The 461,373-nt window shown below is 51.4% G+C and carries 441 protein-coding genes, 1 tRNA gene, 8 pseudogenes, 4 riboswitches and 4 other annotated features (1 of these 458 cut by a window edge); of the genes and pseudogenes, 136 read left to right on the top strand and 314 right to left on the bottom strand.

The annotated features are described in order from the left end of the window. The 3 genes from spoIIIAB to KI215_RS06630 form a co-directional block, all read right to left on the bottom strand. A protein-coding gene (spoIIIAB, locus tag KI215_RS06640; protein WP_212774756.1) for a stage III sporulation protein SpoIIIAB crosses the window boundary here: on the bottom strand, nucleotides 1–139 show its 5' portion. Its footprint begins 380 nt before the window's first position; 139 of the gene's 519 nt are visible here — the first part of the coding sequence; it begins with the start codon at nucleotides 137–139; its stop codon lies off the left edge, out of view. Further along, nucleotides 133–1,098, bottom strand: a complete 966-nt coding sequence (gene spoIIIAA, locus KI215_RS06635; RefSeq protein WP_212775099.1) for a stage III sporulation protein AA — start codon at nucleotides 1,096–1,098, stop codon at nucleotides 133–135. The genes spoIIIAB and spoIIIAA overlap by 7 nt, the downstream gene beginning before the upstream one ends. Nucleotides 1,099–1,232: 134 nt before the next feature. Next, nucleotides 1,233–1,676 (bottom strand): CD1247 N-terminal domain-containing protein, encoded by a 444-nt coding sequence (locus KI215_RS06630; RefSeq protein ID WP_212774755.1) that lies wholly within the window; start codon nucleotides 1,674–1,676, stop codon nucleotides 1,233–1,235. Between the two features lie 144 nt (nucleotides 1,677–1,820). Between KI215_RS06630 and KI215_RS06625 the strand changes: the two genes are divergently transcribed. From KI215_RS06625 to KI215_RS06605, 5 genes are all read left to right on the top strand, one after another. Beyond that, nucleotides 1,821–3,095, top strand: a complete 1,275-nt coding sequence (locus KI215_RS06625; protein ID WP_246512281.1) for an MFS transporter — start codon at nucleotides 1,821–1,823, stop codon at nucleotides 3,093–3,095. 234 nt (nucleotides 3,096–3,329) lie between these two features. Continuing rightward, a complete protein-coding gene (comA, locus tag KI215_RS06620; RefSeq protein ID WP_212774753.1) occupies nucleotides 3,330–4,142 on the top strand; it encodes a phosphosulfolactate synthase in 813 nt (270 codons plus the stop codon). After that, entirely contained in the window at nucleotides 4,139–4,852 is a 714-nt protein-coding gene (locus tag KI215_RS06615) for a 2-phosphosulfolactate phosphatase (protein ID WP_212774752.1), read from the top strand. Before comA ends, KI215_RS06615 begins: the two co-directional genes overlap by 4 nt. Before the next feature lie 56 nt (nucleotides 4,853–4,908). After that, on the top strand, nucleotides 4,909–5,367 hold the full coding sequence (locus tag KI215_RS06610) for a DUF441 domain-containing protein (RefSeq protein WP_212774751.1): 459 nt from the start codon (nucleotides 4,909–4,911) through the stop codon (nucleotides 5,365–5,367). Between the two features lie 572 nt (nucleotides 5,368–5,939). Then, nucleotides 5,940–7,586: a lactate permease LctP family transporter gene (locus tag KI215_RS06605; protein ID WP_212774750.1), complete on the top strand. Its 1,647-nt coding sequence runs from the start codon at nucleotides 5,940–5,942 to the stop codon at nucleotides 7,584–7,586. Between the two features lie 226 nt (nucleotides 7,587–7,812). On the opposite strand, the gene aceB is transcribed toward KI215_RS06605, so the two are convergent. The 5 genes and pseudogenes from aceB to KI215_RS06585 all read right to left on the bottom strand — a co-directional run bounded on the left by aceB (nucleotide 7,813) and on the right by KI215_RS06585 (nucleotide 14,304). After that, nucleotides 7,813–9,414 carry a malate synthase A gene (aceB, locus tag KI215_RS06600; RefSeq protein ID WP_212774749.1) on the bottom strand — a complete coding sequence of 534 codons (1,602 nt, stop codon included), beginning with the start codon at nucleotides 9,412–9,414 and terminating at the stop codon, nucleotides 7,813–7,815. Between the two features lie 29 nt (nucleotides 9,415–9,443). After that, nucleotides 9,444–10,880: an FAD-linked oxidase C-terminal domain-containing protein gene (locus tag KI215_RS06595; protein WP_420830183.1), complete on the bottom strand. Its 1,437-nt coding sequence runs from the start codon at nucleotides 10,878–10,880 to the stop codon at nucleotides 9,444–9,446. Between the two features lie 36 nt (nucleotides 10,881–10,916). Next, nucleotides 10,917–12,248, bottom strand: a pseudogene (locus tag KI215_RS15905) ((Fe-S)-binding protein); the annotation flags it as partial. 3 nt (nucleotides 12,249–12,251) lie between these two features. Next, entirely contained in the window at nucleotides 12,252–13,601 is a 1,350-nt protein-coding gene (locus tag KI215_RS06590; RefSeq protein ID WP_212774748.1) for an FAD-binding oxidoreductase, read from the bottom strand. 49 nt (nucleotides 13,602–13,650) lie between these two features. Continuing rightward, nucleotides 13,651–14,304 carry a GntR family transcriptional regulator gene (locus tag KI215_RS06585; RefSeq protein ID WP_212774747.1) on the bottom strand — a complete coding sequence of 218 codons (654 nt, stop codon included), beginning with the start codon at nucleotides 14,302–14,304 and terminating at the stop codon, nucleotides 13,651–13,653. 197 nt (nucleotides 14,305–14,501) lie between these two features. Between KI215_RS06585 and KI215_RS06580 the strand changes: the two genes are divergently transcribed. Next, nucleotides 14,502–14,783 carry a hypothetical protein gene (locus tag KI215_RS06580; protein WP_212774746.1) on the top strand — a complete coding sequence of 94 codons (282 nt, stop codon included), beginning with the start codon at nucleotides 14,502–14,504 and terminating at the stop codon, nucleotides 14,781–14,783. Between the two features lie 141 nt (nucleotides 14,784–14,924). On the opposite strand, the gene argH is transcribed toward KI215_RS06580, so the two are convergent. The 4 genes from argH to KI215_RS06560 are packed head-to-tail and all read right to left on the bottom strand — an operon-like array spanning nucleotide 14,925 to nucleotide 20,401. Beyond that, nucleotides 14,925–16,445 (bottom strand): argininosuccinate lyase, encoded by a 1,521-nt coding sequence (argH, locus tag KI215_RS06575; RefSeq protein ID WP_212774745.1) that lies wholly within the window; start codon nucleotides 16,443–16,445, stop codon nucleotides 14,925–14,927. A 42-nt stretch (nucleotides 16,446–16,487) separates the two neighbouring features. Further along, complete coding sequence (locus tag KI215_RS06570; protein ID WP_212774744.1) at nucleotides 16,488–18,221, bottom strand: ABC transporter permease; 1,734 nt, start codon at nucleotides 18,219–18,221, stop codon at nucleotides 16,488–16,490. Then, a complete protein-coding gene (locus KI215_RS06565) occupies nucleotides 18,214–19,317 on the bottom strand; it encodes an ABC transporter ATP-binding protein (RefSeq protein WP_212774743.1) in 1,104 nt (367 codons plus the stop codon). The genes KI215_RS06570 and KI215_RS06565 overlap by 8 nt, the downstream gene beginning before the upstream one ends. A 25-nt stretch (nucleotides 19,318–19,342) precedes the next feature. Further along, nucleotides 19,343–20,401 carry an extracellular solute-binding protein gene (locus KI215_RS06560; protein WP_212774742.1) on the bottom strand — a complete coding sequence of 353 codons (1,059 nt, stop codon included), beginning with the start codon at nucleotides 20,399–20,401 and terminating at the stop codon, nucleotides 19,343–19,345. Nucleotides 20,402–20,989: 588 nt separating this feature from the next. On the opposite strand from KI215_RS06560, the gene KI215_RS06555 reads away from it, so the two are divergent. From KI215_RS06555 to KI215_RS06545, 3 genes are all read left to right on the top strand, one after another. Next, nucleotides 20,990–23,527 carry a PIG-L family deacetylase gene (locus KI215_RS06555; RefSeq protein ID WP_212774741.1) on the top strand — a complete coding sequence of 846 codons (2,538 nt, stop codon included), beginning with the start codon at nucleotides 20,990–20,992 and terminating at the stop codon, nucleotides 23,525–23,527. 118 nt (nucleotides 23,528–23,645) lie between these two features. Continuing rightward, the gene (locus tag KI215_RS06550; protein ID WP_212774740.1) at nucleotides 23,646–24,086 is read left to right on the top strand and encodes a MaoC/PaaZ C-terminal domain-containing protein; all 441 of its coding nucleotides are present in this window, start codon (nucleotides 23,646–23,648) and stop codon (nucleotides 24,084–24,086) included. A 41-nt stretch (nucleotides 24,087–24,127) separates the two neighbouring features. Continuing rightward, the gene (locus KI215_RS06545; RefSeq protein WP_212774739.1) at nucleotides 24,128–25,690 is read left to right on the top strand and encodes a class I adenylate-forming enzyme family protein; all 1,563 of its coding nucleotides are present in this window, start codon (nucleotides 24,128–24,130) and stop codon (nucleotides 25,688–25,690) included. A gap of 222 nt (nucleotides 25,691–25,912) precedes the next feature. Here the strand turns inward: KI215_RS06545 and efp are convergent, their stop codons facing one another. From efp to aroQ, 3 genes are read right to left on the bottom strand one after another with little or no spacing between them, the layout of a single operon-like run. Next, nucleotides 25,913–26,470: an elongation factor P gene (gene efp / locus KI215_RS06540; RefSeq protein WP_212774738.1), complete on the bottom strand. Its 558-nt coding sequence runs from the start codon at nucleotides 26,468–26,470 to the stop codon at nucleotides 25,913–25,915. 40 nt (nucleotides 26,471–26,510) lie between these two features. Continuing rightward, on the bottom strand, nucleotides 26,511–27,584 hold the full coding sequence (locus KI215_RS06535) for a M24 family metallopeptidase (protein ID WP_212775097.1): 1,074 nt from the start codon (nucleotides 27,582–27,584) through the stop codon (nucleotides 26,511–26,513). A gap of 11 nt (nucleotides 27,585–27,595) precedes the next feature. After that, a complete protein-coding gene (gene aroQ, locus KI215_RS06530; protein WP_212774737.1) occupies nucleotides 27,596–28,039 on the bottom strand; it encodes a type II 3-dehydroquinate dehydratase in 444 nt (147 codons plus the stop codon). A 230-nt stretch (nucleotides 28,040–28,269) separates the two neighbouring features. Between aroQ and KI215_RS06525 the strand changes: the two genes are divergently transcribed. Together KI215_RS06525 and KI215_RS06520 are read left to right on the top strand one after the other, a co-directional pair. After that, entirely contained in the window at nucleotides 28,270–29,181 is a 912-nt protein-coding gene (locus KI215_RS06525) for a DUF1385 domain-containing protein (protein ID WP_212775096.1), read from the top strand. Nucleotides 29,182–29,222: 41 nt separating this feature from the next. After that, nucleotides 29,223–29,528, top strand: a complete 306-nt coding sequence (locus KI215_RS06520) for a hypothetical protein (RefSeq protein ID WP_212774736.1) — start codon at nucleotides 29,223–29,225, stop codon at nucleotides 29,526–29,528. Between the two features lie 180 nt (nucleotides 29,529–29,708). Here KI215_RS06520 and KI215_RS06515 read toward each other — a convergent pair whose 3' ends face one another. The 6 genes from KI215_RS06515 to KI215_RS06490 all read right to left on the bottom strand — a co-directional run bounded on the left by KI215_RS06515 (nucleotide 29,709) and on the right by KI215_RS06490 (nucleotide 33,752). Then, the gene (locus tag KI215_RS06515) at nucleotides 29,709–30,065 is read right to left on the bottom strand and encodes a protease complex subunit PrcB family protein (protein WP_212774735.1); all 357 of its coding nucleotides are present in this window, start codon (nucleotides 30,063–30,065) and stop codon (nucleotides 29,709–29,711) included. A gap of 15 nt (nucleotides 30,066–30,080) precedes the next feature. Beyond that, nucleotides 30,081–31,037 carry a patatin-like phospholipase family protein gene (locus KI215_RS06510; protein WP_212774734.1) on the bottom strand — a complete coding sequence of 319 codons (957 nt, stop codon included), beginning with the start codon at nucleotides 31,035–31,037 and terminating at the stop codon, nucleotides 30,081–30,083. A gap of 175 nt (nucleotides 31,038–31,212) precedes the next feature. Further along, the gene (mntR, locus tag KI215_RS06505; protein ID WP_212774733.1) at nucleotides 31,213–31,674 is read right to left on the bottom strand and encodes a transcriptional regulator MntR; all 462 of its coding nucleotides are present in this window, start codon (nucleotides 31,672–31,674) and stop codon (nucleotides 31,213–31,215) included. Nucleotides 31,675–32,018: 344 nt separating this feature from the next. Then, a complete protein-coding gene (locus KI215_RS06500) occupies nucleotides 32,019–32,570 on the bottom strand; it encodes an NADPH-dependent FMN reductase (RefSeq protein WP_212774732.1) in 552 nt (183 codons plus the stop codon). Between the two features lie 103 nt (nucleotides 32,571–32,673). Continuing rightward, nucleotides 32,674–33,138 carry a PCYCGC motif-containing (lipo)protein gene (locus KI215_RS06495; protein ID WP_212774731.1) on the bottom strand — a complete coding sequence of 155 codons (465 nt, stop codon included), beginning with the start codon at nucleotides 33,136–33,138 and terminating at the stop codon, nucleotides 32,674–32,676. A 98-nt stretch (nucleotides 33,139–33,236) separates the two neighbouring features. Further along, nucleotides 33,237–33,752, bottom strand: coding sequence for a hypothetical protein (locus tag KI215_RS06490; protein ID WP_212774730.1), 516 nt, complete (start codon nucleotides 33,750–33,752; stop codon nucleotides 33,237–33,239). Between the two features lie 204 nt (nucleotides 33,753–33,956). Here KI215_RS06490 and hutH point away from each other — a divergent pair, with 204 nt between their 5' ends. Then, the gene (gene hutH, locus KI215_RS06485) at nucleotides 33,957–35,474 is read left to right on the top strand and encodes a histidine ammonia-lyase (RefSeq protein ID WP_420830182.1); all 1,518 of its coding nucleotides are present in this window, start codon (nucleotides 33,957–33,959) and stop codon (nucleotides 35,472–35,474) included. 309 nt (nucleotides 35,475–35,783) lie between these two features. Next, nucleotides 35,784–37,121, top strand: coding sequence for an MFS transporter (locus KI215_RS06480; RefSeq protein WP_212774728.1), 1,338 nt, complete (start codon nucleotides 35,784–35,786; stop codon nucleotides 37,119–37,121). Here KI215_RS06480 and KI215_RS06475 read toward each other — a convergent pair. The 3 genes from KI215_RS06475 to KI215_RS06465 form a co-directional block, all read right to left on the bottom strand. After that, nucleotides 37,092–37,325 carry a hypothetical protein gene (locus KI215_RS06475; protein ID WP_212774727.1) on the bottom strand — a complete coding sequence of 78 codons (234 nt, stop codon included), beginning with the start codon at nucleotides 37,323–37,325 and terminating at the stop codon, nucleotides 37,092–37,094. The genes KI215_RS06480 and KI215_RS06475 overlap by 30 nt on opposite strands. 106 nt (nucleotides 37,326–37,431) lie before the next feature. Continuing rightward, entirely contained in the window at nucleotides 37,432–38,958 is a 1,527-nt protein-coding gene (locus KI215_RS06470) for a long-chain-fatty-acid--CoA ligase (protein WP_246512226.1), read from the bottom strand. 491 nt (nucleotides 38,959–39,449) lie between these two features. Further along, the gene (locus tag KI215_RS06465; protein WP_212775094.1) at nucleotides 39,450–39,671 is read right to left on the bottom strand and encodes a spore coat protein; all 222 of its coding nucleotides are present in this window, start codon (nucleotides 39,669–39,671) and stop codon (nucleotides 39,450–39,452) included. A gap of 290 nt (nucleotides 39,672–39,961) precedes the next feature. On the opposite strand from KI215_RS06465, the gene KI215_RS06460 reads away from it, so the two are divergent. The 3 genes from KI215_RS06460 to KI215_RS06450 all read left to right on the top strand — a co-directional run bounded on the left by KI215_RS06460 (nucleotide 39,962) and on the right by KI215_RS06450 (nucleotide 41,446). Beyond that, a complete protein-coding gene (locus KI215_RS06460; protein ID WP_246512225.1) occupies nucleotides 39,962–40,273 on the top strand; it encodes a WGxxGxxG family protein in 312 nt (103 codons plus the stop codon). Between the two features lie 54 nt (nucleotides 40,274–40,327). Next, complete coding sequence (locus KI215_RS15900; protein ID WP_246512224.1) at nucleotides 40,328–40,681, top strand: gamma-type small acid-soluble spore protein; 354 nt, start codon at nucleotides 40,328–40,330, stop codon at nucleotides 40,679–40,681. Between the two features lie 435 nt (nucleotides 40,682–41,116). Further along, complete coding sequence (locus KI215_RS06450) at nucleotides 41,117–41,446, top strand: hypothetical protein (protein ID WP_212774726.1); 330 nt, start codon at nucleotides 41,117–41,119, stop codon at nucleotides 41,444–41,446. A gap of 464 nt (nucleotides 41,447–41,910) precedes the next feature. Here the strand turns inward: KI215_RS06450 and rraA are convergent, their stop codons facing one another. From rraA to KI215_RS06425, 5 genes are all read right to left on the bottom strand, one after another. Beyond that, nucleotides 41,911–42,393 (bottom strand): ribonuclease E activity regulator RraA, encoded by a 483-nt coding sequence (gene rraA, locus KI215_RS06445; RefSeq protein WP_212774725.1) that lies wholly within the window; start codon nucleotides 42,391–42,393, stop codon nucleotides 41,911–41,913. Between the two features lie 396 nt (nucleotides 42,394–42,789). Beyond that, entirely contained in the window at nucleotides 42,790–43,368 is a 579-nt protein-coding gene (locus tag KI215_RS06440; protein ID WP_246512223.1) for a DoxX family membrane protein, read from the bottom strand. Between the two features lie 236 nt (nucleotides 43,369–43,604). After that, entirely contained in the window at nucleotides 43,605–43,781 is a 177-nt protein-coding gene (locus tag KI215_RS06435; RefSeq protein ID WP_212774724.1) for a hypothetical protein, read from the bottom strand. Between the two features lie 151 nt (nucleotides 43,782–43,932). Beyond that, complete coding sequence (locus tag KI215_RS06430; protein ID WP_212774723.1) at nucleotides 43,933–45,339, bottom strand: O-antigen ligase family protein; 1,407 nt, start codon at nucleotides 45,337–45,339, stop codon at nucleotides 43,933–43,935. A 338-nt stretch (nucleotides 45,340–45,677) separates the two neighbouring features. Then, nucleotides 45,678–46,436: a metallophosphoesterase gene (locus tag KI215_RS06425; protein WP_212774722.1), complete on the bottom strand. Its 759-nt coding sequence runs from the start codon at nucleotides 46,434–46,436 to the stop codon at nucleotides 45,678–45,680. A 134-nt stretch (nucleotides 46,437–46,570) separates the two neighbouring features. On the opposite strand from KI215_RS06425, the gene KI215_RS06420 reads away from it, so the two are divergent. Further along, entirely contained in the window at nucleotides 46,571–47,230 is a 660-nt protein-coding gene (locus KI215_RS06420) for a GDSL-type esterase/lipase family protein (RefSeq protein ID WP_212774721.1), read from the top strand. A 40-nt stretch (nucleotides 47,231–47,270) separates the two neighbouring features. Here KI215_RS06420 and KI215_RS06415 read toward each other — a convergent pair whose 3' ends face one another. Beyond that, nucleotides 47,271–50,636 carry a vitamin B12-dependent ribonucleotide reductase gene (locus KI215_RS06415; RefSeq protein ID WP_212774720.1) on the bottom strand — a complete coding sequence of 1,122 codons (3,366 nt, stop codon included), beginning with the start codon at nucleotides 50,634–50,636 and terminating at the stop codon, nucleotides 47,271–47,273. Between the two features lie 313 nt (nucleotides 50,637–50,949). On the opposite strand from KI215_RS06415, the gene dat reads away from it, so the two are divergent. Both dat and KI215_RS06405 read left to right on the top strand, forming a co-directional pair. Further along, the gene (gene dat / locus KI215_RS06410; protein WP_212774719.1) at nucleotides 50,950–51,789 is read left to right on the top strand and encodes a D-amino-acid transaminase; all 840 of its coding nucleotides are present in this window, start codon (nucleotides 50,950–50,952) and stop codon (nucleotides 51,787–51,789) included. A 310-nt stretch (nucleotides 51,790–52,099) separates the two neighbouring features. Further along, nucleotides 52,100–52,375 carry a hypothetical protein gene (locus KI215_RS06405; RefSeq protein WP_212774718.1) on the top strand — a complete coding sequence of 92 codons (276 nt, stop codon included), beginning with the start codon at nucleotides 52,100–52,102 and terminating at the stop codon, nucleotides 52,373–52,375. Nucleotides 52,376–52,443: 68 nt separating this feature from the next. Here the strand turns inward: KI215_RS06405 and KI215_RS15895 are convergent, their stop codons facing one another. The 12 genes from KI215_RS15895 to KI215_RS06360 form a co-directional block, all read right to left on the bottom strand. Further along, nucleotides 52,444–53,238: a cytosine permease gene (locus tag KI215_RS15895; protein WP_246512221.1), complete on the bottom strand. Its 795-nt coding sequence runs from the start codon at nucleotides 53,236–53,238 to the stop codon at nucleotides 52,444–52,446. Beyond that, entirely contained in the window at nucleotides 53,175–53,447 is a 273-nt protein-coding gene (locus KI215_RS15890) for a hypothetical protein (protein ID WP_246512319.1), read from the bottom strand. The genes KI215_RS15895 and KI215_RS15890 overlap by 64 nt, the downstream gene beginning before the upstream one ends. Further along, nucleotides 53,333–53,680, bottom strand: a complete 348-nt coding sequence (locus KI215_RS15885; RefSeq protein WP_246512220.1) for a cytosine permease — start codon at nucleotides 53,678–53,680, stop codon at nucleotides 53,333–53,335. The genes KI215_RS15890 and KI215_RS15885 overlap by 115 nt, the downstream gene beginning before the upstream one ends. Then, entirely contained in the window at nucleotides 53,608–53,769 is a 162-nt protein-coding gene (locus KI215_RS15880; RefSeq protein WP_246512219.1) for a hypothetical protein, read from the bottom strand. Before KI215_RS15880 ends, KI215_RS15885 begins: the two co-directional genes overlap by 73 nt. 6 nt (nucleotides 53,770–53,775) lie before the next feature. Then, a complete protein-coding gene (locus KI215_RS06395) occupies nucleotides 53,776–55,515 on the bottom strand; it encodes a serine/threonine-protein kinase (RefSeq protein WP_212774717.1) in 1,740 nt (579 codons plus the stop codon). 123 nt (nucleotides 55,516–55,638) lie between these two features. Continuing rightward, the gene (locus tag KI215_RS06390; RefSeq protein WP_212774716.1) at nucleotides 55,639–56,910 is read right to left on the bottom strand and encodes a ribonuclease H-like domain-containing protein; all 1,272 of its coding nucleotides are present in this window, start codon (nucleotides 56,908–56,910) and stop codon (nucleotides 55,639–55,641) included. A 170-nt stretch (nucleotides 56,911–57,080) separates the two neighbouring features. Beyond that, on the bottom strand, nucleotides 57,081–58,907 hold the full coding sequence (locus KI215_RS06385; protein ID WP_212774715.1) for a serine/threonine-protein kinase: 1,827 nt from the start codon (nucleotides 58,905–58,907) through the stop codon (nucleotides 57,081–57,083). Between the two features lie 499 nt (nucleotides 58,908–59,406). Further along, nucleotides 59,407–60,153, bottom strand: a complete 747-nt coding sequence (locus KI215_RS06380) for an SDR family oxidoreductase (protein WP_212774714.1) — start codon at nucleotides 60,151–60,153, stop codon at nucleotides 59,407–59,409. 158 nt (nucleotides 60,154–60,311) lie between these two features. Beyond that, a complete protein-coding gene (locus KI215_RS06375; RefSeq protein ID WP_212774713.1) occupies nucleotides 60,312–61,235 on the bottom strand; it encodes a GNAT family N-acetyltransferase in 924 nt (307 codons plus the stop codon). 487 nt (nucleotides 61,236–61,722) lie between these two features. Further along, nucleotides 61,723–63,990 (bottom strand): DEAD/DEAH box helicase, encoded by a 2,268-nt coding sequence (locus KI215_RS06370; RefSeq protein WP_212775090.1) that lies wholly within the window; start codon nucleotides 63,988–63,990, stop codon nucleotides 61,723–61,725. A gap of 151 nt (nucleotides 63,991–64,141) precedes the next feature. Continuing rightward, complete coding sequence (locus KI215_RS06365; RefSeq protein WP_212774712.1) at nucleotides 64,142–65,008, bottom strand: cation diffusion facilitator family transporter; 867 nt, start codon at nucleotides 65,006–65,008, stop codon at nucleotides 64,142–64,144. Nucleotides 65,009–65,520: 512 nt separating this feature from the next. Continuing rightward, nucleotides 65,521–65,703: a hypothetical protein gene (locus KI215_RS06360; protein ID WP_212774711.1), complete on the bottom strand. Its 183-nt coding sequence runs from the start codon at nucleotides 65,701–65,703 to the stop codon at nucleotides 65,521–65,523. Between the two features lie 483 nt (nucleotides 65,704–66,186). Here KI215_RS06360 and KI215_RS06355 point away from each other — a divergent pair, with 483 nt between their 5' ends. Beyond that, nucleotides 66,187–67,491, top strand: a complete 1,305-nt coding sequence (locus KI215_RS06355; RefSeq protein WP_212774710.1) for an SLC13 family permease — start codon at nucleotides 66,187–66,189, stop codon at nucleotides 67,489–67,491. A 144-nt stretch (nucleotides 67,492–67,635) separates the two neighbouring features. Here the strand turns inward: KI215_RS06355 and mdcH are convergent, their stop codons facing one another. From mdcH to speB (KI215_RS06305), 10 genes are all read right to left on the bottom strand, one after another. After that, nucleotides 67,636–68,562 (bottom strand): malonate decarboxylase subunit epsilon, encoded by a 927-nt coding sequence (gene mdcH, locus KI215_RS06350; RefSeq protein WP_212774709.1) that lies wholly within the window; start codon nucleotides 68,560–68,562, stop codon nucleotides 67,636–67,638. Beyond that, a complete protein-coding gene (locus KI215_RS06345) occupies nucleotides 68,562–69,197 on the bottom strand; it encodes a malonate decarboxylase holo-ACP synthase (RefSeq protein ID WP_212774708.1) in 636 nt (211 codons plus the stop codon). The genes mdcH and KI215_RS06345 overlap by 1 nt, the downstream gene beginning before the upstream one ends. Beyond that, nucleotides 69,188–70,888, bottom strand: coding sequence for a biotin-independent malonate decarboxylase subunit beta (locus tag KI215_RS06340; RefSeq protein WP_212775089.1), 1,701 nt, complete (start codon nucleotides 70,886–70,888; stop codon nucleotides 69,188–69,190). Before KI215_RS06340 ends, KI215_RS06345 begins: the two co-directional genes overlap by 10 nt. An 8-nt stretch (nucleotides 70,889–70,896) precedes the next feature. After that, nucleotides 70,897–71,190, bottom strand: a complete 294-nt coding sequence (locus KI215_RS06335; protein ID WP_212774707.1) for a malonate decarboxylase subunit delta — start codon at nucleotides 71,188–71,190, stop codon at nucleotides 70,897–70,899. A 21-nt stretch (nucleotides 71,191–71,211) separates the two neighbouring features. Next, entirely contained in the window at nucleotides 71,212–72,102 is an 891-nt protein-coding gene (locus tag KI215_RS06330; RefSeq protein WP_212774706.1) for a triphosphoribosyl-dephospho-CoA synthase, read from the bottom strand. A 5-nt stretch (nucleotides 72,103–72,107) separates the two neighbouring features. Beyond that, the gene (mdcA, locus tag KI215_RS06325; RefSeq protein WP_212774705.1) at nucleotides 72,108–73,763 is read right to left on the bottom strand and encodes a malonate decarboxylase subunit alpha; all 1,656 of its coding nucleotides are present in this window, start codon (nucleotides 73,761–73,763) and stop codon (nucleotides 72,108–72,110) included. A gap of 83 nt (nucleotides 73,764–73,846) precedes the next feature. Beyond that, complete coding sequence (locus tag KI215_RS06320; protein WP_212774704.1) at nucleotides 73,847–74,503, bottom strand: GntR family transcriptional regulator; 657 nt, start codon at nucleotides 74,501–74,503, stop codon at nucleotides 73,847–73,849. Nucleotides 74,504–74,880: 377 nt separating this feature from the next. After that, on the bottom strand, nucleotides 74,881–75,651 hold the full coding sequence (locus tag KI215_RS06315; RefSeq protein ID WP_212774703.1) for an AMP-binding protein: 771 nt from the start codon (nucleotides 75,649–75,651) through the stop codon (nucleotides 74,881–74,883). After that, the gene (locus KI215_RS06310) at nucleotides 75,630–76,076 is read right to left on the bottom strand and encodes an AMP-binding protein (protein WP_212774702.1); all 447 of its coding nucleotides are present in this window, start codon (nucleotides 76,074–76,076) and stop codon (nucleotides 75,630–75,632) included. The genes KI215_RS06315 and KI215_RS06310 overlap by 22 nt, the downstream gene beginning before the upstream one ends. Before the next feature lie 360 nt (nucleotides 76,077–76,436). After that, on the bottom strand, nucleotides 76,437–77,414 hold the full coding sequence (gene speB, locus KI215_RS06305) for an agmatinase (protein ID WP_212774701.1): 978 nt from the start codon (nucleotides 77,412–77,414) through the stop codon (nucleotides 76,437–76,439). Between the two features lie 400 nt (nucleotides 77,415–77,814). On the opposite strand from speB (KI215_RS06305), the gene KI215_RS06300 reads away from it, so the two are divergent. Beyond that, on the top strand, nucleotides 77,815–78,561 hold the full coding sequence (locus KI215_RS06300) for a CAP domain-containing protein (RefSeq protein ID WP_246512218.1): 747 nt from the start codon (nucleotides 77,815–77,817) through the stop codon (nucleotides 78,559–78,561). An 86-nt stretch (nucleotides 78,562–78,647) separates the two neighbouring features. Here the strand turns inward: KI215_RS06300 and KI215_RS06295 are convergent, their stop codons facing one another. The 4 genes from KI215_RS06295 to KI215_RS06280 form a co-directional block, all read right to left on the bottom strand. Next, the gene (locus KI215_RS06295) at nucleotides 78,648–80,228 is read right to left on the bottom strand and encodes a SagB family peptide dehydrogenase (protein WP_212774700.1); all 1,581 of its coding nucleotides are present in this window, start codon (nucleotides 80,226–80,228) and stop codon (nucleotides 78,648–78,650) included. A 22-nt stretch (nucleotides 80,229–80,250) separates the two neighbouring features. Next, the gene (locus KI215_RS06290; protein ID WP_212774699.1) at nucleotides 80,251–82,194 is read right to left on the bottom strand and encodes a TOMM precursor leader peptide-binding protein; all 1,944 of its coding nucleotides are present in this window, start codon (nucleotides 82,192–82,194) and stop codon (nucleotides 80,251–80,253) included. After that, on the bottom strand, nucleotides 82,191–84,140 hold the full coding sequence (locus KI215_RS06285; protein ID WP_212774698.1) for a putative thiazole-containing bacteriocin maturation protein: 1,950 nt from the start codon (nucleotides 84,138–84,140) through the stop codon (nucleotides 82,191–82,193). Before KI215_RS06285 ends, KI215_RS06290 begins: the two co-directional genes overlap by 4 nt. Nucleotides 84,141–84,314: 174 nt before the next feature. Continuing rightward, complete coding sequence (locus tag KI215_RS06280) at nucleotides 84,315–84,659, bottom strand: heterocycloanthracin/sonorensin family bacteriocin (RefSeq protein WP_212774697.1); 345 nt, start codon at nucleotides 84,657–84,659, stop codon at nucleotides 84,315–84,317. A gap of 235 nt (nucleotides 84,660–84,894) precedes the next feature. On the opposite strand from KI215_RS06280, the gene KI215_RS06275 reads away from it, so the two are divergent. Next, nucleotides 84,895–85,101, top strand: coding sequence for a hypothetical protein (locus tag KI215_RS06275; RefSeq protein ID WP_212774696.1), 207 nt, complete (start codon nucleotides 84,895–84,897; stop codon nucleotides 85,099–85,101). Nucleotides 85,102–85,550: 449 nt separating this feature from the next. On the opposite strand, the gene KI215_RS06270 is transcribed toward KI215_RS06275, so the two are convergent. From KI215_RS06270 to KI215_RS06260, 3 genes are all read right to left on the bottom strand, one after another. Next, entirely contained in the window at nucleotides 85,551–86,714 is a 1,164-nt protein-coding gene (locus KI215_RS06270) for an iron-containing alcohol dehydrogenase (protein WP_212774695.1), read from the bottom strand. A gap of 177 nt (nucleotides 86,715–86,891) precedes the next feature. Further along, a complete protein-coding gene (locus KI215_RS06265) occupies nucleotides 86,892–87,314 on the bottom strand; it encodes a hypothetical protein (RefSeq protein WP_212774694.1) in 423 nt (140 codons plus the stop codon). A 144-nt stretch (nucleotides 87,315–87,458) separates the two neighbouring features. After that, nucleotides 87,459–88,727 carry an APC family permease gene (locus tag KI215_RS06260; protein WP_212774693.1) on the bottom strand — a complete coding sequence of 423 codons (1,269 nt, stop codon included), beginning with the start codon at nucleotides 88,725–88,727 and terminating at the stop codon, nucleotides 87,459–87,461. Nucleotides 88,728–88,863: 136 nt separating this feature from the next. On the opposite strand from KI215_RS06260, the gene KI215_RS06255 reads away from it, so the two are divergent. Next, a complete protein-coding gene (locus KI215_RS06255; RefSeq protein WP_212774692.1) occupies nucleotides 88,864–89,778 on the top strand; it encodes a LysR family transcriptional regulator in 915 nt (304 codons plus the stop codon). Between the two features lie 74 nt (nucleotides 89,779–89,852). Here the strand turns inward: KI215_RS06255 and KI215_RS06250 are convergent, their stop codons facing one another. From KI215_RS06250 to KI215_RS06235, 4 genes are all read right to left on the bottom strand, one after another. Next, nucleotides 89,853–90,635, bottom strand: coding sequence for a DeoR/GlpR family DNA-binding transcription regulator (locus KI215_RS06250; RefSeq protein WP_212774691.1), 783 nt, complete (start codon nucleotides 90,633–90,635; stop codon nucleotides 89,853–89,855). A 217-nt stretch (nucleotides 90,636–90,852) separates the two neighbouring features. Next, nucleotides 90,853–91,317 carry a GNAT family N-acetyltransferase gene (locus KI215_RS06245; RefSeq protein WP_212774690.1) on the bottom strand — a complete coding sequence of 155 codons (465 nt, stop codon included), beginning with the start codon at nucleotides 91,315–91,317 and terminating at the stop codon, nucleotides 90,853–90,855. A 158-nt stretch (nucleotides 91,318–91,475) separates the two neighbouring features. Beyond that, nucleotides 91,476–92,309, bottom strand: a complete 834-nt coding sequence (locus KI215_RS06240) for a lipoate--protein ligase family protein (protein WP_212774689.1) — start codon at nucleotides 92,307–92,309, stop codon at nucleotides 91,476–91,478. A 353-nt stretch (nucleotides 92,310–92,662) separates the two neighbouring features. Continuing rightward, entirely contained in the window at nucleotides 92,663–93,634 is a 972-nt protein-coding gene (locus tag KI215_RS06235) for an NAD-dependent epimerase/dehydratase family protein (protein WP_212774688.1), read from the bottom strand. A gap of 315 nt (nucleotides 93,635–93,949) precedes the next feature. Here KI215_RS06235 and KI215_RS06230 point away from each other — a divergent pair, with 315 nt between their 5' ends. Then, nucleotides 93,950–95,311 (top strand): APC family permease, encoded by a 1,362-nt coding sequence (locus tag KI215_RS06230; protein ID WP_212774687.1) that lies wholly within the window; start codon nucleotides 93,950–93,952, stop codon nucleotides 95,309–95,311. A 57-nt stretch (nucleotides 95,312–95,368) separates the two neighbouring features. Here the strand turns inward: KI215_RS06230 and KI215_RS06225 are convergent, their stop codons facing one another. The 8 genes from KI215_RS06225 to speB (KI215_RS06190) all read right to left on the bottom strand — a co-directional run bounded on the left by KI215_RS06225 (nucleotide 95,369) and on the right by speB (KI215_RS06190) (nucleotide 104,224). Further along, a complete protein-coding gene (locus tag KI215_RS06225; protein WP_212774686.1) occupies nucleotides 95,369–97,477 on the bottom strand; it encodes a sigma 54-interacting transcriptional regulator in 2,109 nt (702 codons plus the stop codon). 301 nt (nucleotides 97,478–97,778) lie between these two features. After that, the gene (locus tag KI215_RS06220; RefSeq protein ID WP_212774685.1) at nucleotides 97,779–98,057 is read right to left on the bottom strand and encodes a biotin/lipoyl attachment domain-containing protein; all 279 of its coding nucleotides are present in this window, start codon (nucleotides 98,055–98,057) and stop codon (nucleotides 97,779–97,781) included. Between the two features lie 33 nt (nucleotides 98,058–98,090). Next, a complete protein-coding gene (locus KI215_RS06215; RefSeq protein WP_212774684.1) occupies nucleotides 98,091–99,464 on the bottom strand; it encodes a putrescine aminotransferase in 1,374 nt (457 codons plus the stop codon). 153 nt (nucleotides 99,465–99,617) lie between these two features. Next, complete coding sequence (locus KI215_RS06210; protein WP_212774683.1) at nucleotides 99,618–101,093, bottom strand: aldehyde dehydrogenase family protein; 1,476 nt, start codon at nucleotides 101,091–101,093, stop codon at nucleotides 99,618–99,620. Between the two features lie 171 nt (nucleotides 101,094–101,264). After that, complete coding sequence (locus KI215_RS16265) at nucleotides 101,265–101,579, bottom strand: SAV0927 family protein (protein WP_420830172.1); 315 nt, start codon at nucleotides 101,577–101,579, stop codon at nucleotides 101,265–101,267. A gap of 94 nt (nucleotides 101,580–101,673) precedes the next feature. Continuing rightward, complete coding sequence (locus KI215_RS06200) at nucleotides 101,674–102,948, bottom strand: Glu/Leu/Phe/Val family dehydrogenase (protein ID WP_212774681.1); 1,275 nt, start codon at nucleotides 102,946–102,948, stop codon at nucleotides 101,674–101,676. Nucleotides 102,949–102,990: 42 nt separating this feature from the next. After that, complete coding sequence (locus KI215_RS06195; RefSeq protein ID WP_212774680.1) at nucleotides 102,991–103,245, bottom strand: biotin/lipoyl-containing protein; 255 nt, start codon at nucleotides 103,243–103,245, stop codon at nucleotides 102,991–102,993. After that, nucleotides 103,229–104,224 (bottom strand): agmatinase, encoded by a 996-nt coding sequence (gene speB, locus KI215_RS06190; protein WP_212774679.1) that lies wholly within the window; start codon nucleotides 104,222–104,224, stop codon nucleotides 103,229–103,231. The genes KI215_RS06195 and speB (KI215_RS06190) overlap by 17 nt, the downstream gene beginning before the upstream one ends. Nucleotides 104,225–104,786: 562 nt before the next feature. Here speB (KI215_RS06190) and KI215_RS06185 point away from each other — a divergent pair. The 11 genes from KI215_RS06185 to gabT all read left to right on the top strand — a co-directional run bounded on the left by KI215_RS06185 (nucleotide 104,787) and on the right by gabT (nucleotide 116,800). Further along, nucleotides 104,787–106,547 (top strand): sigma-54 interaction domain-containing protein, encoded by a 1,761-nt coding sequence (locus KI215_RS06185; protein WP_212774678.1) that lies wholly within the window; start codon nucleotides 104,787–104,789, stop codon nucleotides 106,545–106,547. A 237-nt stretch (nucleotides 106,548–106,784) separates the two neighbouring features. Continuing rightward, on the top strand, nucleotides 106,785–107,879 hold the full coding sequence (locus tag KI215_RS06180; protein ID WP_212774677.1) for an ABC transporter substrate-binding protein: 1,095 nt from the start codon (nucleotides 106,785–106,787) through the stop codon (nucleotides 107,877–107,879). A 57-nt stretch (nucleotides 107,880–107,936) separates the two neighbouring features. Continuing rightward, nucleotides 107,937–108,863 carry an ABC transporter permease gene (locus KI215_RS06175; RefSeq protein WP_212774676.1) on the top strand — a complete coding sequence of 309 codons (927 nt, stop codon included), beginning with the start codon at nucleotides 107,937–107,939 and terminating at the stop codon, nucleotides 108,861–108,863. An 11-nt stretch (nucleotides 108,864–108,874) separates the two neighbouring features. After that, nucleotides 108,875–109,672, top strand: coding sequence for an ABC transporter permease (locus KI215_RS06170; protein ID WP_212774675.1), 798 nt, complete (start codon nucleotides 108,875–108,877; stop codon nucleotides 109,670–109,672). Nucleotides 109,673–109,699: 27 nt separating this feature from the next. Next, nucleotides 109,700–110,770, top strand: a complete 1,071-nt coding sequence (locus tag KI215_RS06165) for an ABC transporter ATP-binding protein (RefSeq protein WP_212774674.1) — start codon at nucleotides 109,700–109,702, stop codon at nucleotides 110,768–110,770. Nucleotides 110,771–111,063: 293 nt separating this feature from the next. Then, on the top strand, nucleotides 111,064–111,948 hold the full coding sequence (locus tag KI215_RS06160; protein WP_212774673.1) for a 5-oxoprolinase subunit B family protein: 885 nt from the start codon (nucleotides 111,064–111,066) through the stop codon (nucleotides 111,946–111,948). Then, nucleotides 111,945–112,922, top strand: a complete 978-nt coding sequence (locus tag KI215_RS06155; protein WP_212774672.1) for a 5-oxoprolinase subunit C family protein — start codon at nucleotides 111,945–111,947, stop codon at nucleotides 112,920–112,922. Before KI215_RS06160 ends, KI215_RS06155 begins: the two co-directional genes overlap by 4 nt. Before the next feature lie 5 nt (nucleotides 112,923–112,927). After that, nucleotides 112,928–113,689: a LamB/YcsF family protein gene (locus KI215_RS06150; protein ID WP_212774671.1), complete on the top strand. Its 762-nt coding sequence runs from the start codon at nucleotides 112,928–112,930 to the stop codon at nucleotides 113,687–113,689. Between the two features lie 29 nt (nucleotides 113,690–113,718). Further along, nucleotides 113,719–113,973, top strand: a complete 255-nt coding sequence (locus KI215_RS06145; protein ID WP_212774670.1) for an acetyl-CoA carboxylase — start codon at nucleotides 113,719–113,721, stop codon at nucleotides 113,971–113,973. A gap of 4 nt (nucleotides 113,974–113,977) precedes the next feature. Further along, complete coding sequence (locus tag KI215_RS06140) at nucleotides 113,978–115,423, top strand: NAD-dependent succinate-semialdehyde dehydrogenase (RefSeq protein WP_212774669.1); 1,446 nt, start codon at nucleotides 113,978–113,980, stop codon at nucleotides 115,421–115,423. A gap of 27 nt (nucleotides 115,424–115,450) precedes the next feature. After that, a complete protein-coding gene (gene gabT, locus KI215_RS06135) occupies nucleotides 115,451–116,800 on the top strand; it encodes a 4-aminobutyrate--2-oxoglutarate transaminase (RefSeq protein ID WP_212774668.1) in 1,350 nt (449 codons plus the stop codon). Between the two features lie 211 nt (nucleotides 116,801–117,011). On the opposite strand, the gene KI215_RS06130 is transcribed toward gabT, so the two are convergent. The 6 genes from KI215_RS06130 to KI215_RS06105 all read right to left on the bottom strand — a co-directional run bounded on the left by KI215_RS06130 (nucleotide 117,012) and on the right by KI215_RS06105 (nucleotide 124,383). Continuing rightward, entirely contained in the window at nucleotides 117,012–117,671 is a 660-nt protein-coding gene (locus KI215_RS06130; RefSeq protein WP_212774667.1) for a cyclase family protein, read from the bottom strand. Next, the gene (locus tag KI215_RS06125; RefSeq protein ID WP_212774666.1) at nucleotides 117,646–118,494 is read right to left on the bottom strand and encodes a carbon-nitrogen hydrolase family protein; all 849 of its coding nucleotides are present in this window, start codon (nucleotides 118,492–118,494) and stop codon (nucleotides 117,646–117,648) included. The genes KI215_RS06130 and KI215_RS06125 overlap by 26 nt, the downstream gene beginning before the upstream one ends. Before the next feature lies 1 nt (nucleotide 118,495). Beyond that, on the bottom strand, nucleotides 118,496–119,860 hold the full coding sequence (locus KI215_RS06120; RefSeq protein WP_212774665.1) for a purine-cytosine permease family protein: 1,365 nt from the start codon (nucleotides 119,858–119,860) through the stop codon (nucleotides 118,496–118,498). Between the two features lie 190 nt (nucleotides 119,861–120,050). After that, on the bottom strand, nucleotides 120,051–121,442 hold the full coding sequence (locus KI215_RS06115; RefSeq protein ID WP_212775087.1) for an amino acid permease: 1,392 nt from the start codon (nucleotides 121,440–121,442) through the stop codon (nucleotides 120,051–120,053). 20 nt (nucleotides 121,443–121,462) lie between these two features. Continuing rightward, on the bottom strand, nucleotides 121,463–122,833 hold the full coding sequence (locus KI215_RS06110; protein ID WP_275956745.1) for an aspartate aminotransferase family protein: 1,371 nt from the start codon (nucleotides 122,831–122,833) through the stop codon (nucleotides 121,463–121,465). 149 nt (nucleotides 122,834–122,982) lie between these two features. Further along, nucleotides 122,983–124,383 (bottom strand): sigma-54 interaction domain-containing protein, encoded by a 1,401-nt coding sequence (locus tag KI215_RS06105; RefSeq protein ID WP_246512216.1) that lies wholly within the window; start codon nucleotides 124,381–124,383, stop codon nucleotides 122,983–122,985. 413 nt (nucleotides 124,384–124,796) lie between these two features. Here KI215_RS06105 and KI215_RS06100 point away from each other — a divergent pair, with 413 nt between their 5' ends. Beyond that, complete coding sequence (locus KI215_RS06100) at nucleotides 124,797–125,987, top strand: SDR family oxidoreductase (RefSeq protein ID WP_212774664.1); 1,191 nt, start codon at nucleotides 124,797–124,799, stop codon at nucleotides 125,985–125,987. Between the two features lie 138 nt (nucleotides 125,988–126,125). Here KI215_RS06100 and KI215_RS06095 read toward each other — a convergent pair whose 3' ends face one another. Genes KI215_RS06095 through KI215_RS06080 form a run of 4 tightly spaced genes read right to left on the bottom strand, consistent with a single transcriptional unit; the run spans nucleotide 126,126 to nucleotide 129,670 of the window. Continuing rightward, on the bottom strand, nucleotides 126,126–126,404 hold the full coding sequence (locus KI215_RS06095; protein ID WP_212774663.1) for a ferredoxin family protein: 279 nt from the start codon (nucleotides 126,402–126,404) through the stop codon (nucleotides 126,126–126,128). Then, complete coding sequence (locus KI215_RS06090) at nucleotides 126,401–127,708, bottom strand: FAD-dependent oxidoreductase (protein WP_212774662.1); 1,308 nt, start codon at nucleotides 127,706–127,708, stop codon at nucleotides 126,401–126,403. Before KI215_RS06090 ends, KI215_RS06095 begins: the two co-directional genes overlap by 4 nt. 19 nt (nucleotides 127,709–127,727) lie before the next feature. After that, complete coding sequence (locus KI215_RS06085; RefSeq protein ID WP_212774661.1) at nucleotides 127,728–128,816, bottom strand: electron transfer flavoprotein subunit alpha/FixB family protein; 1,089 nt, start codon at nucleotides 128,814–128,816, stop codon at nucleotides 127,728–127,730. After that, on the bottom strand, nucleotides 128,813–129,670 hold the full coding sequence (locus tag KI215_RS06080) for an electron transfer flavoprotein subunit beta/FixA family protein (RefSeq protein WP_212774660.1): 858 nt from the start codon (nucleotides 129,668–129,670) through the stop codon (nucleotides 128,813–128,815). Before KI215_RS06080 ends, KI215_RS06085 begins: the two co-directional genes overlap by 4 nt. Before the next feature lie 283 nt (nucleotides 129,671–129,953). On the opposite strand from KI215_RS06080, the gene KI215_RS06075 reads away from it, so the two are divergent. The 3 genes from KI215_RS06075 (at nucleotide 129,954) to KI215_RS06065 (ending at nucleotide 132,780) form a co-directional block, all read left to right on the top strand. Then, nucleotides 129,954–130,592, top strand: coding sequence for a LysE family translocator (locus tag KI215_RS06075; RefSeq protein ID WP_212774659.1), 639 nt, complete (start codon nucleotides 129,954–129,956; stop codon nucleotides 130,590–130,592). A gap of 365 nt (nucleotides 130,593–130,957) precedes the next feature. Then, the gene (locus tag KI215_RS06070) at nucleotides 130,958–131,278 is read left to right on the top strand and encodes a DUF485 domain-containing protein (protein WP_212774658.1); all 321 of its coding nucleotides are present in this window, start codon (nucleotides 130,958–130,960) and stop codon (nucleotides 131,276–131,278) included. Next, nucleotides 131,275–132,780, top strand: coding sequence for a solute symporter family protein (locus KI215_RS06065; RefSeq protein WP_212774657.1), 1,506 nt, complete (start codon nucleotides 131,275–131,277; stop codon nucleotides 132,778–132,780). The genes KI215_RS06070 and KI215_RS06065 overlap by 4 nt, the downstream gene beginning before the upstream one ends. Before the next feature lie 119 nt (nucleotides 132,781–132,899). Here KI215_RS06065 and KI215_RS06060 read toward each other — a convergent pair whose 3' ends face one another. The 6 genes from KI215_RS06060 to KI215_RS06035 all read right to left on the bottom strand — a co-directional run bounded on the left by KI215_RS06060 (nucleotide 132,900) and on the right by KI215_RS06035 (nucleotide 140,357). Continuing rightward, the gene (locus KI215_RS06060) at nucleotides 132,900–134,711 is read right to left on the bottom strand and encodes a glycoside hydrolase family 3 protein (protein WP_212774656.1); all 1,812 of its coding nucleotides are present in this window, start codon (nucleotides 134,709–134,711) and stop codon (nucleotides 132,900–132,902) included. A gap of 16 nt (nucleotides 134,712–134,727) precedes the next feature. Then, complete coding sequence (locus KI215_RS06055; protein ID WP_212774655.1) at nucleotides 134,728–135,522, bottom strand: endonuclease/exonuclease/phosphatase family protein; 795 nt, start codon at nucleotides 135,520–135,522, stop codon at nucleotides 134,728–134,730. Between the two features lie 126 nt (nucleotides 135,523–135,648). Then, nucleotides 135,649–137,049, bottom strand: coding sequence for a PIG-L deacetylase family protein (locus tag KI215_RS06050; protein WP_212774654.1), 1,401 nt, complete (start codon nucleotides 137,047–137,049; stop codon nucleotides 135,649–135,651). A gap of 548 nt (nucleotides 137,050–137,597) precedes the next feature. Continuing rightward, a complete protein-coding gene (gene fadH / locus KI215_RS06045) occupies nucleotides 137,598–138,371 on the bottom strand; it encodes a 2,4-dienoyl-CoA reductase (protein ID WP_212774653.1) in 774 nt (257 codons plus the stop codon). A 332-nt stretch (nucleotides 138,372–138,703) separates the two neighbouring features. Beyond that, a complete protein-coding gene (locus KI215_RS06040) occupies nucleotides 138,704–139,684 on the bottom strand; it encodes an NAD(P)H-dependent flavin oxidoreductase (protein WP_212774652.1) in 981 nt (326 codons plus the stop codon). 217 nt (nucleotides 139,685–139,901) lie between these two features. Further along, complete coding sequence (locus KI215_RS06035; RefSeq protein ID WP_212774651.1) at nucleotides 139,902–140,357, bottom strand: DinB family protein; 456 nt, start codon at nucleotides 140,355–140,357, stop codon at nucleotides 139,902–139,904. Between the two features lie 405 nt (nucleotides 140,358–140,762). Between KI215_RS06035 and fni the strand changes: the two genes are divergently transcribed. After that, nucleotides 140,763–141,809 carry a type 2 isopentenyl-diphosphate Delta-isomerase gene (gene fni, locus KI215_RS06030; RefSeq protein ID WP_212774650.1) on the top strand — a complete coding sequence of 349 codons (1,047 nt, stop codon included), beginning with the start codon at nucleotides 140,763–140,765 and terminating at the stop codon, nucleotides 141,807–141,809. 112 nt (nucleotides 141,810–141,921) lie between these two features. Here fni and KI215_RS06025 read toward each other — a convergent pair whose 3' ends face one another. Both KI215_RS06025 and KI215_RS06020 read right to left on the bottom strand, forming a co-directional pair. After that, on the bottom strand, nucleotides 141,922–143,658 hold the full coding sequence (locus tag KI215_RS06025) for an acyl-CoA dehydrogenase family protein (protein ID WP_212774649.1): 1,737 nt from the start codon (nucleotides 143,656–143,658) through the stop codon (nucleotides 141,922–141,924). Further along, nucleotides 143,655–145,283 carry a long-chain fatty acid--CoA ligase gene (locus tag KI215_RS06020; protein ID WP_338048334.1) on the bottom strand — a complete coding sequence of 543 codons (1,629 nt, stop codon included), beginning with the start codon at nucleotides 145,281–145,283 and terminating at the stop codon, nucleotides 143,655–143,657. Before KI215_RS06020 ends, KI215_RS06025 begins: the two co-directional genes overlap by 4 nt. Before the next feature lie 333 nt (nucleotides 145,284–145,616). On the opposite strand from KI215_RS06020, the gene KI215_RS06015 reads away from it, so the two are divergent. From KI215_RS06015 to KI215_RS06000, 4 genes are all read left to right on the top strand, one after another. After that, nucleotides 145,617–146,060, top strand: coding sequence for an RNA polymerase sigma factor (locus KI215_RS06015; RefSeq protein WP_212774648.1), 444 nt, complete (start codon nucleotides 145,617–145,619; stop codon nucleotides 146,058–146,060). 111 nt (nucleotides 146,061–146,171) lie between these two features. After that, nucleotides 146,172–147,767 carry a DUF4179 domain-containing protein gene (locus tag KI215_RS06010; protein WP_212774647.1) on the top strand — a complete coding sequence of 532 codons (1,596 nt, stop codon included), beginning with the start codon at nucleotides 146,172–146,174 and terminating at the stop codon, nucleotides 147,765–147,767. A gap of 285 nt (nucleotides 147,768–148,052) precedes the next feature. After that, nucleotides 148,053–148,466: a hypothetical protein gene (locus KI215_RS06005; protein ID WP_212774646.1), complete on the top strand. Its 414-nt coding sequence runs from the start codon at nucleotides 148,053–148,055 to the stop codon at nucleotides 148,464–148,466. Between the two features lie 100 nt (nucleotides 148,467–148,566). Further along, on the top strand, nucleotides 148,567–148,941 hold the full coding sequence (locus KI215_RS06000) for a DUF423 domain-containing protein (RefSeq protein ID WP_212774645.1): 375 nt from the start codon (nucleotides 148,567–148,569) through the stop codon (nucleotides 148,939–148,941). Nucleotides 148,942–149,174: 233 nt separating this feature from the next. Here the strand turns inward: KI215_RS06000 and KI215_RS05995 are convergent, their stop codons facing one another. The 4 genes from KI215_RS05995 to gcvT form a co-directional block, all read right to left on the bottom strand. Beyond that, nucleotides 149,175–149,603 carry a helix-turn-helix transcriptional regulator gene (locus KI215_RS05995; RefSeq protein ID WP_212774644.1) on the bottom strand — a complete coding sequence of 143 codons (429 nt, stop codon included), beginning with the start codon at nucleotides 149,601–149,603 and terminating at the stop codon, nucleotides 149,175–149,177. Nucleotides 149,604–149,808: 205 nt separating this feature from the next. After that, on the bottom strand, nucleotides 149,809–151,281 hold the full coding sequence (gcvPB, locus tag KI215_RS05990) for an aminomethyl-transferring glycine dehydrogenase subunit GcvPB (RefSeq protein ID WP_212774643.1): 1,473 nt from the start codon (nucleotides 151,279–151,281) through the stop codon (nucleotides 149,809–149,811). Continuing rightward, nucleotides 151,278–152,627 (bottom strand): aminomethyl-transferring glycine dehydrogenase subunit GcvPA, encoded by a 1,350-nt coding sequence (gene gcvPA, locus KI215_RS05985; protein WP_212774642.1) that lies wholly within the window; start codon nucleotides 152,625–152,627, stop codon nucleotides 151,278–151,280. The genes gcvPB and gcvPA overlap by 4 nt, the downstream gene beginning before the upstream one ends. Nucleotides 152,628–152,654: 27 nt before the next feature. Beyond that, a complete protein-coding gene (gene gcvT, locus KI215_RS05980; RefSeq protein WP_212774641.1) occupies nucleotides 152,655–153,749 on the bottom strand; it encodes a glycine cleavage system aminomethyltransferase GcvT in 1,095 nt (364 codons plus the stop codon). A gap of 184 nt (nucleotides 153,750–153,933) precedes the next feature. Then, nucleotides 153,934–154,031: riboswitch (glycine riboswitch) on the bottom strand. Between the two features lie 341 nt (nucleotides 154,032–154,372). On the opposite strand from gcvT, the gene panD reads away from it, so the two are divergent. The 4 genes from panD to KI215_RS05960 all read left to right on the top strand — a co-directional run bounded on the left by panD (nucleotide 154,373) and on the right by KI215_RS05960 (nucleotide 158,418). After that, nucleotides 154,373–154,777 carry an aspartate 1-decarboxylase gene (gene panD / locus KI215_RS05975; RefSeq protein ID WP_212774640.1) on the top strand — a complete coding sequence of 135 codons (405 nt, stop codon included), beginning with the start codon at nucleotides 154,373–154,375 and terminating at the stop codon, nucleotides 154,775–154,777. Then, a complete protein-coding gene (locus KI215_RS05970; RefSeq protein ID WP_212774639.1) occupies nucleotides 154,774–155,607 on the top strand; it encodes a YheC/YheD family protein in 834 nt (277 codons plus the stop codon). Before panD ends, KI215_RS05970 begins: the two co-directional genes overlap by 4 nt. A gap of 302 nt (nucleotides 155,608–155,909) precedes the next feature. Beyond that, nucleotides 155,910–157,628, top strand: coding sequence for a DEAD/DEAH box helicase (locus KI215_RS05965; protein WP_212775083.1), 1,719 nt, complete (start codon nucleotides 155,910–155,912; stop codon nucleotides 157,626–157,628). Then, nucleotides 157,597–158,418 carry a YqhG family protein gene (locus KI215_RS05960; RefSeq protein ID WP_212774638.1) on the top strand — a complete coding sequence of 274 codons (822 nt, stop codon included), beginning with the start codon at nucleotides 157,597–157,599 and terminating at the stop codon, nucleotides 158,416–158,418. Before KI215_RS05965 ends, KI215_RS05960 begins: the two co-directional genes overlap by 32 nt. 47 nt (nucleotides 158,419–158,465) lie before the next feature. Here KI215_RS05960 and KI215_RS05955 read toward each other — a convergent pair whose 3' ends face one another. The 7 genes from KI215_RS05955 to KI215_RS05925 form a co-directional block, all read right to left on the bottom strand. Further along, nucleotides 158,466–159,218: an amino acid ABC transporter ATP-binding protein gene (locus KI215_RS05955; protein ID WP_212774637.1), complete on the bottom strand. Its 753-nt coding sequence runs from the start codon at nucleotides 159,216–159,218 to the stop codon at nucleotides 158,466–158,468. A 14-nt stretch (nucleotides 159,219–159,232) separates the two neighbouring features. Further along, nucleotides 159,233–159,925 carry an amino acid ABC transporter permease gene (locus tag KI215_RS05950; protein ID WP_212774636.1) on the bottom strand — a complete coding sequence of 231 codons (693 nt, stop codon included), beginning with the start codon at nucleotides 159,923–159,925 and terminating at the stop codon, nucleotides 159,233–159,235. Between the two features lie 238 nt (nucleotides 159,926–160,163). Continuing rightward, nucleotides 160,164–160,964: a transporter substrate-binding domain-containing protein gene (locus KI215_RS05945; protein WP_212774635.1), complete on the bottom strand. Its 801-nt coding sequence runs from the start codon at nucleotides 160,962–160,964 to the stop codon at nucleotides 160,164–160,166. Between the two features lie 306 nt (nucleotides 160,965–161,270). Continuing rightward, the gene (locus tag KI215_RS05940) at nucleotides 161,271–162,083 is read right to left on the bottom strand and encodes a carbon-nitrogen family hydrolase (protein WP_246512215.1); all 813 of its coding nucleotides are present in this window, start codon (nucleotides 162,081–162,083) and stop codon (nucleotides 161,271–161,273) included. A 61-nt stretch (nucleotides 162,084–162,144) separates the two neighbouring features. After that, nucleotides 162,145–162,507 carry a hypothetical protein gene (locus KI215_RS05935; protein ID WP_212774633.1) on the bottom strand — a complete coding sequence of 121 codons (363 nt, stop codon included), beginning with the start codon at nucleotides 162,505–162,507 and terminating at the stop codon, nucleotides 162,145–162,147. A 105-nt stretch (nucleotides 162,508–162,612) separates the two neighbouring features. Continuing rightward, entirely contained in the window at nucleotides 162,613–163,110 is a 498-nt protein-coding gene (locus tag KI215_RS05930) for a hypothetical protein (RefSeq protein WP_212774632.1), read from the bottom strand. A gap of 87 nt (nucleotides 163,111–163,197) precedes the next feature. Continuing rightward, nucleotides 163,198–164,493, bottom strand: coding sequence for an anti-phage deoxyguanosine triphosphatase (locus KI215_RS05925; RefSeq protein ID WP_212774631.1), 1,296 nt, complete (start codon nucleotides 164,491–164,493; stop codon nucleotides 163,198–163,200). 205 nt (nucleotides 164,494–164,698) lie between these two features. On the opposite strand from KI215_RS05925, the gene KI215_RS05920 reads away from it, so the two are divergent. From KI215_RS05920 to KI215_RS05895, 6 genes are all read left to right on the top strand, one after another. Next, entirely contained in the window at nucleotides 164,699–164,992 is a 294-nt protein-coding gene (locus KI215_RS05920; RefSeq protein WP_212774630.1) for a hypothetical protein, read from the top strand. 416 nt (nucleotides 164,993–165,408) lie between these two features. Then, the gene (locus KI215_RS05915) at nucleotides 165,409–165,954 is read left to right on the top strand and encodes a DUF4241 domain-containing protein (protein WP_212774629.1); all 546 of its coding nucleotides are present in this window, start codon (nucleotides 165,409–165,411) and stop codon (nucleotides 165,952–165,954) included. Between the two features lie 190 nt (nucleotides 165,955–166,144). Beyond that, entirely contained in the window at nucleotides 166,145–166,249 is a 105-nt protein-coding gene (locus KI215_RS15875; RefSeq protein WP_246512214.1) for an HNH endonuclease, read from the top strand. 73 nt (nucleotides 166,250–166,322) lie between these two features. Then, nucleotides 166,323–166,778, top strand: coding sequence for an SMI1/KNR4 family protein (locus KI215_RS05905; RefSeq protein WP_212774628.1), 456 nt, complete (start codon nucleotides 166,323–166,325; stop codon nucleotides 166,776–166,778). Between the two features lie 227 nt (nucleotides 166,779–167,005). Next, nucleotides 167,006–167,200, top strand: coding sequence for a hypothetical protein (locus tag KI215_RS05900; protein WP_212774627.1), 195 nt, complete (start codon nucleotides 167,006–167,008; stop codon nucleotides 167,198–167,200). 110 nt (nucleotides 167,201–167,310) lie between these two features. Further along, nucleotides 167,311–167,721: a hypothetical protein gene (locus tag KI215_RS05895; protein WP_212774626.1), complete on the top strand. Its 411-nt coding sequence runs from the start codon at nucleotides 167,311–167,313 to the stop codon at nucleotides 167,719–167,721. 149 nt (nucleotides 167,722–167,870) lie between these two features. Here the strand turns inward: KI215_RS05895 and KI215_RS16260 are convergent, their stop codons facing one another. The 5 genes from KI215_RS16260 to dacB all read right to left on the bottom strand — a co-directional run bounded on the left by KI215_RS16260 (nucleotide 167,871) and on the right by dacB (nucleotide 173,243). Continuing rightward, nucleotides 167,871–168,113: a YetF domain-containing protein gene (locus tag KI215_RS16260; protein WP_212774625.1), complete on the bottom strand. Its 243-nt coding sequence runs from the start codon at nucleotides 168,111–168,113 to the stop codon at nucleotides 167,871–167,873. Further along, nucleotides 168,098–168,337 carry a DUF421 domain-containing protein gene (locus KI215_RS16255; RefSeq protein ID WP_212774624.1) on the bottom strand — a complete coding sequence of 80 codons (240 nt, stop codon included), beginning with the start codon at nucleotides 168,335–168,337 and terminating at the stop codon, nucleotides 168,098–168,100. Before KI215_RS16255 ends, KI215_RS16260 begins: the two co-directional genes overlap by 16 nt. A gap of 16 nt (nucleotides 168,338–168,353) precedes the next feature. Beyond that, nucleotides 168,354–168,779, bottom strand: a complete 426-nt coding sequence (locus KI215_RS05880) for a DUF421 domain-containing protein (RefSeq protein WP_212774623.1) — start codon at nucleotides 168,777–168,779, stop codon at nucleotides 168,354–168,356. Nucleotides 168,780–168,870: 91 nt separating this feature from the next. Further along, entirely contained in the window at nucleotides 168,871–170,364 is a 1,494-nt protein-coding gene (locus KI215_RS05875; protein WP_212774622.1) for a family 10 glycosylhydrolase, read from the bottom strand. A 14-nt stretch (nucleotides 170,365–170,378) separates the two neighbouring features. Beyond that, entirely contained in the window at nucleotides 170,379–173,243 is a 2,865-nt protein-coding gene (gene dacB, locus KI215_RS05870) for a D-alanyl-D-alanine carboxypeptidase/D-alanyl-D-alanine endopeptidase (protein ID WP_212774621.1), read from the bottom strand. Nucleotides 173,244–173,439: 196 nt separating this feature from the next. Here dacB and KI215_RS05865 point away from each other — a divergent pair, with 196 nt between their 5' ends. Continuing rightward, nucleotides 173,440–173,958 carry a VOC family protein gene (locus KI215_RS05865; protein ID WP_212774620.1) on the top strand — a complete coding sequence of 173 codons (519 nt, stop codon included), beginning with the start codon at nucleotides 173,440–173,442 and terminating at the stop codon, nucleotides 173,956–173,958. Between the two features lie 131 nt (nucleotides 173,959–174,089). Here KI215_RS05865 and KI215_RS05860 read toward each other — a convergent pair whose 3' ends face one another. Then, nucleotides 174,090–174,446: a nuclear transport factor 2 family protein gene (locus KI215_RS05860; RefSeq protein WP_212774619.1), complete on the bottom strand. Its 357-nt coding sequence runs from the start codon at nucleotides 174,444–174,446 to the stop codon at nucleotides 174,090–174,092. A gap of 951 nt (nucleotides 174,447–175,397) precedes the next feature. On the opposite strand from KI215_RS05860, the gene KI215_RS05855 reads away from it, so the two are divergent. Next, nucleotides 175,398–175,877, top strand: a complete 480-nt coding sequence (locus KI215_RS05855) for a hypothetical protein (RefSeq protein ID WP_212774618.1) — start codon at nucleotides 175,398–175,400, stop codon at nucleotides 175,875–175,877. A 187-nt stretch (nucleotides 175,878–176,064) separates the two neighbouring features. On the opposite strand, the gene KI215_RS05850 is transcribed toward KI215_RS05855, so the two are convergent. From KI215_RS05850 to KI215_RS05840, 3 genes and pseudogenes are all read right to left on the bottom strand, one after another. Next, nucleotides 176,065–177,801, bottom strand: a complete 1,737-nt coding sequence (locus tag KI215_RS05850) for an ABC transporter ATP-binding protein (protein WP_212774617.1) — start codon at nucleotides 177,799–177,801, stop codon at nucleotides 176,065–176,067. Then, a pseudogene (locus tag KI215_RS05845) lies at nucleotides 177,788–179,553 on the bottom strand (ABC transporter transmembrane domain-containing protein). Before KI215_RS05845 ends, KI215_RS05850 begins: the two are co-directional and overlap by 14 nt. 426 nt (nucleotides 179,554–179,979) lie before the next feature. Then, nucleotides 179,980–180,504, bottom strand: coding sequence for a GNAT family N-acetyltransferase (locus KI215_RS05840; RefSeq protein ID WP_212774616.1), 525 nt, complete (start codon nucleotides 180,502–180,504; stop codon nucleotides 179,980–179,982). A 219-nt stretch (nucleotides 180,505–180,723) separates the two neighbouring features. On the opposite strand from KI215_RS05840, the gene typA reads away from it, so the two are divergent. Continuing rightward, nucleotides 180,724–182,550 (top strand): translational GTPase TypA, encoded by a 1,827-nt coding sequence (typA, locus tag KI215_RS05835; RefSeq protein WP_212775082.1) that lies wholly within the window; start codon nucleotides 180,724–180,726, stop codon nucleotides 182,548–182,550. A 155-nt stretch (nucleotides 182,551–182,705) separates the two neighbouring features. Further along, nucleotides 182,706–184,040 carry a helix-turn-helix domain-containing protein gene (locus tag KI215_RS05830; protein ID WP_212774615.1) on the top strand — a complete coding sequence of 445 codons (1,335 nt, stop codon included), beginning with the start codon at nucleotides 182,706–182,708 and terminating at the stop codon, nucleotides 184,038–184,040. Nucleotides 184,041–184,213: 173 nt separating this feature from the next. Here the strand turns inward: KI215_RS05830 and KI215_RS05825 are convergent, their stop codons facing one another. Further along, entirely contained in the window at nucleotides 184,214–186,790 is a 2,577-nt protein-coding gene (locus tag KI215_RS05825) for an enoyl-CoA hydratase-related protein (RefSeq protein ID WP_212774614.1), read from the bottom strand. A 287-nt stretch (nucleotides 186,791–187,077) separates the two neighbouring features. On the opposite strand from KI215_RS05825, the gene KI215_RS05820 reads away from it, so the two are divergent. After that, the gene (locus KI215_RS05820) at nucleotides 187,078–187,245 is read left to right on the top strand and encodes a RuvA C-terminal domain-containing protein (protein ID WP_212774613.1); all 168 of its coding nucleotides are present in this window, start codon (nucleotides 187,078–187,080) and stop codon (nucleotides 187,243–187,245) included. Nucleotides 187,246–188,396: 1,151 nt separating this feature from the next. Here KI215_RS05820 and KI215_RS05815 read toward each other — a convergent pair. The 5 genes and pseudogenes from KI215_RS05815 to KI215_RS05795 form a co-directional block, all read right to left on the bottom strand. Beyond that, nucleotides 188,397–188,726: pseudogene (locus tag KI215_RS05815) on the bottom strand (PEP/pyruvate-binding domain-containing protein); the annotation flags it as partial. A 75-nt stretch (nucleotides 188,727–188,801) separates the two neighbouring features. After that, nucleotides 188,802–189,608 carry an ABC-2 transporter permease gene (locus tag KI215_RS05810; protein ID WP_212774611.1) on the bottom strand — a complete coding sequence of 269 codons (807 nt, stop codon included), beginning with the start codon at nucleotides 189,606–189,608 and terminating at the stop codon, nucleotides 188,802–188,804. Further along, nucleotides 189,605–190,489, bottom strand: a complete 885-nt coding sequence (locus KI215_RS05805; protein ID WP_212774610.1) for an ABC transporter ATP-binding protein — start codon at nucleotides 190,487–190,489, stop codon at nucleotides 189,605–189,607. Before KI215_RS05805 ends, KI215_RS05810 begins: the two co-directional genes overlap by 4 nt. Before the next feature lie 190 nt (nucleotides 190,490–190,679). Then, nucleotides 190,680–190,848, bottom strand: a riboswitch (cyclic di-AMP (ydaO/yuaA leader). Nucleotides 190,849–190,874: 26 nt separating this feature from the next. Then, nucleotides 190,875–191,042, bottom strand: coding sequence for a hypothetical protein (locus KI215_RS05800; protein ID WP_212774609.1), 168 nt, complete (start codon nucleotides 191,040–191,042; stop codon nucleotides 190,875–190,877). Nucleotides 191,043–191,166: 124 nt separating this feature from the next. Further along, entirely contained in the window at nucleotides 191,167–192,405 is a 1,239-nt protein-coding gene (locus KI215_RS05795) for an MFS transporter (RefSeq protein ID WP_246512213.1), read from the bottom strand. 565 nt (nucleotides 192,406–192,970) lie between these two features. Between KI215_RS05795 and KI215_RS05790 the strand changes: the two genes are divergently transcribed. From KI215_RS05790 to KI215_RS16095, 3 genes and pseudogenes are all read left to right on the top strand, one after another. Continuing rightward, the gene (locus tag KI215_RS05790) at nucleotides 192,971–193,141 is read left to right on the top strand and encodes a hypothetical protein (RefSeq protein WP_212774607.1); all 171 of its coding nucleotides are present in this window, start codon (nucleotides 192,971–192,973) and stop codon (nucleotides 193,139–193,141) included. 379 nt (nucleotides 193,142–193,520) lie between these two features. Further along, a pseudogene (locus tag KI215_RS16100) lies at nucleotides 193,521–194,390 on the top strand (sodium:solute symporter family transporter). Then, nucleotides 194,390–194,968: a sodium:solute symporter family transporter gene (locus KI215_RS16095; RefSeq protein WP_275956744.1), complete on the top strand. Its 579-nt coding sequence runs from the start codon at nucleotides 194,390–194,392 to the stop codon at nucleotides 194,966–194,968. The pseudogene KI215_RS16100 and the gene KI215_RS16095 overlap by 1 nt, the downstream one beginning before the upstream one ends. An 87-nt stretch (nucleotides 194,969–195,055) precedes the next feature. On the opposite strand, the gene KI215_RS05780 is transcribed toward KI215_RS16095, so the two are convergent. Both KI215_RS05780 and KI215_RS05775 read right to left on the bottom strand, forming a co-directional pair. Further along, a complete protein-coding gene (locus KI215_RS05780; RefSeq protein WP_212774606.1) occupies nucleotides 195,056–195,703 on the bottom strand; it encodes a flavin reductase family protein in 648 nt (215 codons plus the stop codon). 265 nt (nucleotides 195,704–195,968) lie between these two features. Then, the gene (locus tag KI215_RS05775; RefSeq protein ID WP_212774605.1) at nucleotides 195,969–197,129 is read right to left on the bottom strand and encodes a homogentisate 1,2-dioxygenase; all 1,161 of its coding nucleotides are present in this window, start codon (nucleotides 197,127–197,129) and stop codon (nucleotides 195,969–195,971) included. A gap of 186 nt (nucleotides 197,130–197,315) precedes the next feature. Here KI215_RS05775 and KI215_RS05770 point away from each other — a divergent pair, with 186 nt between their 5' ends. Next, the gene (locus tag KI215_RS05770; protein ID WP_212774604.1) at nucleotides 197,316–198,095 is read left to right on the top strand and encodes an ABC transporter ATP-binding protein; all 780 of its coding nucleotides are present in this window, start codon (nucleotides 197,316–197,318) and stop codon (nucleotides 198,093–198,095) included. 208 nt (nucleotides 198,096–198,303) lie between these two features. On the opposite strand, the gene KI215_RS05765 is transcribed toward KI215_RS05770, so the two are convergent. The 6 genes from KI215_RS05765 to KI215_RS05740 form a co-directional block, all read right to left on the bottom strand. After that, nucleotides 198,304–198,861, bottom strand: coding sequence for a thioredoxin family protein (locus tag KI215_RS05765; protein WP_212774603.1), 558 nt, complete (start codon nucleotides 198,859–198,861; stop codon nucleotides 198,304–198,306). Between the two features lie 104 nt (nucleotides 198,862–198,965). Then, the gene (locus KI215_RS05760) at nucleotides 198,966–199,973 is read right to left on the bottom strand and encodes a YncE family protein (protein ID WP_212774602.1); all 1,008 of its coding nucleotides are present in this window, start codon (nucleotides 199,971–199,973) and stop codon (nucleotides 198,966–198,968) included. 123 nt (nucleotides 199,974–200,096) lie between these two features. Further along, nucleotides 200,097–200,801: a hypothetical protein gene (locus KI215_RS05755; protein WP_212774601.1), complete on the bottom strand. Its 705-nt coding sequence runs from the start codon at nucleotides 200,799–200,801 to the stop codon at nucleotides 200,097–200,099. Between the two features lie 122 nt (nucleotides 200,802–200,923). After that, entirely contained in the window at nucleotides 200,924–201,421 is a 498-nt protein-coding gene (mobB, locus tag KI215_RS05750) for a molybdopterin-guanine dinucleotide biosynthesis protein B (protein ID WP_212774600.1), read from the bottom strand. Between the two features lie 265 nt (nucleotides 201,422–201,686). Then, complete coding sequence (locus KI215_RS05745; RefSeq protein WP_212774599.1) at nucleotides 201,687–203,060, bottom strand: ABC transporter substrate-binding protein; 1,374 nt, start codon at nucleotides 203,058–203,060, stop codon at nucleotides 201,687–201,689. Between the two features lie 12 nt (nucleotides 203,061–203,072). Then, nucleotides 203,073–203,909 carry a carbohydrate ABC transporter permease gene (locus KI215_RS05740; protein WP_212774598.1) on the bottom strand — a complete coding sequence of 279 codons (837 nt, stop codon included), beginning with the start codon at nucleotides 203,907–203,909 and terminating at the stop codon, nucleotides 203,073–203,075. 293 nt (nucleotides 203,910–204,202) lie between these two features. On the opposite strand from KI215_RS05740, the gene KI215_RS05735 reads away from it, so the two are divergent. Continuing rightward, the gene (locus KI215_RS05735; RefSeq protein ID WP_212774597.1) at nucleotides 204,203–205,153 is read left to right on the top strand and encodes a PIG-L family deacetylase; all 951 of its coding nucleotides are present in this window, start codon (nucleotides 204,203–204,205) and stop codon (nucleotides 205,151–205,153) included. Nucleotides 205,154–205,281: 128 nt separating this feature from the next. Here KI215_RS05735 and KI215_RS05730 read toward each other — a convergent pair whose 3' ends face one another. The 8 genes from KI215_RS05730 to KI215_RS05700 form a co-directional block, all read right to left on the bottom strand. Beyond that, on the bottom strand, nucleotides 205,282–205,695 hold the full coding sequence (locus tag KI215_RS05730) for a DoxX family protein (RefSeq protein WP_212774596.1): 414 nt from the start codon (nucleotides 205,693–205,695) through the stop codon (nucleotides 205,282–205,284). Nucleotides 205,696–205,901: 206 nt separating this feature from the next. After that, the gene (locus KI215_RS05725) at nucleotides 205,902–206,789 is read right to left on the bottom strand and encodes a carbohydrate ABC transporter permease (RefSeq protein ID WP_212774595.1); all 888 of its coding nucleotides are present in this window, start codon (nucleotides 206,787–206,789) and stop codon (nucleotides 205,902–205,904) included. A 98-nt stretch (nucleotides 206,790–206,887) separates the two neighbouring features. Beyond that, nucleotides 206,888–207,400, bottom strand: a complete 513-nt coding sequence (locus tag KI215_RS05720) for an adenine phosphoribosyltransferase (RefSeq protein ID WP_212774594.1) — start codon at nucleotides 207,398–207,400, stop codon at nucleotides 206,888–206,890. Continuing rightward, a complete protein-coding gene (recJ, locus tag KI215_RS05715; protein WP_212774593.1) occupies nucleotides 207,339–209,762 on the bottom strand; it encodes a single-stranded-DNA-specific exonuclease RecJ in 2,424 nt (807 codons plus the stop codon). Before recJ ends, KI215_RS05720 begins: the two co-directional genes overlap by 62 nt. A gap of 53 nt (nucleotides 209,763–209,815) precedes the next feature. Next, the gene (locus KI215_RS05710) at nucleotides 209,816–210,721 is read right to left on the bottom strand and encodes a cation diffusion facilitator family transporter (protein WP_212774592.1); all 906 of its coding nucleotides are present in this window, start codon (nucleotides 210,719–210,721) and stop codon (nucleotides 209,816–209,818) included. A gap of 71 nt (nucleotides 210,722–210,792) precedes the next feature. Further along, complete coding sequence (secF, locus tag KI215_RS15870) at nucleotides 210,793–211,692, bottom strand: protein translocase subunit SecF (protein WP_246512212.1); 900 nt, start codon at nucleotides 211,690–211,692, stop codon at nucleotides 210,793–210,795. After that, a complete protein-coding gene (secD, locus tag KI215_RS15865; protein WP_246512211.1) occupies nucleotides 211,682–212,923 on the bottom strand; it encodes a protein translocase subunit SecD in 1,242 nt (413 codons plus the stop codon). The genes secF and secD overlap by 11 nt, the downstream gene beginning before the upstream one ends. Nucleotides 212,924–213,052: 129 nt before the next feature. After that, the gene (locus tag KI215_RS05700; RefSeq protein ID WP_212774591.1) at nucleotides 213,053–213,364 is read right to left on the bottom strand and encodes a post-transcriptional regulator; all 312 of its coding nucleotides are present in this window, start codon (nucleotides 213,362–213,364) and stop codon (nucleotides 213,053–213,055) included. Nucleotides 213,365–213,565: 201 nt separating this feature from the next. On the opposite strand from KI215_RS05700, the gene spoVB reads away from it, so the two are divergent. Then, a complete protein-coding gene (spoVB, locus tag KI215_RS05695) occupies nucleotides 213,566–215,125 on the top strand; it encodes a stage V sporulation protein B (protein WP_212774590.1) in 1,560 nt (519 codons plus the stop codon). Here spoVB and KI215_RS05690 read toward each other — a convergent pair. Further along, entirely contained in the window at nucleotides 215,122–215,811 is a 690-nt protein-coding gene (locus KI215_RS05690) for a DUF421 domain-containing protein (RefSeq protein WP_212774589.1), read from the bottom strand. The two genes, spoVB and KI215_RS05690, sit on opposite strands and share 4 nt — an antisense overlap. A gap of 208 nt (nucleotides 215,812–216,019) precedes the next feature. On the opposite strand from KI215_RS05690, the gene KI215_RS05685 reads away from it, so the two are divergent. Both KI215_RS05685 and KI215_RS05680 read left to right on the top strand, forming a co-directional pair. Further along, nucleotides 216,020–216,415: a TIGR04086 family membrane protein gene (locus tag KI215_RS05685; protein WP_212774588.1), complete on the top strand. Its 396-nt coding sequence runs from the start codon at nucleotides 216,020–216,022 to the stop codon at nucleotides 216,413–216,415. Nucleotides 216,416–216,531: 116 nt separating this feature from the next. Beyond that, nucleotides 216,532–217,371, top strand: coding sequence for a phosphatase PAP2 family protein (locus tag KI215_RS05680; protein WP_212774587.1), 840 nt, complete (start codon nucleotides 216,532–216,534; stop codon nucleotides 217,369–217,371). Here KI215_RS05680 and KI215_RS05675 read toward each other — a convergent pair. Next, nucleotides 217,365–217,769 (bottom strand): hypothetical protein, encoded by a 405-nt coding sequence (locus KI215_RS05675; RefSeq protein ID WP_246512210.1) that lies wholly within the window; start codon nucleotides 217,767–217,769, stop codon nucleotides 217,365–217,367. The two genes, KI215_RS05680 and KI215_RS05675, sit on opposite strands and share 7 nt — an antisense overlap. 566 nt (nucleotides 217,770–218,335) lie before the next feature. Here KI215_RS05675 and KI215_RS05670 point away from each other — a divergent pair. The 3 genes and pseudogenes from KI215_RS05670 to KI215_RS05660 all read left to right on the top strand — a co-directional run. Continuing rightward, nucleotides 218,336–219,696, top strand: a pseudogene (locus KI215_RS05670) (alpha-amylase family glycosyl hydrolase); the annotation flags it as partial. 309 nt (nucleotides 219,697–220,005) lie between these two features. Beyond that, the gene (locus tag KI215_RS05665; protein ID WP_212774586.1) at nucleotides 220,006–220,155 is read left to right on the top strand and encodes a hypothetical protein; all 150 of its coding nucleotides are present in this window, start codon (nucleotides 220,006–220,008) and stop codon (nucleotides 220,153–220,155) included. A gap of 24 nt (nucleotides 220,156–220,179) precedes the next feature. After that, complete coding sequence (locus tag KI215_RS05660; protein ID WP_212774585.1) at nucleotides 220,180–220,635, top strand: CBO0543 family protein; 456 nt, start codon at nucleotides 220,180–220,182, stop codon at nucleotides 220,633–220,635. Between the two features lie 232 nt (nucleotides 220,636–220,867). Here the strand turns inward: KI215_RS05660 and KI215_RS05655 are convergent, their stop codons facing one another. The 16 genes from KI215_RS05655 to ruvC all read right to left on the bottom strand — a co-directional run bounded on the left by KI215_RS05655 (nucleotide 220,868) and on the right by ruvC (nucleotide 234,539). Continuing rightward, nucleotides 220,868–221,527 (bottom strand): histidine phosphatase family protein, encoded by a 660-nt coding sequence (locus tag KI215_RS05655; protein WP_212774584.1) that lies wholly within the window; start codon nucleotides 221,525–221,527, stop codon nucleotides 220,868–220,870. Continuing rightward, nucleotides 221,520–222,989: an FGGY-family carbohydrate kinase gene (locus KI215_RS05650; RefSeq protein ID WP_212774583.1), complete on the bottom strand. Its 1,470-nt coding sequence runs from the start codon at nucleotides 222,987–222,989 to the stop codon at nucleotides 221,520–221,522. The genes KI215_RS05655 and KI215_RS05650 overlap by 8 nt, the downstream gene beginning before the upstream one ends. 336 nt (nucleotides 222,990–223,325) lie before the next feature. Further along, nucleotides 223,326–223,976 carry a class II aldolase/adducin family protein gene (locus tag KI215_RS05645; protein WP_212774582.1) on the bottom strand — a complete coding sequence of 217 codons (651 nt, stop codon included), beginning with the start codon at nucleotides 223,974–223,976 and terminating at the stop codon, nucleotides 223,326–223,328. Further along, nucleotides 223,928–224,755 carry a 1-phosphofructokinase family hexose kinase gene (locus tag KI215_RS05640; RefSeq protein ID WP_212775081.1) on the bottom strand — a complete coding sequence of 276 codons (828 nt, stop codon included), beginning with the start codon at nucleotides 224,753–224,755 and terminating at the stop codon, nucleotides 223,928–223,930. The genes KI215_RS05645 and KI215_RS05640 overlap by 49 nt, the downstream gene beginning before the upstream one ends. Nucleotides 224,756–224,955: 200 nt before the next feature. Then, complete coding sequence (locus tag KI215_RS05635) at nucleotides 224,956–226,338, bottom strand: PTS galactitol transporter subunit IIC (RefSeq protein ID WP_212774581.1); 1,383 nt, start codon at nucleotides 226,336–226,338, stop codon at nucleotides 224,956–224,958. A 27-nt stretch (nucleotides 226,339–226,365) separates the two neighbouring features. Continuing rightward, nucleotides 226,366–226,641 carry a PTS sugar transporter subunit IIB gene (locus KI215_RS05630; RefSeq protein ID WP_212774580.1) on the bottom strand — a complete coding sequence of 92 codons (276 nt, stop codon included), beginning with the start codon at nucleotides 226,639–226,641 and terminating at the stop codon, nucleotides 226,366–226,368. Then, nucleotides 226,638–227,126, bottom strand: a complete 489-nt coding sequence (locus KI215_RS05625) for a PTS sugar transporter subunit IIA (protein WP_212774579.1) — start codon at nucleotides 227,124–227,126, stop codon at nucleotides 226,638–226,640. The genes KI215_RS05630 and KI215_RS05625 overlap by 4 nt, the downstream gene beginning before the upstream one ends. Nucleotides 227,127–227,174: 48 nt before the next feature. After that, nucleotides 227,175–229,013, bottom strand: coding sequence for a BglG family transcription antiterminator (locus KI215_RS05620; RefSeq protein WP_212774578.1), 1,839 nt, complete (start codon nucleotides 229,011–229,013; stop codon nucleotides 227,175–227,177). Next, nucleotides 228,976–229,242: a hypothetical protein gene (locus tag KI215_RS05615; protein ID WP_212774577.1), complete on the bottom strand. Its 267-nt coding sequence runs from the start codon at nucleotides 229,240–229,242 to the stop codon at nucleotides 228,976–228,978. The genes KI215_RS05620 and KI215_RS05615 overlap by 38 nt, the downstream gene beginning before the upstream one ends. A 176-nt stretch (nucleotides 229,243–229,418) precedes the next feature. Further along, the gene (gene yajC, locus KI215_RS05610; RefSeq protein ID WP_212774576.1) at nucleotides 229,419–229,763 is read right to left on the bottom strand and encodes a preprotein translocase subunit YajC; all 345 of its coding nucleotides are present in this window, start codon (nucleotides 229,761–229,763) and stop codon (nucleotides 229,419–229,421) included. A gap of 62 nt (nucleotides 229,764–229,825) precedes the next feature. Further along, nucleotides 229,826–230,959, bottom strand: a complete 1,134-nt coding sequence (gene tgt, locus KI215_RS05605; protein ID WP_212774575.1) for a tRNA guanosine(34) transglycosylase Tgt — start codon at nucleotides 230,957–230,959, stop codon at nucleotides 229,826–229,828. A gap of 131 nt (nucleotides 230,960–231,090) precedes the next feature. Further along, entirely contained in the window at nucleotides 231,091–232,122 is a 1,032-nt protein-coding gene (gene queA, locus KI215_RS05600; RefSeq protein WP_212774574.1) for a tRNA preQ1(34) S-adenosylmethionine ribosyltransferase-isomerase QueA, read from the bottom strand. A gap of 61 nt (nucleotides 232,123–232,183) precedes the next feature. Continuing rightward, the gene (locus KI215_RS05595) at nucleotides 232,184–232,402 is read right to left on the bottom strand and encodes a DUF2905 domain-containing protein (protein WP_212774573.1); all 219 of its coding nucleotides are present in this window, start codon (nucleotides 232,400–232,402) and stop codon (nucleotides 232,184–232,186) included. After that, entirely contained in the window at nucleotides 232,399–233,397 is a 999-nt protein-coding gene (gene ruvB, locus KI215_RS05590) for a Holliday junction branch migration DNA helicase RuvB (RefSeq protein WP_212774572.1), read from the bottom strand. The genes KI215_RS05595 and ruvB overlap by 4 nt, the downstream gene beginning before the upstream one ends. 12 nt (nucleotides 233,398–233,409) lie before the next feature. Then, nucleotides 233,410–234,036, bottom strand: coding sequence for a Holliday junction branch migration protein RuvA (ruvA, locus tag KI215_RS05585; protein ID WP_212774571.1), 627 nt, complete (start codon nucleotides 234,034–234,036; stop codon nucleotides 233,410–233,412). Beyond that, nucleotides 234,033–234,539 carry a crossover junction endodeoxyribonuclease RuvC gene (ruvC, locus tag KI215_RS05580; protein ID WP_212774570.1) on the bottom strand — a complete coding sequence of 169 codons (507 nt, stop codon included), beginning with the start codon at nucleotides 234,537–234,539 and terminating at the stop codon, nucleotides 234,033–234,035. The genes ruvA and ruvC overlap by 4 nt, the downstream gene beginning before the upstream one ends. A 419-nt stretch (nucleotides 234,540–234,958) precedes the next feature. Here ruvC and KI215_RS05575 point away from each other — a divergent pair, with 419 nt between their 5' ends. After that, nucleotides 234,959–236,332 (top strand): MATE family efflux transporter, encoded by a 1,374-nt coding sequence (locus KI215_RS05575; RefSeq protein ID WP_212775080.1) that lies wholly within the window; start codon nucleotides 234,959–234,961, stop codon nucleotides 236,330–236,332. A gap of 122 nt (nucleotides 236,333–236,454) precedes the next feature. Here the strand turns inward: KI215_RS05575 and KI215_RS05570 are convergent, their stop codons facing one another. From KI215_RS05570 to yhfZ, 9 genes are all read right to left on the bottom strand, one after another. Then, nucleotides 236,455–237,165, bottom strand: a complete 711-nt coding sequence (locus tag KI215_RS05570) for an MBL fold metallo-hydrolase (protein WP_212774569.1) — start codon at nucleotides 237,163–237,165, stop codon at nucleotides 236,455–236,457. Nucleotides 237,166–237,391: 226 nt separating this feature from the next. Further along, nucleotides 237,392–238,600 carry a phosphopentomutase gene (locus tag KI215_RS05565; protein WP_212774568.1) on the bottom strand — a complete coding sequence of 403 codons (1,209 nt, stop codon included), beginning with the start codon at nucleotides 238,598–238,600 and terminating at the stop codon, nucleotides 237,392–237,394. 4 nt (nucleotides 238,601–238,604) lie between these two features. After that, nucleotides 238,605–239,768, bottom strand: coding sequence for a YhfX family PLP-dependent enzyme (locus tag KI215_RS05560; protein WP_212774567.1), 1,164 nt, complete (start codon nucleotides 239,766–239,768; stop codon nucleotides 238,605–238,607). Nucleotides 239,769–239,776: 8 nt separating this feature from the next. Next, the gene (locus KI215_RS05555) at nucleotides 239,777–240,883 is read right to left on the bottom strand and encodes an aminotransferase class V-fold PLP-dependent enzyme (RefSeq protein ID WP_212774566.1); all 1,107 of its coding nucleotides are present in this window, start codon (nucleotides 240,881–240,883) and stop codon (nucleotides 239,777–239,779) included. Continuing rightward, complete coding sequence (locus KI215_RS05550) at nucleotides 240,880–241,746, bottom strand: phosphotriesterase family protein (protein ID WP_246512209.1); 867 nt, start codon at nucleotides 241,744–241,746, stop codon at nucleotides 240,880–240,882. Before KI215_RS05550 ends, KI215_RS05555 begins: the two co-directional genes overlap by 4 nt. A gap of 115 nt (nucleotides 241,747–241,861) precedes the next feature. Continuing rightward, a complete protein-coding gene (locus KI215_RS05545; RefSeq protein WP_246512208.1) occupies nucleotides 241,862–243,178 on the bottom strand; it encodes a YhfT family protein in 1,317 nt (438 codons plus the stop codon). 34 nt (nucleotides 243,179–243,212) lie between these two features. Then, nucleotides 243,213–243,575 (bottom strand): DUF2620 domain-containing protein, encoded by a 363-nt coding sequence (locus KI215_RS05540; protein ID WP_212774564.1) that lies wholly within the window; start codon nucleotides 243,573–243,575, stop codon nucleotides 243,213–243,215. 27 nt (nucleotides 243,576–243,602) lie between these two features. After that, nucleotides 243,603–243,962 (bottom strand): PRD domain-containing protein, encoded by a 360-nt coding sequence (locus tag KI215_RS05535; protein WP_212774563.1) that lies wholly within the window; start codon nucleotides 243,960–243,962, stop codon nucleotides 243,603–243,605. Between the two features lie 14 nt (nucleotides 243,963–243,976). After that, nucleotides 243,977–244,891, bottom strand: a complete 915-nt coding sequence (gene yhfZ / locus KI215_RS05530) for a GntR family transcriptional regulator YhfZ (RefSeq protein WP_212774562.1) — start codon at nucleotides 244,889–244,891, stop codon at nucleotides 243,977–243,979. 439 nt (nucleotides 244,892–245,330) lie between these two features. Here yhfZ and KI215_RS05525 point away from each other — a divergent pair, with 439 nt between their 5' ends. Together KI215_RS05525 and KI215_RS05520 are read left to right on the top strand one after the other, a co-directional pair. Next, nucleotides 245,331–245,585, top strand: a complete 255-nt coding sequence (locus tag KI215_RS05525) for a hypothetical protein (RefSeq protein ID WP_212774561.1) — start codon at nucleotides 245,331–245,333, stop codon at nucleotides 245,583–245,585. Nucleotides 245,586–246,238: 653 nt separating this feature from the next. Beyond that, complete coding sequence (locus KI215_RS05520) at nucleotides 246,239–246,598, top strand: hypothetical protein (protein WP_212774560.1); 360 nt, start codon at nucleotides 246,239–246,241, stop codon at nucleotides 246,596–246,598. Nucleotides 246,599–246,638: 40 nt separating this feature from the next. On the opposite strand, the gene KI215_RS05515 is transcribed toward KI215_RS05520, so the two are convergent. Then, nucleotides 246,639–247,679, bottom strand: coding sequence for a threonine ammonia-lyase (locus KI215_RS05515; protein ID WP_246512207.1), 1,041 nt, complete (start codon nucleotides 247,677–247,679; stop codon nucleotides 246,639–246,641). 163 nt (nucleotides 247,680–247,842) lie between these two features. On the opposite strand from KI215_RS05515, the gene KI215_RS16180 reads away from it, so the two are divergent. From KI215_RS16180 to KI215_RS05500, 4 genes and pseudogenes are all read left to right on the top strand, one after another. Next, the gene (locus KI215_RS16180; protein WP_338048329.1) at nucleotides 247,843–248,187 is read left to right on the top strand and encodes a class I SAM-dependent methyltransferase; all 345 of its coding nucleotides are present in this window, start codon (nucleotides 247,843–247,845) and stop codon (nucleotides 248,185–248,187) included. A 30-nt stretch (nucleotides 248,188–248,217) separates the two neighbouring features. Beyond that, on the top strand, nucleotides 248,218–248,625 hold the full coding sequence (locus tag KI215_RS16175; protein WP_338048328.1) for a hypothetical protein: 408 nt from the start codon (nucleotides 248,218–248,220) through the stop codon (nucleotides 248,623–248,625). Nucleotides 248,626–248,968: 343 nt separating this feature from the next. Then, a pseudogene (locus KI215_RS05505) lies at nucleotides 248,969–249,106 on the top strand (transposase); the annotation flags it as partial. A 73-nt stretch (nucleotides 249,107–249,179) separates the two neighbouring features. After that, nucleotides 249,180–250,235 (top strand): RNA-guided endonuclease InsQ/TnpB family protein, encoded by a 1,056-nt coding sequence (locus KI215_RS05500; RefSeq protein WP_212774559.1) that lies wholly within the window; start codon nucleotides 249,180–249,182, stop codon nucleotides 250,233–250,235. Nucleotides 250,236–250,387: 152 nt separating this feature from the next. Here KI215_RS05500 and qoxD read toward each other — a convergent pair whose 3' ends face one another. The 11 genes from qoxD to KI215_RS05445 form a co-directional block, all read right to left on the bottom strand. Continuing rightward, nucleotides 250,388–250,711 carry a cytochrome aa3 quinol oxidase subunit IV gene (gene qoxD / locus KI215_RS05495; protein ID WP_212774558.1) on the bottom strand — a complete coding sequence of 108 codons (324 nt, stop codon included), beginning with the start codon at nucleotides 250,709–250,711 and terminating at the stop codon, nucleotides 250,388–250,390. Further along, complete coding sequence (gene qoxC / locus KI215_RS05490; protein WP_212774557.1) at nucleotides 250,711–251,343, bottom strand: cytochrome aa3 quinol oxidase subunit III; 633 nt, start codon at nucleotides 251,341–251,343, stop codon at nucleotides 250,711–250,713. The genes qoxD and qoxC overlap by 1 nt, the downstream gene beginning before the upstream one ends. A gap of 2 nt (nucleotides 251,344–251,345) precedes the next feature. Continuing rightward, entirely contained in the window at nucleotides 251,346–253,298 is a 1,953-nt protein-coding gene (qoxB, locus tag KI215_RS05485) for a cytochrome aa3 quinol oxidase subunit I (protein WP_212774556.1), read from the bottom strand. 22 nt (nucleotides 253,299–253,320) lie between these two features. Beyond that, nucleotides 253,321–254,244 (bottom strand): cytochrome aa3 quinol oxidase subunit II, encoded by a 924-nt coding sequence (gene qoxA, locus KI215_RS05480; protein ID WP_212774555.1) that lies wholly within the window; start codon nucleotides 254,242–254,244, stop codon nucleotides 253,321–253,323. A 519-nt stretch (nucleotides 254,245–254,763) separates the two neighbouring features. Further along, nucleotides 254,764–255,366 (bottom strand): nitroreductase family protein, encoded by a 603-nt coding sequence (locus KI215_RS05475; RefSeq protein WP_212774554.1) that lies wholly within the window; start codon nucleotides 255,364–255,366, stop codon nucleotides 254,764–254,766. A 223-nt stretch (nucleotides 255,367–255,589) separates the two neighbouring features. Then, complete coding sequence (locus tag KI215_RS05470) at nucleotides 255,590–256,543, bottom strand: polysaccharide deacetylase family protein (RefSeq protein ID WP_246512206.1); 954 nt, start codon at nucleotides 256,541–256,543, stop codon at nucleotides 255,590–255,592. Between the two features lie 335 nt (nucleotides 256,544–256,878). Beyond that, nucleotides 256,879–257,634: a YebC/PmpR family DNA-binding transcriptional regulator gene (locus tag KI215_RS05465; protein ID WP_212774553.1), complete on the bottom strand. Its 756-nt coding sequence runs from the start codon at nucleotides 257,632–257,634 to the stop codon at nucleotides 256,879–256,881. 35 nt (nucleotides 257,635–257,669) lie between these two features. Then, entirely contained in the window at nucleotides 257,670–258,521 is an 852-nt protein-coding gene (locus KI215_RS05460; RefSeq protein WP_246512205.1) for an NAD+ synthase, read from the bottom strand. Further along, nucleotides 258,518–259,375, bottom strand: coding sequence for a nitrilase-related carbon-nitrogen hydrolase (locus tag KI215_RS05455; protein ID WP_212774552.1), 858 nt, complete (start codon nucleotides 259,373–259,375; stop codon nucleotides 258,518–258,520). Before KI215_RS05455 ends, KI215_RS05460 begins: the two co-directional genes overlap by 4 nt. A 71-nt stretch (nucleotides 259,376–259,446) precedes the next feature. Next, nucleotides 259,447–260,394, bottom strand: a complete 948-nt coding sequence (locus KI215_RS05450) for a protein kinase family protein (protein WP_212774551.1) — start codon at nucleotides 260,392–260,394, stop codon at nucleotides 259,447–259,449. A gap of 13 nt (nucleotides 260,395–260,407) precedes the next feature. Then, nucleotides 260,408–260,974 (bottom strand): LysM peptidoglycan-binding domain-containing protein, encoded by a 567-nt coding sequence (locus KI215_RS05445; RefSeq protein WP_212774550.1) that lies wholly within the window; start codon nucleotides 260,972–260,974, stop codon nucleotides 260,408–260,410. Nucleotides 260,975–261,194: 220 nt separating this feature from the next. On the opposite strand from KI215_RS05445, the gene KI215_RS05440 reads away from it, so the two are divergent. Genes KI215_RS05440 through KI215_RS05430 form a run of 3 tightly spaced genes read left to right on the top strand, consistent with a single transcriptional unit; the run spans nucleotide 261,195 to nucleotide 263,917 of the window. After that, nucleotides 261,195–262,013, top strand: coding sequence for a GDSL-type esterase/lipase family protein (locus tag KI215_RS05440; protein WP_212774549.1), 819 nt, complete (start codon nucleotides 261,195–261,197; stop codon nucleotides 262,011–262,013). Then, complete coding sequence (locus KI215_RS05435; RefSeq protein ID WP_212774548.1) at nucleotides 262,003–262,932, top strand: ABC transporter ATP-binding protein; 930 nt, start codon at nucleotides 262,003–262,005, stop codon at nucleotides 262,930–262,932. The genes KI215_RS05440 and KI215_RS05435 overlap by 11 nt, the downstream gene beginning before the upstream one ends. Then, on the top strand, nucleotides 262,925–263,917 hold the full coding sequence (locus tag KI215_RS05430; protein WP_212774547.1) for an ABC transporter permease: 993 nt from the start codon (nucleotides 262,925–262,927) through the stop codon (nucleotides 263,915–263,917). The genes KI215_RS05435 and KI215_RS05430 overlap by 8 nt, the downstream gene beginning before the upstream one ends. Before the next feature lie 130 nt (nucleotides 263,918–264,047). On the opposite strand, the gene KI215_RS05425 is transcribed toward KI215_RS05430, so the two are convergent. Next, on the bottom strand, nucleotides 264,048–264,914 hold the full coding sequence (locus KI215_RS05425) for a polysaccharide deacetylase family protein (RefSeq protein ID WP_246512204.1): 867 nt from the start codon (nucleotides 264,912–264,914) through the stop codon (nucleotides 264,048–264,050). A gap of 144 nt (nucleotides 264,915–265,058) precedes the next feature. Between KI215_RS05425 and map the strand changes: the two genes are divergently transcribed. Then, nucleotides 265,059–265,805, top strand: a complete 747-nt coding sequence (gene map / locus KI215_RS05420) for a type I methionyl aminopeptidase (protein ID WP_212774546.1) — start codon at nucleotides 265,059–265,061, stop codon at nucleotides 265,803–265,805. A gap of 6 nt (nucleotides 265,806–265,811) precedes the next feature. Here map and KI215_RS05415 read toward each other — a convergent pair whose 3' ends face one another. Beyond that, nucleotides 265,812–266,531 carry a hypothetical protein gene (locus tag KI215_RS05415; protein WP_212774545.1) on the bottom strand — a complete coding sequence of 240 codons (720 nt, stop codon included), beginning with the start codon at nucleotides 266,529–266,531 and terminating at the stop codon, nucleotides 265,812–265,814. Between the two features lie 66 nt (nucleotides 266,532–266,597). Here KI215_RS05415 and KI215_RS05410 point away from each other — a divergent pair, with 66 nt between their 5' ends. Together KI215_RS05410 and KI215_RS16090 are read left to right on the top strand one after the other, a co-directional pair. Beyond that, nucleotides 266,598–266,882 carry a cytochrome C oxidase subunit IV family protein gene (locus KI215_RS05410; protein WP_212774544.1) on the top strand — a complete coding sequence of 95 codons (285 nt, stop codon included), beginning with the start codon at nucleotides 266,598–266,600 and terminating at the stop codon, nucleotides 266,880–266,882. Nucleotides 266,883–266,971: 89 nt separating this feature from the next. After that, nucleotides 266,972–267,103, top strand: a complete 132-nt coding sequence (locus tag KI215_RS16090; protein WP_275956743.1) for a hypothetical protein — start codon at nucleotides 266,972–266,974, stop codon at nucleotides 267,101–267,103. Between the two features lie 75 nt (nucleotides 267,104–267,178). On the opposite strand, the gene KI215_RS05405 is transcribed toward KI215_RS16090, so the two are convergent. From KI215_RS05405 to KI215_RS05380, 6 genes are all read right to left on the bottom strand, one after another. Beyond that, complete coding sequence (locus KI215_RS05405; RefSeq protein ID WP_212774543.1) at nucleotides 267,179–267,478, bottom strand: hypothetical protein; 300 nt, start codon at nucleotides 267,476–267,478, stop codon at nucleotides 267,179–267,181. 297 nt (nucleotides 267,479–267,775) lie between these two features. Next, on the bottom strand, nucleotides 267,776–268,684 hold the full coding sequence (gene ilvE / locus KI215_RS05400; protein WP_212774542.1) for a branched-chain-amino-acid transaminase: 909 nt from the start codon (nucleotides 268,682–268,684) through the stop codon (nucleotides 267,776–267,778). A gap of 235 nt (nucleotides 268,685–268,919) precedes the next feature. Next, the gene (gene pheA, locus KI215_RS05395) at nucleotides 268,920–269,798 is read right to left on the bottom strand and encodes a prephenate dehydratase (RefSeq protein WP_212774541.1); all 879 of its coding nucleotides are present in this window, start codon (nucleotides 269,796–269,798) and stop codon (nucleotides 268,920–268,922) included. Between the two features lie 13 nt (nucleotides 269,799–269,811). Beyond that, on the bottom strand, nucleotides 269,812–270,750 hold the full coding sequence (gene thrB, locus KI215_RS05390; protein ID WP_212774540.1) for a homoserine kinase: 939 nt from the start codon (nucleotides 270,748–270,750) through the stop codon (nucleotides 269,812–269,814). Next, nucleotides 270,743–271,813: a threonine synthase gene (gene thrC / locus KI215_RS05385; protein ID WP_212774539.1), complete on the bottom strand. Its 1,071-nt coding sequence runs from the start codon at nucleotides 271,811–271,813 to the stop codon at nucleotides 270,743–270,745. The genes thrB and thrC overlap by 8 nt, the downstream gene beginning before the upstream one ends. Nucleotides 271,814–271,858: 45 nt before the next feature. Next, nucleotides 271,859–272,308, bottom strand: coding sequence for an ACT domain-containing protein (locus KI215_RS05380; protein WP_212774538.1), 450 nt, complete (start codon nucleotides 272,306–272,308; stop codon nucleotides 271,859–271,861). 162 nt (nucleotides 272,309–272,470) lie between these two features. Here KI215_RS05380 and KI215_RS05375 point away from each other — a divergent pair, with 162 nt between their 5' ends. Together KI215_RS05375 and KI215_RS05370 are read left to right on the top strand one after the other, a co-directional pair. Next, complete coding sequence (locus KI215_RS05375; protein ID WP_212774537.1) at nucleotides 272,471–272,941, top strand: low molecular weight protein-tyrosine-phosphatase; 471 nt, start codon at nucleotides 272,471–272,473, stop codon at nucleotides 272,939–272,941. Continuing rightward, nucleotides 272,932–273,162, top strand: a complete 231-nt coding sequence (locus tag KI215_RS05370) for a hypothetical protein (protein ID WP_212774535.1) — start codon at nucleotides 272,932–272,934, stop codon at nucleotides 273,160–273,162. The genes KI215_RS05375 and KI215_RS05370 overlap by 10 nt, the downstream gene beginning before the upstream one ends. Before the next feature lie 5 nt (nucleotides 273,163–273,167). On the opposite strand, the gene KI215_RS05365 is transcribed toward KI215_RS05370, so the two are convergent. The 19 genes from KI215_RS05365 to pdxR form a co-directional block, all read right to left on the bottom strand. Next, nucleotides 273,168–274,379, bottom strand: coding sequence for a NupC/NupG family nucleoside CNT transporter (locus KI215_RS05365; RefSeq protein WP_212774533.1), 1,212 nt, complete (start codon nucleotides 274,377–274,379; stop codon nucleotides 273,168–273,170). A gap of 23 nt (nucleotides 274,380–274,402) precedes the next feature. Then, the gene (gene obgE, locus KI215_RS05360; RefSeq protein ID WP_212774532.1) at nucleotides 274,403–275,683 is read right to left on the bottom strand and encodes a GTPase ObgE; all 1,281 of its coding nucleotides are present in this window, start codon (nucleotides 275,681–275,683) and stop codon (nucleotides 274,403–274,405) included. A gap of 16 nt (nucleotides 275,684–275,699) precedes the next feature. Next, the gene (locus tag KI215_RS05355) at nucleotides 275,700–276,434 is read right to left on the bottom strand and encodes a Spo0B domain-containing protein (RefSeq protein WP_212774530.1); all 735 of its coding nucleotides are present in this window, start codon (nucleotides 276,432–276,434) and stop codon (nucleotides 275,700–275,702) included. Between the two features lie 111 nt (nucleotides 276,435–276,545). Next, nucleotides 276,546–276,842 (bottom strand): 50S ribosomal protein L27, encoded by a 297-nt coding sequence (gene rpmA / locus KI215_RS05350; protein ID WP_205495827.1) that lies wholly within the window; start codon nucleotides 276,840–276,842, stop codon nucleotides 276,546–276,548. A gap of 17 nt (nucleotides 276,843–276,859) precedes the next feature. Then, nucleotides 276,860–277,198, bottom strand: coding sequence for a ribosomal-processing cysteine protease Prp (locus tag KI215_RS05345; RefSeq protein ID WP_212774529.1), 339 nt, complete (start codon nucleotides 277,196–277,198; stop codon nucleotides 276,860–276,862). Nucleotides 277,199–277,209: 11 nt separating this feature from the next. Further along, entirely contained in the window at nucleotides 277,210–277,521 is a 312-nt protein-coding gene (rplU, locus tag KI215_RS05340; protein ID WP_212774528.1) for a 50S ribosomal protein L21, read from the bottom strand. Nucleotides 277,522–277,530: 9 nt separating this feature from the next. Continuing rightward, nucleotides 277,531–277,603: a sequence feature (ribosomal protein L21 leader region), on the bottom strand. A 66-nt stretch (nucleotides 277,604–277,669) separates the two neighbouring features. Then, nucleotides 277,670–278,515: a M50 family metallopeptidase gene (locus tag KI215_RS05335; RefSeq protein WP_212774527.1), complete on the bottom strand. Its 846-nt coding sequence runs from the start codon at nucleotides 278,513–278,515 to the stop codon at nucleotides 277,670–277,672. Then, entirely contained in the window at nucleotides 278,508–279,284 is a 777-nt protein-coding gene (locus KI215_RS05330) for a M23 family metallopeptidase (protein WP_212774526.1), read from the bottom strand. Before KI215_RS05330 ends, KI215_RS05335 begins: the two co-directional genes overlap by 8 nt. Before the next feature lie 166 nt (nucleotides 279,285–279,450). Beyond that, nucleotides 279,451–280,245 (bottom strand): septum site-determining protein MinD, encoded by a 795-nt coding sequence (gene minD, locus KI215_RS05325; RefSeq protein WP_212774525.1) that lies wholly within the window; start codon nucleotides 280,243–280,245, stop codon nucleotides 279,451–279,453. A 30-nt stretch (nucleotides 280,246–280,275) separates the two neighbouring features. Further along, a complete protein-coding gene (locus tag KI215_RS05320) occupies nucleotides 280,276–280,950 on the bottom strand; it encodes a septum site-determining protein MinC (protein ID WP_212774524.1) in 675 nt (224 codons plus the stop codon). A 102-nt stretch (nucleotides 280,951–281,052) separates the two neighbouring features. Beyond that, entirely contained in the window at nucleotides 281,053–281,574 is a 522-nt protein-coding gene (gene mreD, locus KI215_RS05315; protein WP_212774523.1) for a rod shape-determining protein MreD, read from the bottom strand. Between the two features lie 2 nt (nucleotides 281,575–281,576). After that, the gene (gene mreC, locus KI215_RS05310; RefSeq protein ID WP_212774522.1) at nucleotides 281,577–282,437 is read right to left on the bottom strand and encodes a rod shape-determining protein MreC; all 861 of its coding nucleotides are present in this window, start codon (nucleotides 282,435–282,437) and stop codon (nucleotides 281,577–281,579) included. A gap of 18 nt (nucleotides 282,438–282,455) precedes the next feature. After that, complete coding sequence (locus KI215_RS05305) at nucleotides 282,456–283,499, bottom strand: rod shape-determining protein (protein WP_212775074.1); 1,044 nt, start codon at nucleotides 283,497–283,499, stop codon at nucleotides 282,456–282,458. 78 nt (nucleotides 283,500–283,577) lie between these two features. After that, entirely contained in the window at nucleotides 283,578–284,297 is a 720-nt protein-coding gene (gene radC / locus KI215_RS05300; protein WP_420830170.1) for a RadC family protein, read from the bottom strand. Nucleotides 284,298–284,315: 18 nt separating this feature from the next. After that, on the bottom strand, nucleotides 284,316–284,954 hold the full coding sequence (locus KI215_RS05295) for a Maf family protein (RefSeq protein ID WP_246512203.1): 639 nt from the start codon (nucleotides 284,952–284,954) through the stop codon (nucleotides 284,316–284,318). Between the two features lie 257 nt (nucleotides 284,955–285,211). Further along, a complete protein-coding gene (locus tag KI215_RS05290; protein ID WP_212774520.1) occupies nucleotides 285,212–286,321 on the bottom strand; it encodes an SPOR domain-containing protein in 1,110 nt (369 codons plus the stop codon). A 24-nt stretch (nucleotides 286,322–286,345) separates the two neighbouring features. Continuing rightward, the gene (locus tag KI215_RS05285) at nucleotides 286,346–287,053 is read right to left on the bottom strand and encodes a prepilin peptidase (RefSeq protein WP_212774519.1); all 708 of its coding nucleotides are present in this window, start codon (nucleotides 287,051–287,053) and stop codon (nucleotides 286,346–286,348) included. Continuing rightward, entirely contained in the window at nucleotides 287,044–288,066 is a 1,023-nt protein-coding gene (locus tag KI215_RS05280; protein WP_212774518.1) for a type IV pilus twitching motility protein PilT, read from the bottom strand. The genes KI215_RS05285 and KI215_RS05280 overlap by 10 nt, the downstream gene beginning before the upstream one ends. Nucleotides 288,067–288,246: 180 nt before the next feature. Further along, entirely contained in the window at nucleotides 288,247–289,716 is a 1,470-nt protein-coding gene (gene pdxR, locus KI215_RS05275; RefSeq protein ID WP_212774517.1) for a MocR-like pyridoxine biosynthesis transcription factor PdxR, read from the bottom strand. A gap of 98 nt (nucleotides 289,717–289,814) precedes the next feature. On the opposite strand from pdxR, the gene pdxS reads away from it, so the two are divergent. After that, nucleotides 289,815–290,705 carry a pyridoxal 5'-phosphate synthase lyase subunit PdxS gene (gene pdxS / locus KI215_RS05270; protein ID WP_205495846.1) on the top strand — a complete coding sequence of 297 codons (891 nt, stop codon included), beginning with the start codon at nucleotides 289,815–289,817 and terminating at the stop codon, nucleotides 290,703–290,705. Nucleotides 290,706–290,749: 44 nt separating this feature from the next. Here pdxS and KI215_RS05265 read toward each other — a convergent pair whose 3' ends face one another. The 13 genes from KI215_RS05265 to KI215_RS05205 all read right to left on the bottom strand — a co-directional run bounded on the left by KI215_RS05265 (nucleotide 290,750) and on the right by KI215_RS05205 (nucleotide 305,772). Continuing rightward, entirely contained in the window at nucleotides 290,750–291,397 is a 648-nt protein-coding gene (locus KI215_RS05265) for an SCO family protein (RefSeq protein WP_212774516.1), read from the bottom strand. 26 nt (nucleotides 291,398–291,423) lie between these two features. Further along, a complete protein-coding gene (locus KI215_RS05260; RefSeq protein ID WP_212774515.1) occupies nucleotides 291,424–291,864 on the bottom strand; it encodes a FixH family protein in 441 nt (146 codons plus the stop codon). A gap of 264 nt (nucleotides 291,865–292,128) precedes the next feature. Further along, a complete protein-coding gene (locus KI215_RS05255) occupies nucleotides 292,129–292,758 on the bottom strand; it encodes a HoxN/HupN/NixA family nickel/cobalt transporter (RefSeq protein WP_212774514.1) in 630 nt (209 codons plus the stop codon). Nucleotides 292,759–292,775: 17 nt separating this feature from the next. Next, nucleotides 292,776–293,207, bottom strand: a complete 432-nt coding sequence (locus KI215_RS05250) for an urease accessory protein UreD (RefSeq protein WP_212774513.1) — start codon at nucleotides 293,205–293,207, stop codon at nucleotides 292,776–292,778. A 49-nt stretch (nucleotides 293,208–293,256) separates the two neighbouring features. Beyond that, nucleotides 293,257–294,651, bottom strand: coding sequence for a UDP-N-acetylmuramate--L-alanine ligase (gene murC, locus KI215_RS05245; RefSeq protein ID WP_212774512.1), 1,395 nt, complete (start codon nucleotides 294,649–294,651; stop codon nucleotides 293,257–293,259). 15 nt (nucleotides 294,652–294,666) lie between these two features. Further along, nucleotides 294,667–295,995 carry a bifunctional folylpolyglutamate synthase/dihydrofolate synthase gene (locus KI215_RS05240; RefSeq protein WP_212774511.1) on the bottom strand — a complete coding sequence of 443 codons (1,329 nt, stop codon included), beginning with the start codon at nucleotides 295,993–295,995 and terminating at the stop codon, nucleotides 294,667–294,669. 59 nt (nucleotides 295,996–296,054) lie between these two features. After that, nucleotides 296,055–298,709 (bottom strand): valine--tRNA ligase, encoded by a 2,655-nt coding sequence (locus tag KI215_RS05235; RefSeq protein ID WP_212774510.1) that lies wholly within the window; start codon nucleotides 298,707–298,709, stop codon nucleotides 296,055–296,057. Nucleotides 298,710–298,754: 45 nt separating this feature from the next. Beyond that, nucleotides 298,755–298,987 (bottom strand) — a binding site (T-box leader). Between the two features lie 157 nt (nucleotides 298,988–299,144). Next, nucleotides 299,145–299,306, bottom strand: a complete 162-nt coding sequence (locus KI215_RS05230; RefSeq protein ID WP_212774509.1) for a hypothetical protein — start codon at nucleotides 299,304–299,306, stop codon at nucleotides 299,145–299,147. Nucleotides 299,307–299,718: 412 nt separating this feature from the next. Beyond that, nucleotides 299,719–300,780, bottom strand: coding sequence for a phosphotransferase (locus KI215_RS05225; RefSeq protein WP_212774508.1), 1,062 nt, complete (start codon nucleotides 300,778–300,780; stop codon nucleotides 299,719–299,721). Between the two features lie 79 nt (nucleotides 300,781–300,859). Next, the gene (locus KI215_RS05220; protein WP_212774507.1) at nucleotides 300,860–302,230 is read right to left on the bottom strand and encodes a LysM peptidoglycan-binding domain-containing protein; all 1,371 of its coding nucleotides are present in this window, start codon (nucleotides 302,228–302,230) and stop codon (nucleotides 300,860–300,862) included. 364 nt (nucleotides 302,231–302,594) lie between these two features. Beyond that, the gene (locus KI215_RS05215; RefSeq protein WP_212774506.1) at nucleotides 302,595–303,497 is read right to left on the bottom strand and encodes a patatin-like phospholipase family protein; all 903 of its coding nucleotides are present in this window, start codon (nucleotides 303,495–303,497) and stop codon (nucleotides 302,595–302,597) included. Nucleotides 303,498–303,723: 226 nt separating this feature from the next. Then, entirely contained in the window at nucleotides 303,724–305,013 is a 1,290-nt protein-coding gene (gene hemL / locus KI215_RS05210) for a glutamate-1-semialdehyde 2,1-aminomutase (RefSeq protein WP_212774505.1), read from the bottom strand. Between the two features lie 306 nt (nucleotides 305,014–305,319). Then, nucleotides 305,320–305,772 (bottom strand): M23 family metallopeptidase, encoded by a 453-nt coding sequence (locus KI215_RS05205; protein ID WP_212774504.1) that lies wholly within the window; start codon nucleotides 305,770–305,772, stop codon nucleotides 305,320–305,322. A gap of 309 nt (nucleotides 305,773–306,081) precedes the next feature. Between KI215_RS05205 and KI215_RS05200 the strand changes: the two genes are divergently transcribed. Together KI215_RS05200 and KI215_RS05195 are read left to right on the top strand one after the other, a co-directional pair. Continuing rightward, complete coding sequence (locus tag KI215_RS05200) at nucleotides 306,082–306,438, top strand: ArsR/SmtB family transcription factor (protein ID WP_212774503.1); 357 nt, start codon at nucleotides 306,082–306,084, stop codon at nucleotides 306,436–306,438. Then, nucleotides 306,392–306,889, top strand: coding sequence for an SRPBCC family protein (locus KI215_RS05195; RefSeq protein ID WP_212774502.1), 498 nt, complete (start codon nucleotides 306,392–306,394; stop codon nucleotides 306,887–306,889). The genes KI215_RS05200 and KI215_RS05195 overlap by 47 nt, the downstream gene beginning before the upstream one ends. A gap of 307 nt (nucleotides 306,890–307,196) precedes the next feature. Here KI215_RS05195 and KI215_RS05190 read toward each other — a convergent pair whose 3' ends face one another. The 6 genes and pseudogenes from KI215_RS05190 to KI215_RS16250 form a co-directional block, all read right to left on the bottom strand. Continuing rightward, a complete protein-coding gene (locus KI215_RS05190; RefSeq protein WP_212774501.1) occupies nucleotides 307,197–307,772 on the bottom strand; it encodes a hypothetical protein in 576 nt (191 codons plus the stop codon). A gap of 62 nt (nucleotides 307,773–307,834) precedes the next feature. Beyond that, the gene (locus KI215_RS05185) at nucleotides 307,835–308,302 is read right to left on the bottom strand and encodes a low molecular weight protein-tyrosine-phosphatase (RefSeq protein WP_212774500.1); all 468 of its coding nucleotides are present in this window, start codon (nucleotides 308,300–308,302) and stop codon (nucleotides 307,835–307,837) included. Between the two features lie 320 nt (nucleotides 308,303–308,622). Beyond that, entirely contained in the window at nucleotides 308,623–309,012 is a 390-nt protein-coding gene (locus KI215_RS05180; RefSeq protein WP_212774499.1) for a glycosyltransferase family 2 protein, read from the bottom strand. Then, nucleotides 309,013–309,729 carry a glycosyltransferase family 2 protein gene (locus tag KI215_RS05175; RefSeq protein ID WP_212774498.1) on the bottom strand — a complete coding sequence of 239 codons (717 nt, stop codon included), beginning with the start codon at nucleotides 309,727–309,729 and terminating at the stop codon, nucleotides 309,013–309,015. Between the two features lie 201 nt (nucleotides 309,730–309,930). Further along, the gene (locus KI215_RS05170; protein WP_212774497.1) at nucleotides 309,931–310,704 is read right to left on the bottom strand and encodes an ATP-grasp domain-containing protein; all 774 of its coding nucleotides are present in this window, start codon (nucleotides 310,702–310,704) and stop codon (nucleotides 309,931–309,933) included. 6 nt (nucleotides 310,705–310,710) lie between these two features. Continuing rightward, nucleotides 310,711–311,010: pseudogene (locus KI215_RS16250) on the bottom strand (hypothetical protein); the annotation flags it as partial. A 177-nt stretch (nucleotides 311,011–311,187) separates the two neighbouring features. Between KI215_RS16250 and KI215_RS05165 the strand changes: the two are divergent. Then, a complete protein-coding gene (locus KI215_RS05165; protein WP_212774496.1) occupies nucleotides 311,188–311,886 on the top strand; it encodes a PIG-L deacetylase family protein in 699 nt (232 codons plus the stop codon). 207 nt (nucleotides 311,887–312,093) lie between these two features. On the opposite strand, the gene KI215_RS05160 is transcribed toward KI215_RS05165, so the two are convergent. After that, nucleotides 312,094–313,257, bottom strand: a complete 1,164-nt coding sequence (locus KI215_RS05160) for a glycosyltransferase family 4 protein (RefSeq protein ID WP_212774495.1) — start codon at nucleotides 313,255–313,257, stop codon at nucleotides 312,094–312,096. Nucleotides 313,258–313,436: 179 nt separating this feature from the next. Here KI215_RS05160 and KI215_RS05155 point away from each other — a divergent pair, with 179 nt between their 5' ends. Continuing rightward, nucleotides 313,437–314,504, top strand: a complete 1,068-nt coding sequence (locus tag KI215_RS05155; RefSeq protein WP_212774494.1) for a YheC/YheD family endospore coat-associated protein — start codon at nucleotides 313,437–313,439, stop codon at nucleotides 314,502–314,504. 171 nt (nucleotides 314,505–314,675) lie between these two features. On the opposite strand, the gene KI215_RS16170 is transcribed toward KI215_RS05155, so the two are convergent. The 9 genes from KI215_RS16170 to hemA all read right to left on the bottom strand — a co-directional run bounded on the left by KI215_RS16170 (nucleotide 314,676) and on the right by hemA (nucleotide 323,019). Beyond that, a complete protein-coding gene (locus KI215_RS16170) occupies nucleotides 314,676–315,092 on the bottom strand; it encodes an amino acid permease (RefSeq protein WP_338048327.1) in 417 nt (138 codons plus the stop codon). Continuing rightward, nucleotides 315,068–315,391: an amino acid permease gene (locus KI215_RS16165; protein ID WP_338048326.1), complete on the bottom strand. Its 324-nt coding sequence runs from the start codon at nucleotides 315,389–315,391 to the stop codon at nucleotides 315,068–315,070. The genes KI215_RS16170 and KI215_RS16165 overlap by 25 nt, the downstream gene beginning before the upstream one ends. A 205-nt stretch (nucleotides 315,392–315,596) precedes the next feature. Further along, on the bottom strand, nucleotides 315,597–316,649 hold the full coding sequence (ahbA, locus tag KI215_RS05145; protein ID WP_212774493.1) for a siroheme decarboxylase subunit alpha: 1,053 nt from the start codon (nucleotides 316,647–316,649) through the stop codon (nucleotides 315,597–315,599). Next, nucleotides 316,646–317,629: a porphobilinogen synthase gene (hemB, locus tag KI215_RS05140; RefSeq protein ID WP_212774492.1), complete on the bottom strand. Its 984-nt coding sequence runs from the start codon at nucleotides 317,627–317,629 to the stop codon at nucleotides 316,646–316,648. The genes ahbA and hemB overlap by 4 nt, the downstream gene beginning before the upstream one ends. Beyond that, nucleotides 317,626–319,176 (bottom strand): uroporphyrinogen-III C-methyltransferase, encoded by a 1,551-nt coding sequence (gene cobA / locus KI215_RS05135; RefSeq protein ID WP_212774491.1) that lies wholly within the window; start codon nucleotides 319,174–319,176, stop codon nucleotides 317,626–317,628. Before cobA ends, hemB begins: the two co-directional genes overlap by 4 nt. Beyond that, entirely contained in the window at nucleotides 319,173–320,099 is a 927-nt protein-coding gene (hemC, locus tag KI215_RS05130; protein WP_212774490.1) for a hydroxymethylbilane synthase, read from the bottom strand. The genes cobA and hemC overlap by 4 nt, the downstream gene beginning before the upstream one ends. 38 nt (nucleotides 320,100–320,137) lie before the next feature. Beyond that, entirely contained in the window at nucleotides 320,138–320,791 is a 654-nt protein-coding gene (locus tag KI215_RS05125; RefSeq protein WP_212774489.1) for a precorrin-2 dehydrogenase/sirohydrochlorin ferrochelatase family protein, read from the bottom strand. Nucleotides 320,792–320,805: 14 nt separating this feature from the next. After that, nucleotides 320,806–321,621 carry a cytochrome C assembly family protein gene (locus KI215_RS05120; protein ID WP_212774488.1) on the bottom strand — a complete coding sequence of 272 codons (816 nt, stop codon included), beginning with the start codon at nucleotides 321,619–321,621 and terminating at the stop codon, nucleotides 320,806–320,808. Between the two features lie 18 nt (nucleotides 321,622–321,639). Next, the gene (gene hemA / locus KI215_RS05115) at nucleotides 321,640–323,019 is read right to left on the bottom strand and encodes a glutamyl-tRNA reductase (RefSeq protein WP_212774487.1); all 1,380 of its coding nucleotides are present in this window, start codon (nucleotides 323,017–323,019) and stop codon (nucleotides 321,640–321,642) included. Nucleotides 323,020–323,237: 218 nt separating this feature from the next. Here hemA and KI215_RS05110 point away from each other — a divergent pair, with 218 nt between their 5' ends. Genes KI215_RS05110 through KI215_RS05100 form a run of 3 tightly spaced genes read left to right on the top strand, consistent with a single transcriptional unit; the run spans nucleotide 323,238 to nucleotide 325,900 of the window. After that, entirely contained in the window at nucleotides 323,238–324,236 is a 999-nt protein-coding gene (locus KI215_RS05110) for an ABC transporter substrate-binding protein (RefSeq protein WP_246512202.1), read from the top strand. Nucleotides 324,237–324,296: 60 nt separating this feature from the next. Beyond that, nucleotides 324,297–325,064, top strand: coding sequence for an ABC transporter ATP-binding protein (locus tag KI215_RS05105; RefSeq protein WP_246512201.1), 768 nt, complete (start codon nucleotides 324,297–324,299; stop codon nucleotides 325,062–325,064). Then, on the top strand, nucleotides 325,064–325,900 hold the full coding sequence (locus KI215_RS05100) for an ABC transporter permease (RefSeq protein WP_212774485.1): 837 nt from the start codon (nucleotides 325,064–325,066) through the stop codon (nucleotides 325,898–325,900). The genes KI215_RS05105 and KI215_RS05100 overlap by 1 nt, the downstream gene beginning before the upstream one ends. Before the next feature lie 76 nt (nucleotides 325,901–325,976). Here the strand turns inward: KI215_RS05100 and KI215_RS05095 are convergent, their stop codons facing one another. The 3 genes from KI215_RS05095 to KI215_RS05085 all read right to left on the bottom strand — a co-directional run bounded on the left by KI215_RS05095 (nucleotide 325,977) and on the right by KI215_RS05085 (nucleotide 329,132). Next, nucleotides 325,977–326,348 (bottom strand): hypothetical protein, encoded by a 372-nt coding sequence (locus tag KI215_RS05095; protein WP_212774484.1) that lies wholly within the window; start codon nucleotides 326,346–326,348, stop codon nucleotides 325,977–325,979. Between the two features lie 296 nt (nucleotides 326,349–326,644). Continuing rightward, nucleotides 326,645–327,295 (bottom strand): response regulator, encoded by a 651-nt coding sequence (locus KI215_RS05090; protein WP_212774483.1) that lies wholly within the window; start codon nucleotides 327,293–327,295, stop codon nucleotides 326,645–326,647. Next, on the bottom strand, nucleotides 327,267–329,132 hold the full coding sequence (locus KI215_RS05085; protein WP_212774482.1) for a GAF domain-containing sensor histidine kinase: 1,866 nt from the start codon (nucleotides 329,130–329,132) through the stop codon (nucleotides 327,267–327,269). The genes KI215_RS05090 and KI215_RS05085 overlap by 29 nt, the downstream gene beginning before the upstream one ends. Before the next feature lie 168 nt (nucleotides 329,133–329,300). Here KI215_RS05085 and KI215_RS05080 point away from each other — a divergent pair, with 168 nt between their 5' ends. Next, on the top strand, nucleotides 329,301–330,224 hold the full coding sequence (locus KI215_RS05080) for a DMT family transporter (RefSeq protein WP_212774481.1): 924 nt from the start codon (nucleotides 329,301–329,303) through the stop codon (nucleotides 330,222–330,224). A gap of 109 nt (nucleotides 330,225–330,333) precedes the next feature. Next, nucleotides 330,334–330,807 carry a hypothetical protein gene (locus tag KI215_RS05075; RefSeq protein ID WP_212774480.1) on the top strand — a complete coding sequence of 158 codons (474 nt, stop codon included), beginning with the start codon at nucleotides 330,334–330,336 and terminating at the stop codon, nucleotides 330,805–330,807. Nucleotides 330,808–330,842: 35 nt separating this feature from the next. Here KI215_RS05075 and KI215_RS05070 read toward each other — a convergent pair whose 3' ends face one another. The 15 genes from KI215_RS05070 to KI215_RS05000 all read right to left on the bottom strand — a co-directional run bounded on the left by KI215_RS05070 (nucleotide 330,843) and on the right by KI215_RS05000 (nucleotide 346,928). After that, nucleotides 330,843–331,952 (bottom strand): D-alanine--D-alanine ligase, encoded by a 1,110-nt coding sequence (locus KI215_RS05070; RefSeq protein WP_212774479.1) that lies wholly within the window; start codon nucleotides 331,950–331,952, stop codon nucleotides 330,843–330,845. Nucleotides 331,953–332,065: 113 nt separating this feature from the next. After that, on the bottom strand, nucleotides 332,066–332,656 hold the full coding sequence (gene yihA, locus KI215_RS05065; RefSeq protein WP_212774478.1) for a ribosome biogenesis GTP-binding protein YihA/YsxC: 591 nt from the start codon (nucleotides 332,654–332,656) through the stop codon (nucleotides 332,066–332,068). After that, nucleotides 332,637–334,910, bottom strand: coding sequence for an endopeptidase La (lon, locus tag KI215_RS05060; RefSeq protein WP_246512273.1), 2,274 nt, complete (start codon nucleotides 334,908–334,910; stop codon nucleotides 332,637–332,639). Before lon ends, yihA begins: the two co-directional genes overlap by 20 nt. Nucleotides 334,911–335,155: 245 nt before the next feature. After that, entirely contained in the window at nucleotides 335,156–336,880 is a 1,725-nt protein-coding gene (gene lonB / locus KI215_RS05055) for an ATP-dependent protease LonB (RefSeq protein WP_212774476.1), read from the bottom strand. Nucleotides 336,881–337,169: 289 nt separating this feature from the next. Continuing rightward, a complete protein-coding gene (locus KI215_RS05050; protein ID WP_212774475.1) occupies nucleotides 337,170–338,294 on the bottom strand; it encodes a lipid II:glycine glycyltransferase FemX in 1,125 nt (374 codons plus the stop codon). Between the two features lie 151 nt (nucleotides 338,295–338,445). After that, nucleotides 338,446–339,708 (bottom strand): ATP-dependent protease ATP-binding subunit ClpX, encoded by a 1,263-nt coding sequence (gene clpX, locus KI215_RS05045; protein ID WP_212774474.1) that lies wholly within the window; start codon nucleotides 339,706–339,708, stop codon nucleotides 338,446–338,448. Between the two features lie 7 nt (nucleotides 339,709–339,715). After that, on the bottom strand, nucleotides 339,716–340,312 hold the full coding sequence (gene clpP / locus KI215_RS05040; RefSeq protein ID WP_275956741.1) for an ATP-dependent Clp endopeptidase proteolytic subunit ClpP: 597 nt from the start codon (nucleotides 340,310–340,312) through the stop codon (nucleotides 339,716–339,718). A gap of 87 nt (nucleotides 340,313–340,399) precedes the next feature. After that, the gene (gene tig / locus KI215_RS05035; RefSeq protein ID WP_212774473.1) at nucleotides 340,400–341,692 is read right to left on the bottom strand and encodes a trigger factor; all 1,293 of its coding nucleotides are present in this window, start codon (nucleotides 341,690–341,692) and stop codon (nucleotides 340,400–340,402) included. Between the two features lie 232 nt (nucleotides 341,693–341,924). Further along, nucleotides 341,925–342,001 (bottom strand) — tRNA-Arg (locus KI215_RS05030). Between the two features lie 122 nt (nucleotides 342,002–342,123). Beyond that, the gene (locus KI215_RS05025) at nucleotides 342,124–342,630 is read right to left on the bottom strand and encodes a metallophosphoesterase family protein (RefSeq protein WP_275956752.1); all 507 of its coding nucleotides are present in this window, start codon (nucleotides 342,628–342,630) and stop codon (nucleotides 342,124–342,126) included. 228 nt (nucleotides 342,631–342,858) lie between these two features. Then, the gene (locus KI215_RS05020; protein ID WP_212774471.1) at nucleotides 342,859–343,488 is read right to left on the bottom strand and encodes an XTP/dITP diphosphatase; all 630 of its coding nucleotides are present in this window, start codon (nucleotides 343,486–343,488) and stop codon (nucleotides 342,859–342,861) included. Beyond that, nucleotides 343,469–344,230: a ribonuclease PH gene (gene rph / locus KI215_RS05015; protein ID WP_212775070.1), complete on the bottom strand. Its 762-nt coding sequence runs from the start codon at nucleotides 344,228–344,230 to the stop codon at nucleotides 343,469–343,471. The genes KI215_RS05020 and rph overlap by 20 nt, the downstream gene beginning before the upstream one ends. A gap of 120 nt (nucleotides 344,231–344,350) precedes the next feature. Further along, the gene (locus KI215_RS05010; RefSeq protein ID WP_212774470.1) at nucleotides 344,351–345,394 is read right to left on the bottom strand and encodes a GerMN domain-containing protein; all 1,044 of its coding nucleotides are present in this window, start codon (nucleotides 345,392–345,394) and stop codon (nucleotides 344,351–344,353) included. An 81-nt stretch (nucleotides 345,395–345,475) separates the two neighbouring features. After that, the gene (racE, locus tag KI215_RS05005) at nucleotides 345,476–346,327 is read right to left on the bottom strand and encodes a glutamate racemase (RefSeq protein ID WP_212774469.1); all 852 of its coding nucleotides are present in this window, start codon (nucleotides 346,325–346,327) and stop codon (nucleotides 345,476–345,478) included. A 157-nt stretch (nucleotides 346,328–346,484) separates the two neighbouring features. Beyond that, nucleotides 346,485–346,928: a MarR family winged helix-turn-helix transcriptional regulator gene (locus tag KI215_RS05000; RefSeq protein WP_212774468.1), complete on the bottom strand. Its 444-nt coding sequence runs from the start codon at nucleotides 346,926–346,928 to the stop codon at nucleotides 346,485–346,487. A 282-nt stretch (nucleotides 346,929–347,210) separates the two neighbouring features. Here KI215_RS05000 and KI215_RS04995 point away from each other — a divergent pair, with 282 nt between their 5' ends. Further along, the gene (locus KI215_RS04995; RefSeq protein ID WP_212774467.1) at nucleotides 347,211–347,483 is read left to right on the top strand and encodes a DUF485 domain-containing protein; all 273 of its coding nucleotides are present in this window, start codon (nucleotides 347,211–347,213) and stop codon (nucleotides 347,481–347,483) included. Between the two features lie 327 nt (nucleotides 347,484–347,810). Here KI215_RS04995 and KI215_RS04990 read toward each other — a convergent pair whose 3' ends face one another. The 3 genes from KI215_RS04990 to KI215_RS04980 all read right to left on the bottom strand — a co-directional run bounded on the left by KI215_RS04990 (nucleotide 347,811) and on the right by KI215_RS04980 (nucleotide 350,545). Continuing rightward, nucleotides 347,811–348,860, bottom strand: a complete 1,050-nt coding sequence (locus KI215_RS04990; protein WP_212774466.1) for a bis-aminopropyl spermidine synthase family protein — start codon at nucleotides 348,858–348,860, stop codon at nucleotides 347,811–347,813. A gap of 116 nt (nucleotides 348,861–348,976) precedes the next feature. Beyond that, on the bottom strand, nucleotides 348,977–349,654 hold the full coding sequence (locus tag KI215_RS04985) for a GNAT family N-acetyltransferase (protein ID WP_212774465.1): 678 nt from the start codon (nucleotides 349,652–349,654) through the stop codon (nucleotides 348,977–348,979). 33 nt (nucleotides 349,655–349,687) lie between these two features. Further along, nucleotides 349,688–350,545 carry a carbon-nitrogen hydrolase family protein gene (locus tag KI215_RS04980; protein ID WP_212774464.1) on the bottom strand — a complete coding sequence of 286 codons (858 nt, stop codon included), beginning with the start codon at nucleotides 350,543–350,545 and terminating at the stop codon, nucleotides 349,688–349,690. A gap of 201 nt (nucleotides 350,546–350,746) precedes the next feature. Between KI215_RS04980 and KI215_RS04975 the strand changes: the two genes are divergently transcribed. The 3 genes and pseudogenes from KI215_RS04975 to KI215_RS04970 all read left to right on the top strand — a co-directional run bounded on the left by KI215_RS04975 (nucleotide 350,747) and on the right by KI215_RS04970 (nucleotide 352,223). Continuing rightward, nucleotides 350,747–351,091 (top strand): winged helix-turn-helix transcriptional regulator, encoded by a 345-nt coding sequence (locus KI215_RS04975; protein ID WP_212774463.1) that lies wholly within the window; start codon nucleotides 350,747–350,749, stop codon nucleotides 351,089–351,091. 214 nt (nucleotides 351,092–351,305) lie between these two features. Beyond that, nucleotides 351,306–351,428 (top strand): annotated as a pseudogene (locus KI215_RS15860) (aldo/keto reductase); the annotation flags it as partial. A 168-nt stretch (nucleotides 351,429–351,596) separates the two neighbouring features. Continuing rightward, nucleotides 351,597–352,223: a DsbA family oxidoreductase gene (locus tag KI215_RS04970; protein ID WP_212774462.1), complete on the top strand. Its 627-nt coding sequence runs from the start codon at nucleotides 351,597–351,599 to the stop codon at nucleotides 352,221–352,223. A 381-nt stretch (nucleotides 352,224–352,604) separates the two neighbouring features. Here KI215_RS04970 and trpB read toward each other — a convergent pair whose 3' ends face one another. The 10 genes from trpB to KI215_RS04920 form a co-directional block, all read right to left on the bottom strand. Beyond that, nucleotides 352,605–353,768 carry a tryptophan synthase subunit beta gene (gene trpB, locus KI215_RS04965; protein WP_212774461.1) on the bottom strand — a complete coding sequence of 388 codons (1,164 nt, stop codon included), beginning with the start codon at nucleotides 353,766–353,768 and terminating at the stop codon, nucleotides 352,605–352,607. 337 nt (nucleotides 353,769–354,105) lie between these two features. Then, the gene (locus KI215_RS04960; protein WP_212774460.1) at nucleotides 354,106–355,845 is read right to left on the bottom strand and encodes an aromatic amino acid hydroxylase; all 1,740 of its coding nucleotides are present in this window, start codon (nucleotides 355,843–355,845) and stop codon (nucleotides 354,106–354,108) included. A gap of 685 nt (nucleotides 355,846–356,530) precedes the next feature. Further along, nucleotides 356,531–357,766, bottom strand: coding sequence for a molybdopterin molybdotransferase MoeA (locus KI215_RS04955; protein WP_212774459.1), 1,236 nt, complete (start codon nucleotides 357,764–357,766; stop codon nucleotides 356,531–356,533). Between the two features lie 130 nt (nucleotides 357,767–357,896). Next, entirely contained in the window at nucleotides 357,897–358,697 is an 801-nt protein-coding gene (fdhD, locus tag KI215_RS04950; RefSeq protein WP_212774458.1) for a formate dehydrogenase accessory sulfurtransferase FdhD, read from the bottom strand. A 34-nt stretch (nucleotides 358,698–358,731) separates the two neighbouring features. Continuing rightward, a complete protein-coding gene (locus KI215_RS04945; RefSeq protein ID WP_212774457.1) occupies nucleotides 358,732–359,091 on the bottom strand; it encodes a Na-translocating system protein MpsC family protein in 360 nt (119 codons plus the stop codon). A 132-nt stretch (nucleotides 359,092–359,223) separates the two neighbouring features. Further along, on the bottom strand, nucleotides 359,224–359,703 hold the full coding sequence (locus KI215_RS04940; RefSeq protein WP_212774456.1) for a helical membrane plugin domain-containing protein: 480 nt from the start codon (nucleotides 359,701–359,703) through the stop codon (nucleotides 359,224–359,226). Then, nucleotides 359,703–362,657, bottom strand: coding sequence for a formate dehydrogenase subunit alpha (gene fdhF / locus KI215_RS04935; RefSeq protein ID WP_420830169.1), 2,955 nt, complete (start codon nucleotides 362,655–362,657; stop codon nucleotides 359,703–359,705). The genes KI215_RS04940 and fdhF overlap by 1 nt, the downstream gene beginning before the upstream one ends. A gap of 802 nt (nucleotides 362,658–363,459) precedes the next feature. Then, nucleotides 363,460–363,681 carry a helix-turn-helix domain-containing protein gene (locus KI215_RS04930; RefSeq protein WP_212775069.1) on the bottom strand — a complete coding sequence of 74 codons (222 nt, stop codon included), beginning with the start codon at nucleotides 363,679–363,681 and terminating at the stop codon, nucleotides 363,460–363,462. A gap of 500 nt (nucleotides 363,682–364,181) precedes the next feature. Next, entirely contained in the window at nucleotides 364,182–365,384 is a 1,203-nt protein-coding gene (locus tag KI215_RS04925; RefSeq protein WP_212774454.1) for a M24 family metallopeptidase, read from the bottom strand. A 27-nt stretch (nucleotides 365,385–365,411) separates the two neighbouring features. Next, nucleotides 365,412–365,825, bottom strand: a complete 414-nt coding sequence (locus KI215_RS04920) for a hypothetical protein (protein ID WP_212774453.1) — start codon at nucleotides 365,823–365,825, stop codon at nucleotides 365,412–365,414. A 185-nt stretch (nucleotides 365,826–366,010) separates the two neighbouring features. Here KI215_RS04920 and KI215_RS04915 point away from each other — a divergent pair, with 185 nt between their 5' ends. Both KI215_RS04915 and KI215_RS04910 read left to right on the top strand, forming a co-directional pair. Continuing rightward, nucleotides 366,011–366,220 carry an alpha/beta-type small acid-soluble spore protein gene (locus KI215_RS04915; RefSeq protein WP_205493826.1) on the top strand — a complete coding sequence of 70 codons (210 nt, stop codon included), beginning with the start codon at nucleotides 366,011–366,013 and terminating at the stop codon, nucleotides 366,218–366,220. Nucleotides 366,221–366,344: 124 nt separating this feature from the next. Then, nucleotides 366,345–367,073, top strand: a complete 729-nt coding sequence (locus KI215_RS04910) for a hypothetical protein (protein WP_212774452.1) — start codon at nucleotides 366,345–366,347, stop codon at nucleotides 367,071–367,073. A 44-nt stretch (nucleotides 367,074–367,117) separates the two neighbouring features. Here KI215_RS04910 and KI215_RS04905 read toward each other — a convergent pair whose 3' ends face one another. Continuing rightward, nucleotides 367,118–368,734, bottom strand: coding sequence for a M2 family metallopeptidase (locus KI215_RS04905; protein ID WP_212774451.1), 1,617 nt, complete (start codon nucleotides 368,732–368,734; stop codon nucleotides 367,118–367,120). Nucleotides 368,735–369,028: 294 nt separating this feature from the next. Here KI215_RS04905 and KI215_RS04900 point away from each other — a divergent pair, with 294 nt between their 5' ends. From KI215_RS04900 to KI215_RS04880, 5 genes are all read left to right on the top strand, one after another. Next, a complete protein-coding gene (locus tag KI215_RS04900; RefSeq protein WP_205493823.1) occupies nucleotides 369,029–369,361 on the top strand; it encodes a winged helix-turn-helix transcriptional regulator in 333 nt (110 codons plus the stop codon). A 46-nt stretch (nucleotides 369,362–369,407) separates the two neighbouring features. Further along, the gene (locus tag KI215_RS04895; RefSeq protein ID WP_212774450.1) at nucleotides 369,408–369,653 is read left to right on the top strand and encodes a DNA alkylation repair protein; all 246 of its coding nucleotides are present in this window, start codon (nucleotides 369,408–369,410) and stop codon (nucleotides 369,651–369,653) included. Between the two features lie 434 nt (nucleotides 369,654–370,087). Continuing rightward, entirely contained in the window at nucleotides 370,088–371,629 is a 1,542-nt protein-coding gene (locus tag KI215_RS04890) for a fumarate hydratase (protein ID WP_212774449.1), read from the top strand. Between the two features lie 81 nt (nucleotides 371,630–371,710). Beyond that, nucleotides 371,711–373,720, top strand: coding sequence for a penicillin-binding transpeptidase domain-containing protein (locus KI215_RS04885; protein WP_212774448.1), 2,010 nt, complete (start codon nucleotides 371,711–371,713; stop codon nucleotides 373,718–373,720). A gap of 88 nt (nucleotides 373,721–373,808) precedes the next feature. Then, nucleotides 373,809–374,693 (top strand): DUF1002 domain-containing protein, encoded by an 885-nt coding sequence (locus KI215_RS04880; RefSeq protein WP_212774447.1) that lies wholly within the window; start codon nucleotides 373,809–373,811, stop codon nucleotides 374,691–374,693. A 369-nt stretch (nucleotides 374,694–375,062) separates the two neighbouring features. Here KI215_RS04880 and sdhB read toward each other — a convergent pair whose 3' ends face one another. From sdhB to KI215_RS04830, 10 genes are all read right to left on the bottom strand, one after another. Further along, nucleotides 375,063–375,815 (bottom strand): succinate dehydrogenase iron-sulfur subunit, encoded by a 753-nt coding sequence (sdhB, locus tag KI215_RS04875; RefSeq protein ID WP_212774446.1) that lies wholly within the window; start codon nucleotides 375,813–375,815, stop codon nucleotides 375,063–375,065. Beyond that, nucleotides 375,812–377,572, bottom strand: a complete 1,761-nt coding sequence (gene sdhA, locus KI215_RS04870) for a succinate dehydrogenase flavoprotein subunit (RefSeq protein ID WP_212774445.1) — start codon at nucleotides 377,570–377,572, stop codon at nucleotides 375,812–375,814. The genes sdhB and sdhA overlap by 4 nt, the downstream gene beginning before the upstream one ends. A 16-nt stretch (nucleotides 377,573–377,588) precedes the next feature. Beyond that, a complete protein-coding gene (locus KI215_RS04865; protein WP_212774444.1) occupies nucleotides 377,589–378,239 on the bottom strand; it encodes a succinate dehydrogenase cytochrome b558 subunit in 651 nt (216 codons plus the stop codon). A 220-nt stretch (nucleotides 378,240–378,459) separates the two neighbouring features. After that, nucleotides 378,460–379,551, bottom strand: a complete 1,092-nt coding sequence (gene metX / locus KI215_RS04860; protein WP_246512200.1) for a homoserine O-acetyltransferase MetX — start codon at nucleotides 379,549–379,551, stop codon at nucleotides 378,460–378,462. Between the two features lie 87 nt (nucleotides 379,552–379,638). Continuing rightward, nucleotides 379,639–379,778: riboswitch (SAM riboswitch) on the bottom strand. Between the two features lie 62 nt (nucleotides 379,779–379,840). Then, nucleotides 379,841–380,857 (bottom strand): ABC transporter ATP-binding protein, encoded by a 1,017-nt coding sequence (locus KI215_RS04855; RefSeq protein WP_420830168.1) that lies wholly within the window; start codon nucleotides 380,855–380,857, stop codon nucleotides 379,841–379,843. An 11-nt stretch (nucleotides 380,858–380,868) separates the two neighbouring features. After that, nucleotides 380,869–381,786, bottom strand: a complete 918-nt coding sequence (locus KI215_RS04850) for an ABC transporter permease (RefSeq protein ID WP_212774441.1) — start codon at nucleotides 381,784–381,786, stop codon at nucleotides 380,869–380,871. Between the two features lies 1 nt (nucleotide 381,787). After that, nucleotides 381,788–382,720 carry an ABC transporter permease gene (locus KI215_RS04845; protein WP_212774440.1) on the bottom strand — a complete coding sequence of 311 codons (933 nt, stop codon included), beginning with the start codon at nucleotides 382,718–382,720 and terminating at the stop codon, nucleotides 381,788–381,790. A gap of 87 nt (nucleotides 382,721–382,807) precedes the next feature. Beyond that, on the bottom strand, nucleotides 382,808–384,430 hold the full coding sequence (locus KI215_RS04840) for a peptide ABC transporter substrate-binding protein (protein ID WP_212774439.1): 1,623 nt from the start codon (nucleotides 384,428–384,430) through the stop codon (nucleotides 382,808–382,810). A 590-nt stretch (nucleotides 384,431–385,020) separates the two neighbouring features. After that, nucleotides 385,021–386,271 carry an aspartate kinase gene (locus KI215_RS04835; protein ID WP_212775068.1) on the bottom strand — a complete coding sequence of 417 codons (1,251 nt, stop codon included), beginning with the start codon at nucleotides 386,269–386,271 and terminating at the stop codon, nucleotides 385,021–385,023. A 126-nt stretch (nucleotides 386,272–386,397) separates the two neighbouring features. After that, nucleotides 386,398–386,584: riboswitch (Lysine riboswitch) on the bottom strand. 133 nt (nucleotides 386,585–386,717) lie between these two features. After that, nucleotides 386,718–387,464 carry a pseudouridine synthase gene (locus KI215_RS04830; RefSeq protein WP_212774438.1) on the bottom strand — a complete coding sequence of 249 codons (747 nt, stop codon included), beginning with the start codon at nucleotides 387,462–387,464 and terminating at the stop codon, nucleotides 386,718–386,720. Between the two features lie 125 nt (nucleotides 387,465–387,589). Here KI215_RS04830 and KI215_RS04825 point away from each other — a divergent pair, with 125 nt between their 5' ends. Beyond that, nucleotides 387,590–388,396 (top strand): DUF2935 domain-containing protein, encoded by an 807-nt coding sequence (locus tag KI215_RS04825; protein WP_212774437.1) that lies wholly within the window; start codon nucleotides 387,590–387,592, stop codon nucleotides 388,394–388,396. 83 nt (nucleotides 388,397–388,479) lie between these two features. Here the strand turns inward: KI215_RS04825 and mobA are convergent, their stop codons facing one another. Together mobA and uvrC are read right to left on the bottom strand one after the other, a co-directional pair. Next, nucleotides 388,480–389,130, bottom strand: a complete 651-nt coding sequence (gene mobA, locus KI215_RS04820) for a molybdenum cofactor guanylyltransferase (protein WP_212774436.1) — start codon at nucleotides 389,128–389,130, stop codon at nucleotides 388,480–388,482. Then, nucleotides 389,111–390,916, bottom strand: coding sequence for an excinuclease ABC subunit UvrC (gene uvrC / locus KI215_RS04815; RefSeq protein WP_212774435.1), 1,806 nt, complete (start codon nucleotides 390,914–390,916; stop codon nucleotides 389,111–389,113). The genes mobA and uvrC overlap by 20 nt, the downstream gene beginning before the upstream one ends. Nucleotides 390,917–391,162: 246 nt before the next feature. Here uvrC and KI215_RS04810 point away from each other — a divergent pair, with 246 nt between their 5' ends. Both KI215_RS04810 and KI215_RS04805 read left to right on the top strand, forming a co-directional pair. Continuing rightward, complete coding sequence (locus KI215_RS04810) at nucleotides 391,163–392,473, top strand: hypothetical protein (protein WP_212774434.1); 1,311 nt, start codon at nucleotides 391,163–391,165, stop codon at nucleotides 392,471–392,473. Between the two features lie 86 nt (nucleotides 392,474–392,559). Beyond that, on the top strand, nucleotides 392,560–393,480 hold the full coding sequence (locus tag KI215_RS04805; RefSeq protein ID WP_212774433.1) for a hypothetical protein: 921 nt from the start codon (nucleotides 392,560–392,562) through the stop codon (nucleotides 393,478–393,480). 64 nt (nucleotides 393,481–393,544) lie between these two features. Here the strand turns inward: KI215_RS04805 and trxA are convergent, their stop codons facing one another. The 6 genes from trxA to KI215_RS04775 all read right to left on the bottom strand — a co-directional run bounded on the left by trxA (nucleotide 393,545) and on the right by KI215_RS04775 (nucleotide 399,380). Beyond that, nucleotides 393,545–393,862: a thioredoxin gene (gene trxA, locus KI215_RS04800; RefSeq protein WP_212774432.1), complete on the bottom strand. Its 318-nt coding sequence runs from the start codon at nucleotides 393,860–393,862 to the stop codon at nucleotides 393,545–393,547. A 265-nt stretch (nucleotides 393,863–394,127) separates the two neighbouring features. Next, complete coding sequence (locus KI215_RS04795) at nucleotides 394,128–395,114, bottom strand: electron transfer flavoprotein subunit alpha/FixB family protein (RefSeq protein ID WP_212774431.1); 987 nt, start codon at nucleotides 395,112–395,114, stop codon at nucleotides 394,128–394,130. A 16-nt stretch (nucleotides 395,115–395,130) separates the two neighbouring features. Then, a complete protein-coding gene (locus KI215_RS04790; RefSeq protein ID WP_212774430.1) occupies nucleotides 395,131–395,904 on the bottom strand; it encodes an electron transfer flavoprotein subunit beta/FixA family protein in 774 nt (257 codons plus the stop codon). Nucleotides 395,905–396,018: 114 nt separating this feature from the next. Next, on the bottom strand, nucleotides 396,019–396,606 hold the full coding sequence (locus KI215_RS04785) for a TetR/AcrR family transcriptional regulator (protein WP_212775067.1): 588 nt from the start codon (nucleotides 396,604–396,606) through the stop codon (nucleotides 396,019–396,021). 165 nt (nucleotides 396,607–396,771) lie between these two features. Continuing rightward, nucleotides 396,772–397,452: a cell wall hydrolase gene (locus KI215_RS04780; RefSeq protein WP_212774429.1), complete on the bottom strand. Its 681-nt coding sequence runs from the start codon at nucleotides 397,450–397,452 to the stop codon at nucleotides 396,772–396,774. 212 nt (nucleotides 397,453–397,664) lie between these two features. Continuing rightward, complete coding sequence (locus KI215_RS04775; protein WP_246512199.1) at nucleotides 397,665–399,380, bottom strand: long-chain-fatty-acid--CoA ligase; 1,716 nt, start codon at nucleotides 399,378–399,380, stop codon at nucleotides 397,665–397,667. A gap of 506 nt (nucleotides 399,381–399,886) precedes the next feature. Here KI215_RS04775 and KI215_RS04770 point away from each other — a divergent pair. Continuing rightward, nucleotides 399,887–401,215 carry an NCS2 family permease gene (locus tag KI215_RS04770; protein ID WP_212775066.1) on the top strand — a complete coding sequence of 443 codons (1,329 nt, stop codon included), beginning with the start codon at nucleotides 399,887–399,889 and terminating at the stop codon, nucleotides 401,213–401,215. Between the two features lie 32 nt (nucleotides 401,216–401,247). On the opposite strand, the gene KI215_RS04765 is transcribed toward KI215_RS04770, so the two are convergent. After that, nucleotides 401,248–401,736, bottom strand: a complete 489-nt coding sequence (locus tag KI215_RS04765) for a VOC family protein (protein WP_212774427.1) — start codon at nucleotides 401,734–401,736, stop codon at nucleotides 401,248–401,250. A gap of 179 nt (nucleotides 401,737–401,915) precedes the next feature. Here KI215_RS04765 and KI215_RS04760 point away from each other — a divergent pair, with 179 nt between their 5' ends. The 4 genes from KI215_RS04760 to KI215_RS04745 all read left to right on the top strand — a co-directional run bounded on the left by KI215_RS04760 (nucleotide 401,916) and on the right by KI215_RS04745 (nucleotide 406,724). Continuing rightward, entirely contained in the window at nucleotides 401,916–403,286 is a 1,371-nt protein-coding gene (locus KI215_RS04760) for an RsmF rRNA methyltransferase first C-terminal domain-containing protein (RefSeq protein WP_212774426.1), read from the top strand. Between the two features lie 216 nt (nucleotides 403,287–403,502). Then, on the top strand, nucleotides 403,503–403,661 hold the full coding sequence (locus tag KI215_RS04755) for a hypothetical protein (protein WP_212774425.1): 159 nt from the start codon (nucleotides 403,503–403,505) through the stop codon (nucleotides 403,659–403,661). Nucleotides 403,662–403,917: 256 nt separating this feature from the next. Next, nucleotides 403,918–405,081, top strand: coding sequence for a S8 family peptidase (locus tag KI215_RS04750; protein WP_212774424.1), 1,164 nt, complete (start codon nucleotides 403,918–403,920; stop codon nucleotides 405,079–405,081). A 470-nt stretch (nucleotides 405,082–405,551) separates the two neighbouring features. Next, nucleotides 405,552–406,724 (top strand): S8 family peptidase, encoded by a 1,173-nt coding sequence (locus tag KI215_RS04745; protein ID WP_246512198.1) that lies wholly within the window; start codon nucleotides 405,552–405,554, stop codon nucleotides 406,722–406,724. A 129-nt stretch (nucleotides 406,725–406,853) separates the two neighbouring features. Here KI215_RS04745 and KI215_RS04740 read toward each other — a convergent pair whose 3' ends face one another. Continuing rightward, a complete protein-coding gene (locus KI215_RS04740) occupies nucleotides 406,854–407,504 on the bottom strand; it encodes an NfeD family protein (RefSeq protein ID WP_246512271.1) in 651 nt (216 codons plus the stop codon). A 121-nt stretch (nucleotides 407,505–407,625) separates the two neighbouring features. Then, the gene (locus KI215_RS04735) at nucleotides 407,626–409,983 is read right to left on the bottom strand and encodes an endonuclease MutS2 (RefSeq protein WP_212774422.1); all 2,358 of its coding nucleotides are present in this window, start codon (nucleotides 409,981–409,983) and stop codon (nucleotides 407,626–407,628) included. A 110-nt stretch (nucleotides 409,984–410,093) separates the two neighbouring features. Between KI215_RS04735 and KI215_RS04730 the strand changes: the two genes are divergently transcribed. Together KI215_RS04730 and KI215_RS04725 are read left to right on the top strand one after the other, a co-directional pair. Further along, on the top strand, nucleotides 410,094–410,447 hold the full coding sequence (locus KI215_RS04730) for a phage holin family protein (protein WP_212774421.1): 354 nt from the start codon (nucleotides 410,094–410,096) through the stop codon (nucleotides 410,445–410,447). A gap of 251 nt (nucleotides 410,448–410,698) precedes the next feature. Then, nucleotides 410,699–411,064 (top strand): cupredoxin domain-containing protein, encoded by a 366-nt coding sequence (locus KI215_RS04725; protein ID WP_212774420.1) that lies wholly within the window; start codon nucleotides 410,699–410,701, stop codon nucleotides 411,062–411,064. 36 nt (nucleotides 411,065–411,100) lie between these two features. On the opposite strand, the gene sleB is transcribed toward KI215_RS04725, so the two are convergent. From sleB to KI215_RS04680, 9 genes are all read right to left on the bottom strand, one after another. Beyond that, nucleotides 411,101–411,943, bottom strand: coding sequence for a spore cortex-lytic enzyme (sleB, locus tag KI215_RS04720; RefSeq protein ID WP_246512197.1), 843 nt, complete (start codon nucleotides 411,941–411,943; stop codon nucleotides 411,101–411,103). A gap of 174 nt (nucleotides 411,944–412,117) precedes the next feature. After that, complete coding sequence (locus KI215_RS04715; protein WP_212774419.1) at nucleotides 412,118–413,182, bottom strand: BtaManbiosPhlase; 1,065 nt, start codon at nucleotides 413,180–413,182, stop codon at nucleotides 412,118–412,120. Beyond that, nucleotides 413,183–414,154 carry an MTP-1 family protein gene (locus tag KI215_RS04710; protein WP_212774418.1) on the bottom strand — a complete coding sequence of 324 codons (972 nt, stop codon included), beginning with the start codon at nucleotides 414,152–414,154 and terminating at the stop codon, nucleotides 413,183–413,185. 359 nt (nucleotides 414,155–414,513) lie between these two features. Then, complete coding sequence (locus KI215_RS04705) at nucleotides 414,514–415,059, bottom strand: CvpA family protein (RefSeq protein ID WP_212774417.1); 546 nt, start codon at nucleotides 415,057–415,059, stop codon at nucleotides 414,514–414,516. Nucleotides 415,060–415,072: 13 nt separating this feature from the next. Beyond that, the gene (zapA, locus tag KI215_RS04700) at nucleotides 415,073–415,333 is read right to left on the bottom strand and encodes a cell division protein ZapA (protein ID WP_419179842.1); all 261 of its coding nucleotides are present in this window, start codon (nucleotides 415,331–415,333) and stop codon (nucleotides 415,073–415,075) included. A gap of 113 nt (nucleotides 415,334–415,446) precedes the next feature. Continuing rightward, nucleotides 415,447–417,870: a phenylalanine--tRNA ligase subunit beta gene (gene pheT, locus KI215_RS04695; protein WP_212774416.1), complete on the bottom strand. Its 2,424-nt coding sequence runs from the start codon at nucleotides 417,868–417,870 to the stop codon at nucleotides 415,447–415,449. A gap of 15 nt (nucleotides 417,871–417,885) precedes the next feature. Then, the gene (pheS, locus tag KI215_RS04690; protein WP_212774415.1) at nucleotides 417,886–418,920 is read right to left on the bottom strand and encodes a phenylalanine--tRNA ligase subunit alpha; all 1,035 of its coding nucleotides are present in this window, start codon (nucleotides 418,918–418,920) and stop codon (nucleotides 417,886–417,888) included. A gap of 48 nt (nucleotides 418,921–418,968) precedes the next feature. Next, nucleotides 418,969–419,235, bottom strand: a binding site (T-box leader). Nucleotides 419,236–419,283: 48 nt separating this feature from the next. Then, nucleotides 419,284–420,090, bottom strand: coding sequence for a TrmH family RNA methyltransferase (locus KI215_RS04685; protein WP_212774414.1), 807 nt, complete (start codon nucleotides 420,088–420,090; stop codon nucleotides 419,284–419,286). Nucleotide 420,091: 1 nt separating this feature from the next. Further along, nucleotides 420,092–420,748 (bottom strand): potassium channel family protein, encoded by a 657-nt coding sequence (locus KI215_RS04680; RefSeq protein WP_212774413.1) that lies wholly within the window; start codon nucleotides 420,746–420,748, stop codon nucleotides 420,092–420,094. Nucleotides 420,749–420,841: 93 nt separating this feature from the next. Between KI215_RS04680 and sspI the strand changes: the two genes are divergently transcribed. Then, entirely contained in the window at nucleotides 420,842–421,075 is a 234-nt protein-coding gene (gene sspI, locus KI215_RS04675; protein WP_212774412.1) for a small acid-soluble spore protein SspI, read from the top strand. An 86-nt stretch (nucleotides 421,076–421,161) separates the two neighbouring features. Here the strand turns inward: sspI and KI215_RS04670 are convergent, their stop codons facing one another. From KI215_RS04670 to KI215_RS04655, 4 genes are all read right to left on the bottom strand, one after another. After that, nucleotides 421,162–422,238 (bottom strand): M42 family metallopeptidase, encoded by a 1,077-nt coding sequence (locus KI215_RS04670; protein WP_212775063.1) that lies wholly within the window; start codon nucleotides 422,236–422,238, stop codon nucleotides 421,162–421,164. Between the two features lie 265 nt (nucleotides 422,239–422,503). Further along, nucleotides 422,504–422,707: a CDGSH iron-sulfur domain-containing protein gene (locus tag KI215_RS04665; protein ID WP_212775062.1), complete on the bottom strand. Its 204-nt coding sequence runs from the start codon at nucleotides 422,705–422,707 to the stop codon at nucleotides 422,504–422,506. Nucleotides 422,708–422,794: 87 nt separating this feature from the next. After that, nucleotides 422,795–423,223 carry an Hsp20/alpha crystallin family protein gene (locus tag KI215_RS04660; RefSeq protein ID WP_212774411.1) on the bottom strand — a complete coding sequence of 143 codons (429 nt, stop codon included), beginning with the start codon at nucleotides 423,221–423,223 and terminating at the stop codon, nucleotides 422,795–422,797. Nucleotides 423,224–423,297: 74 nt separating this feature from the next. Next, nucleotides 423,298–423,450, bottom strand: a complete 153-nt coding sequence (locus KI215_RS04655; protein WP_212774410.1) for a hypothetical protein — start codon at nucleotides 423,448–423,450, stop codon at nucleotides 423,298–423,300. A gap of 487 nt (nucleotides 423,451–423,937) precedes the next feature. On the opposite strand from KI215_RS04655, the gene thiD reads away from it, so the two are divergent. From thiD to KI215_RS04640, 3 genes are all read left to right on the top strand, one after another. Beyond that, nucleotides 423,938–424,735, top strand: coding sequence for a bifunctional hydroxymethylpyrimidine kinase/phosphomethylpyrimidine kinase (thiD, locus tag KI215_RS04650; RefSeq protein ID WP_212774409.1), 798 nt, complete (start codon nucleotides 423,938–423,940; stop codon nucleotides 424,733–424,735). Nucleotides 424,736–424,751: 16 nt separating this feature from the next. Continuing rightward, nucleotides 424,752–425,405 (top strand): thiamine phosphate synthase, encoded by a 654-nt coding sequence (gene thiE, locus KI215_RS04645; RefSeq protein ID WP_212774408.1) that lies wholly within the window; start codon nucleotides 424,752–424,754, stop codon nucleotides 425,403–425,405. A 127-nt stretch (nucleotides 425,406–425,532) separates the two neighbouring features. Then, nucleotides 425,533–426,570 carry an aldo/keto reductase gene (locus KI215_RS04640; RefSeq protein WP_212774407.1) on the top strand — a complete coding sequence of 346 codons (1,038 nt, stop codon included), beginning with the start codon at nucleotides 425,533–425,535 and terminating at the stop codon, nucleotides 426,568–426,570. Nucleotides 426,571–426,628: 58 nt separating this feature from the next. On the opposite strand, the gene KI215_RS04635 is transcribed toward KI215_RS04640, so the two are convergent. Beyond that, nucleotides 426,629–426,769, bottom strand: coding sequence for a hypothetical protein (locus KI215_RS04635; RefSeq protein ID WP_212774406.1), 141 nt, complete (start codon nucleotides 426,767–426,769; stop codon nucleotides 426,629–426,631). A gap of 204 nt (nucleotides 426,770–426,973) precedes the next feature. On the opposite strand from KI215_RS04635, the gene KI215_RS04630 reads away from it, so the two are divergent. Continuing rightward, on the top strand, nucleotides 426,974–427,393 hold the full coding sequence (locus KI215_RS04630) for a hypothetical protein (RefSeq protein WP_212774405.1): 420 nt from the start codon (nucleotides 426,974–426,976) through the stop codon (nucleotides 427,391–427,393). Between the two features lie 743 nt (nucleotides 427,394–428,136). On the opposite strand, the gene leuB is transcribed toward KI215_RS04630, so the two are convergent. The 6 genes from leuB to ilvD all read right to left on the bottom strand — a co-directional run bounded on the left by leuB (nucleotide 428,137) and on the right by ilvD (nucleotide 436,552). Continuing rightward, nucleotides 428,137–429,255 carry a 3-isopropylmalate dehydrogenase gene (gene leuB, locus KI215_RS04625; protein WP_212774404.1) on the bottom strand — a complete coding sequence of 373 codons (1,119 nt, stop codon included), beginning with the start codon at nucleotides 429,253–429,255 and terminating at the stop codon, nucleotides 428,137–428,139. 24 nt (nucleotides 429,256–429,279) lie between these two features. Then, entirely contained in the window at nucleotides 429,280–430,833 is a 1,554-nt protein-coding gene (locus KI215_RS04620) for a 2-isopropylmalate synthase (RefSeq protein ID WP_212774403.1), read from the bottom strand. Between the two features lie 17 nt (nucleotides 430,834–430,850). Next, a complete protein-coding gene (gene ilvC / locus KI215_RS04615) occupies nucleotides 430,851–431,864 on the bottom strand; it encodes a ketol-acid reductoisomerase (RefSeq protein WP_212774402.1) in 1,014 nt (337 codons plus the stop codon). A 58-nt stretch (nucleotides 431,865–431,922) separates the two neighbouring features. Next, nucleotides 431,923–432,429: an acetolactate synthase small subunit gene (gene ilvN / locus KI215_RS04610; RefSeq protein ID WP_212774401.1), complete on the bottom strand. Its 507-nt coding sequence runs from the start codon at nucleotides 432,427–432,429 to the stop codon at nucleotides 431,923–431,925. Beyond that, nucleotides 432,426–434,141, bottom strand: coding sequence for a biosynthetic-type acetolactate synthase large subunit (ilvB, locus tag KI215_RS04605; RefSeq protein ID WP_212775061.1), 1,716 nt, complete (start codon nucleotides 434,139–434,141; stop codon nucleotides 432,426–432,428). Before ilvB ends, ilvN begins: the two co-directional genes overlap by 4 nt. A 740-nt stretch (nucleotides 434,142–434,881) precedes the next feature. After that, a complete protein-coding gene (gene ilvD, locus KI215_RS04600) occupies nucleotides 434,882–436,552 on the bottom strand; it encodes a dihydroxy-acid dehydratase (protein ID WP_212774400.1) in 1,671 nt (556 codons plus the stop codon). A 162-nt stretch (nucleotides 436,553–436,714) separates the two neighbouring features. Here ilvD and KI215_RS04595 point away from each other — a divergent pair, with 162 nt between their 5' ends. Further along, entirely contained in the window at nucleotides 436,715–436,987 is a 273-nt protein-coding gene (locus KI215_RS04595; RefSeq protein ID WP_212775060.1) for an autorepressor SdpR family transcription factor, read from the top strand. A 5-nt stretch (nucleotides 436,988–436,992) separates the two neighbouring features. Next, nucleotides 436,993–437,652 carry an SdpI family protein gene (locus KI215_RS04590; protein WP_212774399.1) on the top strand — a complete coding sequence of 220 codons (660 nt, stop codon included), beginning with the start codon at nucleotides 436,993–436,995 and terminating at the stop codon, nucleotides 437,650–437,652. Nucleotides 437,653–437,977: 325 nt separating this feature from the next. On the opposite strand, the gene KI215_RS04585 is transcribed toward KI215_RS04590, so the two are convergent. Continuing rightward, nucleotides 437,978–438,808, bottom strand: a complete 831-nt coding sequence (locus tag KI215_RS04585) for an aldo/keto reductase (protein ID WP_212774398.1) — start codon at nucleotides 438,806–438,808, stop codon at nucleotides 437,978–437,980. 228 nt (nucleotides 438,809–439,036) lie between these two features. Here KI215_RS04585 and KI215_RS04580 point away from each other — a divergent pair, with 228 nt between their 5' ends. The 4 genes from KI215_RS04580 (at nucleotide 439,037) to KI215_RS04565 (ending at nucleotide 443,929) form a co-directional block, all read left to right on the top strand. After that, on the top strand, nucleotides 439,037–439,453 hold the full coding sequence (locus KI215_RS04580; protein ID WP_212774397.1) for a MarR family winged helix-turn-helix transcriptional regulator: 417 nt from the start codon (nucleotides 439,037–439,039) through the stop codon (nucleotides 439,451–439,453). Between the two features lie 73 nt (nucleotides 439,454–439,526). Continuing rightward, complete coding sequence (locus KI215_RS04575; protein WP_212774396.1) at nucleotides 439,527–441,155, top strand: MDR family MFS transporter; 1,629 nt, start codon at nucleotides 439,527–439,529, stop codon at nucleotides 441,153–441,155. A gap of 200 nt (nucleotides 441,156–441,355) precedes the next feature. Next, nucleotides 441,356–442,444 carry a lamin tail domain-containing protein gene (locus KI215_RS04570; protein ID WP_246512196.1) on the top strand — a complete coding sequence of 363 codons (1,089 nt, stop codon included), beginning with the start codon at nucleotides 441,356–441,358 and terminating at the stop codon, nucleotides 442,442–442,444. Nucleotides 442,445–442,624: 180 nt separating this feature from the next. Continuing rightward, complete coding sequence (locus tag KI215_RS04565; protein WP_212774395.1) at nucleotides 442,625–443,929, top strand: ArsB/NhaD family transporter; 1,305 nt, start codon at nucleotides 442,625–442,627, stop codon at nucleotides 443,927–443,929. 102 nt (nucleotides 443,930–444,031) lie between these two features. Here KI215_RS04565 and rplT read toward each other — a convergent pair whose 3' ends face one another. From rplT to ytxC, 5 genes are all read right to left on the bottom strand, one after another. Then, nucleotides 444,032–444,391, bottom strand: coding sequence for a 50S ribosomal protein L20 (gene rplT / locus KI215_RS04560; RefSeq protein ID WP_212774394.1), 360 nt, complete (start codon nucleotides 444,389–444,391; stop codon nucleotides 444,032–444,034). A 41-nt stretch (nucleotides 444,392–444,432) separates the two neighbouring features. Next, nucleotides 444,433–444,630, bottom strand: coding sequence for a 50S ribosomal protein L35 (gene rpmI / locus KI215_RS04555; protein ID WP_212774393.1), 198 nt, complete (start codon nucleotides 444,628–444,630; stop codon nucleotides 444,433–444,435). Nucleotides 444,631–444,642: 12 nt separating this feature from the next. After that, nucleotides 444,643–445,233, bottom strand: coding sequence for a translation initiation factor IF-3 (gene infC, locus KI215_RS04550; RefSeq protein WP_212774392.1), 591 nt, complete (start codon nucleotides 445,231–445,233; stop codon nucleotides 444,643–444,645). After that, nucleotides 445,187–445,303: a sequence feature (ribosomal protein L20 leader region), on the bottom strand. (Overlaps the previous gene by 47 nt.) 55 nt (nucleotides 445,304–445,358) lie before the next feature. After that, nucleotides 445,359–447,287 (bottom strand): threonine--tRNA ligase, encoded by a 1,929-nt coding sequence (gene thrS / locus KI215_RS04545; protein WP_212774391.1) that lies wholly within the window; start codon nucleotides 447,285–447,287, stop codon nucleotides 445,359–445,361. 331 nt (nucleotides 447,288–447,618) lie between these two features. Further along, entirely contained in the window at nucleotides 447,619–448,512 is an 894-nt protein-coding gene (gene ytxC / locus KI215_RS04540; protein ID WP_212774390.1) for a putative sporulation protein YtxC, read from the bottom strand. 179 nt (nucleotides 448,513–448,691) lie between these two features. Here ytxC and KI215_RS04535 point away from each other — a divergent pair, with 179 nt between their 5' ends. Further along, nucleotides 448,692–449,216: a PH domain-containing protein gene (locus tag KI215_RS04535; protein ID WP_212774389.1), complete on the top strand. Its 525-nt coding sequence runs from the start codon at nucleotides 448,692–448,694 to the stop codon at nucleotides 449,214–449,216. A 250-nt stretch (nucleotides 449,217–449,466) separates the two neighbouring features. On the opposite strand, the gene KI215_RS04530 is transcribed toward KI215_RS04535, so the two are convergent. Continuing rightward, a complete protein-coding gene (locus tag KI215_RS04530; RefSeq protein WP_212774388.1) occupies nucleotides 449,467–450,138 on the bottom strand; it encodes a metal-dependent hydrolase in 672 nt (223 codons plus the stop codon). A gap of 114 nt (nucleotides 450,139–450,252) precedes the next feature. Beyond that, nucleotides 450,253–451,362: a cyclic dehypoxanthinyl futalosine synthase gene (gene mqnC, locus KI215_RS04525; RefSeq protein ID WP_212774387.1), complete on the bottom strand. Its 1,110-nt coding sequence runs from the start codon at nucleotides 451,360–451,362 to the stop codon at nucleotides 450,253–450,255. 171 nt (nucleotides 451,363–451,533) lie between these two features. On the opposite strand from mqnC, the gene KI215_RS04520 reads away from it, so the two are divergent. From KI215_RS04520 to KI215_RS04510, 3 genes are all read left to right on the top strand, one after another. Next, nucleotides 451,534–451,770: a MerR family DNA-binding transcriptional regulator gene (locus KI215_RS04520; RefSeq protein ID WP_212774386.1), complete on the top strand. Its 237-nt coding sequence runs from the start codon at nucleotides 451,534–451,536 to the stop codon at nucleotides 451,768–451,770. Further along, the gene (locus tag KI215_RS04515; RefSeq protein ID WP_246512195.1) at nucleotides 451,688–451,876 is read left to right on the top strand and encodes a TipAS antibiotic-recognition domain-containing protein; all 189 of its coding nucleotides are present in this window, start codon (nucleotides 451,688–451,690) and stop codon (nucleotides 451,874–451,876) included. Before KI215_RS04520 ends, KI215_RS04515 begins: the two co-directional genes overlap by 83 nt. Before the next feature lie 198 nt (nucleotides 451,877–452,074). Beyond that, the gene (locus KI215_RS04510) at nucleotides 452,075–452,281 is read left to right on the top strand and encodes a DUF1657 domain-containing protein (protein WP_212774384.1); all 207 of its coding nucleotides are present in this window, start codon (nucleotides 452,075–452,077) and stop codon (nucleotides 452,279–452,281) included. A 66-nt stretch (nucleotides 452,282–452,347) separates the two neighbouring features. On the opposite strand, the gene KI215_RS04505 is transcribed toward KI215_RS04510, so the two are convergent. Genes KI215_RS04505 through KI215_RS04480 form a run of 6 tightly spaced genes read right to left on the bottom strand, consistent with a single transcriptional unit; the run spans nucleotide 452,348 to nucleotide 456,009 of the window. Next, complete coding sequence (locus KI215_RS04505) at nucleotides 452,348–453,061, bottom strand: DUF421 domain-containing protein (protein WP_212774383.1); 714 nt, start codon at nucleotides 453,059–453,061, stop codon at nucleotides 452,348–452,350. Beyond that, nucleotides 453,061–453,411, bottom strand: coding sequence for a stage V sporulation protein AE (gene spoVAE, locus KI215_RS04500; protein WP_212774382.1), 351 nt, complete (start codon nucleotides 453,409–453,411; stop codon nucleotides 453,061–453,063). The genes KI215_RS04505 and spoVAE overlap by 1 nt, the downstream gene beginning before the upstream one ends. Next, the gene (gene spoVAD, locus KI215_RS04495; protein ID WP_212774381.1) at nucleotides 453,408–454,427 is read right to left on the bottom strand and encodes a stage V sporulation protein AD; all 1,020 of its coding nucleotides are present in this window, start codon (nucleotides 454,425–454,427) and stop codon (nucleotides 453,408–453,410) included. Before spoVAD ends, spoVAE begins: the two co-directional genes overlap by 4 nt. Then, nucleotides 454,428–454,910, bottom strand: coding sequence for a stage V sporulation protein AC (gene spoVAC / locus KI215_RS04490; RefSeq protein ID WP_212774380.1), 483 nt, complete (start codon nucleotides 454,908–454,910; stop codon nucleotides 454,428–454,430). It lies immediately after the preceding gene. 18 nt (nucleotides 454,911–454,928) lie between these two features. Continuing rightward, nucleotides 454,929–455,783, bottom strand: a complete 855-nt coding sequence (locus KI215_RS04485) for a DUF421 domain-containing protein (RefSeq protein WP_212774379.1) — start codon at nucleotides 455,781–455,783, stop codon at nucleotides 454,929–454,931. Nucleotides 455,784–455,802: 19 nt separating this feature from the next. Continuing rightward, nucleotides 455,803–456,009 carry a DUF1657 domain-containing protein gene (locus KI215_RS04480; RefSeq protein ID WP_212774378.1) on the bottom strand — a complete coding sequence of 69 codons (207 nt, stop codon included), beginning with the start codon at nucleotides 456,007–456,009 and terminating at the stop codon, nucleotides 455,803–455,805. A 251-nt stretch (nucleotides 456,010–456,260) separates the two neighbouring features. Between KI215_RS04480 and KI215_RS04475 the strand changes: the two genes are divergently transcribed. The 5 genes from KI215_RS04475 (at nucleotide 456,261) to KI215_RS04455 (ending at nucleotide 460,741) form a co-directional block, all read left to right on the top strand. Then, a complete protein-coding gene (locus KI215_RS04475) occupies nucleotides 456,261–456,959 on the top strand; it encodes a DUF421 domain-containing protein (RefSeq protein WP_212774377.1) in 699 nt (232 codons plus the stop codon). A gap of 253 nt (nucleotides 456,960–457,212) precedes the next feature. Beyond that, a complete protein-coding gene (gene queD, locus KI215_RS04470; RefSeq protein ID WP_212774376.1) occupies nucleotides 457,213–457,749 on the top strand; it encodes a 6-carboxytetrahydropterin synthase QueD in 537 nt (178 codons plus the stop codon). After that, nucleotides 457,746–458,462, top strand: coding sequence for a 7-carboxy-7-deazaguanine synthase QueE (locus tag KI215_RS04465; protein WP_212774375.1), 717 nt, complete (start codon nucleotides 457,746–457,748; stop codon nucleotides 458,460–458,462). Before queD ends, KI215_RS04465 begins: the two co-directional genes overlap by 4 nt. A gap of 20 nt (nucleotides 458,463–458,482) precedes the next feature. Continuing rightward, nucleotides 458,483–459,169: a 7-cyano-7-deazaguanine synthase QueC gene (gene queC, locus KI215_RS04460; protein ID WP_212774374.1), complete on the top strand. Its 687-nt coding sequence runs from the start codon at nucleotides 458,483–458,485 to the stop codon at nucleotides 459,167–459,169. Between the two features lie 96 nt (nucleotides 459,170–459,265). Continuing rightward, nucleotides 459,266–460,741, top strand: coding sequence for a thioredoxin-like domain-containing protein (locus tag KI215_RS04455; protein WP_212774373.1), 1,476 nt, complete (start codon nucleotides 459,266–459,268; stop codon nucleotides 460,739–460,741). A 37-nt stretch (nucleotides 460,742–460,778) separates the two neighbouring features. On the opposite strand, the gene KI215_RS04450 is transcribed toward KI215_RS04455, so the two are convergent. Next, complete coding sequence (locus KI215_RS04450) at nucleotides 460,779–461,369, bottom strand: nitroreductase family protein (RefSeq protein WP_212774372.1); 591 nt, start codon at nucleotides 461,367–461,369, stop codon at nucleotides 460,779–460,781. Between the last annotated feature and the right edge of the window lie 4 nt (nucleotides 461,370–461,373).

Raw genomic sequence — 461,373 nt, 5'->3', positions numbered from 1 at the left:
CAATCTCCGTTTCCAAAATGGCCAACGATTGCAGCAAGGAACGAATCTGACGAGGTCGGTCGGCATAACGCTTGGCGACGCGAAAACCTGCAGTCGAGGAAGCGACCAGGATGAAAACGGCACCCAGCAGTTTCAACATCTCGCCCGCACCGACCGCTCCCGATCCACCCTCTTCAGTGAACTGTCATAAATCCCCTCAATGGTGCCGGGACGAAGGCGGCGACTCAACAACACCACACGGGTGAAGACGCCCTCACGGATCAGTCCGGTCAATCCGGGACGACGACAAATCTCATCCAGTGAACGTCCATGCGCCGTGACAAACAGGTTCACACCGGCAAAAACAGCTTCGTAAACCGCATCGCTGTCCTCTTTTCGACCGATTTCATCCACCACCAGAATTTCCGGGGACATCGACCGGATCATCATCATCATGCCCTCAGACTTGGGGCAGGCGTCCAACACATCCGTGCGCGGACCGACATCATGTTGCGGAACTCCCCGTAAACATCCCGCGATTTCCGAACGCTCGTCCACAATACCGACCTTTCTGGGCTTCACGCCCCGTTCCCCCACGCTTGCGATGCGCGCGAGGTCGCGCAACAACGTAGTTTTGCCGCACTGTGGCGGGGAGACGATCAGCACGTTTTCCACGTGATCCGGTCCGAACACATACGGGATCAACGCCTTCCCCGTCCCTTTCACCTGACGGGCCAACCGGATATTGAATCCTGTCACATCGCGCAAATGCTTCACTTTCCCGTTCTCCACCACCACCTTCCCTGCCAAGCCGATCCGGTGTCCGCCGTCCACCGTTACGTATCCGCGCCGTAGCTCTTCCTCCAATGCATAGAGGGAATGTTGGCTGATCAGATTGAGCAGTTTGGTGCAATCCTCTCTGTCGGGTACATACGCTCGCTCTGGACGGGTCCCCCATCTCCCTCCCGTCGCAACAAAACCGGTTCCTTCCGCTGTCACCACCTCCAACGGGCGGTTTTCCCGAATGCGAATCTCCTCCACGCGTTGCCGAACCTCCTCGGGAAGTGCGGCAATTACATCCCGTATGGACGGCGGGAGAACCGGCAGAATGGCATCCAACACGGGGAAAACCTCCTGTTCATGCGGGTTTTACCTAATCTATATGGCAGGCTTGTATCCTTTATGCCCAAGCCCAAAAGAAAAAGCGACCCAAATAGGGTCGCCCTTGCGTGCGAAAGAAAATGGATTTCCCGTCAGGAATGTGTCGTTTGTACCGTTTCCGTTTCCTCCGTGTCTCGATCAGGCTCATCATCATTGACGAGCAATACCGTATGGCATTCGGGACAAAGTACTTCATATGTGTCATCATCGTCGAAAATGTCATCATCGATCAACACTTGCTCCCCGCACTTGGGACACTCCATCTCAAAAAATCCGGCGTTCTCATCTTCATCTTCCTCGTCGTCGTATACCAACAACTCCAATTCGTTCAGGTCTTCATCCACCGCTTCCACGTACTCTTCCAATTCGCTCAACCGCAGATTCGATTGATGCACTTCTTCGATCAAATCATCGACCAACGTTAACAGCCGGGAGAGTACTTTCCCCTCCATGCGCTGATCGATTTGACCCGATCCTTCCATCATGCCTTGAATAAACGCGATATCCTTGCGCAAATCATGATGCATGGTATCCATATTCACGTCTCCTCCTCACGAATCGACCTTCATTCCTATTGTGGTTTTTCTGCGACCGCGAGATTCGTAACAGTAAAAATCCGTCGGTTGGGGAAGTCTATTCGGTGTGTACAGGTGAAAAGGAGGAGACAGAAGTTGCCAAACATGACGGTTTCTTCCCCCAAGCAAAAAGAGGACGCCTCTCGTCACCACTCATGGCGGGACATCGCTGTCTTGAGTTCGGTTCCACTTTTGATGGTATTGGGGAATTCCATGATCATTCCCGCTTTACCGTCGATTCGTGAATCACTGGGGATAACGTCGCTGCAAGTCAGTTTGCTGATCACTTTGTTTTCTGTTCCCGCAGGCATCATCATTCCGTTGGCCGGTATATTGTCCGACCGGTTCGGCCGAAAAAAAATCATCGCCATCAGTTTGCTGCTCTATGGTGCGGGTGGGATAGTAGCCGGGTTGTCTGCATTCGGTTCGTATACCTTGATGTTGATCGGTCGCATCATCCAAGGGATCGGGGCTGCAGGGACCGCACCGATCACCATGGCCTTGGTGAGTGACCTATATAAAGGCAATGAACGCAGTCAGGTCCTCGGGATGATCGAAGCGGCAAACGGTTTGGGCAAAGTGATCAGCCCGATACTCGGATCGTTGATCGCCCTGATTTCGTGGTCGGCCCTTTTCTTCACCTTCCCGGCATTGGTCGTTCCTGCTGTCATCGCATTGTGGTGGATCATTCAGGAGCCTAAGCGTGAAGGAAATGTTCCTCCCTTGTCACAGTACAAAGATCATGTGATCAAAACGTTCCGTCGACAAGGGAAATGGTTGTCGGTTGCTTTTTTGTCCGGCGCCGTCACGCTGTTCATCCTCTTCGGCGTATTGTTCTACCTGTCCGATTTGCTGGAAAAACGATACGGGATCGACGGTGTGATCAAAGGATTGATCCTGGCCATTCCACTTTCGGCCATGAGCATCACCTCCTATTGGTGCGGCAACCATATCGATCAAAACGTCAAACGGATGAAGCATTTCATTATCACCGGCATGTTTACCGTATCAGTTGTCATGGCACTGGTGCCCTTCATCACCAACACATACCTTCTGTTAGGGGTTCTGTTTGTCGGCGGAATCGGTTCAGGATTGGTTCTGCCTTGTTTGAATACGTTGATCACGTCTGCGGTCAATGCAGCGGAACGGGGAATCATCACATCACTGTATAACGGTGTCCGTTTTTTAGGTGTAGCGATGGGCCCACCGATTTTTGGAGCCTTGGCCGACAGCAAATGGTGGTTATTCGGCGGCTCTTCTGCCCTCACCGCCATCACGGGGATCTTAGCTGCCTTCGTGATTCATCGACCAAAACGACTGCGGGGAACGGACGGCCAGTCACGTCTGCTGATACGCAAAAAACGGCTTCAGCAGGTATAAGGAGTGCCAATCGTCATGAGAGAATGCGTCATCCCTTTACGCCAGTAGCTGCTGAGCTGCCAAAAGAGGGGCATGAAGGAAACAATTCCCCGAAATCGCGGGTGGTTTGACCATTTGCTCTGCAGTCTCTTTTCTTTTCTTCCCGTTTACGTTGCCAACATTGGGCACCGGACATGCGCTTCCGCATATCATATCAAGGGTATGATCCTTGAGAAAGGAAGCGAGGCGAAACGGATGAAATCGTTGCCGGCGATGTGTTGGCCTCAGAAAATGATTGATCCGTCCGGCATCCGTCAATCTAAGCCGCGAACGGCCGGATGCACGATGATACTTGACAAAGGTTTGGGATTGTCCGCTTTTCGTGATCTGGTGTCGACAGCTGGTGACTATATCGACTGGATCAAACTGGGTTTCGGCACGCCAGCACTGACCCCTATTCCGATTTTGAGAGAAAAACTGGCCATCGCGCAATCACGAGAGGTGATCTTGTATCCGGGTGGGACGATGTTCGAGGTGGCCCATGCCCAGGATCAGGTGGAACGTTACTTTTCCGCTTTGGTCGAACTGGGGTTCACTTATATGGAAATTTCTGATGGCACCGTGGAGCTATCTCGTAAGAAGCGGGATCATTACATTCGTGCAGCCTTGAGCAACGGATTAAACGTCATCACGGAAATCGGCAAAAAAGCGGACGGTTCGTACACCCCCATCCCACTGCTGACGGAAACTTATCACCGAGATCGTGAGTCGGGAGCCGCCTTCGTCATCGTCGAGGGACGTGAATCGGGGAAAAATGTCGGGATTTATAATGAAAAAGGGGAAGCCGATATGGAATACCTGTTCACCGTTCATGAACAAATCGGCTCTCGCTTTCTGATCTGGGAAGCACCGCAAAAATCCCAGCAGGTACAATTGCTCCAAGCGCTGGGCCCCGACATACACCTGGGCAACGTATCCCCACAGGAATCGCTCGCGGTGGAAGCACTTCGACGCGGCCTTCGCTCGGACACGTTTGCAATCGGATTACGCATGGAGCGGCACGAATGATGCATATCTCCGTTTGTCCCCATGTGGATGAATTGCAAACCGACCGGTTGCAAAATAAAACCGTTATCGTGATCGACGTGTTCCGGGCGATGAGCTGCATTGTTACCGCATTTGCCCACGGTGCCACCCATGTTGTTCCGCATACAACCGTCAATGAAGCCAAGCAATCCGCCAAACGGGACGGTCTGTTGCTGGGCGGTGAACGATACGGCAAACGTTTGGAAGGATCCGATCTGGGCAATTCTCCCCGTAATTACGCGTCTCCCCTCGTAAACCGACGGGGAATCGCGCTCACAACCACCAATGGGACACGGACCTTGATCAAAGCGTCCAAAGGCGCTCACATTTTGGTCGGCTGCTTTCTCAACGCGCTCGCTTGTGTGGAACGGGCCTGTTCTCTTCAGCGAGATCTGGTATTTCTCTGCTCCGGTACACGTGGCACATTTTCCTTGGAAGACGGGACGGCCGCGGGACTCATGATCGACCTCATCATGAAAAAGGTTCCCCATGCTGTCTCTGACGATCTGGGCCAATCCATGCAGGCCTGCTATTGGGGATGCCGCGACCGGTTGGAAGAATTCCTCTCGTTGAGTCAGTCCGGTCAACGATTACTGCGCATGGGTGCTCGGGAAGATTTACGTGCCTGTCTGGAAGTGAACCGCTATTCGATTGTGCCTGTGTGGGAACAAGGTCGGATTATTTCCATTTAATATTTTGTCCCCCTTGTACATACAGTGATGGTAAGACTGTGGGACAGGGGATGGACATGAAACCGGACCTGTTGTTGGTGGCATTGATTCTCATCGGATTGGTAGGCCGATCTTCCATCATTGCAACAGCGGCCAGTCTGTTGCTCATCCTGAAGCTCACGCATCTGGAACGATATTTCGGTGCGGTGGAAAGGCGTGGGATGGAACTGGGTCTGCTGTTTTTAACCATTGCAGTACTGGTCCCTTTTGCCTCCGGCAGGATCAATCTGCGTGAAATCGTTGCGGTTTTTACCACTTGGCCCGGAGTGTTTGCACTCTTGGGAGGTGCGTTGGCCACTTATATGAATGGCAAAGGTCTTGATTTGCTGAAGGTCGACCCCCAACTGATCATTGGATTGGTGATTGGCTCGATCTTCGGCATCCTGTTTTTACGAGGAATTCCCGTTGGCCCGCTGATGGCCGCCGGGATCACGGCCTTTTTGCTCAAGGTGTTTCAATTGTTGGGTAAGGGGTGATAACAATAAAAAAGAGGCATCATGCCCCTGCAGTTTTCTTAGCTTCTTTCTTTTCAGACGGTGCATCCGGTAACGGTTTCGGCTGCGGTTTCGAGGGTTTCGCAGGTGGGATCGGTTTCGGTTCCGGTGGAACCTGTGGGATTTTCCGCGGATTCGGCTGATACCGATACCCATCGGTCACCTCAGACTCCTGTTTCGCTTTTCTGTCAACATCTTCCCAAGCGTACTGCATCCATATGAAAACTCCGATCACAAGAATCAAAATTCCCAACCCAATTCTTTTCATACTTTCACTCCAACTCGGAAAAGGATTCACTCCACGACTTGATTGTAACAAAATTGCGTCTAATTTGCGACCGTGAAGACAATGGCGATCCCTGCATGGATCCTGTTATGCTCTTCAAAATGTTACTTCTCGGCTAGTTGTACAGAAGATCGGGAGGTATTTTTCCGTATATATCGAATTATTTTAATTAATTCTCTATTCATTCACTTCAATACCCAGTCTCTGTAGTCTAATTTATTCTCCACCTCTTTTGTAAGCGCTCACAACAAACAGGGAGGGAAGAAGGATGTGGAATCAAATTTATAACCCGTTGGCCGGAAGTATTTGGCTGTCGACATTAGCAGCAGTTTTACCGATTCTTTACTTTTTTTGGGCGCTCGCATTCCGGCGAACCAAAGGGCACATCGCTGGCCTGATTACCGTTGTCTTGGCTTTTCTCATTTCGGTGTTGGTATACAATATGCCTGTAAAAATGTCGATCCTCTCTTTTGTTTATGGTGGAGCAGTTGGATTATTTCCCATCGGATGGATTATTGTTACCGCAGTTTTTTTATATAAAATAACGGTCAAAACAGGGAAATTTGACATTATTCGCGCATCGGTCACCAACCTGACCGACGACCATCGCCTGCAAGCCCTCTTGATCGCCTTTTGTTTTGGCGCTTTTTTGGAAGGTTGCGCCGGCTTTGGCACTCCTGTTGTGATTACGGCCGCTCTTTTGGCCGGGTTAGGTTTCCGTCCCTTATATGCCGCTGGAATATGCCTCATTGCCAATACAGCTCCTGTCGCTTTCGGAGCCATCGGGATTCCGATCACTGTGGCTGGCACTATCTCCGGTTTAGACCCGTTTAAAATCAGCCAAATGGTTGGGCGTCAATTACCGCTTTTATCGATATTTGTTCCGTTCTGGCTCGTGTTCGTCATGTGCGGGTGGAAAAAGACACGGGAGGTTATGCCGGCCATTTTCGTGACTGGCGGTACATTCGCCATTGTCCAATATCTTTCTTCCAACTTTCTCGGCCCGGAACTGCCGGATATCCTCTCTTCTTTGATCACCCTGCTCATTTTGTCTTTCTTTTTGCGCATATGGAAACCAAAACAAACATTCCGCTTTGATTCCGTAACAAATAAAACAAAAGCCACTGAAACGGAAATAGCGGCTGCAACAGAAGTATATTCAACCGGACAAATTTTACTCGCTTGGTCCCCTTTTCTTTTACTGACCGGCTTGATCGTATTGTGGAGCATTCCCGCGGTGAAGAACTTCCTTAATCAATGGACATACAAATGGAGCGTACCCGTCCTTCATCAAACGGTGCTAAAAATGCCCCCGATCGTAACCAAACCGACCCCGTATGAAGCTGTATTCACCTTTGATTGGTTGGCTGCTGTCGGGACTGCCATCTTAATCGCTTCCTTTTTCAGCATGTTTCTGGTCGGCATGCGGTTTAAGACATGGCTTTATACTTTTGGGGAAACCTTGGTGGAACTGCGTTATCCTCTTCTTACAATTTTCTCTGTGTTGGGATTGGCTTATATCTTTAATTACTCGGGTATGAGCGCTACCCTGGGGCTTGCTCTAGCCAAAACCGGTGTCTTATTTCCCTTTTTCGCACCGGTCCTCGGGTGGCTGGGTGTTTTCCTCAGCGGAAGCGACACCTCATCCAATGCCTTGTTCGGAAATTTGCAAAAGATCACCGCAAATCAGATTGGAATCGATCCGGTACTCACAGTTGCCGCTAACTCCTCCGGCGGTGTAACCGGGAAAATGATCTCTCCCCAGTCAATCGCCGTTGCAACAGCTTCGACCGGATTGGTCGGTAAAGAGAGCGATTTATTCCGGTTTACGATCAAACACAGCCTTTTTCTCGTGTTGATCATCTGTGCGATCACTCTATTACAAGCCTATGTTTTGAAATGGATGATCCCTTAGATAGAAATAAAGACCGATCCTTTTGTGGGCAGGCTGTTGACAAAGAAAGTCAACAGCCTTTTTTTTGAGGAAGATATCTATGTTCAGGACTTTTTCATCCAGAGAATCGCAACCGTATTTCGTTTGATCGTGAGGGAAAGTCGATCGTTATGACCCTTGAAAGGAATTGACCCTATGTGAGTCCATATCACACAGGGCCAAAAACCATGGATCATTTTTAACACTTCTATGCGATGCGATCATATCCCGGCAAGGTAAGAAAATCGATAAAACGGTCGCTTTTGGTTAAGTGAATCAACAGTTCACGCGCTTCAGGATACTTTGAATCAGTAAAGCGACTTTCGCCGAGGCGTTCCTTGATTTTCGCTAGCTCTTCTTCCAAGACTTGTTCAAATAACGAAAAGGTGATCTTACGCCCGTCCTCGAGTATTCCTTTGGGATGACGAATCCATTGCCAAACCTGGGCCCTGGAAATTTCCGCCGTCGCTGCATCCTCCATCAAGTGGTCAATCGCCACTGCTCCGTTTCCACGCAACCACTCTTCAATATACTGCAGTCCAACGCGGATATTTGTTCTCAGACCCGCTTCGGTAATGGTTCCTTCCGGTGCGCGCAATAAATCCTCCGCCGTAACCTCAACATCTTCCCGCAACCGATCCAATTGGTTGGGATTTGGCATCCTTTCGTCAAATACGGCTTTGGCCACCGGGACCAACCCGGGATGCGCAACCCATGTCCCGTCATGTCCGTCCAGCACTTCCCGCTCTTTATCCTCTTTTACCTTTCTCAGGGCTTCTCTGTTTGCCTCCGGATCATTTTTGATCGGAATTTGTGCCGCCATCCCGCCGATGGCATGGGCACCGCGTTTGTGGCAGGTTTTAATCGCTAACAAGGTGTAAGCCCTCATCATCGGCACGGTCATGGTCACCTGTTGCCGGTCTGGGAGGATCACATCAGGTTGATTGCGCAATACTTTCAAATAACTGAAAATATAATCCCAGCGGCCGCAGTTTAAGCCGGCAGAGTGATTCCGGAGTTCATACAGGATTTCTTCCATTTCAAACGCCGCTAGAATCGTTTCGATCAACACTGTCGCTTTGATCGTTCCTTGTGGAATGCCCAAGGCATCCTGCGCATAAACAAATACATCATTCCACAGTCGTGCTTCCAAGTGACTTTCTAATTTCGGAAGGTAAAAATAAGGCCCCGAACCATTCTCCAGTAAGGTACGGGCATTGTGGAAAAAGTACAATCCGAAATCGAACAACCCGGCCGAAACCGGTTTCCCGTCTACCCTGACGTGTTTTTCATCCAAATGCCAACCGCGCGGGCGAACGACAAGGGTGGCGATTTTCTCCTTCAAAGCATACTTTTTCCCTTCCGGGGAAGTAAAATCGATCTCCCGCCTGATCGCTTTTCTTAAGTTTACTTGTCCACCCACCGTATTCTCCCATGTCGGAGAATTTGCATCCTCAAAATCGGCCATAAACACACGTGCTCCCGAGTTAAGAGCATTGATCACCATTTTGCGGTTGCCGGCAGGCCCGGTGATTTCCACCCGCCGATCTTGCAGATCTTCAGGAACGGGAGCGATTTTCCAGTCACCCTGCCGAATGGAAGCCGTTTCGGGCAAGAAATCCGGCAATTTTCCCGAATCGATGGCTTGCTGCCGCTCTACACGCTTTTGCAATAAAGCGTCACGGGTAGCGGAGAATTTACGGGCCAATCCCGCAACAAAATCAAGTGCCTCATTCGTCAAAATCTCTTCAAACTCCGGAAGAATCGGCGCAGTCACTTCGACTCCCTTTAGATTAATTCTCGTATTCATTCCCACTCGATCTCCTCTCCCATTTCTGTTCAATAAAGAACGTCCAAAGCTTCTTCGGTATCGATTCCTTTGGGCCGCTTCTTCATCTCGGCACAACGGGCCGGGGAAGGGAATATTTTGCCTGGATTACATAAATTCCTCGGATTGAATACCTCCCGTATCGCGGTTTGGACGGCAATCTCCTTCTCAGAAAACAAATACCGCATTTCGTCTCTCTTTTCCAAACCAACACCATGTTCTCCGGTGATACTGCCACCAACCTCGACACACACTTGCAATATCTCCGATCCCGCTTGTACGGCCCGCTCTTCTTCACCGGGGATTCGTGCATCAAACATGATCAGGGGATGCAGGTTTCCATCTCCGGCGTGAAACACATTGGCAATGCGTACCCCCTTTTCGTGGCTGATTTTTTCGATCCGGGACAGAACTTCCGGCAAGCGGCTGCGGGGAATCACGCCATCTTGAACAAGATAATCCGGCGAGATTGTTCCGACTGCGCCAAAAGCGGTTTTACGGTTATTCCACCAACTTTTTCTTTCTTCCTCCGAGGAGGCAGGTCGCACTTCCCGCACTCCGTGTTTACGGCACACTTCCACAATGCGTTCAATCTGTTCATCCAATGCCTCGGCAATACCGTCTACTTCAATCAATAAAACAGCGCCAAGATCACGCGGATACCCTACCGGGAATGTTCCTTTTTCCACTGCTTCAATCGCCAGATTGTCCATCATCTCCAAAGCCGCCGGTAATATCCCCGCTGCGATAATGTCGGAAACCGCTTCACTCGCCTCGCTCACTTCATCAAACATCGCGAGAACGGTGCGAACCCCTTCCGGTTTTTTCTCAAGCCGGACCGTGATTTCCGTCACAATGCCCATCGTCCCTTCCGATCCGACCACCAATCCGACCAAATCATAGCCTGGCTCATCCGGAAGTCCGCCGAGTTGAACGATTTGCCCGTCGGGTAAAACCATCGTCAAACCAAGTACATGGTTTGTGGTGACACCATATTTGAGACAATGAGCTCCACCCGCATTTTCACCGACATTTCCTCCGATCGTACATGCCTGCTGACTCGAGGGATCCGGTGCATAATAGTAACCGCGATCGGCGACGGCCTCAGTTAAATGCAGATTGATATATCCCGGTTGCACCACAGCCCGTCTATTCAGAAGGTCGATTTCCAAAAGGCGATTCATCCTCGCCAAACTGATGATTACTTCCCCTCCCGTAGGAGTGGCTCCTCCGCTCAAGCCGGTTCCGGCCCCGCGCGGGATAAAAGGAATTCCCCGTTTCGAGAGCAAGCGAACAACCTCGGCTGTCTCTTCTGTACTACCGGGAAAAACGACCGCACGCGGAACCACCTTTTTCAGGGTATATGCATCACATTCATAGGCCAGTAGATCTTCATGGCGGTAAAGGACCGCGTCGTTCCCGACACAGCGCTTCAGTGCGGCAATCAGTTCTTGATTTTGGTCGTCATCTATTGTGCCATCCGTCTTCAGCTCGCTCTGCTCCCCGCGCCGGTAAGCCTCGTCCAACAATTCAATCGTATGCACGACGCGTTCCCGTCCACCACGCTGATGAACTCCCATCGCGATCTGCAACATGCAACCAGGATTCCCCATCACAATCCTATCCACTTCTTGCGGAACGTCATCCATTTTTCGCTCAAGAAGACGGCCCGCCATATCCGGATAAGTCAGGTTATAAATCCCGGCACTCCCGCAGCAGCGATCCGCGTTGGGCATTTCAACCAAAGTAAGCCCGGGGATTTGTTTAAGCAGTTCACGCGGCTGGTTTCTCACTTTTTGTCCGTGGACCAAATGACACGCTTCGTGATAGGTGACTGTTTCTTGAACCCTTCCCGTTGGCGGTTGAAAGCCGATTTCACATAAGAAAGAGGATACATCTTGAACTTTTTTGACAAATTCCTTTGCCTTATCTTTGTAATCCGGATCGTGCTTAAGAAGTTCATCGTATTCTTTCATCGCTGACCCGCATCCGGCCGCATTCACAATGATTCGATCAACATCTGCTTGCAAAAACGCGTCAATATTTTGTTTGGCTAATTTTTTCGCTGTCTCCCGGTCTCCGGCATGCACTTGCAGGGCACCGCAACAAACCTGCCCCCGCGGCACCACCACCTCAGAGCCGTTACGGCTTAGCACCCGCACCGTTGCCTCATTAATCCCGGCGTATAAAACATCCATCACACACCCTGTTAAAATGGCAACACGATAACGCTTTTCCCCAAGCGCCGGGGTTACTTCAGCCAGAGTCTGCCGGGAAAATTGAGCCGGGATCTGCGGCAGGACGGCCTCCATATCCCGAATGTGCGCAGGGAATAAACGAAGAATCCCTATTTTTCGTGCCAAAGCCTGAAGACCCGATCGTTGGTAAAATCTCAACAATCGGCCCAGCCAATACAGACGTGCGGGATGGGGAAACAAATGCCTTAAAAAGATTCGGTTGATCATCCCCCTAAGTCCTTTGGGAGGCATCACCTGATAAAGTTGGCCGCGCGCTTCTTCAATCAAGGCTCCGACCTCTACTCCTGATGGACAAGCAGTTTCGCACGCACGGCAATCCAAGCACTGAAAAACCGGGTCATATAAACCTTGGTTTAACTTTAGCCGCCCTTCACCTGCCGCTTTAATCAAATGAACGCGGCCACGCGGAGAATGAGCTTCCAATTTCTCTTCCTGATAGGTGGGGCATGCATCCAAACACATTCCGCAATGAATGCATTTCGACCACTTATCCGGGTCTGGCGGATCGGCAAACGGAAATCCCGTTAATGGTTTCGTTTCCTTTATCGGATCGGACATGATTTATATCCCTCCTACCCATCTTCCCGGATTAAATCGCCCTTCCGGATCTAATTGGGCTTTGATCTTCCGCATGAGAAACAGTCCGGCTGGTGTTTTTCCCCAAACGGGAATGAGCTCTTTAAAAAAGGAAGGGGCATGTAGGATGACCACATAACCAAGCTGCTCTTCTATACGTTGCCTGACTTTTTGGATAAGTTCTTTTGCGATTGCCCACTGATCCTGTTTCGGCTGCAACACGGCAAGCGTAATTCCCGTGCCCGTTCCCCCGTGAATCATCGCATCAATCCCCAGCTCTTCCGCCAGATAGTGAATCATTTGAACAGCAGCGGCCGCTTGATCGGGAAGGGTACTTATCTTCACAGCGATTTTCGCAGCCGAACTTTCCGAACCTTTGGCGTGGGGCATAAGCTCACCAAAGAACTGCCATAACGCTGCCGCCCAATCGTTTCGAAGAGTCTCCCGAACCCTTATTCCTTCTTCCTTTGCCCATTTCACAACTTGATCTTGTTCTTTGTCCACAGCTTTGGTTTCGTCTTCAAAGCCGATCATCAATCCGAACGTCGCATGATCACCTGGCAAAAGGGTTGATAACACCGAGGAATTAACAATCTCTATCGCCGACGGTTCCAATGAAGAATCCAATATGCGACGGCTGAGCCGCAACAGGGCGTTCACATCCGAATGTTCCAAAATGATCACCGTTTCCTCAGGAGGAAGGGGGCGCAATTTAAATGTGCACTCCGTAATGACCCCCAAGGTCCCGAACGAACCGACGAACAATTTATTCATATCGTATCCGGCGACGTTTTTGACGACTTTGCCGCCGGTACGAATTACCTGGCCATCGGCCAAAATCACCCTGAGACCGATAACCCAATCGCGCGGAGTTCCGTACTTTAACCGTTTTGGTCCTGTCAGGGCCGCAGCCACGATCCCCCCTGCCGTTCTTATCTCCGGCCAACCCGGATCAAGCGGCAGCATCTGGCCTTTTTCCTTCAATACCGCTTGTAAATGACTGAGTAGCGTGCCCGCTTGCACTGTAACCGTTAAGTCGCCAACCGAATGTTCTGTAACCTGATTTAATTTGGCCAAAGATAAGGTGACTGCCTCTTTACAAACAGGATTACCGTAACCTGCGAGTGCCCCCTGGCCTTCGGGCAAAATTGACACTTGAGATTCGCCGGCCCATCGGATCACTTTGACCGCCTCTTGCTCCGATTCGGCAAACACGACCCAATCACTGGCTGAACCGTATTCAGAACCCTTACCCGGAAAGATTTTCACTTTGTCTGTCCCCAACTGTTCGATCAACCGGCTTATGTCCGTTTTGGTTAAATCGCTTTTACTCACGGTAACAGCCCTCTCTCCCGTAATCAAAGAAGATAATGGCGCGAGTCTGTTATTTTTCACCTTGATACAATTCAATAAAGGATTGTTTCTGTTTATTTAAATGTTGCTCCATTTCTTGCTCTGCCGTTCCGTTTTGGAGTCCTTCTATAATTCTCCGATGTTCACGAACAACTTCTTCGCGCCTTGACTCTCGGTGTAAAACCCGCATGCCAATCCGGCGAATCAGGTCGGACGTTTGTTTAAAGACGGAGATCAACCGTTCGTTATCCGTAAGTTCGAACAACACTTGGTGAAAATCTTTGTCCAATAGCATGAAATCAACATCGCTCATTTGCGACGGATCTGTATTCATCGCTGCCGTGATCGCTTGCAATTGATCCAAGTTTTTCCGGTTGATCGTTTGCTGAATTTTACGGACTACGCCGATTTCCAACATAAAACGCAATTCAAATACATCATGGATATCCTTGATGGTAATCGGAGAGATAAAGGCCCCTTTATAGGGGATGTTATAGACCCATCCTTCTGCTTCAAGCGTTTGAACAGCTTCACGGAAGGGAGTGCGGCTGATGCCGAACCTCTCTAAGGCCACTCGCTCTGTGATCATCTCGTTATCCTTCAATATCCCGCGTATAATCGCTTCTTTTAAAACTGTATACGCTTGTACTTTGAGCGGCTTCGGATTTGATAGAAATAGCTCCACATCGTCCCTCCTTTCCAATCATGCTCATGATCATATATCGTACATCATATATTATACATAATATTATTACTATTTGTACATATGATAGGGAAATAAAAGCAGGACAAAGAATTATAAGAAGAGACTAGTAAGTCACCCACTAAGCGCGACATATAATAGTACCAGTCACTGATCACAAAGATGAGGAGGTTGGATCGATGTGCAACATCACCATGCAAGAACGTCTCTATTTGCGTAAATATATATCCTCACTGCAACGGACGACAATAGGGAAGGAGCAGGGCCTCAACCTTTCCATTCTGAATAAATTGGAGAATCCTCATCTTTCTTTTGACAGAAGAGAATACAATTACTTGATCGAAAAATTATCAGATTACCTTGAAGATGCTTGCAATTGTAGGAATGAATATGAAATTAATTTACTTCAAAGCCTGATCGTGAAATTGGAAAAAAGAGTGAAATCCTCCCATAGTGGATAACATCAGGATCAAGCAGGTTTAATCCCGATAGTTTAACAATTTTTCCGCAATATCTGTTTTCCCATAAGGACATTTCTGACATAAAAAAGACCGCCGACCGCGATACGGTATTGGCAGCCTGGAAATCCTGATAATTGGAATTTATGACGACAGCGTCGCCGTCAATTGCCGGATCCGTTCTTTCATGCTGTCCTGTGCGGATTGGATCCGATTTTTGTATCGTTGTAGCTCAGTCCGATCGTCGAACAGTTTTTCCTTCCGATCCCGCAGCATCCTCGCTGCTTCCCCCGGACTCGGCCCTCCCGGACATTTGCGCACCGCAATGAAATGGACAGGATCGCAAATCTTTTTTAGCTCTTCTTCTGTGAAGGTAATCTCGCTCCCCATCACTTCACGGGAGGCTTCTTTGATCAACTCCGGAGAAACCTCATCCAGTTTCAAATGACGTTGACAGGCTTTTTTCACGACGAGGCCGGCGATCCGGTGGGCAATTCGGAAAGAAACCTTTTTCTCCCGTACCATGGCGTCGGCCAGCTCCGTGATCGTGATGTAACCTTCCCGTGCTCGTTTCATCAAACGCTCACGGTTGACTTCCAGAGTACTCACCACTGCGTTCATCAGTTTCAGTACTCGATGGGCTTTATCGATGGCTCTGTACAGGTGAGGCTGCAGGTCATCCTCGGTGTCCACGATGTCGCCGAACGGCGTGTTGTGCACCATCGTAAAGACCGCCTGTGCGTCGGCAGTGGCACTGCTGGCGATGGAACGGGAATGTTCCACGGAAACCGGATTTCGCTTTTGCGGCATGATGCTGCTGATCTGAACATAGGGGTCGGCCACTTTGACCGCTTCGAACTCCCGGGTACAGAACAACAGCAGATCCTGTATCCAGCGGCCCATGTTCGTCATCAGCATCATGATCGCCACCGCCGCTTCCAACAGATAATCTGCTCCGGCGATGGCGTCGTAGGAGTTTTCCACTATGCCTTCAAACCCCAGGTATTTCCGGACGGAATCCCGACAGATGTCGAAACCGGTCGTCGTGATGGCGGCGGCTCCCATAGGGCTTTGATTCACGGTATGAAAGGCGGCCCAGACCCTCTCAGTATCCCGGGTCAGTACATCTTGGACTGCAAGGAGGTAATGACCGAGAGTGGTGGGCTGAGCCGGCTGGGTGTGGGTGTATGCGGGCATCACTGTCTCCAGATGCTCTCCGGCTACTTCCAACAGAGATTCACGAAGATCCGTCAAAACATCCAGGATTTCCAGCAGTTGATCGCGCAAGGTGAGGCGATACATGGTCACCCCCATGTCGTTCCGGCTGCGGGCGATGTGCATGTTCCCCGCCAGATCCGCTCCCAACTCCTCGGTCAGACGCGCCTCCATCATGAAAAACAGATCCTCAAAGTGAGAATCGTACCGGAGAACAGCAGGATCGCAGACAGCCACCCTTTCAACGGCATCCAGGATCCGAGCGGTCTGCTCCGTCGACAAGATCCCACGATCACAGAGCATCAGCACATGAGCCCGGTGCACCTGGAACATGGCGGAAAACAGGTTATCCCTCTGATAGTTGAAAACCGGTTTCAACAGACACTCCACATAGGTATTTCCCGGAAAAGTCGCACCGTCTTTTTTCAACCACTCCTCCCGTTTGCTCATCCGAACATCCCCCTTGGAAATTGGATTGAGATTTGTCATCCGTCAGAGAGAATTCTCCGCCTTGACTCCGAAGAAACGATTGGAGATCAACAGAACCACCCCGATAAGGATAATCTGGTACATCGCATATGCTGCCGCCTGCCCCAAGTTGAACATGCGCAGCTGGTTCATGATCTCGATGGAGATGGGACGGTTGTCGATGGTGTAAAGCATCACCGAGGAGACGAATTCTCCCACAGCGGTTACAAAGGCGAGCAGAGTGCCAGCCATGATCCCCGGCAGGATGATGGGCAGAATTACTCTTCTAAAGGTGGTGAACCAACGGGCGCCCAAGTTGCGGGCGGCTTCCTCCAGGGAGTCGTCCAGCTGCTCCAGGGCCGCGTTGGTTGAACGAACCACCAGGGGGATGTGGCGGATGAAATAGGCCAAGGGCAAAATCCAGAAGGTCCCCACCAGAACCTTACCGAAGGTGAAGGGGGTGGGCACATTGAATGCCAGGATCATGTTCATCGCCACTACCGTCGCTGGCAGGGACCAGGGGAGCATCACCATCACGTCCAAGACGTTCTTTCCGCGGAATTTCCTCTTCACCAACACATAAGAGGTTAAAATGCCGAAGAGAAAATTTCCCGCCGTCGCCAGCGCCGCCATCCACAGGCTGTTTCGGATCGGCTTCCAAATATGGGGATCCTTCATAAGCAATATGTAGTTTTCCAGGCTAAACCGCGTAGGGTAGGTCTGATAGGTCCAGGATCCTTCAGGGACCAGGGACAAAATCGCCAGCGTGATATGGGGAAGTAGCAGGAACACCACTCCGGTCACCCCGACGATGACCAAGGGCCACTTGACCCAAGGATTACTGACTTCTCGACGGTGGGTGCTAACCCCCTTCTCCGACACCCGGTAATCCCGTCTTCCCTGATACCACCGCATCACCAGTAAAAATGAGATGGAGATGACGGACAGGATGACCGACTGCGTAGCGGCCATGTCCAGATCGCCGTTGATTTTGGAGAAATAAATCTGCAGGCTAAGTACCCTGAACCCTCCGGCCAACAGAAAAGGAGCAGAAAACGAGGCCATCGACGTCATGAACACCAACAGGGACGCTGCCACCAGCGCGGGGGTCAACAGCGGTAGCGTCACTCGACGGAAAACGGTCCACCGGCCCGCACCGAGGTTGGTGGCCGCCTCTTCCAAGGAGGGATTCAAGCCCTTGATGGCCGAGGAGACGGTCATGTAAAAGTAGACGTACATGGTGTAGGCATGGACCAGCAGGATGCCGGCAACCCCGCTCAGCTTGAAGGGCGCTTCGTCCATGTTGAACCAGTCCTGAATCGTTCGTGTTACCAATCCCGACTCCCCGTAGAGGAACATAAAGGACATCACCCCGACCAGAGGGGGCAGCACGATGGGCATGATCGCTGCCGTCGCGAAGAAGCGGCGTCCTGGGAAATCATAGCGGTTGAAGATGAAAGCAAGTGGCACGCCGATCAAGGCACTCAACAGGACACTCAACAGGGAGATGTAGAAACTGTTCCACAGCGCTTCCAGGTTGGAGAGACTCTCCGGGCTGAAGAAGCGCTTATAGTTTTCAAGGGTGAACTCCCCCTTCATCCACACGCTCTCAGCCAAGGTCTTCAGGCTCGGATATAACACATAAGAGACCAACACCAGGATGACCGGAATCAGTAGCAACAGGGTGAATCCCTTGTCCGATATCACGCGCCGGGATGCGATCGGCTCAGTCGGCCCTTTTGTAGCAGGATTAATCATCAACACCACCCCCTGTGTTGGGAATCAGTCGCAACTGTTCCTCCGGCAACTCGAAGAATCGCCTTTCCCCATCACGAAGCCTCCCCCGCATGTCCGGCCGGTTTAAGAACAAAGCCTGTAACACCGTTCCGTCCCCCAACTCCACCTTGCAGTGATAGGAGGTACCCGTAAACTGGATCAGTTTCACCCACCCTTCCACCCTGTTTGATCCGGGCCCGTCGGCTAGGCGGATCGCCTCGGGGCGAATAGAGAGGAACCAGCTCCCTTCTCCCGTCCGCAGGGGAACCGCGTCTGGCTCCCCTTTCTTCACCCGGAATAAGTGGTTCCCGCTTTCCACCGTCACATGATCTGCTCCCGTCTCTTTGACTGTGACCGGAACTAGGTTAGTTTCCCCGACAAAGGAAGCGACGAAGGCGTTTTTTGGGTGGTTGTATATCTCCTCCGGTGTCCCTGTCTGTTGGCACTTACCGCGGCTGAAGACGGCGATCCGGTCGCTCATGGATAAGGCCTCCACCTGATCATGAGTGACGTAGATCGTGGTGATTCCCAGGGAGCGCTGCAGTGACAGGATTTCCGTCCGCATCTCGTCCCTGAGATGAGCGTCCAGGTTACTGAGGGGTTCATCGAGGAGCAGAATACGGGGGCGGATCACCAAAGCACGGGCGAGGGCGACCCGCTGCTGCTGCCCCCCGCTCAGCTGGGAGATCCTCCTCTCCCCGAATCCCCCCAGTCGCACCTGCTCAAGGGCCTGTTCCACTCTTTCAGCGATCTCCTTTTTCGGGAGTTTACGCACCTCCAGCCCAAAGGCCACGTTTTCGGCAACGGTCATGTGTGGAAACAGGGCGTAGTTCTGAAACACCATTCCTGTATCTCGATAATGTGGTGGGACGCGAGTGACGTCCTGGTCGTCAAAGAGGATGCGGCCGGTAGTCGGATAACAAAACCCCGCGATCATTCGCAGCGTTGTCGTCTTCCCGCAACCGCTTGGACCCAACAGGGTGAAGAACTCCCCTTCATTGATGGTCAGATCCAACTGATTGACCGCCGAAACTTCCCCGAATGTTTTGGAAACCTGCGACAGTTTAACTCGGCTCAATCCGATCACCCCAAAGACATTCGTCTTATTCTTCCGCCTGCTTTTTGCTCTTGATATTCTCGTCCCAGTATTCCATCCACTCTTTCTCTTTTTTACGAAGCAGATCCCAATCCAGTTCCATTGGTTTGATCTTCGTTTCCTTAATCCAGGCGGGCAAGTCGTCGATGTCGTTACGGGTAGGGATGCGGTAATACTTTTCGGCGAGGGTTTTGGCCGCTTTCTTGGAGTTGACGAACTCATAAAATTCTTTGGCCGCTTTGGGGTGTTTCCCGCCTTTCACCAGTGCGATCCCATCGGTCAGCACCGGCGTTCCGCTCTCTGGGATGACGTAATCAAATGGGTAGTGCTTCGTCTCCTTCAGCATCACAACGTCCGGCATATCCCACACCGTCAGGCTCCCTTCCCCCCGGGCAATCTTGCTGTACATCATCTCCGGGTTAGCGGCGTATTCTTTGGTGTTGGCATCCAATTTCTTCAACCAATCGTACCCTTCCTTGGGGGTCTTCGACTCCATGTAGGCTCTGTAGATCATAGAGGAGAAAATGGTACGCATCGTCCCCGAAGCCAGTGGGTAGCGGATGATGATCTTGTCTTTCCACTTCTTGTCCAAGAGGTCGTCCCAATCCTTCGGTGCTTCTTTCCTGGAGATCTCTTTAGTGTTATACATGATCACCTGAGGCGTCTTGAAAGTCCCGGTCCAGCTGTAGTCCTTTGCATGAAACTCTTCGTTGAGAGCGTTGGCGTAGCTGGGCTTGTATTTTTCCAGCAACCCCTCCTCCCCAGCCTGTTCAAACATCACCGACGGTCCCCCCCACCACACGTCCGCCTGGGGATTTCCCTTTTCCGACCGGATCCGGTCCAGCACTTCCTGGGAACCCATATCCAGCCACTGCACGTCGGTGTTGGGGTGCTCCTTTTCAAACTGCCTCTCAAAATCCTGCAAGATGTCTTTTCCATGAGGAGAATAGACGACCACCGTCTCCTCCAGCCCGTTCTTGGCGCTTTCCCCTGACGGTGACGAAGCGAGACAGCCTGTGGCCAGCCCCGTTACCAGAATCAAACTGAGAATCACTTTCCAACGCATGGGATCGCCCCTCTCAAAATGATTTTGAAAAACGGAGTCATGCTCCTTCAGCACCAGTGCTCCCCCACTAACCGCCTGATAAATCCCCAAGTCGGCTGAATCAGGAAGAATCCTTCCACATCCTTTTTGATCGAATAGTTTGCAAAATGAGTCGTTTGTTCAGGCGTTTCATCTCATGGGGAGTCTCGCTAACTGTCTGATTTCCCATGAACCTTTACTCTGTTAAACGGCTTGTTGACAACGATACCTGGGAGCAAAGCGAACATAGAGAGACCTGTAGTCGTAAGTATGTACTCTCCGCTCTGTGGGAGGCAGCAGGACTTGATCACCGACATTGTGATCAAGCTCGATTCACTTTCCACGATTCGTTTCAGGATACAAAATTCCTCGTTGGATAAACGTACCCTTTATGCACATTTGTACAGATCTAAGGATGGAATAAATATCCGATTGTCTTTCATTATATCCCAAATCCTTCAGGGCCGAAAATAATGAATTAATATTTTTATTGAAATATTCTATCTACATGATTATCATAATCACCAAAGGATGGAATATACGGAATTCATCTGACAGGAGGATCTAGGAATGCATCAATTCAAGTTCAGAACCTGGTTTGTGTTTGTACTGACTATTGTTCTCTTCGTCAGTCTGCTGACACCTTCTCTGCCCACCCAAGCGCAGCAAGAACCGGACCGGGAACTGTGGAAAGCCCTCCTCCCTCTGGATACCGTGATTAGCTTCATGAACACGGGGGCACATCCTGACGATGAACAAAGTGCATTGCTGGCTTACCTGTCCCTCGGCAAAGGCGTACGCACCATCAGTGTGTTGGCCAATCGGGGCGAAGGGGGGCAAAATCAAATAGGCAAGGAACTCGGTAACGCGCTCGGCATCATTCGAAGCCGTGAACTTCAGGAGGCGGCCAAACTGTTAAATGTCCATCTATTTATGCTCAGCGAAGATTTAAATGACCCCATTTACGATTTCGGCTTCTCAAAATCGCCCGAAGAGACACTGAAAAAATGGGGTGAAACGTTAACCTATGAGCGGCTGATCCGACGGATACGCGAAGAGCGTCCAGACATCGTGATGCCTTCGTTCCGGGATGTCCCGACCGAACACGGACACCATCGCGCCATCTCCGAGCTGACCCTCCGTGCCTTTCGAGATGCTGCTGACCCCAACGTTTTTCCGGAGCAAATCCGGCAAGGCTTAAAACCGTGGCAAATCAAAAAACTTTACCTTCCCGGCACAAACGGCCACGAAACGCTGCGCTTTAATATCGGAGGAAAACCCGACCCGATCTACGGATTGACTTATCCTCAACTGGGCGAAGAATCGCGCAAAATGCACAAAAGCCAGGGAATGGGTCGAGACCTGCCCGTGGACGATTACTTCATTTCACTGGAATTGGTCAATTCTGCCACAGGATCCAAAGGTAAAGAGTCCTCCCTGTTTGACTCACTTCCCTACGATTTTGCGGATTATGCCAAACAAGTGCCCCAACCGGCTATGAAACAAACGCTCATCCTCCTGCAGGACCAATACGATCGTGCCATCCAGGCCTATCCCAATCGGGCCCATGTGACTCAGGAAGTGCAAAAAGCCTTGCAAATGACACGTTTAGCCATTCGCCTCGCCCAAGTACAACTGCTGAACCAAGAGCAAAAAGAGGACCTGCTCTACCGTTTGCAAATCAAAGAACGACAGCTCCAACACGCCAGCGCCGTCGCCTCGAAAATCCAAATTAGCTTGGGCATAGATCGCGAAATCTGGACGCTCGGCTCCACCTCCCATCTCACGTTAACCCTTCGTAACAATAGTGATCAGCCTATTACCGGAATCCGGGCGAAACCCGTTTTGCCGGGGGATCACTGGAAGGCGTCAGTCCAGCCATACATCACTTCCTTGGGACCCAAGCGTCAACAAACGATCCGCTTAGCCATGTCCGCTCCGGTTGACCATGCTTCCTTCTTCCATCCTTACCATCCTTCCATTGTGCAAATCGATGTCTCCTATCGCCTGCAAGGGCAAACGGTCACTCAGCGGATCACACCGGACACGATTAAACAAACTGCCGCTCTCTTGCCGGATTGGGGTTTCCTTCTCTCACCCGAGTCAAGCATGATCAATACCGCGAAAGAACAAGATACCCGAACCATTCACTTGCAAGTGACCAACTATAAAAACGGCCCCAGCCAAGGCACGATTCATGTCAACGTGCCGGAGGGCTGGAAAGCGGAACCGGCTGAATGGGATGTCCATTTTGCCAAGGCGGATGAGCAACAATCTTTCCAGGTGAACATCACCACACCCAAAGGAGTCAAGGAACAAACCTACGACATCACCTTCGAAGCCAATGTTGACGGACATCGTTTCAACTCCCAAGTGCAGCAAATCTTCTATCCACACATTGGGACCAGCTACTACGTACGCGATGCCAAACTCAATCTACATGCGTTTTCGTTGAAATTACCCACTGAGCTAAAAATAGGCTATGTGGAAAGCGGATTTGACGATGTGTCCAATCAGTTGCGGCAGGCGGGACTAAACGTTACTTCGTTAACGGAAGAGGATTTGAAAAACAAGGACTTAAGCCGATACGACACCATCGTCGTCGGTATCCGGGCTTATCTCTCGCGCTCTGATCTTTTGGCTAACAACCAGCGTTTGTTGGATTACGTAAAAAACGGTGGTCATGTTGTCATGCAGTATCACAAACCGGAGGACAACTGGAAGCCGGAACTCGCCCCATACCCGCTCACTCCCGGCGATCCTCCCATCAGTTGGAGGGTCACGGATGAAACTGCCCCCGTCACTTTCTTACATCCGGACCATCCGATTATGCAGTGGCCAAACAAAATCACCTCCGACGACTTTGGCGGATGGGTCCAAGAACGGGGTGTCTATTTCCCCTCCAGTTGGGACAAAGAGCATTATCTCCCGCTTTTGTCGATTTCCGATCCGGGGGAAGAACCTTTCGCCAGCGGATTGTTGGTCGCCGATTACGGCAAAGGCACTTACATCTATACCAGCCTAGTCTGGTACCGTCAGATTCAGGCTCAAGTACCCGGTGGTTACCACATGTTTATCAACCTTGTCAGCTACCCCCACACCCGTTGACCTGAAAAATCACCGTTAGGTGCCAAATCCTTATGTAAGCGGTTTTCGGGATGGTATCAGTGCATCGCTAGAAAATTATAGATAATCACCAGATTGTTACTTCAAGGAGGAAAACACAGTGTTTACAAAATTCCTGGAACAGTACCAAATAGGAGAATCTTGGTTGTCCAAAGGAAGGACGATTACGGAAGCCGATCTCGTGATGTTTTCAGCATTCAGCGGGGACTGGTTTCCCCTTCACACCGACAAGGAGTATGCGTCCAGAACGCTGTTTAAGCAGCGTATCGCTCACGGGATGCTGGTGCTTTCCGCTGCCACGGGTCTTTTTCAATTTGAACCGGGAGTGGTCGTCGCTTTCTATGGAATGGAACATGTACGTTTTACCAATCCGACCTTCATCGGAGACACGATTCATTTGGAAGTGAAGATCATCGATAATCAGGAGAAAGACAACGGGCGGGGTGTTATCACAGCGCTCCAAGAGATTAAAAAACAGACCGGTGAGACAGTGGTGGTTGCCACTATAAAACTGATGGTAAACAAGAGTCCGAATCATTAAAGTTATCATGCGAGAATACACCATGTTTGGGAGGGATCTGCATGGATGTCGGGTATATGACAAGACGAATCATGGGGGATCTCAACACGCTAGAGCCTTCCAAGTGTGCTGTAATGTTGGAAAGTGAGTTATCGTGGACGTATGAGGAGTTGCATCGGGTTTCAAATGCCTACGGAAATGTGCTTCGCGACTTGGGAGTGAAAAAAGGGGATCGAGTCGGAATCCTTCTGTATAACTGTCTAGAGTACTTCGCTCTTTATTTCGCGGCTGCAAAAATCGGGGCCATTGCCGTTCGTCTCAATTTTCGGTTGGCCAGTCAAGAGTTTGAATACGCGTTGAACGATTCAGGCTGTAAAATTCTTTGCTTTCATTCCAGTTTAGCTGATCGGATTGAACCAATACGGAATGCTGTTTCTGTTGAGGAATACATCTGTCTTCCATATCAGGGTGACCCGGTTCCACCTTGGGCCAAACCATGGGACGTATTGACGAACGGAGAAACATCGGAGATCACTAATATAACGCTTGAACCGTCGGATCCGGTGATGTTGATGTATACCTCTGGAACCACGGGACGGCCGAAGGGAGCTTTATGGACACACGCCAATACACTCTGGTTTTCGACCATGCAGGTGATGAAATGGAATTTGCATGCCGATACGGTTTGTATGACGACTGGTCCCCTTTATCATGTGGGAGGAATGGAAGATCTGGCACTGCCGGCGCTCCTGGTTGGAGGAACGGTTGTGATTACAAAAAGCGGGGGCTTCAGCATCGATCGCGTTGTACGAACAATCGAACAAGAAAATGTCACTGATTGTTTTCTATTTCCCTTTATGATTTATGAGATGTTGAACTCTTCCCGATTCGCAGATTTCAAACTTTCAAGATTGAAACGAATCTATTCTGGAGGGGATCCCGTCATGCCATGGGCAATCGAACAATTAAACGAACGTTTTCCCCATGTGGGATTGGTTCAGGTCTATGGTTTGACGGAAGGAACCCCGATTGCCGCTGCCCTTGACCCGTCTGATTCCAGGAAGAAAGGCCACACTGTCGGGAAACCGATGCCGTTAACCGAAATCAAAATCGTCGATGACCGCGGACAATCAGTTCCGATAGGAGAAACAGGCGAAATCTGCATCAAGAGTCCGGCTGTCTCACAGGATTATTGGCAAAAACCTGAGGCAACGGCAACCACTTTCGTTGACGGATGGTGTCATACAGGTGACCTTGGGAAGATCGACAAGGACGGATATCTATCGATTGTCGGCCGCAAAAAGGACATGATCAGAAGCGGTGGAGAGAACATCTATCCAGTTGAAATCGAAGACGTCTTGATTCGCCATCCTGCTGTCAAAGATGTGGCAGTAATCGGAATTCCGGATCCGAAATATATCGAAACCGTATGTGCGGTAATAGTTCTAAAACAGGAAATGAAAGCAACGGAGGATGATATGATCAGGTTTGCCACTCAACACTTGGCCAGTTATAAAAAGCCCCGGAAAGTGGTATTTGTAAAAGAAATTCCGCGGACACCTTCCGGAAAAATTCAAAAATACATTTTGAGGGAGAAATACGGGTCAACGGAAAACGTATGTTAAGGGTGTAAGTCGTTGTAAAAGGAAATAAAAATCAAAATACTACAGTCAATAAGAAAAGCAGCCTCGTCTATCAGGCTGCTTTTCTTATAGCCAGAACGCGTGATCTGCGTTTAGATCAAGTGCCCTTAATCAAGAAGGGGAGCACGTATCCTCGCCAAGCCGCATATAAACAGTGCAAGCGAGGAAACGCGCATCCCCTTCTCTCATGTATATCCGTTTCCATTATGCCCGGGAAACGTACTCGCCGCTCCGGGTGTCGATGATCAGCCGGTCGCCTACGTTGACGAACAGCGGCACTTGTACAACCAAGCCCGTTTCCAGCGTGGCCGATTTACTTCCACCCGTCGCGGTGTCTCCCTTGATGCCCGGTTCGGTATCGACCACTTCCAACTCCACCGTATTGGGCAGTTGCACGCCGATGGTTTCCCCTTGGTAGATCATGATGTTGACATTCATGTTTTCCTTCAGGAATTTGATCTCCCGCTCCAAGCGTTCGGCCGGCAGGCTGATCTGCTCGTAGGTTTCATTGTCCATAAACGTGTACTCACCGCCGCTTTCGTACAGGTATTGCATTTGGCGGGTTTCCACGTGTGCACGCGGCACTTTTTCCCCGGCACGGAATGTCCGCTCCTGAATGTTACCGTTGCGCAGGTTGCGCAGTTTGGAACGGACGAACGCCGCCCCTTTCCCCGGTTTGACGTGTTGAAACTCCAGTACTTGCCACACGTCACCGTCCAGCTCGATTGTCAATCCCGTACGAAAATCGTTCACCGAAATCATCGCATGTCTCCTCCAAATTCAATAAGATGAAGCCGATCGTCTATTCGATCACGATCAGGTCTTTGGGGCTGTGCGTCAGCACTTCTTTGCCCTGCTCGGTCACGACGACGTCGTCCTCAATACGGACGCCGCCAAAACCGGGCAAGTAGATACCCGGTTCAACAGTGACCACCATTCCGGATTGTAACACGGTTTCCCCGTTGACGGAAAGAGTCGGGGCTTCGTGAATTTCCAAGCCGATGCCATGGCCGGTGCTGTGCCCGAACTGCTCGCCGTATCCGCGGTCGGTGATGATATCCCGGGCAACCTTGTCTACATCGCGCCCGGTCACTCCTGGACGAACCGCCTCCAATGCCGCTTGTTGGGCATATAGTACGATATCGTAAATCTCCCGTTGCCGCTCGTTCGGCTTCCCTAATACAATGGTGCGCGTGATGTCCGAACAATATCCCTCATAGAGAGCGCCGAAATCCAGCGTGACAAAATCGCCCTTTTCCAAAACCCGATCCGAAGCCACGCCGTGCGGAAGCGCCGAACGCGGACCAGAGGCGACGATGATGTCAAATGAGGAAGAAGTGGCCCCTTTTTCGCGCATGAGAAACTCCAGGCGAAAAGCGATGTCCCGCTCGCGCAGTCCGGGACGGATCTCCTTGAGGATCTCAGCAAACACCTCGTCTGCGATTCGTGCCGCTTGACGCAATGTCTTCAGCTCATCGGCATCCTTGGTTTCGCGCAGTTTTTCCACCATATTGCTTACAGGGACCACTTCCGCCCCGTCCAGGATGGACTTCAGCTTTTCCACACGGGCATACACGAGATGATCCTGTTCAAACGCCAGCCGGCTGACATTCCATTCACGGCACAATTGGGCAACCGTGCGGAACGGCTCCCCCCCGACACGCACCACATCCATATGAGGGGCTTGTTTTTGGGCTTGCTCCACATACCGGAAATCGACCAGCAGCTTGGCATCCTTGTCCGTCACCAGCACCATGCCCGCCGTTCCTGTGAACCCGGTCAGATATCGTCTGTTCATCGGATGGATGACGAGCAAGGCTTCGAGATCTTGCTCTTTCAACCGTTCACGCAAGCGGTCGATCCTCTTTTCCAACAGACATCCTCCTCTCAATTGATCAGCCCCAACCGAACCGCCACAGCCCGGAGAGCCAGTTCATAGCTTAGGAAGCCAAGACCCACGATTTGACCGACGGTGGCCGGCGCCGTAACAGAATGCGCCCGAAACGCTTCGCGATTATGTATGTTGGACAGATGTACCTCGATCGCAGGTACTTCCACAGAAGCCAGGGCGTCCCGAAGGGCGTAACTGTAGTGTGTCAATGCACCGGGATTGATAATGAGATGGTCGAACGTTCCATCTGCAGCATGAATCCGGTCGATCAATTCTCCTTCGTGATTGGATTGGAACGTTTCTACCTCCAATCCCCATTCACGACCCAATTCTTCCAGACGGTGGTTTAGCTCTGTCAAAGATTTTCGGCCGTATACACCAGGCTCCCTTTTGCCCAGCCGGTTCAAGTTGGGACCGTGGAGCACGAGCACCTTCGGCATCGGCACACCTCCTCTCTACTTCGCCAATTGTACCACAAAATCCCCTGTTCACGTAGAATTTCACCGGATATCTGCGACAGACGTCGTTTCTGTGATACAATGGGAATACATCTCTATACAAGAACGTACTTTCGACCGTTCTCCTATAAAGAAATTACAAAAAAGGCGGTGTAGGTAAGGTGTCGGAAAAACCAGTCGCATACGGCGGGCAGGCCGTCATCGAAGGCGTGATGTTTGGAGGGCGTTACGTTCAAGTGACCGCCATCCGACGCAAAGACGGCTCGATCGAAACATGGGAGTTGGTGCGCAATCCATCACCATTTTTATCTTTCCTAAAAAAAATTCCCCTGATTCGGGGTATCGTGGCATTAATCGAGGCGAGTGTATCGGGTGCAAAACATCTACAATTTGCGACGGAACGGTATGATTTAGATGATTCGGATGAGGAGTCCCAGCAGGAAGATCGACGTTCCCCGTCTAAATTAACCACATATATCGGTGTGGCCGCGGTCGGTGTCCTCTCTTTGGTGATCGGAAAAATCCTTTTTACCGCATTGCCTGCTTTTCTGGCCAGTGTATTGTTTGACCGGTATGTCCACAATCTGATCGCCCAAAATCTGATCGAAGGCGGCATCAAAACCTTGCTTCTCCTTGCGTATCTTATACTGATTTCGCAGACGTCGACGATCAAACGGGTCTTCCAATATCACGGGGCAGAACACAAAGTGATTAACGCCTATGAGGCAGGGGTAGAATTAACAATAAGAAACGTACAACGGCAGTCCACCCTTCATTATCGATGCGGCAGCAGTTTCATCATTCTGACTGTGCTCGTTGGGGTGATTGTCTACTCCTTTATCCCCTACGACAACGTCTGGGATCGTATCGGCATCCGGCTGATGCTTCTGCCCGTGGTGGTCGGACTCTCCTACGAATTGTTGAAATTGACCAACGCTTTGCGGGACGTTCCCGGCCTCTCTTATCTGGGGTATCCCGGATTATGGCTGCAAAAGTTGACCACCCGACAACCGGATGATGATCAAGTGGAAGTGGCCATTGCCGCATTCAATAAAATGAGGGAGCTGGATTTGCAAACTGAAGCAACAATCGCATCCTCCTCTCTGGCACACTCCCGTTCGTGAGTCGGCGTTTCGGATTCTTCATGGAATGAGGGTGAACGGTCATGGTAAGGCAACCAAACAACGGGTGGCGTCTGATCTTGTTCGTCTTGATGGGCATCGGTATCCTTCGCCTGCTCATCGTCAATCCTGTCCAAGTATTAGTTCCCCTGCTCATTGCCGGTGTTGTCTTTTACCTGTACAAGTTTCCCCCGCAATGGTTTCTGCGGTGGAATATCCCCTCTCATTCCCGGTCGATCCGCCCACGTAAAAAAGGGCGGCCGACAGGAAACCGCTTTCGCGGCAGGCGCCCTACTTTCCGTGTGATTGAAGGCAGTAAAAAGCAGGAACAAAAAACCAAAACCCCATGACAAAACACAATCAGTAGCGAAAGCCGTATGCCAACCCGAGCCAAGGTGTTCCGGCAACCGTAGATACCGAGAAACGGGTGGCCTTTTTGGGTGAACGACTTAAACGCATCCGTTTATCAACAAGAAAAAGGCCACCCGTGAGTCGGATTGATCTTACGGGGGACGGCTTGGACGGAGACTTCAAAACAATGCATCGGTGGCCTCATCCACCACTTTGGGTGTACCGGTGACGATCGCCAACAGGTATGGCACGGTCACGATCTGTGGATAGACAAACCCGGGCGCGGGTGACAATACCTTTACCACGATCCGGGTGTCGTTATGTCCTTTTTCCACTTTCACCAATTGAAGCCGATAGCCCGCATTCGGTTTTTCCCCCAGGGTGATCAACAAATAGCGGCGGTTGTCATAATCGTATAAGTGCGCTCCCTTTTTCTTTTTATATTGTGACAACCACCGAAAAACCGAGGGCGGCAAACGTTGCTCCTGTCGGCGGGTGATCAGTTTGAACCCCCTGGATTCTTTTCTCTCTGGCATCCTTTCTCCCCCCTTTCACCCCGACTCCGTCGGACGAATGGTGTAGGATACTCCCCGCTTCGCTTGACGTACTGCTAAATATTCTGCAAATGTCCAATTGCTGAAAAAATCTTCCGCTGCTTTTCTGCCTTCCTCAAACAGCAATTGTCGTTTTTCCTTGGAAATATGGAAGTCAATCATCTTGACGTTCAGCGTTGGAACCAATATCGTCCGAACTTTTTCCTGATCTCGGAGATATCGGTTGTCATGGGCCTCCATCATCGTAAAAAAGATTGCCCGCAATAGGGAAATCGGGCCCGAAACGTGATGTTCCTCTGCGGTTAATTCGGAAACAAGGCGAAAACCGAACGTCGGCCATCGCGGCTTTTCCTGATCGAACAACCAAACCGGGAAATTGCTGAGGATGGCACCATCAACAACATAGCAGATTTTTTTGCATATCTGGTTGACCACTTTCACCGGATCAAAAAAGTACGGGATACTGCAACTCATCCGCACTGCCCGGGCCACGGTCAATTCGCTCGGATCATATCCATAGTCTTTGTAATCATGAGGGAGGACCATCAGTTTTCCTCCACTGATGTCCGATGCAATGATGGACAATTTACACTCTTTCAGGTCTGCAAAGGTATAGACACCCCGACGGGCCAACAGCTCGCCGATCCACTTTTCCAGCGCGTCACCTGGATACAACCCCTTGTGAATCCACAGCCGCAAAGCAGGACCCATATAAGGGATTCGATGGTACCACGTCTTGGGCATAAACTGCAGGAAATCCTGTTCCATCATCAGTGCATGAATGTCACCGGCGCGGTAACCCGCCGCCAACAGTGCTGCGATGATGGATCCAGCAGACGTACCCGCCAATCGCTTCCATCGATACCCTTTTTCCTCCGCCACAGTCAGGGCCCCGACCAAACCGATGGCTTTCACCCCACCGCCCTCAAATACCGCATCGGCCCACACGGTCATCCCTCCCGATTCTCTCCTGGTCTATCTATATGTGTCGCAGAAAAGAAAAAACCTATGGAACCTCATTCCATAGAGTTTGGCAATATGAAACTGGGGAGCCGTAAATCCCGCCTTCTCTCCATAACCTGACGGCAAGAGTCGCTCGGCAGGAAAACGGCTCCCACTTGAAGGAACATTATTCCACCGTTTTTTCACTGTCCCCGTCCGTGTTCGCTTCTGAAACCTCGTCGGCCTCTTTGAGAGCCCGGAGTTCTGCAATCCGTTCCGGATTTCGCTGAAAATATTCCACCAGATACTCGATGCACGTGATGGAATCCCAGCTCAGATGATGTTCGATCCCCTCGACATCCTGGTAAATCTTCTCTTCGCTCACACCGATGATGCGTAGGAAATCCTCCAAAAGATCGTGGCGGTCCACCAACCGTTTGCCGATTTTTTTGCCTTTGGGGGTGAGTACCAAGCCGCGATATTTCTCATATACCAAGTATTTGTCCTTGTCCAGTTTCTGCACCATCTTGGTGACGGACGAGGGGTGCACGTCCAACGCTTCGGCAATGTCGGAAACGCGCGCATAACCCTTCTGATCAATCAATTTATAGATGTTTTCCAAATAATCCTCCATACTGGGTGTCGGCATGCGAATCCTCCCCTGTCCGTCGTGTCCGTTCTTTTTATGAAGCACATTTATTTTACCACAAACTTGGCTATTGTGAAGAAAGTTTCTCATCAATGTCACAGCATGATAGATAGGCGTGATCCTTTTTCGTGGTAAATAGCATGTGCATCGATTCCCTGTCTCGCTCTAAATTCCCTGTAAAGAACGTAACCAAGGCCTCCCCGTATCGGAAGAGCAGAACGTGAGCAAAGTACGCTGTGCCAAAATGAATTTCCCGCCGAATCATTCCTGCGCATTTCCGCACTCCGCTCAGTCAGGCTTCGAATTTCCGCTCGCGGGATAAGAAAGGACCAGATACACCCTGGTCACTCTGATCCTTTGACTGCCATCCTCACGGCTTTCACCAGCTGGCGCCCCAGTTGCTCCAAACGGTGCTGCAATTTTTCATCCTTCAGGGTGCCGTCCGGTCGAAACGCCTGATAAGACTGGGGCACTGACGGCATGGACGGCAACGGCCACGCATGCAGCGTACGGCAAATGATGTTCAGTGTGTTGAGCGTGTTGGTCGCACCCAGCGCACCGCCTGATGTCCCAACCAAGGCGACGAATTTTCCTTCCAATTCCCGCGCCCCGATGAAATCGAGCGCGTTTTTGAGCGCGCCGGACACACTGCCGTGATACTCCGGCGATCCGATAATGAACGCATCGGCTTCCAGCATCCATTGTTTGAACAGGTGAACCGATTCCGGATAAGTGGACTCATCCTCACGGCAATCGTACACCGGCAGATTCAATTCGCGCAGATCAACGCGTCGGACCTCGGCTCCTTCGGCTTCCGCGGCTTTTGCCACGATCTCCACTGCTTTCCTCGTCGTGGATTCCGGATTCATGCTACCGGAAACGGCAACGATGTTCATCAGCTCCACTCCTCGTTTAAAAGCAATTATCATCATTCATAGTTTACAAAAAGCATGAAAGGGAAGCCAGCCATTCCCTTACCAGGCGGCTCACTTCCCTTTCTCACTTTCCCTCAGGCGGTGCGGGAGTATTCGTCGGCGACAATTGTGGTCCGTATTTTTGCTCGATTTGTTGACGCACCTCTTGGAGCGTCTTCCCCGCCTCGATTCCCTTTTTGGCGTCCATCACCACATTGACGCAAATCTCGCACCCGGAGCCGTGCACATTGTACTCCAGTTGACCGTTTGCTTTTTTCCCAGCAATGAAACAGCTTTTCACACTTTCATGCCCCAGTGATCCGCATCCGCAATAGCACGGAATATACTGAAGTTGATCCGCATTGGCTTCTGCAAAGGCGTACGCCTCTCGCACATGCGGTATCGTCGATTGTTCGACAAACGCTGGCATGGCTTGTCCTGACGTGTGCCGATCATGCCTGTTCGTACCACTCTTCGCATCAGTACCACCAGCGCAACCCGCGGCAATAAGCATGAGTGCAGCGGTCGTTCCGATCCACCATCGCTTCACCCGTTCATACGCTCCTCTCCAACCCTGTTATCTCCCATTATATTCATTCAATACGATTGGGAAAAGCCCAGCTTCAGGGCGGAGATGATACGGGGTTTTCACTCAATCTTGTGTGCTACTACTGAGATGTAATCGACCATAACGAAACCGCTTTTGACCGAGATGGCGACCACCATGTTTTTGGTAACAGGCGATGGAGGAGGAACAATGGTGAAAAAGGTAAAAAATCGCCTGGGCTTTCTATTCGGGGGATCTACCGTCAGAGGCGTTTGGCCTAACACCCTCCCATTCTGCCCCATATAGGCAACGTTGGCTACGGCGCGTGCCCCCGCCTGTAGTGAGTGGTTCATGACGCGAAAGCGAAGGTAATACGCGCATAGCCCATTAAAAGGCCCTTTTACCACCTGATAGATCAGTCCACCGGGACCCATGGCGACGGAAGCGTCTCCCTCCGCCATCGGATTGGCCACCAGATGAGCCTTTTTGCCGCGCCAACGGTGGAATCCGGAGGTGAAATTACCATTCGTCAAGATGTTTTGACCGTTGCAAGCCAAGGTGCTTCCCTCTTTTCTCATCACTATTTTACTCATTACAATATATGCGGATTGCCGCACGTTCCCTTGGACTCCTAGTAAAAAAGGCTCGCCTCCGTCAATCGTATCATTCCGTTTTCACAACAAAGATGATACAATACTATCAACAGAATCATGCGAAGATTTCGCCGACCTTGGTTGGAAAGGAGGGATGGTTATGTTCCATCCCCTCTCCTCCGGGTCGGCTTTTCTTTGATAAAGGAGTGACGTGTTAACATGAATCGAATGATCGAACTGGACGGTGAACATTTGACATTGGAAACGTTTGCAAAAATCGTGCTTCACCGTGCACCTGTCACCCTGAGCGATGAAGCGATCCAGTGTATGCGCCTTTCCCGCGAGATGGTGGATCGACTGATCGGGGAAAACCGAACCGTCTACGGTATCACGACAGGATTCGGCAAGTTGTGCGACACGGTGATCGCACCAGAACAATCCGAACTGCTGCAACTCAACCTCATCCGTTCCCATGCGTGCGGCGTCGGTGAACCGCTGTCGGAGGAAGCGGTGCGGGGCATGATGCTCCTTCGGGCCAACGCTCTGGCCAAGGGATACTCCGGAGTCCGTCCCAACGTGGTGAAATGCTTGATCGAGTGGTTAAATCTCGGCCTTCATCCCGTCGTACCCGCACAAGGTTCACTCGGTGCCAGCGGCGACTTGACCCCCCTCGCACATATGATCCTGCCCTTGCTCGGATACGGGGAAGTGTGGGTGAACGGCAAACGAGAACCGGCTGAAGCGGTCTGGCGCACACAGGGACGGTCTCCGCTGCGGTTGGCAGCCAAGGAAGGACTGGCGTTAATCAACGGTACACAGATGATGACGAGCCTGCTCGCCCTCGGACTGTTGCGAGCGAAACAGTTGATCTTGGCCGCCGACATCGTCGGGGCGATGACGGTAGAGGCCCTGCGTGGAATCCCACACGCCTTTCATCCGCTCCTGCACGAAGTACGGGGGCAAATCGGGCAAATCACCACCGCTACCAATCTGCGCGCCCTGTTGACGGACAGCGCCCAAGTAACGCAACCGGACGAAATACGGGTACAGGACGCTTACAGCCTGCGGTGTATGCCGCAAGTCCACGGTGCATCCAAAGACGCCTACCACTATGTGGAAGGCGTGGTATCCCGTGAATTGAACGCTGCAACTGATAACCCCCTCCTCTTTCCGAAAACGGGGGAAGCCGTCTCCGGGGGCAACTTTCACGGTCAACCGCTGGCATTGGCGGCCGATTTTCTCGCCATCGCCATGGCAGAGCTGGCCAATATCTCGGAGCGACGCACCGAACGGATGGTCAACCCGCAACTGTCCGGATTGCCCGCCTTTTTAACCAACCAAAGCGGTCTGCATTCCGGTTACATGATCCTGCAATACGTGGCCGCCTCTCTCGTCTCCGAAAACAAGGGTCTCTGCCATCCGGCATCGGTCGACTCCATCCCCTCCTCGGCCAATCAGGAGGATCACGTCAGTATGGGAGCCACAGCCGCCCGTAAACTACATCAAATCTTGGACAACGTGACCCGTGTGCTGGCCGTCGAGTACGTCTGTGCGGGGCAGGCGCTGGAGTTTGCAAAACATCGTCTGGGGAAAGGAACATGGGCTGCATACCGATTGCTGAGGCAACACATTCCACCGTTGGTGGAAGACCGGGAGGGCCATCGTGACATCGAAACGGCCGCCCGATTGATTCAGGACGGCCGGTTGGCGGAAGAAGTAGGGAAAACGGTGACAATTTTGCTGTAGGTCTGTATTGAAACCCAATGGTGATCGGGTATCTGCCAGTAAAAACAAGACCTTGATGTTCGCCGAGGATTCAGATATCTTTGAAATGTAATGTCTACTAAGGTGAAAGTGATAGGAACGGATCCCTATTTTATTCAACGAATTTTATTTTTATAAAAATTTTTCTAAACATATTCAGCAGAATAATTTAACTATCAATCCTAAACTATTCGTCGTCAATAAGGCTACTGGCAGTTATCAAAGCATCTGAGTTTTGACGAGGGCAATGAAGAAGCGTCGACACTAGTGCGTATAGAGGAGGATTGAACAATGACGCGATCTGATCGTTCAAAGACGCGACGCATCACAGGCAACATCTTCAGAGGTTCGGTTGGAAATCTGATCGAATGGTACGACTGGTACGTCTACACTGCTTTCGCGGTGTATTTCTCAGCCGAGTTCTTCCCCAAGGGTGACCCGACAAGCCAGCTGCTTGACACAGCGGCGATCTTCGCCGTGGGCTTCCTGATGCGCCCGATAGGGAGCCTTTTGCTGGGCCGATACGCCGATCGTCATGGCCGCCGTGCCGCGCTGACGCTTTCCATCTCCGTTATGGCCGGTGGTTCTCTGATTATTGCCTGCACACCTGGTTATGACACCATTGGCGTATTGGCTCCTATTATTCTGGTACTTGCACGACTTCTTCAAGGGTTGTCGCTAGGTGGAGAATATGGAACCTCAGCAACGTACCTGTCCGAGATGGCCAGCAGCGGCCGCCGGGGCTTCTACTCGAGCTTCCAGTACGTCACACTTATTGCCGGACAGCTGGTGGCAATGGGTGTTCAGATCATCCTCCAACAAATACTCAGCGAACCCGATATGAAGTCCTGGGGTTGGCGCATTCCCTTCGTTATCGGAGCAATGGGGGCATTGGCCGTATTGTGGCTGCGCCGAACGATGGACGAATCAGAGCAGTTCTCAAAGATGGGTCCTGAAAGCCGGGCTAGCGCCGGGACGATTCGAGCTCTGATGAAGCACCCCAAGGCGGTACTGACAGTCGTCGGACTTACGCTCGGCGGAACCGTCGCCTTCTATACCTACACAACATACTTACAGAAGTTCATGGTGAATACTGTGGGACTCCCCAAGGAGGTCGTCAGCTGGATCAACTTTTTTGCCCTGCTGGTATTCGCTGTACTTCAACCACTCGCCGGCATGCTGTCCGACCGGATTGGACGGCGCCCGCTATTGATTGGTTTCGGTATTCTTGGAACGTTGCTGACGGTACCACTGTTCCTGATCATGGAACAGACGAAGAACCCGATCGGTGCTTTCTTGCTCATGATGGTGGGTCTCATCATTGTCACAGGTTACACTTCGATTAATGCGATCGTGAAAGCCGAGCTCTTTCCAACAGAAGTTCGTGCCCTTGGCGTCGGCTTCCCTTACGGAGTCACCGTTGCGGTGTTTGGCGGGACGGCGGAGTTTATCGCGTTATGGTGCAAGAGCATTGGCCACGAGTCACTCTTCTACTACTACGTGGCTGCCAGTATTGCTGTGAGCTTCATCGTCTACTGGCGCATGGCTGAGTCTTCTAAGGTCTCCCGCATCGAAACCGAGATCAATAATGAAATGGTTTTAACCCATAGTACAGAAAATAAAGCCTAAATCTCCAAATAAGCCGGTTCCCCCACAGGAACCGGCTTCAGCGTTTGTGATTTGCCCCACGGCTGAAGCACCAAGAGCACGCCGCGGGGCTTTTTGAAATGTTTTCCATTTCAATTGAACAAAAAAAAGCTGTTGACCTACTTTGTCAACAGCCTTACCAACCCTGTGAGTTGGTTTGAATTTACGAATCGGTTTGATTTTCAATAGGAGCCTCAAGATAAGGTATCCGACAGTCGGATTGTTTAATATATCTCGATCATATGTCGTGTCCAGAGCTTGTGACCGCGACGATATGGGATCATACCCTCCGTTACAGGGGCAGTGCCTGCTTTTGTTGATTGGCATGTTCACGAAGCACGTGCTTCATCACTTTGCCCATGCTGTTTTTCGGAAGTTCCTCCACAAAGACAACTTCATGCAGGTTGTGATCGGGCAAATACCGGCGGGCATGGGTGATGATCTCCTCTTCGGTGACCGTTCTTCCTTCTTTCCGAACCACATAAGCCCGGACAAGCTCACCCCACACCGGATGTGCGACACCGACCACAGCGGACTCGGCCACTTCTTCCAACTGATTGATGACCGATTCCACTTGTGCCGGGAACACATTTTCTCCGTTGTAGATGATCATGTCCCGCAGCCGGTCGACCACGTACAATAAACCGGTCTCATCCATCCAGCCCACGTCCCGCGTATGGTACCAACCATTTCGAATCACTTCTTGGGTGGCTTCCTCCATATTCCAATACCCCGCGAACATCAATGGCCCCCGGCAAACCACTTCTCCGATTTCACCCGGAGGCAATGATTCGCCCGTGGTGGGATCGACGATTTTCATCTCCGTCAGATATACAGCTTTTCCCGCCGATTCGCATGTCTCCAGACCATATTCCGGCAGCCAAAAGGTGGCGGCTCCCGCAAACTCCGTCGCACCGTACACCTGTATCACCTGGTACCCGAAGTCGTACATCCCCCGGATCAAATTCGCCGGCACCTTGGAACCGCCGCAGATAATCATGCGAAGAGAAGGCACATCCACATCCTGATGCTTCAATGACTCATACATGTAGTTCAGCATCGACGGTACGGAAAACATGATGTTGATCTTCTCAGTATGAAGGAGATCCCAAATCTTCACGGGATGGAATTGGTCGCTCACGACCAGCGTAAGACCACGAACCAGGGCACAGATGGGAATCACCATGCCACTGATGTGGAATAAGGGGGTGACTACCAAAAACCGATCCCGGTACCGCCAATCCAATGTAGTCGTGTTGGCGATGCTGCCTGCAAACATATTGGTGTGGGTACATACGACCCCTTTGGGGCGACCGGTGGTTCCGGAAGTATAGATAATCAGAGCGGGATCTTCCCCGATCACTTCCACCTGTGGTTCTTCATCGGGGTATTCTCCAACCAACTCCTCCAAGGCGTCTTCTTCCATGTCCAAGCGAATTTCCTGCTGAATGAAAGGGAGCGTGCCCAACAAAGGAGTGACCTCATCAAATTCTCCGTCGTAAAACAGGATTTTGGGAGTACAGTCTTCCAATATGTAACGAATGCCATCCGTTTTGAGCCGCCAGTTGATCGGTACCGTCACGGCACCGATTTTAGCCGCAGCCATATAGATGATCGGAAAATGATGACTGTTTTTGCAAATAAGCGCAATACGATCCCCTTTTTGTACCTGTAACTGCAACATGTAATGAGCCAACTTGTTCACAAGCTCATTATATTCCCGGTACGTTAACCGTTTCGTCGGCGACACCACAGCCTCCACATCCGGAGACAACCGTGCCCGGTAGCGAAGCAGCTCTCCAATGACGCTGATAGACATAGGAACCTCCTTGGTGACTAGAAAATTTAATTGTACTTACATGTTAATATATTAGCACTCGATTGTGAGCTGTTTAACCCATTCTTAAAAATTTTCTTGGCATCAGATCACGATGGACACCCGCTTACCAAACTGAAAGATCAGGAAAGTGCGGAATATGAAGCAGACCCACAGGTAGACACGTAGGTTAACAGAAACGGTGGCGATGAGCTTGGGTTCTTTCTTAAACCGATCAACCCAAACGCGACAAAGACCGGAAAAGTTGTGTTGACGTACCGGAAAAACCAGTGGAATCATTTACGTTTACGGCCAAGGCGGTTTTTCCTCCGGTGAAAAAGCGCAATCGGGGCGAACTCCCCTGCTCCTCTTTCTGTAGTTTGGAAATAAAATGATCCGGCAGGCGACTTGACCGGATCTTTTTATTTCATGTTTTTATCAAGAGAAGATATTCCCATTATCTAAGTGCAAGCGTTACATTTAGATCATGTCCATTAATATTGCATGTCCAGAGCGCGTGTTGCGTTACGAACATCCCCTGCAAGAAGTTGGTTTAAATCATAGGACGGATACAAGCTTCTTTTATACATGTAGTAATAAATCATCCCATGCCATTTAACAGCGGCCATCAATTGTTTGGTCAACACCTGGCGAAGTGCAGGCGTAGCGGTCTCGGTGACAGCAATAGCATAGCTGCGGGCAGCAGTATTGGCAATGAACCCGGGAAGTCATCGCAGCCATTTTTGGTGCTTTTCACATGAAGAAGGCCCAGTATGCTGGCCAACTCTTAAAGATGAACAAAGATAAAGGGTGGCTCGTTTTGCCCCCACTTCAAGTGAAGCAAACAGAACCAGTCTGACAAAAAAAGGCCCGGTAAGCATCTTTACCGGGTCTTTCTTTGACCACTTTAAGGAGGGAATTATATATCACATGCGATTATTATGTCAGATCAAACAAAAAATAAAACCTCAAATCACAATTTAAAACAGCCATAGAAATTTTCTGTATGAAAAACATCAAGGGGGGGGAATCTAAAGACAAACATAACCGAAAGGAAGGTATCACCATGCAAAAGTTCTTTGCTTTGATTGTGACAGCCGTAATGCTGACCGCCTTTGCTTTTCAGGTTCCTCATGTTTCGGCGGAAATGGCTGGTCAAGTTGTTCAAGTAAATGACAACAATAACCGTGGTATGATGAACAACATCCAGCGGACTGCCGCAGGTACGCAAGATAACGATCGTGACTGGGGATGGATTGGTTTGGCCGGTCTGCTTGGACTCTTGGGACTGCGCGGTCGCGATAATCGAGGGCGATAAATACACAAAATTAACGTGGCCAAAAGCTTAAAACAACGTTAGGAGTGAGTAAAAGTGCCATATCGTCGCATTGACATAGCGGCCCAACAGGCACAGCAAGCATTACAACAAATCAGACAAATTGCTCAACAGTTAGAACAAACTGAACTGCAAAATGCTAGTCAGTTTCAACAAGGGAGCACCGTGAACAATTTTGATCAACGTGAGCAAAATGCCGCCCAACAATTGAACCAGATTCAGCAAATTGTTCAACAACTTCAATCTTCTCTCGGTGCTAGCCAAGCCATTCAGGGTTATGGATTGACAGGGAGCGCTCCCCAAAATTTTGGGACTGAATTTGCAAGCGAAACTAACGTTCAAGAAGTTCGTCGTCAAAATCAACAATCCGCTAACAATAAGCAGCAATAACAATCATATGAGCACCTTTTTTCTAAAAGGTGCTCTTTATTTTTTCTATTTGTTTTTGATCAGGAGGTCCGCGAACAATGCGGAGTAGTATGATTAAATACCAATGCGCTAAATGCTCCAGAATCATCGCTGTTCATCCATCTACGGTGTATGTTGCGTGTTGACAGGTTTTACCAATGCCCAATAAAATTATTTGGACCTGCAACATAGATGATCTGTTTCATAAAAATTAAGTCGAGAGTGGGATATTCGATTGACGGATGGTGGATTCACTCGTTGTACAGTTGATGATCTTCGTTATGCTCTTTTGTTAGTCCTGGATACGGCCTGTCAAAACCTACACGGAGGTTGTTACAATGGATGATTTCAAAAAAGAAATCCAAAAGTTGAGTGTTGACGAGTTCAAGCAGGGTGAGGTGACGCCTTGGGAATATCATGGCCAGTACGATGCTACTCTGGCTCAACGATGCGGTGGCTGTTTCCGGTGCGGTGGGTTCCGATGCGGTGGTTGTTTCGGCGGTGGTTGTTTCGGCGGTGGTTGTTTCGGCGGCGGTTGTTTCGGCGGCGGTTGTTTCGGCGGCAGTTGTTTCGGCGGCAGTTGTTTCGGCGGCGGTTGTTTCGGCGGCAGTTGTTTCGGCGGCAGTTGTTTCGGCGGCAGTTGTTTCGGCGGCAGTTGTTTCGGCGGCGGTTTCCAGTGCTTTTCATGCTTCTAATTCTCCGGTAAGGTGGACGTTTCCGTCCATGGTTTCCTGTCGGGAACCGTGAAATGTACACATGGCAATTGAGCGGGAAAAACACTGAAACGAATTTGTCCCCCGCATTCGTACCATGACACGGAGGATATAGAAAAGAAAAATCGCCTTCTCAAGTCGGTTCTTGAGAAAGCGACATATCTACGGAAAAAAGAGTGGAGAAAACAGGGGCAATTTGAGATTAAGCTGTACCCCCGTGTTTAGAAGGGGGTTCTTTTTCTTAAGCGAAAAAGGTATACAGTGCTTGGATCACCTCCGCTTTCTCTCGAATGATATGGTGACGAAATTAGGTTCTTTGACAAGTTGTTTAAATACTTTCATAAGGATTGATCCTCGTGGGTTAGACTCATATACCTGCCCATAGACACGAAGGTGAATGAATCCCTTCCCTTATTGGGGTGTAATCATACCCACAAGATAGTGGAGGTTTTTACGTAGTGAACCATGAAAGGGCTCAAACATCGATCCCCCAAGGCCTCATTCTCCAAGTACCAACTGTTCGCTTGCCACGATGACCCCGTCTTCGTCGACATACACATAATGACCTGGTTCCCAATCGACTCCAGCAAAAGAAACGGGAATGTTCGTTTCTCCCTTTCCCTCTTTGCGGCTTTTTCGCGGATTGGTTCCAAGCGCGAGCACACCAATATCCAATTGCGCGATGTCTGCCGAATCCCGAATACATCCATGGACAATAATTCCGGAAAGTCCCCTGTTCACCGCGATTCCCGCCAACCTGTCCCCCAAGAGTGCACATTTCTTGGAGCCGCCGCCGTCCACAACGAGAACGGAACCCGCTGGAATGGTTTCGAGAGCTTGTTTGACTAGGACATTATCTTCAAAAACCCTCACCGTATAGATTTCCCCGCTGAACATTTTTCTCTTGCCGAAAGATTGAAAAAAAATCTCGCAAACATGGACTCGGTCAGGAAATTGATCACATAAATCAGTCGTTTTCATGTGAAGGTTCACTCCTCTACTTGGTATGGGTTGATTGCCCATGTACGTTCTCTTATTCATGGTACAATAGAGTACTGTAAAAGAAAAAGTCCTTCATGAGTGAAAAACTTCGTCGCAGGACGCTCCTTCTTCCATTCAGACTAATACGGGGGAATTCAGGGATCCTGCACCGGCGCCAGATTTAGTTCAGGAAATTTTCATCAATGTATCGGTCACTGTCAAAAGGCGATCGGATTGATGTGCAAGCATCGGTTGAATAAACACAAAAATCCCCCTACCTATGTACGGGGGATCCTGATTTTATTGTATCATTTCGAGTTTTACTCGAGAAATGGGAAACGTATGAAAAACACATTTTCAGTCTTCTAATCTTCACATCAATATTGATTGGTCAAATCAGCTTCCCTGAACAATCGAGATATTCCCACGCATACTCCGCTTTCTCCGTTTTCTCACCCACAGATTTTCCAATCCGAGATTACGATCCCAGCTCAACACATATACGCGATCCAAACAAAGCAAAATGCCGAATGCGCTGGTGTATAAAATCAGACTGATGAGATTCATGTTCCCGGACAAGATGAAGTTCACGTGCATGAACAGACAAATCAGCACGGAGGGTACAATCAGAAGTCCGAGAATGAGAAACAGCCCTACCACCATTTGCACGACCGGAATCGTATAGTTGAAGAACATGACGTGTTTCAAAGCTACATGCTGGATGAAATATTTATAAAATTCAGGAACGTTTGGTTTCGTCAGAGACTCTGTCAAATACCCTTTCAAAAATACACCTGGTTGGCTGAACCACTTCTTTTCCACAATTTTGGTGACACCTGCAAGAAACCACGCTACACCAAACAAAACGCGCATCAACGTCACCAGACTTTGAAATACCATTTCCCTCACACCGACAAACGGTCTTCCATTACCACCGATTGCATCCTTTTGTGCCGCCATCACCATTGACTTCATCATATTCATCACCTTGTAAATGAGAATAATAATCATTTACAAATGTGATTGTAATAACCTGTCATCCCTACGTCAATATACAAAGAATGCCATAAGACTATTTTCCTTACAGAGACTCCTACAAAGCAATCAAAAAGGAGATTGTACTCTTACAACAACGATGACACAAGAAAAAACCGAGAGACGATTATCCCACGGTTTTCATTCAACTCCTCATCAGTCTGTTAATAGTATTTTCATCCCAATTTCTGCGGGGGGTATCCGTTTTTGCTCGCGGCATGCGCTTTAGCGATTATCTTCAGCAAAACACCAAACCACACCTGGGTTAATATGATCTTTTCCAACCGCTTAGCGAATTTCATCAGCTGTTTCCTGTCTGGTCCCCCTTCCCATGTGTACAGACGGCGGTTCATTGCTTCATCCCCTCCAACATGGGACAGATTTCCTTCTCGGGGGCTGTCACTCCAATGTGACCTGTGTAGTCCTTACACCTCGAGGACCAAATACTTTGGAGAGTGACGAAGGAATTCCGGGTGTTTCGGAGCCAGTCGATCATGACACCATTCATTCACCTGTCGACGGTAGATGCCTTCGGCACCTTTTCTGTCTTTTTCCGTACTGTTCACCAAGCACGACCACAGCCAACGCCACCCCGTAGGAAATCCACATCGGCGTGAAGTGGATGCAGGTACTCGGTGCAACTCCGCCGATCAAGAAGCCGGTCAGAGACAATAAGCTGGACAGTGCCCCCCAGCGGATGAGCGGTGATACGTGGGGAGAACGTTTCATACTGGCCAATCGCCACAACCAATGTAACAGGCCGAAATACAGCGCCATGTACATGACGAAAATCAGCACACCGAAGTTGACAGACACCTCTGCCCACCAGTTATGGATGTTGACTGTATTGATGCCTTTACCCAACTTGGTTTCATTGTGAGCTTCCACATTGCCGGCCCCGACGCCCATATAATTGCTTTCCTGCAGATACTTCAGCCCGTACAACAAGAGGGTTTGACGCACGGTGATACTGGTTCCGCCCGTTCCTTCCCCTTCTGAGACACCTTCCTCATCGGTCGGGACTTTCCAATCCCCTTTCAAGTCAAGGAAGATGCCGAACGTGCTGGCCAATTTGGCCCGCGAGCTGTTCTTTCCACCGGAAAGCAAGCTGACGTTCAACAGCCCGACGATCAGAACGATGGAGAGGAAAACACTCAACCCCCGCAGGAAATTTTTCTTCAGCTTCTCCCGGTCCACTGTGAACGGCAACGAGACAGCCCACACCAACAGGATGAGCGGCAGGGCTAACATCGTGTTGGAGCGTGAACCGGTCGCCAAGAGGCAATACGAGGCGACAATCACGGTGATATACGCCAGTACCTTGGTGCGGCGGTTTGCCTTGAACATGTACAGCGATGTCCCGAGAAACGGCAGGGCCAGCGTAATCGCCGTGGCCAGGTCGTTCTGGTTTCTAAATACGGAGGTGATGTTGGGTGCATCGTCCAACCAATAACGGGAAGACGGCAAATGGAAAAAGGTGATCGATTCAAAAAGACCAAAGGCCACGATGGCGAAAAACACCCAAAACAGCGTGCGCATCGTCTGCCAGAACTGCTTCTCCGTATTGGCGAAGAAAGGAAACGACAAACAGAGAAGCGTCATCATCAACAGGAACGTGAGATACTTGATCCCTCTTCCAAGGTCGATCACCCAAGTGAGGGAAATGGCAGCATAGGCAACCCAAAAGGCGAAAAACGCCCAGTACCATCGAATGCGGTACATATGGGAGGCTTCGATCCTTTTGTCGTTGACCCAGCGCAGGATCAACGCCACCGCCAAGGCAAAGAAAGCGACGCGGAAAAACGTCAACTTAAACCCTGGAATAAGAGGAACTCGCAACGTGGGGCCCAATAAGGCGAACGCGATCATCGCATAAAACAGCTTTTCCAACCACTGTTGTCTCGGTAACATCAGTGAACTCAACATGCTCACCTTTCTGTCTGATTTTGGGTAGTAGGCATGATCCCTCACACCTCATCTTTTGATCAAACCATGGTTGGTAACGTATTCTGGACACTGCCAAATATCCCCTTCCTGTTCTCAGGTATTTGACAATAAAAAACGCCATTTCTTGTGGCGTCAGCGGCGAATCCGGTTTCACGCTTCCATGTCCCCATCAACGGAATGGTAGAGTCTAAACGAATGTTACCTCTCATATGATCAACTGGTCATTCACCAAAAAAAACGGGTGTGCCTTTTTCCATGGGGAGGAAAAAAGCACACCCAATCTATATCGATGGATCAGCGACCTATTCGTTCCTGTGATCCACCCCCGGCACCCTCACCTGTACCGGCCTGAAATCCAGATAATCGCACGCAACCAGTTGCAAGTCAATCCCTTCATATTCTCCCTGTACCGCTTCTTCGGCCGCTTTTCCGTGCAGATGACCGTACACGCAGGTGGAGACGCCAAATTCCTTCATCACATCAAAGAAACCCGAGCTGCGGACATGTTTGGTGACCGGCGGGTAGTGGAGCATCACGATGATCGGCTTGTCAGGCTCCGCTTTTACCGCCGCTTCCAATGCAAGCCGCAGTCGCCCCACCTGCCGTTCATAGATAGAGCGATCCCGCTCTTCATCCCAAAAGCGATGGTCCCCCGGCAAAGTCCAACCACGCGTGCCGGCCACAACACACCCTTCCACCACTGTGTAATCGGCATCGATCCAGTACATTCCCTCCGGCATCGCCTCGCGTACCTTTTTTTTGCTGGAAACGTAGTAGCAGTGGTTGCCGGGAGAGAGAACCTTTTTTCCCGGCAGTTGGGCAATCCAGCCAAAATCGTTTTTCGCCGTTTCGATTTTCATCGCCCAACTGATATCGCCCGGGATCAGTACCGTATCCTCCGGTTTTACCACTTCCAACCACTGATCTCGGATTCGGTCGTAGTGGCGTTCCCAGCCGAACACATCCATCGGCTTGGTCACGTCACGGTCATGGTCGATCCCGTACAACGTCACCGGTTTGTTGAACGATAAATGCAAATCGCTGATGGCATAGATGGTCAATCTGGTACACGCCCTTCTCCTGACTTGAAACTGTTGCCATTATACCACGAAAGCCCTTCCTTTTCTTCCCGTTTCGACATATTCATATAACAGGAAACGACCGACTATCCTTAAGTTTCCGGGGAGGGGAGGCGATGGCACAACATTTTGTTTACACCGCATTGGGCGACTCCATCACTGCCGGGTACAATGCACCCCGCCGAATAGGATACGCACACCGGCTGACCAAACGGTTGAAACACATAGGACTGCCGGCCAAATTATATACCATCAGCAAGAAAGGGTGGACAAGCGGGGACTTGCTCCAGGCATCCACTTGGCTCTCGACCCGTATGGCTATCCAGAATGCCCGACTGATTACGGTGTATATTGGAGGCAATGATCTCATATTGGCTCATGTCAAATATCTGCTGACCCGAAATCCCAATGTGTTCAATCAAGTGATCTCCACCTACGGAAACAACCTGCATCTTCTGTACAAACAAATCCGCAGGCTGTCCCCCGTTTCCGTTTATGCCTTGAACCTCTACAATCCGTTTCCCCATTCAGCATTGCCCAACACTTGGGTGCCCGTACTCAATCAGGTGACTGCCGATGTATCTACACTATGGAACATCACCGTCGTCAATATTTATGACTTATTTCAGGGGATGGAACCCCTGTTCATTGATGGATACCAAACCGGTCGGCTGGAGAACTATGTGCCCCTCATCACCAGAAACCCCGTACACCCCAATGAACGGGGACATGAGCTGATCGCCCAGGAACTGTGGGAGACGATCTCGTTTCTATGAAAACAGCGGCCGCACCCTCACGGGGTACGGCCGCAAACGATCAGGAACAGCCGGTGGTGGCGCCGCAGTCGAGGCAGACATAGCAAGAGCCATTCCGCTTGGTCATGCCTCCGCACTCAATACACAACGGTGCGCCGCTGCTGGCCCGGATCGCTTCGATGTTCTGGTTATTGCCGAGTTCCTGCGTCCCGGTCACTTCGCGATATCCCTGTTCCACTTCGGCCGATGCCCGGGTGGAGCTGGTTTCTTCTTTGGCTTCGGCCTGTTGTTTCCGTTTTTGCTCGTTGACATAACAGCGCAGTTCTTCTTTTTTCGGCGGCACTTGCACGAAATCGGTACGGCCCAAGTATTCCATACCCAACAAGCGGAATACGTAATCGATCACGGATGTAGCCATTTTGATGTTGGGGTGGTCTACCGTACCGGCCGGTTCAAAGCGGGTAAACGTCATGGAGTTGACGTACTTCTCCAACGGGACGCCATGTTGCAGACCGAGCGAGACTGCCACGGCGAAGGCGTCCAACAAGCCGCGCATCGTGCTCCCTGCCTTGTGCATGTCGATAAAAATCTCACCCAGCGAGCCGTCCGGATATTCCCCGGTACGGACAAACACCTTTTGACCCGCAATGCGTGCTTCCTGCGTAAATCCATCCCGTTTGCGCGGGAGGCGGCGCCGCACGCTGGGGACGTGGCCGTCCGCGAACACTTCCCGCAGCTGGGAAGCGGCAGCATAAGCTTCTGCCGTTTCGGGCACTTCCGTCGGCTCTTCTTCTTTTTCCCGATTATCGCCCCGGGCGTTGAGCGGTTGTGAGCTTTTCGAACCGTCACGGTAGAGCGCCACTGCCTTCAGCCCCAATTTCCACCCTTCCAGGTAGGCATGACAGATATCCTCCACTGTGGCCGATTCCGGCATGTTGATCGTTTTGGAAATCGCACCGCTCAGGAACGGCTGGGCGGCCGCCATCATCCGCAAGTGGCCCATATAGTGGATAAACCGCGTACCGTGTTTACCACACTTATTGGCTGTATCAAATACGGGGTAGTGCTCCTCTTTCAGGTGCGGTGCCCCCTCGATCGTCATCATGCCGCAGATGACGTCGTTGGCTTCCTCGATCTGCTCACGGGTGAAGCCGAGTTCCCGCAGGAGATCGAAATCCGGTGCATTGTACTGTTCCGGTTGGAACCCGAGCCGTTGCAGTGTTTCCTCACCCAAAGTCCACACCGTGAACGCATACGGCAATTCAAACACGGTGGGCAGTTTTTCTTCCACCTTCCGCAGATCCTCATCGGTAAACCCTTTTTCTTTCAGCGTTTCGCGGTTGATGTGCGGAGCGCCGTCCAGGGTCAGCGTTCCGATCACGTAGCGCAGGATATCCTCGATTTGTTCCTCGGTGTAGCCCAGGTTTTTCAGCGCCGGACGGATCGATTGGTTGGCGATTTTGAAGTACCCGCCGCCAGCCAGCTTCTTGAATTTCACCAAGGCGAAATCCGGCTCAATTCCCGTCGTGTCGCAATCCATCAACAGACCGATCGTGCCTGTCGGCGCAAGCAGGGTGGTCTGGGCGTTCCGATACCCGTATTGTTCACCCAGCTTCAGCGCCTCGTCCCAACTTTCCCGCGCCGCCTGAAGCAGATCCGGCGGGCATTTGGTCGGATGGATGCCCATCGGTTTGATGGTCAATCCTTCATATTCCTCCGCGGGAGCATTGTACGCCGCACGCCTGTGGTTGCGGATCACGCGCAACATGTGCTCCCGGTTGATCGGAAAAGCTTTGAACGGTCCCAGCTCCTTGGCCATCTCAGCCGAGGTGGCATACGCGGTTCCGGTCATAATTGCCGTGATCGCCCCGGTGATCGCCAATGCCTCTTCGGAGTCATAAGGAATGCCGGAGACCATCAGCAACGTCCCGATGTTGGCATACCCCAGCCCCAGCGTACGGTATTCATAGGAGAGCTTGGCGATTTCCCGGGAGGGATATTGCGCCATCAGTACCGAAATCTCCAGCACGATCGTCCAGAGGCGCACCGCGTGTTTGAATGCCGGGATGTCAAATTTGCGAGTGTCCGCATCGAAAAACTTCATCAGGTTGAGCGACGCCAAGTTACACGCCGTATTGTCGAGGAACATGTACTCCGAGCACGGGTTGGATGCATTGATCCTGTTGTGACGTGCACCCACTTTGCCGTCCATACCGGCCGGACAGGTGTGCCATTCGTTGATCGTACCGTCGTATTGCACACCGGGGTCAGCACATTCCCATGCGGCTTGTCCGATCTGCCGCCACAAATCACGGGCAGAGACGACTTTGGCTGTTTTGCCGTTGGTACGGTATTTGAGCGCCCAGCCGCCGTCTTCCTCCAGCGCTTTGAAAAACTCGTGCGGGACGCGCACCGAGTTGTTGGAGTTTTGACCGGATACCGTCTCATACGCTTCGCCGTTGAAGGAAGGATCGTATCCGGCGGCGATCAACGCACGCACTTTTTTCTCTTCATTGGACTTCCAGTTGATGAACTCCTCCACATCCGGGTGGTCGATGTCCAGACAGACCATTTTGGCCGCCCGACGGGTCGTTCCACCGGACTTGATCGCACCGGCGGCTCGGTCACCGATTTTGAGAAACGACAGCAATCCCGAAGAGGTGCCCCCGCCGGAGAGTGGTTCACCCTTGCCGCGGATGTTGGAAAAGTTGGTGCCCGTTCCGCTTCCGTATTTGAACAGGCGGGCTTCACGCACCCACAGGTCCATGATGCCGCCTTCGTTCACCAGATCGTCCTCGACGGATTGGATAAAACAGGCGTGCGGCTGCGGACGGCTGTAGGCGTCTTCCCCCTGTTTCAGTTCTTCCGTTTCGGGGTCGACATAATAGTGACCCTGTGGTTTCCCCTTAATGCCATAGGCATAGGCCAGCCCCGTGTTAAACCATTGTGGCGAGTTGGGTGCAGCCATCTGATGCAGCATCATGTACACCAATTCATCGTAAAACGCCTGCGCGTCCTCTTCGGTATCGAAATAACCGTAACGCTCTCCCCAGTCCCGCCAGCAACCGGCCAGACGGTGAACTACCTGCTTGACGCTCGTTTCCGGTCCGGTTACCGGATTCCCGTTCTCATCCAAGATCGGATTTCCGTTTTCGTCCTTTTGCGGAACGCCTGCTTTTCGGAAATACTTCGAGATCATGATATCGGCCGCCACCTGCGACCACGCTTTGGGTACTTCCGCCCCTTTCATCTCAAAGACAACCGAACCATCAGGATTGGTGATCCGGCAGTCCCGTTTCACATACTCTACTGAGTTGAAAGGATCTTCTCCCGGACGGGTAAAGTATCGTTTGATTTTCACCCCAAAATCCTCCTCATGACCGCTTTTTTCTTTCGTTCCATCATAGTTGATTGATGCAAGCACCATTCATTCCGCAATATGTAGGTGTAAGCTTATTATACCACTACTACATATTGTGTAAAATTTGCATTTGGCCGATTGTGAGCGAATGATGCGCACCTGTATGTCCTAAGTAGTGCTCACCCGTCATAACCGTGGATTTTCCGGTTTGATTTTCTTCCTATCCTCCCCAGTCAGATCGGAAAACACCGGTGTTTCGATTTTTGAGAAAAGGTTGTCAACTGCCGCAACTTCATGCAAACTAAAACGTATATGGTGGATAAAGAAAAGGGAAATATGATTTCCCCCGACAAATGACTGGGACAAGGAGGCCAAACGCATGACCATTCTGTTCAACGACCAGTTGATCGCGCGCGACGAGGCGCGTGTGGATGTGGAAGACCGCGGATACCAATTCGGCGACGGTGTGTATGAAGTGATCCGTGTTTACGGCGGCCATCCCTTCTGTCTGGGAGAACATCTGGACCGCCTGGAACGAAGCGCACGGGAAATCCGTATGCCGTTGCCGTACTCCCGCGAGAAGACGGAACAATTGTTGCTTCAATTGATCGAAACCAATCAACTCAAAGACGGATACCTCTATGTACAGATCACACGCGGCGCCGCCCCCCGGGATCATGCGTTTCCGTCCAAAAGCGAACCGGTGTTGACGGCTTATGGCGTTGAATCACAACGCCCCACCGATCTGATGAAAAACGGCATCCGCGCGATTACGCAGGAAGACATCCGTTGGTTACGCTGCGACATCAAAAGCCTCAACCTGCTGGGGGCGGTACTGGCCAAACAAGCTGCGGTGGACGCCGGTGCGCAGGAAGCGATTCTGCACCGGAACGGGACGGTAACGGAAGGCAGCGCCACCAATGTGTTCATCGTCAAGGACGGCACCTTGTGGACACATCCCGCCAACCACCTCATTTTACACGGAATCACACGTGCCGTCACCTTGAAATTGGCGGAAAAAGAAGGAATTCCCGTTCGTGAGGAGGCATTTTCTTTGGAAGACCTCCGTTCCGCAGACGAAGTCTTTATCACCAGTACGACCAAAGAAATCGTACCGGTCGTTGAGGTGGACGGAGTCCCTGTCGGTACGGGCCAACCGGGACTGGTGACACGCAAACTGCAACAGGCGTTTGAACAAAGAATCGGCGTCACGGTGTAACCGATTACTTTTACCCAACATGATCCATACCTGCCCGTCACAGGTTTTCCCATCATCTTGCTAAATTGATGACAAAGTCCGCGGGATCCGATTTCCGGCTTCATCTCCACACTTGACGGGAAATTCGGACCCGCCACCCTAACAGAGGGCGGCCGTTTTCCCACGAGCGACCTTTGAGCACAAGTGATCCGGAGAGAGGGTAACACGGCGCACCAGGAATCACGAGTGGTGAAACACTTTGTCAGCAGTCTCAACCATCTTTTCCCGTTATGGTATAATACGTACATGCCTTGACGGGAGGATGCGAGAATTGAAAAGAAGACGGAGGGAGCCGACCGACATGGGCGGTGTCAAGAATATCTTTGAAGTAATCCGGGGCCGTGAAGAAGATATGAAGAAGCAGCTTCAACAAGCCCTGGAGTACATCGTCAAAGAGAGCGAACACTATGAAGGTATGGTTTTGGTGGCCATTGACAAAGACGGCCAACCGATCATCCACACGGTTGGCGTCAATGTGTTTGAGGCGGTCGGCTTGATGGAGCTGGGAAAACAAATCATCTTGTCCGAAGAACCGGACACGCCGTGAAATCATACACAACCCCCTGAATAGCTCAGGGGGTATCATGTTACCGGTAAAGTCCATACATGACGAGATCACTCCCCCGGGGTCACGGTAGAGGAGGCACCGGCGGTCACTTTTTCCCGAATCTTACTCAACACCCATTGCAGTAAAAATCCGGCCAAAAACGAATCCAGCAACGGGATGGTGGTCAGGTTGAACCAGCCCAATCCGTTGGGCGCCGGGGAGGTAGCCAGACCGATGAACGCAGCGATCCCCCACACCAACACCGCATGCCAATAGAAGCCTGGGAGGTGCTCCTCACGAATAAAGACCAATTGGAATCGCGAGCGGTTTAACAGGAAAAATTCAGCCAGATAGATACCGCCGATCGGGGCGATAAACGCCGTCAAATAAATCAGAAACGTAATGAAGTGATTGAAAATGTCCAGATACGCCAACACCGTCCCGATCAAACCAGCGATGATCGTCAGCACATATTTGGGTACACGGCTGAAAATGACGGAGAAACCAAGGGCTGCCGAGTACAGGTTGTTGTGGTTGGTAGTCCATTGCGCCAGGATCAACACGATGATCGCCGAGATCCCGAAACCCATCGAAACGAAAATGTGCAGGATATTCGATGAACTGGTTGCATTGGTTAACAAGATCACGATCAACAGCATCAGACTGGTGCCGAACAAAAAACCGAAGAAAGAAGACAAAACGGCATCACGCGGAGTCTTGGCCCAACGGGCCACATCGGGCGTGATCACAGTACCCACCAGGAACGAACTGGCCACCAGCGATATGGCCAACCCCATTGTCAACACCGTCCCGATCGGCGGGGCGGACAACAAAGCGGAGAGCGTTGACCGGTCGATGCCCACACAACCGCACCGACCAAAATTCCCACCATCAATGGTACCGACCACACGTTCAACCACTCGATGGCACGATATCCGACCATGGCCGTCGATGTCATCAACAATCCTCCCACCATCGCCAATACCGTCGGGGACAGCCCCAGCGCCTCCAACAAGAGCGTGTGGGCAGATGCGCCAAAAAATCCCGCCTGTACCCCAAACCAGCCAAACAACAAGATCCCGATAACGCTGGCGACCAGTTTCCCCCGTGCTCACCGAACACGAAACGGGAGATCATGGCTGTGGAAAGGCCGGAGACCGCCCCGACGTACGCAGTGAACGAACTGAGAACGGCCAGCAACAATGATCCCGCCAACACCGCCAATACAGCATTCACAACGTCATGCCGGCACCCAACTGTGTTCCCAACAATACCGCCGACAAATCGATTCCAATGGCGATCCATACAAAAGCGAGCGTCAACCACCTTTTTCGCTCGGCGATGGGTACCGGCTCCCGCTCATAATCGTGAAAGGAGCGATTCCGTTTTTGCATTGGTTCTCACCTCTGTACTTCTCGGGATGGCGGCTGTGGTGTTTGGGTCAACACCGTTTGTCTCATCGCACTGATTTTCGCAGACGACAGTTGGTCGGCTGGAAGCGGATGAACCAGTGTCGCCGCATTTCTGCCCTGTTGCAAATAAACGATCAGCCCGTGGTCAACGGAGACGGACACAATTGTATTACGACCCGGACGCAACCTTTGTTTGAATGATTGCTTCCGTAACGGTACCGGTTGCCGCCCCATACGAAACAGTGTCATCCCGTCTGACTTCACCAACAAACGCAACGGATCGCCCTGATTTAGCTCCCATTCCATGATCAACTGCGCTTGCCTGTCGGAGCGCGGACGATACGTCAGCGAAATCGGCGCATCCGTCCGAACGGTGGCCACACTGCCGGCCCCCAGTGTCCACTTGCCTTCCTTGATTAGGGCTTCTCCTCGCACCAACGACCAGGGAAGACCTTCGTTCCAGGAAGCAGCTACATCCCCGGATCGTGCCAAGGATCGAACGACACCCTCCGTTATGCTCACCCCATCACCTCCAGACAAATTCACTTCAGTAGGAACCGAATCAATGGACGGGGCGGCTGCCATCCACTTCCATCCCCCTTCCGGGTCGGACAGCACAAACCGAACGGGCTGCCGTGGAAGCAGCAGGATCTCCATCTGTGCTTCATAGGTTCCGGTTTCGCCCGACTCCCACACCTCCCAGATCAACGGCTTCTCCTCTTTTTGAATCGTAATGGTCGGAGCATCCGGAGTGGAGCCCAACCGAACGACCAATGGCCAACCACTTTCCGGGACACTCACGTGAAAACGGATCCATGCACCGTCAGTCGCCTTGAAAGTGACGGGTTGAAACGAGCCGCTCCCGTCAAACCGCATGGCAGAAAAAGGCAAATCCACATTCTGCCCCTGTTGTGCAATGACGGTCTGATCAAACGGTTTCTTCTGCAGAGAAGCTTGCGAGGCGACCTGATACCCCACGATGGCGCCAAAAACCAAAAGAGCGGCCATAGATGTGGAGAAAACCACCCGCTTGGAGATGCGTTTATTCTGCACATGGGCTCTGTTCCACTGAATTTTTGATGCTTTGGATAAAATTTCCGATATCCCTTTATCCATATCAAAACAATCCCTGACCAGGGGTTGCATCTCCGGAGGAATACGATGCTGCACACGTTCCCATTGTTTTTCCAACCTGTTTCGGTCCGGTCTTTCTCCCGTCAGCAGAAAAAACAGTAATTCTCGCCACCGTTCATCTTCTTGGTATCCACTGAAATGCTTGAAATGGATGACCAACAGATAGGGATGATCCCCATCCATGATGATATTGCGGGGATCCAAGGTGGTTCCCAGGGGTAACGGCAACCGGTTGAGATCGAGCAAGGTCCGAAGTAATTTTCTAAATATCTCTAACGATTTCATCGGATGCATCACGTTTTTTTCATTTACAAGCAGGGACAGCGGTTCGCCTGTCAACGGGGGATGGACCAACACCACCGAATCGGCCTCTTCCAAGACATCAACAATCTTTGGCAGATGGGGATGATCCAAGTGACGAAGTACCATTTCAAACCCCGGGGGCAATGCGCGACGTAACTCGATTTCCTGAAGAATATACCTTGAGCCGTCCAATGTTCTGGCCATCAGCAGCTGGCCGGAGAAAAACGTGATCACATCTTCAATGCAAAACTGAGCGAGATAATTTTTTTGTGAAGGATCAGCCGAAAACAACCCATTCCCCCCTAAAATACAATTATTGTAAATGAAATATTTATAATTTATAATCCATACATAATCGTAGAATGCTTGACAATAAAAATCAATAAAAAAACGGGACCCTGGTCCCGTTTCGATTCAGATCCCCAAATCCAATTGACCCACATGATGGTGTCGATTCGTCAATTTCTTTAATAATCTGCGTTCCCGCTTGCGCGCGTCCTCCCATTCATTCCGCCATTCCCGGGAAAACGATCTCCCCATCAGCCTTTTCGCTCCAAGCACTTCCAGCGCCTTCTGTGTCATCTGCAACGCCTGCTCAAAGTCCCGCGCCTGATGTTCGTAGTATTTGGCCAGTTCGATCCAACAAAAGACGGACCAAGGATCGTCCTCCAACCAACGCTTCCAATGTGGTACCACAGTTTCCCACGCATCGGCCCGTTTCCAGAGCACGCTCAACAACCGTCTTGCTTCTCGGCGTAACGAAAGGGGCAATCCGCTTTCCCGGGAAAGCGGGACCAACCATGCTTCCGCTTCAGTGTCTTTTCCTGCATCGATCCACCAACGTCCGATTGCCAGCCGTTCTTCGGGGGATCCCTCCACTTCGCCGTGGACGAGATGACACAGATGAGCCAGCAACCCCACCAGCGTCATCAGATCCTGCTCATTATGACGAAACACACCGTCCAACAGTGTCAAATCATGATGGCGCAAATAATCGAAGTACAGAGCGGGAGCCAGTCGCCCCGGTACATCATCATGACGTTGAATCGCCAAACATTTCTCCTCCACTTCGCTCAAACGACAACCCGGCAGACCATGACGCCATAAGCGACGTGCAGGATATAGCAAATCCCAGTGCCGCCATTCCGGTAAAAAAGAACGGTGGGGCATCCGGTGGAAATCGTACCGCGTCTCCACCAGCCCCCAGTCAAACCCTTTGCCGTTATAGGTGACCAACACGCGAAACGACCGAACCGCCTCGGCGAAATCCAGCAACAGCGCCCTTTCCTGTGAGACATCCGGCAGAAAATAATGCTCCACCACAAACGCGCCGTCCCGATAATACCCCAGCCCGTACAAAAACACGTATGTACCGGCACCCGTCCCCAAACCCGTTGTCTCCGTGTCGAAAAACAGAATTTCCACTGGTTCCACCGGCTGATCCGATCCATCCGTCAAACGGGCGAATTCCGAAAGCATCTCGTCGGACAGCGAGCCCAGCTGATAGGGACCCACCCGTTTTTCCAATGAAAAAACGCGGCGCCGAAACAAATAGCGGCCTTGTTCGTTTTCCCGCCACACAAATCCCAATGGTGCTTTCTCCGGGATGCACGTTCGGTTCGCAGAGGACGATTCTTCTCTTTTGCTGCCGTGATACGTACGCAATCGGTCACGCAGGGTTCGCATGGGGTACCACTCCGTTTGGTTATCCATCTTTGGTATCGGATTCACATTCATTGTAGTGGAAAGGGGCAGGTGTTTCCACAACCACCGAATATGAAATCGGGACCGCTTTCCCGTTCGATCGCCTTCAATGAAAGCGAAACGGGAAAACGGTCCCGATAGTGAAACCATGCTCAAGGCGAGACCAATAAATCGATCGCATCATGATTGATCAAGTCCAACTCTTCCAACGAAATGGGAACTGCGTGCGTGTATACGATTGTTCCTACATGACCGGATTGCTTCACGCGGATGGTTAGCACATTGGAATCCCCTGAAACGGTCACCGACGTTTCCTGATCCGTTTGCCACTTCCATCCCAACGGACTGTCAGCCACCTTCTTGATTTCCTCATCCAGTCGGTACAACACCATCCGATCTGAGCGCGTCAATACAAACCGGAACCGATGACCGTCCGCATTGTCCATCTCCAACTGCAATGGATCGCCGCGAAAACCGGTTGGCCTAAGAAAAGAAAGCGCACCCGCACGTCCCAATTTCACTTGGACGTTCGTGTTCAAATGAAGCCGCTTGGGTTCCACGACACCTTTTCCATATACCAAATCCCACGGTTGACCCTGCATCCACTCACCGGCAGCGGTTCTAGCCGCAGAGCCTGTTGATGTTTCCACGTTGCTCAACTTCGTGGCCTGCCCACCCTGGAATGTCAACACGTAGACCGATTCCGGCGGAACGACTCCGGCCGCCAGCCATTGGGCACTTTTTCCTTTCTCCCCGATCGCAAACCGTAAGGGCTCTTCCGGTATGTAATAAAAATGCCATAAATAAGTCCGATTGGGCAGCACGCGAAATTCCTCATCGGATCGCGAAAGGGTATAGGATTTGCCCGATTTGGCCATCACCAGATTGATCCGGCCTTCACCATCCACCTGTACGCCGAACATTTGACCCTGACCCGCTTGGGCCAGCGTAATGGTAAAGGGCTGGTTCTCCTTTTGTTGCAATTCACCCGTCAGATGTGTCGGGCCCTGTACGGGATGCGGCCACCGATACACTGATTCGCTTTCTCCTGTGAACGGAACCGCAGACACCCGGGTTGCGACATCCGGTTGGCGGAATTGCGTCGCACTGGCTGTTCCCATCTGTGTACCTGTGTGATTAGATGAGACGTCACGGTCGCGTTCACTCCGGTTCATCCACTGTTGGAAAATATGAGTCGGGTTGGTCTTCGAATCAGCCACCTGTATTCCCAGCAGACCCCCCACCGCAATGATCGCCGCCGTCAGCGCCGGGTACCAAAAACGTCGCCGGTAGTGGAACGATTTTTTCATTTTCGCTTGCAGCAGAAATTGTCGCGCACGTTTGATCGCTTCGCTCATCGAGCATGTCCCTTCCAAACAATCCAATGCCAACTGGCGGACTGGCCGGGGCACTTTCCGCAACGCTTCTCTCGTCTCGGCCGCATTCATTTCGGGATGCCATTGATTTCCGGTCAACAAAAAATACAAGAGGGAACGCCACTTCTCGTCTTTTCGTGTTTTCCCGAAGCGTTTGATACCGTAAAACAACAACATCGGTTGTTCTTCCACCATGCACACATTGCGCGGATCCAACGTGGTATCAATGGGAAGGGGCAATCGATTCAAATCCCGCTTCGTCTTGAGCAACCGTTCAAATACGCGCACTGCTTGTATCGGGGACATCGGTTGCTCTTTCGTCACCACCAGTGGAAGGGGATCCCCTACCAACGGCGGATGGACGAGCACCACTCGGCCTTTTTCCTCCATCACGTCCAAGATGGGAGCCAAATGTGGGTGCCGCAATTGGAGCAGCATTTCCTTCGATCCTGGCGGCAAGGGTCTGTCAATGGTGATGTCCTGCAAAAACACTTGTGTTCCTGACCGCGATTTGGCCAGTACCAAGCGACCGGAAAAAAAAGATAAAACGTCTTCTACCTGAAAGCGCTCGTAATACCGAGCGCTATCGCTCATTTTGTCCATGTCGTTCCCTCCTTTTCGCACCATCTCCGCCAAGTAAAAAGAGCCCTCCGAATGAAAAGGACGGCACTCTTATCCTATCTGTCAACTCGGTAAAAATCAACCCAGGACATTCATACTATTTAACTCTAGTACAAAAAAAATAATACTTACCATCCCCTTGAAAACAGGCAAATTGTCTGATAAACCTACTTTCTAAGCAAAAATATGGGAATAACAGGGTTCATTTGGAATCTTAATGTTTCATTGTAAGATTGAAACTTATGGAGGCATTGAGGAGGGCAATTCTAGAGCACAAAGGAATGTTGACTAAATCATGCGAAATCAATCAGCATTAAACCACCTTGCGAAAAATATCACGGGAGCCGCTTCCGCCACTGGTGTAATACATAACGGAAGGAGGCTCCCGTACTAATTTCTCTTATCGGGTAAGCCTTTTCTCTCGCTCCTGTTTCGAAAAGATCATAGGTCGCTTGTGGAAAAGGCCATCTACCTCTTCAATTTATTTTTTTTGCACGGGACGCACGATGACTTCATTCACGTTGACATGCTCCGGCTGAGACACTGCGTAAACGACGGCGGCGGCGATATCCGCGGCATCCAGGAATACCATATCTTTGCTTCCTTTGAGGAACGTATCCCGCACTTCCTGATCGGTGATGTGCTGAGTCAACTCGGTTGCCACCGCACCCGGTGAGATATTGGTCACGCGGATGCCCAACCGGGACAATTCCTTCTCGATCCCTTCAGAAAAAGCACGCACCGCGAATTTGGTCGCACAGTACACGGCTGCGGACGGAAAGATCTCGTGTCCGGCAACCGAGGAAACGTTGACGATATGGCCGCTTCCTTGCTCCAGCATTGTCGGCATGACGGCATGGACACCGAACAGTACCCCTTTGATGTTAACGTCCACCATGCGCTCCCACTCGTCCACATGGTCGTTTTTCAAGTAGGACAACAGCATGACCCCGGCGTTGTTGACCAGAATATCCACCCGACCGAATCGTTCTTTCGTTTTTTCCACCAACTGCTCCACGTCTGACCGTTTCGTCACGTCAGTGGGTACGACCAGAGATTGTGCACCTGTTTCCCGCCCGATCGTGGCAGCCAACTTCTCCAGACGATCGGTCCGGCGGGCAGCCAGTACAACATCGGCCCCCGCACGGGCCAGTTCCAGCGCAGTTGCTTCCCCAATTCCACTGCTGGCTCCGGTCACGATGGCCACTTTCCCTTTTAATTCAGCCATGCTGAATCTCCTTCCCTTTTAGAAGTCACTGACGATTTTATTCTATCGAACTCTGACCGGCTCGTCCAATTATGAAACGATCTCGCTATGGTTAGCATTTTCACGCTGAACCTTAGTGTCAAATTCAATGGAACAGGCTAGAGTTTGAGCATGATATATCAGCCATATGACCGGTCAGAGACGGCGAACAAATGGTTTCGCGGCGGCATCCTGTAGACGCCAGACATCATAACCGGCGCGATTCTGGCCAGTTTGAAGCCGCATCTCATCAAAAATCTGATGAGATCTTGGTGAACAGATGGAATATTAATTTGAATTTTTCCTTGGTACCTACGGGCGATATCATCGATGAGCAGGAATGCCAACCGTGAATCGGGAGCAACGACCGGACCGATGACAAGAAGTTCCGGTGTTGGGACAGCAAGCGCATAACCGGTGCAACGGCCAGCGTGGTTTCGAAGGATGGAAGTGTACTTGGCTTGCCTAAGCCGAAGATTCAGAAACTTAGAACGGTCTGCACCAAATGCTTCTTGATCCAGTTTCAATAATTCGGGCAGATCCTGTTCGTCTATGGAACAAAACTGAGTGTATTGCATTTGCAAATGGGCCGGTCTTTGATACTGATATTCTCCTGCTATCATCCTGTGTAGTGTGTCTACGGTCCGAAAACCCAACTTCTCATACAGCGGTTTCCCCTCATCGGTTGCCACCAGCATGACCGAATATTCCGGAACAATGTCCATACATGTTTGAACCAATCGCGTTGCCAATCCTCTTCTCCGGTAACGGTAATCCACCATAACGACTCCGAGTGAAGCCAAATTCCCCTGATAAGGTAAAATGGCGGCGGTGGATACGATCGTTCCTTCACCGCTCCGGTGCCCTAATAGGTTCCCGGCTTGCAGAATCATCCGGATCTCCGACTCAGCATATCCCCGTTCCAGCAGGTTTGACAAACGGACAACATCGTGAACGTCCGTCTCTGTCAGTGTTTCTATCGTGAGAACCTCGCTTTTGATCGATTTTTCCGTGATCATTTCCGTATTTTTTTCTCCCTTTTCAATATGTCGTGCTCCTTGCAATAAACCATCTCCGGATCTCCATCAACCAGGTTGTCGTTTTGTCCTCTTTCCGAAGGCACGTCAGAAATTCACGCTTCCGGTAGCAGATCACTGATACAACGATCTCGGCCAGTGCCGGAAGATCTGGAGCCCGGATGATCATACCTTTTTTCTCCCTTGCACGGGTATTTTCCCATCATGTTTTTAAAACAGCGTTCAGGCACGGTTAATATTATTTGTTATATCAACGAACCCATGAATCATCCCGTTCATTTGAGCGTCTGAACTTGTCATGTTATGTCCGACAGCGGGCTCTGTTTCATTGTGGGCATTGTCCTGTTCTTATTTTCGGAATTTATGGATAATCAAAGCGGTATGTGGGTATATTCAACCCCCTTGAGCATATTTACGCACCCTTTTTGTGATGCATCTACTCAAGGGGGCACGGATCCACTTGGACGATCCATGATCCTATGGCATAATCCGGGAAAAGGGCGATCCAGCGTTGTCAACGAGAAAAAGGACTCCCCGCAGCCGACGGCTCCAACATCAATTCCAGCAACTCCAGCGTCTTGCGCTTCCCTTGCTCCCCAACTTCTTCCGCAGGACCAACACAGGAGGGACAGCCCGTCTCGCACCCGCAACTGGCCACGTGTTCCCGCGCCAAATGTAACAATGTCTCATGCAGATCGTAGAGCTTGTCACTCAAGCCAACCCCGCCCGGATATTTGTCATACAGAAAAATGGTCGGTTTTTTGGAATGCACTGCTTTTACCTGTGTCACCACACCCAAATCTTTCGGATCACACATCAGATACAACGGTGCCAGATGAGAGAGCACATGGCTCAACCCCACCAACCCCGATTGCAAATCGTCCTGTTTCCATGCTTGCAATGCGGGATGATCCACCGTCAACCAATACGCTGTCGTGTGCATCTCCTCTTCCGGCAGTCGGACCGGTCCCGATCCGATATTCTCGTGAGTCCCCAACTTGATCTTTTTGAAAATAGTGACCAAGGCGTTCACCGTCACCTCGCCTACACTGCGGGTACCACCCGTTACCGGCTCTTCGCGTTCCACCTCCAGAACACGCAACTGAACGGCCAGATTGGCATCGGTGTAGTAATCGACGTTTACTTGCCGGACGTACGCTTTTTTCTCTTCATAGTCCAATTTCTCCACCTGGTACTGTACGCCCTCGTGCAGATAGATCGCTTCTTCGTGCAGCAACATCGGTGCGCTGAATCGATCCACTTCACCGATGACACGGGGTTTGCCCGTCACGGAGATATCGATGATGACGAAATTTTCCTGTGCCGCTGAACGCAGACTGATTTCCGTTGCCGGGAATGATTGGTCCATCCAGTACCAGCGCCCGCCGCTTTCATGCAGGATGCCTTCCTCTGCCAGGAAGTTCAAGATCTCTTCTGTCCCGGCGACACCGAACTGTTCCCCGCGTTCAAACGGCAATTCATACGCGGCGCATTTAATATGGTTGACGAGGATGATCAGGTTGTCCGGGTGAATCAGGGCATGCTCCGGCGTCTGACGTAAAAAATATTCCGGGTGCTGGATAATGTACTGATCCAACGGACTGGATGAGGCGACGAGAAACGTCAACGACTTCCCGTGCCGCCGTCCTGCCCGCCCCGCCTGCTGCCACGTGCTGGCGATCGTCCCCGGATACCCACACATCACACACGCCTCCAACTGGCCGATATCGATCCCCAGCTCCAATGCATTGGTGCTGACCACGCCGCGAATTTCACCTTCCCGCAGCCCCCGCTCGATCTCCCTCCGTTGATTGGGCAGGTAGCCGCCACGGTACCCCCGGATGTTTTTCTTCGGCATCGCCTGTTGCAGATAGGTGAGCAACAATTCCACCCGTACGCGTGAACGGGCGAACACGATGGTCTGGATGTCGTTTTTGATCAAGCGTTCAGCCAGATTACGTGCCTCCAACAGACTGCTTTTACGGATGCCAAGTGATGCATTTACCACCGGGGGGTTGTAAAAGACGAAATGCTTCTCGCCCGACGGTGCTCCGTTATTGTCCACCACGCGCACCGTTGTACCCGTCAGCTTTTCAGCAAACTCCCGCGGGTTGGCGATGGTTGCCGAAGAACAGAGAAACTGCGGATTCGAGCCGTAATGACGGCAAATGCGCCTCAATCGGCGCAACACATTGGCGAAATGGCTGCCGAACACCCCCCGGTACGCGTGTAACTCGTCAATCACGACATACCGCAGGTTTTCAAAGAGCTTCACCCATTTGGTATGGTGCGGCAAAATCGCCTGATGCAACATGTCCGGATTGGTCACCACGATATGCCCCGCCTGGCGGATCGTCTGCCGTGCGGTAGGCGGTGTGTCCCCGTCGTATGTATAGCCCTTGATATCCCGCCCCAACCGCTCGATCCACCGGTTCAACTCCGTCATCTGGTCGTAGGCCAGCGCTTTGGTCGGAAAAATGTACAGCGCCCGCGCGGACGGATCTTCCAAGATCGTGTGCAGTACCGGCAGGTTGTAACACAATGTTTTTCCCGACGCCGTCGGGGTCACAGTTACGATGTGCTCCCCACTGAGTGCCGCCTCCACCGCGGTGGCCTGATGCGTATACAGTTGTGTGATCCCCTGCCCCTGCAACAAGCGAATCAGATCCGGGTGAAGCTTGTCCGGAAACGGTGCGTAATGGGCTTCCCGCGCCGGGATCACCTCCCAATGGGTTACGCAAGATTGCCATTCCTTCTCCCCACGCATGCGGTCGATCAGCATCTCGATGTTCACGCGCTTCGCCTCCTCTCTCCACTAGTGTAGCGGAAAACGGTAGGAAGCGGACCATCCTCCCAATAATTTCATTTCCACTTTCTTATTTGGATAGTAAAAAATTCTTACAAAGCAACCATAGGAATTCCAAACATCTTCTCTAGCGCTGTCTTTCATATTCCGGTTCGATATGAATCAAAACATGCGCTTGGGGAAACGCTTTTCGGATCTCTCCCTCGATTCGGTCACACAGGTCGTGTGCATCCACCACCTGCATCTGAGACGACACAACCAAGTGCAGGTCAATATGTTCTTCCGAACCGGATCTGCGGGTTCGCAGCGCATGATACTCCAGATATTCATCCGCAAAGGATTGCAAAATCTCCCGGATTCGCTCCTCTTCTTCCGGTTCCAACCGGACATCCAACAGGGGCAAAAACGATTCTTTCCCCAGCTGAACAGCTTCCCTCATGATAAACAATGCGATCGCGATCCCGATCAGGGGGTCCAGTATATACATGTCGGTCAGGCTCACCACAAGCAGACTGACAGCGACACCCACGGATGAGTAGACGTCCGTCAGAAGATGCAACGCATTGGACCGCATGGCAACCGATTTGGATTCCTCACCTACCCGTTTGACAATACGGCCCACGATCCAATTGATCAGGGCTCCGATCAGCATCACGACAACCCCGACGATGGGAAGGTTTATCGGTTCAAGTTCCGTCAATTTTTTCCCGGATTCAAAAATGATCCAGATCCCCGCGACTACGATGAGCAGGGTTTCGACGGTTCCGGAGAAATTTTCAAATTTACCGTGCCCGTATGGATGATCCCGATCCGGCGGCTTGTTGGATATACGAACAGAAACATAAGCGATGAGAGAAGCGATGAGATCAAGAGAAGAGTGAATCGCCTCGGATAAAATAGCGACCGATCCGGTAATGATGCCAGTCATGAATTTCAACAAGACGATTACAGTGTTACTGATGATGGATAACCCCGCCACACGATGGAGTTTCATAACTTCCCCCCATTCATGGTTCTTGTGAAAAAATTGGTGCGTATACAGGAAAGTTGCTTGCGGGAAACAAACAAAAAAACCGGTAACGCACTTGGCGTTACCGGTTTTTGGATTTTCGCATCCTATAGCCAAAACTTATCATCATATGAACCTCTTGTGACTTGCTCCACACGGGTGATCGCACCAGAGGCACTCCTTTTGGTCGCCGTGGCCTTCCCGCTCGCTTTATCAACGTGAGATTAGTTTCATTATAAAGTATTGGGGCGAAATGGAACAGATCCTTATTATTCAGGGACTTAAAAAAAGAGGAGGTTCTCCTCCCGGTAGAAGGTTTCTCCTCCCTCTTAATGAATCAACCTTGCCCCGGAATACCATCTAATGGGGCAGCGGAAATCTCATCCACCCAACACAGCTCATCACTTTCTTTCTCCTTACTTTCCTGGACAATGGCAGAAGGTACTTCATACATATCTCCCAGAACAGAAAAGAGCCCCTCTTGGTTGTCGCCTTTTTTAGTTTGGCAAGTCGGAAAAGCGCTTTGTATTCCAGCGTCTATTACGGAATACACGGGATAGTTCTAATGATTGTTTGTAAAAGTCATCTGAATCATTCCATTTTTCTTGTGATTGCTTCAAATCCCCCATCACCAAATGTGCATAAGTAAAGGCAATGGCATTGTTGGCACCTTTACCCAATCAAATCGCCCCATGCTTTTTTTGAAAAGAGGGATCCGGTATTCACGGTAGACGTTATGAGGTGACAACAATATTACAGACGTACAATATTTCCGGGTTTTATTGATTGACGATAAAAGCTAGATATGTTACTTTTTTGAATATAGGCAACTTATCAAAAAAAAGAGAAAATTGAACACCCAGACACCATTTGGGTACATGATAACCAGGTTCCGGTACGTTAAGACGGTTTTGCAGGACAAGACCGAAAAAAGCAGACTTTTTCGCCAATTTCCCCGGCCATAGATGGCGCAGATAATTTCATGTATCGCCCAAAACGCTGTTATTTGTCCATCTTTTCAAAATAGATAATATTTTATATATTTCTTGTCGACAATCGACTAAAAGGAGTTGATCAAAATGGTGGAATGAATGGGTGTTGGAATTAGTTGAGATGGCGTCCCCAGACTTTGAGAACAATTTCAAAGCTTAAAGGAGGATACCATGAGCGTAGAACTGGTTACAATCATCGTACTTCTGATCATGTTCGTCATCGGCTCGGTATTGCCGATCAACCTCGGCGTACTGGGCTTCGTCGCCGCTTTTCTCGTCAGCACCCTCATCAGCGATTTGAGCGTTAAAGACATCTATAGCGCCTTTCCGGCGAATTTATTCGTCACCCTTACTGGAGTCACCTATTTATTCGCCATTGCTCAGAACAACGGAACCATCGACTTGATCACTGGCTGGGGTCTCCGCTTGGTCAGAGGCAATCTCGGCCTCATCCCATGGGTCATGTTCGGTCTGTGCACCCTGCTCACCAGCGTTGGGACGTTAGGACCTGCCGCCGTTGCAATCCTCGCCCCGATCGCATTACGGTTCGCCGCCCGATATCACATCAGTCCTCTCTTGATGGGCATATTGGTCGTTACGGGATCCACTGCGGGCTCCTTCTCGCCGTTAAATCCCTATGGGGTGATCGTCAACGGCGTTATGCAATCGAGAAATTTACCTCATTCACCAGAAATGCTCTTCGTCAACGCCTTTTTCTACAGCATCGTCGTTTCGATAGTCATATTCATCGTTCTCGGCGGGCTTCGTTTGCTAAAAAGGCAAGACACTGCCCAGAGATACGCTGCGGCAACAATGGAGGACGCCTCCGGGGATACGAGGGGCACATCCGGAGACAGCACAGAAAAGCCAGCAGACAGGTTGACCCTGTATAAAGGGATCACCCTTGTGGGTATAGGCCTCCTTGTCGTGCTGGCTCTTGGTTTCGACATAGACATCGGATTTGCGGCGTTTGTAGTAGGCTTGACGCTGGCGCTGATCGCCCCCAGGAAGCAAGCCGGTGTCCTCGGGCGCATGCCGTGGTCGGTAATCCTTCTGATTACGGGAATCGTAACATACGTGGGAGTACTGGAGAAAACCGGGACCATCGACTACGTGACCCAGTTAATCGCCAAAGTGGGTAACCCCGTGATCGCAGCTCTCGCAGCGTCCTACGTGGGAGGGGTTGTCTCGGCCTTTGCCTCGACAACAGGTTTCCTGGCGGCCATCATCCCGCTAGCTGCTCCCATCCTGCAGGACCCGAGCATCTCATCCATCGGCGTAGTCTCAGCGATCGCTATCGCCTCCAGTATCGTTGACATTAGCCCCTTCTCCACAAACGGCGCGTTGTTACTCGCAAACGTGCAAGGGGTGAATGAACGTGTGTTTTTCAAGGAGCTCTTGCTCGTCTCCGCGATCATAGTCGCTCTCGGACCGGGGATCGCTTGGCTCGCATTCGTGTTGATGGGAATTGTGTGAGTTCCGTCCTGGGTCACAAAAAAACGCCTGTCAAGCGCCGGTTTTGATTGGGATCCACTGAAAAATCCCGGACTCCTCCATGTTGAGGAGTTCGGGATTTTTGTGCCCGTTAGGCAGTCGATTGGGTACCGCGTCCGCCGCCGATCACCTTGTTCGCCCCTTCTCCCGTCGGGTAATAATGACCGCTGAGTCTAGGCCGCTCTTCGTGACGGAGATGGAGCGAGCAGCGGGGAATGCGGCCGCGACGAGATCGGTGAGTACATGACCAGGCGGCATCTCCAGGAACAAGCGGGCTCCAAGTTCGAAGAACAATGTTGTGACTTCATGCCAGCGAACCGGGTGAGCGACACTCATCGCCAGATCTTCCCGGATCGCTTCGGGGTCCCGCAATGCGCGCGCCCTGCGGTTGCCGCCATATGGAACGACTGGTTCGCGAAAGTGGACTTCGTCGAGGGCGCGGGCGAGCTGGTAGGATACGTGCTGAAGCAGCGGGCAATGGGATGGAACGCTCACGCGTAGGATCTCCGCCCTGTGAGCTCCCGCGGCGCTTGCCATGGCAAGTGCCGCTTCAATCCCGGGGATGGAGCCGGCGATCGTGATCTGATCCGGCGCGTTCAGGTTCGCGATGAACACCGGCTCACCGACCTGCCCGATGAGCGAGGCCAAACGCCGTTCATCAAGCCCGATGACAGCAGCCATCCCATATCCTTGCGGAAAAGCGTTCTCCATCAGTTCGCCGCGCAGTTTGACCAATGAGAGCGCGTCCCGGAAGTCCAGCGCACCAGCGACGACGGCGGCCGCGAAAGCCCCGACCGAGTGGCCGGCGACCATGTCCGGCATCGCACCTTCGGCCTTCAACGCACGGGCCGTGCTGACTCCCGCAACAAATAATGCGATCTGCACCGCAGTGGTGGATGACAGCGCGGAATCCGTGTCGAAGGTGAAAATGTCCTTATCAAGTATCGTGCTCGCTTCTTCGAGTGTCTGGGTAATCACGGGGTGATCCGGCAGCTCATGGAGCATGTCAGGCTGTTGGGAACCTTGACCGGGAAACAGGAACGCGACGCTCATCAAATCCCTCCCGTTTCAGACCAAGGGTCGACAACCAAGCGTGGACCCTCCCGGGTCCGTAACAGCACCGGAGGTTTTGCACGTGCATATTCGGTCAATAGAACCGCCCCGCCGGGTGTTTCCAGTTGACCATCGACGCGAACGGGCAGCCTGGTGAAAGCTTCGGCAAACTGACGGGCAACCTTGATAGAGAGGCGGTTCGGAACAAGGATCACAAGGTCCAAGTCGCTGGCGGGAGTGGCGGTCGGTACACCGCTAGCGAGCTCAAACCCAACACTGCCTGTAGGGCCCCACCTGAACCCGCGAGTGGTCAAAAGCTCGTCGACCGATTCCAGCACATTCAACGCTCCAATTTGACGGGTTCGCGGACAGGTCCTCCATTTCTTCTCGGCGACCAGTTGCTCGGGGGTGATCCGTTCAACGATATCGTCAACAAGTACATAGGTGGCAAATCGCTGTCCCCGGGTCGGCCCACGAACTCCTACCGGCACCATGTCGTCGACCAACGGAGCACGGCGGACGACAACCAGCGGTGCCTGATCAAGCGCTTCATCAACCCATGAAGGCAGCGGTGAACAGCTGACAAGGCTACTTCGATCTCGGATCCATAACAGGTCGTGTGGAGCTAGTTCCATTGCTCCCTCATCCGCTCCCGTACTTGGATCGAGGCAGATCGACCGGTACGGGCCTCAACAGAGGTGAGTCGGTTGCTCAGGTCCCGTGGACCGGATCGAGCCGCAGCAATCGTGGTGGACAGCGTGTCGAGCACGCGTTGAATCTCTTTAACTCCGGGAGTATCGGCATCGACACCATCGATGAGCTCATCCACCGCTCCCAGGGAAGCAAAGGATCTGATATCGTAGGCGATCCCGGGCACTTTCTTTGCCATTTCCTCGAGCTCGGCGATGCTGCGGCGGGTGACTGTTGCCGCCGACTTCTTTGACATGACCTGCACTTGTACACCCGGATCGTCCAACGCAAGGATCCGATTGGCCTGCAGACCATGGGCCAGGAAGGCTCCCGAAATGGCTTTTCCGACGATGAGCGCGACCACCGGATGTCCGGCGAGTCTCGCTGTCGCGTACGCATCCATAGCCGCGGCACATGCTTGATGAATCCCGAGCAGCTCCTCGCGATATCCGTACGCCTGACTGGGTACGTCAACAATGGCAACGATCGCACGGCGCTTCCCATCCACATCTTCGTCGATCGCATCCCGGACTACCCGTGCAAGCGCCCAGCCTTCGTCCAACCCCACCTCGCCATGGCGGGCACGCGGGAAGCGATTGTCTGGATCCGGCTTGACGGAAATGAAACGTACACGCTCGTCACCCACTGTGGTGTCGGCACACAACACCGATGACAACCCGGTCGTCACCGGTCGTGATCCTCCGCACAGGGCTTCCAACCACACCCTTCCCCTACTCACGGGTCCTTTGTCATTGGTTTGTCCTTCCTGTCCACTCTGGCTTTTGACAGGTTCTTCGAACCCTTCGCCCCTTTCTCTTCCCCACCGCTCGCGCAACATCGACCCGTCGAGGGGTTTGTTGGGGTCGATTCCGGCCAGCCGGGAACGGTAGCGCTCCACCTGCTCGCTGCGGTGTTCGACAGGCACTCCGCGGCGGAAGGCTTCTTGCACCGCCCCGGTGATGGCTGTAACGTCATCCTCGACCAGAACGTCAGCAAAACCAGTTGCATAACGTTGGGCCCCGCCGACCGTGTTCCAGATCAGCTGTCGGTCGCTGGCATCGAATTCCCTGATTCCGGCCTCTTGTTCGATCACTTCGGGACCATTCAACCCAAGCCGGCCTTCCCGGGTCATGATGAGGGTGCTGCAAAGACCTGCAACAATGGACATCCCACCAAAACACCCCACCATACCGGGAATGACGCCAACAACGGGGATATGACGGCGCAAGGCAACAATGGCTGATCCGATTTCGGCAATGGCGAGCAGCCCGTAGTTGGCTTCCTGTAACCGTACTCCGCCGGTGTCGAAGATCAGGACAGGACGGGTGCGCCTCCCGTTCTCATTGTCCCGCAGTGCCAGTTCCAGAGCGCCGGCGATCTTCGCACCGGACACCTCACCGATGCCGCCCCCCTGGAATGCACCTTCTATCACAATGACGACGGCTGATTCACCGGCAATCAGCCCCCGCGCAACCACGACACCGTCATCGCTTTGCGGAACGATATTCTGTAGTGCCAGGTGCGGCGACTCCAAACGATCAAAGGGGCCGAGTATTTCCCGGAAGGTACCCGGATCCAGTATCGCCGCGGCACGGTCCCGCGCACGAAGTTCAACAAAGCTGGTTTTGAGCGGCATTTTGGCCGTCAAGACCGACACACCTCCAATCCCTGCAACAGCCGGAGCCAAACGACACCAGGAGTGGCCCCAAAGTCGTTGATCTCAATTCTAGCAGCCACATCGTGTTGGGCAAAGAACCGATCCACCACCGCCTTCCAAAGATCCCTGTACCCATCGAACCGGGTCCTGACAACGACACGGGCGCGCTGATCAGGCGACGGCTCGAACAGAATCTCCAAATCCCCAGAACCGACCACGCCGACATGCGCACAGCGAGGCAAGGGCGTTGTTGCTCTGTATTCAAAGGTCAATGTTTCCACACCGGTCACCTCCAAAGCATTTCATAGTCGGGTCACGCCGGCTGGTGTACGATCATGTTTGATCTCAAGATCCAAGCTGTCGAGGAACAATGCGGCGGCTAGCAGATCCGCACTGCCGCCGGGTGAGGCGTTCCGAGCTACCAACTCCCTGTCTAACCGATGAAGAGCATCCCAACCGGCCCGAGTGGATGTTCCGCCGGCAGCGATGACGGCCCTTGCCCCGCATTTGGCTGTCATCAATGCTTCAGTACCCCCGCGGTGCAACAAGCAGGTATCATCCAAGTGGGCGATGATGGCCACCAAAGCGTCAAGCCTTGCGAAGGTTTCCGGAATCCCGCGGCTGCGGGCCGCCCACAGCACCGGCAAAGCGATCTCGACCACATGCGGGAAACCCTGCCGGGCCTCGCCGATTGCGCCTGGCACACCGTATCGTTGTCGCACGCGGAAACCCTTGGACGTCCTCTTCGCTGGGGAAAACCGGTCGGGGTAACGAGCGATCTCACCAGCAAGAGCGGCGATCTGTCGCGCGGATGCCCCCGGCCCGCTCATCGCCGCCCCCGCCGTGAGCAGTCCGAGTGCCCAGATCGCTCCCCGGTGGGTATTGATGCCGCCGGTCGCTGTCAGCATCACCTTTTCCCCGTCGCGGCCGATGGCAGCTAGTTGTTCGCGAAGAACTTGACTGGGCTTCTGTCGAAACGCGGTTAGAGCGATCCTGGCAAATGTACCGCGCAGCACCTGTGCGGAGCGGCACATCAGCTCGAAATCCATGTCAGTGTGGGCCCCGGAGCTGTGTTGGTCGACGAGAGCCGGCTTCGGGGTGAGTCTGGCTTCTTCAATGAGGGCCCTCACCGCCAAATCCGCAATCTGCTCGCTGCATTCCGCGGCGTCGTTCCATAAGGGCTGACGTTCCATTCCCATCACCAACTGCGGAGATGCGCTGGTGGTTTGTACAATCCCCCGGACCAGTCCACAAGCTCTTCGATGCTCTTGGCCGCCAGCAGGGAACGCTTCGCATCGGTTCGACGGATACCCAGATCTTCCGGGAAAGCAACCAATCCGTCGCGGCGTAATCGGTCGTTGAGACGAGAATCATGTTGCCGTCCGATCGGCGTGACCCCGGCCACCGCAGCCAGCGCCTGACGGCGCTCTGTTAGGTCGCGTGCCTTGTATAAATACGCAATCCCTTCTTCTGTGACGACGTGTGTGACATCTTCGCCGTAAATCATAATCGGGGTGACAGGAAGTTTCGCGTCCCGACCGACCTGGATCGCTTCCAGAGATTCCACAAATGTCGGGGCATTTCCCCGCTGGAAGGTCTCGACCATTTGTACGACCAGCTTACGTCCGCGAACAGTCGGGCTTTCCGAAGTAATCAAGCTGAGCCATGCAGGAGATGCGTGCCGGCGGCCATGCGGGTCGTGACCCATATTCGGGGCACCGCCGAACCCGGCAAGCCGCCCCAGTGTAACAGTCGAGGAGTTGCCATCGCCATCCATCTGCAAGGTAGAGCCAATGAAGAGATCGACGGCGTATTGACCGGCCACCTGCGACAGCAACCGGTTGGACCGCAAGCTACCGTTGTGTCCGGTGAAGAATACATCCGGACGTGCGGCGATGTAATCCTCCATTCCCACCTCACTCCCGAAGCAGTGGATACTTTCCACCCAGCCGCTTTCGATCGCGGGAATGAGGGTGGGATGCGGGTTGAGAGTCCAGTGCCTGCATATCTTTCCACGCAATCCGAGCGACTCGCCGTACGTGGGAAGCAGCAATTCGATTGCTGCAGTATTAAATCCGATCCCATGGTTGAGAGAAAATACATGGTGACGTTCGTAGATCCCGCGAATGACCATCATCGCCATGAGAATCTGAACCTCGGTGATGTGGCGGGGGTCCCTGGTGAACAGCGGTTCGAGTTGGTACGGTTTGTCCGCGACGACGACAAAGTCGACCCACGAAGCCGGGATATCCACCCGGGGCAACTCATCGACCAATTCATTGACCTGGGCGATGACAATTCCGTTGCGGAATGCTGTCGCCTCCACGATGGTCGGTGTCTCCTCGGTGTTCGGACCGGTATAGAGGTTGCCGGCCGCATCCGCTTTGTCAGCGGCGACGAGTGCCACTGAAGGGGTAAGGTCCACGAACAGTCGTGCGTACAGTTCAAGGTACGTATGGATGGCACCGACCTCGAGCACTCCATCCTCCAGCATCTGTGCGACACGCAAACTTTGGGGCCCGGCATAGGAAAAGTCAATCTTTTTCGCAATTCCCTTTTCGAAAATATCGAGGTGCTCGGGCCTTGAAATACTGGACATGATCATATGGAGATTGTGGACTATGGTCGGGTCAACCTGATTAAGGGCCGCGGACAGAAATGTCGCCTGTTTCTGGTTGTTTCCTTCCAGCGCCACCCGGTCACCGGGTGCGAGAAGGGCCTCAAGGGCTTCGACGATTTTTTCGGTCGGCAAAACCCGCCCCTTCGCCAAGTGTCTGACTTTGGCAAGTCGACGCGCTTTTTCATCCCTTCGTCTCGTCCACGTGCGTTGCAGGTCCTGGGTCAACTCGGACATCCCACGTCATCCCCTTTCCTTTGCAGGGAATTGGGTTCTGGAAACACTAAAAATTCCTCTTAATCTTCTGATTATTCATGGAATCAGGATGATTGGAAGTATTTTTCCAATCGGTGAATAGTCCCACGATTGTGTGTGTCCAAAATTCGCTTTGCTCCCTCGACATCGCCCCGAAGCAAAACGTTGACAATTTGTTGGTGATCTTCAAGCGAGCGATCCAAGGTATTGTTCTCCCAGGAAAGTTTAATCATAACACGGAGCGGTGTAATCAGGCGGTCATAATGGGTTTCAATCAGTTTACTGCCGGCAAAATGGATGATGCATTTATGAAATTGCTGGTTCAAGTGGGAATAAGCTGCCTTATCTCTTTTCGCAACAAGCTCCCGCATCGAAGTAACGATCCTCTCCATTTCGGTCAAGGGAGTTGCCGACCGCCGGAGGTCAAAACGTTCCAAAGCCATCAGTTCCATCAGGTTGCGCAACTCAAGCAGGTCAATCAACTCTTCTCGCGAGTATTCTTTAACAAAAGAACCCCGGCGCGGCTTTCTCTCCACCAGACCGGCCACTTCCAAGATATAAAACGCTTCACGAACCGGAGCACGGCTCGTGCCGAACTGCTCCGCCAATTCACCTTCCCGCAGTTGTTCACCCGGTCCAAACTGGTTGTTTACGATTTGTTCAGTAATAAGGTTAGCGATTTGGTTTGGAAGGGAGCTGTCTATCCGCATCTTCGTGGTCATTTGCCAATCACCCGGACTTTTCCCTTTTTGTTTAGTCGATTGTCGACAGTTTACTGTGACAATAGCTCACTTGCCGAAAATCTAGATGTATCATTCCGGATGAACACCCTTAATTGGGCCCCGCCAGCATTTTAGGGTATCCGCCCCACCTAGGCCATTCCCATTGGCCTTTTCCCACTCTACAATTTCCACGCCAAGGATCTCAAACCCTTTTTGTCTGTGATCCCTTTTTTCCTCGGCTTCCTTGCTGATAGCATCGGTCAATTTGTAAAGACACAATCAAGCTCACTTTCTTGATGACGACCTTTCCATTTTCCTGTACAAACGCCACCCGCCTTCCTTGAGATCCAACAGTTGTCGAATGCGCTTGGGAACGGTTACCTGTCTTTTGGAATGCGGGACACTTCCATGGTGCTCGCTCCTTTACTTCCGCTTACGCCAAGGAAGTGATGTCTCTGAACGCCACGGCGACGGATGCCCAGGAAGGGATGTGCGTTGAGCAGAGCCCGTCTTTTCGCTTCTTCGCCGTTCCACTCCTCCTTCCACTCGCAAACCGTGTGTGGACCGTAGGTTTCTGTAAGACCGTATACATGGATGACCTGAGCCCCCATCTCTTCGACCCGCTCAATCACCGCCGGAGGCGGCGGGGATCCCGCCGTTACGATACGAAGCGGCCTGGGGAAGCGGTAGCCGGAAGGAGCATCAGCCGTCATCTTGATGATCACCGTGGGAGCGGCGCACATATGAGTCACCTTCTCATCCTCGATAAGGCGGAAGATGTCCTCGGACCGCACCTTTGGCAGACAGACGTGAAGTGCCCCCACCCCGGTGACGGCCCAGGGGAAGCACCAGCCGTTGCAGTGATACATTGGCAGGGTGTGCAGGTAGACACTGGAAGCATTTAACCCCGCCTCTACGATCTCTCCCATCGCGTTGAGATAGGCTCCCCGGTGAGTGTACATGACCCCCTTGGGGCGGCCCGTCGTACCGCTGGTGTAGTTGATGCTGATGGTCTGGTCCTCGTCATCCACCATGTAGACGAAAGGATCACCACTTCCCTCCTCCAGGAAGGCTTCATAAGTCCAACCCATCGCTAACGCCCCTTGCTCCCTCTGGCCGGTCCAGATCACCTGTTCCAAGTGTTCCAACTCGTTCCACACCGGTTCCAGTAGGTGACCCAACTCCCCGTGGGGATCAGGGCTTTAGCTTCGGAGTGCTGGAGAATGTACTTCACCTCCTGAGAAGAGAGCAGCCGGTTGATCGGCACCATCACGGCACCGATCTGAGGGACGGCGAAATAGGCCTCCAGAAACTCTACCGTGTTGGGAGATAACACCGCTACCCGGTCTCCCTTTTCAATCCCCGCCTTGTGCAGGGCGCTAGCCAACCGATAGACGCGGGATCCAAACTCCGCGTAGGTGAAACGGCGTTTCCCGTCGACGACAGCCGTTTTTTCCGGAAAAACGTGCAAGGCACGCTCCAAAAACATCATTGGAGTTAAGAGTGAACGATGAACTGGAAGACCGTCCCATTGCGCTTTGGACCACACTTTTTGGAACAACGGTTTCTCCATGACCTCTTCTCCTCCATCCCTTTAAGTCCGATTATAACAAAAGTTCAGTCAAATTCCAGAGTGTACAGCAGGGTGTCGCAAACAGAGGCGCTTAGTACTGTCAAACCGTCATCCTGGATTTAAATTGTACAAATGATCGTCACCCGATCCCGATGATGAATGTGGTGATCCTTGATAACCTGACAAACTGCCAATCGTTCTAATGAGGGTGGAGGAAGCGAGAAGTGTATTCCAGAGTCGCCACATGTAATCCCCCATTGTGTTCGTACTCCTGGAACAAAGCCCCCCACCCATCACAGGACCAAAAGGAAATTGCCATTTTCTATACATCATCTGTAGGCATCCAGATCCCTTATCTTCCTACTCGGCCACTTGCATTTTTGGTTGAATCCGATTCTTTTTCGCTAATGCTATTAACGTAATAAATTCATAGACGATATTGGAAGCAGCGGCGGCCGTAATTTGACCATGATCATAAGCGGGCAGCACTTCAACCAGATCAAATCCGACAAAATCGATTCCGGTTAACCCCCGTACCAATGCCAAAGCATCATCGATGCTCACTCCCGAGACTTCCGGAGTCCCTGTCCCCGGTGCATAAACGGGATCGAGGAAGTCGATGTCGAAGGATAAAAACACGGGGCCACTCCCTACACGCCGATGAATGATGTCGAGCATCTTTTCTACACCAACCCGTTTGAAGTCGTTGGTGGTATAGAGTTCCAATCCCAAATCCCGTGCATCCTGAAGATCCGTCGGACCGTATAGACCACCGCGCATCCCTATTTGAATAGAGCGGGACACATCCAGAAGCCCTTCCTCAATCGCCCGACGAAAAACGGTTCCGTGATTGTATTTTTTCCCAAAGTAGGAATCCCACGTATCGGAATGCGCATCAAACTGAAGCAACGCCACAGGGCCGTACTTTTTGGCAATGGCCCGCAATTCTCCCAATGTAATCGAGTGATCGCCACCCAAAACAATGGGAATAATCCCTTTTTCCACAACCGGAGCCAATCCTTCTTCAATCTTTTCATATGTTTCGGAAATATAACCAGGAACAACCGGAATATCGCCGTAATCCACTCCCGAAACATAATCAAAAATATTGATGTCTTGCTCTGGATTATACGGTCGCAACAGAATGGAAAAATCCCGGATCGCCTCAGGGCCGAATCTCGCCCCCGTCCGAAAAGATTGTCCCGTATCAAACGGAATCCCGGTAATAACAAAGTCCATCTGTTTGTCCAACTGTTCCATATAAGGAAGTCGCATAAACGTCCGAGGTCCACAAAAACGCGGTGACTCAAAAGAATCTTTGGGTTGATACTTTACCATATGAATCCTCCTCTTCAGTTGTTTGATTAAAAAAATATTGCAATTTTCGTGCCAAAACGTTGAGCAAAAAATACCGCATGAGAGCAGTAGTGGTTACGTTCTTCTATTCATCTTTGAATTGACCTGTTTTCATCATTGAATATCTGATTCAACTTGTCCATCCGGTAACACACGTTAAAAAAGGCGCTCCTCAAGCGGATCGCCTATACTTTACCTGTTTCCCTGCAACATCGTCCCAGTTCATGTACTTCATTCCCAAATCTCCCTAACCGCGAAACAAAATTCTCATTTTTCAACCAACTTCCAACCATTTCTACTTTATAGACTATCATCTTATGTTATCCTCTAAGAGAAAAGTTCAACGGAATCGTTGAGCCAACTGCAACAGGAGGGTTATTCTGTGAAGAATTATCGCTTTTTGACTTCATTGGTAATTGCGGGTGCGTTGGCCATTATAAGCCCGCTTACCACGTTTGCTGCAAGTAAGCAAGATCCGGGAACGGCAATTCAGCCAAACTCGTCTTTTTATAGTTACTGTATTCAAGTAGCTCTGAAGGATATCAATCTTGACCAACTCCTGAAGCAATACGGCATCCAAGTAGATATCCATGAGCCAATTCAAATTCAACAATATTCACCACAACAACCGACTCAAGCAATAGAACAACCACAACAAACCCAGCCGAACAAACAACCGGCAACAAATCAAACCGCACAACAAAAATCTTCCCAGTCGGCAGCTTCCGGGCAAAAACAAACCAGCTACACCCTGAGTGAATTTGAAAAACAAGTGGTTGACCTTACCAATAAAGAGCGAGCCAAATACGGACTGCCTGCTCTTAAAGTGGACCCGAAATTGAGTAAAATGGCACGTGACAAAGCAAAGGATATGCACGATAAAAACTATTTCGACCACAACAGTCCTACCTACGGCTCCCCGTTTGATATGATGAATCATTACGGCATTCAGTACAAAGCCGCGGGCGAAAATATTGCAATGGGACAACCCACCCCGCAAGAAGTGGTAAATGACTGGATGAACAGTAAAGGACACCGCGAAAACATCTTGAATAAAAATTACAATTATATTGGTGTAGGTTATGTAAAAGACGGAAACTACTGGGTACAAGAGTTTATAGGGAAGTAAGCCGGTATGAAAAACATGCAGCTCTATAGAGGGCTGCATGTTTTTCGTTAAAACGATGGGATTTTCAGAGGGATGCCTTGCCTCCCCTAACCATGCAAAATTCCCGCCCATCGGGAGCCAAGACGATAGGGACCCATCGGGATTTGGATCAAGCTGGTTCTTTCTTGTGGGGCCATCTTGTAGATCTCATCACACAAGCCCACATCAAATCCGAGGAGCGGGTGCCCTCCCATCCCGATGGCGGAAGCCGCCAGCAGTAAACGCTGCACGAGCATACCCGCTTCCATCTGTTGGATGCGATATCCTCTGTATCCCAGTGACGTTTTGAGATGGTCTCGGTCCCCTGCCACATGTAGGCAGAGCGGTACTTGGAACAGATTGACATTGTGCATAGACATCCCCTGTTGCAGCCAGTACCGATGATCTCCGAGGCGTACCAACTGCAACGCATGAGCAGCACTGTCATAGTGGTAAGCACCATCCGGAATGCCTTCAACACCATACAAACAGCCATACAGTATGACACGCGACTGGGGCTTTTCTTGTGCTCCGTCCAAATCATTTTGATATACAAAGGAAGCCGTCGCCTCTTTGAGCAGCGTGGCCAGTTGCAGTTGGCTAACCTTGCTCCAAACGAAATCCATCCCCGGTGAATACCGCTTCCGGCAGACCGACGCCAGATCATAAGACAACCGGTTTACATGTGGCAGGGCCACCGCCTGACCCTTCCGGTTGACATTCTTCTCCCCTGCGATCTGTCGAAACGATCGTGTTGATTCCAGCATGGATGCTTGGTTCATCTTGATCAGCATCGGATGTTCCTTGACCCTCAGCGACCGAACATAGTGATCATGATGAACCTCTGTCAACTCCCGGCACAACTCGGCGGCAGTAAGATCCCCGTCTCCGTCGTTCCCGTCAGCAAACCAAGTGATCGCAGGCTCTACCGACAGCGGAATCACCGCATATACGCTCTCCTCCTGTTCGGACAGCCCGAGCAGATGGTTAACGGCCCGATCAAGAAACTGAAAGTACACTCCCGATGCGAAGCCAAACCGTTTCGCCACTTCCAGTAACTGCCCGATCAGCACGCCGGCATCCAAACCTTGCAGTCGGTAGGCAAAGTTATTGTATTTAAAGAAATTTTTCCAAAACATGGTCGACACAAATACAGCGCCAAAACAAGCCGACATGTCACAGCGATTGCCAAGAGCCCGGGCCAGATAGGAATCGAAATCGCCTTCGCGCAACAATACCAAGCGGTGATGTGCCACATCATAATGGTACACCCCGACAGGCAAATCCTCCATTTTCAGATACACGTAACATTCGTTTGGATACAACGCCCCACCGGAGGGAACAAATCGCCGGTACAATTGCGTCAGGCCCATCGGTTGTCCCGAGGAATCCAAGGCATCCACTGACGGTGAGAATTGAGTAAGCCCGTATACGTACCAGAGAAAATGACCGATTCCGCGAAGGTCGGGCTTCACATGCGCTTCCCGCCCCTTGAGTGTCAACGGGACTTCCAGAGAAAACGGAACCACGGGCAAGCCTCGATAAAGCTTATACGCAAGCGGTGCGTCTTCCCAATCCACCTCCCAGTCTGGCGGTTGGATCTTGTCGATGTCAAAATGCAGATTGTGTAGAAATGCCTCCAGCCTCATCCTTCTTCCTCCCAGGCATGGATTAAGGAAAGGGATGCGGATGCGGATTGAGCTGTTCAACCGTCAGTGGTTGCTTCGCATACCCGAGTTCCACCGGTACCCGGAGCACCCTCTCCAGCCCGGTCACGCGCGTAAGGTGATGTCCGAACGTCATCGGCAACATCCCCGGAATCAACACTTTCACGCAATGCAGTCCGTTTCGCTTGAGTTCCGGTGTCGTCTGGTCCACCACGATCACGTCCAGGTTCAACCGGCGAAATACCTGGAGAATATCCTTCAGATCGTCGGTCAGGTCCGCATGCCTTTCACTTCGTTCAAATTCCTCGTCAAATGTTCGCAACGGACGATTTTCATCCAGTAAAAATTGCAGTCGTTCCTCCGCTTGCGGCAAACTGTACAGCATGGAATGGTCCTCCATCTGCTGCACCAGGAACGGATCGTGTAACATTTGCTCAGCCTTCTCCCGGTTCGCCTCAAATTTCTCGTCAAGCATCAGCATCATACCGGCCAATTCGTGGATCGCGCTTTTCACCGCCCGTAGTGGATCCAGATGAGTTCCAGCCGCACAGATGAGATTCACTCCATTTTGTTTTCTGTTTTTCGCCAACGCCCAAACGCTTGGAATCCCGTGCTCCATCGTCGAGTTAAACAGATACAGATCATATCCCGCCACCACCTTCAAACGGTCGATCATCAACCGTAATTCTTGGTCGTCAGCAGAACTTGGATCAAGGCGTGGGATCGGCAGTTGCGCATACCAAGTCATCAGGAATGAATCACGTTCCAACACTTCCATGATGCCGTAGAATATAGCCTCCTCCAAGCTTCCGCCTAACGCGCATCCGTTGGAAGTTTCATAGACAAAGCCACCCCCACAGCCCAAGCTGTAATAGGCGAGCAACTGCGGAACCAGAATCGGGCGCTCCTCTAATAACGAATAGCCCCATACCCAATCGATTGGACGGTCAGGATCAAACGGTTGAAATGGAAAACCAGGCCGCTCATACTGTTCCTTCGCGTGCACACCTACCTTGACGGGGTTGAGCGCTTGATCTGCCAGATTTCGGTAACTGTCGTGGATCACTGTCCGTTTGCCGCGGGGTGTCAGGCCGCAATACCGTTCCAATCCCTCCAAAATAGCTGTCAACACGCTTTCTGCATAGGAATGAGTCCGACCTGCTGCTCCCTCATCCTCCGTAAACAACGGCAAATTTACACTCGCATCAGCAAACGGGGACATGAGATCATGCATTTTCCCATTCAAAAGGCCAGTCCGGGAATCCAGATAATCTTGAACCAGAACGTCCTTCAGGTCATCGATTGAACGACAACGGAAACTGTCGGCATTGATCTTGGGACTTGGTTGCAGGGAAATTCGGGCCGCTGTCGGTGAATCGTCTGGCAATCCACCACAAACCGGACACTGCGGATCGGGCAAAAAGAAGTGACGTGAGTTTTTCAGCGTTTTCAGGTTGATCAAAAACAATTGTCCTTCCAAGTGGGCTCGTCTGCCTTGCAACACCCTCTGTGCCTCCGCTGCGATCAGGTGAGCCATCTGCCATAGTCCTGTTCGCGATGCCCACGCGTCACGTGGCATTCCCCCGTTCGCCGTCAGCATCTGTTGCAGCCCCCACATCTCCTTGCGGTCGAATCCCGCCATGAGACGTCGCCAATCCGCACACTGGGAGCACCCCGGCGTACCCGGGCGAACCAGCGGCCCGACCACGCCCTCGCCAAATGAAACAAAGCCGCGCAGCCAAGGGATACCGGTTGGTTGCAGCACCTCTTCCGCCTTGTGATGAACGGAGGGATGCCAGGTATCGTGCAACACCAGAGCCAAATTCGTCGCTTCCGGTACTCCTGCCTTCCAATCGGTTTGACGAACGACCTGGTTTTGGGCGGATAATTCTCCACATACGAAGTCCGCCAACAACCCTTCGCCGACAACCATCACGACAGCACTCACCGGGATTCCTCCTCTCGCAACAACACGCCGAACACCCCTGCCAGTCCCTCTTTCAAAAACGGTTCCAGCGCCAGATCTAAGGACAAGAGCCGCTTACGGTTCCGTTTCAAGACTTGCAAGGCGTATTGCATGGTCTCCGATTGTACCGTCTCTTCACACGCGGGAATCACCAGATTTTGCGGCACCTTTCCTTCAAAAAGTACGGTATATGCCTCCAACGCTTCCGTCGCGTAGCGCGTCACCTGGTTTTGTGACTTCTGCAGCGCCTGTTGCAGTGCCTGTTGCAACGCCTTCCTGAGCGCCATGGTCACATTTAAGCCTACACTGCCATACCAGCATTCGCTCGTACCGACCCACACCACAGGGAATCCAAACACTTCCTCTCCCAAGCCGATCAACGGTGCTCCTTGTATTGTGGTCAATGCCCGCAAATAAATCAGGCAACGCTCATCTTCTACTGCACTCAACTGCACACGAGAGACAGGAGGCTTCTGATCCGCCTGTCGCTTGCTCAGCTCCTCGGCCAGACACTTTTGCAATCCACGACAAATGCCTTCTGCAACCGTTTCTCCCGCTCCGACACCGACAAATTCCTGCGATTCTACCATCCCATCCTCGACGAGCACCCCGACCAAACGCGACACATACGCTTCAATCCCGGCCAGCCCCGCTTCCCGCCGCGCTTCCTCATGTGTCAGACCTGTACAGACAATGTCCGGCAACAGCTTAGCCGGTCCCTCCGACAGCGGATCGGCTGCCTGCACGCGGCACTGAGCCAGCGGAAGTTGCTTCAGGTCCCCTTCCTCCCAAATATGGAATATCCCTGATTCTTCCGATGTCAACAGACTGAAGGTTGGAAGCAATCCATTCGGTTCATTTCTCTTCGCATCCCGTGCGAGCCGCAGATCGAGATCGTGAACCCATTTGGCTGCTGCACGCCCGGTTACCAGCGGATGGGGTATGAACGAATGCCAGTTTCCTTCCAACGTCTCCAGATTCAGCAGGTAGAATGTATTGTTACGTTCCGACTCGCTTATACCCGTAACCGTTTTAAACAACTCAAACGTGATCACATTCGCCAACATCGCTCCCGCTGTGGATGAGAAGGTGTGCAACTGCGGGTCTTTGCGAAGCGCGGTATGGTGTATGCGGCGCCACGCCGATTCCCAACATCCCTCAGAGTCCGGATGCACCAGCGGACCCGCCACACCCACATGCTCTAGACACATGGCGGGAAGGAACAACTTCTTCTCCTCCCTGCAAACCGCATGAAGAACCCGTAGTTCCTCGACATCGCCCTCCTGCGACACATACAAAATCGAATGAAATGGCTGCACAGCCTCCCGCCAGGAACTCACCCCCTCCTTCTGTGGGGTGACCTCCACCAAAGCCACCTCGGGATCCGTTTTACGGGCATGTGCCTCCAGTTCCGCCAACCGCTGCCGGTTGGTCTGTACCGAATCCGTGATCAGCACGTGGAACCGAGGCAATCCGGATTCAAACAAGGCCGCAACCAACGAGACCAAAAACGGTCCTGAGCCGATCGCCAAAACTTTGGCCTGACGATAGCTCTCAAAACGGTACCCGCCCGATCCGCCCAAATGATCCAAGAATTCAATTTGTGATGCATACTTTTTGAGAATTTCATCCGGCAATTGATGCTGACGGTCTTGGCTCACATCCCGGACAAAGCCGTTTTGGTACAACATTTCAGCGATTTCATACACCCGTTCCCGGTATGGGTCCGGCAATCCGTCTGTTATATCTTCCAGCGTGTACTCCCCGTTGAACACCGGTATGAGTTTTTCAATCCACTGATCGATCGTCCTGCCTTCCATACGGAACGAGACAAAATTGTTCCGAAAATAAACACCGCCGTTTGGATCAGGGAGATAAAACGTGTCCGCTTTCACTTTCAGACGCATAGTAGGGTTCAAACTGGTCATGCCGCTCCTCCTTACCGTGAGCTGTTCTCAAATCTGCGCCATCACTCTGGTATTTTATGTACTGCTATTTGTCCCTCATGCCTTGAAAAGCCCCTGCCAGCCCAAAAACTTGTCTGTGCAGGGGCACTCTTCTCCTTAGGCAGCACTATTTCCGTATGCGAAGGATCCGCGGAATCAACCTCGGCAACCACCGCAACGTGCGCAACCACCGCAACGTGCGCAACCACCGCAGCGGAACCCACCGCAGAAACCACCACCGCAGAAACCACCACCGCAGAAACCACCACCGCAGAAACCACCACCGCAGCGGAACCCACCGCAGCCGAAACAACCACCGCATCGGAACCCACCGCAGCCGAAACAACCACCGCATCGGAACCCACCGCAGCCGAAACAACCACCGCATCGTTGAGCCAGAGCAGGATCGTGCTCGCCTTCATTTACCCAAGGCGTCACCTCGCTCTGATCGAACTCGTCGTCAACACTCAAATTTTTAATTTCTTTTTTGAAATCATCCATTTTTACAACCTCCAGTTATAAAAAGAATTGGTTTGGCCAGCTCCGTAAACAGGAACTGGCATGAAGGAACAGGTAGCTATTTGTCCCTTATAGCTGATTTTTTAAGAGAAGAACCCCTGCCCAAAAACTTGTCTGTGCAGGGGCGACTTCTTTCCCCAGGCAGCCACTATCTCCGTATGCGAACGATCCGCGGAATCAACGTCTGCAATTACCGCAACGAGCGCAGCGGGCACAGTTGGCGCAGCGGACACAATTGGCGCAACGAACACAATTGGCGCAGCGGACACAGTTGGCACAACGGACACAGTTGGCGCAGCGGAAGCAATTGGCGCAATTAAAGCCGCAGCGGACACAGTTGGCGCAATTAAAGCCGCAGCGGACACAGTTGGCGCAATTAAAGCCGCAACGGACACAGTTGGCGCAGTTTCGGCCACATCGTTGAGCCAACTCAGGGTCGTACTCGCCTTCATATTCCCAAGGCGTCACCTCGCTCTGCATCAACTCGTCGTCAACGCTCAAATTTTCAATTTCTTTTTTGAATTCATCCATTTCCACAACCTCCAGTTATTTAAAAGGAATTGGTTTGGCTAGCTCCCGTAACCAAGAACTAGCATGAAGGGACAGAACGAAGATCATCAATTGTCCAAAGGATGTATCAGCCAAATATCCCTTCAGCGAATGTCCCCATCGACAAAATATTCTTATGATCAAAGCTCCGCTTTTGTTACGGGTCAAATGCATTTTCTTCATCAAACTAAAGAAAGCTTGCTTCACGGGATGAATGTCCTCGATATGTGCAACCAACTGAAAGCCAAGATCCTTCGCCGCCGACATGGTCTTTTTGCAAACAAAAAAGCGCCCCATAACGGAGCGCTTTTCCTTGCATTCCCATCACAAACTCATTCGCAACACTTCCAACACATCTGCCTTCGTCATCCGCTTGAACCCGCCAAACTCACCTTTGATCATCGCTTTTTCCGCCATCAGCTCCAACTTCGAATCGTCGATCCCGTAGTCAGCGAGGCGGGAAGGTGCGCCGAGCGAATCCCAAAATGCGCGCAGACGCTCGATGCCTTCCAACGCCACGTCTCGGTCAGATTTACCGGCGGGGTCGACATCAAAAACGCGGACGGCCAGCTGTTTGAACCGGGATACGTCTTCATCCAGCACATATTTCATCCAGTTGGGGAACAGGATGGCCAGTCCGCCGCCGTGGGGAATGTCGTACACCGCAGAGACGGCGTGTTCGATCCGGTGAGTACCCCAATCGCCGACCATGCCCATGGCGAGCAACCCGTTTAATGCCAGAGTGCCGCAATACATGATCGTCTCGCGATACTCGTAATTTGTGAGATCTTCCAGCAACTTGGGTGCTGTCTCCACAATCGTGCGAAGGATGGATTCGCAGAACCGCTCCAGCACCGGTGTGTTGGGAGACTTGCTAAAATACTGCTCCAGCACGTGCGACATCATATCGACAATACCGTATACCGTCTGCTCTTTGGGCACCGTAAACGTATGCGTCGGATCGAGGATGGAAAACTTCGGATAAACGTGGGGACTGCTCCAGCCCACTTTATCCTGGGTGTCCCAGTTGGTGATGACCGAGATGTTGTTCATCTCCGATCCGGTCGCAGCATGCGTCAGCACCGTGCCGAGCGGCAAGGCTGATGTCGCCTTCACCCGGCGCATGATGATATCCCACACGTCACCGTCATAGTGAGCGCCGACAGCAATCGCTTTGGTACAGTCAATCACGCTCCCGCCGCCCACGGCCAACAGAAAATCGATGTTTTCCCGTTTGCAGATCTCAATTCCTTTGTTCACCGTGCTCAAACGGGGATTGGGCTCCACACCGGACAGCTCGTACACGTTTTTCCCCATTTCACGCAGGATGGCCGTCACGCGCTCGTAGATGCCATTGCGCTTGATGCTTCCCCCACCGTAGACGAGCAACACATTTTGGCCGTAAGCAGCCAATTCGGTTCGCAGTGCAGACAATTGCCCTTTTCCGAAGATCAGCTTGGTCGGATTGTGAAAAGTGAAATTCTCCATATGCGATCCCCTTCACTCTGGAATTCATTTTGATTTTACAAGTGGAACTGAACGCGAGTCGAACCCCGTTGAGGTGATTTCAATTTCACTTCAGATCTATACTTTAGGGTTTGAGCTGATGTTGCAGATCATCCATATATTGGTTTAAAGACGTCCACTCTCTATCATGCACATTTTTTATTTTATCATTGTCGATGAGAAACTGTCCGGCGGGCCCACCAACCATAGTGAGATATTTTTCCCTTTATATTCAACTTCCTCTAAATACAAAAGATATTTTTGACCCTTTTTTAATAACGGAAAACCACTGAGTTCCACTTTGCTGTTACCGTCTTGTGTAATGGTCAATTCTTTTTGAGCAGATTGATTCTTAGGCGCTTTAATATATTGGATGACATGAAATCGGAAGTCGGAAAAAGGCAAATCGCGATGTTGTGTGTATTCTTTTTCTATGCTCCTTACTTCACCAAGAGCAATGATATCAGAGTCTAAAAGTTGTTTTTCCGTAACATGTGGCCATGTTGCACTTATTTTCATACCAATTTCTGTTTGGTTGGTCTCCCTTGTTTTATTGATGTTATTAAGAGTGATATTTGACATGATGATCCCTGTGGTGATAACAAGTAGAAACGCATAGAAAAGAAACTTTCGTTTCTTCAGATTAATCCCCCTCTTCCATCACCCAATTGACGCCCAACATACGATTCTCTCTTTAGTAATCATCCCATTGGTAGCGGGTTCATGTCATGACCGCTCCATCGTTTGTTGTTTCAACCGCTCCGCACGGGAGCGATACAGTTGATTACCGCCCATCGCGGCAATCATCAGCAACACCCACCACGAGCTGAATGCCAATATGATGACAAACCCCGATCCCAGCAATACAGCAACGGTTTTCATTTGTTTCTGGCGAAAAAGACGAAACGCCGCCACGATCCCGAGCAACGCGTTGCACAGAAAAAATGCGTCGGCAATAGAGACCAACCGCTCCAGATGTAGCCAGCCTAATGCCGTGAATGTCAGCACTGTCAAATGGATGACGGTTAAAAACGTCAGTCCGCCCACCGGCGTGCGATGTCGCGACCGTTTGGACATCCATTGGGGCAATGCCCCTTCATCCGCCAGCGATGCAATCAACCGCGATGCACTGCCCACTGCCAATAGATAGGTGCTGATGCACAGCCCCGTGGTCAGTAAAGTGATCGCCGTCATCGTCGCGCGACCGAAGAGCGGCGTTAATACCAGCGCCAAACGAAGGGAGTGTGTTCCCGCCTCCGGCACGCGGGCAGGATCAATCCACTGTGTCGCCGCCGCCACGGCCAAGCTGACCAGCGTCACCACGACGGCGCTGTAGGCAATCGCCCGGGGGATCGTGCGCCTGAGATCCCTTACCTCCAAGCTGTAGTTGCCGATCATTTCCCAACCGACCAGCGCCCAGAACAACAGGAGCAAACCATATCCGAAGTCGGGAAGGTGAAACGGCGTTTGCCACAACGAACCGCTGCGGAAATAGGGAATCGCAGCCAAACTCCCCACTACCAGCGTACCAGCCGCCAACGAAGATAACAACAGAGAGACGCGGCTCACCCACGCGAGCGGCCACAACAAGATCGTAAAACAGATTCCCAGCAGGAAAAAAGCGATCATCATGCTGTAACCGCGATCTCCCGCCAGCCACACACTGAGATACTCAGCAGCAGTCAGCATCACCGCAACAGGCCCCACCAATACGGCCGCGATCAGGAATTGCGCCGCCAAATGTTTGATTGGCCGGCCGAACGCGTTTTCCACAGCCGTTGCCATACCGGCATCACCGGGATACCGGATGGTCAACTGCCCGAACAAATACGCAAACAAAAAACTCAGGCCCATCGTTACGGTCCATGCGATAATCGCCTGATCGCCCGCAATTCGATACACAAGCGGGGGCAACAGGATGATGCCCGAACCCAACACCGGTCCAATGATCAAGCCGCTGAGCAGTACAGGTCCCAGTTTGCGCTCCGCACCCATGATTGTCCCTTCTTCCTCTCGACAGGAATCGCTGTTTGTCAACTTTGATTATACGCCCGTGTCTGTTATTAATAAAATAGATGGTTTTGATCATATGGATCGGAAAATCCGATAGATTATACCGGAGGGGAGAAACTTGGAACTGCGTCACTTGAAAACGTTCAAGGTCGTTGCCGATATGGGCGGATTCACCCGCGCTGCTGAGGCATTGGGGTACGCGCAATCAACCATCACCTCTCACATTCAGTCGCTGGAACGGGAACTGGGGCGTCCGTTGTTCGACCGATTGGGTAAAACAGTGGTGCTCACCTCCGCCGGTGAACGGCTGTACGAATACGCTTCTCAAATCCTGCGACTCTCCCAAGCGGCCGAATCAGCGGTGACGGATGATTCACAACCCGCGGGCAAATTGACGATCGGTGCTCCGGAATCGTTGACGGTTTATCGTTTACCGGCCATCATGCGTGAATACAAGGAACGGTACCCCGATGTGCAAATCGTGCTGATGCCCAGTCAGTGCTGGGAAATGTCTCCCAAACTGCGTGCTGGTGAGTTGGATGTCGCTTTCCTGCTGGCACCGCCTGCCGAGGAACCGGACCTGCAAGTGGAAACGCTGTTGGCCGAACCGATGGCGTTGATCGCCTCACCCCAACACCCGTTGAAGGATCGCGCATGTGTCCATCCCGAGGACCTGATCCACGAAACCCTGTTGAAAACGGAAAAAGGATGCAGTTACCGCCATTGTTTTGAACATGACATGAAATCCGTATATCCTGCTCATGAGATCGAGTTTTGGAACATCGAAGCGATCAAACAATGTGTCATGGCGGGTCTCGGCATCGCCTACCTGCCCCGGGTCACGGTGGAAACCGAGCTGAAAGAAGGGAAATTGATCGCGCTCCCATGGTACCAGGATCAGCCGGTCGTTCTCACTCAGTTGGCGTATCACAAGAACAAATGGCTGTCCCCCGCTTTGCGTGTGTTTGTCGACATGGTACACCGACATGCGGAGCAGTGGCGGAAAACGGCGTCCACCGTCACAAGTGCATAGTTGAGCCATAACCCGCTCCTCGTCCAACAACAAAGCCGGTTCCCGATCTGAATCAGACCGAGGAACCGGCTTGCTCATCGAATTTCTTCCTCCTCTGCTTTCGCCATGATCACCTTGATTCCCTGATTCGTCAATTTCCGAACAGCATCTTGGTCCGCTTCTTCGTCTGTAATCACCAGATCGATGCGTTGGATCGGAATCATTTTGGCGAAACAATCAATCCCCAGTTTGTCATGTGGAGCTAAACCGATGAGTCTCCGTGACACCTCCGCAACTGCACGACCAAAACCCGCCACTTCAGGAGTAGACGTACTGATCCCTCTTTCGGAAATTCCACCGCCGGTTGCAAAACAAAGATCAATGGTAAATTGGCCTATAAACTCGGTGGCCAATGTATCCGTAATGCTCCCGGATGGTTTTACCCTGCCGCCGATCAGATACGTGTCAATATATTCATTTTCCCTCAAGGCATCGGCTATTTGGATGGAATGCGTCACTACCGTGAAAGTTTTGTTTCTCGGAAGATATTGGGGCATGCTATGATGAATGCCCGCACTGCCAATGAATACAGTATCCCCTTCCTGTATATAAGAGGCGGCCATTTTGGCAATGGCACGGATATGCGGTGATGGTTTCTCATATCGAATGGCAGGTGGCGGTGGCAGAGTCCGCACCTTGGGAATCGGAATAGCACCACCATGGGTTTTTTTGAGCAATCCTTGTTCTTCCATGATCGAAAGATCTCTGCGTATGGAATCCACTGAAACTCCAAACATCTCGGCCAACTCTTTGGCCAACACTCTTTGCTGCTTTTGAAGCAATTCCCATATTTTTTGCCTACGCTCCTCCGCGAACATTACCACCACTCCCTATATTCAGAAATTTCGTTATCTGGATTCCATTTTATTCTGTTTTGTTCATGATTGTCAATGATCAAATTCTTATTTATTCATTTTTATTCCTGTTCGACTAAACAAAAAGGAGCCGCTTTCCCCGCGATGGCAGAAAAAGGGGCTCCATAGAAACGCTGTACGCCTGTTTTGCTTTTCTTTCGATTGAACGATGACGGATGGATCAGAGCTCAATCTCAAACTGAACGGCGTCAAAATTTTGACCCGGCCAGCGAATCGTCCCAATTTCCTTGCAACCCCAACGCCGGTACATATCCGGCAGCCACGGGTGATCCTTTGCCGTATCGAGATACAGTTTCTTTCGTCCCCGTTCTTTGGCCCGTTCCTGTGCAAATTCAAACAGCATTTTGCCCAAGCCTTGTCCTTTCAACTCCGGGGCGATGCTGAACCAACTGAGCGTGTCCCTTGTTTCGTCATTGTCCTGCAGCCGAACTGTTCCCCAAATACGGTCATCCTCGTCTGCGATCACGTAAAACTCATCTTCGCGAATGCTCTCTTCCACACGTTTGACGGAAACATCCACCGCTTCCATGTTGAACCCGTACTTCCTGATCGGTCGATACGCCTTGTGCAGATGTTGCTGGATCTTGCGTGCGTCCTTTACTTGGGCAGGGCGAATCGTCCACATGATTTCTCCTCCTTCAGCTGTTTTCGCGTTGGTTTATTCCCTCCTCACTCAAAATCAAACGTGAAATTGTATTCGAAAAACAGAAATAAATGGTTGTCCCGAAAATGCTCGAAGGGTGGCTCAAAGAGAATGCCACCCTTCAACAAATCCATGATGCTTTAGCGTTTCAAATTCCACTCATCCCGACCGTACCTCGTTTCCACCAGTTGTTGGACGAGCGTCTCTTCATATGCGGACAGTTCACCAGGCGACAGCCGGATTCCCATCCCTTTTTCAAATCCGCGCGTAAATGCTTCCAACGCCTCTTCCATCGTGACGGGGTTTTCCCGCAAATGATTGATGGCCACCGCTTTTTCGAGAAAACCTGCCTTCATCCGCTCCTTCACCCGCTCGGAGGGAAAACGGAGCACATCGAACAGCAAGTCCACATCCAGATCGAGCAGAATGGAACCGTGTTGCAAAATGACACCCCGTTGTCTCGTCTGTGCACTGCCGGCTACCTTACGCCCTTCCACGACCAGTTCGTACCAAGAGGGGGAATCGAAACAAGCCGCCGATCCCATGGAGGCAAAGCGCTCTTTCTCGGATTCGTCCGCCAACGATACCATGTCCGCCTGCAAACCGAGTTGGCGGAAGCCTTCCAACAGTCCGTTGCTGAACACCCGGTACGATTGGGTCACCGAGCGAGGGATACCTGGATATGATTCGGAAACGATTATGCTGTAAGTCAACTCCCGATCATGCAAAACCGCCCGGCCCCCGGTCGGTCGCCGAACAAACCCCAAACCGCGCTCACGCAGTCGATCCAGATCCACCTCTTTTTCCACCCGCTGAAAATAGCCGATGGAGAGCGTCGGGGGGTTCCATCCGTAAAAGCGGATCGTGGGCGGCGCCTTTCCCTCGCTGTGCGCGATCAGAATCGCCTCATCCACCGCCATGTTTTCCGCTGCGTTTTGGTATCCCGTCCACAGCAATCGCCATGTCTTTTCCATCTTCACTGCCCCTTCTAGCTTATGAAAAAGTCTTGCTAAAAACCGTCTCCGATGTTTCGTCTCCTGGATCCGTTTTTTCTCAATTCAAAATTCCCTCGCTTGGAACCGGAATATGCTACCCTTCTTTGGGATTAGAACGTGTCTGTCCAATTGCTTTCCCGACTCGCTCCATCTGCGCCCTCAAGGATGAGGTTATGCCCGCTTCGACCCGGTGCGCAGGACGCGGGCAAAGTACGCTTCGCTTAGAGGAAGTTGCCCGGATTTCATTCCTGCGCTTTCCGGGTCTCCGCTCGTCCGGGCTAAGAAGTCGCTCACCCAGGAAAGCATTTGATCCCTCACGGATTACCTACGCCTTAGTCAACCCTGGTGTTACCCATCAACCAGTCAACTGTTTCCCGCATCGCCTCGTCAAACGGAGTGATCGTGTATCCCAGCTCACGCATCGCCTTTTGTGAAGAATAATAGATGCGACGGCCCGTCAGTTTGGCCAAATCCCATGCCAATGCGGGCTCCCGACCGTTGATCCAGGAAAGGGATTCGGAAACCAGCGCGATCGGGATCGCCGCCGTCCGCTTCAACACACGGATCGGCCTATCCGAGCCACCCAACCGGGCAATGCGGCGAAACGCCTCCACAAAGAGGAGATTGGTTCCGCCCAAGATGTAGCGCTCCCCGATCCGTCCCTTTTCCGCCGCCAAGAGATGTCCGCGGACCACGTCCCGCACGTCACACAGATTGACACCACCGTCAGGCGCAATGGTGAGCCGCCCTTTGGCCACCGCTGCGACAAAATTGGGCGTGTATGTACGGATACCGAAGATCACGGTTGGATTGACCACTACTGCAGGCAATCCGTCATCCACCGCCCGCAGAACGATCTCCTCGGCTTTCCGTTTGGCGATCGCGTACCCCACATCCAATTGTCCGCCGTCAAAAGGATAAGTTTCATCCACCGGCTCCTCGGAGTCCGGCAGGCCTACCGCAGCAGCTGAACTGGTTTGTACAAAACGTCGGACACCGGCCCGTTTCGCCTCATTCACCATGTTTTGCGTCCCTATCACATGGCTATCTGACATGGCCCGACGGACAAAACGGCCCCAACTCACCTCTCCCGCCACATGGAATACCCAGTCGATCCCTTCGCAGACGCCTGCGATGGAATCGGCATCCGTCACGTCTCCCTGCACTTTTCGAATGCCGTCAGGCAGATCGTGCAACCGTGATGTCGGGCGGTGCAACAAGGTTACCTCATGACCCGCATCGTGCAACAGATGAACCAGATTGCGACCGACAAAACCGGTTCCGCCGGTTACCAAGACGCGCATCCTTTTCCCCCTTTTTCACTGCAATCCTACCCCTTCCATCATAGTGCAAACGACGAAACTGAAACAACCGGAGCAACCTCGACACCATCCGCTCTGACGACCCGTCAAGGGGCCTAGTTTTCCAAAAGTGGAGAGTATGTATGGTTGAATAAACTATCCAAAACGGAATAGTATATTTGTTTTAACAGTCCTGATGATCATCAGGATCTTCATTCTGCTTTGAATCCTAATGCTTTTCGATCGGAGAATTGGCATAATATTTGCTGAATAATATTGTCAGAATCTTAACTCTCCTTACATCAGGAGGAATGAAAAATGAATCAATCCGGACAACTGAAACGATCACTCAATTTGTGGCAAATTGTCGTCCTCGGTGTAGGTTATATGACACCCATGGTTGTATTCGACACGTTTGGAATTGTATCTGGAGAATCGGGAGGACTGACACCAACCGCTTATATTGTGGGACTCATCGCCATGTTGTTTACGGCGGCCAGTTATGGACAGATGGTAAAAGCGTTTCCCAATGCAGGTTCTGCCTATACGTACACGCAAAAAACAATCAGCCCGCATCTTGGTTTTCTGGTAGGCTGGTCGGCACTCCTGGACTATATTTTCCTGCCGATGGTAAACGCACTGCTAGCAAAAATTTATTTTAACGCTTTGTTTCCCACAGTTCCTGATTGGATCTGGGTGCTCTTATTTGTGGCCGCAGTAACTGTGCTAAATGTCTTAAATGTCAACTTCCTTGCCAATTTCAACACGTTTTTGGTCTTTTATCAAACACTGGTGGTAGTACTTTACATCGCTCTCGTTATTCAAGATCTTCTGGCGGGAAAAGGCGCAGGCAGTGTTTTCACTTTACAGCCACTGGTGAAGCCTGATCTGGATTTCTCTCACCTGTTAGCAGGTGCATCGATTGTTTGCTTCTCTTACTTGGGGTTTGATGCCGTGACCACTTTGTCTGAGGAGACGCCCGAACCGACCAAGACGATCCCGCGCGGGATTTTCCTGGTGGCTATGGTTGGCGGACTCATATTCATCACCACTTCTTACTTCGCACAAGCCATGTTTCCCGACGTGTCCAAGTTTAATGATCCTGAAGCTCCTTCGCCCGAAATGGCTCTCATTGTAGGAGGGAAGATTTTCCAAATCTTTTTCTTGGCAGGCGCGTTTATGGGCACTCTCGCATCCGGACTCGCTTCCCATGCCAGTGTAACTCGCCTGTTATATGCGATGGGACGGGATCGTGTGTTGCCAAAAAAAGTGTTTGGTTATGTCCATCCCCGCTGGGGAACCCCAGTGTATAACGTGATCATCGTCGGTTTTGTCTGTCTGACCGCCTTGTTCATTGAGCTTGACACTGCTGCATCACTTATCAACTACGGAGCATTAATCGCTTTCACTTTTGTTAATCTGTCCGTAATTGCCCATTATGTGGTGAAAGAGAAGCAACACAGTACGCTAAAAGGTTTCTTCAGTTATCTCATCTCTCCTCTGGCCGGGGCAGCATTCGTCGCTTACTTGTGGTACAGCATTCAAACGAGTGCCTTGGTTATGGGCTTGATTTGGTCTGGAGTTGGTATCACTATTCTCATGTACATTACGAAAATGTTCCGGGTACAACCCCCTCAATATCAAGAGGATAATGCAGACCAAAAAACCATCGCCGGCTAAACAACAGAAGAAAAGGGTCAATGCAAGTCTGCATTGACCCTTCTTGTTCATCGCTATTTATACGATTTTTGATTTCTCCGCTCTCTTTTTCATTATTTTTTGATATTTTCGACTTACTGATGATTGGCTAATGCCCAGCATCTTGGCAGCCATTGTCGTCGTTTTGTATTTTTCCATGGCGAGTAATATGAGCTGCTCTTCCACTTCTTCCAATGCTTCTTGCAGGGGCATGATGTTGGTAATGATTGGTTTGCTTTTCGTATCCAATTTTTTCCACTGCAACAGGCGGGAAATTTGATCAGCGTCAATCATATCGTCATCAATCGTGACAACCGCCCGCTCAATCACATTTTGAAGCTCTCTCACATTCCCGGGCCATGGGTAAACTTCCAACAGATTTAATGCATCCGGAGCCAGTTGAATGTTTGTATTGTAGGTTTCGTTTAATTTTTGCAAAAAGTAATAAGCGAGTGGGGGAATATCTTCCAGCCTTTCTCTAAGCGGCGGGATATGAATCGGAATCACATTTAACCGATAATAGAGATCTTCACGAAAGAGCCCTTTTTCCACAAGCTGTTCCAAGTTTTTATTTGTTGCGGCTACGATTTGTACATCGACCGGAATCGGCTGAACGCCCCCGACGGGAATCACTTCGCGTTCCTGTAAGACCCTGAGCAGTTTTACCTGCAGGGACAGAGGCATCTCCGCAATTTCATCCAAAAAAAGGACTCCTTTGTCGGCTTGTCTGAAATAGCCTATTTTTCCCTTTGGATCCGCACCGGTAAAAGCTCCTTTTTCATAGCCGAAAAGTTCACTCTCTAACAAGTTTTCAGGTATCGCGCCACAGTTGATCTTAAGAAAGGGCTTCCTGGATCTGGGCCCGAGCTGGTGGATCGCTTTGGCAAAGACCTCTTTTCCCACCCCGGATTCTCCTGTCAGCAAAACGGTGGACGAAAATTGCGCCACTTTTTCGATATATTTCATGATACGTTCAATTTTCGGGCTGCAATAGATAATATTGCGATTCAACATTTCTCTTTTCTTCAGATCCACCAGTTCTTTTTTGTACTGTTCGGATAGCCTTCTCACTTGCTTTAATTCGCTTTTCAGTTTCGTTGTCTCCGTAATATCCCGCGATGCGATCACAATTCGGTCCAGGTTTCCTTGCTCATCAAACACCGGAGTTCCAACCGCCAGAACTTTTCTGCCCTGCGCGGTTTCTTGGATTACAGATACCTTCTTCTTGCGCTCTAAAACCAATCGGGTTACCGAAGGCTTAAACAGTCCCTTTTCCTCTAATTCCACCAGGTTTTTGCCGATCAGTTCATTCATATCCCCAGCCCAAAAATCAGACATTTTGTTATCACTAAACCGGAGCAATCGGCCTTCGCTGTCCACAACGAGAATTTCATCATAGACGGTAGAAAGAATGGCATTTAAGTCTTTATTTAAACCTTTGACATAATCCAGTTCCATCGCCAGCTCTTCAAGCATAGGAAGATCCTGGACAATGATAATCATCCCTTTGACTTCATTTTCTTTATTCAAGATGGGGCTGTAATCAGCTAAAATCCCCATCTGCGGTGTAATATGGAGTTGATTAAGAACGGTTTCACCAGTGGATAAAACCCGGTCAATATGCTCAGCCCCGAAAATTTCACTTGCCTTTACATTTTGTATCTGCTCGGCATCCATTTTGATCATCCTGAGTCCTTCAACATTGTAGTTAATCATATAGCCTTTACGGTCAACAACGAAGATTCCCAGAGGGATCGATGACAAAATGGTCCGAAACAAATCAATGGTTTCATCTTGTCTTAATAACTCAATGATAATATCATCTCTTTGCAAGTAACCGCAGAGGACTTGGTTCTCATCTCTTACCAGAATAATATCTTCACCCAATAACTTATAAACATCAGGCACTTGTTGGCCACATGTAATACTATAAACCCGATCAAGCGGAGTCATCTCCTCCAACAAAGAGGAAAAGTCCTCATATCTCTTTATATTTCGCGCCTTTACAAAACCCACGATTTCGTCATCTTCCCGGACAAATAAATACCTGTCTTTGTGCCGTTGTAAATGTTTTTGTACCTCGGAGATCGAAGCACAAATGGATACGGTTTGAATAGGCCGTATATTTTCTGCAGTGAACACCAGCATAAATTCGATCCCCCTCTCTGATGATGGATCATAGAGAAAAAGGTAGGTCACCCTTTACATCTGCAGATAAGAGTTCCCTACCTTTCAGTTTACTCATGATGACTTCCCATAGCCAAAAGCCAGGGGTTTCGAGATATATCCTTTTGACCAGTGACCACTCGTGGAATTGACACATAGTTCGTGCCCGGCGAACCATCCCTCGATCCTGTCCGCATATGCATTCAGGACTACTTTTTGGAAAGTATACAAAAAGTAGTGTCGGACTATCAAGAGGGGTAGCTAAAGCTCTCGATGTATATAATCAACAGGTCTCACTTGCTTTTGAGTCATGGCCGCTCTCATAATCCGAAAGATCTTCTTCCGTATACGCAAGTATCATCCCGGGAACCACTTCATCCCCCACACTCACTTCGAAGGAGTGGATCGTCCCAGGGCTGTCCGCAACCACTTCTTTCAGCAAACCCTCTTTGGTCCTGATCAGAAACAGTGGCTGATCTTTGCGAAACGATAATGAGAAAGGATGAAAGATCTTCACAACGGTGCCATGATACGAACTTACAATAGATGATTGAATTTTCACGTTAACCAGCCGCCTATAACGAGTCTAAAGAGTTTAACCTTTAACCAGTTGTTTGTTAACTTCGTTGAGTACTTTGGCAAATACCTCACATACCCGGTCACATTGAGTTTTCTCAATGGTGAGAGGTGGCTCAACCCGGATCGTTTTGGCATTCACGAGTGTTCCCGCCACAAGCACCCCGTTGTCAAAGAATCCTTTAGACACTTCGTAACCAATTTCATCGCTGACAAACTCGATTCCAATGAGGAGCCCTTTCCCGCGAATTTCCAGAACGATATTTTCATGCCCTTTCATGGCATCTCTTAAACCTCGGATCAAATATTCCCCGATTTCGGCCGCGCGCTCGGGCAATTTCTCTTCGATCAACACATTAATGTTGGCCAGAGCAGCGGCACAAGCGAGCGGATTTCCGCCAAAGGTAGTGGTATGAAGGAACGGATTTTCAAACCAGTGCGAGAATACTTCTTCTGTCGCAACCGTTGCACTAGCCGGCATGATTCCTCCGCCGAACGCTTTGCCTAAACATAAGATATCCGGTACCACATCATAATGCTCACAACAGAACATTTTTCCGGTACGTCCCATTCCAGTCTGAACTTCATCAAAGATTAGCAGGGCACCATACTCATCACACAGTTCACGAAGCTTTGACAGGTAATCATCCGGAGGAACAATGACGCCGCCTTCGCCCTGAATCGGCTCCACAATGACAGCGGCGACTTCTTCCCCGACCATATGGCAGGCGTGCATCGTTTTATACATCATATCGATATCGCCAAATGGTACATGGCGGAAACCGTGAACCAAAGGCAAAAATGGTTTACGGAAAACACCTTTTGCCGTACCTGACAGAGATCCCAAGCTTTTTCCGTGAAACGCACGGGTCGTAGCCAGGAAGGTGTGTCTGTCATTTTTCTTATGATAGATTTTGGCCAACTTGAGCGCTGCTTCGACCGATTCGGTGCCGCTGTTGCCGAAATAAGAGTACTTGAGATCTCCCGGTGTCAAATCGGCCAGCGTTTTGGCCAGCATGGCACGCAATGGATCCAGCAAGTCCTGGCTGTGCAAAGCTTGCCGGTCCATCTGATCCTTCACCGCTTTAACCACTTTCGGGTGGCGATGCCCGACGTTATAGATTCCAAAGCCGCCCAGGCAGTCAATATACTCTTTCCCATTCACGTCTATAAAGCAGTTGGGGCCGGAGTCTTTCCACTCGACTGCTGCAAACTGCATATCTTTTGTTACAGTCTTACGATACTCCAAAAAGCCGGGATTGACATGCTCTTTAAACCCGTTTAACGTTTCATCAGTCACCCATTTAGCATCTTCTTCATTAATTTCCTGCTTTGAAATAAGGTCCAATACTTTTGAAGTATAGCTGTAAATCTCAGAATACTTATTACCCATATAATAATCCTCCCTGCAAACGAACCATTATATTTTCGGGTGAAAATCAAGGGTAAGTAGGGAGTTGGGGACACCGTTGCTCCCCGGTTTCCTTATAGTCGATCAAAGGTTCCCCGCGCCCCTTACGGTTGTGACCTCCCGGTCATAGTGTTTTTAACCCTTGTACCATCCGGTTGGCTCTACTTGCAGATTAGTATTGATCTGTTTCACTTCGGTGTATTCCTCATAACCAAATGTGCCTAATTCTCGACCAATTCCACTCTGCTTATAACCGCCCCAAGGAGCTTCATTGTATGTGGGGTGATAGGTATTGATCCAGGTGATTCCGGCACGCAGCTTCCGTACAACCCGTTGCGCTTTCGCTCCGTCCTGCGTAAATACCGCACCCGCGAGGCCATAAACAGTATCATTCGCCAATCGGATCGCTTCCGCTTCGTCTTTGAATTTTTGCACGACCAAAACGGGACCGAAGATTTCTTCTTGCACAATTCTCATATCCGGCTTCGTGTCGATAAAAATGGTAGGTTCAACAAAGTAGCCTTTTTCCAACCCGTTCTCCGTTATTCTTTTTCCGCCGCAGACAAGCTTGGCCCCTTCTTCTTGGCCAATCTTGATGTAGTTCAGCACTTTGTTCATATGCGCTTCGGAGATGAGCGGCCCCATTTCCGTATCCGGATCATTACCCGGCCCCACTTTGATTTTCTTCGCTCTTTCAACCAATTTTTCTACAAATTCATCATGGATGCTCTCTTCAAGCAAAAGTCTGGAACCTGCGGAACAGACTTGCCCCTGGTTGACAAAAATCGCAAACAGCGCGTAATCAAGAGCTGTCTCAAAATCAGCATCCGCGAAAACAATATTTGGCGATTTTCCGCCCAATTCAAGTGAAATCTTTTTCAAGTTTCCACTTGCGGCTTGCATGATGCTGCGTCCAGTCGCCGTGCCACCGGTGAATGCTACCTTATCAATGTCATGGTTGACGGCGATTTCATGACCTACCGTTTTCCCCTCACCCAGCACAAGGTTAGCAACCCCTGGCGGGAAGCCAACTTCTTCAATGATTTCAAACAGCTTGATCGCAGAAAGAGGAGTGATCTCCGAAGGTTTAAAGACGACCGTATTCCCTGCCGCCAATGCCGGAGCCAGTTTCCAAGCCGCCATCAACAAGGGATAGTTCCATGGGATAATTTGGCCGCAGACGCCAATCGGTTCCCGGACCACGACAGATTGCATGGGGTCCGCCACTTCATAGGTTTGCCCATGCGGCTTCGTAGCAAGTCCCGCATAATACCGGAAGCACGCTACGGCATCCGCAACATCTACAGTCGCTTCGCGGTACGGTTTCCCATTATCTTTCACTTCTAACTCAGCAAATTCTTCTGCTTGCTCTTCCAGTCGGTCTGCCAGTTTGAATAACAGACGCGCCCGTTCAACCGCCGGGGTATCCCACCAGCCGTCTTCATAAAAAGCCCTTTTCGCTGCAGCAACCGCTTTTTTTACATCCTCGGCAGTCCCTTCCGTTACAACTGCAATCACTTCGCCGTTCGCCGGGTTGATGACCTGTCTGAATTCCCCGCTTGAAGAAGCGGTCCATTTCCCGTCAATATACATCTTTAAAATCGACTCCATTCCAACTCCCCCTATTCATTTAATGTGCGTTCGTTATTCACCTATTGCAAATATGATGCCAATTTTAAATAATGGAAAATAGCCGTTCAAAGCTATAAAACTAATTTTCAAAAACTCCCGGAACTATGCAAAAGTGAATAAGTTTATTCTCTCATGCATAAAAATATGAACTTAGTATTGAAGGGAATCAGAATAAAGCGGAGTAAGCGCCGACTTGAAAAACTCCTTAATCAGTTCAAGATCTTCGTTGGGAATCTTGAACTTAGTCACCCAAACATTATCATTGAAAATATCTTCGTAAGACATCAACAACATCGTTCCTGATTGCAAACAAGTGATCATGCTTTTTCCGCAGAAAAATTGGGAGTAATGGACGGAAAAATCGTATCGGTTTGTCTCTGTTACCAAACAAACATGCCTGGCTGTCAGCTGTTCCAACTCATCAAAGAGAATGTCCAATGATCTCAACTCCTTTCTTACCTCCATACGTACCGCCGATCTTCCTTGCTTCGAACATTTGATGTTTTAAAAACGCATTTGGCTCCTTCCATGAGGCAATCTCGCATGTCCCGCAATAAAGTCAAACCCAACCCCGTATCCGGTTGGCTTCGGCCAATTTGCGAATGCCCACCATATAAGCTGCCAAGCGCATATTTACCTTTCTTTGCTGGGACATGTTATAGACGTTTTCAAAAGCACGGACCAGAACATCGCGCAACTTGGATTCGACTTCCTCTTCAGACCAATAATAACCTTGATTGTTTTGCACCCACTCAAAATAGGAAACGGTAACCCCGCCAGCACTTGCAAGTACATCAGGCACCAGCAGAATGCCTCTTTCCGTGAGGATTCTGGTTCCTTCCCATGTGGTCGGTCCGTTGGCAGCTTCTACAACAACCTTTGCGTTGATTCTGTGGGCGTTGGCGGATGTGATCTGATTTCCGATAGCCGCCGGCACAAGAATGTCGCAGGGTAATTCCAACAATTCCCGATTTGTAATCGTATTTTTAAAAAGCTTTGTTACCGTCCCGAAGGAATCCCGGCGATCCAGCAAATAATCTATATCAAGGCCGTCGGGATCATATAAAGCGCCGTAAGCATCAGAAATTCCAATCACTTTGGCGCCCGCATCGTGCATGAATTTAGCCAAATAACTCCCGGCATTCCCAAAACCTTGGATGACGACTTTGGCCCCCTGAATATCAATTCCTTTCCGCTTCGCGGCTTCTTCAATACAAATCGTTACTCCCTTCGCCGTTGCTGTTTCCCGCCCATGCGAACCGCCAAGAACCAAAGGTTTCCCTGTAATAAATCCAGGCGAATCAAATTCACGAATGTGATCGTATTCATCCAGCATCCAGGCCATGATTTGGGGATTTGTAAATACGTCGGGGGCCGGGATATCCTTCGCGGGTCCGACAATCTGACTGATCGCCCTCACGTATCCCCGGCTTAAACGCTCCAATTCACGGAAAGAGAGTTCACGTGGATCGCAGACGATTCCACCTTTCCCGCCGCCATAAGGGATATTTACAATCCCGCATTTTAAGCTCATCCAAATGGACAAAGCTTTAACCTCGTCCTCCGTAACATCCGGGTGGAACCGGACTCCTCCTTTGGTCGGCCCGACGGCATCATTATGTTGGGCACGATAACCGGTGAACACGCGAACCGTGCCATCATCCATGCGGACCGGAATCCGAACGGTTAAGGTTCTCAAAGGCTCTTTGATCAATTCATAAAATTGATGGGGATAGCCCAGATGGCCCAAAGCTTCTTTTATAATGGCCTGAGTCGATTTCAAGAGATTTAATTCCTCATTCTGCTGAGCAGACTTCGATATTGTAACGCTCATATTTTCACCTCGATTTGCTTCGAATTAAAAATCTGCGCTATTTTAATCGCTTCCTGCGTTAACAGACAGAAAATCTTCCTCTATAGTAGCCAGCACCTTCCCTGGGGCGACTACCTCACCTTGTTTCACATAAAGTGACTCAATAGATCCGCTCAGATCCGCCTTGATTTCGACTAGGGCATTCTCCGTTTTTATTAAACAGACACTTTCCCCTTCATAGATATAGGAATATGGACTGCTCAATACACGGGTAATGACCCCATGATAGGGGCTGATAATTTCATAACGTACTTTCATATGTTCTCCCCCTTTTTTGTTCGGTTTTGTTGGGCATTAAATTTATTTTTTGTTTGAGATTTAACGCTGCAAGACTGGCAAAATCATGCACCAGCGTAGCAGCTAAAAGAGAAGTAATTTGTGTCGGATCGTAGGGGGGAAGTACCTCCACCAAGTCAAATCCAATATAGTTGAAGCCAGTAAGAGAACGAACTATTTCAAGTGTTTCCAGGCTGGTAAATCCACCGACTTCCAGCGTACCGGTCCCGGGTGCACAGGAGGGATCAACGAAGTCGATATCAAAGGTTAAGAAACAAGGTGTATCTTCAATGGTCTCTCTTACCTGTCTAACTACATCTTCAAAACCGCGTTTGCGCAATTCCTGAGTAGTGATTACATGATAACCAAGTTCAATACTTGCTCCGATGTCGCCGGGATGATTGAGTGTACCGCGAATACCGATTTGAAATACTTTATCCGGTTGTAAAAGCCCTTCTTCATACGCCCGGATAAACGTAGAACCATGCCAGTATTTTTCATCGTAATACGTATCCCAAGTATCCGTATGAGAGTCGAAATGGATCATAGCAACAGGACCGTATTTTTTGGCTGCTGCACGCAAACTTGCCAATGTTACTGAGTGGTCTCCACCCAATCCAATCGGTATGATTTCTTTTTTCATAAGATCTAAGGTATATTTTTCCATTAGTTCATAGCTGCGGTGGATATTATGCGGAATAACCGGTACGTCACCGATATCTATTGCGTTTGTATCTTCAAAAGGATAAACCTCATGAACCGGATGGTAAGGGAATAGTGTCATAGATGCTTGGCGAATCGCTTGCGGGGCGAATCGCGCTCCTACACGGAAAGAAGCCGCCGTATCAAAAGGCATCCCTAAAATGGCAACCTTAGCATTTTCCCGTGATGAAGGTAAACGCATAAACGATCCGATCGTACAAAATTCTGGTTTTACATCTGGTGAAAGGGGATACTTCATACTCGTATCTTTCCTTTCTTTTTTTTTTAATTTTGATGGTCAGGCAGTTGAGACTTGGTCCATTAATCTAATAAACCAACTCCTTCTCATAGAGGCACCATGCCGGTGATACACTTATCTGTTGAAACAATTAGAGCAAGAATGATGCCAATGGAAAAATGTTTATCAATGCAGAATATAAAGGAAAAATATTATGCAATTATGCATAAGTATATGCGATTAGTAATAGCCGATCCCAAATAGGATGGTTCGTTTAAACGAAAGAACAACAAGAGCCCGACTGCAGAAAGTTAACAGTCAGTAAAAGACCTGTGAAAGATCAGATTTGTCTAATGTTATTTATTTTTAAAATAAAAACTGAAAAGCCGTCCCCTTTGTTTACGGGGTGTTTGAAGTTGGCATGATTTTTGCGGGATTATGTAGGTGATATCGATGAAGATTCAAAATTTATCGGTGGAGGTGGGTAGCCGATCGATAAGCAGGAAGCCGTTACGATTACGGTTCATCTTTGTTGAACTGGACCAAGAAATGAGCTTGGGAAATCACAAAAGGGGGTAGCTAGATGGTTGATAAAACACCGTCCCTGTTAACTTGGAAGTTTATAACGAGAATTTTACAGCATTTCGAAGAAGGTGTGGTGATCCTTGACCCTGAAGGAGAGATTACAGTCATCAACTCGGCAGCTCGCTCCCTATTAAAACTAGAAAAACTAACCTCAATAAAGAACGTTAATGACTTGCCTAAAGAACTTCAAGAAATTTGGGAAAACCGCTATCGACACAACAACACGAAACGCTTTCTTCATAACTTCGATGTTGAAGTAAACATAGTACCCGGATTTGGAGACGGGGTTGCCATGATTATGAAGAAGAGATCCTCAGATCTGCTTCACGGTCAGGAAAAATTGATCAATCGTGAGTTACAAGCAATTCTAGATTCATCTTTTGATGGAATTTTTATAACTGACGGGAAGGGTATTACATTACGAGTAAATGAGAAATGTGAGATTTTCTATGGAATATCACGTGATCAGCTAATTGGTCGTCATGTGAAAGAGTTGGAAAAAGAAGGCGTATTTTCTCCATCAGCAACTGCCATGGCAATTGAAAAACGGAAAAATATTTCAGTAGTGCAGACTACTGCAAATGGACGTAATTTGTTGGTTCAAGCAAATATTATCTGGGATGAAAACGGTGAAATCTACAGAGTAATTTGCTCTTCAAAGGATATTACCGAACTTAGCCATCTCAAAAACAGATTTTCTCAGAATCATCCTTTGATTAATGATTCCCAGTTATCTCTTGATGAAAATGGAAATACAAATGGCTCGTTAGTTGCCAAAAGTCCAGTAATGAAAAAATTATTAAACTTTGCTTCACGGGTTGCACAAACAGAGTCTACGGTGCTGTTATTAGGAGAAACAGGTGTTGGAAAAGGGGAAATTGCCCGTTACATTCATAAAAACAGTCGACGGAGTAATGGACCTTTTTTAATGGTCAATTGTGGAGCAATCCCCGACACATTGATGGAAAGTGAGATCTTTGGTTATGATGGAGGAGCCTTTACGGGGGCAAACAAACAAGGGAAAATTGGTTTTATGGAACTTGCCGATGGAGGGACACTTTTTTTGGATGAGATTGGAGAATTGCCTTTGTCCCTACAGGTCAAATTGCTTCATGTTCTGCAGGATGGAACCTTCACCCGAATTGGAGGGAGGGAATATATACGTACTGATGTAAGAATTATCGCCGCAACCAATCAAAACTTAGAAGAATTAGTTAGAATTGGCAAGTTCAGAAAAGACCTCTACTATCGGCTGAATGTGATTCCTATAACCATTCCACCGTTGCGTGAGAGACCAGAGGACGTTATCCCTTTGTTAATTTCTTACTTAGAGAGAACCATTGAAAAAAATGGACGATCTAAAGAATTTTCTCGGGATGTTCTTTCGCTTCTTTCTAAATATAACTGGCCGGGAAATATAAGGGAATTGCAAAATTTTGTAGAATGGATGTATGTTGCGGCTGAAGATGATGTGATTGACATCAGTTGCTTGCCTCCTGCGATTTATGACCGTTTTCGCTTCAACTCAAATGAAAGTCCTATTGTTATCAATCGGATCATCCCTCTAAAGGAAGCTCTTCAATTTGTAGAACAGGAATTGATAAAAAAGGCTCAAAGTGTCACTACGAGTACCTACCAAATTGCCGAACTCCTGAAAGTAAACCAATCAACTGTCGTACGAAAATTAAACAAAATAAAGAGTCCTGATAAAGAAATCACCTTAAACAGGATATCTAATTTTTCGAACAATGCAAATTGACATTGTTTAATGCTTTTTCTGTTTACTACAGCAGCATCAGTAATTGCTCTGTTTTTCATCATCGTTAGAATCAATATGCATGAAAAACCAATGATACTGTGCATTGGCAAATTTCATACTAGAATCGTTGAGAAAGTTGTCAATCCCATTGATTTGACGGCCTTTTTTTGTGTTCTCGTTAGTTTGGCACACGTTTTGCAGTACGTAAAAGTGTAAGAAACAAGAGGAGGTATAAGAATGAAAAAACGAAAATCTGTCGGTCTTCTAGCTACAATCATACTAGGTTTGTTGATGACGATGACTGCTTGTAGCGGTACAACGGCTGACAAACCAAAATCGGACGGTAAAACCCTTAATCTCCTTACATGGGAAGGATACGCTGACCCTAAATTTGTAAAAGGATTTGAAGAAAAGTATGGAGTCAAGGTAACTGTAACTTATTTTGGATCAAGTGACGAATTAGTTTCAAAATTGAAAGGTGGGGGCGGAAATGTATACGACGTCATTTCTCCCTCTTCCGACGTAGCTGGTTATTTAGTCAGAGAGGGTCTAGTTGCTCCGATTAATCTTAACAATGTACCCAATTATAAAAATTTAGCTGAAAAATTGAAGAATATGAACGATGTCAAAAAGGGCGGTAAAGTATATGGTGTTCCGTTTACTTGGGGACCAGACTCTCTCATATATGATGCAGACGTTATCAAAACGCCTCCGAATAGCTGGAAGATATTCTGGGATCCAAAGTATAAAGGCAAGGTTTCTTTGTGGGATGACATTTCGAATATTTATCTCATTGGACAAATGATGGGACTCGACAAAAACGATCCAAGCGCACTCTACAATATGTCTGATGCACAACTTCAGGAAGCTAAGAAAAAACTGATTGAATTGAAGCCCCAAGTTCGAAAATATTGGGCTACTGCTGGTGAACTTAACGATCTATTCTCAAATAAAGAAGTGGTGTTAGCGGTAGGTTGGCCTCTAACTCCCAAGGCAGTTAATGCATCTGGGCGTAACTTGAAAGAGGTCATTCCGAAAGAAGGAATTACGGGTTGGATTGATCGGTTAATGATCGTTAAATCCTCTCCAAACAAAGAATTGGCTGAAAAATATATCAATTATGTGATTGACGAGAAAGTTCAAAAAATAGTGGCAGATGTTACCGGTTACGGAGTTGCAAACAAGAATGCAGCTAAGTATATGACTCCTGAACAAGCAAAATCGATTCATATTGACGATATGGATAACTACATGAAAAAAATTAACTTCTGGCAGGAAGTTAAAGATCGCGACAAATATAACGAGATTTGGAATGAAGTCAAAGCCCAGTAAGTAGAATATGGCGGCTTCGGCCGCCAGACATTTTCCCAAAAGGAGAGAAGGAACCCTATGCTTAATAACGCAACCGCCGTATCAGTCGATAAATCCAAAGTCAGATCTGTGACCCCAAAGCGTTTTTGGAATCCACGCCTCTTGATCTTATTGATTCCTCCGATCATTTGGCTGTCAGTCTTTTTGTTTGTGCCGTACATTACATTATTTATCAATAGTTTTTGGAAGGTAGACTTTGGGACAATTGTTCATGACTTTTCATTTAGTAACTATACTAAGTTTTTTACGAATGAATTATATTATGGAACACTTATAAAAACTTTGAAAGTCGCGTTTTGGGTAACTTTGTTTAGTGTTCTCCTCGGTTATCCGTTAGCTTACTTCATCAATTACAAAATCAAAAAAAATAAACAACTGATGTACACGTTAGTGATCATCCCGTTATGGGTGAGTTATCTAGTGCGAGCTTATGCTTGGAAAATTGTTTTAGGACAGGATGGTATTTTAAACAGTTTTTTACTTGCGATTGGTGTAATTGACAAACCGTTAGAGATTTTTTTATATAGTCCATATGCGGTTACTCTGGCGTTAACCCATATCTACACTCCGTGGGTTTTAATGTCTATTTATACATCGTTGGAACACATCCCCCAAAATCTTATAGAAGCATCCAAAGATCTTGGTGCTGGTCGTTTTCGCACTTTTTATAAAGTTGTTTTACCGTTAAGTATGCCTGGAGTGATAGCAGGTGCAACATTTGCTTTTGTATTGACGATGGGAGATTTTCTGGCTCCCCAATTGTTGGGGGGAACGAGCAGCATGATGATCTCGAACGTTGTTTATAGTCTGTTTGGTGTAGCCAATAACTGGCCGCTAGGATCTGCCATCGGAATTATTACCTTGATCATTGTAATTGGCATATTGGAGATGGCGCACCGCCTGGAAAAGAAAACGGCGAGTTTTGAGGGCGGTACGAACAAATAGGAGGTATACAAGTGGGAAAACAATTACGAATGGACGGGATTACAGCAAGTCTGTGGATCACAGCAACCCTGATCTTTTTGTTTATTTACCTGCCGATGATTGTGGTGATTGTTTACTCATTTAACGGAAATGCAGTCAATTCGTACCCAATTACAAGCTGGTCAACAAAATGGTACAGAATTTTATTACAAGATGTGCCATTGCTAAATTCTTTATGGAATAGTCTCATTGTTGCTGTTTCTGGAACGTTAATTGGATTGATACTTGGCATTCCCTCCGCATTTGCTGTAGACAGATTTAAGTTTCCGGGAAAGGTCTTATTTGAGAGAATCGTCTTACTCCCGATGATATTGCCGGGCATTATTACCGGTGTTGCAATGATGAGTGTATTCGTCCAGATAAAAATGGAGCTGTCGTTAACCACGATTTTATTAGGACATGGTACATTTCTCATTGCGGTTGTAATGACTCAAGTATACGCAAGGCTAAAAAGACTGGACAGATCGATTGAGGAAGCCTCTATGGATCTTGGAGCCTCAAGACTACAAACGTTTTTTCTCATGACACTTCCGAATATTAAAACATCTGTTATTGGAGCCGCGTTGTTGTCGTTCACGCTTTCACTCGATGAAATTGCAGTCAGTTACTTTCTAACAGGAAGAGAACTAACCTTACCGGTACAGATCTGGGCGATGCTACGACGAGGGATAACACCGGAAGTTAATGCCATATCAACTCTCATCTTTGTTTTTTCCGTCATTATGATTGTCATTGTTACACGATTAAGCGCCGAAAAGACTGAGTTGTAAAAAAGCATAAGGAGGAGGGGGATTGACATGAATACTATCGTTGAACTTCAAAAGGTAGAGAAGGGTTTTGGAAATGACCTAGTTGTTAAGGGGATTGATCTCAATGTAAAAAGGGGAGAATTTCTCACCATACTTGGTCCCAGCGGTTGTGGGAAAACCACGACCCTTCGGATGATTGCGGGATTCGAGGAACCAGACGCGGGACAAATACTCTTGGAAGGACAGAATGTAGTAGGCATCCCCCCATATAAGAGGGATGTTAATACAGTTTTTCAGAGTTATGCGTTGTTTCCCCATATGACTGTAAATGAGAACATTGCCTACGGACTAAAGATGAAAGGTGTATCCAAGTCCGAAATAACCACAAGAGTGAAAGAGGCACTTCGATTAGTGCAATTGGAATCGTTTGGTGATCGTAAACCAAGGCAGTTAAGCGGCGGTCAGCAACAGAGAGTGGCGGTGGCAAGGGCTTTGGTCAATAATCCGAAAGTAATTTTGTTGGATGAACCCCTCGGTGCTTTAGATCTTAAATTACGAAAACAAATGCAGATGGAGCTCAAACATCTTCAACAGAAATTGGAAATAACATTTATTTATGTAACTCACGATCAAGAGGAAGCCCTTACGATTTCAGATCGAATTGCAGTTATGAATGAAGGAACTATCGAACAAATCGCATCCCCGAAAGAAATTTATGAGAGACCTCAAACAAAATTTGTGGCTGACTTTATTGGAGATACAAACTTATTAGAAGTTAAGATAACTGATATGAAGGAAAATAGCCTTGTGTTAGATTTTTATGGATTTAAAGTCGGAGGCAAACTTGGAATTAACCAGAATGTGTCGGACTCGATGTATTTGTCGATAAGACCGGAGCGGGTTCAATTAGTGAAAGAAACACCGGATTTGTCTTATTCATTGCCAGGTGTTGTAGAAGAAACAATCTTTGTTGGATCTTTTATACGAACGATTGTACAGCTGGCAAAAGGAGATCGGATTGTGGTTATGACTCCGAGCCAAGGAAAACAAATCTTTCAATCGGGAGAACGAGTATGGGTTACTTGGAGAGAAGAAGACGGAATCGTAATCGGGGCGTAATGGCTAATAAGACGTTTCATCCTTCAAAACTACTCTCTCGTGAAACGGAAGTCGAGAGGAATTTCACCGAGCTTTACGTACGATCCCAACTGGAATCGGGGGCAGAATAAGACCGCTTTAAATACAGCAGCCGGCCATCCATTAGACTCGATATTATGCATTTTTAAAATAAAAACTGAGAGGCTGTCCCCTCTGTTTACGTGCTGTTTGAGATTGGCATGCTTTTTGTGGGATTTTGTATGTGATATCGTTGGATGATTCAAAATTTATCGGTGGAGGTGGGTGGGTAGCCGATGGATAAGCAGGAAGCCCGTTACGATTACGGGGGAGACGAGTTCATCTTTGTTGAACTGGACCAAGAAATGAGCTTGGAAGTTAACTTCCGGGCGATGGCGATCACGGAAAAATTGCGGGAGAAGAATTGGACGGGGATTTTGGACATCTGCCCCGCCAACGCATCCTACATGATCCGCTTTGATCCGGATATAGTCGATGCCGACGAGATCATCTCGGAACTGAAAAAGATCGATGCATCCGTATCCGATCTCTCCGAGGTGGAGCTGGAGTCCCGGATCGTCGATGTGCCCATCCTGTACGAGGATCCCTGGACCCATGAGGCTTTGATGCGCTTTCGTGACCGCCACCAGGATCCGAACTCCACTGACTTAGAGTATGCGGCGCGAATCAATGGGTTTCAAAGCAAGGAGGATTTTATCCACGCCCAAACACAATCCCCCTTTTGGGTGTCCATGATTGGCTTTGTTCCGGGGTTGCCATGGTGCTTTCAGATGGTTCCCCGGGAGGAGCAGATCGAGGTGCCCAAGTATGTCCGGCCGCGGACCTACACGCCAGAGAGGGCCTTCGGCTGGGGAGGTGCCTTCGCCTGTATCTATCCGGTTCAAGGGGCCGGAGGATATCAGCTCTTCGGTATCGCACCAGCGCCGATTTTTGACAAGGACCAACGGCTCCCGGACTTTAAAGAGTCGATGGTGTTTCCAAGACCCGGCGATATTTTCCGCTTCCGCAGAATCGATATGGATGAATACAACGCAATTCGCCGACAGGTGGAGGAGGGGACCTTCACCTACCACACCAGCCGGATCTCTTTCACTCCCGATGAGGTGATCCACCGCCCCAGGGCGTTTTCGGAAAAAGTGTTGGGGAGGTTGTATCGGTGATCAAAGTACGTAAGCCGGGATTACAGACTACCATACAAGACCGGGGTCGTATCGGTTACTACCATATTGGCTTGCCCCCTTCCGGAGCAATGGACCCCTTTGCCTATACAGTGGGCAACTTATTGGTGGGAAACGATGAGAACGCCGCTTCCCTGGAAATCACCTATATGGGACCGGAGCTGGAGTTTGGTGAGGATACCCTCATCAGCGTCACCGGTGCGGAGATTCCGCCGAAGATCAATGGAGAGCCGATCCCTACGTGGGAGGCGGTTGCGGTGAAGGCAGGGGATGTGTTGTCCTTCGGTATCGTAAAAGGGGGGGCTAGGGCCTACCTTGCTGTGGCCGGTGGGATCGATGTGCCGATGAAGCTGGGCTCCCGCTCCACCTACACCTTATGCGGCATTGGAGGATATGAAGGCCGGCCCCTCAAGGCCGGGGACGTGCTCAAGATCGGTGGCCAGCAAGTACGGCGAGCGGAGCCGGGGATCCGGGTGCCTCAGGAGTACTGGCCCTCCTTTTCCACCTTCTCCGAGATCCGGGTGATGATGGGACTGTGCAGCTACCGCTTGACGGAGGAGAGCAAGCGCACCTTTTTGGAGACGGAATGGACGGTCACCCCCGAGGCCAATCGGGTGGGCTACCGCTTTAAAGGGACACGCCTACACTTTGTCCCCAGGGAACAGCCTTTCGGCGCCGGCAGCAACCCCTCCAATGTGGTGGATTTGGGGTATCCCATTGGCTCCATCCAGGTTCCCGACGGGGTAGAACCTATCGCCCTGTTGAACGATGCAGTGACCGGCGGCGGCTATGCCACCATCGCTACGGTGATCAGCGCCGATTTGGCCAAGGTGGGGCAGATGAAAACTAATGAAAAAGCCCGCTTTGTCCCCGTCACCAGGGAGGAATCCCTCGCCGCGAGACGCGAGGAGCAAAAGAGGATCGCCGAGGTCAAAGAACGGATCATTACGAGGTGAAGCAAATGAAGATCGATCTCAACTGTGACATGGGGGAAAGCTTCGGCTCCTGGAAGATGGGCATGGATGAGGAGATGATTAAAACCATCTCCTCTGCCAACATCGCCGGGGGCTTTCACGCCGGAGATCCCCACGTGATGCGCAGGACGGTGGAGATGGCCACAGCCCACGGGGTGGCTGTGGGTATTCACTGTGGCTTCCCTGATTTAGTAGGTTTCGGCCGGCGCTACATCCACGCATCTCCGAAAGAAATCCAGGACGATCTTATCTACCAACTGGGAGCGTTAAGGGAATTTGCCCGCTTTTACGGGATGGAGGTGCAACACGTCAAACCCCACGGCGCCCTTTACATGATGGCTGCTGAGAGCGAGGAGCTGAGCCGGGCCATCATCGAAGCAATCCAAAAGACGGACCCTGGGCTGATCCTGTACTGCATGGAGGCCTCCGTCACTTACCGTCTGGCCAAGGAGATGGGGCAGCCGGTGGCGGCAGAATTTTATGCCGACCGGGAGTACGCCGCCGATGGGAAGATCGTCTTTACCCGCTCGATGGAGAAGGAGCTTGACCCCGAAGCAGTGGCCCGCCGGGTTTACCGGGCCGTGACTGAGGGAAAAGTGGCGACGTTGGATGGAAAAGACATTCAGGTAGCCGTCGATACCGTTTGCGTACACGGAGACACCCCAGGAGCCGTTCGGCTGGCGGAGACCATCGCAGCGTATTTACGAGAGCACGGGGTTTCCATCGTGTCCTTCCAGGATCGTAGGTAGATGAATCAACCAGATGGGAGGAGAAAAGTATGTCTCAACAAGCCAAAGCGATCACCTCTCCCCTGCCGGGCGTCTTTTACCGCCGTCCGTCCCCTGATGAGCCCCCATTTGTAGAAGAGGGGCAGAGTGTACAAGAAGGCGATGTCATCGGACTGGTGGAAGTGATGAAAAATTTCTATGAGATCACGGCTGAAGAATCTGGGGTGGTGCTCCGCTTTCTGGTGGAAGATGCATCGATCATCGACGCCGGACAAACGGTGGCCGAATTGAAAGGAGAGGAATAACACATTGAAGCAGTATCAGTTGTTTATTGATGGAAAATGGGTGAAGTCGGAAAACAGCGCTTCCTACGAGGTGACCAACCCCGCCACGGGTGAAGTGGTGGGGACAGCAGCGGATGCCACGGCCAACGATGTGAAAAAGGCTATCGACGCTGCCTACCGGGCGTATCCGGGTTGGGCTGCTCTCACCGCCAGGGAGCGGGGGGATATTTTGCACAAGGCGTACCAGCTGATGCGGGAAAACGAGGAGGAACTGGCACGTTGCATGACTATGGAGCAGGGTAAGCCCCTGCCGGAAGCCCTCGGAGAGGTACGGTATGCGGCGGACTTCGTACTGTGGTATGCCGAAGAGGGGAAAAGGATCTACGGTGACACCATTCCCGCCTCTGCCCCCAACAAGCGGATTTGGGTGTTGAAGCAGCCGGTCGGAGTGGTGGCAGCGATCACCCCCTGGAACTTCCCGGCGGCGATGATCACCCGCAAAGTGGCCCCCGCCCTGGCGGCGGGATGTACCGCTGTGGTCAAGCCGGCGGGACAGACGCCGCTGACGGCCTGCAGGCTGGCGGAGATCTTCGCGGAAGCGGGATTACCTGAAGGTGTCTTCAACCTGGTGACGGGAAAGAATCCACGGATGATTGGAGATGTACTGCTAGAGGATACCCGGGTGCGGAAGCTCACCTTCACCGGCTCCACGGAAGTAGGCAAGATCCTGATGAAAAAGGCCTCAGATACGGTGAAAAGGGTTAGCCTGGAGCTGGGCGGCCACGCTCCCTTTATCGTCTTTGACGACGCCGATCTGACGGCGGCGGTCCGGGAAGTAATCGCCAGCAAATTCCGCAATGCCGGGCAAACCTGTGTCTGCACCAACCGGATTTATGTGCACTGGAGCATCCAGGAACAATTTGCCAAGGAGATGGCCCGTCAGGTGCAGCAGCTGAAGGTGGGAAATGGTTTGCAGGAAGGAGTCAACATCGGTCCCCTCATCGATGAGTATGCCTTGAAAAAAGTGGAGCGCCATGTGGAGGATGCCTTGGAGAAGGGAGCACGCCTAATTACCGGCGGGAAGCGTTTCACGGGCCCGGGTGCGGAGGGAGGCCATTTCTACGAGCCGACGGTGCTCTTAGGCACCACCGCCGATATGCTGGTGGAACAGGAGGAAACCTTTGGCCCGGTGGCCCCCATCCAAGCCTTTGAAACGGAAGAGGAGGCGGTGGAAAAGGCTAACGCCACCGAATACGGTTTGGCTGCCTACCTGTACACCAAAGATCTTTCCCGGGCCATCCGGGTATCTGAGAAGCTGGAGTACGGCATCGTCGGGATAAATGACGGTATCCCCTCCACCGCCCAAGCCCCCTTCGGCGGGTTCAAGGAGAGCGGACTGGGCAGGGAAGGTGGCCGTTACGGGATCGAGGAGTTTCTGGAGACCAAATATGTATCAGTGAAACTGGATTGAGGATTTTGTTTAAGAGGGGTGTCGAACTTGGCGAAGACTTCTTACCAATTTATCGATCTCCGCACGGAGATCCCCGGACCGAAGGCAAAAGCCCTGTTGGAGAAAAAGGAGCAAAACGTTCCCCGGGGTCCCTTTAACACCGTACCCACCTTTGCCGCCAAGGGGGAAGGGGCGCTGTTGACCGATGTGGATGGCAATACCTTCATCGATTTCGCCGGAGCTATCGGCAGTCTGAACGCCGGCCACTGTCCGCCCAAGGTGGTAGAGGCGTTGAAGCAGCAGTTGAACCGGTATATCCACCCCTGCTTCCACGTGATGATGTATGAGCCCTATGTGGCCCTTGCGGAGAAGCTGAACCAGATCACCCCCGGGGCCCACGCAAAGAAGACCTTCTTCCTCAACAGCGGCGCCGAGGCGGTGGAAAACGCGGTGAAGATCGCCCGCAAGTACACCGGGCGGCGGGCGATCCTCTCTTTTGAGCGGGGCTTTCACGGACGGACCCTGTTGGCCATGTCCCTGACCAGCAAGGTAAAACCCTATAAATTCGGGTTTGGCCCCTTTGCTCCGGATGTGTATAAGCTACCTTATCCCTACTACTACCGGGCTCCGAGAGGAATGTCCCCGGAGGAGCTGGACAGGGAACTCCTCAATCGGATTAAGAATTTCTTCTTGAGCGAAGTGCCGGCAGAGGATGTGGCTGCTATCATCATGGAGCCGGTGCAGGGGGAAGGCGGGTTTGTTGTCCCCTCCAAAGCCTTTGTCCAAGGCGTTTATGAGATCTGTCAAAAGCACGGGATCCTCTTCATCGCCGACGAAGTGCAGACCGGCTTTGGCCGTACCGGAAAAATGTTCGCCATGGAGCACTTTGACGTTGTTCCAGATTTGATCACCCTGTCCAAGTCCATCGCCGCAGGGCTTCCCATCAGCGCGGTGACGGGGCGGGCGGAGATCATGGATGCCCCGGATGTTGGAGAGATCGGCGGCACCTACGGAGGAAGCCCCTTAGGGTGCATCGCCGCCCTGAAGGTGATCGAGATGATGGAGGAGGAGAAGCTGCCGGAGCGGGCACAGATCATCGGTGAGAAAGTGCTAGCCCGTTTCCACAAGCTACAGGAGAAGCACCCACAGATCGGTGACGTCCGTGGCCTCGGCGCCATGTGCGCCATGGAGCTGGTCAAAGGTCCGGATAAAACTCCCGATAAAGAGCTGGCCGGAAAGATCCTTGCGCAGTGCAATCGGCGGGGCGTCATCCTGATGGGGGCAGGCCTTTACAGCAATGTAATCCGTGTCCTCTCTCCGCTGGTGATCACCGATGAGCAGCTAGAGGAAGGGTTGGACGTGATTGAAGAAGTGGTGGATGAGGTGCTTGGGGAATAAAAGACTGCCGGGATTTGGCCGGCAGTCGAGTCATATACAAACCCAGCGGTTTTTCCGCTGGGTTTGTATATGACTTTTCCATTTTTCCATTTAAAATATGAAACAGGGGAATCTATTCTATCACGGGATTTTTTCATACATGAAAGCGTTTCATATTTATATGATAATAAAACGATAGACGCATACACATCTATCTATAGCAAAAATAAACCTATTCTTTATGAACCTTAATAGCTACGGCTCTGACAGGTGATCCATCTGATCCTGCAATTGGCAAGGGAAAAGCACATACCAGTGGATCCGGAAAATCAATCGCTCCAAAATTGGTTAGATTTTCTCCTATGATTCCATTTACCGCGGCGATCGCATCATGGACCGGGAACGATGTACCCCCGGTCAAATCAATATTTATGGCATCAATAAAAAAAGTACGAATGCCTCTTTTGATCATTTCTTGAATGACATCTACGTGAACATAAGGATGGCGGAAATACTTCTCTTCTCCTGCGTATTGTGACCATCCTGTATAAAATAATACAATTTTACCGGGCGAGAGCTGGTCCAAATAAGCCTCAACATCATCTAGTACAATTGCTTCCTGTTCCCCTTTTCCAAGCACAGGGATCACAACACCTGTTCCAATAAAGAGATGTAAGTCTGATTGATCAATTTTCTTACCATTGGGACAAATATGGTAAGGAGCATCAACATGTGTCCCTGTGTGCGATCCGATATGGACATAGTGAACATTGTATCCTTCGTTTTCAATTGTGGCAGCAACCCTGATGTTCGGTTGAGGATCACCTGGATAAATTGGAGTGTCATTAGTTAGGGGAATTGATAAGTCAACAATCTTTTCCGCTTTGAACATGTGATGATTCCTCCCCTTTCAGTGCATACAAATCTTTGCGTCTTTCCTTTAGCATCGTATAAAAGTTTGACTGCACTTTTTTCCGATACGCTAAATCAACTTCACCTACGATTACTTTCTCATCATCTTCCGCCGCTAAAACAACAGCAGTACCATCCGGACCATATAGACCTGATCTGCCAAAGAATATAAGATCGTTAGACTGACCTACATGATTACAAGCAGCTACATAAACAGTATTGTCAATCGCTCTCGCCATTGCAAAACGCAAAAAAGGGGCATCATACGGCTTTTCCCATGCACTTGGATTTAAAATCAGGTCTGCCCCTCTAACCGCTAACATACGGGCCAATTCCGGGAAAGCAAGGTCCCAACATATCATGAATCCGATATGCCCCAATTCCGTTTTTGTGGATACAATCTCACTTCCAGGGGAGAAGATCCCCCTTTCCAACTCTGTAATATGAATTTTGCGATAGTTAGCAATCCATTTACCATGATTATCAATGAACCTCAGGGAATTAAAAATCTCACCTTTACTGCCTGATTCCACATACCCGTAGGAAATATACATCTTATTTTTTCTTGCTACTTCCGACAGGTACCGGGCAATCCAGCCATTTGGAGTCTCGGCATATTGCCGAATTGCAGATGATAGAAAATATCCTGTTGCTGCTAATTCCGGGAATAGCATCAGTTTAACTTTTGGAGATCTTTCTTTGCATTTTTCAACTATTTCCTTCATCTTTTCTAAGTTTCTCTTTATTTCTCCATTCGCAAACCTTGCTTGAACGATGCCTATTTGATACTTCTTTTCTGTCATTCTAAACTGCCCTGCTTTCATAGTCATAAGATAAAGAAGTGCTTTTACCTAATTTCATTAAAGCCCAGTAAATGAAAGAGGTGAGGAGAAACGTCAGTATGGTAGCACCTGTCGGCAATGTTTGAATATACGAGAAATAGTAAGCAAAGACCGCACCAATCACATATGCCAGATAGGCCCTTAGATTCACACCCTTCCAATACCAGTATGTTTTATTTTGTCCTGTTATAATCTCATTCACATCATAATGTTTGTGTTTTAAAATGTAGTAGTCAACCAAAACAACAGCGATTACAGGAATAAAGAGCGTACCAATCATTAGCAAAAAGCTTTGGAAATGCTCCAATAACCAGTTTTTAAGCAGCGCACCCACGATGCTAATGATCCCCATTACGAGTGTAGGCACCCAGAAACGATGTCTAGAGAAAATAGACAAGTAGGACATGGTTGCACTATAGAGAGCCATTACGTTCGTCGATAATACAGATAAGAATATTACAATGGCCGCGACTAAACCTAAAATCGGATTATTCTGGCCAATCAAATCGACAGGATCATAAGTTTGCTTCATGTTTCCCATGATAGAGAAACCGGACACAGTGGCTCCCAATCCCATGGCAATCAAAGAGGCAAGATTATATCCGAGATAAGTTCCGATCATTCCCGTTTTTTCAGAAATACAATTCCGATTAAAATCACAAACGGTAGGCATCCAGGAAAAAGCTGTGGCAACCACTATATCAAATGCTACCATCACCGTAATGGCTGGATTTTTCTTAGCCTCCATATGAATGAGGTTTCCAATATCATAGGTGACAAACATATAACCGAAGACTATCACTGATAATACGATCATTAAAGTGGCAACAATGTTTTCCGTTGCTTCAATCCCCCGATGACCATAGATCGTAATCGCAACAACAGCCATTTCTGTAAGAATCGTAAAAAGATTAATATTGCTGTATCCTGTTAAATAGGTCACAGCATGATCCAGGCTTAAGCCTGCCATATAGGCCTGAATCCATGTCCATCCGATCAAAATAATTGTATTTACAGCTGACGGTAACACCGCTCCTCTTTCGCCAAAAGCGCCTTTCGTTAAAACCATGGTTGGAAGGCCGGTTCTGGTTCCTATGTTACCCATGAGAATTAATGGAACAGCTCCAACAAGCGAACCAAAAAGGATAACCGCAATAGCTGTTAAATATTTCAGATCAGGCACAAAAAACATGCCTGTGAAAACGGTCGTCACCACTACATTGGCACCGACCCACAAAGAAAACGTAGAGAATAGGCCCATACTTCGCTGGTTCATCGGAACCGGTCGAACACTATCGTGACCAAAGCCTTTTGTAATATCGGACATAGAGCATCCTCCCTTTTGTTGTGGTTTTAATTTACCTTGCGGCTCGGAGAATACCATTCAATTGGTTGAAGCTGCATATTTATATTGGTGTGTTTAGGTTCTGTAAAGAGCTAAACCGTGGGGACCGAGTTCCCGTCCAATTCCACTGTGTTTAAAGGCGACCCATGGGGCCTTGCCCCATGGGTCGCCTTTAAGCCCTTTCCGTTTGCGATGTGTTATCCGATTGACTCACACCCCACCGGTAGCGCAGCGCATAGGCTACCAATACCACCAACCAACTGAGCAGACTGGCCCACAACTGGGACCGCATCGAGGGAATCCACGCCATGGACCCGATCACCGCCAACATACCGGCGATGGTCAGATAGGTTAATACGGGGTAGCCCCACATCCGAACCTGTAACCTCTCCGGCCGTTCCCGCTCCAGCCGGTCGCGCATGCGAAGCTGGGAGACCGCAATCAGCAGGTAGATGAACAATGCAACGACACCTGACGAGTTGACGAGGAACAGGAAAACTTGGTCCGGTGACACATACGACATGACGACGGACAGATAGCCAATCACCGTTCCCAGCAAAATGGCGCGAATGGGAACGCCCCGGCCGTTGAGATGCATGAACCATCGGGGAGCATCCCCCTTTTTCGCTAATGCGTACAACATCCGCGACGAGGTGTACAAACCGGAGTTGAGGCAGGAGAGAACCGCCGTCAACACGATGACGTTCATGATCTGATCAGCGGCAGGGATATCGAGTGCCGTCAACGCGCTGACATAGGGGCTTTTCAGTACGCTGGCGGCATTCCAGGGCAACATCGTGACCACCAACAGGATCGACCCGATGTAGAACACCAGCACGCGCCAGATCACGGAGTTGGTCGCCTTGGCTACTGCCTTTTCAGGTTCGGATGATTCGGCAGCGGCGATGGTGACGATCTCCGATCCGACAAACGAAAAGATGACAATCACGATCCCCTGGAGGATGGAGCTATACCCGTGAGGGGCGAACCCGCCGTGAGCGTAGAGATTGGAGAAATCCATCGACGCACCCGGCCACAATCCCAGGACATACAAACCGCCTAAGATCATAAAGACGACGATGGCACCCACCTTGATCGAGGCAAACCAATATTCAAATTCCCCGTACGAGCGGACGGAAATGACATTGGTCAGTGTCAATAGCACCATCAATCCCAAACTCAACACCCATAACGGCACACCGGGCAGCCAGTATTGCAGGATGCCTGCACCCGCGGTCGCTTCCACCGCCACGACGATGACCCAGAAATACCAATACAGCCATCCGATCGAAAAACCGGCCCAGCCGCCCAACGCCAGCCGTCCATATTCGGCGAACGAGCCGATAGAGGGATGTGCCGCCGCCATCTCACCCAACATGCGCATGATCAGGACGATCAATACACCTGCCAGCAGATACGAGATCACGGCCGCCGGCCCGGTCGCGTGGATAACAGCACCACTGCCGACGAACAACCCGGCACCGATTACGCCCCCGATCGAAATCATGCGCATATGGCGCATTTTCAGGCTTTTCTGCAGTTGTCCTTGTTCCTTCACCGTCATTCCTCCCCTCTGTCGGCTTTTCAACTCGCGTGCTCCCGCAACGCCTGTTTCACCTTTTTGACAAGGAGAGCCGTATCTTCATCCGTCAGGGACAACGGTGGGGAGATGGCAATCACATTGTTGAATCCGGCCACCGTGTCCCCATTCTTGCCGACCAACACGCCCAGTTCCTTACATGTGGCGACCACCGCATTGACCCGATCCGGGTTGGCCGGTTGACGGGTTTCCTTATCCTCCACCAGCTCGATTCCGATCAACAGACCCTTGCCCCGAATCTGACCCACATGCGGCAGATCCTCTACATCGGACAACGATGCCAGGATTTGTTCACCCAATGTTGCAGATCGTTCTACCAACTTTTCCTTTTCAAGAATGTTCAGGTTCTCAACCGCCAATGCACATGCGGCCGGATTACCGCCGAAGGTGTTGACGTGACGGAAATGATCATATTCCTCCGTCCCTTTGAACGCTTCAAACAATTCTCTGCGTACCGCGGTTACGGCCAAGGGGAGATACCCGCTGGTGATCCCTTTGGCCATCGTGACGATGTCCGGTTGGATGCCGTAGTGCATAAATCCAAATGGCTTGCCTGTTCGGCCAAACCCGCAAATCACTTCATCGATGATCAACAACGCACCGTGCCAGTCGCAAATCTCCCTTACCCGTTTCAAATAATCGTCAGGAGGAATGAGGATACCGCCACCCGTGATGATCGGCTCCATAATCACACCGGCCACAGTTCGATCGATTTCCCAATTCATCGTATAGTCAAATATTTCCGCGCACTCCCTGGAGCAGGAATCCGGTGCTTTTCCAAAAGGACAGTGGTAACAGTCCGGAGGCGGAACCTGTAGAAACCCTGGAACCAAGGGTTCATACCGGTATTTGCGCTGGGCTTGTCCCGTCGCCGACATCGCCCCCAGCGTGTTTCCATGATAGGCGCGGTAGCGGGAGAGGAACTTGTAACGGTCGGGCTCGCCATTTTGACGATGGTATTGACGAGCGATTTTGAAAGCAGTCTCGTTAGCTTCCGAACCGCTGTTGGAAAAGAAAAACAAATAATCGTCACCCAACCACTTCCGCAACTTCTCGCCCAACCGGATCGCGGGCAGATGGCTTTGTGTGAGAGGGTAATACGGCATTTCGATTAATTGTTCGTATGCTGCCCGCGCCAGCTCTTGCCTGCCGTATCCGGCATTGACACACCACAATCCCGCCATCCCGTCCAAATACTTTCGCCCTTCCACATCAGTCACCCACGCACCTTCAGCCCGCGTCACCACCAGCGGGTGCGCATCGGGCTGATACCGTGCCATCTGGTGCCAGATCAGTTGTCGATCCTTTTCCCACCACTCTTTTGCCGATGGGGTCGTCATGGTTGATTCGTTCATCTACGGCCGCCTCCTTTTGAATCGCGATTCTTCACTTCCGAATACCAGCAATCTTCGTGCCAATATGAGACGACCGTATATTTTGCTGCTGATCAGTCATTCTGCTCCGGTTGGGTCGATCCGGATTTGAATTACGATGCAAAAATGAATCAGCCATGCAGACGAATGCCGTGTTTTTTCAATTTGCGCACGACAGTCGGTTGACTGACGCCCAGCAATGAAGCGATTTGTGCTGTGGTTCGCCCTTTTTTGGCCACCGACAGTAAGACTTCTCGTTCCACCTCATTCAGGATGACATTCAGCGTTCGCCCTTTTTCCCATCGCAAAGCGGGGAGCGTTCCCGTTTGCCTGTAAGGCTCCGGCATATCATCCATGCGGATCACTGTGGATTCCGTCGTCACCACCAAACGTTCCAACAGGTTTTCCAGTTCCCGAACATTCCCCTTCCACGAAAGTTGTGTCAGCCAATCCACCACTTGCGGGTCCACCGTTTTGTGAACACCGTATTTGCGACAAATCGTCTCCATCAACGAACGGATTAACACGACGATATCTTCTTTGCGCTCCCGAAGCGGCGGAATGACGATCGGAACTACGTTGAGACGATAATACAAATCCTGTCGGAATCTCCCCTCTTTGACGAGTTTTTCCAAATCCTGATTGGTTGCGGCGATCAGACGAAAGTTGGAAGTCCGCGCTTCTGTTCCGCCCACCCGATAAAATCGCTTTTCTTGAATCAGTTTCAACACCTTCACTTGGGAGGCGGGTGACAATTCGGCGATCTCATCGAAAAACAGCGTTCCGCCGTCCGCCAATTCCGCAAATCCCGGCTTTCCTTTCCGTTGTGCGCCAGTAAACGCACCCGCCTCGTATCCGAATAACTCCGATTCTAACAGTGCCTCCGGGATCGCGCCGCAATTCACCTCAATCAACGGACCTTCGGCCCGGGCACTGTGCTGGTGAATCCAACGCGCCAATGCCGTTTTGCCGACACCGGACTCGCCCAATAACAGGACGTTCACATCCACTTTGGCTGCTTTTCTCGCCGTCGCCAGTACCTGTTGCATCGCTTTGCTCGCCGCGACGATTGGTTCATTCGTCATACGGTCGCGCCGCAGAACCTCCAGTTCCGCCTGCAAACGGTCGACCTCTTTTTCCAGGACAGTCAAATATTCACGCAATCGGACCGGCTCGGTGATATCCCGCGACAAACATATCACCCATCGCAACTGCCCGTTATTGTCAAACACCGGTAGGCCCGTGACCAGCATCCGGCGCCCGCTTTTCGTTTGTTGCACAGCAGTCTGTTTTTCTCTCGTTTCCAGTACGCGCAATGTGACGGACGGATAAAACACCCGTTGTTTTTCCAATTCCGCCACCGTTTTTCCAACCAATTGATGGGACGGCTGACCATACATTTTCTCAAAGTCGCCGTTGACCGTGAGAATGCGTCCCCGTTCATCGGTGATGATCAGTTCGTCGAACAGTTTCCCGATCACCGCTTCAAAGTCCCATTCTTTAGTTGTTTGCCTCCGATGAGGATCCATCATCTGTCATCCCTCCGATGAAACAGGTTGACACTTCTCTAATTCTTTCTCTTTTTCCATAAATTGAATGGAATCATAACCGTACTCGCCGGCTCCGCCGTCGGTTGTAGGTGCAACTGATATATTTGAAACACTTGCACCTCTCCAATTTTAGCATACAATACGAATCTTCCGTAAAGCAAAACCATTGTCATTCGTTTGAGACCACAAATAAGCAGGCGCTGACTGAAGCGTTTTCATCTACCCATCCCAACGCGAAGATGAAAACAAGCGTTGGAGGAGAGAGTGGGCCCCCTCTCGCAATTATGACGGAATTTTGTTACAATTGTTTGTAGAGTATGAAAAATGAAAACTCATATTAAATATAAAAATCAAGCACCGTATCCGCTCAAGAAAATCTTTGGGAGGGAAAATTGTTGAATCAAAAAACGTATTTCATCACAGGATTCCCGGGTTTTATCGCAACGAAAATGATCAGGAAATTGCTTTGTCAATACCCAGGTTCCCGATTTGAGTTGTTAGTACATCCCAGTCAATTGAACAAGGCGAAAACAGAAATCCACCTCTTAGAAAACAATTTCGGAGCGGTAGGCAAATTTACTGTCGTCCCTGGTGATATCACATTGAAAAATCTGGGGATGAATGAATCTACGTTGCAGAGACTCCGGGGCAACGTTACTCATGTATTTCACCTCGCCGCGATTTACGACTTGGCTGTTCCAAAAGATGTCGCTTATCAGGTGAATGTCGTTGGAACAGACAATGTGAACCAATGGGTGTTACAATTAGCCAAACTACAGCGATACGTATATTTTAGTACCGCATACGTTTCGGGGACCCGATCCGGAAGAATTTTGGAAACGGAATTGGATTGCGGACAATCCTTCAAAAACTTCTATGAGTCAACGAAATTTGAGGCAGAGGTGCTGGTGCAAAAAATCCGAAATAAAGTTCCTACCACAATCATTCGGCCAGGCATTGTGATGGGGGATTCCAAAACTGGTGAAACCGTCAAATTCGATGGACCCTACTTCATCATGCGGTTTTTGGACAAGTTCGCCAAATGGCCGATCCCTTATATCGGGAAGGGTACAGCTCTGATCAATCTGGTCCCCGTAGATTATGTTGTCGATGCGACTTGTTATTTGGCACATTATCCAAAGGGCGAAGACAAAGTATATCATTTGACCGACCCACGCCCGTACCGCGCGAAGGACGCGTATCGGATGATATGCGAAGTATTGATTGGTAAAAAACCATCATTCACGCTTCCCTTGGCACTTGTGAACGGATTGCTTTCCATACCCGCGTTTCGCAGATGGGTCATGGTGGAAAAAGAGACCATTGATTATCTAAACTTAAAAGCAGAATATGACTGCACACATGCCTTAAATGATCTGGAGGGATCCGGCGTGGTATGTCCGGATTTCTCGGATTACATCAAGGTAGCGGTGGAATTCTACAAACAGCACCGGCATGACCCAGATAAAATGATACTTGTGGATCAGAAAAATAGAATGAACGTAGGTGGCCAACAGCCAGGCTACCAAGGACATCACTGGAACACTGGAAGAGCATCCGCCAAGCAACATGCACGATCTTTATAAAAGCCCGCTCATGCTATTGCTTTGGCATTCCGACCATTTGCTGCAGCGCTTTCATCTCCCTATTTCAATCGGGGATGAAAGCGCTTTATCAATAATAAAACCGGCTTCCTGACGGAAACCGGATCAGCTGATGTGATCTCAACCATATTTGTACGTAATACCGTACCCGCCTTTTGGATACACCCAATGGATATTATAGTAGGGGCACCCGATACGGCACGTGCCGCACTCGATGCAATTCTCAAACGCGACGGTGGTTATCTCTCCCGTCCAGTCATAGACGTCCGCCGGACAAAAATGGGTGCATTCCTTTGTCTCACATGTCAGACAAACCTGCTGATCCTTGATGATCAAATGGGACTGGTCATCCACTTTGTACCGGATGGTAAACAACTTCTCCGCAATGCTGCTGCTCATCCGTTCATCGCCCTCCATCCCTTCATGCCCACTTTGAGCAGATTCCAGGTTCCCCCGGCTGCCTGTTTAAGATATTGTATGGCTTTTTTCTGCTTTTCGCCTTTGGGAACGCCGTCGACGAGAAACATTTCGTACGCCGCCCGGTTCACCGCCTGCGGCAGGCGGGTGAACAACAACTCGGGGTCCTCTTCCTTCAATATCTGATGCATGCCTTTGTATTTGACCAAATCTTTGCGGATAAAAGACTCGGCCACCTTCTGATCGTACAGACGAAGTGTCTCCCGCGAAAAGTCGCCTCTTTTTTTGGCCTCGATCACCGCTTCTCCCGCCATACGGCCAGATGTCATGGCCAAGTTGGACCCTTCCCGATGTACAAAGTTAACGAGCTGGGCAGCATCTCCGGTGATGCACCAACCGTTTCCGCTGAGCGGCGGAACGGAATTCCATCCGCCCTCGGGGATCAGATGTCCCGAATACTCCTTGGTTTCCCCACCTTCGACCAGCCGTCGGATCATGGGATGCTTTTTCACATGGTCCAGCAGTTCGTACGGCTTGATCTTCTTCTTTTTGAGATGGTTCACCATCACACCGATTCCGAGCGACAGCGTATCCTTGTTGGTGTACAGGAAGCCCATCCCGGCCATCCCCAGCGACGTTTCGCCCATGAACTCGATGGTGACGCCTTCATCACCTTCCAAATTAAAGCGATCCTGGATCTTCTCTTTGGGCAAGGCGATGATCTCTTTCACCGCCAATGAGACTTCGTCCGGTTGCCATTCTTTGTGGATGCCCAACTGTTTACCCAGCAGCGAATTGACGCCATCGGCGATCACCACCACGTCCGCGTAGAGATCTCCGTCCTCCCGGTCGGTACGCACCCCGACCACGCGATCTCCCTCGGTGATCAGCTCTGTGGCCACCGTCTCGTAAATGGGCAGGGCCCCTGCCGCTTCCGCCTGAGAGGCGAACCACTGGTCAAACTTCACACGAAGGGCAGTCCAGCAGTTGTAAGGTTCCTTGTAGGCTTCGTTTCGGTGGCTGAACGTAACCGCCGAGTCCTTTCCCATCAGCCAGATCCGCTGTTCGACGATATGACGCTCCACTGGCGCTTTGTGCCACTGATCGGGCAACACGTCCTCCAGTTGTTTGCGGTAAAGCACCCCGCCGAACAAGTTTTTCGCTCCCGGGAATTCCCCCCGTTCAAGCAGAACCACGGATAATCCCGCTTTGGCCATGGTGTAAGCCGCCGCACTTCCCGCCGGACCCGCGCCCACGACGATAGCGTCAAATTTTTCGTTGGCCATTACTCTCTCCCTCCTCATGTTAACGCGCCGCGACCGGGTCATTATTTTCCGTTTTCAAAAAAGGAAGTCCTCTCCGTTTTTTCACTTCCTCTGTCAAAGCGGGGACGATCTGAAACAGATCCCCCACGACCCCGAAGTGGGCTACCTTAAAAATGGGTGCGTCCGGATCCTTGTTGATGGCCACGATCACGTCGGCATTCTGCATTCCCACCAAGTGTTGTACCGCACCAGAAATGCCTACGGCGATGTACAATTTGGGCCGCACCGTGTGTCCGGTCTGACCCACCTGATGCTCATGACCGATCCAGCCGGCATCCACAGCTGCCCTGGATGCACCCACCACGCCGCCCAATGCGTCGGCCAGTTCCTTCAGCAAGCGGAACGGTCCAGGACCGCCCAATCCGCGGCCGCCCGCGACGATCACGTCGGCGTCTTCCAGATTGACCCGCTTTTCATCCTGGATGAAGTCCAGCACCCGTGCCGCGATCTCCTCCTCCTTCATCTCGCAGGTAATCGGAATGATTTCTCCCTTGCGGGACGGATCGCGCGGCAGGGCCTCAAACACGCCCGCCCGTGCAGTCGCCATCTGCGGTCGGTACTGCTTGCACAAAATGGTGGCCACCATCTTCTCCGAGAAAGCGGGGCGGCTGGCCAGCAACAACCGGCTGGGATGGGGTTCCACGTCCAGCTGGGTGGTGTCCGCCGTTAGTCCCGTCGGTAAATGGGTGGCGATCGCTCCGGCCAGGTCGCGGCCGGTGTAGGTGGCACCCATCAGCACAATCTCCGGCTTGATGTCCCGGATCAATTGCAGGCAGACGCGGCTGTAAGGGCGGGTTCGGTAGACGGACAGCACAGGATCGTCACAGATGTAAACCTTGTCGGCTCCCCGTTGGATCGCCTCTTCTGCCAGATGGCCCACCCCGTGGCCCATCACCAGTGCGATGGTTTCCACCTCCAGCTTCTCCGCCAGCTTCCGGCCGATGCCCAACAGTTGCCACGACACGCTTTTGGCTACGCCGTCCCGCTGCTCCACAACCACCAAGACCCCACGGTATTCGGACCAGTCCGGCATGTCGTTCGGTTGCGCCGCTTTTTTCTTTACCGTCATGCCGACACCTCCTCCGACTGCTGGTTCCATCCCAATTTATCGGGCAAATCCGTCGACCACAGCCGATCAGCCAGGAATGCGGCCGCTTCCTGCGGTGATTGATCTTTTACGACTTCCCCGTTGACGGGCTTTTGTTCCGGCACCCATGTCTTGGCAACGATCGTCGGGGAGCCTTTCAACCCGATTTGCTTTTTGTCCATGTCCGGAAAATCATCCACCGTCCAGATCACCGGCTTGAACCGTGCTGCTCTGAGCATACCCGGCATGCTCGCCCTGCGCACCTTGTTCAACTCTTTGAGCGCCGTCAACAGCGCCGGTAAACGGGTTTCCACCACTTCCACACCGTCTTCCAGGTGACGGTGAACCGTGATGGTTCGTTTCTCCAGATCGATGCCCACTACTTTTTCCACGTACGTCAACTGCTCCAAATCGAGACGGCAGGCAATTCCCGGTCCCACTTGCCCGGTGTCGCCATCCAACGTTTGTTTTCCGCAAAACACCAGATCGACGGGACCCCACTCTTCTCCGATCTTTTGAATCGCTTTGGCCAATACGTAGGAGGTGGCCAGCGTATCCGCCCCGGCAAACCGGCGGTCCGTCACCAACACAGCCTCGTCGGCTCCGAGGGAAATGCATTGTTTCAGTGTTTTCTCCGCCGGCGGTGGCCCCATACAGACTACGGTGATGCGGGCTCCATATTGGTCCTTGATTCGCAGTGCCTCTTCCAGCCCGTGCATGTCGTAAAAATTGGCGATAGCCGGAACGCCCTGCCGGATCAGTGTGTTGGTCTTGGGATCGATCCGGATCTCCCTGCTGTCCGGTACTTGCTTCACACAACAGACGATGTGCAGCATGTTTCGCCTCCTCTCCTTTTGTGAAACTTGTAACAAAGCATAAAATAAGTAGCCCTTGGAAGAAACCGCCTTGCTACCAACCTATGTGCGAAACCACGTTTCCATTCGTGACCCCTTTCTCAATTGGGGACACAACGTCACAAAACAACGAATTATGACAATTATTTTACATTAATAATCTTCTGCATAATTATCCGAATTTCCTGCCATGATTCAAAAAAAAGAAAGCCCACTCGCGCTTTATAATATAAATTGACCGCGATAAATGATGGGAGTGTGAGAGATGTTTCTTCAAGTCTTTCTCATCGGTTTGCTGGGCGCAATTTCACCCGGACCGGACTTCGCCGTCGTAACGCGCAACAGTTTGAGCTACGGTACTCGAATCGGGATTGCCACAGCATTCGGCATCGCTGCGGCTCTGACCATACATATCGCTTACACCGTCGGTGGATATGCACTGATCTTGAAGCAATCGCTCGCCGTTTTCACCGTGATTCAATTGGCAGGGGCGATTTACCTGGCATGGTTGGGAACGCAGGCGATCCGTTCCCGCCCCGCCACTGAAACGGAAACGGAAACAGCAAAGGGAAACGGAGAAGATACCGAATCCAAAAGCGGGTGGCAAGGATTTCGGGACGGCTTTTTATGCAATGCACTCAACCCAAAAGCGGCACTCTATTTTTTGGGGATATTCTCTCAGTTTTTACAGCCGGGAGATCCACAATGGTACTACTGGATATACGGATTGGAAAACATTGTAGCGGTAGGCGGATGGTTTATCTTGCTTGCTGTAATTATCTCCTCTCCCCGCTTCCGCAAGGTGTATCATCGGTATCGTCATTGGTCCGATCGGTTGTTGGGAGCCGTCCTCATCTTTTTCTCAGTACGAATCTTGTGGTTGGTTGTCGCACGATGGATGTGACCGTACGAGAACAAGGCACTGATCTGTCACACTTGCAATAACCAAAAAGACAGTTCTTTGTTCAGGGTGTATCTAATCAATATCCAGTGCATCATTGTCCGGATTTGCTCCACCTGCGCCCTCAAAGAAGCAAACCAAGGCCGGTCGGAGGGCGCGGGAAATGGGCAAAGTACACTTCGCTCAAAAGGAAGTTGTATGCAAATGTTTTCTGCTCATTATCTTTGTTCAATTTCTCGCTCGTCAAGAGACGGTTTTCTTCATGTGTTTACGAGTTTTTCTCCTTGATTTATTTCAAGAATATTTGATATATAGTAACTACGCGGAATATTTATGAATAAGAGCTTCTTACTAAAGGAGGGTCCCGTATGAAAACCGGATCACACAACACCGATTGGGAACAAATCGCCCGTTCACCCGAGTTTCGCACGTTGATGAAACGTAAAAGACGCTTTATGATATGGTCCGTCGCATTTTTCTCTCTCTACTATTTCGCCCTTCCCGTACTGACCGGTTATTTCCGCTTTCTCAACACGCCGGTTTTCGGCTCGATGAACGGTGCTTATCTGTTTGCCCTGTCACAGTTTTTCATGGCATGGGTGTTGGCGTTTCTCTATATTCGTCACGCCAACCGCATGGATCGCCTGATCGAGGAAATCATCTGCAAACGGAAGGAGAAAGCCTCATGAATACCGTGGCGTTCACCTTATTCGCCGTGATTGTGCTGTTGACGCTGGGCATCACGTATTGGGCTTCGAAACGAACGCAAACCACCACCGACTTTTACGCGGCCGGCCGCTCCATCTCCGGTTGGCAAAACGGTATCGCGATCTCCGGTGACTATATGAGTGCCGCCTCGTTTTTGGGGATTGCCGGGTTGATCGCTTTGAACGGATTTGATGGATTTCTGTACTCGGTCGGTTGGCTCGTGGCTTATCTCGTCGTGCTGATCGTCGTGGCCGAACCGTTGCGTAACACCGGGCGCTACACCTTGGCGGACATGCTGGCGTACCGGTTGAAAGCAAAACCGGTTCGATCCGCAGCGGCACTTTCAACAATCTCCATTTCCACCTTTTATATGATCGCCCAATTGGTCGGTGCGGGTGGGATTATCAAACTGTTGCTGGGGCTGCAATACGAGGTCGCCATCATCCTCATCGGCGTGTTGATGATCCTGTACGTCGCATTCGGCGGGATGCTGGCCACGACCTGGGTGCAGATCGTCAAAGCTGTGCTCCTCATGACCGGAACCATTTTGCTCAGCCTGCTGGTGCTCAGCCATTTCGGCTTCAGCATCGTGGAGATGTTCAATCAAGTATCGGCCCAATACGGGCAATCGTTTTTGGAGCCAGGCAAACTGTACAAAAACCCGCTGGATAACATTTCGCTCGGATTGGCCCTGCTCGCCGGAACAGCGGGACTGCCCCACATTCTGATCCGCTTCTATACTGTTCCCAACGCCAAAGAAGCCCGTACTTCCGTCGCATGGGCGATGGTCATCATTGGTTCTTTCTATATCATGACAACCTTCCTCGGATTCGGTGCGGCACTGCTGGTCGGCCAGGAAAAGATCAAGGCCGCAGACAAGGCCGGAAACATGGCTGCTCCTCTGCTGGCGGATGCGCTCGGCGGTAACTTCTTCCTCGCGTTCATCTCCGCCGTGGCTTTTGCTACCATTCTGGCTGTCGTAGCCGGGTTGGTGATCTCGGCCGCCGGAGCGTTTGCCCACGATTTCTACTCCAATGTGTTGCGCGGTGGGCAAGTGACGGAACGGGAGCAAATACGCGTCGCGAAATGGGCTTCCATCATCGTGGGGGTGGTATCGATCATCTTGGCACTGCTCGCCAAAGAACAAAACGTCGCCTTTTTAGTGGCGTTGGCATTTGCCGTGGCCGCCAGTGCCAACCTGCCCGTCATCGTGTTCAGCCTTTTTTGGAAACGTTTCAATACTGCGGGAGCCGTCTCCGGGATCCTCACCGGGTTGATCAGTTCCATCCTGCTCGTATTGGTCAGTCCCAACCTGATGGAACCCGATCAAGCCTTGTTCCCGCTGAAAAATCCGGCGATCCTCTCCGTTCCGCTAGGCATGCTTGGCGCTATATTGGGCACACTCTTATCCCGCGAACCGGAAGCGGAGCGGAAGTTTACCGAACTGTATGTGCGATCCCAGACGGGGATCGGTGCAGAATAGGGGGCGTCTACACACTTTCACTGCAAAAAGCGTGTCTTACCTCTCGCCTACGCTTCATATCCTTCGAGAGCCGAGTGCGCAAACAAAGGCCGACCACTAGCATGGTCGGCCTGTTCCATTTATTTTGAGCTGTCCAGCTCTTGCAGTCGGTCTTCCTTCGATCCGTTGGCATCCATCTGGCTTGTAGAGAGTTGGTCGGATGTCGCATCCGTATCGTTCCAATCGTAACGCAATCCGTGGCCATAGGGGTACAAACCCGGAATGGTGATAGGCAACCGCCCTTTCGGTTGGTTATCCCCGAACACCGTTTCCACCGCCGCCTGGAGCGAAACGGAGCGGAATCCGTATGCGGTGAGATAGGCGGGCACATCCGGGAACGCCTCGATGTCGTACGGATTGCGGAAGGCGATTACGACCATTGGCTTGTGTAATTGCTGGAGCGCTTTCACCAATTTCACCTGTTGCGGGTTCGCAGTCGCATTGTAGGTCCCGACCAGCAGTACATCCTGCGTTTTGGCCATTTCCACCGCTGCCTGGATATCCGCATCGGAAGGATTGACTTGGCTGTGGTAGATTTCCGTCGTCGCAGCGTGATACGAACGAACACGGTCGATCAGGGAAAACTGGCTGATGATCCCCAGTTTCTGATCCGGTTTTAAGTGAAGCGGCAATAGATTGTTTTCGTTTTTGACCAGCGTGATCGAAGACCGGGCAATTTTCATCGAGGTTCGCTGGTGTTGCTCCGTTGCGACATGATCAGGGATATCAGCCGGATCGACGAAACGATGTTCAAACAATCCGTATTTCGCTTTGACCTTCAGGATGCGCAATACCGATTGATCGATTTGCTCTACGGGAATCTCCCCTTTTCTGGCGGCCTCCAGTACCGCTTGGTACACCTCGATCTGCTCGTCCGTCTTCAACGCCGGCGTGAGCAAGATGATGTCCGCTCCGGCCTGTACCGCTTTCACCGCCGCTTTGGGCACCCCGCCGAAATAGTTGGCGACACCCGCCATCGTCATCGAATCGGTGATGATGAGCCCTCGATAGCCCAGCTCCTGTCGCAACAAGCCGGTCAGGATGGGACGGGACAAAGTAGCGGGCAGATCGGGCGTGTTATCCAATGCTGGGACGTGGATGTGCGCCGTCATGATGGCATCGATTCCTTCGGCAATCGCCCGTTTGAACGGTACCAGCTCCACTTTCTCCAATTCTTCCCGGCTCTTGTTGATCACCGGTAATCCCAAATGGGAATCGACATTGGTGTCCCCGTGGCCGGGAAAGTGTTTCCCGGTCGCGATCACGTTCTCCTGATATCCGTGAATCGCCGCCGCACCCATATCGGCCACCAGTTGGGGGTTCTCCCCGTAGGAGCGCACCCCGATGACGGGGTTGGCCGGGTTGACATTGACGTCCAAATCAGGGGCCAGGTTCATGTTGATTCCGACGGCACGCAGTTCTTCTCCGGTCATTTTGGCCGCTTGGTAGGCATAAGCCGCTTTCCGCGTCGCACCCAGTGCCATATTGCCGGCCCATTCAGTGGCGCCGGTCGTCAATCTAGCCACAACGCCGCCCTCCTGGTCGGTGGAGATCAGAAGAGGCACGCCCAGGCGCGTTTCCTGCGCCAACGACTGCAAGCCATTGGTCAAGTGGGCCGTTTGCACTGGGTTAACCACGTTTTGGCTGTAGGCGAACAAAATCACGCCGCCCGCATGGGCTTCCCGAATCAGCCGTGTGATGTCCGCATTGGGCTCACTTCCGTAAAACCCCACCATCATCATCTGGCCCACTTTTTCTTCCAGGCTCATTTGTTTCAACAACGATACGGGGTCCGATGTCCGATCTGATTGTGCCGCAAACACAGGGAACGAAAACAACGACAACACCAAACTCCCGATCATCCACAATGCCACGGAACGCCGAATGCCCACTCCCTTTCCCCCTCGTTCACTTTTTTTCGACGAACAGACGGGCCGACACGGGATAATGATCCGAACCCTCCACCGGCAATACCTCACAGGTTTCCACCCGCACATCAGGCGACACAAACACATCATCAATCCGCTTTACCGGCTCGGGTACGGGATACGTCCAACCATTGCCTTCTCCCCTCACCGAAAAGGCATCCGTCATCTCCCCGCTCAATCGTTTCATCTCCGGGGACCCTGGCTCTGCATTCATATCCCCAGTCAGAATGATGGGACCTTCTCTCCGGTGAATGATCTCCAGCATCTCTTCCGTTTCCAACATGCGTACGTCTGGGTTCAACCAGGACAAATGAGTGGAAAAGACATGCACCTTCACACCGCGGACATTGATGACCGCTTCCGGAAAGCCGGGCAGCTTTTGCACCCCTTTGTCCGGTTCCTGCGAGCTGATGCGGGACAATTCGTGGTTTTCAAAGGAGACGATTGGATAGCGACTCAAAATGGCCAACCCGAACTCTCGCCGCGGTTCCCCTTCGTGAAGAGGATCGAGCGAGTAAATGGGTGCAAACCTCACCTGCATCCCCAGCCGTTCCCCCAGCCAGGCCGCCTCATCCACAAACAGGCTCCGTTCCGACCAGTGCCTGTCCACCTCCTGCAGGGTGATCACGTCCGCCCCGCTGTACTCCAAGTTTTTCGCAATGGTTTCCAAATCCAGCTGTCCGTGGTGATTGGCTCCGTGCTGGATATTGTACGTGACGACATGAAGCGGTCGGGAGGGTTCCGCTTTAGCCCCCGCCGCCGTCGGTGACGCCATGACCATCCCGCCCAGAAACATGATCAACAACCCGATACGTTTCAGTCGCCGCCCCCCTTTCTTCAGTTTCTCTTAAATTGTAAAATAATTCCGAAACGATTGAAAGGGGCGCGGCCAAAAAACTGCTCATCTACCGCGATACCGCGCCATCCTCCAGCCAGTTCGATCGATCTTGCGGCCACCCTCTACACTATCGGCGGAAAGGAAGATTTTATCCACACCACGAAACAGGAACCGGGGTACTCCCACCCACATTTGGTTACCGTGAATCCGCACAAGGGTTCCCTTCGGCAATGACAGGCTGTTGGCTGCCCAACGCTCCGCATGCAAGCGGCCTTCTGAGACGGTCCAATCCAACCGCCTGACACCATTAGCAGCAAACAACCGGGCATGGATCGAATAGCCCATGCGCTGTGAAATGGGACCGGCTGTTTTCAGACCGAACCACAGCTTTCTTGTGTCGTCCACCATGCCGACTTGCTCGATATCCCCGTCCGGATGCAACCAGCGGTGCCACACACCGTTTTCCGGGTCACGAAAAAGCCATTTTCCCCCGCCGATCCCTCCACGGATCATCTGGATGTATGGCTTTGGATATTGTCCGAACACCTCGTTTTTCCTTATAAACGACTCTAAAAACCATCCCAGCACTTTCTCCTGAGAAGCATACTGATGCAGGGCTGCGTTTTTCTGGATCTCCTCCCTTTGGTCGACCTGTTCTTCCACCCATTTCGTCCCTTCATTGTGAAACAGATATGGCGGGTGCAGCTTTAGATAAGGATCGTACAACCATGGTTGCGGATAATCTCCACGATGCACTAGATACGTCCACTCTTTCACCGGCATGCGCAATTGTGCCAAGACATACTGAACAAAGGCACCCGTTCCCCAGTGATCGGGATGGTTATCGTTGGGATCTGGATAAAACACATCCGTAGGATGGTATCGGCGAATCAGTTCCACCCATTCCCGCACGGCCTGTTCGCCACAATAAGGAACACCGGGTGCATATGCAAATGAATACGGCACTTTGGCTGAGCCGTTCAGAGCGTGGTAGGGACGTGTGAAGTCCCAGTGATCGCTCCACAAGGCACGAGTTCCCCCGTCAGGAAACCCCAAAAAAAGCATTTCCCCATTTTTCAACCCCAACCGGTGTCCGGCCCGCAATGTCTCCCGATGTCGAAGCAAGCCCAATTCCCGATAGTTGACCGGCAATGGTCGGAGAATGCCGAAATCCCGTTCTACCGCCAACCGATAGCCGTCACCGGTGGTCATCCACACCACAATGACCCGTTTCCCTTGTCGGAGTGACCGCTGGATCACACCTCCAGTCGCGATCGTTTCGTCGTCGGGATGCGGTGCCGCGATCAAGATCCGATCCCCCAGCTTCAGCGGAGAATAGCGAACCGGTTGAAAAGCCATCCACCAATCCAACAGGACCGGGCGATAGATGATGGCAGAAGCCACTACCACCAAAGCGAGGAGAATTCCGATCAGTTTTCTTTGCCGCCGATGTTTTTTCTTCATTTGATGTCCCTGTTAGAGTTTTGTTTCTGTATAGTTTGGACTAGATCACACCGGCTATCACATCATTTAATATCAAAAGTGAACCGAAAATGTTCATAATATTGTGAACAAAACTTGTGTGAACAGCCGTCTCCCGTTTCCGCTTCAACCTTTACGGCTAGGGGATGGCTGATCACGATTGTCCGCATTGTTTTCCCGACCCGTTCCACCTGTGCCCTGCAAGGAAGCAGATCATGGCCACTCCGAACCGAGAACACAGGACGGAATTACCCACGATTCGATTCTCGCGATCAAGGTTCTTCGCTCGTTCGGGGGTTAGGTCTTGTCGCTCACCTGGAACATTACTCCATCACGGAATTACTAGACACGCCCTTAGCAAATGGCAAAGTTGAGGGAAACTTTTCCCCAGCGAGTAACTTAACCATGTACGAGTCGGGGAAAGGTTTCCCGAGGACAGAGAATCACTCCCTTTTCTTGGTCTCAAACACACCCTGAAATCGCTCTAGGGAAGACGAATTTTGCTCTTATCGTTCCGGACAAAGCTTTCCTCACATCAACCGGGAGCCAGTCATCCACAACCCGGCATCAATCGTCACACAATCACCGTTGATGTATTCCGCTTCGGGCGAAAGCAAAAACGCCACCAGATTCCCCACTTCTTCGGGTCGGCCGAGCCGTTTGGCCGGGATGGTTTGGAGCAAGTGGCGGTAAGCTTGCTCAGAAGCGATCAGCTTCTCCGTTCCGCCTGTGTTTTCAATCGGTCCCGGTGCCACGCAATTAACGCGGATCCCATAACGGCTGCCCCACTCCACCGCGAGCGACCGGCTCATGGCCAATACCCCCGCTTTGGCTGCCGCGGAATGGACCACCCCCGCCGCACCGGTCCACGCATAAGTGGCTACGATATTGACGATGGAGCCGCGGGTACCGTCGGCGATCCACTCTTTGGCCAACGCTTGTGTGCAGTACCACGTCCCGTTCAAGACGATATCGATCACCGCTTTCCAACCGTTCAGCGACAATTCCTCTGCCTTGACCAAAAAGTTGCCTGCCGCGTTGTTGACCAAACTGTCGATTTGGCCGAATGTCTCTTTGGTCCGGCGGATCATCTCCCCCACTTGCTCCACGTTGCGCACATCCATCGGGATCGTCAGCACTTGCCCCTCGCTTTTTTCGATTTCCGACCGGGCGCGCTCCAATTTCTCCGCATCTCGGCCGGTGATTGCCACCCGGTACCCCTTTTCACACAAAACACGAGCAATGCCCTTCCCGATCCCGCTGCTGCCACCCGTGACAATGACCACTCGGTTTTCAACGGTCATGGTTTTCTCTCCTTTCAGCACGGTTGTATGATTTGGTTTTCTCTCTCGATGAAATGGACCACACCATCCCGCAACTCTCTTATCCCTTTGCGCAAACCAATCGGATAAAATATTTCATTTTCGAGCTTTAAAATGGGACCCAACGAATTACACGACCTTTCCAACTATAACATCAATTCGAACGATATGACCACCAGCGTATCGAATTTACGGTTTTTTCCTCGACAGACATTTTGCTTTCAAACGATTTCCCGCCCTCATCATCATTCTGCTGCGAAGAAGAGCAGTTCTTGTCCACCGATCAGTGAATATGCATGATTGAGCGGATAGGATCAGAAAAGCTCAAGAGATGCACGACGGAAATTTCCGAGGGCTTCCTCGTACTCTCGCCGGAGATCTGCCACGATTTCAGCAACGGGTTGTACCCGCTTGATCTGCCCTACACCTTGCCCTGCAGACCAGATATCCCTCCATGCTTTTGCATCGGTCTGATTCAAATCCGAGAAATCGACGGCTTCTTTCTTCTGGAGGCGATCCGGGTCAAGACCGGCTCTTCGAATACTCGGCTTGAGGTAGTTGGCATTCACTCCACTGAAGGCATCCGTATAAATTAAATCGTCGAGCGTTGATTCGATCAGCATCCTTTTGTAGTCTTCACTCGCAAAACTCTCGGAAGCGGGGATAAAACGGGTTCCCAAATAAGCCAAATCCACCCCTAGAGTCTTAGCGGCGAGAATATCCCGCCCACTGGATAAACTTCCGGCCAAGATAGTAATTCCGTCCCAAAATTCCCGAACTTCTCCGACAAAAGCAAAGGGGTTAATCGTTCCAGCATGCCCCCCTGCCCCGGAACAAACAAGAACCAATCCATCGACTCCGGTCCGGGCCGCTTTCTTCGCGTGGTAAAGTGTACTGACATCTGAAAAGACAAGTCCGCCATACTCATGCACGACGTTAACCACAGGTGTGGGGTCTCCAAGCGATGTAATCACAATCGGCGGCTGGTATTTTTTGATAAGATTGAAATCGTCCTCATACCGTTTATTTGTACGGTGTACGATCAAATTCACCGCCCAAGGGGCAACGCGGCGGTTTGGATGTTCCTTCCATATACTCTTCAGTTCTTCGGTAATACGTTTCATCCAGTCATCCAAGATATCGACCGTACGCGCATTCAACAACGGAAAGGAGCCGATAATCCCCGCTTTACAACTTTCGATCACCATATCTGGGCTCGAAACAAGAAACATCGGGGCAGCAATGACAGGTAAAACTAATTGGTCTGCGATGTGTGGAGGCAGTTTGTGATGCATAATTTCATCCTTTCTCTTTTGTTAAATTTCAGTTTTTTGATAGATTGGCTTTTTTTTGTAACTTTCACCGAGACGAAGCTAACGTCGAGAAAGACTCAGGACACATCCGATTTCCTCATTGGGTTTTAGCTGGGTTAGCAATTTCTACCAAATGTGTTCCTATTTAAAAAGGGTCGCCTGTAACAGGCACCCTTTGTATTTATACTATTCTTTATTCTTATTGCCCTTCAATAGCACGCTTTAATGCATTCATATAACCCAGATGTACAGCTTCATGCATATTATTGAAACTAAACACTGAACCGATTGTTTCAATTTGATAACCGTTGAGATGAATCGGTTTCGCCAACTTCTCATTTAACCGTTCGGCAAATGTTTCTTTGATTTGTGATGTTTGTTTCTGCAACTGAGAAGCTAACGTTTCCAATGAGGGGACTTCTCCGGTCCAATCCGCAGGTTTCGTTCCCTTCCAGAATAAATCCTTATAGTCCGCAGGGAGCATTTTCAAACCAAAAAATGCGTCCGCGATCGTCAAGATATGACCTACATTCCAGCGAATCGTATTGTTAAACCCTTTCGGCATTTGATCAGCTATGGCTTTGGAGGTTGAGTTTAAAAACTGTTGCAAACGTCCTCGGGTCATTTCAAATTGCATGACCAAATCATGACTCATTATCATCCCACCTAACAAAGTCGTATTATACATAATTGTACATCAAAATAGACATCATGGGGAGCAGGGTCACGGACAAGATAGTATCGGAACGGGGGACATGAAATTTATTTATATAATCGGAACCATCCCAGGAGAGAGATTGATGTTAAGAAGGAACCTTAAAGTCACCTTTAATATTAGGATCTACCTCGTTTCTCATAGCAAATTAGCAATTCCCCGTCTGGTTCACACTCCATAATTAAACGAAGAAGACAACCGCTTCCGGCTACCATCAATAACGATATAGGTTCCCTTTCAGTATTGGACTACCAGGGTACATAGCCAAACCCTAAGCATTGGAGACGCCCAACCAAAATAGGGTATAATCGATCATAAGTCTGTCATTGTGAAAGGATTCGGCGCATGTCTCAGAACCAAGAACCGACCAAAAAACGAAAAGCGGAACACATCGAGATCGTCCTACATCGAAAGGTAACCGGCCAGGGCATTACCACAGGTCTGGAGCGATATCGTTTCCGCCATGAAGCCTTGCCCGAGATCAACTTTGCGGATATCTCCCTCTCCACCTCTTTTTTGGGCAAACCGATGAAAGCCCCGCTGTTGATCAGCAGCATGACCGGCGGGACGAATGAAGCGTTTCAGATCAACAAAAACCTCGCCCAAGCCGCCGAAGAACACGGTTGGGCGATGGGTCTGGGCTCCGTACGGGCGGCGATCGAACATCCGGAGACGGCCTATACCTTTCGAATCCGAAAATACGCGCCACACATCCCGCTGCTCGCCAATCTGGGTGCGGTTCAGCTCCAATACGGCTATGATGTGGATGATTGCCGCAGCATCATCGAACTGACCGAAGCTGATGCATTGGTTTTACATCTAAACGCCATGCAGGAAGTATTTCAGCCGGAGGGAAACACCCGATTCGCCCACCTTCTGAGCAAAATCGAAAAGCTTTGCCATACGCTGGAAGTGCCGGTCGGTGTCAAGGAAGTGGGGATGGGGATTCACGGCGGTTTGGCCAAACGACTTTTCGATGTGGGGGTTCAATTCGTCGATGTGGCAGGTGCCGGCGGGACTTCGTGGATTTTGGTCGAAAAACACCGGTCCCGCGATCCAATCCTAACAGCCGCTGCGGAAGCATTCGCCGATTGGGGTCTGCCCACCGCCGACTGCATCCGGGAGGCACGGCAACAAGTCCCCGCCGGTTACCTGATCGCCAGCGGCGGATTGTCCAATGGTGTGGAAGTGGCCAAAGCAATCGCATTGGGTGCCGACTTGGCCGGATTCGGACGCTCCCTTTTGCGTGCAGCGACCGAATCTACACCCGAGGCGATCTCCCAACAGTTACAACGGATCGAAACGGAATTGCGCATCGCCATGTTCGGGATCGGTGTCGCCAATATACCGTCATTGAAGGGAACAGACCGGATTTTGCGGGTGGATGATTGATATGGATGAGTCATACACATTGTATCCATCTGATCGGTAATCGAAAATCACAAAACAACCCCAGCGACTTTTCTTGGCCGCCGGGGTTGATCCGCCGTGAGAGGCTAGCAGTTCATCGCTGATCCGCATGGGCCTGCTCCGCATACCGTACCGCGATATCAAACAAGTCAATGCTGGGGATTTCCTGTCCGCGAATATCGTACATGTAAGGGCGGTAGGTCCGATTGATCCAGTAATGGGCGATGTGGACGAGCCGTTCTGACCCGGTTTCCTTCTTGGCGTACTGCGCCTCCTCCAACAGACGGGCCGCACAATACAGATCGGTCAGTTTATCCATGAAACGGCGGGCGTGAGCATTTTGAACCATGGGAGGGGCTTCGAGAAGCACCGCCATATCCGTTTTCACATTGTCCGTCTGCTCCTTCACACAGGCGACGGCTTCGGCCAGTTCCGGCAAAACGACCGTGTCCAATGTTTCCCGAATCTCCCGCAAGATTACGCTCTCACCGGTTCTTTCCCCCGCCTCTTTGCCCAGCGTTTTCAACACTTCCAGGCCCATGATGTTGGACGTCCCTTCCCAAACCGTGTTCACTTGTGCATCCCGCAACAGACGGGGAGTGACATACTCCTCGATATACCCGTTCCCCCCGTGCAACTCCAGTGCTTGTTTGGCATGAAGAACCGCTTGTTCGCTGCAACGGTACTTGCTCATCGACAACAGCAGTCGAAGCAATGTGCGTTTTTCCGCATCTCCTTTCCCGTAGGTGTGGCAGTCGTCGAAAAGTTGTATCATGCGGGCTACCATCGCCCATGCCGCCTCGATGTCCGCGATGATGTTCAGCAAGGTTTCCCGCACCATCGGATAATCGATGATCGTCCGGCCGAATGCTTCTCGTTTGGACGTATATACGGCTGCCTCCAAAAAGGCGCGGCGAGAGATAGCGAGCGCGCCCGTCGCTGTGCACATACGGGAGATGTTCAATGCTTCCGCCATATATTTGAACCCCTGATCCGGCTCACCGATCAGATAGCCGACCGCCCGATCCAAAATCAATTCTCCACTGGCCACTGCCCGTACACCCAGCTTGTCCTTGAGCCGGCGGATGGAGATCCGGTTTTGTTCACCATTTTCCAAGTAACGCGGGAGCAGAAACAGTCCCAAACCCGCGGTGCCCGGCCGGTCGTTCACCCTGGCCAATGTGATAGCTACACCTGCGTCACAGTTGCTGGCAAACCATTTCTCTCCCGTCAACTCATAGTGATCGCCGCAGGCCACCGCGCGGGTTTGCGTCGCGCCCACGTCGGAGCCACCCTGAATTTCCGTCAAAAACGTGGCCCCTTGTTCCAGTGTACGCCGATCCATGCTGGCCAGGCGTGACAGATACCGGCGCTTTTGCTCGTCCGTCCCAAACTTCTCCAATACAAATGCCACCGCCATCGTCAGCGTGACCGGACACGTGAAACCGGTCTCCGCCTCAGACATCAGGATGTGCATCAGCTGGGTGTAGAAAAACGGGACTTTGTGGGGCACGTCGTCTCTGTACCGTAACCCCACCACGCCGAACTCGAAACAGTCACCCACCGTTGCCAGATATCCTTCGTTGTACCACACTTCGTTGATTTCGCGTCCTTGTCGATCATAGCGTATCAGTCGAGGAGCGCCGTCACGATCGGTATGACGGGCGCGCCGTTCCATCGGTCCTGCCGTATACGCACCTAACTCCACCAAGCGCGACTCGCCCCACTCCATCAGATGAGGGAGATACCGGTGTGCATAATACCGCATGGTTGGGTCGCTCTCGTACCAATTGAGTTCAGTCCCGTCTTCGTATCGGCTGTAGTTGATCAAGTGTTTACCCCCTTGGTCATAAAGTGCTCGCGAAATTGTTCACGCAACTGGGATTTGAGGAATTTACCCGCCGACGTACGCGGGATTTCCGCCACGAAAACGACATCGTCCGGTAACCACCATTTGGCGAATTTCGGTGTCAGAAACGCATGCAATTCCTCCAGCGTCAATGTCGCCCCCTCTTTTTTCACCACCACCGCCAGTGGACGTTCCTGCCATTTGGGATGCGCGATTCCGATAACAGCAGCTTCCTCCACGGCGGGATGCGCCATGATCGCGTTTTCCAAATCGACGGAGCTGATCCATTCTCCGCCCGATTTGATGAGGTCCTTGGTTCGGTCGGTGATTTTGACGTACCCTTCTTCATCAATCGTCGCCACGTCGCCGGTTCGGAACCAACCGTCTTCCGTGAACGAATCGCGAATATTTGGCTTATCGTGATACGCCCCAGCAATCCACGGCCCTCTCACTTGCAGCTCACCCATCGTAACACCGTCGGGCGGTACCTCTCCCTGCTCGTTGACCACCCGTACGTCCACAAACGGCACGGGGATGCCCTGTTTGGTACGGTAGGCGTATTGCTCATCTTCCGTCAGGTTGGCCAAGTGCGGCTTCAACACCGACACCGTGCCGAGGGGTGTCGTTTCCGTCATGCCCCACGCATGCACCACCTGGATGCCGTGGCGGTCCATCCCCCGCAACAACGCTTCCGGAGCGGCCGCCCCGCCCACCACCGTCCGCAGTTTGGGGTGAAGACGCCAATGCCCCGGCCGTTTCTCCAATTCCCGGTAAATACCGAACCAGATCGTGGGTACCCCGGCGGAGAACGTCACTTGTTCCTCCTGCATCAGATCGAGCAGACTGACAGGGTCAAGATGCGGTCCAGGGTACACCTGCTTGGCGCCCACCATGGTCATGGTAAACGGCAGGCCCCAGGCGTTGGCGTGAAACATGGGCACCACCGGCAACACTGCATCACGCCCGGAAACCCCCAATGTATCCGCCATCGCCGATGCGAACGAATGCAGCACCACAGCCCGATGTGAATACACCACCCCTTTGGGTCGTCCCGTCGTGCCGGATGTGTAGCACATGCCCAACGCATCGTTCTCATCCAGCTTAGGGTAGGTGAAATCGTCGGCCGGTTCCCGGATGAACTGCTCATAATCCTCATAACCGGACGGCACCGGTTGACCTGTCAGCGGCACGACGATCACGCGCTCCACCCGGATGCGATCAGTCACTTTCTCCAACAACGGGAGCAACACATCGTCCACTATCAGGAAGCGATCCCCGCCGTGGTTGATCACGTAAGCGATTTCATTCGGATGCAAACGAAGATTGACCGTATGCAATACCCCGCCGGAAACGGGAATGCCGAAATACGCCTCCAGATGGGCATAATGGTTCCACATCAACGTGCCTACGCGATCCCCTTTTTTCAACCCCGCCCGCCGGAGCGCCTGTGCCAGCGATCGGGCCCTGCGGGTAAAGTCGGCGTAGGTGTAACGGTGCAAGCTTTTATCCGGCATTCTGGTGACGATCTCAACCGAACCGAAGTAACGTCCGGCCCTTTCCAACAGATGGGGCAACGTCAGGGGATACTGCATCATCGTTCCTTTCACCGATGAACCGCTCCTTTCCCTCCTCGACTAGTTTGAATTTTACGTATTATATATTGGTTTTGTCAATGTCATCTTGTTGGAAACTCGGGCGTGCGACCTTGTTCCATTTTTGTGTGAAAAAATGTCTCCCGTGAAATTTCTGATCCTGTATTCCGTATATAGGAATGAAACCGGATCTGAAGGTGAAGTGTCCATGCTTCTCAAAATGGTTCATCACTAAGAGGAGGACCGGGACCTCGTGCAGGAATGTTTCATCCGGGCATACCGGAGCGAATGAAAATGAAAAAGGCGAAGGTAATATTGGATAGAAACAACAAGAGGGGAGGAACTGAGTTGCGTGATGAATCGCAGTGGGTGCAAGAGGTGCTACAAGGAAACAAAGAAGCTTTTGCCTTCATCATCGACCGATATAAACAGCGCATCTACGCATTCATATATCGCATATGCCGGAATAAGCATGACGCCCAAGACTGGACACAAGAAGTATTTATTCGCGCTTACCGCTATTTACAAAGTTATCGCCAGGATAAGCCCTTTTCCGCATGGATTTATAAAATCGCGGTAAACACATGCAACACGCAACTACAAAAAAAGAAAGCCTACACGAGGGAAACGATTGAAGAAATTCCGGCAACAAATACGACGGACAGTCCCGAAGAGATGGTGGTCAGTCGCGAAAGAAAAAAAGAATTGCAACAAGCTTTAGACCAACTGCCGGAACACTATCGTATGGTGATCATGCTCCGGTATATGGATGAGTTGAGTTATAAGGAATAGGAGAGATTTTGCAGTTACCCATGACCACGGTACAAAACCACTTGCATCGTGCACGAAAACAATTGCAGAAACATCTGGCAGGCCTAGTTCAACAGGAAGGTGGAAAAGTTTATGATTTGTTCAAAACAAAGTCTTCTTGAGCAGTGGTGGGACGGGTCTTTAGAGAAGAAAGAAGTCCCGGATTTGGAACAACACCTTCAGTCCTGTTCGGCATGCCAAACTCATTTAGCTAAGCTAAAAAAAGAAAAACAAGTGGTGGAAGAATGGTTAAGCGAACCCGTGTTGCCCGACTCTTTCACCGAGCAGATCATGGTCCAGATTCGGGAACTGCTACCTGAGCAGGAAAACGAACCGGTCATACCTATAAAGAAAAAAAGGGCTCGGCGCAGAAGAATGGCGCTGGTGATCGGTTCCACCGTAGCGATTTTAGCGATATTCCTTGGGATCTGGACGGCAGTGTCACCTGCGTTTGCAAACTTTGTCAAGAAGAGCATTTTTCTGATCGATCGGTTCGATTCCCATGATGGCGGATTGAAGCTAGCCGCAAAAAACGGGTTTAGTGCCCCTCTTAACAAAAAAATAACCAGTTCGGGGTATACGGTCGAATTGCAAGAAGTGATTGCCGACCCTTCCCGCATTACGGTTGATTTCCAAATCAGAGACGCAAATGGAAAATTGGTTCTCTATGTATTGGACAATGATAACCATTCTCCCATTGCATCTCTGGTGGACGAAAATGGGAAAGTTCTGGCGTATGGCCATGACAATACTGGGAATTCCAACCAACATCGCCTTACCCTTATTCCCACGGAGCCCCTGCCAAACAAAGCAACACTACGGATATCGGCGAATGTATTGCGCCAATTCAATCTGCATCATGAAAAAATAATCAAAGGGAGCTGGAATGTGTCTATACCGCTACAGCTAGACAAAGGTATATCCTCTACCAGAGTCGCTCACATTAATCAAACGCGGACTTTTCATGGTGTAGATGTCCAGTTGGATGACTTTTTATACTCACCAAGCGCGATGTCTATACAATACTCGTTAAAGCAAAATGAACAAGAAAAGAAACAGCTTCAACGAATCGCAAAACAATTCCCACAACGTGATTATTCACCGAAAATGTATTATGAAATTACGGATACTCAAGGAAAAAGCCTTGCTTACCTTACCCATGATGACCTACCCGGCAAGAGAGAGGAAAATCACCTTAACAGTGCCGTACAGAAAATTGGCGTTGGAGAGATTTCCAAGAAGGATCTGTACAATCCTCATCCACTGAAGAAAGGATACCTCTTCCGATTAAAAGGAATTGTGAAAAAAGAAGCTACAGATGCCCACATCACATTTAACCCACAAACTGTCTCGCAACAGCCTGTATCGTTTAACTACAAAGGAAATTTGATCACCATCACTTACGCGGGGCATGAGCCTTCAAAAGGTTCACACAACCACAATCTTGCTGTAAATGTAGAGTTAAAGCCGGTTAACAATTATCTGGGCTCAATGGATTGGCACTTTGTCGACGACAAAGGGAAAGTACACAACTTCTATGGTAGTGCAGAGAATAAAAATGGCGTTTATCATTATACGCTGGTCATTGATGATATTGTAGACGCTCCCAAACAGCTTACCCTTGTTATGGATGCGATCGACCATTATTACCCGGTTGATTGGGAAGTTCCCTTTCATTTTTCGAAATAGGGGTCAGATGCACGCAGACGAGGCGTGGTTCCCACACAGATTAAGTAAAAAGTAACCCGCGTGGTTTGCAGGCCTGGCGGGTTACTTTTTTTGTGACGCGGTGATGTACGTCACGCAAACCGGAAAAGAGTGAGTTCAGCATATCCTGTTCTCGATCGGTAGCTTGAAAATGGCCGTACTTCATAATCAATCATTTCAGCGAATTTTAAAATGACTTCTAGGAGTTTTCTCGCTCGCAACGATATAATAAATGTTGGGACAATCGAAAAGGAAGGATGACAACACGTGGCAACCGTGACTTGGTTTCAGTACGCCTGGGGATTTCTCCCCCAACCAAGTGGGGACATCGCTGTTTGGCAGCCTTTGAATCGACTGTATTGCAAACGTTTCCCCCATTGGCAGACCCTCGCCATCGGGTTTGAATTACAGAACATCGATCTGACACGGGACAATCTGATCGCTGTTCACTTCTATGCACCTCACCTCGTTTCCCCGTTGGCGACTGCAGAAGGACTCACCGAGAAGATACCGGGTGCCAAAAATGGTGTGTTTCAACATCACTTGCGTTTCGAAAACCTGCCGTTGGAGAAGGAAGGCGAATATTACTCCATCTTGTACATAAACGGACGGAAGGCTGGAACTTTTCCGCTGACTGTCACACGAAAACGGTTTATGGAGGAATTACGGGTGGTAACATGAGGGAGGACAACGGTAGACGGATATAAGTCTTCTCTGGTGAGTCCAAGAGGTGACAACGTCGACCAGAAACATCTTAAACAGAAGATAGGAGCGGTCATATATGCGTCTGTTTCTGTTGTTAGGCAGTTTGAACATGTTTTTGAGCATCGCGTTGGGTGCATTCGGCGCACACGGTCTCGAAGGTAAGGTCTCGGAACGGATGATGGAGATTTGGCGAACCGGTGCGCACTATCACATCGTACACGGGTTGGCACTCATCGCCATTGGCTTATTGGCGGATCGCTTCGGCGGCAGCGGACTGATCACCACAGCAGGCTGGCTGATCCTGGTGGGGATTGTGCTCTTTTCCGGCAGTCTTTACGCCATGGTGCTCACCAATGTGACCAAGCTGGGTGCCATCACGCCGATCGGCGGTGTCGCCTTCTTGGCCGGGTGGGTGTGCGTGTTTCTCGCCGCGTGGAAACAGATGGGATGAAGGGTAGATCAGGTTGGCGCTGATTCTTCCGGAAACAGGAGGTCAGCGCCATATTTATCTATGAAAGCTTTACTCGATCGACTCTTGAGACACGGATGCTTGAATCCGATAAATTGGTTAGATGGCAGAGTAACGATTCATTTTCATCCACGATCGAACCTGTGGCCGGGGAAACCCCGGCCGCCAATACTAATCAATGCATCCCACTTTTCGGAAATCTCGTCCGATCGTGTTCACTCTTTCCCCTGCATCTCCGTTCCGATGTTGCTCAATCGGTACGCCATTTTCAACACCTCATGATGATACGGCTCCGGGATCGATGCATCATCCACCATCGTGACCAGTTCCTTGGCCATTCGAATCAGAGAGGAGGCTGTCTCTCGCTTGCTTTTCTTTCTCGTTCGTTTCTTGGGTGTGGTCTGAGCAGAGGATGGTTTCGTTTGTTTTTTCTTAGATGTGGCGGAGTCCGCTTTTTTCCCCGACCGTATCAGCGCCTCGACCGACACGCCCAGATGAGGAGCCAATTGCTCGGCTAATTCCCGGGTCCACTCTTTTTTTCCCTGTTCCAGTGAGCGGATAACATTTACACTGAGTCCCGATTTCTCCGCCAATGCTTTTTGTGTCAATCCTGCTGACGTTCTCGCTTCTTTCAGTTTGCTCATCGCTGAACCCTTTCTCTATTAAAATCTCTCTATCATGATACAAAAAATCCCCCGTGTTGGGGGAATGACCTTCTGCTATAGAGGAAACAACTGATTGCCGTAGGTGGAAACAACATCTCTCTGCCCACGAAACAATGCACGCCCCCTCATGAAGGAGGCGTGCGTTTTCATCCGATCAGGTTTTGTACCCGCTTTTCCCGGTTTTTTATGCTTTCACTTCCTGCGATTTTTGCCAGCGCAGGATCGGTTTGCGCGCCGCGGTCACCTCGTCCAGGCGCTTGACAATCGTGTTGTGCGGCGCTTCCTGCACCACTTCCGGATGGTTTTCTACTTCCTGCGCGATTTGGATCATCGCCTCGATGAAACGGTCCAGCGTTTCCTTGCTTTCCGTTTCCGTCGGCTCGATCATGAGACATTCGTCCACGATGAGCGGGAAGTAGATGGTCGGCGGATGGAAACCGTAGTCCAACAACCGTTTGGCGATATCCAACGTGCGCACACCCAGTTTTTTCTGCCGTTTGCCCGAAAGCACGAACTCGTGCTTGCAGTGTTGCGGATACGGCAGGTCATAGTACGGCTCCAGACGGCGCATCACGTAGTTGGCATTCAGTACTGCGTTTTCGGATACCTGGCGCAATCCGTCCGGCCCCATTGTACGAATGTACGTGTAGGCGCGCACCAGGATGCCGAAGTTGCCGTGGAACCCTTTGACCCGACCGATGGAGTTGGGCAGGTCCTCTTTCAGGTAGTAGCCGTTTTCCCCTTTTTCCACAATCGGTGTCGGCAGAAACGGAATCAGCTCTTTTTTCACGCCGACCGGCCCCGCCCCCGGACCGCCGCCGCCATGCGGGGTGGTGAATGTTTTGTGCAGGTTGAGGTGCACCACGTCAAAGCCCATATCCCCCGGACGTGCGATGCCGAGGATGGCGTTGGCGTTGGCCCCGTCGTAGTAGAGGAGGCCCCCTGCTTCGTGGACGATGTCGGCGATCTCCCGGATCTGCTCCTCAAACAATCCCAGCGTGTTGGGGTTGGTCAGCATCAGTGCTGCTGTGTCTTCCCCCACCACTTGTTTGAGGGCTTCCACGTCTACATGTCCTTTTTCGTTGGATTTCACGGTGATCGTTTCAAATCCGGCAACCGTTGCGCTGGCCGGGTTGGTGCCGTGCGCGGAGTCAGGCACGATCACTTTGTTCCGCTGTGATTCACCGCGGCTTTCATGGTAGGCCCGAATCATCATCAGGCCGGTCCATTCACCTTGGGCTCCTGCCGCGGACTGGAGCGTCACCTGATCCATGCCCGTAATCTCGGCCAGATCCCGTTGCAGTTCATACAGCAACTGCAATGCACCCTGCACCGTCTCCTCCGGCTGGTACGGATGGATCTTGGCAAAACCGGGCAGACGGGCCATATCTTCATTTACTTTGGGGTTGTATTTCATCGTGCAGGAACCGAGCGGATAAAATCCATTGTCCACCCCGTAGTTGCGACGGGACAACTCGGTGTAGTGTCGGATCAAATCCAGCTCGGACACCTCCGGCAATTCGGCCGGAGTTTCACGGAGCATTTCTTCCGGAATCGCCTCTTCCAACGGGATTTCCGGCACATCGGATTCCGGCAGGCTGTACGCCACCCTCCCGGGTTGGCTCATCTCGAAAATCAGCGCCTTTTCCTTGTTCATCGCACGATCCCCTCCATTACCTCGGCCAACCGGTCAATCTCCTCTTTGGTCCGCATTTCTGTCACCGCCAACAGCATCGCACCCGCAAATTCGGCATAATCGCGACCCAAATCGTAACCGCCGATGATGCCTTCCTCCAGAAGCCGCCGGTTCACTTCCCCGACAGGTTCCCGCAATTTCAGTGCAAATTCGTTGAAGAACGGGTGATCGAACAGCGGCTCCACCCCCGGAATCTGAGCGAGACGCTGCCGGGCATAATGCGCTTTTCGTACGTTCAACCGCGCTACTTCCTGGATGCCCTGTTTGCCCATCGCCGACATATAGACGGCGGCGGCCAATGCATTGAGCGCCTGGTTGGAACAAATGTTGGAGGTGGCTTTTTCCCGGCGGATATGCTGTTCCCGCGCCTGCAGGGTGAGCACGAAACCGCGTTTGCCCTCTTCATCCACGGTTTGCCCCACAATCCGGCCCGGGATGCGGCGCATGAGCGCTTTGGTCGTCGCGAAATAACCGCAATGCGGACCGCCAAACTGCACAGCGATCCCCATCGGTTGTGCATCGCCGACGACGATGTCCGCCCCGTATGCCCCCGGTGGTTTCAGCACGCCAAGCGCGATCGGATTGGCGCTGACGACCAGCATGCCTTTGTGCCGGTGGGCAATCGGCTCGATGGCACCCAGATCTTCCAGGTTACCGAAAAAGTTGGGCGTTTGCACAATGACGGCGGCTGTGTCGGCATCCACCAGCTCCTCCAGCCGGGCGGGATCGGTCACGCCGTAGGTGCAGGGGGCTTCCACCACCGTCAGCCCGACTCCTTTGGCGTAGGTGGACAAAATGGCGCGCGCTTCCGGATGGACGGCACGGGAGACCACCACCTTCCGTTTGCGCGTGGTCGCCATCGCCACACCCGCCGCCTCCGCCAATGCAGTCGGTCCGTCATACATCGATGAGTTGGCCACTTCCATCCCGGTCAACTCACAGATCATCGTCTGAAATTCGAAAATGGCCTGAAGTTCCCCCTGGCTGATCTCCGGCTGGTACGGGGTGTACGCGGTGTAAAATTCCGAACGGGAGATCACGTGATTCACCACACTGGGAATGTGATGCTCATACGCTCCCGCCCCCAGGAAGCAAACATACTGGTCAAACGAAGCGTTTTTCCCAGCCAGGCGGTTCATGTGCCGCACCAAATCGGGTTCCGGCATCGCCTCGGGAATGTTGAGCCGCCCACGGAAACGGACGGACTCGGGAATATCCGCGAAAAGCTCCTCCACCGAATCGATGCCGAGTGTCGCCATCATCTCCCGGCGATCTTGTTCGGTCATCGGCAAGTAACGAAACTTCATCCACTCCATCCCCCTGTTGTCATCTGCTTATTTTTTCGGTCGTTTGTAAAAGGGTGTGGGCACGATTTCGGCTTCCACCCGTTTGCCTCGCACATCCACATGCACGCGGTTCCCCGTCTCTGCGTGCTGGGATTTGATCAAAGCGAGCGCCACGTTCTTACCCAACGTGGGAGATTGCGTGCCGGAAGTGACTTCACCCACTTCCTCTTCACCCACATACACCGGATAATGCGCTCGGGCGATTCCCCGTCCGATCATCTCCAGACCGACCAATTTACGAGGTACGCCCTCTTCTTTTTGTTTGAGCAGAGCATCCCGTCCGATGAAATCGCCTTTATCCAGCTTCACGGCGAATCCCAGTCCGGCTTCCAACGGGGAGATGCTGGCAGACAACTCATGTCCGTACAGCGGGAGACGTGCCTCCAGACGCAGCGTGTCACGGGCACCCAATCCGCAAGGTACCACGCCTTCTTCCGCACCCGCTTCCAGGATTTTGTTCCACAGAGTGGGCGCATCGTCCGGACTCACGTAGATTTCGAAACCGTCTTCTCCGGTGTACCCCGAACGGGACACGAGCGCGATCACCCCGTCGAGATCGACATCATGCTTGAAACGGAAAAATCCGATCGAGGAGAGATCGGTTCGGGTCAGCTTTTGCAGGATCTTCTCGGCGAGCGGTCCCTGCAGCGCCAACTGGGCCGTTTCCCGGGAAATGTCCCGCACCGTGACTTCACCTTGGGCGTGCTTCTCAATCCATTCCAGATCCTTTTCGATATTGGCAGCGTTAATGACCAACAGGAATGAGTCTTCTCCCCTGTACACGAGCAGATCATCCACAGTGCCGCCGTCCGGGTAGCACATCAACGAGTATTGCGCCTGTCCCACCTGCAGTTTGGAGGCATCGTTGGTCGTCAGCTTCTGCACCAACGCCAATGCATCCGGACCGCTGATCTCCACTTCCCCCATATGGGATACATCGAACAACCCCGCACGCGTCCGTACTGCTTCATGCTCCGCCTTGATACCCGTAAACTGTACCGGCATCTCCCACCCGGCGAAGGGAACCAGCTTCGCTTCCTCTTTGTACACGTCATATAAAGGGGTACGTTTCAATTCCGACAACCTCTCCACCTCCGCACTTTTCTACCACAGTTTGCCACATATTCCAACTTTCCAAACAAAAAGACAGAGGGATCGCCTGTATCTGTGCGTTCCACTCTGTCCGGAAACCTGAGAGTTCATCCCGCATGGGGAGCGGGACTGCCCCTTGGGTGGCTCACTTGGGAGTGAGCGCTCTCCAGAGTCGCGTCCAGCGGGCCTCCTTTTGCCTGAGAGATTCACCCGGTGTGATGGGTTTGCTCCTTCGGCGCCACGCCTTTACGTGGTCTCTCCTCCCGCCTTCAACCGCTTGGCCATATCCATTTGTCGAACGATGGGGGTGGGAACAGCTTATCTGCTTTCAATCGGGAAAACGTTCCCTTATCAGGGCTGATCTGCCCTGTAAACAGCATTTCTCCTTCTCATTGTGCCATAAATCCCGAACAAAATCGACACTTTTCACAAGAAAATTCGGCTCATAATCGTTTCCATCACGTATCCCATGTTCCATTATACACATTTCTTATCCTAATGGCGAAACGATTTGAAACTGCTGAAAATGCGGAACGGGTTTTCCAGCCTATTTTCTAAACCTTTTCTCTATTTCATCATACATTATCCCATCGACACAAAAGGACGGATGATTTATGCTGCATATGACGTGCAAAGGAAAAATTCACCGAGCAAGGGTGACGGAGGCCAACCTCGACTATGTCGGGAGCATCAGCATTGATGAACAATTGATGGAAGCCGCTTCAATCCGCCCGTTTGAAATGGTGCAGATCAACGGTCTCCGCTCCGCCCAGACGTGGCAGACCTACACCATCCCAGCTCCCTATGGAAGCGGAGAGATCTGCGTCAATGGTCCGCCCGCCCATTTGTTCCGAGTGGGAGACCTCGTCATCATCCTCAGTGTAGGCTTCTTCACCGAATCAGATTTGGAACGGTTTCAACACCGCACAGTTTTGGTGGATGAACAAAACCATCTGGTGGATGTCAAAACCTACACTCGGCAATCCGCCCATCACATCCGTGGGGGAGAAGGGAAATGAAACCGGTAGGATGGGAACCAGAACGTCGTTTTCTCAACAAATGGGGCATGCACCTGTTGCTGTCGGAACAACGGAACGCCCCCTGCCATCTGCCGGAAACTCAATTGCTGGAAGAGACTTCCCTGCGTAGTTTACTCCATCGATACGAGCGGGTCTACATCAAACCCGTCGCCGGCTTCGGCGGCAGTCGGATCAGTCTGCTGGAACAGCTAGCGAACAAGATTCACTGGACCCGACAAGAAACGGGAGAACGGCTCGTGTTCCCCGATTGGCTCCGTTTCTGGCCGATCTTCTCCTCCTCCCACCCGAAATCCGACATCTTTATCGCCCAACAGGCCGCCCCGCTCCGCACCTACCAGAACCGCCCGTTTGACATCCGAGTCCACCTCCAACGCGATACCGACAACCGTTGGGTATACGCCGGCGATTTGGTGCGCGTGGCCGGGAGTGGAGGCATCGTTTCCAATGTGGCGATCTCCGGAGGCGAGGTGATCCCGACGGAACGGGTGTTACAGGCATTGGGAATTGAGGAAGACACCCAACCATCCTGGCGAGAGATCGCCGATTGGGTGTGCCGGTCACTGGATACGGTTGATCAGTTTGAGGAAGTGGGACTGGATCTGGGAGTGGACGTGGACGGGCAATGGTGGCTGTTGGAGGTTAATACCAATGATGCCTGGGGTGGACCCAGCCACGAATTGTTCGCTCAATTGCCCGACACCAAAAAATATGACGAGATTCGCCTCCGCTACGCCCGACGCGTCGGTATTCCGCAATGGTTGCAGGATATCGTGTTCGACTCTTCCGATTCGGGTGACGGAACGCATTGATATGGGAGCGACACAAGGGTGAACCATTTTCCCATCACCGCTCAAAAGCTCGCCGGAAAATGGTCACTCTTATGAGCTGATGACCACTATTCCTCGAATGGCGCCTCCCTCCTCCATTCTAGTATCCCAAGCCATCGTTCGGAAGACATCCCCCGCACTCACTTCTGGATACACACAAACTTCCATCGATGTCATGAAGGGGAACCATTGCTACATACTTTTTTCCTCATACGCTCATACTAAAATCTGGAAAACACTTGGAAGCGGACGAGGAGGATATCGCGGTGTCGTTACCCATTCGCATGGATCGCAAGTGGTTGGTCGAATTGATACAGCATATCGAGAAAGACGCCGATTGGAGCACATGGGACCAGTTCCGGTTGGCTATGGAAGCCACCCAGGCGCAAATCGTTCCTCATTTTGACGCATTGCAATGCCTGCAGCACCTGCACGGGTTTGAACCGCTTCCCCATCAGATTGAAACGGCCCGCCGCGTAATCGGCGAAATGCGGGGACGGGCCATTTTGGCCGACGAAGTCGGCTTGGGGAAAACGATCGAAGCCGGCTTGATCCTCAAAGAGTATCTGTTGCGCGGATTGGTCAAAAAAGTCCTCATCCTGGTACCGTCCTCTCTGGTCCTTCAGTGGACGCGGGAGTTGAACCAGAAATTTCAAATTCCGGCGATGGCGCAAAAGAAAGAGTGGATGTGGGAAAAATACGATATCCTGGTCGCCTCCATCGATACCGCCAAACGCGATCCGCACCGGAGTATCGTAATGTCCCATCGCTACGACATGCTGATCGTCGACGAAGCGCACAAACTGAAAAACCGACGGACGAAAAACTGGCAGTTCATCAACGAGCTGCAAAAGAAATACTGCCTGTTGCTCACGGCCACTCCGGTGCAAAACCAGTTGGATGAGTTGTACAACTTGGTTACGCTGCTCAAACCGGGGCACCTCGGCCGTCAATCCACGTTTCAAACCGAACACATGGCGGGCAAACGCAAAGCGAAAAACCCGGAACAACTACGCGAGGAGATCCATCGTGTGATGATCCGCAACAAACGGAGCGACAGCAATCTGTCTTTCACCCGGCGTCACGTCTACACCGTTCCCATCCGGCTATCACCGGAGGAGCGGGCTTTGTACGAAGGGGTTACCCGTTTTGTACGCGACCGTTACCGGGAAGGCCGCGGAAATATGAAGACCCTGCTCTCCCTGCTCGTGTTGCAGCGGGAAGTGTGCAGCAGTCGGGATGCCGTGTTTCTCACGCTGTTCAAGCTGTTTCAGCAGGGAGAGAAAGGTCGGGAAACCATTTCGCCCGAAGTGCAGCAACTGATCGACCTGCTCCGCACCGTCAAGGAACAATCCAAGGTGAAAAAAGTGGTGGAAATGCTATCGAACAGCGAAGAAAAATGGATCATTTTCACCGAATATCGCGCCACCCAGGAGATGATCATGCGTGCCCTGGCTGAGAAAGGGATTTCCGCCATCCCGTACCGAGGTGGATTTCAGCGCAACAAAAAAGACTGGATGATGGAACTGTTTCAAAAACGTGCTCAGGTGATGGTGGCCACCGAAGCGGGCGGTGAAGGCATCAACCTGCAGTTCTGCCATCACATCATCAACTATGACATGCCGTGGAACCCGATGCGCGTCGAACAACGGATCGGGCGCGTTCACCGGCTGGGGCAAACCCACGATGTGCACATCTACAATTTCGCGACAGAAGATACGATTGAAGAGCATATTATCTGGCTGTTGCATGAGAAAATCGACATGTTCCAGTCGGTGATCGGTGATCTGGAAACGATCCTGGAGCGGTTGGACATAAAGGACTCGATGGAACAAAACCTGATGCAAATCGTGATAGAAGCGAAAGACGACCGAGAAATCCGTGAACGGTTCGGCCAAATCGGGGACAGCATCCATCAAGCCCGCATCCGCTCCGGTGACCGGACACTACGGCAACAGGAGGATTCAGACCATGAATCCACAACAAGTGCGCAACTTCACTGAACGCTACTTTTTGTCCCAAAAATGCAGCATCATCGAAAAAAGTCCGGCTCATCTGCAGGTGCAACTGACGGTAGAGGCGGACAAGGACATCATGAACCGCCCGTTTTACTGGATGTACGTGGAGCGGATGGGCCTACCCGCCAATCCTGCCATCCTCACGCTGATCTTCGACCCGGAAGCGGCTCCGCCAGACTTGAGCGGTGAACTGATGAACTTCGGTTCGCCCCGCTTCGCCCTGCTGTTGGAATCCGCTCAAAAACGGGGGCGTTTCGTTCGGCTGTTCGAATCACCATCCACCACCGCCCCGCATCCGTTGCTCTCCCGGCCGTATGTACCGTGGTTGGGCGTCAACTTTCTCGTTTCCTATGTCTGCGACCGGAAGAAGGACGAGATCGTCGACCTGGGCATCAATCTGCACAGCGGAGAAGTGGTGACCTCATTTTACGATCGTCTCCAACACAAACAATGGTCGTCCAAACTACCCGCCAATCGGCACATCATCCAACCGCAACTAGGTATCGCCGAAGGCGTGGGTGAACTGGAATTCAACCTGCAAAAGCACATCGAAGAACAGGATCGCACCTGGGCCTATGAAGCCTACGAACAACTGGAACAGGAACTGAACCAGCTGGACCTCTACTACCCGGATCATCTGCGCCTCAGTGACGAAACCCGGGCGGAAAAGAAACAACGAATTGGCGAGGCGGTGTGGCAGTACCACCCGCGCGTGGAAGTGTCGGTGGTGAATGCGGGGTTGTTTTATCTGGACGGGGGAACGGGTAATTCATGAAGAAAGCCCTGTCGCGTTGACAGGGCTAAAGCACTGGGCAAACATCATCACGCCGTCGGGTCCGCCAACATTTTGGCCAGAAACTGCCGGGTCCGTTCCTCTTTCGGTTCGGTGAACAGCTCCTGCGGCGTACCTTGCTCCACGATTTGGCCGGCGTCCATGAACAGCACCCGGTCGGCCACGTTCTTGGCGAAATTCATCTCGTGGGTGACGATGACCATCGTCTGATTTTCCTGGGCCAGTTCCTTCATCGTTTTCAGCACTTCGCCCACCAGTTCGGGATCGAGGGCGGAGGTGGGCTCATCGAACAACAGCACTTCCGGTTCCATCGCCAACGCTCTGGCAATCGCCACCCGTTGCTGTTGTCCACCGGAGAGACGCGTCGGGTATTCGTCCCGTTTCTCCAACAACCCCACTTTTTTCAGCAGCTCTTCCGCTTTCTCGGTGGCAGCGCGTTTGTCCGCTTTTTTTACCACAACCGGGCCTTCGATCACATTTTCCAGCACTGTTTTGTGAGGAAACAGGTTGAAGCTTTGAAAAACCATCCCCGTTTTGCTGCGCAGGGTGCGAACATCCTTTTCCTTCACTTTTCCCTGTCCGAACGACAGTTCCGTACCGGCGACTGCGAGCGTTCCGGCGGTGGGTGTTTCCAACAGATTGATGCACCGGAGCAACGTTGATTTTCCCGATCCGCTCGGGCCGATCACGCAGACGACTTCTCCTTCATTCACATCCAGATCGATTCCACGCAGCACTTCTGTTTCTCCGAATCTTTTTCGCAAACCACGAATGCGAATCATGTTCGCCCCTCCTCTCACGCCGCAAAACGGCTGTACCGTTTTTCGAGCCAATCCTGCAACACGTTGAGTACCGTACAAATGATCCAATAAATGATAGCCACCAGAATATAGGCGGTCATGTAATCATAGGTCTGGCCGCCGACGATTTTCGCCTGATACATCATCTCCGGCACGGTGACGACGGATAAAAGCGACGTGTCTTTAACCAAACTGAGAAATGTATTGGCCAGCGACGGCAAGGCTACGCGCGTTGCCTGCGGGATGATGATGCGCCGCATTGTTTGCCAATACGTCATATTGAGCGATTGCGCCGCCTCCCATTGCCCTTTGGGAATCGAGAGAATGGCGCCGCGAATCGTTTCCGCCGAATATCCTCCCACGTTGAGTGATAAGCCAATCACCCCGGCGGCGATCGCAGTGAGGGAAATCCCGATCACCGGCAAACCGACATACAAAATGAGCAGCTGTACCAACAGCGGTGTGCCTCGGATCACCGAGATGTAGGCACGGGCAGGCCATCTGAGCAGAGCATTGTCCGACATGCGGGCCATTGCGGTGATGAGTCCCAAGACCAATCCAATCGCCATGGTGACGAAACTGATCGAAATGGTGTATGTGATCCCTTTCAATACAAACGGTGTCGATTCAATCGCCGATTGGACATCAAAGATGTTTTCCCAGTGGATGTGTTCCCACCATCCGCTCACGGTTGTCCCACCTTTCCGGTTGCTTCATCTGACAATATTAAGGGTGTGTCCTGGTCATTCTGAGCAAAGCGTACTTTCCCCGCGTCCTTTGCTCACCGGGATGAAACGGCCATGATCTGCTTCCTTGGAGGACGCAGATGGAGCGAGCCGGGAAAGCCATGTGGGCAGTATTCACCAGATACCCCATAGGTGTCCGTTCAAAGGAGAAAGCGGCTCCGATCAATGAGCCGCCCCTTCCTCACTTCGTGATGTCCTGACCAAACCATTTCTCCGATATCTTCGCCAACGTTCCGTCCTTACGCATATCGTCCAATGCGCGGTTGATCGCCGCCACCAGGTCTTTATTCCCCTTCGGCACCGGGAAAGCGGAAATCCCTTTCTCAGCCGGGATCGGAATCACTTTGACCGGCAGCTTGACCGTCTTCATCATTTCAGCCACGGCCAGTCGGTCGTTGATGCTCACATCCACCCGCTTGGCGGCCACATCCCGCATCGCGGTCATCATATCTTCATAAGATACGAGATTGGCACCCGCTTTTTGGGCCATCTGTCCGTAGTTGCTGGTCGGAGTTTGACCGGCACGCTTTCCTTTAATATCTGCCAGTCCGTGAATGTCCTTGTTATCCTTGTGCACCACCAACACTGCATAGGACACGGTGTACGGCTTGGAGAAGTCGAATTTTTTCATCCGCTCCGGCTTGACCCCGACCTGGTTGGCCACCGAGTCGAAGCGACCCACACTGAGACTGCTGAGCAACGTGTCCCAGGGACCTTCCACGAACTGTGCCTTTACCCCCAAGCGTTTGGCCACTTCCTTGGCCACGTCGATATCAAAACCGACCAGTTGTTTCGTTTTTTCATCATGATAGCTGAAAGGTTTGTAGGTTCCTTCGGTTCCAAAGCGGATCGTGCCCCGCTTTTTGATTTGATCCAACAGATGATCCGTGCTTGAAGATTGATCGACGATCTTCACTTGGCCGCACGCGGCAAGCAAGATCATCGATAATACCGTGATCAGGATCAAGCTCCAACGTTTCATTTTCCGATCGCTCCCTCAAAACCTAGTTGACAGGTAGGTATTTACGGTTAAGGACACGATCATCATACAGAATGAACCCCGTTCTGTCAATAATAGGATAGCCACGATCCATCTGGTCAAACGCCGAAAGATCCCTCTTCACCGGCCTGAAAGTAGCGTTGTCTGGCGCGATTCCATTCCTGCACTTCCGGGTCTTCTCTCGTCAGGGATTGGTCAGTCGCTCTCCTGAGTAAACATTGTCCCCTTCCGGAATAACCAGACACGCCCTACCCGGATACCCATACCGCTTGTCCCGACATGGGTCGGTCAGGATTCTTTATTACCGTCCCGATCTCTCCCCAAGCTCCGGTACACGTCTGGCATACGATCTTCAAACACCGGAATCTTTCTCCGGATGCGCGCCACTTCAGCGAGATCAATCTCCACCGTCAGCAACTCTTCCTCTTCGCCGCCTTCCACCAGGATTTCTCCCCAGGGATCGACCACCATGGAGTGCCCGCCGAACACATCCCGACCACCGACGCCCACCCGGTTGCACGCTACGAGGTACAACTGGTTCTCCACGGCACGCGCCTGGTTCAACAGCCGCCAATGTGTCAGGCGCGGAAGCGGCCACTCGGCAGGAACGAACAAGATCTCCGCTCCGTCCAACGCCAGGGAGCGTGCCAACTCGGGAAAACGAATGTCATAGCAAATCATCACGCCCGCCCGATGTGATTCAAGGGAGAATGAAACCCGTTGATCCCCCGCATGCAAATATTTTTCCTCATCCATCAACCGGAACAAATGCACTTTGGAATACCGGGCCACTTGTTTGCCATCCCGGTCGAAAATATAAGCGGTGTTCCAAAAATGGTTCGCTTTTTTTTCGGCGATGGATCCTCCCACCAAATGAACGCGGTATCGCGCTGCGGTCGATGCCATCCATTCCACCAGCTCGCCCTGATCAGCACAATCTTCCAAACGGTCCAACGCATAACCCGTGTTCCACATCTCTGGCAGTACGACCACGTCTGCCTGCTCCCGTTCCGCCGCCCGACGAATCCAATCTTCCGCCCGTTGCCGATTTATTTTCGGGTCTCCCCACGCGATATCCATTTGTACCAATGAAATGCGCATCCTTTGTTCCCCCTTTTTCTCCATTCAAACAAAAACCACGGCCATTGACCATGGTGGATGTTCAGTATTGGTTCATACATTTCTTCGTGACGCGCGGGCGACGGAAAAAGTAGAGGCTCCGCAGCAATCCCTTGTAGCGCAATTTCACTTCCTCCCGGTAAGTGTGAAACGACTCACCGCCAAGTTGAACGACGCTGAAGCAACATAAGTAAAGGAAGCAAACCACTTCGTGCAACTGGGGGTAGCGTTTGGTTAAATTCCGTCGGTGCAGGGTTTCCTGCACTTGCTGGACCCTCTCCAGCAACAACCGGATCGGTGCGGGATCCTGTCCTGGCTCAAACCGGCGTAGCTCCCGCACACTTCTGTCGATAAAGGGTAAAATGTCTCTCAATTCCTGCGGCCGGGTCTCCCGCTGGGTATCCATTTTCTCCTCCCCCCCACAATCAAGAATCCGACAAGCTTTGCTGTCATTTTCAGTGATCCAGGGAATTTGTCTGATACCCGAACATTTTTCAGATATTTTTGGATTCTATCTGTTTTTTCTTGCCATCCTCCAGATTCTGTCGATATGGTATTCATGAACGGCTTTTGCCGGATCGAAAAGTGATTTAAGACGATTGTACCACATTCTCCCCACTTCTCCCACGGGTGAAATGAGGGAGATTTCGCCGTCGATTTTTGTCCGTGACAGTTGAGTTTTGGGACGCTGAACCTGAAGCACGCGCAACACACGGACAAATTCCCCTGTCTGACATTTCCCCATCATGCGCTCCGCTTTTTTCACTTCCAGTCGCAAACGAACACCGTTTTGCAACAGCGAAGGGGGCAATCCTACCAGCTGAAATCGTTTCCCTGTGTCATCCTCCAGCACCCAGCAACCGCCTTCCAAGTCCAAGAATCTCAACGTGCCCTGCAAAATCCAGGTATCGCCGTTCACCGTTTTTCCCTGCCACTGTGTCACCGTCCAAACACCAACGGCTGCCGTCAACAGACCAACCGTCAAGATCAATGCAAAACGCTGGTACAATGCATTTCACCTCCGACACTCATGCCATCATTTATATCCTTCCAATCAAACGCGATCCGCAAAACAAAAGCCCCGACGAGGGGCCATTCAGTCAAAAAAGCGCTGACTGATCCCATACAATTTGGCATAGGTCTTCCACGCGTAGGAATCGGTCATACCCGCGATGTGATCACAAACGACGCGTTCCCTATTCCCTTCTTCGGCCAGTTGGCGGTCCTTTTTGGGCAGCAGTTTGGGCTCCTGCAAAAATGCCTCAAACAGTTTACGAACGATGTATTGTCCTTTCCATTCCACCGTCTGCACGGTGTCGGATTCAATCACTTCGTTTTTGACGAGCGTTTTGAGGTCGGCACACAATCTCCGTAATTCGTCGGGCAGATCAGCGGTCCATCGCAAGCGATCGGATGTGACGTCCGGTACCTGCCGCAGTTGGACGTTGCGGACGAACGCATCGATCAAGTAGGCAAACATATGCTTCAACTTCGATTTGAAATCATCTTCTCTGGGACGGAGATCACGCAGAACATCCACCGCTTTTTTCAATCCCGGGTAGACTTCATGCAATTGATCCCGTTCGATCAGTTGGCGGATCGGCTCCACGTCCACCATTCGCAAATTGAGCGCATCCTCCAAATCGTGCGTGGCATAGGCGATGTCATCGGCGATTTCGATGATGGAGCATTCCAGCGTCCGATTGACCGTTCGTACATGGCGATCCTTATCGGAACGCTCCGTTTGCAGGAAGTGAGCGAGATCGTCATCGTTGAACGGACGCAGAACCCACTCGAACGCCTCCCGATCTTCCACAAACAGGCCCGCTTTTGGCGGGAAGGAGGTTGCCTGCGGATTGCAGGCATCATCGTATACAATGGGATATTTCAAAATGGACAACAGCAGCGCCCGGGTCACGTTCAACCCCTCCGGCGGCTTCCCTTCCAGCCGGGTCAGGAGGCGAAATGTATGAGCGTTGCTTTCGAAACCACCGTGTTCCCGCATGCAGGCATCCAACGCACGCTCTCCCTGATGGCCAAACGGGGGATGACCCAAGTCGTGAGCCAGTGCTGCCGCTTCAATCAGCGAGGTGTCAATCTTCCGGTCCGGCTGCAACAAGGGGGAGTGTTGGTTGAGCGCGATGGCGATCCCACGGGCGATCTGCGCCACTTCCATCGAATGCGTCAACCGGGTGCGGGGAAAATCGCTCACCCCGGTCCCGATCACCTGCGTTTTGGATTGCATTCGCCGAAAGGCCGCACTGTGTACGATCCGACCGTAATCCCTTTCAAACTCGTCCCGCGGTTCTCGAGCGGAGCGCTTCGGTTGGGAAAACCTCCGTTCCCAATCCGTTGAACCGTACAAACGATTGGGAGCATCAGACAGCCACATCCCCAATCCCCCTTTGTCCATTTCTATGAGGTTTATGTGCGGGTCATAGGTTCATTCGTTTTTTTGCAAAAAATCCCTTCTATCAATTTGAGGAAATGTAACGTTCATGGCGTGATGAAGCATGTTCAATACCCGAGACCCAAATACGATAATGTATATAATTCATTTACAGGAAATACTTCAAAACCATAAGGGGAAATAGCTAATGTGTTATTTTTTCGCAGACTTAGAGGAGGAAGAATATCCTACTTGGGAAGAGATTAACGATGCAATTGAAAAGTTAGACGGGAGATCATTCAACAATTTTGTATTTGAGATAAATGGCGTAGCAATGATGACGTGTGGAGGAGGAAACCTAATCGAAGCGGAAAGAAGGTATGTGGTCAGTTATGTATCTGCTGACCAAAATTGCAGTCTGATTAATCCTGAAGAGCCAAAAGATAAGGAATACACAATTACAATTCAAACTCCCGATATTCATTGGCTCGTTGGTGTGTGAAGATAGAAGATGTTGTAGCTGCCTTTAAGTACTTTTATGAAAATGAAGGAAACTTGAATCCACATTTACATTGGGACTGTGTTTGAACTTTGATTTAGAGAAATAGAAACTATACTATGATTGTTCATGATAAATAAAGTATGCCCTCAGTTCGGAGGGCTTTTAGGAAGCGGCGAGAATCTCTTAGAGGGGTTCAGAGAATCAAAGGATTTCATATAGATGAGTAGCCAATGGCAATGGTTGAAAAAGGTGGACCAAGCGCCAGTCAAACATAAACCTCCGAGACGGTACCAAATTAGATACAACTACGGATTGGGGATTGTCATGAGGATCAAAATTCCTGATTTTACAACCCTCTTTCAAGATAATGTAAAAATTGATACTTACCTAGGAGAAGGAATGACGAAAAACTCGAAGTGGGCAAAATAAGTCTGTTCTCAGGTCAAATTGTTGCGTGTGATCCTTTCGTTTCGCCAAGCACCGAACCGTTTGTCAACAAAGTTGTTCCAGGTGAATATCCGGTAATCATCAATATTGTCCATTATCTGGATGATGACGACGAACGTATTGGAGCGGCGATGATTAAAATAAAAGAAAGTAAAGTTGTGCGATGGGAAATGGCTTTAAAGAAAGGACAAGATCCGAGTACTTTAGAAGACGATGAAGTTTTTGGTTATACGGTTGACAGCGGTGTAGGATGTTTTATGGACTATGAAACCGCACAAAGATATAAAAAAATATTTCAAGAAAATCCCCATTTTCATGAGTTTATTTTGGAAGAAATGAAAAGAAATTATACTGATACCCGAGATTGGGCGGATATTCAAATAGAACCGTCAGGTAACATGATAACCTTTTCAAGCGGGCTGGGTGACGGATATTATCCATCCTATTGGGGTTATGATGATGAAAATGATATTTGTTGTTTCGTAACGGATTTTGGTTTGTATGAAGAAGATTAAACAAACGTGAACTGTGCGTGGTTCACCAAGAAGATTTTGAGCGTATGATTCTCTGCTAATGACGAATCAGAAAGTCAGGATTTCGAATCTCTCAAGGCAGCAGTAATGAGCCGCGAAGTTTCGCGGCTTTTTCGTTTTACAGTTGCAAATCGAATCAAATTGTAAATAAAGTGCAAACCTTCGTGTCACTATGGAGAAACAGCCAAACAAATTCACATGGCATCATCATCAAGAACCAGGTAAAATGCAGTTAGTTCATGCTGAAATACATAGAGCCACTAACTCATACAGATGAAAAAGATATTTGGGGCGGTGAATGTAAAGCCAGAAAACGAAGTATGAAATTGATTAAAAGTAGGTGATGAAATATGACAAGATGGCGTTATACACATCAACCGGTAGATGTAGAGGTAATAAAAGAAATCGAGCGTCAATTAGGTATCACTTTTCCTGATGATTATATAGAGTTTAGCCGTAATCACCATGGCGGAACAACTGAGGATAATGTAATAAAACTAGACGATGGTGGAGAATTGGTTTTTGGCTGGCTTTTCTGTTTTGATGAAGATAAGTATATTAATATTCTTGAAGTAAACAACGACCTACGGGAAGAACATGGTATCCCAAAAGAAATTATTGCTTTTGCTGATTCTCCATTTGGTGATTACTATTGTTTTGATTATCGTGAGTCAAGAGAAAATCTAAAGATCGTATTTTACGACCACGAATTAGACCCTCAAGAAGAACCTGAAGCCATTGAATATATTTGTGATTCTTTCACCGACTTTCTCTCAAGGTTGAGTCCATATGAAGATGATGAATGAGGTGAATCTTACAATGCCCCTCTCGGGGCCAATTATCCAAACATGGTTGGTAATAGCAAGGTTTATTTCTTCTATGACACGGGTCGGATTCAAGGTGAACCTATTACCTAGATTCGTGCTGAATTACCCCTCGGTCACGATAAAGCTAGATATCACTGGCATCCCATGTCAAGAGAAAGAGTAGATAGATTATTTGAAAAAACCGACAAAATTGAAGAGGTGAAAAAATGAGCTTCTTGAAATATCAGCGGATTCCCTCCAAGCCGTACCCGATCTTTGATCATCAACCTTTAAAAATCCATGCCGGTTGGCGAATTCAGTTTACCTCTCTTTCCAATGATATGGATCCCCAACAAGTTTCTCCTGATGATGAAGACGCATGGCTCGATTTTATGCAGGATCTAATTGTATATCCGTTATGATGATATTGGATCTGGGTTGGTATCCGGAGGGGGATCCGAACGGAGCATTTGAGCTTCAACTGGTTACTCACAAGGACTTCAAAAAGCTCTTTTCCATCGAAACGAGGAGTTTGAACGAAGTACTCGATGGTATCGAAAAGATCACATGGGGTGTCAGCCAAGGGATTCTCCCCACTCGTGATCGTGAGTTTTCGATTGAACTGCTGGTTCCGCCGATTCGGTTGCAGCCGCTCAAAATTTATAGTGGCTGGACGGTTCGACATAACACCTTTACGGAAACTGATCCCCTTGAGCTCCCTCCCGATCGGCCGGAGATGTGGAAGAGCCTGACCGAAGACTTGTTGCGGTTGGAAAATGACGACCATGATGAATTCCGCCTGGGGTGGGAGCCGGCTGGTGATCCCAATGGAGACGGTTCGTCCTACGAGTATTCAAAGACGGTGACAAGGAACATCCAACTCGCACCATCGAAACAAAAAAGAAAGAGGAGATCGTTGACTGGATCGAATGGGCCACCTTAGGCAGGTTGTAGGGAACGTTTTGGGATGAGGAAAACTCCCATCGAGCTCGTGGATCCGATTGAAGATGAAAAGAGTCAGCCCTCCGGTCGGAGGGCTTCAATTATAGTGAAAATCCGACAAGGAGCTTCCAGGCGTTAGCCTGATAGAAGTTATTGATTCAAACGATCTTGATATAAGTCAATATACAGTTGATTATTTGAAACCAATACCATGTAGTTAATATCTTTTGGTGTCAATTTACGCTTATTGAGTTCTGTTTCTAACCACTCCATCGTCAAATTTCTTTGGGTCAAATTTTCGGAAATAATTTCTCCGTCTACGATCAATTCTGCAGGAAATGAACTATTAGATGTTTGAAGCGATAAGTCTTTACGGGTTACTGGAAGATACATTGTTTTTTTAAAACTGATAGTTCCCCGTCCGTTTCCAGTATCGCGCATTCTACTTCATTGATATCAAAGATGTCTTTTCTTCTTAAACTTTGACTTAATACTTCCAAGCTCATATGAATTTTAGCTAGGTTTTTTTCAAGAATTTTCCCTTTATCGATAAGGGTAACCGGTTCTCCTATTACCCACCTTTTTATCGTACGGCTCTTTAAAGCGAGATATAACAACAGAACGGAAAGGACACTAAATAAATACAATAGAAGCTGCTAAAATTAGAGCATTGAGTTTATATTCAAAGGCAAGATTCCCTGCAATCGATCCCAAAGTGATATTCGCGATATAATGTAAGTAAGTTAAACGAGAGATAGCTTGTCTCCCAATAATATGAGTGCTTACGATAAGTAAGAAAACAGAGAATATTGTTCTTAAAATGGTTTCTATAAGGTCAGACATCATTTTCCTCCAATACGTTTTTTCCAAAACGAGGTTAGAATTAAACCGATCCAGTGCAGGTTGATTCAGCAGACCAGTATCCTCCCTCGATCCGTTGAGGGCTGATGAGGCCAAGCCCTGTGTTGCGGGAATTCTATGGACCATCGGCCCAAATACCGTGCCACAAACGGAGGCGGGATCAACATGCTTACCATCAGCATAATAAGATTCATGCACAGGGCGAAAAGCCCTCCGGTTGGAGGGCTAACCTTTGTGTCGTACCCCACAGTAAACTGACAAACGTTTCTACTCGGGCTATTTAGACCTATTACTTTTTCATCTGCAAATCCGTCTCCGCCACCCGTCCAGCTTTCACTTGAACCACTTTGGGCACCGCGCCGTCCACTTTCACCAGATAATAACCGGGAGACAAGTCGGACAAGCCGAAAAATCCACTCCCGTCCGTCTTGCTTTCATACCAATCCCATCCGCTCCCTTTGATCTTAACTGTCTCGCCATCTACCGGTTGTCCCTTGGCATTCGTCACTTTTCCCATCAAATACCCCTTGGTGGGACGGGATTTCCACGGCATGTCCGGAATTTCCGCCCGTTCGGCAAACACCGGTTCTCCGTACGAATTGGGTTGTGACAGCGCCGTGTAGAATGTGTCGTTGGGTATGGTGTCCTTGTTGGTTTCCGCATAGCTGTACAAGCTGACGCCCGCAGCACGATGGCCGTTGGCTGAAGGCATTTGCGCCCGTTTGATCTGCGCCAATGACCCGGATATGGCATTGAGGTACACACCCGGACCGATCACGATCTGCCGACCATACTGGTGATCCTTTTCCCATTCGATCCATTGATCGTACCATAATTTTTGCGATTCTACGTGTTCCCGGTCGTAGTTCATGGGAATGGCCATATCAATAAACCCCTTTTGCAACCAACCGTCCCAATCCTGCATCACCTGCGTGTAAGGGGCGGATTGCCGGTATGCTTCAGGAGTGGAGGGTCCCGCTCCCCAGGCGATCACCGCAGCCGACACTTTGATGTCGGGACGGATGGCGATCGCTTTCAGGTAGACTTTGCGCATCAGAAAGGTGACTTGTTCCCGGCGCCACGCTTTCCACCGTTCGTCCTGCGGGTCGGGCAGGCCGGTGGTTCCCGTCTGTTGTTGGAAGCGCTCCACGCTGACGGGATTGTAACCCCACTCCGGACCCATATATCGCACCAGGTCCAGATGAATGCCGTCCACGTCGTATTGGCGGACGACGTTGAGATATTGTTCCACGGTGTAATCCAACGCGTCCGGATGTCCCGGATCCAGGATGTAGTTGGCACCGTCCCGGTTCACCCCGTCGACCCGGTTCATCAGCCAGTAGTCCCGCCCTTGGGCCGAGGGGCCGTGTGTGTTAAACACATGTTGGGGCGACTTAGGCGGAGTGGCCGAATTCCAGATCGGCAAAGTGGCCAACCAGGCATGTACTTCGATCCGCGGCCGGGCTTGGTGCGCTTTTTCGATCAGGTAGGCCAATGCGTCAAATCCTGGTTGCAACGCAGGATCTTCGGTGCGGGGTTCCAGCGCTTTGTTGAAATACGCATCCCCCCGCCTTCGTACCTGCACGATAACCGCGTTCGCATGCGACTTCTGCACGTCGTCGATCAGCTTGTCCACTTGTGCAGGCGTTTTAAACCCGTCGTGAAATGCGTCCACCCAAAAAGCCCGAAATTCCCTGGGCGGTGCATCCGCCCGAGCCGGTTGCGGAACTAGTGACACCCACAGCCAACCGAACAGGGACAGCCAGACAAACCATTTGCGCATGCGCATCTCCCCCATTACTCCCCTCGTTGGAATTCGGCCAGCATCACGCCGATTCGGTCCTGCAACTGGCGAAGCGAACCGGCGGTGTATCCGTTCATGATCATCGAAAACACCAGCCGTTCTCCATCCTTGGTGTGTACATACCCGGACAAAGCGCTGACGTCGGTCAGCGATCCCGTTTTGGCCCTCAGGTTGTTGGCCGCTGCGGTGTTGCGCATTCTACTCTGCAACGTGCCGTCGACACCGGCTACAGGAAGCGAATCGGTAAACGGAGCCGCGACGGGAGAACGGGAAACGGTTGACAACAGCTGCACCAACTCTTCTGCGGACAATTGGTCCTCCCTGCTCAAGCCGGAGCCGTCAACCAAATCCGCCTGAAAGTTCAGATTCAACTGCCGCAAATAATCATTGACCGCTTCCACGCCAGCCTGTGCTGTGCCCACTCCCTCTTTTTGCAGTCCGAGTACCCGTAGCAACATCTCGGCATAAAAGTTGTCGCTGTTTTTGTTCATATAGCGAACGATCTCAGACATCGGCGGAGACGGGTAATCGCGGATCAGTTCCGCTTCCTGTGGCACCGTTCCAGCCTGTGCTGAACTAGGCTGGTTAAAAGCGACTCCCGCATTTTCCAATTGCTCACGTAACAGTTCACCCGTATACAAATGCGGATTTTCCACGGGAACACGCGTGTAGTCTCCCTGAAAATCCAGGGGCAAACTACCCGATACCCGGATCGTGTTGGTTCCCCGATCACGGGAGATGGAGAGCGTGTTTTCCGATCCGGCGGGACCGGTGACGGCGGTGTTGATCACACGGACATAGCGCGTCTGTGGTGTCAAGCTGAGCCGGATCGGATCACCCACTTGTCCGCCAGGCAAGTAGTCCAGCCGAACCGTTCCCCGGTTGATGGACAAGGCCGTGATCTGCGGCTGGTAGTATTCGTTCTCGTCATCCCAAGACCATCCGCGACCGTAAACATCGTCCGTAAACGCAGTGGTGTCGACAATCACGCTTCCGGTGACCCGCTTGATCCCTGCAGCTTGGATATCGTTCACCATCTGGTGAATCGTGGGCCCTTCCTGCACACGGAGCGCACCTTCCGTGGCCAAGGTGGGGTCGCCTCCCCCTTGCAGGATCAGATCGCCATGAAGCACACCATTTTGAATCGGGCCGGTTCGGAACAGCCGTGTATGCAGACGGTCGTCCGGTCCCAACAACCCCAACGCGGCGGCCGAAGTAAACAATTTGGCATTGGAGGCAGGCGTCAACAGGGCGGGGCCGTTCCGCTCGTACAGCACATCTCCACGATCCAGCGACTCCACCATGACACCGCTGACAACTCCCCGGTAGGGTTCAGCATCCAACAGCGGGTTCAACCGTTCCGTCAACAAATAAGCGTCTTCCGGCGGCAGCTCCCCGGGATCGGGCAAATCCGGATACGTGGTCGCCGCCACCGCGATCCGGTCTTGAAACGCTTTGGACAACGCCTTTTCCTTCGTACCTCTGATCAACACGGCAAAGGCTAATCGTTCCCCGGAACGGGACGTGGTGATGCCAGTCAGACCAAATTCCCCGCCAGTCTTGGCCCGTACGTTCTTTTCCGCAGGGGTTCCCGTCATACGGTCTTTCAGTGTCCCGTCCACACCGGCCACGGGCAAAAATGACCAGAAACGCTCCCGCGCCGGATGCTTGTCCATCGCTGTTAACAACTGGATCAAGTGATGGGGCGCTACCACATCCTGACGGGACAAACCGGACCCGTCCACTTGACGGAAGTCGATGTCCACTCCTACACGTGCGGCGAAAGTTTGAATCGCTTCGATCCCCGCTTCCGCACTGCCGACTCCCTTTTCCGTCGCCCCCAACCGCTTGAGCAACATTTCCGCGTAAAAATTGTCGCCGGTCTTGATCGTCCGCTGTAACAACCGATCCACGGTCGGGGATAGCGTTTGTGATATGCATTTGGCGGAGGAGGGTAACTCCCCGGATACCACCCGGGTGGAGGAAGAGAAGCGAATGCCCACCCGGTTCAGCTGTTCCTTGAATACCCAACCGGTGAACACATCCGGTTCTTCCACCGTTCTTCTTACTGTGACACCGGTATGGTCCTCTCCGATCGTACCGGTGATGACGATCTCATTTTTGGCACGAGTCCGTGTGATGGTCAGTTGCTGTTGGTCTCCCTCCACCGTCTGCGCCCGATTGATCACCTGCACATATTCCGGTGCGGGTGTCACCGTCACACGGGGGGCTTGTCCCGTGTGGCGTCCCGGTGTCACTTGTACGCGCACCGTATTTTGATCCACCGATAACGCCCCGATCTGCGCGCTGATCGGATACGGTTCGTCATCCCACACCCAGCTGGTTCCCAGCCGCACCCGATCAAAATACCGGTCATCGACACCGATATTCCCTTCCACCTTGCGGATGCCCTGGTCTGCGAGCGCTTTCGCCAACTTTCGCAACTGCTTTTCGTCCAATGAAGGGTCGCCATATCCCTTGAGCCATACATTCCCCCGGAAGACCCCACCGGAGCTGAGGGTTCCGTCCAGCCATACCTCCGTAGGGATCTTCGTATCCGCAGACCAACGATCCACTGCCGCCGCGGCCAACAACAGTTTCACCGTTGATCCCGGCACAAACGTGTTGTGCTCCCGCAGTGCCGACAAAGTTCGGCTACGGTCAAGCGATACCACCTCGTAACCCACCAGCATCCCCCTGGTCTCAGGGTTTTCTCGCAGTTCAGCGACGTAGTGTTTGAGCGTCGCATCCAACCGCTGATCCGCCGACGGCGTCTCCGCCCGAGCGGGCAGGCTGATGCCGGAAACAACCAGCAAAACAGCTAACCACACGGCTAGCCATTTGCCCCAACGCTTCATGCGCTCCCCTCCTTTTGACGGCTATCTCCATTCTAACTGAATATTCTCAAAAATTTTATCAAAATTTGTCGTACAGGCCGTAGGAGGGAAGGCAATTTTGATGTGCAATACTTTCGAAATAATGATGTTTATGAATTATGAAAAGTGGGTAATCTTTCATTGCTCATGAAATATCATGGTGTCGGAGGGATCGCCGATGAAACTTCCCGTAAAAGGCGTGTCGGAATTGGTATTGGAAGTGACGGACATGGATCGGGCCGTACACTTCTGGTCGGAAGTGCTCGGATTTCCCGTCGTGGATCAATGGAAGTGGAACCCCGGTACGAGCGGTTTCCTGGCGGAGCAATTCGTGAGTCGCCAACATCCGTATGTCTGGACAACTTGGCTTTATGTCGGGGGAAACACACGGTTGGGGTTGTGGCTTCCCCGGAAATGGACACCAGAGGAACGCCGGATCAAGGAACAACCCGTGACCTCCTGGCCGTCTCCTGAGTTGTATGACGAGGGCGGCAAACATGTGCATTTTGCCCTGTACATTGAGGAAAAAGATTTCGACCGCACCTTTGAACAGTTACAAACGCTCCGTATTCCCGTTACCATCCGGCAATTTGAACCGAAATACCGGGCGCTCTATTTCAAAGATCCGGACGGAAATGTAGTAGAACTGTACACTCGATCCATGGCGCAATCCTATGCTTCTCTGAACCGTGTTTGATTCACTAGGGGTGCTTTTCACCCTGTCCCTGAATTGTTAATCAGGATTTCCAGGCACGTGACCTAAGGGTGTGTCCGGAAAATCTCTCGAAGATTTACGCGACACATCCTAAACTCCCGTATATTTGTCTATCATGATAGATGTACATACCACACCTGTTGAATCAATCTATCTCTCACTTCGTAAATGGCGATTAATTCCAATACCCCTTCGTTTCGTCCGGTGATCCGCTCATGGTCGATCACATAGGGTCCCATGGAAATCCGTTGGATCAACTCGGCATGTATATTGGGATTTTCTTCAAACAGCCTGGTATAATGTTCTCTCATCTCGTCGATACCAAACATGATGGGTTCACAGGGATGGTCGTACACCATAACATATGGGCTGAATACTGATAGAAACAGCTCCAAATCATGGTGGTTGTAGGCTTCCAACTGTATTTGCACCAATTGTTCAGGTGCTTCGGGCTTCGCTGTTTTCATCATGATTGTCTCCTCCCCCACCCCGGTTCCCTTTTTATTCTTTTTTCTCCCCCGCAATTCCTACTGATGAGACGAAACTTTACCAATAATCTAACTGAAAATATATACCATTACGAGCATTTGCTGTATAATCCAGGTGCATCCTAATTGCAGTAACAAGACAGAACTGATACATCTCACTAACACATCCGCCATCATTTTGTGTCCCTTCCCGCGGCTACTTACCATTGCGGCCAGTTACGCAGGAATTCATTGGCGGGCAATTACCTTGATGTATAGCGTGCTTTCGACTCAATACAAAGTTAACCAATTTTGTGTTAAAATCAGGAAGAGTTCAAGGTGATCGAAACCAATGATCAAGGAATTCAAAAAACCGTTCTTTCAGGTTTGTCGCTAAACGGTCCAATTGGGGTGCGACCGCTTCCTCACCTTCTCTAATCACCTTGCCCACCAAAGGGATGTGGCGGCTTGACGCCTATATCCACGATCATTTGCACGGCACCATCTTTGTTGAAGTGAAATAGAGACATAGGTACATAGAGAGGGCAACCGATTCGTCGGTTGCCCTTTTCAAGAATCTGTTGCTACCAGCCAAGGCGGAATGGGGAAATCTGGGTTCGAAAGTTTTTAATGTGCGGCGGTTTGTGGCGAGGAAGGACGGCGATTCCGAGGAGAGGCCCTGGGGGTCGGTAAATTTGGGATTATATCCGTAATTTGACCATAAAACAAGTAGTGATTTCGAATAAACTAAGTGAGCCATTCTAATTTCAATTATGTTTCCTTGCCCCACTATCTCTATTTTGTTGCACTCGTTCTCTTTGCCAAAGGTACGCTACGCCATCCAGACAAATTTTTTCTTCGCCATCTATCTGAGAAAAAAGTCAAATAATCGAATTTACTCCCAGTGTTGTTACCCTTTCAGTTAGATAATTATGTAAGGTGGTTTGATTGAGTATGTGGGTAAAATGGTTAATTACAATAACAACTATTGTCGTAATTATGATCGTGCTATGTTTATATGGATTTAAATTATTTAAAAGTAATGAGTTATTCAATTTTGAAGAGCCTCCTACTCTAAAAGTATCTGTAGGAAACATGGAACTTCCTGTTTTAAAAGGTTCCTATTGTTGGACAGAGAGATCCGGTTTGCTCAAAAAACGGAAATGCCAAAAATACCCTCAATTATTAGAGGATGCGAAAAGTGAACCATATTCAGTTGTCCAGGGAAACCGCCCGCTAGTGATCAAGTTTGATAAGCAGCCGCAGAAAATAGTAGTTTCATTAAATGAGGGGAACAAACAAACGAGTTGGGATATCACCAAAACAGGAATGCTCTCATTACCGCTCTCTCCAAAGAAATATATATATTTGATTAAAGCAGAATGGAAAGAAGGATATGCGGATTATGCAGTTAATATTGAGGTTAAAAAGTAATAAAAAAACAAAGATAAAGCTCAGGAATTATCCTGAGCTACTTGATCAAATGATCCAAAATAGCTGTTCCTTCCCCCTAAGAGGTCATACCTGGGTTTCGAGCGAACTCCTAGGCTTAAGGGCGTTTGAGTCTCTGGTAGAGGGTAACCGTGGCCGAGGTTGCCCTCTTTACTTTTCTCGCTCGCATTTATGATGCGGTGCCGTATGCCTGCAACAGATACATCTTGTGATAGAGTCCCTTATGAGCGATCAGTTCGTCATGAGTGCCCAGTTCCACAATCTCTCCCCGATGCAATACCAGAATCAGATCGGCGTCCTGAATGGTGGACAACCGATGGGCGATGGCGATCGTCGTCCTCCCCTGACGCATGTTTCGTAACGCCTGTTGAATCGCTTCTTCTGTTTCGGTGTCCACATGTGCGGTTGCCTCATCCAACACCAGAATTTTCGGCTCCCGTGCCATGGTCCGCGCAAACGACAACAACTGCCGTTGCCCGCTTGACAGAGAGGCTCCCCGCTCTCCCAGTTCCGTCTCATACCCCCGGGGCAACCGGCGGATGAAAGTATCGGCCTGTACAAACCGTGCCGCCTGTTCTACCCGATCGTCCGTGATATCTGGATCCCCCATCCGAATGTTTTCCCTGACCGTACCGACAAAGAGAAAGGGGTCCTGCAACACCAATCCCATCTGACGCCGCAGTTCCTTGTCGTCATATGCAGTGAGTGGAACCCCGTCGATGAGAATCTCTCCCTGCCGCAACGGGTAGAACCGCATCAGCAGATTGATGATGGAACTCTTACCGCTGCCCGTGTGTCCGACCAGCGCCACGGTTTGTCCTGGTTCCGCTGTGAAAGAGATGTTACGCAAGACTTCGTGTTGTCCGTCGTAGGAAAACGTCACGTTGCGAAACTCGATCCTGCCACGGGTGATGACAGGTGTATCATCCCCGGTTTTCACAGGCGCCAGATTGTTCTCGTCCAGCAGTTGAAATACCCGTTCGGCAGATATGATGGCATTTTGCGCCTGCGACAGTTTCAGCATGATCTGGATGAACGGCTCAAACAATCGCTCCAGCAGGTTCAAAAACGCATACATCGTCCCGATCGACACGAACCCGTTGAATGAACGGATACCGAATAGCGTCAATACCACGATTAAAGCGATGAGGTATATGGCGTCAACAGCGGGACGGAGCAACAACCCGGCCAACTGGATGTTACGCATGTGTGCTCCGTACAGTTCGGTACTGCTTCGCTCAAATTCCCGCCGCATACGTTGTTCCTGACTAAACGCCTGGATAATGGTCATGCCTTGGATCGTTTCATTCAATTTGGTATTGATCTCACTTACCATGTTCCGCACACGTCGGTATACTTGGGTGCTAAAGTGCCGGTACGTCCACATCACACCACCGATGAGCGGCAGAATGATCAGACAGGCGGTAGCCAATTTCACATCCAGCACGAGCAGTGTAACAAAGGCACCGATGATAAACACGATGTTTTGGATAAAAGTAGACAGGACGTTGACAAACAGATCCTTCACCGCTTCCGTGTCGTTGGTGATACGGGAAATGAGCGAACCTCCCGGCGTACGGTCAAAAAAGGACAGGCCCAGACGCTGCACCTTGGCAAAGACGTCAACGCGCAGCTGCCGTACCACCCACTGAGCAATCCGGTGAAATGACAACAGTTGAAAATAGGTTAACACAACCGAAATCACATGCAGGGCGAGATAGCCGGCGGCAACCCCCCACAATACCTCTGCATCCAATTTGCGTGGTGTCAAATAATCGTCGATAAACCATTTGATCCATATGGGCCCGGCCACACTGGCACCGGTCGCCGCCAACAAAGCTACTACCGCCCATCCCAATTCCCTGCGATAAGGTAGAAGATAACGAAACAACCTACGAGAGACCATTCGCCTGTCCCCCCTTCTGCACAAGCGTCTCCATCTGCTGCCGCCGATGCATCATCGCATACCATCCGCTGCGGGCCATCAACTCATCGTGCGTGCCGGACTCCGCGACTTTTCCACCATCCAGGACAAGAATCAGGTCGGCATGTTCAACCGCACTCATCCGATGAGCGGCAATCCATGTAGTCCGATCGGTTCGATGACGGCGAAGCGCGTGCAAAATGTTTTGCTCGGTCTCTGCATCCACCGCAGACAATGCATCATCCAGAATCAAAACGGGCGGATCGAGCAACAGTGCGCGGGCAATGGAAATCCGTTGCTTTTGTCCGCCGGACAAGGTGACGCCGCGCTCGCCTACCATTGTTTCGTAGCCGCGATCAAACCGGAGAATGTCCTCGTGAATGTTGGCCAATCGGGCTGCGGCCTCGATCTCTTCTCGCGTCGCTTCCGGTTTGCCGAAAGCAATATTCTCCGCCACTGTAGTCGAGAAAAGAAAGTGATCTTGCGGCACATAACCAATGGTTCTCCGCAGAGCATCCAAACGGTAGTCAGACAAGGGATGCCCGCCTAATCGGATAACACCGTCCGTCACGTCCCACTCTCTGAGCAACAAACGAAGCAATGTGGATTTCCCGCTGCCCGTCTTGCCCACCACCCCTACTGTCTGGCCGGGCCGAACCTGCAAATGAACCTGTTGCAACGCGGAAGAGGTTTGCCCGGGGTAGGTGAAAGAGTGGATGTGCACCTCCATCTCCGTGGAATGAATCCGGTCCAGTGTCGCCTGCTCGTCGGTGATCTCCGGTTTCACTTCCAAAAGCGAACGAATCCGATCGTACGAAGCGCTTCCCCGCTCCAGAATGTTGATCAGCCATCCGAACGCCAACATCGGCCAAATCAACCGCCCCAGGTAAATGGAAAACTGAGTCAACTCACCAACAGTGATCTCACCCTTCACGACGTAGTAGGCACCGACAGCCACCGTCAGGAAAAATGAAAAACCGACGATTCCCGAGATGGTAGGCTCAAACAAGGCGTCCACCCGGGCTACTGCGATATTTTTCTCCGCCACATCGTGTGTCAGTTTACGAAATGCCTCCGTCTCCGCTTCTTCCAGCCCCATCGCCTTGATTACCCGCACCCCGGAGATGTTTTCCTGCACTTTGTCATTCATCGTGGAAAACGCCTCCTGCGCCCGGTGAAACCGCTCATGCAGCAACCGACCGTAATGGCTGACAGCCCACGCCATCACAGGCAACGGCAACAAGGCGATCACCGTCAGTTTCCAGTGAATCGTGAACGCCATCGTACAAACCACCAGACTGCCCAATGTCAGCGAATCCACCAAGGTCAGCACACCCTCACCCGCCGTTTGCTCCACGGCGCTGACGTCGTTGGTGGCATGCGCCATCAAATCGCCCGTTCGTCTGCGGTGAAAAAAGGAGGGAGGCATACTCGTGAAATGCTGATACAGTCGTTCACGCAACAATTTACCCAGACGCATGGACGCCCCGAACAACATCACCCGCCAGAGGTAACGCAGGAGATAGATCAGCACTCCGGACAACGCAAGCAACATCATCCACATCCCGATCATGCCGGTAGTCGTGTGTCGCTTTCGATGGCATCGACAATCACACCGATCACATAGGGAGGAAACAGTTCCATTAACGCGACCAGAAACAGCGTCAACACACCGATGGCGTAACTCCTTTTTTCCTGACGGAAAAACCAACCAAGTTCCCGGAAAATTCGCAAGATCTCCCCCCCTCTCCACGAATGAAAAGCACAAAAAACCACAGGCACGCTACGCACCTGTGGATGGATCGGCAACCGGCAAAATTGCCGTTTCAGTTTTGAATTCCATCAGGGCGGTATTGTGCCATTCGCTTCCTTTGATTGGTTTTTCCCATCATCCGTAGCATGGCACAACCCTCCCTTCACGAAAGATACAATTGCAATTGTACAAAAAATTTGAATGGTTGTAAAGAGTTGGGTATAGAAAACTTTGATCAACCACTCTGTCAACTATTCCACATCATATATGTATATTAGCTAGAAAGTTCAATACTTCAACGCTTATTTCACAACTAGGAAAGATACCGCTTTCTAAGGATTTGGCCAATCTCAGGAGTTTCTCCTGGGTTCTTTTTTAACATTGAATGATAATGCCCATATCCTCTTTTAGTCAATCAGACGGCCGAGCAACACAAAGTCATAAAACCGCCCATCGATCTGCAGCTCCCTTTTTAACACACCTTCCCCTTGAAACCCCATCTTTTCACACAGACGGATGCCCCGTACGTTATCCAAGCGCGTTCTCCCGTTAATCTTCCGAATCCCCGCCCGAGGACACCAGTCCACTAGTACCTGAATCAATTTCGTACCAATTCCGTATCCCCAATAATCCCGCAAAACGGCAGCCCCCGCCTCTCCCACATGCCTGGTTCGTCGTGTGAAACCTCCGGTAAAGGTCAAGGTGCCCACGATCCCTTCCTGTGCTTCGGCCACCAAAAACAATGCATTGGAACGAGAAGCCATCTCTGCGATGAATCGCTCCTCCTGTTCCACCGTCAAATTCATCTCGTCCGGTTCCGATGTCAAAAAATCCGACTCCATCGCCGCTTGTCGCAGGCAGGAAAGAATGCCTGTGGCATCCTTTCTTTCCGCTTCCCGAATCACGATCCGCTTTTGACGGTTCGGCTCCATATCCCATTCCACCTTTCCCGGATCGATTCATTCAAGGGTACGTCTGATCAATCTCCGGGTATTTTTGATTTGTATACATTTCACAGTCCGTTTATTCCTTTCATCTCCTTTAACCTGATTACCTATGGCGGAGTGTCGTTCTCGTGTGATACCATGTCATTTAGTGAAATCCGCTATTTTGGCAGTGGAGGAGGAACAGGGGACAACCCCTTGACGGACATGAAACAACCGAATCAGATTCGCAATATCGCTATCATCGCACACGTCGACCACGGCAAAACTACATTGGTCGACGCCATGCTGAAACAAAGCCGTATTTTCCGCGAAAATCAACAGGTGGCGGAACGTGTGATGGATTCCAATGCACTGGAACGGGAGCGGGGGATCACCATCCTTTCCAAAAATACCGCCATCGAATACAAAGGGATCAAAATCAACATCGTCGACACGCCGGGGCACGCCGATTTCGGCGGCGAAGTGGAACGTGTCATGAACATGGTGGACGGGGTGCTGCTTTTGGTCGACGCGGTGGAAGGTCCCATGCCGCAGACCCGGTTCGTGTTGCGCAAAGCCCTGGAGCGGGGTCACAAAGCGATCGTCGTCGTCAACAAAATCGACCGACCCAACGCACGGCCGGAAGAAGTGGTCAATGAGACGTTTGATTTGTTCGTCGATCTGGGTGCGACGGATGAACAAGCTGACTTTTCCGTGATCTACACCAGTGCGATCAAGGGATGGGCCGGGACGGAACCGGACCGTTTGGCGGAGACGCTAAAGCCACTGTTTGAACGGATCGTAGCCGATCTTCCCGCACCGGACGTCGACCCGTCAGGTCCGACGCAACTGCAGGCGACATTGATGGGCTACGACGAATACAAAGGGAAAATCGTGATCGGACGATTGAACAGCGGAACCATCCGCCGCAACCAAAATGTCTTGTGGATGCGGGCGGACGGGACTTCCCAACCGCTCAAAGTCGCACAGGTATTTACGCATCGCGGGCTAAACCGGATCGAAGTGGAGGAAGCCACGGCCGGGGATATCATCGCCTTGACGGGATTGGGTGATGTCGGAATCGGGGACACGATCGCCGACCCTGATGATCCGCGACCACTGCCTCCGATCAAAGTGGAAGAACCCACCCTGCGCGTCACGATCGGAGTGAATACCAGCCCGTTCGCCGGACGGGAAGGCAAATACGTCACCTCCCGCAAACTCCGGGAGCGCCTCTATCTGGAGGCGGCCAGGGATGTGGCCCTGCGCGTCTCCGACACGGACTCACCGGACGTCTTTCTCGTGGCCGGTCGGGGCGAGCTTCATCTCGGCATCATGATTGAAAATATGCGCCGGGAGGGTTACGAATTTCAGGTCAGCAAACCGGAAGTCATCATGAAGCGGATTGACGGCCAGTTGTACGAACCCTTTGAGACGGTGGAAATTGAAGTGACCAGTGAGCATCAGGGGGCCGTTGTTGAACTCCTCGGCCAACGAAAGGGACGGATGCAGGATATGCAAATCCGCGAGGACGGAATGGTATTCCTTCAGTATCTCGTTCCTACCCGGGGCTTGATCGGCTTCCGCCAGCAATTCCTCACCGCCACACGCGGCGAAGGGGTGATGAACACCTTGTTCGCTGGTTACGAGCCGTACGTAGGTGAGATTCAGACCCGCAATTTCGGATCGTTGATTGCATGGGAATCGGGTGTGGCCACCACCTACGGGCTTCATGCCGCCCAAGATCGCGGTCAGTTGTTTATCGAACCCAATACCGAAGTGTACGAAGGCATGATTGTCGGCCAGCATATCCGGGAAACGGATCTGGAAGTCAACGTATGCAAGAAAAAGCAACTGACCAACTTCCGGGCCGCCGGATCGGACGACGCCCTTCGTCTGGAACCGCCGCGTAAAATGAGTTTGGATGATGCCATCGAATATTTGGCGGATGATGAATTGTTGGAAGTAACACCTGTCGCTTTCCGTTTACGTAAACGCTACCTGACCAAAAGCGAACGAAAACGCGCACAAGCGGTAAAAAAAGAAGGTTAACAAGTACACACTTTGAAATCCACACGGCTCTGATCCCACCTCCATCACGGCGAGAAGTTCGGAGCCGTGTGCGTTTGAAAATTTATTTCACACTTTTCCGTCAAATGATATGATAGAATTATTAATCAAATCGTTTTTTCTAAGGAGAGAATTTGATGAAAGAAATCGACGTGATCCAAATCGGCGATGTGATTCGGAAGGTACGCAAAAACAAAAACCTGCGTCTTGAGGACCTGGCCGACGAAAACATCTCACCTGCCACAGTGAGCAACATCGAGCGCGGCGTTCCTCATGTCAGTCCCGATAAAATAATGTACCTGCTGGACAAACTGGGACTGACGCTGGAACAGATCCCGCAATTATTGGAAAGTGAAACGCACAGGGACAACAAATTGCTGATCCGGTTGATGGCGATTGAATCCTCCATCGGGTACGGCGACAGCCGCGAACTGTTAACGGAATTGGACGACTTGAATATCGGGGACGATCACAAATTTGCACCCACTGTACACTATTTGAAAGGAAAATGTCATGTCGCCGACGAAAACTGGAAAAAAGCGGAGAAAGCACTGTACAATGCAATCCGACTGGCCAATCAATACAAGACGGAAGAAAAATACAACATCGAAGCCGCAGCATTCTGTGAATTGAGCGTCTGCAGTTACAGACAGAACCATCTCGAGCAAGCCCTTCAATTTGCCGAAAGCGCTCTCAAGACATTTACCGAGGAAGGAGAACGTACACAGATCAAATACATCGCCGCTGCCAACAAAGCTGCTTACCTCGAACGACTTGGCCGGTTGGGGGAAGCGATGAAAGTGATGGAAGATGTATGGAGCCAAATCGAACACATGGACTCTACCGCCGCACTCCGTCTGCGGGAGACCAAGGTCAACATTCTTCGAAAGATCAAAATGTACGACGAAGCGGTCAAAGTGGCATTGGAAGGGATTGAGAAAGCGCAGTTGAACCAGCATATCGACCAGCTCTTCGATTTGTGGTCTAGCCTTGGCAGTGTCTATTCTGCCAAGGGGGATTGGTCCTGTGCCGAGAGCTGTTTCAAAACCGCTCTCAAACTGGGACGATATGTCCGCTCCAAAAACGTACTGGTCACCACCTACACCAAACTGGGCCTCCTGTACATGCATCAGGATTTGCTGGAAAAAGCCCACGATGCCCTCTCCACGGCGATCCGGCTGAGCGACCGGTCCAGCGATGCCATCTCCACCACCGCCGCCTGTTTGGTAATGGGAGATTACCACCTGAAACGGGGCAACACTGAAGAGGCTGCACACTTTTTCAGCCAATCGTTGGACATCTCCCGCAAGTACCAAAACAAGTTCCTTCAACAAAAAGCATTGTTCCGCTTGGCGAAGGTTGCACGAAACAAAAGCCAAGAGGACTTCCTCATTCTGTTGGAAAACATGTATGAGATTACTGCAGATTTGGAAGCGGGCCACAATGAAGAGGATTACGGCGAAATCATGTAACAATACCCGCACCTTTTTGGAGGTAATGGCAGCGAATACGATTTCAGTTCAACATACATAGTAGACCCAGCACCCGTACTGGGATGTCGGGTCTTTTTTGTCCGAATTTTTGAAATGACCGGTGTTCGGGTAGAGATTGTCTCCCGAATTCACCGGCCAATCCTCATGAAGTATCAACACTGCGAACTCCACGCTTCATATAGTTGATCCACCGTGTGGAGATCGGCTAACACGGTTGTGGCCATACCTCTGTGTTCCGTTTCCGCCATTATGAGACGACGCTCTTTCCGGAACACTCCGTTTTCCATCCATTCCAACACACGTTGCACATCTTCGGTATCGGGAAGTCCGCATCCGACGATGGTCGCTGACGGTGTGACGATTCGCCGCTCCGGTTCCATCATGGTGGAAGCGTAAAAACTGTACCGTTTGCCGGCCATATTCTCACCAAAAACGACACGTCCCGACTTCGGCTTGACCAAATACAGGCTGATCCCCAAAGCATCGTGATCCGCCCGGTCCACCACCACGTCCGCATACCCCTCCGGATTTTGCATCGTACGTAAGTGTTCACCGATCACGGCGCGCAAGGGACGAATCGTCCGTCGTTCGAACAGTTGTCGCGTCAACAGCCAATCCTTTTTCCGTTCGGAAGGGTTCGGCAAATAGGGAACAGAAGGGGGCCAATCAAATTCTCCCGGCCAAGAGGCAGCGCACTCCTCGATGCTGATGATTCCCGCCACATGGTCACCGAGTCGACCTTTCAGCCACCGTTTCTGCGCTTCGGATTGGGTGATGATGACCAACCGATCCTGACGCTGCTCGGCAACTTGGATCACCCGCCAACCGAACGGGTCCATCACTTCATCCCGACGCAGACCCATTCCGTAGTACAAGACGACCGACTCACCGGCTCGCTTCAGAAAGGTAGAAGGTGAGCGCTCTCCCCTTTTCCCGATAAACGTCAGCTGTTCCCCTTCACGGGCACCCGCCACCACCAAGAGTCCGCCGTCCTTCAACAGTTGGTAAGCTCTTCCGAATGTGCGTTCTCCATAGAAAGTAGCGGTCCAATCTGCTAGCTCCCCATGATTGCGACACCGAAAATCCTCAATCACCTTTTTCCCCAGCTCCTCCCACCTGCGCCAAGTAGAGGAGTCGGCTGGGATTTTGGTGAAAACACCGCGGTAACGTAAATGACGCAGATCCAATGCCTCGGCATTCCTTTCCTCCGTCATCCGCCTCTCCCGATCCGACGACGTCATCACCGTCACCTTCCCTTCATCATGTTGAACCAAGGTGTAACAAGCCAGCGCCGCACTTTCCTCCAAACCGTCGATCCAGACGCGTCCTCTTTCCCGATGACGAGTAATGCGGTGGGCCATCATCCACGGCAACAAATTGGCTGCCTCCGCAAAAGACAGATTGACCGGTTTGGGAAATACCTGTTCCGCTCCTACCGTTACAAACTGTCCTTCCATTTCTTGTAAACCTCCGGGGATGACGATCACCGCATCTCCTGCATGGATCTCCTTTTCCTCCCTTACTGTTCGCCCTGTCTCCACCACCAAGCCGGAGCAATTGGCCCCACGTGACAATACATACACCAACACTTCTCTCGGACCGGGCCTACGTACGGGGATCACCGTCACCGGATCCGTTGTCCGGTATTGCCAGGACGGAACCGGTGAGATACCCGGGTAAAAAGGGGAATCGGGAGGAAGCAACTGACCTTCGCGAATCCACTGCTCTTCTTCCTCCTGTGTCAATGACCGAACGGTATAGCTCCATTGCGGGGACTGATTGGCTTCCGGCCGTTGGGTTCGTGCAGCCCACCATTTCCGTTCATGAACCAACCCCGTCGAAAATCCTTGTTCATAGCCGGTTTGAATCAAGGACAGGATTTCTTTCAATTGTGTATCCTGATCTCGTATTCCTGCGATGATTCGTTCCCGCTCTTGTCTGCCCAGTATGGTGAACGGCCTTGGGCGCTCCCAATCGTTTCGCCACGCCCTGCGGCGGATAAACGCTTCGGCAAGCGGCCCCTGTCCTGCCGCAGCCGCCGCTTTTGCCCAAGCAACCGCCAACGGCAAGGCTTCTCCTTCACAACATTGGTCTACCCATCCCATTTCCTCCGCTTCCCGCGCCGTTATCGCACGATCGGAGCAAAGCCAGGTGACAGCTCGAACGAGGCCGTCAGCTCCTTTTTGCAAGTGGGCGATTCTTACCAGACGCTGAATGACACCCGTTCCTGCCGGCAGGATAAAACGTGCCGATTCGCTTGCCACGACTGCGTGCGTACATAGGGCAACTGCGCAACCAATCCCAGAGACCGTCCCGTCCACCGCTGCTATCAATGACTTGTTCATCCGTTCCATCAATTCCAATCCCGCCTCGAAGGACTGCCACTTCTCTTGAAGATGGCTGGAGGAAAACAGGAAACGACCGCCATGGCAGGCGAGGATCAATACTTTCAGTTCATCCCGTGCTGCCAGTTGCCTCATCCATCGTACCCATTCCTCGATGGCGGATGAGTCGGACGACCCGGATGTAGGCGACAACACAGCAATCGTACGACCGGGTGAAACTTCCCATTCCATCAGCCGAAAATGGTCAGTAGTATTCACTTGCGGTCGGATTCTGGTTTTGGCGTGGACTGGATTTCCCGAGCGAACGACTTGGAGCGATGCACGCCCATCCGAATCGAAGGCAACAGAGACGGCTTTTCTATGCGTAGAAGTATGAGTGGTCATGGATGATGCCCCTTCCACCGGATTGTTTTATAACAACTCCTGATTATATCTTACTGTTATAATACAAAGCATCATTACACTTTGACAAGGGTTTTGGCGCAATTTTTTAAAAAAAATTACCCCCTTGTATGGGGGCGTTGTTTTTCCAGGTGAGCGACCTTCACGATCCCGGCAAAATGGGCTATGAAGCTGTGCCAATTACACTGAATCGGGGACCTTCACGTATTCGAAAACACGTTTTCTGCTCAAAATAGGACTGATCAACATTGTAAAGGGGATCGGTATCCGTGAACCATAATCACGTAATCGGTTATGCAACATTGGCATTAAAGAACTTAGGGTATTCCAAAGATGAGATTTGGAAAGTGATTCACGAGATGCACCGTCTGTTTGATTTTCAGTCAGAAGAAGAAGCCGCCGAACAAGCCGATTCTTTTCTACGAGAGGACGAATAAAACAAAGATGTACCAGACGGGACCTTCTAAAAAAATGACAAACAAGCTACCGAATGTAGCTTGTTTGTCAGGTAATAAGCCACCAAAAGTAAGTGTGTGCCGTTGATCCACTTACTTTATCTCGTTTTAGTGACTTGCCCCACACGGCTAAAGCCGTAGGCTTCTCGCTTCATCTGGCGTGGCAACCCACATCCATCCACGATGGCTTCGTCCAAGCCTAGTGATTTTAGTTTATCGAGATTTCGCTCGCAAAGTAGTTTTAAGTGTTTTCTCGCTTCTCTATTTATATTTAATTGTACCAAAATTCTGTCGAACTTGCAAGAGAGCTTAAGCCCTCCCTCGTCCGACGCTCGCTTTCCAAACCTGAAGGGCTGGGTTTTCCCGCTCGCTCTTTATAACCAAAACCTATTCCGGCAAATACAAAGATGGTGGCGATAACCAACAGGAAAATCAAGAGTCGACGAAGTCCATTCCAAAGCCATAACCATAACTCCAACTCATCTGATTCCCCCCTTTCCTCTAAATCCGAAATCACCATATTTATTTCCTTTCTTCCTGGTCACCACGAATGCTCAATACGCAAAAATAGTGATTCGCACACAAACTCGAATGAGAAAATAAGCGTCTGACTACTAACATCTGCCCTTTCCACATCACATGAGTCAGAATAACCTATTCCCAGAAAACATTAGGGGGGATTTGTGAAAATGACCGCTTCGCTACCTTCTTTAAAAGGAATGGATATTCGTAGTCTGATGTTAAAAGTATTGAATTTTATTCCTATGCCTAAAGTAATTCAGTCTATCATCAATCTTTGGAGAAGAATTACACCATTATGGATCATTTGCAAAAATCTGCTTGGGTTGAAATAGCAAGTCTTTTATCACACATATTTTGGATTTGGTGGTCATAAACAGGGCTCTGACACCATGAGCTAAGTTATATTAGGTGAAGCAGTTGACAAACCCATGGCAAAACCACTGGGTTTATCAACTGCCTCAGCCACTCTTTATCAGAGTGGCCCCTTACTTCGTTTTTGGTTGCCGCACTGCTATCAGCTTTTCTCATCCAATATCTCCACATAACCTTTTGTGCCATCAACACGGACATATTGGCCATCTTTTAATATTTTGGTTGCATTCTCTACACCTTTGTTTCTGGATAATCTGATGGTCACGCACTTTATACAAATCGGCAGTTACAATGCCGGATACAAGTGCCTCACCCAGCCCAAACCCGACATCGATGGAAACCGTGCGCCGATGTCCTGTGACCGGGTCTGCTTTGAGATTCAGCGAGTCTAACCATTCATCCATCTCATCACTTGCTTCGATGAACTGACGGTAAGCCGATGTCGTGATGCAAAATCCGGGAGGAACAGGAAACCCCGCTTTGCTCATCTCCCCCAGATTGGATCCTTTCCCGCCGACAATAGGCAAGCTGTGGCGATCGATCTCATCGAAATACAGAACATATTTCATGACATTTCACTCCCCTCACAATCAAATAGGGGACTTCGCGCTGTTCATGATGCGGACACATTCCGTGACCCCTCATCACAATGACAAATTGCGCCGTCGGAAAACCATCGCCGCAAGGAGGAACAGCACCATTGCGGTAAAGCCCAAACCTACCGCCGTCCACAAGATATCTTCTTCTCCCCGCGCGAGACGTGCCGGTTCATATAGGCTGAAAAACGTCCAGTTTCGAAGCCAATCCAGTTTTTCTCCCAGCTTGCCCGCAAAGTCCATGGCATAGAACAAAATGGTCACTGTCGCCGACCAGGAGACCGCCTTCTTTTCGTCGTCAAACAAGCACGCAAACAGGAAGCTGTACGCACCGATCACAGAAAAAAACAGGAAACAGACCAGATTCAGTTCCACGTAGTTTGACCGATCCAGGGCAGGTTGATCCAGTATCCAGACATCTCCCGCGATCCCGCCGAGGACGGTGAACAGGTTGATAAGCCCGAGCCCCGTGATGAAAAATGCGACTTGCGTCAGGACGAGCCGTGGCCGGGACAACGGCGTTGACAGCAGAAAAGCCATGGACCCCCGGTCTACATGCCGGGCCACTAGCCGGGTCGGGATCACCACGCTGTACACCATCAGCAGGATCAAATACATGAAGTTGTGGTACTCTACAGCAATAAAATCGTTTAAACGCTGTACCCCGGCCTCAATTCCAAACACTTTCATCATCTCTTCCGGCATTTTCTTCAGCAATTCATTCATGTCTTCTGGAGCCAAGGTGGGATAGATGGTGACAATCATCAGCACATAAAGAAACGACCCGATCGCCATCGCTCCCAACGTCTTGCCATGCAACCGCCACATTGCCCGGTACAGTGCAACGTTCATCATTCTTTCGCCTCCCGTCGTTCATAGTAGTGCATAAAGACTTCTTCGAGATCCATCTCTCTGTGTTCCAGATGGCGGACATCCACATCGCCCAGAGCATGGATCAGGGGATTCAGATCCCCTTGTACCTCGATTTCAACTGTTGTTTCTCCCCGGCGGACTACTCTGAGCCCGGCCTGAATCAATCGGTCGATGTCCGATTTTCTTCCCAAAGTCACAACAAACGCCTTTCGCTGCTCATTGCGCAATTCCTGTACAGATCTCACAGCGATCAGCCGTCCATCCCGAATGATACCGACCCGGTCTGCCGTGCGCTCAATCTCCGGAAACAGATGGGAGGACATAAAAATCGTTTTTCCTCGCTTTTTTTCTTCCAGAATCAATTCCACAAACACCCGTTGCATGAGCGGATCCAAACCGGAAGTGGGTTCATCCAGGATCAGGATCTCCGGATCATGCATGAATGCGGCCACAATAGCCAGTTTTTGTTTCATTCCCTTGGACATTTTTCGGATCGGGACCCGGGGGTCCAACTCCAGTCGCTCCAGCAACTCATCCCTTCTGTCATCCTTCTGTCCACGGAGTCCCGCTATCAAATCCAAGAAACCGGTACCGTCCAGCCCTTCAAACATGGCAATCTCCCCCGGGAGATAGCCGGTGATTTTTTGAATCTTGTCCGATTCACTCCAACAGTCCATGCCGCCGATTTCCGCTTTGCCCTCATCTTGTCTCATGAAACCCATCAAGTGGCGAATCGTGGTGGATTTTCCCGCTCCATTAGGTCCGAGATAACCGAATACTTCTCCCCGATTCACTTCAAGGGTGAGATCAAAAATTCCCTTTCCTCCCGGAAATCGTTTGGTCAACCCATTGATTCGGATCATGATCCAGCCTCCTCTTCGCCTTCTCGGCGATTAATACCATACTCGAGCATCATCCACACATCCATCATATTTTTCGTTATCGTTATGATAACGTTAGGGAATTTCCACAACAGAAAAAGCCACGAGAAGGGTGTCTTCTCGTGGCTTTTTAGGCACAGCAAAAATAGCCGTGCGCCCGCACGATTCTCACTCCCCCTCTCACAACGCTTACGAGGTTAGCTGACGGATTCGGGTGGCTGAGAGTCACCCTACCCAGGCATCAACCCGGGATTCACCCCGTGCAGTCCGTGACGAATTCGTCACAGTCTGCGGTTGGTTCCCCCGCTCCCGCGTATCGCGGGACTCAGCGATTTACGAGGATATATTGAATTTTAAACTGAGCTCATCATACTCCTGTAACAACCTGTTGTAAAGTATCATTTTTCTTCAAAAAGGAACGAAATACCGCCATATCACCCGATCCATGTGCCTGGAGATCCATTTCTCTTTTGTTTAAACCCTGTGACGAATTCAATCGAATCAAACCTTTTGAAACCATGGCCAATGGTTGCAAAAATGCCCTCCACTTACTTCAATCACAACACAGATCAAATCTCCATCACAAGGTGCCGCACAATCGCCGGTTGCAACTATCAACCCAGCTCTTATGTATTGGGTTTCTTGCTTGTTCTCACATATTAAGCTGACTGTTTTGCATCAAGAGTCCATTCCTTCACTTTTTGGTCAGAGGGGAGGAAATAAGTGAGCACACCAAGGAGCGGGAGAAAACCAATCCACTGCATAATATACGAGAGTCCCATGACGTCGATCATTTTACCCAGCCCTACCGAACCGACGGCCCCCATGCCGAAGGCAAATCCTACGGTTAAGCCGGACACGGTTCCTATCTTTCCCGGAAACAACTGCTGTGCATATACCACCGTGACGGAGAAGCTGGATAACAGGATAAAGCCGTTCAATAATAAAATCGTATAAGCCCATGTTGCACTCACATAAGGCAGGAGCAGGGCGAGCGGTGCGGAACCGAGCATGGAAAAATAGATGATCTTTTTCATGCCAAATCGGTCTGCCAGCGGTCCGCCGCAGAAGGTTCCGATTGCCCCGGCCACCAAAAAGAGAAAAATGAAAAGTTGGGATTGTTTTAAAGAGAGCTTGTACTGTTCCATCAGATAAAATTGATAGTAAGTGCTGATTCCGGCAATGTACCATGACCGGACGAAGATGAGAAAGATGAGCAAAACCATGGCCAAAAGAAGCATTTTTTTCATCCCGCTCTGCTGAACCCAAAACGTATTTTCTTTTTTGGCAGGGTGCGGATGGGAAAGAAGGTAACCCTGATACCATCTGGCGATGAACAATTGGATGACGAGGGCGATGCCCGCCACCAGTGTAAACCAGATGGCTCCTTTCTGCCCGAACGGGATAAAAATCAAATAAGTCATCAAGGGAGCAAGAGCCTGTCCCGTGTTTCCCCCAACCTGAAAAATGGATTGGGCCAACCCTCTCCGATTTCCGGCAGCCAGATAGGAAACACGTGAAGACTCGGGATGGAAGACGGCAGATCCGATTCCCACCAGTACAACGGCCAACAGAACATACGAGTAGCTGGGAGCGAAAGCCAGACACAACATCCCCAGGCACGTGGAAGCCATGCCAAGCGGCAACATATAAGGAAACGGTCGTTTGTCCGTATACCATCCAAATACTGGTTGTAAAAGTGAGGCGGTAAAGTTGATCGAAAAACCGATCCAGCCAATCTGCGTATAGGTCAGGTGCATCGAATCTTTCAAGATAGGAAAGATGGCTGGGATGACTGATTGTATGGAGTCATTGAACAAATGGACGAGACCAATCAAAAACAGAATATGATATAAGGTTGGTTTGTTATTTAATCTTTCTGTTGATGAGAGTTGCATACCATAGTTTCTCCTATTCATGAATAGTTAAAAAATTAAGCAGTCACATGGTCGAATTACGAAACTCGGAACACTTAAGGTACAGGGTGCCGGGTTTTGTATTGTAGAAGCGCAGTCTTTCTGCTGTATTCAATGAGGATCCTATAAGGAGGTCAAATGTTATTTCCTGTTTACACCCATAGACCAAATTCGGAGGATTTATATGTGATATATATAGTTATAACATATGACTTCCACCAAAGTTAACATACATTTTGATATATTTGAAACCTTGTCTGTGCATGAAAAGGAAACCCGTAAAACCCTTGAAAATCCTTGAAATTTCTCCTCTGAGATGTTTATTTAGCTCAATCATAACAGACCGTAGCAATAAGTGAGCAGAAAAACCCATCCCTGCTCATTCGTTTTTGCAGCATCCTTTCCCTGGCAATCCCAACCTTATATTTGGCATGATATCACTTCACAAAATGATCAAAAACAAAACAAGGAAAAAGCATTTTCGTGTCGAAAGTGAACAATCAGTTATTCGATTTATATCTTATATCGTAAAGGGGGACACAATACCATGGAAGATCAGCAAATATGTTATTCAAATAACAATGAAGAACGACATAATCATTCAGATAATATTCATTTATATGAAAAATCCCTTGATCAACCAACAAAAAATGGTATCTTCAATTTCATCAAACGGTTATCTTATGCTTCCCCCTCTAAAGAAACAAAGAATGAATAAATAAGGTGGGAAAAGTATTGGAAAAGCACCCCAATGAAATTGTAACCATAGCCTGTCAATGTGGTAATGTATTTCAAGTCGACAAAAACAAGTATCTTCAAAGCTTTCTCCAATGCCCTGCCTGTGAAACAACCATCCATCCCCATGACCATTTTGAGGACAATATAAATGAGTAATTATTTATTGATGAACGAAGGTTTTCACCTTCGTTTTTTTCGTATCCCCTCTTTCCATATCCGCCACTTTGAATGCCCAACCTTTTTGGTATAACTTTTCTGAATTGATAGTATATTAATGGGGCGAGATTTCCGATTCTGAAGAGAGGGGTGAAATTGTGTCTGGATTTGACTGGTTTATACTGATTGCGTATTTCTTCATCATGATTGGTATTGGTGTCTGGTCATACCGGCAGGTCGGAAGTGCAGAGGATTACTTTACAGCCGGTGGAAAAATGCCGTGGTGGCTAGCAGGCATATCACATCACATGTCTGGGTACAGCGCAGCGGTGTTTGTTGCATACGCGGAAGTCGCCTACAACAACGGTTTCACGCTGTATGTGTGGTGGGCGATCCCGGTATCGTTAGGAGTGTTTATCGGGGCCATCTGGATTGCACCGCGGTGGGCGCGATTGCGGGAACACTACAACATCGGTTCACCCATGGAGTATCTTGCCACCCGATATAACGTATCACGCAGCAGCTGATGGCGTGGTGTGGCGTACTGCTCAAGGTGTTCGACGTCGGTGCCAAATGGGCAGCAATTGCCATCATACTTCAGGTGTTCACGGGCTTACCACTGACGGTCGGAATTCTCATATCTGGTGGTGTGTGTTTCCCTCATTTACTCCACCATAGGTGGGCTTTGGGCGGACGCTCTTACTGACTTCGTACAATTTATCATCCAATTTGTTGCCGGAATTGCGATGTTCGTGATCGTATTGGCCAAACTCGGCGGTATTAGTGCAATCATTGGGATTTGGAGCAAATTGCCTCCCAGTCACAGCCACCCATTTGACGGTCCTTACACATTCTGGTTTGCAGTTGCCTACTTGCTCATCAATTTCCTCAGCTACAATGGGGGCACTTGGAACCTTGCTCAGCGATATATGGCATCGCCGAACGGAACGGATGCACGCAAGGCAGCGATCCTGTCCGGCTTTCTATACTTGCTCTGGCCGCTCATCCTGTTCTTTCCCATGTGGGCTGCACCTTCCCCAATCTGGCGGAGCCGTATCAGTCCTACTCTTTAATGGCGCGAACTTTCCTGCCGCCCGGGCTTGTTGGACTTGTTTTGGCTGGGATGTTCAGTCACACCATGGCTATGACCACTTCGGATGCAAACGCGATCTCGTCTGTCTTCACACGCGATATTCTACCAAAACTATCAAAAAAGACTCGTAGTCTCAGCAAACGAGGAGCTCTCATCGCAGCACGCACTACTACTTTGGTGTTTGTGTTGCTCACCATGCTTATCGCCGTAGAACAGAACTCGTTTGGTGGTGTCCTGGGCTTACTTATCTCATGGTTCGGAGCACTGGTCGGCCCGATCTCAATAGCGATGTTGTTCGGTTTATTGCCAGCGTTCCGCTATAGCGGTTCGGCTGCGGCTATCATCTCTCTTGCTGGTGGTGTTGTAGTATTTGCGCTGAATGAGTACGTGTTTCACGTCGGCACTGCAGCGACGGTGGGATTACCGGTAGTTGTGTCTCTCATCCTTTACACTGTCATTGGATGGTTCTCACGCAGACATGGGCTACGACCTGAAGTTGCTAATATGATGGAAACTTTGAGCCAAGACAGACCATCGAAATCCACCTCGTCCCTATAACCAGCCGCTAACTCTAACCATAGAAAAATCATATGTTCACTTTCAGAAAAGCCCTCAAATGAGGGCTTTCACTATTGCCGGGCCGCCTTACTCCTGTTCCCGTTTTCGCTGTTGCCACTCTTCGAATGACAGACGCGGCAGAGAAAAGGTTTGACCGATCGTGCCGTAGGACGTTCCTGCCAACCGTCCGATCGGATCGAGCAGACGGGTGTCGATTCTCCCCTCCGCCAACAGGTCATCGCGCACATGGAACATTACGACCTGGCCGATAATGAGATCGGTATTGGGTGCATCCGGTGTTCCGCCCATCGGCAGAATTCGGTCCAACACACATTCCATCTGCACTTTGGCCTGTGCAATTCGCGGCGTTTGGATCTTGACGCTGGGCACCAGATCAAATCCGACCGCTTCCACCTCACTTACATCCGGAGGGAAGTCGATCGCGGTCTGGTTGACTCGCTCCACATTCTCCCCGTCTACTACGTGCACGACGAATTCCTTCATTTCGGCGATATTACGCGTCGTGTCCTTCTGTACATTCCCCGGTTTGCGTCCAACCGAAATGCTTACCATCGGTGGATTGGTGGAAACTACGGTGAAAAAGCTGAATGGAGCCGCATTGACCACCCCGTTACCATTTCGGGAGGTGACAAACGCGATCGGACGTGGCAATACACTGCCGATCAACAATTTATAGTTTTCTTTTTGCGACTGTTGTTGAGGATCGATTTGCATGAATACCACTCCTTCACTCGGGCGTGTCTGATCCATCCATTTGATCGATCCATATTCTCGTTTTCTCTATCCCGGCTCACTTCACCTGCCCCAAGCCAAAAGCGCAGACACTGGCCAAGCCTGCTTTGCCCAAGGAGGAGGAAATTCCCGCGATGGGGTTCCTATGTTTTCCGGTTTTTTACTCAGACGTGGAAGACTTCGTTCACCTGGGAAAACGTTGTCGCCTGACAGATTGGCCAGACACAACCTGATGACTAAAACATTACTACTGCGCGGGCAACCAGCTCTTCAGATAGTTGGGATCTTCCACCGCCAACGCCGAACGGGCCACATGAAGGGGACGAAACGTATCCACCATCACGGCCAGCTCCTCGGTTCGATCCTTACCCAGGCTGTTCTCAATCGCCCCGGGATGCGGGCCGTGCGGAATACCGCTCGGATGCAACGTGATCGAACCGGACTCGATCCCGCGACGGCTCATGAAATTACCTTCCACATAGTACAGTACCTCATCACTGTGTACATTGCTGTGATAATAAGGTACGGGGATCGCCTCCGGATGGTAGTCGAACAGGCGCGGCACAAACGAACATACCACAAAGTTGGGTCCGGCAAACGTCTGATGCACCGGCGGGGGTTGATGAATGGATCCGGTGATTGGCTCAAAATCGTGAATGCTAAGCACATACGGATACAGATAACCGTCCCACCCCACCACATCAAACGGATGGAAATCATAGCGATAGGCATGGAGTTGGTTTCGTGCCTTGACACGCACCTCGAATTCGCCTACCTCCACATGGGGAATCAGCCGCTCCGGACCACGAATGTCCCGTTCACAAAATGGACTGTGCTCCATCAATTGACCGTATTCATTGCGGTAGCGTTTGGGAATCGTGATTTCACCCGTGGACTCGATCACCAAAAAACGGGTCCGTTCACTGGACGTAACGATGCGGTACGTCGTACCGACCGGGATGACGATGTAGTCACCGGGGCGGTAGGATAGGGTTCCGAACACCGTCTCCACACACCCTTCTCCCTCATGAACGAACAATATTTCATCTCCATCGCCGTTCCGAAAAAAATAATCCATCGGCTCCGTCGGCATACAAATACCGATCGCCACATCCTCATTGACCAGTAAATATTGTCTTCCGTCGATCGGATCGCCTCCGGGCGAAAGCTTTCGCGTGAGAAAATGGCGGTGCCGGTTGGCCCCCGATTCTTCCAACAGCACCGTCCAGTCGCGAAGCAAACGTGCATCGCTGATCTGTGTGGGTGGATGATGATGATACAAGATGGATTGCATCCCCGAAAATCCTTTGGTTCCCATCACTTCTTCGCGGTACAACCCGCCGTCTTCCTTGCGGAACCGCACATGCCGTTTGCACGGAATCTCTCCCATGCGACGGTAAAAAGGCATCCTTCTTCCTCCCATCCCTTAACCGCCTATTATGAAAACGCATTCAATTCCATTGTATCAGAAATAAATGAAAAGATCCCTTCATCGCTTAACAATTACCTAAAGCTGTGGCATGGCATTCCAAGAAGAGAACTTTCATGCTATTCTTCTTATAACAATCTTCGTGATTTGAGGGAGAGAAAAAAATTGACGCCTGTCATTGAAATGACCAATGTTTCTTGGAAGAGAGAAAATCAAACCATCCTTCATCAAATCAATTGGCAGGTCAGCGAGGGAGAACACTGGGCGATATTGGGCCTGAATGGATCCGGAAAAACGACATTGCTCAATATCATTAACGGATACATATGGCCCACAAAAGGGAGTGTTTGTGTGTTGGGTCACAGGTTTGGTGACGTAGATTTAAGAGAACTGCGCAAATCGATTGGGTGGGTCAGTTCTTCTCTGCAAGAACAAATATACGGTAACGTCCGTGCGCAGGACGTGGTGATCAGTGGAAAGTATGCTTCGATTGGTTTGTACGAGAAACCAAGCGATGAAGATTATGATCGAGCCCAACAACTGATGGAACAATTAGGGTGCGATCATTTGATCGATCGTTCATATCAAAGTTGTTCCCAAGGAGAAAAACAAAAACTGCTCATCGCCCGTGCGTTGATGGCTTCCCCAAAACTGCTGATTTTGGACGAGCCCTGCAGCGGACTTGATTTTCTCTCAAGAGAAGCGCTATTGTCCAGTATTAGCCAATTGGCAGCACAACCGGACGCCCCCCATATGCTATTTGTGACCCATCACATTGAAGAGATCGCTCCCATCTTTACCCATACATTATTGCTCCGCCGTGGCCGCGTATTTACTAAAGGAAGGTCAAAAAGTGTTTTAACCGGCCCTACTCTAACGGATTTTTTTGAGATTCCTGTTCAAGTAGATTGGCGAAACGACCGGGCATGGCTTTCAATTCCATAAGTGCTCGCTGTGGTGTCCAGTATTTTTGTCGGGCATAAACTCTTTCGAAGTAGGGAGAAAGGTTGCGAACGTCGATTTTGGTACTCGAAGAACCATGAAAACCATCACCTGACACGCATATTGGAAAATCCGAGGAGTGGGTTCGTCAAAGCCCTGCTTTTCCAATCCATATACAAACCCAGCGGGAAAACCGCTGGGTTTGTGTCCTTTATTCTTTCCATTTGATATTGCAACCGATACTGGGTTTTTGTTTCACTGTGATCGGCTCGTTTCGAAGCAAGCTGTCCAAAGCAGAGCGAATGGATTCGCCGGTGACGGGGATATCGTTGCCGGGACGGGAATCGTCCAACTGACCGCGGTAAACACATTTCAAGTCCTTGTCAAAGATGTAGAAGTCCGGTGTGCAAGCCGCTTGATAAGCTTTGGCGACCTCTTGGGTTTCGTCGAATAGATAAGGAAACGGATATCCCAGTTTTTGGGCGACTTCTTTCATCTTTTCGGGGGAATCTTCCGGGTATTTTTCCACGTCATTGGCGTTAATGGCGATAAAGGAAATACCTTTGGGGATATAATCGTTTGCCAGTTTGACCAGTTGATCTTGCACGTGCTTGACGTAAGGGCAGTGGTTACAGATAAACATGATCACGGTGGCAATTTCCGACTTCAATTCGTCGAGGGAAACGTTTTTGCCGGAAACCACATCGGGCAGGGTGAAAGATGGAGCTTTTGCCCCAAGCGGGAACATGTTGGATTCCGTAAGCGCCATGACTGGTCCTCCTTTTTATCATTTCTTCCACATATCATAGCACAAACTCACTTGGCGATTGAAAACGGATTGAGATGTAGGTTGATTGGCTATCGCCAGAGCGTTCACTCTCGCTCATGCCCCCTCCCCACCACTTCCAAATCCTGCACCAGGGTATCGCGGACCACAGGCAACTCCCACCGCATCTCCCGTTTCCAGTCTTTGATCGAATAAACACCAATCTCCCCGCCTTTTTCACGCGAGTGTAACTGGGTGAGCACATACAGCTTACCGTTCGCCTGACGCACTTTGTAGATGGGCTGGGGAAGCTGCACTGTCCCCCTGACCCGGAGAGTGGCGGCATCCAGAATGCTGATCCGCCCTTCCGCACCCGCATGTGTAACGAGGATTCGGTCTCCGTCCGGCAGCAGGTATTGGGGCTCGGCATAGGGAAGCGTCACGTAACGCACCTGCCAGTTCTTCTTATCCACCACGGCAATCCGCCCGCCTCCGCTCCTCGATGACAGCAGAACCCGGCCGCCAGACAGGAGTATGTCGTCAGCTTCACCCGTTTCCAGCGAGATCTCCCGCTCCACTTTGCCCGTTTTCCGATCCAGCACGTACAAGAGGGACTTTTTGTCTCTCACCACATCGGCGAACACATACACCTTTTGTTCATCCGCATCCAAGACGCGGAGGAAACCGTCCAGCTCCACACGGTAAGTACGTCCCTCTTTCTTCAACTCCATCTCCAGTGTATTGGTATGGAGGCCGCTGTTGTAGGAGGCCAGCAAGATGCCGGGCTTGGACAGGACATCAATCGGAAACTGACGGGGGTTTTCCTTTGTCTCCTTTCCCTCCCTGGTGAGCCGAATCCACCCTTTCCCGAACCGAACGGGCAGGAGCCAGTCTCTTTCATCCGGTACGATCCGGAAGATGCCCATTTCGTTGAAACGACGGCTGCCGATACGCTCTCCGCCTTGGTCAAACAGAACCAGTTCGCTGTCTTTTCGGAGCGCATCGGTATAGATCACACCTACCTCCGCCCGATCAAATCCCAGATCGCTCGCAGCACAGGAGGTTGGCAACAACAACAGGATCATCAGCATGAACCGGGCAAACCAGCTGATCATGCACCTACCTCCTCCAACAAAAATGCGGAGACACGCTCCGCTGAATCTGCAAGGCATTTCTCTCATCTGACTATACCGCGTTGGCCGTGTCGTGTCCGAACCGAAAATGAACCGCTTTCGATCTCATCCCTGGCTGTAAAAGACGATGGTATAAGGGCTTTCGATCAGGTCCACCGGCCAGACCGCACCGCCGTCATTGAGGTCCCATCCCTGGTTGTACCAGGAGCGCCAGACCAGCTGGGAGCAATAGAACGAGCTGGTGGTGGTGATGTTGAAAAAGTTGTAGTTGTACGGAAGACCGATCTGGTTTCTGGAATAGGAGGCAGAATAGGCGTAGTTAGAATCATATGCGCCGGACACCCATAACCCCCGTACATGGTTGTACCGGGTCGCCCAGTCGTTGGGCCAGTGGCGCACGCCGTTCAGGTCACCCTTGTTGCCGAAGCTCTCCACCACATAGCCGGGGACATCCGATACCACGCCTGCGTGCCCACCGGCCCAAGCCGAGGAGCCGGAGCTGGTACCGTCCAGGGTCACCAGGATGTCACCATAGGTTCCCACCGCGCCTGACATCACACCCATCTGCTGACGCTGAAGTACTTTGTTCGAATCCAACCCCCGATTCGGGGCTTCCTCCCGCACTTTTTGGACATCAAACACCTTGGAAGGCTGACTCAACTCTCTCTCCGTCTTTGCTTTGGCCTGTTCCACGTCCTTCCACTGTTCTGCTGACAAGCCGGCCAGACCAGCCGCATCTCCCTGCGGTACCGCTACTACCAGGCCAATGGCCAAAACAACGAGCCCCACCCACCACCGGAAATGCTTCACTACCTAATACCTCCCTGATTCAGTTTTCAGAAATCTATTTTCTGTCTGGTGCGAAAAAACACCTTTTGATTTTTTGTAAAGAGAGAGCAAAAAAATCCCTTCCACAAGGGAGGGATGGTGGATCACTTCTCTTCATTCAACCAACGAACCAAAGCTGCTTCCATTCCGTCCACATCGTCGATGGCATACAGCGGATACGGACAGTCGTCGGTCGGAAACCAACTGACCACCGCCTGGATGTTGTGCAGCTCCCGCAACAGCGGGAGATCTTCCTCCCGGCGAAGGATCACCCATTTGGGCCAACCCGCCCGTTTGAACCCTTCTACCAGCACGAGATCGCACGCAGAGTAAAAGGGCAACAGCTCTTCTACCTCCAATGTCCGCGGGAAACACACCACCGTCTGATTGGACGCGGTGATCGTCACGATGTCCGCGCCAGCCTCTCGATGACGCCATGTGTCCTTTTCTGGCTGGTCCCATTCCATCGTTTTGCCGTGGTGCTTAATCGTCCCCACTTTCCATCCGCGTTGGCACAATCGCTCGATCAGACGGGTGATCAGTGTGGTTTTGCCGGAGTTGGAATATCCCACGATAGAGAGTACGGCAGGTTGTTGTTGCATATGATATCGCCTCTTTTAGTTGATCGTGTTGGTTCCATTGTACGGTATGGGAACGCTATCGTCACTTCCAAAGAGCTGCAGAAAAATACCAAACGGTATCCGTTTGGCCAGGCTGTTGACAAAGTTCACAAGCTCCGTTTTCCTGCGAGCAACCTTTGAGCGTTTTGCGTTGCAGGAGCGAGAAGGAAAACGACTCGCCCAAAGCCACCTTGGTTCAACTACTTTATCATTAGTCTTGCCTTACAGTATTCGTTGCACTGTTCTGTTATCTCCCCTGTTCCTCGGCCCATTGTTCCATTCGCTGTTGAAGTTGATCAATCTCGTTGTTCAGATCTACTCGCTTTCCTTGCTGGACTTGGGACAGCACTTTGCTCACCCAGGGGACCAGGATCGTTTTTTGGTACGGCATATCCATCAACCACGGGGTAGTGGTATTGGTTTTGGCATTTTGAACGTAGACGGGCACATAGGGATCGTCTTTTCTTTGGAAATCGAAGGGCTGAACGCTGGGCGGAACCATTTCGTTTTCGTATTTGAATTGCTGGATTTGGGGGCCTGAGAGGAATTTGGCCACTTCCCACGCCGCCGAGGGATTGCGTGTTTTGGCGGAGATGCACCAAGGTGTCGTGCTGATCGGCGAACCCAAACCGTCCGGCCCCTTGAAGTTGACGCGCAGAGAGAAGCGATGCAACAAACGAGCATCCTTTTTCCCGACATACTGTTTCCACGGTACTTCCATGTTGGGGTTTTCCAGTACGATCGCATGTTGGTTCCGGTCGGTAAACAGGTTTTCCTGCCCCTGGCTCACCAAAAATCCAGGATGGACATAGGGGGTAGCCGCCATCATCCACTGCACGCTTTTCATAAAGGCGGGATGGTGAAAATGGAACTTCAACGTGCGTGGCCGGGCAACATCGCCGGTGACCACCTCATTTCTTCCCCCGTAATAGCTTATGAGGCTTTCCAACAGTGTAGAGGTACGCCAAACGCCGTCCCAGTAGAGGCCGTATGTTTGTTCACCTGTTCGTGGATTTTTCCCCGTCATACGCTTCGCTTTTGCCAATACTTCTTCGGGAGTGGGACGGCTCGACAGCGGTTCGACCCCCCAATCACGGAACAGTTGATTGTCCACCGTGATTAGGCGGGAGAATGCCCCGGACGGCAAGCCCAATGTATGTCGTCCCGTACGGTCTTTGATCAACGGCACAACCGACCGCTGATACCGCGAGGAAAGCTTGAGCCTGGTGTCTTGCCGGAGCAGGTCATCGATCGGGCGAATCAGTCCCTGCTCATAAAAGGCGCGAAACTGCGGGAGGTAGAACACATCCGCTTGTCCGCTCATTAGCATGGTTTGCTGTTTGGTGTTGTAATCCTGCCACGGAATATTGATGAATTCCACCTGCAAGTGCGGGTGTTGCTTCAAAAAGGGTTTCATGGCTGTCTTCAGTCCCGGCATTTTGGCTCCTGTCACCGGATCCGTATAATCGTCGATTTTGAAGTCGATGGTGTTGACCACCACTTTGCCCTCCAATTGGGCTGGATCTCCGCTTACTTTCCAGTCTTGGGAACCTGAGCAAGCCGTCATCACAATTAACAGCACAACAAGCCAACCACCGAGAAACCAACGTCGCCATCTCACCTTGCATCCTCCTCATTGCTTGATCCCGGAATAAGCGATACTTTGCACCACATACCGCTGCAGCAGCAAATACAAGATCAGCACCGGCAACAGACTGAGCACGGCCACCGCCATATGAATGGCGGGTAAAATCCGCTGACCGCTGTCATGTACGAACATCGCCACCCCGATCTGCACGGTGTACCAGTCCGGGTGACTCAGCATCAACAAAGGCCACAACACGTCATTCCACGACCACAAAAACTGCAAGATGACCAGCGTTGCGATCACCGGTCCGGACAGCGGCACATAGATGCGCCAAAAAACGGTCCATTCGGATGCGCCGTCCACCTTGGCCGCATCGCGCAGTTCCGCGGGCAGGGTATCCATGTACTGCTTGACCAAAAACGTGCCGATCACTGCTGCCAATGAGGGGAGAAGAAAAGCCCACAACGAATTGGTCATCCCCCATTCATTCAACAGCAGAAATGACGGAATCATCGCTACTTCCGGCGGTATCATCAACGTCCCCAGAGCGAACAAAAACAACCCTCTCGCTCCGCGGAAACGCAGCAGGGAAAATGCGTAACCTGCCATCAACGCCGACAGGACGGAAACAGACACTTCACACAATGCAATGAGAAAGGAATTGAGAAAATAGCGGGCCAGAGGTACATTGGCAAACGGTATGACATAGCTATTCCAAGTCGGCTCCTCCGGAATCAAACGCGGTGGAAATGGTACCTGCGTCATCGCCTTTCCGTCCAAGCTGGTGGACACCATCCACAGAAACGGAATCAACATGATCACCGCCCCGATCGACAGCAATACCATGATGCACCATTGACCCCAAGTAGCTTGCCGGAACATTGTCCCCCCTCCTTTCCATAAACGTGGTGAGGGCTGTCTGATGAATGCTTTGCTTCACTACAGAGAAAATGGCCCGCGACAGAATCGCGCGTATGGGAAAACGTGCGGCGATGGATTGACCAGAATGCCCTGGTCCATTGTATGGACTTTCCGCCGGGGATATGTGCCTGCCGCATCCCTCAGGGCCCCAACTTTGGCGGTTTGGTGACAATCTTTCATTTCTCACTTCATTTTAAGATTTTCTTTTTATGGTGAATTTGGGAGATGCTCGTTTGTTGGAGAGGGGAAGCGTCATGATCAAAAAAAACGCACACTGGATTTCTGTCATCATCACCCTGGCAACTGTTCTCGCTTTGCTGCTGTCGGGTTGCTCCAATTCCCATGCTGTATTCGGTGCGACCACGCCCCATCCTGTTGTGCTTCACCACATAACCCGGACAATCCGGCCACAATCGTCATCTCCCAAACAGGTCGCAGCCTTTATGTCAAATAACTCCAGTAACACGGTGATTTACTTTGACCCGCATCCTGACGACGAAGTCCTGACCTTCGGGGTTCCCATCAGAAATGATTTGTCAGCAGGCAAACAGGTGTATTTGGTGTTGATGTCGGCGGGAGAACATTCTATTTCCCGGGAAGTGATCAACGGGCGGTATGATCGACAGTCCGTCCGGCCGTCCCAAACGGGTCGACGTGTATGGTGTAAAGTTCACCACCGGTATCACAATCCCGCTGCAGAAGGATATCCGTATATGACGTTGGAAACATTTGGAAAATCACGTATTCAAGAATTTATCCGCGCATCTCTGGCTCTGGGCGTACCGTATTCACATTTGGTCATCTACTATTTACCCAACGATCATTTTACGCACGCGGCGGTGAAACGGATTATGCTCGACTGGATCCATCGATATCCGGGCGCCACACTGAAAACGATGTCCGCTTGGGATGTTCATCGCGACCACGCGATGCTGGGACGGGTACTGGATGAACTGTATGCAGAGGGAAAAGTGTGGAACAAGGTGAATTATGCATCCGTCGCCACCCGGTTGAAATATGATCACAACCATTGGCCGATCATCAGGCTGACCCACCGCCAAGACCGGGAAATCCTGAAACGAGCCCTTGCCGTTTACAAAGCGTGGAATCCCAAACGAGGCGAATTTGCCTTGGGCTATCATTCGGTTCCTGCGCAGTTCGATTTTGTGGAGCGCCACATGACCAGCAAGCGCGTGGCTGGTTAAACGAAAAAACCGGTTCCTTGAGGAACCGGAGACTGATGATGATTTGCACGGGAAGTCGGCTTCCGACTCTGAGCGTCTGTGAGCCGGCTTCCCCTATCTTTATGACAAGATGAGTGCCAGAAACTACCTCAACCCTCAGTCGGGGAATTAGATTTCGTTTGTTTTGACCACAGCCCGGACAATGCCCATTTCCGGCTGCCGCTCAGCATCAGAACCAGACTGAGTCCCAACAACGCCAGATCCAGTTCATATCCACCGAAGAAGCCCGCTTTCCATTTGACTGTAGCAATCGCCCCCACCATCACCAATCCGACTGCCGCGGCTGCGATTTCCACCCACAATCCCAAGATCAACAGCAACCCGGCTACGGACTCCACCACAGCCACGACATATGCCAACGGCCCAGGCAATCCCATTTGACCGGCGAACATCTGCGCCACTTGACCCAGTGCCGTCATTTTTTGCAATCCATGTGCCAACATTACGATCCCCAAAACAAGTCGGCCCAACAACAAACCCCATTCTGTTCTAAATTGTGCCATGATGTATCCTCCTCAGCTTCTTACTATATTCAATCAGCTATTATATTTATAGATACACGAAAAAAGTGTGAATTAGATCACACCGGAGAAAAAACTTTTTGGAAGGCGTTCGCGCAAAGAAGAATCTCATTGATATGCTATCCTCCAGAAAGGGGGCTTTTTCATTATTGTTCACTCATTTATTTCGAACCGGTTGACGACACACTCTACTCTCGCCGTTGAAACCGGATCAGGCGAAAATGGGCCAACGTGAGCAAAAAGACGACGACAAACAGCAAATACGCGGCGGCTGAAGCCTTACCCAGCTCAAAGCTGTGAAAACCGACACGATAGATATACAGCATCAGCGTGGACAAACTCCCTCCGGGATTACCCGCCTCGCCGCCGATCATCCATACATCGTTGAACCGCCTCATGGCGCTGATCATGCCGGTGATCAGCAAAAAAACAAGAATCGGGCGAACTCCAGGCAACGTTACGTGCCACCATCGTCGAAACGGTCCGGCACCATCGATCGCTGCCGCTTCATACAATTCGCCAGGGACCGACTGCAAACCCGCCAACACGATCAAGATGGAATATCCGATCCCATGCCATACGCCCATCAGTGCGACCGCCAGCTTGGATGTATCCGGATCGGCAAACCATCCCTGTGCCGGAAGTCCCCACCCTGTCAGTATATAATTGACCAACCCCTGATCGGTGGGATAGAAGAGAAACTGAAAAACGACCGCCACCGCCACCATCGACGTGATGTTAGGCAGGAAATACACTGCACGGAAAAAGGTGCGCCCCCATCGGGCAGAATGAATCCATGTCGCCAGCACCAATGAACCGGGGATACTGATCGCCATGCCGATTCCGCCCAGAATCAGGGTGTTGCGCAGCGCTTCCCAGAAATCTTCGTCCCGCAGCAGGTAACGGTAATTGTCCCATCCCGCCCAAGTTTCCATCACCCCGTTGGTATGATGAAAACTGAGCCGCAGGGATTCCACCAACGGATACAGCCGAAACAGCAACAATCCCGCCATCAGCGGCAGGATGAATCCCCATCCCGCGAGGTCTTCCGGCCGAATTCGGCGACGTTTGCCCATCACTTTCCGCTCCTTGACCTGTCCTTGTTGTTGTCATGTGTATGGGCCGTTGCATAAAAAAAGCACCGGAAAAATTCCGGTGCCAAACGATTGACAACTCAATACTGAACCAAGGAGAACACATCAATACCCTGCAATTTTTCGCGGCCGTTGAGGTAGGTCAGTTCGATGAAGAAAGCAGCGCCCACCAGTTCGCCCTGCAGTTGTCGAACCAGGTTGATCGTGGCACTGATCGTACCGCCCGTAGCCAAGAGGTCATCCGCAACCAGCACGCGTTGCCCCGGCTGGATCGCGTCTCGGTGGATGGCCAGTTTGTCTTTCCCGTATTCCAGGCTGTACTCAGTCTCGATCGTTTCCCCCGGCAATTTGCCCGCTTTGCGTACGGGAACGAATCCGGCCCCCAACGCGTAGGCCAGCGGCGCGCCGACGACGAATCCCCGTGCTTCCGGTCCGACGATCAAGTCGATTTTCTTGTCTTTCAGACGTTCCACCATGGTGTCGATGGCTGCACGGTAAGCCGGTCCTTCCTTTAACAGCGTGGTGATGTCCTTAAACCGAATACCCGGTTGCGGGAAGTCGGGAATCACGCGAATCTTTTCTTTGAAATCCATTTTCGTCTCCTCCTATTTTCAAGTCCAATCCCAGAAGATCAAACACATAATGGCATAATTCACGGTAGGAAGAATACACGAGTTGGCGCATCACGCGCTCCCTCTCGATCTGCCGCCGATAGGAATCGGAGGTGTGGAGCGGTCGCTTGGCCGGTTTCGGCACGACCCGAAGATAATCCCCGCTGCCATCCACAAATCCCAGTTCCTGAAATACCCGCAACATAAAGGAGATCATCCGTTTAGAAAGCCCGGTCATTTTTTGAAGGCGTTGTAAATCCCGCGGTAAACGTACCGACTGCACGCGCAGCAACCAACCGTACAATTGTTTGAACCCTTCCCTGTCCGGGGTCTTCAACAGTACATCATCCATCTCGGCATCGCCGAACGCGAAATAAAAACGTTCCACATGCAAAAGCGTGAGGACGAGTCGTTCCCACGTCTGCAAGCTGGGAGGGGGTTCCAACAACACCAACCGGCGGAACTCGGACCACCGATCCGGAGCCATCTTCGCTTCCTTCTCCCACTCGTCCCAAGACACCCAAGCTGCCGGCTGATCTCGATCCGGAGCCTTCTCAGGAGTGGAAGTCAGCAATAACGTGTACGGATCCGCAAGCAACCGGTTCAACCGATCCCGTTTGTCTCCGTTTCCCCGCCAATCGAAGATCTGGACGTGTGGAACGTGTACATCACGAATCAACAGTTGGGGGATTCGTTTGTTGTTCCACTCGTTGATCTGCAGCTCTCCCAACACCTCGATCCGGGCGTGCGGGGTAACTTCCTCGGCCAACTCTTTCATACGGAATCCCACCGCATCCAATGTACCGTTTCCGTCCGATAAAATCAATTTCACGTGATTGCGGTCCGCTCCCATAAGTTGGATTTGGGACAAACCCGCTCCCGTGACACGAAACCGCGGGGTGGGATTCCCCACGCCGAACGGTGCGAGATGCTCCAATTGTTCGATCAATTCCACACTTACCTGATCCGGCGTCAGCTCGTATTCCACCCGGGAGATCGGAATGTAATCCTCCTCGGTTAACCATTCGGACGCGAGACGATCCAGACGCCGGTGCAATTCCGGTACGTCCTGGGCCGAAAGCGTCATGCCCGCCGCCATTTTGTGGCCGCCGAAATGAGGCAGCAGATCGACGCACTCTGACAGAGCCCGGTACATATCCAGTCCCTCGATACTGCGTGCCGAACCTTTGGCCATCCCCGTCTCCTCGTCGATACCGAGCACGATGGTGGGCCGGTAGTACCGTTCCACCAATCGAGACGCAACGATGCCGATGACACCGACATTCCAGCCGGGTGAAGCAACCACGATGAAGCGACGGTGTGCATCAGGGTCCGCTTCCACCATCGCCCGCGCTTCCTCGAAGATCTCCTCCACGAGTTGTTGTCGTTCCCGGTTCATCTGATCCAGCTGATTGGCCATCATATAAGCGGTTTCATCGTCTTGCGTCAACAACAGTTCCACCGCATGCACCGCACTGTCCAAACGCCCACTCGCATTGATTCTCGGACCGAGCGAGAATCCGACATGCCCCGATCCCACTTCGCCACGGATCCCGGAGACATCCATCAATGCCCGCAGGCCGACATGTCTCCGCTGGTTCATTCTACGCAAGCCGCCGACGGTGATGATTCGGTTTTCGTCCACCAATGGAACGAGGTCCGCGATCGTGCCCAGTGCCGCCAATTCCCACACTTCTTCCGGCACTTCTCCCAGTAGCGCCTGAACCAGTTTGAACGCCACGCCCACTCCGGCCAACATATCGAACGGATACGGGCAGTTCGGCTTTTTCGGATTGATCACTGCCAATGACTCAGGGATCGCATCCGGAGGCTCGTGATGGTCCGTAATGATGAGATCCAATCCCAACTCCCTGGCATATGCGGCTTCTTCCACCGCACTGATACCAGTATCGACCGTAATGACCAAATCGACCCCATCCGCTTTGGCTTTGGCCAGCGCTTCCTTGTTCAACCCATATCCCTCGCGAAAACGGTTGGGTATGTAATAGTGCGCGTCAGCTCCAAGACGCCGAAATACCGTCATCATCAAAGCCGTACTGGATACACCGTCCGCGTCGTAATCACCGTATACCAAGATTTTCTCATTTCGTTTCAGTGCTGTTCGGACGCGGTCCACCGCTTCTTCCATCCCGTCCATCAGAAAGGGATCATGCAAATCGGAAGCGTCTGCACGTAAAAACCGCCGCGCAGATTCCACCTCGGTCAATCCCCGATTGACCAAGAGACGCGCGACGACCGGATGGACTCCAAGCGAGTCCGCCAAGGTAGAACAGCTGGCCTGATCCGCCTCCACGGTCTGCCAGCGTGTTTTCGGGCGCAGCATGGAATCAGGTTCACCTCGCTTTGCGCTTCCATTATAGCACACCCCTACCGAAGTCATGCCTCCTTTTCTTCTTCCGAATAGGGATTGACATGTACCAGCACGTCGGAAACATAATCAAAACGATCCATCAGCGTGTGTTTTACCCGTTTGCCGATCTGATGCCCCTCTTCCACTGTGATCTGGGGATCTACCGCAATTTTCACGTCCACGATGACGTAGTGCCCGTGCTCTCTGGCACGCAATTCGTCCACCCGTGTCACACCGGGTACGGAAGCGGCCGCCTCCACCAACTCCGCGGCATCCTCTTCGTGCAAAACGTGATCCATCGTGGTGTGAATCGACTCTTTGGCCAATTTGTAAGCCATCAGCAATACCAGAATGGATACGAAGATGCCTGCAACTGCATCCAAATAAACCAATGGGGATACACCCAGGCGAGCACCCAGGATAGCGCCGCCGATTCCGAGCAGGGCGGCAAATGAGGAAAACACGTCAGAACGATGTTCCCACGCGTTGACGATCAAAGCCTGTGAACCGATCCGTTTGCCCAACCGGTACTTGTAGCGAAACATCCATTCTTTGACGACCATGGAAACCACTGCGGCAACAGCAGCCCACCATCCAGGCGCCCGAGCAGGTTCAAACAGCGACGAAAACGAGTCATACACCATCTGAAATCCCACTACGCCCAACAACACCGCCACAATAATCGCAGCGATGGATTCGGCTTTGCCGTGGCCATAAGGGTGATCTTCATCCGGCGGCATCTGCGCGGCCCGCACCCCGATCAACACAGCGAGGGAACCGGCCACGTCGGAGGCTGAATGGACAGCGTCGGCGATCAATGCCTGACTCTGTGCCACCACGCCGATCATACCCTTGAACGCAGCCAACAGCGCGTTGCCGATGATGCCAATCCAAGCACCTTTTTCTGCTTGACGAAATTGATCCGATCTCATGGTGGAAACCTCCGAAAGAGATGGCCGCGGTATACCGCGGCCATTGGAAGTTTATGTGATTCCTTTCATTCTTATTCAGAAGCCGGTTTGGCCCGATTCATCGAGCGCCATTTCCAATCGAGCCAGATTTGGCTGGCGATGAAAATCGACGAATACGCACCGAAAAGCAGTCCCAGCAACAACGCCAGTGAGAAGTAGAAAATACTTTCCCCACCAAACAACAGCAGGGTGGAGGCACCGAACACCACGGTCAACACCGTGTTGATCGAACGAACCAGCGTTTGGTGGATACTCTCGTTCACCACACGGGCCAGTTCTTCAAACTTTTTGGGTCTGTGCAGTTCCACGTTCTCCCGGATCCGGTCGAAAATCACGATCGTGTCGTTGACCGAATACCCGACGATCGTGAGGATGGCGGCCACGAACACCAGATCCACTTCCCACTGAAACAACGAGAATAGCCCGATTACGATCAATACGTCATGCAACAGCGCCACCACGGCGGAGACAGCAAACCGGTACTCAAACCGAATCGTCAGGTACAGGATGATTCCGATCGACGCGACCGCCACCGAGATAATCGCGTTTCGAACCAGTTCCTGCCCGATGATCGGGTCCACCTTTTGCTCTTGAATGTCCACATTTTTGCCGTACTTCTGCTGGAACGCCGTGCGAATCTTCGCCACCTTGTCGGGGGAAAGCACCTCATTGGTGCGAAACACCAGTACCTCTTTGTTGTTACCGGCCGCCCGTACATTGGCGTCCTTGTAACCCAATCCGGTCAACACCTTTTTGGCTTCCGCCAAATCATAGGGATGACCGATGCGAACATCCACCCGGGTCCCGGACTTGAAGTCAATCCCAAGGTTGAGTCCCTGCACCAAGAACGATACCAAGCCCAGCAATAACAGCGCGCCGGAGATGAGATAAAACCATTTGCGACGTCTGACGAAGTCCAGTTTATAGTTCACCGATCTCACTCTCCTTCACACCAAACAACCCCGGGCTTTTCAGTACATTGGCCTTCAACAGCAGGGTCATCAGAATCCGAGCCAACGCCACCGCTGTGAGGAAGCTGACGGCGATGCTGACAATCAGCGAGACGGCAAATCCCTTCACGCCGGCAGTTCCAAAGTAGAACAGCACCGCAGCCGCCAACACGGTTGTGATGTTGGCGTCAAAGATGGTAAGGAACGATCGGCGGGAACCGGAACGCACGGAGGCGGGAATACTTTTTCCCCGACGCATTTCTTCCTTGATCCGCTCATACATGATGATGTTGGCGTCTACCGCCATCCCGATCCCGAGTATGTAAGCGGCAATGCCCGGCAACGTCAACGTGACTTTCAACAGGGAGAAAGTCAACAATACCAGATAGGAATACGCTACCAGCGTCAAAACGGCAATCAATCCCGGCAATCGGTAATAACCGATCACGAAAACAAAAATCATCACCAACGCGATCAAGCCGGCGCGCAGGCTTTTCATCAGCGAATCCTGTCCGAGACTGGCGTCGACGGAGTAGCTTTGCTTTTCTTTCAGGTCGACCGGCAGCGAACCGGCGTTAAGCAGATTGGCCAGTGTTTTGGCCGACTCCGCCGTGAAGTTTCCCGTGATGATCGCTTTGCCGTTGGGAATCGGCTCGTTGATCACCGGTGCATCCAGCTGCTGGTCATCCAAATAGATCGGCATGGGTTGTCCGACATACTTCCGCGTCAAATCATAAAACTTCTCCGGATTCTTCAGTTCCAGCGATACAGCAGGCCGTCCATTCTGGTCATAGTCCTGCGAAGCACCGCCTTCCTTCAGGTCTCCCCCGTCCAAAAGCACCTTTTTTCCGGTAGGATCCCGGAATGTCAGACGGGCCGGTTTACCCAAAATGTCCCGTGCCTTCTCCTTATCCTTCACCCCGGCCAACTGCACGCGAATCCGGTTGTTTCCTTCGATAGTGATGTCAGGCTCGGTCACTCCCAGCACATCGATCCGGTTCCGCAGGGCTTCCGCCGCGCTGGCTAACGTTTGCGGGGTGATCTTCTGTCCCTTTTCATGGGGCTTCGCTTCGTACAAGACTTCGAAACCGCCTCTCAAATCCAGTCCCAATGTGATCCGTTTGACGACGTCTTTCGTGGTCAGTGCCACCGTCGCCAAAACGGCGATCACCAAGAGGGAAAACCAAACAAGTTGACCCCAGCGAACCCTCATACATCCGATCCTCCTTCGTTTGCCCAGACAACTATTCCCATTATCCCAACTGGATCGGGCCATGTCAATTTGGCCGCAGACGACGGGAAAGGCCACCGGTGCGATACCGATGGCCCCGTTCTCCCTCCATCAGCTTTTTTTCTTCAATGGTTCTTCCTCATCGTTTTTGTAGACGCTGATCATCAGCCAGTTCATGAAACGGGTAGCTTTCAGGGACATAATGTCGTTCACCAGGCGATTCAAGCGCGGCCACCCACGCCGATAGTTCTCGGAAACGCAGGCCCACACCTGTTCACCCGTCACATTTTCGTATCCGTACATCCGAAATTCTTCGGCTTTGCTGTTGCACAAATCCTCGATGCACTGCATCAGCTCGGATTCACTCAACAGCTCCACGGAGGACTTGGCTTTCCGGCTCACCGGTTTCAAAGACTGCCGCATATTGACGCAGACCTCCCTTCACAGGTGCAATCGAAGGCCCATCCAACAGGGTGATTCGATCCCGTTTTATCAAAATCCTGCCGGAAAATCAACCGACGATTTTTAGTCATGAACCGTTTGGACAAGGGCATAGGCTTGTATGGAAAAAAGTGTGTCCGGTTTTATCAATCGGACACATCCTAAAGAAAGCGGGGACCACAGGTGACCAAGCAGTCTTTTTTGCACGGCACCCTGATCTTGGTCGGTGCGGGGTTTATCACAAAAATCCTCGGATTTGTCTACCGTATTGCCTTGTCCCGTATTATCGGCGACGAAGGCATGGGTTTGTTTCAGATGGCGTTCCCGATTCTGCTGTTCGTCATCGTCCTCGCAACTGCGGGTTTGCCCGTGGCCATCTCCAAGCTGGTCTCGGAAGCCGAAGCCACCGGCGATGAAGAACGCATCCGCTTCATCCTGAGGGTATCGCTGGGCATTGTCATCGTAACCAGTATGGTGTTGACGGGATTGACGGTTCTGTTTGCGCCGTGGATTGCCTCCCATCTCTTGACGGATGAGAGAGCTGTCTACGCTTTGACCGGTATCGCTCCCGTCATCCCCATCGTGGCGGTTGCCTCCATTTTTCGCGGCTATTTTCAGGGACGTCAACAGATGAATCCGTATGCCGCCGCCCAGATCGTTGAGCAGATCGTTCGGATCACCACGATTCTCCTGTTGGCGCAATATTTGTTGCCCTATGGGGTGGAATACGCATCGGCGGGCGCCATGATTGGCATTGTTGCGGGAGAAGGGGCGGGTTTGTTCGTCTTGTTGCGCGCATTTCGCAATGACCCCCGGAGACCGCCGCTTCGTATGCGGATCGGACGGAATGACCGCGTCGGTACCTTGAGCCGACTGAGTCGGTTGGCCTTACCTGTTACCGCCAGTAGAACATTCGGGTCGCTATCCTATGCGGTGGAACCGATCGTTGTTTCCCAAAGCCTGGCAATCGCCGGCATTGCCACCACAACAGCGACAGCACTGTATGGACAATTGGAGGGAATGGCCATTCCGTTAGTCTATTTTCCAGCGTTCATCACATATGCACTGTCTGTCTCACTCGTCCCCGCCGTTTCCGAAGCAGCGGCACGCGGACAGCGCCGAATGGTCGAACATCGTCTTCGCCAAGCAGTTCGGTTGTCTATGATCGTTGGCGCTCCTTGTGCCGTGTGGATGTTTGTACTGGCCGATCCTTTGACACTGTTGGTTTACCGTAACACGGAGGTAGCCCGTTTGATACAGATACTGGCTCCGTTCGCCGTCTTCTTGTACCTTCAGGGACCGTTGGCAGCTGTTCTGCAAGGGCTGGACCGGGCGAACGATGCCATGCGTAATTCCATATTCGGATCATTGATCAAAACTGGGTTGATCTTTCTGTTCGCCTCTCGTCCGTCCCTCGGGATCGACGGGGTGGCACTGGCTATCAATTGCGGGATCGTCATCGTCACGGTGCTCCATCTGTTTAGCATCATGCGCCATATCCCGTTCACCGTTCATCTGAGGGACTGGATCAAACTCACCGTCTGCATCGGCGGGATGGCAATGACGTCGTTCCTGTGGTTAAACCACAGTACCGGTGCGTTGTGGATGCGGTTGTTGTCCACGTTCGCGGTGAGTGCCGGGGTGTACGGTGCACTGCTGATTCTGTTTTCGCTCATTCGCAGAGAAGATGCCCGACACTTGCCGGTGATCGGCAAATGGATGAACCGACTTCTGCCGCGTTAATCCTGTTTGGCATCAATGTAGAGACGTCCTCGGTGATCGATGCTGGCGAAGAAAACCTCTTTAAAGTCCTTGTATCCGTATTGCTGAATCTGGTTTTTCAGCCAAAAACGGTTTTGTCCGATTTGGTTCAATCCATCTTCCTGTACCTTACCATCGACAATCAATGTCACCGGCAGCATAAATGGACGAAACCCCGATTTTTCATTGGGATCGTGGCTTTCAGCTCTTTTTTCCACCGACGCGCGCGGGATCACGCTCAATTTCCCCGAAGTCTCCAAAATCGCAAATTCCACGTCGGCGATGTTGGGTATGTTCTTCTCCCGCAACTGCGTCATAAGATCGTCCAACGTGTATCGTTGTCTGGCCATTTCCTCCTCCATGATCCTGCCGTTTCTGATGAGGATGGAGGGTTGACCGTCCACCAAGTGACGCAGTCGGGTATTCTTCAATGAGAGATAAGAAAGCGTCAATTGTCCCAGAAACAGGGTCATGATCGGAATGATGCCTTTTACCAACGGCACGTGGGTATCTTCAATGAAGATCACTGCCAAATCGGCAATCATGATGAACACAGCCAAATCGAAAATGGACAGTTTGCCGATTTCCCGCTTACCCATCAACCGCATAATCAACAGCACCAATAAATATGCGAATAAAGAACGAAGAAACAATGACCATAACTCCACAACCGCGCCCCCTTCCTCCCGATTTTCATCCCGACTGAGATTTTGTAACCTATTGGGCATGGGGCCTGATAAGGCCTTCCAGGCCCCGCCGCATCGCTTTCCCCCTGTAGTTTCGTCCAACAGCACGAGATTTATGATGACCACACGATCATAAAACAATGGGAAAGTTCATACCCATGTACAAAATCGGACAATCGGGAGGATGGCCATGAAAACGCCCATGGTGGATCATTCATCCAAATTTCGTCTGCGCTCTCCCCTGTTAGCAGGGTTGCTTCTGATCTGGACCGTGGTGATCGCAGGATCAGTATTGGTCACGTTCTTGTTACGCTGGACTTCTATACAGGAATCTTCCCTGCCGTTCATCACCTACGGCATCAATGGTATCGCACTGCTCGGCGGCGGCTGGCTTGCAGGAAGGAAAAGCAGGGGGAAAGGTTGGTTGTACGGGGGGATGGCCGGTTTGTTATATGCACTTATCGTCTGGATGCTTGCATTTCTCGCTTTTGATACCGCCATGCGTCTTCCACCGCTGTTGTTCTCCGGAGCTGCGTTCGGATTAAGTGCATTGGGTGGTATGGTCGGGGTCAACTCCAGGAGATGACATTATCAGGAATATCAGGTTTCAAGTGCGGTCACGCGGGGAATATATACAGAGGCCCATCGCTTCGGTTTGAACGATGCCGGAGCTTTCCTTTTTTCAACAAAGGAGGGGAATCGGTGTTTCAATCAGTCGAAACCATCATCGTAACCTGGATTGCAACTATCCTTCTCATCATCGGCTGGTGTTTACGTTCCAATCCGTTCTCCGCTCTGCACGGCTTCGTTGTGGATCTCTTCCGACAGAGGCGCCTGTTGGTCTTGTTTGCTGGAGCACTCAGTGTATTGCTACTCAACAAACTGGAGTTGTTGATCGAATCGCATATTCAGCAAAAAATCGATTTTACTCCGTACATTTATGCCTTCGAAGGCCACGTCACGCCCTTGTTTCAACAGACATTGACTTCCCGGCCGCTCACGTACATCACCACCTATTTCTATGTGATTGTATTTGCAGCCATGATGGTCGCTTCACTGGCCATCTACCACAGAGAAAAGGACTTTCGTTCGCTGTATGCGTTTTTGTATGCCATTTCACTCAATTATTTTCTCGCGATTCCGTTTTTCCTGTTCATACCGGTAGAAGAGACATGGCACATGCATCCGGCTGTACGATTTCTGATTCCGGACGTTTATCCGGCCTTTGAGGAACAATACCGTCATTTCTCCGGATTGGACAACTCCTTTCCCAGTCTGCATACGTCCATCTCAGTGATGATGGCCATGATTGCGTATCAGTCCAAAAATCGCCGGTTCGCCCGATTCACGATCGTTTCGGCCGCCGTCATTTTATTTTCCATTTTGTATCTGGGTATCCATTGGATTATGGATTTGCTGGCTGGCGTCATCCTGGGTATCTTCAGCGCATCGCTGGCATTCAGATGGAGCGACTATACACTCACTTATCCGTGGTTTTTCCCGACCCGTAAAAAACCTGCGTCGGAACAGTCCTATCATTGAAGGAAAAAACAACATCTCCTCGATTTCTTCTTGATCGAGGGGATGTTGTTTTTTGATTGAACAGTGATCAATTCCACAGGCCCATGATCATCACAATGATCACCATGAACATGATGAAGCCGCCCATTTACTAGATAATCGATATGATTACCATGTGGAACCATCTCATGACCACAACTTTTATCATGGTCACACCCACAAGTAACAGGACGACAAGTATCTGGGTTTACATCGGATACATCAATTCGGCATTCGTCCCAATGATTCTCATGTTGATGATGAAGATGGCCATCGTGTACATAATCAACATGGCCTTTATGAAGGATTTTGGTATGTCCACAAGATAAGCTGTGAACGTGTCCATGATTTTCATGAACAGTATGCTCGAATTTACTCAAAGAAATTGCCTCCTTTTCTTATTTATCCTTAAGTATCATCTTTCATCATGAAAACATGTGCATCTTACCGTGAAAAATCATGAAAAAAGCTCGTAGCCTGATAAGAAAGGGAATTCCAACTTCTATAGCAGCGTCCTTTACACTGTCAGCTCACTATACACTCGCTTATCCATGATATTTCCTCAAAAAAACTGCTTCGAAACAGTCCTATCATTGGGCCAAACGGTGCCGAACTTATGGCGCCGATTGTTTTTACGTAAGGAAAACGTTTGCGCAAGTAGCATACTATCATTTTCACCAATTGATGAACTTTTTGTAGAAATCAACCGAAAGTGGTACCAAAACGCTTTGGGTCAACCCTTTACTTTCTTTCACGCTTGTTTACACCTTTTGATGAATGTTGAATTATTTTTGTAATATTTGTACGATATTTTGCGAAACCGATTTCACCATCGGCAAGAACCTTCACGGAGGTGGCAAGGTTGAAGAGATGGGTGTTGCGCACGGTCGTCACTGCGATGCTTGCGTGTTTATTATGGATAGGTTCCACCCCTCCCGCCCAGGCATTGACGCCCACAGACTGGCAAAAGAAAAGCATCTACTTCATCATGACGGACCGGTTTTCCGACGGTGATCCCACCAACAACAATTACGGGGGATTCGCCTCGGACAAATCGGACCCGCGCAAATGGCATGGCGGTGACTTCCAAGGGATCATCAATCAATTGAATTACATCAAGGGAATGGGATTCAACGCGATTTGGATTACACCGGTTACCATGCAGAAAAGCGTAAACGCTTACCACGGATATTGGACCTATGACTTTTACAGCGTCGATGGTCATCTGGGATCATTGGCCAAATTGCAAGAGCTGGTGCAGACCGCTCACAGCAAGGGATTTCCGTCATGTTGGACGTGGTGGCCAACCATACGGGCGATTTCCAACCCGGCAGCTATGCCGCTCCGCCGTTTGACAAATATGATTGGTATCACCACAACGGCGATGTGCAAAACTGGAATGATCAGTGGTGGGTGGAAAACGGGGACGTAGCGGGTTTGGACGACCTGAACCAGGAAAATCCTGCCACCTCCACCGAGTTGAAAAACTGGATCAGCTGGTTGGTGCAAACCACCGGCGTGGACGGCTTGCGTGTCGACACGGTGAAACACGTTCCGAAGTGGTTCTGGCGCGATTTTGACACCGCCGCCAACACCTTTACCATTGGTGAGGTGTACAACGGAGATCCCGCTTATGTCGCGGATTACACCAACTATTTGGACGCCGTTCTGGATTTCCCGATGTATTACACGATCAAAAACGTCTTCGGACATGATCAGTCGATGTATCAGATCCGGGACCGCTATGCAGACGATTGGCGTTATCAAAACAAATTCACCAACGGCCTGTTCATCGACAATCACGATGTTCCCCGCTTTTTGTCCGACGCTTCTGGGCGGCCAGGCGCCAGCTGGGACAAGTGGCCACAGTTGAAAGCGGCGCTTGGGTTTATCTTTACTTCCCGCGGCATTCCCATTGTCTATCAGGGGACGGAACAGGGATACAGCGGCGGCAACGATCCCTTCAACCGCGAGGACATGGTGATCAATCCCAACCATGAGCTGTACCAATACATCGCCAAATTGAATAGCATCCGCAACGCCCATCCCGCTCTGCAGGATGGTTGGCAGGAGGAAAAATGGGTGGATGACACCTTCTACGCCTTCCAACGGTCCAAAAACGGCGATGAGGTTGTGGTGATGATCAACAACTCTTGGAACAACCAAACACGCACCATTCCCAATCTCTCCAACCTGCCCAACGGCACCGTGCTGTACAACCGGATGGGAACCGACACGGCCACCGTCAACAACGGCGCCATCACCGCCACCTTGGGACCGAAGGAAGTAAAGATTTTTACGAAGTAAAGATGTACCATCACACGTACAGGCCCGGTATTGCCGGGCCTGACAGGTTATTGACAAAGAAAAATTCGATGCGTCACAGAATACGTCGATGAGAAGCTGATCTTTGATCTTCGAGGAAACCCCGTTCGTCTGTCGTACACGGACATGAACGGCCACAACCATACGGCTGTGCCGATCAACTAAGAGCAAAACTTGTCAAATCTTCGCTGAGTTTTGGATGCTATGAGGGGGATGACCCGCGATTTGAACCAATCTCGCATACATTTGCCACCCAAACCAAATACTAACCAAAACAAGGATGAGTTATCAATGAGTATTCGTACACAATGGTGGTTCAGCTTGGCACTGTTCCTCATCATGTTGCCGCTCGCGTTCCGGTGGATCAGCGGTTGGCAGGTGTCCGTAAAATGGTTGGAGCGGTTGAAGACCAGATGGGGCAAAAGAAAACGGGTGAGATAACTTAATCCCCCGGAGAGATGCGTCATGGTGTTTTTAAAATGGTGGCTGGTATGGTGGGTAATCGGGCTGGTTCTGATTAACTGGTCCCAATGGCAAAAAGGTTACGCTACAGTACTGGCAGGGATAGTCGGGTCGTTTTTTTTGGATATGACGATCGATTACCAAGGCTTTTGGAAATATCACGACCCGATTTTACCCGGAATGTGGCCCAATATCACGTTAAATCTGGGATTATATCCGATCGGCACATGGATTTTTGTGCAAAAGCTTCCCCACCGCTTTTGGCAGCGAGCCGTTTGGGTGGTCCTCGGTGCCTCCATCTTGATCGCGGTGGAATTTCATCTGTTCTCGACAGGACACATTCGATATGATCACGGCTGGAACATCGGGTACTCGTGGGTCGCCAATGTGGTGCTGTTGGTGTTGCTCATGCTTCATTACCGCTGGGTGGAAAAAAGATTGTGTCGGGTAAGAAAATGATCAACCAGCCCCCGAGGCTGATGCCCTAATGGCATCACATTCGGGGTGTACATACCCACTACAAATCTACTGACTTCGGAAATGCCATGGGAGCAGCCAACCCCAAACCCAGTCTGTGGAGCCTCGATTACTGAGGCATCAATCAGTATGCCAGTAGAGAAATCCGCTTTTCTAAGTAACGAGGTTAAAACTCCGACTTTGGATGAAAAACCGCCCATCTCCATCATTTCCTTCAATGTCTTTCAATACAGTTTGTTTTTTCTATCTTCTCATCACCGGATATTTCCAAGTGAGTATTTAGATTGATGTTGAAGAATTTGATGGATTCGCTATCCTTCTCAAACACCGTGATTCCGGTATTATCTTGATGAATGCTCCTGTAATTCCTGAAAGGCATTCCAAGCGATCCAGCAATAAAGATACGGTTAACCGTATTATGTGCGACGACAAGAATTGTTTGCCCCTTATGTTTATCCGCGATTTCGTCAAAGAAAGCTTTCATTCTGTTAAAGATTTGTTCAGCTGTTTCTCCTATCCTCCCTGCCTGAGTAGTTCCCGGATCGTTCAACCATTCCTCCCATACTGCTGGATCTTCCTCAATAAACTGCTTTTTTGCTTTTCCTTCCCATAGGCCGAAATCTGCTTCGATAATCCGCTCATCTTTTTCAACCGACAGCTGGTGCTTCGTTGCAATGATTCTTGCTGTTTCATAGGCTCGAGACAAGGGAGAAGCATACGCAGCAGCAAAGGGCACTTTTTCTAAATACACAGCAGCTAATTCTGCTTGTTTTCTTCCCTTATCTGAAAGTTCAATATCAGTTCGACCACAATATCGGTAGTCTGATGCATTCCATGCAGTTTCGCCATGACGCAATAAATAAATCCTAGCCAACAACATTCCCCTCTTTCGAAATATAGCCTTTGTCTTGAAGTATCTCGATAAAACGATGGTAGTTTTCGTCGTATTGTGAAATGAGCTGTTTCGAAGGTTCCACTTGTTTTTCACAAACTGTTAACGCTTTTCCGGCCTCGCTTATACTTGAAAAGCTCGTTTGCGAAGCTGCGAGAATTGCCGCGCCAACGGCACCCATCGTATGTCTCATTTTATAGATCGGCTTTTGCAATACGCTACTTCGGATAGTTAACCAGACATCACTATTACTAGCACCGCCTGCTGTGAAAACAGCGTTAACCTGTTCACTCGCAAGCGCTTCAATCATTTCATAGGCATAGCGTTCGAGATACGCGACTCCTTCCATCTTAGCGGCAAAAGCCTCTGCTTTTGAAAGCCCTTTCGGTTCAAAACCTCTTGCTTGCGGCGCGATGAAGGGGAAGCGTTCCCCTTCTTGATGCAACGGATAGGCCATAAAAGAAGTTGGAATGATGCCTTCTGCCTGTTTATTTAACGCTTCCAGATCGGCGTTTCCAAATTCCTTAGTGACCCAATCGGCCCCAGCATTACTCGCACCACCTGGCATCCAATATCCTTCCGGATGGCGATGATTATAAATCCGGCCAAGCGGGTCAACAACTTTATTCTTGGTCACGCCTTTTATTACAAGGGTTGTACCGATCGTCGTGTTCCAGTCGCCGAGATGGATCGCTCCTGAAGCGATTTGAGAAGCACATCCGTCTGTCATACCGGCAACGATCATAATCGTTTTTGGCAGGCCTGTTATCTCGGCTACTTCTGGTAAAATTCGACCTATCGGTGTCCCAGAGGGGAGAACGTTGGGAAACCAGTTCTTCGGAAGGGACAGTTTTTGAAACAGATAATCAGGCCAGCACAAGTTGGTAAGATCATAGCCGGTTTTCAGCGCATTGGTATAGTCCGTTACACCCCATACGCCACTTAACTTTCCCAAAATAAAATCGGCGGCATGAGCCCAGACATGGATGTGTTCAGCTTTTTTAGGGTAATGATTGATAAACCATAAAATCTTCGGCAACCCACTCGACGTGTGAAAATCTTTGTAACCTTCCCTGCAGTCGTGGAAAGCCGCCTCTCGGCAAACCTCGGCTTCCGCGCCGGAACGTTTGTCACTGTACATGATGGCATCATGAAGCGGTTGATAATTACAGTCTAAGGGAATCATCGTACCGGACGTTGACGTTACCGACATGGCTTTGATGGCATCAAGTTTCCCGACTGATCGGAGCTGGTGTGCCAGATCTCCCATCACACGCAATAGGACGTCCCACCATTTTTCAGGAGACTGTTCCTGTCTGGCTCGCTCATCCAGTTCGAATGTCTCTTCTCGTGAGCCCACAAGATTTCCGAACTGGTCAATTGCTACGACCCGAATTCCCTGAGTTCCGATATCTACTCCCAAAAAAATAGGCGAGCTGTTCACTGGATCTAACCTCCAATTAGATGAGGTGTATTCAGTCTGGAAGGGATCGAAACAAACTAACCCCTAACGGGCTTTTTACATGCCGCAGAAGCCATAGGCGTTCTGACGTGACAACTGTGTTTGTTCGGCAAAACAAAAAAGAATGGCTAGCCATTCTGGAGCACTCAATTACTTCAAGCTTTATCTACCGGTATTGGTCTGCGAAAGTCGAGTTTTTAAGTACAGCGTGATGATGAGTGACCCAAGACTGATTATTAAATGATCAAAGTACATTCCTAAGATTAATGTCACAAGTGCTGTCATAACCAAAGCAATTTGTAACCGTTTGTCCATGCCTTACTCCTCCGAGTGATAACTGAAAGAGTGAACATGATTGTCCCCTTTGACAGCACCCATCAATTCAAACAACTTTGCTTGAATATTTACGTAGGCGTTGAATTCAATTCTCTCTAACATATCGTAAGCCTTACGAAGAGTCTTATCGATCACAAGAATCCCGTGCTCACGTAATAAGGTGGCTACAGGGATGTCACCTGCTCGACTTCTCAGATAAGCATATACACGGTCCGCCAAATCTTTACTGGTAGCCGGAGCATACTCAAGCGTACGTATCTCTCCAAGCTTCCGTGTAGCTTCACACATATGAGGCATCTCGAGCCCTAAAGAAGCGAACACCATGGATTCCTTCGGATGGGCGTGTATGACTGCACCTGCGTCTGGCATGGCATCATAGGCTGCCATATGCATATTAAATTCACGGGTAAGTTGTCCGTCTCCCTCTAAAATGTTCCCATTCGAGTCTACAACCAGGATTTCTTCCGGTTTCAAACGGCAAAATTTTTGTTGCGACATGAGGGAAGGCGTCATGATAAATCTTGAATCGCTCATCTTTACACTTATGTTGCCCCCGGCCGCATTGGTCAACAATCGATCGAACATCATCCTTGCGACTTCGCACAAGTCTTTTCGCTCTTCAAAGTACAACACACGCTCTCCCTCCTTATAATCCGAACTTGTTTTTCAAGTTGTCTCGTCTGTTCCAACGAAAAAGATGAGCTGGATGTATGAGTGGCTTTAGAGGCACTCAACGCTGTTGCAAAACGAAGGGCTTCTTCGAGGTCTGCTTTCCTGCTCAACATGGCAACGATGCCTCCTACAAAGACATCTCCACAACCAGTATCATTTCGTGCCTCGATGGATGGGGGGAGCACTTGGAAGACTTCCCCGTTGTGACCCACCAGACTGCCTCTATCTCCGAGGGAAACGATGACATACTTGATTCCCTTCGCCATCAATCGTTTTATTTCATTCACGTATTCATCCACTGTGTTCAGTGTCCTGCCTACCAATTCCTGGGATTCGTATTCGTTGGGTTTGATCAGATACGGCCGCAACGGAATGGCTGTTTTCAGATACTGTCCACTTGTATCTACCACCAATCGGCCACCGTTTTCGACCACGCACTTTAGCAATTCACGATAATCATCCGGAGAAAAACCTTCCGGGGGACTTCCAGCAAACACTACCCAGTCCCCCTGCTGAATTTGCTGGTTCAGTTTTTGATGCAGTCGTTGGATCGATTCCACAGTAGGTTGAAACCCCGAATCAGTGATCATCAAACTCCCTTCACCCGTACTGTCCAACAGCACCAAGGTTTCGCGGACGGTTGCGTTTTTCTGAACCACAAAATCGCAATGGACACCTTTTCGTTCGAGCAGTTGAATGAATTGATCTTTCTTGTTTTCCCCTACAAATCCCGTAGCAATTGGGGATCTTCAATGCTGACAAAACCAGGGACACATGGGTCCCCTTGCCGCCAACATCATATTCTACACTACATACTCGATTGTTCTTTTTGCGCTCGATCGTTCCCTTGATGTGAAGGATCCGATCGAGCGCGGTATTCAGCGTCACCGTATAAATCATCTTTCTAACACCTTTCCTGAAGTCGGAAAGAGCCGGAGATTCACAAAGACATGTGATGACTCGTTCCGTCAAGTTCCGTCGAAAGCTGATTCGCACGTTTTTGCATGCCCTTGTAATACCAGTAGAAAAGCCCCAACCATCCAATGGCCAAAACCAGACCCAGGAACTCCCCGTGAACGATGTTGGATGCTTGAGCGAATATATAACGAAAATCGGGTAATTCAATCGAACTCCACGATAAAAACTGGCCATCTTTTATATTGATCACATGGGTGTCCTTCGCCAGGTTGGTGATGGTGGGTGCAAAGTAAGTCGCTACATACAGGAAAACCGGTGTTGTCAGCACGCCGAGCACGATCATACGCAGTAGATTTCCACCTGTTACAATGAGGGCTGGTACAGCCAGCGAGAGATTGATGATCCCTCCGAAGGGTAGAATGTTGTTTCCGGGAAGGATGACTGCCCATAACAAGGTAATGGGAACCCAAATGATCATAGCCACCCATAATTCATTGCAACCTGCCATAAACGGCCAATCCAAGCCGATGTATAGTTGACGATCGGAGTACTTTCGTTTCATATATTCGGAGATGGAATCTGACAGTGGAGCAAGTGCTTCCATGAACAAGCGGGCCACCATGGGAAACAGCGTCAAGGCTGCTGCCCCTTGCACCCCCAGGATGAGAATTTTTTGCGGCGGATACTGGGCAAAAGTTCCGATCAGGACTCCAATGATGAACCCCATCACATGATTTTCTGCGAATATTCCGATCCTTTGTTTCAACCAGTTGGCGTCAATGTGTTTATTTAAGAACGGAATATAATCCAGCAATCGGTTAATGGGATACAAAAATACATTGAAAAGTGTCATCCCATGGGTACAAGTGACGCCAGGGATTTGCGTTAATTTTTGGATTTGTTTTTGGTTGACATCTCCCATTTTCAGTTCAAGCACTACCTGAATGGCTGCGATCAAAAAGGCAAGCGGGATGTTACCGGAAACCCCGATCACGAGAACCGCGGTAAAAATCTTCCCCCACACGTTCCACAAATCCACGTTGAGTGTATTTGTTTGTTTAAACGCCAACATGAGGAGATTGATTATGATCTGAACAGGGAACATCAGGAAAGCCAGCGGCCATGCCCATGCAAGAGTGGACATGGGGGTCCAGCCCCCATCAATAGCATTTAAGTTGATGCCGCTGTTCTTGACAAACGCTTGTGCTGCCGGACTGATGGAATCCATCATGAAACCGACGACCATGTTCATTCCGATGAAAGCCAATCCCAGGGTTAATGCAGATGAAAAAGCATCTCTAAATTTCATGCGGACAATCAAGCCCACGATGATCATAATCAACGGCACGAACACAGGGGCACCAAGGTCCAATACAAAATGAATCGCGTTTTTGAGTACTTCCATATTGGAACCTCCTTTTAATAAGGCCAATTATTTCAATGCCTGGATGATCTTTTCAAGCTCTGCATCCATACCAACACCCGTTAGAAAAGGAATTCCGCTGCAGACGGTAACGGGATAATCCTTGTCTGGCTTCGTAATCGATACATACACGTCACAGTTTTTGATGTGTCGATCCAGGGATTTGATATCTACGGCATCTACCTGCGCCGGTATCCCTCGTTTCTGTAACAGATTTTTGAGTTTGGATGCGACCATTTGACTCGTCGCCACGCCAGAGCCACACGCTACAATCACTCTTTTCATACACTCAACCCCTTTGCAGAGAGATTTTTTTCCAACGAACTCATGATGACCTCGACATCATGTTCCTTTAGTAATTGATCCATCACCTTTTGTTTCATAAACAGTTCAATCAGGCTTTGTAGCAGCTCCACTTGATCTGCAGATTGTTTCAAACCGAGTACAAAGACGAGTCGGGCATCAATCACTTGATCGTGGGTAGCCATTTCTATAAATTCAATCGATTGTTTGGGACGAACCATCGCGATAAAGGGTGTTTTGATGTGTTCCGGATCTATATGCGGAATCGCCACATGGTGTGGAAGGATGCGCAACCCGGTGGGATATTTTCTTTCCCTTTCCAGAATGGCTTCTCGAAAACTCTCTTTGACAAACCCTTTTTCCCACAAATAACGGGAAATCTTCTCCAGCAGATCCTCTCGGTCAGCATAAACCACGTCGGTGAAAATCAATTCTCTATGAAAAAAGTCACTGAAAATCGTACCCACCCTCTTTTTCTCAAAATTGACATCTTCATTCCTCGCGTCATTTATCTATCAGCTGACTTCGCTTAATTTGGAATATTTTTCAACCAAACGAAGGATACTCACTTTATTTCCGGCTTGTATGATTTGAGTCACATTGACTGGATCCGACACGAGTTGATTCAATTGCATGAGCGCTTTGAGATGCTGTTTCCGATCAACGGCTGCAATCACGATCACTACATTTACTGTCAACCCTTTGGCAAATTCCACCCCTTCTTCCATGCACAGCATGCTCATCGTCAATCGGGAAACCCCGTCTTCCGGTCTAGCATGGGGAAGGGCAACCCTGGGCGCAATCACGATATAGGGTTGGGATGGGTCGTACATGCGAATCATGGCGTCAACGTAACCGGGATCAATCGATCCCATGTCGATCAAGGGTGTCGAAGCCAGATGAATGGCATCTTGCCAAGTAGAAACGCCCTTGTTTATCAAAATGGTCTCGCTGGTCAACAGATCGGCCAAATCGGGTTTTTTCCTGTTTCGATCTTCAAGGATATAGGGAGATGATTTTACCTGAAAAAAGCGCTTGAGCGAAGTTTTTAATGTGGTTTTGTTCTCAATCGCGGCATGTTGTTGAATCACCCCGATCAATTGTTCCAGATCGATTTGCATCGGGTTGAATCCCAACAACTCTTGCGAGACACGCATTCTCAAGCGGCGTTTTTCCTCAGCCGAGAGCAGCGGTTTGACAAGAAACCATTTCTTGTCCGTATTTAGAAACACCGTGGAAAATACCAGGTCGTAATGCAGTTGATAGTCGGCAAATTCCCGAACGGAAATGGCATCCAGGAATATAAACTCGGGAAAAAGTTCACGCAACGTTTCCAACAATAGCTTGGAAACAGATATCCCATTCGGACACACCACAATCGCTTTCCATCTTTCCGATAGTGCATCCCCCTGTTTTTGCAACCAACCTCCGATCAGCATGGTGATGTAAGCGCATTCACTTTCTGGTATGTCTTTTTTTAACAACGCCTTGAATGAGTGGATCGATTTCTTGACCAAATGATGTAATTCACCATGTTCTTTTACAACGACATCCAACATCGGATTGTCGAAGGGGAAGCCGTATTTGATGCGATAATAGGCTGGCCGCGAGTGAAATAACAGCCGCTCAATCAGATGTTCCTTTTCGTGAAAGGTAATACAGGCTAATTGCTCAAACGTTTGCAACATCTGATCAATCGCTGCCGTCAATCGAGCCGTTTGCTCATCCTTGGCGGGAGTAGCTGACAGCAGATTGGAAGACAACAGTTGCAACGCGATAAAAAGGAGCTCGGGTTCGCTCCAATCATCCTGACCAAACAGCTCTTTGGCAATCTGATATCCCCGTGTATTCCGAATATCCTGATGATCGAGCTCATGATGTTGAAGAATCTGTCCTCTTTTGATCCTTCTGTTTAGAAGGGAAAAGATATAAGGCAATTCCTCCAGTATTTCATCGGTGAACCGTACTTGCAGACGTTTTTCCGCTTGTTCAATTCTTTTTTGAATGAGCGTTACCTCATCTGATGACAGCTCTGTCACGGATAACAGCCACGATTTCCCATTGGGCATCTGCAAAACTTCCCGTACCAGTTTGATCAGCCATTTTCGTTTCTCCATTTCTTGGCCGTGAAGATCATACCCGCCACGCCGGGTATATGCCAAATGTAGATCTTCACCCTTCAACATTTCCTTGATATTTTTCAGATCCAGCAATACCGTATTGCGACTCACCTTGAGGGCGCTGGATAAGTGGAACAGGGAGATATCATTCTGCCGGCCGAGCAGCATCAACAAGATGAGTTTGCACCGCTCCATTTCAGAGGGAACATAATCGATCATACTTGATGCAGCCATCAGCTCCGGGAAACATCTGGCTGACGATGGGATCGACCATCACCCCCGACTGACCGTTTTTTTGAATCACGGGGAGATGATTTGCCGAGAGCCAATCGTTGATCTTATTGAGACTGTAATACGCCTGTTGCCGAGTCAAAGCGAATTTTCCCTGTAATTCAGAAATTTTGATTCCTGGTGACATCAGGATTTCTTTGAGTAGCTTGATGCTGCGGTCATCAAGTATCATCCCATCCCTCCTTCCTTAACATTATCTTATCGGATGGGCCCGACTTTTTGTATGCGTTTTCATCCCGATTTTTCATCATGTGTATATACATGATTGTGATGAGACCCATCGCAGACATTGAATAGCAAACCGGCCGAGAAGTCGAAACCCCCGGCAATATGCGCCGGGGGTTTTCCTCAATCCTTCTTCTCTTCTTCTTTCTTCTCTTCCTTTTTCTCGTCCTTCGTATCTTCCGTTTTGTTCAAGACCGCGTTGATCGCGGAACGTTCAAACACCAACCGGGTGTTGTCGCTCACTTTCAGCGTGACACGTTCATCGGTCAGATCGGTGATCGTTCCGTGCAATCCGCCGATGGTAACGACCTTGTCACCACGTTTCAACGCCGCCAGCATGGCGTTGCGTTCCCGTTGCCGCTTTTGCTGGGGACGGATCAACAGGAAATAGAAGATGGCAAACATCAGAATCAGCGGTGCGATTTGTACCAAAAAAGCGTTGTTCACTGTTGTTCCTCCTTCATTCATTTTAAAAGCCAGCCGCCAATGTTTGGCATCGGCGGAGAAAACACACCATCAAGCAATCACCGTCAAAAGCCGCGTCCTTGATTGGCACCATAATATTTCTCAAAGAATGCATCGCGGAAATCCAACAACCGATCTTCTGCAATCGCCTGACGCACCTGTTTCATCATGTTAAGCAGGAAATACAGGTTGTGATACGTCGTCAAGCGCAACCCGAAGATTTCATCCGCCTTGATCAAATGACGCAGATACGCCCGTGTGTAGTTGCGACACGTATAGCAATCACATTCGGGATCGAGGGGGGTAAAATCACGGGCATATTTGGCATTGCGTATCACGATCCGCCCTTGGCTCGTCATCGTCGTGCCGTTGCGGGCGATTCTCGTCGGTAAGACACAATCGAACATGTCGATCCCTCGGATGACTCCTTCGATGAGGGCATCAGGTGAACCCACCCCCATCAGATACCGCGGCTTGTCTGCCGGCAGCAGGGGCGTGGTGTACTCCAACACTTCGTACATCAGATCTTTGGGTTCACCAACGCTCAATCCCCCCACTGCATATCCCGGAAAATCGAGAGCCGTCAACTGGCGTGCGCTCTCTTCCCGAAGATCCTGGTACATCCCGCCTTGCACAATGCCGAATAACGCTTGCTCATCCGGTCTTTGATGCGCTTTGAGACACCGTTCAGCCCAACGAGCCGTTCGTTCGGTCGATGCCCGGACATATTCCCGATCAGCCGGATAGGGCGGGCACTCGTCAAACGCCATGATGATGTCCGCACCGAGCGCATTTTGGATCTCGATGGATTTCTCCGGACTGATGAACAATTTTTCCCCGCTCAGGTGTGATCGGAAGGAGACGCCCTCTTCGGTGATTTCCCGGAGATCGCTCAGGCTGAACACCTGAAACCCACCGCTATCGGTGAGGATGGCACGGTCCCAGTTCATAAATCCGTGCAGGCCGCCCGCTTCCCGGACGATGTCATAACCCGGGCGAAGAAAAAGATGGTAGGTGTTGCCGAGAATGATACCGGCGCCCATCTCTTTCAATTCTTCCGGGCTCATCGCCTTGACGGTGGCTTGGGTACCGACAGGCATGAATACAGGTGTATCGATCGTGCCGTGCGGGGTATGTAAACGACCCAATCGGGCTCCCGATTGCTTGCATACTTTGATCAGTTCATATTTGACGGCCAATAGCCCCACCTACTCATTACCATTATACCTTGTTTCAATCACCTTCAACCGATTGAAAGTGAAATTGTTGTTGAATTTCGTTGCCTTTCTCATTATAGATGGCCGGGAAAGGAATCACAAGCCGGAAATGGTCACACGATCAACATCGCATCACCAAAACTGAAAAATCGGTAACGTTCCCGAACTGCCTCACGGTAGGCCGCGAGCACCTGCTCCCGTGACGCAAACGCACTGACCAGCATAATCAGCGTCGATTTTGGAAGATGAAAATTGGTGACCATTGCATCCACTGCGCGAAAACGAAATCCGGGGTAGATAAAGATGTCGGTCCAGCCGCTTGTCGCCCGGATTTCGCCAAACCGGGAAGCAACTGTCTCCAGGGTGCGTACGGTGGTGGTGCCCACGGCAAAAATGCGCCCACCTTCAGCTCTGGCCCGACGGATGATTTCTGCAGTTTCCTCACTCACCTCGTAATATTCGGCATGCATCTGATGGTCTTCCACCTTCTCCGCCGTGACCGGCCGAAACGTGCCCAAACCGACGTGCAGCGTGATATATGCGATATGGACGCCTTTCTCCTCGATACGCTCCAACAACGCGGGCGTGAAGTGCAATCCAGCCGTCGGTGCGGCCGCTGAGCCCACCACCCGCGAAAAGACGGTCTGATACCGCTCCGGATCGTCCAATTGTTCGCGAATGTAGGGCGGTAACGGCATCTGTCCCAGCTCTTCCAACAGCGATTCCACATCATCCGAATCATATTGAAGGCGAAAAAGACGACCGCCGGCCACCTCGGATTCCCCTTCGCAGACTGCGGTCAGGCGACCGTCGCCGAAGGTGATCACGGTTCCCTGCTTTACCCGCTTCGCCGGTTTGACCAGCGCTTCCCAACGGTCATTCCCCAATGGTTTCAGCAACAGCAATTCAATTTTCGCACCCGTTTCTTCCTTGACACCGATCAAACGGGAAGGGCGGACGCGGGTGTCGTTCAACACCAGCACATCACCGGGCTGCAAATAGTCCAACAGATCGGGAAATCGTTTGTGTTCCACCTCCCCCGTATCCCGATGCAACACCATCAGCCGTGACGCGGATCGCTCCGGGTTGGGCTTCTGTGCGATCAGCTCTTCCGGCAAATCAAAATCAAACATCGATACATCCATGTCACCGACGTCCTTTCCATTGATGAAACTGGGTTCGCCTGAAACGAAAACGCCCGCCCCGTCAACGGAACAGGCGCACCAAATAGAGAATCAGGGACAGTAAAATGGAGAGTACGATACTGGAGACGATCGGAAAGTAGAACCGTACATTCTCTTTCTCGACGACGATATCCCCGGGCAGTCGACCGAAGGGGAAAAAACGCCCGCCGAACTGCCACAGAAGGCCAATCACTACCAGTACCATTCCCAAGACGATCAACGTTTTGGCAAACGGATTCATGTCGGCATCTCCAATCCGAAGTGCTCGTAACATTTGGGGGTGACCACACGGCCGCGGGGGGTACGCTGGAGAAAACCGATCTGCATCAGATACGGCTCGTAGACGTCTTCCACCGTGTGCGCCTCCTCACCGATCGTGGCCGCGATCGTCTCCAGACCAACAGGTCCCCCACGGAAATTTTCGATGATAGACAACAACAATTTGTGGTCTATCTGGTCCAATCCCATTTTGTCCACCTGAATCCGGTCCAATGCATCCCGGGCTGCTTCTCCCGTGATCACACCGTCACCCTGCACTTGGACGAAGTCCCGTACCCGTTTCAGCAGGCGGTTGGCCACACGAGGTGTGCCTCTCGCCCGCCGGGCGATTTCCACAGCGCCTTCCTCCCGGATGGCCACCCCGAGCAAATCAGCCGCCCGCTGCACGATCAGAGTGAGTTCGTCCTCTGTATAATACTCCAACCGACTGACCACTCCGAAACGATCCCGCAAAGGGGATGAAAGCGAACCAGCCCGCGTCGTGGCACCCACAAGCGTAAACGGCGGCAAATCAAGCCGGACCGACCGGGCGCTGGGACCTTTTCCGATCACGATATCGAGTGCGAAGTCCTCCATCGCGGGATACAAGACTTCCTCCACGGATCGGTTCAAACGGTGAATCTCATCTATAAACAACAAATCGCCCGGTTGAAGGTTGGTCAAGATGGCCGCCAAGTCCCCGGGCCGCTCGATTGCCGGACCGGACGTGGCCCGGATATGCACCCCCAACTCGTTGGCGATGATGTGAGACAGTGTCGTTTTCCCCAATCCGGGCGGGCCGTACAATAACACGTGATCCAGAGCTTCGCCCCGCATTTTGGCCGCTTCTATGTATACTTTCAAATTTTCCTTCACGCGCGTTTGACCGATATATTCGCTCAGGTAACGGGGGCGCAGGCTGAACTCCACCGTCGCATCCTCTTCCGCCATATGAGCGGAAATGATCCGTTCCTCCACGCTCACATCCCCCTATCGTTTCATCGACAGTTGCAACGCCCGCCGGATCCACTCGTCCAGCTCCGGCTCGTCCTCCCACTGTTTACGCGCTTCTTCGACGGCCCAAGCCGCTTCTTCCTCATTATATCCGAGGGCCATCAGGGCTTCAATCGCCTCACCCACACGCCCTCCGGAGGAAACGGGCGTTTCGACCGGTCCTTCTGCCGAATCGTCTGGCTGTTGCATCAACGCATGGACCCAGCCCGCTTTTTTCAATTTGTCCTTCAGATCCAGTATCAATCGTTGCGCCGTCTTTTTTCCAATCCCCGGCAGTTTGGTCAAAAAAACGACGTTTTCCTGCTGGATCGCCTGCACGACCTGACGCGGCGTTCCTGCAGCCAATATGGAAAGTCCCGCTTTGGGACCGATCCCGGACACATCGAGCAACATTCGAAACAAATCCCGCTCCTCCCGGGTCGGGAACCCGTAGAGAGTAACGGCATCCTCCCGCACCACCTGATGCGTGTAGACCCGTGTCTGCACATTGGGTTCCCAGCGATAGGGATTACCGCAAAACACGCGGTAGCCCACACCCGACACGTTGATGGCGATGTAATCCGCTCCGGCGTAGGCGACGGTTCCTTCCAAAAACTCGATCAACGTTTCCAGCCCCCCTGTTTCAACCGGTTCACCCATGTGGACGAATGTCCCTCACAGATGGCGATGGCCAGCGCATCGGCCACATCATCCGGCTTGGGCGTTTCGGGCAGGGACAATAACATGCGTACCATTTCCTGCACCTGCCGCTTCTCTGCTTGTCCGTAACCCACCACTGCCATTTTTACCTGCAACGGCGTATACTCCGTAATCGGCACCCCTGCCTCTTCTGCGGCCAGCATAATCACGCCGCGTGCTTGACCGACAGTGAAGGCGGTGGTCACGTTGCGATTGAAAAAGAGCTTTTCGATCGCCACCACATCCGGACGATACTTTTGAAACAACTCTCCACATGCGTCGTAAATCTGCTTCAACCGGGTCGCCGTCGCCAGACCCGCCTCTGTCTGGATACTGCCGTATTCGACAGCCCTGAGGCGATTTCCCTGACGGTGCAATACGCCGTAACCGACGATGGCGATGCCCGGGTCGATACCCATGATCTTCACAACGTTCCCCCTCTGTTGCGAACATGTTTTCGTTTGCCGTGTGTCGATTATATCACAACATCCCCCTCCCTATTTCCCCCCAACAAAGTTTATAATGGAGATATTGATTTGTCATATCCTGACAAAGACGAGGAATTTCAGTCCATTAATAAAAGAGGTGTATCCGTTTGAAACCGATCGACGATCAGAACCACACCAACACAGGGGATCAAAAAGAATCCGACAAAGCTGACTCCACAACGGCACGTGATCCGGCATCTTCCGCAACCGATTCAACCTCCGATCTCCGTACTTCCGGTGAAACCGCGGTCTACGCTCCCAACAAACTCCACCCGTCCCCAACTGATGAGGCGACCGGTCAACCAACCGGACCTGCTCAGGGCGTGCCATCAGGCAACCGCGGGTGGGGTCGGGGGGCGATGGACTCAGGCCCGATGTGGCTGTCCCTGCTGTTCTTCCTCATCCCGCTCATGTTGAGCAACATCCTGCAATCCATCGGCGGAACGGTCAGCTCCATCCTGTTGGGACGAGGTCTCGGAGAATATGCACTTGCAGCAGCCAGTGCCGTCTTTCCGGTGACGTTTTTCCTGATCTCGTTTATCATCGGACTGGGAAGCGCCAGTTCTGTTTTGATCGGTCAAGCCTACGGGAGCGGCAATACGGAGCGGATGAAAGCGACAGTCGGGACCTCCTTGACCTTTGCCTTTATCCTGGGACTGTTCACGGCCGTAGTCGGCAACCTGTTCGCCCGCGAATTGCTGGAGCTGATCGGAACACCGGCATCCATCATCCCGTATTCGATCGGCTACGCCCATGTGTTGTTTACGGGACTCCCGTTTTTCTTCCTGTATATCAACTACACCACTTTTTTGCGCGGGACAGGAGACGCCAAAACCCCGTTTTATTTACTGCTTTTCAGCACCATACTGACCGTCGGTTTAACCCCCGTTTTCCTTTTCGGATGGGGTGGCCTGCCCCGGTTGGGTGTGAAAGGTCCCGCACTGGCCATGGTGGTATCATCCATTATTACACTGATCGTCACCATCGCCTATCTGGGATGGAAACGTCACCCGCTGGCGCTGGATCGGGAGACGATTAAAAAACTGCGACTGGATCCGCAAATCGTCAAACTGCTGATCAAAATCGGCTTGCCAACCGGAATCCAGATGATTTTCGTCTCGTTGTCCGAAGTGGCCGTCGTTACATTTGTCAACCGGTTCGGCGCCCATGCCACCGCCGCTTATGGCGCAGTCATCCAAGTGATCAATTACGTGCAAATGCCCGCGCTGAGCTTGGGGATCGCCTCCGGGATCTTCGGCGCACAACTGATCGGTGCTGGAAAACAGGCCCGACTGCGGCTCCTGGTGAAAAGCGCCGTCATGTTGAATTACGTGATTGGCATTCTGCTGACCGGGATCGTCTATATGTTCAGCCGCAGCATTTTGTCCTGGTTTTTGACCGATCCCGCAACGCTGTCGGTCGCGGAAGAACTGCTGTATATCACACTGTGGTCGTTCATGATCTTCGGCAACATGATGATCCTCTCGGGTGTGATGCGCTCGAGCGGCACCGTTTTCTGGCCGACACTGATCGGCATTATCACCATCTGGGGAGTCGAGGTGCCGGTTGCTTTTCTGTTGTCTCACACTATCGGTCTGCGTGGGATCTGGATGGCGTACCCCATTGCGTTCGCGTTTGGATTGGCAGCCCAATATACCTACTACCGCCTGTTCTGGATCAACCGCCAACATCAGCGCTTTTTTGACGGGCCGGAACCGGCGGGGGGAACGTGACAGTGATCCAAACCCATACGTAAGTGAAGGATGAACCGGTCGATCACACACTTCAATAAACAGCGCTGATCTTCCATTTATCATGGCGGAAGATCAGCGCCGGTCCATTTCTCATCGACTTCTTAACGACCGTCGGCCAATTCTGCAATACGGCGATTGACATTCTCCCGATACAGGCCGCCGTGATAGCAGATGACCGCTTCAATATCATATTGCGCCAGTTTTTTTAACGACTGAATGGCGACATCCATATCCAGCGTATATTGCGGTACCGGTCCAACCAACTGACCATCCACGACGGCCAGAGCATCTCCGGCGATCAGGGTCTTGCTTGGTTGATGATACAGACTGATATGTCCAGGGGTATGACCCGGCGTGTGAATAACGGTGATTCCACCGCAAAACGGCAACTCCTCTCCATCTGCCACCGTTTTGTCCACCAAAGCTTTGGGCGGATTTTCAAACACCCGTTTTAATCCTTCACGATGTTCCTGTGGGAAATCATTCAGTCGGGCCATGACCTTCTCGAGTTTGATCAAAGGCTTCTCACCCTGAATATACGGCTTTTCCAGTTCACTCGCCAGTACATCGACCTTTTGAGGAGACGCATTGAGCAGATCGGGCAAACATCCAATATGATCAATATCCTGATGCGTGAGAATCACTTTATGGAGCTTCTCAAAAGGGACACCGGCCGCCTCCATCGCCTCACGAAACAGGGGGAGTTGACCGGGATACCCTGCATCCACCAAGATAACAGTATCCTCTTCCCAGATCAGGGCCGGATGAATCGTCATCTGCTCTCTCATCAGATTCGCCGTAATTCCCAACATTTCCAATCCTTCGGCTATTTGCTTCAGGGTTCCTCCATCCTCATGTTTGGTTTTGTGTAGCTACACTACTATGATACCAAACTGCATAATTAATTTCAAAATAAAATTTTATTTTAACATATTTATATTATTTTGTCAAGTTATTTTTATGTGATCGGCGCGCTCTAGGTATCGATACTTTTGTTAGAAAAAAGGGAGGGACGTTTATAACAGCACTCCCAGCCTATTAACTTCGTAACAAGAATAAGAACGATTCACCGTTCTGTGTTTTTCCTGCACCGAAATATTGAACAGCTGTAGCTCCCACATCGGACATGGTTTTACGATGGCCGATGGTACGTGAAGTCAGGCCTCTTTTGTAGACCAAAATGGGTACTTTTTCCCGTGTATGATTGCTGTGGCCGATGGTCGGATCATTTCCGTGGTCAGCCATCACGATCAGAACATCATCTTCGGTCAATTCTTCCATTAGCTTTCCAAGATAACGATCAGATATTTGCAGGCGGTCGGCATATTGATCCACATCTTCGGCATGACCGGCAAGATCCGTTTCCTGGATATTTAAGCAAACAAAACCGTGGCGCATGTTGCGCACTTGTTCGATGGTCTGTTCAAACAACCAGGCCGAATCCACACCGGGAATGCTTGTGCCATAAGGATTTTCTACGATATCCGCCACTTTGCCCAGCAGAACTACCGGGATGCCTTGTTTGCCGAGGATGGTGGGTACCTGTACCTCGGGATCAACTCCATATCCCAAGTGAATAACCTGATAACCCCTGTTGTATACCCCTGATTGAGGTGTGTCAATCCCTGCATATTTTCCCGCTTTTTCTTTCCGGGCTGCCAGCACGTCCCCGATCGTGACATCTTTGCCGCCGAAGGCAATGACACGGGAGACACTCACCGCACTTCGGACCACTTTACCAATCGTTGCGATGCCTTCAAAATCAATCACATCCAAACATCCCGTGATATTATATACCTGCCCGGGATCCGTCTCCAGGTTGTCGCCAACGGTCACGCAGTTGTTGATCATCAGGATTTTAAGATCATCTCCGACATACTCAACTTCATATCCCTGTTTTTTCAGGGCAGCGTACACTTCATCAATCACTTCGTTAAAAGGCTGAATCAGCGGTTTTTTGGGGAGTGTGCCCATCATTTCCTGATGGCCGTAAAAGGTATCGCCTCCAAAATGCATCAAATCGGAACTGCCGTAAACAGCTCTCTCAGAAAAGCGCATTTTGCCCACTTCTTCCCCGAGCGCGTTCATGATTCCCAATTTCTCTAAATTCGGCAAGTATAAATCAGTCCTGGCTTCGAGAATATGCTTACATGTGTTGGCATCCACATCTTGCGGACGGACTTTGGGAACGTCATCCATATATCCGATTCCAAAACTATCCAATACTACGATGATAAACCTTCCCATGTTCTCACCTGCCAATCTCTTTACCTAAGCTGTCAAAAATTCCGACAAGTTCCGGTTTTCCGCTGGATAAGCCCTTCACCACGGCCACATCGCTGCGAGTGACAAACACTTGCGAACGAAAAGCCATGATCACTGTATCGCCGATGGTTAGAGGTTGATTTAAGCCAATATGGTAGTCAATGCTGTGCGGGTCCGACATCTCTGCTTTAACCCGAACCGCTGATTGCAAGCTCTTTCCGACCAGGGCATTTTCCAGATGAGATCGGCGGTAGTGACCACCACCATAACAGTAGCTTTTCTTACCCAGGTTATGAGACACTTCACTGACATACACCATGGCCGGCCGCTCAATCAGCTCATATTTCGCATGCATAGGGGTCGATCCTAGAAGTCCGTGGCCCGGTTCCCCTTGCGTTCCGCCATTGGCGCGGATTTTGGCGATCGTACTTGTGCAAGTGGCAGATGGAAGGTTCAGATGCGGAATTTCCATACCCAATCGTTCTTCCAGGCACTTTTTTGCTTTTTTCAATGTGGCAACGTTCTTGGTCGGGATGATATCTTTCTCCGTGTCACTGTAGAGAAAGCAAGGAAAAGAGGTCAGGCCGGCAATCTGAATGTGAGATAACTGCCGGATTTGGGGAATCACTTCATTTAGTTCATTCAGGTAAAAACCGCCGTATTGGCCCGGATACAACACATCTTCATCATCGATGATGCGAAGGAAAACATTTTGTTTTCTTCCCCTTTTCCGGCATGCCTCATCGACTTCTCTCGCTTTTTCAACGCTGTACACGGTGATGAAACCCGGATTCATCCCGATCACTTCATCCATATATCCGGAAGGAATTTGCACAAGATGGCCGATGTGCCCGATCGGAATTTGATGTTGATGAAGAACCCTCGCTTCTTTGTAATCGACAACAACAGCACCGTGAAATCCCAATTTCATCAGTTCCTGTGTCACAATCGGGTTGCGGCCATGCTGTTTGGTCATGACGAATAACATGACCTGATGTTTTTGTGCTTCCCGGATCATCTGGCTTCCGTTTTCAACGACGGCATCTAGATCAATCACGTACGTATCGGGGAAAATGGCCCCGGATTGGTGCAATTCGAATGCGTAGTCTACAAGCGCTCTGTTGCGTCGCAAGGTTACATCCAGAAACATATCATCACCTACATACTCTCTACGGCTTTTTCGATAGCAGACTTCAGGATCCGCAAGACCGTCTCCTCACCGCTGCGCATCGGATTAATGCGAATCATCCGCTTCTCCAACGCGGGGACTGCGGCCAAAAACGTTCCGGAAACGCGATAAAACATAGGCACAAATTCATACCGCGATTCAGCTCCAACAGGATACGGAGCCGCACCCAGTTTTTCAGCTTCCTCCAGCACTTTTTCCGCAATTTCCTGTTCAAATTCAACCAGCAATACTTTGGACTGAGCATTGGCCAGAAAAGCTCTTTTCACACCGGCAATCTCCTTGTTATTCAGACGTGTAACCAGACGCTCATTGACTTCCGCTTGAATCGCAAGCATAACGGGTGCATAGATCAAACCTTGCAACGCTTCCAATGCTTCATATCCCTGAACTTGTAAGCCCCCGGAATAATTCTGTCGAACCAGTTTGCGGATATACTCCGCTTTTCCGACGATGCAACCGATCCCTTCCGGACCCAGCAATTTAAACAAAGAAAAACAAGAGAGATCCGCCCCCAGCTCTGCACCGATTCTTTTCACCTTCAGGGCGGCATAATTGTCGTCCGTTACGACGGGCAGATTCGGTCTGTTGGATTTAATCGTTTCAATCACCGCTTTCATATCATAACGGTCATCCATTTTCTGCCTGGTATATTGAATAAGAGCCGCTTTCACATTTGGATTCGATTCCAGGGTTTCTACAATGGATTCCGTCCGGTTGAAATCGGCGCGTACGACCTGTAAATTCAACAGATCGATCGTCGTTTGGGTGGTAGGGTAAATCGGAGCGTCATGAACCAGGATGTGGTCACCGGGATTCACGCAAGAAAACAGCGCCATCCGGATCGCATTGGTTCCTGCACCACGCACCAGCATGCAACTATCGGTGCGGAAAAACCGTGCCAATACTTTCTCCACTTTTTCAGTGATTCTGGGTTTATTTAATCCTTTGACGACGCCAAGATCACCGCGCGTCAAAATTTCACTGCCGCGAAACTCGCGGGTGATTTCATCTACGAGGCGAAATTGCAATTCTTTTGCTTCTTGTAAAGTCAAGCCGGGCAACGGAAAGGTCTTCATGCTGCAATGATTCCTCCTTTCAAAATTCTTTGCGGATTCCATCTAAGCATGTTTTCAATCGCTTGATCCCTGACTCCCCGTTCCTTCAGCATGGGAAGGAAATGGTCGATCAGATAGGTATATCCGATTCCCCCGTGATTGAATAAGTGGGATTTACGCGTAATGTCCAAAGACAGCATCACGCGTTCATCCAGCCCGCGCCCCGCAATTTCAGCCAGGATATCGGCACGGGTTTCATCCGGCAAATAATTGTTTTTACCGATGGTATCGAATTGTACGTAAGCGCCGCTGTCGATGAGACGCAGGATATACTCCAAATCACCGCTTAAATCGACATGACCGATAATGACCCGATTCACGTCTACACCCATCTCTTTCAATAATCGGATCTGCTCCAACCCCATGGTTCCAAAAGTCGTGTGAGTGGTAATCACTTTTCCCGTCTCCAGATGGGCCTTGGCTGCAGCACGAAACACTTTTTCCTCGGTCGGCTTGATCACATTTTTGGAAGAACCGATCTCACCGATGACGCTTGCCTTGATACCTGTCCCATCCATGCCGTTTACGATATCTCCAATCATGATGGCAGCGAGCTCATCCGCTGTTTTTTCTTTTACGTATTCCGGATAAAAAGGCTCTTTGTAAAACCCGGTTGAATATATGAGATTCATTCCCGATTCCCTGGCAACCCGCTCCATATATTCCACATTGCGCCCCATGCCGATGTTGGTAACCTCAACAATATTGCGAACCCCTTGCCGGGCAAGGCGCTTCAATTCCTCCACTGTATCGGCAAAGCAATCCAACCGACAGTCAAGGTTTTCTTTGACTCCGGACAGGTCGACAAAAATATGTTCATGCATAAAGGTATATCCATCGATGTACTCCATCTCTATCACCAAATGATCATTTGCTCAAGTAAAGAGGAAAGAGAGAGGTTGAATCTCTCTCCCTTCGCTGGAATCATATGCAGATGAATCATTTACCCGGGACGTACAGACCGACAACATACAGAATATTGACGATAATACCCAGCAATATGGCGGCAACCGGGCCCACAGCCATGTCATCAACAGGCTTTTTCATATATTTGTTCAAGGTGAAAATCCCTGCCACGAATAGAAAACCTAATCCCGGTGCAATTTTGTCAGCAGCCATCATACCGCCGACAAGCAATGAAATTTCCAACACCTTGTTCATGGCGACGCGAATATGCTCACCGGCTGCTTTCATGCCCGGGTATTTATCAAGCGCTTTTGCAATCAAATCAAGGGTGTAAACTTCGAACATCACAGTAAGCGCACCCGCAATGAAAGCGAGGAGAGGATTGTGCGGGAACAGGAAGCCCACTACAAAAACGAATTTAGTTCCCGCCGGACTGTATACGCCTGTGACGATGGCTGTCGTCGCCACCAGCGGGACAAAGCTGATCGCCCGGGCCAATGAAGTCATGCTGGCCGCCGAGAGGTTCCCTTGTTTTACCAGGTTTAACGAAATGGGGTCACCAGCCATCATCAGCATACTGGCCGCAGCGGCAATCAACCCCCCGCTGACCGCGAGAAACCAGATGTTCTTTTTAATTTGAGCCACCCGGTCGGCAAACAAGCTTAACAATGCAGCATTTGCTCCCGATTCATTCGGATCCGCTTTTTGGCGAATGGCAAAAAAGATCATCATCGACATGCCAACCAGCAATGCCATCCCGTCAGCATTTAATGTAACGGCCGTTGCTCCCATCTTTATGTTTCCGTAATAGGCGAAGAATTGACGTGTTAAAAACGTAAGAATAAAAGTCAGAATTCCTCTCTTAAACCCGTATTGCATGGCAACAACAAGTGCGGGGAATGCGGCAAAAGCCGTAATAACAGGCGCACCAACAGCGTCCATGGCCGGGATGAAGTTGACAGGCAATTTCTTAAAGGTATCAACAATCAGCTCCAGTCCATAAACGAGCCCCATTCCGTAAAGCGCTCCGACAACGCCGGAAAGCACAAAACCTTTTTTGCTTGATGGGAACCAGGTACCGATGATGTCCGTACCAAGAAGGACGCTATGGATCAAAAGAATATTCGTACCGATCGAAAAGGGAATCCCAAAACCGACGACAAGTCCGAAGCTAAGCGCAAAGCTTGTGGCTGCAAGAGCTTTACGATCCATGCGACCTTCGATAAATTCCGGCATGATCGGCCGGAGTCCGTCGTTAAATACGGCAACGTTCCGGTTTACCAGAACAGCTGAGATCGCGCCGATGAGCGCGATGACGAAATACCTCATGAGTTCGGTATTTTCAAACATTTGAATCCCTCCGGTCCCTCACATGATTCAGTGTTCATCCGTTTAAAATTGCATTTAAAATGACAGGAATCACTTGCTCTGCATGTTGCGGCGTAAAGCCGAACGCTTTTTTGCCGTCTTTAACGCTTTGAAGAATCTCTTCGTCGCTGAGCATCTTTCCGGGAGTCGATACGGACACGCATTGATTCATTCCCAGCATGGCAATGGCCATGGCAAGTGCGCCTCCGCCGCCGGTATTGCATGCGCCAAAATAATAATCAGCCTGGTTGTTTTTTACTGCCATCGCCGCCTCGAAGTCAGACTTAATCTCCAAACTCACTTGATCTTTGCCGATTTCCTTGATCATCTCAGCGATCTTTTCCTTTTCCAAATAACCACCTACAACAATCTTTTTCACCTATTTCACTCCTTCACGTTTCCATGATCAGATTTGTTTTAATAAAGCAGCCAGATGAAGTAACATATACTGCTTTTCAGCGGTGGTAAATGGAACAGGGAGCACTTCTTGAACGGCCTTCCATATATGACTCGCTTTTTCAAAATCCCCATCATCTCGCAATTCTGAATACTGACCCTCGTTCATTTCCTTGATGCTCTTTCCTTCCAGCTGACGGGATACCGCCATCGCCAGATGAGTGATCATCATCGAACCGGTTTCTTCGTTCAGATCCATCCCAAATTGCTGGTTCAGCAAGCGCAAGACGTTATGTAAAGATTCTTTGGTCTGAACGTCAATCTGCCCGGATTGATGCAGAAGATCAATTCTTTGCTGCAACAGATCCATGGATATCCTCCATTTTAGTAACTGGGAATCATCTGGTTTCGCACGACCAGTTTTTGAATATTGGTGACGTAAACAGGGTCTAAAATACCTCGTAAAATATTTACAATTCCATTGTTCTCTTTTGAAACAACTAACACCGCATGTGTCGTTTCGCCTGTTAAATCATTGATGGTTCGGTAATGAAGGTCCAACTTTTTCTCTTTCACTTCATCCAGATTCCAGACACCAGCATCGACTCTTTTATCGCTTATTGCACTAACAATTTGGTTATAAGGCATATCGATCAGCTCTATGTCTTTGTCCCTGCAGATCTGTTGGGTAATGAAATATTGATCAAAGGAATTGGAGTCAACGGCAACCTTCATTCCATTTTCAATGCGATTTTTATCGCGTGATGCAAATAAGACGACGTGTTCGGACAAATACGTGTGCGGGCCAAAGTCGATGCAAATATCAACCGCTTCCCCCTTCTCCATCGCTTGCTTCGCGGCGAGTTTGGAGGTGATGACAAAGCTGTAAGCCCCTTTTTTCAACATTCGAATGCGGTACTTCGATCCGCGTACATAGGCCAGGCTGAAATCCAAACCAGCTTTTGTAAACGATTTATATAATCCGGTTGCCAGGCCTTCATATAGTTTGGAGTAAGGAAGCGGCATAGAACCGGTCAAGAGACCAATTCCCGTCAGCTCCCACAGTTTCTTATAATCGATTTCAACTATGAACGTCCCCAGATGTCCTCTGCTTTCCAATATGACCGCTTCTTGCTTTTTTAAATAACTGAAGGCGTTTTGGATGGTTCCTCTTGAGATGTTCAGTTTATCCACATAATCGGAGATGGTTAAGATTTTATCTCCCTTTTTCAAGGGCATCAGTTCCCGTGCCAATTTCATGACGGCAATCGCGCTCTTTTGCAATAAAGCCTCTCTCATCGACCACATCCTTTCTAAATTGGTCATTATACAAAATACAAGATATTGTACATTGTGCATTGTGCAGAATATAAATAATATTTAATCAAATCCTATACTAAAAAATTGGTTTAGTAAACCCTTTCTCAGTGAAGAAATCAAGCCGGTTAAAGGTTTAGATATTATTGATTTGGGGGCAGGTACTGGGAGTTTCACAACCATTTTAGCACCACACGCCAAGTCCAGTAGAGCAAGTCACAAGACGAAAAAAAAGCACCTACCTGTAAGCGACCTTTACCGTAAACTGCAGTAGGGTCAAGCAAAAAGCCATTGAGTCTATGAAGTACTCCTTCGTAGATTTCATTGGCTTTTTTTGTGTCTGTAGCAGGGAAGGACCTCTTTTTCATTCAAGTTTCATCATCTATGATGGTATATATCTATGTTGGTTGGAGGGAATCCTTTGATAGCTAAGTTAAAAAAATCGGTTCCCCTGAGCGATTCTTTCCTTCTTCCCATCGCCTTCGTCATTGGAAAATTCACGGATCACATCGTCCCAGGGCTGTCGTGGTATTTCTCATTGCTGATTGTTGTTTGTGCAGTGCTGTTGATTGACGGACTGTTGCGGCTGGTTCGCCTGGACAGGATCAAGGTCTCTTACTGGGTTTCACTTTGCATCTTGATATTGGGGTGCATTGCGGGGGAATTCATCACATAACGGAAAAAACCTTTAGCTGGTTCTTTAGCGGTTATGTACGTATAAAACGACAGTACGGGATGCTTAATAGAGCATCCCGTTTCTTTCTGATTTACTTGCTGCAAACATCTGGGATATCCACCCGTAAAAGGTCAGTTACAGGTACTGTCAGCGCATGTTTACAAAGTACTACTTCATAGGCATGCTTCTTGTGGTTCTAAGTGTTTGTAACACTTGTTGAACATGCGCTAAAACTCTTTAGGTTTATTTTGTATTCCCATTAAAGTATTTCAGGCAAGCAATGCAGCAGAAATACCAGGACAGTGCCGCTTTTTCATCCTTCCTTTCCCTTGATCTTGTTTTGGAGTGCCAAATGTGGCTGTACATCCCTGACAAAATGGTTCTTTTATCACATCAAGTATCCACGTAAATATGACTGGGTTCATTACGATAGAATTGAGTATATAAACAGAAATAATTACCAGCACCGTCTGGTTAACCAGTTATTAAAAGGAAAAAACAAACTTATAAACTGGTAAGAAACCCCTATATAAGAGCCGTCAGCTCTTTTATTGCTACAGTGGTGCACAAAGAGATGCTTGGAGTTTCGATGCCCGACGAGAAAATAGCATTTAAACCTTATTTGTATTGGGTAAAAAAACAGCTGAAAAGACATGGTGCAATCGACCCACATATTGCTCCGCAAGTATATGGAGGGAGAAGAAACAATTGTTCGTCGTTATCTGTATCTCGAGCGGTTTAAACAAGAAATTGGCAAACTGGAAAAACAACATGGTTTGAGACCATTTCCACTCTCCCTCATTACAAGATCTGCTCATCATCAGTCCAATAAAATGACCATGACGGGAGAATTTGCAGAGGTTCCTTTTTCAAAGACATATGTTGCATTGGGAGGGGAATTACCCACTGTTGACAGTTTTTATGATTCAGAAACAAAACAGTTGCTCAGAGAAATCTATCACAAAGATTTTGTGGTGTATAAATATCCGAAGAGCGGTAGTTTGAGACGCTGAGATACTGTAGTTGATTTCAATCGGATTATATTAGCCCCCCTTAACTGGGGGGCGTTATGGATAAACCACGATCTGCGGTTTTTTCCACTCTTTCTTGAGCCTCCAACAATCCTAACAACCGCTCGTCATCCACGTTGCCCCCGCTGATGAGACAGACCACGTTTTTACCGGCGATATCCGGAATACGCCCGTTACGCAATGCAGCCACTCCGACGGCACCGGAACCCTCCACCCTCTGATGGTGTTGACGAGCCATCCAACACATGGCCTCGGCAATCTCCTCTTCCCCCACCAGTACGAAATCATCGACATAATGCAGAACCAATGGAAAGATCTTTTGACCGATGCCCCCATGCAAACCTTCGGCGAGCGACTCTCGATACGTTACTTCCACCATCCGTCCTGCACGGAACGAATAGTACCACGGCGGGGAGGCATGACTCTGCACACCGATGATCCGAATATCTGGACGAACCGATTTGGCCAAGATCGCGATACCCAGGATCAATCCGCCACCTCCGGCCGGAACTACGATCACATCTGCCTCAGGCCAATCAAGTAAGATTTCCAGTCCGATCGTACCGTGCCCGGCGATGGTATGCTGGTCTTCATAGGCATGAATAAATGACCGGCCATTTTCCGCTGCCAATCGGTACGCATATTCTTCCGCTTCATCATAGTTGGTCCCGTGAAACACCAGTTCCGCTCCTAATCGCTGAATGCCTGCCACCTTGGTCTTGGGTGTTCGTTCGGGTACCACCACCTGTGCCGACGTACCCACCAATCCCGCCGCATACGCTACCGCCAACCCGTGATTCCCGGCGGATGCGGCGATCACACCCCTTTTTCTTTCTTCCTCGGACAACATTCTCATCTTGTTGATCGCCCCTCTGGGCTTGAACGAACCAGTTCGTTGGTAGTTTTCCAACTTGAACCGCACCTGTGCCCCGATCAAATTACTGAGTGGAACCGATGGGGCCAAAGGGGTCCGATCGACGAAATGTTCGATGTGGTGACGCGCCCGGAAGATATCGTGAACGGAGATTTCCACACGCTTCATCCTTTCGTTGTAGGTTGACATCTCATATCTTCCCAACTAGAATGAAAGTTCAAACTACTAAACATCGGAACATCATGGGTGAAGGGATTTGGGGCCACGGTTCCTAACTGTGACATGGGGGTGTCTTATTTTGCTTCCCTAATTAAACGGTGAACGGCAGGGAACGAGTGAGGAGGAGAGTCTCATGCCGATTGACTTTCATTCTAAGGACAACCGTTTCACCTATGCTACACGTCGGGCTGATTCATCTTGGATGTCTGGGATCCAAAAAATCGTTGATGTGAAAGGCAAACACATTTTGGATGTCGGCTGCGGTGGGGGTATTTACTGTAAGGCATTTGCTGAGATGGGTGCAGAACATGTTACCGGAGTCGATTTTTCTAAGGAGATGATCAAAGGCGCTGTAGAAAACTGCAAGGGCTATCCCCAAATCACGTTTGTCGAAGGGGATGCACTTGATACGAACTTACCAAGTTCCCAGTATGATGTGATTCTGGAAAGGGCACTTATTCACCATCTGACGGACTAGGAAGCGTGTTTCCGTGAGGCCTATAGGCTATTGAAACCTAGCGGCATATTGATTGTGCAGAGCCGCACCATTGAGGATGCCTTGCAACCGCCGAATGAGCATCATATTCGAGGGTATTTCTTCGAAGTATACCCAAGACTCATTCAAATAGAAGCCGAACGAAGACACGATGGCAAAACCGTGAAGAAAGCCTTGCTGAAAGCGTGCTTCCGATCCATTGACGAATACAAATTAAGTGAGACAAGAAAAACCTACACCGGTCTTGAGGAGCTCAAGGATGAACTTTTGGCGAGAACAGGTCGGTCCATTTTGCACGAACTATCGGATCTGGAATTGGAATATCTCGTTCAATATATATGCGAACGCTTGCGTAATCGCAGTACGCAAGAAATTGTCGAGCAAGATTATTGGACGATTTGGTTGGCTAAAAAGGAATAGTAGCCCATCAATGGATTCCCGATCGCCCATCCGGCAAATCCGTCAATCGGTCAACACTTCCACCGGCAGTTATCGCATCCCTCTCTCAAACAGTTCCCAACTATAGCATAACGGATTGCGAAGTACCACGAAAAAAGCCGCCCTTTCTCACGAAAGGACGGCCAACTTTTTTACAGAAATAGTCGCCTGAAAGCCCACGGCGCCCATAGGAAGTACCCTTGGGGTATTTCAATCGTGGGATGAAAGGCGGCGTTGCTCGGTGCCCTCTGAAGAGGGCGCTTAGAGCAACATTTTTTGTTTTTAGTTGTTGCAGTATTAATAAAATACTGATACAACTAAAAACATGGGACAACCATACAGAAGGACCAAAAAGACGGTATCTCTGATTAACTACCACTTTGTTTTCTGCCCACGTTATCGCAGAAAAGTGTTGATAAACCAAGTGGAAGAGAGATTCAAACAGTTGGTGAAAAACATTTGTCAGGCTGGAAACGTTTCAAGAGAAACGATCCGGCAATATGTGGAAGAACAAGAGAAGAAAAGGGGGTGAATGGATGCCCACCATCACACTCAAGCTGGAACTGTATAAACCAATCAAATTCAAACAGGCCATGTATGAACGAATGACACAGATCAACACGAAGTTTGCAAACTGGCTCTTGCTTCATCCCGACGTGAACAAGGCGACCAGCAAGATTTTCAAGGAGTTTTCTGACGAGAAGTTCCCGTCTGCGATCATAAACCAAACGATCCGGGATGTGAAATCGCAGAAGAAACACCAACAAGCTCGGGCATTCAGGAAGATGTGGTGTTCGTTCAACAATCAGAACCTGAAAGTCGAGAAAAACGGCGACTTCTACACGGTGTCGTTCCCTATGCTTGAGAAGCGCATCGGTGTGCCGGTTGTGGCTCGGTCATATCAGCAACAATGGCTGGATCGGATCATCGACGGAATGGCCAAACAAGGAACGGCGAAGCTCTACAAGAAGAAGCGCAAATGGTTCATTGCCTTGCCGATCACGTTTGATGTGGAAGCCAGCCAAGGCGAAAAGGTGATGGGCATTGACCTCGGACTCCGCTATTTGGCGGTGGCAAGCATCGGAACCAAATCCCTGTTCTTTAAAGGGAATCAATGCGCATACATACGCAGACGCTACGCCGCCAAACGGCGGAAGCTGGGCAAAGCCAAGAAGCTCGATGCGATCCGCAAGTCCAAGAACAAAGAAGCCCGGTGGATGAAAGATCACAATCACAAGATCAGCCGTCAAATCGTCAACTTTGCGGTATCCAACGGTGTTGGAATCATCCGTATGGAAGACTTGACGGACATCCGAAACCGAGCTAAGTCAAAAAAAGAAGCTGGACGGAACCTGCATTCCTGGTCGTTTTATCAGCTGAAAGAGATGATCCGCTACAAAGCAGAGATGGCGGGTATTCGGGTGGAGATCGTCAATCCCGAATACACCAGCCAAACCTGCAAGTGCGGTTATCGCGAAAAGGCGAACAGAAGCGGTATCCGCTTCAAGTGCAAACAGTGCGGATACACTATCCATGCTGATCTGAATGGGGCGATCAACATCGCCAAAGCCATTTCAGGGTTAGTAGCCTAGCACACTGGTAACAGGTGTGCCGCCCATCCGGGTACGTGCTAACCGGGTGGGATGGGCTGATGACACAGCCCTAGCTTGAGGGTTGCCCGAAACAGAAATGGACTGAGGGCGTTAACCACTCAAGAATCCCACGGCTTTTGCCGTGTGGAGTGTCAAATCCCGTACATGCCGAAAAAGATCCAGACTGAACCAACGACGGTCACCACCGCGACGAAAACACCGTACAAAGTGGTCACCACTTGGTACGTTCCGCTGCCCTCCGTCCAGTGCATGAACATCAACAGTTGGACGAAGAACTGCATCACAGCCAGTACGAGAATGGCAGTCAACATGACCGGCTTGGTCACCGGTGCATACAACGCTACCCACAGCGCCGCGAACGTCAGGACCAAGGAGAGGATGAACCCCAAAATATGCTTGATCGGTGTTTCACGATGACCGTTGCCGGTTTGTGCGTTTCCTTTTTCTTTTGCCATCAGTACGCCACCCCCATCAGGTAGACGAGCGTGAAAATGAAGATCCAGACCACGTCCAGGAAGTGCCAGTACAAGCCGACGATGAACACTCTCCTGGCCGTGGCGGCGGTGACGCCGCGTTGAACCAATTGGATCAAGATCAGTGTCATCCAGAGAATCCCCAGGCTGACGTGCGCACCGTGCGTGCCCACCAACGTGAAGAAGCCGGACAGAAATGCGCTTCGTTGCATGGTCGCGCCTTCACCCACGTAATGGACAAACTCCGTTATTTCCAGTGCGATGAAGGCCAGACCCAAGAGCAAAGTCACAACATACCAGAACAGGATACCTCCCTTGCTCCGGTTGCGCAAGGCCAAGGTGCCGAGACCGCAGGTGAAACTGCTGGTCAACAAGATGATCGTTTCCATCATGAAATCCTTGATCTCAAACAGTTCTTTCGCTGTCGGTCCGCCGGCAGTGCGCCCCGCCAAAACGAGATACGTGGCAAACAAACTGGCGAACAAGACGATTTCCGCACCCAGGAACACCCAGAAACCGAAGATTTTCAGACGACCTTCCTCTGTTGAGTACTCCAAGGGCAAGGCGGACTCTTCCGCGGATTTACCGTGCGTTTGCAATGCGTGTTCTGCCATCGTCACGCCCTCCCTGCCGCAGATTCCGTACGCTCGATCTCATCCACTTGAATGTAGTGGTGATCGTCGTATTCAAACGAACGTTTCAGCATGCAATACAGCACGCCGAGCAATCCGATGATACCCATCCAATACCATTCAAACACCAACCCAAACCCGGCGATGAAGAACCAAATCGACATGATAAACGGCCGGCCAGAGTTGTTGGGCATGTGAATCGGTTTGAGTGGTCGCAGTTCCCAAGGTTGTTTCCGTTTCCGCTTCTTCATGTGCCACCACGCGTCCACGTCATCCACTTCCGGGATGCGGGCGAAGTTGTAGTGCGGTGCCGGCGAGGAGATCGACCACTCCAGCGTCCGCCCGTTCCAGATGTCGCCCGTGACATCGCGTTCGCCGTGACGCACGCTGTACAAGATGTTGTACACCATGATGAGGAACCCGACACCCATCATATAGGCGCCCACCGTAGAGATAAAGTTGTACGGAGTCCAGCCAAGCCCTTCCGGATAGGTGTATATCCGCCGGGTCATCCCCATTAAGCCCACCAAATACTGAGGGAAGAAGCAGACATTAAACCCGATGTTAAACAGCCAAAACGCCCATTTCCCTTGCCGTTCGTCCAGCTTGAAACCGAACATTTTGGGCCACCAATAGTACAGCCCCGCCAAACAACCGAAAACGGTTCCCCCGACCAATACATAGTGGAAGTGGGAGATCAGGAAGTAACTGTTGTGATATTGGTAATCCGCCGGTGCCACAGCGAGCATCACCCCGGTCAGGCCCCCGATCAGGAACGTGGGGATGAAGCCGACCGACCACAGCATCGGCGTCGTAAATTCAATCCGTCCTTTGTACAGCGTAAACAGCCAGTTGAACACCTTCACCCCGGTCGGAATGGCGATGGCCATCGTCGATATCGAGAAGAAGGAGTTAACGGCCGGTCCTGCGCCCATCGTGAAGAAGTGGTGCACCCATGTAAGGAAGCTGAGTGCCGAGATCACGACCATCGAGTACACCATCGCGCCGTATCCGAACAGCCGCTTACGGGCGAACGTGCTGATCACATCGGAGAAAATGCCGAATGCGGGCAAAACCACGATATACACTTCCGGGTGACCCCAGATCCAGAACAGGTTGGCCCACATCATCGGCTCTCCTCCACCGGAGATGGTGAAGAAGTGCGACCCGAACAACCGGTCGATTGTCAACAAGGCCAACGCAACGGTCAGCACCGGGAACGCGAAGATGATGATGATCGACGTGATCAACACGGACCACGTAAACATCGGCATCCGCATCAACGTCATGCCCGGCGCGCGCATTTTCAGGATGGTGACCAGGAAGTTGATCCCGGTCATCAGCGACCCGATTCCGGAAATCTGCAAGCTGATCAGGTAGTAGTTGATACCGGGTCCGGGAGCAAGATCACTGCCGGCCAGCGGTGTGTAGTTGGTCCAACCCGCATCCGGCGCGCCACCGATCATGAACGAGATGTTGAACAGCATGCAACCGACGAAAAACAGCCAGAAGCTGATGGCGTTCAGGTAAGGGAATGCGACGTCACGCGCTCCGATTTGCAGCGGCACGGCCACGTTCATCAATCCGAAGATGAACGGCATGGCCATGAAAAAGATCATGATCGTACCGTGCGCGGTGAAAATCTGGTTATAGTGTTCCGCGTCCAGAATGTGCAGGTTGGGCAAAGCCAACTGCGTCCGCATCAGCAAGGCGTCCACGCCCCCGCGGAACAACATCAACAGGGACGTCATAATGTACATGATCCCGATCTTTTTGTGATCAACGGTCGTCAGCCATTCGTCCCACAGCCATTTCCATTTCTTATAGTAAGTCAAGACGAAAATGATCCCGGCGAGAGTGAGCACGCTCAACACTTCGGCGACAACAATCATCGGTTCGCCGGTCACCAAAAAGTTCTTGGGAAGATGAAATCCCATACTTGCCAATCCTCCTTCTCCCTCAGTGGGCGTGATGGTGATGGTGCATCGTTCCGGTGTCAGGCTCTTTCGGCCCGTTCATCTTATCCCGGATGCCTTTGACTTCCCCAATCAATCCCGCTTGATCGGCAATTTTGGGATAGGAAGAGAAGGTCATTTTCTTCGCCAAACCACGCTCCAACAACTGAAGATACTGCTCTTCCGTTTGTTTCGGCGCGGTTTTCTTCACCTGCTGAACCCATTTGTCATAATCCGCAGGCGATTTGGCGATGACGTCAAAGGTCATGTGGGTGAAATACTTACCGGAGAAGTTGGCACTTCTCCCTTGGTACACACCGGGTTGATCCGCCTGCAACCACAGATGCATCACCATGCCGGGCATGGTATATTCCTGTCCGCCCAGTGAAGGAACCCAAAACGAGTTCATCGGTCCCACCGCGTCCATCTCGAAATTGACCGGTGTATCGGCGGGAATTGTCACGTAGTTGACCGTCTCAATTCCTTCCTTGGGATAGCGGAAAATCCATTTCCAATCCGCCGACGTCACCTTGATGGTGATCGGCGGTTTGTCACTGGAAGGCTGTTTTTCCAAGCCGTATGTCGCCTTCACCGTGGGAACCGCCAATGCGATGACGACTACGATGGGAATCAACGTCCAGACCGTCTCAAGGAGCTTGCTGCCCTCCTGATCCGGCGGTTCGTAGCCTTTGTTTTCCGGTTTGGCCCGGTATTTGATGATCACGTACGCAAAAATCCCAAATACCGCCAAAACGATGATCAACATTAATCCGAACGACCAAACGATGAGATCATATTGTTGTTTCGCGATAGGGCCTTTCGGATCCAGTACCACATATTGTTCACGGCTGCAGCCCGCCAGCAGCAACACCGCCGACAAGCCGATCAGTGTCAGCCATTGACGTAAACGTTTGCGAAATGGCTCCATCGTCGTTATCCCCTTTCCCGCATCAGCGCAAAATTGTTCAACTTTTCACATAAGTCGATCCCAAGGTTTCGCCGATGCTCCTTCACTTTCGGTTGGTTTCCGGTAATAACCGGTAATTTTAGGGTGTTTCAGGATATGTTAGGGCTTTGTAAAGGATTTTGATTCCATCCCATCATATCAAATCCTATCCCTTGCAGTCCCCGGTTTCAGCTCGAATTCAAATGAATTTCAACAAGATGAAACAAATCAGCCACCATTTGTCGATAAAAACGTCACATATATGGGATAAATTACCTAAAATCATACACACCTGGTTCTATCAGGATTGGATACAGCTTCTTTTCTCAACTTTTGGGCAGGATCCAATTCGATAGTGTATACAGTCGACTTGCCTGCCGGAAGTAACGAAAACCGGATTCCCTTAATGGGAACCCGGTTTTTTCATGAAAAAATGGCACATACGAAGAGGGGCGATCCCGTGCAAAGAGGATCGACCTTGGATAATGAGATTGGGGAATATTAACGGTACGTCACAATGCGATCCAGAGAATGGCGGTGATGGGGATAGCCAGGTTCAGCACCTTTGCCGATCGCCACCAAAGCGGGAATTTGCACGTGATCCGCCAGGTTGAGAAGCCGTCGCACCTTGACGGGGTCAAACCCGAGCATGGGGGAGGTGTCGTATCCCATTCCTTTCGCCGCAATGAGCAAGAATCCCAAAAAGATATATGTCTGAGCCGCTCCCCATGCTCCACGTTGTTCTACACTTTGCGATCCGAACGTATCCAAGATGGTTTTCTCCAACCGGTCCACCGCTTCGGGCGGCATGTTGGGGTGTGCAAATTCCCGGGGGTGTTGGAGTACATCCTCCATATCGCTGGTGACCACGATGACGGCGGGAGCCGAGCCAACCTGCTTTTGTCCGTAGGCCGCCTCTTGCAACTGTGATTTCAATTCCGGATCGGTCACGACGATCAAGCGCCACGGTTGTACGTTCCACGCACTGGGAGCCAAATGGGCCAACCACAGGATCTCCTGCAAATCTGCACGCGGAATGGGCTTTTGTTCGTACTCTCGAATACTGCGCCGGCTTTCAATGGCTTCTTTCACGCTGAGGGTCATCCGACGTGTTCCTCCTCATGCATTTTTCTCAATTTTGATACCATTCAATTCGAAATTATTATACCGCACCATACCGAAAACTGCACCGGGCTCAGTCGCGGCTTGTCGATAGAGGAAAAGGAGCAGCTGATCCGACTGCTGAAAAAATGGGGCTGGAAATGCAAAAGCGATTGAAAGAGCAAAAATGTGAACACCCCATGCATGTAGCATGGGGTGTTTATGTTCATCTGATGCCGACATAAGCCGGTTTGGCCAGCAACTCGGGTATCGTCACGATTTCGTAGCCGTGTGATTTGAGGTAGTGAATGATATGCGGCAACGCTTTGATCGTGTTGTCCAGGTGTCCGGGCGCTCCCGCCGAGTGTTGCAGGATGATGCCGCCCGGTCCCGTCTGGTTCTGTACATAGCGCATGATTTTGGCCGTCGGCGTACCCGCCCAGTCGCGGGTATCCACACTCCAGTTGACGATGGTGTATCCCAGCTGATGAAACCGCTGTTCGAGCTGATCATTCAGCTTTCCGTACGGCGGACGAACCAACAGCATACGCATACCCGTCAAATTGAAAATGACGGTATTGGTCCGTTCAATCTGTGCTACCGCCTGACTCGGGGTCAAACGGGTCAAATCGGGATGATTCCAAGAATGGTTGCCCAACACATGTCCTTCCTGGAGAATTCGCCGGATCATCTCCGGATGTGCTTGGGCATTTTTCCCCGTAACAAAAAAGGTGGCGTGGACCCCTTCTTTTTTCAGGATGTCCAACACCCGCTTCGTGTAGTATGTATCCGGTCCGTCATCAAAGGTGAGCGCCACGGCTTTTTTTCCGCCCGATCCCTTGAAAATGATCAATGGCTCGGATTGGGCAGACGGTTTTTGCTCCGACAGTTGGGTGGAGCCTTTCCAGTGATTGTTCCGGGTGTCAGCTTGGGTATGCTTGCTGTCCGGCAACGCCCTTTGCTCCGGCTGTTTGGCAGGCTGTGTGCCTGATGCGGGTGATGCATGTTTGGATTGCGGAATTGCGCCGGATGCGGGCGGTTGATGCTGTGCAGTATGTTGTTGCTGATGGTCCACGTGCGGCTTCGAAGCGGGGGCCGACTTCGCTGTTTCCTGACCCGTACAGCCCGCACCCAACAAGACCATCACCCCCAAAAGTGCGAACCGGCTCCACAGTCGCAAATACGTTCCCTCCCATTTCTCTCAAACTCTCTCTACTCATTTGTTAATGATAGAAAAAAATCAACACAAAAAGAGAAGGTGCAGTTCACGTCACCGCACCCTTCGGGTTATGCCTGCCGTCCAAACCGATCGAGCGAACGGATGATTTCATTGTACCACGATCGTCACGATTCGACATTTTGCAAACAGGCCCGATTTTCTATTGAAAACAGTAGAAAATAACCTTTTTTGTCTTCTTTCCTTTCTCTCCGATCTCTTTTTGTGAAATCTCATGAGGAAATCAGTGGATATTTTTAGAGCGGGCTAACCGAACCCGCTCACCAGCAAACAACGGTTTAACCATTGTATTTCTCCATTTCTTCTTCGCTGATGTCGAAGTTGGCATAGACGTTTTGTACGTCGTCATGGTCTTCCAACGCTTCCATCAAGGCCAGCATTTTGGGAACATCTTCTCCCGACAGCTGGACCGTATTTTGCGGCACCATCGTCACTTCGGCGGTGGTGAAGGACAATCCCTCTGCTTCCAGCGCATTTTTCACTTCCTCGAAGCTTTCCGGATCGGTTGTGATTTCATAGGTTTGGTCCGTCGTTTGGAAATCCTCCGCTCCGGCTTCCAACGCCACAGCCAAAATGTCTTCCTCGTCCTTGTCCGTTTGGCTCCGGTCGATAACCAGCAGCCCTTTGCGGTCGAACATCCAGGCCACACAGCCGGATTCACCCAGGTTGCCGCCTCGTTTGGAAAAAATGTGCCGCATGTCGGCGGCAGTCCGGTTGCGGTTGTCCGACAGTGCCTCCACCATCACCGCAACGCCGCCGGGACCGTACCCTTCGTACACGATATGCTCGTAGTTGTTGCCTCCGCTTTCTCCTGTCGCCTTTTTGATCGCCCGTTCGATGTTGTCGTTGGGCATGTTTTGCGAGCGCGCCTTGGCGATGGCCAAGCGCAACCGCTGGTTGTTATTGGGATCCGGGCCGCCTTCCCGTGCGGCGACGAAGATTTCGCGAGCCAATTTGGCGAACAGTTTGCCCCTCAGTGCGTCTTGCCGTCCTTTACGATGTTGAATGTTTTTCCATTTGGAATGACCAGCCATGTTCCACACCTCTTCCCACAGCGTCATCCGTATTGTTACAAACCCCAATCACGCAGGTAACGGAAGTCGACGCCGATCGTGCGGTCTCCCAGCTTCAGAATCACCGGCAGTCGGCGTTTGTACTGGTTTCGCACGATCCGGCGAGTCACCCTTTCCACAAAATCGGATGGGAACCCCAGCTCCGACAGCTGTTCCCGCGTATAGCGGCAATCGATCAAGTAGTACAGGAGCCGGTCGACGTCGAAGTAACTGAAACCCAATTCTCCTTCGTCGGTTTGATCCTGCCACAGATCAGCGCTCGGCGGTTTGTCGATGATTTGTTGCGGGACGCCCAGATAGGCAGACAGTTGGCGCACCTGTGTTTTGTACAGATCCCCGAGCGGGTTGACCGCCGACGCCATGTCGCCGTATTGGGTCCCGTAACCCAACAACAGTTCCGTCTTGTTGCTGGTACCGATCACCAATGCGTTGTATTGGGCGGACAGGTCGTACAAAATCGTCATCCGTTCGCGTGCCATTTTGTTTCCCCGTCTGAGTGGGGTGGCATCGGGAAACCGCTCAAAATAGGCATCGATCTGCGGAGTGATATCGATGGTGATCGACTCCACACCCGTGTCGTCGATCGCTGCCTGCGCATCGGCCAAACTGGACGGACTGCTCGTTCTGTACGGCATCCGCACAGCCGTCACACGATCCTTGCCGAACGCTTCGACGCACAGATACAACGACAGAGCGGAATCGATGCCGCCGGACAACCCGAGGATGACCCGATCAAACCCAGCTTTTTCCACCTCTTCCCGCAGTGCACGCGTCAAGAGATCGACGGTCAGTTTTTCATCCACCCGTAAATACGGTGCTTGCACAAACATCTCTTCGATCCTGTTCATGACCGGGTCCCCTCCTCCGTCCGCTGAGCAATGATCCGGTTCAGTTCACGCGCCGTCAACTCCACATCCTCGTCGCGCAACATCGGCATTTGGAAACGGGCCCGGCGAATCTGATCCGGCTTCACGTCGACCAGCACCAATTCCGGCTCGAACAAGGCACCTTGCTTGATCAGACGGCCGAACGGATCGTAGGCCATCGATCCGCCGAAAAAGGTGACACCGTCCTCTACACCGACACGGTGGGAGAAAAAGACATAAGACCCATGCAGCATCGCATGAGTGGAAAGCAGACGGTGCCACACCTGCTCAGACCCCAACCCTTCACTTCCCACGCGGCGAGCCGGGGAATTGGACAGAACGATGAGCCATTCCGCCCCATCCTGTGCCAACAGATACGGCACCGAAACATGCCACATGTCCTCGCAAATCAGCATGCCCATCCGGCCGAATCGGGTCTCGAAGCTGCGGATATTTCTCCCACGCCCGAAATACCTGGCTTCGTCAAACATGCCGTACGTGGGCAGATATACTTTGCGATGAACGTGCACGATCCGGCCGCCGCTCGCATAGACACCGGCATTATACAAAATATGATCCGGACTTTCCTCCACCATCCCGAACACGAGATCCATCTCTTCGGACAGCGATACCAGCTCCTGGATCTCGGGATGGTCCATCGTCCGGGCCACTTCATACGTTAAATCTTGCAGTTGATATCCCGTCAAGCTGAGCTCCGGGAAAATGAGGAGATCCACCTGGTTCTCCTTCGCTTGCTGGATCATCTCCCGGTGCAATGCGAGATTACGATCCAACCGTCCCAGTGCGGGACGGATCTGCGCCAACCCTATTCTCATCGATCGGCCTCCTCAAAACAACAAAAAAGGCTTATGAAATCATTCTTCATGATACCATAAGCCTTTCCATGCTACCAAGATCTTATTGTTTCGAGAAATCGCTGCCAATGTTCCCGGTCCCGGATGAGCTGTTTGAGATAGGGCAACGATTTGACAAGTACGTATCCTCTCTTCTCTTGGGCAAGACCGACCGCTTCCCGGAAAACTTCATTGGGAAACGAAAGCAGCACGATGAGTAGTGTCTTTTCCCCGGCGGAAAGAGGACGAATCGATTCGTATTCGGCCAAGAGCATCCGATATATATCCGGTGACCAACGATGTTCAGACAGCGTGCGGGACATCAATTGCCATACATCTCCCAGCTGGCTGTCATAATCGGCTGTCTCAAAATCGATCAGCCACAACTGTCCTTTTGTGTCCGTCACCCAATTGTGACTGGCCAAATCACGGTGTGCCAAACGGTGAAGGCGACGATCCCGTTTCACCCACTTGCGCAACTCCAGCGCGTTCAACCGCGACATCGCCGCCACCCCGGCTTGATAAAAAAACGGACCATATGCCTTTATCAAGGAGGCCAACTCATGATCCGTATCTTCGGATGTCGTTATCGTCCGATAAAACTCGCGCAGCCGGATGCCCAGACGCTCTTCCAGTAAATATTCCCCCTGATGATACGACCGGGTCTGCAAACCGTTTCCCAACCGATGAAACCAGGCCAGTTGACGCACTGCTTTCCGTGCATCCGACAAGTTTTTGTATGAAGCCGGTTGTCCCGGGATAAGTGGTGTCAACACCCATCGCTTCCCGTCCGTCCGGATTTGTGGCATCAGATGAAAGCCGCGCATCCGCATCTCCCGGTCCACCCACAGCCACCAGTGCAAGTGGGTAACGTGCCGAACCGGTTTGGCTACCCAATCTCCTCTGGAAGTACGTACCCGCCATATGCGCCGAAACGGTTCCACTCCCCAGACCGGGGTGCCCAGTACATCGGCCACCCGCAGAAGGTCTTTTTCTTTCATGCTCCCTTCACCGTCAATATTCCGCCGATGAACTTTCCGCCGTCTCCACCGCGCTTTCCCATTCAAAAGCAGGTTGTGTCGGAGATTCCTCTACGGCTTGCGTCCGCGACAGACCAGACGGTTTTCCCGAAGTACGTGGAATCCCCGATGAGGGTGACGGCCACGTATTCCAATAAGGCGAGAACATCGGTGGATAATACGTCTGGTAATCAGGTGTGTTGGGAAACACTGGCGGATAGAACTCATACGGGGGATAGGGTAGGGGCGGTATGCCGGGATGAAAGGGCCTCGGATAACCTGGCGGCTGGATCGGTGTCGGGATGCGCGGGACTATGGGACGACGGGGGCGAGGGGGAGGAGGATCCTGGTAGGAGGAAGACTCCTTCTCGCCTGCCGTCGATTTTGAGAAGGTGGTGTTCACCTTCACCCGACCCGTGGGTATTTTCACTTTGGTTCCCAGTGGCAATCCGTCTCCGTCACTTAATTGCGGGTTGAACTCTTTCAACGTGGCAATGGCAACACCGTAACGCGTCGACAGGTCATTTAGTGTTTCCCCCGATTGCACGATATGAATTTTCATCCGTTCTTCCCTCCCATAAAAACTCCGCTGAAAAAAGGAACACGCTCCGACGATTCGGAAGCGCCCTGTATCACAGTTGAACGTCTACTTACATCATATGCACCCATGGGCGATTTGCTTACTTTAACAAAATGTTGCGATTTCGTCGGACCGGATAGTTGACGAGATCAAGCGCAAATCGATATCGTAGGCTTGGAACCCTTTGACAGGAGCGATCGCGATGAAAATCAAACCGAATCCCGTATGGTTTTTGGTCAGCATGATCTCCTGTGCAGCCTTGCTTCTCTTTGCCGGTGGATTTGTTCTCGGTGTCAAAGAGGTCTTGTCGCCACCGGATGCACCGGCCGTCCCTGCTACCACAAGCAAACAGGAGCCGACGAGGGTTACTGTCGGCAACGGGCTTCTAGTCGGTTTGGGTGATTCACTGACCAGGGGAACGGGGGATCTCTCCGGTAAAGGTTATATCGGTTACGTACGGGATGCCTTGGAAAAGCAAACACGGCATCCCGTTGGTCTGGTCAATCTGGCGGTCAAAGGTCAGACTTCCACCCAATTGGCTCAACAAACCGATGAACCGCGTGTTCGTCAACTGGTACGTTCCGCCAGCTGGATTACCTTCACCATCGGTGGAAACGACTTGTTCAGGGGAAGCGGCGGTCCGGAGCGCATCAACACGGACGCATCGGAACAAGCCCTCCGCCTATATGAGCGAAATCTGCGGCACATTCTGGACAATATTCGCAAACACAATCCGAACGCTCCCGTTTTCGTGTTCGGTTTGTACAACCCGTTTGGAGACTTGGCGGGCAAAGACCAAACTTCCCGTCTCATCTGGGAGTGGAACAATACACTGCAACGCGTGGCCAATCAGTATCCCCGCGTGGTGGTGGTACCCACGTTCGATCTGTTTCAACTGAATCCCGGTCGATATCTGTATACCGACCATTTCCACCCCAACTCAGACGGTTATCGCTTGATGGCCCAACGGCTGATCCAAGTGATGAATCCGTCAAGCGGAGGTGACACCCATGCCCAATGAATCTGCGCCCGTCTTGTCAGTCGAGGGTCTCACCAAAACGATCGGTTCGCGTACCATCGTGGATCACGTCTCCTTTGAAGTGCGCCCAGGTGAAATCTTCGGCTTTCTCGGCCCCAACGGCGCGGGGAAAACGACCACGATCCGTATGCTGGTCGGGTTGATCCGGCCCACTGCAGGATCGATCCGCATCGCCAGTCATGATTTGCAAACCGACTTTTTGCGTGCGATCCGCCATGTGGGTTGCATCGTGGAAAATCCGGAGATGTACCCCTACCTGACCGGAAGAGAAAACCTGGAAATTTTCGCCCGTATGCAGGGAGACGTGAGCGCTGAGCGACTCGAGGAAGTCGTTCGGTTGGTGGAGTTGGACCACCGCATCGACGATCGCGTCAACACCTATTCGCTCGGAATGCGGCAACGTCTCGGCATTGCCCAGGCCTTGCTGGGGCGTCCCTCGTTGCTCATTTTGGATGAACCGACCAACGGGCTGGACCCCGCCGGAATCCGGGAGCTGCGGGCGTTTGTTCGGCAATTGGCCAAAACGGAAGGCATCAGTGTGTTCATCTCCAGTCACATTTTGCACGAGGTGCAATTGATGTGCGACCGGGTTGCCATCATCCACCAAGGCCGCTTGGTTAAAACCGGTACCGTCCAGCAATTGTTGGCGGGGTATCCCCGTGTGGAGTGGAACCTGCGTTCTGTTGCAAAAGGCGAACAGGTATTGCGCTCCCTACCCGATGTAGTGGTCTTGGAGACAACGGAAGACGGCGGCGTGTTGACACAGATGCCGGAAGAGCGAATTTCCCAAGTCAACCGTGCCTTGTTGGAAGCGGGAGTGGACGTGTTCGGCATTCAGCAGAAACGACCCACATTGGAAGACTTATTCCTGGAGACGACGGAGGGGAGCCACATTGCGTAATTTCGCGGGTTTGGTCTACAACGAACTGTTGAAAGTGTTGCGCAAACGGCGAATTCTGGTCGTTCTGCTGATCTTGGCCGTGCTGATTCCGGTTTTTACATACGCCCAGTACCGCACCGTGCAAAATACCGTGAAACAGCTGGGCACCTCCGATTGGCGCGCCGTCGTGCAACAGCAAATCATCGACATGCAAAACCGTCTGTCTTCCAGCCGCCTGCCGGAGGAGTGGAAAAACTGGATTCGCCTCAACATACAACAGCAACAATATTACCTGGATCACAACATCAACCCGACCAGTCCCGGAGCACCTACATTCGTCCGAAAATTTGCGGAAGAATCGTTGTCCCTGTTTCTCCCGTTGCTGGTGGTGGTGATCGCATCGGACATGGTTTCGTCCGAGTACGGGGCTGGTACCATCAAATTGCTCCTCACCCGGCCGGTTCGCCGCAGTCGCGTGTTGTGGAGCAAGTTCGTCGCCCTTCAGTTGGCGGTGGCGCTGATGTTGCTGTTGAGTGCTATTTTGTCTTATGTGATCTCCGGGGTGCTGTTCGGATACTCCGGATGGACAATGCCTGTGCTGACCGGCTTTCAGGAACGCGGTGGAGAGCTGATCACCACTCATGTCCATCTGGTACCGCAATGGCAATACATCCTGATGAGCTACGGACTGGCATGGTTCGCCTGCTCCGCCGTGGCCACAATCTCGCTGATGGTGTCGGTCTTGGTACACAGTACGGCCGCCAGTATGGGTATCATGATGGCCGCCCTGATTTCCGGTACCCTGCTTTCCCAGCTGGCCCCTTCCTGGTCGGCGCTCAAATATCTCGCTTTCACCAATCTTGAGCTGACCAATTTTCTTTCTGGCTCTCCGACAATGGTGGAGGGGTTGACGCTTCCCTTCTCCCTCGTCGTACTGTCCGTCTGGTCGCTGGTCAGTCTCGTTGTCGCATTTGCCGTATTCACCCGGCGCGATGTGTTGGCATAGCGGACGCAGATGAAACGAGCCGGAAAGTGATGCAAGTCGGTATGGATGGACAATCCATAGTCGAAGTAAACGGGAACCGCATCTCTTCCTGCACGATCCGAAGGGACCACGAGCTGCGTGTTCCCGTTTATTATCGATATGCCCGCATATCGAGCAGTTCAGATACCTTGACAAAACGGTATCCCTCGCGGCGCAGACGTCGGATGATGCTGGGCAAGGCCTGTACCGTGTTTTGCAAATTGCCCCCTCTTCCCGTGGCCGAATGCATCAGAATGATCGATCCGGGACGAACCTGCGACAACACATTAGTTGCAAGGGCCGTCCTCGGAATGCCTGACCAGTCGAGACTGTCCACATTCCACAAAATGATTTTGTACCCTTCCGCCACCGCCACCTGGATCACCGTTTCACTCAAAGCGCCGTACGGCGGCCGGAAAAAACGGGGCCGCACGTTACCCACCCGATTCATCTCGTCACTCGCTCTGCGCAGTTCCGTTCGGACTTGTCCCGCCGATAGCCGAGACATCTTGGGATGACTCCATGAGTGATTGCCCACTTCGTGCCCTTCCCGCAACATGCGTTGTAATACGCCTGGATAGCGTCGAACCCGTCTGCCCACGACGAAAAAAGTGCCTTTGCCCCCTGTTCGACGCAAGACATTCAGAATCTGTGGCGTGAATACCGCATCCGGTCCGTCGTCAAACGTCAGGGCCACTTCCCGTCTGTCCATCGGACCGCGCAAAATGATATCCCGGGGATAAAGCGAGGCCCAATCGATCGTCCGCGAATAGGGCGGACGCTGCCCAGGCCGCTCCGGCCCGCCGGTCAGCGGGGGCAACTGACTGATTTCCGCCGGCACGGTAGGAATGGGAAGCTGAGCGGAGAACGGAGTGAGCATATAGGGGAAAGCCGTTTCCTGCGTGGGAGCTGGAGAAACAACAGATGGCCATGCGGACGTCATCCAGGGGAAACAGATTGCCGTAACCGAACATGCCACTCCCTCCCGATGATTTGACACAGTTTATCTTATGGGCGAATACCCGAATCGGTGATCAATCCGCCGGGCAGAGATCCAATTTTTGTAAATCCCCCGATTTGGTTTCATACGCTGTAAAATCACGAATCAAGGACCGGAGGACTTATGATCACGACCAAAACAGCTGAACAATTGGAAAACATGCGAAAAGCGGGACATTTGTTGGCACTGTGTCACAAGCAAATCGCCCGGTGCATCCGGCCGGGCGTTACAACGAGGGAGATTGATTCGTTTGTGGAGCATTTTTTGAAAAAACATGGTGCCAAACCGGAACAAAAGGGGTACATGGGGTATCCGTACGCCACATGCGCATCCGTCAATGATGTGATCTGTCACGGACTTCCCAATGAAGAGCCGCTAAATAACGGCGACATCGTCACCATCGACATGGTGGTCAACTTAAACGGTTGGCTGGCTGATTCCGCCTGGTCCTATCCCGTGGGGATCGTTTCCCCACGCGCACGCAAATTGCTGCAGACAACCCTGTGGGCGCTGGAAGCCGGTATCCGCCAAGCCGTGATTGGAAATCGGATCGGTGACATCGGTCACGCCATCCAATCATTGGCAGAAAAAGAGGGTTTCTCGGTGGTTCGACAATTTGTCGGGCACGGGATCGGGCAACGGATTCATGAAGAACCTGTCGTACCTCACTTCGGGCGCCCCGGAACCGGCCAGCGTTTGGAAGAAGGCATGGTCATCACCATCGAGCCCATGCTCAATATGGGTGATTGGCAAGCCAAAATTGATCCCGATGGCTGGACCGCCCGAACAGTGGATGGAAAATGGTCCGCCCAGTATGAACACACTGTCGCCATCACATCGAACGGACCGCAAATATTGACCAAGTTGTAGGAGCGGTCACCGGTTTTCCACTCGAAGCGGACCAACCCGCATCGGCTGAAAGGACAAAGCCTGATCCGGTTCCCCTTTGGCATCGATCAATTGGTAACGCGGTTGGATCGTTCGTTTTTGCAGATTGATCGGCGCCACGATCAGTGCATCTTTATAAGTATCCACCACAACAACGGGTTGTGGTCTCTTCGCCACCAAATACCACTGTTGATTTTCAGCGACCAATTCCCCGCTGATCCGTGCCGTGATCACCACCAACACGACAAGCACCAGTGCACCCGCCAGTAATCGCCTCCTGTGCAGACACTCGAAAAGCACCCCGATCGCCGCGACGTTGAATAGACAAAGCCCCCACCATTTGTAGGGGTGTTCCCAGTCAAAAAAGAATCCCATCTTCACACTCGTTACAAACCACAACGACAACGGGATCAACAGCGGGAACACAAACCGCCCGTACTGATGAATCCATGGAACTTGCAAGGACAAGATACCCAACAGGCAGATTAACACGATGATACTGACAGATAAGATCAATGTATTGACACTGATGTCCGCATACATGGACGGCAGATGGAAATACGCCTTGTAACCGACCTCCGACAAGTAAGCGGAAAAGTATCCCAACCCGGTAATGACACCCAACAACAGTCCTTCCGGCAGAGAAATCCGCAGTGGACTCACCCGTTCTGTGAACTCATGAAGCCATGTTTCCTTTTTCACTTCCACGTCGGTATCGCACTCCTCCTATTGCGCCATACTGTAAAAAAACGTCTTACACGCAAGGTGAACAAAATGAAAACAACTAACACCAACCACGCCGAAATGCGCATCATGCTGCTGTCCTTTGCAGCCATGATGGTACTGACCGCTATCGCGTTCGCTCTTGTTTGGCTACGGGTTCCGCCCAATGTAGTCATCCCTGTAGTCTTCGTCTTGGCACTTGTCCAAGTGATTTTGCAACTGTATTCCTTCATGCATCTCAAGGAAAAGAAAAACAACGCATTACCCATCCTGTTCATCAGCAGCGGCTTCATTTTGGGTTTGATTTTCGCTTGGTACATGTGGTATACCAAATGATGACAAGACTTCCGGATCGCTCGGGTAAGCCTTTTCCTGCTCTCTGCTGTTTCACTGCAAGCTCAACAGTCTATGCTGGAGACGAACCAGTGATGCCGAGAGTGGCGTTCGGTCTGGTGATGGCTCAATGGCCCTGGGGCCTGCTGACACATATCGTCCGCATCGATTTCCTTGGAACTGAGGGGAGCTGGATGGACAAAGCCGCCAAGTACCAGCACTAGGACGATCCCCTCTCTTGTACTTCCGGGGATGCTCCATCACCTTCATAAGACGTCAGAACAGCAATCGGTCATCTGTCATGCCGGCTGTTGGGGATTGACGGTATGCAATTCGCGCCACTTTTGATCCAACAGCGTTTTCGCTTTCCGGACCGCCCGGCGTTTCCAGTGCTCATGCTTTTTCAATACCCATCCGACAATGGGACGGTCTCCCATCCAAACCCGTTCTTCCATGTAAATCTCCCAATGAAAACAACCGTTTTTTTTCACTTTGGCACGCAACGTGGAACCCGATGAATCCGCCAATTCCAAATAGATCCAGTTTCCCAATGCGCCCCTGATCTCTACGGTGGTTATGCGACAGTCGGTGTTGTGCATGGATGTGTTCTCCCTTCATCAGATCACAGTGCGTTTCTCTTTTTGTTTTAACGTATGACATATTCGTGTGCAACCGGTCTTACCCCGTTCTACCGTTGACCTGATGACGCCACAAAGTGATTGACAAAGATTTTTCCACTACAATTTTTTAGTGCTAAGTTATGATAGTAATGGGATTGGACAACCCACATGGTGGATTTGAAGCCCGGGCCATCTGGACCGGGTGTTTTTTGAGACACAAAAAAAGCAAGGGAACACCGAATCCCTTGCTTTTTTATGTTTTCCTTTAAATTGTCCTCATCCGGCGTGTACACCTACGGCGGATTCGGGGTATACTTGCACGCCATCCACCCGCACCAAGCGGCGGAACTCCGTTAGCAGTTGGCGCGTGATGGGTCCCGGTTTGCCGTCGCCGATCTCCCGACCGTCCACGTTGACGACCGCGATCACTTCGGCGGCGGTTCCCGTCAAAAACACCTCATCCGCCACATAGACATCGTGCCGTGTAAACGGCTCTTCCTTGACCTGGAATTGCAGCTGATGTGCCAGGTCGATGATGGCTTGGCGGGTGATGCCTTCCAGTGCTCCCACATACCCCGGCGGGGTGTACAGCACACCGCGTTTGACGATGAAGATGTTGTCACCTGATCCTTCCGCCACATATCCATCGGAATTCAACATCAGGGCTTCACCCACACCCGCGCGGTTCGCTTCGATTTTCACCAAAATGTTGTTGAGGTAGTTGAGCGATTTGATCTTCGGGTTCAAGGCGTCCGGTACATTCCGACGGGTCGGAACAGTCACAATATGCAGGCCCTTTTCATAGGTTTCCTGCGGGAACAGACGCACCTGATCGGCAATGATGATCACTTCGGGTCGGGCACATTTTTCAGGGTCCAAACACAATTCGCCTACGCCGCGCGAGACGATCAACCGAATGTAGGCATCGCGCAATTGGTTTTTCCGCACCGTTTCAACCACGGCTTGTTCCATTTCTTCCATCGTGTAAGGAATGTGGAGCAGAATGGACTTGGCGGAATCGTACAGCCGCACGAGATGCTCCCTCAGCCGGAACACGTTGCCGTCATATACGCGGATGCCCTCAAACACACCGTCCCCGTATAGAAAACCGTGGTCGAACACGGATACCTTGGCATCTTCTTTTTTAACATACTCTCCACTCATATAAATCCATCGTTCTGTCACCACAAGACACCTCCAAGAAAGGTAAAAATAAAAAAGCCTTTTCTGCACAGGTCAAACGAAACGTCAGAACCTGCCGCACGAGGCTTTTATCCCCACGGTGTACACCGGTTTCCGGTGTTGATACCGCTCGGTCGCAGACCTTCGCCGATTCGGCGAAGCGGAACCCTAGGTATCCTCCTGACTGAACAATGATTTCGAATATTGAGGATAATTATAAACCCCCTCCCGCTTGATGTCAACGGGAGAGTGATTGAACAGATTGTGAACGATAGCAAGGATACGAACCCAATACACGTACTTGGCAACCAAACGCCTCGATTTCGGCGATGGCTCCTTTCAGCAGCACATGCTCCCTTTCCATTTCGGCATCGATAATAAAGTAATAGTTCCCCAGACCCGTTTTGGTCGGACGGGATTCGATTTTCGTCAAGTTGATCTTGCGCCAGGCGAATGTAGCCAGCACTTGATGCAGCGCGCCGGGAAAATCGCTGGCCAGGGTTACGCACAAACTGGTTTTCCATTGACCAGGCGGTATGCGGCGTTCCGGCAAAGGGGCGCCCACCGCAATAAAGCGGGTGTAATTGTTTTGGAAGTCTTGTACATCGGCCGCCAGTATATGCAGGCCGTAGCGCTTTGCGGCTTGCCGCGTGCCGATCGCAATCCATGCCTCGTCCGGATGTCGGCTCACTTTTTCCGCCGCTTCTGCCGTGCTGTTGGCAAATTCCACCTGTGCCTGCGGATAATGATGGCGCAGATGCAACTGACATTGTGCGACCGCCTGCGGATGGGAAATGATCCTGCTCCACGCCTCCTTCGGACCGTCGATTTGCGCGGGATGAACGAGCAGGCACTGGGTGATCGGGTGAACCAATTCACCAACGATGGGGACATCCACTTGGTGAATCAACCAATCCAAGGTCAGGTTGACCGCCCCTTCGATGGCGTTCTCTACCGGGATCACACCGTGCGTGCATTCCCCCCGATCGACAGCCGACAGCACATCCGGGATGGTGGGATACGGCATCATGTGAACGGCCTGATCCGAAAACATCTGGCATGCCGCTTCGTGTGTGAATGTGCCCTCTGGTCCCAAATACCCTACCGTCGGTTTCATCGTTCATCTCCTTTTAGATGTTTCCCATGAATGTACCCCATTTTTCGAATGTTGTCAATTGGACAGTCGCCCCCTCAGGCCAAGGCTTCAACACTTCGATGTGGACGGGGGTACCCGCCTGACCAAACGCCTCCCTCATAAAGGCTACGAGAGGCTTGGTCTCACGTGCGAAAGCGATGACCGTCGGACCGGCTCCACTCAGGGCCGCCCCCCATGCACCGTTTTGCGGTGCCTCACGTAATACCCGTTCCATCCCTGGGATCAACGAAGCGCGATAAGGTTGGTGAAAACGATCCCGCATCGCCGTCTGCAACAGTTCCCATTTGCCGGTGAAAAAGGCGGCCGTCAGCAAGTTGGCCCGACTGCTGGCCAACACTGCTTCATTGTGCGGCAACTGAGACGGGAGCGCCTGCCGTGCCTGGGAAGTCGGCAACGGATACGCGGGGATGGCCGCCACCACGTCCCAATCCGGGCAGGGGGCTTGCACGACATCCACCCGCTCGCCGTCCCATGAACCAATCACCACACCGCCCAGCAGTGATGCACTCACATTGTCCGGATGCCCTTCATACTGGGTTGCCTTGAGCAGGATTTCCTCCCGATCCCACGGTTCACCCAAGAGATGATTGGCCAGCAAAAGGCCAGCGATAATCGCTGATGCACTGCTGCCCAACCCTCTCATCAACGGGATATCGCTCTCCACTTGAATGCGGAGGGGAGGAGCCGTTTGACCGACTGAGCGGCACGCGTCTTCCACCACCTGCAACAGGAAGTTTTGCCCGTCCTGTGGTAATCCTTGAAGATGCGGGCCGATCAGTTCCAGCTCCGTCCGTTCCGCAGGATATGCACGTATGCGGAGGAAGCGGTTCAAGGCCATCCCGATCGAATCAAACCCCGGGCCCAGGTTGGCGGTGCTGGCCGGCACCGCGATTTCAATGCTTTGTTCACACATGGGAAACACCTTTTTCCTTCAGGATTTCTTCCAACACTGCATCCATCGTGCAGGGAATCACACGCGGCTTCACCGCTGCCGCCTCCAATGCCGTGGATGGATCTTTCAACCCATTGCCGGTCAGTACGCACACCACTTTGGAACCGGTACGCAATGCCCCTTGAGCCCGCATTTTCATCACACCGGCTAACGACGCGGCCGAAGCCGGCTCGGCGAAGATACCTTCCGAACGGGCCAAAGTCCGGTATGCGGTCAGGATTTCTTCATCGGAAACACAATCGATCCGTCCCCCGGACTCTTCCGCCGCCTGAACTGCCAAATACCAGCTGGCCGGATTTCCGATGCGGATGGCGGTTGCGATCGTCTCGGGGCGTTCAATCGGTTCACCGCGGACAATCGCCGCCGCCCCTTCGGCTTCGAACCCCCACATGTGCGGCAAACGGTCAATCTTACCGGCTTGTTTGTACTCGACAAATCCCTTCCAGTACGCGGAGATGTTGCCCGCATTGCCGACCGGGATTGCCAAGATGTCGGGCACATCCCCCAACTGGTCGCACACCTCAAATGCCGCCGTTTTCTGTCCTTCCAACCGGTAGGGATTGACCGAGTTGACCAGCGTAATCGGGTGTTGGTCAGCGATTTCGCGCACCAATGTGAGCGCCTGATCGAAGTTGCCTTCCACCGCAAGTACCTCAGCTCCGTAGACCACGGCCTGCGACAATTTCCCCAAGGCGACATGGTTATTGGGCACCAATACGATACAGCGCAATCCGACCCGCGCGGCATACGCAGCGGCAGAGGCAGAGGTGTTGCCCGTCGATGCGCAGATCACCGCCCGGCTGCCCTCTTCCAATGCTTTGGCGATGGCCATCACCATGCCCCGATCCTTAAACGATCCGGTCGGGTTGGCGCCCTCCACTTTGAAATACAGCTCCACTTCCCATTCTTCTGATAACTTTTCCGCTTTGACCAGCGGTGTGTTTCCTTCATGCAAGGTAATCATGGGCGTTTGATCGTTGACCGGCAGATACGATCGATAATGATGCAGCAGTCCTCTCCACATGTTTTCTCTCTCCTTTGTTCCCATCACGTTCCCTGTGCGGGAAGTTTATTCGCCTGAACCCACCAGCATCGCACGGCTGACACCGTCCAATTCCTGCAGCCCGTCGATCAGACGGGTGACATCGGTATTCAGGTAGACGGTATCCACCGACATGGTGACGTTGGCCACACCTTGCAACGGGATCGTCTGATGAATCGTCAATACATTCCCGCCATGATCCGCCAAGTGCCGCAACACTTGGGACAACACACCGGAGCGGTGTTCCAGCGCCAGTGAGATGGTAACGATCTTGGATTTGACCATCGCATTGAACGGGAAGATCCCGTCTTTGTATTTATAGAACGAGCTGCGACTCAGCCCCACCCGTTCCACGGCTTCCTGAACCGTGCGAACCTCTCCCTTTGCCAGCAACTGTTTGGCTTCCACTGTTTTCTGTATCGCTTCCGGTAACAGCTCTCCCTTGACCAAATAATAGGCGTCCGCTTCAAATCCCATGCGACGTCCTCCTGTAATAGACAAATGTTTGTTTACTTTGGACATTATAAGAGTTGGAAGCGCTGTCAGGCAAGTATTTTTTTGAACCGTGCGAAAAAATGCCGAACCAATCGGACTGTGATACCATAGAATTCGTCATCATTTACAAAGGAGGGAGAGAGCGTGGTTTCCGTGTTGTTCGTCTGTTTAGGCAACATTTGCCGCTCACCGATGGCAGAAGCGGTCTTCCGACACATGGTGAAAGAAGAAGGTTTGGAAGATCGAATCCGTGTTGATTCGGCGGGCACAGGCGATTGGCATACGGGCGAGCCCCCTCACCATGGTACACGCCGTATTCTCAAACAATACGGCATCCCCCACGAAGGTATTCGCGCCCGTCAGGTGAAAAAACAGGATTTGGAAGACTTCGACTACATCATCGCCATGGACGACAACAACTTGTCCTACTTGCGCCGCATGGCCGAGCGAAATCACCAACGCCTCTATCGGTTGACCGATTTCATCCCGGACACGACATACAGGGAAGTGCCGGACCCCTACTATACGGGAAACTTTGAAGAGGTTTACGAGTTGGTGTCCGCCGGTTGTCGCGGTCTCTTGGAACGGATCAAAGAGGAACAAGGGTGGAAGTGATCGTTCTTGAAAGCGAAAAAAGGCGCACCCGGACAGAAGGAATCTGCCAGAGGCGCCATCATGACTCAAAAAAGGGCGGTTCCATTCTTGAAATCGACCTCAAACCCCTCCACTACCTTGGAGGGGATTTTTATTTATGGGAGTGGTTGAAAAATAACAGAATCGGAGTAATCGCAAACAAAAAACCGACAATCCCTTCGGATTCCGGTTTTCAACCTTGATACCCTCATACCAACATGCCGGCCATGGCCGCACTCAACAGCGAACCCATCATACCGGCAATCATGGCGCGCAAACCGAAACAGGCCACATCGCTCCGACGGTTGGGAGCGAGTGAACCAATCACCCCGATCTGAATCGCGATCGAGGAAAGGTTGGCAAATCCGCACAAGGCAAATGTGACGATCGCCACTGTTTTTTCAGACAAATGCGGAATTTGCGGACCAAAAGCAGTATAAGATACAAACTCGTTGAGAATCAGCTTTTGCCCGATATAACCGCCGGCCTGAATCGCTTCCGACCATGGCACACCCACCACAAACGCGATGGGGGCGAAGAGATAGCCCAATACTTTTTGCATCGACAATCCGGGTACCCCCACCCAGTTGCCGATTCCACCCAATATTCCATTGATCAATGCGATCAACCCGATAAACGCCAACAACAATGCGCCGACGTTCAGTGCCAGTTTCAATCCGTCAATCGCACCCCGGGCTGCGGCATCGATCACATTGACCGATTCGGTGTCTTTGGCCATGCGTATCTCCTCATCGGCCAGCGGGGTTTCCGTTTCCGGCATCACGATTTTTGCCATCACCAAACCGGCGGGTGCCGCCATGATGCTGGCCGCGAGCAGATAATGGAGCGGCACACCTAACAGGGAATAACCCACCAGAACCGAACCGGCAACCGAAGTAAATCCGCCGGTCATCACCGCAAACAGTTCGGAAGAGGTGAGCCGAGCCAAATATGGGCGGATCAGAATCGGTGACTCCGATTGTCCGAGAAAAACGGTCGCCACCGCGGTCAATGACTCCACCTTGCTGGTGCCCATCAACCAGGAGATGGTTCCGCCCAAGATTTGAATGATCCATTGCATGATGCCGAGATAATACAGCACCCCGATCAGGGAAGCGAAAAATATGATCACCGGAAGTACCTGAAGGGCAAATACCGGTGCCTGATGACCTTCCAACAACGGACCGAACAGAAACCGGATGCCTTGGTCCGCATATCCGATCCCTTTCTCCACCTGTGAACTAAACCACTGCAAGACAGCACGCCCCATCGGCCATTTCAACACGAAAAAGGCAAAAGAAAACTGTATTGCCAAACCGACAAGAACGGGGCGCAGGCGGATCGCTTTCCTGTTGGTGGACATCAGGAAAGCGATCCCCAGCACCACCAGCATGCCGGCGATTCCCCACAAAATATTCACACCAAAACTCCTTCCCACGACTGTCAATCCGTAAATTCGAATTCCATGTCCCCGATCCGGATCGTATCCCCTTCTTTCGCCCCTTTTTCGCGCAGGGCGTCTTCTACGCCCATTTCCTTCATGATGCGCGCAAATCGACGAACGCTGTCATAATACTGGAAATTGGTCCGTCTCAAGAGACGTTCCACCCGTTCGCCCTCCACGACAAACACATCGTTTTCACGGCGAATCGTAAAGGGTTCTTCCGACGGCTTGCTTTTGTACACTTTGTACGTCTCATCTTCTTCCGCCTCGACGGATGGTTGTTTCGGGATCCGATCCAGCAAGTCTGCCACACCGTAAATCAATTCGCGCAAACCTTGACGCGTCGCTGCCGAGATGGGATAAACGGGGATGTCCGGGCCCACCTTTTCACGGAAAGCCTGCAAATTTTCCTCGGCATTCGGTAAATCCATCTTGTTGGCCGCCACCACTTGGGGACGCTCAGCCAACGATTCCCGGTACAGCTTCAGTTCCTGGTTGATCTGCTTCCAGTCTTCCCACGGATCACGCCCCTCGGAACCGGCCATATCGATCACATGGATCAACACCCGGGTACGCTCCACATGGCGCAAGAACTGGTGTCCCAAACCGACACCCTCGTGGGCACCCTCGATCAAGCCGGGCAAATCAGCCAAAACGAAACTGCGCCCGTCACCTACATCCACCACGCCCAGATTGGGGGACAGTGTGGTGAAATGGTAGGCACCGATTTTGGGACGGGCAGCCGACACCGCGGCCAATAACGTCGATTTCCCCACACTGGGATAGCCGACCAAACCGACATCGGCCAGCAGCTTCAACTCCAGTTCCACCCACAGCTCTTCTCCCGGCTCGCCGTTTTCAGCGATTTCCGGAGCGGGGTTGACCGGTGTGGCAAATCGCATGTTGCCCCGTCCTCCCCGCCCGCCGCGGGCAATAACCGCTTCTTGTCCGTGTATGGTCAAATCGGCGATGATTTCACCGGTTTCGGCATTTTTCACCACTGTACCCGGCGGTACACGCACGATCAAAGGTTCCGCATTGGCTCCGTGCTGCCCTTTGGATCGACCATTCTCTCCCCGTTTGGCTTTAAAATGGCGTTGGTAGCGAAAATCCATCAGCGTGCGCAGACCTTCGTCCACGCGGAAGATGACGTCGCCACCCCTGCCGCCGTCACCGCCTGCAGGTCCGCCGTGCGGAACGTACTTTTCTCGCCGAAAAGCCACCATCCCGTTACCGCCGTCGCCGCCCCGGACAAACACCTTGACTTGATCCACAAACATTACTTGCCACCTGCCCTCACATCAGCCATGCCTTCCCTGTTTTCGACCGATTCAAAAACCGAATGATCCATTCGTTTTCCCCGTTGCGCTTCGTCTCCGTACCATCCTGAAGACCGCTTTGCACCCGTGCTTTTTCAACCGCATCCGCCAATGGCAACTGTGATGTCAATGAGATCAACAGGGTGTCCCCGTCCCAATCGAACACCATCCTCACAGACACATCTTCAGGAGCGACTGCCGTCACAGTCGTCAAGCATTTCGCCAGATTCTCCACATATACGGCGGCGTCATACCCCTGTTGGGCAGACAAGTTGGATGTTTCCATGTGGAATTCGATCTGCCAGCGCCAGCCGGGGGCATGATGACGCAACTGAATCAGCGCCACAGCCAAGAGAGGATGGGAAATTTGGGATAGGGTTCGCTCCTGTTCCATTTCCTTTGCAAGACGCAGCAAATGCGGACGAACGCGGTCGGTTTTGTTCATCGAACAATAACCCAGGAGCACTTGAATCTCATTGAGCCAATCATGGCGCAACCGACTCAACCATCGAAGCACGGTTTCCGCTTCACGAACGAGAAGCTTCCGTTCCGCGACGCGTTCGACCCTCTGTTGCGCCCAAACGATGCTGGCCCATGCCACTGCTCCGAGGATCATTCTCCCCCACCAAGGCCAAGGGTAAGCGGTCATGGCCACCAACATGATCCCCGCGGGGATCGTCGGCTTCAGCCATGCCTTCCACTTGTCCGGCACAGGCACCGACTCCCATCTCTTTTTTCAGATATTTTTATAGGCGTTCCTATTGTACTTCAATACGACCCACAAAAAAACCCCGGTAGGAACCGGGGCATATATTCCGTGATCTCAGGCTTGAACAACCGCTTCTTGCGGATAGACGGACACTTTTTTCCGGTCGCGTCCCATCCGTTCAAAACGAACCACACCGTCCACTTTGGCGAACAGGGTGTCGTCTCCACCGATACCTACGCCAAAGCCCGGGTAAATTTTGGTACCGCGTTGGCGCACCAAGATGCTGCCGGCGGTAACGAATTGACCGTCTCCACGTTTCACGCCGAGACGTTTGGCGATGCTGTCCCGACCGTTTTTCGTGGAGCCGACCCCTTTTTTCTGAGCGAAGAATTGCAGATTCATTTTCAGCATGGGTGTCAACCTCCTTTTCAGCCCTGTCGGGCCTCACGATTCTGTATCCGAACATGATCCGGATACGCTTCGGCGATCTCGGCGAGCGAGTGAACCATCGCCTCCATCAGCAACTGCACACGTTCGGCCGTGTTCGGTTCCAGCTCGGGAATGCGACACTCGATCCTGCCTGCGGATTCGTCCGCTTCGTACACGCGGACACCCAACAGTTTTTCCGTCGCATTGACCATGCCGATGGTGATCGACGAAACAGCGGCACAGACGATGTCGCGCCCCGGTTCGTCGAAATAGGCGTGGCCTTCTACGATCACCCGTTCGATTCGCCCGCGCTTCCGGAAAACATCCACCTGAATCATTTTGGCTTCACTTACGCTTCAATCGCTTCGATCACCACTTTGGTGAACGGTTGGCGATGACCTTGTTTCCGTTTATAGTTTTTCTTCGGTTTGTACTTGAATACGGTGATTTTTTTGCCTTTGCCGTGTTGTTCCACTTTGCCTTTCACCACGGCACCTTCCACGACCGGTTTGCCGACGACCGTTCCGTCTTCTTTGGCCACGAGCAGGACTTTGTCAAAGGTGACGGGTTCACCTTCGGCCACCGGCAGTTTTTCCACATAAATGACATCGCCTTGTTTGACGCGGTATTGTTTGCCGCCTGTTTCGATGATTGCAAACATCCCGGTACCTCCTCTACTCAAGACTCGCCGGCCAAGGGTGGAACATCTCTTACAAACCCTTACCGTGCGGTTGTACGCCTTTCCGGGAAAAGGCGTAAGTACACAACGAAGATCTTAGCATAAACGTACGTTCTTGTCAAATCCTGCTTTACAATTCCCCGATGCAGCGGTCGTGTTCGCGATGATCCAATAATCTGGACAGCACCACTTCTTCCGGTATCACGTGTCGGGTACCCCGAACCATGATTACATGGTACGCTTCTTTCCGCCATGTTTTGACTACCGACAACAATGTGGCCCGCGGAGAAACACGCAGGGTAATCAAACGGGATGACGGCGGTGGCGGATGATTTTTTCGACTGACCAAAAAACGCATGAATTGGAATTCGCGTTGCCGCCACGCCTGCCAATTGGCGTGCAATAAAAATGCGGCGATCAGAACGAGATTGACATGAATACCGCCGATCCATCCCCAAACCATCAGCAGTCCGGCCGCGACGGTGCTGATCTTCACCGACCATACCACCGCTTTCCGATACGGTAACACATAACCCAAGAGCGCCTGCATCACCCGACCGCCGTCCAGCGGATAGATCGGCAACAGGTTAAACCCGACCAGCATGGCATTGAGATGGACGAAATAGCGGGTCCACTCCTGATCCCACCAACCGATCCACATAAACAGGGCGCCCGCCAATATCATCATGACATTGTGAAACGGTCCGGACAGCGCGACGATCAGTTCTTCATGAATGGGTACACTTCCCCATTCATCCGTCATGACTACTCCGCCGAACGGTAACAGTTCTAAAGAACGAATCCGCCACCCCAAAGACCATGCCGCGGTGACATGGCCCATCTCGTGGATGATGACCAACACGAACAACGTCACAATTTCCAAAAAGCGTCCCATCACCACCGTCAACAGGATGACGATCCAAAACAGGAAATGAATGCGGACCTTCAATCCCTGCCACGGCAGGCGATTATTCAAACGGTATCACTTCCGTGGGATTGACAAATGTTCCGTTTCGGCGCAAAGCGAAGTACAGCAGGGGACGTCCGCCTGATTGACCGATCTCTCCCAACAATTGTTTCCCGGTCACCCAATCCTTGGGCCGAACCCGAACTGTTTCCAACCAGCCATACCATGTTTCCCTGCCGTCGGTATGACGTATCACCACGGTTTTTCCCAACCCCGGTTTTGACCCGACAAACACAACCCAACCGTCCGATGCCGCCACGACCGGGGCTGAATTCGTACTCCGAATCACCACGCCGCGTCCATCCTTGGCAAAAGGTTGCGCCACTTTCCCTTTAACCGGTGTGTACCAAGACGGTGTCGGTTTGACGCTTTGATTGTCCGTCACCCCGGAAAACGCCGGAAGAAAGTCCTCCGCGTTCCCCGCATATGTGCGATACCACTCAGCCACACCCGCAAAATTGAAGTCCCGATGGAGCGCTTCACTGATCCACTCTTGAGTGCGCCGGCTCATGGTCGAATCGGATTGGAACACCAAATAGGTAAAAGAGAGGAGCAAAAAAGCTGCAAACGTTTGATAGAGTAACCGACCGGTGTTGTTTTTCTTCGGCTCCTCCGCCCACCATCCCGGTCGGTTCCACGGCGCACTCTCTTCCCGCCACCGATCGCGCCGATCCGCCCACGGTCGGGAAGAGCGAAACGGTAAAGGAGGCTGACCCTGTTGAATCGCCCGCACTTGACGTTCCCGACGCTTACGGATTCCCTGGGCCCACTCCCGCATCTTTGACCCCATCCCTTCGTTCGGCATGTCCTTGTATTTGTTACCAAGATATGAGACAAGCGGTTTAGTTATGCTCACATTGCCGATGGGAAAAGGGATTTGCACCTCATCAAAAAACGGGGGAATATTTCCCCCGAAACTGTGCATGATTATGTACATCATCAAGTCAGGCAAATCCCAGCCACCTTTTCAATTTGGACATCACATTCCGCTCTTTGTCCAATACCAAAAGCGGTACCGATTCCCCTTGGATTCGGCGCGCAATGTTGCGATAAGCCTGTGCAGCCAGACAATCGTGATGCAAAACGATCGGTTCCCCTTGATTACCGGCACGGATGATGCGCTCGTCGTCGGGTACGACACCCAGAAGGTCGATGGCCAAAACGGACACCACTTCATCGACGTCCATCATGCCCCCGTCTTTGACCATTTGGGTTTTGAGACGGTTCACCACCAGCTTGGGGGCTTCCACACGTTCCTTCTCCAGCAATCCGATCACCCGGTCGGCATCCCGGACCGAAGCGTTTTCCGGTGTCGTTACGACAATGGCCTGATCGGCACCGGCGACAGCATTTTTAAAACCGGTTTCAATCCCGGCCGGACAATCGATGATCACATAATCGAATTCTTCCTTCAACTCACCGATCAATTTGCGCAACTGATGGGCGGAAACAGCTGACTTGTCCTTGGATTGCGCCGCTGGCAACAGATACAGTTCATCACAACGCTTATCTCGGATCAACGCCTGCTGCAAACGGCAATTTCCTTCGATCACGTCGACGAGGTCGTAGACGATCCGATTTTCCAGTCCCATCAGCACATCCAAATTGCGCAATCCGATATCGGTGTCCACCAAGCACACTTTTTTTCCTGATAAGGCGAGGGCGGTACCGACGTTGGCGGTCGTGGTGGATTTGCCCACACCGCCTTTTCCCGATGTTACAACGATGGACTCCCCCACAACTTCTCCTCCTCTCGGGCTTACCCCCTCTTACCATCGCCGCATTCGGTTTTCTTTCCATTCTTTATCTGGTCGAATGAGGCTGAAATGATGAATCTTGTCCACCGCAATCTGATGATTGACCAAATAGGCGAACTTCATCTCCACATCCGATTCGTCCCACTCGTCGGGCGGACGGGAGATGGTATCCGCGATGCGCAACTGCGTCGGACGAAACTGAGCGGCAGCGATGATCGCTGTCTCGTCGCCTTCACTGCCGGCATGAGCCAGCCCGCGCAAGGCGCCCAAAACATACAAGCTGCCCGTCGTGCGGACGCATCCACCCGGATTGACATCCCCCATCAACAACAAATCGCCCCGATGTTCCAACACTTGCCCCGACCGAACCGTGCCGGTCAACATGCGAATCCCCGTATTCCCGTCTGCTAGATATGGCATGCCGTCCGCCTCGATGGATGTGATGATCAGGTTTTTGCGAAGCGAAAACAGCTTACGCATCTCCGCTTCTTCCTGCTGTGTGATCTGCCTTTGTCCCAGCTTGATCCACACACGGGTATCGGGACCGTCCCATATCGGGCCGCCGCTGTCCAATTTATGCTTCAATTCATTCAGGATGTCGGAAAACGGGCGTGAATCGTCAAATAAAAACAGCAGCCCATCTTTGGTCCCCTTGATGGTTACGCCCGGTTTTAGCACTTTTTTCATGCTCGTGTCACCCCGTCTCAACATATGGATTTCGGCGAATCTCACGCAATTTCCTTCTTCCACCAAGGGGCGGTTCACGGCGGAACGCAAGGCGTAACGGGATCAATCAAATGAAAGGGAACGGGTATCCCATTTCTGGTTCACCCACCGAAACACACGGTCGACAGGGAGGGCGGCTACAACATTGAACACCACGGACGGCGCGACGTGATAAACCAAAGCCTGATTCCAATCCATATCCGTCAATCCAAACAGACGAAACAAACCGTATGTCATGATCAGATGGACCGTGATACTGAGTGACGTGGTCAGTAACGACACGATCGCACCGGGGGCGAATTGACGGGAAATGAGACCGGCGAAATAGCCGACTGCCGCCATTGTAAATGCGTGCATGCCAAGGACCGGACCATACACAACATCATACAACAGACCGAAACCGAAACCGTAAATCAGTCCGGCTCGTTCCCCACGAAACAGTGAGAGAATGACCACACCGGCCACCACCAATTGGGGAACAATCACAATAGTGCTTCCCCAAGCCTGGGGAAGCACCCATTGCAACACCGTTCCTTCCAACACCAATAAAAAGAAAAGGCACCCGACGAAGACTGCGCGATACACCATCATTTCCCCCCATTGCCGGCGGCACCCGTCTGACGTTCAAACTGACGCAGTTGAATCTTCTCCGGGTCGCGCACGACCAGCACATAGCTTAGCTGTTCCAAGGAGGCCGCCGGTTTGACGTACACCGTCTTGTCCACCCCGTACTCACCGGGTGCGACACCGTCCACAGTGCCGATCAGCAAACCGCCGGTATAGATGTCGGATTGGTCGGACGTAACCACAATATCGCCTTTTTTCGGTTTGGCCGTTGCCGGGATATACTTCATGACCAAGCGTTTTCGTCCTTCGTCAAAACCGTCCACAATGCCGAAATAGGTTCCGTGTGTGGTCTGCAAATGCGCCGCGATGCCGGGGCTTTCGTCCGAATCGGTCAGCAACTGGACATCGGCCATGTGCCCGGTAACCGCTGTGACCCGCCCAATCAGCCCTTGGTTGGTAATCACCGGCATATTGAGCAATACCCCGTCTTCCGTACCGCGATCAATCACCACCCGGTTGTTCCACCGATCCGGATTGCGCGCCACCACATGGGCCGCAATATAGGAAACTTCATTTCCTTTCCGGTATCCGATGATCTCTTTTAACTGGCGGTTCTCCTCTTGTAGTTTTGCCAGTTGCGATTTCAACTGCAGTACCTGAGTGGAAGTGGCAGCCTCCGGCGGAGAAGCATGAAACCACCCGACCAAAACGGAAGTGGGTCGATACAACCCACTTCCCACCGTGTCCGTCACGTTTTTGATCCAGCGCTCGGGGAGCGTCAATTCGTTGCGCTCTCCGCGAGTCATTCCCATCATGGACAACAGGGCGATCATCGACAACAACAACACCAACAATCTTCGATTCCCAAACAGTCGCGACAACAACGGCGATCACCCCGGTTACCGACGTCGTCCGAATCGGAAGCCCGTGGACGAACCGGATGTGAACAAATGGATGTTTTCCAACGCCCGACCGGTGCCGATGGCTACACAATCAAGCGGATTGTCCGCCACGACCACCGGCATCTCAGTTTCCAGGCTCATCCGCTTGTCCAAATTGCGTAACAAGGCACCGCCGCCCGTCAGCACAATACCGCGATCCATGATGTCAGCGGCCAATTCGGGCGGGGTTTGCTCCAACGTCTGTTTCACCGCGTCTAAAATTTCATCCACTGTGTCGGACAACGCCTCGGCTATTTCCCGGGAAGTGATATGGATCGTTTTGGGCAACCCTGTGATCAGGTCGCGACCGCGAATATCCATCGCCTTGCCGTCGTCTGTCGGCATAGCGGATCCAATCTCCAACTTCAATGTCTCCGCGGTGCGCTCTCCGATCATCAGGTTATAATTCTTTTTGATGTATTGAATGATGGCTTCATCCATCTCGTCGCCGGCCACACGAAGCGATTTGCTCGTTACGATTCCTCCCAACGAGATGACGGCCACTTCCGTCGTTCCCCCACCGATATCAACCACCATGCTGCCGGTCGGTTCCCATACCGGCAATTCCGCACCGATCGCCGCTGCAAACGGCTCCTCAATCGTGTATGCTTCCTTGGCCCCCGCTTGGCGCGTCGCTTCTTCCACTGCCCGCTTCTCCACGGGTGTGACGCCCGAGGGTACACACACCATCACGTTGGGTTTGCGTGGAATATAGATCCGGTGTTGTTTTTGGGCCTGACGAATGAAGTACTCAATCATGGTCGCCGTCGTATTGTAATCGGCGATCACACCATCCTTCATCGGACGGATCGCCACGATGTTGCCCGGGGTACGTCCGATCATTCGTTTCGCTTCGTTGCCGACCGCCTTGATTTCTTCCGTCCCGGTTTCCATAGCCACGACGGAAGGCTCGCGCACGACGATCCCCTGTCCTTTCACGTATACCAATGTATTCGCAGTGCCCAGATCAATCCCCATATCCCTCGTAAATCCGCCAAACATCGGGAATCTCTCCTTCCGACTGTCCTCTTCATTGCTTCCCAACTCTATCCCTATGCGCATCAGCCGTCCACCCTCCCGTCACTCTCGCGGTTCGCCAGGCAGATACTCGTTTTCGCGCATACTGAAAAACACGCCGTCACCAATGATAATATGATCGATCAATTCAATCCCGACGATCCTTCCTGCCCGAAATAACCGTTCCGTCACCTGAATATCTTCCACACTCGGGCTCGGATCTCCACTGGGATGATTGTGGAAGCAAATGACGCCGGCGGCACTGCGGCGAATCGCTTGACGGAACACTTCCCTCGGGTGAACGACTGAACTGTTCAAAGTCCCGACAAAAATGCGCTCTTTTTCGAGTACATGATTTTTGGTGTTTAAAAAGAGACAAACGAAATGCTCCTGCTTGAGGTGGCGCATCTCCTCCATGACCCAGTCAGCGGCATCTTTCGGCGAACGAACCGCTTTTCGCTCGGGGGGCAGCGTACGGGAGATCCGCCTGCCCAATTCGATCCCCGCAAACAGTTGGACCGCCTTGGCCGGGCCGATCCCGCGAATGTTCATCAGCTCGTTGAGTGTCACATCAGCCAATTCACGCAGTCCGCCCGTTTGCGTGAGCACACGTTCCGCCAGACGGAGAGCCGATTCCGACGATGTGCCCGTCCGTAGCAGAATCGCCACCAGCTCCGCATTGGACAAGCGCTCAGCCCCCTCGCGCATCATCCGCTCACGGGGACGTTCGCTTTCCGGTACATCCCGGATTCTCAAATGTGCGCCCGGGTTCACACGTTGCACCCCCGCATCTCCCGACTTTCATCGCCGGGTTCTCCCGTCCGATGGCCCAAATTTGGTGAAATCGATCAACGAATACCCCATGTCCCGCACCATTTCGTACAGCAAAGGGACCGAAAGGCCCACCACGTTGGTGTAACAACCATCAATCCCCGTGACCCAGAAGGATCCCAGACCCTGAATGCCGTAGGAACCGGCTTTGTCCATCGGTTCATTCGTATAGATGTACCATTCGATCTCGTCGGGGCTCATGGGCCGCATGTGAACCCGGGTAATGCGATGGCGGACACTCCGGCGAGATATCTGCCCATCTCTGTCCGTTTCCACCAGCGCAAGGCCACTGTATACCTGATGGGTTCTGCCTTGCAGCCGCTCCAACATCGCATACGCTTCCCGACGATCCGCCGGTTTGCCCAGGACCTTACCGTCCAGCACGACGACGGTGTCCGCGCCGATGACCAGAGAATACTTGCAGGATCGGGCGACGTCCTCGGCTTTTCGGAGCGCCAGTTGTTCCACCATTTCACCTGGAGGAAGCGGCCGGGATATCTGTTCGTCGATTGTACTGGGTATTACTTCAAATGAAAGACCTAAGCCGCTTAAAACCTCACGGCGGCGAGGGGAAGCGGATGCGAGAACCAGTGCCCGCTTGATCAACACCAACGCCTCCAGTCTTTAAACAGCAAACGTGTTGAATAACCAGACATGTGATAGTCTGCACGAAGGAGTATGGGAACATGTCCCGTTCAGTTATGACGGCATTCGGGAAGACAAGAAGAACCTTCCCCAAGACGGAAGGCAACAAGCAGGACGGAAGGATCTTCAGCGGGTTGAAGGTGAAACCATTCAAAACCTCATAGGACCACTCTCGTTTTTAGTGTAGCAAAATCAAAGGGGGCGAACAAGCAAGATTTCGCTCACTTCCAGGCCGACACGAATTGTTCATAAGCCAGTGCATAGCGAACCAACCCCTCTTGCATCTGCCAAATAAGAGCAGAACTGGGGTTTTTCTGTGCTTCCTCCGCGCCCTGCACTGCAAGATCCAGCGCCTGCATCATGCCCAGAGCTGCCGACTTCGCTTTTTTGGGCAGTTTGGATTCCAATCGGGTACCTTGGATCACATACGCTTGATACTGTTTCTGCAAATCGGTCATCCCCGAAAAAGCCGTCACGGTGTTGTTGCTCTGCAAATGAGACACTGTCTGTTGGCCCAACCGATGAAACAATTCATGCCCTTTTTCCGCAAAAACCGCCATCTCCTTGGACGAACGAGCTTGTTCTTCCGGGATGCGAACCCCATCGCCTCTTACGACCCAGTCCTTCAGATAGACCTGGACATTCTGTTTTTGATAGATGACGGACAGCTTCAGGGCGTCATCCCGATTGATGCCCACCCCCAGATAGATCCGATGCGGTGGATCGGGCGTCATCACCGACGCCCACCCTTCGCTCCGAAGACCTTCCACTGTTTGTTGCGCTCTCTTTTTTTCGGAATAACTTCCTGCCTGCAAGAGGACCGCCTGCAAGGAGGGAAGCGAAACAGCCGCGCCCGGTTTTTGCGAGACTTTTCCATTCTCCAAATCCGACGGGGTGCTCTTCAGATGGGAATCAATCGTGCGGGTGTGCACAGCATCACCCGAAAAAAATGTAGACAACAGCGTCATCCCCATCAATGTGCCCAACACGATCGCACCGATGATGGACAGGATCAACCAACCCGCCGGCCAACCTGAAAACAGCGAAACCCGATTCCGACGAGAATGCAGGGGAGAGGACGGGGAACGCCATCCAATCCCTTCATCCCACTGCTCCTCATACGTTGAAAACACGAGCGGAAACCGGGAACGGATTGATTCCTCCTCCTTGGAACGGACAACCTCTGTTGTCATAGACGTTGGATCTTCCCGGTTTGTTTCAACCTTCGGCGACAGCGGTTTGCCACCTACTTTGATTTGTTTGGGAGCTTCGGCGGGCTCCCCCTTCCCACCGGGGGACTGGGAACGCAGTGTGATCCGGGGTTGGGGCATGGTCATCTCTCCTTATCCAATCTGCTACCACATGTATATGGTTTTGCTAGAGAAGATAGAACCCGCCAGAAGCGAGCCATACCATGCCGCCCATGCCTCTCCCCAGAAATAGGCAGTGACGATCCCTGTCGCCAAAAACGGACCAAAAGGAATCGCCTCTCCCGCACCAACACGACCAGTTGCCCACCACCACAACGCTGTCACGCCACCGACACACACGGAGAGCCACAGTGCAACCCCTACGGCAGGCCATCCCAACACCCAGCCAGCCATTCCCAAGAGTTTGACGTCTCCCCATCCGATCCCCTTGCTGATCCAAGCCAGAATCGCCAACATCAAACCTCCGGTCAAACAACCGGTAAAGTAGGTAGTCCAAGGTTGGGGCCCCACCCACAATCGAAGGATGGCAAACAACCATGTGGCTGGGTAAATGACCATATCCGGTATCCACTGCAGGTGCAAATCGGTAATCGTCACGACCAACAACACGGCAAACAACAACATCGCTACCGCCGACTCAGGTATCCCGGGGCCCAATACAGCGAGAAGCCCGTAAACCCCTCCTAAACACACCGGCATGATCCATTCCATGGCGGGGTGCCACATGGAGATATGATGCCATTTCGATGGGAACCCGCTTCCCCATCGAGTGCAGAGAAACCAACTGAAGCGTACCAGCCAGCCCCCCACCCACCAACCACCAACCGTCGCCCATACCCCGATCACATCCATGATTTCACTGCTCCAGAGTCAATCGCTCCCATTTGCAGCAAGCGATCCATCTCCTGTTCGAACGTTTGCATCCCCCATGCTGTCCCTGCCTGCATGAGTGACGGAAGCTGATGAAGTTGACCTGAGCGGATGAGATTGGCTGCAGCAGGGGTGTTGATCAACACCTCAAATGCAGCCACACGGCCGCCCTCCTCCCTTCGGGGCAACAGCCGTTGCGCGACTACACCGGCCAATTGTTCGGACAACTGCATACGGACATAAGACTGTTGATCGGCAGGGAATGCGTCAATCAACCGGTACACTGCCGAGACCGTGTCCGCGGCATGCATCGTCGCCAATACCAATCTGCCTGTTTCTGCGGCACGAATGGCGGTATGCATCGTTTCCCGGTCACGTAACTCCCCCACAACCAGACAATCTGGATCTTGCCGCAAAGCCGCATACAATCCTCGATCAAACCCCGTGGTATCGCACCCGACTTCCCTCTGCTCGATCATCGATCGCCAAGGAATGTGCCGATACTCGATCGGGTCTTCCAACGTGATGATCCGCAATGCGTAGTGCGTGTTCAAATGGTGTACCAAAGCGGCTACGGTTGTCGTTTTCCCTGCTCCCGTCGGTCCGACGACCACCAACAGACCATGCATCCGCTCAGAAAGTTGCAACACGGATTGCGGAATGCCGATACTTTCGGGTGTGGGAATGCAGGTGGGCAAAATGCGGACGGATATGGCCATCTCCCCCGCCCCTTTGTGAAATGTATGTACACGGATACGCGTCGACCCGTTCCATTCGGACGCCGTGTCAGTTTCATTCCGTTCCCGTGCACATTTCCACCCTCTTTCCCCCAGCAACGCAATCCCCCAAACGTTTACATCATCAACCGTCAAAACCTCATTACTCATGGGACAGATCCTGCCGTCCAGACGCATGTACGGTCGATGAGCCACGGAGAGGTGCAAATCGGATGCACCCAGTCGGATGGCGATGGACAACCAATTCGGTTCCGGCAAACCTACGCCCCCTGTCATAGTAGCTTGTTTTCATTTGGGATAGTCATGTTTTGCCATGTATATATTTTATCATTTTGTATAAGGTTGTCTATTATTATTTTATCTGCTTGTGATACTCTTTTTTGGTTTTTCTAATATAAAATAGAACCATGTCCGTCAAACCCCAAAAACGACTGTGGCTCAAAACAAAGGCGACTTTCCTTTTTTGTTCACGAGCAAAGAGAGATACCGTTCCATCACGTGACAGAGTGTAGTGAGACCTTGCTCCAAATCTGCCTCCGTAGTCGGCGAGAAACTGATACGTAAATGCCGCCACTGAATCTGATTGGGATCACACGCAGACCCCGGCAAAAACCGAATGCCAACTTTTTCTGCCTCCGCCATCAGTTCGTTGGCATTGGCTCCTTCAGGCAATGACACCCATACATTAAAGCCGCCTTTGGGAATCTTCCAAGTCACACCGTCGGGTGCATGCCGTTCCAACACACGAAGCGTCAAATTCCGTCTTTCGCGCAACGTTTCCCGAAGACGGCGCAGGCTTTCCCGGATCGATCCGTTTTCGAACAAGGGAAGGATGACTCTCTGATTCAGCAGGGGGTTTCCCAGGTCGGCATTGGTCTTGGCCGCCACCAATCGTTCCAATACCGGGCCGGTCGCGATCAAAAAACCGATCCGGCAACCTGGGGATAAGATTTTACCCAGTCCTTTGATATAAATGACATTGCCCGTTTCATCCATCGATTTGAGATGCGGCGGGGGCGGTTCATCAAAATGGATTTCGCTCCATGGATCATCCTCCAATACCAGGCAATTGACTTCAGAAGCGATGTCAATCAACTCCCGCCGCCGCTTGACGCTCATCACCGAACCCGTCGGGTTGTGAAAGGAGGGGATCGTGTAGATCAATTTGGGTGTGCATCGATCCAACAGACCGGTCAACTCATCGATCCGCATCCCATGTTCGTCCACCGGTACGGAAAGCACGGTGGCGCCCCGACTGCGAAACGCATCGATGGCCGCCGTGTAAGTGGGCTCTTCGGTGACAACCACGTCCTGCGGGCCCACAAAACTCCGCGCCACCAGATCGATTGCCTGTTGCGAGCCATTGGTCACCAAGATTTCATGAGCGGAAGCGGTAATCCGTTCCCCGCTGATGTACCGCGCCAAAGCTTGACGCAACGCGAGATCTCCCTGAATCTCGCCGTATTGCACCAATACGTCCGGTTCCTCCCGGATCAAGCGTCGAATACTGTCCGCCAACGCCTGCGTGGGCAACAGAGAAGGATGTACGACCGATTGGGCAAAATCGATGGGGACTTCACTCTTCTGATACTGCCAATATTGCGAGCGATATAAATAGTCCACGACAGGAAACGTTTTTTGTCGTTCTGTCGTCTGATCGGTTTTCGCATGTTCTTCATAGACGAACGTTCCTTTGCCATGGACACGGGTGATCAATCCTTCCGCCTCCAACAGATCCAGTGCATGAACCACCGTGACCGGACTTACCTGCAACATCTTGGCCAACTGGCGGACGGAAGGCAACCGGGCACCCCGCTCGAGATGTCCGGACAAAATCCGGTCGGCAATGGCTTGGTGGATCTGCTGGGCGAGCGGCACTTTGGATTGGCGGTTGATGACGAGTTTCATCGCATTCACTCCAACTGTTACAATCTGATATTGACTGTTACATATGATGATACATAAAATTCAGCCGAAAGTGGAGAAAAAAAGGGGGAACCATCATCATGAGCCAACATCAAACCGGTACGGACCGTGTGAAACGCGGCATGGCCGAAATGCAAAAAGGCGGCGTCATCATGGACGTCGTCAACGCCGAACAAGCCAAAATTGCTGAAGCCGCCGGAGCAGTGGCCGTCATGGCGTTGGAGCGCGTCCCGGCCGATATTCGGGCCGCGGGCGGTGTGGCACGGATGGCGGACCCGACCGTCATCGAAGAAGTGATGAACGCGGTAAGCATTCCGGTCATGGCCAAAGCGCGGATCGGACACTTCGTTGAGGCACGTCTGTTGGAAGCATTGGGCGTGGACTACATCGACGAAAGTGAAGTGCTCACGCCGGCCGACGACCGTTTTCACATTGACAAAACGCAATTTACCGTGCCGTTCGTCTGCGGAGCGCGGGATTTGGGTGAAGCGCTGCGCCGGATCGGGGAAGGTGCATCGATGATCCGGACCAAAGGGGAACCCGGTACCGGCAATATCGTCGAGGCCGTCCGCCATATGCGGATGATGCAGAGCCAGATCCGCAAGGTGCAATCGATGTCCCGCGACGAATTGATGGCGGAAGCCAAACAGCTGGGAGCACCGTATGAGCTGTTGCTGCAAGTGCACGAAACCGGCCGCCTGCCGGTCGTCAACTTCGCGGCGGGTGGTGTGGCGACACCGGCGGACGCGGCGTTGATGATGCACCTGGGTGCCGACGGCGTCTTTGTCGGATCGGGGATTTTCAAATCGGAGAATCCTGAAAAATATGCCCGTGCGATCGTGGAAGCGACGACGCACTACGAAGATTTTGAGCTGATCGCCCATCTGTCCAAAGGATTGGGTGGTGCGATGCCGGGCATCGAGATCGACCGTTTGGAACCGGCGGCCCGGATGCAGGATCGGGGATGGTAACACAAAAGCCCGTTTCCTTCGTGGAAACGGGCTTTTGTCATCCGTTATTTCTGAAGTTGCCGAATATCATTGACGATGGCCTTCTCATCCGGGCGCAGGCCGTCGTAGATTTTCATCACCCGGCCGTCGGGACCGATCAGATAGAAACGGGCCGTATGGCTGACCATCACCGTACCGTTCGTTTCAGACCGCATCAGATCTTGTTTAAACGCCGATTGGGCAAATTTGCGAATTTCTTCATCCGAATAACCGGTCAGAAAATGCCAGTTGTCCGTCTTGGCCCCGTGTTCCTCTGCAAATGCACGAAGCTTGTCCGGTTTGTCGTATGACGGATCGACACTGAACGAGACGATATCCGCTTTCAGTCCCGCTTGGTTCAGTGCCTTTTGAACGCGAGCCATGTTGGAAGTCATCGGTGGACAAATATCCGGGCAACGTGTGAAAATCAAGTTGGCCAACCACACTTTTCCCTTCAGCTGCGACAAACCGAAAGCCCGTCCATTCTGGTCCGTGTACCGGAATTCCGGCACCCGCCAGTTCAGGTGGGACACATCATTGGACTGGTTGTTGACATGGGCTCTTGGGGTGGGCGCGGACGACTTGGACGGCGCCGCCTGGCCGCATGCCGTCATCACGAGGCACAGCAGCAAAATGGCAATCCCCAAACACCCTTTTCGTATGCTCACCGACATCAGGTTACACCACCTTTCCTGATCCGTCACTGCCGTACTTCCAACTTTTGTGCATTCATGACGTGGGCCCCGTTGGCTGTCACATGATACATCACCTGATACGCACCCGGTTGATCCAAACGGACAGCGGCCGTATAAATACCGTTTCCGGTCCGTTTGGTCCCGATCATACGGTGATGCTCTCCGGGACGCGCCGGATTCCACACTTCCACCTGCACCCGATCCGCATCATTTACCGGCTGTTTGTCCACTGTCACATGTACGTGAATTTGGATGGACTCACCGATTTTGGGAGTGGCAGGTGTAAATGATAGGGACACTTTCGGCATGGAGAGTGAAACGGATGTCATCTTCTCCGAAGTCGCACCCTTGTGATGCCGATGTTCATCCGCCCCGGTACAACCGCCGAGAAGCACCCACATACTCAACAACAAAACGGTCAACGCGATTCCGCCCATCTTCCTCATACGTTCACGCTCCCAAATCGGGCATACGACAGTATAACCATACCATATTTTCCCCTTTTATCATCCCCTTTTGCAAAAACGCCACACAAATGTTGAGAGTGCGAACGTCATGAAAAAAAGCCCTTCGAAAGGGCACTGTTGACAAGGTCTGCAAGCTCCGATATATTCCGTCTCCGCTCTGCGCTCGACGGGAAATCGGAGTCGCTTATGACAGCATGGAGTGACCGTTTTACCAAGAGCAACCTTCGAGCTTGCCGAACCGCTTCAGATCCACATCCGCCACAATCCTTCCGACACGAACGTACTGTACATGTAATAAAGACCGTAGACGGTACTTAATAACGCCGCCACCCGGGTCAACACATGATGGATCGACTGATTGCGGGACGTCATGACAAAGGGAATACCGATACATGTGGAGAAGGCAAACATCCCTGCCACCGTTCCCATCCCGAAGATCAGAATGTACAATGCTCCTTCCACGACCGTTTGCACGGTGGTCATCGTCAGCAACACCATCGCCGCACTCCCGGAAAGCCCGTGAACAAATCCGACCAACAGCGACTTTTCATAAGATGCCCGTGGGGAATGCATAGGCTGGTACGAACGTATACCGGTCCACCCCAAGTAAACCAGCATGATCCCCACCAAAAACTCTAGCGACAATGCCCATTTTTCGGAAATCTGACCCTTTAACACAATCAAGAGCAGCCCGACTACGAACAAGGTTGCCGTATGCCCAATTCCCCAGAAAATCCCTGCCAGCGAAGAACGGTACCACCTATTGCTCCGACTCGCAATCGTGGTGACCGCCACGACATGATCCGGCTCGAATGCATGCTTGATCCCCATCAAAAACCCCAACAACAAAGTGGACCATAACCCTTGTACCATCATTCACAATCCTTTTTTCAATATTTGCGCAAAAATGCTGTTTTTGTGCCCCACCTGTTCCCCCGCAGGAATGCGCGGCAGAGATCAAAAATCGTTTCCACGTCCTGTGTGCGTTGGGCCAATACACGGAGAGACAACCCCGGTACCATCAGCATGGACAACCCGATTTTCACTCCGGAGAACGGTTCGAGCAATCGGTGAATGCGTTCGACAAACCCGGCATCGATTCCTTCCTGAATGGCAATCAACGAACCCAGGTGCGTAAATCCCTCCATATACCCAAGGCCCAACATATCCCGATCCGGTTCCAATTTCAAATGATCATACAAGACAAGCTGGTCCTCCATGTACACGTCCGTCCGGGATTGTAACAAATCATAGCGAAACCAAGAACCGGCCACGTGAGAAGCACTTCCGCTCCCTCCGGAAAGAGAGTTTCGCCATATCATCAGCAAAAACCCCAGCCATCGCTGGGGTTTTTGCTGTCAATGATTCCCGTCAACCGCAGTCCTTGATGGTCCTTCTCTCCTCCAATGCCGGTACCAGCTCATGTGCCACCCGCCAAATGTCGCCCGCTCCCATCGTCAGCACAACATCGCCGGGACGCGCATGTTCGAGGAGGTATTGTTTCACTTCCTCTTTGGTATCGAAATACCGCACGTTGTGATTGCTGTTTTGCCGGATCAACTCCGCCAACCGCTCCGCAGTGACACCATCGATCGGCTTTTCGCCCGGCGGAGCGTAAATGCGATTGATGATCACTTCGTCTGCTTCGCTGAATGCACGGCTGAACTCGTCCATCAACAGATGTGTGCGGGAATAGCGCTGAGGCTGGAATACCACCACAATCCGCCGATTCAGTGCCCGTGTAGCCTGAATGGTTGCCCGAATTTCAGTCGGATGGTGTGCATAATCATCCACTACCAAAATGTCGTCCACTTCTCCGATCACTTGAAAACGCCGTTTGGCCCCGCTGAATTGCGCAATCGCCCGGGCGGCTTCTTCAAAAGGAACGCCCGCATGCATACATGCGATAATAGCGGCCATCGCGTTGGCCACATTGTGCCGACCGGGAACGTTCAGCTTTACTTCGCCGAGCGGGGTGTCCCCTTTTTTCATCGTAAACGTGATCTGACGCAGATGCTGACGGATCCCTTCCGCCGTATAATCCGCCGGTTGGTCCAATGCATACGTGATCACTCGAACGCCTAAATCCTTCACCATTTCTCGCAGATGCGGATCATCCATGCATAACACGGCCAGTCCGCCCGGCTTCACTTGGCTCAAAAATTGGCGGTACGCCCGTTTCAGATTGTCGAATTGTCCGTCGTAATTTTCCAGATGATCCGGTTCGATGTTGGTAACCACAGCCACTTCCGGGTAATATTCCAGGAATGTACCGTCGCTCTCATCCGCTTCGGCGACGACAAAATCGCTCTTGCCAGCCTTGGCGTTGCTGCCGAGCCCGACCACTTCCCCTCCGATGATGAACGATGGATCGACACCGCAAATCTCCAGCGTTTGCGCGATCATGGACGAAGTGGTCGTTTTCCCGTGTGCGCCTGCCACGGCAATCCCCTTTTTGTCGTTGAGCAGACGAGCCAACATTTGAGAACGGTGCAATACCGGGATACCTTTCTCTTTTGCGGCTAGCAGCTCCACGTTGTCCATCGCGATACTGGAGGAATAGACAACCACGTCCGGTTCCCCGACCTGCGCGGCATCATGACCGATATGGACGACGGCACCCCGTTTGACCAGATTTTCCGCCAATTTGTTCATGGCAACATCCGATCCGGTCACCTTGACCCCCTGATCCAACAACACACGGGCGATCGCGCTCATGCCATATCCGCCGATCCCGATAAAATGGACGTGTTTGGTCTGATTCATCCTGCCCACCAACCTTTATCCTTGATTTTCCCCTGATACCACTTGCTTGCGAATGTCAGACACGAGAAACAGTGATCCCGTCACCAAGATGAGATCATCCGCGGACGCCCGTTGTCGCAGGCGGTTCAGTCCTTCCTCCGGCGTTTCGGCCGTTTCCACCTCCGCGGATGTAAGTGACCGCACCAACCCGGCGAGCCGTTCCGCTTTCATCGCTCGAGGGTGACTCGCCTGTGTGACGACGATTTGTTCAGCCAGCGGCACCAACGGCTGCAACACCCGTTCCACCTCTTTGTCTTCCATCACGGAGAGTAACAAGTGTAATCGCCGATATGTCACTTGCCCGGACAGAAACGCCGCCAACGCTTCTGCGCCTTCCGGATTGTGTGCGCCGTCCAGCCAGATTGGCGGGTCATCCGCCACTTTTTCCAATCGTCCAGGCCATTGCACCTTGGAAAATCCGGCCAACACATCTTCGTCTTCCAATACCGTAGCGTAAAACTGGCGCAACACTTCCAGGGTCATCATCGCCGTGGCTGCATTTTTTGCCTGGTGCTGTCCCACCAGCGGGATGATGATCTCTTCCAATGACCGATACATATTGCGGAATCGAATACGCTGATGTGACGACGTCGATTCGATGGTTTCCGCCTCATAATCCCGGCCGATCAAATACAGGGAGCTTCGACCCGCTTCTGCCTTTTCTGCGATCACCCGCACGGCGGTCTCATCCTCGCAACCGCACACCACGGGTACACCCGGTTTGATGATACCGGCTTTTTCCTCTGCGATTTGAGATAATGAATCCCCTAATAAATGTATGTGATCATGCCCGACATTGGTGATGACCGACACCAACGGATATACCACGTTGGTCGCGTCCCATCTGCCTCCAAGCCCCGTCTCCCAGACGATAAACCAAGGCAGGGCTTCTTTGGCAAAATAACAAATCGCTAGCAACGTCCAAAATTCAAACGGCGAAGGTTGTCCGACGCCGGATCGGATCATTTCCTCGACAACGGGCTTCAGCTCGTTGGCCCAGCGTACGAAGGATTCCTCCGGGATGTTTTCTCCGTCGAAACGAATGCGCTCGCTCCAATGCATCAGATATGGAGACGTAAACATCCCCACCGGATAACCGGCCTGTTCAAGTACCTTGGCGATCATCGCAGCCGTTGAGCCTTTGCCATTGGTCCCGGCGATATGAATCCATTTCATCCGCCGTTCCGGGTGTCCCAACCGGTCCAGCGCCCATTCCATCCGATCCAACCCCGGTTGAATCGCTTGCACGCACGTTTCATCCATCCAACGAAACACGTCTTCAGCGGTGACAAACCGTTGATCCATCCTGACCGTTCCCTTCCGTCGACAACTCTATAGTTGGGAGTGAAAGGGCAGGGGGAGTCCTACCCTTTCAACTCGTTCAACCGTGCCAATACCTTTTCGCGTTTCTCGCGATACTCTTCCCCTTTACGCCGCTCTTCTTCCACGACGTGCTTCGGTGCCTTGGTCACAAATCCCTGATTGGACAATTTTTTCTCCACACGGGCCACTTCGGCATCCAGCTTTTTCAGCTCTGCTTCCAGACGGGCGATCGTTTGGTCGATATCGATCAAGCCCGCCAGCGGCACGAATACTTCCGCACCGGTGACAACCGCGGTCATCGCTTTGTCCGGGCGGGTGACGTCTTCCCCGACCGTGACCTGTTCTGCTCCGCACAGCCGGCGAATGGCCGCTTCGTTTTGCCCGATCGCGGACAATACCTCGGCGTCGGCGCGAATCAGGAGTTCCACTTGCTGTTTGACCGGCACTTCCATCTCCGCCCGGATGTTGCGCACCGAACGGATGATCTCGATCAGCACCTTCATATCCCGCACCGCTTCTGGCGCTTCCCACTCCGCAGACGGTTTCGGCCACTCGGCCACCGTGATACTCCGGCCAGCCGTCGGCAGGTGCTGCCAGATCTCCTCCGTCACAAACGGCATAAACGGATGCAGCAGGCGCAACGATTGATCCAGCACATACGCCAGCACGGAGCGTGTTACCCGTTTGGCTTGTTCGTCTTCTCCGTACAGCGGGAGTTTGGCAAACTCGATATACCAGTCGCACAACTCGTCCCAGATAAAATTGTAAAGGACACGCCCCACTTCGCCAAACTCATAACGTTCCAACAGGCGGGTCGCTTCTTCAATGGTTTCATTCAGCCGGTGCAAAATCCAGCGATCCGCCGTGGAGAACGGGCCGGTCAGCTTCAATTCTTCTGCCGAAACGCCATCCAGATGCATCAGAGCAAACCGGGACGCGTTCCAGATCTTGTTGGCAAAGTTCCGCGCCGATTCCACGCGCTCCCAACGGAAGCGTTGGTCGTTGCCAGGCGTACATCCGGTGGCCAGCATAAACCGCATCGCATCGGCACCATACTTGTCGATCACTTCCATCGGATCGACGCCGTTCCCGAGTGACTTGGACATTTTGCGCCCTTCGGCATCCCGCACCAGACCAGTGATCAACACGTCGCGGAACGGTTTTTGTCCCGTAAATTCCAACGCGGTAAAGATCATGCGGGCCACCCAGAAGTAGATGATGTCATACCCGGTGACCAATACATCCGTCGGGAAATAGCGCTTCAAGTCTTCGGTCTCATCCGGCCACCCCAATGTGGAGAACGGCCACAGCCCTGAACTGAACCAGGTATCCAATACGTCCGGGTCCTGCTCCAGATTCCGGCTGCCGCATTTTGGACAGGTTTCCGGCTCTTCGCGCGCCACGGTCATTTCACCGCAGTCACCGCAATACCAAGCCGGGATGCGGTGACCCCACCACAATTGCCGCGAAATGCACCAGTCGCGCACATTTTCGATCCAGTGTAGATAAATCTTTTCAAACCGCTCCGGCACGAACCGGACCCCTTGACCCGATCGGGTTTGTTCGATGGCCCGTTCGGCGAGCGGTTTCATCCGCACAAACCATTGCGTGGACAGATACGGTTCCACCACCGCGCCGGAACGTTCGCTGTGCCCGACGGAATGCACGTGTTCTTCGATATGAACGAGTACGCCCTGCTCCTGCAAATCCTGAACGATGCGCTTCCGGCACTCGAACCGGTCCAACCCTTGATAGGGTCCCGCGTTTTCGTTCATCTTGCCTGTCTCGTCCATCACCAACACCTGCGGCAGGTTGTGACGCTGCCCGATCTCGAAATCGTTGGGATCGTGTGCCGGTGTGATTTTCACTGCACCGGAGCCGAACGACGGATCCACGTATTCATCGGCGATGATCGGGATTTCCCGGCCAATGATGGGCAGGATCACGGTTTTTCCGATCAGGTGCTGGTAACGTTCATCTTCCGGGTGAACCGCCACGGCCGTATCACCCAGCATCGTCTCCGGACGCGTCGTGGCCACTTGAATATATCCCGTACCGTCTTTGAGCGGGTACCGCATGTGATAAAGCGCACCCTTCACTTCTTTATGGATCACTTCGATATCCGAGAGCGCGGTGCGCGCGACCGGGTCCCAGTTGATGATGTATTTGCCGCGATAGATCAACCCTTTTTCATACAAACGCACAAAAACTTCCCGCACCGCACGGGACAACCCTTCATCCAAGGTGAAACGCTCACGCGAGTAGTCCAGCGACAGCCCCATCTTCCGCCATTGATCGCGGATGATCTGCGCATAATGATGCTTCCATTCCCACACTTTCTCCAGGAATTTCTCCCTGCCCAGATCGTGACGGCTGATGCCTTCTTCCCGGAGCATCGCTTCCACCCTGGCCTGGGTGGCGATCCCCGCGTGGTCCATGCCGGGCAACCACAGTGCGTCATAGCCCTGCATGCGTTTGAAGCGAATCAATACGTCCTGCAGCGTATTGTTGAGCGCGTGCCCGATGTGCAAATTCCCCGTTACGTTGGGCGGGGGAATCACGATGGTAAACGGCTGTTTGTCCGAATCGGCATCCGCGCGGAAAAAGCCGCCCTCCAACCAATAATCGTACCACTTTTCCTCCGCCGCCTTGGGATCATAGGTCGGCGGCAATGATGCTTTTGGTTGATCGGCCATGCTCTAACCCTCCTTACTTTCCAAAACAAAATAACTCCTTCCATCGCAAAGGACGGAAGGAGTTGTTTCCGCGGTACCACCTTTGTTCGCCCGTCTTTGAGAACGGACGCCCTCAGCTCCCGTATCGTGGGAAAACGGTTCGGCTTACTGCCGGTCGGGTTCAGCCGAACAGCTCCAGGGGGACGTTCACCGGCTCCGCCTTGGGAAACCTTCCAGCCTTAGGGTTTCCCTCTCTTGAAGGCGAACAACCGACTACTCTTCCCTGTCATCGCCGCTTGGTATCAGTTGTAAGTCGTCTTCTGCAGTATGACTCTCTCTCGTCATCTTATTCTACAATGCCCGGGACGGACACGTCAAATCCACATAAATCCCCGAACACGTAAGTGTCCGGGGATTTAGAATGAATCAATAAAAAAGACAAGTCCAAAAGCGACATTACCGAACCATGCCAAACGCCCGCTCGACACTTTCCATCATCAGACTAGGATTGGCGAGAAACGCCAACAACAACACCGTACACAACAACATCACACTGAGAAAGAGGATAAACAATACCCCGCGATAGGCACTTTTGACCATCGACTTGACCACACTCAATCCGAAAACCCCCTTTGGTTTCCCTGACGACGAATTTCTCTCTTATATTTTGTTCTTTTCCGCTCGTATTGTCCAGCCATGAATACAAAAACGGGCGAAAAAAGAAATGCCCACACACGGGGACAATTTCTGCATATAATTTGACTGAAGGAAACTTTTTTACCGCAAGGAAAATATATTGATCTATGCCAATATGAAAGCAGGGAACTCCATGTTTCGCGCGAGTCTATGGATACTGGCATTGGCGTTGCCCATCAAAGCATGCGAGATGTGTTTGCAAAAATGGCTGCGACGGAGTCATCGGCGATGAGAGGAAAACAGGAAAACGTACAATCCTGATGATTGTAGTTTGATAAAAAATGAAATACGGGTACGATTGTACCCGTAGAGACTGCTTACTGATCATACTGTATTATCTTTTTTGGGATCGAATGCGGACAGCCTCGGTCTTTCGCGTTTTGCTCCCATTCCCCTTATTACCCAGCCAAAGCGTACGGATCAGCGACTGCAACCATCTGAGATGGCCAATCTCCTCTTCCCAGCGACGAATCGCGATCGTCTCCTCAATCCGATCCGGCATCTCATAATAGCGGGTAAGCAATCGAAGTGGCCGCTCGGGATATGCCAAATAGAGGGCCAGCAGTTTTTTTTCCTTGCCGCTCAGCTTCCATCCCTCTTCATAACGGGCGAGGTAGAATTGCGGCTCTTTCTCGTGATCCAATTGCCGGGAAAACCGACGGAAAAACGCCCCCAGATCGCGAACTGGACTGTCGACTGCCGCATGGTCCCAGTCAATCCACACCCATCCGTCGTCTTTTTTCAACAGGTTGCTGGGATGGATCCGACTGTGACACAAAGTATATCGCGGTGCGATCCCCTTATCCGACTGTATGAATTTTTCCATCCCTTTCACCGCAAAACGAAGCGCCTGTTCCACATATTCCGCATCATTCGCAAAAGCATGATCAAATGGGGAACGAAACGTTCGGCTCTCCAGTACTTCACGGTATTCGGCCAATTTCCCCAACTTGTCCTCCCATACCTGCAAGCGTTCGGCATTGATGCTCTGCTTCCGATCCGATTGTTTCCCAACAACCGGGAACGCCGAGTGGTGAACGTGTGCCAACATGGTCGGCAATTCCTCGATGGGGATCGTTTCCCGCAGGCCAGCGTCACTTTCCACCCACGGAGTGGCGTACCAAACCGCGTCTTCTGACTGGACGAAAGCTTCCCCATCGGATGTCTTCAACCATGGCAGAAATATCTCCTGGCCTTTGGATTGAACAGCCTCCATCACTTTGTGCAACCAAGCAAGCTGTTCAGCAGAACAAGACGATTTTTTTAATGCAAATGTACCATCCGCCGTCTGGATGCGTAACACCCCACTGACGGGGCGCACTTGCAGGGGAATCCATCCGTACCGTTCAAACACTTGTTCCAACACGGCTCGTTCTTCAGGCAATTGAATGGGCACACGCCTCCCCCCCTTTTCCAAATAAAATCAGCCACTGCCGCAAAAGAACGGCAGTAGCTCCATTATCTCTTTTGATCGTTCACGACTCGTTCAAGCGAATTTTTTGCGGAATGTGGATGATTTGACCCTCTTTCAATTCCCCCTCCTCCAATTGATTCAAACGGATCAACTGGCTGGCCAACACATTGTACTTTTCGGCAATGGAGTCGATCGAGTCTTCTTTTTGTGCAATCACCATTTTGATTTTGACAAATTGCTCTTCCTCTTCACCGATCAACCATTTGGCCCATTCCAACTGCGTCGCGGATTTTTCCTGATTTGGTTCCGCCTCTTCGCTTGTTTCCTCTTCATGTGTTTCCAGTTCATCAGCAGATTCCGTTGATTGCTCTTCCTCTTGGTCTTTGAACAACTGGACACTTTTTGGCCATTGCGGTTCTTCCTGATTTGTTTCCCATCCTGTATCGGGAGCAAAATCGGGAGGGGGTTCCGTCGGCCCTGTCGGTGGATGTTCCGGTTTTCCCAACAGGCGATCTTGAAATCGGAAGGATGACGGGTGTTGCTCTTTTTGGCGTAGGAAACCGATTTTCATTTCCCGCTTGTCGACTGCCGGTTCCTCGCCTTCCGATTCATTCTCCTCCTGATTCTCCGCGACATCCTCCGGCTCGTAAGGTTGCAGTTTGGCCGTGGGATCGTCCGCGTCCCATTCCGGTTCTCGTTCTTCCCCGTCAGACGCGTGAGGTGTATCCGTCTCTTCTTCCGATTCACTGATGGATTGAATCGATGCATCTTTCTGTGAACGGGTTCCCCAACCGTATTGGCTGTCCGGATCACGATAAGCCGGTCGTGCATCATGGGGGTGAGCCATATGTTCAAACTGATACGTCGGCGGTTGGGAGGAGTACGTTTCATACGATTCCTCCACCTCCTCCGAAGAAGAAGGGGTATAGCCCGAGAATTCGGGACTGTCTTCAGATGTTTCTTCCTCCGTCTGCTCTTCGTTTGACGGTTCGGGAATAAAGCCGTCAATCGCCAGTACCGCTTCGATTTGCAGTTCAAACGGTGACAACACGTGATAATCGAACGATTCCACCTCGGCGGAGATATGGTCCAGTGCGGCGCGATTGGAAGGTAATGTGATCTCGACAGGGATGACGTACGCCAGTTCCTCCGTCTCCTCCCCCTCTCCCTCCGCTTGTTCCTGTTCAGTTTCCCCGGACAATTCCGTTTGCTCCACCTCTTGTTCCCCTTCAGACACCATCCAGTCGTCTCCCCTGTAACGACCGTTCAAACGGAGATATCCATGGATTTTCAAGTGGGATCCTTGGTTTTCGATCTCCACGTCGGGAATCAAATCTAGTTCCAGCAAATTACCGATCCCAGGTTGTTGAGGATGGAGCCGAACTTTCTCCAAGATGTCAAATCTCAGTTGACTGTATTGACCGTCCGCCATACTCTCCCTCCTTACATAGGCAGATCCTGCCCGAAACCGCCGCGACCAACGGCGCAAGTGATCTTTTCCGGGCGAAACCACAGATTTTCGACGGTACTGTATCTATATGCGACCAGGCAGTGGATATAACCGGGTCGAAGACTGGAGGAACAGCCGGGGTTTTCCTCGTCTATTGAAAACAAAGGCCCATGAACGAAAATGAAGACATCTTGTAAAGAGCGCTGTATGAGCATACGGCAGTGGTTGGAGATCGCGAACGGGGATGATCGGAAAATCATTCGGCACAGGAGGATATGTACTCCATTCGGGACGGAAAAGCACGACTTATGATTGGAAGAGAGTTTGGAAGCCGCTTTTTTATCAGCTATTTTTCAAGGTTATATACGTGCTTGATAGGTGTTCGTGCGGTGGGGTGATTCCCATCTGTCATCGTAAGGGCACCTTTGATTTCTCTCATACGTTTTTGAGTATATTCATAGCCAGCCTCGATACATGTGGTGAGCTTCGAAAAATCTAACAGTCCAACCGAACCAACTTCAGGATGTAAGACGATGTCGGCTTGCCTCGTGGTGTACTTTGCTTGGATCGCCAGATTGATACTGACAACTCTTGACAAGATCGAAAACAAGGAATCGATCGAATCAAGAGGATCAGCAAAAACCAGATCTACAGCAATCACCTTATCCGCACCCAACGCCCGAACTGCAGAGATTGGGCAATTGTCCATAACCCCTCCGTCTACTAATACCCTTCCTTTATGCATGACGGGTTTGAAGAGAACGGGTATCGAGATGCTTGCTTGTACAGCTTTTGCCAGTTGAATATCGGTTATCACATCCAATTCACTGCACGGATTGGCTAACGGCTGTGAGATAAACATGACTTGCCGTGCTTGTTTCAAGTCTGTTGATAACAATGCCAAGGGGAAATTCAGTTCAGCGATATGGGCATATTGGGTCAAATTGGCGATCAGATCGTGAAATCTTTTTCCTTTGATCACCCCCTGTATTTTGAAATTACGCTTAATGAGTTTGGTAAGGAAAGCATGGTAATCGTAATCCAGGTATCGTTTCGTGATGTTGGGTACCATTTCCATCAATTCTTTTGCGGAATACCCGTATGCGTACAAGGCGGCAATGATAGCACCTGCACTGGAGCCCGCAAGACAGTCAATTTGGATTCCCGCTTCTTCCAAAGCACACAAAGCACCAATGTGTGCACAACCAGCCACACCGCCACCACCTAATGCGATTCCAACTTTTGTCATAGCCGCCGTTGCCTTTCTGTTTCAGTTTGCTCTATACATTATTCGCTATCGATAAATCGTTCATTCTTGTTGCCAGCTCTTATTACCAAGTCTCAGTACAAAGGGTTGATCACATAAAAATAAAAAAGCCAAGCGTTTTTGTCACGCTTGGCGAGATTGTTTCCAGATGTCGTGAAGCCCTTTTGATGATTCATCAACGGTAGACGGCTCATGCTCGTTGATGTTATCACAGTTGTTTCAACGCATTCCGGTTGGCTTCGATCGTTCGTTCGATATCTTCGTCACTGTGCGCAGTGGAGACGAACATACCCTCAAACTGCGACGGCGGTAACAGGATGCCCTGTTCCAGCATCAGTCGGAAATATCGGGCAAAGCGCTTGGTGTCGGATTGTTTGGCCTGGGTGTAGCTGACTACTTTTTCTCCCGTGAAGAACAGACAGACCATGGAACCCACCCGGTTAATATGGTAAGGAATACCCGCTTCTTCCGCATTTTGCCGGAATCCTTCCTCCAACCGGGCCGCTTTGGCTTCCAATTGCTCATAAACGCCAGGCTTGCCCAGCTCCTGTAATGTGGCGTAGCCGGCGGCCATGGCTAACGGGTTGCCGGAGAGCGTTCCCGCTTGATACACGGGACCGGTCGGAGCCACCATCTCCATGATTTCACGCCGGCCGCCGTATGCCCCGACGGGCAAACCGCCACCGATCACTTTCCCCAGAGTGGTCAGATCAGGCATCACTCCGTACTTGCCTTGCGCACAGTGATAATCGACCCGGAAGCCTGTCATGACTTCGTCGAAAATCAACAGCGCACCGTAATGCGAGGTCAACCGGCGCAATCCTTCCAAAAAGCCCGGTTCGGGCGGCACGACACCCATGTTCCCCGCCACCGGTTCCACAATCACCGCGGCGATATCGTGGCCGAACTTCTGGAAGGCGACGCGGGCGCTGTCTAAATCGTTGTAAGGGACCGTTAATGTGTGCTGCGCCGTGTTCTCCGGCACACCTGGACTGTCCGGCAACCCCAGCGTCGCCACACCGGAACCCGCTTTAATCAGCAAGCTGTCAGAGTGACCATGATAACTTCCCTCAAATTTCACGATTTTGTTCCTGCGTGTATACGCACGGGCCAACCGCAACGCGCTCATCGTCGCTTCGGTACCGGAGTTAACCATCCTGACCACTTCCACGGACGGTACGATCTCCGCCACCAATTGGGCCATTTTCACCTCTATCTCCGTCAACGCACCGAAGCTTGTCCCTTTTTCCGCAGCGACCTTGACCGCCTCCACCACGGACGGGTGGGAATGACCCAGGATGAGCGGTCCCCACGAACAGATATAATCGATGTATTCGTTCCCGTCCACATCCCATACCCGACTTCCTTCGCCACGCTCCAGCACCACCGGGTTCATCTCCACAGATTTGAACGCGCGAACCGGGCTGTTCACCCCGCCGGGAATCACTTTTACCGCTTGATCATAATAGGCAATCGACCGCTGAAATCCCTTATGCAAGCCACATCACCTCTCACACGGTATTGTACCGCAAATCCCGGCACAACACACGAGGGAAGGAAGGGGGTTTTTGTCTGTTTGGTGGATGATTTTTTGTTCAGCACACCTGAATCTTACGGCTGTGGAAAGTTCACAACTTGATTGAGGAGATCTTACCTTTAAAAAAGAAGGGCTCTGAGTTCCACTCCACTGTTGATGCCGGAGCCGGAGACTCAGAGCCGACAAGATCACAATTCAATTCCCAAGATCTCTCGACAAACCACAGGGGATGCTACCCCCCTCTTGCCACAAGCCCATCGTGCATGGTTACTTCATGACACTCGATGGATTGATCTTTTTCCCGTCTTTGATCACTTCCAAATGAAGAATCGGATATTTTGCGTGCACTCTTCCGGTCTTGCCCATATTGCCGATTTTCTTTCCCTTTTTTACTTTTTGACCCTGTAATACACTGATTCCGCTGAGATGGGAATAAACACTCACGTAACCATCCCCATGATCCACCATCACATGCCATCCGTAGGCGCACTTCGCATCTCTTTTCACTTTGATCACTTTCCCGTCCCCGATGCTGCCAACGAAACCTTTGTCATGCTTGTATCGCTGATAGTCGATCGCCCGGTGCTGTTTCCCATATTTCTGCGTAATATACGAACCGGATACAGGCTGTGAGAAAGATTTCGCTGCCCAGACGTGCGAACCACCCGCACCGACCAACAAAGCCGCGGTCACCATCAGGGATGTGATCCAATGTTTCACAACATCACCTCATACTAAAATTAATTTTCCCACCAAATCCATATAAAGGGATTTGTGGGGGGGAACGTGATGTTTCTACCCGCCCCACACCGTGCTCAAACCCCTTTTTTGGAAATTGATTCTCCTACTCTATGAAAAAGTTTAGCTTCCGATAATGGTATGGTATCGGAAGTTAAATCGGGATAAATTTTAGTCCTGTGCACAACCTTAACGGTAAGGTAAGGGAATGATGGCGACTTCAGTCCAGACTTTCACCTTGCACATATTTATAACTTGACAGTTATATAACTTACCGGTAATATAAAAATCATGAAGAGTTCAATCTTTGAAGTAATGGCCGAACCCAATCGTCGACGAATACTTGATCTTCTAAGAGAACGTGAACGTTCTGTGGGAGAACTTGTCAAAGAGACCCAACTTAGTCAACCTGGAATCTCTAAACATCTTCGGGTCCTTCGCGAAGCCGGTTTGGTTGAGGTTCGCCAAAAAGGACAAAAACGCGTGTACCATTTACGCGCCGAACCACTAGCAGAAATCGATAACTGGCTTGAGCCGTACCGACGATTCTGGTCCGACAATCTGGATGCCCTTGAAAAACATCTAAACAGGGAGGACAAACTTGAAAAACATTCAACAGACGCAGGGCCTCGCGAAAAGAAAGGATGATCCCATGAATTTTGAGTCAAATGCCAAAGTACGTGTCACCCGTCGCTTTAGCGCATCGCCGGAGCAAGTTTTCGATGCTTGGCTGGATCCTGAAATGATCGGCAAATGGATGTTCGGCCATGCTCATCCTGAACGTGAAGAAGAAGTCGTACGAATCTCTCTCGATCCGCGAGCGGGAGGCTCATTCTCTTTCGTTGTGCGCCGACAAGGACAGGAAATTGACCACGTAGGGGAGTATCTTGAAATCGATCGGCCTCGCCGCCTCGTGTTTACCTGGGGGGTGGCTGACGTGGGGGATAACAGCCGAGTAATCATCGACATCATTCCGCTGGAGAAGGGGTGCGAGCTCACCTTGACCCACGAATTGCACCCGAACTGGGCAGACTTCGCAAGCCGCGCCGAAGCCGGCTGGATCAAGATGCTTGACGTTCTTGCTGAGACACTCAGTTAGAAGAAACCAATATACAAAACCCGGAACCCTTAACGACAGGGTACCGGGCTTTTTTTAGCCGTGTGGCTGATGATTCCCCTTTGATAGATTTCATAGAAGAATACTGGTATTATCCGCCAAACGGTCTTTTAAGAAAACCCCAAACGGAGATCAGATCCCCGTTCGAGGGCGTCTTTCATCAAATTTTCTTCCAAAATTATCCTGACAAAATCATCGTTTGGCTGCCATAAACAAAAAGGAGCCACTGAAGGCTCCCGCAGTTTCCTCCACCACGAATCGATGGAGACGGAGTGGTTATTTACAAACGTTATTGCACCTCCGTTCGGGCGATGCGCCGGAGCCGGTATTCCCGGGTCTCGTCGATCACCTCCCGGAGACGAACGGCTGCCTCTTTGATCCCGATCCCCATCTCGTAGGATTCCGCCAGGTTTTTCGCGACGTCTCCCACGATCCGCCGTGCAGTCTCCTGGGAAAACTGATAAAACTTCTCGGCCAGTCTCGCCCGGATCCATGGATCAAAAGTGCTGTAAGAAAAGGTAAACCCAAAAGCGGTCAGCTCCTGGAAGGTCAGCAGCCGACCGGCTTCCGCGTGCTCCAGGGCTGCCCGTGTGACTTCCTCCGGGGGGTCATCGTACAAGTGGCCCAAAAACTCGGGGAGGAACTCCTGCCGGCGATCCGGATCCGCAGGAATATACCCGAGATCGCGAAGTTTGGATATGAGCCGGTTCTGCACCCCCTCAAACAGCCGGTTTAAGCGCTGGGTGAGCCGCTCCTCCGCCTGGGTAAGATAGTCGTCCGCCGCCTTGTAGGCCGGGAGCGCCCCATGTTGGAGGAGGTAGTCAGTGAGGACCCCGCGCCGTGTCCATTTGCGAGCCGCTCCCATCGTCCTGAGGGTACTAAAGGGGGGATTTTTACCAGACACGCCCTAGAGCCCGACCTTCCGCATCAAATCTCTTCCCGTGCCCGGATGGTCCGGATGAGGCCTTCACAGCCGGCCTCTACCAATCGATAGGTTTCTTCGAAGTCGCCGGTAAAGTAGGGGTCCGGCACTTTGGTATAGTTGGGATCGCCGATGAAATCGGTCAGCCGGCAGAACCTATTGTCCGTAGTCCCGACCATCTGCTCGATGAAAGCCAGGTTTCTATCTTCCATCACTACGATGTAGTCGAACCGGGTCAGGTCTTCATTTTTGACCTGCCGGGCCTTGATTCCTTCGTAGGAGATCCCTTGCCGGGCCAGTATGGCGCGTGTCCCGTGATGAGGGGGAGCCCCCACATGCCAATCCCCGGTACCGGCGGAGTCAACGTGAACCTTCTCCTCCAGACCCTGCTGACGGAGCTTGTGGCGTAGGACTGCCTCGGCCATCGGGGAGCGGCAGATGTTACCCAAACATACGAATAAAACCGATACCAATCCTTAACACCTCCTTATGGATTTCCTTGATCTTAAACGTACAATCTGTAATTCTCGCTTCGAGCAATGATTTTGCAATATCTTAGCCCTATTCCATCCTTTTATTTCCAAGTATGTTTCCGTTTGTCTTTTCGCCTGATCGAAACATAGTGATATCGATCCGTTGAATAAATCTTATATCCTTTCCTTAGTAGCCTTTGTTGAAATATGATGTCCTCACCTAGCGTTCGCGCTGGAAACTGTACATGAGGAAACACATTTTTTTAAATACAAACGTACCCCCGCCTACATGATTTGTATACCGGTTTTGATTATGGGGTCTAAATGGCGATCAGCTTTTTTCCTTCAAAATAGGTGGTATGTGCGTCTTTCCCTACCAATGAAGCGCCTGTGGTTTTTAAAGCATGCACCGCCTGAGTTAAATATTTGGGGGCATAGTAATCATCATCATCAAATTTTACGATGAAGGAATACCTGGCTTTTCTGATCCCGAAATTAAGACATACTCCCAGAGGGCCCCCTGGCATTTGATAAACATAAACATTCTTAAATTTTTTCGCCATCTGCAACCATCTACGGAGGTTCATGTTTTTTCGATTTAAGATAATGATCAGCTCTTTTTTCTTGAACATTTGTCTGGCAAAGTTCCCGAAAACATTGTGTATTTGATTGGGTCTTATCGTACAGGTGATCACCGAAACGCCTTCCATCTACATTAACTCCTTTTTTGCGTACGATTTGTAATCCTGAGTGCGTGCAATGATTTTACACTCTCTTAACACTTTCTCATCCGTTCCTTTCCATGTGTGGGTGTGTTTATTTTTTCGCCTGATGGAAACGTAATAATATCTGTCCGTTGAATAGATCTTATATCCTTTCATACGAAGTCTTTGTTGAAATATGATATCCTCACATAGAGTTCGATTTGGAAACTTAACATAAGGATACACATTTTTTTTGAATACCATGGTACCCCCGCCTAAATGAGGTCCGGGCATTTGAATCTCATTCAAAAATTTGCTTTCATGATGGGGTTTTCGGATAGCGAGTGTTTTTATATTTTCGAAATAGGTAACAGTTGCCCCTTTCCCCACCATTGAAGCGTTAGTTGTTTTTAAAGCATGTACTGCTTGAGATAAATATTTGGGGGCATAGTAATCATCATCATCAAATTTCGCGATGAAAGAATACCTTGCTTTTGTGATTCCGAAATTGAGACATGCTCCCAATGTATCCCCAGGAATTTTATAAACACGAACATTCTTAAATTTTTTGGCTACCTGCAGCCATTGGGGAAGGCTCATGTTTTTTCGATTTAAGATAATGATCAGCTCTTTTTTTCTAAACATTTGACTGACGAAGTTCCTGAAAATATTGTGTACTTGATTGGACCTCATCGTACAAGTGATCACCGAAACACCTTCCATTTTATTTAACTCCTTCGTTAGTTAATGGCTTCACGCCCTCAGTATTCCGTTCCTTTTTTATAGAATGGTAGTATATCAGGGTACTATCGGATTGAATCTGTCGGTTCGGATTGCTCGCAGTATGCTGCTGGATAGTTGCCGACAGGGAGCTTGCGTATCGGGAAGGGATGGTGTATGAATTAGATTCCCCGCCCGACAGGTTCAGATTCCCGGTTGGATCGGCAGACCCTCTTCACTCCAAAAGACTTCCTCCCAATACCTTGTCATCCTGGTTCCCCATCGAACAGACAACTCTGAGGAATGAATAGGAATCCCTTTTGCCAACTTTACTGCCAAATAAGGCAAGTTTACGCCGGCCGCTGTGCAATGTACAATGGTTCCTTGTATCCGGGGATTGATTTCGATAATTTTAGGTTGTGCGTCTTTATCCCTACATATTTGTACGCCGATATTCCCGTGCAAACGAAGTTCTCTGACAATGCGCGAAGCATAAGCAATCACATCATCTTCTTTCACGATCGTACTTTTGACGGAAATCCCGTTGACGATGGCTTCCCTCAACCTTGGAATCGCAACGATGACTTCCCCGTCTCTGGCCAATAGATCGATACTGTATTCTTCATGGGGAAGATATTCCATAACAATCGTTTCCGGAATCACCGAGCAATCACTCAAAATACGAAAGAGTTCGTGATCACTGATATACGCGGAATTGGGCTTTTCATTGAAGAGCGGATCCAAACGGTTTTTTTGCGTATCTAGAATGCGAAATCCCCTGCTGCCATCGGAAACCGTTGGTTTAAAGCATACCGGGTGATCGGGGTATCCCAAATCATGCAGTGCTTTGCGTAATCCTTTCACTGTATTGACAATCACAGATCGGGGAGTAGGAATCCCTTTCTTCTTCAGGGTGTGGATTAAGGTTCCTTTATTCATCACTTGCATCAAACGATTGTATTCGGAAACGGAAACCACGGTCCCAATCTTCTTGAAACGGTGGAGACACTTTGCAAATCGGGGTAACTCCTTGGATACCAAAGGGAGAATGACATCCACGTTCTCAGCTGAACATAAACGTATAAGTCTTGGGACAAAGTCTGGTTCCGCGGCCTCGGGACCGATGATAAATTTGTCAACCATGACCTGGCCGGCCGCATGGGGATTCATATCGATCCCGATGATACGAAAATCATATTCCTTGACTGCCCGTAGAGATTTAATCACTCCTGGAGCGCCTGGGGAACCGACTCCCGTCAGGAGGACCGTTATCGGTTTTGGCATTTGCAATCTCCCCCTGGATTTGGCTCATAGTACATAATAGAAAAAATATCCGATTGGTGATTGGACCAAAGTTGACTACAATTAATTTGGTTTATAAAACCAGGGCATTTCTAACACACCATACCCTCGTATTCGCAATAAATTATTGTATTAAAAGAGAAAAGAGAGGGTGAAAAGATGGGGGCAATCCAATACACCAAACAAAGGGTGCTTATTTTAGCCCCTCATGCAGATGATGAAATCATCGGATGTGGGGGGGTGATTCAAAAATATTTAAAGAATAACAGTATCGTCCGGATCGTTATTGCATCGTTCGTTAAAGGAAAAAGCCAAAAATATGATACAGAAACAAATAAATATGTAATTTATAATGGCAATGTCCGTTTAAAAGAATTGAACCAATCACATGCCATATTGGGGATTAAGGATTACTGCTTTTTATATACCGATTATGAAGCAGAACAGTATCACAGTCGGTTGGATGTGATTCCTAGAGTTGAATTGGCATCAAAGATAGAGCAAGAAATCAAATACTTTCATCCCACTGTCATTTATATCCCCAGCAAAACAAAACATCAGGATCATACCGCGCTTCATCAAGCTGCCTTAACGGCAACCCGCCCCTATTATTGGAACGGGTCGGTTATTGTTTATGAAACGGACGGAGAGATTTGTTTCCAACCTCATCTGTACATCCCGATGAGTTCAGTGGAAGCAGAAAAAAAAGCAGACGCATTAAATGTATATAAAACTCAATTGGGAACCAAGCGACATCCCATCAATCCAGAGTCTATACTGACCAAAGCGAAGTTCAGGGGACAGTCGATTTACAGTGATTATGCTGAAGCATTCCAAATTATTAGGCTACATGGATAACCCCAATAAAAAGCACACTTAATAAGGGGTTAGTGAAGTGAGTAGCCCGTGTTCTTCGAAACATATGCTTATGTCCACCTTTATCCAAACGACTGTTCCAGCTCTCTAGCAGAGGATTTGTTGTACCGTTTGGGCACATGTATCGTGGCCGGCCAACTCCTCTACGGTCGCGATGTCCCCCCGATCGGGGACCACAAGGAATCCTTTTTAAGTGCGTCCTTTGTTTGGAGAATGGATTTGGTAATAGATTCTGGCGTACTGACGAGCGGTATGATCCCATGAAAAACAGCGTTCAGCGAAAAGACGACCATTTCTTCCCAGCCGCTCACTCAAAGCTGGGTTCTCCGAAAGATGCAGGATGGCGGCGGTTAACTCCTGTTTCAAACGAGAGGGTTTGATCAGAATGCCGTTCACTCCTGTTTTTACCGTTTCCCGAATGCCGCCGATGGCGGTGGAGATGACGGGCTGGCCCGAAGCCATCGCTTCCAAATTCACCAATCCCAAAGCTTCCGGTCCGATTGAGGGAGTGACCACCAGGTCCGCCAATGCGTAATACTGGGGCATCTTCGTCGGATGGATGGTTCCGGCAAACCGGACATGCGGGTGGATCGACCGCGCCATCTGTTTCAATTTCCTCACATACCGCGTTTCCCTGTTTGAACCATATCGGCTCCCGCCGACCACCATGCAGAGAATCCGCGGATTCTTTTTTACCACTTGGATCATGGATTCTAGCAACAGGTGGACGCCCTTGATCGGAATCAACCGGCCCGCGAACAGAACCACGGTCCGACCCGTTAAACCGAAGCGGGAACGGAGGCGGTAGCGAATGCGTTTTCCCTTCTGGCTCCAACGGGATCTATAATCTCCTGTGTCCACCCCCAGGTGCACAGCGCGGACGGGGGTGGACGTCCTGTAACGGGACAAGAGGAGGGACCGGAGATAATGGCTGTTGGTCAGGATGTGATCGGCGCTATTCAGACAGTCTTGTGGGTTCCGACCTCCCAACGCGAAAGGACGCAAAAACAACAGGGAATGCATACAGAGCAATATGGGGCAAGGCAACCGCTTTTTGAGAAGAGGGACGAACGAAGGCCGGTTCTCCACCTGGACGATATCATGGGGAAACTTTTTCAGATACCGAATGCAGGAATGAAGATAACTTCTTTGCGAGGTGTTTTCCATCCGGATGTACGTGACGCGATTCCTTGTCTCCTTGTCTTTCAACCCGGGAAAACGTTTGCCCAGTACCGTTACGTTCCAGTGTGCAGGCAGTCTGCCAGCAATATTCGTGATCGCCGTTTCCACTGAACCGCCCCCATAATGAACCGGGACGGGGAAACTTCCCGGACTGATGAAAGCGATCCGCATATCGTCGTCTCCTCCCCCTGGGAATTTCCTTTATTCTATGTGGCGACAAATCGGTTGTTCACACCGGCGAATATCCCAATTTAACGGCCATTCTCCTTTTTTGGACGGAAGTCCAGGCATCCTCCCTCCCTGGTAATATAATTGAGTATCAATTGGTTTGATGGAGAGAGGGTACTGGAATGAACTGTTCAAACAACGTGGGAATTTTGTTGTCGTCCCAACTATTACACCGCATTCGCGCCGGTTTTGCCACGCGTGAACAGGCGAAACTCTATTTTCAGTTTGGGAAGCGGCTAGGGTTGCAGCCCGTCCTTTTTGACCTCAGGGGTCTTGACCTGACGAACCGCCGGATCAGAGGGTATGTCTGGCATCCGACTTCCCGGAGTTATATTCCTGTTCACCGTCCCCTTCCCCCTGTCGTGCACAGCCGTGTGCTGGGGTATTCGCCGAAGTTGACCCGTCTGTCGCAGATAATGGGGAAGCGGTTGTTCAACCCACCGATCCGACGCGAAAAAGTGTTCATTCATCGATTGCTGTCTCGAAATCCAACGGTTCGGACCCATCTGCCAGCCATGATCCCGTTGACGGAAACCACGAAAGCGGTCGCGTGGATCGATAAGTACCCGGTGGTTTTTATCAAGCCCGTTATCGGCTCATTGGGTCAGAACATCATCAGGATCGAAAACATGGGGAAAGGATCCTTCCTGGTTCATCCATATATAGGCAAGAGAACCCGGATGTCCACCTCCGGATTGGCCCGATACCTGGGAACCCTCAAACAACGACGCTACTATCTGGTTCAGCAGGGTATTCCGCTGGCCCGTTTCAACGGGGCACCTTTTGATTTTCGGGTTTCTGTGCAGAAAGGGCGCTTCGGAAGATGGGAAATCAGCGGGATTGCGGCCAAAGTGGCTCGGAAACAAAGCCATATGACGAACATAGCCCAAAACGGGAAAGCGATGAGGGCCTGGACCGTGCTCAACCGTTGCTTCCCTAAGCAACGAATCCAAGCTATCCTCCATCGGATTTCCCACCTCTCCATAGCGACCTGTCAAGAGTTGGAGAAAACTTGGCCCGCATTCGCTGATGCCGGGTTAGACGTCGGAGTCGATCAAAAGGGCCGCCCCTGGTTGATTGAAGTGAATTTCCGTGATTTACGCATCATTTTCCCATTAGCCGGTGACAAAAAAATGTTTCAAAGGACCTATCTCAATCCCCTTCTTTATGCCGCCTTCCTCCGCCATTAAGCGGGGGTCAAAATTAGCTCGGAGTCTGTACTGACCAACAGCTCGATTAATACCAAATAGGAAGACCTACTGCCCATTATCGACAGCTAGACTCTTCTGTCGCCAAATCCAATCTGCAGCACTTGCATAGCTTTCGCTGCTTTTCTAGGCACTGTCCGACGTGTCCCCTTTTTATTCCAAGACTTGCATCGCCCCGAATTCCTCGGAGATGGGGCGGATGCGTGCGCTCCCCCGCACCGCATAGTACAAGATACCCAAGCCGAAAACACCGAAGATGACGTAGCTTAAAGGAAGTTGGAAACCGAGGAACGGCAGGGACGTGGTCACGCTGTACTTGATGACGCTGTAGAGAGCGAGCAGACCGAGAATCAGCGCCACTCCCGGCACCCAGGGATAGAAGACCTTGAAAGGCCGTTCCAGATCCGGCTCTTTCCTTCGGAGAATGAACAGCGATACCATGGACAGGCAGTACATGAGAACCGCGCCAAAGACGGACAGAATGATCAGGGCGTTGGCGAAATCCGCCGAGGCGGCGCACGTTACCCCGAGAGATCCCGGGACGATCAGGCCCAGTGGGGAATCTTCCAACGGTTGAGCCGGGAAAGAAACGAAGGGAGATAACCGGCCCGGGACAAGGCAAAGGTTTGGCGGGAGTACCCGATGATAAAGCCGTGAAGACTGGCGATGAGACCCGCCAGACCGATGACCGCCACCAGGGTGGGGAAGAGCGTCCCCTCCCCGTACACCTTGGCCAGAGCCTGGGGAAGCGGATAGTCCGCCGGTTTCCCCTTGCTTCCCCCGAGACCCGCGGTGATGAACAGGGTCCCCACGGTGCAGGCGGCCAACGTGAGAATGCCGGAGATAAATCCTTTCGGAATGAAAAACAAAAAATGTTGCTTTTAAGCGCCCTCTTCAGAAGGCAACGAGTAATCCCACCTTTTCACGATTGAAATACCCCAAGGGTACTTCCTATAGGCGCCGTGGGCTTTTCAGGAGACTTTTTCTGTAAAACAAAACACCCCCACCGATGGAACGGCAGGGGTTATGATCTTCAGAGGCGTGAATGCGGGCAAAGTTCATACACGATCTCACTCACAATCCGAAGCGGCGAATCACTTTTTCCTCCCACTCATCCGCTTCCGGAGTGAAATAGGAAACACGAGTCTTTTTGTATTCTTTGGTGGAGTACAAGACGGCTCGCTCGGTAATCCCCGTTTCATCCTCGATCGCCTGCAGAATCGATTCGCACTCCTCCATCGTCCGGCCGTGTACCATCGTAAAGATGCTGTACGGCCAATCCGGGTACGTCGGACGCAAATAGCAGTGGCTGACCGCCTTGAAGGAAGCCATTTTCGGTCCGACCTCATCCACCCGATCTTCCGGTACGGCCCACACGCCCATCCCGTTGAAACGAAAGCCGGCTTTGCGGTGATGAAGCACGGCTGCAAACCGGCGCATCTGTTTCCGGGCTTGCAGGTCGCGACCGGCCTGAAGGAGTTCCTCCGTGCTGATGCCGATGTTTTGGGCCCAACGGTCAAACGGCCGGGGCTCGATCGGCAAGTCCTTCTGTAGTTCACGAATGACGGCAATGTCGAAGTCGGTGACGGTTTTGGCCGCCTGTTTCCGGTCTTCTTCCCCGTAAGCCGGTTTCGCCTTTGCCTTGGTCTGATCTTCTTTGCCGGTCATGTCCAGTTGAACGCCGATCTTGAACAATCGCAGCGTGGGCATCAACCGGATCACGTCCACTTTGGCCATCTCACCCAAGAGATCCACCGTTTTTTCCAAGCCAAGACGGCTGTTCGGGGGCACGGCGATCGTAAACCACAGGTTGTAATCATGATTACGCTTGTAATTGTGGGAGACGCCGGGGTGATCATTGATGATCTGCGCCGCCTCGTCCAACCGCTCTTCCGGAATTTTGGCCGCCACCAAGCTGGATTGGTATCCGAGTGTGCGCGTATCAAAAATGGCCGAGATCTGCCTCACGATGTCCCCTTTCAACCGGCGCACTCTTTCCATGACATCTTCTTCAGTCGTTCCCACTTTCTCGGCGATCGCCAGGAAGGGGCGTTCCACCAACTCAATGCCTTCCTGCAACAAATTCAGGATTTCCTGATCCAATCGGTCCAACGTTTGCGCGGTCATCCGTTCATCCCTCCTCGCAGCCACCGGGCTACGTCTTTGGCGTGATACGTCAGAATCAGGTCGGCGCCGGCCCGTTTCATCGCGGTCATCAGTTCCATCACGATACGCTGTTCGTCGATCCACCCGTTTTGCGCAGCCGCTTTCACCATCGCATACTCGGCACTGACGTTGTACACCGCCACCGGCAGATCAAACCGCTCTTTCAACCGGTACAGAATGTCCAGATACGCCATGCCCGGTTTCACCATGAGAAGATCGGCTCCCTGTTCCACATCGGAAGCCGCTTCCCGCAGCGCTTCCCGTGCGTTGGCCGGGTCCATCTGGTACGTGCGGCGATCTCCGAACTGGGGTGCTGAGTGAGCTGCATCGCGGAACGGACCGTAGAAGGCGGAGGCATACTTCACCGCATACGACATGATCGGAATGTGGGTGAACCCCGCTTCGTCCAGCCCTTGGCGGATGGCAGCGACAAAACCGTCCATCATGTTGGAAGGCGCGATCATGTCCGCACCCGCACGTGCTTGGGAGACAGCGGTTTTCACCAGCAGCTCCAATGATGCGTCGTTGACGATCTCCCCGTCTTCCACCACGCCGCAGTGGCCGTGGTCGGTGTACTGGCACAAGCATGTGTCCGCGATGACATACAGCCTAGGATGCCGCTCTTTGATCCGACGGATGGCCCGCTGGACGATGCCGTTTTCGTCATAGGCGGAGCTGCCGCAGGCGTCCTTTTCGTCTGGCACGCCGAAGATCAGGACGGACGGGATGCCGAGGTCCACCACTTCTTCAATCTCTTCATCCAGCCGGTCCAGAGAGAAATGATAGACTCCCGGCATGGACGGGATCTCTTCTTTTACACCGTTTCCTTCTACGACGAACAACGGATAGATCAAATCCGTCACCTGCACATGGTGTTCCCGCACCATGCTTCGGATGGCTTCATTCCTTCTCAACCGGCGATGCCGCGCGAACGGTTTCATCGTAACTCCCCCTTCGTCAGCACTTTCGGCGGATGTTGGGCAATGGCCTCAATCAACCCGTCAATGGTAAAGCGCTCCGCCACCACATCCGGTGTCAGTCCGAGTTCTTCCGCTGTTTGGGCAGTGATCGGTCCGATGCACGCGATTTGCGTCCCTTGGATCAGGGACAGCCAGTTTTCCCGCACGGAACGAATGGCGTCAACGAAATTGCGGACCGTGGACGAACTGGTAAACGTGATGACGTGAATGGCGCCGTTTTCCAACATGTTGGCCACTTCTTCCGCATTTTCGTTGCCGACAACCGTGTCGTAAGCGTCTACTTCCTCCACTTGGCACCCCAGTTTCTCCAGCTCGACAGCCAACACTTTGCGGGCGATGTCGGCGCGAGGAAGCAGAATGCGTTCCCCGGCACGAACCAACGGTTTCAAGTGTTCCACCAACGCCTCAGCCTGGAATTTGTCGGGCAGCACCTCAACCCGAAGACCTTTCTCTTCCAGGACTTCTGCTGTTTTCGGACCGATCGCCGCTATCTTGGCCCGGGACATCGATCGGATGTCTAGCTTCAGCTCGCGCAAACGGCGAAAGAAATACTTGACACCGTTGACACTCGTGAATACCACCCAATCATACAACCCAAGCCGGTTCAACGCTTGATCCAGCAAGTCCTGCCTTTTGGGAGGCGTGAGGTGAATCACCGGAAACTCAACCGCTTCTCCGCCCAATGCCTCAATTTTCTCCACCAACGAACTGCTTTGACTGCGGGCCCGTGTCACCAGCACGCGACGGCCGAACAACGGCTTGTTCTCAAACCATTTCAGCTTGTCACGCAACCGGACCACTTCACCCACAATGATAATGGCAGGCGGTCGGAAATTGGCTTCCCGCACCTTTTCCACAATGTCCCCCAACGTCCCCGTCAGCACTTCCTGTTCCACGCGCGTGCCCCAACGGATCAGGGCGACAGGGGTGTTTTCCGAACGGCCGTGCCGGATCAACTGATCTCGGATAAACGGCAAATTACCCACGCCCATCAGGAAAATCAACGTTTCCGAAGCAGTGGCCAATTTGTCCCAACGGATGGTGGATTCCGTTTTTTCCGGCCGTTCATGACCGGTCACGATGGTGAAGGAAGGGTTGATGTCCCTGTGCGTTACCGGAATCCCGGCGTAGGCAGGGACGGCGATGGCCGAAGTGATCCCCGGCACCACCTCAAACGGGATGCCGTGCTCCGCCAACGTCTCCGCCTCTTCGCCGCCCCGACCGAAAACGAACGGATCTCCCCCTTTCAGCCGGGTGACCGTTTTGCCTTCTTTCGCTTTCTCCACCAGCAGTTGGTTGATCTCTTCCTGCGTCAAGGTGTGCCGGTCCGGCATTTTCCCCACGTAAATCCGCTCGGCATCCGGTTTGGCATATTTCAGCAATCGGGGGCTGGCCAACCGGTCATACACGATCACATCGGATTTTTCGATCGCTTCCTTCCCTTTGACCGTGATCAGCCCAGGATCGCCGGGACCTGCTCCCACCAAGTAGACGGTGCCTGCGTTCATCTGCTCATCCCCTCTCGTAAAGCCGACAACAATTCTCCCGCTCCCTTTTCCAGCAACTGCTGTGCCAATGTACGTCCGACTTGCTCCGGTTCCGTGCCTTCTACAGTGCCGCGTAACACCTTCTGGCCGTCCGGATGCGCCACCATGCCGATCAGCCGAATCAATCCGCCCGTTTCCTCGGCGTACGCGCCGACCGGCAGATGACACCCGCCTTCAAACGCATGCAAAAACGCCCGTTCCGCTCGAACGGCCCGTTCGGTCTCTGGATCGTTGATCTTCTTCAATCCTTCCAACACTTCAGTATCATCTGCACGACATTGGATGGCCAATGCCCCTTGCCCCACGGCCGGCACCATGATATCCGTCGAAAGCGCTTGCGTCACACGATCTTGCCAGCCCATCCGGGACAAACCCGCCACCGCCAGAAGAATGCCGTCAAACTGCCCTTCCTGCATTTTGCGCAGGCGGGTGTCCAGATTGCCGCGCACCGGTTCCACCGTAACATCTGGCCGATACGCCAATATTTGCGCTTGCCTGCGCAAACTGCTGGTTCCGATCCGCGCACCGGACGGCAATTCCTCCAATGATTGCCCACTGCGGGTGATCAGACAATCGCGTGGGTCTTCCCGCCGCGTCACAGCGCCGATCACCAAACCGTCCGGTATTTCACCGGGCATATCCTTCATGCTGTGGACGGCGATATCGATCCTTCCGTCCAACAGCGCTTGTTCGATCTCCTTGACGAATAGCCCCTTGCCTCCGATTTTCGACAAGGTGACATCCAAAATGCGATCTCCTTTGGTCACGATTTTTTCCTGACGCAGTTCCCAGCGGGAATTCGCTTCCCGAAGCCGGTCCATCACCCAACCGGTCTGGGTCAGCGCCAAAGCGCTTTTCCTGGTTCCCACCACTACCGTTCGCATGATCGTCTGTGTCCTCCTCACTGCCCGATCCGAGCGGATCACCCGCTGATTTCCGCCGTGGCCGCCTGTTCGACCCAACTCTCCATACGACGTCGCGCCTCCTCGGGATCGGTTTTGCACAGTGCAATCCATTCCTCATCCACGAGGCAGGCCATCAATTGATGACGGACAGCCGCATCGGCGACGGCATCCTGAATCCGTTGACGCATCTCTTTGAGCACATTCAGGTAGACCGCGTATTCGGGTCCGTACGTTTCTTCCAACTCTTGGCGGATTTTTTTTGCCAGCGTAGGGCTGGCCCCTCCCGTGGATACGGCGATTTGCAGATGCCCCCGACGAAGGGTGGAAGGAACGGTAAAGTTGCACAGATCGGGGCGATCCACCACATTGATCCAAGCCCCGCATGCCTGTGCCTCCTCATACACAGCCCGGTTGACCGCCTCCTGATCCGTGGCGGCAATCACCAGGGTACATCCCGCCACATCTCCTTTGCGATAGGGACGGGCGTAGTATGTAATCTCTCCCTGCTCCGCCCACACTTGCAGACCAGGGGTCACATCCGGACTGACCACGATCACGTCGGCGCCCCCTTCCAACAGTGAGGCCGTTTTTCGTTCCGCCACCGATCCACCGCCCACCACGAGGCAACGCCGACCGGTCAAATCCACCATCATCGGATAAAACCGTTTCATTTCATTCGTCTCCCTTACATCCACCGATGGAATGAAAGTCCCGTAACCGATATCCAATAATTGAGCAACATCGCCAAGAACGACACGGCACTCCACCACGCCAGCCGCCGCCCATGCCATCTTTGTTTCGCCTTCTGGTACAACTGTATCGCGTACAACAACAACACGATCAGGGAGCCGATAATTTTAGGATCATACCAAAATCCGCTGATATTCGTCTGATACGCCCAAATCACACCCAAAATAATCGACGAGAGCAATAACGGCATCCCGATCAGGGAAAAACCGTAAGACAGCCGTTGCAAATGTTCCAAACTGGGTAACAAACGCAACAGCCGGTTCCATTTCTTCTGTTTCAGTAAATGATCTCCGATCAGATATAAGACCGCGAATACGGCAGACAAAGAAAAAGCCGCATAGGCCAAAAACGCCATCGTGACATGGACGAACACCAATTCCGACAGAAGCAGTCGGGACAAATGGCGTGACGTGTCACGGGCGACGAAAAAATTGATGGCCAGTACGGCAAACCCCACCAAATTCGCGGAAAACACGACCAAATCCATACGATACAACCAGTTGATCAACATGGTGAGCGCCACAATGGCCCACGAGTAGAAAAACAAAGAATCAAACGGTGTCAACAGCGGAAACAGTTCAAAAAGCCGAAAGGCAATAAACACCGTTTGAATCATCCAGACCGCGATGAACAAGGAAAGGGCCAGCCGATTGGCCCGCCGGTTCTTGTGCAGTAAATCCGCAAAGGCAAAAAGAAGCCCTAATGCATAAAGATAAATAATCAGATCATACACCCAACGCTCAGCGAACACGGCGGCCACCCCTTTCGTTCACGAGCGGAACGTCACTTTGCCGCCGGCTAAAGCCGGATGACGAAGCGGTGCGGCGACGTTTTCCAACGAAGGCGCATGCGCTTGTTTCTGTTCTTCCGCCTGTTTTTTCTTCAGGCTTTCTTCCAGCGCAAAGATGTGGGCAAACATCTCCAACGCCTCATCACGGTCGGGGCTGGCGGCCAATTCTTTGGCGCGCATGATCGGGTCACGCAGCAACTGATTGACAATGCTTTTGGTGTGCTTGCGGATCACACGCAACTCCCGCTCAGTCAGATCCGGCAATTTGCGCTCAATGCTTTTCATCGTTTCTTCCTGTATGGCCAATGCTTTCTCACGCAATGCCGTGATCAGCGGAACAACGCCGAGCGTCTGCACCCAATCCCGGAAAGCGCGCACTTCTTCCTCGATCATGTGGCGCACCTTTTCCGCTTCCTGCTCGCGCAGCTGCAGGTTGGCCGACACGATCTCCTGCAAGTCGTCAATATCGTACAGATACACATTGTCTAATTCATGAACGTTCGGCTCAATATCGCGCGGTACGGCGATATCGATCAGAAACAGCGGCGCACTTCGTTCAGGCAACACCCGCTTGATCATTTCCCGGGTGATGATCGCGCCGGACGCTCCCGTGGAGCTGACAACGATGTCCGCTTCCCGCAAGCTCTGATGCAATTGCGTCAACGGTCGCGCTTCGGCACCGAAGTGTGCTGCGACTTCCCGCGCTTTTTCCCATGTGCGGTTGAGCACGATCATCCGATCTGCTCCGTTGGCTTGGAAGTGTTTGGCTGTCAACTTTCCTGTTTCGCCCGCACCGATCAAGAGTACCGTTTTGCCGGAGAATGTGGGGAACAGCTTTTTCCCCAGCTCCACCGCGGCATAGCTGACGGAAACGGCATTTTGCCCCAGCTCAGTCTCGGCATGCGCCCGTTTGCCGAGCGTAATTGCCTGGCGAAACAGGGTGTTGAACATCGTGCCGGTGGTTTGATGTTCCTGCGCTTTCAAGAATGCATCGCGCACTTGTCCCAGGATTTGCGTCTCCCCGATCACCATCGAATCCAGCCCGCATACCACCGTAAACAGATGACGGACCGCTTCTTCGTTTTGTTTGATATACAGATGATCTATGAACTCCGATTTGGGTACGGAGAACCACTCTTCCAAAAACGTTTTGGCGTAGTATTCACCCGTATGCAGTTGATCGCAAATGACGTAAAGCTCCATCCGGTTACAGGTGCTGATGATAACGCTCTCCAAAACGCTCTTGGTATGGCGCAATGTCGTCACAGCTTTTCCCCATTCGTTTTCGGAGAAAGCCAAACGCTCCCGCAACGATACAGGAGCCGTCTTGTGATTGAATCCGACCACTAAAATGTGCATGGACCCCACCCCGATTCCAGGTCATCCGTTCCCGAGTGCCTGCTCACCGGGTAGATTGCGGAAATCAGTCGCTTCCCTGTTGATGGACACTCTTTTTCTCTTTCAGTCTTTCCTTATTATATCATAGGCTATTCCTGCCGCAGGAAGCCAATGTGAACAGAATTTGAAGCCCAGGCATACGATACATCAGCCCAGAATTTCGAGAAAGGATGACCGACATGCGGACATTTCGGTGGATGATCGGATTCGCCGTCCTCACCTGTTGGCTGATGGTTGTGACTGCCTGTTCTCCATCCTCTTCCCATTCCCGGACCGTTCGATTGGTTGAAGTGACGCACTCCATGTTTTACGCTCCACAGTATGTGGCGATCCGCAAAGGCTTTTTCAAGGAGCAGGGTTTGACGGTAGAGGTGACCAACGGCTTCGGCGGTGACAAAACGATGACCGCCCTCTTGTCGGGTGACGCCGATATTGTGTTGGTCGGAGCGGAAGCCGCCGTCTACGTCACCGCGCGCGGTGCTGCCCGCCCGGTGGTCGGCATCGCCCAGTTGACGCAGACGGACGGCAGTTTTCTCGTTGCCCGCAATCAAACCGGACCGTTTCAATGGAGCGACCTGCGAGGCAAAAAGCTGTTGGGCCAACGCAAAGGTGGCATGCCTGAGATGGTGAGTGAGTACGTGCAACGCCGCCATGGCTTGAAACCCCATGAAGATGTGAAGATCATTCAAAACGTGGACTACAAAAATCTCGGTAACGCCTTTGCTGCCGGGACAGGGGACTACGTCCAGTTGTTTGAGCCCGTCGCCTCCAAACTGGAACAGGAGGGAAAAGGGAAAGTGGTCGCGTCATTCGGGAAAGACAGTGGTCGCCTTCCCTATACCGTCTACATCACCGGTCAATCCAAGCTTGAACAAGATCCCGAGACCTTGCTCCGTTTCATTCGTGCCGTGTATCAAGGCCAACAATGGGTCCAATCGCATTCCGTGCAGGAAATAGCCGATGTGATTGCCCCGGAATTTCCCGACACCAACCGTGCCGTCTTGGAAAAAGTGTTGCAACGATATAAGGAACAACAGTCATGGGCCGCCGACCCGATCATCGACCGACAAGAATACGGTCATATGATCGACATCATGCGTCAATCCGGTGAACTGCCCGGCAATGTTCCCTATGACACCATCGTCAAAATGGAGTTGGCTAAAAAAGCGATGCGGTAAACCGTCCTCCCTTTCCCCGGGGAGATGGTGCGCCGTACCCGTGTTTGGGGGAATGCCGATATGCGATCTTCCCATGCTATCGCGCTGGAACAGGTGGTCAAAACCTATATGACCAAAACAGAAGAGATTCACGCCGTGGGTCCCGTCGATCTGACGGTCAAGCCGGGTGAATTCCTGACGCTGGTCGGACCCAGCGGATGCGGAAAAAGTACGATATTGTCGCTGATGGCGGGGTTGATCCCCGCCACTGCCGGTACGGTGCGAATTTTCGGTGAAGCCCTGCATTCCCCGTCTCCCCGCGTCGGATACATGCTGCAACAAGACTGCCTCCTCGAATGGCGAACGATCAAAGCCAATGTGCTGTTGGGATTGGAATTGCGCGGTCTTCGGTCCGACCGCACGGTTGGTCGGGCGCTTGACCTGCTTCACGAATTGGGGCTGGGGAATGTAATGCATCATTATCCCTCTCAACTTTCCGGCGGCATGCGCCAGCGGGCGGCACTGGTTCGCACACTGGCTGTTGACCCCGATATCCTCTTGTTGGACGAACCGTTCTCCTCTCTGGATTATCAACACAAATTGAACTTGGAGGAACTGATGGTAACCGTATTGCGCGAACAGGAAAAAACTTCTGTGCTTGTCACGCATGACCTGGAGGAAGCCTTGGCCGTTTCCGATCGGGTGTTGGTGATGGGCGGCCGGCCCAGCCAGATCCGCAGAACGCTGACCTTACCCGCGGAAGTGCGGGCAGCCTCACCGCTGGAAGCCCGCAGTCACCCGATGTTCCGCACATTGTTCAACGAACTGTGGAGGGAGATGGAACACTGATGAAATCATGGATACCTGCGCAATCGGATAAGAGAGGACGTTCTCCCGCCCACATGCGCTATCTTCGCCGCCTGCGCCTGCGACAGTGGAGCGTGTGGGGTTGCCGCCTCGCCCTGCTGCTCTTGTTTTTTGGCGGATGGCAGATTAGTGCTGACAGGGGATGGATCGACCCGTTTTTGTTCAGCAGTCCATCCCGCATAGGAGAACAGCTTCTCCAGTTGCTCCGATCCGGTGATTTGATTCATCATGTCGTCACCACTGCAACCGAGACGGTCATTGGCTTCTCGATCGGCACTGTCTCGGGGATCGCACTGGCCACACTGATCTGGTCTTCCCCTTTTCTCTCCCGCGTCTTGGACCCTTATCTCGTTGTGATCAACAGTATGCCCAAAGTGGCGCTCGGCCCGCTCTTTATCGTCTCAATGGGAGCGGGATTCGGTTCGGTTTTGGCGATGGGCGTGGCCATCACGGTGATCATCACCGCGCTCGTCATCCACTCCAGCTTCCAAAACGTCGATCCCGACGCATGCAAACTGGCCCGATCCTTCGGTGCCACCCGGCGCCAATTGTTCGTCAAGATCATTTTCCCGGCCTGCATCCCTGACATGATCGCCGCACTGAAAGTGAATGTCGGACTCGCCTGGGTGGGCGTCATCGTCGGGGAGTTCCTCGTTTCCAAGGCCGGGCTCGGCTATCTGATCATTTACGGATTTCAGGTGTTCAATCTGACACTGGTCATGATGAGCCTGTTGATTGTGGCCGTGTTGGCCACGGTCATGTACCAACTGGTGGCTTGGTTGGAACATCGGCTGCTCCGACACCGCCATCTGACATAGAGGGTCGCAAAAAAAAACACCCTCCCAGGGTGGTCTAGCAATCGCGATTTTTTTACCTCAAATTAAGAAAACACAACTACGCGCCTAAAGGATCAATACCTGCCTTTTCGGCTTCTTTGATCCGGTTAATGAGTTTATCCAATGAAATACCCGCATAATTGGTACTGGTATAGTCCAGCTGATATACAAAACCAGCTGCGGACCTGGACTCAATGAGTGGATGGATCTCCAGTTTCCATCCATTCAAATCATGTTCAAGATGCTCCTTTTGCTCTTCGTTCTCGATTGCAAAAAATGCAACTCCACCGGGACGGTCCACAAAATGATCGTGATATACACAATGCCCCCTTTTTTTGTCTCCGATATATTCATTAAATACAGCATTCGCTTCTCTTAACTTCAAGTGTTCAGGAGCGTTTGCTACTACAAGATAACAACGGGGTTTCATTTTTATTTCCACCTCCTTGTATTGAGAGCTAATCAAGCATTTTCGATTACACAAAGGATAAATCCTTCCTTCATGTTCTCTAAATGGGGGTGTGGAATGGATTCTTTCATGGAAGAACCATGTGAAAACGATTAACCGCCACGTATGGGAATATACCAAGGAGCGGGTTCGTTAAAACCGGTTAAGTGAGCTGGGAAAAGCGCTCTACAAGTGAAGAAAAGAAACAATGGGCCCGTAGGTGGGCCCTTGCTTCGGGATCTCCATCCGTTTTTTCTGTTTTCTAGCAAATCGTTTTTCTATTCCAACACCACCAACTCGTGCTGGATCGCATAAATAATCGCTTGGGAACGGCTTTTGACCCCCAGCTTTTTCAGGATGTTGCTGACATGGATCTTCACCGTTTTGTCACTGATGAACAACTGTTCCGCTATCTCTTTGTTGCTGTGCCCTTTGACCATCAACTGCAGCACGTCCAATTCCCGCGGAGTGAGATTCTCGTCGGAGCTGCCCCGCTCCCCTCTTTTTTCTCCGGTCAAATTGTCCAACAGTTTGCGTGCCATCACCGGGTGGAGTGTCGACTCGCCCCGGGACGCTGAGCGGATCGCCGCGATCACATCCCCCGATGGCGCATCTTTGAGCAGATAGCCCGTGGCACCGGCACGGATCGATTCATAAAGATACTCGTCCCGGTCATACATGGTCAATACAAGGATGGCAATCCCGGGATGCTGGGCATGAATGCGGCGAATCGCTTCCACCCCGTTCATTCCCGGCATATTGATATCCATCAGAATCACGTCCGGGTGAACTTCCTCCACCAACTGCAACGCTTCCATGCCGCTCTTGGCCTCTCCCACCACTTCCATGTCGTCTTCCAGACTGATAATATTGGACAAGCCGTCGCGCAAAACGGCATGATCATCCACCAGTAAAACCCGAATAGACATGAACGGACTCCTCCTCGTTTTTCTCCGTCGGAATCGTTAAAATCACGCGCGTTCCCTTGTTCGGTTTACTCAAAAACTGTAATGCCGCTTCCAGTTTTTGCGCACGCTCGTTCATACCGACAATGCCGTACCGCTTGTGGGCCTCCGCTTTAGATATCGCTTTGCCCAAACTGAACCCAACCCCGTCATCCTGCACGATCAAGCGAACATATTCCGATGAGAACCGCAATTGCACGCGCACCTTGGTGGCTTGTGCATGTTTGGCCACATTGTTAAGGGCCTCATGGCACACCTGATAAATGGTTTCCTCCCACTCCTGCAACAGCGGATACGGTCGTCCTTTGATCTGAAACACTGACCATTGACCCGTCTCGCGTTGATGCGCTTCCACGCGTTGCCGCAACGCAGGCAGCAATCCCAACCGAGCGGCGGGTGACGGCCTGAGCGCCGTGATCGAGTGGCGAACCTCCTTCAATCCTTCCCTCAGCTTCACCTGCGCTTCTTCCAGCCACTGACGCACCCGCTCCGGATGGGTGTCAAACACCCGGGCCGCAGATTCCACTTTCATCAAGACACCGGCAAGTGATTGTCCGATGCCGTCGTGGATTTCGCGTGCCAAACGGTTTCTTTCCTCCGCCACCACGCGGCGTTCCCGCTCTTCCATCAGTTTGGCGGTACGCATCGCCACCACCGCTTGACTGGCCAATACAGTGAGAAAACGCAAATCCATATCGCGAAATCCGTAGGTTTCCGTTTTTCCCAGGGTGATGACGCCCATCACTTCCCCATTGACTTCCAACGGTACCGACAAGAGGGATTTGACCCCTTCCGCGTCCGTCGGCGTTCCCTTGCAACGTGGATCCTTGCGAACATCATGGATACAGGCGGGTTTCGCATGGGAGGCGACCCATCCGCTCAATCCGCGGTTGAGCGGCAATGGCCTGTACCTTACCTTCAATGTTTCATCTCCTGCAAATACTTCCGGGTATAATTGTCCGTCGCGCAACAAGTACACGACACCGTATGTATAATCGATCACTTTGGACAACGGAATCAATGTTTCTTTCATGACTTTGCGCAAGTCGAGTGTTTGATTGATCCGTGTTGCGATGACGAATAGCAGCTCCATCTTTTGCTGTTGCCGTTTGAGGCGGGCAATGATATTCAACAGAACGGCGAAACCGACCAACGGTGCGAAGAAAAAGGCGATTCCCAAGAAACCGTACGGTTGCCGCGGTACTTCAAACACGATGGCCACGGTGCTGTACAGGAAGGAAAGCAACAGCAAACCGGGCTCCAAGGGCCAACTCCCCCACCAGGTTCTGCCGCGGCGGGAGGCGGGTATCAACTGTTCGACGCCGTCTCGAATCCCTTTGCTTACCAACTCATACACCAATAAAAAAGTGATCAGACCGAACATCAACTGGGACAACGGCGCCAAACCGCTTAACCACGGACGAACCGCATGATCCGCTTCACCGGCGGCAAACAGGCCGATCAACGTGTATCCGGTTCGAAAGAGTGATCGGGAAAACGACTGACGCTTCAACCAAGTGACGACCAATACGACATCGACGAAGATCAATCCGGCGATGGGGGGTGAGAACCAGGAGCTCAACGCATATAAAAGCGGAAAATGGAGGGTCACTTTCCCCCCGCCTGCCGGATGGGGATGATACTCCACAACGAACAGGTAAATCCCGAGCAACACAAGCACGGACCAACCTGTCACAAAAGTAACGGGGTGAAACAAATCGTGCATCATCCATCCCCAACCCGTCGTGATGACAGCGGTCATCAATACCCTTTCCCATGCTTTTTTCCAGTTTCTTATCACTTCCCGCCTTTCCCTCCCTTCATGTGAGCTTCGCGGCGTCTGGCGCACCATTTTCCCCTCAACCATTCATCATTATTTTCAACGAAAGCGACTATTTTCGCAAATCTCACCCATTTTCCCGTAAATGTGATAAGATGGGATCAAACTTTGTTCGAAGGAGGGGCGTGGATGTCCAAACACTGGATTGCAGAAGGTACCTTGTTGGGAATCGCGTTTATATGGGGAATCACATTCGTGTTGGTGCAAAACGCCATCGCTTTTTTGCCTCCGTTTTCTTTTTTGGCCGTCCGTTTCGGGTTGGCTTTTTTGCTGTTACTTCCCTTAGCTTTCACGTCCCGCAACCGATCGCAGGAAAGCGCCCTCCGTGCCGGATATCTCGGTTTGCTGCTGGGTGGCTGGCTGTATCTCGGGTTCGCATTGCAAACCTGGAGCCTCCTGTACACCACATCGGGTAAGTCCGGATTCCTGACCGGCTTGTCCGTTACGCTGGTTCCCGTGATGTCCTTTTTCATCTTGCGAATCAAACCCAAACCCACGGCTGTCGCCGGTGTCTTCTGTTCCGTTCTCGGTTTGTACCTGCTCGCTTTTGTGGATTTTTCCGCGATTAACATCGGAGATGTACTCGCTTTTTTGTGCGCGATTGCGTTCGCTCTCCAGATTGTATATACGGGAAAATATGCGCCGGACGGGGATGCTTCCATGATCGTGACGGCACAGATTGGAACAGTGGCGCTCTTTAGCCTGATCTCCTCCGCGATCTGGGAGAATCCCGCCGCGATTTTCCGCGCAGATGTCTATCTGAATCCCGACGTGGCAACCGCTTTGATCGTGACCGCTTTATTCTGCACGGCATTGGCTTTCTGGGCACAAACCCATTTTCAAAAATACACTACGCCCAACCGGGTGGCCCTCATCTTTGCGATGGAACCGGTTTTTGCCGCACTGGGCGACTACTGGTTCAAAGGCGTCACTTTGAACGCCACGGCACAAGCGGGCTGTCTGTTGATCTTCCTGGGTATGATTCTGGCCGAAATCGACGTCGCTTGGTGGAAAAAAATCCGTTGGTCGTCTCAAAAAAGCAAGGTCTCCTGACGGTTCAGCGTCAAGATACCCCTTGCGACATTGTGATTGTTTCACCTTGTTTGGCTGTCCGTAGTTCGATTATACAGGAATTTCATCAGCGAGGTGAGTGTTCCGAGATATGCGGTCCAAATGGACGGGCCTGGGATTGATCATCATCGGCGTTGGGTTGTTGATGGTCAAAACCGACTGGCCATATACCGATCGATTGTGGCACTGGGAGTTCGGACTGTTGGCCGCAGGGCTGATTCTCCTGCTGGCGGCTATCACCCGTCGCAACCGCAGCATGACGTTGTGGGCGGCGATGCTGACCGGTGTGGGACTACAGTTGTGGGCGCCTTTGTACATCCCCGCATGGCCGAAGCATTGGAGCATGATCCTCTGGAACGTCGGCGCAGCCTTTTTGGTTCGGGCATTGGTCTTCAAGGAACGACAAAACGGCATCATCGGCGCGCTTCTGATCGCTGTCGGTTTGTTCGCATGGCCCAAAATCAAAGAAGTGGAAGGGCTAGCAGGCATCTCCGACACCTTGCACACCTATTGGCCGGCTTTGATCGTTTTGCTCGGTTTCGTCCTGATTGTGATGCGAAAATGAAAAAGGCGGTTCGCATGGAACCGCCTTCTGTCGTTTTACTTCGGTTCATCCAATTTCAGTGTGGTGACCGTCCGTTCCTTCTCCCGATGACGTTCCATCGCCAGCTCGATCAGCTTGGTGATCAGGTCTGTATAGGACAAACCGCTGTGTTCCCACAGCTTGGGGTACATACTGTATTGCGTAAACCCGGGCAATGTGTTGATCTCGTTGATCAGTACCTGACCGTTGTCCTTGCGGACAAAAAAGTCAACACGGGCCAAACCGCTGCAATCGATCGCCCGGTAAGCTTTCACAGCCAATCGCCGGATCTCTTCGGCAGTTTCCGCGGGCAATTCAGCCGGAATACGCATCTCCGATTTGCCGTCGATGTATTTGGCGCGGTAATCGTAAAAGTCGTTGGAAGAGACAATTTCCCCCGGCACGGACGCTTGCGGATCGTCATTCCCCAACACCGCCACTTCCACTTCCCGAGCCGGAATAAACTCTTCCACCACGACTTTGCGGTCGTACTGCGCAGCCAAACGCAATCCCTTTATCAGTTCTTCCCGGTTTGTGGCCTTGGAAATGCCCACACTGGAGCCAAGGTTAGCTGGTTTGAGAAAAACGGGATAATCAAAAGCAGCTTCTATTTCCTCGATCACTTGATCCATTTCCCGTTCCAACCGGGAACGGAGAACAAACGAAAACCTTCCCTGCGGCAACCCTTCATGGGCGAAGATTTTTTTCATCATCACCTTGTCCATGCCCACGGCCGAAGCGAGAACACCGGCTCCCACATAAGGAATATTGGCCAATTCAAAAAAGCCCTGAATGGTGCCGTCCTCTCCATACGTGCCATGCAGCACGGGAAACACCACATCCACCGCATCCCAATCCAACGCCGGTACCATTCCCTCTCCCTGGACGGAAACAACTGGCAGACCGGTTTTCAGGCTCTCCAACAATGCCGGTTCCCCTGTTCCCTCCAGGTACGGTAGCGCTTTCTGCCCGATGCGCCATTCCCCTGACTTGTCGATGGCAATCGGGATGACGTCAAAACGATTTCGATCGATCGCTTTCAAAACGGAGGCGGCCGATTGAATCGAGACCTCGTGTTCTCCGGATTTCCCCCCAAACAATACTGCTACGCGAAGTTTCTTACCCAATCCTCTCCCAACCTTTCTCTATGCACGCTTGTCGCATCACACAACAGGTTTCTCGTTTGTAGCCTATTCCATCATAAAATAAATGGTTCACGCGGAAAAGGGGCGGCGCCTGATCAACGTTCCGATACAAGCGCCGCAATCGTGCTCCACAGCTCGTCCTTGCCCTGACCAGTTTCGGCGGAAAACAGGATGAGCGGGTCATCCGCACCGATCTGAAGGCCTTCCCGTACTTGCTTCACATGCTTCGGCCATTTGCCGCGGGGGATCTTATCCGCTTTGGTGGCGACGACAATCACCGGGATGCCGTAATGTTTCAACCAATCATACATCATCCGGTCGTCCCGGGTGGGCGGATGGCGTACATCCACCACTTGAATGACCCCTTTCAGCTCCCGTCGATTCAGCAGATAACCTTCAATCATGCGGGCCCAGGCAGCTTTGGTTTCCTTGGAAACGCGAGCGAAACCGTAACCCGGCATATCGGCAAAATACAGTTGACCATTCACTCTATAGAAGTTGATCGTCTGTGTTTTCCCCGGTTTGGAACTTGTCCGGGCCAGATTTTTGCGATGGACCATTCGGTTGATCAGCGACGACTTCCCCACATTGGAACGCCCGGCCAGAGCAATCTCCGGCAGGGCGTCCTCAGGATATTGCGACGGTTTTAACGCACTGATAACAAATTCAGCTTGTTTTACGTTCACGCGGATCCCTCACCAACGCCCGAGGCAACACTTCATCCATGTGCTCCACCAACGTAAACGTTAAATCACGGCGGACGCTCTCGGGCACATCTTCCAAATCTTTCTCGTTATCTTTGGGTATCAGGACATGCCGAATGCCGGCACGGTGTGCGCTGAGCGCTTTCTCCTTCAGGCCGCCGATCGGCAACACGCGACCGCGCAGCGTAATCTCGCCCGTCATCGCCACGTGACGGGAAATCGGGATACCGGTCAGCGCCGATACAAGTGCTGTGGCCATGGTGATCCCGGCTGATGGTCCGTCCTTGGGGATCGCCCCTTCCGGCACGTGAATGTGAATATCGTTTTTCTCATGAAATTCCGGATCGATGTGGAACTCCTCAGCCCGGGAGCGGATATAGCTGAATGCGGCCTGAGCCGATTCCTTCATCACATCGCCCAATTTGCCGGTCAACGTCAGTTTTCCCTTACCGGGCAGTACCGTCACCTCAATGGTCAACGTGTCGCCGCCCGTTTCGGTCCACGCCAGACCGGTGGCCGCTCCGACTTGATCCGTTTCTTCGGCTCTTCCATACCGAAACTTGACCGGCCCCAAGAACTGCTCCAAGTTTCTCGGGGTGATCACCACTTTTTTCTTCTCACCGGTAACCAGCAGTTTCGCCGCTTTGCGGCACAAGGTGCCGATCGTGCGCTCCAGATTGCGTACACCCGCCTCCCGGGTGTAGTGACGGATCACTTTCAAAATCGCGTCTTTGTGAATTTGCAACTGATCCTTGGCCAAACCGTGCTCTTTCATCTGTTTGGGGATCAGGTATCCTTTGGCGATCTGTTCCTTTTCCAGCTCGGTATAACCGGAAATGTTCAAAACCTCCATCCGGTCCAACAACGGACGCGGAATCCCATACAGATTGTTGGCCGTGGTGATGAACATCACTTTGGACAAATCATAGGGAATTTCGATGTAATGATCGCTGAACGTGGCGTTTTGTTCCGGGTCCAACACTTCCAACAACGCTGCTGCCGGATCACCGCGAAAATCGGCCGACATTTTATCGATCTCATCCAGCAAAAAGACCGGATTGATCGTGCCTGCCGTTTTCATCCCCTGAATGATCCGCCCGGGCAACGCGCCGACATACGTACGCCGGTGACCGCGGATTTCCGCCTCATCCCGTACACCGCCCAAGGAGACTCGTACAAACTTCCGGTTAAGAGCGCGGGCAATGGAACGGGCCAATGAGGTTTTCCCTACCCCTGGCGGGCCCACCAAGCACAGGATGGGACCTTTGAGCTTATTCACCATTTTTTGGACGGCCAGATACTCCAGTACCCGCTCTTTGGCTTTTTCCAAACCATAATGATCCTCATCCAAAATTTTTTCCGCTTTTTTCAGGTCGAGGTCATCCTTTGTTTCCTTACGCCAAGGAAGCTGGAGCAACCATTCCACATACGTACGGATGACGCCCCCTTCCGCTGAGGTGGTCGGGATTTTTTCCAGCCGTTCAATCTCTTTCTCCACTTTTTCCACCACATAATCGGGCGCATCCAGTTTGGACAGTTGTTCCCGCAGCTCCTCCACTTCGCCGACACGGCCTTCTTTTTCTCCCAGCTCCCGTTGGATCGCCTTCATCTGTTCACGCAGGTAATACTCTTTTTGTGTTTTCTCCATCTGCTTCTTGACACGCTGGCTGATCTTTCGCTCCAGCTCCAGCACTTCCCGCTCATCATTGAGCATTTCAAGAAGCGTTTCCAGTCGCTTATGAACGTCAATCGTCTCCAAGATCTTTTGCTTGTCAGCGATCTTCAACGGCAGATGGGACGCGATGATGTCGGCGAGCCGACCGGGATCGTCAATGTCCGCCACCGCCGAATACGTCTCCGGCGAAACCTTTTTGGATAAACGTAAGTATTGCTCAAAATAGTCTAATACGGAGCGCATCAGCGCTTCCAATTGCAGATCGTCTTTCACTTGCGGCGCCAGTTGGGTCACACGAACCCGGTAATATGTTTGTTCATCGAGAAATTCGTCGATGGTCGCCCGATGCAAACCCTCCACCAACACACGAATCGTGCCGTTGGGTAATTTCAGCATCTGACGAACGCGGGCGATCGTCCCCATCCGATAAATGTCGTCCGGGGAAGGTTCCTCTATATGAACTTCACGTTGGGTTGACAACACAATCAGGTTCTCGTCGACCATTGCTTGTTCCAACGCCTTGACTGAGCGTTCCCGGCCAACATCCAAATGAAGCACCATGCTCGGATAGACGATCAATCCGCGCAACGGTAACAACGGCAATATGCGCTGCTCCTCTTTCACGGGCGTTTGAGCACCTCCACTGCTGTGATGACACTTGCAGGAGTAACGGTAGTCGAGCTTTGTTCGATTTTATCTTATTCACCTACTTATGTCCATGACAGGAAAGGGATGAGAAGCGCTTGATGTGAAAAGGGGCGAATTCGTGTGAACCGAATGTTCGCCCCCTCCTTACACGCATCTTATCACACATTCCCCCGACTTTCACCCTCCGGTTTCAACGGGGAGGACATTAGCGGAGCCGGGGATGGGGAAAACAGACGAGTACCTGAAACCGACGGGTCCTCTTTCGGTTCGGACATTTTCAATGCATGGGTCAACACTTCATCAAGGCGCTCCACCGGGATGACTTCGACGCCCTTCATTTCCCGAAACAGGGCCTGCATGTTGTCGGCCGGAATCAACACCCTTGACGCCCCCGCCTGCCTCGCCGCCTCCACCTTGGCCACGACACCGCCGACGGGTTTCACGCGGCCGTGAATGCTGAGTTCACCTGTCATCGCCAGGCGATTGTCGACCGGGATCTTTTTGATCGCCGAATAAATTGCCGTGGCCATCGTAACCCCTGCCGAAGGCCCATCCAGTGGAATCCCACCGGGAAAGTTGATGTGCAGATGATAGTCGTAAGGGTTGACATCTGTCTTGCGCAACACGGTCAACACGTTCTCCACCGAACCGTGCGCCATGCTTTTGCGCCGCAACCGCCTTGCGGTGTTACCCATCTCTTCCTCGTCCACCACGCCGGTGATGCGCAAGGTTCCTTGGCCTTTTTCGTCAGCGGGAATGGCTGTCACTTCGACTTCCAACAACGTACCCATGTTGGGGCCGTACACCGCCAACCCGTTGACCAGTCCAATCTGCGGTGACGGTGGCACTTTCAATTCGGGACGGGGTACGAGCTGACTGTTGTGCGCTACCCATTCCACATCGGAAGTCCATACTTTTGCCCGTTGATCCGTCATCGCCAATCCAACCGCGGTCTGAACCATATTGACCGCTTCCCGGCCATTGGTGGCATATTTTTGGATCACCCGAATCGCTTCCGGTTCATAATCGAATGAAATGCGTTCCAACGCCTGTCTGGCGATGGTTCCCACTTCGCCCGGCAACAGTGGTCGAAAAAAGATTTCCATGCAACGGGAGCGGAGCGCCGGCGGCAATTCTTCCGGCGTTCGCGTGGTAGCCCCGACCAATCGAAAGTCTGCAGGCAACCCGTTTTGGAAAATGTCGTGAATGTAACCGGGCGTTTGAGGATCCTCGGAATTATAATAGGCGCTTTCCAAAAACACCTTGCGGTCTTCTAGCACCTTGAGCAATTTGTTCATCTGTACGGGATGTAATTCCCCAATTTCATCGATAAACAAAATGCCGCCATGTGCCTTGGTTACCGCACCCGGTTTGGGTTGGGGGATGCCCGCCATTCCCATCGGACCCGCACCTTGATAAATGGGATCGTGTACGGAACCGATAATGGGATCGGCAATCCCGCGCTCGTCAAATCGGGCAGTCGTCGCATCCATCTCTACAAATTTGGAATCGGATGTAAACGGGGACAGCGGATTCTGCTTGGCCACCTCCATGACCACGCGCGCGGCTGCGGTCTTCCCTACACCAGGCGGCCCGTAAATGATCACGTGTTGGGGATTGGGACCGCAAAGTGCCGCCTGAAGCGCGCGCAATCCCTCCGATTGCCCCACGATATCCTCAAATCGCGCCGGTCTTGTCTTCTCTGCCAGTGGTTCGGTTAAGGAGACCGTTCGCATCCTGTTCAGCTTTTCCACTTCTTTACGGGATTCGCGATCCACCGCAGACCGACTCGTCTGCTGATTCCGAAGCAGGTTCCAAAAGTAAACCCCAATTACAACCGAAAAAAACACTTGCAAGATCATCAATAAGACAGTCCAGTTCAACCTGATCCCCCCGTTGCAACCTCATCCGTCCAAGGGCGCCTCGCACCCCGTGGGTCGTTCATAGTATGGCCGCAAAACGGTGGGGATAACCATAACCCGAACACCTGCATCGGAGAAAGAGCACCTTCTCTAGCTTCCCTTTCCCGGCTCACTTCACCTTGCGCCTTGCAAGAAATCCATAAAAACCATGATTTTAGGAGCCCTACCCCTGACTTGTTCCCGCGCTTGATGAAGTCACGATCGGGGAAAGGGTTCCTGCCTTTTTCGAATTGATGCTAGATCGGGCATCTCACCGTTTCCTCATGTACATGTCAAACGCCCAATACAGCATCGGTTGCAACGGATAATCCCATTCGCCGATCAGTTGGCAAGCTTCGCCGCGGAACCCCAATTCGAAGTTTAACAATCCAAACAACGGAGATTCGGCATCCAGTGACGGACTGATTCCGCGGAAATCGTACGTGTGTGCCCCCATTCGGTGAGCATCTTGGATCATCCGCCAATGCAGGGCATAGTTGGGCATCTTGTCTCGATTTTCGTGGTGGGAAGCACCGTAGAGTACCCAGACATGACCTGCCGTATGCAGCATCAATGCAGCCGACAACAACCGATCATTCCAAATGGCGAGATACAACCGGATCCGGTCCGCATCATCCTGTTTCAATGCGCGGAACATCTGTTGGAAATAGGCATAATTTCGCACACCGAACTGCTTGCGTTCCGCCGTGGCTTTCAACAGGTCGTAGTAAGCATCCAGATCCTGTTCCTCACCCACCGTGACCACCACTTGTTCCTTTTCGGCTTTGCGGATGTTTTGCCGCCAGGATCGTCGAAACCCTTTCCAAACCTCGTCCAGTGTCCTGTCTTTCAAGTTCAGGCGGTATTCAAACTGAGGTTGCACTGTGGAAAAGCCCTCTTCCGGACTTTTCTTTTTCCAACCCATCTCCGTTAATACCTGCTGCACATAGTCGGCCGCGGGATCTTGCCAATCCGGCCCCAGATCGGTCAGGGTTTTGCCCTTTAGCCCATGAGTGCGAATATCTCGGATGTAGGATTGGATTGTTCGCGCATGCCATTTGGCGCGGACTACCGGTGGATCCATTTTGACGGTGAAGACGTTCCGCACTTTGAGATGATCAAATAACGGAAAAAACCAGTCCTTTATATTTTTCGCATTCCAATCAATCAAGGGACCACGCGGTATGTATGCAAGGAATTTATTAAGTGCCGGCATTTTTCGATACAACACCAACGCGCATCCGACCATTTTCCCGTCCTCTTCAAACCATCCGAGCAAGTCGTGTTGCCAATCCTTCTTCACTTCGGCCCACGAGGGATATTGCATGAAGTTCGCCAAAGGATGATTTTCAATAAAAGACAAATATTCCTCCTTTTGTACTGTCTTTACTTCCATGCGGCATACACTCCACTTCCTGTTGATTTCTGTTAAAAATGTTGATTTCATGCTTGAATCCTCAAGCAAACTCCACCTTATTCTATCATAAATAAAAACACCTGCTGCCGCAGGTGTAACCAAACCGTGAAATATTGTTTTTATTGATACGTCATGCGCTTTCTTCTTTTTTCTCAATCACGCGACCTTCCCGCGTCGTCAACTTCGGTCCCACTTTGTTGAGTACCGTTTCTTTCGTTACGACGCATTTGACCACATCGTCACGGGACGGCAGATCAAACATGACATCGAGCATGATGGACTCGATGATCGCCCTGAGCCCCCGTGCGCCGGTGTTCCGTTTGATCGCTTCTTTGGCGATGGCTCGGAGGGCGTCCGGCTCGAAATGCAATTCCACGTTGTCCATTTCGAGCAATTTTTGGTACTGTTTGACCAGCGCATTTTTCGGCTCGGTCAAAATCCGTACCAACGCCTCCTCATCCAGCGGTTCCAATGTGGTGATCACCGGCAACCGACCCACAAATTCGGGGATTAAGCCGAATTTCAGCAGGTCTTCCGGCAGAACCATTTTGAGGTATTCACCTGGTTTCATATCGACGGAGTGCTTATCGGCACCGAATCCGATCACCTTTTTACCGATCCGGCGTTTGATGATCTGCTCCAGGCCGTCAAAGGCACCGCCGCAGATGAACAAAATGTTGCTGGTATCGATTTGGATGAACTCCTGATGAGGATGCTTCCGGCCGCCTTGCGGTGGAACGCTTGCCACTGTTCCCTCCAGGATTTTGAGCAGGGCCTGCTGCACTCCTTCACCGGAGACATCCCGCGTGATCGACGGGTTTTCCGATTTGCGAGCCACTTTATCGATTTCATCGATATAGATGATGCCTCGCTCGGCTTTCTCTACATCGTAATCCGCCGCCTGGATCAGCTTGAGCAAGATGTTTTCCACGTCTTCCCCGACGTACCCCGCTTCCGTCAGCGAGGTCGCATCAGCGATCGCGAAAGGAACGTTCAGGATTCTTGCCAGTGTTTGCGCTAACAGTGTTTTCCCGCTTCCGGTGGGCCCCAACATGATGATGTTGCTTTTTTGAAGCTCCACATCATCCGATTTGTGGGAGGAATTGATCCGTTTATAGTGATTGTAAACCGCAACGGAAAGCGCCTTTTTGGCATGATCCTGACCGATCACGTACTGGTCGAGGATGGCGCGGATCTCTTGCGGTTTAGGCAGGTTTTTCAGATCGATTTCCTCTTCGCCGCCGAGTTCTTCCTCAACGATTTCATTGCACAGCTCAATGCACTCGTCGCAGATGTACACTCCCGGTCCGGCGACCAGCTTGCGCACCTGATCCTGCGATTTACCGCAGAAGGAGCATTTGAGCTGTCCTTTTTCTTCATTGAATTTGAACATCCCCTGCTCACCCCTTTCGATGGTTGGGCTGGGTGATCACTTTATCGATCAGGCCGTATTCGACCGCTTCTTGAGCACCCATGAAGAAGTCGCGATCCGTGTCGCGCTCGATTTTCTCCAGCGGTTGCCCGGTACGCTCCGCCAAGATCCTGTTTACCTTCTCCCGCGTACGCAAAATCCAATCGGCATGGATTTTGATATCCGTTGCCTGGCCGCGCACGCCGCCGAGCGGTTGGTGGATCATGACCTCGCTGTTGGGCAATGCATACCGCTTTCCTTTGGCTCCGGCCGCTAGCAGGAACGAACCCATACTGGCAGCCAAGCCGATACAGATAGTCGACACATCCGCTTTGATGAACTGCATCGTGTCGTAAATCGCCATCCCTGCGGTGATGGACCCGCCGGGAGAGTTTATGTACAGGTGGATATCCTTCTCAGGATCTTCCGCATCCAAAAACAACAATTGAGAAACCACCAGATTGGCGACATGGTCGTCGATCGGGCTGCCGAGGAATACGATCCGGTCCTTCAACAGGCGGGAATAAATATCATACGCCCGTTCGCCCCGACTGGTTTGCTCGACGACCATTGGGATCAAGGTCACGCAATCCACCCCTTTTTTAAAGCAGTAGCAGTTTTAAAAACAAGGCACGTGTGGGAAACGTGCCTTGTTTTACCTGCTCTATTTTCATTATGCCGCATTTTTGCTGTTGGATACAAGTAGGTCGATTGTTTTTCGAATGACTAATTCTTCCTTGATCTGATCCAATCCTCCTTGTTGTTCAAAGAGGCGTTTGATCTCATCCAATTCACGATTGTATTGTTCTGCCAGCTTTTTCAGTTCTTCCTCTACTTCTTCATCCGTTACCTGCACGTTTTCCGCCTTGGCGATAGCTTCCAACACCAGGTTGGCCCGCACTTTTTTCTCGGCATCTTCCTTGAACTGCTCACGCAACGCGGCATCATCCTGACCGGTGAACTGTTTGTACAGATCCAGGTTCATACCTTGGTAACGCAGTTGTTGATCAAAATGGCGCAACATGTGGTCGATCTCATGTTCGATCATCACCGGAGGTAGGTCGATTTCAGCATTGGCCGCGGCCAGTTCCACCAATTTGTTGCGACGGTAATTTTCTTCGTCATTTTTGGCCTTTTCTTTGAGTTTATTCTCGATGTCCGCTTTCAATTCTTCCAGTGTATCAAATTCGCTCACGTCCTGAGCGAACTCATCATCCAGCTCAGGCAGGCGCAACCGTTTAATTTCATGCAGTTTCACCTTGAAGACGGCTTCTTTACCGGCCAGTTCTTCGGCATGGTAGTCTTCCGGGAAGGTCACGTTGATTTCTTTTTCTTCTCCCGGTTTCAGGCCGATCAGTTGGTCTTCAAAGCCCGGAATGAATTGACCAGAACCCACTTCCAGGTTGTATTGTTCCGCTTTGCCACCTTCAAACGGCTTGCCGTCGATAAACCCTTCGAAATCGATGATGACGCGGTCGCCTTTTTCTACTGCACCATCTTCGACCACTTCCAGCTGGCCTTGCCGTTGTTGCATCTTTTTCAGTTCTTCTTCCACATCTTCCGGCTTAACGGAGAAATCTTTGGCCGGCACTTCCAAACCTTTGTACTCGCCCAGTTTCACTTCGGGCTTCACGGTGACCGTCGCCTTGAAGATCAGTTCCTTGCCTTTTTCCATTTGCTCGATATCGATCTCCGGACGATCCACCGGCTCGATTCCCGTTTCCTTAACGGCCGCTTGATACGCTTCCGGCAGGAGGATATCCAGTGCATCTTGATACAATGCTTCCACACCAAAACGCTTTTCAAAGATCGGGCGCGGCACTTTGCCTTTACGGAACCCGGGCACGGAAACTTTTTTCACGACTTTTTTAAACGCTTGATCCAGTGCTTCGTTTACTTTGTCGGCGTCCACTTCAACGGTGAGCACGCCCTGGTTTTTCTCCGTTTTTTCCCAGCTTGCCTTCATCGGTTCTTCCCTCCTGACGAATCTATTGACACAGATGAGATTCCATCCCACCGAATGACCGTAATTACAACCACTTCATTATAACATATGGACCTTTGTTTGCAACACAGCCGACAAGGCTCGAAAACCCGCACATAACAGAAAAACCCCACTCGGGGTTTGGTATCGTAAAAACGGGATTCGTCGGGAGCCGAGTGGCCGGCTCCTGTTACCCGCTAACCAACAAATTGGATGGCGTCCCAGGAGGGATTCGAACCCCCGACCAGCGGCTTAGAAGGCCGATGCTCTATCCAGCTGAGCTACTGGGACACGGATCATCGGTGAAATGAAAAATCAGCGTAATTATTATACCATGATCCTTTCACTTGTCAAGGTGGGGAGATGATGGGGAACCGATTTCGACTCCCCGTTCTCCCGCGGTTGGCATACATTCAGAACAAGACAAACGATCCGCCCCGCTCCGCGATGACTTTTCCGTCGGGCGTATAATATTTGACATGCACCGTTCCGGTGCTGTCCGTCTGCAGAACGGCATAGGATGGTACGCGAACCCCCCTCGGATAGGCAATACTGCCCGGATTGATGAACAACCGGCCGTTTGCCTGCTCACATACGGGAAAGTGAGAGTGCCCGAAACAGGCGACGTGGGCATCTACTTCCTCCACTCGATAACGAATGGGCAACAGCGATGTTTTTACCTGATACCGGTGGCCGTGGGTCACATAAAAGCGAAGCCTACCAGCTTCCCACACCGATTCCTTGGGGGCATCTTCCCAATCGCAGTTTCCCTGTACCACTGTCATGGACACATCCGGCAACTGATCGATAGAGGTGCAAAAGTCGCCGCAGTGAATCACATGATCCGCCTTCACCTTTTGTACGATCTTTTTCAGCAAATTCGCTTTTCCATGCGAATCGCTCACAATGAGAACACGTATCGCTGACCCCTCCCATTCTGGTGCTCATCAGGATGGAGATGGGGAACATGCAGGCTGAATAGCCTTTCCTGAATAGCGCCTATCGGCTTTTGCTCCGATTTCATTCGCTGATCCAACGCATCGCTTTCCCGACCAAGGCTCGTTCGGGCTTAGGTCTGTTGATCGCCAGGTAAACATTGTCCTCTTAGGGAATCACCAGAAACTCTTGGAAGGCCGACCGCTCCATCTTCACAAAGCGAACTGCGAACGGAACAGCTCCAGTAACTTTTCGATCGCCCGTGCACGGTGACTGATCTCGTTTTTTCGTTCGGGAGGCAGTTCCGCCATTGTTTTCCCTTCTTCCGGTACGAAAAACAGCGGATCATATCCAAATCCGTATGCCCCTCGCGGCTGGTCCACAATGCGACCGTGACATTCTCCGCGAACCACCCGCGTCTCTTCACCCGGCACGGCCAACGCAATCACGCAAACAAACATCGCATCACGGCTTTTATCAGGCTTGCGGCTCAGTTCAGCCAACAGCTTGCGGTTGTTATCCTCGTCGGTTGCATCGGGACCGGCATACCGGGCTGAATAGACACCGGGGGCACCATTCAGCGCTGGTACCACCAATCCGGAATCATCGGCAATCACAGGGCGATTCAATGCGCGCATCGCCGTTTCCGCCTTTTTGATCGCATTGGCCTCAAATGTATCGCCGTCTTCCAGTACGTCGGGAACGCCAGCCACTTGTGTGAGATCCACCACCGGCAGCCCCAGCTCCCGCCGCAACACGGCATCAAATTCTTCCGTTTTGTGTCTGTTGCGGGTGGCCAGCACCACATCTGGCCACCGCCACTCAGTCCGTTGTGTTTTCAACAGCGTTCCCTCCGATCAGCGCAGCCGCTTCTCCCAGCACTTCACGCTGATAGGCAATCAGCTGTTGGGTACCCAGCTTGGCCAAATCCAACAGACTGTGCAATTCTTCCGGGGTGAACGGGGCTTCCTCGCCTGTCCCCTGGACCTCGACATATTTGCCCGAACCGGTCATGACGACATTCATGTCTACATGTGCCGATGAATCCTCTTCGTAACACAAGTCCAAACAGGGTTGGGTACCTACGATCCCCACACTGGTGGCGGCCAGAAAATCCTTCACCGGCAAACGGGGAAGCGTTCCCGCCTTCACCATTTTGTACAAAGCATCCACCATGGCCACAAAGGCACCCGTGATGGAGGCGGTACGGGTTCCTCCGTCCGCCTGGATCACATCGCAGTCCATCCAGAGCGTCCGCTCACCCAATTGTTCCAAATCCACTACTGAGCGAAGCGCGCGACCGATTAAGCGTTGGATTTCCATCGTGCGTCCGCCCACTTTTCCTTTGCTGGATTCACGAATGGTGCGCGTCTGTGTGGCTCTCGGCAACATGGCGTATTCCGCCGTTACCCAACCTTTCCCCGTTCCGCGCATAAAGGGGGGCACCTTATCTTCCACCGTCGCGGTGCAAATGACGCGCGTGTCACCGACACTGATGTAGACGGAGCCCTCGGCCGTTTTTATGTAATCCAGCACCATCTCCACTTTTCGCATCTCATTAAACGCTCGTCCGTCTACTCGCAATCGCTTCCCCTCCATCTTCAAATCCTCATCCATTATAGCATAACCGATTGGTTCCACCAGAAGTCCAAATTGAAATCGCAAAAGAAAAAGAGGCAGTCTTCCACCTCTTGTTCAGAAGGATCAGAATTTGCCAGGGTTGACGACTTCGGGACGCATCACCGGTTTCTCCAAGGATTGACCGGTTTCGATCGTGCCGCTCGCCTTCCCGTCGACGGTGATTTTCACCTTTTTTGCGCCGGTGTTTTCCGTCAAAGAGAGGACGATGGTCTGAATGGCGTCTTTGGAAGCGGATTTTTGGTCACTGTACTGCAACAATTCCTTACCAAAATCGGCCATCACCGTATCCCCTTTTACGGTTGCGGCGTGGACTTGCGTCGTTTCTGTCAGTGCACTGCTCAGACGGGAACCGTTTTGTGGTCCTTTCACCAATTCCGCCAATGTTGCTTGGGCGACATTGTCCGCCCTGTTAATCATGCGTGTCACCGGCACATAATACACCATGTTATCCGGCGTCTGTCCCAGGAAGTATAGTGTAACCGGCATGCTTTGGCTGACATCGACACCTTCGGCCATTTCCACATTGATCCCTTGTGCCCGTGTCAGTCCCTGTGCCGGGGTTTTGCCTTTGGGCATCGTTTCCAGCGGGTGTCCGTTCACCCAGATGTTCACCTGTTTGACGGAATCAAACCCCGTTAAGGTCCAGGTCACCGCACTCAGAATCTGATTTTCCATCTTGGGATCATACGACAAGAACTCCTTGGAAAAGTCGACCGTGGCTGTCCCATCCTGGATATTGACACCCTTCACTTGGGTTCCCTTCGGCAGGATGCCGCTGAACCCTTTGGGCAATATCCCTTTCCCCGCCCCGTCCTTCACCAGGTAGCTGAGCGCCTCCTTGGCAATGCCTTTTTCCTTCGGAATGGACAATGTGTAGGGAACCACATACCCCAAATCCGTCAAAAGATACAACTCCACCCCGCCCTGCTTTTTGGCCGAAACCGCTTTGGCCGTGCCCTCCGCCATTCCTTGATCCTTCGGTTGCAGATCTGCCGGCGGCGGATCAATGACACGTGAGGTTTTCTCATTTGGACCGTACAAGCAACCGGACAGCAATAACGAGATGAGGAGCAACACCATACCGACATACACGGTACTTCTTCGCATCTCATTCCCTCCTCGGACAAAGTTCCATTACATGTATACGAGCCCTGGAGGGAACTTATCACCGCGAATGTCAAAACTGCATCAAACCCCGGGCACACCAGTAGTGACAACCGGCTCCAGCTCGGCTTGTTCTACTTTGATGGGCATACCCAACCAGCGTTCGGCAATCCGGCGGAACCCTTCCGGCTCCCCGCTGGTGAAAAACTGATGTGTGAACTGGCCGGCTGGCTGTTTACTTTCCGCCAGCAGTCGTTTGTGATTGAGGACCACACTCAGCTCTCGGGCGGTCTCTTCCGCGGAACTGATCAGGGTCACCTGTTCGCCCATCACTTTCCCGATCAAATCAGCAATCAATGGATAATGCGTACAACCCAGTATCAATGAGTCCACATCCTGCCCTTTCATGGGCGCCAGCGACGTTTCCACAATCCGATACGCCTGCTCTGTCGGACCCACACCGCTTTCCACCAGCGGCACCAAGGCAGGGCAAGCATGGCTGACGACATACAAATCGGGATGAATCCGCTTGAGCGTTTTCTCATATGCGGCACTTTGAATCGTTCCCTGTGTGCCGATCACGCCGATCCGTCCGTTTTTCGAGGCCTTGATGGCCGCACGTGCCCCAGGTTCGATGACACCGAGCACGGGAATATCCACTTGCTCACGGATCAACTCCAACGCGGCTGCCGTCGCCGTATTGCAGGCAATGACCAAGGCTTTCAACGGGAAGCGCATCAAAAAGTGGACGATCTCCAACGTAAATTGCCGCACTTCTTCCGTTGAGCGCGGTCCATACGGACACCGGCGCGTGTCCCCAAAATATACGACCGTTTCCTGTGGCAATTGGCGAAAGACTTCCTTGACCACAGTCAATCCGCCAACACCGGAATCCAAAATGCCGATAGCGTGATTGCTGGATGTCAATTGGTCCATGGTTGTCAGCTCATTCCTCCACTTTTCTCTTAGCTAGACATTTTTTGTCGTGGTTACAGCTCTCTTTGCTTGACCGATCGATATATCTTATGTCGGTCAATCCTTCGATGCTTATGCTAGAGTGTGGTTGATCCATCCTTTATTGATTCGGATGCACCTAATCTTTCATCCGCTCGTACAACAACTCCAGATGCTGACCGATGGCTTTGACCTCCTCAGGGGAAAAGTGCCCCAATATATCGGCCAAATACTCCTGACGAGCTTGCATCACGTCGCGGATGATGGTTTCTCCCCGTTCCGTCATGTGAATACGGACGACCCGCCGGTCCCTGTCGTCTCTGACACGGGAGACGTATCCGCTCTTCTCCATTCGGTCAATCAGATCCGTCATAGTACTGCAAGCCAAGCACATTTTCTGGCTCAGCTCACCGATCGTCAAATCCCCTTCCTCCATCAAATAAATCAATGCGGTGAATTGCGGAGGGGTGATGGGAAAACGCGTCAATATTTCGCGTCCCTTTTGTTTGACGATGGTACTGATCTCCCGTAACAAACGCTCGATCTTCTTGACCGACTCCGGTGAATGTGAGTGAGTCCGCATGCTTCTTCTCCTTCAATCATTCTCAATCCATCGTCTTTATTGTAACCGGAAACTTCGCACGTTCATCCTCTCTATGAAAAACAGGTTATGAAAAGTATACAAAAAAACCCGACCGAGTGACAAACAGAAAACCAAATCAATCAGCTGTTATGTATCAGAGAGGATTAAATTAAGAACGATAATTTTTTATTTAATATTTACAATTATTTATTTTTCTAATAATATTGATTTTAAATGGAAAAGATATGAGCATTTGGAATGGAGGAGGCCTTGTTGTATGATATGAAACATCTCACACGAAAAAGTGCGGGAATCATCGTCGTTTTGATCGCTTTCGGTCTCCTGCAGACACCATCCGCTTGGGCCTTTACCCCCTGGTATGTCAGAGCCGTGGTGAAAAAACCGAACAGCCAACCGATGATCGAGAAGAAACAGTTCGGATCTTCCCAAGTGGTGATCACTCACGAGACGGATTTTAAAATGAATGACACCATTACCGGAAGGAATTTCAAAGAGATCAAGGCGGAGATTGTGCGTGCAACAAAAACGGAATAAGAAAAGCCGGGAGATTGAGACTTCCGGCTTCAGTTTGGATGACAAAGTCTTCGCGGCCCCGTTTTCCCGTCTCTGTATGGCTCACGTCGAAAGGTATGACTGGAATAGGATCGCATGGTACGATGGGATCAACAACGATGATCCCCCCAAATTACGATAGTGGCCCACCAATCAGCAGCATCCAACAAATCTCCCAGGAATTGCTTCATAGCTTCAGCTGCTCATTATTTGAGGACTTTTTTCCAGACAGAAATATCAATTGAGCAGCCACCTATTGGTGCCTGCTCTACTTTATATCAATTGGGAACTCACAACAGCCTTTAAGGGCTATTCTTGCAGAGTGCCGCAGAACTCTTCGTCGTAGTAGAGCTCCTGCCCAAGCTCCTCCCGATCGAAGAAGAGGGGTCGAGGCTCCTCAACCAGCTCCAGGCGGTAGACAGTGCTGACGTAGAAGGGGATATCGGGCTCCTTGACCGGCACCGGTGCCACCCGTGCCCAGTCCAAGGCCACAACGTCCTCCAACAGGTAGTCGTTGAAGGCGCCCAGCATGTCAGTGATGGCAAAGCCCATGTCGAGAATGCCCCGCTGGATCTGCCGCCATTTCCGCCAAGAGGCCTCCAGGTATGAGAGGCCAAAGTAGCCCGCGGCACCGGACCCACGCAGCCCCTCTGTGCAGCGGCTCAGGAATAGCAGGAGGCCCTTGACGGTATCGACGGGGTCCGTGAAGAACACATCAAACTGTCCACGGAGGTGGGACGGCAGCCTATCCCGCGCGTCGTAGACTTCGGCGTGGACGTGATCCCATCCACGATCCTGCGCCACGTCGCGGATAAAACCGACGATGCGCTCATCCACATCCAAGACACAGATGCGTCGCGGCAGCCCCGAGAGCGCGGCCGCAATGCCCATGAGGTCGTCGTCGCCCAGCAGCAGAATTTCACGACCCGCCAGATCGCCCTGCTGGGCCATCAGGGCCAGCCGTCTCACGGTGGTCTCGGGCGTCACGTACCCCTGGTCAAATTCGGGCGTCGCCTTGGGCCGAATGGCCACGATATCCTGGAAATCCGCAAGGACACGGTCGAAAGGCGGCCGCAAAACGATGCCGCGTCCCGAGCAGGTTTCACAACGTTGTTCGGCAACCCGTTCCAGTCTCAGATCCTCCACCTGCCGACGCCCCGCCTCGGTGATCACGAAGCGGTCACCGTCGTAAGCCACCAGATCGCTCTCCAGGAGCGATTGCAGGGCCTTCAGCACCTGGTGGGTCTGGGCTTTGCCTGCCCGCATCAGCTCCCAGTAGGATTTGGGACCGAGGTAGAGTGCACGGAGCAGAAACGCGTCAATCCGACTGGTTTCCGCAGCAGTACCGATTACCGACATAGGTACCACCCCTTTCGCTCTGAGAAAGTAGAAACGCATTTCACCCCGGCTTCCTTCGTTTTTGCGCCCGCGCTAGTCTCGTTAGCGTACTTCAAAAATCCAGTGATAAAACGATCTTATGTAGATTTTGATGCATAGAAAGGATTTTTCCATTCCATCAGTGTTGCATAATTACACGATTCTTCATCCTCTAAATAGTTCGCCACCACTTTCACAGGGGTACGGCCACAGCGAAGCAGGAAAGTTATAACAGGGTCCTTCAATTCCCCTTTTACTACTGCCTCGAGGTATTGTTCCGCCGTCATCTCATCCGCTTTTTTATGATAGCCAGGCATTCTCCCTCCGCCTAACAACCGTTCCAACCCCTTGTGAACCACGACGTCATACATAGAGAACATCAGCCATTTTCCCAACCCTAATTGGCGATAGGAAGGGCGCACGCAAATATCAACGACATAGAGCGTATTCCCGTTTGGATTATGGTTACGAATATACCCATTATCGGTGATCTCTTCCCATGTATGGTCCGGATGGTTGGGGTCAAAGTCCACAATCACCCCCGTCATCGATCCCGCGATTTCACCATTCACCTCTATACATAGGGCTCCCTCCGGAAATAGCGTAACATGGTTTTTCAGCTGATCTGTGTTCCACCATAACTCAGACGGGAATGGGGGGGGAAAACTTTCTTGTTGAATTTGAATCAAACCAGGAAAGTCCTTTTCTTCATAGTTTCGGATGACCGCCGGGACAGGACGATCCTGGTCAAATACGTAAAACTCTTTTCGATACATCCTTCTCCCTCCTTGTAGAAGCGAAGTCCCTCCTTATTTCCAATCCGGATAGAGATCCGTACGCCGATCACGCCACGTGGTGACCGAACCACTTTCACGAACCTGATATAACAATTCCAAATCGAGATCAGCGGTCACAATCATATCATCATTGATTTCCCCTTCTGCCAAGATGCCCCGGGGAGGGAACGGAATATCGTTTGGTGTAATGACCGCCGCTTGTCCAAAATTCGCCCGCATAAAGTCAACCGTGGGAAGAGAACCTACTGTACCCGTGGTTACGACATAGACTTGGTTTTCTACCGCTCTCGCATGACAGGAATAACGGACACGATGGAATCCATGACGATCATCGGTACAAGAAGGGCAGAAAATCACATCGGCTCCCCTGGCTTTGGCCATTCGAACGATTTCTGGAAATTCGATGTCATAGCAGGTTAATATGGCGATTGTTCCCTTCTCGGTCTCGAACACCTGGAGGTTTTCTCCAGGAGTCATTTTCCATTCCTTTACTTCCGTTGGCGTGATATGAAGCTTTGGTTGTTCCGCGATCCTCCCATCCGGATAGAACAAATGAGCGACGTTATATAACCCGTCTCCTTTGCGGATAACATGGGTTCCTCCGATAATGTGCATATTCGTTTGCTTCGCCAAGGATGAAAACAAATCCCGATACTGCTCTGTAAAATCGGGTAAATGATTGATGGTTAAGGCATTTCCTTGTTTGTCACCTATCGACATCAATTGAGTCGTAAAAAACTCAGGAAATAATATAAACTCGGCGCCAAATTCCTCAGCTGTTTTAATATAATGCTCCGATTGCTTGGCGAAATCTTCAAATGATCGGATCGTATGAAGATGATATTGGACAGCTGACACTCTCAGTTTCATATGGCTCCTCCTTTTGTTGGATGCCTAATTCCCATCTTTTATGGATGGCCAAAAACGTTGAATGATATGCTTTTCTTCTGTTAAAGTAACAAGTTATAATGGATGATACAGTAATTATTAGGTATATAGTGTTTATTAACAAGTACGTACTTTTTTGTAACTAAGTATCCTCAAATATACGATGGAGGAGTTAATGATACCATGGGAGATCTGGAATTCAAAAGTGCGGTGGAAACAACACTCAAGGTGATTGGAGGAAAATGGAAACCCTTGATCCTCTGTCATCTGACAGAAGGGGTTAAGCGATTTGGAGAATTGAAACGTGAGATGCCCGAGATTACACAAAAAATGTTGACACAGCAATTGCGGGAGTTAGAAAAAGACGGCATCATTCATCGTAAAGTTTATACCCAAGTCCCTCCCAAAGTAGAATACTCTTTAACTGAGTATGGTCAAAGTATAAGGGAGGTTCTAGATGTAATGTCCCAGTGGGGACGACGGCATCAAAAGAGAATGAGAGAGATGGATAGCTCCATAACAAAATAAACAACTTGACGAAGACTTTGTATTCTCCTGCCAAATCCTGGTCCGTAATCTGTACCATCTGCTTAATAAGGAATGAAAATGGTACTTGAGAGATACGGAAAGTTGTCGGACTTGCGAGAGGGCTGAAGCCCTCCCACGTCCGAGCTCGCTTTCCACCCCAACCATACTGGCACGAAGCTAAAAATGCATAAAAAAATCGGGCTTAGAATTGACCCAGCATCCGGCGGTAACCTGCGTGATTCCGGGGTGTAAAAATGTGGAGCAGGTCATCTCCAATGCCCAAGCCGCGGATCTCGATATGGTCAGTGAAGATCATCCGCAGTCTTGGAGAGAATAAGACCAAAAATGAAACCGGTTCTTCGGAACCGGTGAGACTGTAGGCTTATGCCTTACCTTAAATTATGATGTCCGCTTATGGCATTTAGCGAACATCTTATTGTGCTAGGCGTGGAATGTGCCGTCACAACAGTACGGATCAATGAATAGTGTAGGGGAGGAATGCAGCATGACGCTAAAAATCCGAGTATATTCTGATTATGTATGTCCGTTTTGTTTTTTAGCGGAAGGTCCATTAGAAGCAGCTGCAAAAGAAAAAGACGTTGAAATCGAATGGATGCCGTTTGAGCTTCGCCCTTATCCGACTCCAACATTGAAACCGGAAGGGGAATATTTACAAACGGTATGGGCTCGTTCCGTTTATCCAATAGCGGAACGTATGGGAGTCAAAATCACTTTACCGAAAGTTTCCCCACAACCGTATACACACTTAGCATTTGAGGGATACCAATATGCCAAAGAACACAAAAAGGCAAATGAATACAATCATCGGATCTTCACGGCATTCTTTCAAGAAGAGCAAGACATTGGAGACATTGATGTTTTAACGAAACTTGCGGGTGAAATTGGTCTTAATAAAGAGGAATTTAAGAAGGCACTTGAGACGAGAAAATATAAGGAAGCCCATCAGAAAGCACTGGAACATGCCTACCATGAAGCACATATTACAGCTGTTCCTACCTTTATCATTGGTGAACGAGTTTTGCAGGGATTGTACAGCCAAGAAACCTTAGAAAAAGTAATCAACGAGGAACTGCAAAAACAACAAACTCAAGTTTCGGATGAGAAATTGTAGTCGAGAACCTTTCCAAACGAGTAAAATTAAGATCAAAGGAAGACTTTAATTAGGATTCCTTGCGAATGCCTTTGTTTACTTTAGGAATCCAACTTAATGCTGTTTGCTCACATTTCGTTTTGTAAACTACATAGGTTTACATTTGTACTTACAGAAATAGCCGCCAATCCTCCCACCATTAAAACTGTGGGAGGATTGGCGGCATTGCTTGGTACCACATTCACATATCCCAAAGCTATATCTAAAACTTGCCGTAATTCCAATAAAGATGCCCGACTATGGGAATCTGAGATCCGTTATATATCTGTCTATGTCCCCCCGAAATGTATGCATTTAAGTGACCTGTTCCATATCCTTGGTTTAAGTTCCTCCCAACGAGCCTTATTTTTTCAACATGTGAAACACTTGTTCCACGTCCTTGTCCCCTCTTCCGGAGAGGTTCACGATGATGATCTGGTCCTTCTTCATCGTGGGTGCCAGTTTTATCGCGTAGGCAATAGCGTGAGCGCTCTCCAGGGCCGGCAAAATGCCTTCCGTTTTGGCCAACAGCTGGAACGCCTCCAGCACTTCTTCGTTGGTCACGGTAAAATATTCAGCGCGTCCTGTCTCCTTCAGGTAGCTGTGCTCCGGGCCGATGCCGGGATAATCCAATCCCGCGGCGATGGAGTACGTTGGACGAGGTTTTCCCTGTTCGTCCAACAGCACGAGACTTTTGAATCCGTGGATAACGGCGGGCACGCCCTCTGTCAGAGTGGCCGCCTGATCCGGCTCGACACCGATCAGCCGTACTTCTTCGTCCTCCAAATAGTGCGTAAACGCTCCGATGGCGTTGCTTCCGCCGCCGACGCAGGCGATCACGGCGTCGGGCAGCCTACCCTCCTTCTCCAGAATCTGGCGCTTCGATTCCTCACTGATGACGGCCTGGAAGTGTTTTACCATGGACGGGAAAGGGTGCGGTCCTACGGCGGACCCTAGCAAGTAGAAGGTGTTCTTGTAGTTGGAGACCAAATCGGCGAGTGCTTCATCCACCGCATCCTTCAGTCTTCCCTGCCCTTTTGATACAGGTACGACCTTGGCGCCCAAGAGTTCCATACGAAACACGTTCAACGCCTGTCTCCTCGTGTCTTCCGCGCCCATGTAGATCGTGCAGTCCATATTGAACATGGCACAGGCGGTTGCAGTAGCCACCCCGTGTTGGCCGGCGCCAGTCTCGGCGATAACCCGCTTGGCCCCCATCCGCTTAGCAAGCAGGATTTGCCCGATGACGTTGTTGATTTTATGCGCTCCTGTGTGATTCAGATCTTCGCGTTTCAGATAGATTTTGGCTCCGTTTAAATACTCCGTCAGGTTTCGCGCGTACGTGAGGGGGTTTTCCCGGCCAACGTACTCCCGTAAATAGTAGAGGTATTCCTGTTTGAACTCGGGATCGTCTTTGTACCTTTCAAACTGCTCCGCTAAGTAGTCAAGTACTTCTTGCAGCTCCGGAAAGACAAAACTTCCCCCAAACTGGCCAAAATACCCTTTTTCAATCTCGACTCCGCTCATCTCGATTCCTCCTCATCCTTCGTGGAAAAACAGGTAATTATGCCCCGCAGTATACCGCTTGTTTAATAGGATTGTCAACCAATTTGCACGATTCGGAATGGCCCTTTTGATGTTCGGATAGGACCGTCTCATGTGCATTGCCTATCCTTGGCTGATGACCGATTAGCTAGGCGAGGGTTGGAACATTGATACCAGAATCAGTATAGCCGCCATCCACATGTGTGAAAGAAGGTCTGCTTCTGATGCAGGAGCAGGTATTGAGGTGTTTTTGGATGTCCCGCCCTGTTCAATTTCCTTGTTTGCCGTGAAAATACAGCAAATCCTCAAGTATAACCGTTCAATCCAATTCCAGCAGCCGGAGTCCGTTTCGGATCAGGCTTTGGAGTTGCGGCTTGCTTTGTTCTAGCTCCTTTAATTCCGCTTCCAGCCGCGGACGTAGACGGATCAGCTCCGGAGCAGGGTGGGCCGCCGCCAGTTCCAGAAGTTCCAAGCGTAATAGCCAGTCATCTGGCGCGATTCTGTTCAGTTCCTCCAGAATTTGCGGTGCAGATGTGAACGGTTTTCTATGTTCCCTCATGTCCCGCACCCATTGATAGAGTCGGTCCAGCTCCGTCCAACCAGGGGCGGAAACCAGTTTATCTTCAAAGAAGGGAGCAGCATCGGCAAAAAAGCGCTCCGGGTCGGCCGCACCGGCAAAAACGGACACTACTCGTTCACCCACCGCCATGTCGTAAATGCCCTGTTCAGGCAGGAAAAGCGGCTCGTTTTGAAACAAAACCGTACAACCGACGAAGCGGAGAAGAAGCGGACGAGCATTCTTGAATGTCACGTTTTTGAGAATGCCGCGCACGGTCACGCCGCTTTCAAATTCCAGGTGAACCTCGTGCTCCGGCACAATGCCGTGTTTGTTAAAGTCTTCTGGTGTCCAGTCTTCAAGCGGTTTGAAGTGGTGTTTCAACTTGCCGATCGGCGAGCCGAATCCGTCACGGTGTACATCCTTTCCGTGTCCGGGCAATTCCTCACCAGCAAAGGCCAGTGCTGTGGGACCGGCAGCGTGCAGATAAATGGCTTTACCTTGTTCATCCGAAAGCAGGCGATCGAACACGCCGCTCACCTGTAGGCCGGAGCTGTACACCGCCGTGGCTGTTTGCCCGGAGCGGACGGCTTTCCTGAGCCCATCTGTTCCGCCGGTCCGAAACGCCATCCGGTCGGCATATCGTTCCACCGCTTCGATCAATTGGTCAAAATCGCGGCAGACGAACAGTTGGGGCTGGGGCCGGGTCACGTCGTAATCGGCGCGGATCACAGTGTCAAGGTCGAACGGAATCTTTTTGACAGAGGGATCTAGGCATTCCTGACCTTCCTTGATGGACGAGAGCAAACCGGCACCGTAAATGCGGGGCTGCTCCAAATCACCGATCAGGCCGTACTCCACCGTCCACCAATAGAGCCGTGAAATCTCGGTGGCTTCAGACACCTCGGTTGCCAACGACATTTTTTCTTCCAGCTCCCGTTCGGCTACCCGGATTTTCTCCGGTGTGGAAGCGGGATCTTCCATCAGCTGGGAGAGCCGTCTCGTCGCCAGGAACACCTCGTGTTCTTCACGGGTTGACAGGGCTTTTGCCCCGATTCGGCCGAACGTCTTGACATATTCGGCATATTTCTCATCGCAAAGGATGGGGGCGTGTCCACCCGCTTCGTGAATGATGTCCGGTGCCGGCGTGTATGCGATATGTTCCAACGTGCGGATGTCCGTGGCGATGGGAAGAAGACCATGGGCCTGAAAATCAAAGAAGACGACTCCGGGAATCAACCCGTCGATGGGAACGGCTCCCCAGCCAAACGGTTTGAGGCATTCATCCATTTCTTCGATACGCGGAATCCGGTCGATCACAATCCCTGATTTCCGCAGCCCCTCTTTGTAGGCTTCGTGTGCGTGGTCTTCGAAAAAATGCCAGTTTTGCCTCATTACGTAACGCCAGACCGCATATTGCACCGGTGTGTAATTTTCATACCGTTGACGGGACAGGAAGGGTTTCAGATGGTTGGGAACGCGGGATGCAATCTTTGGATTCATGGCCTTCATTCTCCTTGGCCGTTTATGTTGATTTTTTCGGTTTGTCTAATCGGATCGGGAAGGAGATCACTATCACTGTTTACCGAAAGGTTGTTTTTTCGCCTTCGTTTCGTGGCTTCCCACCGAAGTTGCTTGCCGGTGAAACCCGGGGAATAACTAAACCACGAAAGAACAGTCACTTTAATGCTTGTATGCTTTTAAGTGATAAAGTAATTGTAGGCAGGACGAATGAAAATTGTCAAATCAGAAATATTTTTCTGACTCTTTACCTACTAGCGAATTTGTAGCCTGAAGATGTGTTGCGAGACGTCACACATAGAAAACCCGCTCAGGTTTCCCTGGATTGGTTTCTTTTCATCTCTTATATTCAGCTTTTTGGGCGTTCTTCACGTACTCTTTGGCTTCATAGTTACCAGCGTACTTATCGGGTTACCGATGACCAACACATAGCCGAAATTCATAAGGCAATTCATCAAGTGGTTCATTGAGGTTCCAGATGCCTAGTTCATCTCTCTTCGCGGTGTTACTCGTTCACCGACAAGAACACCTGAAATTAACTGGATGCAGTAAAAAAGAGCCAGCTTGCCAATACTGGTCGGGATTGATGACAAACTTCCAGCCCCTTTTTTAGAAAAGCTAGAGGTTTGTCATCAATCTCACTTGGCTCATGGCCCTATCATTCGGCTCATTGAATCGAGATAACTTCTACACGTTCACCTGCTCGTTTCCCTCTTCCTCCAGGAGGAATAATGATCAGACAATCCGTGTCCTTGATAGTCAGAGTAATGCTTGATTTTTCTACACCTGCTGGCTTTACAAACACCTGTCCGTCTTTAATCGAACGTACTCCTCGTACAAAACGCTCAAACGGAGATGGTTTGTTAAAGTCTTCGGTCAAGGTAGCTGTAAAAGTAGGAAGCGCTCCTGATTTCCCTTGCATCCCCTGTATAACAGGGCGGACAAACAGTTCGAACCCGACAAAACATGCCCCTGGATTTCCTGAAAGAGCAAACAAAAATTTACCTTTCCGCACACCGACTGTGGTTGGACTTCCTGGGCGCATCGCCACTTTATTAAACAACATCTCTCCATCCCACGCGGCGAAAAGATCGACTAAAATGTCGTAATCGCCTACAGAAACACCACCCGTTGTTATTACTAGGTCATACTCATCCATAGCGGATAAAATCTCCGTTTGCACCCGCTCCACATCGTCAGGTATGTTGCTCAGGATGAAGGGTATTCCACCCGCCTGAGTAACCAGACCAGCGAGCATATAACTGTTGCTATTGCGAATCTTTCCCAGAACAGGTGGGGAGTCAATTGGCAATAGCTCAGAACCCGTTGCAAAAATGGCGACATGTGGTTGTCGGTATACCTTTACGCTTGCATGACCAAAAGTAGCTAAAATCGCCATTTCACCAGCCCCGATTCGCCGCCCCTTTGTCAGAAGAAGATCACCTACAGCCGCTTCTTCTCCAATTGGAGTGATGTTGGTTCCCTGTTTAATCTCACGCGGCACTGTGATCCAATTTTTTCCCTCGGCTTCAAACGATGTGGTCATTTCAATCATCACCACAGCATCGGCTCCATCTGGGACTACTGCACCTGTCATGATTTTAGACGCTTGCCCTAACTGAATCGTCTGTCTGGGCACACTTCCACAGGGGATGGTTTCAATCACTTCGAAGCAAACCGGACTCTCTCTGGTAGCCCCCGTTGTATCAATAGAGCGAATCGCATACCCATCCATACCCGACCGTCGAAAATGGGGAAGCGGCTGATTCGAATAAATATCTTCCGCCAAATAGCGCCCCATACTTTGTTCAAGGGAGATCCTTTCAGTCTTTCCGATTTGGATATGTTGCTGGATCCGTTTCCTTGCTTCTTCAACTTTGATGACTTCACGATGAAAACGCATCGACGAACCTCCGTCATTAACGTATTGTTAGAAAAAGGCATCAGAGCCCTATTTTGCAGTTCTGGGTTCTGCTGCCTTATTCATGATCTACAAGCCTGCTGACAGACAGGAGTCAATGTAATTATCTATGTTAAATTACATTATCTATTCGCTCCGGCTTGGTATATACATTTAAAGATTGATTGCGAATAAATCCAACTGTGGTGATACCAAGTTCTTCCGCTAGTTGCAATGCCAACTCGGTAGGTGCTGATTTTGATAAAACAATTCCACAGCCAATCTTGGCCACTTTCAGCAATACTTCTGAAGAAATACGACCACTAAAGACCATAATTTTGTCATCCAGCGTAATCGAGTGTTTCAAACAATAGCCGTATATTTTGTCAAGGGCATTGTGTCGTCCAATATCCATTCTTGAGACCACAATCCCGTTTTTATCACAAAGCGCAGCATTATGAACTCCACCGGTATTTTGAAAAATCTTTGAAGACTGCTGCAACAATTGCATCAATCGAAAACAATCCTCAATCGAAATTTTAAATTCGGTTGAATCGATTTTTTTCGCTGTTTGGGCATCACTGTAAAAATAAAAACTTTGACGGCTTTTTCCGCAACAAGAGGTCACATATCTCTTAGAGTGAAACATTTGGTTAAATTTATTTACATTATGGGTATCTACATAAGCACGCCCGGTTGTATCCACGATTAAGATGTCTTTAATATCCTTGTAACTATTGATCACACCTTCTGATGCCAAAAATCCGATTACTAAATCTTCCAGATATTCCGGAGTGCAAACCAATGTCGCGAACTCTTGTTGGTCTAACATGATAGTAATGGGATACTCCGTAACAATCCAATCATCTACCTCACTTATGCGATTATTTTCATAATGTAATACTTGGCGTGAAATATATACTGGTCGGTTCACGAATCTCTCTACCTTCCCTGGTAATGTTCGTTAGTTATGTCGTTTTAGAATCAAGGGGCTTATCAAAAACAAATATCGTCATCGCGATATCTTCTTCGATACTGATATCTGAAAAGATCCTCAAAATTTTTGCTCCTACAAGTTCCTCAAATTTCGCTAAGATCTCGGGATTTTTATAGATCTTCTTCACTAATTCAGTTCGCGCTTTATGCACCATTCTCTTGCCTTCTCGCGAACTGATCATAAATTTTTCTACATTCGTCAGATTCCCTTTCATTTCACTAATGGCCCATGATCCTACAAAACGGGTGGTAATCTCTCTCGGACCGTTACCGACGTATTCTTTACGTATTTCGCGTACCAACATGCTAAATTGATGTTCGATTTTTTTCATACCATTTCATCCCTCTCGTCTCTCAGCATGATCTAGCTGATCATCCGTACGAGAATCACGACAGACAACCACAATAGGTATCGACTTTACAAAGAGATGACCATATCCACCGTTATGGCGAACTTGATTTACTTACTCCTTCAAGCCTTCTCCGATTCCTTTCAAAAAGTTAAGACCAAAGCCTATTGCACGGTTTATGTCAGGATCCCGTAATGCTTTCATCAATTCGAAAAGCCCAACCTTTTCATTTGAACGAAGTCCCTCCTCTGCTTTTTGAAGACCTTTCGTTACACTTCCCATCAGCTTTTTTGTCATATCCGGATCAATCTCTGTCAACGCTCCGGCTACCGCCATTGCATTGTTAATCATATTTGTAACAGGAGGACGCACCATCTGTCCCATCAGGATTTTGGCCACCTCCTCTCTCGCTTCGATAATAGCGTTAAGGGCTCCAAGAATTCCACTATCGTGGAGTTCTTGGAGCAGTTTAATTGTTTGCCGGATGCTATCCGCATTTTGCGCTATATCTTCAATGACAGTTTCGAGCGTTTTCTCTCTTTTTTCTTCTTCGGTTGGAGCAGATTTGGCAATATTGGTTATTGGTTTTGCCATTATTCTTTTCCCCCTGCCACATTAATGTCTGCAATCGGCTCATAATCTTTTCGGGCCCATTTCCGCTCTACTTGTACACCCAGTTGCGGGTTACGTTTTGCGTAGCGGGGATTGTGCATCGGAAGCGGGACAACCCCTTCAACTTCCAGGACTTCCATACGCACCTTAATTTGCTTATACGCAGGTGTTTGCGTTCGAACATCGACAGCATTTCCCGTTAAGACGTTGATCGCATTTTCATGGCTTACCGAGTGCATTGGAACATACAGTTCCTTCCCTTTTACTCGATCGGTCACCACCGCACGAAGCTTAATCGCACCATAAGGCGAAACCAAACGCACTAATGAGCCGTCTTTTACACCGCGTTCCCGTGCAAGCTCAGGTGAAACTTCCACAAACACATCGGGTAATTTGTATTGAATTCCCTTAGACTTGTTGGTCATATTTCCTTCATGGAAATGTTCCAAGAGTCGGCCGTTGTTCACTGTTAAATCAAATTCCCGCGGAAATTCGACTGGGGGAACGTATTCTGCGAGAGAAAGTCGCGCTTTACCGTCTGGGAAGTTAAAGCGCTCCGTGTAAAGAAGCGGTTCATCCGTACCGTCTTTTTGCACAGGCCATATTAAACTGTTCCAACCCTCAAGACGTTCATACGATACCCCCTCATAAATAGGACAAAGACTTGCAATTTCATCCATAATTTCACTTGGATGCTGGTAATTCCAGTCCGCTCCCATATGATTTGCAACTTGCTGGATGATCCACCAGTCAGGTTTTGATTCTCCCAAGGGTTCAAGTGCCTGATACAAACGCTGAATGCGTCGCTCTGTGTTTGTAAAGGTTCCATCTTTCTCAAGTGACGGAGCGGCAGGCAGGACAACATCCGCAAATTGTGCAGTTTTTGTAAAGAAGACATCCTGTACGACAAAGAAGTCAAGTTTGCTGAGCGTGTCATGCACATGATGCGCGTTTGAATCCACCCAGGCCATGTCTTCTCCGATCAGATACATCGCTTTGAGCTCGCCTTTCTCCACCGCTTCCAGCATTTCAATGTTCGTTAGTCCCGGTTTATTAGAGATCTTCACTCCATACGCCTTTTCAAATTTAGCTCGAGCCATATCATCCGAAATATGCTGATAGCCCGGGAGCCACTCAGGAAGCGTACCCATGTCACAAGCGCCTTGTACGTTGTTATGTCCCCGGAGAGGGAATGCACCGGCTCCATGACGTCCGTAGTTTCCCGTAACCAGCAAGAGATTGGAAATCGCTGCCGATGTGTGGGAACCCGCAATATTCTGGGTAACACCCATTCCCCACAAGATGCATGTGCCATCGGCTTCGTGAATCATTTTGGCCGTTTGGATTAATTGCTCTTTTGATAGACCAGTGACTTCCTCCGCATATTTAAGTGTGTATTTCTTAAGGAATTTGAGATATTTATCGAAATTGTTCACACGATTTCTGATAAATTCTTCGTCATGCCATCCCTGATCAATCATATACTTGGCAACGGCAGTCAACCAGACGAAGTCAGTTCCTTGTTTTGGACGCAAGAACAGATCAGCCCGATCTGCCATTTCATGTTTTCGAAGATCCGCGACAATTAATTTCTGACCGTTTAGTTTCTTTGCGCGTTTGACTCGGGTTGCCAGAACTGGATGGCCTTCGGTTGGGTTTGCACCGATAATGATGACAAGCCCCGCGCTTGCGATGTCTTTAATCGTACCGGAATCCCCGCCATACCCAACGGTTGCAAGCAGCCCGTCGGTCGCAGGCGATTGACAATAACGCGAACAGTTGTCAATATTGTTCGTTTCAAACACCTGACGTGCCAATTTTTGCATCAGATAAGCTTCTTCGTTCGTTGTTTTAGATGAACTTATGAATCCAAGCGCGTTGCCGCCGTAAGTTTGCTTAATCGCACCCATTTTTTCAGCAATCAATTTAAGTGCTTCATCCCATGTTGCAGAAACAAACTCATCTCCTCTCCTAATCAAAGGCGTGGTAAGGCGATGATCACTGTTGATAAAATCCCATCCAAACTTTCCTTTAACGCAGGTTGAAATACTATTTACAGGCGCTTGTTCTGTGGGTTCAATTTTCAAAATCTTACGTCCTTTGGTCCACACTTCAAACGAGCAACCCACCCCGCAGAAGGTACATACGGTTTTCGTTTTTCTTGTACGAGTGTCCCGCATCGCCGCTTCAATTTCCGAAATTGCAAAAATTCCACTATAGCCGGGTTCTACTTTTTTCACAAAATCAATCATAGGATTAAGCAGATCTTTTTTTATTCCCGTCATAAAACCGGCTTCCCCTAGCATCGATTTTTCCATCAAGGCATTACATGGACAAACCGTCACACATTGTCCACAAGATACACAGGAAGATTCGTTGATGGGTTTGTCGTCATCCCAAATTACTCGTGGAATGTCTCGCTCCCAATCAATTGTCAACGTTTCATTTACTTGCAGATCTTGACATACTTCCACACAACGCCCACAAAGAATACATTGATTAGGATCGTATCGATAAAAAGGATGGGACATATCCACTTCATAACCTTTTTCTCGAAACGGCCGTGTTTGATGCTCGATCTCCAAAAGTTCCGCCGTATTATGAACTCGGCAATTGCCGTTGTTATTGTCGCAAACCGTACAATACAACAAGTGGTTTTCCAAAATACGGTCCATAGCTTCGATCTGTGCGGCTTTTGCCCGTTCTGAGGAAGTTAAGATATTCATCCCTTCTTCCACGTATGTAGAGCATGCCCGCATAATTTTTCCGTCTATCTCACACATGCACGTATCACAGGTTTGAATTGGACCTAATGTAGGCGAATAGCAAATATGTGGATGTTCGATTTTTTGCTGCAAAAGGTAGTCGAGAATTCGAGTACCTTCTTCTATCTCATGTAACACTCCATTAATTCGAACACTCACTTTCTTCTTCACGGTAGATCCTCCTTTAAATATAAAACCCACCATAAAACAACTTGTGTAAACGGACACACAAATTGTTTTATGGTGGGTTAATCACTAGCATTTGGCAATACTAGTTATCCATCCCGACCATATATTGAGAAGTCATGACATTGAGGCAATTTATCATTACCCAATATCGATGAACTCCTCCGTTATTATGATAGAACCTAAACATTAGATTCGATTACTATTTCAAGAATTATCTTTGACAATTTCGTGAAATTTTCTTGAACAATTCTAAAAGGGGTAATGGAAATATCCTTGTATTGATCAGGTTCCACGTACTTACCTGCGTACTTATCGGGTTGCGGTAACCGACACGCAGCCAGAATTCAAAAGGTAATTCAACAAGTGGATCATGGGGGACCAGATGCTGTAGCCGTCTTCCGCTTCAAAACCAACGAAGCGTTAAGAGCTCATAAATCAAATATCCCCGGTCTAAAGCCGGCTGGTCATCGGGATTGGATCGACGGATCCTCGGCAGGTCAAATCCAACCCTAGCCCCGGCGTCAAAACATTAATTTTACTCGGGTACTGTCCGGGTAATCCTCAAGTTGATTGCTTACCCAAGCACCGGCTCCACGGTTCGGACTTATATAACAAACATCTGCGCCGACGCCGCCTTCAAGGCGCATAGCCATGCGGGTAAACCGGTAAGCCTAATGGAGGGCATACTTCATTTATTATGAAAGAATCACAATTGGGAGTTGATATACCCCTTCCACCCTAAACAAAAAACCCTACATTCACGTAGGGTTTCGCGTGGCGAGGGTCAGATTTTCAACTCTCCTAATCGCACAAGTTCAACAACCGCCTGCGACCGTCCTTTTACGTTGAGTTTCTGCATCACGTTCGAAATATGATTGCGGACGGTTTTTTCACTGATAAACAGTTGTTGAGCAATATCCTTGGTGGTCTTGTCTTGGACCAGTAATTCGAACACTTCCCTCTCCCTGTTGGTCAACAGGGGCTTCCCTTTCTGGTTGGTCAAAATATGCCACCCCTCTTTGCTCGAGCTCTTAGAACACGAGGGTCGGGACTCAGTCAGATTATTGTATGAACAGGCTTATTAGCGGGTGATGGGGAGAGGTTAAAATAGGCGATCATCCGATTTTTCAGCCTGAAACCCTCGACACGGTGTTATCGTATTCAGATCGGCCATTTTCTGTGAGTAAGAAACGAACCCGTTGTCAAGTGAGTTTTTAAAGGTGCAAAAAAACCCTCCGCTTGTCCGCGAGGGTTAGGTTTTGACAAAGTCTATGGGTTCTGATTTGTCTAAGCTCACACTCGACGGGGAGATCGGACCCGTTCCCCTAAAGGAGAGTGGCCAATTTCCCAAGAGCGGTTTTTGAGCGTGTGCGAAAAGGGAACAGAATCACTCGGCCAGATGAGATTGAGACTTATTCCATCAACTTGCCCCCTGCCGCAACTTGTGCGTGATTCTAGTGAATCAAACGGCGCCCATGAAAGTGTCCTTCAGGTACTTCATCAGGATTACGCCCGCACCCGGACGATCTCTTCGGAAGCGGTCGTCAACGGCTGCAAACCATCTGCCGTCACGACGTACGTGTTTTCGATACCGATCACACCCCGTCCGGGAAAGGTGAACTTCGGCTCCACCGCGATCACCATGCCTTCTTCCAACGGTTGATCGAATCCTCGTGCCAAAACCGGGAGTTCATCCAGCTCCAATCCGACGCCGTGTCCCAAAAATTTGGCCTGATCTTCGCCATATCCCATAAAATGATCCGCCAAACCGGCTTCTTCCGCCATTTTCAATGCATTCACGTACAATGATTCCCATGATACCCCCGGTTTTCCCTTTTCCTCTGTTGCCTTCAGGATCCGTCGCGTGATCCCGTAGGCATGTTCCAAATCGGTGTCTAGCTCGCCGATCACTGCCAGACGCGTTTGATCGATGATGTATCCTTCAATCACCGCACTGATATCCACCAGAATCGGCTCGCCCACCCGGATTTCTTTCCAACCGGCCCCCTGTGGACTGGCAACTGTCAAGCCCATCCCGCCAGCGGGCCCGTCGAAGTAAGTTGGAGCAGCAGCGGCCGCTCCTGAGGCGACCATGCCCAGTACAAGCTCTTGATTGAAAGCGCGCATTCGGTACAGGTTGATATTCCCCTTCAACCGTAAGCGTCGTTCGATTTCGGCGGCCAGCTCCACTTCCCGCATACCTGGTTTTATCATTTCCGGAAGCGCTTCCACGATCTCCCGTACATAAGCGGCCGCTCGTTTTAATTGATTCAGTTCGTAATCCGATTTGACGGCCCGCTGCAATCGAAGTGGAAACGAAATATCTGTCAATTCGGCTTTCGGGAACAATTTATTGGCGTAAAACGTCGCCTGTGCATACGGCAATACATCCAATTCCATTCCCACACGGCGAATCGAGCCGAAGCGCTCCGCAATCCGTTGCGGCAATTCCCGAATTCGTCCCATCGGTTCCACCGGCACGGAGGATTCACGCTTCGCACGGGCGACACTTTTTTTCACGTAAAGACACGGCTCACCTGTCCGAGGAACGAAAAGCAATCCGTTTTGCATCGTTCCCGTCAGATAGTACAAATCGATATTTTGAGCGATCAGGGCGCCGTCCAGTTCCATCCGATCCAACGTCTGTTGAAACCGTCGGTAACGCCGTTCGATCTCCTCCACTGGTACAAGTGGTAATTGGTTGTCCATTCCTCTCCCTCCCATACTTCCTTATCTTCATCCCCTTTCGCGAAAAAACGGGGGCTTCCCTGCTTGACAAAACAGAACGGGTAAGGAAGGTAAGTACTCTCGAAACCATCTGGTTGCCCGTCGGTCCGTCGTGACAGCCCAATTTGCTGCGTGAAGTGATAAACAACGAACGCCCCATTCATGCAAACTCAACTGCACGCGGGGAAATGGGACGGTGGAAAAAGCAAACACCGTGTCACCGTATTGCAAGCATTCCCCCAAACACCGCCTGATTGAGTATTCCGGCGAAGAACGCAACAGATGAACCGGTTCAAAGCCGATGTGTTCAATCAGACGCCGGGCATCTTGCCGTTTGTCAGGAGACTTGCGTGAACCATTGGTAGCTTGCAATACAGGAAATTGCTTGACCAGATGGACAAAGGGAATTCCGTGGAAAAACATGGGTATCCATCACTCCTCTCGGGTTAGCATACCCGAGAAAGGCTGTCTCACACAGCTTTTTCGACATTGTCACCCGACTCGTCTGATTCGGTGGATTTTTTCGGTTGGATTGGTATAATTCGACCTTTGCATCACAAACTACAGACAGAGCTTGCAAGCTAATCCATAACGAAGAGGTGGAAAGAATGCCACGTAACAACCGCATTTTGGCTCCTGGTGCTCGTCAAGCCCTGGACCAAATGAAAGCCGAAATCGCCCAGGAATTTGGTGTTCAGCTGGGTCCCGACACGACGTCCCGCGCCAACGGTTCTGTCGGAGGGGAAATTACGAAGCGCCTGGTCGCTTTGGCCGAACAACAAATGAGTGGACAAGCAGCTGCGGCGGTTCGTCGATAAACAATTATGGTTCTTTCTTCCCTCAACCCCCTGTAATAGGGGGTTGTTTATTTGTGCGCATGAACCAAGCCGTATTTGACATAACGTTGCAGTAAACGCCAGATCATTTGACGGAGGAATCGCCATGATCCGCCAATCACCCGGCTTGTCGACCACTTCTCTCGCTTCCGTACCCATGGAACAACACTGGCCTGTACTTTCTGCACCCGTTTTGGCCTTTTTGGAGTTGGAACAAGATGTATACTTCCCCCAACTCTCCCCAGCGGACGTACATATGTACATCAGTTCAGCTATGGAATGGGGTGAACAGGCCACCCAAAAACATCACTACGATGGACGACTCATCCATCTGATCAATCGTATGATCGCCAGCGGAATCCGTGTGCGCTTTCTCGACCATGCCTCTCCTCGCATCACAACGCGCGCCCAATATCGGAGCAAACCCCCGACCATCGACATCTACCGTCCTTCCATCCAGCAGTTGGCTCATTTTTTTAAACGCTCCGGATATCGTGTCTCATCAGATGATCTGGTCGCACTGCATCTCACGCACGAATGGTTTCATCATCTGGAGATACACACCATCGGTCGCACGGATCGCATGCTCCCAAAAGTCCCTGTTAAACGTTGGGGGCCATTCACATGGAGAGAATATGTGGGGAAGACCAGGGAAATCGCCGCCCATGCCTTTACACAGCGTTCATTGGGATTATCTTGGTTTCCCACCTTGGTGGACCATCTGCTGTTATATATGGAGAAGGGATGGTCCAAAACGCAAATTCGCGAACACTTCCAACATGTGAAACAACGATATGACAAGTTCATTCAGACCGATAAACGCGATCAAGAATAAGGTGTATTGCTGAGTAAGCACCCTTGAGCCATCCAACAAGCTCTCTATTTCCCCTCAGCCTCATCCGACTCCGCTACGAAAGGCTCCAGGAACCGTTCAACGTTCAACCTTTCACCGGTCGCCTGCTTCAGCAGTTCCTGCCAATGATACCGTGCACCGGGGCGAAAAATACGCTCCCTCAAAAATGAACCCGCATGGGCGTTGTTGACCAACGGATGGGACGCTTCCCCACTCGATTGCAAGGCATGGAAAAATTGTGATGCCATCCACTCTCCCAACAAATAGTTCTGGTAATACACCGGAGAGGTGCCCAGATGAATCTTGGCCGCCCAGTCAGGGGCGCGGCGACCCTCCGGACGGGGGACAAATTGGAAACGCTCCACGTAATCCCACCACAATGTGTCCAAATCCCCCGTCGGATTACGATAGAGATCCCGTTCAAAATGGATCATCACCAGACACCAGCGGATAAACACCAGCATGGCCAATGCGGATTGTTTGCGAAGTGACGCTTCCTTCTCCGCAACCCAGGATTCAGAAATGCCCGCCACTTCAATCAACCACACCGGGTCGTGAATCAGACGCCCCATCAGCATGGCAACCGCCTCTGTCGTCGCGATATGGGCATAACGACGGAGCAGATAGGGCAAATCCCGATCCACGTTGGCATCATAGACGGCATGGCCCAGTTCGTGCAACAGAATTTCCATCCATTTCGCGTTTGGCCGCAAGTTACACAGTACCCGTACATCTCCGCGACGGTCCATATCCAAACAAAACGCATGTTGACTTTTTCCGTCCCGCTCGTACAAATCGCTGCGTCTGAGGATATCCTCCACGTCCAATCCCATCCCGCCAAAGGTTCGAACCGCCAACTCTTCCAGCTTCCGATCCCGGAAATGTGAATCCAAATCCACGTCAAACACCGGCGGCGCCTCCTGAAAAAACGGGTCGGTATAATGCCAGGGACGCAATCCTTCCGGCCGCAAGTTGGGATATTGCTTGGCCAATACAGCGTCCATTTCCTTTTTCAGATCGGCGTACGGACCATCTGTCCGAGAACGAATCGCTTCCAATGCCGTAAACAGTTCCTCTTCCTCAATCTCGTTCAATGTGAGCGACATATGGTAGTAATCACAAAACCCTCTCTCTGCCGCCAGTTCGTTGCGCAGTTCGGCCAACCTGCGGATCGAGTCAGCCACCACCACACCAATCTGCTTACTGGCGCGCCACGCCTTTTTTCGTTTGTACGGATCTTTATCGGTTCGAAGGATTTCCCTGATCTCATTTTCGGTGACCGTTTTTCCCTCCACCTCAGCACGGAACCGGACAAACGCCCCCTCGATTTCCGTTTGGAGACGGGCCATTTCCTCAATTTGCCGGGGATCACTCGGGTTCATGGCCATTTCGTTATATAACAGGGTTAACTGTCGACGAAGCAACGGATCAGCGATTTCCGCTTTCCGCAACGTTGCCAATCGTTCAAACCGCTCAGGATCGGCCATCATCCGCATGCGTTCCCGCAATGCTTCGGCGAGTGCCTCCTCATGCTTTTTTTCACCGGTCGTACTTGCATTCCAATAGGCTTCGTTCAGCCGTCGATCCGCATGCTCCCATTGCGGGACCCATTCCTGCAAAAATGCTTTTGCCTCTTGATCCATCCTCTCGCTCCTCTCACGCGTTGCCCTTTCAGATTTTCACCCCGTGATGTGCATCTTCCAACTTCGCTCCATTTCCTGCGTTTCGTCAGACTGACGAATGATCGGTTACACACAGTAAACTGAGTTCTCGCAAACTCTTGTGTTTCCCTTTTCAACTGGACGTGGATAACTTAGAGGGTTTCTGGCTATACTTATATAAAATATGTTACTTCTTTATATAAACTGAATCAAACCGCGATATAATGACGTTTTCGCTTCTCTCTGTTACAATAATAGAAGTGAGGTGAGCCAACGATGGCAGACCGTTGCATCTGTCCGAAATATGAGGCGGCGATGGAGATCCTGGCCAAAAAATGGACCGGATTGATCATCCGCGTATTGTTGGACGCCCCCCGACGCTTTCGCGACATCCGTGAACAGATTCCGCAAATGAGCGAACGGATGCTGGCTGAACGGTTAAAGGAACTGGAAGCACACGGCATTCTGGAACGCAAAGTGTATCCGGAAACACCTGTCAGGATCGAATACAGTCTGACTCCCAAAGGAGAAGACTTGTCTCCCGTCATCCAGTCCATCGAAAAATGGGCTGATCAATGGGTGGAATTCAAAGAAGCCGAACAGGTATGATCGTCGGCAAAGCGGGCAGCCTACTAGGGGACAGGAGGTGTTGGGGATGGAAACTCCTTACCTTTGTCCCTCGTGTGGCACTAACCGCAGTCGGTTTCACGTGATCGAACAAGTGGTGCAATCGGTGAAAAAGGACCCGAAAACGGGAGAGATCGTGGGTAGTATCAGTCCCGACGATCCGTTGTACATTCCCTATAGTGGTGAAAAAGTCCGCGTACAGTGCGGTGTGTGCGGATTGATCGAATCAGAGCTACGCTTTATCAAAGCCGCTGAACGGAACCGATTGATGTAATCGGTTTACTGCCCGCCATAGCGTTGAGAGGGTGTCCATGTTTCGGGACGCGTCATCTCCCTGTGTCAAAACGGGAAGAAACGCGTCCTCTTTTATTTTTGAAAAGAAAACCCAACTCTATCTGGTTGGAATGATAGAATCATTGGACGAGGAACGGCTTTGGCCCTCTCGCACGTCCGACCGAATTTTGATACAATCAATCTGTGGAGTGCGGAAACACTGAAAACTACGATGCGAGCGAGATCTTGTGAGACAAAACGAAAAATGGCTTGGGCGAAGCCTTCGTGGATGGATGTGAATCTGCCACACCAGATGAAGCGAGAAGCTCACGGCGGCCAAAGGGTTTACCTTTGGTGCTGATTCCGTGCAGATCAAGTAACAAAATATATTTGGATGAAAGGAAGCAGAAATCCAAGGCAAAAGGGGTTTCGAACATGCGCGCATTCAAGGAATCCATGTTAAAACTGATCACGGAAACCTCGACCAATCTGCCCCCGGATGTGCGAGCCGCTATCCAACGTGCCAAAATGCGCGAAAACGCCGGCACACGGGCAGCTTTGGCGCTCTCCACCATCTCGGACAATATTCGGATGGCGGAAGAAAACGTTTCCCCGATTTGTCAGGACACCGGGATGCCAACGTTTGAGATTCGCGTCCCCGTCGGTGTCAACCAAATCCGCATGAAGGAAGCGATCCACGAAGCAATTGCCGAGGCGACACGCTTGGGCAAACTGCGCCCCAACTCCGTGGACTCGCTCACTGGGAAAAACAGCGGAGACAACCTGGGGCCGGGGATTCCGGTGATTCATTTTGAACAGTGGGAAAAAGACGAAATCGAGGTTCGCCTGATCCTGAAAGGCGGCGGTTGTGAAAACAAAAACATTCAATACAGCCTCCCCTGTGAATTGGAAGGATTGGGTCGAGCGGGACGGGATTTGGATGGAATCCGCAAATGCATCCTGCACGCCGTCTACCAAGCGCAAGGCCAAGGTTGCAGTGCCGGTTTTATCGGCGTGGGCATCGGCGGCGACCGGACGACCGGATATCAACTGGCCAAAGAGCAACTGTTCCGCCCGGTACACGACGTCAACCCCAACCCTGAGTTGGCCAAATTGGAGGCGTATATCATGGAAGCGGCCAACCAGCTGGGCATCGGTACGATGGGATTCGGCGGCGCTGTCACGCTGTTGGGTTGCAAGATCGGCGCCATCAACCGGATTCCGGCCAGCTTTTTCGTCTCCGTTGCCTACAATTGTTGGGCGTTTCGTCGGCAAGGCGTCGTACTGGACCCCGATACCGGCGAAATCAAACGGTGGCTGTATACCGACGCTCCGGAAGTGGAGGATACTCCAGCATCCACAACGACCGGATTGGTCGGCGAAAAGAAAGGTAATCGCGAAATCACCCTCACCACGCCGATTACAGAAGAACAGATCCGACAACTGCGTGTAGGCGACATCGTCATCCTCAACGGGTTGATCCATACCGGACGGGACGCCCTGCACAAATACCTGATCGACCACGATTCGCCAGTGGATCTAAACGGCGGCGTGATCTACCATTGCGGCCCGGTGATGCTCAAAGACAAAGACGGCACCTGGGAAGTGAAGGCAGCCGGTCCGACTACGAGCATCCGGGAGGAACCCTATCAAGCGGACATCATCCGCAAATTCGGCATCCGTGCGGTTATCGGAAAAGGTGGTATGGGTGAAAAAACACTGGCTGCACTGAAGGAACACGGGGCGGTCTATCTGAATGCCATTGGCGGCGCCGCCCAATACTATGCGGACTGCATCACAGGGGTTGAAGGTGTCGATTTTCTGGAGTTCGGCATACCGGAAGCCATGTGGCATCTCCGCGTGCAAAACTTTGCCGCCATCGTCACGATGGATGCCCATGGCAACAGCCTGCATAAAGACGTGGAGAAAAGCGCACTGGAGAAACTGGCGCAATTCAAAGACCCCGTATTCGTCTAACCTCGTTATACCAAGGGCGGTTCTATTCGGCCGCCCTTTCTCTTTCCTGATTTTCATCTGTCGGAGGTGAACAGTATACACATGCGTCGCAACATGTTTTCCGCCATCATTATTTGCATCCTTTTGTTCAGTTTCCTGTCCGGTTGCGAAACGGACCCGGGTCCCATGCCTGTGATGAAAAACTATCTATCATTGTGGGAACAAGGACATTATGAAAAAATGTACGACCTGCTGAGTGCCACATCCAAAAAGCGCATCAGCAAACAGGATTTCGTCAAGCAGCATCGTCAAGTAGCTTCCTCCATCGGTCAGACCAAGATTCAACTGAATCCTGCCAAGCCAAAAGGACACGTCATCCCCTTCCGGATGATCCGGTCCACCAAGATGTTCGGTGATCTGACATTTCAATCGGCAGCGCAATGGGTGAAGGAAGAAGAGAACGGATGGCGAATCAAGTGGACACCGTCTCTCCTTCTCCCCGGACTCGGTGAAAACGATCAGATCAAAATCGAGCGCACCAACGAAAATCTGAGAGGAGAGATCCACGACCGCAATGGTGAACCGCTCGCCATCAATCAAGTCAAATACCATGTGACGGTTCTTTCCAAACAAATCACGGACACCAAAACCAGGCAACAGCTGGCCCAACTATTGGGATTGAGCCCTGCCCAGTTGGCCGGGAAACTGAAGTCGAAGCAATCGAATCGAGTGGAAGTGGGCACGTTGGACCTGGAAGACCGCGGGAAAATATCGGCGTTGAAAGCGATCCCCGGTGTGGATATCCGTATGGAGAGTAAGCGTGTCTACCCGCAAAAAGAGGCAGCCGCCCATTTGATCGGTTACATACGCCCCATCTCCGCCGAACAGTTGAAGAAACTCAAAAACCAGGGATATGAGCAAGGCGACTGGATCGGTCTGCGCGGTTTGGAGCAAGTGTTGGAAGAACGTTTGCGTCCCCACCAGGGACATCGTTTGCTGATCGTCGATGCGAACGGGCAAGCGAAAAAAGTGTTGTCACAACGCCCGGGACAAGATGGCAAGAGCTTTCGTCTCACCATCGATGTGAACACACAACGCCAACTGTACAATGGTATACGGAAGGACAAAGGCGCCGCTGTCGCCATCAACCCGAAAACGGGCGAAGTGCTGGCCATGGTGAGCGCACCTTCCTACGATCCCAATATGTTCATCAACGGGTTTCCTGCTTCAGAATGGAAGCGGGTCAACGGCCCGACCATGCCGCTGATGAGCCGGTTCAAATACACCTACACGCCTGGTTCCACGATGAAAGGCATCGTGGCGGCCATCGGGTTGGATACGGGGAGAGTGAAGCCCAACACTACCTTTGATACTTCCGCTGGCAAATGGCAAAAGCCCGGTTGGGGCGATTTTTACATCACGCGGGTTGATAATCCGGGTGGTCCCATCGATCTGCGCAAAGGATTGGCTTGGTCCGACAACATCTATTTCGCGCGGGCAGGCTTGATGATCGGCACGCGCAACATGAACTTGTACTTGAAAAAGTTCGGCTTTGAAAAGGAGATCCCTTTCCCCTACCCGATCGAATCTTCTCAGATCGCCGCCAACGGCAAAATCGACAATGAGGTGCAATTGGCCAACAGTTCCTACGGACAGGCACAAATTGAAGTAAGTCCATTCCATATGGCCATGATGTACACGGCGTTTGCCAACAAAGGGAACATCATGCAACCTGTGTTGATCATGGATGAAAAACAGCCCGTGCAGCCCAAAGTGTGGAAAGCAAATATCATCAAGCCGCGAGTAGCTCAGCAAGTCAGTGATCTTTTGACTTCCGTCGTCAACGATCCCCACGGTACCGGCCACAGTTTGGCCGTTTCGGGGGTTCGCATCGCGGCCAAAACGGGGACGGCCGAATTGAAAAAAAGCAAGGACGACAAAAACGGTACGGAATACGGATGGTTGTGCACCATCACCGGCAAACCCGGAAAACAACCCGATCTTGTCACCACCATGTTTGTGGAGGATGTGAAGGATCGAGGCGGCAGCCATTATCTCCTGCCGATGATGAAAACATTTATCCAAAAACGTTATGCAACCGGAGGTTCTTGATGATTCCTTTCTATGTAAGATCATCCATGAGTGAAACATCTTCAGGGAAAACTACGTCTATATATAACGAGAAGGGGGTTTTTCGCACATGAAGAAAACTTGGCTGAGAAACATCGGCCTCGGCATTTTGAGTGTATTCTTATTCACTTTGTTTCTCCCCTCCGTCGCGTCTGCTGACGCCGTGGTGGGAGAGACAGTCGTCACGTTGGGACAAGACCTCACTCAGCAGGAGCGCCAAGCCATTCTCAATGAAATGAACGTACCCAATGACGTCAAGATCATTGAAGTCACCAATGCGGAAGAGCATCAATACCTCGGAAAATACTTGAGCAAAGCGACCATCGGTTCGCGGGCGCTCTCTTCCGCGAAAATCACGTTGACCGACGCCGGATCCGGTATCAAGGTGCAAACGCACAACATTACCACGATTACCAATGCGATGTACGCGAACGCCTTGATCACCGCAGGCGTCAAAGATGCGGACGTGTATGTCACCGCACCGAAACCGGTGTCGGGAACGGCCGGTCTGACTGGTATCCTCAAGGCGTTTGAAGCGGCCACCGGTACCAAGATCAGCGAAGAGCAAAAACAAGTTGCCAACGAGGAAATCGTGCGCACTGCGGACCTGGCCAAGCAGATCGGCAGTGAAAAAGCGACCCAATTCATGTTGAAATTGAAAGAAGAAGTGGCCAAACAACAACCGCAGACACCGGAGGAATTCCGCGACATCGTCGTCAATGTGGCTGGTGATCTCAACATCAACCTGACCAACCAACAGATCACCCAGCTCACCCAATTCACGCAAAACTTGTCCAATCTGAATATCAACTGGGACAACGTATCCAACCAGCTGAAAAACTTCCAGGATCAATTCCAGCAGGTTCTCAACTCCAAGGAAGCGCAAGGCTTCTTCGCCATGTTGGTTGATTGGTTCTGGAAATTGGTCGAATGGATCCAATCACAGTTCCGGTGAAACAAAACACCCCTTGACCCATACAGTCAAGGGGTGTTTTGCGTATTCCGGAGACTAGGGTGTCTGGACATTCAGTAAGAGAGCAATGTTGTTCCTAGGCGAGCGACCTACCAAGCCCCGGCCGAGCGCAGACCCGGAAAGCGCAGGATTGTAATCGCGGGCAATTTTCTCAAAGCGAAGCGTCATTTGCCCGCGCCCTGCGCTAATCGGGTCGGAGCGGTCACCATCTGCTTCCCTGCAGGGCGCAGGTGGAGCGAGCCGGGAAAGCAATGTGGACATTATTCTCCAGACAACGCCCTCATTGACCAAGAAGTTGAACCACCGCTCACCAAAGAAAACCACGGATCGAAATGATCCGTGGTTTTCTTGTTATACCGACAACCATTTGCGGAACAGCATTTTGGTTCCTTCACGGTTCATTTTTGCGATAGCGGTGGTCAATGGAATGCCTTTGGGGCAGGACTGCACGCAGTTTTGCGAGTTGCCGCATTCCTGCAATCCGCCTTCACCCATCAGCGCTTCCAAACGTTCATCCTTGTTCATCTCACCCGTCGGATGCGAGTTGAACAATGCCACCTGACCAGCCACGAACGGTCCCATAAACTTGGATTTGCTGTTGACGTTGGGGCACGCTTCCAAACAGACCCCACAGGTCATGCACTTGGACAGCTCGTACCGCCATTGGCGTACCGTTTCCGGAATGCGCGGACCCGGCCCCAGGTCGTAAGTACCGTCGATCGGGATCCACGCTTTCACCCGCTTCAATGCGTCAAACATGCGGCTCCGGTCCACGATCAGGTCACGAACGACCGGGAAGGTGCGCATCGGCTCAATCCGGATCGGTTGTTCCAGGTGATCGATCAAAGCGGTGCAGGCTTGTCGGGGACGCCCGTTGATCACCATGGAGCAGGCCCCGCACACTTCTTCCAAACAGTTGGATTCCCACACGACCGGTGTGGTTTCCTTGCCTTCAGCATTGACCGGGTTGCGCTGGATTTCCATCAACGCGGAAATGACGTTCATGTTTTTCCGGTACGGGATACGGAACTCTTCCTTATACGGTTTGGAATCAGGTCCGTCTTGCCGGGTGATGATCAGGTGTACGGTTTGTTGTTCACTCATTTCTTCGCCGCCTCCTCTTTCGCCACGTCATACCGGCGCGGACGCGGTTTGATCAACGAGATGTCAACCGGTTCGTATTCGAACGCCGGTCCGTCCTCGGTGAATTTGGCCTTGGTCGTTTTCAGCCACTCTTCGTCGTTCCGTTCCGGGAACTCGGGTTTGTAGTGAGCACCGCGGCTTTCATTTCGATGGTAAGCTCCCAGCGTAATCACCCGGGCCAATTGCAGCATGTTCCACAACTGGCGGGTAAAGGAGACGGCTTGGTTGCTCCATTTGCTGGTGTCGCTCATATTGATGTTTTGATAGCGTTCCATCAGCTCTTGAATTTTCTCGTCCGTTTTCAACAGGCGGTCATTGTACCGAACGACCGTCACGTTGTCGGTCATCCATTGACCCAGCTCCTGATGCAGTTTGTAGGCGTTTTCGGTGCCATCCATCTTGAGCAGCTGTTCGTATTTGGCTTCCTCGTCTTTGACAATGGATTCATACAGCGTGGACGGCAGGTCTTCCGCCGATTTTTCCAATCCGCGCACATACTCGATCGCTTTGGGTCCGGCCACCATGCCGCCGAAGATGCACGACAGTAGCGAGTTGGCTCCGAGACGGTTGGCGCCGTGGTATTGATATTCGCACTCGCCCGCGGCAAACAGCCCGGGGATGTTGGTCATCTGATTGTAGTCGACCCACAGTCCGCCCATCGAATAGTGCACTGCCGGGAAGATTTTCATCGGTACTTTACGCGGGTCTTCACCCATGAACTTCTCATAAATCTCGATGATACCACCCAATTTGATATCCAGCTCTTTGGGATCTTTGTGGGACAGATCAAGGTAAACCATGTTTTCCCCGTTGATCCCGAGCTTCATGTCCACGCAGACTTTGAAGATGGCTCGCGTGGCAATATCCCGCGGTACCAGGTTACCGTAAGCCGGGTACATTTCCTCAAGGAAGTACCACGGTTTGCCGTCTTTATAGGTCCAGACACGACCACCTTCTCCCCGCGCGGACTCGGACATCAAGCGCAATTTGTCATCGCCAGGGATCGCGGTCGGATGTACTTGGATGAACTCCCCGTTGGCGTAATAGGCACCTTGTTGATACACCGCACTGGCCGCCGAACCGGTGTTGATCATCGAGTTGGTCGATTTGCCGAAGATCATGCCCAAACCGCCCGTCGCCAAGATCACAGCGTCGGCCAGGAAGGCCTTGATCTCGTGACTACGCAGGTTTTGCGCCACAATCCCGCGGCAACGACCTTCATCGTCCAAGATCACCTTCAGAAATTCCCAATGCTCGTACTTGGTGACCCGGCCGGCCACTTCCCAGCGGCGAACTTGCTCGTCCAATGCATAGAGCAATTGTTGCCCCGTAGTCGCCCCGGCATAAGCGGTACGGTGGTGTTTGGTACCCCCGAATCGGCGGAAGTCGATCAATCCTTCCGGCGTTCGGTTGAACGGCACTCCCATACGGTCCATCAGGTAAATGATGCCCGGCGCTGCTTCACACATCGCTTTGACCGGGGGTTGGTTGGCCAAAAAGTCCCCGCCGTAGATCGTGTCGTCAAAGTGTTCCCACGGCGAGTCACCTTCCCCTTTGGTGTTGACCGCACCGTTGATCCCGCCCTGCGCACACACCGAGTGGGAACGTTTCACGGGCACAAGCGAAAACAACTCGACATTGGCACCCGCTTCCGCCGTCTTGATGGCGGCCATCAGACCGGCCAATCCGCCACCCACGATAATGATTTTCTCGTTCATTGAACACTGCCCCCTTTTAACGCTGCGCCAACTGGTTCAAAAACTCCGGATTGTGGAATGCGAACAGGGCACTGATGCCGATGTACGACACAACCACGAAAAGGGCCATGCACACCCAAGTGGATACATACTGTGCACGCGGTCCGACCGTAATGCCCCAGCTGACCAAAAACGACCAGATCCCGTTGCTGAAGTGGAAAACAGCAGCAACGACCCCGATCAAGTACAGTGCAAAATTGACGTCATTGCTGAGAATCTGGTGCATCATCACTGTCAACTCACGCGACGTCAAATCATGCAAGGCTACCTGAACCCTCGTTTCCCATACATGCCATCCCACGAAAATCAGTGTGATGATGCCGGTCACGCGTTGCAACATAAACATGTAGTTACGGAACGTGCCGTGATTCACAACGTTATTTTTCGCCTGGAACGCGATGTGCAGACCATACAGCGCATGGTACAACAAAGGCAGGTAGATGAACACCGTTTCCAGAGCGAGCAGGAACGGCAGATGCCAGATCCACTCCACCTTTTCTTGGAAAACGGCGGGGCCTCTGGTCGCAAAATAGTTCGTCAACAAGTGCTCGACCAAAAAAAAGCCCACCGGAATGACACCCAGCAACGAGTGCAGCCGACGGTTGAAGAAACTACTGTGATTGCTCATCTTGCGCCCTCCAATAACCCCTTGTAAATTGACTTTGATAGTGCGATCAAGCCGTGATGTCAACCCGCTTCCCAAACGTTTCGACAAGTGTGGCGAAATGCCTTGGACTGGATCTAATGCGGTCCAGTGGATAGAAAGGGGTTTCAACTTTGTGAACAACCTTATTGTACTCCCAATTGTTCGACAGCGTCAAGGAAAGGGGTAGCTTCTCCCCGGAATGCTACCCCTCCAAAAATTCCCGGATTACCGGTCCCATCTTTTCGTATTCGATCAAAAATGCATCATGTCCGTACGGGGATCGTAATTCCCACAGCTGTGCATCTTTTCCCTGCTCCCGTAATTCCCGGTACAGTGTTCGTTGCTCCTCAATTTGAAACAACCGATCCTCCTCAATGCCGATGATCAACGCACGGGAGCGAATCTTCGACAGCGCGGCCGCCATTCCGCCGCGCCCCCTGCCCACATCATGCGTGTCCATCGCTTTGAGCAGACACAAATAACTGTTGGCATCAAACCGGTTAACCAGTTTTTCTCCCTGATAACGCAGATAGCTTTCCACCTGAAATGTCGCGTCCCGGGACCATTCCGGTACATTGGTCTGCAGCCGGCGTTGGAACCGCTGATGGAACAACGTGTCCGTTCGGTAGGTAACCATTCCGACCATCCTGGCGATAGCCAAACCTTTTTTCGGCCCCGGTCCCGGGTAGTAATCGCCTCCCTGCCAGTCCGGATCGGACATGATGGCTTGGCGCCCGATATCGTTGTAGGCGATGGCCATGGGGGACAACGCGGCTGTGGTGGCGATGGGGATCAAATTCTCCACCGCTTCAGGGTATAAGATGCCCCATTCCAGTACCTGCATTCCCCCCATGGAACCGCCGACGATGGTATGAACCCGATCGATGCCCATTTTCTGAAGGGTACGATACTGCACGTGGACCATATCCCGAATGGTGACCGGGGGAAAACTCGAACCATAAGGCCGCCCCGTGGCCGGATTGATGGATGACGGACCCGTACTTCCATTACAGCCGCCAAGTACATTGGTGGTGACGACAAAATAGCGGTTGGTATCGATGTAGCGACCGGGCCCGATCAACCCGTCCCACCAGCCGGGGTCCCGTTCATCCCCGACGGCATGCGCATCTCCTGTCAACGCGTGACAAACCAATACCACGTTGTCCCGGTCCACCGACAGTTTTCCCACCGTCTCCACCGCAATGTGCACATCCTGCAGTGTTTCCCCGCATTCCAACGCTACCGGCCCCACGGCCACCGTTTTCTTTGTCACCGTATCGACGCTGGTTACCACGCGTTTTCTCTCCTTTTTTAAAAGGAAACACCCTCTTCGATCAGAAGAGGGTGTCGTCTGCTCCCATGCCATCGCAGTCCGTCCCCCTTCTCATCTCTCAGAACCTGTCGGTTCTGCAGGAATTGGCACCATTCCCCGCCGTTTGATGTGTGTTTTTGGTGCACACAGGTAAACGGGGTGGTTGCCGGGCTTCATCGGGCCAGTCCCTCCGCCGCTCTGGATAAGAAGGTGTTTCCTGATATTCGTATTTGAAGCTTATGATACGATGGATCGAAATTTCTGTCAATGTTTACTTGGACGAAATGCGCACGATCGGTTCATGCGAGACGGACGGTGCTTCTGGGTGTTCCAGCCAGCAACTAACGCGATGCGTCTGGGATACCTCACTCACCTCGGGCATCTCGTCGTTGCAAATATACATCGTGTACGGACAACGATCGGCAAACGGGCAACCTTTGGGCGGATCGAACAGATCCGGCGGGGACCCGGGGATTGGCTTCAACTCCTGCTTCCGATCCAAATCCAGCCGAGGCATAGAAGCCAACAACCCCCAGGTGTATGGATGACGTGGCCTGTAGAAGATCTCTTCCACCGTTCCCGTCTCCACCACCTTGCCTCCGTACATCACCGCCACGCGTTGCGCCATTTCCGCCACCACACCCAAATCGTGGGTGATCAGAATGACAGCGGTGTCCGTTTTCTTTTGCAGTTCCTTCAGCAGTTCGATGATCTGTGCTTGGATGGTCACGTCCAATGCCGTGGTCGGCTCATCTGCGATCAAAATCTTCGGATTGCAGGCCAATGCGATGGCGATCATGGCTCGTTGCCGCATCCCGCCGCTGAATTCGTGAGGATAATTGTTGATCCGTGTCTCGGGGCTGGGAATGCCCACTAAACGCAACATTTCCACTGCGCGTTGGCGCGCTTCGGAAGGGGAAATGCGCTGGTGCCAAATCAGCCCCTCCATGATCTGCTTACCCACTGTCATCGTCGGGTTGAGCGATGTCATCGGGTCCTGAAAGATCATCCCGATCTCGGAGCCGCGTACCTGGAACATCTCTTTTTCCGTCAACTTCAACAGATTTTTCCCGTCAAAAAGAATTTCACCGCTCTTGATTTTGCCGGGCGGAGAAGGAATCAAGCGCATAATCGCCTGTGCAGTGACGCTTTTGCCACTGCCCGACTCCCCGACAATGGCCAATGCTTCTCCCTTTTCCAACGTCAGGTTGACACCCCGGACCGCTTGTACTTCTCCTGCATAGGTGTGAAACGACACATGCAAATCGCGAATCTCCAACAATGCCACGTTGATCCACCTCATTTCCGCATCTTGGGATCGAGCGCGTCACGCAGACCGTCACCGAACACGTTGAAGGCCAACATCGTCAAGCTGAGGAAAAAGGCAGGGAAAAACAGCCGCCACCAATCTTCCGAAAAGATGACGACCAACGAATCGTTGATCATCGTCCCCCAACTGGCTTGCGGGGCCTGCACGCCCAACCCCAGAAAGCTGAGAAAGGCTTCAGCGAAAATGGCATTGGGCACCGTAAACGTCAGCATGACGATGATGGGTCCCATGGCGTTGGGAATCAAATGTTTGAACAGGAGGCGCTTGGTATCGGCTCCCAGGGTACGTGCCGCCAACACGAACTCCTGTTGTTTCAGCTGCAGCACTTGACCCCGTACCAACCGTGCCATATTGAGCCATCCCGTCGCAGTCAGTGCAATGATGATGGTGCCCAAACCCGGCTCCAGCACGACCAATAGCAACACGACGGTGAGCAGATACGGCAATCCCCACAAAATGTCCACGATCCGCATCATCACTTCGTCCACCTTGCCACCGCGATAACCGGCAATGCCACCGTACAGCACGCCAATGCACAAGTCGATCAAGGCTGCGGCCAGTCCGATCTCCAGTGAAATGCGCCCACCGTACCAGGTGCGGACAAAGACATCTCTCCCCAGATCATCGGTACCAAACCAGTGTTCGCCCGAAGGCGCCATGTTTTTTCCGTCCAAATCCTGCTCATAGTACGAATAAGAAGATAAATGCGGACCAATGATCGACATCACCGCAAGCAAAATGATCGTCACCAGTCCGGCTATCGCCAGTTTGTTCTGTTTCAGCCGCCGCCAGACGTCCTGGGTATAGGTGATGCTGGGCCGCTTGATCGTTTCCGCCTCTTGGGACCGTTTGGGAACACGTTCGAATCGTTGTGCCGGAATCGCCATCTCAGTTCGCCTCCTTGTGTCCGACTTTGATCCGCGGATCAATCCAACCGTAAATCAAGTCGACGAGAAAGTTCATTAAGATGAGAAAGGCGGAATAGAAGATCGTGATCCCCATGATCACCGGGTAATCACGGTTGGTCACGCTGTCGACAAAGTATTTCCCGATGCCGGGGATGGAGAAGATCTTCTCGATGACGAAACTGCCGGTCAAAATACCCGCAGTCAGCGGCCCCATGATGGTCACAACCGGCAAGATGGCATTGCGCAAAGTATGGTGGATAATGACACGTCTAGGGGACAATCCTTTGGAGCGGGCTGTTCGGATGTAATCCTGATTCAACACCTCCAGCATGCTGGAACGCATCAGCCGTGTGACCATCGCCAACGGCAGTACGGCCAACGCGATCGTCGGCATGATGCTGTATTCAAACCCCTCCCAGGTTGCGATCGGGAGCAGTTCCCACTCCAGACCCAGATATTTTTGCAAAATTGGTGCCATGACGAAGCTGGGAATCGACACACCCAATACAGCGATCACGGTGGCCGTATAATCCGGGATGCGATTCTGCCGGAGCGCGGCAATCGCCCCCAACGTCAAACCAAGGATCAGCGACAAGATGATCGCTTGCACCCCCAACTGGGCGGATGCGGGAAATCCTTCGCTGATAATTTCGTTGACCGTGCGGGTGGTGTATTTGATCGAGGGACCGAGATCCATCATCACCAGGTTTTTCATATAGTAGAGATACTGCTCCGGGTACGACTTGTCCAAATGATACGCCGCCTTGAGATTTTTCAGGGTTTCCGGTGGCAATTTTTTCTCACCGGTGAACGGATCGCCCGGCACTGCCAGCATCATCATGAATGTCAACGTGGCGATCAACCACAGGGAAATCAACATCATCACAAAGCGTTGTCCCAGATAGCGAAGCATGCGTCCACCACCTCTACCGTTCTAAATGAAAAGAATAGGAAGGCCACCCATTGCAGGTGACCCTCCGGACTGTGGTCCCTATCCGGTTTATTTTTCGGTCAGATAGGTATCCAGGAAATTGAACTGGCCATCCATCTCCTGATAGAAGCCTTTGACGTAATCTTTGATCTGGTAGACTCTCGTGTAGTTGTAAATCGGAGTAACCGGAATATCCCGAGCGAGCATCTCTTCCGCCTTGTGCATCGCTTCCATCCGCACTTTCTGATCGTCCGTCGATTTTGCCTGCTTGATCAACGCATCATATTGCGGGTTGCTGTATTTGGCGTGATTGTTGCCGCCACCGGTCACCCACAGATCGATGAACGTCATCGGGTCGATGTAGTCTGGGTACCAACCGTAACGGGCGACCTGGAAGTTGCCTTGAGTCAGGTTATCCAGGAACACTTTCCACTCCATGTTGGCCAGCTTCACGTTGACACCCAGATTTTGCTTCCACATTTGCTGGACCGCTTCGGCGATCTTTTTGTGCCCATCATTAGTGTTGTACGAGATGGTGATCTCCGGCAGTTTCGAGATGCCCGCTTCCTTCATACCTTCCTGCAGCAGCTTTTTGGCTTCGGCCGGATTGGCTTTGGGTTGGATGTACGGGTCATGGGTTTGGACCCACTCCTTGTTTTGCGCAAAGTCCGGGATGCCCCACGGTACCCAACCGGTGGCCGGCGTTTGTCCCTGACCGAGGACATCCTTCACGATCGCTTCCCGGTCGATGGCCAAAGAGAAGGCTTTGCGGATTTTCACGTTGTCAAACGGTTTTTTCTTGGTGTTGAACACGTAAAAATACATGGATGGATCTTTGTTGACCTTCGCCTTTTTCTCTTTGATCAGTTTCGGTGCCAAATCGTTGGGCACGTTTCGGTTGATGTCCAGGGATCCGGAGACATACATCTGGTACTCGGTCTGTTCTTCCCCGACAAACGGGAAGTTGATCTGGCTCAGTTTGATGCGTTTGGCGTTCCAGTAATTCGGGTTTTTCACAATCTCCACTTTTTTATCATGCACCCACGTTTTGAGCAGGAACGGTCCGTTGCTGACGTAGGTTTTAGCATTCGTTCCCCAATTCGGGTCCTTTTCCACTACTTTTTTGTTCACCGGAAAAAACGGATAAAATGAGGTAAGCGTCACGAAATACGGTACCGGCGCTTCCAAAGTCACTTCCAGTGTTTTGTCATCCAGTGCCTTGACGCCCACATCCTCCGCTTTGGCTTTACCGGAATTGTACGCTTCCCCGTTTTTCAGATAAAACAGCTGATAGGCGTACTCAGCCGCATTTTTCGGATCGAGCAGGCGCTTCCAAGCAAATTCGAAGTCATGGGCGGTCACCGGATCACCGTTGGACCATTTGGCGTCCCGGAGGTGAAAGACGATTTTCTTCCCGCCGTCCATGACATCCCAATTGGTGGCCATACCCGGCTCCACTTTACCGTTCTTGTCGACACGAACCAGCCCTTCCATGATATGACGAAGAATCAAACCCGACTGATCGTCCGTGGCTTTTAACGGGTCGAGCGCAGGTGGTTCGCTGACGATGTAACCTACGTTAAGTACCTGTTTTTCCGCCATGGCGTTGCTGTCGCCCTTACCGCAAGCAGCCAGCAACACCATGCTGAGTACCATGAGGATTGCGGTTGTTGTTGCCACCCATCTTTTCATAGACAGACCCCCTTGAATCTTGCAATCTCGAACGGATCACCCGTTCCGATTAGGATGGATAACAAGAAAACAATGAACAACCTGTCCGCACCTGGGCGAATGACCTATACTGTCCCTTTAACTATATTCCGTCTCAATAGAAAAAATCCTTCATCTCTACCCAATTTTCAATTTATTTCACAAATGAATACATCCCAACGAAAGTAGAAACCGGATAGGTCGAGTGACCTACGGGTAAAGCCCCGTGATCACACCAACCTCCGATCCCCTTTTCACGTTGGGATGTCAGAAAAAAGTCATGATGTTTCCGATTGAAATCCGACTAACCGCATGTCTGGTATATCAATAGTGCAAAAAGCGGTAACTCTACGAAAACCCTTTCCCCACCTTGTTCCCCACGTGGTGAAGTCACTTTCTGGGGAAAGGGTTCTCCCTTTTCACCATTTGACAAACACGCTTTAGATTCGGGTGATCCCGTGTCGCTTCAGCTCAAAGGTCGCTTGTGAGAAACAGGCTACCCTTTCCGGCAGATATCGGACACCGTCCGGTACCTGTTGCCGGATGCAAGTCATCGCTCCGCCCGAACTTCATCACACACCCGCAGGAGACGTTACTTCTTGTTGTATATTCACATCCAAACCAAATGCGGTATGCAATGCACGAACCGCATCTTTCGCGCGTTCCCGCGCAATCGCGCAAGAAATTTTGATTTCGGATGTGCTTACCATTTTGATCCGGATACCCGCATCCGTCAAAGCCGTAAACATCCGTGCCGCCACACCCGGGTTGGTGACCATGCCCGCACCCACTGCGGATACCTTGGCCAATCCCGTTTCCGAGATCAATTTGACGTATCCCAGTGTCTCGCGATTCTGCTCGATCACGTTCCTTGCCTGCTTCCATTCGTCTTCGCCCACACTGAAAGCCACATCGACTACTTCAGCGTCATGTTCGCTCTGCACAATCATGTCCACATTGATGTGGGCGTCGGCCAAAAGACCGAACAACCGGGACAGCGTCTCCACCCGGTTAGGCAAGCCCAACACCTTGATCCGGGCGACGTTGAGATCGTAGGCAATGCCGCGCACTTGCAACGTATCTTCCATTGTGACACTCTCCTTTACCCAAGTTCCCGGTTCCTCGGTAAAGCTGGAACGGACCACCAACGGCACATTGTGTTTCATGGCGCACTCAACGGAGCGGGGATGGAGAACTGCCGCTCCCAGATTAGCCAGCTCCAGCATTTCATCGAACGAGATTTCATCCAATTTCCGCGCTTGCGGGACAATACGCGGATCAGTCGTAAACACGCCAGTCACGTCTGTATTGATCTCGCAATAATCCGCAGACAACGCCGCAGCCAACGCCACAGCGGTTGTATCCGAGCCTCCGCGCCCCAGCGTGGTGATCTCCCCGTCCTCACTGATTCCCTGAAATCCGGCAACGACAACGATTTCGCCGCGATCCAAACATTGACGAATCTTCTCCGTGTCGATCCGCTTGATGCGGGCTTTCCCGTGTACGGCATCCGTCACCATACCCGCCTGCCATCCGGTGAAAGAACGCGCGGGCAAGCCTAATTCGTGCAACGCCATGGTCAAAAGAGCAATCGAAATCTGCTCGCCCGTCGTCAGCAACATGTCCATTTCCCGCGGGGACGGGTCGTCAGTGATTTGCCCCGCCAGCGCCACCAGCTCGTCCGTCTGTTTGCCCATCGCCGAGACGGTGACCACCACCTCGTGCCCTTGGGAATGCACTTCCCTGATTCTTCGTGCCACATTGCGAATCCGTTCGATACTGCCTACAGATGTCCCGCCAAATTTTTGTACTACAATACCCATCGTATCAATCGGCTCCTCTCCCGCCTTTCGTGATTGCAGGGGATGCGCGGTATACAAAAAGGCGACAGCGGAGATGACAGCTGTCGCCTTGTGTATGCACGCGGCAAGTCCAGCCTCACCTGTCCCCTGTGAGATAGTGCTCCACGGGACGCGATATGTTCCCGTGACAGTGTTGCCCCTGTTCGGCGACAACCCCAGCTCCTCCCCTCCCGGCAAGGAGAGAAACTTCGGCGGACTCCCCTTTCCCTGCCGATCGTCGGGGACCGGCCCTCCCGACAGGTACTCTTGAAGCTCCGCGACCTCTACTCCACATGTGTGCAGTGAGGAAAACTTTTGGATTCAGTTGTTTTCAAGGTTTTCATGCATTGTAACACAAAATGGGGATTTTGCCAATCACTTTGTTGCATGTTTATACAAACTCTTTTGGTGAGACGGCCTCCCCTTTCTCACGCCGGAGAGCCGGATTCCGCTCCTTTCAGCGCCGCGACTTCCTCTTCGGTCAACTCACGGTACTCTCCCGGATCCAAACTCGGGTCCAACGGCAACGGTCCCATGGCGATGCGTTTCAAATAGGTGACGCGCTTTCCCACCGCCTGGAACATGCGTTTCACCTGATGGTATTTGCCTTCGTATATGGTCAGTTCCACTTCGGATTTCGGACCCGATTGCAACACTTTCAGTTCGGCGGGCAGGGTGCGGTAACCATCGTCCAATGTTACGCCACGGGCGAACGCTTTGACATCGGCATCGGTCACCGCTCCTTCCACTTCCGCGTAATACGTCTTCGGTACGTGCTTTTTTGGAGACAGCAGCCGGTGCGCCAGTTTGCCGTCATTGGTCAACAACAGCAGGCCCTCCGTGTCCTTATCCAGCCTGCCTACCGGAAACGGCTCAAAAAAGGCGTGCTCAGGATGCAGTAAATCCACCACCACCGCGCTTTCTCGATCCTCGGTGGCGGACAGCACCCCCTGCGGCTTGTTCATCATCAAATAGATATACCGACGATAGATGACACGTTCGCCATCCACTTCAATTACATCATTATCCGGATCAACATGCATGCCAGGATCATCCGCCCATTCACCGTTGACGGTCACATATCCCGCTTTGATCAGTTTCTTGATTTCCTTACGCGTACCGTACCCCATGTTGGACAAGATTTTGTCCAGGCGTTGGCGTTTCCGTTCTGCCATCCTACATCCTCCCATCATTTCGGCCCAAGTACTCTGATTGTACCTGATCTTCCACCTGGATGAAACCGATCCGGTATGACCCAAGCCTCTCAACACATATGTTGGCTGAGAAAGGAGGATTTCAGATGGGTCATGGGGAATGGACGAGGTCGGCCTGGTGGGAACATCGTTTTTGGCTGCAGGTGTTGGGGGATCACGCACGATTTCTGACGGACAACCTGTCCCCCCGGGAGAAAAAAGAAGTGCGTCGAGCCGAATTCTTCATCGAGCGGATGGACGCTTTGCTGAACCAAGCACGTCGTCCGGCGGATACCGACCCTGCTGAATTCAGCCGTCTGGCTTGTCGGGCCGCATCAGATATTCGGACGTTTAAACTGCATTTGCTCCAACGTCACCTGATCGGCGAAATCGCACTGGGCATGACTCCCACATTTCTCAATCACATGGTGAATGAAGTGGAGGAATATCTCCGTATTCTCCATTATCTCCAAAAAAAAGAACCGCCTCCCCCGCTTCATCCGATCCATCACCATCTCGTTTGGTTACCGGATGCCGCCGGACATGCAAATGCGTTGGACGGGAGACTGGACGGGGTGGAACGGCGACTGAAGAAAAAAAGCCGAGATTTTGTCAGGCATTTTGACGCCTATTATCTCAAAGCGCTGGAGATGGCCGGCTATTTGCGGACGTGTCTCCGCGATTTCCCCGCCCTTTCCCGGTTCAATCACGAAGTGGAGATGGAGATCCGCCTGTTCCAAGCTTTTTTGCTTGAACTGGAAGAGATGGAATTGCATCATACCGTACTGGACGCCATACCGGCACTGATCCCGGATCACATGTTCCGCGAAGAATGCTACTATCTTCACAAATTGGCCCAAGTGACCCGTGTCGAACCACCTGCATGCGATCCCGGGAAACCCCGTACGGAATAAGCGAGTGATCTGATCCACGGATGACGATAAAGTCGCTAATCACATTAAGTCAATTGATATTGAACCCGCCGCGGGGGGAATGATCACTTTTCGGACGGGCCGTCATCCCGTTTATCCGCGAAAGAGCTCTCTGCTTGCGCCATATGCAACGCCTGATGATAATCCTCCGGACGGTTCATATTCCAGACGCAAAGTTCCGCCTCTTCACCCAGACCCGCTTCTTCCAGGGATACAAAACGGGTCGGCACCTCCGACAAGAACCGGCGAACCTGCAATTTTCCCTCGCGCAAACATCGCGCCAACGCGGACAAGCATGACTTTCGATACACTGCAAACAACGGATGCGGCCGCCCCCCCAGCGTGGGCACACAAGCAAAGGCATTCCCCAATCTGGACAACAACCATACAGCCGCTCTCCGTGAGACGAACGGCATGTCGCAAGCCACGACGAGATTGGTTTCGCTCACAGACACCGACAAACCCGCATGCAAACCCGCGAGCGGCCCCTTGCCCTGTTCACGGTCCTTCACCATGGGCACCTCCAGCCAGCGATACCGCTCGGGATGGTTTGTTACTACCATCACCGGTCCGATGGGGCTCAATTTCTCCACGATGTGGCGGATGACGGGGACTCCTTCGATCGGCAGCATCGCTTTGTCCGTACCCATACGGGAGGAAGCGCCGCCGGCAAGCACGATCACGCTCGTACCTCGGTCATTGCGTAATCGCATCATGTTCCGATTCCTCGTCTTGCCGCAACGCCTGAATGATGGTGCGTGCCAGTTTGTCGCCGATCCCCGCTTTTCGGTATTCTTCGACTGTGGCATTTTTCATGTTTTCAATCGAGCCGAAATGGCGGAACAGCATCTGTTTTCGTTTTTCCCCCACACCCGGAATGTCGTCCAGTTTAGAGCGAAATGCTGTCTTGGCACGAGTTTTTCGGTGAAACGCGACAGCAAATCGATGAACCTCTTCCTGAATTCGCTGCAGCAAATAAAATTCCTGGCTACCTCTGGGCAAATCGACCGGTTCAGGAGGATCACCCGCCAACAATCTCGCAGTCCGGTGCCGATCGTCTTTCACCATCCCACCGACGGGGATATACAAACCCAATTCATTTTCCAACACATCCCGTGCCGCCGCCATCTGCCCGCGACCGCCGTCGACAAGGATCAAGTCAGGTAACGGCAGATCCTCTTTCAACACCCGTGTGTACCGGCGACGAATCACCTCACGCATGGTTTCGTAGTCATCCGGTTTGTCCACCGTACGGATCTTGAATTTGCGGTATTCCTGCTTGGCAGGTTTGCCGTCAAGAAATACTACCATCGCCGAAACGGGATCAGTTCCCTGGATGTTGGAGTTGTCGAACGCTTCGATCCGTCGCGGCACACCGATCCCGAGTGCTTCACCCAGCTGTCGGATCGCTCGCTGCGTCCGCTCTTCATCCCGCTCCATCAGTCGGAACCGCTCTTCCAGAGCGATCCGTGCGTTCTCCTGCGCCATCTCAACCAGCTTTCGCTTCAGTCCCCGTTGCGGAACATGGACATGAACGCCGTTCAACCATTCGCGCAACCACTCGGGGTCAACTTCGACCGGCAGGAAAATCTCCTTGGGAAGTGCCGGGTTGTCATGGTAAAACTGCGTGACAAACGAAAGAAAATCTTCCTCCGGTTCATTGTAATGCGGAAAAATGGATACGTCCCGTTCGATCAGTTTGCCTTGACGGACGAAAAACACCTGTACGCACATCCACCCTTTGTCGTGGGCGTACCCGAACACATCCCGGTCCACATGGTCCTGGAACGTGATCGTCTGTTTCTCCATGATCGTCTCGATATGCCGAATCAGATCCCGATACTCCTTGGCCCGCTCGAAATCCAGCGATTCGGCTGCCTCTTCCATTTTGCGCCGCAGATCACGTTGTACCTCTTGGTACCCCCCGTTTAAGAAACGGACGATCTGCGCTGTCATCTCCTCATACTGACGAGGGTCGACCGGGTACTCGCAAGGCGCCAGACACTGCCCCAAATGGTAATACAGACAGACACGCTTGGGCAGCGTTTTACATTTTCTGAGCGGATACAACTTGTCCAGCAGCTTTTTTGTCTGTTGTGCCGCTCCCGCGTTCGGGTACGGGCCGAAATATTTGGATCCGTCTTTCCGTACCCGGCGTGTGACTTCCAAACGGGGGTGCCGTTCCTTCGTCAATCGGATATACGGATAGGATTTGTCATCTTTAAGCATGACGTTGTAACGGGGACGATGCTTCTTGATCAGGTTGCACTCCAAGATGAGCGCCTCGATCGGGCTCCCCGTCACGATATATTCAAAATCGGCGATCTCCGAGACCAACCGTTGGGTCTTGGCATCATGACTGCCGGTGAAATACGATCGCACCCGGTTTTTCAGGCTTTTGGCCTTGCCGACGTAGATGATGTCACCGGCTTCGTTTTTCATCAGATAACAACCGGGCTGATCGGGCAGGAACGGCAGTTTTTCCTTGATGGTTTGCCGCATCGTTTTCCTCCCTTCCGCTCCTTGTTCGCATTTCCGTCTCCTTCACAAATATTTTACACCAACTTCAAGGGGGACGAAGCTTCTCATCAAAATAGATGTGATTTTTGCTTATAAAATAAGAAAAATTCGCTTCCATTCAGCATAATAACAGGTAAAATAGAGATTGATCGCATGAATTCCATCAAAACAGCCGATATATGGAATTCGCGATACGGCAATCCGGTTACATAGAAATGGGGGTTTGTCATGCAGTCTTTCTCATCCGTTTTACGCCGATATTATCCCAAAGTCTTTCTCAGCAACTTGTTAGGACTATTCACCATCTATCTTATCGGTGTAATCATTGTCTTTTTGGTTGGGATTTTTACGTTGGCTCCCCTGATTCAATCCGGCCTCTTGAATCAATTGATGAACATGAAGGAATTTGATCCCACATTGTTGAGTAAAGTCTGGGGATCATTGGGATCCTTTATTGTCATTATCGGCTTGGTCTTGCTGAGTTTCGCCATTTTTTTTGCAGCCGGTATTGTCGGATCGTCCGTGGTTGCAGTCTGCCATGGTCGTCCTTCGGTCGGATCGTTTTTCTCCCAGGGATTCCGGTTCTTTTTCAGGATGTTGGGTCTGAGTGTTTTGATGGGCATCGCTTTCATTCCAGCGGTCATATTGTTTATCGTATTTTTTGTCTCTGCTGTTTCGGGCAAAGCAGGAATGGCCGTCACTTTCCTGTTACTAACCGCCATCGTCGGCGCCATCATCTATATGATGTTTATGTTTGCACCTTACATGATGATCGCTGACAATGAAAAAGTATCACGCTCGATGAGCCAGTCATTCCGACTTTTCTGCAGCCGTTTCGGTTATGTTTTTGTGACGGGACTGGGCGTGTTTGGAGTCATGTTGGTGCAGTGGATCATGACCAGGACCATCGAAAAGGGTTTGGGTCCGGACAGCATCACCGGCCTCTTTTTGGGATTCCTTTTGGACACTGTCTTGTATACCTTCTCCAACCTCTTCATCGCCCATCGTTACCAGAACCGACTGCGCGGCGAGTTGTACCCGGAAAGCGGGCCGACTCCGGATGCCAATAGGAAAGGGCAAGGACAAGGGTATCAAACCCACGGCTATAACGAATCTCCTCAGCCACAGGGACCTGCCACTGGATTTGGCAACCCGGAATTGAATCCGCAGGGACAAACGTGGCAACAACCGAGTCCATCACCGCAACCGCCGACGGGAAGTCAGTCGGTTTCATGGGGTCAACCCAACCAGCCGTCAACAGGAAATCAATCGGGCACTTGGGAACAACCCAAGCAGACTTCAACACCACCGTCCAGCGGTTCCGGCGCTCAGTCGAGTTGGTCGCAGCAGCAACAACCGTCTTCGGGGCCGCAGTTCCAGTCGCCGTTCCAACCGTCTTTTACCTTTAACCCGGTCCAACAGCAGGGGAAACCGGCTTGGCAGGTGCCGCAATCGTCACAACCGCAATCCACTCAGCCATCGCAACAGCCGCAACCGGAAAAACCGACGCAACAGCCACGGTATCCCCGGCAACAGTGAAATCATTTTCTTCAACCAACGGACGCCTTCGGGCGTTCTTTATTATGAGGGGGTCAATAACCAAATAATAAAAAGGAGCGATCAGATTGCGTGAAACACTGAGCCTCCTGAACCGCCACGGTATTAAGCTCTGGTTCAGCGTGTTTGTTGGTGGATTAGTCTCATCTTGCGTGTTGATTACTTTTTTTTCCTTATTCATCTGGATGATCGCACCGTCTTTCTTCTCTCGTCCGGTTGAGATCCTATCCACATTGCGAACGGATGCCCTGCCCCGGATCTTGACACAACTGCCACCCATGTGGAAGACGGGGCTAGGGATTCTTTCGGCCCTGGTGCTCCTGTTAATCTTGTTTTTGCTATGCGGCATGATGGGGTCCATACGGGAAGCAACGTTGCATGACTATTTTTCCGTCAGCCATTTCTTTTACTACGGCATGCGTTATCCGGTGCGGATACTTCTGATGGTGCTGATTCACGCCATCCTGATCGGCATGACGGGCTGGGGCGTTGCGTGGATCACCGAGTTAATACCGCCGGGACCAGGACAAACAGCGGGTTGGATCGTGGGCGGACTATTGTTGCTTGGTTTGACGGTGGCGGCTGTCCACGCCCCTGTCATCTCGATTGTGGAGAAAAAGGGTGTGTTTTCGGCGGTGGGACACAGCTTTCGCCTGTTATTTCTCCAAGGCGGAACGGCCGTTCTCTCCTTGCTCTACGCCTTGATTCTCGGAACACTGGGTGTGACCGTGTTGACCATGATCACCGTGTTCCCTTGGTTTGTTCTCCAATTTTTCGGTGACCAAACTATTGCCAACATCATTGGGGGTGGATTCGGAGGACTGTTCTTCGCGTTGTTCCACATGGTCCCCGCCATGATGATGATTGGCACGTTGTACACTCGGTACGCCCGACTCATCCGTATCAAACTGTTTGAAGACGAAATGGACAATGATTTGTTGCCAGAGACAACCAACAGCCTCCCATATGGAGGGGGGTGGGGACGGTGAACCGTTACCGCTTAGGAAACACAAAACCCGGCAACCGATCGGATGCCGGGTTTTTCACTGATGCTCACAAATATTGATTCAACCACTGCATCAATTGCTCTTTGGGTTGATAACCGGACATTTTGGCCACCATTTCGCCGTTTTTGAACACCATCAGGGTCGGAATGCTCATCACCCCAAAACGGCTGGCGGTTTCCGGGTTGTTGTCCACATTCACTTTGGCGATTTTCAATTTATCGCCGATTTCTCCATCCACTTCTTCCAAAACCGGCGCAATCATTTTGCACGGTCCGCACCAAGGGGCCCAAAAGTCCACCAGTACGGTGCCGCCGGATTCTACTTCGCTGGCAAAGGTTTGATCCGTCACATCGACAATGGCCATACCTAGCCCTCCTTATCCATTGGTTCGTCGGATATGTATCAGTATACCACCGAAGCCGACTAACTTCCAACCCTTTCGGGTAACGAAATATCGAGAGGATGCATGAAAGAGGGCGGCAGGATACTCCTGACCGCCGGTAATAGCCCGAACGACAGCGAAATTGGGAGATGGCCGACAAAGTCTCGTTAGGGCCCGTCTCCCAATCGCAGTACCGGGTGCAACTCTTCACTTGATCCCACAGATTTATTCCCGTTGAGGCAATTCGTCACACCTTTTGCGCCAGTACTTTTTTGAACTCTTCCGTCAACATGGGTACCACTTCAAACAAATCCCCGACAATGCCGTAGTCTGCGACGTTAAAAATGTTGGCTTCCGGGTCCTTGTTGATGGCCACGATCACTTTGGAGTTGGACATACCGGCCAAATGTTGGATCGCACCGGAAATGCCGCAAGCGATGTACAAGTCAGGAGTGACCACTTTTCCGGTTTGCCCGATCTGCAGTGCATAATCGCAATAACCGGCGTCACAAGCCCCACGGGATGCCCCAACGGCTCCACCGAGTACATCCGCCAACTCCTGAAGCGGTTTGAAGCCATCGGCACTCTTCACACCCCGACCTCCGGAAACGATGATGCGTGCTTCGGAGAGGTCAACCCCTTCCGCCGTCTTTTTCACCACTTCTTTGACGATGGTGCGAAGTGTTTCCGGGGCAAACGTCACATCCAGCTCCTTCACCTCCGCTTTTCGCGACGGATCCGGTTCACGAGCCGGAATGTTGTTGGGGCGCAGGGTGGCAAACACCATCCCCGACTTCACCACTTTTTTGACAAAAGCCTTTCCTGCATAAATCGGCCGTGTGAATACGATGCGTCCATCCGTCAGTTGCACATCGGTGCAGTCGGAAATGAGCCCCACTCCCAAACGGGCCGCAATCCGCGGGCTGACATCCCGTCCCACCGCCGTATGCCCGGTAAAAATCACATCGGGTCCGACTGTGTCGATTACTTGTTTGAACGCTTGGAAGTATGCATCTGTCGTATATTGATCCAACTGATCGTTCTCCACCACGATCACTTCATCAGCACCGTGATGAGCGAGGGTTACTGCGAGCGATTTCGCTTTGCTTCCAAAAACGGCCGCCGTCACCTTGCCGCCTTCGGCCACACGCCCCGCAGCGGCCAAGCATTCCAATGATACGTTCCGCAACGCGCCGTCACGCACATCTGCCAACACTAATACGTTTCTGCTCATCTTCGTCGCTCCTCCCTCAGATCACTTTTGCTTCATGCTGCAGCAAGCGAACCAATTCTTGAACCTGTTCGGACAGATCTCCTTCGAGGATTTTTCCAGCTTCTTTTTTCGGGGGCATGAACACTTCCAATGTTTCCGTTTTCGCTTCCAACAGTTCTTCATCCAGATCAAGGTCATCCAGGTCCAACCGCTCCAGCGGTTTCTTTTTCGCTTTCATAATGCCCGGCAGTGAAGGATACCGCGGCTCGTTCAATCCTTGCTGGGCGGTCACCAGGATCGGCAGTTTGGACTGGATGTATTCCACATCCCCTTCGACGTCTTTTTCCACTTCCACGGTGTCACCGTCGATCGTCAATTTCGTAATCGTGGAAATATGGGGAATGCCCAACAATTCCGCCAATCGGGGGCCTACCTGGGCCGACCCGTCATCTACGGCCATATATCCCGTGAGGATGATATCGTATTCCAAATCCCGGATCACACCGGCCAGTATGTGGGCGATTGTGTGCTCATCCGCTTCCCCTTCAAAATCTTCCATATCGACGATGATTCCTTTATCCGCGCCCATCGCCATGGCGGTGCGCAGGGCTTGCTCGGCTCGTTCCGGCCCCACCGTGATCACGGTTACTTCTCCGCCATGTTGCTCTTTCAACTTGATGGCTTCCTCGACCGCATATTCATCGTACGGATTGATGACGAATTCCACACCTTCCTCACTGATGCGCCCGTCTTCCAAGACAATTTTTTCTTCCGTGTCAAAGGTTTGTTTCAGACAAACCAGGATATTCATGACGCACTGTTCCCCCTTTGGAGACTAGTTTGAAAAAAAGAAATATAAAGGTGAGAACGGGCCCGTCCCTCGTTTGGGAGCGGTTCCGTTTAGACCATCAATGTTTCTGCCGCATCAGCGCGATTTGATCCCATGCAAAAACAGGGACACAATCGGCTCCACCTGCTCTACCAAGCTGTATTTGCAATCCTTCATGATCCAGGAAGTGACCATTTCGTCAATCGCGCCAAAGATCATCTTCCGTGTGATGCGCACATCCAAATCGTTACGGAAGATCCCCTCTTCCATCCCGGCCAAGATGATGCGGTCGATCAGATTCAGATATTTTTTCAAAATCTCCCCGATCGCTTTGCGCACACCGGGATTGGATTGTCGCAATTCAATCTGCGTAACGATTGCCAAATGCCGATTGTCCTCCATGGATTTGAAATGGTGACGGATCAGCTCGCGAAGCTGATCGGCGGGCGAAGAGATCTCTTTCATGATTTCTTCTAATTGCTTGACGAACGCACCCATTTTTTCATTAAACAACGAAATGAGCACATCATCTTTATTTTCAAAATATAGATAGATTGTCCCATCGGCGACTTTGGCTTCACGGGCGATCTTGGATACCTGCGCGTTGTGATAACCGTGTTCCGCAATCACACGCACGGCCGCGTCGATGATCGCTTCATATTTTTCCCCCGTCCGTTTTGCCATCATGATGTTCCCTTCCCATCATAAAATCGACGAAATGAATGATTGTTCATTCAATTTTTAGTTTATGCCACAAGGCATCATCTGTCAACTTTTTTCCGCTAGTGCTGGCTGTAAGCGCATTCAAACGACATTATACCACAAAAAAATCCCCGCTTCATGCGGGGATTATCGGGTGAACACGTGATTACCGATCCGTTTGATGACCGGCCGTTTTTTACTCCACTCGGAGGTGGCGATTTCGGGATTATAATAGTATAATGCCCCTCCAGTGGGATCATATCCCTTCAGGGCTTTCATCACTGCGCGACGCGCTTCGCTATCCGGCTTTAACCAGATCTGGCCGTCCTGTACAGCCGTAAACGCGTTACGCTGGAAAACGATCCCTCGGATCGTAGGAGGAAAATGAGGAGATTCCAATCGATTGAGTACAACTGCTGCAACCGCCACCTGACCTTGGAACGGTTCACCACGTGCTTCACTATATACCACACGTTCCATCCACCGGATATCTTGTGCGGAAAGATGGTAACGTACAGATCGCTTGCTGGATGTCGACCGACTGCTGAGAGTCACAGTTGTCTTTTTGGATTTTTCATTTGTTTTGGCGGCAGTTGCTTTGGTGGATGCTGCATCTGTTGCATGAACGGTTTGCTTCGTTTTGTCGACCATCTTTGCAGAATTACGGGGTGGTTTCATAACAGAGTTGGGATTTAACTTCATCTGGATCGCTTGCTGGCTAACTGCTTGATTCTTAGCCGGACTATTGAAAGAAAGTTGCTGCCATCCCATTACCACAAGGGTTAAAAGACAGGCCGACATGCCAATAAAAGTACGCATAATAGGCATGTAAGCCGCTCCTTCCCACTTAGTGCCTTTACTTGGTTTTCAAACACCCCGCTATTATAACAAACCCTTTTTCAGTCGTTACATCCAATTTATTCAATCTATACCAACAAATCGGTATATTTCTGCGAAAAGAAAAGGCTGTGATTCAACACAGCCCAGGTTGTTGATAAAGTCAGCAGGTTTTGAATAGTCGCCCGACAGGATCGCGTTGATTAACCATTCCCCGTTTTGATTCTTTCCGGTGTCAACGCAGCCTTTTTCTTCTCCTCTTCAACTAATACCCGGCGCAGCACCTTGCCTACCGCACTTTTGGGCAATTCGGAACGAAACTCATACTGTCTGGGAATCTTGTACCTAGCCAGCTTAGCACGGCAGAATTGCTCCAGCTCCTTCTCCGTCACCTGATGACCTTCTTTCAACACGACAAACGCCTTCACCGTCTCTCCGCGATACGGATCAGGAACACCGATGACGGCGGCTTCCTTTACTGCCGGATGCTCGTACAGCACCTCCTCGATTTCCCTCGGATAGATGTTGTAACCGCTGGCAATGATCATGTCTTTTTTTCTATCCAATATGTAGAAGTACCCATCCTCATCCATCGTCGCGATGTCACCGGTGGACAGCCAGCCGTCCTTCAACACTTGCGCAGTCTCTTCCGGCCGGTTCCAATATCCCTTCATTACTTGCGGACCTTTTACCTGCAGTTCACCGACACTGCCTGAAGGCAGCACTTCCCCCGTATTTGGATCGACGATCCGACAATCCGTATTTGGCCATGGCAAACCGATGCTGCCGGCTTTCCGCCGTCCCCAAATCGGGTTGGCATGGGTAACGGGCGATGCTTCCGTCAAACCGTAGCCTTCCACCAAACGACCGCCGCTCAGCTCCTCGAACTGTTGCTGCACCTCGACCGGCAACGGAGCGGAACCGCTTATACAAGCACGGATCGATGACAGATCGTATCGGCTGATGTCGGGATGGTTGATCAATGCAATATACATCGTCGGCGCGCCCGGAAACACAGTGGGCTTTTCCTCGCTGATCAGTCTCAGCGCTTCATCCACATCGAACCGAGGGACAAGAATCATGGTAGCCGCCATGTGAACGCTGAAATTCATCACCACGGTCATGCCGTATACATGAAAGAAGGGCAGTATTCCCAGCACCTTCTCCTCTCCGCGTCGGCAATCATGCATCCAATGGGCGCACTGCATCGCATTGAACACGAGATTGTGATGAGTGAGCATCGCTCCTTTGGGCAACCCGGTCGTTCCGCCGGTATACTGCAACAAAGCCAAATCATCAGCATCAACGTTGACATCTTCCACTGGCTTTGCAAGCGCTTTCTTTAACAGCAGTGAAAAACGAAACACTCCCTGCTCATGATACGGCACAGTAACACGCTTGCCGTCCTTCCACAACTTCAGCGGATACAACCAATTTTTCGGCCAAGGCAGGTAATCATCGATCCCGGTCACAATGATGCGGGAAAGGCGCGTCCGTTCTTTGACACGGGCCACTTTGGGATAGAGTAAATCCAGACAGATGATCGTTTCCGCTCCGGCATCACGCAGTTGATGCTCCAACTCCCGCTCCATGTACATGGGATTGGTTTGCACGACGACGGCTCCGATCATCAAAGCCCCGTAATAAGCGATCACCGCTTGGGGGGAATTGGGCAACATGATCGCCACACGATCACCTTTTCGGACACCGAGGGATTGCAGCGCCCGGGCAAAACGGGACACATCCGACAACAATCGCCGATAGGTCATGCGTTTTCCCATGAAATAAACAGCTTCCCGGTCGGGAAATTCCTCTGCCGCCGACAACAGCAACTGGGTCAGCGTCACATCAGGGACATCCAAATGCTTTGGAACTTCCGGAGGATAACTGCGCCACCATATGCGTTCGTTTTTTGTCATTGTAACACCCTCCATCGATTGATGAATGAATAATCATTCATTTCTGGGCAGTCTTTAACAATCAACCGACCATTCTGTCCAATTCCATTTTACCGAAATTTCCGGTGTTTTTGAATCACCGATTCCTTCAGAATCACAGATGTTGATTTTATCCTGATTTCCATTTTATTGCTTGTTTATATATTTTCTTCTTTTATATATCATATTTAAGTAAATAGGCTCGGGTATATATATGGGGTACAAACGTGATTTTTTCCATGACAATCAGACTCCAAATGGTAGATTCCCTTCCGATCTTTGTAGTAACATAGCAACATAGCAAAGAGAGTTCGATATTCCACCTGAAAGCCGTCAAAGGTTGGCCACGGTTTTAGTCGGGGAAATGGGAATCCGCGGTCATCCAATAATCGGCAAAATGAGTAAATGTTTTACACTATGAACTAAAAGGAGGATTTCCCATGGCCGATTCACAAGTGGAAACGCCGCAATCTGTGGCGGTAACGGAAATGTCGCAAAACACTCATGGCTTTTTGGATCGATTTTTCCGATTGTCCGAGCGGAAAACCGACGTCAAAACGGAAGTTTTTGCGGGTCTCACCACTTTTATGACGATGTGCTACATTATCTTTGTCAACCCGCAAATTTTGTCTGACGCCGGAATTCCCAAGGAGGGAGCCATTGCCGCCACCATTTTCGCCAGTGTTTTTTGTACGCTGCTGTTTGGATTGTGGGCCAATTTTCCGGTGGCCATCGCACCCGGCATGGGGCTGAATGCCTTTTTCACCTACAGTGTCGTTCTCGGACAAGGGTTGAGTTGGCAAACCGCTCTTGGTGCCGTCTTTATCTCCGGATTCGTCTTTTTCCTGCTGACGGTGACAGGAATACGCCGCAGACTGGTGGCAGCTGTGCCAGATGTGCTTCGGTCCGCCATCGTGGTAGGCATCGGATTGTTCATCGCATTTATCGGGCTGAAAAACGCTGGCATCATCGTGAAGAGCCCTTCCACTTTCGTCTCGCTGGGTCAAGTGACACAACCTGGCCCGATCCTGACCATGATCGGTCTGTTGGTGGCTGTCATCCTAATGGCACGCAACTTCAAAGGGGCCATGATTATCAGCATTTTGATCACCACCCTGTTGGCGATGGCGTTCGGGGTGACTCCGGTACCACACCGCTTGTCCGACGTGATGACGTTCACCATGCCGGACATCACCACCACACTTGGGAAATTGGACATCATGGCCGCCATTCATTATGGTATCTTTTCCATCATTTTCTCTTTCACGATCGTGGAACTGTTTGACAACCTGGCCACATTGATCGGCTTGTCCAAAAAAGCAGGACTGATGGACAAAAACGGCGACATCCCCAATTTGAACCGCGCGCTGCAAGCAGATGCCGTGGGTACGATGATGAGCGCCACGTTCGGCTCCACCGCACTCAACGCCTATATCGAGAATGCGGCCGGTATCTCTGAAGGTGGGCGAACCGGTCTCACCGCAGTGGTAGTGGCAGGTCTGTTTCTGCTGAGCCTGTTTTTGACACCGTTGATCATGCTGATCCCGTCGGTGGCCACTGCACCAGCACTGATTCTGGTCGGCGCGCTGATGCTGAGTGAAATCAAAAATCTTTCATTCGACGATTTCACAGATACGATCCCGGCGTTTTTAACCATCATCCTGATGCCGTTGACTTCCAGCATTGCGGAAGGATTGGCCTTCGGCTTCGTCAGTTATACGGTGTTGAAAACATTGACGGGTAAATACAAAGAAATGAATCTGTTTTTGTACCTGATTACAGCGGCATTTATCATCAATTTCCTGTATCATGGATGAGCGGGAACGCCATGTTCCCGCTCATTTTGTCTTCAAACGCCCCTCTGTTCACCGGTTTGCCGATGCAGTTCCCGCCATCGGCTGAGCGGGATCGCTCCCAGCTCGGGGCGCGGCCCTTCCGGCAGCAAAGCGATGTACTCCAGACTGTGCCCGTCCGGGTCCTCAAAATACAGTGACACGTTAGGGACCCACGAATGAACGGTAGGCTCCCCTCTGGGATTACCGAAAAAATCACGATAGGCAATCCCCCGCTCATCCAGAAATGCCGGAGCCTTTTCCAAATCCCGCAACGACACGGAAAATGCAAAATGACTGCGAACAATTTGATCCGCGGGTTTCTCCCACAATCCCAAACACTGTTGACGCGCTTGGCCTACCCAGAAAAATGCCAGTTTTCTTTTCGGCTCCGTGTAACAGAGTGTCAGTCCCAGCTGATCCCGATAAAAAGCAACTGATGTTTTCAAATCCCGCACATGCAGATGCGTTTCATAAATCCCCGAAGGTTCCACCCAATGGTTCATCTTCCATTCCTCCCGTGAATTGGTTGCGGCATTTTCTCTTTTCCCCATCCGCTCACTTTTCTAACTTTTTAATTTATTAAATAGCAAAAAAAATGTCACTTCGCCGGAGGACCATTTTTCTCCCCATCCTTTTTTTGTTACAATGGGGAGGTACCTGAAACGCAGGAGGAACTGAAACCATGCACCTTCCTACAGATTACCTCGAACAAATGAAAACCTGGTTGCAACACGAGTTCCCGGCGTTTCTCGCCAGTTATGAGAAGGTACCGGCACGCGGCTTGCGGGTAAACCGGCTCAAGATCGATACGGAGGCATTTTTGCAGAGGAGTCCGTTTGATCTTTCGCCCATCCCGTGGTGTCCGGAAGGATTTTATTACGATCACGAACAGGACCGTCCCGGAAAACACGTTTATCATGCGGCCGGGTTGTATTATATTCAGGACCCTAGCGCCATGGCGCCTGCAGAGGTACTTGATCCCCAGCCGGGTGAGCGGGTGTTGGATCTGTGTGCGGCACCGGGCGGCAAAACCACACAAATTGCCGCCAAAATGCAAGGAAAAGGACTGCTGGTGGCCAATGAGATTTCCCCACAACGCATCAAGGCTTTGGTGGAAAATTTGGAGCGGTGCGGGGTGACCAACGCCGTAGTCCTCAATGAACGACCGGAGCGATTGACGGAACGGTTCGTCGGGTTTTTCGACCGGATTTTGATCGACGCTCCGTGTTCGGGTGAGGGGATGTTCCGCAAAGACCCGGAAGTGTGTGAACGCTGGAGTGTACGGGCCACTCACCTGTGCGCTGATGTCCAATTGGAGATCTTGTCGGCCGCTGCACCCATGCTCCGGCCGGGTGGCGTACTCGTCTATTCCACCTGCACGTTCAATCCGGTGGAGAACGAACAGGTCATCGCCCGCTTTTTGTCTGACCACCCGGAGTTTACCCTCATTCCTGTTCCGCAAGCATCCCATTACCAACCGGGACGCCCGGAATGGGCAAACGGATGTGATTCCTTGCGGTTGGCTTCCCGTCTGTGGCCTCACCATCTACGGGGAGAAGGACATTTCGTGGCGTTGATGGAAAAAACGGACGGCCCCGAAGGAACCAAACGCCGGCCTGGAAAAATGCCGCCCGTCTCCGCCGATGCAGTGAAGCAATTGCGCACCTTTATCCATGAGACACTGACATGCCAGTGCGATGATTGGCTGCTAACGATGTACGGTGATCATCTCTACCGGGTGCCGGATGAATTGCCTTCGCTGAAAGGACTGAAGGTGGAACGCCCCGGGTTGCATTTGGGACAAGTCAAGCGGAACCGGTTGGAACCTTCCCACACTTGGGCGATGGCCCTGAAACCGGATGATGTACAGCGATATGTTTCGTTTGAGGTGGACGATCCGCGTCTGTACCAATACTTGCAGGGTGAAACGATTCCTTTTGATGGTGACAAGGGATGGACACTGGTGGGGGTGGAACGGTTTCCGTTGGGATGGGCCAAAGTTTCCGGCGGCATGTTGAAAAACCATTATCCCAAATGGTTGCGTTGGGATTGACGGAGATCCCGCCCCATCGGAGAGGGCGGGAATCCGAAGATCATACACTCTCCGCTCATAAAAACATTCAAGGACTTGCGCCACGGTTACATAAGACAAACGAAACCGCTCATATATTGAGTATGAACCTAACCAAGGAGGTGGCGAACCATTTCTGATTGGCCCAAACCGACCCGACCACCATGGCCTCCCTACATTCCACCCACGATGAATGCAATGGGATTGTTGCAACCGGAATGGCTGTATTACCATTACTTCGATTACGGAGATGAATCCCCGAATGCGGATCCACAACCCCGCCCCGTCCTCGCTTCCACCCCGGTCACTCCCCCACCTTCTGCGATCCGCATCCGTTTACATGCCCGGCGGGAGTAAATGAGTCAGCCCAAAGTCTCCGCTCTTTTTGGATGGACAAGCCCTATCGGATCGAATCTATACCGACCAACGTTCTGTCAATTGGAAATGTTCCAGTACGCCATTTCATCATCAAGGATTCAGGCTTGTTTGCGTTTTGTGGCGAAGATTGATACCAAGAGGCCGGGTCATGCTCAACAATTGGAAACGCCGATTTTGCAGGATTTCGGAGTATCACGTCGAATATGATGATGTTCCACATAAAAGGGGGGATTGGATGAAAAGGAGTCTCGCGTTGCTGACCGCCTTCGTACTTTTGACGGTAATGGCTCTGTCCATTACCCCGCACGCACAGGCGGCGCCCGCGGACACGGCACCGTATGCTCCTGGTGAAATCATCGTCAAATTTAAACCCGGCATCGTCCAGAGCCAAATTACCTCGTTGCATCGGACCAACCAGGTGAAGCTGTTGTTCCGAAACAAGGAAATCGGCTTCGACGTGATCCGTGCCTCCGGCAAAACGGTCACGGAGCTGATTCGGACCTACCGCAACAATCCTTTGGTGGAATATGCCGAACCCAACTATTATTTTCACGCGAGCTGGACACCCAATGATCCCGCTTTGTCCAAACAATGGGCATTGCCGAAAATCCGCGCCAACGACGCCTGGAACGCCACGAAAAGCAATAACGGCATCCGGGTCGCCGTCGTGGATACCGGTGTTCAGTACAATCATCCCGATCTCTACCGCAAGGTGATCAAAGGCTACGATTATGTGGGAAAAGATTGGGACCCCAGTGACGGTAACGGGCATGGCACCCATGTCGCCGGCGTGATCGCAGCAGCGACCAACAACCAAAAGGGAATCTCAGGTGTGGCTCCCAATGCGATGATCTATGCCGTCCGGGTATTAGACAACAACGGCAACGGCACGTTGGAAAACGTGGCCAACGGCATCATTCATGCGGTTGATCAAGGCGCCAAAGTAATCAATCTGAGCCTCGGAGCGGGATATGATTCGCAAACGTTGAAAGACGCCGTTCAATATGCTTGGAGCAAAGGAGCGGTTGTTGTAGCGGCGGCGGGGAACAGCAACAGTTCCCAACCCAGCTATCCGGCCTATTACGATCCGGTCATAGCCGTAGGGGCCACCGACAAATCCGACAACAAAGCCAGCTTCTCCAACTTCGGCAATTGGGTGGACGTTGCTGCGCCGGGAGTGGACATCTATTCCACCTATCCGTATGGTCATTATGCCACGATGTCGGGCACTTCGATGGCAACACCGCACGTATCGGGGCTGGCGGCGCTGCTGGCCTCGCAAGGAAGGAGCAACAGCGAAATCCGAGATGCGATTCAGAAAACGGCAGACAAAACATTAGGCACGGGCACGTACTGGACCTACGGTCGTATCAATGCCTCCAAGGCTGTCCGTTACTGAAATGCATCGACAGAAAACGCGAGGATTCTGTTAGCGGGGACACCCCGCTTTTTTTGCCTCAATTTTTAGGTTGGATTATATTTTTCACCGCACCATGTACGGATCCGTTCTGAAATTTGAGTCCACTTTTTGTATCTCCTCACTTCCGTCCTTGACAACATTCGACGGAAAATGTTTTGTTTACGCATTTGAGAACAAATATCTCAATCATACACCTGTTTCCTTGCTGATAAGCAGCCGTATGCATTTTTTTGATTATTTTTAAAAGGATATATCCCTCCATCGACCATTTAAAATGGAGTGCTCTTGCGTACTTATTGACATAAACGGATTGTACATCAACTGTCCCTTTATGGACAGGATACCGACACCTTCATAAATATTTATTGAATATTTTTTAATCATCAGAAGGGAAATGATGGTAGGTGATCGAATATTTTTATCATTCCTAAAAATAAGGAGGTTTCGTCATGAGACGCATGTTGTCTGTTCTTGTCGCTCTTCTGATGGTGGCGGCGTTGGCCATTCCCGCCAGCGGTGGTGTACAGGCAGCGTCCCCAGATGCCAAAGCCGCTTTCGCCCCCGGAGAAGTGATTGTCAAGTTCAAAAACGGAACAACCACCTCCACTAAGCAAGCAGTTCTCTCCCAGGAAAGCGGGCGAGTGCTGTTTCACAGCAAAGAAATCGGCTTTGACGTCGTGAAGATTCCTTCCGGGAAATCGGTATCGCAAGCAGTACGTGAATACCGAAACAACCCCAATGTGGAGTACGCCGAACCCAACTACCTCTACCACGCTGACTGGACACCCAACGATCCCTACTTCTCCACGCAACAGTGGGGACCGCAAAAAGTCCAGGCACCGGCCGCCTGGGATATTACGAGGGGGAGCAGCAGCGTCCGCATCGCCATTGTCGACACCGGTGTCCAGTACAATCACCCGGACCTGTCGGGCAAAGTTGTCTTGGGGCATGATTATGTCGACGGTGACAACGATCCGTATGACGGCAATGGTCACGGCACGCACTGCGCCGGGATCGCGGCCGCCGTCACCAACAACAGCACCGGAATTGCCGGTATGGCTCCCAATGCGTCCATTCTCGCCGTCCGTGTGTTGGACAGCAACGGTAGCGGCACCCTGGACGCCGTCGCCAACGGCATCATCTACGCCGCCGACAACGGTGCCAAAGTGATCAGCCTCAGCTTGGGTGGATCGGTCGGTTCCACCACATTGCAAAACGCGGTGAATTACGCGTGGAACAAAGGTGCTGTCATCGTGGCCGCCGCCGGGAACAGCGGTATAAGCGCTCCGAGCTATCCGGCCTACTATAGCAATGCCATCGCCGTTGCCGCCACCACTTCCAGCGATGTGAAAGCCAGCTACTCCAACTGGGGTTCCTGGGTGGATGTGGCCGCACCGGGTTCCAGCATCTACTCCACCTATCCGACCAACACCTATACTTCGCTTTCCGGCACCTCCATGGCCACGCCGCACGTGGCAGGGCTGGCAGGACTTTTGGCCGCACAGGGCCGCTCCAACAGCAACATTCGCGCAGCTATCCAAAACACGGCCGATCCCATCTCCGGCACCGGCACATACTGGACCTACGGCCGAATCAACGCTTACCGGGCCGTTCAATATTAAATTCAGTGAAAATACAAGGCAGGAGCTGAATTGCTCCTGCCTTAAGCCTGCCTGGTGAACCATTTTTTATAGGAGAAGATCTGACTTTCCCATACGAGTGTTCCGAGTCAACCAGATATGGAGTCGTTGTTATGGATTATCCCTTTTCTTCGGTAGGTTGATCGGCGGTTCCTCTACCGTTTCCACTAAGATTTTGACCCCATCCACGGATAACACGCGCACCCGTGCTCCCTTTTGGACCCAATGACCGTTGGTGACCGCACTGAAGCGGCCATTCCCGATACGGATTGTTCCGGACGGGCGCATGTCGGTCAATGCCGTCCCCTCGAGTCCGACCAGTTCCCGATAGTTGCGGTTAAGCGAGCTGTAACCCGTATCATTGGACATGGCAAATTTCAATACAATCTTTTCCAACCAATCGCGTTTGGGCAACACTTTCAATGACAGCGGACTCAAAGCGAGTCCCGTAATCCATGCAAATGCGACCAGTGTCCCCGTCAGCCAGTTCTCTGTCGGAATTACCAACCCGACCAAAACCAAGATAGCACCGATGGTAGCCAAGGTACCGTCTTGCAACAGTTTTCCATCCAGAATCACCAGTCCCATCCCGACAAGCAAAGCGGCCAACCACCAACCGGATGTCGTTCCCCAATGTCCGCCCACATACCATCCCATCAACAACAATCCCGCCACTCCGGATAAGCCGCGGGACTTGGCGAGAATTTCAGCGGCCAATAAGAACGCGCTGAAAAAGACCAGCAAAGCGGAACCGGCTCCCATCACACATTCCAACTCCCTTTTAAGCGTGTAACATGAACCAGATCAAACCGACGACAAAAAACACCAAGGCGATGGAACCCAGAATCTTCGGCAGATGCTCCATAGACAACCTCCCGATCTACTAGGCCAATTCGACCACCGTCACGCCAGAACCGCCTTCTCCCGGTCCACCCAATCGGAACCCTTTGACGTGCGGATGTTGGCGCAAAAATTGATGGACACCCGTCCGCAAAGCACCAGTTCCTTTTCCATGGATGAGCGAAACCCGCTGATATCCGGCGACGACGGCGGAATCCAGATATTTATCGATTTCCGCCAAAGCTTCCTCCACCATCTTACCACGTAAATCCAATTCCGGACGCACATGGTTTGAAGCGCTTCGATACGAAGTGGCCACACCGAATTCGGACTCGTTCTTCTTCGCCTTCACCTTTTCCAGATGACGGCGGTGTACTTTCATTTTCAGAATGCCCACCTGAACCTGATATTCCCCTTCACCGAGATCCTCCAGCACTCGGCCGCGTTGTTTGACGGTGAGCACCATCACCTCGTCTCCCGGCTCAATCCGCTCATTCCGTTGCTTAGCCACGGGTACGGCGGCAACCGGTCGGGCATCGGGAACCGCGTCATCCAACCGTTTCCTTGCTTCGATCAACTGATGTTCCTTTAACTCGTCCGGCCGATTTTTGGCCCATTCACGCAACTGGCGCAATACGTCTTCCGCTTCCCGGCGGGCACGCGAGACGATGGTTTGCGCTTCCCGTCGTGCCAATTCGCGCATCCGCTCTTTTTCCTCCTCCCAACGGGACAGTTTTTCCTTGAGTTCCCGTTGCAAGGATTCCGCTTCCTGACGAAGCGTTTCCGCACGTTTGCGCTCCTCTTCCGCAATGGCCCTGTCGCGGGATAATGCGGCGATCATTTCCTCCAGGCGATGCTCCTCCGTGGACAACTGCGATTTGGCTTTCTCAATGATGGATGGCGACAGTCCCAAGCGCTCGGCAATGGCAAACGCATTGCTCTTTCCAGGTACGCCGATCAACAGGCGATAGGTGGGACGAAGGGTCCGCACGTCAAATTCCACACTGGCATTGGTCACTCTCGGATGGGCATGGGCGAATTGTTTCAACTCGCTGTAATGGGTGGTGGCCACCACAAGACAACCTTCATCCAAGAGATCTTGCAAGATGGCGATGGCCAACGCCGCCCCTTCGGTCGGATCTGTGCCCGCACCCAATTCATCCAGCAGCACCAAGCTGTGATCGTCCGCTTGTTTCAAAATGCGGATGATCTGCGTCATATGGCTGGAAAACGTGCTCAAGCTCTGCTCAATGCTTTGCTCATCGCCGATGTCCGCAAAAATCCCGCTGAATACGGGGAATGAGCTGCCTTCATCCGCGGGGATAGGAAGACCCGCTTGCGTCATCAACGCCAGCAACCCCACCGTTTTCAGGCATACGGTTTTCCCGCCCGTGTTGGGTCCTGTGATAATGATCCCCTGATGTGGATCGCCCAACGTGATATCGATGGGAACCGCTTTTTCCATCGGGATCAACGGATGGCGGGCCCGCTTCAACCGAATGACGCGCTCCGTCTCCACCCGTGGACAAACACCTCGAATACGGCGGGCATACCGGGCCTTGGCCAGGATGAGATCCAACTCGGCCAACGCTTTAATATTTTGCCGTAGTGCATCGACATGGGTCGCCACTTGTGCTGTCAACTCGCGCAGGATGCGTTCCACTTCGCGCTGTTCCTCCAACTCCCATTGACGCAAACGGTTGTTCAGCGTCACCACGGATGCCGGTTCGATAAACAACGTGGAGCCGGAGGCCGACTGATCATGCACGATACCACCGAATGCTGAACGATATTCCTGTTTGACCGGGATGACATATCGGTCGTTGCGCAGAGTAATCAATGCTTCCTGTAACATTTTTTGGTAACTCGGATTGCGCAGAATGCCCTCCAACGTCGTTCTGATCTCACGTTGTACTTGACGAATATGATTTCGAATCTGACGCAGATTTGGGCTCGCGTGATCGGATACTTCTCCTTGTTCGTCGATTCGTCGAGTGATTTCTTCTTCCAACGGACGCAATCCTTCGATGCGTTCCACCCATCCGCGAATGATGGGAAGCGGATGTTCCTCATCAACCTGCAATACCTGATTTTTTAATTTACGGCCGGCATTCACCGTACCGGCAATATCCAACAATTCATTTGTATTCAGTAATCCTCCCACTTCGGCCCGGCGCAGAGAGGGACGAATGTCACGAACGCCTCCCAAGGACACATCCCCTTTGAGCCTGAGAAGATCCATCCCCTCTGCCGTCGCCGCCAGACGACGCGATACTTCCTCAGCGTCGGCAGTGGGTTCCAGCGCGGCAATCCGCTCTTTTCCCAGCGAGGAAGAGGCTTCTTCCGCCACTTGTTCCCTGATTCGTGGATATTCCAACACATTGAGCATAAAACGGTTCACTTGTTTCCTCTCCTCTCCCTCCGAGGAGTTTTTTCCACCATATTATATCATGATGTAATAACTCGACGGATAAATGACACACTAAAGAACAAAAGGAGGGAATTTGTATCATGACCATCGTGCGTCATCTCATTCGATTCATTGTGGCGGCCATCGTGCTGATGATCGTGGGAGCACTGGTCCCCGGTTTTCAGGTACAAGGTTTTTGGAGCGCGTTCCTCGCTGCCGTGGTAATCGCTGTAATCGGCTGGATCATCGAAGCGCTGTTCGGACGGGACATGTCTCCTTATGCAAGGGGAGTTGTCGGGTTCGTTGTCAGCGCGGTCGTGATCTATCTGACGCAATTCTTCGTACCCGGCATGCGTGTCACGTTACTCGGAGCCTTGTTGGGTGCGCTCGTGATCGGGATCATCGATTTGTTTGTACCGACCAAAGCACGTATCACGAGCCAGCCGGAAAGATAAATGCAAAGAAGGAACCGCACACCAGGTGCGGTAAGACTGCTGACATGGTGGTTTACCATCGTGATCTCGGGTGAGCCGATTTCCCGTCGAGCGACTCTGACCGCTACGGAAAGGACGGGAAATCGGAGCCCGCAAACCTCGTCAACAACTGACCGCACACCAGGTGCGGTTTTTCTTTGTTCATTGACTGTTCATGGATTAACTCCCTCTTTCGCAAACTTTTTGTTAACATGAGAATGAGGAGGGAGTCCATGATGAAGAAAGGAATGACCACTCTGGCCATCGCCATGTCCCTGATGCTGGGGCTGGTCGGATGCGCCGGCGGCAATCAGTCCCAACAATCGGGGAAAACCTCGGGTCAGGTGATTGAAATCTCCGCTTCCAACTTCCAATTCAAACCGAACAAAATCGAGATTCCTGCCAATAAAGATGTCACACTGAAATTGAAAGTAGCAAACGGCATGCACAGCCTGGAAGTGCCCGGGCTTGACGTCAACCTGCAAGGGGATGGCGAAACCGCCGTGGTCCGTGCCAAGCCGGGAACTTATCCATTCTTCTGCAATATTCCCTGCGGTGTGGGTCACGCGAAGATGAAAGGAACGATTGTGGCCAAGTAAAAAACTGGGACCCATTGGAAAGTGGGTCCCAGTTTTTTACTTGGTAAAAATATGGCGGCCGATCCGTTTGATCTGAGGCCGGCTCCAGATCCATTTTGATGTGGCCGTGGCAGGATTGAAGTAATACAACGCTCCATCGGAGGGGTCCCACCCATTCAGTGCGTCCCGTACCGCTTTGAATGAGTCAGGGTCCGGTTGCAACCAAATTTGTCCGTTTGCCACAGCTTCAAACGCCAAGGGTTGAAAAATGATACTGGCGGGCGTATTGGGAAAACGTTCACTTTTGAGTCGGTTTAATATCACTGCCGCAACGGCCACTTTTCCGATATACGGTTCCCCTCGCGCCTCGGCGTGAACAGCATGTGCCATCAGCTTGATATCATTCCAGGACAATTGCCTGGCTGTTCTCCGGTATACACGCCTCGCCTGAACTCTCCTCACACCACCCGGGCGCCATCTTCTAGTCGCTTTCCACAATTTTGCCCGGGTTCTGGCATCGGTCAAGCCTGTCACCCGCAAACCGAACGCATATTGGAACAATCGAACCGCCCGGTAAGTCCGCCAAGTGTAAATCCCGTTGATCTTTCCGGTGTAGAAACCCAAAAACCGTAGCCTTCTCTGCAGTTCCCACACATATCCCCCTCGGTCGCCGGGTTTGTACACTCTCGCCGGGCGGGCCGCTATCGAAACCCGTTTGGAAACGTGCCGCGATTCCACACTGGCTTTCGCCGTCGATTGCACGGAAACAGCGTGTCCGCCGTTGGGAACAGCGGATAACAACGATCCCGAGGCATCGCTATTGACCATGGAGACAATCGCTTCTCCCAAGACGGAGAAAGCCAACATCAAGGCACAACAGAGAAGCCTTTTCCGCATCATCACACGGTTCAACCCTCTTTCAGGTTGGTATTTTCCTGTTATTATGCCGTGTGGATGCGATTCTATTCCCCCTGCAACCTATCCGTCGTCCATCCAGCATACTTGCTTCCGAGAAGCGGTCGAGTATGAAGGCACAGCATCCGCGCCGGATCGTAGAACCCAATCCTTTTCGTTTCAATAATAAGTCAAGAAGTCCAGAATTTCTTCCAAGCTCAATTCCGCACAGGCCATTGAGGTATCCGCGACACCATAATACATTTTCACCACATCGCCTTCCACGATTGCCCCACACGAGAATACAACATCGCCAAAGAACCCTTCTTTTTCATAATCCGCTTCCGGTTCCAGAATCGGTTGGTCGGAACGAGCAACCACAACTGCAGGATTGTTCAGGTCAAGGAGCAACCCGCCCATGCAATAACGGTTCTCTGGCGTCGCGCCATGATAGAGCACCAACCAACCCCTATCTGTTTTGATAGGGACAGCACCGCCGCCAATGCGGCCGCTGTCCCACATCCCGTCCCTGAGGCTGATCAGGTGTTGATGGTTTCCCCAATAAAGCAAATTGTCGGATTCCGCGATCCAGATCTCCGGTTTTCCAATACTTTTGAGGCTGGGGCGATGCAACGCATAATATTTTCCGTTCACTTTTTCCGGAAAGATCACGATATCCTTGTTTTCCGGAGGAAAAATCATTCCATGATGTTTAACGGTGACAAAGTCCTTGGTTGATACCATCGCCCCGCCAATGCCGAGCGGAGACAGAGCCGTGAAACAGATATAAAAGGTATCTCCAATTTGTGTCACGCGCGGATCTTCGATGCCGAATGATTCCAGTTTGTTGGATGGATAAAGAAACGGCTTTTCGTCTATGGTAAAATTGCGTCCGTCTTTACTGCGTGCGATGCGAATATAGGACAGGGAAGTCAGGTATTCAATTTCTTGTGAATGGGATGCCTTTCGAATCATTCGCGGGTCCGAAAAATCATAACGCTCATCATCCCGATGAAATTCGATGATTTCCAGTTCATCCGTGTCCGTATGATAAATGGGCGCTTTCACGATCTTGGGATCATCACTGATCGGGCGCTCAGCAATGCGAAGCAACATCAATATTTCATCCTTGTATTTGGCAATCCCGGCATTAAAAGCGCCGATCACTTCAAATCCTTCATGATATGGCTTGATATCTGACGGGGTAATCAACGGATTTTGTTCATACCGGTACACTCTTACCATTTATTTCCCCCACCTTATTTTTTCAAATGCGAGGAATGGATCTCGCATAGAGATACGTTGTGCTTCAGCATCACCCACACCAGCATACAGGTCTGCTGTTCCATCCTTCTTGCGAACCAACCCGCCGCTAAATACAACATCGGCCAAATCCGGGCGTTTGGCGGGGCCTTTCAAAAAGTCGGAACGCGCTGCAATGAGCTGGATATCCGAATGTTCACCGGTCGTTGGATCAAGGGCAAATACCATTGGATAATAATGGCGATTTCCTTCTTCATCCATACGGGCGATATGCCCCAACACCCCAATCAACCCGTTGGACAGAAGGTGGGCTTCATTGGCTCCACCCCATTCTTCCTCCATGAATTGGTCTAAAATGGGGGCCTCGTGGATCACTTCCAGAGTCAAATGATCCAATGATGGAATTCTCACAAATCCAATCTTGCCTCTTCCCCCTTTATCCCCTTGGGGGCGTGTCAACACCCCGATGGAGCCATCCGGCAATTCGATCAGACGAAGGTCTTTCATGCCATCCGGGCCGGTAAAAATCTTTTCCAAACGATGAATGTTGGCTCCCTTGTAAAATACCGTGCGCCAACTCATTGCCCGTTCATCGGCGGGATGCGGAAAAACCTCCACACCGCCGAAAACCAGCTCTCCTCCGATGCGGGTAAAGAAGGGGTCCTGCAACGCAAAGACCGGGGCCCCTTCTTTGGGAATCCATTGCTCCCCGCGTCGAACGAAGAAAATCACTTCCGAATGCTCACTGTCACGGGGTTCCACGCGGCCGGCGATCACGGTTTCACCGCTATCTTCAAAAGGTGCCGTAATATTGTACACATCCTTTTCCCCAACCCCGGTAAAATTTAATTTGGTGGGGTTGTATGGTTTTTGTTCATTTTTCGTATACTTTTCCAGTAACACGGAAGAGGGTTGGACACCGCTCTTTTTCAGGGTAAACAAAGTAACATCCATCCTCCTCATGCCATTACTATTTCAAATGAAATTGCATACCCTGCTGAAACTTCTGGGAGAACCAAACGAATAGGAAGAAAATGGGCACCGTCAACAACACATCGGAGGCATACAGATTTACGAAAGAACAACGTTTACATGGCCATCTCCCCACTTGGAAGAATCATCGTCCAATCTATCATATAACCCGTTGTGAATCAGAAAAAACTGTGGAAAGAGCAAAATGATCACAGAAAAAATATGGAACAGATAGTATTCTTGACCATCACATCACAGAGCAGTTAAAAAAAATGCCTGACAGAATCTCGTCAGGCAAATCAACATCTATTTTGATTCATCGTTTCAATTTGGTACGTCCCTTATGACCGCTGCCGCATTGCGTCATGCAACAGTTGTTTCAGTTCCGTTGTCCATTGGGGGGTTGCTTCCAACAGGTTTTGGGCGATGCCGGATTGTTGTACGGCTTCTTGTCCTTTCTCCCATGGTAGGAAATGCAACAAGTTGACCATGATCCACACCAGCAAAACAGCTTGCAAAACGCCCAAAACCAAGCCGCCGATTCGGTTCAATACCGATAATACAGGCAGCTGCGCCAACTGATTGAGTACCCTGGACAAAAGCGAGACCGCCAGTTTGGTTCCGAAAAACAAGAGCAGAAACGCCATCACCGTATACAGGGCGCGTTCCAATGGCAACAAGCGCATCAAACCGTCTCCGGTTACAGATTCGGGCAAGGGAACATTTTTCTGCAGAACCGGTGTTACCTCGTCGGTGAAGTAAAACGCCACCACCCACGCCAAAACCAAACCGGCCAACGACGCGGCCTGCAGAATCAAGCCGCGCCGATATCCTCGCAACAATCCTCCGATCACCAAGAGCAGGATGATCCCGTCTAGTACATTCATGTTCACCCGCTCCTCACGGTTGATCATCTTCGATCAGATGCAGGATCTCGTCATGTTCCCGTTTCAGTTTCATATAGGCATCCGCTATATTGACGGCCGAAAGTACCGCCAGACGCGTGGTATCCAAACGGGGATTGGCTTGTGAGATCATCCGCATCGTTTCGTCAACATGGTTGGCTACTTCCCGCATGTAACTGGGACTGGCTTTTCCCGTGATGTTGTACTGTTGTCCGAAGATCTCCACGCTCAATTTATTTTTGGTCATCGATTGCAACCTCCTTCACCAAGTGAAGGTGAGACTGCCTGACAACATCCATTTCGACACGAGGGGGCCGTTTTCCCTGTTATTCCGGAGAATTCGACCGGAAGAAATTTGCGGACTCAACCTTACATGCGCAACTGTGCACCACACGTCGCTTCGAGATGGTCGATCACCGCCTGATGTACCCGGTTGACCTCTTCGTCGGTCAGCGTACGATCCTTCGCCCGGTACACCAACGAATAGGCTACGCTTTTCTTTCCTTCCCCAATCTGTTCTCCTGTAAACACGTCAAACAACGTCACGGATTCCAGCCATTCGCCCGCCGCCTTTTTGATCTCCTGCTCGACTTTGCCAACCAAAAGATCCCGATCCACTACCAATGCCAAATCGCGGGTTACCGCGGGATGACGGCTGGGCGGTTCGAAATGAACATTCGTTTGTGCCGCAGCAAAGATCGCTGACAGATCCAACTGACACACCATCGTGGGGCCGAGATCGTATTGTTGGGCCACTTGCGGATGCAGTTGTCCCAAAATACCGATGACCCGACCATCTACCACGAGTTCCGCGGTGCGTCCGGGATGGAAACCTACCGGTTGGACCGCACGGTATTCCACATTATGGATGCCCAAACGGTTCAACAGGGTTTCAAGCACGCCCTTGGCCGTGTAAAAATCACTGGGTGACGAGGGCTGACGCCAGTTGGTCGGCACCGATTTTCCGGCAAGCAGACCGGCCAATTCCCATCGCTCTTCCGGCAAATCGGTCAACTTCTTCTCATGGGCATGGAAGGTTTTCCCGATTTCAAAGATGGCGACGCGCTCTTGTTGCCGTTTCAGGTTGTATGCAGCCGTTTCGATCAGATGCGGCAGCAGGCTGGTCCGCAAAACGCTCCGCTCTTCGCTCATCGGCATGGCCACCCGGATCGGTTGCCCTTCTTGGTTGATCGAGGCGATCTCACTTCCTAATCCAGGGGAAGTCAAGCTGTAAGTGATCACTTCATGCATGCCCAACGTCCGCAGGGTGTTCCGAATCACACGGACAAGCTTTTGTTCGCGGGTCAACCCGCCAGGCGATTGCTGTCCCCACGGCAATGTGGCCGGGATGTTATCGTAACCGTACAGTCGAGCCACTTCTTCGATCAGATCGACTTCAATGGCGATATCCGGTCGACGCGTCGGCACCTGTACACGGTAGACCCCGTCATCTACCTTTACCGGGAAACGCAGCCGACGGAAGATATCCAGCACATCCTTTTCTTTCAATTTCACGCCCAGCACGTGTGTCAATCGATCATGGCGCAGGCTCACGGTCAGCTCGTCGATATCTCCGACGCGCTCTGTTGTCACCCTAGATACAACCCGCCCGCCGGCGTACAGGGTGAGCAATTCCACCGCACGTTGCAGAGCCGGGATGATGCGCTCCGGATCGACCGCTTTTTCGAAGCGGTTGCTCGCTTCCGAGCGCAGTCCCAACTTACGCGAAGTCCGACGAATGATGGGCGGGGAGAAAAAGGCTGCCTCCAACAGCACCCGTGTCGTTTCCTCGGACACTTCGGAGTTGGCGCCGCCCATCACCCCCGCAATGCCGATCGGTTTGCTGCCGTCGGTGATGAGCAACGTTTCCTCGCCGCACGCTCGGGTGACGCCGTCCAACGTTTCAATGGTCTCACCGTTACGTGCCCGACGCACGACGATGCGTCCGCCGTTGGACAGTTTGTCCAAGTCAAATGCGTGCAGGGGTTGACCATACTCGATCATCACATAGTTGGTGATGTCCACGATGTTGTTGACCGGACGAATCCCGGCAGAAATCAAACGGTTTTGCATCCATTGCGGAGACGGGCCCACTTTCAGGTTGTCGATCACCTGTGCGGCATAGAGCGGACAATCTTCTTCCGATTCCACCGTGATGTCCACACGAATTTCATCTCCCGTCGGTTCCAGCGCTTCCGGTTCCGGCAGACGTACTTCGCGGTCCAACACGGCAGCTACTTCATATGCCACGCCGATCATGCTGAGACAGTCGGAACGGTTGGGCGTCAGGTCCAGCTCCAACACCTGATCGTACATGCCCAGCACAGTGCGCATGTCACTACCGATTTCGACTTCGTCGGGCAAGACCATGATGCCCTCCCGCTGTTGTTTGGACAACACTTTCTCCGGGAAACCCAACTCCTTGGCGGAGCAAATCATTCCCTGAGACTCCACGCCGCGGAGTTTGGTCCGCTTGATGGTGACCCCGCCCGGCAGGGACGCCCCTTCCAATGCGATGGGAACCAGTTGTCCCGCAGCCACATTGGCCGCACCGCAAACGATGGTAAGCGGCCCATCCTTGCCAACATCCACTTGGCACACTTTCAACCGATCCGCCTGTGGATGGGGCTCAGTCGACAACACTTTCCCCACGACCACATTGCGAATCCCCGTGTCCCGCGTGTAAATCACATCCACGGCCACACCGCTCTGCGTCAAAGCGTGGGCGACATCTTCGGGTGTCAGTCCTTCCAGGTCCACATATTCGTTCAACCATTCATACGATACCAGCATGCCACGTCTCCTCCCTCAAACCGATTGGAATTGCCGCAAGACGCGCAGGTCGTTGGTGTAGAAATGACGGATGTCATCGATTCCGTACTTAATCATCGCGATGCGCTCCACACCCATTCCGAACGCAAAACCGGTATAGCGCTCAGCGTTGTAACCCGATTTTTCCAACACGTTGGGGTGGACCATCCCCGCCCCCAAAATTTCAATCCATCCGGTTTCCTTGCAAATGCGGCATCCTTCACCACCGCATATCATGCACGACATGTCCATTTCCATGCTCGGTTCGGTGAACGGGAAATAGCTCGGACGGAACCGGAATTCATGATCTTCGCCGAACATCTGTTTCGCAAACGCCAGCAGCGTCCCTTTTAATTCACTCATGGATACGCCGCGATCAACGACCAATCCCTCGATTTGTGTAAATTGGTGCGAGTGGGTGGCGTCGTCGTCATCCCGCCGATACACTTTTCCTGGACAAATCATGCGCACCGGCACTTTACCCTCTTTGGCCTGCAGCGTACGCACCTGCACGGGTGAAGTTTGCGTACGGAGCAAAATCTCCCGCGTGATGTAAAAAGAATCCTGCATATCCCGAGCCGGATGATCTTTGGGCATATTGAGCGCTTCGAAATTGTACCAGTCCTTTTCCACTTCCGGTCCTTCGGCTACCTCAAACCCCATACCGATAAAGATGTTTTCCACTTGCTGGATCACTGCGGTCAACGGGTGAATCGAGCCCAACGGCCGGGGCACACCCGGAAGGGTGACGTCTATTGTCTCTTCCTTGAGTCGCGCTTCCATCGCTGCCTTTTCTAACGCGGTCTCTTTCTCGTCCAATATCCGCTCCAGTGTTTGGCGAATATCATTGGCCAACTTCCCGATCACTGGACGCTCTTCCGCAGATAACTCGCCCATTCCGCGCAAAACGGCGGTCAGCTCTCCTTTTTTGCCCAAATATTTGACACGCAATTGCTTTAACGTTTCCAAATCCTTTGCACCTTGAATCGCTTGCTCCGCTTCCGCTTTCAAGGCTTCCAACCGCTCACGCATCACGGACACTCCCTTCTTCTGCCTATGTAATAAAAAAATCTCTGCGCCCAAAGGGACGAGAGATTCGCGGTACCACCCTTTTTGGACAACGAAACATCCTGGGCGTGATATTCGGCCAGAATCACCCGATACGCCCTGAACTTCGTCATCCCGCTTTACGTGCGATAACGAGCACAGCCGGTACCCCCTACTTTCTGGTTCAGGGGACAGCTCCGGAGCGAACTTCGGCGAGCCGCTTCCTGGAGGTGCTTTCAGTCGCGGCACCTCCTCCCTGTCAAGGGCGCACTGCCTACTCCTCTCCTTCACAGCCGATATAATATGAAGAAAATTTCTTTTTTAGTATAACGAAAACCATGTTTCGTTTCAACAGTCGAGCGAACCACCGCGTTGTTGGCGCAGATACTCATACAACAGCAACGATGCAGTGACGGAAACATTGAGGGATTCGGCTCCCCCCGGCATTGGGATCGAGACTTTGCAATCCACCCACCGCATCAGCTCGGGATCCACGCCCCTTCCTTCGTTACCCAGCAAAAAGGCGGTGCGCCCCGGATATGATACATCAAAGTGGACGTTGTCCCCACGGGGATGCGTTCCCACCACCCGGTAACCGGCAGAACGAAGTCGCGGAAGTTCCTCATGCAAATCGATCATGCGGATGGGTACGTGGAAAAGTGCACCCATCGCGGCTCGGACCACTTTCGGGTTGTAAGGATCGACGGTTCCTTTCCCCAACCATACACCAGTGGCCCCCACCGCCCGAGCTGTGCGCAACATGGTTCCCACATTGCCGGGGTCCTGCACGGCATCCAACAGTAACAGCACGCCGTCGGCGGGAATCGCCGGATCCACCTCCCTTTTGGGAATCTCCACTTCCGCGGCGATTCCCTGCGGTGTCTCTGTATCCGCCAAAGTGCGATATAACCGGGTCGGAAGGAAGTACACCGGCACGTTTTTGATCCGCTGTTCCCACCACTGTCGATGTTCGGCTTCCCGCTCTTGGTCGACGATCAATGCCCGCACTCGCCAGCCGGCTTTGACTGATTCCTCCAGCAGATGTTCACCTTCGATCCACAAAGTTCCCAGTGTCTGGCGACCTTTGCGCGACTGCAGCTTTCTCCAGCGTTTGACTTGGTCGTTGTGCGGCGACGTGAGAACGATCGGTTTCAAATTATGCATTCTCCTCCAATTGTTTCAGGTTGTCGTTGCGGCCGATGACCACCAGCACATCTCCTTTGTGGATAACATCCTCTGCCGCCGGTGCGATATTGATTTTGCCGTCTCGAGATTTGATCGCCATCACGTTGCAACCGTAACGGGCCCGAATGTCCAACTCCTGCAACGTTTTGCCGGCAAAAAAGTCTCCGGCGCTGATCTCCACAATGCTGTACCCGTCCGCCAATTGGATGTAGTCCAGAATGTTGGGCGAAATCAAATGGTGCACCACCCGAACACCCATATCGCGTTCCGGATAGACCACCTTGTCTGCACCGATTTTGTACAATACCTTTCCATGCAGATCATTGCGCGCTTTGACGACGATCTTTTTCACGCCCAGCTCTTTCAAAATCAACGTGGTCATGATACTGGCCTGAATATCTTCACCGATGGACACCACTACCACGTCAAAATTGCGGATACCCAATGCCTTCAGTGCATTCTCATCGGTCGAATCGGCCTCGACCGCATGCGTGACGACTTGAGAAAAATCCTGCACCCGCTGGGGATCTTGGTCGATCGCCAACACCTCATATCCCATTTCGCTCAAGGTATGGGCCACACTGCCACCGAAGCGACCCAATCCGATTACGGCAAACTGCTTACTCACCTCTACACACCCACCTATCCGTATTTTGCTTCAGCATCAAGGGATAACTCGATGACGGACGGCTCACAATAGAACAAAAGGAGGTTGTTGTCAGTGAACATCGATATCCGTGGAGCTGTCATCCACAATATTCAAGACATGAACCCGCAAGAATTGAAAGATATGGTGGTCGACTCGATCCAACGAAGGGAAGAAAAACTCTTGCCCGGACTGGGCGTCGTTTTTGAAGTGATTTGGAAAAACAGCCAACCGGGAGAACAAGAACACATGATTCAAACCCTTCACAGCGCCCTGCCCAATGAGAAGGCCATTCCGCCCCGGCCATGAATCAAGTTCCCATTTTCCGGCCCTGGCGAAGGGAGGGAGCCGTTTCCACCCAACACGCGGGCCGGCTCCCGTTCTCCTCCATTATTTTATCCATGACACAAATGATATACCGTCGTACGATCCAATTTCCGAATCACTTCGACCAGTAGCCGAATCAGGTTCTCCAAGTCATCCCGGTGGATAATCGAAGCATGGCTGTGAATGTACCTGGCGGGAATACCCAAGGTCAACGTCGGAACCCCTCGGCCGTGGAGATGAATATGACTGGCATCCGTCGCTCCCCGCGGAAGCGTATCCGGCTGAAGCGGGATTCCCTGTTCCTCCGCCGTCTTTTGTACCAATGCCAACAATCCCCGGTGAGCGAGATGTCCTCCGTCAGCCAACACCACGGTCGGACCTTCCCCCAACCGTGAAGCGGCTTCGTCCTTACCGACACCCGGCGTGTCCCCCGCAATGCCGACATCCACAGCAAACGCCACATCCGGCTTGACGGCGGCGGATGCTGTAAACGCTCCCCTCCGGCCAACTTCCTCCATCACAGTACCCACTGCCGCTACGGTGTTTGGATGATCAGTATGTTGCAACCGGCGCAATACTTCAGCAGCTACCGCGCATCCGACCCGATTGTCCATCGCTTTGGCCATCCACAGTTTTTCGTTCTTCAGAACCGTAAATGGAGAATGCGGGATCACCGGGTCTCCCGGCCGGATGCCGAACGACTCCGCTTCCTCCTGGCTGGAGGCCCCCACATCGATAAACAGATCTTCCGTTTTGACCGGCTTGTTCCGTTGTTCCGGCGACATCAGATGCGGTGGCTTGGAACCGATCACGCCGATGACGATTCCCTGTTTCGTATGTACCTCCACACGCTGGGCCGGCAACACCTGACTCCACCAACCGCCCAACGGCTGGAATCGCAGATACCCGTCTTTCGTCACTCGCGTCACCATGAAGCCGATCTCGTCCAGGTGTCCTGCCACCATAACGCGAGGTTCATCCGCCGTTCCCTTTTTCCAGGCGATCAAACCGCCCAGCCGATCTGATGTTACTTCATCCGCCACGGGCGTTGTCCAGCGCCGCATCACTTCACGAACGTTTCCCTCATGTCCGGGTGGACCGCCCGCGTTCGTCAACTCCGCCAACATCGAACGCAGCTCATCCATCACCATCGCTCCCCCCTTGTCTCCCGTTTGTGATGAGGTAGGATCGGATTACTGTTGTGAGTCCTATCTTACCACACCGGAAACGGAAAAGGAAAAACGGAGTAGTTTCTTTCCGCTCAGCAGAAAAAAAGCGAAGAAGCGACTTCTTCGCCGAGGCTGTTGCCAAAGTGGTTTAACGAACGTCTCCACCACAAACGCTAGCTGTTGCTTCGGGCTTCAGACGGGAAATCGAATACGCGATATGGATCCACGGAGCTCCTTGCTGTCATTCTGCCTGTTTCGCGCGGGCACAATCAAAATTCCCGGCGTGGTTCCCATCGCAAAACGGCTTGTTCTGGGACAATCCACACCGGCAAAGCGCAAACACCTTTCTCGTCTCAAACCGGTTTCCCAAGGCGTCGATTAATTCAACCGGACCGGACACGACCAATGGTCCTTGATCGTTCACCTTGATCGTCACATCTGCTATGGACTGAGCCTCCTTCACCCAATTTATCCTTGTATTTCGATTTTTCTCTTTGTTTTCCTGCAGGGGATTGACCCTTGTCCGAGAAGGTCACACGGGCGATGACTTATGAGAAGGGCCATTGGGTACACGTTTGGGAACGAACACTGTCAGCATTCGATCCCGCCACTCAGTCCGAATTCTCGATTCATCGACTGGGAACGGGATGTGAAAACTCTGGGTGAACATGCGTTGTCCATCGATTCGCCGCTGGTACTCCTGGTCCGCATCCTGCACGACATGGGAATTGATGCGGATTACCAAAAACGGTCCCTCCATCCGCACATCGATCACATCATCCTCCCCGACCACACCAATCTGGGTCTGGATCACCATGCCGTGATCGGTCGGAGTGACCCGGCTCACCACCCGGCCAAACCCTGGAAAATCGTCCATCCATTTGTCCAACTCCCGAATCATCTCTCTCACATCGCGCCAGACAAAGGAGGAGAAACGGCGAAACGGCAAAGGCCTGAACACCCTCAAACAACTCCTTTCCATCACGGTGTGAAGATAAAAAACCTCCGTTGCCGGAGGCCCATAGACAGAAGCGTTTAAAATCCGAATCCGGGCGTGAACCCGAAGCCAAACCCTCCAAACAACGAAAAGAATAAAACGCCGAGGATGATCAGGATGACAATCACCACGATTATCCATTTCAAACCGAACAAGCCGAAAAAGCTACTGGTTGTCGCCCCTTGAATCACACCGCAACCTCCCTTTCCTCAAGTTGGACTCTTCAACAACATATGTCCGTCCATTTCCTTTCGTATAGACACATAACCGGTTATTTAGTGGAAACTTCATCGAGTGAGCTCCGTTGACACCCGGTTCCCAGTATGCCTAAGATGAGTTGGAGCCGTTTACGATGGAATAGCAACACCCTGAAACGGGGATATGTAGCGGAAGCGGGAGACACTGCGGGATTGATATGGGCGTAACACACTTGCCTACGTTTGCAGACAAGATGTGATGTGTCAGGTCATTTCGTAAAAAGGCAATGTTTTCCCAGGCGAGCGAAGACCTAATCCCTTCCGAGCGAAAGCGCAGGAATGAAATCGAGGGCATGCCTGCGTCCTACGCTCCGGGTCTGAAGTGGCCATATCTGCTTCCTTGTAGGGCGCAGGTGGAGCGAGCCGGGAAAGCAATTGGACAGTATTCACCAGACTACCATTAGGGGAGAGGAGAACAAACATGACCATCGCTCGGGCACTCACCATCGCCGGTTCGGATAGCGGCGGAGGAGCTGGCATTCAAGCAGATCTGAAAACATTTCAGGAATTGCATGTATTTGGTATGAGCGCGATCACGGCGGTTACTGCGCAAAACACATTGGGCGTGACGGGCATTTACGAACTTCCCCCGGAAGCGGTCGCCCGCCAAATCGACGCCGTAGTCACAGATCTGGGAGTTGATGCGGCTAAAACCGGTATGATCGCCAATATCGAGATTATGGAAGTGATTGCGGAAAAAGTCAGAGAACATCGCATCCACCGATTGGTGATCGACCCGGTGATGATCGCCAAAAGTGGACATGCACTGTTAAAAGAGGACGCACGGGATGCGCTGAAACGCCTGTTGATTCCCCTGGCAACCGTGATCACACCCAATCTCCCTGAAGCGGAAGTGTTGACAGGCATGTCTCTGACCACCATGGAACAACGCAAGGAAGCAGCCAAACGGTTGTTGGATCTGGGTGTACACGCCGTCGTGATCAAAGGAGGGCACACCGACGACGAGGAAGCCGTCGATCTGTTTTATGACGGGCGAGAATTCCGTACCCTGTCGGCACCTCGTTTTCATACACGCCACACTCACGGGACGGGCTGCACGTTTTCCGCAGCCATCACAGCCGGGTTGGCCAAAGGCGAATCATTGTGGGAGGCGGTGAAAACGGCCAAAGCCTTTATTACGGAAGCGATTCGCCATCCCCTTGACCTCGGGCAGGGACATGGTCCCACCAACCATTGGGCTTACCGGCAAACAACATAGAAAGGTGGGTTGATGAATGGCCTTCACTTCATCTCATTTGCGCCTGTACTTTATCATGGGCAGTCAGGACTGTCCCGACCAAGACCCGATCGACGTGCTCGAACAAGCGATCGCAGGCGGTATCACGATGTTTCAATTCCGCGAAAAAAACTCTGACCTCACACTGAGCGAAACTGTTGCTTTGGGACGCCACCTGCGTGAGATTTGCCGTCAACACAACATCCCGTTCATTGTGAACGACCGGGCCGATTTGGCGCTCATCTTGGATGCCGACGGCGTACACGTGGGACAGGAAGATTTGCCAGCCCGGGAAGTTCGACGCCTGATCGGACCCGACAAAATCCTCGGGGTGTCGGCTGAAAATATCGCGGAAGCGCGGCAAGCCATAGAGAACGGAGCGGACTATATCGGGGTGGGACCCATGTTTTTGACGTCATCCAAATCAGATGCCAGGTTCCCCATCTATCCGGAGGCCCTTCAGGCGATTCGCGAGCAACTGGAGGAACCCTTCCCCATCGTGGGCATAGGGGGAATCACCGCATCCAATGCGCATAAAGTAATGGCTGCGGGTGCAGACGGCGTCGCCGTGATCTCCGCCATCACCAAAGCGGAAGACCCCAAGCGGGCAGCCGAAGCATTGGCGCAGGCGGTCGGCTCCACAAAAATGTAATACCTCCCGTTCGTTTCCGCCGCGGCAATAATGGTACAATAAGTACTGACGCCGCTACTTTTGGCGAGAAGATGGGTTCACCCAATCGCCTCCGTGCGATGTAGAGATACGAGAAGGAGGTTTCCCAATGAAATACCGCAATCTACCCGGCATTGACACACCGGTATCCGAAGTGGGCTTCGGCGTTTGGTCCGTCGCCACCCCTTGGTGGGGGGTCAAAGATGATGCGTTCGGGAAACGCTTGTTGCGCATGGCATACGAAGAGTACGGAATTACTTTCTTTGACACTGCCGACGTCTACGGTCAGGGCAAGGGAGAAACCCTCTTGGCCGAAGCACTGGAAGGGCTTCGCGATAAGGTGGTAATTGCCACCAAGTTCGGATACGACATCTATGCGAAGCGGGGCGACCGACACGGCGGACACTCTGAATTGCCCCAGCAGTGGGATGCCGCCTCGATCCGAAAATCCTGTGAAGAGAGCTTGCGCCGGCTAAAGACCGATGTAATCGACATTTATCAATTGCACAACGCACGGATGGAAGCCATCCAAAGCGAGGAAGTGCTGGAGACGCTGGAGCGGTTGAAGGAAGAAGGGAAGATTCGCACATACGGCGTCGCGCTGGGACCGGACATCGGTTGGCGGGATGAAGGGCTGGCCACGCTGGAAGATGAACGGTACGACATGGCCCAAATCATCAACAACCTGCTGGAGCAAGACCCCGCCCGCGAACTGATCCGGGAGGCGGAAAAGCGAAACAAAGCCTTGATCGCCCGTGTTCCTCACGCATCCGGCTTGTTGGACGGCACGTATGATCCGGACAAGCACTTCGACAAACAAGACCATCGTTCGCACCGTCCGATCAAGTGGATGCAAGCCGGTCTGGAAGCGGTACGACAAATGAAATTCCTGTACGAAGGTACCGACCGCACCATCGGCCAAGCGGCGATCCTCTACTCGTTGGCCAGTCCGGCGATCAAATCGGTATTGCCCAACATCACGAGCGAGGAGAACCTGCGCGAATTTGCACAAGCACCGGAGAAATCACCGCTGACCGAGGAAGAAATGAAGAAGATCGAAGAACTGTGGGAAGGCGGTCTGAAAGAAAAGCTGAAACAACCCTTCTCCAACAGCAAGAACAAGCCGACGCCCGTGGCGACTCGCTAAACGGTGCGATAGCACAATTTACAGGCGGGGAATGTTCCCCGCCTGTTGATTGATTACGTTATCTACCCCGGTCGTTTTTCCCTTTTACCGGCTCATGCTCGCCCGCTTTCAACTTTCCGACAAAATCATTCGCAATATACCCCACCAACAATGCCACGCCCACTGCGGTCAGAAAAATCAGAATCCCTATGGCAGACATGGCTTACCCTCCTTCGATGCGGCCAGCATCTCTTTCTTATTTATATGTATATCATTCGTAAAGCTCCCCAATTTTTCCTTCCATCAAAAGATTTTCCCCCGATTTTTTCCCGAGCCGCGCAACAATCGTCCAGGCCTGATCGTCTAAATGGATGAAGTAAGACAGGTACGCACCATACCGCGGAAAGGATGGCGTGTGAACATCATGGATTTTCTTGATACTGTCAAGATGATCGTCAAGAAAGTGGGAGAATATCAAGATTTTGAGAAGGCCGACAACTTTCGGGTCCGCATCTTGTCCGCCAACCACAGTGATTCTCTCGTCATCCAAGCATGGGACTCCGAGAACGGCCGCAGAATCATGGTCACGCATTATAAAGGAGAGCAAGTGGAAACGCAGACGACCATCACGCCAATGGGCACACCTGTCAAATTGATAGTGCGCGGCGTGGTCGTGCCATGCAAAACCAGCGAACAAAGAAAACTGGCAATCCGAATTTTGAAAGAGTGGACACCAACCTTGCATCAGTTCATCCAGCCCGCCCGTGAATGGAGAAAAGAACATAGACGAATCAAGGACGTGCGCAGACTGCCCTTTTTGGATAATATACTTCGCGTTTTCTGACAATGATTTTGATCCAATCCCCCTCCGTCTACCTAACGGAGGGGAAATGAACGGGCTTTATTGAAAAACTCGTGTCCCCGCAACAGTTCACTCGATGATACGGACCCTGCTACTGACTTGTAGAAATCGTATGAACGAGTTGCGGACAACCCCGAGCTTGCGGTTCACAAGCAGAATGAAAATGAGGACGCTAGCGAGGAATCCCACGCTTCAAGAGTGGGGCATTCCCATTACCGAAAGTCTTGTCTTTCTGCCGCTGTCGTTCCAACCACTCCTTGGCAAAGTCGACTGCTGCATGCTGTGAAAACAGTTTCTCCTCCGCCAATCTAACCATGCCCCTGGTCACACAGCCCATCTCCGCCCAAAAGTTTCACCCCATTCGGCGAACCGCTCCATTTCGTGTTAAATCTCCCGATAGGTAAACCATTCGCGTCCATCCTCTTTCCATACGGGGGCACCGGCCATTGTGGTTTTCGCCCTTCACCAGTGCCACCGGTCCGCCACAGACAAGCCCAACGACCCGAAGCCAGCTGTGTACGATCACCATCGCTCGGCCATACTGTCGCGCGTCTGGGGGACTTCGCCAAATATTATGTTCTTCTGTTGGCTCATATCCAATCGCCCTTTTGGTTTATCCATGTTTCATTTTGAATGATCAGGACAACACAAACCCAGCGGTTAAACCGCTGGGTTTTCAATAGGCTTAGATTCTCAATTCAAAGCCGGTTTCCCTTTATTCTGCTCTACATCACAACTTCCAACGGCACCTTCGGGTCCGGTTCATAAGCGTTCATCGCTTCCACGACGAGGTCACCGAATTCTTCCGTGCCAACCGCCAACGTACCCGGTCCGGCGAGGTCGGCGGTACGATGCCCGTCGGCCAGCACCTTGCGAACCGCCTGCTCCACCGCTGTCGCCGCTTCCTCGTATCCGAAAGAATGACGCAGCATCATCGCCGCGGACAAGATCATGGCAGCTGGATTGGCCACGCCTTGGCCGGCGATGTCCGGCGCGGAACCGTGAACGGGTTCGTACAGTCCTGTCATGCCCTCCCCCAGGCTGGCTGATGGCAACAAACCGATGGACCCCGTCAGCATGGCGGTTTCATCACTCAAAATATCACCGAACATGTTCTCGGTGACGATCACGTCAAAGTCTGCCGGCCGACGGATCAACTGCATGGCGCAGTTGTCTACCAGTACGTGCTCCACCTGAACATCCGGGTAATCGCGTGCCACGCGGTCCACCACCGACCGCCACAGGCGGGAGCTTTCCAAAATGTTGGCCTTGTCTACTGAGGTCAGCTTTTTCCGACGACCCCGCGCAATTTCAAAAGCCCGCCGCACGATCCGCTCCACTTCGCGCTCGTGGTACACCAGTGTATCCGTCGCCTGTTGGCCGTCTTCCAACCGCTCCCGTTTCTTTTCACCGAAGTAGATGCCACCGGTCAGCTCGCGCACCACAAGCAGATCGACACCCTTCACCACTTCTGGTTTGAGGGTGGAGGCATTTTCCAATCCTTCAAACAGGACGGCCGGCCGCAGATTGGCGTACAGGTTCAGCGATTTGCGCAATCCCAACAATGCCTGCTCGGGTCGCAACTCCGGCGGGTTGTTGTCCCATTTTGGACCGCCGACCGCCGCCAGTAACACGGCATCCGATTGTTTACAGAGCGAAAGCGTCTCTTCGGGAAGCGGGTTCCCGACGCGGTCAACCGCCCCGCCTCCCGCCATCCCGAACGTAAACTGAAACGAATGGCCGAACAGGTCTTCCACCTTTCGCAATACTTTCAGCGCTTCCTCCATGATTTCCGGCCCGATGCCGTCACCGGGAAGCACTGCGATTTTTTTCACCGTTCCCATATGCTTCTCTCCCTCCGTTGGCCTTCATCCCAATACCACATTCAACGTAGCATCCTGGTTTTTCGACTGCTTTCGAGTCAGCAGGCGATTGATCGCATCGATATACGCCCGTGCGCTCGCTTCCAGCACGTCGGTACTTACTCCCCGACCCTGCACGGTCAACTCACCTTGACGCAGCTGGACGTACCCCTCACCCAGTGCATCCGTACCCTGCGTGTTGGAAGCCACTTTGTAGTCGAGCAATTCCACTTGTTCTCCCGTCGCCCGATCGATCGCTTTGAAGATGGCGTCGATCGAGCCGTTGCCGCATGCCGCTTCTTCCACTTCATCTCCCGTTTGCCGGTTTCTCAGACGAAGCGATGCCGTTGGTAATGCATGATTGCCGTAGGAGAGCTGGATCGATTCCAATTCGAAAAACTCCGCAACCTCGCCGTGCTTTTCCTCCGCCAGTGCGATCAAGTCCTCATCGGTGAGCGACTTTTTGCGATCTGCCAATTCCTTGAAACGGGCAAACAAGGCATTGATCCGCTCTTCGGACAACGTATAACCCAAAGTTTCCAACCGTTCCCGAAATGCGTGCCGACCCGAGTGTTTGCCCAAAACCAGCTTGGTCTGAGAAAAGCCGACAGTCTCCGGCCGGATGATCTCGTATGTTTCTTGGTGTTTCAACATACCGTCCTGATGGATGCCCGATTCGTGGGCAAAGGCGTTGGCACCGACGATCGCCTTGTTGGCCGGCACCGGCATCCCCGTCAGTTTGCTGACCAGCCTGCTGGTCCGTGCAATTTCAGCAGGTCGAATGGTAGTGGCGACTTGATAATAGGATTGGCGTGTGTACAACGCCATCACCACTTCTTCCAGTGCCGCGTTGCCTGCGCGTTCTCCGATCCCGTTGATGGCTCCCTCCACTTGATCCACTCCGGCCCGGATCGCAGCCAAACTGTTGGCCACCGCCAATCCGAGATCATCGTGACAGTGTGCACTCAGCTTCACCCGGTCGATCCCCGGTACCCGTTCACGCAATTGCACAAAGATGTTGGCGTATTCATCCGGCGTCAGGTACCCCACCGTATCCGGGATGTTGAGCACGTCCGCACCGGCTCGGATGACGACGTCCGCCACCTCGCAGAGAAAGTCGATCTCCGTGCGCCCCGCGTCTTCCGGAGAAAACTCCACTACGGGGAAAAACCGTTTGGCATACCGCACCGCCTCTGCCGCCTGCTCCAATACCTGCTCCTTGGTTTTTCTCAGCTTGTATTCCCGATGAATGGGCGAGGTGGCGAGAAAGATGTGAATGGCGGGCTGCTTCGCTTCTTTCAACGCCTCCCACGCCGCGTCGATATCCTGTGGCACCGCACGTGACAAGCTGGCCACGGAGGCATCGGTCACCACTCGTGCCACCTCGCGGACAGCCGACTGATCACCGGGGGAAGAGGCGGCGAAACCCGCCTCGATGACGTTCACACCCAATCGTTCCAGCTGCAGGGCGATTTCTACCTTTTCCTCCGTGCTCAGATTGACGCCGGGCGATTGTTCGCCGTCCCTCAAAGTGGTGTCAAAGATCTGAACCGTTCGCATGGTCATCCCCCTTTTCGTCAGGACTGTACCGGTTCTTTTTTCTTACCGTCCAGCCAAGCCATCATGCGGCGCAATTCCGCTCCCACCCGTTCCAGTTGATGGTTTCTCTCCTCTTCCCGTAACCGTTGAAAGTTGGGGCGCCCTTGCCGGTTTTCGTCGATCCAGTTGCGGGCAAAGGTGCCGTCCTGGATTTCCTTCAACACTTCCTTCATCGCTTGACGCGATGCTTCTCCCACAACGCGTTTGCCGCTGGAATAGTCACCGTACTCAGCGGTGTCGCTGACTGAATACCGCATGTTGGCCAAACCGCCCTCATACATCAAGTCGACGATCAATTTCAATTCGTGCAAACACTCGAAATAGGCGATTTCCGGCTGATAGCCCGCTTCCACCAGCGTTTCAAAACCGGCTTTGACCAACTCGCTCACACCGCCGCACAACACGGCTTGCTCGCCGAACAAGTCCGTTTCCGTTTCCTCTTTGAAAGTAGTTTCGATCACGCCGGCCCGGGTGGCACCGATGCCTTTGGCATAAGCCAATCCCAATTCCTTGGCCTGCCCGCTGGCGTTCTGATGCACCGCGATCAATGCCGGGACGCCGAAGCCTTCTACATAGACGCGACGCACCAGGTGACCCGGCCCCTTTGGTGCAATCAACACCACGTCCACATCGCTTGCCGGCTGGATCTGACCAAAATGGATGTTGAAACCGTGGGAGAAAAACAGGGCCGATCCCGATTTCAAATGAGGTGCCACCTGTTCTTGATACACCTTGGCCTGCACTTCGTCCGGCAGCAGAAGCTGCACGACGTCCGCGCGACGAACGGCTTCGTCTACCTCAAATACTTCGAAGCCGTCCTGTTCCGCCTGTTCCCAAGAGCGGCCCGGACGAAGGCCGATGATAACGTGAACGCCACTGTCCCGAAGATTTTGCGCTTGTGCGTGACCTTGGCTGCCATACCCGATCACTGCTACGGTTTTCCCTTTCAATACGTCCAGTTGTGCATCTTGGTCATAGTACATTTTCACCATGTTGAATTCCTCCTCGTAAAATGTATGTGATGAGAGCGAATCCGCTTTGACAAACTCATCACGCATGCATATGCGCTTTGGGTTGGATCTGCATGCTGCGCGGCAGGGCGGTGATCCCCGTGCGGGCCAGTTCCTTGATGCCGTACGGGCGCAGCAGTTCGATGAGTGCATCCAGTTTTTCGCGATCACCGGTTGCCTGGATCATCAGACTGTTGATACCGACATCGACGACCGACGCCCGGAACGGTTCGATGATCCCCTGGATCTCCGCCCGATTGGAAGCAGTGGCCCCCACCTTGACCAGCAGCAGCTCCCGGGCCACTGACTGTTGGATGCTTAAATCCTGCACCTTGATCACGTCGATCAATTTGTGCAAATGTTTGGAAACCTGTTCCATCGTTCGGGCGTCTCCGTGAGTCACAATGACGATCCGCGACAGACCGGGTTCTTCGGACTCACCGACGCTGATGCTTTCGATGTTGAAATTGCGTCTGCCGAAGAGGCTGGCCACCCGTGCCAGCACACGGGGCTGGTTGTTGACCAAAATCGAAATGATGTGTCTCATGGTTTCTCATCCCCCAGCATCATCTCATCCAGCCCTGCTCCCGGCGCCACCATCGGATAGACATTTTCCTCCGGGTCCACCTGGAAGTCGATCACGACCGGGCCGGGATGATCCAGAGCCTCCCGCCAAGCCTGACGTGCTTCCTCCTGCGTACATGCCCGCATACCTTTGACACCGTAGGCTTCCGCCAGCTTGACGAAATCCGGGCTGCCGGACAAGTCCACTTCACTGTAGCGGCGTTGATAAAACACTTCCTGCCATTGCCGGACCATGCCCAAGCATTGGTTGTTGATGATCGCCACTTTGACGGGAATGTTGGCCAGTGCCACCACAGCCAGCTCCTGGGCGGTCATCTGGAAGCCGCCGTCTCCCGTCACGGAGATCACCGTTCGGTCGGGGTACGCCAACTGCGCGCCGATCGCGGCGGGGAACCCGAAGCCCATCGTACCCAGTCCGCCGGAGCTGATGAACGAACGCGGTCGGGAGAAGTGGAAATATTGCGCCACCCACATCTGATGCTGACCCACGTCGGTGGTGACGATCGCATCTCCACCCGTTGTTTCATACAGGTGTTGGATCACCCATTGCGGTTTCAGCGTGTTGTCACTTTGTTTGAAGGTGAGTGGGTACTGCTGTTTCAAATCTTTCAGATTTTGCAACCAAGCTTCGGACTGACTGACCGGCAGGTCCTGCAGTGCTACTTCCAACACCCGCTTCACATCACCGACGATCGGGATGTAAGTGTCGACGTTTTTGCCGATTTCTGCGGGGTCGATATCGATGTGAACGATCTTGGCACTCGTGGCGAATTTGTCAATCCGCCCCATGGTCACCCGGTCATCGAACCGGGCTCCGATACCGATCAGCAAATCACATTCCAGCAATGCACGGTTGGCCGCCACCGTTCCGTGCATCCCCGGCATCCCCAACCACAACGGATGCGTGCCCGGGAAGCCACCAATCCCCATCAATGTTGTCGTCACCGGAATTTTTGCCCGCTCCGCGAACGCGATCAATTCCTGATCGGCACCGGAGGTGACCACTCCTCCGCCAGCCAAAATCAGCGGTCGTTTCGACTCGGCGATTGCCTGATGCAATTTCTCGATCTGCAGCGGATGCGGATTCGTCGTAGGCTGATACCCACGAATGAATACTGTTTCCGGATAAGAAAACGGCGCCTTGGCATTGGAGACATCCTTGGGGATGTCGATCAGCACCGGCCCTGGCCGTCCGGTGGAGGCGATATGAAACGCTTCTTTCACCACCCTCGGCAGGTCTCTGACATCCTGCACCAGATAACTGTGCTTGGTGATTGGCATGGTAATGCCCGTGATGTCCGCTTCCTGGAACGCATCCGTACCGATCAGATTTTGCGGGACGTTGCCGGTGATACACACTAACGGGATCGAATCCATCTGCGCAGTGGCAATCCCCGTCACCAAGTTGGTCGCCCCCGGTCCGGACGTGGCAATCACCACTCCCGGTTTGCCCGTCGCCCGCGCGTATCCGTCTGCGGCGTGTATCGCCCCTTGTTCGTGGCGGTACAAAATATGTTTGATGCTTCCGTAATACAGCGAATCGTAAATCGGAAGCACCGCTCCACCTGGATAACCGAAAATGAATTCCACTTTCTCTTCAATCAGACAGCGGAGCAAAATCTCGGAACCGGTCAGCTCACCATCTGCCGACGTATGCTTCTGATCCGTCGTCATCGTTGCCGTAGTGGCCAATTTTGAAACCCCCTTTGAAAAAATGAAAACCTTTCACCCGTTGACAACAGCGAACACACCTGTCGTCTATATTGGGGCGAAAGGTTCGCGGTACCACCCAACTTCACCGCCGCCTCGCGGCGAACGGCCTCCACCGGTGCGCTTTCTGCGAGCGCACCGCGTCGATAACGGCGACAACCGGAGAACACCTACTCGGGGATGCATCGTGGGCATCCCGTTTCGATGGTCGGCTCCAAGGTGAGAGGGACAACCGGCGCGTGATCCCGTCTCATCAACCCGGGACTTTCTGTGACACGGCATCCGGCTCCCGTCCTTTTCACAGCCTTTCAACTCATCAGTTTTTTTAGTCAATAAAAACAAGCCTCTTCCAACAGGTGAACGACTCGATCCCCAGCCAAAAATGCACACAGGTATCGAGTCTGGTCAGAACCTGCCGCAGAGGCTTTTATCCTCACGGTGTACACCCGCCGTCGGGCGAGTGCTGGTGTCGCTCGGTCACAGTCCCCTCGCGGGCGGAACCCTAGACACCCTCCCAACCAGAACTGCTCGTTGTCCGATTTACTGAACCATTTTGATTATTTAGGTGTTATTATAGTCACCTCAGTTTGCGGATGTCAACCGGTTAACTCACTCTTTTTGTCTAAAAATTTTGCGAAAGCGATTCCATCAGCTTGAGGTGAGGTAAATGCATAATTTCAAACTTTTTGTGACAATTAATCAAATCAGATTTCCCGCAACACGGCTCCGGTGCTCGCAGAAGTGACCAAGCGCGCGTAACGCCGCAAATAACCGCCTTTCACTTTGGGCTCCGGTTCCTGCCATTTGGCAAGACGCTCTTGGATCACTTCGTCAGGAACATCCAGATGGATGCGCCGGTTGGGCAGGTCGATCTCGATCATATCACCCGGCTCCACTACGGCAATCACACCGCCTTCCGCCGCCTCTGGCGAAATATGACCGATACTGATACCCCGCGTCGCACCGGAAAAACGTCCGTCCGTGATCAACGCCACTTCCTTGCCCAGTCCCATGCCTGCAATTGCCGATGTGGGTGCCAGCATCTCCGGCATGCCGGGGCCGCCTTTGGGACCTTCGTAGCGGATCACGACCACATCGCCGGATTTCACCTTGCCGAGCATAATCCCGGCCAACGCTTCTTCCTGTGACTCAAACACGACGGCCGGACCGCGGAACTTCTGAATCGAGGGATCAACCGCACCCGTTTTGATCACCGCTCCGTTCAGTGCCAAGTTGCCATACAGGATGGCCAATCCGCCTGTCTTGCTGTATGCTTTTTCCAGCGGCCGGATCACTTCTTCATCCCGAATTTCGGCATCCGCGATATTTTCACCCAGCGTTTTCAAGGTGACCGTGGGACGGTCGAGGTGGAGCAAGCCGTCGATTTTGCTCAGCTCTTTCAAAATCGCCGAAATTCCCCCGGCACGATCGATATCCTCCATGTGCCATTGTCCGGCCGGGCTCACCTTGCACAGATTGGGCACCCGTTTAGACAATTCGTTCAACCGGGACAAAGGATATTCCACGCCCGCTTCATGCGCGATGGCCAATGTGTGCAGAACCGTGTTGGTGGAACCGCCCATCGCCATATCCAGCGCAAACGCGTTGTCAAGCGATTCGAGTGTCACGATGTCGCGCGGCTTCAAATCCGCCTCGATCAGCTTGATAATCTGCCGTGCCGCGCGTCTGGCCAGCTCTTCCCGCTCCGGCGTAGCCGCCAAGATGCTGCCGTTACCCGGCAAGGCGATCCCGAGTGCTTCAGCCAGACAGTTCATCGAGTTGGCGGTAAACATCCCAGAACACGAACCGCAACTCGGACAACCGTGATCTTCCAGCAATTTCAACCCTTGATCATCGATGCGCCCAGCTTTATAGGCCCCCACTCCCTCAAAGACGGAAGCCAGGTCGACGGTACGTCCGTCCGGCAGCCGCCCCGCAGCCATCGGTCCGCCGCTGATGAAGATCGTCGGGATGTTGACCCGCATCGCCCCCATCATCATTCCCGGTGTAATTTTGTCACAGTTGGGGATACAGATCAGCCCGTCAAACCAGTGCGCGTTGGCCACGGTCTCCAGGGAATCCGCGATCAGCTCCCGGCTGGGCAGGGAGTAACGCATGCCGATGTGACCCATTGCGATCCCATCGTCCACACCGATCACGTTGAATTCAAAGGGTACACCGCCCGCTTCCCAAACAGCTTCCTTCACCACGCGGGCAAATTTGTCCAGATGTTTGTGCCCCGGGATGATTTCCACAAATGAGTTGCAAATTCCGATAAACGGTTTGTCAAAGTCCTCATCCTTCAATCCCGTCGCCTTGAGCAAACTCCTGTGCGGCGCCCGGTCGAATCCCTTTTTGATTTTGTCGCTTCGCATTAGTTCGCCCCCTTTTCAATAATAGAAATATTGTTGACAATCTTAGTACAAAATCCGCAATCTGTCCACAGGGGTATTTGATTTTTTGGATTCGTGACAAAATACACGAAACACCGTATACTATATTTAGATATTTATCTAATTATCGTAGAGGTGATTTCCCTGAACGAAACGTTTAAAGCATTGGCTGATCCCACTCGCCGGCAAATTCTCCGTCTCTTGCGGAAGGGAGATTTGACCGCCGGGGAAATCGCCGAGCATTTCAACATGACCAAACCCAGCATCTCCCATCACCTCAACCTGCTGAAACAAGCCCGTCTGGTAATGAGCGAACGCCAAGGTCAGTATATCGTCTACTCACTCAACACGACCGTCGTCCAAGAGGTTTTGCGCTGGCTGATGGAAATCAGCGACACCCCCAATTCAAAGGAATGATGAGCATGTTCCGAAATGATCATCGTTGGTGTGGGATCGACTGGGTGGTGATGGCGGTTGCCATTCTCCCGCTTCTGATTACGTGGATGGTATATCCGCAATTGCCGCCCAAGATGGCGGTTCATTTCGGGATCTCGGGTCAACCCGATGGATACCAGCCCAAAAGCACCTTTCTGATCAGTCAAGCCTTGCTGTTGTTGGCCATTCCCCTGTTAATCAAATATTTGCCCGTCCTGGACCCGAAACGGGAGAACTACAACAAATTTCGCCGTTTTTACGAGATCTTCCGCTTGACGATCACCACGTTTCTGGCCGTGATGTTCGGCTTGGTACTAGCCTTCAACCTGGGATACCACATCCATATGCAGATGGCCGTTTTGCTGATGGTCGGTCTGATCTGGATGGTAATCGGAAATTTCCTGGGTCAGATCCGGTTCAACTATTTCTTCGGGATCAGAACCCCTTGGACACTGGCGGACGAAGAGGTGTGGCGACGCACCCACCGCTTGGCCGCTCCTCTGTGGGTGGTTGCGGGCGTCTTGATGCTTGTCGCCGCTTTTCTACCCGGTTGGTTGGCGGTGGGGGTCTTGGTGGTGGGAATCGGTCTTACGGCGGTGATTCCGGGCGTCTATTCGTTGGTCGTCTATCGTAGACGCCATCGGTGAGTCCATCGGTATTTTGTGCCAACCGGATTCCGCGATTCCCCCCTTTTCGTGCCAGCACGAAATCTGCCGGCGGGAAATGATTGGGATCATCTGAAAATTGATGAAAAAGGGGTTGAACACTCTCGATTTTTTGAGCGGGTCTAAATCCCCGTCGAGTGCGAAGTTTCAAACGGGAAATCGGAGCCAACAGACTTTGTCATAATCATGGCAATAAATAGGAAAAGCTACCCAAAGTAGATCAAGGGTAGCTTACTTGTATTTGAAAGGTTCTGAAGTACCGCAACTCTTTTTTACCTTCACCCTGTTTTTGACTCAAATTTTTGCGTCAGAAATCAAAGTTGTCAGGATCGGGGCCAAAACGGTGGTTTTTGTTCAACGCATCCAATTTCGCCATGTCTTCAGCCGTCAGTTCAAAATCAAAGATATCCGCATTTTCTTTGATGCGATGTTCTTTCACGGATTTTGGAATGGTGACCACACCATGCTGGAGGTCCCAACGCAACACGATTTGCGCAGGCGTTTTGCCGTATTTTTTTGCCAGTTCCTGAATCTCCGTAACGTTGACCACTTCCCCTTGCATGAGCGGGCTCCAAGCTTCAAGCTGAATGTATTGCTCTTTGCAGAAGGCGAGAAGTTCCTTTTGCGTCAAGTAAGGGTGAAACTCCACTTGGTTCACCATCGGTTTCACTTCACAGTCTTCTATCACATCTTTGAGATGGTGCACTTGGAAGTTGCTCACACCGATTGCCCGCACCCATCCCTCTTTATACAGCTTCTCAAGCGCTTTCCACGTTTCTTTGTATTTTCCTTTCACCGGCCAGTGCACCAAGTACAAGTCCACATATTCCAGCCCCAATTTTTTGCGGCTGGTTTCAAATGCCTTCAAGGTGGACTCATACCCTTGGTCGGCATTCCACACTTTGGTCGTGATAAATAATTCCTCGCGCGGTACGCCGCATTCCTTGATCGCTTTGCCAACACCCTCTTCGTTTTGGTAAACCGCCGCCGTGTCCACACTGCGATAGCCGGTTTGGATCGCCACTTTTACCGCATTTTCCACTTCGTTTCCTTCTTTCGCTTTCCAAACGCCCAAGCCGAGCCATGGGAATTTCACGCCGTTAGCCAACACTGTCGTATCTGCAATCTGTTTCGCCATTTATGTATTCCCCCCACTATTTGAGTTGGGCCTTCCTCAATAGATTGGTTCCCTTCGCACATACTAAACATAAAGAAGTTACTTTTTTTATTTTATAGAAAATACGATCCAAGATCAAGGGTAGTTTGGAGAAGTGGTCACAAGAGCGCATTCAATGATTGAGAGATCACCCTTCTTTCATATATAATTGAATAAGTTAACATTTTTTCGTTGGAGAGGAGGCGCGGTTTGAGCACCCGGCAGGAACTGTTGCACGAATTGGAGATTTCCCTTCGAACTTTGATTCGCAAATTGCGTAAGGAATTGCAATCCGTCTTGGGTGAAACCATTTCCATCGGCGATTTCTTTGTCCTCAAACAGCTGCGGGAGAAAGGACCGCAAACCGTGTCGGAACTCGCCCAGGAATTGGAGGTTTCCGCCAGCCACATCACCAATGTGACCGATCGATTGGTGAACAAAGGATGGGTGGAGCGCCAACGTTCCCGCCGCGACAAACGGGTGGTGGAACTGCGAATCACAAACGAAGGGGAAACGACCATCCGCGAGCTGGAAGAGAAGAAACGAGCTTATTTCCAACATCGGTTCGAAAGTTTGACGACGGAAGAGATTGAAACGATGACGCGTCTGTTTCAGAAATTGATCTGACAGACGCGCTTTATTTGATCATTATTTCACTACATAAACTTTTCTGTGGTCTAATGAAAAAGGAGGAAAATGGATGGAGCACCTGGATGCGAAGCGGAAAATGACAATCATGTTGGCGATCATGGCATCCATGTTGTTCGCCGCACTCAATCAGACGATCGTCGGTAACGCGTTGCCCCGCATTGTTTCCAAACTGGGTGGCATGTCCTATTTCAACTGGGTGTTCACCATCTACATGCTGACGTCCAGCATCACAGCCATCTTGGTCGGGAAGCTCTCCGATATCTATGGCCGTAAGCCGTTTCTGCTGATCGGGATCGGAGTGTTCGTGATGGGATCCCTTTTGTGCGGCACCGCCACCGACATATTCCAACTCATTCTGTATCGCGGGTTTCAGGGATTGGGCGGAGGGATGATCATGTCCACGGCGTTCACCTCCGTCGGGGATCTGTTTCCGCCCCGCGAACGGGGACGCTGGCAGGGCGCACTGAGTGCCGCGTTTGGTGTGGCCAGCGTGCTGGGCCCCACATTGGGTGGATATATCGTGGATCACTGGGAATGGCACTGGGTCTTTTGGATCTTTCTTCCCTTCGGTCTGGTGGCATTTATGTTGATCTGGTGGCTGTTCCCCTCGGTCAGCCACAAAGAGAACGAACCGATCGACATAGCGGGGTCGGCTTTCCTAGCATTCACCATCACGCCGATATTGCTGGCCTTCTCTTGGGCAGGGAGTAAGTACGCTTGGTCCTCCCCCATCATCATCGGCCTGTTCAGCGGTTCGATGCTGGCACTGGCGCTGTTCATTTGGGTTGAGCTAAAAGCGAAAAATCCGGTCTTACCCCTTCATCTGTTCGGCAACCGCGTGTTTACTCTGTCTAACCTGGTGAATTTCACATTGGGAATCGGTATGTTCGGGGCCATCATCTACACCCCTTTCTTCATCCAGGGCGTGATCGGCACTTCCGCCACCCAATCCAGTTTCGTGACCATCCCGCTTACCTTGAGCATGGTTGTCGCGAGTATCATCGGCGGTCAAATCGTCTCACGGACGGGGAGATACAAAGGTCTGGCCTTGTTTGGCATTTTGCTTATGGCGGGCGGCATGTATTTGATGTCGTTGTTGGATACCGATGCCACAAACGAATCGGTCGTGCTTTATATGATCGTGATCGGGACGGGATTGGGAATCGCTTTCCCCATTTTCACGCTGACGGTGCAAAACGCAGTAGAACATCGGCATCTCGGTGTGGCCACTTCTTCCACCCAACTGTTCCGGCAAATGGGGGGAACCGTTGGTGTAGCCGTGATGGGAACGATCCTGTCCAGCCATATGAAAGACGAAATGTCACGGTTGGCGGCGCAACATCCAACACAACCAGCCCCATCCCCTGCGTTGGCACAAAAACTGAGTGCCCTGCACAACCCGCAGATCTTGTTGAACCCGGACCGATTGGTGCAGATTCGGAACAGTCTTCCGGAATCCATGGCGGGGATGTTTGACCAAATTGTCCTGATGTTGAGGACGACACTGGCTCACGCACTGGACAGCGTATTTTTAGCAGGAGCAATCGTGCTGTTCACCGCACTGGTCTTCACCTTGTGGCTGAAAGAGATTCCGTTGCGCACTTCCAACCGATCGGACGGCCCCCCGCAACGGGAAGGATCTGCCGATTGTGTTGTTCAGGAACAGGCTAGCACGTGACTTGATCATTACTTGTTCACGCCGAGCCAGTTTGCTCTTCGGTCACACCCGGATCGCTTACGGAACTTTGTCAGCAGTCTCGCCTGCCTATCCGGCAGGTGTTTTTTTTATGAAAAAAACAAGAGGACTTTACGAAAAAATCGAAAAGTGATGATAAAAAAGAGAGAGACGAAAGTCCCAAGACCAAAGGAGGATGTCGCGTGAATCATCATGGTTGGAAGCGGACGCTTGTCGGACTGATCCTGGTATTGGTGGTCTTCTGGATGATACCGATCCTGTCTCCCGTCCATCAAGCAGAGGCCGCCACTTACACATCGGTTGTATCGGATGTGGTTGATGGTGACACCATTCATTTGCAAACGCCGGTATTGGGCTCCACCACTGTCCGGCTGGTGTCCATTGATACCCCGGAAACCAATTACAACGGGCAAAACCAGGGACACCACGCCTACGATGCGTCCAATTATCTCAAGCAGCTTTTGCCTCCAGGCACGCCGGTGACCATCGAGACTGATGTGGAGGAAAAGGACAGCTATGGCCGCGTACTGGGGCATGTATGGAAAGGCAATCTCGACGTCAACAAGGAGATCTTGCGCCAGGGCCATGCCGTGACGTATTACATTTATCCCAACATGAAGTATTTCGAGGAGTACCGCGCCGCGATGCTCGAAGCGAAACAAGCGGGACGGGGGATCTGGAATCCTGCTGACCCGCTGACGGAATTGCCGTTTGAATTTCGCCTGCGCATCGGTGGACGCCAACCGGACAAATACGTAGGTGATTATTACACCAAAACCTACGTAGACCCGGCCGACTATCCGCAGATTCCGGTCGAAAACCGCGTCTTTTTCTGGACGGAAGCCGATGCACAATCAGCCGGATACACGCGCGACAACGGGGGAACGACCGGCCCGGTCTTGATCAATGAGGTGCTGCCGGCACCCAATACGGCATATACCAAGGAGTTTGTGGAGCTGTACAATCCGTCTGACAGTCCTGTCAATATCGGCGGCTACATCATCGACGACATCGTCGGCGGCGGTTCATCTCCCTACACGATTCCGGCAGGTACCACCATCCCCGCCCATGGATACTGGGTATGGGAAACCAACAACTATTTCAACAATACCGGTGATGATGTCACATTGAAAGATCCCTCCGGAAAGGTCGTCGACCAATATACTTATTCCTCCACCGCCTATGATGCGTCGTGGTACCGCAATCCCGACGGAGGCAACTGGTCCTCTACCCAGGACAGCACCCCGACGAAAGGGGCATCCAACCAATAAACAGCGGTTGACTCAAAAGTTCACCATTTCTTCATTTACTTCCCGGCCCGTCTATCGATATACTGGAAGAAACATGAATATCTTTTCGACTATCGGAGGAGCCTGTCACCCAAGGGCTCCTTTTTGCTTTTTTCGGGGCCCTTACGACAGGGGCTCCCAATTTGTAGGAGGAGGTTAAACATGGGGCAAACAATCATTGCTATCGCGATTTTCCTGATCACCTATGCCGTGATCGTCACGGAAAAAATCAATCGAGCCGTGATTTCATTATTGGGTGCATCATTGCTGGTTCTCGTGGGAGTACTGGACATTCATCGGGTGTTTGAACATTACATCGAATGGAATACGATTACGTTGCTGATCGGCATGATGATCCTGGTGGGCATTCTCAACCAAACGGGCGTCTTTCAATATGTAGCTATCAAAGCCGCCAAAGCGGCCAAGGGAAACCCGGTCCGCATCCTGATCGTGTTTTCCCTGCTGACGGCGGTGGCATCGGCTTTTCTCGACAATGTGACCACCGTACTGTTGGTGGTTCCCATCACATTGGCAGTCACCCACATACTAAAAGTAAGTCCGGTTCCCTTTTTTATCTCGGAAATCATTGCTTCGAACATCGGGGGAACCGCTACTCTGATCGGCGACCCGCCCAATATCATGATCGGATCGGCCAATGAACACCTGACGTTCAATGCATTCCTGATCCATCTGGGGCCTGTCATCGTGGTGATTCTCGCTGTTAGCTTGTTGTTGTTGTACTGGTTCTATCGAAAACAATTGATCACCGATGAGGAACATGTATCCCGATTGATGGAGATGGACGAAGAAACCTATATTCAGGATCGTACATTGGCCAAAAAATCATTGTTCGTTCTTGGACTGACCATCCTCGGTTTTGTATTGCATTCCGTCATCCATGTGGAAGCATCCGTTATCGCCATCACCGGAGCGACCATCTTGATGCTCATCGGCTTGGACAAAAAGGAAATCGAAGAGGCATTTGATTATGTGGAGTGGGAAACCATCTTCTTTTTTGCCGCATTGTTTACACTCGTGGGCGGATTGCAGGAAGCGGGGGTCATCAAGCATTTGGCCGTTCAGCTGTTGGATTTCACAAAAGGCAACATCCCGCTGGCTGCCACACTGATCTTGTGGGTCTCCGGGATCGCTTCGGCCGTCATAGACAATATTCCATTTGTGGCCACCATGATTCCGTTGATTCAGAATATGGCTACCACCCTCGGCCTTCCCGTCAACTCCCCGGAAATGAATGCATTGTGGTGGTCATTGGCGTTGGGAGCTTGTTTGGGTGGAAACGGCACCATCATTGGCGCTTCTGCCAACGTGATCGTGGCCAACATGGCGGCACGACAAGGCAAGGGTTTCAGCTACATGGAATACCTGAAAGTGGGCGCCCCCATCACGCTTTTGTCTTTGGCGATCGCACAAGTGTATCTGTACCTTCGCTATTTGATTCACTTCTAGAATGTGACCCCTGCATCGTTCCAAAGAATGCGCTCAAGTTGGACGTTCATCCTCCAATCAAAACCCCCTCGCCCATGGGGACGAGGGGGTGATTGCATTTCATCAAGCGTTCAGTTTTTCTTTCGCCAGGTTGGCCAATTCGGCAAATGCTTTTTGGTCGTTCACCGCCAAATCGGCCAACATTTTGCGGTTGATTTCCACACCCGCTTGTTTCAAGCCGTGCATCAACCGGTTGTAGGACAAACCGTTCATCCGTGCAGCGGCGTTGATCCGGGTGATCCACAATTTGCGGAAATCGCGTTTGCGCTGACGACGGTCGCGGTACGCGTACATCAGCGACTTCATCACTTGTTGTTTCGCAGTGCGGAACAATGTATGTTTGGAACCAAAGTAACCTTTGGCCAGTTTCAACACTTTTTTCCGACGACGGCGCGTCACTACCCCGCCTTTTACACGTGCCACAAACAATCCCTCCCGAAATCAATCCGACAATTTGTGATACCTTATTTGTAGGCGATCAGTTGTTTGATCCGTTTCACATCGCCTTTGGCCATGATGGCACTTTTGCGCAATTTCCATTTGCGCTTCATGGTTTTACCTTCCAGCAAATGGCTTTTAAACGCATGATTGCGTTTTACTTTTCCCGTTCCCGTTTTTTTGAAGCGTTTGGCCGCAGCGCGGCGAGTCTTCATTTTCGGCATGCAAGCTCCTCCTCACTGCTGTTTCGGACTCAAGATCATGATCATCTGGCGCCCTTCCAATTTGGGCTGGCGCTCTACTTGAGCGAGATCCTCCACTTCCTTGGCCATCCGATTCAGGATGCCCAAGCCGATCTCTTGGTGCGTGATCTCCCGTCCGCGAAAGCGGATGGTCAGCTTCACTTTGTCCCCGCTTTGCAAAAACTTCTTCACATTGCGCAGTTTGGTCTGCAAATCGTGCTCCTCGATGGACGGACTGAGACGAACTTCTTTAACTTGGATGGTTTTTTGCTTCTTGCGCGCTTCTTTTTCCCGTTTGCTCTGTTCATAGCGGAATTTGCCGTAATCCATGATCCGGCACACCGGCGGCTTCGCTTGCGGCGCAACGTTGACCAGATCCAATTCGGCCTCCTGCGCCATGCGGAGCGCTTCCCTAAGTGGTACGACCCCGATCTGATCTCCGTTGGGGCCGATCAATCGAACCTCACGGGCACGAATCGCTTCGTTGACCTGATGTTCCCTGCTGATAACTTGCCACCTCCGAGGGGTATTTGGGCTGGATAACAAAAAAGTGCGGGCACACGCCCACACTTTGCTTCCGATCATCGACGATGACAACCTTCCAACTGCGCAAATGCGTCGAAAGGTGAGAAGCGGGGCGCTTCTGCTTGATCACCGCTCAATCATATCATGGTCGATTTTATTTGTCAAGCGTGCAACCTTCGCTAAGATCACTTCTTCGCTTCGATCTCCCGACGGATCTGATCGATCACTTCCTCCACCGACCGTGCACCCTGATCTCCTTCGGACCGGTGACGGACGGCTACCGTGCCGGCCGATTGCTCTTTTTCGCCGACGACGAGCATATACGGGATTTTTTGCAGCTGGGCTTGACGAATCTTATATCCTATTTTCTCGTTACGGTTGTCCAGTTCGGCGCGGATGCCCGCTTCTTTCAAGCGATCAACCACCTGCTGACCGTATTCGTTAAACGACTCAGAGATGGTCAGCACACGCGCCTGAACGGGAGACAACCAGACCGGCAGGGCTCCTTTGTAATATTCCAGCAGGAAGGCGACAAACCGTTCCATCGTCCCGACGATCCCACGGTGAATAACAACGGGACGATGCGGCTGACCGTCTTCTCCGATGTATTCCAGTTCGAACCGGTTGGGCAGATGGAAATCCAATTGAACCGTCGACAACGTTTCGTCCTTGCCCAAAGCGGTTTGCACCTGCACATCCAGCTTGGGTCCGTAGAAAGCAGCTTCCCCTTCGGCCACCACATACTCCAAGCCGAGGTCGTCCATGGCATTTTTCAACATCTGTTGCGCCATGTCCCACATCTCGTCATTCTGAACGTATTTCTCCTTGTCTGCCGGATCACGGAACGACAAGCGGTACCAGAAATCCTTGATGCCGAAATCCTCGTACACCCGCTGGATCAGCCGTACTACTTTGGTGAATTCGGATTGGATCTGATCCGGGCGGCAGAAGATGTGGGCATCGTTGAGCGTCATGGAACGAACCCGTTGCAGACCGGCCAGCGCACCTGACATCTCGTAACGGTGCATCGTGCCCAGCTCTGCGATCCGCACCGGCAGATTGCGGTAACTCCGCAGTTCGCTTTTGTAGATCATCATATGATGCGGACAGTTCATCGGGCGAAGTACCAATTCTTCATTGTCCATCCGCATCGGCGGATACATGTCCTCATGATAATGATCCCAGTGACCAGAGATCTTGTACAGCTCCACATTGGCCAGATGCGGCGTGTACACGTGATGATACCCCAGCCGTTCCTCCAGATCGACGATGTAGCGCTCAATCACGCGGCGAATGGTCGCTCCGTTGGGCAACCACAGCGGTAATCCTTGCCCCACTTCAGGCGTCAGCGTGAAAATCTTCAGCTCCTTGCCCAGTTTGCGGTGATCGCGCTGTTTGGCTTCTTCCAATCGTTTCAGATACTCGTCCAGTTGCGATTTCTTCGGCCATGCGGTTCCGTAGATGCGTTGCAGCATCTGGTTGTTGGCGTCTCCACGCCAATAGGCGCCTGCGATGCTGAGCAGTTTGAATGCTTTGATCTTCCCAGTCGACGGCAGATGCGGCCCCCTGCACAGGTCAAAAAATTCTCCCTGCTCATAAATCGTGATGGTTGCATCCTCTGGCAAATCACGGATGATCTCCAGTTTCAGATGATCGCCGATTTCCTCGTAGATCCGGATCGCCTCCTCACGAGAGACGACTTTGCGCTTGATGGGAAGGTCCTCTTTGACGATTTTCTCCATTTCCGCCTCGATCTTGGGCAGATCTTCCGGGGTGAGGCGAACCGGCAGATCGATGTCGTAATAAAACCCGTCCTCAATCACCGGACCGATCCCCAGTTTCACATCTGGATACAGCCGTTTAATCGCCTGTGCCATCAGGTGCGCGGTACTGTGACGATATACTTCCAACCCTTCCGGATCGTCCAGGGTGAGAATCTTTACTTCCGCCTGATCCGGCACCTCGGTGGAAAGATCGACCGGTTTGCCGTCGATCATCCCGGCGACCGCTTTTTTGTGCAAACCTTTACTGATCGAAGCGGCGACATCTTCCACCGTAACCGGCCGATCATACTCGCGAACCGAGCCGTCGGGCAATTTAACCGATACGCTCATGCTTCTTCCTCCTTTTCGGCAAATAAAAAACGCCCGGCCCAAAGGGACGAGCGTGGTTGTCGTGGTTCCACCCTTTTTCGGACACGTCCAGATCGGACATGCCCCTCTCATCACGGATAACGGCGTGAACCCGGCAACCGATACTGATTCGTCCCAAACGAACGTTCCCGGTTGCAGCATCGGAGGTGGTAAAACGATCACCAGCGGGTTCGAGGGCTTCCAGCCGATGGCCCCCGTTCTCTGGCAACCATGTGTGACCGTTTCATGTCCTCGTCATGGCCAGTCCTCAATTGAAATTTGTATGTATTATAACGGCAGGAGGAAGCTCTAGTCAAGCATCCGAGCGCGAATGGGCTCCCTCCCTGCAGCGTGCGCAGCCATGGCATATCTGGATCCGGCCTTCGAACACCTGCTTCAGGGTTCGTACAACATTGGCCTCTTCGTGACGAGTGTGCATAATGACTTGTTCAGGGGCAACAGTGAGCAGCGTGCTGACGATCAGGTCTTCATGCGAAAACGCTTGTTCCAGCAACTCATCGATCGTACTGTCCGCTTCCTGAACGGTGAGTGGTTTCCCATCCGATTGCAGGAGTTGAAAACAACGATCCCCTTCATGCATCACGTGGACCAACGGAACTTTCGGTTTTTGCATGGAAACGAAGTATCGCAAGAGTTGAATAAATTCCTTGTACTCCTGATCCAGGAGATATTCGTCAATGGCGTGGTTCACCAGTTTGTGCAACGCCCGCAGATACGACTTTAAGCGGAAAGTGATAAACCCATCGACGGATAGCATGGAGCTGGTGTGAAGGAAACGTTCCAAGTGACGAGCGATTTTTTCCTTTCTCTGCATACGAAGGCGAGATGACTGCCCGTTCTTCTCACTGGCAATCCGGCTGGCATACGCTTCAATCTGAGCAATTTCGCCCGGCTGATGTGCCTGATAACCACGACGGATCAAGCTCCGGATCACGGCCGGTTCCCGGCAAGACAAGATAAAGTGGGCAATCCCTTTTCCCAGTTCCCGACAGACGGTTTCTTCCGCCTTTGTCCCACGTTTGAGACAGGAAAACCGAAACACAACGCGATCTGGCGTTTCCCATTCCTGCAACCGGCAGTCCCATCCTGCTGCGGCAAGGTGTTCCTGCCCGCGGTTCAGGCAGCTCCTGAGCTGATCCACTTCATTCCGCGCTTGATTGGGCAATGTGATCAGATACGCTGCCATCCCCGTCCGCTCCTTTGTCCAATAAGTTATTCCTAGTATATGGGTTCAACAGTGAAGGTATACATGAATCAAGCAGACGACCTGGGAAGGAAAATTAATACCTTTTGGCAATAGACTGAAATCGGTTTATTTTTTAAGATGGAGTCATCTCCCCCTTGTGCAAAAAGGAGGTATGTGCGATGCCGACCCAGCAGGAAGCTCGTGCACAAATCAAGCGGTTGGGATTCAATCGGATTCGTTCCTGGATGGTTTTGCGGGAAATCAAGCAGTTGCCACAAGTGCTGTTGGAAGGGGAAAACATCGAATTTTTGGTGTACGGTCGGTACCAGCATCACCACGGCATTTTGGCAGCTACGAATCAACGGTTGATCTTTCTGGAGAAACGGCTGTTTTCTCTGCACGTCGAGACGTTTGATTATCACAAAATCGCCGCTGTCGGTTTTTCCACCGGTATTTTGTTCGGTTCATTGGAGATTCATGTTTCCGGCAATCATCTCCGCATCAGCGGCATTGACAAAACGCGTATCCAACCACTCGTCGCCACAATCCGGCAACGGATTGTCCAATCGGTCGAATCGGCCAAAACATTTCCCCTGAATGAAGACATCTTGATCAAATTGGAACGGTTGGCCCGGTTGAAAGAACAGGGAGTGATCACCAACGAAGAAATGTTGGAACAAAAAAAACGGATCTGGGCCAGCTGATCCGCAGATTTCTTACAAGCGAATATAGACAGTATCCAGGCTCCGCTCCGTATCTTCGTGACATCGGGTGGGCCCTTTTTCTTGCTTGCTTTTACGGTCATGGTGATTAGCCAAAAAATTTTCCACCGCTTCCATCGGCCACGCTCAATTGGCGGAAGACAGTTTGGGGAGGAAATCATCCATCCCGAAAAAAAGAGCTGTTTCCCGGAATGGCCCGAAAAACAGCCCTCATGGCGTTGATGTGCCTTCGTCATCGGCAACGCAACTCACTTGGTTGGGGAAGCGAAAACAGTCCCGCCGCCACCGCTTCCTCATAAAAAAAGGAGAATACGAACCATACCATCAACAGACAGGCACACCACAAAGCGATGATTCCCAAGACCTTGTCCAAGACGCCACCGGTTTTTACGCGGATCCCCAATGCTTTGAAACCGACATTCAATTTCCATGGCCAAAAAAGCGGAATCCCTTTCGGCGTCATGGCATCTGTCAGCAAGTGGGAACCGTAACCGGCCACCGCTGCCAAAGCATATTCGGGCCATACCTGCTGCATAACCCAAGCCCAAAAAGCTGTGCCGACTACGGAATGGGTAATCGTCCGATGCGGAACAAAAGCGACTACCATCGCCCAAATCCCGCATGCCCATGCCCAAGCAGGCCATTTATACAAGTAGGAAAGAAACAAGACCACCGCTCCCATAAGCGCCAGCAAAATGGAGCGAAGTTGATAGGTTTTGGGGACAAATCGGAACAGCCATTTATTCAGCATACTGCCGTCTTCGTCGATGTCCGGCAACAAGGACGCAAACCCGGCGACAGCAATGGTAGTCACCGTCGGGATCAATTCGTCGGAAACCCCTGTCACACCGGCCACAATCGTACCGGTTGCGATCCCGACCGCCAGATGGGTTTTTCCGGTCACCAAACTCCCCTCCATTGACAGTAATGGAAACATATGTTTGGTTTTGAAGGAAGGAAAAAGCACCGGGCGCGGTCGGTCCGCTCCGGCGCTCGTGGTATTATGCCGCTGATTGCATTAGTTTTGCATCACGAAATCTTTTTCCACCGTTTCGTCTTCCTTGAAAATCCGCAAAATCTCATATTTGGTGTTGCGTTGGGCAGGGATCTTGCCCGCTTCGCGAATCAGACGGAGAATCATGTTGGTGTTCACCTTATACGTCGTGCCAGCGGCGGAGACGACGTTTTCCTCAATCATGGTACTTCCGAAATCATTGCAGCCGTATGAGAGCGACAATTTCCCGATCTCCGGTCCCATCGTCACCCAGGACGATTGTAAGTTGGGAATGTTATCGAGCATGATCCGGGAGATAGCCACCGCTTTCAGGTACTCTTCCGGCGGGAGCTTTTCCCGTTGGAGATAGGTATTTTCCGGTTGGAACGTCCAAACGATGAATGCGAGGAATCCGCCTGTCTCATCCTGTGCTTCGCGAATGCGCAACAGGTGCAGTACCCGTTCCTCCAGCGATTCGCCGAACCCGATCACCATGGTGGCCGTGGTGTGCATACCCAGACGGTGCGCTGTCTGCATCACATCCATCCAGTCGCGCCATGATCCTTTCAACCTGCTGATCTTCCGGCGGGTTCGGTCGTCCAGGATTTCCGCTCCGCCACCGGGGATGGAATCCAGACCTGCCTCTTTCAGTTGACGGATGACTTCTTCCAGTGGCAGACCCGAGACTTCTTTCATCTTCAATATCTCCGCCGGAGAGAACGAATGCATATGAATGTCGAACCGCTTTTTGATCTCTCTCAGCAACTGGGTATAATACGAGAACGGCAAATTAGGGTTGGTTCCGCCTTGCATCAAAATTTCCGTTCCGCCTACATCGATCGTCTCCTGGATCTTGCGAAAAATCTCCTCATTGGACAGCACATATCCTTCATCCGATCCCGGTGCCCGGTAAAATGCACAGAACCGGCAATAGGTGTCACACACATTGGTGTAGTTGATGTTGCGCCCGATCACAAATGTAGTAATCGGTTCCGGGTGACGGCGTTCCATCAGTTTATTGGCCGCCCAACCCAGTTTTTCGATCTCGTCAGATTCCCAAAGGGCGATTCCCTCTTCCAAGCCGAGTCGTTCCCCGTTCAATGCGCGCTCGAGCAGCGCGTCGATTTTGGCCATACGATCATCCTCCAACTATTCAGGGTCTCGGACCGTACATCTCTTCCACATTCATCCTACCACAAAATACGCTGGTTTGTCTTGACACCGAAAAAAGGCTTGAACCTGACGCAACGTCAGGTTGTATGCTGAAGCTGCAGAAAGGAGAGAGCCACCTATGGAAAAACGCCAGTGGAAATCGGAGAACTGGACCAAGAGTCCGATCTTACCATCCGAACCTTGCATGATTACGATCAGATCGGGCTGTTAAAACCATCCCGCCACACGGAATCGGGTCATCGTTTTTACAAAAAGTACTCCGCCGCACGACGAAAATGTGCGGAAATTGGCTCATCGATGGAAAGAGCTGGTCGAGATGTTCACCGGTGGCGATCCCGGTATCCGACAGTCCCTGCAACGCATGTATGAAGAAAATCCGGATTTCGGGGCACAGATGGGGCTGGATCAGGAGATCTTTGCATATATCAGTAAGGCCATGGACGCGGACAAAGACAAAAACGGCGCCCAGACCTGATCAATCGTTCTAACCAAAGTCAGAGGTGGGCGCTTTTTGGGTCGAGGAGGTAAGTGGCACATCGCGCTCTTTCACCAGGTGCGGCCTAAAGGACCTGCCCCCTAAATATTGGCATTCCTTATCCGGAATATTTTCTTGAACCATGTACAGAATATTGCATGTAAGTTCAACAAACCATATTGGTAGGAGTTGAAAGTCATGACTGTCGGAACAAAAATTCAACAAACCGTTGCCAGCGCAGAAAGTGTTGCTGCCAACCTCAAATCTTTTGCGCTGGATACAAACAACCAGCAAGCAAAACAACTATATAATCAATTGGCACAAAATATGGATTCCATTGTGCAGCAATTAAAAAACAGAGCCCAACAAGTGATGTCGGAAGAACCGCAATATAACCAACAATAACTGTTTTTGAATTTGTTCACGAAGAACCCCGTATCAAAAATGCGGGGTTTTTACTACCAATCATTTTCAATGGATTTTGCCTGTTCCGTTGTCCACATAGAGATCGGCCTCACGGTCAGTCGTTGCTGCGTACATGACATAGCGAACATCCTCGTATCCCTTTTTTTCCAGCTCTCGTTTCAACCATTTTTTGTCTTTCCCGATCAACCTCAGATTATGGGTTTGAATTTGGCCGTCGACAATTAAGGAAAGGGCCAATCCCCGGTAGGGAATGTTTAACTGCAAGTCCTTGGGGGTAACCGGATACAAATCATCCCAAGGAAGTACGCTTACAGTTCCGGTAGGTTCGAGAATCGCATATTGGATCATACGGATATCGGGATAACCTTTCGAGCGGATGACAGCCAATAATTCAGATAAAGAGAATTGTGAGCAGCGAAGGTTTTCTTTTATAATTTTCCCGTGTTTCACCAAGATGGTCGGTTCCCCTAAGATAAAGCGGTTGGTCCACTGATAGAGAGTCAGTTTGCTATAGAGAAGATGGATTCCCACTACCAAAGTAATGGCTAAGAGCGTTTTGACATAACCTTCGACCAAGAGTGGTTTGGTAGCCAAAGCAGCGATGATCACGATCGCCATCAAGTCATGGGGGGTAACCTGTGCCAATGTAGCTTTCCCCATTAAACGCAATACCACAATTGCAAACGTAAATAGGGTTATAACCTTTAATATGTAAAGCAGCACGTTATATTCACCCAGCTTGTCCGATTGTCGCAACATCATCCTTTTGGTTTAAAAATGAGAGACGCCAAAAAACTGAACACGATCGCAGAAGAAATACCCGCACTGGTCACTTCAAAGATCCCGGTAATCACTCCGACCAAACCGGATTTGTGTGCTTCCACCATGGCTCCGTGAACCAAAGCGTTTCCGAAACTGGTAATGGGAACAGTGGCCCCCGCTCCTGCAAATTTAATCAAAGGTTCATACAAACCCAATCCGTCCAAAATCGCTCCCACAACGACCAAAATACTGGTAGTGTGTGCAGGGGTAAGTTTTAATACGTCCATCATAAGCTGACCGATGACACAAATCAGCCCTCCCACTACAAATGCCCACAGAAAAATCATTGTGAACCCACTCCTCCTACTGACTCGATCGCCACAGCATGGGCAATACAGGGAATGCTTTCTTTCTGTTGATAACTGATCGGTGAAAGCAAAGCTCCCGTTGCCACGATTAACACCTTGCGCAGTTCCCCCTTTCGCATTTGGTTCAACACATGTCCATACGTGACACTGGCCGAACAACCGCATCCGCTGGCTCCGGCTTGAACCGGCTGATCCTCCCGGTAAATCATCAGACCGCAATCCCCGAATCGGTCTTGCGGGAGTTTTAAACCGTGTTTCGCCAACAAATCAACCGCTATTCTATGCCCCACTCTTCCCAGATCACCCGTTAAAATCAGATCATATTCGGAAACGGAAAGTCGCAAGTCTCGAAAATGGGCCTCAATGGTATCCACGGCGGCAGGCGCCATCGCTGCGCCCATATTAAAAGGATCCTGAATGCCCATATCGACGACCCGGCCCATCGTTGCCGCTGTCACGCATATCCCGTCTTTATGGGGTGTAACCACCGCCGCGCCGGCTGCGGTTGCTGTCCATTGGGCTGTCGGGGGTTTTTGCGATCCGTATTCAGTCGGATAGCGGAACTGTTTTTCTGCTGCGGCATTATGGCTGGCCGTACCGACCAATACCCGCTCGGCATTGCCGCTGTCTACGATCAAAGCTCCCAATGCCAAACTTTCCATGGAAGTCGAACAGGCCCCAAACAGACCGAGATATGGAGCCGATAGGGTGCGTGCCGCGAAAGAGCTTGTGATCACCTGATTCATGAGATCACCGGCCAGGAAAAACTGGATATCCTCTTTTTTCATTCCCGCCTTGTCAATCGCCCGTTCACAAGCCTGTTCCAGCAGTTTTTTTTCTGCTTTTTCATAACTGTCTTGTCCCAACCATAAATCTCCGTGCAAAAGGTCAAAATCATCCGCCAAGGGGCCTTGCGCTTCAAACGGGCCTCCCACTGCTGCCGAAGCGGCAATCGATGGCGGGTTTGAAAAAATCCACGTCCGTCCTTGAATCACCTAGAATCCCCCTAATACCTGCTTGAAAATCACCTTGATGGTTCCAATCACAAAAGCGGAAACCACTCCAAAAACAATCACCGAACCCGCCAATTTAAACATGTTTCCTCCAACTCCGAGTACATATCCTTCCGATCGATGTTCAATCGCTGCGGAAGACATGGCATTGGCGAATCCCGTCACCGGAATGATTGTACCGGCACCGGCCACTTGGGCAATATGGTCATAAACTCCTAAACCCGTCAGCAAAACAGAGATAAAGATCAAAGTTGCCACTGTGGGATCACCTGCTGACTTTTCATTAAAGCCGAAGCACTGCATATAGAACGTGGAAATCAGCTGCCCGATCAAACAGATGGTACCCCCAAACAAAAAAGCCATCACACAGTTTTTTAAAATCGGGCGCTTCGGTTCGCGCTGTTTCGCAAAATCCTGATATTCTTGCTGGACAGGAGTAAGTTTTTTCTTCTTTTTATCGGACATACGAAACACCTCCGGGTTTTATTTCAGCAATGGTCGCACATCGTAAATGATCGATTCCAGCTCCTTTACGCATCGCTGATACGTTTGCTTCGCTTTCGGATTATCCGTATCCAGGGAAAAGCTCTTCAGGTCCGCCTTAGCTTGTTCCAAAGTAGTGAGCAGCAATTGCCTTACCGTAGGTTGAGGAGGTTGAATCGCATCATCAAAGAGGTCGATATACAAATCCCTCATCGCATCTACTTGAGCAAGAAACACATTTTCCGGCGAAACCCCGATTTTATCCAGTTCCGTGCGAAGCCAACCGCGGTTGAGACCCATGGTGGTCAACGCCTCATCCATGATATTTCCATCCAAGATCACCGTTTGCGTACCGGTTTGCGGAGTGGTCTGCACTCCCAAATGTTTGGGGGTGATCGGCTGTTTGTTCGCTTTTAGCAGCGCATTGATCTCACCGTTGGCTTCCATCACGGCAAATTCCACATCAGCCACATTAAAAATTTGTTTGCTTCTGAGCTGTTGCAACAAATCTTCGGGAGTGTAACGCATCTTCTTCAATTGATCTTCCATGATTTTACCGTGCTTAATGACAACGGCCTCCTTGCCATGAAGAATTTCATGGACCGCTTTGCTCTTTATGGAGAAAAAGCTGAGGCCAATGCCCACGAGTGCCCATGTCAACAGTGCGATAAACCCGTATGTCGCCTGGATGATATTTAAAGTGACAGCGGCAATGATCACAGAGAGCACCATGGCGAATACAACATCAAAATACGTCATCCGGGCGGCGATCTTTCTGCCCAGACTCCTGGTCAGCAAGATCAAAAAAACGATTAATACAACGGATCGAACAATCACCTGCAACCATTCCGGCACGCTTTTTTCCCTCCCCTTTTTAAAACCCTTTGAACTGGGGCTCTTCGAACTCGATCTCCCCCATCCGTTTCTTCAAGCGCTCCAGTACCACTTCCAACTTTTGTGCGTTACGACGAAATATTTCACGTGCTTTCTCATCTTGTGTGATAGCAATATACGAATCCATCGTAGCTTTGGCACCTTCCAAGCTTGCTAAAGTTTGTCTGACTTTTGAATGAGTAGTCATATTTTTCCTCCTTACAAAAGTCATTATGGAACAGAAAATCCCATTTTTATACATGAATCTCTATAACCTCGCTCAGCCAATCTCTCCCCAAAAACTGTTTCTTTCATCACCTCTTCAGCAGGGATCAATCACATATTGATCCTTTGAGGAAATCACTTTAGAGGATCGAAAAAATCGTATAAGAAAAATACGAAATGGAAAGAAAGGATGTGACATTACCATCCAGTCCTTAACGAAAGAAGGCGAACGATATGGAGTACTTGCAAATCCTATTGCAAACACTGGTTGCATTTGGAACTCTTTTGGTGGTGACCGTAATTCTCGGCAAGCAACAAATCGCCGAGATGACTTATTTTGAATATATTAACGGAATTACCGTCGGTTCCATCGCTGCTACACTGGCCACCGATGTAGACCGTAATATGGGATATCATTGGCTCGGTCTTGTGGCATTCAGTGCATTGACCTTGTTGATGTCTTACGTCTCCCTTAAAAGCCGAAAGGCACGCAAATTGTTACAAGGTGAGCCTATACTTATCGTTTCCGATGGCAAAATCATGGAAGAGAACATGCGGAAAACCAGATTTACCATGGCGGAAATTTTGCAGCTATTTCGGAAGAAGAACGTGTTTGATCTGTCCCAAGTTCAGTTTGCTGTTTTGGAGAATGATGGAACTCTCTCGGTCATGATGAAGCCGCAATACCAACCCACCACTCCCAAGAATGTGTTTCAGCCGTCTTCTGTTCCCCAGGTACCGATGGAACTGGTGGTGGACGGTAAAGTGATTCACGAAAACTTACGTAAACTCGGTCAATCGGAAAAATGGTTGTTGGAGCAAATTCAAAAACAAAAACCCGTCACCTCGATGGATGAGGTGTTTTATGTCGCCATGGAAAGTGATGGAAAGTTATACGTCGACTTAATAGACGATAAAAAGAAAAAGAACTAGAGCATGTTCGGTAAATCCGCATTCATCAGACAGGCTCAAGCCATGTGGAGAAAGTCACTACTCCTTTGCCAAAAAGTGCAGCACAAAAGCTGTGAAAATATGTTACACTTACCAGAAGAAAAAGCTTAACGGCCCGTGGTTTGCAATATGTTGCAAACGGGCCTTTTTCGTGGTGATTGGACCGCGAAATCCCTTGTCCATCAAGAGTGTCGAGAACCCACCACTCTTAAAACAACACTAGGGAGCGATCAATATGAGTGAAAAACATCTGTCTGACGTAAACGGAACTGAAACGACAGGGGAATCCCCTGCACCGGGAACATACCGTTTTCCGCCAAAACTGCAAGTATTCGGTCGGGACATTCAAAAAGAGCAGTTGAAATACCACCACCGTCGCGTGGCTGTGGAAAAATCGTTCACCTTCGATGCAGCGCACCATCTCCATCTGTACGATGGCAAATGCAAAAGCCTGCACGGCCACACGTACCGGTTGGTTTTGCAAGTAAGCGGATATGTTAATGAAATCGGCATCGTGGTCGATTTCAAGGATCTGAAACAATTGGTCAAAGAACGAATCATGAAACCTTTGGACCATCAATATTTGAATGAAGTGCTGCCGCCTATGAACACCAGCGCGGAAAACATGATCGTCTGGATGTGGGAACAGTTGGAGGAAGGCTTGGCAAACATAGGTAAGCCTGAGCAGGAATTGCGTCTGGAATGGCTGCGTCTGTACGAGACACCCACCAGTTCCGCTTTCCTCAAGCGCGAATGGATGGTGGAATCATGATGCAAACACAGGATCGAGATACAAAAAATCTCACCCTTCCCATGGTGGAAATCTTCCAGACCGTGGAGGGTGAAGGATTGAAGGCGGGCTATCCGACCACCTTCATCCGCTTGTACAACTGCAATCTTCGTTGCACCTGGTGCGATACCAAGTACAGTTATGCACCATACCCGCCCGAATTTACCGCCACCATTGGTGAAATCGTGGAACAGACGGAACGCTTCGGCAATCCCTTCATTTGCCTGACAGGCGGGGAACCGCTTTTGTATGAAGAGAAAGCATTGGCGTTGATCCAGGAGTTGGCCGCTCTCCCATTGGTGGAAGACATTCATATCGAAACCAATGGCGCCATCCGCCTCGACCGTTTCGATACTTGGCGGAAAAGCGTGCCAGAAGGAAAAAAAGTGCGGTTTGTAATGGATTATAAGCTCACTTCTTCCGGTGAGCGGGAAAAGATGATCGAGAGCAATTTTCATTTGTTGGACGAACGGGATGAAATCAAGTTTGTCATCGCCAACCGGGAAGAGTTCGAAGAGGCGATGGAAGTGGTTCGCCGCTGCGTAAGAAAGGGGAATATTCTCTTTAGTCCGGTGTGGGAGACGCTTCCCCCGAGTCAGCTGGTGGAATGGATCTTAGCTGGGGAGAACAAACGAATCAAGCTGAACCTACAGACGCACAAATACATCTGGGATCCCGACAAACGAGGGGTATGACGAAACGGAGGAGAAGGAACATGAGCGAAAAGGCAGTTGTCATTTTGAGTGGTGGTTTGGACAGCACCACCTGCATGGGCATCGCCGCCGACAAAGGATATGAAATATACGCCCTCACCTTCGATTACGGCCAACGCCACCGGCACGAAGTGGAACACGCCAAACGCGTGGCCCAATTTTACGGCGTCAAACAGCATCGGATTGTTCAGCTGGATTTCCTCCGCCAGATCGGTGGCAGTGCACTCACCGACCCGGATCTGGAGGTACCAACCGAAGGGGTCACGGACGACATTCCCGTCACCTATGTGCCGGCCCGAAATTTGATCTTTTTGTCCCTGGCCACCTCCTATGCTGAAGTGGTCGGAGCCCACACCATTTTCATCGGCGTCAGCGCTGTCGATTACAGCGGGTATCCAGACTGCCGTCCGGAATTCATTGCAGCGATGAATGAAACAATCCGCCGCGGTACCAAGACGTCTCAACAAGAAAGACCCATCGTGATCGAAGCGCCGCTCGTTCATCTGTCCAAGGCGGACACGATTCGGCTGGGCACCCGATTGGGTGTACCGTATCATTTGACCACTTCCTGTTACCAGGGACAAAGTCCGGCTTGCGGCGTTTGCGACAGCTGCCGGCTAAGGCTAAAAGGGTTTGCTGAAGCGGGTGTGGAAGACCCGATTCCGTATGTGACACGTCAATCGTCATGACATGGTGAATGAAACACGGGTGATGCCACCCGTGTTTCATTTTTCCAGTCCGATGGTGTATGCTACTACCAAAACCATCACGAAGGGGGCATACCCATGGTACGGGCACCTGAATTTCCGAAGGACGGTATATGGCTGAATACGAACCGCCCGCTTTCCCTCGAAGCATTGCGAGGCCACGTGGTTCTGCTCGATTTCTGGACTTACTGTTGCATCAACTGTATCCATGTGTTACCGGACTTGGCCTATTTGGAGAAGAAATACGAAGCGGAACCGTTCGTGGTGATCGGGGTGCATTCGGCCAAGTTCCACAACGAGCGTGACCCGGAAAACATACAAAATGCGATTGCCCGGTACGAAATCGAACACCCGGTTTATGTGGATTCGGATCACCGGGTGTGGGATACCTATGCAGTAAACGCCTGGCCCACCTTCATACTGATCGGTGCCGATGGTCGCGTGGTGGCCAAGGGGTCGGGAGAAGGATTGCGAGAAGCGCTGGACCGCCATATCGGACAAGCGCTGGCAGATGCGCGGGATCGGGGGATCTTGGCGGATCGGAAAATGGACATCCGACGTCCACCCATTCCGGAACATCCGCTGTCCTTTCCCGGCAAACTGGACCTTCATCCCACAACAGGGCATTTGTTTGTCACCGACTCCAATCACAACCGGATATTGGAGCTGAAGGTGAACGGTAACCGAGCACAGATTGTACAAACCATCGGTTCCGGCCAAATCGGGGCGGAGGACGGGGACTTCGACACCGCCACCTTTTACCGGCCGCAGGGATTGGCCGTTACAGACCGATTCATCTATGTTTGCGATACGGAAAACCATATGATCCGTCGACTGGACCTTGCCTCCCGCAAGGTTGAAACGCTTGCCGGCACAGGGGAACAAGCCAGCTGGGGGGCAACGGGCGGACACGGCCCCACGACTCCGCTCAATTCACCTTGGGATTGCACCGTGGTGGGTGATCAATTATTGATTGCGATGGCCGGACCACACCAATTGTGGAAACTGGATTTGACTACCCGACAGGTGGAAGTATTTGCGGGCAGCGGCTGGGAAAACATCGTCGATGGCCCCGCGGAACGAGCGCAACTGGCCCAACCCAGCGGGATTGCCCACGACGGAGAACGTCTCTATTTTGCTGACAGCGAAGTCTCTGCCCTGCGCACGTGTGATTTGCAAACCGGTGAAGTACGCACGTTAATCGGTCGGGGACTGTTTGTCTTCGGCCTGAAGGACGGGGATTTCGACTCCGCCTTGCTTCAGCATCCGTTAGGTGTGGACGTGGCGGGAGACCGGGTGTATATCGCCGACACCTATAACCATGCCATCCGCGTCGCCCATCTGCCCACGCAACGGATCGAAACGCTGATCGCGAGAAGCGAGGCTACGACCTGCCGGATCGGCGACGAAGCCTGCGAAGAACTGCCGCTGAACGAACCCAACGACGTGTTGTTCCACGAAAACAAACTGTATATCACCGACACCAACAACCACTTGCTCCGTGTGTTCGATTTGACCACACGGAAGTTGGATACGCTGGAATTGGTGGAATAGCGGCCAAAAAAACAGCCCGCGGCATGCGGGCTGTTTGTTATTTATGATACGGTTCATCCTTATCGATCCACCGCGTTTTTTCACTGGCAGGAGTCCTCTTTTTAACGGGAGCATCGATGGCGGGATAGCCGACGTATACAAAGCCGACCAATTGTTCCTTCTCTCCGAGACCGAACAGTTTCTTCATTTTCGGATGATAACATGGCATGCCGGTCCGCCAGATCGCCCCCAATCCCATTGCGCGGGCGGCGAGCAACATGTTTTGCACGGCCGCATGAACGGCTGCCAGTTCCTCCACCATTTCCACTTTGGGATCGTCGGATGGGGAAACCGCTACCGCGATCACCACCGGAGCACGAAACGGCTTTTGCTCTTCTTTCGCCAATTTGGCCCGGTTTTCGTCCGTCTTGGGGTCCGCCATCTTTTCGCGTGCGATCTCCACCAATGTACGCGCCAAGGGACGGCGCCCCTCACCGGTCAATACAAAAAACCGCCAAGGCTCCGTCATATGATGACATGGCGCCCACACCGCCGCCTCCAGTAATTGCTCAATCATTTTCTGCGGCACTGGGTCCGGTTTCATGACGCCAATGCTTCGACGTGTACGGATTGCTGTCCAAATATCCAAACCG

The organism is Polycladomyces abyssicola (genome assembly GCF_018326425.1).
GTDB lineage: Bacteria > Bacillota > Bacilli > Thermoactinomycetales > JIR-001 > Polycladomyces > Polycladomyces abyssicola.
This window is presented reverse-complemented; position numbering and strand designations above follow the sequence as displayed.

Coding starts and splice junctions, on each gene's coding strand:
- KI215_RS04585 (WP_212774398.1), bottom strand. CDS start 438,808: ATGGCGAAACAGATTGCAGATACGACAGTGTTGGCTAACGGCGTGAAA.
- KI215_RS06430 (WP_212774723.1), bottom strand. CDS start 45,339: ATGTTACCGAGACAACAGTGGTTGGAAAAGCTGTTTTATGCGATGATC.
- KI215_RS06500 (WP_212774732.1), bottom strand. CDS start 32,570: ATGAACATCGTTGCCGTTTCCGGTAGCATGAATCCGGAATCCACGACG.
- KI215_RS04825 (WP_212774437.1), top strand. CDS start 387,590: ATGGGTCATGGGGAATGGACGAGGTCGGCCTGGTGGGAACATCGTTTT.
- KI215_RS06615 (WP_212774752.1), top strand. CDS start 4,139: ATGATGCATATCTCCGTTTGTCCCCATGTGGATGAATTGCAAACCGAC.
- KI215_RS04880 (WP_212774447.1), top strand. CDS start 373,809: ATGAAGAAAACTTGGCTGAGAAACATCGGCCTCGGCATTTTGAGTGTA.
- KI215_RS06340 (WP_212775089.1), bottom strand. CDS start 70,888: ATGCCGCTCAAAACCAGCTTTGTTGAACTTCGTGCGCGGGACCGTGCC.
- KI215_RS05305 (WP_212775074.1), bottom strand. CDS start 283,499: ATGTTTGGCGGATTTACGAGGGATATGGGGATTGATCTGGGCACTGCG.
- KI215_RS05125 (WP_212774489.1), bottom strand. CDS start 320,791: ATGAAACGGTTTTATCCGATGATGGTGGATTTGACCGGTCGGCGTTGC.
- rplU (WP_212774528.1), bottom strand. CDS start 277,521: ATGTTTGCAATCATCGAAACAGGCGGCAAACAATACCGCGTCAAACAA.
- KI215_RS05465 (WP_212774553.1), bottom strand. CDS start 257,634: ATGGCTGGTCATTCCAAATGGAAAAACATTCAACATCGTAAAGGACGG.
- KI215_RS04910 (WP_212774452.1), top strand. CDS start 366,345: ATGATCCGCCAATCACCCGGCTTGTCGACCACTTCTCTCGCTTCCGTA.
- KI215_RS05850 (WP_212774617.1), bottom strand. CDS start 177,801: ATGGTCTCTCGTAGGTTGTTTCGTTATCTTCTACCTTATCGCAGGGAA.
- KI215_RS06545 (WP_212774739.1), top strand. CDS start 24,128: ATGGATGTCGGGTATATGACAAGACGAATCATGGGGGATCTCAACACG.
- pheT (WP_212774416.1), bottom strand. CDS start 417,870: ATGCTGGTATCGTATGAATGGTTGAACGAATATGTGGACCTGGAAGGA.
- KI215_RS05545 (WP_246512208.1), bottom strand. CDS start 243,178: ATGTTTGAAAATACCGAACTCATGAGGTATTTCGTCATCGCGCTCATC.
- KI215_RS15880 (WP_246512219.1), bottom strand. CDS start 53,769: ATGCAAAAACGGAATCGCTCCTTTCACGATTATGAGCGGGAGCCGGTA.
- KI215_RS06260 (WP_212774693.1), bottom strand. CDS start 88,727: ATGGGTGCGGAGCGCAAACTGGGACCTGTACTGCTCAGCGGCTTGATC.
- KI215_RS06225 (WP_212774686.1), bottom strand. CDS start 97,477: ATGCTGGTGTTCACTGCAGAAAATATACGGCCTATTCAAACCGTATCC.
- KI215_RS05970 (WP_212774639.1), top strand. CDS start 154,774: ATGAAACCGGTAGGATGGGAACCAGAACGTCGTTTTCTCAACAAATGG.
- KI215_RS05740 (WP_212774598.1), bottom strand. CDS start 203,909: ATGTTCCGGCAAGCTACTTGGGGTCAATGGTGCATCATGGTATTGCTG.
- fadH (WP_212774653.1), bottom strand. CDS start 138,371: ATGACCGTTGAAAACCGAGTGGTCATTGTCACGGGTGGCAGCAGCGGG.
- KI215_RS06625 (WP_246512281.1), top strand. CDS start 1,821: ATGACGGTTTCTTCCCCCAAGCAAAAAGAGGACGCCTCTCGTCACCAC.
- typA (WP_212775082.1), top strand. CDS start 180,724: ATGAAACAACCGAATCAGATTCGCAATATCGCTATCATCGCACACGTC.
- KI215_RS06330 (WP_212774706.1), bottom strand. CDS start 72,102: ATGGAACGTCAGCCCTTATGGAACGACGCCGCGGAATGCAGCGAGCAG.
- infC (WP_212774392.1), bottom strand. CDS start 445,233: ATGATCGGAAGCAAAGTGTGGGCGTGTGCCCGCACTTTTTTGTTATCC.
- KI215_RS05875 (WP_212774622.1), bottom strand. CDS start 170,364: ATGCGCAAATGGTTTGTCTGGCTGTCCCTGTTCGGTTGGCTGTGGGTG.
- KI215_RS04785 (WP_212775067.1), bottom strand. CDS start 396,606: ATGGCAAAACGGACGGGGGAAAAATATGAAGCGATCATCGACGCGGCC.
- ytxC (WP_212774390.1), bottom strand. CDS start 448,512: ATGGCAGCGTATCTGATCACATTGCCCAATCAAGCGCGGAATGAAGTG.
- spoVAC (WP_212774380.1), bottom strand. CDS start 454,910: ATGTCCGATAAAAAGAAGAAAAAACTTACTCCTGTCCAGCAAGAATAT.
- KI215_RS05620 (WP_212774578.1), bottom strand. CDS start 229,013: ATGGCTGCATCAAGTATGATCGATTATGTTCCCTCTGAAATGGAGCGG.
- KI215_RS05955 (WP_212774637.1), bottom strand. CDS start 159,218: ATGATTCGCATTCGTGGTTTGCGAAAAAGATTCGGAGAAACAGAAGTG.
- qoxC (WP_212774557.1), bottom strand. CDS start 251,343: ATGGCAGAACACGCATTGCAAACGCACGGTAAATCCGCGGAAGAGTCC.
- KI215_RS05240 (WP_212774511.1), bottom strand. CDS start 295,995: ATGGATCAACGGTTTGTCACCGCTGAAGACGTGTTTCGTTGGATGGAT.
- KI215_RS06240 (WP_212774689.1), bottom strand. CDS start 92,309: ATGGAAAAGACATGGCGATTGCTGTGGACGGGATACCAAAACGCAGCG.
- KI215_RS06145 (WP_212774670.1), top strand. CDS start 113,719: ATGTCTCAACAAGCCAAAGCGATCACCTCTCCCCTGCCGGGCGTCTTT.
- pdxR (WP_212774517.1), bottom strand. CDS start 289,716: ATGAAACTCGTCATCAACCGCCAATCCAAAGTGCCGCTCGCCCAGCAG.
- ilvB (WP_212775061.1), bottom strand. CDS start 434,141: ATGACGACGGATCAGAAGCATACGTCGGCAGATGGTGAGCTGACCGGT.
- mdcA (WP_212774705.1), bottom strand. CDS start 73,763: ATGTCCGAGTTGACCCAGGACCTGCAACGCACGTGGACGAGACGAAGG.
- KI215_RS05010 (WP_212774470.1), bottom strand. CDS start 345,394: ATGCGAAGAAGTACCGTGTATGTCGGTATGGTGTTGCTCCTCATCTCG.
- aceB (WP_212774749.1), bottom strand. CDS start 9,414: ATGAATACGAGAATTAATCTAAAGGGAGTCGAAGTGACTGCGCCGATT.
- KI215_RS04730 (WP_212774421.1), top strand. CDS start 410,094: ATGACCATCGTGCGTCATCTCATTCGATTCATTGTGGCGGCCATCGTG.
- KI215_RS04970 (WP_212774462.1), top strand. CDS start 351,597: ATGACGCTAAAAATCCGAGTATATTCTGATTATGTATGTCCGTTTTGT.
- KI215_RS04740 (WP_246512271.1), bottom strand. CDS start 407,504: ATGGGAGCCGGTTCCGCTTTGCTGGTCTTTTTCAGCGCGTTCTTATTG.
- hemC (WP_212774490.1), bottom strand. CDS start 320,099: ATGCGAACGGTAGTGGTGGGAACCAGGAAAAGCGCTTTGGCGCTGACC.
- KI215_RS05200 (WP_212774503.1), top strand. CDS start 306,082: ATGAAGAGTTCAATCTTTGAAGTAATGGCCGAACCCAATCGTCGACGA.
- KI215_RS05285 (WP_212774519.1), bottom strand. CDS start 287,053: ATGGATGTGATCGGGGTATGGGCGACGGTTGGTGGTTGGTGGGTGGGG.
- KI215_RS05450 (WP_212774551.1), bottom strand. CDS start 260,394: ATGAAAGAAAAAGACCTTCTGCGGGTGGCCGATGTACTGGGCACCCCG.
- qoxD (WP_212774558.1), bottom strand. CDS start 250,711: ATGGCAAAAGAAAAAGGAAACGCACAAACCGGCAACGGTCATCGTGAA.
- KI215_RS04620 (WP_212774403.1), bottom strand. CDS start 430,833: ATGCGAACGGTTCAGATCTTTGACACCACTTTGAGGGACGGCGAACAA.
- KI215_RS06090 (WP_212774662.1), bottom strand. CDS start 127,708: ATGGCCAACGAAAAATTTGACGCTATCGTCGTGGGCGCGGGTCCGGCG.
- KI215_RS06610 (WP_212774751.1), top strand. CDS start 4,909: ATGAAACCGGACCTGTTGTTGGTGGCATTGATTCTCATCGGATTGGTA.
- KI215_RS05900 (WP_212774627.1), top strand. CDS start 167,006: ATGAGCTTCTTGAAATATCAGCGGATTCCCTCCAAGCCGTACCCGATC.
- KI215_RS06440 (WP_246512223.1), bottom strand. CDS start 43,368: ATGAAGTCAATGGTGATGGCGGCACAAAAGGATGCAATCGGTGGTAAT.
- KI215_RS06555 (WP_212774741.1), top strand. CDS start 20,990: ATGCATCAATTCAAGTTCAGAACCTGGTTTGTGTTTGTACTGACTATT.
- KI215_RS04895 (WP_212774450.1), top strand. CDS start 369,408: ATGGAAACTCCTTACCTTTGTCCCTCGTGTGGCACTAACCGCAGTCGG.
- KI215_RS05995 (WP_212774644.1), bottom strand. CDS start 149,603: ATGAGCAAACTGAAAGAAGCGAGAACGTCAGCAGGATTGACACAAAAA.
- KI215_RS05665 (WP_212774586.1), top strand. CDS start 220,006: ATGAGTATTCGTACACAATGGTGGTTCAGCTTGGCACTGTTCCTCATC.
- KI215_RS06385 (WP_212774715.1), bottom strand. CDS start 58,907: ATGGACAAAATGAGCGATAGCGCTCGGTATTACGAGCGCTTTCAGGTA.
- KI215_RS05190 (WP_212774501.1), bottom strand. CDS start 307,772: ATGGGAGCGGCTCGCAAATGGACACGGCGCGGGGTCCTCACTGACTAC.
- cobA (WP_212774491.1), bottom strand. CDS start 319,176: ATGAACGCAGGCACCGTCTACTTGGTGGGAGCAGGTCCCGGCGATCCT.
- KI215_RS16180 (WP_338048329.1), top strand. CDS start 247,843: ATGCCGATTGACTTTCATTCTAAGGACAACCGTTTCACCTATGCTACA.
- KI215_RS04725 (WP_212774420.1), top strand. CDS start 410,699: ATGATGAAGAAAGGAATGACCACTCTGGCCATCGCCATGTCCCTGATG.
- KI215_RS04940 (WP_212774456.1), bottom strand. CDS start 359,703: ATGGCAAAACCAATAACCAATATTGCCAAATCTGCTCCAACCGAAGAA.
- KI215_RS05960 (WP_212774638.1), top strand. CDS start 157,597: ATGAATCCACAACAAGTGCGCAACTTCACTGAACGCTACTTTTTGTCC.
- ilvD (WP_212774400.1), bottom strand. CDS start 436,552: ATGCGAAGCGACAAAATCAAAAAGGGATTCGACCGGGCGCCGCACAGG.
- KI215_RS05475 (WP_212774554.1), bottom strand. CDS start 255,366: ATGACCCTCAGCGTGAAAGAAGCCATTGAAAGCCGGCGCAGTATTCGA.
- KI215_RS05095 (WP_212774484.1), bottom strand. CDS start 326,348: ATGAAACCCCGTTGTTATCTTGTAGTAGCAAACGCTCCTGAACACTTG.
- KI215_RS06085 (WP_212774661.1), bottom strand. CDS start 128,816: ATGACGGTAAAGAAAAAAGCGGCGCAACCGAACGACATGCCGGACTGG.
- KI215_RS04750 (WP_212774424.1), top strand. CDS start 403,918: ATGAAAAGGAGTCTCGCGTTGCTGACCGCCTTCGTACTTTTGACGGTA.
- ahbA (WP_212774493.1), bottom strand. CDS start 316,649: ATGACCGCGCAAACGTTGGACCGATTGGATCAGGAAATCCTGAATTTG.
- KI215_RS04505 (WP_212774383.1), bottom strand. CDS start 453,061: ATGTTGCGACAATCGGACAAGCTGGGTGAATATAACGTGCTGCTTTAC.
- murC (WP_212774512.1), bottom strand. CDS start 294,651: ATGAATCAGACCAAACACGTCCATTTTATCGGGATCGGCGGATATGGC.
- KI215_RS04955 (WP_212774459.1), bottom strand. CDS start 357,766: ATGCGTTTTCATCGTGAAGTCATCAAAGTTGAAGAAGCAAGGAAACGG.
- mqnC (WP_212774387.1), bottom strand. CDS start 451,362: ATGGCCAAAATCGACGCGCTGCTCGAGCGCGCATTGAACGGGGAACGA.
- obgE (WP_212774532.1), bottom strand. CDS start 275,683: ATGTTTGTGGATCAAGTCAAGGTGTTTGTCCGGGGCGGCGACGGCGGT.
- KI215_RS06415 (WP_212774720.1), bottom strand. CDS start 50,636: ATGGTGCTTGCATCAATCAACTATGATGGAACGAAAGAAAAAAGCGGT.
- KI215_RS05405 (WP_212774543.1), bottom strand. CDS start 267,478: ATGCACAACACCGACTGTCGCATAACCACCGTAGAGATCAGGGGCGCA.
- KI215_RS04640 (WP_212774407.1), top strand. CDS start 425,533: ATGAAATACCGCAATCTACCCGGCATTGACACACCGGTATCCGAAGTG.
- thrC (WP_212774539.1), bottom strand. CDS start 271,813: ATGTGGAGAGGACTGCTGCATCATTATCGATCGTATCTGCCGGTCAAC.
- spoVAE (WP_212774382.1), bottom strand. CDS start 453,411: ATGATTTTTCTGTGGGCATTTGTAGTGGGAGGGCTGATTTGTGTCATC.
- KI215_RS06450 (WP_212774726.1), top strand. CDS start 41,117: ATGGCCAGTACGATGCTACTCTGGCTCAACGATGCGGTGGCTGTTTCC.
- KI215_RS06580 (WP_212774746.1), top strand. CDS start 14,502: ATGTGCAACATCACCATGCAAGAACGTCTCTATTTGCGTAAATATATA.
- fni (WP_212774650.1), top strand. CDS start 140,763: ATGTCTCAGAACCAAGAACCGACCAAAAAACGAAAAGCGGAACACATC.
- KI215_RS05050 (WP_212774475.1), bottom strand. CDS start 338,294: ATGGAAGTAAAGACAGTACAAAAGGAGGAATATTTGTCTTTTATTGAA.
- KI215_RS05935 (WP_212774633.1), bottom strand. CDS start 162,507: ATGGATACCCAGCGGGAGACCCGGCCGCAGGAATTGAGAGACATTTTA.
- KI215_RS04775 (WP_246512199.1), bottom strand. CDS start 399,380: ATGACAAAAAACGAACGCATATGGTGGCGCAGTTATCCTCCGGAAGTT.
- KI215_RS06355 (WP_212774710.1), top strand. CDS start 66,187: ATGAGCGTAGAACTGGTTACAATCATCGTACTTCTGATCATGTTCGTC.
- KI215_RS04670 (WP_212775063.1), bottom strand. CDS start 422,238: ATGGATGAGCTGCGTTCGATGTTGGCGGAGTTGACGAACGCGGGCGGT.
- KI215_RS04885 (WP_212774448.1), top strand. CDS start 371,711: ATGCGTCGCAACATGTTTTCCGCCATCATTATTTGCATCCTTTTGTTC.
- KI215_RS06035 (WP_212774651.1), bottom strand. CDS start 140,357: ATGAGTCATGATTTGGTCATGCAATTTGAAATGACCCGAGGACGTTTG.
- KI215_RS04985 (WP_212774465.1), bottom strand. CDS start 349,654: ATGTATCGAAAAGAGTTTTACGTATTTGACCAGGATCGTCCTGTCCCG.
- KI215_RS06175 (WP_212774676.1), top strand. CDS start 107,937: ATGCTTAATAACGCAACCGCCGTATCAGTCGATAAATCCAAAGTCAGA.
- KI215_RS05700 (WP_212774591.1), bottom strand. CDS start 213,364: ATGCGGCAGTCTTTGAAACCGGTGAGCCGGAAAGCCAAGTCCTCCGTG.
- KI215_RS04770 (WP_212775066.1), top strand. CDS start 399,887: ATGTCGCAAAACACTCATGGCTTTTTGGATCGATTTTTCCGATTGTCC.
- KI215_RS05560 (WP_212774567.1), bottom strand. CDS start 239,768: ATGTTTCTGGATGTAACCTTGCGACGCAACAGAGCGCTTGTAGACTAC.
- KI215_RS04510 (WP_212774384.1), top strand. CDS start 452,075: ATGACTGTCGGAACAAAAATTCAACAAACCGTTGCCAGCGCAGAAAGT.
- KI215_RS05380 (WP_212774538.1), bottom strand. CDS start 272,308: ATGGGATTTGAAGCGGACGCCTATTATTTGGTCAAGGGAGAGCTGTTA.
- KI215_RS06605 (WP_212774750.1), top strand. CDS start 5,940: ATGTGGAATCAAATTTATAACCCGTTGGCCGGAAGTATTTGGCTGTCG.
- KI215_RS06125 (WP_212774666.1), bottom strand. CDS start 118,494: ATGACAGAAAAGAAGTATCAAATAGGCATCGTTCAAGCAAGGTTTGCG.
- KI215_RS06070 (WP_212774658.1), top strand. CDS start 130,958: ATGAAAACCGGATCACACAACACCGATTGGGAACAAATCGCCCGTTCA.
- KI215_RS06150 (WP_212774671.1), top strand. CDS start 112,928: ATGAAGATCGATCTCAACTGTGACATGGGGGAAAGCTTCGGCTCCTGG.
- KI215_RS06365 (WP_212774712.1), bottom strand. CDS start 65,008: ATGAAACTCCATCGTGTGGCGGGGTTATCCATCATCAGTAACACTGTA.
- KI215_RS05500 (WP_212774559.1), top strand. CDS start 249,180: ATGCCCACCATCACACTCAAGCTGGAACTGTATAAACCAATCAAATTC.
- KI215_RS05905 (WP_212774628.1), top strand. CDS start 166,323: ATGACAAGATGGCGTTATACACATCAACCGGTAGATGTAGAGGTAATA.
- KI215_RS06420 (WP_212774721.1), top strand. CDS start 46,571: ATGGCACAACATTTTGTTTACACCGCATTGGGCGACTCCATCACTGCC.
- KI215_RS06235 (WP_212774688.1), bottom strand. CDS start 93,634: ATGCGCGTCTTGGTAACCGGCGGAACCGGTTTTGTCGGTCGCAATCTG.
- thrB (WP_212774540.1), bottom strand. CDS start 270,750: ATGTGTGAACAAAGCATTGAAATCGCGGTGCCGGCCAGCACCGCCAAC.
- KI215_RS05810 (WP_212774611.1), bottom strand. CDS start 189,608: ATGATGAACGTTGCACTGTACCGGGCAATGTGGCGGTTGCATGGCAAG.
- speB (WP_212774701.1), bottom strand. CDS start 77,414: ATGGTAAAGTATCAACCCAAAGATTCTTTTGAGTCACCGCGTTTTTGT.
- efp (WP_212774738.1), bottom strand. CDS start 26,470: ATGATTTCGGTGAACGATTTTCGTACGGGATTGACAATCGAGCTGGAC.
- KI215_RS04795 (WP_212774431.1), bottom strand. CDS start 395,114: ATGAGCAGAAACGTATTAGTGTTGGCAGATGTGCGTGACGGCGCGTTG.
- KI215_RS06210 (WP_212774683.1), bottom strand. CDS start 101,093: ATGGAGTCGATTTTAAAGATGTATATTGACGGGAAATGGACCGCTTCT.
- KI215_RS05155 (WP_212774494.1), top strand. CDS start 313,437: ATGAACTGTTCAAACAACGTGGGAATTTTGTTGTCGTCCCAACTATTA.
- uvrC (WP_212774435.1), bottom strand. CDS start 390,916: ATGCGGCAAACCATCAAGGAAAAACTGCCGTTCCTGCCCGATCAGCCC.
- thiD (WP_212774409.1), top strand. CDS start 423,938: ATGACCATCGCTCGGGCACTCACCATCGCCGGTTCGGATAGCGGCGGA.
- KI215_RS16265 (WP_420830172.1), bottom strand. CDS start 101,579: ATGGAGGTAAGAAAGGAGTTGAGATCATTGGACATTCTCTTTGATGAG.
- KI215_RS05555 (WP_212774566.1), bottom strand. CDS start 240,883: ATGAAGACCTTTCCGTTGCCCGGCTTGACTTTACAAGAAGCAAAAGAA.
- KI215_RS05515 (WP_246512207.1), bottom strand. CDS start 247,679: ATGTCAACCTACAACGAAAGGATGAAGCGTGTGGAAATCTCCGTTCAC.
- KI215_RS05840 (WP_212774616.1), bottom strand. CDS start 180,504: ATGGAGCCGAACCGTCAAAAGCGGATCGTGATTCGGGAAGCGGAAAGA.
- KI215_RS04630 (WP_212774405.1), top strand. CDS start 426,974: ATGGATTTTCTTGATACTGTCAAGATGATCGTCAAGAAAGTGGGAGAA.
- KI215_RS04755 (WP_212774425.1), top strand. CDS start 403,503: ATGGGATTGTTGCAACCGGAATGGCTGTATTACCATTACTTCGATTAC.
- KI215_RS06560 (WP_212774742.1), bottom strand. CDS start 20,401: ATGCGTTGGAAAGTGATTCTCAGTTTGATTCTGGTAACGGGGCTGGCC.
- KI215_RS04480 (WP_212774378.1), bottom strand. CDS start 456,009: ATGACTACTCATTCAAAAGTCAGACAAACTTTAGCAAGCTTGGAAGGT.
- recJ (WP_212774593.1), bottom strand. CDS start 209,762: ATGCTGCGCCCGAAAACACGCTGGCAGACCGTGGAGGCGGATCAGGCC.
- dacB (WP_212774621.1), bottom strand. CDS start 173,243: ATGAAGCGTTGGGGCAAATGGCTAGCCGTGTGGTTAGCTGTTTTGCTG.
- KI215_RS04990 (WP_212774466.1), bottom strand. CDS start 348,860: ATGTCGGTAATCGGTACTGCTGCGGAAACCAGTCGGATTGACGCGTTT.
- KI215_RS15885 (WP_246512220.1), bottom strand. CDS start 53,680: ATGGATCGCCATTGGAATCGATTTGTCGGCGGTATTGTTGGGAACACA.
- KI215_RS06185 (WP_212774678.1), top strand. CDS start 104,787: ATGGTTGATAAAACACCGTCCCTGTTAACTTGGAAGTTTATAACGAGA.
- comA (WP_212774753.1), top strand. CDS start 3,330: ATGAAATCGTTGCCGGCGATGTGTTGGCCTCAGAAAATGATTGATCCG.
- sleB (WP_246512197.1), bottom strand. CDS start 411,943: ATGATGCGGAAAAGGCTTCTCTGTTGTGCCTTGATGTTGGCTTTCTCC.
- KI215_RS04745 (WP_246512198.1), top strand. CDS start 405,552: ATGAGACGCATGTTGTCTGTTCTTGTCGCTCTTCTGATGGTGGCGGCG.
- panD (WP_212774640.1), top strand. CDS start 154,373: ATGCTGCATATGACGTGCAAAGGAAAAATTCACCGAGCAAGGGTGACG.
- KI215_RS05780 (WP_212774606.1), bottom strand. CDS start 195,703: ATGCAAATCGATCCTCAACAACAGTCGCAAAAAGAAAACTATAAATTG.
- queD (WP_212774376.1), top strand. CDS start 457,213: ATGAGTGAAAAACATCTGTCTGACGTAAACGGAACTGAAACGACAGGG.
- pheS (WP_212774415.1), bottom strand. CDS start 418,920: ATGCGTGAGCGGTTGGAAGCCTTGAAAGCGGAAGCGGAGCAAGCGATT.
- KI215_RS04905 (WP_212774451.1), bottom strand. CDS start 368,734: ATGGATCAAGAGGCAAAAGCATTTTTGCAGGAATGGGTCCCGCAATGG.
- pheA (WP_212774541.1), bottom strand. CDS start 269,798: ATGAAACCGACGGTAGGGTATTTGGGACCAGAGGGCACATTCACACAC.
- KI215_RS05520 (WP_212774560.1), top strand. CDS start 246,239: ATGGTGCAATCGACCCACATATTGCTCCGCAAGTATATGGAGGGAGAA.
- KI215_RS04925 (WP_212774454.1), bottom strand. CDS start 365,384: ATGGACAACCAATTACCACTTGTACCAGTGGAGGAGATCGAACGGCGT.
- KI215_RS06380 (WP_212774714.1), bottom strand. CDS start 60,153: ATGGCTGAATTAAAAGGGAAAGTGGCCATCGTGACCGGAGCCAGCAGT.
- KI215_RS04915 (WP_205493826.1), top strand. CDS start 366,011: ATGCCACGTAACAACCGCATTTTGGCTCCTGGTGCTCGTCAAGCCCTG.
- hemA (WP_212774487.1), bottom strand. CDS start 323,019: ATGCACATTTTAGTGGTCGGATTCAATCACAAGACGGCTCCTGTATCG.
- KI215_RS04945 (WP_212774457.1), bottom strand. CDS start 359,091: ATGAAAAAAATCGAACATCAATTTAGCATGTTGGTACGCGAAATACGT.
- KI215_RS04760 (WP_212774426.1), top strand. CDS start 401,916: ATGCACCTTCCTACAGATTACCTCGAACAAATGAAAACCTGGTTGCAA.
- mobB (WP_212774600.1), bottom strand. CDS start 201,421: ATGCAACAACAACCTGCCGTACTCTCTATCGTGGGATATTCCAACTCC.
- KI215_RS05110 (WP_246512202.1), top strand. CDS start 323,238: ATGCGGACATTTCGGTGGATGATCGGATTCGCCGTCCTCACCTGTTGG.
- KI215_RS04890 (WP_212774449.1), top strand. CDS start 370,088: ATGCGCGCATTCAAGGAATCCATGTTAAAACTGATCACGGAAACCTCG.
- KI215_RS06200 (WP_212774681.1), bottom strand. CDS start 102,948: ATGAGCGTTACAATATCGAAGTCTGCTCAGCAGAATGAGGAATTAAAT.
- KI215_RS05805 (WP_212774610.1), bottom strand. CDS start 190,489: ATGATCCGAATCAATGGGTTGACCAAACGATTTCCGGGAGGAAAGGGA.
- KI215_RS06390 (WP_212774716.1), bottom strand. CDS start 56,910: ATGCGAACCCTGCGTGACCGATTGCGTACGTATCACGGCAGCAAAAGA.
- KI215_RS06120 (WP_212774665.1), bottom strand. CDS start 119,860: ATGTCCGATATTACAAAAGGCTTTGGTCACGATAGTGTTCGACCGGTT.
- KI215_RS06195 (WP_212774680.1), bottom strand. CDS start 103,245: ATGAAAGTACGTTATGAAATTATCAGCCCCTATCATGGGGTCATTACC.
- KI215_RS16260 (WP_212774625.1), bottom strand. CDS start 168,113: ATGTATCTTCCAGTAACCCGTAAAGACTTATCGCTTCAAACATCTAAT.
- KI215_RS05160 (WP_212774495.1), bottom strand. CDS start 313,257: ATGCGGATCGCTTTCATCAGTCCGGGAAGTTTCCCCGTCCCGGTTCAT.
- sdhB (WP_212774446.1), bottom strand. CDS start 375,815: ATGAGTGAACAACAAACCGTACACCTGATCATCACCCGGCAAGACGGA.
- KI215_RS05265 (WP_212774516.1), bottom strand. CDS start 291,397: ATGTCGGTGAGCATACGAAAAGGGTGTTTGGGGATTGCCATTTTGCTG.
- KI215_RS06310 (WP_212774702.1), bottom strand. CDS start 76,076: ATGGAGAAACCGTTGTTCCAAAAAGTGTGGTCCAAAGCGCAATGGGAC.
- KI215_RS05410 (WP_212774544.1), top strand. CDS start 266,598: ATGAAAACAACTAACACCAACCACGCCGAAATGCGCATCATGCTGCTG.
- tig (WP_212774473.1), bottom strand. CDS start 341,692: ATGAAGGCAAGCTGGGAAAAAACGGAGAAAAACCAGGGCGTGCTCACC.
- KI215_RS06525 (WP_212775096.1), top strand. CDS start 28,270: ATGTTTGGAGGGCGTTACGTTCAAGTGACCGCCATCCGACGCAAAGAC.
- KI215_RS05830 (WP_212774615.1), top strand. CDS start 182,706: ATGAAAGAAATCGACGTGATCCAAATCGGCGATGTGATTCGGAAGGTA.
- KI215_RS04835 (WP_212775068.1), bottom strand. CDS start 386,271: ATGGGTATTGTAGTACAAAAATTTGGCGGGACATCTGTAGGCAGTATC.
- KI215_RS05105 (WP_246512201.1), top strand. CDS start 324,297: ATGCGATCTTCCCATGCTATCGCGCTGGAACAGGTGGTCAAAACCTAT.
- KI215_RS06065 (WP_212774657.1), top strand. CDS start 131,275: ATGAATACCGTGGCGTTCACCTTATTCGCCGTGATTGTGCTGTTGACG.
- KI215_RS05570 (WP_212774569.1), bottom strand. CDS start 237,165: ATGTTGGGAATTACGGCGAATCTGATGAGAGAGCAGATGACGATTCAT.
- speB (WP_212774679.1), bottom strand. CDS start 104,224: ATGAAGTATCCCCTTTCACCAGATGTAAAACCAGAATTTTGTACGATC.
- KI215_RS05825 (WP_212774614.1), bottom strand. CDS start 186,790: ATGACCACTCATACTTCTACGCATAGAAAAGCCGTCTCTGTTGCCTTC.
- KI215_RS04980 (WP_212774464.1), bottom strand. CDS start 350,545: ATGAAACTGAGAGTGTCAGCTGTCCAATATCATCTTCATACGATCCGA.
- KI215_RS04975 (WP_212774463.1), top strand. CDS start 350,747: ATGGGAGATCTGGAATTCAAAAGTGCGGTGGAAACAACACTCAAGGTG.
- KI215_RS04565 (WP_212774395.1), top strand. CDS start 442,625: ATGGGGCAAACAATCATTGCTATCGCGATTTTCCTGATCACCTATGCC.
- KI215_RS05165 (WP_212774496.1), top strand. CDS start 311,188: ATGGGGGCAATCCAATACACCAAACAAAGGGTGCTTATTTTAGCCCCT.
- KI215_RS04635 (WP_212774406.1), bottom strand. CDS start 426,769: ATGTCTGCCATAGGGATTCTGATTTTTCTGACCGCAGTGGGCGTGGCA.
- KI215_RS06295 (WP_212774700.1), bottom strand. CDS start 80,228: ATGAGGCTGGAGGCATTTCTACACAATCTGCATTTTGACATCGACAAG.
- KI215_RS06105 (WP_246512216.1), bottom strand. CDS start 124,383: ATGATGGATCCTCATCGGAGGCAAACAACTAAAGAATGGGACTTTGAA.
- KI215_RS04780 (WP_212774429.1), bottom strand. CDS start 397,452: ATGCCTATTATGCGTACTTTTATTGGCATGTCGGCCTGTCTTTTAACC.
- KI215_RS06230 (WP_212774687.1), top strand. CDS start 93,950: ATGAATCAATCCGGACAACTGAAACGATCACTCAATTTGTGGCAAATT.
- KI215_RS04535 (WP_212774389.1), top strand. CDS start 448,692: ATGCCGACCCAGCAGGAAGCTCGTGCACAAATCAAGCGGTTGGGATTC.
- KI215_RS06010 (WP_212774647.1), top strand. CDS start 146,172: ATGATTTGTTCAAAACAAAGTCTTCTTGAGCAGTGGTGGGACGGGTCT.
- KI215_RS05595 (WP_212774573.1), bottom strand. CDS start 232,402: ATGAATCCGTTTGCCAAAACGTTGATCGTCTTGGGAATGGTACTGGTA.
- KI215_RS05965 (WP_212775083.1), top strand. CDS start 155,910: ATGGATCGCAAGTGGTTGGTCGAATTGATACAGCATATCGAGAAAGAC.
- KI215_RS05440 (WP_212774549.1), top strand. CDS start 261,195: ATGAAAATCAAACCGAATCCCGTATGGTTTTTGGTCAGCATGATCTCC.
- KI215_RS04865 (WP_212774444.1), bottom strand. CDS start 378,239: ATGAGCAATCACAGTAGTTTCTTCAACCGTCGGCTGCACTCGTTGCTG.
- KI215_RS05630 (WP_212774580.1), bottom strand. CDS start 226,641: ATGAAAAGAGTGATTGTAGCGTGTGGCTCTGGCGTGGCGACGAGTCAA.
- KI215_RS05100 (WP_212774485.1), top strand. CDS start 325,064: ATGAAATCATGGATACCTGCGCAATCGGATAAGAGAGGACGTTCTCCC.
- KI215_RS05945 (WP_212774635.1), bottom strand. CDS start 160,964: ATGAAACGTTGGAGCTTGATCCTGATCACGGTATTATCGATGATCTTG.
- KI215_RS05255 (WP_212774514.1), bottom strand. CDS start 292,758: ATGGTACAAGGGTTATGGTCCACTTTGTTGTTGGGGTTTTTGATGGGG.
- KI215_RS15875 (WP_246512214.1), top strand. CDS start 166,145: ATGGAGAAACAGCCAAACAAATTCACATGGCATCATCATCAAGAACCA.
- KI215_RS05000 (WP_212774468.1), bottom strand. CDS start 346,928: ATGCGGACTCACTCACATTCACCGGAGTCGGTCAAGAAGATCGAGCGT.
- rraA (WP_212774725.1), bottom strand. CDS start 42,393: ATGAAAACGACTGATTTATGTGATCAATTTCCTGACCGAGTCCATGTT.
- KI215_RS06285 (WP_212774698.1), bottom strand. CDS start 84,140: ATGACCAGTTTGAACCCTACTATGCGTCTGAAAGTGAAAGCGGACACG.
- KI215_RS06130 (WP_212774667.1), bottom strand. CDS start 117,671: ATGTTCAAAGCGGAAAAGATTGTTGACTTATCAATTCCCCTAACTAAT.
- KI215_RS06270 (WP_212774695.1), bottom strand. CDS start 86,714: ATGGAGAATTTCACTTTTCACAATCCGACCAAGCTGATCTTCGGAAAA.
- KI215_RS05565 (WP_212774568.1), bottom strand. CDS start 238,600: ATGGGAAGGTTTATCATCGTAGTATTGGATAGTTTTGGAATCGGATAT.
- KI215_RS04575 (WP_212774396.1), top strand. CDS start 439,527: ATGGAGCACCTGGATGCGAAGCGGAAAATGACAATCATGTTGGCGATC.
- KI215_RS06280 (WP_212774697.1), bottom strand. CDS start 84,659: ATGGATGATTTCAAAAAAGAAATTAAAAATTTGAGTGTTGACGACGAG.
- aroQ (WP_212774737.1), bottom strand. CDS start 28,039: ATGCCGAAGGTGCTCGTGCTCCACGGTCCCAACTTGAACCGGCTGGGC.
- KI215_RS05940 (WP_246512215.1), bottom strand. CDS start 162,083: ATGCGCATTTCATTGGTACAAATGGATATCGCGTGGGGAGACCCGAAA.
- rpmA (WP_205495827.1), bottom strand. CDS start 276,842: ATGCTGAAAATGAATCTGCAATTCTTCGCTCAGAAAAAAGGGGTCGGC.
- KI215_RS06520 (WP_212774736.1), top strand. CDS start 29,223: ATGGTAAGGCAACCAAACAACGGGTGGCGTCTGATCTTGTTCGTCTTG.
- KI215_RS05735 (WP_212774597.1), top strand. CDS start 204,203: ATGATCAAAAAAAACGCACACTGGATTTCTGTCATCATCACCCTGGCA.
- queC (WP_212774374.1), top strand. CDS start 458,483: ATGAGCGAAAAGGCAGTTGTCATTTTGAGTGGTGGTTTGGACAGCACC.
- KI215_RS06370 (WP_212775090.1), bottom strand. CDS start 63,990: ATGCTGATCGACCGCATGCGTGGGGAGAAGGAATGGCAATCTTGCGTA.
- KI215_RS05775 (WP_212774605.1), bottom strand. CDS start 197,129: ATGCCTTTTTACCGTCGCATGGGAGAGATTCCGTGCAAACGGCATGTG.
- KI215_RS04765 (WP_212774427.1), bottom strand. CDS start 401,736: ATGAACCATTGGGTGGAACCTTCGGGGATTTATGAAACGCATCTGCAT.
- KI215_RS05725 (WP_212774595.1), bottom strand. CDS start 206,789: ATGGGCAAACGTCGCCGAATTCGGCCGGAAGACCTCGCGGGATGGGGA.
- rpmI (WP_212774393.1), bottom strand. CDS start 444,630: ATGCCGAAAATGAAGACTCGCCGCGCTGCGGCCAAACGCTTCAAAAAA.
- KI215_RS05925 (WP_212774631.1), bottom strand. CDS start 164,493: ATGTGGCTGTCTGATGCTCCCAATCGTTTGTACGGTTCAACGGATTGG.
- KI215_RS05550 (WP_246512209.1), bottom strand. CDS start 241,746: ATGCATGAACATATTTTTGTCGACCTGTCCGGAGTCAAAGAAAACCTT.
- mdcH (WP_212774709.1), bottom strand. CDS start 68,562: ATGAGCGTCGCGTTCCTGTTTCCCGGTCAAGGTTCCCAACAGCCTGAC.
- KI215_RS04960 (WP_212774460.1), bottom strand. CDS start 355,845: ATGAATCCAAAGATTGCATCCCGCGTTCCCAACCATCTGAAACCCTTC.
- KI215_RS06245 (WP_212774690.1), bottom strand. CDS start 91,317: ATGTGGACGATTCGCCCTGCCCAAGTAAAGGACGCACGCAAGATCCAG.
- KI215_RS05435 (WP_212774548.1), top strand. CDS start 262,003: ATGCCCAATGAATCTGCGCCCGTCTTGTCAGTCGAGGGTCTCACCAAA.
- KI215_RS05860 (WP_212774619.1), bottom strand. CDS start 174,446: ATGATGAAAACAGCGAAGCCCGAAGCACCTGAACAATTGGTGCAAATA.
- secD (WP_246512211.1), bottom strand. CDS start 212,923: ATGAGGGTTCGCTGGGGTCAACTTGTTTGGTTTTCCCTCTTGGTGATC.
- KI215_RS05685 (WP_212774588.1), top strand. CDS start 216,020: ATGAAAACGCCCATGGTGGATCATTCATCCAAATTTCGTCTGCGCTCT.
- KI215_RS06115 (WP_212775087.1), bottom strand. CDS start 121,442: ATGACGGTGAAGGAACAAGGACAACTGCAGAAAAGCCTGAAAATGCGC.
- yajC (WP_212774576.1), bottom strand. CDS start 229,763: ATGAATGAAGGAGGAACAACAGTGAACAACGCTTTTTTGGTACAAATC.
- KI215_RS04590 (WP_212774399.1), top strand. CDS start 436,993: ATGTTCCGAAATGATCATCGTTGGTGTGGGATCGACTGGGTGGTGATG.
- dat (WP_212774719.1), top strand. CDS start 50,950: ATGACCATTCTGTTCAACGACCAGTTGATCGCGCGCGACGAGGCGCGT.
- KI215_RS04710 (WP_212774418.1), bottom strand. CDS start 414,154: ATGGATGTTACTTTGTTTACCCTGAAAAAGAGCGGTGTCCAACCCTCT.
- racE (WP_212774469.1), bottom strand. CDS start 346,327: ATGGACCAATTGACATCCAGCAATCACGCTATCGGCATTTTGGATTCC.
- KI215_RS05090 (WP_212774483.1), bottom strand. CDS start 327,295: ATGTCTATTCGGGTTTTACTGGTGGATGATCATGCCGTTTTGCGCGAC.
- KI215_RS06110 (WP_275956745.1), bottom strand. CDS start 122,833: ATGAACGAATCAACCATGACGACCCCATCGGCAAAAGAGTGGTGGGAA.
- KI215_RS04830 (WP_212774438.1), bottom strand. CDS start 387,464: ATGGCAGAACGGAAACGCCAACGCCTGGACAAAATCTTGTCCAACATG.
- KI215_RS05865 (WP_212774620.1), top strand. CDS start 173,440: ATGAAACTTCCCGTAAAAGGCGTGTCGGAATTGGTATTGGAAGTGACG.
- KI215_RS06055 (WP_212774655.1), bottom strand. CDS start 135,522: ATGGCGTCACCGACGGCGGCGGGGGCTAAAGCGGAACCCTCCCGACCG.
- KI215_RS04900 (WP_205493823.1), top strand. CDS start 369,029: ATGGCAGACCGTTGCATCTGTCCGAAATATGAGGCGGCGATGGAGATC.
- gcvPB (WP_212774643.1), bottom strand. CDS start 151,281: ATGAACAAGGAAAAGGCGCTGATTTTCGAGATGAGCCAACCCGGGAGG.
- mobA (WP_212774436.1), bottom strand. CDS start 389,130: ATGATGCGATTACGCAATGACCGAGGTACGAGCGTGATCGTGCTTGCC.
- KI215_RS04705 (WP_212774417.1), bottom strand. CDS start 415,059: ATGAATGTACTAGACGGGATCATCCTGCTCTTGGTGATCGGAGGATTG.
- KI215_RS05535 (WP_212774563.1), bottom strand. CDS start 243,962: ATGGATCTGTTGCAGCAAAGAATTGATCTTCTGCATCAATCCGGGCAG.
- KI215_RS05320 (WP_212774524.1), bottom strand. CDS start 280,950: ATGAAAAAAGTGCTAAAACCGGGCGTAACCATCAAGGGGACCAAAGAT.
- KI215_RS06075 (WP_212774659.1), top strand. CDS start 129,954: ATGTTTCTTCAAGTCTTTCTCATCGGTTTGCTGGGCGCAATTTCACCC.
- KI215_RS04455 (WP_212774373.1), top strand. CDS start 459,266: ATGGTACGGGCACCTGAATTTCCGAAGGACGGTATATGGCTGAATACG.
- KI215_RS04850 (WP_212774441.1), bottom strand. CDS start 381,786: ATGGCGATTCCGGCACAACGATTCGAACGTGTTCCCAAACGGTCCCAA.
- KI215_RS06000 (WP_212774645.1), top strand. CDS start 148,567: ATGCGTCTGTTTCTGTTGTTAGGCAGTTTGAACATGTTTTTGAGCATC.
- KI215_RS05635 (WP_212774581.1), bottom strand. CDS start 226,338: ATGGAAGTACTCAAAAACGCGATTCATTTTGTATTGGACCTTGGTGCC.
- KI215_RS06570 (WP_212774744.1), bottom strand. CDS start 18,221: ATGATTAATCCTGCTACAAAAGGGCCGACTGAGCCGATCGCATCCCGG.
- KI215_RS16095 (WP_275956744.1), top strand. CDS start 194,390: ATGGCGCGAACTTTCCTGCCGCCCGGGCTTGTTGGACTTGTTTTGGCT.
- KI215_RS05345 (WP_212774529.1), bottom strand. CDS start 277,198: ATGATTCAGGTGGATGTTTTCCGGAAGCGCGGGCGAATCGAACGGGTG.
- KI215_RS04920 (WP_212774453.1), bottom strand. CDS start 365,825: ATGTTTTTCCACGGAATTCCCTTTGTCCATCTGGTCAAGCAATTTCCT.
- mntR (WP_212774733.1), bottom strand. CDS start 31,674: ATGCCGACACCCAGTATGGAGGATTATTTGGAAAACATCTATAAATTG.
- KI215_RS05720 (WP_212774594.1), bottom strand. CDS start 207,400: ATGGATTTCAAAGAAAAGATTCGCGTGATTCCCGACTTCCCGCAACCG.
- queA (WP_212774574.1), bottom strand. CDS start 232,122: ATGGATGTATCGATGTTTGATTTTGATTTGCCGGAAGAGCTGATCGCA.
- map (WP_212774546.1), top strand. CDS start 265,059: ATGATCACGACCAAAACAGCTGAACAATTGGAAAACATGCGAAAAGCG.
- hemB (WP_212774492.1), bottom strand. CDS start 317,629: ATGAAACCGTTCGCGCGGCATCGCCGGTTGAGAAGGAATGAAGCCATC.
- KI215_RS05080 (WP_212774481.1), top strand. CDS start 329,301: ATGTCCAAACACTGGATTGCAGAAGGTACCTTGTTGGGAATCGCGTTT.
- KI215_RS06345 (WP_212774708.1), bottom strand. CDS start 69,197: ATGGAACTAGCTCCACACGACCTGTTATGGATCCGAGATCGAAGTAGC.
- KI215_RS05460 (WP_246512205.1), bottom strand. CDS start 258,521: ATGAACAGGATCGAAGAGATGTTTGTGCAAGCACCGTATTTACGGGTG.
- qoxB (WP_212774556.1), bottom strand. CDS start 253,298: ATGGGATTTCATCTTCCCAAGAACTTTTTGGTGACCGGCGAACCGATG.
- KI215_RS04995 (WP_212774467.1), top strand. CDS start 347,211: ATGAAACATCTCACACGAAAAAGTGCGGGAATCATCGTCGTTTTGATC.
- KI215_RS06165 (WP_212774674.1), top strand. CDS start 109,700: ATGAATACTATCGTTGAACTTCAAAAGGTAGAGAAGGGTTTTGGAAAT.
- KI215_RS05455 (WP_212774552.1), bottom strand. CDS start 259,375: ATGAGAATAGGGTTGGCGCAGATCCGTCCCGCACTGGGACGGTTGGAT.
- gcvPA (WP_212774642.1), bottom strand. CDS start 152,627: ATGAAGTTTCGTTACTTGCCGATGACCGAACAAGATCGCCGGGAGATG.
- KI215_RS06215 (WP_212774684.1), bottom strand. CDS start 99,464: ATGGGTAATAAGTATTCTGAGATTTACAGCTATACTTCAAAAGTATTG.
- KI215_RS05235 (WP_212774510.1), bottom strand. CDS start 298,709: ATGGCCGATCAACCAAAAGCATCATTGCCGCCGACCTATGATCCCAAG.
- KI215_RS04475 (WP_212774377.1), top strand. CDS start 456,261: ATGGAGTACTTGCAAATCCTATTGCAAACACTGGTTGCATTTGGAACT.
- KI215_RS05920 (WP_212774630.1), top strand. CDS start 164,699: ATGTGTTATTTTTTCGCAGACTTAGAGGAGGAAGAATATCCTACTTGG.
- ilvC (WP_212774402.1), bottom strand. CDS start 431,864: ATGGTGAAAATGTACTATGACCAAGATGCACAACTGGACGTATTGAAA.
- KI215_RS06320 (WP_212774704.1), bottom strand. CDS start 74,503: ATGACCACGAAGATGCGGATAGACAGCTCCCTTCCAAACCAAATCGCT.
- KI215_RS06080 (WP_212774660.1), bottom strand. CDS start 129,670: ATGCTGCACATCGTCTGTTGTGTGAAGCAAGTACCGGACAGCAGGGAG.
- KI215_RS04465 (WP_212774375.1), top strand. CDS start 457,746: ATGATGCAAACACAGGATCGAGATACAAAAAATCTCACCCTTCCCATG.
- KI215_RS05445 (WP_212774550.1), bottom strand. CDS start 260,974: ATGAAAATTCATATCGTGCAATCGGGGGAAACACTAAATGACCTGTCG.
- KI215_RS06160 (WP_212774673.1), top strand. CDS start 111,064: ATGGATAAGCAGGAAGCCCGTTACGATTACGGGGGAGACGAGTTCATC.
- KI215_RS05790 (WP_212774607.1), top strand. CDS start 192,971: ATGGAAGATCAGCAAATATGTTATTCAAATAACAATGAAGAACGACAT.
- KI215_RS06050 (WP_212774654.1), bottom strand. CDS start 137,049: ATGAAGAAAAAACATCGGCGGCAAAGAAAACTGATCGGAATTCTCCTC.
- KI215_RS04790 (WP_212774430.1), bottom strand. CDS start 395,904: ATGAATATCCTGGTTTGTCTGAAACAAACCTTTGACACGGAAGAAAAA.
- KI215_RS06250 (WP_212774691.1), bottom strand. CDS start 90,635: ATGTTCGCGGAGGAGCGTAGGCAAAAAATATGGGAATTGCTTCAAAAG.
- KI215_RS06265 (WP_212774694.1), bottom strand. CDS start 87,314: ATGTCAAATATCACTCTTAATAACATCAATAAAACAAGGGAGACCAAC.
- KI215_RS05290 (WP_212774520.1), bottom strand. CDS start 286,321: ATGCCCCAACCCCGGATCACACTGCGTTCCCAGTCCCCCGGTGGGAAG.
- thiE (WP_212774408.1), top strand. CDS start 424,752: ATGGCCTTCACTTCATCTCATTTGCGCCTGTACTTTATCATGGGCAGT.
- KI215_RS05765 (WP_212774603.1), bottom strand. CDS start 198,861: ATGGCGCTTACGGAATCCAACATGTTCCCGCTTGGGGCAAAAGCTCCA.
- KI215_RS06435 (WP_212774724.1), bottom strand. CDS start 43,781: ATGAACCGCCGTCTGTACACATGGGAAGGGGGACCAGACAGGAAACAG.
- sdhA (WP_212774445.1), bottom strand. CDS start 377,572: ATGAACGAGAAAATCATTATCGTGGGTGGCGGATTGGCCGGTCTGATG.
- clpX (WP_212774474.1), bottom strand. CDS start 339,708: ATGTTCAAATTCAATGAAGAAAAAGGACAGCTCAAATGCTCCTTCTGC.
- qoxA (WP_212774555.1), bottom strand. CDS start 254,244: ATGGAGCCATTTCGCAAACGTTTACGTCAATGGCTGACACTGATCGGC.
- KI215_RS05730 (WP_212774596.1), bottom strand. CDS start 205,695: ATGGCACAATTTAGAACAGAATGGGGTTTGTTGTTGGGCCGACTTGTT.
- KI215_RS05075 (WP_212774480.1), top strand. CDS start 330,334: ATGCGGTCCAAATGGACGGGCCTGGGATTGATCATCATCGGCGTTGGG.
- argH (WP_212774745.1), bottom strand. CDS start 16,445: ATGAGCAAACGGGAGGAGTGGTTGAAAAAAGACGGTGCGACTTTTCCG.
- hutH (WP_420830182.1), top strand. CDS start 33,957: ATGATCGAACTGGACGGTGAACATTTGACATTGGAAACGTTTGCAAAA.
- lon (WP_246512273.1), bottom strand. CDS start 334,910: ATGGTGCTTCATTTGGATGTTGGCCGGGAACGCTCAGTCAAGGCGTTG.
- KI215_RS05760 (WP_212774602.1), bottom strand. CDS start 199,973: ATGATCAGCTGGTTTGCCCGGTTCATGCTGATGATCCTGTTGTTGTTG.
- KI215_RS06630 (WP_212774755.1), bottom strand. CDS start 1,676: ATGGATACCATGCATCATGATTTGCGCAAGGATATCGCGTTTATTCAA.
- KI215_RS05855 (WP_212774618.1), top strand. CDS start 175,398: ATGTGGGTAAAATGGTTAATTACAATAACAACTATTGTCGTAATTATG.
- KI215_RS04810 (WP_212774434.1), top strand. CDS start 391,163: ATGCAGTCTTTCTCATCCGTTTTACGCCGATATTATCCCAAAGTCTTT.
- KI215_RS04715 (WP_212774419.1), bottom strand. CDS start 413,182: ATGGTAAGAGTGTACCGGTATGAACAAAATCCGTTGATTACCCCGTCA.
- KI215_RS06515 (WP_212774735.1), bottom strand. CDS start 30,065: ATGCCAGAGAGAAAAGAATCCAGGGGGTTCAAACTGATCACCCGCCGA.
- KI215_RS05220 (WP_212774507.1), bottom strand. CDS start 302,230: ATGGCGGACGGTCAATACAGTCAACTGAGATTTGACATCTTGGAGAAA.
- KI215_RS06460 (WP_246512225.1), top strand. CDS start 39,962: ATGAAAAACATCAAGGGGGGGGAATCTAAAGACAAACATAACCGAAAG.
- pdxS (WP_205495846.1), top strand. CDS start 289,815: ATGAGCCAACATCAAACCGGTACGGACCGTGTGAAACGCGGCATGGCC.
- KI215_RS06470 (WP_246512226.1), bottom strand. CDS start 38,958: ATGTCTATCAGCGTCATTGGAGAGCTGCTTCGCTACCGGGCACGGTTG.
- KI215_RS05615 (WP_212774577.1), bottom strand. CDS start 229,242: ATGATACTTGATGACCGCAGCATCAAGCTACTCAAAGAAATCCTGATG.
- KI215_RS05660 (WP_212774585.1), top strand. CDS start 220,180: ATGGTGTTTTTAAAATGGTGGCTGGTATGGTGGGTAATCGGGCTGGTT.
- KI215_RS05710 (WP_212774592.1), bottom strand. CDS start 210,721: ATGAGATCGGATCAATTTCGTCAAGCAGAAAAAGGTGCTTGGATTGGC.
- ilvN (WP_212774401.1), bottom strand. CDS start 432,429: ATGAGACACATCATTTCGATTTTGGTCAACAACCAGCCCCGTGTGCTG.
- KI215_RS05330 (WP_212774526.1), bottom strand. CDS start 279,284: ATGCGGGAGTGGGCCCAGGGAATCCGTAAGCGTCGGGAACGTCAAGTG.
- KI215_RS04845 (WP_212774440.1), bottom strand. CDS start 382,720: ATGCTTCGCTATCTGGGACAACGCTTTGTGATGATGTTGATTTCCCTG.
- KI215_RS05175 (WP_212774498.1), bottom strand. CDS start 309,729: ATGGAAGGTGTTTCGGTGATCACTTGTACGATGAGGTCCAATCAAGTA.
- KI215_RS05260 (WP_212774515.1), bottom strand. CDS start 291,864: ATGAGGAAGATGGGCGGAATCGCGTTGACCGTTTTGTTGTTGAGTATG.
- yhfZ (WP_212774562.1), bottom strand. CDS start 244,891: ATGAGAGAGGCTTTATTGCAAAAGAGCGCGATTGCCGTCATGAAATTG.
- thrS (WP_212774391.1), bottom strand. CDS start 447,287: ATGAGCGTATCGGTTAAATTGCCCGACGGCTCGGTTCGCGAGTATGAT.
- KI215_RS06095 (WP_212774663.1), bottom strand. CDS start 126,404: ATGAGCAGCAGCATTGCGGAGAAGTTGTTTACCATCCGGTACAAAGTG.
- KI215_RS05575 (WP_212775080.1), top strand. CDS start 234,959: ATGGACTCAGGCCCGATGTGGCTGTCCCTGCTGTTCTTCCTCATCCCG.
- KI215_RS06040 (WP_212774652.1), bottom strand. CDS start 139,684: ATGCATCACAAACTGCCTCCACACATCGCAGACCAATTAGTTTTACCT.
- trpB (WP_212774461.1), bottom strand. CDS start 353,768: ATGAGCGGAGTCGAGATTGAAAAAGGGTATTTTGGCCAGTTTGGGGGA.
- KI215_RS05250 (WP_212774513.1), bottom strand. CDS start 293,207: ATGATATGGCGAAACTCTCTTTCCGGAGGGAGCGGAAGTGCTTCTCAC.
- KI215_RS05795 (WP_246512213.1), bottom strand. CDS start 192,405: ATGCAACTCTCATCAACAGAAAGATTAAATAACAAACCAACCTTATAT.
- leuB (WP_212774404.1), bottom strand. CDS start 429,255: ATGGGAACGGTGAAAAAAATCGCAGTGCTTCCCGGTGACGGCATCGGG.
- KI215_RS05180 (WP_212774499.1), bottom strand. CDS start 309,012: ATGGAAGGCGTTTCGGTGATCACCTGTACGATAAGACCCAATCAAATA.
- KI215_RS06480 (WP_212774728.1), top strand. CDS start 35,784: ATGACGCGATCTGATCGTTCAAAGACGCGACGCATCACAGGCAACATC.
- KI215_RS06180 (WP_212774677.1), top strand. CDS start 106,785: ATGAAAAAACGAAAATCTGTCGGTCTTCTAGCTACAATCATACTAGGT.
- KI215_RS05215 (WP_212774506.1), bottom strand. CDS start 303,497: ATGACAAAAGTTGGAATCGCATTAGGTGGTGGCGGTGTGGCTGGTTGT.
- KI215_RS04840 (WP_212774439.1), bottom strand. CDS start 384,430: ATGAAAAGATGGGTGGCAACAACAACCGCAATCCTCATGGTACTCAGC.
- KI215_RS06510 (WP_212774734.1), bottom strand. CDS start 31,037: ATGACCGTGTGGGCCGATGCGGTATTTGAGGGCGGTGGGGTGAAAGCC.
- trxA (WP_212774432.1), bottom strand. CDS start 393,862: ATGGCCATTGTCGATGTGACGGATCAAACCTTTGCCAGCGAAGTAGAA.